Here is a 461,373-nt window from a genome sequence, read left to right on the forward strand (position 1 = left end):
GGAGGCGCCGAGCACCGTGGGAACGACCGCCGCGGCGGCCGCGCCGGTGGCGAACGCTCGCCGGGAGAAGAAGCGTCTCGTGCCTGCGCCTGAGTCGGTCATCGCTCTCCAATCCTCGAAACGCGAAGGTGCCCGAAGGCGTCTCGTGGTCGTGGTGTGAGTCGCCGCCGACGGCAGCTGTCCCGTCACGGCGGTACGCGGTGGTGCGCCGGGCGTTCGGCCCCGCGAGACAGGCGGGGCGGTCGCCGGACCGAACTCCGGTGGAGACGGTCCGACTTGGCCGGACCCCGGTGGAAGCGGTCCGGCTTGGCTCGCTGTGCCGGCTACGGCCGGGATCGGTTCGGCTGGGCGAAGGGGATTCGCCTCGGGACCTGGACACCGTAGCGAGCACGCATCCAGTTTTTCCAGACTCAGGTCAAAGTTGGTTGGATTCTTGTCATAGGTCTTGGCGGATAGTCAAAAGACCCGCTAACTTCCCCTCGTTGCCGCATTGAAAGAGGTTGCGTGAACCCCGCCCTCGGGTTCGCGGTGCCAGCGGCCTCGCAGCGACAGGGGCGGATGCCGCCTGTGCGTGAGTGACGGCGGCCCCCGCCGTCGTCGCGCGCGGGCGATCAACCGAAGCGCGGCACTCGCCCCGTTCCGTCCAGGGCGCCGGTCCGGTGAGCGGAGTACTCGCGTCTCGAACGCGCTCATCCCGGCGGCTGATCGTCCACCCGGCGGGACCGCGAGTCCTGCGCGGTGCCGCACAAGCGAATTCCCGGAAGGTGCAGCGGTGTTCAGAAGACTGCTCCATGCCCAAACGGATCCGCCCCCCTCAAGATCCGCGCTACGTGACCGATTCAGCGAGCATCCGATGCTGATGGCGCTGATGGCCGTTGTCTTCACAGCTTTCGCATTGGCCGTTCCGGCCGCGTACGCGGCGGTGAACCGCGCTGAGGAGCCCGCAGCGACCCAGGTGCTCACCTGGACGGCCGGCGACGATTACATGAAGTACACGTCAGCCCCCACCACCGCGGTGGCGGGCAAGGCGACCATTGTGTTCGAGAGCAGCGCGGCGACCGGCAACACGACGGGGTTGACGCACACCCTGACGTTCGACGTCTCGAACACCGACTACAACAACGACGTCAGCCTCAACATCCTGGCGAGCCCCTTCGACTCCCAGGGAGGCAGGCACACGGCCGAAGTCACCCTCACGCCTGGCGTCTACCGCTACTTCTGCGCGATGCCGGGCCACCAGATGATGACGGGTGAGCTCATTGTCACCGCCGCGCCCGGCGACGACACCACTGCGCCGGACACGTCAGCGACGGTGTCGGGGACGAAGGACTCCGCCGGGAACTACGTCGGCAGCGCGAACGTGACGCTGACCGCTTCGGACGCGGAGTCCGGTGTGGCCGGGATCGAGTACTCGCTCGACGGCGCGTCGTACGGCAACTACGCGGCGCCAGTTGCGGTGAACAGTGTGGGTCGGCACACGCTGAGCTACCGAGCGACGGACAAGGCGGGCAACATCTCGCCGGTGAAATCGGTGGAGTTCACTGTCGTGGCACCCGAGCCGCCGAAGGACACCACGCCACCCGACACCTCCGCGACGGTGTCCGGAACCAAGGACTCCGCCGGGAATTACGTGTCCAGCGCGACGGTCGCAGTGACTGCTTCCGATGCCGAGTCGGGTGTGGCCGGGATCGAGTACTCGCTCGACGGCGCGTCGTACGGCAACTACGCGGCGCCAGTTGCGGTGAACAGTGTGGGTCGGCACACGCTGAGCTACCGAGCGACGGACAAGGCGGGCAACATCTCGCCGGTGAAATCGGTGGAGTTCACTGTCGTGGCACCCGAGCCGCCGAAGGACACCACGCCACCCGACACCTCCGCGACGGTGTCCGGAACCAAGGACTCCGCCGGGAATTACGTGTCCAGCGCGACGGTCACAGTGACTGCTTCCGACGCCGAGTCGGGCGTGGCCGGGATCGAGTACTCGCTCGACGGCGCGTCGTACCGCAACTACGCGGCGCCAGTTGCGGTGAACAGTGTGGGCCGGCACACGCTGACCTACCGAGCGACGGACAAGGCGGGCAACATCTCGCCGGTGAAATCGGTGGAGTTCACTGTCGTGGCACCCGAGCCGCCGAAGGACACCACGCCACCCGACACCTCCGCGACGGTGTCCGGAACCAAGGACTCCGCCGGGAATTACGTGTCCAGCGCGACGGTCACAGTGACTGCTTCCGACGCCGAGTCGGGCGTGGCCGGGATCGAGTACTCGCTCGACGGCGCGTCGTACCGCAACTACGCGGCGCCAGTTGCGGTGAACAGTGTGGGCCGGCACACGCTGACCTACCGAGCGACGGACAAGGCGGGCAACACCTCGCCGGCGCAGTCGGTGGAGTTCACCGTCGTGGCGGCTCCGCCCGAGGACAGGACGCCGCCGCAGGTGTCGGCCTCCGTATCCGGCACGAAGAACGACTCCGGTGACTACGTCGGCAGTGCGACGGTGACGGTGACGGCTTCGGACGCGGAGTCGGGTGTGGCCAGGATCGAGTACTCCCTCGACGGCGGCTCCTACCTGCAGTACTCCGCCCCGGTGGCGATCGACAGAGCCGGGAGCCACACCTTGCTCTACCGGGCCAGCGACAAGGCCGGCAACACCTCCACGCCGCAGTCGCTGTCCCTCACCATCGTCGACAGCAAGCCGCCGACCGACTGTCCTGAAACGGACGACCGCTCCACCGTGTTCACCGGCTCGATCAACACCGGTGTCCCGAACCGCGTCACGACCAACGGCTGCACGGTCAACGAGCTGATCGAGGATCACCGGGCCTGGAAGAACCACGGCGCGTTCGTCTCCCACGTCGGGGAGATCGTCACGACGCTGCGGAAGGAGGGAGTCCTCGACCAGCGGGAGGCCGCCCTGATCAAGAAGGCGGCCGGCCAGTCCGACGTCGGCATGCCGAACCACAGTCTTGCCGGTCGCTGAGTCACGGCTGGGCCGTGACGCCGCCTGAGTCGTGTGCCTCGGCCGGCAGCGGTCCAGCGCACCAAAACCGATGGGGTGGAGAGCTGGACGGCTCCACCCCATCGGGCCTGGCCGCCTGTGCAAGAGTCTGGGCGGCAACGAGACTGTGCTGCTTCGAACCGGCTTTGTCCATCTGCTGATGAAAGTCCTGTAACTCTGCACAAGTTTCTTTTGCCGTCGAGGTCACGGTGCTACGGTCCGGTAGAAGTCGCGCCCCCAAGCACCGGGCATGCGAACGGCTCTGACCACGACGGGGGCGGCGTGAGGAGTACGACGGTTCGACCGGCCAATATGCATCAGGCCCGGCTGCTCCGACTCCTGCGCGACCTCGGCCCGCAGTCCCGGGTCGCCCTGGGGGACCTGGTCGAGCTGTCGCGCTCCAAGCTCGCGTTCGAGATCGACCGGCTGCTGGAAACCGGTCTGGTCGTCCCGGACGGCCTCGCCGCCTCCCGCGGCGGCCGCCGCTCGCACAACGTCCGGGTTGCCCCGTCGCTGCGGTTTCTCGGCGTGGACATCGGCGCCACCTCCGTGGATGTCGCGGTCACCAACGCCGAGTTGGAGGTCCTCGGCCACGTGGCCGAGCCGCTGGACGTGCGCGACGGCCCGGTCGCGGTCTTCGAGCGGGTGCTGGCGTTGGTCGGCAAGCTGCGCGAGGCGACGTCGGCGGAACACTTCGACGGTGCCGGGATCGGCGTGCCGGGACCTGTCCGGTTCCCGGAGGGTGTCCCCGTCGCGCCGCCGATCATGCCCGGGTGGAACGGCTTCCCCGTCCGCGAGGCGATGAGCCAGGAGCTCGGGTGCCCCGTCCTCGTCGACAACGATGTGAACCTGATGGCCCTGGGCGAGCAGCAGGCCGGTGTCGCCCGGTCCGTACGTGACTTCTTGTGCGTGAAGCTCGGCACCGGCATCGGCTGCGGCATCGTCGTCGGCGGCGAGGTCCACCGCGGTATCACCGGCAGTGCCGGCGACATCGGCCACATCCAGGTGGACCCGGACGGGCCGCGGTGCGCCTGCGGCAACACCGGTTGCCTGGAGGCCTACTTCGGCGGGAACGCCCTCGTACGCGACGCGACCGCGTTCGCCCAGTCCGGCCGCTCGACGGAGCTGGCCGGACGGCTCGCATCGGCCGGGAGGCTGACCCCCGAGGACGTGTCGGCCGCCGCGGGCGCCGGGGACGCCGCGGCCCTGGATCTGATCCGCTGGGGAGGCAACCGTACCGGTCAGGTCATCGCCGGCCTGGTCAGCTTCTTCAACCCCGGCCTGGTGGTCATCGGAGGAGGGCTCACCGGACTGGGCCACAACCTCCTGGCGAGCATCCGCACCCAGGTCTACGGACAGTCCCTGCCGTTGGCGACCGGCAACCTGCCGATCGTGCTCGGCGAACTCGGCCAGGTAGCCGGCGTCGTCGGCGCCGCCCGGCTGATCAGCAACCACATCTTCTCACCGGCCTGACGCTTCGATACGCGGCCGGAACCCGGGGGTGAGGCGGGCCCCGCGACGTACCGCGCCTTGAAAGTGGGGCCGACCGGAGCGCTACTGAATCCTGCGTTCAGCCCCGGCCCACGCCCGGTCGCGCAGGACGAACTTCTGGATCTTGCCGGTGGAGGTCTTGGGCAGCTCCCCGAACACCACGTGCTTGGGCGCCTTGAAGCGGGCCGGCCGGACCCGGACGAACTCGATGATCTCGGCCTCGGTGACCCCGACGCCGCCCAGCAAGCTCACATACCCGGCAGGCACCTCCCCCCAGCGCTCGTCGGGTACCGCGATGACCGCGACCTCCGAGACGGCCGGACGGTCGGCGATGACCCGCTCGACCTCGACCGACGCAACGTTCTCTCCGCCAGAGATGATCACGTCCTTGCTGCGGTCGTGCAGTTCGATGTACCCGTCCGGGTGCACGACGCCGAGGTCGCCAGTGCGGAACCAGCCGTCCGGCGGGGCCTTCCTGCCGGTGTACCTGTCCCCGGTCCGGACCCGGCGCACCCTCCCGGAGGAGACCGTCCGGCCGAAGGAGGTTCCCATGGCCGGCAGACCTGTACGCCCGGCGCGCTGACCCCACCGCCCCTGCCGCCCCCGCCGCGGCCCCGTCGGCGGAGCCCCCGCGGATCCGTTCGCGGAGGCAGCGACGACGACCGAGAAGGAGCCGCGTACCCGTGCCCGGCCGCCGACCGGAGCCCGACCGTGATCGGAAAGGGTAGATTTCGGTCAGATCCTCCTGACACGGACCCATGCCCACAGGGCGGGCGTATCGTCCGGCCCGTGACCGAATCCCGCACACAGGCGACGAGGAAGATCATCCTGATGACGTCGGTGTCCCTCGACGGATTCATCGAGGGACCTGACCGCGACATCGGCTGGCACCTCGTCGACGACGAACTGCACCACCACTTCAACGAAGAGCTCAGCACCATGGGCGGCTTCCTCACCGGACGCGTCACCCACGAGCTCATGGCGGACTTCTGGCCCACCGCCGACGCCGACCCCGCCAACGCCGGACCCGTCGCGGACTACGCCCGAATCTGGCGGGACATGCCCAAAACCGTGTTCTCCCGGACCCTGGAAACCACCGACTGGAACACCACCGTCCTACGCGAGGTCGACCCCGAACAGATCCGGGCACTCACCGCACAGCCCGGCGGCGACCTGGCCCTCGGCGGCGCCGATCTCGCAGCGGCCTTCCGACAGCACGACCTGATCGACGAATACCGGATCTACGTCCACCCCGTACTCATCGGACGCGGCAAACCCCTGTTCCAGGCATCCGACACCAGAGCCGGCCTCCGCCTCGCCGGGACCCGCACCTTCGGCAACGGAGTCGTCCTCCTCCACCACCGGCGCGCCGACCCCATCCCGCCGGAGACCACCCCAGGACACTGACCCCGCGGACCCGCCGCGTGGAACCGCCCCGCCGACCCCGCCCCGCGTACGCACCCCGCGCACACGCACCGGCTCAGCCCTGCGAGAACCCACCTGTGCACCCCCCATCCCATGCGGCAGAGTGGATCCATGTCCGTACTGACGCGCGACGAAGCGCAGACCCGAGCCCAGTTCCTCGACGTGGACAAGTACACGATCGACCTCGATCTGACCACGGGAGACGACACCTTCGACTCCCGCACCGTCATCCAATTCACCGCACTCGCGGCCGGAGACACCTTCGTCGAGCTCAAGCCCGCCACCCTGCGCTCCATCACCCTCGACGGACAGCCCCTCGACCCAGCCGACCTCACCGAGAACCGGTTCCCCCTCACCGCACTCACCCCCGGCGCACACGAACTCCGCATCGACGCCGCCATGCGCTACTCCCGCACCGGCGAAGGCATGCACCGCTTCACCGACCCCACCGACGGCGAAACCTACGTCTACACCCAGCTCTTCATGGAAGACGTCCAACGCGTCTTCGCCGCATTCGACCAGCCCGACCTCAAGTCCGTCTTCGCCCTCACCGTCACCGCCCCCGAAAACTCGACCGTCCTCGGCAACGGCATCGCCGAACACACCGGCAACGGCCAGTGGACCATCGCCCCCACCCCACTGATCTCCACCTACCTCGTCGCCGTCGCCGCCGGACCCTGGCACTCCGTCACCACCGAGCACGCCGGACTGCCCTTCGGCATACACTGCCGCCGCTCCCTCGCCCCCCACCTCGACGCCGACGCCGACGAAATCCTCGACATCACCCGCGCCTGCTTCGACCGCTTCCACGAAAAATTCGACGAGCCCTACCCCTTCGACTCCTACGACCAGGCATTCGTCCCCGAATTCAACGCCGGCGCCATGGAGAACCCCGGACTCGTCACCTTCCGCGACGAATTCATCTACCGCTCCGCCGTCACCGACACCGAACGCCAGACCCGCGGCATGGTCATCGCCCACGAAATGGCCCACATGTGGTTCGGCGACCTCGTCACCCTCGCCTGGTGGGACGACATCTGGCTCAACGAGTCATTCGCCGAATACATGGGCTACCAGACCCTCGCCGAAGCCACCCGCTTCACCGACACCTGGGTCGACTTCGGCGTCGCCCGCAAGGGCTGGGGATACGACGCCGACCAGCGTCCCACCACCCACCCCGTCGCCCCCGACCCCGCCGCCGTCCCCGACACCGCATCCGCGATGCTCAACTTCGACGGCATCTCCTACGCCAAGGGCGCATCCGCCCTCCGCCAGCTCGTCACCTGGCTCGGCGAAAAGGACTTCCTGGCCGGCATCAACACCCATTTCGCCCGCCACAAATTCGGCAACGCCACCCTCGCCGACTTCATCGACAACCTCGCCTCCGCCACCGACCGCGACGTCCACGCCTGGGCAGACCAATGGCTCCGCACCACCGGCGTCGACACCCTCACCCCCCACGTCGAAGAAGCCGACACCACCTGGTCCCTCACCGTCGACCACCACGGCACCCGCCCCCACCGCATCGCCGTCGGCGCCTACGACCACACCCTCGACACCCAGCCGGGCCCCGACCAGCTCGTCCTCCGCGACCGCTTCGAACTCGACATCCCCCAGGACGGCACCCCCACCACCCGCCCCGGCCGCCGCCCCGCCCTTCTCGTCCTCAACGACGGCGACCTCACCTACGCCAAGATCCGCCCCGACGCATCCTCCTGGAACACCGTCGTACGCAGCCTCTCCGGCATCCCCGACGCCCTCACCCGAGCCGTCATCTGGAACAGCGCCCGCGACATGGTCCGCGACGGCGAACTCGACCCCGCCACCTACCTCGAAACCGCCCGCACCCACCTCCCGTACGAAACCGACCTCGCCCTCCTCCAAGGCGTCCTGGGCTTCGCCGGCACCCAGATCGCCGCACGCTACGTCACCCCCGAAAACCGCCCCGCAGCCCTCGCCACCCTCACCTCCCTCTGCCGCGACCTCATCCGCCGCACAGAAGACGGCACCAGCCCCGGCCTCCGACTCACCGCCGTACGCCACCTCATCGACGCCGCCACCCAACCCGACACCATCCAGACCTGGCTCACCGACGGCACCGTTCCCGGCGGACCCGAACTCGACCCCGAACTCCGCTGGCGCATCCTCACCCGCCTCGCCACCCTCGGCGCCATCGACGAAAGCACCATCGCCACCGAACTCGAGAACGACCCCAGCGCCACCGGACAGGAAGGCGCCGCCCGCTGCCGCGCCGCCCTCCCCACCCCCGAAGCCAAAGCCGCCGCCTGGGACGCCCTGTTCAACGACGACACCCTCTCCAACTACCTCTTCAACGCCACCGCACAAGGCTTCTGGCAAGCCGAACAGACCGACCTCACCAGCGACTACGTCCCCCGCTACTACCCGGACGCCACCCAACTCGCCACCCGCCGAGGCCCCGCCATCGCCGAAGCCGCCGGACGCCACGCCTTCCCCACCTACGCGATCACCGCCGACAACCTCCACCTCGGCGAACAAGCACTGGACGGCAACACCCTCATCCCCGCACTGCGCCGCAAGCTCGCCGACCAGATCGACGACCTCCGCCGCGCCCTCGCCGTACGCAACGCCCACTGACCCCGCAACCCCGCACCACCCCCACAACCACACACCGCACCACCCGTGCCCGGCCCACCCTCACCACCGAGGGGAAGCCGGGCACACCCATACCACCACCGCCCCCCACCACCACCCCCACAGCCACCACCCGTCCCCCTTTCGAGTTCAGATCACCCAGCTCACCGGCCGCGACACCAGAAACCCGGACAAGCTGACACGTCCACCCACGCGCGCCCGAAGGACCCCACCACCATGTCCACCCCGCCCCTCGCCGGAGGCACCACCGGCCCCGCCGCCCTACGCCCCCTCCTCGACACCGTCCTCACCGCACTCCACGACGGAGCCCAACAACGCCACGGCCCCCTACCCGCCGGCGGACCCCGCACCGTCACCGACCACATACACCACGCCACCCACCCCCTCATCCCCGACCACGGCACCGGCCCCCACCACGCCCTCCGCACCCTCATCACCGCACTCGCCCAAGGCGCCGCAGACCCCGCACACCCCCACTGCACCGCCCACCTCCACACCCCACCCCTCGCACTCGCCGCAGCCGCCGACCTCGCCGCCTCCGCCCTCAACCCCTCCATGGACTCCTGGGACCAAGCACCCGCAGCCTCAACCCTCGAAACCGACACCACCACCGCACTCGCCGCCGAGATCTACCCCCACCAACCCCACCCCGACGCCCTCATCACCACCGGCGGCACCGAAGCCAACCAGCTCGCCCTCCTCCTCGCCCGCGAACGCCACGGCGCCGTACAGACCCTCACCGGCGCCAACGCCCACCACAGCATCACCCGCGCCGCCTGGCTCCTCGGCCTCCCCGAACCCCACACCATCCCCGCCCCCACCGGCGTCATGGACCTCACGGCACTCGAAGAAGCCCTCACCCGGCTCCACAGCCCCCACCGTGCCCTCTTCGTAACCGCCACCGCAGGCACCACCGACACCGGCCAGATCGACCCCCTCGACGACATCGCCGACCTCTGCACCACCCACGGCGCCGAACTCCACATCGACGCCGCCTACGGCGGACCACTCCTCTTCAGCCCCACCCACCGCACCAAAATCCACGGCCTCGACCGCGCCCACAGCGTCACCCTCGACCTCCACAAACTCGGCTGGCAGCCCGCATCAGCCGGCATCCTCGCCGTCCCCGACCACCACCACCTCCACCCGCTCCACCACCAGGCCCCCTACCTCAACGCCCACGACGACACCCAAGCCGGCCTCCCCGACCTCCTCGGCCGCTCACTGCGCACCACCCGCCGACCCGACGCACTCAAAATCGCCGTCACCCTCCAAGCCCTCGGCCGCACCGGACTCGCCGACCTCATCGACCACACCATCAACACCGCCCACCAACTCGCAGACCTCATCACCCACACACCCACCCTCGACCTCTACCAACCACCCACCATCACCACCGTCCTCTTCCGCCCCACCAACGCCACCGACCGCACCGTCGCCACCGTCCGCCGCACCCTCCTCACCACCGGCCAAGCCGTCCTCGGCCGCGCCCACGCCGACAACCACCTCTGGCTCAAAGTCACCCTCCTCAACCCCCACACCACCCGTCACGACCTCCAAACCCTCCTCGACCTCATCACCCACCTCACCCACACAGTCCAGAAAGGCAACCCACCCCGATGACCGACCGACCCACCCCCGACCCCGGCCAGCCACACGACCTCGTCGGCATCGGCATCGGCCCCTTCAACCTCTCCCTCGCCGCCCTCGCCCACGGCATCCACCCCCTCGCCGCGACCTTCTACGAACAACGCCCCGCCTTCCACTGGCACCCCGGACTCCTCATCGACGGCTCCAGCCTCCAAGTCCCCTTCCTCGCCGACCTCGTCACCCTCGCGGACCCCTCAAGCCCCTGGACCTTCCTCAACTACCTACGCAGCCGCGACCGCCTCTTCCCCTTCTACTTCGCCGAGCGCTTCCACATCCAACGCGCCGAATACGACGCCTACTGCCGCTGGGTCACCGACCAACTCCCCGGACTCCACTTCAGCCACCAAGTCGACGCCATCCGCTGGAACGCCGAACGAACCCTCTACGAAGTCGACTTCACCCAACTCGACACCGACGGCGAAGCCGAAGCCCTGGGCCGCGCCTACACCCGCCACATCGCCCTCGGCATCGGCACCGAACCCTTCGTCCCCGAACCCCTCCAACCCCTCGCCCAAGCCGAATCCGTCCCCGTCATCCACTCCGCCGACTACCTCCACCACCGCGAACAACTCCTCCAGGCCGAACACATCACCGTCATCGGCTCCGGCCAATCAGGCGCCGAAATCTTCCTCGACCTCCTCCGCGCCCGCCCCGCCGGACACGAAAAACTCCACTGGCTCGCCCGCACCGGCGCCTTCGCCCCCATGGAGTACTCAAAACTCGGCCTCGAACACTTCACCCCCGACTACAGCCGCTACTTCCACGCACTCCCCGAATCCGTACGCGACGAACTCGTCCCCCACCAATGGCAACTCCACAAAGGCATCGACGCCGACACCATCGCCGCCATCCACGACGAGCTCTACCGACGCACCCTCCATGGCGGCTGGCCCGACACCACCCTCACCCCCGGCGTCCACGTGCGCACCGCCGGCCGCCTCGCCAACACCCGCGTCGAACTCCACCTCGAACACACCCAACAGAACACCCGCACCCGCCTCACCACCGACGCCGTCGTCCTCGCCACCGGCTACCGCGAACGCCCCCTCGACCGCCTCCTCACCGGCCTCACCCCCCACATCCGCCGCGACGCCGCCGGACGACCCCGCATCGACGACCAGTTCCGCCTCGAACTCGACCCCACCGTCACCGGCAACATCTACGTACAGAACGCCGAACGCCACACCCACGGCGTCGGCGCCCCCGACCTCGGACTCGCCGCCTGGCGCAGCGCCACCATCCTCAACAACCTCACCCGGACCAACGCCTACCCCCTCCCACAACGCACCGCCTTCACCACCTTCGGCCTCACCCCCCAGAACACCCCCCACATCCCCCACCAGCACCCCGCCCTCATCCCCCTCGTCCAAGGCAACTGACCCCCCGCACCCACAACAAAAGGCGGCCGCCCCCTCAAAGAGGAGACGGCCGCCCCACCCACCCAGCCGCTGGTGCCGGGAGGGGCACCAGGGCGTGTATCGAAAGTAGATCTTGGTCGTGGGATGATCTTGGTTCGTGGCACGTGGAGATCTGACGGACGAGCAATGGGCGGTGCTGGAGCCGTTGTTGCCGAGGGGCAAGAAGCAGGGCCACCCGCTGACGCATCAATCGCCTCAAGAGACATCGAGCCGTGGCCACCAGGTACGACAAACTCGCGGTCCGCTACAGGGCTACCGTCCTCGTTGCCGCCATCAACGAGTGGTTGTGACGTACTGGTCCGACGACAACTCGAACACCCGTACTCGCCGACCGCAGGTGGGATTGACGGTCTCACGGACCGGATGCATCCCCAGTTTGGTCATGATCCGTTCGGAGGCGTCGTTGCCCACTTGAGTGATGCTGACGATCCGCTCCAGCCCTCGCTCTTCGAACCCGAACCGTACAGCGGCCGCGGCGGCCTCGGTGGCCAAGCCCTGCCCCCAGTGGGAACGTCCCAGCCGCCAGCCGACCTCAACCGCCGGCAGTACCTCCGGCAAGAAGTCGGGCACCGAAAGGCCGGTGAACCCGGCCAGCTCGCCAGTGGACCGGATCTCCACGGCGAACAGGCCGAAGCCCTGCGACTCCCACTCGCTCTCCCATGCATGGACCCCGCCGCGAGTCTGCTGTTCGTCACGGACGCTGCCGTCACGGATCCACCGCATGACCTCGGGGTCGGCATTCACGGCAGCCATGGGTGCAACGTCTTCCTCGCGCCAGCGACGCAGGATCAAACGGGGAGTCTCAAGCGTGACCATCCAATCATTCTGGATCACAAATGGGCTCTCCGCCATCCTCGCCAGGCACTTTCGATACACGCCCTAGAACACCGGCACACCATCACGCGTCAGCCGCCAGTCCACCGAAGCGAACTGCGCACCATCCACCGAACCCTTCGCCTGCACCCAGCCGATGATCGTGTTCCGGATCTCCTCCGAATTCGCCCACAGTTGCTTCGCACCCGGCACATGCGGGAAATTACCCCCACCGCTCGCCCGATAATTATTCACCGCCAGCACGAACTCCGCCGCCGGATCGATCGCCTTGCCCTCGAACGACAGATTCACAATCCGCGAACCATTCGGCTTCGCAATATCGATCTCATACGTCAGACCCGACACCGCGTCATAGTTGTAGTCCGGCGTGTTGCCCGCATTCGTCAACTTCGCCGTATCCACCGGAGCACCCGCAGCCGTCTGCACGTAATACCGCGCCGAGAACTCCAGATAATCCTTGATCTGCGCACCCGTCAGCAACCGTGCCTCAAGCGTGTTCTCGAACGGATACAGCCCCGCCGCATCCTTGATCGTCACATTCCCCGCCGGAATCTGCGCCGTACGGGAGAAACACGACGCCTGCGACAGCACAGGCAACGACGCGTACGCGCCACCCGCCAGAGCCGCCTTCACCGTCTCCGCCTGAACCACATTGATCAGATCGATGATCGGCTCGTCCTTCCAGGCCGCCTCCGCCGTCGTCATCGCCGCCGTCGACGTACCGATCACCTGATTGACGTACGCCACAACCTTCTTGTGCTCATCCGCCAACAACCCCGTGATCTTCGGGTCCTCCGCCACCACGTTCGAGTTCAACACCCGCGAACCCGCACCCTCCACCACCCAGCGGCCCTTCTCCCACACCAGATCGAAGTCGAACAGCGTCAACCGCTGCCCCCACTTCAACGGCTCGGAGAGCACCACCTTCTTGCCCGTCTCCTTGTTCTCCACGAAGTACTCGGGGATCTCCAGGTGAGCATGACCGACAAGAATCGCATCGATACCCGGCACCTGCTCCGCCACCAGAGCCGCCGCGTTCTCCACGTACGGAACCTGGTCACCGTACGACGACGTCCCACTGGTCCCCGAATGCGCCGACACGATCACGACATCCGCCCCCATGGACCGAAGCCGCGGCACGAACTTCGCCGCCTGCTCCTCCAACCCCGGGAACACCATCCTGCCGCTGACATTCGCCTTGTCCCAGATCGCGATCCCCGGGTTCGTCAGACCCAGAATCGCCACCTTCACATCCCGACCGTGCGGCGTACGCATCCGCTTGATCACATACGGGGCGAACGCCGGCTGCAACGTCTTCGCATCCAGCGCGTTCGCACCCAGCAGCGGAAAATCACACTGCTCCTCGAACTTCCGCAGCACCGGAATGCCGTAGTTGAACTCATGGTTGCCCAGTGCCGCCGCGTCATACCCGATCGCGTTCATCGCCTGCGCCATCGGATGCACCGGACCACGCTGCGCCGTGATCGGATCGATCTTCGCGTAGTAATACGAAAGCTGAGTGCCCTGGATCGTGTCACCCGCATCGATCATCAGGGTGTTGTGACGGCCCTTCTCCGCACGGACCTGCTCCACCAGCGTCGAGATCTTCGCCAGACCCACATCGTTGTGCGCCTTGTCGTCGAACTCCTTGTCCGTGAAGTAGTCCCAGTTGAAGACATTCCCATGCAGATCGGTCGTACCCATCACCGTGAACGAGTACCGCTTCGGCGGACGCCCGGACCCGCGACCCTGGGCCTCGGCAGGCACAGCCACACCCCCAGCCATCGCCACACCGGCCCCGGCCGCAGCCGATGTGCCCAGGAACGTCCTACGGTTCAGCGGCATCTCGTCTCCCACAGATCAGATCTCGCAGTACACAACGCGCGTAGATAATGACTCACCCGCCGCCCCACGCAACACCCCTTGCAGGTTTCTATCTGATGACCACACGGGTCGAACCCCAATGCCACAGTGAACCCATGACCCACACACCAGCCCCCTACGGCACCCCCGACCACCCCCGCGTCGCCGTCCGCGGCGAAGCCCGCCTCGAAGTCGACCCCGAAACCGCCCACATCACCATCACCGTCACCGCCCGGGGCAAAGACCGCCGAACAGCCCTCGAAGACCTCACTCGACGCAACACCAACGTCCTCGAACTCGCACGCACCTACGGACAAGCTGTCGAAAAACTCGAAACCGGGGCCCTCTCCATCACCCCCGAACTCACCTCACGCGGACGAGACGAAAAAATCCGCGCCTACCACGGCCGCGTCCACATCACCGCCGTACTGAGCGACTTCACCGCACTCGGCGAACTCGCCACCCGCATCGCCGACCTCGACATGACCCGCATCAACGGCCCCTGGTGGAACCTCCGCCCCGACTCACCCGCCCACGCACAAGCCCGCCGCCAAGCCGTACAAGAAGCCCTCAAACGCGCCCGCGAATACGCCGACGCCCTCGGCACCCACCTCACCGCCCTCCTCGAGATCGCCGACCTCGGCGCCGAGAACATCGCCCCCCTCCCACCCATGCCCGCCGCACCCGGCAGCTTCCGCGGCCGCGCCGCATACGGCGGAGCAGAACCCGAAACACCCCCCGCCCTCGACCTCGAACCCCAACGACAGACCGTCTACGCCCAGGTGAACGCCCGCTTCACCATGGAACCCCCAAAACTCTGAAAACAATGCTCATCAGAGCACCCCGCTGCACAATTCAACACTTGTCAATAACCCTTCACCCAAAGGTTGTTGAGACGACACGCAGACCCAATTCGCTACCCGTAGGTAAGGTCTAGGCTCAAACCATGCGCCGAGCAAAAATCGTCTGCACCCTGGGCCCAGCCACCGACACATACGAGCAGATCAAGGCACTCGTCGAAGCCGGAATGGACATCGCCCGCTTCAACCTCAGCCACGGCTCCTACGTCGAACACGAACAGCGCTACCGCCACGTACGCAAAGCCTCCGACGAAACCGGACGCAGCGTCGGGATCCTCGCCGACCTTCAAGGCCCGAAGATCCGCCTGGGCCGCTTCCGCGAGGGCCCCGTACTCCTTGAACGCGGCGACAGCTTCACCATCACCGTCGAACCCATCGAAGGCGACCGCAACACCTGCGGCACCACCTACGAAGGCCTCCACACCGACGTCACCACCGGTGAACGCATCCTCGTCGACGACGGCCGCGTCACCCTCGAAGTCACCGACGTCGACGGCCCCCGCGTCCACACCACCGTCATCGAAGGAGGCATGGTCTCCGACAACAAAGGCCTCAACCTCCCCGGCGTCGCCGTCTCCGTCCCCGCACTCTCCGAAAAGGACATCGAAGACCTCCGCTGGGCCCTGCGCACCGGCGCCGACGTCATCGCCCTCTCCTTCGTACGCAGCGGACGCGACATCGACGACGTCCACCGCATCATGGAGGAAGAAGGCCGCCGCCTCCCCGTCATCGCCAAAGTCGAAAAACCCCAGGCCGTCGAGAACATCGACGACATCGTCGCCGCATTCGACGGCATCATGGTCGCCCGCGGCGACCTCGGCGTCGAAATGCCCCTCGAACAAGTCCCCATCGTCCAGAAGCGCGCCATCAAGCTCGCCAAGCGCAACGCCAAACCGGTCATCGTCGCCACCCAGATGCTCGACTCGATGATCGACAACTCCCGCCCCACCCGAGCCGAAGCGTCCGACGTCGCCAACGCCGTCATCGACGGCACCGACGCGGTGATGCTCTCCGGCGAGACCAGCGTCGGCAAATACCCCATCGAAACGGTCCGCACGATGTCCCGCATCGTCGAAGCAGCCGAGGAAGACATCCTCGCCAAGGGCCTGCCCCCGCTCACCGACCGCAACAAGCCCCGCACCCAGGGCGGCGCGGTCGCCCGCGCAGCCGCCGAGATGGGCGACTTCCTCGGCGCGAAGTTCCTCGTCGCCTTCACCCAGAGCGGCGACACGGTCAAGCGCCTCTCCCGCTACCGCTCACCCATCCCACTCCTGGCCTTCACCCCGGACCCGGCCACCCGCTCCCAGTTGAACCTCACATGGGGCGTCGAGACCTTCCTCGGCCCGCACGTCGACTCCACGGACGCGATGGTCGCCCAGGTCGACGAGGAGCTCCTGCGGATCGGCCGCTGCGAGAAGGGCGACATCGTGGTCATCACGGCCGGCTCCCCGCCGGGCGTCCCCGGATCGACGAACCTGGTGCGCGTGCACCACATCGGCGAGGACGACAGCCCCAAGTAATCCGGTCGTCAGTGCTTCGGCCCGACGTGCGCGTCCATGAGCGCGACGGACGCCCGTCGGGCGACGGAGATGTTGAGCGGGCTGCTGCCTCGTGCGAGGGTTGTCCACTCGACCCCGACAGCGGTGAGCGTGTCGCTGAACAGCTTGCGGATGTCGTCCGACTTGTTGGTGAAGGAGTACCGGGGGTACTCGTAGCGCTTCCGCTCACCGGCGACGAGGCGGGTGGTCCAGTTGGTGATGCGGCAGCCGTCGGAGTGGATGAGCCCTCGGATGAATTCCCATGGGTGGGCGTCCACGATCTTCTGTTGCCAGGGTTCGAGTGCGATCTTGCGGTCGTGTTTCCTGCCGGGGCCGTGTTGGGGGAAAAAGCACGGCCAGTGCTTGCTGTGGCAGGTCACGTTCTGGCAGCCCTGACGCTGAACCCGGAACACCTTGTTGCCGGGACGCACGAGCTGCATGGCTTCGGCGCAGGCGTCGATGAGGCCGGGCCAGGCATCGGCGCAGGCGATACGGAGGAAGTACACACCCCTTCTCGCGGAGCTGATGCAGCCGTCACCGAGATAGAGGCCCAGTAGGTAGGCGTACGCGGCGGGGACTTCGGGATCGCTCGGCAGGCCGTCGCACCTTGGACAGGCTGCAGCGCGGTTCCAGCCGAGGGGTTCTATTCGTGCCTGCCACGAGCGGATGGCGGCACGCGAAATGCCGGTCTGCTTGCTTACGGAGTTCTGGCTGAAGCCTTGGGCGATGAGTGCCAGAGCGCGCTTGCGCGTATCAAGGTCGTACACAGGGCCGATCCTGATCTGGATCTTGATGACCCGCAGGTGGAATAAGCAAGCATTCACACGTTCATGTGAAGTTCTACTATTCCTCGGTGGCCTTGGAATCGAAGGAAAAGTGCCCCGAGTCGGACTCGAACCGACACTGTATGGGTTTTGAATCCATTGCCTGCTGCCAATTGGGCTACCGGGGCTCACAGAATCGAAGGTGCTCTTCGACCCGCTGCGCGACCACCATACCGCAGGTGGGTAGGCTCAAGGGAGCTGCACTTGCCCCGGAACAAGGAGCCCCGTGACCGCCCCCGAGTCGCCCCAGCCCGTCGCCGACGACGACAAGTCGCACGTCCCGCCGCTGACGACCCGCGTCGTCATCGCCGAGGACGAGGCTCTCATCCGCCTCGACCTCAAAGAGATGCTCGAGGAAGAGGGCTACGCGGTCGTCGGCGAGGCCGGCGACGGCGAGAAGGCGGTCGAGCTCGCCCGCGAGCACAGGCCCGACCTCGTCATCCTCGATGTGAAGATGCCGATCCTCGACGGGATCTCCGCCGCGGAGAAGATTTCCGAGGAGTCCATCGCGCCCGTCCTGATGCTCACCGCGTTCTCGCAGCGCGACCTCGTGGAGCGGGCCCGGGACGCCGGGGCGATGGCGTACCTCGTGAAGCCGTTCAGCAAGAGCGACGTGGTGCCGGCCATCGAGATGGCCGTGTCCCGGTTCGCGGAGCTGAAGGCGCTGGAGAACGAGGTCGCGGACCTCGCGCAGCGGCTGGAGACGCGGAAGCTGGTGGACCGGGCGAAGAGCATTCTGCAGACGGATTACGGGCTGTCGGAGCCGGCGGCGTTCCGGTGGATCCAGAAGACGTCGATGGATCGTCGGCTGTCGATGCAGCAGCTTGCCGAGGCGTTGATCGAGGACGCTGAGGAGAAGAAGCGGGCGGCGAAGGACGGCGAGTAGCCGCGTAGGTAGGTACGGATGAGGCCCGCACCCCGGATCGATCGGGGTGCGGGCCTCATCCGTGTGAAGCGGTGCGGGTCAGTCCTCGCCGAGGTACGCCTTGCGGACGGATTCGTCGTGGAGGAGGTTCTGGCCGGTGCCGGAGAGGACGATCTTGCCGACCTCCATGACGTGGCCGTGGTCGGCGAGTGAGAGTGCCGCCTGGGCGTTCTGCTCGACGAGCAGGATGGTGGTGCCCTGGGCCTTCAGCTCGACGATGGTCTGCATGATCTTCTGCATCATGATCGGGGAGAGGCCCATGGAGGGCTCGTCGAGCATGAGCAATTTGGGCTGGGACATGAGGGCGCGGCCCATGGCGAGCATTTGCTGCTCGCCGCCCGAGAGGGTTCCTGCGGCCTGCTTCCGTCGTTCCCCGAGGATGGGGAAGAGGTCGTAGGCGCGCTGGACGTCCTTTTCGATGCCTGCTTTGTCGTTGCGGAGATAGGCGCCGAGAAGGAGGTTCTCGGTGATCGTCAGCCGGGGGAAGATGTGGCGTCCCTCGGGGGAGTGGGCGAGGCCCAGGGAGACGATCTTGTGGGCGGGGATGTTGGTGAGTGGTTTGCCCTCGAAGAGGATCTGGCCGCCTATGGGCTTGAGGAGGCCGGAGAGGGTGCGCAGGGTGGTGGTTTTGCCTGCGCCGTTGGTGCCGATGAGGGTGACGACCTGGCCGGCTTCGACGGTGAAGGAGATGCCTTTGACGGCTTCGATCTTGCCGTAGGCGACGCGGAGGTCTTCGACCTGGAGCAGTGCGGTCATCGGGTGTCCTCCTCTTCGGTGCGGGTGGTGCTGGTGTCGTCGTCGGTGGCGGCTTCGGCTTCGGTGGGTTCCGCTTCCGTGGCTTCGGCTTCGGCGTGTGCTTCGGCTTCCGCTGCTTCGACTTCGGCGACTTCTTCGGCGCCGGGGGCGCCTTCGAAGGGGGTGCCGAGGTAGGCGGCGACGACGCGTTCGTCGCTCTGGACGACGTCGGAGGTGCCTTCGACGAGCTTTTCGCCCTGTACGAGGACGGCGACGCGGTCGCAGAGGTTGAAGATGAACCGCATGTCGTGCTCGATGACGAGGACGGCGATGCCCTGGTCGCGGATGGCGAAGATGAGTTCTTCGGTGACGCGGGTTTCCTGGGGGTTCATGCCGGCGGTGGGCTCGTCGAGGAGGAGGAGTCCGGGGTCGCTGGCGAGGGCGCGGGCGATTTCCAGCTTGCGCTGGTCTCCGTAGGGGAGGTTGCGCGCGAGGTGGTCGGCCTTGGTGTGGAGGCCGATGAATTCCAGGAGTTCCATGGCGCGTTCCCGGCTGGCGTTCTCGGCCTTGGTGAAGCCGGGGAGGCGCAGGAGGGCGGACCAGAGGCCTTCTTTGGTGCGGGTGTGGCGTCCGACGAGGACGTTTTCCAGGACGGTCATGTTGGCGAAGAGCCGGATGTTCTGGAAGGTGCGGGCGATGCCTGCCTGGGTGACGAGGTGGGGCTTGGGCGGCAGGACAGTGCCTTTGTAGCTGACTTTGCCTTCGGTGGGGACGTAGAGCCCGGTGAGGCAGTTGAAGAAGGTGGTTTTGCCGGCGCCGTTGGGTCCGATGAGGCCGACGATTTCGCCTGCGTTGACGGTGAGGTCGACGTTGCGTACGGCGGTGAGGCCGCCGAAGCGCATGGTCACGCCGCTTGCGTCGAGAACGGTGGTGGCGGTTTTCGTGGTGGTGGTCATGGTGGTCACGCCCCCGCCTTGGCGATGCCGGCGCCGGTTTCTTCGGACTGCCGTGGTTCCGGTACGTCGATCGTGTCGTTCTCGTGGAATTCGAGCTGTTTCCTGCGGTCGGCGACGAGGCCTTCGGGGCGGAAGCGCATCAGGAGGATGAGCGCGATGCCGAAGAGGAACAGCTGGTAGTCCTGCATGAACTGGAGTTTGGCCGGGATGAGGTAGAGCAGTGCCGCGCCGACGAAGGGTCCGCTGAGGGTTCCCATGCCGCCGAGGATGACGGCGGCGAGGAGGAAGGCGGAGTTGGGGGGTACGGAGCCGGCGAACTGGTACTGCTCGGGCGTCACGGTGTAGTTGACGTGTGCCTGGACGGTGCCGGCGAGGCCGGCGAGGGTGGCGCCGAGGGCGAAGGCGAGCAGCTTGAGCCGGAAGGCGTTGATGCCCATGGCGGTGGCGGCGGTTTCGTCTTCGCGGATGGCGACCCAGGCGCGGCCGATGCGGGAGTCTCCGGAGCGGCGGAAGACGAGGACGACGACGGCGGTGACGACGAGCATCAGCAGGTAGTAGTTGGCGGGCCTGCTGAGGGTGAAGGGGCCGATGTCGTGGCTGAGTCCGAAGTCGATCCCGAGGAGGTTGAGGTCCGGGATGCTAGGGATGCCTTGGGAGCCGTTGGTGAGGTCGGGTCCGCTGTTGCCGTTGAGGTTGTTGACGGTGACGCGGAAGATCTCTCCGAAGCCGAGGGTGACGATGGCGAGGTAGTCGCCGCGCAGTCGGAGGGTCGGGGCGCCGATGAGGACGCCGAAGACGAGTGAGACTGCGGCTCCGGTGAGGACGGCGGCCCAGAAGGGGAAGTGGACGCCGATGGCGGAGAGGGGTGCGCCGGAGACGAGGGCCGCGGTGTAGGCGCCGACGCCGAGGAAGGCGACGTAGCCGAGGTCGAGGAGGCCGGCGAGGCCGACGACGACGTTGAGGCCGAGGGCGACGGTCGCGAAGATGAGGATGTTGACGCCGATGAGGGCGTATTCCGCGGTGTCCTGGGTGAAGGGGAAGCAGAGTGCTGCGACCAGGGCTGCGGTGAGGGCGACGTTGCGGTGCTTCGTGGTCAGCGCGGTGATGCGGGAGATGAGCCCGGCGCGGGTGATTGCGGTGAACGCGAAGGCCGCGGTGATGAGGAAGCCGATGAACTGTTCGGATTCTTCGGTGGGGATGTCGATGCCGTAGGTGAAGACGTACAGCATGGCGCCGAAGGCCGCGGTGATGATGAGGATTTCGGCCCAGGCGGGGAGTGTTGTGGCGCGGGGTGCCGCGGGTGCGGTGAGGCTGTTGCGGAAGCGCTGCCAGGTGCCGGGCCGGGGTTCGTGCTGGGGGAGTGGTTCGTCGCTGGGGAGTGCGAGTGCGGCGACGGTGGAGATGAGTGCGCCGATGCCGCTGACCCATGCGCCGGGTTCGAGGTTGACGACGCCGCCGAGCTCGTAGGCGATGGCTCCCATGGTGTAGCCGGTGGTGCCGAGGGTGCCGAGGGCGAGGAGCCGGACGGGGCTGTTGGTGCCGCCGGGGGTGAGCCAGCCGAGTCCTCGGATTCCGTATCCGCTGAGTGCGAAGAGGAGGGTGAGGGCGGCGCTGGTGAGGGTGAGGATCTGGAGGCCGCCGGGGTAGCCGGTGACGGTGAGGTCGCCGGGGAAGTCGGTGGTCCAGGTCCAGGCGAGGAAGGTGCCGGCGAGGGCGATGGCGGCGCCTGCGGCGGTGAGGGCGCGGGCGACGGGGGTGGGCAGCGGGATGAGCGTGTCCCGGGCCGGTGTGGTGTGGGTGGTCATCCGTATCACGCCCGATCCGCGACGCGTTCGCCGAGCAGGCCCTGGGGCCGGAGCAGCAGGACGATGATGAGGAGGACGAAGGCCCATACGTCCTTCCAGGCGCCGCCGCCGAAGAGGTCCATGCCGGGGACGTCGCTCATGTAGCCGGTGGCGAGGGATTCGGCGACGCCGAGTACGACTCCGCCGAGCATGGCGCCGTAGATGTTGCCGATGCCGCCGAGTACGGCTGCGGTGAACGCCTTGAGGCCCATGATGAAGCCCATGCGGAAGCCGATCTGGCCGTTCTTGAGTCCGTAGGCGACGGCTGCGACGGCTGCGAACGCGGCGCCGATGGCGAAGGCCATGACGATGATGCGGTCGGTGTTGATGCCCATGAGCTTGGCGGTGTCGGGGTCCTGCGAGGTTGCCTGCATGCCGCGGCCGGAGCGGGTCTTGGAGACGAAGAGGCCGAGGGCGATCATGCAGACGGGTGCGGCGATGAGGACGAAGAGGTCACCGCGCTGGATGTTGGCGCCGAGGATGTCGAAGGCGTCGCCCTTGAACTGGGGGAAGGGGTGGTCCTTCGTGGCGTTGGGGTACCACTTCCAGATGGCCTGCTGGAGTGCGAGGGAGAGTCCGATCGCGGTGATCAGCGGGGCGAGTCTGGGTGCGGTGCGCAGGGGCCGGTAGGCGAAGCGTTCGGCTGCGACGCTGATGGCGACGGAGCATATGACGCCGCCGATGATCATGAGGGGGACGATTGCGAGGAGGTTGGAGCCGGCCGGCATCCAGAGGTACACGGTGAGAGCTCCGAAGCCTCCGATCATGAAGATCTCGCCGTGGGCGAAGTTGATGAGCTGGATGATTCCGTAGACCATCGTGTAGCCGATCGCGATGAGACCGTACATCGCGCCGAGGATGAGTCCATTGGCCAGCTGTTGCGGCAGTTCGTTCACCGCAGGGCCTCCGTGGAGTGGTTCGGATATGGCACCGCGCGGGAGCGCTGGTAGCGCTCCCGCGCGGTCTGGTTTTTCTTTCTGACCGGGAGGGCTTGGTCAGTCCTTCTTGTAGGCCTCGCTGAGCTTGGAGACCCACTTGCCGCCGTCGACCTGGTAGGCGGTCATCATGGTGTTGGTGGTGTCGCCGAACTCGTCGAAGGAGACGGGGCCGGTGACGCCGTCGAAGCTGACCTTGCCAACGGCGTCGAGGACCTTGGCGCGGGCGTCGTCGGGGAGCTTGCCGTCGTTGGCGGCGACGACGGCCTTGACGGCCTCGATGATGGCCCAGGTGGCGTCGTAGGTGCCGCCGCCGTAGGCCTCGTAGGCGTCCTTGTAGCCGGCCGTCTTGTAGTCCGCGATGAACTTCTTGGCGGAGTCGAGCTCCTCGACGGGCTTGCCGACGGAGGTGGCGATGTCGCCCTGGGCCTTCTTGTTGAGCTTGATGAAGTCGGCGCTGTACATGCCGTCGCCGCCCATGAGGGGGATCTGGACGCTGTCCTTGAGCTGCTGGCTCAGGGGTGCGCCGGCGGGGTATTCACCGCCGTAGTAGACGGCCTTGGCGCCGGACTTCTTCACCTTGGTGACGACGGCGTTGAAGTCGCGGTCGTCGGGGTTGACGTGGTCGGAGCCGGCGATCTTGCCGCCGAGTTCGGTGAACGTCGCCTTGAAGGAGGCGGCGAGACCGGCGCCGTAGGGCTTCTGGTCGTCGATCAGGTAGACCTGCTTGATCTTCGCGTTGTTGAAGAGGTACTTCGCCGCGAAGGCGCCCTGGATCTGGTCCGTGGTGGCGGTGCGGAAGTAGGTCTTGTAGGGGCGCTTCTTGTCGCCGGTCTTCCAGTTGTCGCCCTGGGTCAGCTCGGTGCCCGTGTTGGCGGGGGAGATCTGGGTGAGGCCGGCGTCGTTGAGCGGCTTCTGCATCGACTGGGAGACGCCGGAGTTCAGGGGGCCGACAACGCCGAGGACCTTCTTGTTGTCGATGAACTTGGTGGCGTTCTGCTGGCCGACGGAGGGCTGCGCCTGGTCGTCGAGCGGCTGGACCTCGAAGGTGATGCCGGGGACGGTCTTGTCCTTGTTGGCCGTCTTGGCGGCGAGGTCGGCGGAGTTCTTGATGCCGAGGCCGAGGGCGGAGAGGTCGCCGGTCAGGGGCGCGTCGACGCCGATGACGACGGTCTGGTTGTCGCCGCCGCCGCTGCTGTTCTTGCTGTCGTCGCGCGACCCGCAGGCGGTGAGCGTCAGTGCTCCGGTGGTGAGCACTGTGGTGAGGATGAGCAAAGAACGGTGTCGCACGAAAAGTCCTTTCCCTGGCGCGGCCTCCTCTGCTTGAGGTGCCGTGTCGTTCGCCGGGCCGTACTGGGTTGGTACAGGGCCGTGCTGCAGACGCGCCCGGCGGCGCGGTGACTGGCCGTGACTCTAGGCGCAGGTGGCGGGGTCGGGGATGGGTCGGCGGAGGATGTGACTGTCTTGTTATGCCGTTGAGGAAGGCTTGAGGTGGCTGTGGGGACATGTACGGCTTTTTGCTGGACGGTGAAGTGACCGCATTCTGAGAACGCGCAGCTCTGCTAAGGGGCTTGAAGCGATCTTGGTGCTGTCACGCGGTGGGGGGTGTGAGGGCGCGACGGGGTGCCCGGCGTCTGCGGGGCCGGGCTCTGTGGGTGCCCTGCGGCGCTCCGGCATTGCGCGCATGTTACGCAGTGTTACGCCGAGGGGGTGTGTGGTCCACGCCCTGTGGTGTCCGTGGGCTTCGTGTGGCTGCTGAGTGGGCCACACAAGGGGTTGCGGGGTCAAGGGTGTTGACTGTGGATGTTCTTCAACGGTCTTGTGTGGGCGGGTTGTTGTGGGCGGATATGGCTCTGCCCGGCCGGATTTGTGGTCCGGCCGGGCAGGGGTGTGTTTCGGTGTCGGTGGGTCAGGCGGCGGCGGCCTTGGGGGCGTCGCGGAGCAGGCAGGTGAGGCGGGCGGTGCAGACCCTCTTGTCCTGTTCGTCGGTGATGACGATCTCGTAGGTGGCGGTGGAGCGGCCGCGGTGTACGGGGGTGGCGGTGCCGGTGACGAGTCCGCTTCGTACCCCTCGGTGATGGGTGCAGTTCAGGTCGACGCCGACGGCGAGCTTGGTGGCGCCGCCGTGGAGCATGGTGCCGACGGAGCCGAGGGTTTCGGCGAGGACGGCGGAGGCGCCGCCGTGGAGGAGTCCGTAGGGCTGGGTGTTGCCTTCGACGGGCATGGTGCCGACGACGCGGTCCGCGGAGGCTTCGACGATCTGGATGCCCATGCGTTCGCCGAGGTGTCCGGCGGAGAAGAGTGCGGGCAGGTCGACGCCGAGGGTGGCGTACTCGTCGATGATCTCCTGGGGGAACTTGGGTGCGGTGTGCTCGCCCATGGGGTCCGGCTCCGATCGTCTGCGGTGGTTCGTCGTTCTCTTGCTGTGCGCATCGTTCTTATCAGACGACTGAGCGAACGCTTAGTGGGATGGGGTGTGCGGATTCTCTCGGGATGTTCTGCTCCCGGACGTTCCGCCTCCGGATGTTCTATCCCTTGATGTTCTCGAAGCGGACGACGACGGACTTGCTCGCGGGGGTGTTGCTGGTGTCGGCGGTGGAGTCGAGGGGGACCAGCACATTGGTCTCGGGGTAGTAGGCGGCGGCGCAGCCCCGGGCGGTGGGGTAGAGGACGATGCGGAAGCCGGCGGCGCGGCGCTCGACGCCGTCCTTCCATTCGCTGACGAGGTCGGTGTAGGCGCCGTCGGTGAGGCCGAGGGTGCGGGCGTCGTCGGGGTTGACCATGACGATGCGGCGGCCGCCCTTGATGCCGCGGTAGCGGTCGTCGAGGCCGTAGATCGTGGTGTTGTACTGGTCGTGGGAGCGCAGGGTCTGCAACAGCAGTCTGCCTTCGGGGAGTTCGGGGTATTCGACGGGTGCCGCGGTGAAGTTGGCCCTGCCGGTGGCGGTGGGGAAGCGGCGGGAGTCGCGCGGGGCGTGCGGGAGGGTGAATCCGCCGGGGTGGGCGACGCGGGCGTTGAAGTTCTCGAAGCCGGGGACGACGCGGGAGATGCGGTCGCGGATCGTCGCGTAGTCCTTCTCGAACTCTTCCCAGGGGGTGGTGGATCCCGGGCCGAGGACGGCGCGGGCGAGGCGGGCGACGATGGCGGGTTCGGAGAGCAGGTGGGGGCTTGCGGGGGTGAGGTTGCCGCGGGAGGCGTGGACCATGCTCATGGAGTCCTCGACGGTGACGAACTGCTTGCCGCTTGCCTGGACGTCCTTGTCGGTGCGGCCGAGGGTGGGCAGGATCAGGGCGCGGGTGCCGGTGACGGCGTGCGAGCGGTTGAGCTTGGTCGATACGTGGACGGTGAGGCGGGCGCGGCGCATGGCGGCCTCGGTGACGGTGGTGTCGGGGGTGGCCGCGACGAAGTTGCCGCCCATGGCGAAGAAGATCTTGGCGTCGCCGTCGCGGAGGGCCTGGATGGAGCGGACGACGTCGTAGCCGTGGTGGCGTGGTGAGGTGATGCCGAATTCCTTGTCGAGGGCGTCGAGGAATTCGGGGGCGGGTCGTTCGAAGATCCCCATGGTGCGGTCGCCCTGGACGTTGGAGTGGCCGCGGACGGGGCAGACTCCGGCGCCGGGCCGTCCGATATTGCCGCGGAGCAGGAGGAAGTTGACGACTTCGCGGATGGTGGGGACGGAGTGTTTGTGCTGGGTGAGGCCCATGGCCCAGCAGACGATGGTGCGCTTCGAGGCGAGGATCATGGTGAGGGCCTGCTCGATGGTGGCGCGGTCGAGCCCGGTGGCGGTGAGGGTCTCGTCCCAGTCGGCGGCGCGGGCGGCGGCGGCGAATTCCTCGTATCCATGGGTGTGTTCGCGTACGAAGGTGTCGTCGACGGCGCCTTCGGTCTCCAGGATCATCTTGTTGAGGAGCCGGAAGAGGGCCTGGTCGCCGCCGATGCGGATCTGCAGGAAGAGGTCGTTGAGGGCGGTGCCCTTGATCATTCCTTGGGGTGTCTGCGGGTTCTTGAACCGTTCCAGGCCGGCTTCGGGAAGCGGGTTCACCGAGATGATCCTGGCGCCTGCGGATTTGGCCTTCTCCAGGGCGGAGAGCATCCGGGGGTGGTTGGTGCCGGGGTTCTGTCCGGCGACGATGATCAGGTCGGCCTGGTGGAGGTCCTCGAGGGAGACGCTGCCCTTGCCGATGCCGATGGTCTCCGTGAGGGCGGAGCCGGAGGACTCGTGGCACATGTTGGAGCAGTCCGGCAGGTTGTTGGTGCCGAACTCGCGGGCGAACAGCTGCAGCAGGAACGCGGCTTCGTTGCTGGTGCGGCCCGAGGTGTAGAAGAGCGCTTCGTCGGGGGAGTCGAGGGCGCTCAGTTCCTCGGCGATGATCTCGAAGGCGTGCTCCCAGGTCACGGCCTCGTAACGGTCGGCGCCTTCGGGCAGGTACATCGGCTGGGTGATGCGGCCCTGCTGGCCGAGCCAGTAGCCGCTGCGGGTGGCCAGGTCGGCCACGGGGTGGGCGGCGAAGAAGTCGGGGGTGACGCGGCGCAGGGTGGCTTCTTCGGCGACGGCCTTGGCGCCGTTCTCGCAGAATTCGGCGGTGTGCCGTTTGTCGCCCTCCGGCCAGGCGCAGCCGGGGCAGTCGAAGCCGTCCTTCTGGTTGACCTTGAGGAGGGTCCGGGCGGCGCGGCGGACGCCCATCTGCTGTTGGGCGATGCGCAGGCTGTGGGCGACGGCGGGCAGTCCGGCGGCGGCGCGCTGGGCCGGTTCGACGTGTGGTGCGTCCTGGACCGGGTCACCGGTGGGCGGCTTGGTGGCCATGTCTGCTCCCCTTTGAGCCAGCGGCGAACCTGCGCGGTGTCGCTGCATGCGTTCCTGTGGTTGTTCCTGTCTTCGATCGTGTCACGCGGCGCCGGGCGCGTGCCGGGCGAGTGCCGGGCGAGTGGTGTGCGGTCCGGATTGTCGGCGGTCCGTGGCAGGATCGGGGGCGTGGCTGAGACGGCATCGAAGAAGACGGCAGACAACCGACCGCGCCTGCTCCTGATGGACGGGCACTCCCTGGCGTACCGGGCGTTCTTTGCGCTGCCTGCGGAGAATTTCACGACGGGAGCGGGGCAGCCGACGAACGCGGTGTACGGCTTCGCGTCGATGCTGGCGAACACGCTGCGCGACGAGGCGCCCACGCATTTCGCGGTGGCCTTCGATGTCTCGCGCAAGACGTGGCGGTCGCAGGAGTTCCCGGAGTACAAGGCGACCCGTTCGAAGACGCCGGACGAGTTCAAGGGGCAGGTCGAGCTGATCGGCGAGCTGCTGGACGCGATGCGTGCCGATCGTTTTGCGGTCGACGGTTTCGAGGCGGACGATGTGATCGCCACGCTGGCGACGCAGGCCGAGGCGGCCGGCTTCGAGGTGCTGATCGTCACCGGTGACCGGGATTCGTTCCAGCTGATCACGGACAACGTCACGGTGCTGTACCCGACGAAGGGTGTCTCGGAGCTGACGCGGTTCACTCCGGAGAAGGTCGAGGAGAAGTACGGGCTGACGCCGCAGCAGTACCCGGACTTCGCGGCGCTGCGCGGGGACCCGTCGGACAATCTGCCGGGAATTCCGGGCGTCGGGGAGAAGACGGCGGCGAAGTGGATCAACCAGTTCGGTTCGTTCGACGACCTCGTCGCGCGTGCCGACGAGGTCAAGGGGAAGGCCGGGCAGAATTTCCGGGACCATCTGGAGTCGGTGAAGCTGAACCGCCGGCTGACCGAGATGGTCCGCGACGTGGAGCTGCCGAAGACTCCGCAGGACCTGGAGCGTGCGCCGTACGACCGCTCGGCGGTCACGGGTGTGCTCGATGTTCTGGAGATCCGTAACCCGAGCCTGCGCGAGCGGCTGCTCGCCGTGGACCCGGGGGCTGCGGAGGCCGAGGCCCCGGCGCCGGCCGCGGGTATCGAGCTGGACGGTGCGGTGCTGGGTGCGGGCGAGCTCGGGCCGTGGCTGGCCGAGCACGGCGGGCAGCCGCTCGGTGTCGCCACGGTCGACACCTGGGCGCTGGGCACCGGCAGTGTCACGGAGGTCGCACTGGCCGCCGGCGGCGGGGCGGCGGCGTGGTTCGACCCGGCGCGGCTCGACGAGGCGGACGAGCGGGCGTTCGCCGCGTGGATCGCGGACGCCGGGCGGCCGAAGGTCATGCACAACGCGAAGAGTGCGATGCGGGTCTTCCCCGAGCACGGCTGGCAGGTCGACGGCGTCGCGATGGACACGGCGCTGGCCGCGTATCTGGTCAAGCCCGGCCGCCGTTCCTTCGCGCTGGACGCTCTGTCGGTGGAGTATCTGGGCCGGGAGCTGGCCCCCGCGGCGGCGTCCGACGGGCAGCTGGCGTTCGGTGCGGACGATCAGGCGGAGGCCGAGGCGCTGATGGCGCAGGCCCGTGCGGTCCTGGATCTGGGCGAGGCGTTCACCGTGCGGCTGCAGGAGGTCGGCGCCGCCGAGCTGCTGCACGACATGGAGCTGCCGACGTCCGCGTTGCTGGCCCGCCTGGAGCGGTACGGCATCGCAGCGGACCGGGAGCATCTGGAAGGCATGGAGCAGCAGTTCGCCGGTGCGGTGCAGCAGGCGGTGAAGGAGGCGCACGCCGCGGTGGGCCGGGAGTTCAACCTCGGGTCGCCCAAGCAGCTTCAGGAGGTTCTCTTCGGTGAGCTGGGGCTGCCGAAGACGAAGAAGACGAAGACGGGTTACACGACGGACGCGGATGCGCTGGCGTGGCTGGCGGTTCAGACGGAGCACGAGCTGCCGATCATCATGCTGCGCCATCGCGAGCAGGCGAAGCTGCGGGTCACGGTCGAGGGTTTGGTCAAGACGATCGCGGTGGACGGCCGTATCCACACCACGTTCAACCAGACGGTCGCGGCGACCGGTCGCCTGTCGTCGACCGACCCCAATCTGCAGAACATTCCGGTCCGGACGGACGAGGGCCGGGCGATCCGCCGTGGTTTCGTCGTCGGCGACGGGTTCGAGACGCTGATGACGGCCGACTACAGCCAGATCGAACTGCGCGTGATGGCCCACCTGTCGGAGGACGCGGGGCTGATCGAGGCGTTCACGTCCGGTGAGGACCTGCACACCACGGTCGCTTCGCAGGTCTTCGGTGTCGACAAGTCCGCGGTGGACGCGGAGATGCGCCGCAAGATCAAGGCGATGAGTTACGGGCTCGCGTACGGGCTGTCCGCGTTCGGTCTGTCGCAGCAGCTGAACATCGAGGCGGGCGAGGCGCGCGGTCTGATGGACACGTACTTCGAGCGGTTCGGCGGGGTCCGTGACTATCTGCACCGGGTGGTGGAGGAGGCGCGGTCCACCGGTTACACGGAGACGGTGTTCGGGCGCCGCCGGTACCTCCCGGACCTGAACAGCGACAACCGGCAGCGCCGTGAGATGGCCGAGCGGATGGCGCTGAACGCACCGATCCAGGGCACGGCGGCGGACATCGTCAAGGTTGCCATGCTCCAGGTCGACCGGGCGCTGACGAAGGCGCGGCTGAAGTCCCGGATGCTGCTCCAGGTCCATGACGAAATCGTGTTGGAGATCGCCAAGGGCGAGCGGAAGCAGGTGGAGGAGATCCTGCGCCACGAGATGTCGACGGCGGTGCAGCTGCGTGCCCCGCTGGATGTGTCGGTCGGCGTGGGTGCGGACTGGGAGTCCGCCGCGCACTGACGTGAGCGGGGCGGTCCCGGCAGTCGTACGGTGCTCAGTCGCCGGGCGGGCTCGACACCAGGCCCGTCCGGCGGCCGGGCTCCCCGGTCCCGGTCGGCGGCCGGTTCTGCTTCCGTTCCCGGAGCCGTATCCACGCCGCGTACAGCACCAGTCCGACGGCGAGCCCTGCTCCGGCGCCGAAGCAGGCGGTGGGGATGATGTCCAGTGGTGTGTCGATGTGCCCGAAGTACGCGTACCAGCGGGCGCACCGGTGGACGATGCCGAGCAGCACGCAGACGCTCAGCAGGGCGCCCGCGTACCACCGGTCCCGGTGGTCGAGGACGGGTACGGACCGCGGGGCGGGCCGGGTCCCGGTCCGCCGCAGCCCCGACACGGTGAACCAGCCGAGGACGGTCAGTGCCACGGCCGAACTGCCGTACTGCACCAGCTGGAACACCGGGAATCCGCCGGCGCTCTCGCTGAGTACCGGTACCAGCCGGGTGCCCCACCGGTCGTGATGGGTGAACGCGTCCCACACCACATGGCTGCCCGCCCCGAGGACCGCCGACAGGATGAACCAGGCAATGTCCCGTGCGCCCCGGGGGCCCTGCCGCTCTCCCCGTGCGAAGGTGTGCACGCGCCCCTGCCAGGGCTGCGGGAGCAGTGCCACCAGTGGTTCGCGCAGCAGCAGCCACAGCGCCACGAGCGCCGCCGTGATGAGCACGTCCACCGTGAACACACCCCACACGGCATGGGTGACCTCCCCGAACTCCATCGCGCCGGGGATCGCCGTGTCCGCGTAGTACGTCATGTCGGGGGCGAACGAACCTGCGACCAGCGCCGAGGCGAGGAGCGGCCCGCGCGCGGTGCCGTTCCGGCGGATCACGGGGAGGACGGCGGCGGCATGGCTCAGGGTGAACGGCATGGCGGCAAGTATGCGCGAGTGTGCGCCGGACGAGGATCCGGTGCTCGTCCGATGCACAGTCGACGCTTCCTGTACAACTTGCGGTCTGCAACGTGAAATACCGGTAAGAAGCGGTCAGGTCCCTGTGTTCGAGCGGCACGAGTTGCCGTAGGGTCGCCTGAGTCCTCGCGCTGGGGAGCGCGGGCAGCCGTCGACGGGGAGGGACCAGACGTATGGCAGCGCAATTCGGCCGCCGACTGCGCCGAGGGGCGACCACCACTGCGGTGGCCGCAGTTGCTGTGGCGGCGCTCGCCGCCTCGCAGGGCCCCGGCGCGGTCCTCGCATCGGACGGCGGCGGAGCCGGTGGTGACCAGCCGGCCGCCGGTTCCACACCGTCCGACGACTCCGCGGCCAGCGGCAACTCGCCGTACTACACGGACCTGCCCCCGCTGGTCAGCCCCAACAAGCCCGGTACGTCGACGAATCTGCCGATCACCGGCAGTGCGCAATCGGGCATACCGGCTTCGGTTCTGGCCGCGTACAAGAAGGCCGAGCGGTCTCTCGCGGACACCGACGCGGCCTGCCGGCTGCCGTGGCAGCTCCTCGCCGCGATCGGGAAGGTCGAGTCCGGCCAGGCCCGCGGCGGCCGGGTCGACGCGAACGGCACCACGTTCTCCCCGATTCTCGGCCCGGTCCTCAACGGTCAGGGCTTTGCCATGATCAAGGACACCGACAACGGGGCGTACGACGGGGATTCGACGCACGACCGTGCGGTCGGCCCGATGCAGTTCATCCCGTCGACGTGGGCGACGTGGGGCCAGGACGGCAACGGCGACGGCCGCAAGGACCCCAACAACATCTACGACGCGGCGCTCGCCGCCGGGCGCTATCTCTGCGCCGGCTCGCGCGACCTTGCGGTGGCGGCCGATCTCGACCGGGCGGTCCTCAGCTACAACCACTCGAACGAATACCTCCGTACGGTCCGTTCCTGGTTCGACTACTACAAGCGCGGCACGCACGAGGTCCCCGACGGCAGCGGCACCGTCCCGCCGCCCCTCGACGGTGGTACGGATTCGAGCACGAACCCCGGCACCTCGCCGTCGCCGACCCCGCCCGCGAGTTCGAGGCCGGACCCGAAGCCGGACCCGAAGCCGGACCCGAAGCCTTCGAAGCCGGGCGGCGGTTCGACCAGTCCCGAGCCGAGTCCCAAGCCGACACCGGCGCAGACCCTCGGCGCCGTGGAGAACGCGGGCACCGGCAAGCTGACCGCCACCGCGGGCGACGCGTTCGCCGAACGGATCAAGGTGCGGGCGAAGAACAGTCTGGGCGGCCCGCTCGCCAAGGTGTCCGTCACATTCACCATCGCCGGTGACACCGACACCCGCTTCGAGGGCGGGAAGAGCTCGGTCACCCTGGCCACCGGTGCCGACGGCACGGTGACGGCTCCGGTGCTGCAAGCGGGCGAGAAGACGGGCCGGTTCACGGTCCGGGCCATCGCCACCGGACGTTCGCTGCCGGCTGTCGCGTACACCGCGACCGTGACGGCCCGGCAGGCCGACGCGATCGCCAGGACCGACGACAAGGCACTTACCGCCGCCCCCGGCGCCGAGTTCGCCGACACCGTCGCGGTCAAGGCCACGTACCGGGGTGCGGTCGCGTCCGGTGTCGCCGTCACCGCGACGATGATCACCGACGGGGACGCCCCGGTGGAGAACGACAAGGGCCCGTACTTCAAGGACGCGGACGGCAACACGGTCCGCACCCTGACGGACCTGAAGACCGGCGCCGACGGCACGCTGACGCTCCCGAAGATCTACGCCGACGACACCACGGGCACGTACAGGCTCCGCCTGACCACCGAGGGCGGCGCCACCGTCGTCATCGAGCTCGACGTCGAGGCGCCCGCCGCCTGACGGCAGCCCCGGAGCCGTACCGCGCCCTCAAGCAGCCCCTGTGCCACCACCCGGCACAGGGGCTGCTTCAGGGCGTGTGTCGGAAGCCCGGCCTGCCCCGCGACGCCTGGCACGCACGCTCGCTGCGTTGTCGGGCTCGCCCAAGTACGTCCGGTACGAGGACGACCCTCCGCCTTGCGATGCACGCACCCCAGCCCCGCTCCTTCACCCACCCCCAATTGCCGGTTGGTCTTACGTGTTCTCATCTCGCGTCTCCATTGCTACGGTGCCCCAGCCCTGACGCTCTGTCAGATCTGCGCTCTCCGGGAGGCCGAGCATGCGTGCCGTCATCGCCGCCGCCATCGGACTGGCCGCGGCCCTCGCCCTCGTGTTCACGGTCACCGCGATCGGCGCACCACCCGGCGAGACCTCGCCCAAACCCCTGCTGACGACCGTCCCCGGACCCAAGAAGTAGGAGGGAGGACGCCATGCGCCGCCGAGCCGGACTCGTACTCCTGGCCTTCGCCGTCTTCTTCGCCGCCCTGTCGCCATTGCTGCGCTGGTACGCCTTCCCGAGGCTGGCGAAGATCCCGCCGAGCCAGTACCAGGAGGTGGTTCTGGAGGCGAAGCCCGCCACGCTCCTCGACTACAACGACGGCATGAAGGTCAAGCAGGTCCCCAAGGTCACCATCGTGCAGACCCTCAAGGGCAATGTGGAGGAGTCCGAGAAGATCGAGCGCAGCGCCGGCCGCGACGTCGTCGTCTGGGACGCCCTCAGCTACGTGGTCGACCCGAACGGCGCGATGGTCTCGCAGATCCCCGAGCGCTACATCTTCGACGCGCACAGCCAGGCCCCCGTCCACGCCACCGGCGAGAGTGTCGACGGCGACCCCGTCGAGCGCGAGGGCATCGAGTTCAAATGGCCGTTCCTCACCGAGAAGCGCGACTACGAGTACTTCGATGCCCAGACCCGTACCAGCTCGCCGATCCACTACAGGGGCACCCGGACGTTCCGCGGCATGGACGTGTACTACTTCGAGCAGACGATCCCGTGGACCAAGGTCCCGATGCCGAAGAAGATGCCGATCGCGGGCGTGACCGCCGCGCAGGTCGCCAAGACGGGCATGACCCGCTGGTACACCACCAAGCGGATGTTCTGGGTCGACCCGGTCACCGGCGCGCCCGTCAACGGCGAGGAGATCCACAAGGAGGAGCTGCGCAACGCGAAGGCGATGGGCATGTCCGAGGACACGGTCACCGCGTTCGCCGGACACGTGAAGATGCGCGAGGACTACATCGAGTCCACCGTCGCGCTGGTCACGTCCCAGCGTGTGCTGATCCTGCTGCTCACCTCGTACCTGCCTCGGGGATTCCTGATCCTTGCCGCCGGGCTGCTGGCGCTCGCACTGTGGCTGGAGGCACGGTCCCGGCGGCCGGGAGGCCGGGAGCCGGAGGCGGCGACCGCACCCGCCCCGGATCCGGCGCCTACTCCCGCCTGAGCCGCGCCGAGGTGTACCGGGTCGCCGCGACCGTCGTCGGGTCCTCCGGCCACGGATGCTTCGGATAGCGGCCGCGCAGCTCCGCCCGAACCGCCCGGTACCCGTCCTGCCAGAACGACGCCAGATCGGCGGTGACCGCCGCCGGGCGGCCGGCGGGGGAGAGCAGGTGCACGAGAACCGGCACCCCGGCCACCTCCGGTGTCTCGGTGAGACCGAACAGCTCCTGGAGCTTCACCGCGAGCACGGGCTGCGCCCCGCCGTACTCGACCCGGATCCGGGACCCGCTCGGCACCTCGATCCGCTCGGGCGCCAGCTCGTCCAGCCGGGCCGCCTCGCCCGTCGCCCACGGCAGGAGCCGCCGCAACGCCTGCCCGGCGTCGATGCGGGCCAGGTCGGAGCGGCGGCGGGCCCGGGACAACTCGGGCTCCAGCCATTCCTCGGTACGCGACAGCAGCGCATCGTCCGACACATCGGGCCACGGGACCCCCAGCTCCCGGTGCAGGAAGGTGAGCCGCTCGCGCAGCTGCCCGGTCTCCCGGGTCCAGCGCAGCAGGCCGAGTCCCTCGCGCCGCAACCCGTCGACGAGCGCTGCCCGCACCAGCGCGGGGTCCGGCTGCTTCAGCGCCCGCACGGACAGTTCGACAGCGCCCAGGCGTTCCACGGAGCGGGCCACCACGTCCTGGCCGTCCCACCGGACCTCCTCGCCCGCGAACCGCAGATGCCCGGCGGCCAGCCGCGCCGTGTCCTCGTCGATGACGGCTGCGAGCCGCACCCGCGCGGACGCCGCGTGCGCCGGGCGGTCAGCGACCGCGACGGCCAGCCAGGGTGCGCTGCGCAGCCGCGATCCGTCCCGCAGCTCCGCGCCCGTCCCCGACGCCATCAGGAACGCTCCTTCGCCGCGGGCCCGCGCCACCCGCTCCGGGAACGCCAGCGCGGCCACCAGGCCGACGGCGGCATCATCCGTGCCGGAACCCTCGCGGGCGCCTTCCAGGGACGACGACAGCCGCCGTACCTCCTGCCGCCAGCGCGCCGCGTAGCCGTCGCCGCCCCGCCGGGCGGTACGCAGCGCCGCCGCCAGGTCGTCCCCGTACTCCCGGGGCGGCTCCTCGCTCAGCAGCGCCACCACCTCCGCCGCCCGGCGCCCGCCCACCTCGTCCGCGCCGTCCAGCAGCGCACGGGCGAGCCGGGGATGCAGGCCGAGCCGCGACATCCGTACGCCCCGGTCGGTCACCCGGCCGACCGCGTCCACCGCGCCGACGGCCGTCAGGACCTCGCGGGCCGCCCCCATCGCCCCGGCGGGCGGCGGGTCGAGCAGCGCCAGCCCCGACGCGTCCGGATCGCCCCAGCAGGCCGCCTGCAGGGCGAACGCCGCCAGATCGGCCACCTTGATCTCCGGCGACGGGAACCGGGCGAGCCGCCCGCCCTCCGCCTGTTCCCAGCACCGGTACACCGCGCCCGGGGCCTCACGCCCTGCCCGGCCCGCCCGCTGCTTCCCGGTGGCCTGCGAGGCCCGTACGGTCGTCAGCGCACTCAGTCCGCGGGCGTGATCGGTACGCGGCTCCCTGGCCAGGCCCGAGTCGACGACGATCCGCACCCCCGGCACCGTCAGCGACGACTCCGCGACGGAGGTCGCCAGCACCACCCGGCGCCCTTCGGACGAGCCCGCCAGCACGGCGTCCTGCACCGCCGCCGGTGCCCGCCCGTGCACCTGCAGCACCTCCGCGGGCACCCCCGCCAGCTGTCCCGCCACCCGGCCGATCTCACCGACGCCCGGCAGGAAGCAGAGCACGTCGCCGTCCCGCTCGGCGAGCGCCCGGCGCACCACCGAGGCGACATGCGTCAGCAGCGCCGGGTCGACCCGCATCCCGTGCGGCGGCCCGACCGGCCTCACCGGCGGCGCCCACACCACCTCCACCGGGTGCGACACGCCCTGCGCCTCGACCACCGGTGCATCGCCGAGCAGTCGCGCCCACCCCTCCGCGTCCGTCGTCGCCGACGCGGCGACCAGCCGCAGATCGGGCCGGATCGCCTCCCGTACGTCGAGGAGGAAGGCGGCGACCGTGTCCGCGTCCAGATGCCGTTCATGACACTCGTCGATGATCACCGCATCGACCCCGGCGAGCTCCTGGTCGCGCTGGAGCCGTTGCAGGAGCACACCGGTGGTCACCACCTCCACCACCGTGCCGCGCCCCACCACACGCTCCCCGCGGACCGTGAACCCCACACGCTCCCCGGTCCGCTCCCCGAGGAGCCACGCCATGCGCCGGGCCGCCGCGCGGGCCGCGATCCGGCGCGGTTCGGCGACCACCACGCGGCGCGCGGGGCCGTCGCCGACCAGGCCGGCGAGGACCAGCGGGACCAGCGTCGTCTTGCCGGTGCCGGGCGGTGCGCAGAGCACCGCGACACCCCGGTCGTCGAGCGCCTGCCGGAGCGCGGGCACGGCGGTACGGACGGGCAGCCGGTCGAGGGCGTCGGTACGGATCACGCCCCCAGTGTCGTACTCCGGCCCTCCGGGCCCGCGCTCAGTCCCGGACGCAGACGAAGATCGCCGTGCCCGGGATCAGGTTTCCGCGCAGCGGGGACCAGCCGCCCCACTCCTGGTTGTTCCAGGCGGGCCACTCCGGCTCGACCAGGTCGACCAGGCGGAACCCGCCGGCCACCACGTCCCGCACCCGGTCGCCCACGGTCCGGTGGTGCTCGACGTACACGGCGTTGCCCTGCTCGTCCTGCTCGACGTACGGGGTGCGGTCGAAGTAGGAGGCCGCGACGGACAGGCCCTCGGGCCCGGGCTCGTCCGGGAACGCCCAGCGGATCGGATGCGTCACCGAGAAGACCCAGCGGCCCCCCGGGCGCAGCACCCGGTGCACCTCCCGGAAGACCTGTACGGGGTCGGCGACGAACGGCACCGCGCCATAGGCGGAGCAGGCCAGGTCGAAGGAGCCGTCCCGGAACGGCAGCACCCCGGCGTCCGCCTCCACCAGCGGGACCTCGTCGCCGATCCGCAGTGCGTGCTGGAGCTGGCGGTGGGAGAGATCGAGGGCGACGGGGCGGGCGCCCTGGGCGGCCAGCCAGCGCGAGCACTGCGCCGCGCCCGCACCGATCTCCAGGATGTCCAGGCCGCTCAGCGACTCCGCGGGGCCGAGCAGGCCGGCCTCGGCCTCGTCGAGACCCTCCGGGCCCCAGACGAAACGGTCGTCGCCGAGAAACGCGCCGTGGTCGCTCTGGTACTCGTCGGCGTTCCGGTCCCACCAGCCGCGACTTGCCCGGCTGCTCTCCGCTTCCCCGGCGCTGCGGCGGGTCGCTTCCGGTTCGGTGGTGTAGATCTCTTGGCTCATCGTGTCCGTCGTTGTAGTTTGCCTTCACCCCACCGCACGCGGTACGTACCTAGGGGCACCTGTGAGTACGGAACCGTAGTCACGCAACACGGCCGGGACCGATGTGGCCTCGGAGAACATGAAATGTGCCCGGTTTGGGCCCCTGTGTCCCCCGTGTGCGCCTTCGCGCATTGACCCTGCCCGACTGCCCCCGTATGCTACAAGTTGCGCTGCGAGCCTGCGCGCCTCAGACCTAGCAGGCCGCGCTTGCATCTGTTGCATGTCCCCTCGGTTCACGAGGTGCCTCCCGTTCGGCGGGTCGGGTGCTTCCCAGGCTGTCCGGCTTCTGCAGAGGCGATACGGGCTCTCGGCGTAGCAGTACCTACGACTCACTGTCCGTACCGGAGCCCTTTCCCACATGACGAGCAGCACCGAGACCACCGCCACCACTCCGCAGGTTGCGGTCAACGACATCGGCGACGCGGACGCGTTCCTCGCGGCGATCGACGAGACGATCAAGTACTTCAACGACGGCGACATCGTTGACGGTGTCATCGTCAAGGTTGACCGGGACGAGGTTCTCCTCGACATCGGTTACAAGACCGAAGGCGTCATCCCGAGCCGCGAGCTCTCGATCAAGCACGACGTCGACCCGAACGAGGTCGTCAAGGTCGGCGACGAGATCGAGGCCCTGGTTCTCCAGAAGGAGGACAAGGAAGGCCGCCTGATCCTCTCGAAGAAGCGCGCTCAGTACGAGCGTGCCTGGGGCACCATCGAGAAGATCAAGGAAGAAGACGGCATCGTCACCGGTACCGTCATCGAGGTCGTCAAGGGTGGTCTCATCCTCGACATCGGCCTCCGCGGCTTCCTCCCGGCGTCGCTCGTCGAGATGCGTCGTGTCCGCGACCTCCAGCCCTACGTGGGCAAGGAGCTCGAGGCCAAGATCATCGAGCTGGACAAGAACCGCAACAACGTGGTCCTGTCCCGCCGTGCCTGGCTCGAGCAGACCCAGAGCGAGGTCCGTCAGACCTTCCTCACGACCCTGCAGAAGGGTCAGGTCCGCTCCGGCGTCGTCTCCTCGATCGTCAACTTCGGTGCCTTCGTGGACCTCGGTGGCGTCGACGGTCTCGTGCACGTCTCCGAGCTGTCCTGGAAGCACATCGACCACCCCTCCGAGGTTGTCGAGGTCGGCCAGGAAGTCACCGTCGAGGTCCTCGACGTCGACATGGACCGCGAGCGCGTCTCGCTGTCGCTCAAGGCGACGCAGGAAGACCCGTGGCAGCAGTTCGCCCGTACGCACCAGATCGGGCAGGTCGTTCCCGGTAAGGTCACGAAGCTCGTTCCGTTCGGTGCGTTCGTGCGCGTCGACGAGGGCATCGAGGGTCTGGTCCACATCTCCGAGCTGGCCGAGCGCCACGTGGAGATCCCGGAGCAGGTCGTCCAGGTCAACGACGAGATCTTCGTCAAGGTCATCGACATCGACCTCGAGCGTCGTCGCATCAGCCTCTCGCTGAAGCAGGCCAACGAGGCCTTCGGTGCCGACGCCGCCTCGGTCGAGTTCGACCCGACCCTGTACGGCATGGCCGCGTCCTACGACGACCAGGGCAACTACATCTACCCCGAGGGCTTCGACCCCGAGACCAACGACTGGCTCGAGGGCTACGAGACCCAGCGCGAGGCGTGGGAGACGCAGTACGCCGAGGCGCAGGAGCGCTTCGAGCAGCACCGCGCCCAGGTCATCAAGTCCCGCGAGGCCGACGAGGCCGCTGCTGCCGAGGGCGCTGCCGCCCCGGCCGGTGGCGCCCCGGCTGCCTCCGGCGCCGGCGGCGGTTCGTACTCCTCGGAGTCCGCGGACACGTCCGGTGCGCTGGCGTCGGACGAGGCCCTGGCTGCCCTGCGCGAGAAGCTGGCGGGCGGCCAGAGCTGACGCTCTGACCCTCCGGTCGGTCATCGACTGCAGTAGCTGACAAGTGAGGCCCGCTCCCTTCGGGGAGCGGGCCTCACTTGTGTCCGGGGTCCGGTTCTACGGGGTGACCGTGATGTTGGTCAGGCCCCTGCCGCCGACGCCGTTCGCACTGGACGTGCGGAAGTGCACGCCCTCCATGTCCAGGTCGTGCACGGTCACGGAGTCAATGACGCCGTCGTCGGCGTCGGCCACGATGCCCTTCTGGCCGTCGGTGACGGTGACGCCCTGGACGGTCCGGTGGGACGCGCCGTTGAGGTGGAGTCCGTAGCCGCCGCCCGCGGTGAGGACCGCCCCGGCCGAGCGCCGTGGCCGGCAGGACGGGGGCAGCGTGCGAAGGCCTTCCCGTCGAAGGGTTCGAGCCGTTCTCGTACATGAATGTGGGGTGCATGTCTGTACATGCGACCTTGTGGCGGTAGGGAGGGGGCGTGTCCCTGCCAAGGTCCGGACCGTTGTTCTCCCGTGGTCGCGCTGCGGTGAACGGAGGGAAACGTGCGGGATACACGAGTAACTGACGGGCCGTAACACGCGCTTGCCAGGATCCCGGCAACCTCAAGATCCGAAGGGGAGCAGGGACATGACGCACACGTCGTACAACCCGCCCGTCGTCACGGGCGCGAGCCGCCGCAGCTTTCTCCGTCAGGTCGGGATCACCGGTGGGGCGGGCGCGATGTTCGCGACCATGGGGGCCCTCGGCCTCGCCCCCACCGCCCGGGCCGCACAGCGCGAACCCGCTTTCCATGCCCCCAACAAGGGCGACTTCACGCTGAAGGGGAAGGTCGCGGCCAAGGTCGTCGTCGTGGGAGGCGGCATCGCCGGACTCGCCGCCGCGTACGAACTGGGCAAGGCCGGCTACGACTGTACGGTCCTGGAGGCCCGGAGCCGTACCGGCGGCCGTAACTTCACCGTGCGCGGCGGCGATTCCACCACCGACGCCTACGGCAACACGCAGACCGCCGGGTTCACCGACGGGCAGTACATGAACGCGGGTCCCGCCCGGATCCCGCAGTGGATGGTCACCCTCGACTACTGCCGCGAACTCGGTGTCCCCATTGAGGTGTTCACAAATGTGAACGCCCACGCATATATCTTCAACGAGAAGGCCGGTATGAAGGCCCCGGTGCGCTACCGCACCGCGAAGGCCGATGTGTACGGTTACGTCGCCGAACTCCTCGCCAAGGCCACCGACAAGGGCGCCCTCGACCGGCAGATCACCGCCGAGGACCAGGAGCGACTCCTGGAATTCCTCAAGGACTTCGGCGACATCGGCGACACCCTCGACTACACCGGCAGCGCCCGGCGCGGCTACCGCATCGACCCCGCGGCCGCCGGCACCCCCGGCGAGGAACTCGGCTCCGTACCGTCCGCCTCCGAGGTCTTCGCCAGCGGCGTCGGACGCTACTTCTCCTTCGAGTTCGAGTACGACCAGGCGATGCTGATGTTCCAGCCGGTCGGCGGCATGGACCGGATACCCGCCGCGCTCACCCGGGCGATAGGCGAGCGCCGGATCCGTACCGGCGCCGTCGTCGGCGACATCACCGACACGGCCCACGGCGTCACCGTCACGTACACCCAGGGTGGGCGCACCCGCACCATCGACGCCGACTACTGCATCGCCGCCCTGCCGCCCAACATCCTCGCCAAGACCGCCCACAACCTCGGCCCCGCGGTACAGGCCGCCCTGGAGGCGTGCAAGCCGTCCTCGGCCGGCAAGATCGGTCTGGAGTACCGCAGCCGCTGGTGGGAGACCGATCATCGGATCTACGGCGGCATCACCGAGACGGACATGGACCTCGCGCACATCTGGTACCCGTCGTACGGGCACCACGGGGAGCGCGGCACCCTCATCGGGTACTACAACTACGGCGCGCAGGCCGACGCGTACGCGGCGCTCGCCCCGCGCGAACGGGAGGCGCGCGCCGTCGCCCAGGGCGTGAAGATCCACGGCGAGAAGTACCGCACGGAACTCGCCTCGTCGTTCTCCCACCACTGGCGCCAGACCCCGCACCTCGAGGCCGCCTGGCACTCCCTGTCCGGCGGCCCCGACGCCCCTGCCTTCGCACCCCTCAACCAGGCTGCGGGCCGCGTCTACTTCGCCGGTGACTACCTCAGCCACACCGATGCCTGGCAGCACGGAGCGTTCACCTCCGCACGGAAGGCGGTCACCGCACTGCACGCGCGCGTTCTGGCGTAACCACCCTGTGAAAGGGCACAGGCTGGGAATGCCTGTGCCCCGCCGGGCGTTCTCCCCCAGGAATACGAGGAGGAGCGGTAACCGTGCCTGATCCGCAGAGTTTGTACGAATGGGAGCCGAAGGGCCTGGCCGTCGTCGACATGGCGCTCGCCCAGGAGTCGGCCGGCCTGGTCATGCTCTACCACTTCGAGGGGTACATCGACGCGGGTGAGACCGGCGAGCAGATCGTGGACGGCCTCCTCGAGACTCTGCCGCACCAGGTCGTGGCCCGCTTCGACCACGACCGGCTCGTCGACTACCGCGCACGGCGCCCGCTGCTGACCTTCCGGCGTGACCGCTGGGCGGCGTACGAGACCCCGACGCTGGACGTCCGGGTGGTCCAGGACGCCACCGGGGCGCCCTTCCTGCTGCTGTCCGGGCCCGAGCCGGACGTGGAGTGGGAGAGGTTCGCCTCCGCCGTCGAGCAGATCGTCGAGCGGCTGGGGGTGCGTCTCGCCGTCAACTTCCACGGCATTCCGATGGGCGTCCCGCACACCCGGCCGGTCGGCATCACGCCGCACGGCAACCGCACGGACCTGATGCCCGGCCACCGCAGCCCCTTCGACGAGGCACAGGTCCCCGGCTCGGCCGAGGCGCTGGTGGAGTACCGGCTGATGGAGGCCGGGCACGACGTCCTCGGCGTCGCCGCCCATGTGCCGCACTACGTCGCCCGCTCCGCGTACCCGGATGCCGCGCTCACGGCACTGGAGGCGATCACGGCCGCGACCGGCCTGGTTCTGCCGGGCATCGCGCACTCCCTGCGCACGGAGGCCCACCGCACGCAGACGGAGATCGACCGCCAGATCGACCAGGGAGACGAGGAGCTCGTCTCGCTCGTCGAGGGGCTTGAGCACCAGTACGACGCGCTCGCGGGCTCCGAGACGCGAGGCAACCTGGTCGCGGAGCCGGTCGACCTGCCGTCCGCCGACGAGATCGGCCTCGAATTCGAACGATTCCTCGCCGAGCGGGAGGGTGACGGCTGACCGCCGGCGCGGACGGCGTGACCGGGCCATGACCGCGCCCGGAGGCGGGGCTAATCTCTCGACCATGCTGAAAGTGGGCCTGACCGGCGGAATCGGCGCCGGCAAGAGCGAAGTGTCACGACTGCTCGTCTCGTACGGAGCGGTACTGATCGACGCCGACCGGATCGCGCGCGAGGTCGTCGAGCCCGGGACCCCCGGGCTCGCGGCCGTCGTCGAGGCCTTCGGTGACGGCATCCTCACCGCCGACGGGACCCTGGACCGGCCGAAGCTCGGCTCCATCGTCTTCTCCGACGCCGACCGGCTCGCCACGCTCAACGCGATCGTGCACCCTCTGGTCGGCGCCCGTTCCGCCGAACTGGAGAGGGCGGCGGGCCCCGACTCCGTCGTCGTCCACGACGTCCCCCTCCTCACCGAGAACGGACTCGCCCCCCTCTACGACCTGGTCGTCGTCGTGGACGCCGCCCCCGGGACCCAACTCGACCGGCTCGTACGGCTGCGCGGCATGACGGAGCCCGAGGCTCGCGCCCGGATGTCCGCGCAGGCCACCCGCGAGCAGCGACGGGCCGTCGCCGATCTGATCGTCGACAACGACGGACCGCTGGAGGCGCTGGAGCCGCAGGTCCGCAAGGTCTGGGAGGAACTGACGCAGCGGGCCGCTGCCGCCTCCGGCCGGGACTGACGCGGCGGGCCGGTCCACCGACCGGAATACCTGCACCCGGCCGGACGTTGGAAACGGGTTGACGAAGGGAAGGATGCGACCGTGCTCGAGAGGACCCCGGAAACCCATGTCATCGACTTCCGTGCGGCCGAACGCCTGCTGGCCGCGCGCGACCCGCGGGGCGCGGTCAAGCTGCTGGACTCGGTGATCGCCGCCCATCCGGAGAACACGGCTGCCCGTCTGCTGCGCGCACGGGCCTTCTTCGCCGCCGCCCAGCTGCGCCCGGCCGAGCTGGAATTCGAACTCGTCCTGGAGCGCGAACCGGACAACGCGTTCGCGCACTTCGCACTGGCCCGTACCTTCCAGCGCTCCGGCCGTTCGGAACAGGCCGTGCGTCACTTCCGGCTCGCTGCCGCACTCGACCCGAACCCGGAGTATCTGCGGGCGGCCCGCTTCGACACGGACGGCTGACGCCACGGTCCCGTTCATGAGGATCACGGCTCTCAGCACGGGCCCTCCGCGGATCCGATCGAGGCCGGACCCGGTCCTGCGGAGCGGTGATGCATGCCTGCCCGGAGGCGGACCGGGGCTGTGCGGCATCGACGTCTTCCCCTACCGGCCCGTCCCTGATTCCAGTCCCTGATGACGGAGCCCCGCGTCGGGACCCGGACGTCAGTGCCCGTACCGGCCGCGTCCACCGTGGTCCGGTTCGTACGGGGGGATGTTGCGGCCCGGCTGGTAGTGCGGACCCTGGTGGATGTGGTGGACGATCACTGCCAGATCCACCAGCGTCAGCAGAAGCAGCAGGCCGCAGGCCGCGGCCCAGCCCGGGCGGTCGACCAGGCTGAAGGCTGTCAGGCCGAAGAGCGCCCAGGCCATGCCCCATAGACTCAGGCACAGCCGCAGGCGGAGCGGGCTACGTGCGGTCATCGGTTCATTGCCGGTACGCATAGTGATCGCCTCTCCTCCCATGATGGACCCGCGGCGGCGGTTTTGAGTAACGACGACGACAGAATGTGGGGGACCGTCCGTGAACGGCACACCATGGGGGCACAGCGCCACCCGCCGGGCCCGGGTCCGCGGGTCGCTGCTCGGCGGTGCGATCGGGGACGCCCTGGGAAACCCGGTGGAATTCCTGTCGCTCTCCGGTATCCGCCGGCAATACGGGGAGCAGGGCGTCCGGGAACCTGTCGCGGACGGGGACGGGGTCGTCGGCCGGGTCACCGACGACACGCAGATGACCCTGTTCACCGCGGAAGGGTTGATCAGGGCGCACTCCCGGGCCATGTCGAAGGGGATCGGCGGCGCCGAGACCGCGATTGTCCGCAACGCCTATCTGCGCTGGCTCGACACCCAGAACCATCCGGCACCGCCCGCCCGCGGCGGGGACGACCTCGTACGGACCGGGTGGCTGCGGCAGCAGCGCTTCCTGTACGCCCGCCGGGCCCCCGGCAACGCCTGCCTCACCGGACTCGCGGCCGGCCACATCCCCGACCCGACGGGACCGATCGGCCTGCCGGGTCCGGTCAACACCGGGTCCAAGGGGTGCGGCACGGTGATGCGGTCCGCGCCCTTCGGCCTGATCGGCGAGGGAGCGGCGACCGGCTTCGCGCTCGCCGCCCGCTGTGCCCGGATCACCCATGGGCATCCGACCGGTGCGTTCGCCGCCGGGGCCCTCGCCGCGATCATCGCCCATCTGCTGGAGGGCGACTCGATGGCGGGCGCCGTGCTGCGCGCCATGGAGCTGCTTGCCCGCCACCCGGGGCACGAGGAGACGACGGCAGTGCTGCGCGCGGCCGTCGACCTGGCCGCGCAGGGGGCGCCGACCGCCGAGAAGGTGGAGTCGCTGGGGGCGGGCTGGGTGGCCGAGGAGGCCCTCGCCATCGCCGTGTACTGCGCCCTGGTGCTGCCCGGCGCCGACGACGTGGCGGAGTCGCTGTTGCTCTCGGTCAACCACTCGGGCGACAGCGACTCCACCGGCTCGGTCTGCGGCAATCTGCTCGGCGCCCACCACGGTGACGTGCAACTCCCGTCTTCCTGGCTCGTGCTGACAGAGGGACGGGCCGTGATAGCCGAGCTGGCGGATGATCTGTGTCTGGAGTTCGAGCAGGCCGTGACATGGCCGCAGGAACGCTATCCGGTGTGCTGACGGACGCCGGACATCGAGGAGCCCGGCGCGGGAGGGCGTCGCGTGCCGGGAACCGCGCCCAACGGCCGTTCGTTCGGCTGCATATGAGCGGACGACGGGTGCGTGAGGGATATTCGGGGACGGGACCCGGTTCGATCACTCCGGACGGTTGCGCGGTCGAGCTGTACAGACGGCTTTCCGTCGGCGACGAACCGGATGTGATCGCGTCGGCGGTGCCCGCCGGTGCGAGCATTCTCGAACTCGGCTGCGGGGCGGGCCGCGTGACCCATGCGCTGGTCGAGCGCGGCTTCGAGGTCACGGCCGTGGACGAGTCGCCGCAGATGCTGGAACACGTACGGGGCGCGCGTACGGTGCAGAGCCCCATCGAGTCCCTCGATCTCGGCGACGAGACCTTCGACGTGGTGATGCTGGCGTCGTATCTGGTGCACACGAGCGAACACCGGGTGCGCGACGGAATGCTGCGCGCCTGCCGACGGCACGTCGGGGAAGGCGGCGTCGTGCTGCTGCAGCGTGAGGGTCTCGATTACCACACCGATCTGCCGAGGGAGCGTGTCGATGCGTCCGGCTGCATCGTGCGGATCGTCTCGGCGGACCCCGTCGGCGACGAGGTGAACGCGGTGCGCGCGGAGTACGTCTTCGACGATGCGCGATGGACCCAGAATTTCCTGTCGCGAGAGCTGACGAAGGAGCAGTTCGAGGGGCATCTGGAGGCGGCGGGACTGACCGTGGACCGGTATCTCATGGCTGACGGGGTGTGGGTGCGGGCCCTGCCCACGTAGGTGCGGGAGATGCGATGAGTTCCGGAGGGCGGTGGGGTCTACCCCTATGTACGCGACACCACGCGACGCTTCTTCGAGGAGACCCCGATGTCCGAGATCACGACGCCGACGAACACGACGACCACTGACGCCACGAGGGAGAGCACGGCACGCAGCCGCGGTGCGGTCGCGCTGACCGTCGCGCGGGTCGTACTGGCCCTGTTCTTCGCCTTCAGCGCGTTCGCCAAGCTGATCGCCCATGAAACCGCGATCGAGTCCTTCGACCGCATGGGCTGGAGCCATGGCGCGATGTATCTCATCGGCGCCCTGGAGATGGCAGGCGCCATCGCCCTGCTGGTACCCCTGCTGTCGGGCGTCGCGGCGATGGCCTTCGCCGGGCTGCTGGCCGGCGCCTCCATCGTCCAACTGACGTTGCTCGACCCGATGAACGCGATCATGCCCGCACTGCTCATCGGGCTGGTCGTCCTGATCGCCCGGGAGCAGCGGGACAGAACGGCACGGTTGGTCGCGCTCATCCGCAGGCGCGCGTAGGGCGAGCGGGCCCTTGTACGTCCACTGCCGCGGCCCGGCACCGAACGGCGTCCCCCGGACGCGCCTCGGTGCCGGGCTGCGGAGGCTCGCCGCCGCGGTCAGTGGACCGTGCTGAAGCTGCGCCAGGGGAGGGAGGTCGCTGCGTTCACATCGGTGAGCGTGGTGGCGACATACGTCGTCCCCGGGCCCGTGCAGTCCCGTGTCCGGTACAGGATGATGTCGATCAGGGTTCCGTTCTGCACTGCTTTGGCACCCGGAACGAGCCGGTGGCAGCCCTTCACGGAGGGGCTGTTCAACATGATCACGGCATCCCGCTCGGTGACGTAGGTGACCGGCCCGGCCGCGGTGCGACCGAGGCCGGAACAGCCGGCGACGGTGAGGGTCAGGAGCGCGGTCCCGGCTGCGATGCCGAGACGGCGGCGTCGTTGATCGATCACGGGCATGGGCGGGTCCTCGTCTTGTCTCGTCCGGCTCGTCCGTACATCAGGTGCTGACGATGGTCACCCTGCCCCCTCCCGGCCGCCCCGGCATCCGGTGCGGGGCCTGCCGGGTGATCATCCCGTGGGTCGGGGTTCGCCCGGTGTACTTAATGGGCATAACGTGGTAATAGCGGCGTGAATCAGGCATTTCCGGCTTTCAGGGGGCCGTCATGGTCGAACAACTGGTGGTCGCGATAGCGGCGGCGGCGTCCGTGGGTGTGGTCTACACGGCGGCGGCTGCGCGGGTCGTGAAGCAGTACGAACGGGGCATCGTGCTGCGGCTCGGCAGGCTGCGAAACGATGTGCGCGGCCCCGGATTCACTATGATCCTTCCCGGCATCGATCGGCTGCGGAAGGTCAATATGCAGATCGTGACGATGCCCGTGCCCGCGCAGGACGGCATCACGAGGGACAACGTGACGGTGCGGGTGGATGCGGTCATCTACTTCAAGGTGGTCGATCCGGCGAGCGCGATCGTGGAGGTCGAGGACTACCGGTTCGCGGTGTTGCAGATGGCGCAGACATCCCTGCGGTCGATCATCGGCAAGAGCGACCTCGACGACCTGCTGTCGAACCGGGAGAAGCTGAACCAGGGACTGGAGCTCATGATCGACAGCCCTGCGGTGGGCTGGGGTGTCCAGATCGACCGGGTGGAGATCAAGGACGTGTCGCTGCCGGAGACGATGAAGCGCTCCATGGCGCGCCAGGCCGAGGCCGACCGCGAGCGGCGCGCGCGGGTCATCAACGCGGACGCGGAGCTGCAGGCATCGAAGAAGCTGGCGGAAGCGGCCGCCCAGATGTCCGCCCAGCCGGCCGCGCTGCAGCTGCGACTGCTGCAGACCGTGGTCGCGGTCGCGGCGGAGAAGAACTCCACACTGGTGCTGCCGTTCCCGGTGGAGCTGCTCCGCTTCCTGGAGCGGGCGCAGCAGCCCGGACAGATGCAGCAGGAACTGCAACAACCGCAGCCGCGGCAACAACCTCAGCCGGAGCCGCAGCCTCAGCCGCAACAGGCGCCGCCCGTGGCGCCCGCGCCTCCGCCCGCACCTGCCGGCGCGCCGGTGGTCTCCGGGCCCACGCGGGTCGCCCGCTCGAAGCCGCTCGCCAGGCACTGACCTGAGCGCATGCCGGCCGGGGACCGGTTGTCAGACCCCCCGCCTAGACTCGCGTAGTCAGTGGGACGAGACGACCGAGCGCGGGACGGGAGGGGAGCGATGACCTCGGCAGGACGTGTGCAACAGGACACGCAGGACGTGGCCACGGCTCGCTTCCTGCGGTGCGCTGCCGTCTTCCTGCCCGCGTCGCTGCCGAGGGACGGGCGAGTCGCCTTCTGGGACCCGGACGACGGTCCGCTTCCGGAGGTCGAGCCGGCCGGGCCGGCCGAGGGCGCCGAGATCACTGTCGTGCGGCGTCACGGGCAGCAGGGTGAGGTGCGTGTTCGCGCCGTTCCCGCCGTCCTGCTGCCCGTCGCCGACGCCCTGCCCCTGCTGGTCCGCGCCCGGCACCGGCAGTCCGCTCATCCGGCCGCCCGCTGCTGGGGAGCGGCCGCACTCCATGGGCTCGACCTGGTGGCACGCGGCCGACTGGTCCCCGGTCTGACGGCCGAGGACCACGACGCCTGGCGGGCCGGTCCGCGCGACGCCGAGGACATCGCCCATCTGCGCGCGATCGCCGCGGCCATGCCGCCCGAGGCACATGCCGTGCCGCTCCCGGACCGCACACCGCTTCAGCTCCCGGACCCCGAGTCGCTGGTCGGTGCGTTCCTCGACGCGGTCGCCGACACCCTGCCCCGGACACCCGCGGCGGCGTACGCGATGGGGGCCCCCTTCGCGGCCCGCGAGGCCCAGCATCTGCCCCGTGCCCGCGACTGGGCCGCCGAGGTCGCTGCCGGTCTGGACGCGGGGGTACGGGTGTCGCTCCGGCTCGACCTGTCGGCGTACGAACTCTTCGACACCGCCGACACGTACGGCGGCCCCGACGCCGACGACACCACCGAAGACACCGCGGACATCCACCGCGGCGCCGCGCGGCATGCCGCCGCGGCGATCACGCAGGTGCACAGCCTGGCCGACCCGACGTACGTCATCGACGCCGCCGCACTGTGGAACGGCGGTGGCGGAGAACCGTTCGGGCCGCGGGCCCGGATCGACGCCGTGCTCGCACTGCGCCGCGCCGCCCGCGTCTGGGCGCCGCTGGAACGGCTGCTGGACCTGCCGGTCCCCGACGTGCTCGCCCTCACCGAGGATGAGCTGTACGAGCTGCTGAGCGACGCCGGGGCGCGGCTGGCGGCGGCAGGCGTGAGCGTCCACTGGCCGCGCGAACTCGTCCGCTCCCTCACGGCGACCGCCGTCGTACGACCCGCGCCCGGCTCGGCCACCGACGGCACCTCGTTCTTCGACGCCGAGCAGCTCTTCTCCTTCAACTGGCAGCTGTCGCTGGGCGACGAGCAGCTCACCGAGCGGGAGATGGACATCCTCGCGGAGGCCCACCGCCCGGTGGTGCGCCTGCGGGACCAGTGGGTCGTCGTCGACCCCGCGCTCGTACGCAAGGCACGCAAGCGTGAGCTCGGCCTGCTCGACCCGGTGGACGCCCTCGCCGTCGCGCTGACCGGCAGCGCGGAGGTGGACGGCGAACAGGTCGAGGCGGTGTCCGCCGGTGCCCTCGCCGAACTCCGCACCCGCATCCTCGCCGACGACGCCACCGTCGAGCCGCCGCCCGGACTGGACGCCACGCTCCGCGACTACCAACTGCGCGGCCTGGCCTGGCTCGACCGGATGACATCGCTCGGCCTCGGCGGCTGCCTCGCCGACGACATGGGACTCGGCAAGACCATCACCGTCATCGCCCTGCATCTGCGCCGCGCGCACCCCGCACCCACCCTGGTGATCTGCCCCGCCTCCCTCCTGGGCAACTGGCACCGGGAGATCAACCGCTTCGCCCCAGGTGTTCCCGTCCGCCGCTTCCACGGCACCGACCGCACGCTCGACCACCCCGACGACGGCTTCGTCCTCACCACGTACGGAACGATGCGGTCCAGCGCCGCCGAACTCGCCCAGCACAGCTGGGGACTTGTCGTCGCCGACGAGGCGCAGCACGTGAAGAATCCGCACTCGTCCACCGCGAAGGCGCTGCGCACCATCCCGGCCCCGGCCAGGATCGCCCTCACCGGCACCCCCGTGGAGAACAACCTCTCCGAGCTCTGGGCCCTGCTCGACTGGACCACCCCCGGGCTGCTCGGCCCCCTCAAGGCGTTCCGTGCCCGGCACGCCCGGATCGTCGAGAACACGGGCACCGCGGCAGGACTCGGGAACGAGGAAGCGATCGAGCGCCTCTCCCGGCTGGTCAGGCCGTTCCTGCTGCGCCGCAAGAAGTCCGATCCGGGCATCGCCCCGGAGCTGCCGCCGAAGACGGAGACCGACCACCCCGTCTTCCTCACCCGCGAACAGGCCACACTGTACGAGGCGGCGGTACGCGAGACCATGGCGTTCATCGAGGCCTCCGAAGGCATCGCCCGCCGCGGACTGATCATGAAGCTGCTGGCCTCGCTCAAGCAGATCTGCAACCACCCCGCGCAGTATCTGAAGGAGGAGCCGACCCGCCTCATCGGCCGCTCCGGCAAGCTCGCCCTGCTCGACGAACTCCTCGACACGATCCTCGCCGAGGACGGCTCCGTGCTGATCTTCACCCAGTACGTGACGATGGCCCGGATCCTCTCCGCCCATCTCGCCTCGCGCGCCGTCCCGTCCCAGCTCCTGCACGGCGGTACGCCGGTGGCCGAACGGGAACGGATGGTGGACCGCTTCCAGTCCGGCGAGGTACCCGTCTTCCTGCTCTCCCTCAAGGCGGCGGGCACCGGACTGAACCTCACCCGCGCCGCCCACGTCATCCACTACGACCGCTGGTGGAACCCGGCGGTCGAGGAGCAGGCCACCGACCGCGCGTACCGCATCGGCCAGACCCAGCCCGTCCAGGTGCACCGGCTGATCGCGGAAGGCACCGTCGAGGACCGGATCGGCGAGATGCTGGTGGCCAAGCAGGCCCTGGCCGACGCGGTGCTCGGCACCGGAGAGACCGCGCTGACCGAACTCAGCGACCGTGACCTCGCCGACCTCGTCTCGCTCCGGAGGCCGTCATGAGCCCCCGCTCCCGGCCCGCGTCGTACGTCCGCGCCCGCCTCGGCCCCGACGACCTGCGGCGCACCTTCGACGCCGTGCCGCCCCGCACGTCCGACGGCGGCGAACCGTTCGCGGACAGTTGGTGGGGCCGGTCCTGGGTGGCGGCGCTGGAGTCCCTGTCGATGGACGAGGGGCGCCTCGCCCGCGGCCGTACGTACGCCGACAGTGGCCATGTCGCCGCGATCACCGTGACTCCCGGCCGCGTCGTCGCCTACGTCCAGGGCAGCCGCCCCCGCCCGTACCGGACCGAACTGCGGCTGCGGACCCTCACCGACACCGGCTGGGACACCTTCCTCGACGCCGTCGCCGAACGGCCCGGCCATCTCTCCGCGCTGCTCGCCAAGGAGATGCCGCACGGCCTGGTCGACACGGCGGCCGAGACCGGCATCGGACTGCTGCCCGCCGCGGACGACCTCGACCCGAGCTGCTCCTGCCCCGACCACGGCCGGCCCTGCAAGCACGTCGCCGCCCTCTGCTACCAGATGGCCCGCCTGCTCGACACCGACCCCTTCGTCCTCCTGCTGCTGCGCGGCCGGGGCGAGCGCGAACTCGTCGAGGAGCTGGGCCGGCGCAACGCCGCGCACTCCGCCAGGGAACGGCCCACGGCCGCCGTCACCCCCTCCGTGCCGGCGCGTGAGGCGTTTGCCGACCGGTTCCTGCCGCCGCTGCCCTCCCCGCTCCCGGAACCCGCGCATCCCGGCCAGCCGCCCTCGTATCCCGAACTGCCCGGCGCCCGCGACCCGCTCGCCCTCGACCACCTCGCCACCGACGCGGCGGCCCGCGCGCTCACGCTCCTCACCACCGGACACGATCCGCTCGCCGGGCTCACCCCCTGGCAGGACGCCGTCCGGCTGGCCGCCGCCCGCCCCACCGCCGGGCTCACCGCCACCACCCGCGCCCTCTACCGCGAGCTCGCCTACGCCACCGGCCGCACCACCACCGACCTGGCCCGCGCCGTCGCCGCATGGCGCCAGGGCGGCGCCGAAGGGCTGGACGTCCTGGAGAACCCCTGGGCCCCCCCGGCCGGTCCCTTCGACCGGGCCCGCCCCGCCCTCGCGGCCGGCGACTTCCCCCGCTTCCAGCCCTGGCGGAACCGCCTCACCCACCCCGAGGGCACGCTCCAGCTCCGCTTCGGCCACGACGGCCGCTGGTACGGCTACGAATCGGACCGGGACAAGGACGACTGGTGGCCCCGCGCGATGCCGGACACCGACCCGGTGGGCGCACTCATGGCTCTGCTCGGCCGCTGACACCGGCTCCGCCCGGACTCCCTGGCTGTCTGTCAGCTCCGCAGGTGGACGAAGACAGCGATCAGCAGCGCGAAGGTGACCGGAAGAAGGATCAGCCGCGCCTTCCGGAACGACTCGCTCTCCTGCTGGGCCGGCCCGCGGTCGGCGCCGTGCGCCGTCGCCGGACGCTCCCCGGCCCTATCGGTGATCGTCTCCATGGTCGGCAGCGACGGCGACCCGTCGCAGTGCGTACTGCCGGAGCGGATGCCGAACGAGCGGGTGCGGGTGCGGACGGAGCTCTCGCACCGGGACGCCCGACGTTGCGATCGGCCACATGGCCGCAGTCGTCGCGGCGGCCGTGCGACCCAGGACGGGCGGTGTCGTCAGAAATCGGCGGTCGTACGCTCGTCCAGGCGGCCCACCGAGTCCTGGGCGTATGCGTTCTCGTACGCGTTGCGGATCCGCTCGATCTGCGAATCGCGCACGCGTGACTCGGTCGCCGGGTAGAGCAGGATCACCTCGTAACTGCGCTCCCGCTCGATCACCCCGCGGGAGTCGCGCCACTGGCCGCGGCCGTCCTGGATGGTCAGGCCCCTCGGGAAGCGTGGGGTGATCTCCTCGTCGACGAAGGCGAGGAACTGCTGGTCGGTCACAAGGGGCCCGCCGTCCAGGCGTTCCGTACCGAAGAGCAGCCGAGTCTCCATGTAGGCCTTGCCGCGGGCGAGAGCGGCCGACGCGGCGGGCTGCGAGGCGGCGGGCGTGCCGCTGCCGAGGGTGGCGTATGCGACAGGTTCGCCCACGGCCAGTACGGCGAAGGCGGCGGCTGCCACCGTGAGTGCGATGGGCCGCCTCGGGCCGTGCCGGCTGTCGTTGCTGCAGGTTTTCGGGCTCGGGTGGCCGGGGCGGCTGGTCGAGTGGGGGAGGAGCGACACGGGGGTGGCCCTTCGTTCGGAGGAGGGGGTGGGCGCGGACCGCGCGCGGCTCACTGTGACAAGGGGCCCTCACCGGAGAGCGGTGGGACATGGCGGCGCGGGGGAAATCACCCGTACCGGTGACGGGGCAGGCGTGGGAGACGGAGTAGCCGGAGAGCCGATCTTCGCCAAAAACCCTTCGTTCCGGTCGGGTTGGCGGTGCTAACTTCCCTCGCGTGGCGAAACTCAATCAGATCATCGCAGTGGAGAAAGGCGTCAAGTCCAAGGCTCACCAGGACCTGACGGCGGCACATCACGGCCTCCAGAAGGCCGGGCTGCTCGCCGGGATCTCCCGGACCTACCAGCCGAAGGACGAGGAGGGTGAGCAGCTTCCGCCCGAGTCGACGCTGGTGCAGATCAAGGCCGAGGACGTGCTGCGGAACACCGCGGCGACGCTGACCCGGCTTTTCGATGTGACCGCCACGAAGGACTGGGCGAACTGTGCGGCCCGCGCGGATGTGAAGGTCGACGGCCGCGTGCTCGTGGCCGAGGTGCCGGTGTCGTATCTGCTCTTCCTGGAGAAGCAGCTGACGGACATCAATACGTTCGTGCGCAAGCTGCCGGTGCTCGACGCCGCCGAGGCGTGGACCCAGGACCCGTCGACGGACTCCTGGAAGACCGAACCGGTCCGCACCCTGCGCACGAAGAAGGTGCCCCGCAACCACGTCAAGGCGGAGGCCACCGAGAAGCACCCGGCGCAGGTCGAGGTGTACTACGAGGACGTCCCGATCGGCTACTGGACGACCGTGAAGTTCTCCGGGGCTCTTCCCGCGCGGCGTATCAACGAACTCCTGGACCGGGTGGAGAAGCTCCAGCAGGCTGTGAAGTTCGCCCGCGAGGAGGCCAACGGCGTGGACGTCACCGACCAGCGGGTGGGTGATGCGGTATTCGGCTACCTCTTCGGGTAGCCGACCATGGATTCCCCGGCCGCATTGTCACGGCCGGGGTGCGCGAGGAGCGCAAGCTGAAACTGAAGCTTGTCGTGACGACGCGGTTCCAGTGGAGGTTCGAGTCCTCCCCCCGGCATTTGCGTACATTCCCTGTACGCGGGCGGGCCGGGGTAGCCCAACTGGCAGAGGCAGACCGCGATCAATCTCAGACTCTTGCTCCAGACTCAGCATTCGCCGCCGATCGCCGGATCAAACGGGCTCGGGCCCATGCGCGTCGAGATGTTGGTTCGACTCCAACCCGCGGAGCTTCGATCTGCGGTCGTCTAAAGGAAGGACGCGGCGACATTACGACTGACCCGGGCTCTTAAAAGTGCCGGCGTGCCGAATGGGCGGCATCACTCAGGGCCCGGGGGCCGGCTACGCCCCCGGGTCCGCTCCCGTTTCCGATCCCTGCCGCGTTCCGTCGGCGAGCGATACCCCGCGCCCGGCGAAGAACCGCTCGAAGTCGGGCAGGGGCAGTTCCGCGGCCCGCGTCGTGGCCGTCGTGCCCGACGGGTTGTGGAAGTGGACCCCGTCGCCGTCCGGCGTACGGGACGTCAGCAACACCAGATGACCGCCCCGGCCCGGAGCCGGCCGCTCCGGATGCCGGATCCCGTAGTGCACCGACGCCATCACCGTCCGCCCCTCGTCCAGCAGGGCCACGATCTCGTCCGTCGACAGGTGGCGGTGGACGGTGGCATCGACGCCGTGCACCTCCCGCACGTACTGTGCGAAGGGCGCGTAGACCAGGCCCCGGATCGCCCCCTCGGCATCCTCCGTGTACGCGCCGTACTTGAGCGCTCCGTCACGCAGGGCGAACAGCCGAGGGGCGCCGGTACCGAGCGCCATGCGCAGACAGGTCACACCGCACAGGTGACCTGCCCAGCGCGCGTACTCGGCGGGCGATTCAGCCCCCGAGTCCGCCCAGCCCGGGTCGGCGGCCGGATCGAGTCCGCCCTCGACGATCCGGCCCACGAGTTCGGGCGAGGCGAACTGCGTATGGACGGCGAACCGGCAGGTGGGGCAGGTCACTGGCGGTATCCGTTCAGGAAGCGGCCGATGCGGCTGATCGCCGCGTCGAGATCGTCGGCGTAAGGGAGGGTCAGGATCCGGAAGTGGTCGGGACGCGGCCAGTTGAAGCCCGTGCCCTGAACCACCTGTATCTTCTCCCGCAGCAGCAGATCGAGGACGAACTTCTCGTCATCGACGATGTTGTGCACCTTGGGATCGATGCGCGGGAACGCGTACAGCGCGCCCTTCGGCTTCACGCACGACACTCCGGGGATCTCGTTGAGCTTCTCCCAGGCCCGGTTGCGCTGCTCGTACAGCCTGCCGCCCGGAGCCACCAGTTCCCGGATGGACTGCCGGCCGCCGAGCGCGGCCTGGATGGCGTACTGCGCGGGGGCGTTCGGGCACAGCCGCATGGAGGCGAGCATCGTCAGGCCCTCCAGATAGTTGCGGGCGTGCTGCTGCGGGCCGGACACCACCATCCAGCCGGAGCGGAACCCCGCCACCCGGTACGTCTTCGACAGGCCGCTGAAGGTGAGACAGACCAGGTCGGGGGCGAGGACTGCCACGCTGTGGTGCTCGGCGTCGTCGTACAGGATCTGGTCGTAGATCTCATCGGCGAGGACCAGCAGACCGTGCCTGCGTGCCAGGTCGAGGATGCCTTCCAGGATCTCGCGCGGATAGACGGCGCCGGTCGGGTTGTTCGGGTTGATGATCACGACGGCCTTGGTACGTTCGGTGATCTTCGATGCCATGTCGGCGAGGTCCGGATTCCAGTCCGACGCCTCGTCGCAGGTGTAGTGCACGGCCTTGCCGCCGGCGAGGGTGACCACCGCGGTCCACAGCGGATAGTCGGGCGACGGGATCAGCACCTCGTCGCCGTCCTCCAGCAGCGCCTGTACGGACATGGAGATCAGCTCGGACACCCCGTTGCCGAGGAAGATGTCGTCCACCCCGACATCGGTCAGCCCCATCGCCTGGTAGCGCTGCGCCACCGCGCGGCGGGCGGAGAGGATGCCGCGCGAATCGCTGTAGCCGTGGGCCTGCGGGAGCATCCGGATCATGTCCTGGACGATCTCCTCCGGCGCCTCGAATCCGAAGAGTGCGGGGTTGCCCGTGTTGAGGCGGAGCACGCTGTGGCCCGCCTCCTCCAGGGCGTTGGCGTGCTCGATGACCGGGCCCCGGATCTCGTAACAGACCTCGTTGAGCTTGCTGGACTGCCGGAATTCCATGCGGTGCCTCCCCGACCCGATTGCGATACTTGGTTTTACCAAGCCTGGGCTTGGAAAGTCCAACAACATGTCTAGACTGCGTCGCATGCCACGTCAGCAGCAGCCACTCGCACGCCCCGTGCGCCGCCGGAGTTACGACCAGTTCTGCGCCACCGCCCGGGCCCTCGACTCCGTGGGGGACCGCTGGACCCTGCTGATCGTCCGTGAACTGCTGGCGGGGCCACGCCGCTACACCGATCTGCACGCCGACCTTCCCGGCGTCAGCACGGACGTCCTCGCGTCCCGGCTCAAGGACATGGAGCAGGGCGGCCTGGTCACCCGCCGCAGGCTGCCGCCGCCCGCCGCCGCGTCGGTGTACGAACTGACCGAGCGCGGCCACGGGTTGCTGCCGGTCCTCGCCGCGCTCGCCGAGTGGGGCGCGCCGGCGATCGGCGATCGGCGGCCGACGGATGCGGTGCGGGCACACTGGTTCGCGCTGCCGCTGCTCCGTGCGCTGGACGCGCTGACCCACGCGGGAGTCGTCGAAGTCCGACTCGATGAGGGGGAGTTCCACGTGCGCGTGGGCGGATCGAGTGGGCCGCTCGACGGTGCGGGGGTGTACGGGGACGGACCCGCCGCTCACGCGGATGCCCGGATCGTGCTCGACGACGAGGTCTGTCTCGCGCTCGGGCGAGGCGAATTCACGCTCGCCGAGGCCGTGAAGGACGGGCGCGTCGAGGTCGTGGGCGAGGGTCCGCTGGCCGGAGAGCTTCGGGGTGAATGACTGGCATGTGACTGTCGCATGACCGTCGTGTCCGAATGATTCCGCGTATCAACTCCCGGGTAGCGTGGGGGCATTTGGGATGTCTACGTCGATGCCGAGAGGGTTCGCATGAGAATAGGCAGGCAACGGGAACGGCAGGAACGGCAGGACCAGCACGGGCAGCAGGTGCGACTCGGCAAGGCCCTGGTCGGTGGTGGTTGTGTGGCCGCGCTCGGCCTCTTACCGTCGGCGGCCATGGCCGCGCCCGGCAGCGGGGTGAGCGGCACGGTGGTCGCGAAGGGAACGTCGACCGGGAAGCTGAAGGTCAAGACGCCGAAGGGCCGGACGGATGTGACCTTCCGGACGATCACCGTGGAGCCCGGCGGCTCCACCGGCTGGCACACCCACAGCGGTCAGGTGATCGCCGTCGTCCAGTCGGGGACGCTGACGCGCACACTGGACGACTGCTCGGTCGAGGTGATGGCCGCGGGCACGTCTTTCATCGAGCCGTCCGGCGCCCATCGCCCCCACATCGGACGTAACCTGGGCAGCGAGCCGGTCGTGCTCTGGGTGACCTATCTGCTGCCCGAGGGCAGTGCACTCTCCGACGACGCCGATGCGGTGGACTGCGACGCGAAGAAGTGACGTGGCGCGAGACGCTTGCCCACCTCCGTCGCCGGCGGTCGGTCGGCGAGCGTCTGCCCGTACGCCCGCGAATGGTGCTGACGGTCGTTCTGACGACACCGTGGGAGAAGGTTGTCCTCGCGGCCTTCCTGATCGGCGGAATGGGGAGCGGTGAGGCGGCACGCGCTCGCCGAGCGGTTCGGCGTCCCGTTCCACTTCGCGAGCCCGACGTACCCGACGACGAGGCACCCCGCTGGTGGGACGGCCGACGCTGACGCACCGATCCTGGGGCGATGATGGTCGGGTGCGATTCGAAGCGATCACCTGGGAACGGCTGGCCGAAACCTTTGCCGGGTACGCCGACGGGCTGAAGCCGTCCGACGGTGGGCCGTGGCTCAAGGTCGGCGTCGACGGCGCTCCGGCCGCCCGCACCGGGGAGCTGGCCGAGCGTGTCGCGCAGGAGCTGAGGATCCGTGGCCGCGCCGTGCTCGTCGTGTCCACCGAGGGGTTCCTGCGCCCGGCGAGCCTGCGCTACGAGTACGGCAAGCAGGACCCCGACTCGTACGTCGACAGCTGGTTCGACACGGGAGCCCTCTGGCGTGAGGTCCTCGGGCCGCTGGAGGCGGGCGGCAGCGGGCGGGTGCTGCCCGATCTGTGGGACCCGGTGACGGACCGGGCCACCCGCAGCCCGTATCAACACCTTCCTGAGGGCGGTGTTCTGGTGATGCACGGGCCATTGCTGCTCGGGCACTGGTTCCCGTTCGACCTGAGTCTCCATCTGCGGCTCTCGCCGGGTGCGCTGCGGCGGCGCACCGAGGAGAGCGAGCGGTGGACTCTGCCCGCTTTCGCGCGGTACGAGGAGGAGGTGGAGCCCGCCGGGCGTGCGAACGCGGTCGTCCGGGCCGACGATCCGCTCCACCCCGCCTGGACCGGGCTGCCCGGGGGCGGGTAGGTCACCCGCCGGGTCGGCCGCCGACCGTTCCGACCGCCTCGGCCCCCGATCGGCAGCCCGCCGCCGCGGCCGTGGCCTCGTCCGCCCCTGCCAGCCGCGCCGCGAGGAACCCTCCGGTGAACGCGTCGCCCGCCCCGGTGGAGTCCACCGCTGCGCGCACCGGAACGGCCGGAACACGTCCGGTCACCGTCCCTCCGGCGGCGAGCAGGGCGCCTTCCTCGCCCAGGGTGACGACGACCCGAGGGAACATCAGGCTCAGCTTGGCGGCGGCGTCGGCCGGTTCGGGGAGTCCGGTGAGCAGCCGGGCCTCGTCCGCGTTCGGCAGCAGCAGCTCCGCTCCCTCCACTGCCGTCAGGAACGTGTCGACGCCGAGTTCGGCGAGGAAGCCCGCGGAGGCTGGATCCACGCTCGCCGGGATGTTCCGCCGCCGGGCCTCCCGCAGGGCGAGCAGGGCCGTCGCGCGGCTCGTCGCGGCGAAGAGGAGATAGCCGGACAGATGCAGATGCGCGACGCCGTCGAGCAGGGACGGCGACCAGTCGGCGGGGCAGAGGCGCAGCACGGCGCCGCTGTCGGTGAGGAAGGTGCGTTCGGCCGCGGAATCGACGAGCGCGACGACGGTGGCGGTCGGCGCTCCGTCGTCCACCACCAGCAGAGGACGCACCCCCGCCCGCCGCAGCGCATCCTCGTGCCAGGCCGCGGAGTCCGCGCCCACCCGTGCCACCAGTCGCACGTCCCGGCAGCCCGAACGCGCCGCCCAGCAGGCGGCATTGGCGCCGGCCCCGCCCGGCAGCGTGCTGATCCGGGCCGCCGTGTCCGTGCCGTGGACGAGTGGCGAGACATGCCGGGCCACCACATCTGTGACCACGTCCCCGACGACGAGCAGGCCGCCGCCGGTCACTGGGATCCTGCCGAGTCCCGCGCCGACGGTCCCTCCTGGACCGTGGCCCAGGCGATGGCGATCCGCGCCGCAAGCGATACGTTTCCGCGCACCGCCGCCACGTTGGCGTCCAGCGACGCCCCTTCGGTCTGCCGCATCAGATGGTCGAGCAGGAAGGGTGTGACGGCCTGGCCCGTGATGCCGTGCTCCCGGCACGCGTCCAGCGCCTGGGCCAGTACGCGGTCGTGCAGGGCGGGATCCAGCTGGTCCTTCTGCGGTACGGGGTTGGCGACGATCAGAGCCGCGGGGGGACCGCCGAGCGTGTCCCCGGCCCGCATCACTTCCGCGACATCCTCGGGCGTACGCACCGTCCAGTCCACCGGCTCCCCCGAACTGCTGAGATAGAAGCCGGGGAAGTGCTCTGTGCGGTAGCCGAGCACTCCGACCCCGAGTGTCTCCAGGCGCTGCAGTGTCGCGGGGACGTCCAGGATCGACTTCACGCCCGCGCACACCACGGTGATGTCGGTCCGTGCGAGCAGCCGGAGATCCGCGGACTCGTCCTGGGTCTCGGTCCACTCCCGGTGTACACCGCCGAGGCCGCCCGTCGCGAAGACGCGCAGCCCGGCGCGGGCCGCGAGGAACGCTGTCGCGGACACGGTCGTCGCCCCGCTCGCTCCCGCCGCCAGCGCCGGAGCGAGGTCCCGGTGTCCGAGCTTGCGCATCGTCGGATCCTCGGCGACCCGCTCCAACTCGGACTTGTCCAGGCCGACATGGGCCCTGCCGTTCAGTACGGCAATCGTCGCGGGGACCGCCCCCGCGGACCGTACGAGCTCTTCCAGCTCTTCCGCGACCCGTAGATTCCGGGGTCGCGGCAGACCGTGCGCGATGATCGTCGACTCCAGTGCCACGACGGGGCGGTGCGCGGCGAGAGCTTCCCGTACCTCGGTGGAGAGGGCCGGTGCGTACGGGTGGGCGCGGTGCGGCGCGTTCGGTGACATGTCCACATCCCTGTCGCGGGCGGTCCGACCTCAAACGTGTCCCGGGAGCCGAACAGCCATCGGCTGTGGGCCCTTCCCTTCCGCGACGCGTCGTTCGACGCCGTCGTGCACGCCATGAGCACCACGTCGACACCACCGCGGCAGCCGGGCGGCGCACCCGCACGAGGAGGACCGGCCGGCCTTCTTCCAGTCGGTCCTGGTGGCACGACGTTCCGACGCGGTCGCTAGGGTGACCGACCATGACCACACTTGATCAAGTTCCCGCCTCCTTCGCCGTGCACATCCCGGACGCCGACCTCGAACCGGAACCGCTCGACCCCGCGCAGATCGTCTCGGGCGAGCCCGTGGTGACCGGCAAGGTGCTCTGGGAGTCGCCGGACGGCAAGCAGCTGCGGGGGATCTGGCAGATCACGCCCGGCGTGGTCACCGACACCGAGGCCAACGAGCTGTTCGTCGTCGTCAGCGGGCGTGCGACCGTCGCGGTCGAGGACGGCGAGACGCTGGAGATCGGCCCGGGGGACGCCTGCGTCCTGCGCGAGGGCGACCGTACGACGTGGACCGTGCACGAGACACTGCGCAAGGCCTACCACATCAGCCTCTGAGCGCCCGGCGCCTGCCCGGCGGGCGCCTGCGGTCCGGTGCCGCTCCCAGGTCCCGCGGCCCGGTCAAGTGGTCCGGTCCCGCGGCCCGGTCCCGCAGTCCGGTGCCGCGGTCCGGTGCCGCGGTCCGGTCAGGTGGTGGCGGGCCGGGACAGCGCCCGGCGCAGCGCCAGCGCCGCCATCGGCAGCAACAGACAGGCGCCGGCCGCGTTCAGCCAGCCGTAACCCGCCTGGGAGACGACCACCCCGGCGACCGCGCCGCCGATGCCCGCAGCCGTGTTCATGGTCAGGTCCGACAAACCCTGCACGGCGGCGCGGGCGGGCTGCGGCACGGAGTCGGTGAGGAGCGCCGAACCGGCCACCAGACCCGCCGACCAGCCGAGCCCGAGTACGAACAGGCCGGCGGCCGTCTGGCCATGACTGGGACCGGCCGTGCCGGCCAGCAGCGCTGCGCAGGACAGCAGCCCGACGGCCAGACCGATCACGGCGAGCCGTCCGAAGCGGTCGGAGAGCCAGCCCATCACCGGTGAGAACGCGTACATGCCCGCGATGTGGCCGCTGATGACCAGGCCGATCAGCTGCAGGTCCGCGCCGTGGTGGCCCAGGTCGACCGGGGTCATCACCATGATCGACACCATCGCGGTGTGCGATCCGGCCACCGTCACCAGCGCCAGCCGGGCCATCGGCGAGGCCCGCACCGCCGCGATGCCCGCCCGCAGCGAACGGCCGCCCGCGGAGCGGCTGTCCTGCGGGGCCAGCGCACGCGCGGTGAGCAGCGGATCGGGCCGCAGCAGCACCGCGACCACTACCGCGGCGAGCAGGAAGATCCCGGCAGCCCAGAGGAACGGTCCGGCCGTCTCGGGTATGGAGGTGGACCGGAAGACCCGGCCCGCCGGAGCCGCAATGTTGGGGCCGAGGACCGAACCGATCGTGGTGGCCCAGATGACGGTGGAGATCGCGCGGCCGCGACGGTCCGGCTCGGCCAGGTCGGCGGCGGCGAACCGCGCCTGCAGATTGGCCGACGAACCGGCACCGAACCCGGCCATGCCGAGCAGCAGCAACGGGAAACTGCCCACCACGGCGGCCACGACCACCAGCCCCGCGCCCAGCGCTCCGATCAGATACGCGAGAACGAGGCCGGGGCGTCGGCCCCGCGAGGTCATCAGCGCGGCCAGCGGCAACGACAGCAGCGCCGTGCCGGTCACCGACGCGGTCGGCGCGAGACCCGACAGTGCCTCGGAGCCGCTCACCTGTGTTGCCAGCACGGGGGCCAGGGCGATACCGATGGGCACACCGAGGCCGCCGAGGATCTGAGAGGCGATCAGCACTGCGGACGTCCTGCGCCGAAGAGCGGGCAGCTCCGCCGCCGTGACGGGTGCCGCCCCGGTGGGCCCGCCTGGTTCGCCGGGTCCGCTGGGGGAGTCAGGTGCATCGAGGGTGTTGGTCACTGACGGAGTGTGCCAGCTCGCACGTGGGTAAGAAAACGGGTTCTGGGCCGGTCGGGGCACGCCGGCTCAGAACAGCGGCTGCGGCAGAACTCCTTCCAGCGCCAGCAGCTGCCGCTTGGTCTCCAGGCCGCCGCCGAACCCGCCGAGTCCGCCGTCGCTCTCCACCACCCGGTGGCAGGGCACCACCACGGGCAGCGGGTTGGACCCCATGGCCGCCCCGACCGCCTGCGCAGCCCCCGACTGCCCCACCCGCGCGGCGAGATCCCCGTACCCGACGACCGTTCCGTACGGCACGCCCGTCGCCAGCTCGCGGAGCACCTGGCGGTTGAAGCCTGAGGTGAGCGACCAGTCCAGATCGAGCGAGAACTCCCGCAACGAACCGGCGAAGTACTCCACGAGCTGGCGTATCGGCTCGGTGAGGCGCCCGGAACCGGGCGCCTCCACCGGCTCCGTCCCGAGACGGGTGCGCAACAGCCCGACCGCCCTGTCCCGCACGGCGGGCCCGGCGTGGAAGACCACGCTCACCAGCCCCGCGTCGGTCGCGGCAAGCAGCAGCGGCCCGATGTCGCTCCCGACGACGGCCCACTCGACCCTGCCGCCGGCATCGCCGCCGTCGGCACCCCCGTTGTTGTTCATGGAATCCACCGTACGGCCGGCCACTGACAACGGGGGGCGCGATGCTCCCTCCGGTCGTCAGCCGGTGGCCTCGCGCACCACGTCGGGGGTGTTGGTGATGATCCCGTCCACGCCGAGGAGGTCCACCTTCACGGCGGTCGCCGCATCGTTGACCGTCCAGGTGTCGACCCTCAGCTTCTTGCCGTGTGCGCCCTTCAGCGCGTGCACGGCGGCGACGTAGTCGGCGTCGATCGACGTGTACGACGGGTTGATCTGGTCGGTGAACGCCGCGTACGACGTCAGATCGGCGATCGCCGGGGTGCCGAGGAAGCCGGTGGTGATGTCCGGACGCTGCTGATGGACCTTCTTCAGACTGCCCGCGTCGAAGCTCTGGATCACGAGTCGGCTCCTGACGTGATCGCGGTCGAGCCACCCGGCCCGGCGCAGCACCCGCAGGGTCTCCTTCTCGATGCCCGGATAGAGTTTTGGGCTCTTGATCTCCAGCAGCAGCTTCTGCCGGTTGCGCCCGATCCGGTCCAGGTACTGCGTGAGCGTGGGGACCCGGGTCCCGGTGTACCGCGCACCGAACCAGCTGCCCGCGTCCAGCCGGGCGATCTCCGAGGCCGTGAAGTCCTTGACCGCCCACGGCGCACGGTCAGGGAAGACGTCCTCGACGTCGGTGGTCCGCTTCAGATCGGTGTCGTGGATGACGACCGGCACACCGTCCCTGGTGAGCTGGACATCGTTCTCCACCCAGTCGAAGCCGAGACGGTCGGCCCTGTCGACGGCGGCCAGGGTGTTCTCCGGCGCGTACGCCGAGGCACCCCGGTGGGCGAAGACGACCGGGGCGGCGGTGGACCTCCCGCCGGCCTGCGCGCCGACCGTCCGGATGCCGGTCACTGTCTCCGTTCCCGTGGCCGAGCCGGTGTCCGTGGCCGGTGAACGGGGGGTGGGAAGCAGCAGCGCACCGACGCCCAGCAGGGCGGCGGCGAGGGAGACGGTTGCGGTGCGTGCGTGCACGTGTACTCCTTGCGGCAGAGCGACGGACGGGCCGACTGTGACAGCCGTCTCCCGACGAGGGGCGGGCGAAGGATGGCCATCACGTGAACGCGGCAGGCAGGACGGGGTCACGGGCCGGTTTCCGAGTCGATAAAATGCAGCTCTTCTGTTTGTTTGCCGAGACTTGCGCCCTAGGGTCACCCCGAACCCGGGCTTCCTCGAAGGGCGTACGAGCATGCAGGGCACAATCGACGGTTTCAGCTATGGAGTGGTGACGCCCATCGCGGCGTTCCTCATGGCGTGCCTCGGCGCTGCCCTCGGGCTGCGCTGCACGACGCGGTCGCTGCGCACCGAGCGTTCCTTCAAGGCCGGCTGGCTCGCCCTCGGGGCCACTTCCATCGGCTCCGGCATTTGGACGATGCACTTCATCGCGATGATGGGCTTCAGCGTCGACGAGACGTCGATCGGCTACGACACCCCGATCACGTTCGCCAGCCTGGCCATCGCGATCGTCATGGTCGGTATCGGCATCTTCATCGTCGGCTATCGGGGCGCCACCCCCATGGCCCTGGTCACCGGCGGCACCATCACCGGACTCGGCGTGGCCACCATGCACTATCTCGGCATGGCCGGCATGCGCCTCGAGGGACAGCTCGAGTACGACACGCTCACCGTTTCGCTCTCCGTCGTCATCGCCGTCGTCGCCTCCACGACCGCACTGTGGTCGGCGGTCTCCATCCACGGCTTCCTGCCCAGCCTCGGCGCCAGCGTGGTGATGGGCGTGGCCGTGAGCGGGATGCACTACACGGGCATGGCCGCGCTCAGTGTTCATCTGCACCCCGCGGCCGTCGCGGAGTCCGTGACCGACAGCGGGCCGACCTCGGCCCTGATCCCGCTGATGATCGGCCCGGCCTGCTTCCTCCTGCTCGCCGCGGTGGTCGTGATGTTCGATCCCCTGGTGGTGCTGGGCTCCCCGGAGTGGGACGACCCCCGCAACGGAGTCGGCGCCGGTCGGCCCCCCGGCATACCCGCCCAGCGCCAGGTCCCGCGCTTCGGTACCCACGCCGACCCGGCGTCGTTCCAGTCGCAGCACCGGGACTCTCCGCGGCCCCGGGACCGGTGACCGGCCCCGGTTGTCAGTGGGGGGCCGTACCGTGGTTCCATGCGGCCCGTTTCGAAGATCGAACGTTCGGTGGCGCCTTTCGAGGTCGTCAGTCCCTACCAGCCCAGCGGTGACCAGCCCACTGCCATCGCCGACCTGGAGCGGCGTATCCGGGCAGGTGAGAAGGATGTCGTGCTGCTCGGCGCGACCGGCACCGGTAAGTCGGCGACCACCGCCTGGATGATCGAGAAGCTGCAGCGCCCCACCCTGGTGATGGCGCCGAACAAGACCCTCGCCGCCCAGCTGGCGAACGAGTTCCGCGAGCTGCTCCCCAACAACGCCGTCGAGTACTTCGTCTCGTACTACGACTACTACCAGCCCGAGGCGTACATCCCGCAGTCGGACACCTACATCGAGAAGGACTCGTCGATCAACGACGAGGTCGAACGACTGCGCCACTCCGCGACGAACTCGCTGCTCACCCGCCGCGACGTCGTCGTGGTCGCCTCGGTCTCCTGCATCTACGGCCTCGGTACGCCGCAGGAGTACGTGGACCGCATGGTCCCGCTCACGGTGGGGGAGGAGATCGACCGCGACCAGCTGCTGCGCCGCTTCGTAGAGATCCAGTACACGCGCAACGACGTCGCGTTCACCCGTGGCACCTTCCGGGTGCGCGGCGACACCATCGAGATCTTCCCGGTCTACGAGGAGCTCGCCGTCCGCATCGAGATGTTCGGCGACGAGATCGAGGCGCTCTCCACCCTCCATCCGCTCACCGGCGAGGTGATCAGCGAGGACCGCGAGCTCTACGTCTTCCCCGCCAGCCACTACGTGGCGGGCCCGGAGCGCATGGAGAAGGCGGTCAACGGCATCGAGCGGGAGCTGCAGGAGCGCCTCGACGAGCTGGAGAAACAGGGCAAGCTGCTGGAGGCCCAGCGGCTGCGGATGCGCACCACGTACGACATCGAGATGATGCGCCAGATCGGCACCTGCTCCGGCATCGAGAACTACTCGATGCACATGGACGGCCGCGAGCCCGGCACCGCCCCCAACACCCTCCTCGACTACTTCCCCGAGGACTTCCTGCTCGTCATCGACGAGTCGCATGTCACCGTGCCGCAGATCGGCGCGATGTACGAGGGTGACGCCTCCCGCAAGCGCAGCCTCGTCGACCACGGCTTCCGGCTGCCGTCCGCCCTCGACAACCGCCCCCTGAGGTGGGAGGAGTTCACGGAGCGGATCGGTCAGACCGTCTATCTCTCCGCCACCCCGGGCAAGTACGAGCTGTCCCGCGGCGACGGGTTCGTGGAGCAGATCATCCGCCCCACCGGCCTCGTCGACCCGGAGGTCGTCGTCAAGCCCACCGAGGGCCAGATCGACGACCTGGTGCACGAGATCCGCAAGCGCACCGAGAAGGACGAGCGGGTCCTGGTCACCACCCTCACCAAGAAGATGTCCGAGGATCTCACGGACTACTTCCTGGAGCTGGGCATCCAGGTCCGTTATCTCCACAGCGATGTCGACACGCTCCGCCGCATCGAGCTGCTCCGCGAACTGCGCGCCGGGGAGTACGACGTCCTGGTCGGCATCAACCTCCTCCGCGAGGGCCTCGACCTGCCCGAGGTCTCCCTGGTGGCCATCCTCGACGCCGACAAGGAGGGCTTCCTGCGCTCCGGGACGTCCCTCATCCAGACCATCGGCCGCGCGGCCCGCAATGTGTCCGGCCAGGTCCATATGTACGCGGACAAGATCACCCCGGCGATGGAGAAGGCCATCGACGAGACCAACCGGCGCCGGGAGAAGCAGATCGCGTACAACACCGAGCGCGGGATCGATCCGCAGCCGCTGCGCAAGAAGATCAACGACATCGTCGCGACGATCGCCCGCGAGGAGATCGACACCGAGGAGCTGCTCGGCACCGGCTACCGCCAGGGGAAGGCCGTCAAGGCACCCGTTCCCGCGCTCAGTGGCAAGGCGGCCAAGGCGGGAAAGGCGGCCGGAGCCAAGAAGGCCGGCGCGGTGGTCACGGACCGGCCCGCCACCGAGCTCGCCGGGATCATCGAGGAGATGACCGACCGGATGCGGGCGGCCGCCGCGGACCTGCAGTTCGAAGTGGCCGCCCGACTGCGCGACGAGGTGGGCGAGTTGAAGAAGGAGTTGCGCCAGATGCGGGAGGCGGGCCTCGCCTGACCCACCGCAGCCGGTGTGTTGCAAGACCGACACAAAAATGCTCCGAAGCTGCTGCGCCTTCGGCGTGACTGCGTAGGGTGCTGGGCAGCCGCACGGACGGGTGCGGGGCAGCGGAGAGGGGACAGCGCGTGACGGTCAACATGACCAAGGGTCAGGCCATCAACCTGCAGAAGAGCGACGGGGGGACCCTGACCGCGGTACGGATGGGGCTCGGCTGGCAGGCGGCGCCGCGCCGCGGTCTGTTCGGCTCGCGCACACGGGAGATCGACCTGGATGCCTCGGCGGTGCTGTTCGCCGACAAGCAGCCGGTCGACGTGGTCTTCTTCCGTCACCTCGTCAGCGACGACGGCTCGGTGAAGCACACCGGCGACAACCTGGTCGGCGGCGCCGGTTCCGGTGGCGACGACGAGGCGATCCTCGTCGACCTGCAGCGGGTGCCGGTCCACATCGACCAGATCGTCTTCACGGTGAACTCCTTCACCGGCCAGACGTTCCAGGAGGTGCAGAACGCGTTCTGCCGCATCGTCGACGAGACCAACGGCCAGGAGCTCGCCCGCTACACGCTGGACGGCGGCGGCCAGTACACCGCCCAGATCATGGCCAAGGTGCACCGCGTGGGCGCCGGGTGGCAGATGACCGCTCTCGGCAACCCGGCCAACGGCCGCACCTTCCAGGACCTGATGCCGGCGATCCTGCCGCACCTGTAGGCACAGCCGGACCGCTCGGGTCCGTATCGGTAGGGGCAGCTCCCGGAGGCAACGGCCGCCGGGAGCTGTCCCGCATGGCACCGCACCGCGGCATCACGCCGACAGACAGCGCACCGCGCAGCATCAACTCGTCGAGGGGACAGGGCAATGACGGCCGAGCTGGTCCGGGGGCAGAACCACACCTTGCCCCAGACCCGTCTGGAGATCCGGGTATCGGCCGGTACGCCCGTCGTGGCCGGTGCCACGCTCGGCGACGAGCAGGGCACGGTGCACGGCATCGAGTGGATCGCCCACCCGGGCTCGCCCCAGCTGCCCGGACTCGAAGTGTCCAAGCAGGCCGCCGCCGAGCACCGGCTCGCCGTGGACCTCGACGCCCTGCCCGCCTCGGTGCACCGCGTCACCGTGCTGCTGGCGCTGCCCATGGGCGTCGGTGGCCCGGTCAGCTTCGGTGCGGTCGCCGCACCCTTCGTCGCTGTCACGGGCCTCGAAGGCACCGAGATCGCCACCTTCACCCTCACCGGTCTCGACAGCGAGTCCGCGGTCGCCGCCCTGGAGCTCTACCGCCGCCAGGGCGCCTGGAAGGTCCGCGCGGTCGGCCAGGGCTATGCGGGCGGTCTCGCCGCGATGCTCGCCGACCAGGGGGTGTCCGGTGCGCAGGAGCTGGCCCGGTCGGTCCATGAGGCGGTCGCCCGGGGCGTGGCCCGCTCGGTGGCGCCGCCCCCGCCGCGCACCCCGGAAGGCGACCGGGTCCGCCACGCCGGCACGGCCTCCGGCCAGCAGCCGCCCGCGACACCTCCCGCCGCACCGATCGGCGACCCGGCCCCGGCAGCCACCCCGCTGCCCGGCCCCGCACAGCCCCGACCGGCAGGCGACGCGGTCCCCGCCGCGGGGCCCACCCCGGGTCCCGCCACGAGTGGCCCCATCAACTACGCACACCCGCGCCGCCAGTCCGCGGCGCCCCCGCCACCCCCGCCCACCGCACCGCCCGCCGAACCGGGCCGGCCCGCCCGGCCCGTCGCCGGGGACGCGACCGGCTGGTCCATGGAGGAGCGTCTCTACAACCAGGTCTGGGGCATGTTCGAGGATCTGGCCCGCACCACCGCCGCCTACCGCAGCGCCGTCGATTTCGCCGAGTCCCGCATGGACCAGGAGCTCGACCGGGCCCTGTCCGACCCGCGCAACCGGATCGGAGGAGCGGGCGACCGGGCCCGCGAGGAGGCCCGCACCAAGCGCGACCAGCTGACCGCCCGGGCCCGCGAGGCGCTCGACCGCGATCTCGCCCAGCTCGCCGCCGAGTCCGCCGTCGTCGAACCCGCACTCCCCGCCGCGTACGCGGGCTGGGACAACCCCGTCTGGCACGCCTACCGCGTCCCCATGGAGATCCCCATGGCCCTGCGGATCGGTGACCTCCATCTGCCCGAGAGCGTCGGCCTGCGCATCCCGCTGCTCGTACGGCTGCCGCTGGAGCGCGGAATCTGGGTCGACAGCGGGCGTACAGCCTCCGAGGCGGCGGCCCTGACCGGTGCGGACCAGCTCCGCCGCCTCGCCATGGAGAACGCCGTCGCGCACGCGGCCCGGCTGCTCGCCGTCTACCCGGCGGACGAGTTCTCCGTCCATGTCATCGACCCCGCGGGCTCGGCCGCAGCGGCGCTCGCGCCCCTGGTCGACTCCGGGGTGCTTGCCGCGCCCGCCGCCGGCGCCGGAGGAGTGGCCTCGGTCCTCGCCCACCTCACCCGGCGCGTCGACCTCGTGCAGATGGCGATCCGGGCCGGCGCCGCCGATGCGCTCCCGCCGGACCTGGACACCGCCGAGCAGTTGTTGATCGTCAACGACTTCCCGCACGGCTTCGACGACCGGGCCGTCACCCAGCTGCGCTACCTCGCGGACGAGGGCCCCTCGGTCGGCGTCCACCTGCTGATGGTCGCGGACCGGGAGGACGCGAGCGCGTACGGGCCGGTGCTCGACCCGCTCTGGCGCTCCCTGCTGCGGATCACCCCGGTCGCCGACGATCACCTGGCCGATCCCTGGGTCGGCCACGCCTGGACGTACGAGCCGCTGAGGACTCCGCCCGGCAGCCGGGTGCTGCAGAACGTGCTCGCCCAGGTGGCCGCCGCTCGTCGTGGCGGGCGGCCTTGACCCATCGGACCATCCCTGACCTGCGCTTTTGAAAGATCTTTTTACTGGCCTTTACCTTTTCTTGGTATTCCCTGTACTGTTCTTCGAACGGAGGGGAGTACTCCCATACGCGACGTGCCCGTCAGTACGGACTGTGACCGGTCCCGGGGCGTCGGCCCGTGGCGCGCACCCGGTGCGCCAGGGTGGAAGAGACCTCCGGCAGCGACGACGCTGATCAGTAGCCGTAGCGAACTGCCGGAGGCGCAGTGGACGTTTCATGGACCCTCTGGGCACTGACCATTCTTGGTCTGTCAGCCCTTATCGCCGTCGACTTCTTCATCGGGCGCAAGCCTCATGACGTGACGACCAAGGAAGCCGGAATCTGGACGATCATCTGGATCGCGCTGGCCGTACTCTTCGGACTCGGCCTGCTCGTGTTCGGCGAGAGCCAGGCATCGGGCGAGTTCTTCGCCGGCTTCATCACCGAGAAGTCGCTCAGTGTGGACAACCTCTTCGTCTTCGTCCTGATCATGGCGAAGTTCTCGGTGCCGTCCCATCTCCAGCAGCGCGTGCTGCTGGTCGGCGTGCTGATCGCGCTGGTTCTGCGAGCGATCTTCATCGCTGCGGGCGCCGCGGTCATCGCCAACTTCTCGTGGGTCTTCTACATCTTCGGCGCGTTCCTGATCTACACCGCCTGGAAGCTCATCCAGGAGGCGCGGGCCGACGAGGAGGAGGACGAGTTCGAGGAGAACCGCCTCCTCAAGTCGATCGAACGCCGCTTCGGTGTCGCCGACAGGTACCACGGCACCAAGCTCTTCATCAGGAACAACGGCAAGCGCGTCCTGACCCCGCTGATGGTCGTCATGCTCGCCATCGGCACCACCGATGTGCTGTTCGCGCTGGACTCCATCCCCGCGATCTTCGGGCTGACCCAGGACCCGTACATCGTCTTCACCGCCAACGCCTTCGCCCTGATGGGGCTGCGGCAGCTGTACTTCCTCATCGGCGGTCTGCTGAAGAAGCTGGTCCACCTCAGCTACGGGCTCTCGGTCATCCTCGGCTTCATCGGCGTCAAGCTGGTGCTGCACGCCCTGCACGAGTCCGGGGTGCATGTCCCCGAGATCTCGATCCCGGTCTCGCTCGGCGTCATCTGCGGCGTGCTGGTGATCACCACGATCACCAGCCTCATCGCCAACAAGAAGCAGGCCGCGGCCGAGGCCGACCGTGAGACGGAGGAGAGTTCTCGCATCGAGGCCTGATGCGGCGGTGCGGGTGGGCGGTGCAACCGCTCACCCGCACTCTCATGTCACCAGCCGCGTGCGCGCCACTCGGGCAGCTGCGGACGCTCGTCGCCGAGCGTCGTGTCGTGGCCGTGGCCCGGATAGACCCAGGTCTCGTCGGGCAGCACGTCGAAGAGCTTGGTCTCCACGTCATGGAGCAGGCTCGCGAACGCTTCGGGGTCCTTGCGGGTATTGCCGACCCCGCCGGGGAAGAGGCAATCCCCGGTGAACAGATGCGGGGCGCCGTGCGGGTCGTCGTAGACCAGCGCGATGGAGCCCGGGGTGTGACCTACCAGATGGCGCGCGGTCAGGGTGACCTGCCCCACCCGGATCGTGTCGTCGTCGTCTACCAGCACATCGGTCGGGACCGGAATGCCCTCGGCGTCGTACCGCCCCGCATAGGTACGCGCACCGGTGGCCGCCACCACCTCGCCCAGCGCCTGCCAGTGGTCGCCGTGCTGATGGGTGGTGACGACGGACGCGATGGAGTCGTCACCGATCAGCCGCAGCAGGGTGGGGGCCTCGGCGGCCGCGTCGATCAGGAGCTGCTCGCCGGTGGCCCGGCAGCGCAGCAGATAGGCGTTGTTGTTCATCGGGCCGACGGCGACCTTGGAGATCATCAGGTCCGTCAACTCGTGTACATCCGCAGGTCCGCCGACCTTGACCGTTCCGCTGTACGTCATACGTCTCAGCCTATAGCGGCGGCAGTACGGGAAGAGGGCCGCCGTCGACCTTCAGGACCGATCCGTCGCGGCGTCCGGCGAGCCAGCCGAGCAGCTCCGGCGCCGGGCCGCGGACCGCGACGGCCGGGCCCTCGGCGCCGCCACCCGTGGTCCAGAACCGGCCGTCGTCGGCGGTCAGACCCGTGGACACGACCTCCGGGTGACGGCCGAACCGCTCCGCGAGGAAGTCGATCTCACGGGCCACGAATTCGTCCGGAAGGTCCTCGAGCTCGTAGCCAATCCCCAGGTCGACATGGTGCAGATCGACCTCGATCCAGCGGCGGAAGGGGACCCGGGAGGCGGAGTCGGTCACGCCGTTGCGCATCGTGATGGTGCGGGACCAGTCGGCCGGCGCGGCGGCGGCGGCCAGGAAGCGGGCCGCGCTCTCGCGCAGGTCGGCCAACTGTTCGGTGAGCGGCCGGGGTGCGTCGCGCTCGATGTCCCGATCGCGGGTTTCGCTGTCTGCGTACATAGGACGGCCCTGGAGAACATTTACGAGCGCGTCGGCGTTACGGGAAAGGTGTACAAGGACATGGCCCCGGCTCCAGCCGGGCAGCCGTGACGGTTCGGCGGCGGTGACGTCGTCCAGTTTCACCGTCGCGCTGAGCAGTCGATCCGTCGCTTCACGTACGGCTGCCAGGTCGTGCGCGTGATCAATCATGCGGCTGAGCCTAGCCTCGGCACTCGTTCGGGTGAAGGAGTCATCGACCGTCCGTAAATCGAATGCGCGTGCTATACGCTCGGAGTCGAAAAGCTTCGTACACCGCTGTGGCGCCCCCCATACCCTGGGACAGGGGCTCAGTTCCCCCATTTCTCTCTAGAAAGGTGCGGACCGGCGTGACCGACCGTCTCATCGTCCGTGGCGCTCGCGAGCACAACCTCAAGAACGTCTCGCTCGACCTTCCCCGCGACTCCCTCATCGTCTTCACCGGGCTTTCCGGGTCGGGCAAGTCGTCTCTCGCGTTCGACACGATCTTCGCCGAGGGCCAGCGCCGATACGTGGAGTCCCTCTCCTCGTACGCCCGGCAGTTCCTCGGCCAGATGGACAAGCCGGACGTCGATTTCATCGAGGGCCTGTCGCCCGCCGTCTCCATCGATCAGAAGTCGACCTCGCGCAACCCGCGCTCGACGGTCGGCACGATCACCGAGGTGTACGACTACCTCCGGCTGCTCTTCGCCCGGATCGGCAAGCCGCACTGCCCCGAGTGCTCTCGCCCCATCTCCCGCCAGTCGCCGCAGGCCATCGTCGACAAGGTGCTCGGCCTGCCCGAGGGCAGCCGCTTCCAGGTGCTGTCGCCGCTGGTGCGCGAGCGCAAGGGCGAGTTCGTCGACCTCTTCGCCGATCTGCAGACCAAGGGCTACAGCAGGGCCCGGGTCGACGGCGAGACCATCCACCTCTCCGAGCCGCCCACGCTGAAGAAGCAGGAGAAGCACACCATCGAGGTGGTCATCGACCGCCTCACGGTGAAGGACAGCGCCAAGCGCCGGCTGACCGACTCGGTCGAGACCGCGCTCGGGCTCTCCGGCGGCATGGTCGTGCTCGACTTCGTCGACCTCCCGGAGGACGACCCCGAGCGTGAGCGGATGTATTCCGAGCACCTCTACTGCCCGTACGACGACCTCTCCTTCGAAGAGCTGGAGCCGCGCTCCTTCTCCTTCAACTCCCCCTTCGGCGCCTGCCCCGACTGCACGGGCATCGGTACGCGGATGGAGGTCGACCCGGAGCTGATCGTCCCCGACGAGGAGAAGTCCCTCGACGAGGGCGCGATCCACCCCTGGTCGCACGGCCACACCAAGGAGTACTTCGGGCGGCAGATCGACGCGCTCGCCGCAGCCCTCGGATTCCGTACGGACATCCCATGGGCCGGGCTGCCTCAGCGGGCCAAGAAGGCCCTGCTCTTCGGCCACAAGATCCAGACCGAGGTCCGCTACCGCAACCGGTACGGGCGTGAGCGCGCGTACACCACCCCGGCCTTCGAGGGCGCGGTGCAGTTCGTCAAGCGGCGGCACTCCGACGCCGAGAGCGACTCCAGCAGGGAGCGCTTCGAGGGCTACATGCGTGAGGTGCCCTGCCCGACCTGCGAGGGCACCAGGCTGAAGCCGATCGTCCTCGCGGTCACGGTGATGGAGAAGTCCATCGCCCAGGTCGCCGCGATGTCCATCAGCGAGTGCGCCGAATTCCTCGGCCGGATGAAGCTGAACGCCCGCGACAAGAAGATCGCCGAGCGGGTGCTCAAGGAGGTCAACGAGCGGCTGAAGTTCCTCGTCGACGTCGGCCTCGACTATCTCTCGCTGAACCGCGCGGCAGGCACTCTGTCCGGCGGCGAGGCGCAGCGCATCCGGCTCGCCACCCAGATCGGCTCCGGACTCGTCGGCGTGCTGTACGTGCTGGACGAGCCGTCCATCGGCCTGCACCAGCGCGACAACCACCGGCTGATCGAGACGCTGGTCCGGCTCCGTGACATGGGCAACACGCTCATCGTCGTCGAGCACGACGAAGACACCATCAAGGTCGCCGACTGGGTCGTCGACATCGGCCCCGGCGCCGGTGAGCACGGCGGCAAGGTGGTCCACTCCGGCTCGCTCAAGGAACTGCTCGGCAACGAAGAGTCGATCACCGGCCAGTATCTGGTCGGCAAGAAGGCCATCGCGATGCCCGACATCCGGCGCCCGGTCGACCCGACGCGCAGGCTCACGGTGCACGGAGCCCGGGAGAACAACCTCCAGGACATCGACGTCTCCTTCCCGCTCGGGGTGCTCACGGCCGTCACCGGAGTCTCGGGGTCGGGGAAGTCGACACTGGTCAACGACATCCTCTACACCCACCTGGCGCGCGAGCTGAACGGTGCCAAGTCGGTCCCCGGGCGGCACACCCGGGTCGACGGCGACGACCTGGTCGACAAGGTGGTACACGTCGACCAGTCGCCGATCGGCCGTACGCCCCGGTCCAACCCGGCGACGTACACCGGCGTCTTCGACCATGTCCGCAAGCTGTTCGCCGAGACGATGGAGGCGAAGGTGCGCGGCTATCTGCCGGGCCGCTTCTCCTTCAACGTCAAGGGCGGCCGCTGCGAGAACTGCTCCGGCGACGGCACGATCAAGATCGAGATGAACTTCCTGCCGGACGTGTACGTCCCGTGCGAGGTCTGCCACGGGGCGCGGTACAACCGGGAGACGCTGGAGGTCCACTACAAGGGCAAGTCGATCGCCGAGGTGCTGGACATGCCGATCGAGGAGGGTCTGGAGTTCTTCGAGGCCGTCCCGACGATCGCCCGCCATCTCCGTACGCTCCACGAGGTGGGCCTCGGATACGTCAGGCTCGGCCAGTCCGCGCCGACGCTCTCCGGCGGTGAGGCGCAGCGCGTGAAGCTCGCGAGTGAGCTGCAGAAGCGCTCCACCGGCCGCACGGTCTACGTCCTGGACGAGCCGACCACCGGACTGCACTTCGAGGACATCAGCAAACTCATCAAGGTGCTGTCCGGACTGGTCGACAAGGGCAACTCGGTGATCGTCATCGAGCACAACCTCGATGTCATCAAGACCGCGGACTGGGTCATCGACATGGGTCCCGAGGGCGGCAACGGCGGTGGCCTGGTGGTCGCCGAGGGTACGCCGGAGCTGGTCGCGACGGTCCCGGCGAGCCACACGGGCAAGTTCCTCCAGGGCATCCTGGACGCGGACCGGGTGAGCGAGGCGGCGGTGCCCGCAGCGCGGAAGCCCGTGCGGAGGACGGCCGCGAAGAAAGCCGTGGCCGCAAAGTCGTCCCCTGCACGGAGGACGGCGACGGCCAAGACGGATATCGACGGAAGCGCGGCGGCCAAGCCGGCCAAGACGGCTGCGGCGAAGAAGACGACCCGCGCACGCAAGGCCTGACGCGCCGCGCGTCGAGGTGACGGATCCCGGCCGCCAGGCGGGGAACCGTCACCTCGCGGGCAGCCCCGACCGGTCGAGTCCGGCCACGCTCAGCTGCCGACCGGTGACGGCCGGGCGCGGGCGGCAGCAACCGGCGACGGTCTGCCACCGCCCTGCTGCCGCAAGGAGTGGGTGGCCCAACCCGCTGCCGACCCGGCCCGCGTCGGCCGCTGCGGGTCGGTCATGGCTGCTCAGGCGTGGTCGCGACCGGTCCTGACCAGGCATGACCGTCCACGACCGGCCCGGCCGCAGGGCCGCCCGTCTCCGCCGGTATCGTCGGTTCTGTCACTGATGCCGGTGGTGCCCCGGGTGCCTTCCGGTACCCCTGATGCACCCGGCGTCTCCCCGACGCCCCCTCTTCGTCCCACCCCTCTCACCCCGTGGAGTCCGCATGTCCGGCCAGCCCACCGCCCGCCGTACCGTGCTGAAGGGTGCCGCTCTCGCCGGTGTCGCCGGGCTGGGAGTGGCCGCCTGTTCGACCGAATCGAAGCTCGGGCACGCCCAGACGCCGACCCCCACCGCCCCCGTCGAGCTCGGCTTCCCGGACGAGGTGCCGGTCGGCGGGTCCAAGCTCTACCGCGAGCAGCGGGTCGTCGTCAGCTGCCCGGCCAAGGGTGAGTTCAAGGCGTTCAGCGCCCAGTGCACCCACGCGGGCTGCCTGCTGGACAAGGTCGAGGACAACGAGGGGAACTGCCCCTGCCACGGCAGCCGCTTCGACACGACCACCGGCAAGGCGGTGCAGGGTCCGGCCACCGTGCCGCTGCCCTCCGTCCCGGTCAAGGTCGAGGGCGGAAAGCTGATCGCCGGTCCTGACGCCTGACGCCCGACGCCCCGGGCCGGGTCAGGTGAACGCTACGGTGCCGGCCGGTGAGGGTGAGGTCCGCGCGGTCACGGCGCGGCGCCCCGCCGACACCTGGGTGAAGCGGACCTGCAGCCGGGTGTCGAAGAGCAGCTCGGTGACGAGCACCCCCGTCTCCTGGTCCCGGCGGATCCGGCCCGCCCGGCAGTTCTCCCGGGCCGCCACCGCCACCCGCGCAGGATCGCGGCCCGGATCGCCGCGGTACACGGCGAGGTAGCGGTCGATCCCGTTGTGGTGGGTCCGTACGACATGCTGCGAGTCCCGGCACTGCATCTCCCGGCCGGCCCCGATCCGTACCCGCTCCTGGTGCCCCACCGTGTGCAGTCCGCCGTCGGCAGGCGACCCCAGCGCGTCGAGCAGCCGCTCCACCGCCCCGGCCGCCTTCATCAGCGAGCGATACGATCGCGCCGCCGGGCGCTCGGCGTCCGCGCGGGCGTCCCCGGCCCGCAGGAGCCGCAGCAGTGAGTCGCCCGGCAGCCGCAGCACCTCCTCCAGTGCTTCCACCGCCCGCAGGGACTCGGCGCGCTGCGGGCGCCGGGCGCCCTGCTTCCAGTAACTGAGGCTGGTCACACCGACCTTCACCCCGCGGTGTGCGAGATGGTGCTGCACCCGCTGGAGGGGGAGTCCGCGGACCGACAGAGCGGTGCGCAGCGCCAGATGGAACGGGCCGGTGTGCAGCACCCGCGCCAGTTCGGCCTCGATGTGCTGCATGACGTGCCTCCGGTGAACGTTCACGACACGGGCGGCGGGACCGCGCCGGGGGGAGTGGGGCGGCAGTTCGCCGGGGGCGGACCGTTCACGCATCCGCCTCACCGCTCACACCGCGATGTTCCCCCGCATTGAAGCGTGTTGATCCGTCCCCGACAACGGTTGATGCTCCCTCAGCAGCGTCCGGACGCGCTCCTCCGATTACCCCACCCCCCCCACCCTGTTCACCGTCGTCGCCCCGCCCTGGCGGCCGCCCACGACGCCGCCACCGACCCTGGACACCTGTCCGGATTCCTGGCCCGGGAGGGCGCGGCCACCAGGCGGCCGCACCACGCGTCAAGGGCGGCGCCGTCCCCGTGCGCACCCCGGCGAGCCGGGGATGGACGCCCGGTATGTCCGGAAAGGCGGCCGTGTGCTTCCGCTGGGCCAGGACGCGGCCCGGGCGGTCGGCGCCCGTGGCCCGACATCGGACGCCCACCGCCCCGGGTGCAGGAGGATGACCGGAACAAGCTCCTCGGCTCCGGCTGTGCCCGCTCCGGCAGGGCGGGCGGCTGTGCGGCGGACGGCATCACCCCGGACGTCACCGCACTGTCACTGCCCGCAAGTAGGGTGGGAGACATGGCAGACCCCTCCAGCTACCGCCCCAAGCCGGGACAGATCCCCGACTCCCCGGGGGTCTACAGATTCCGTGACGAGCACCGCCGGGTGATCTACGTCGGGAAGGCGAAGAGCCTGCGCCAGCGCCTGGCCAACTACTTCCAGGACCTGGCCAATCTCCACCCCCGTACGCGCACGATGGTCACCACGGCCGCCTCCGTCGAGTGGACCGTCGTCGCCACCGAGGTCGAGGCGCTCCAGCTGGAGTACTCCTGGATCAAGGAGTACGACCCCCGGTTCAACGTCAAGTACCGGGACGACAAGAGCTATCCGTACCTCGCGGTCACGCTCAACGAGGAGTTCCCGCGCGTGCAGGTCATGCGCGGTGCCAAGAAGAAGGGCGTGCGCTACTTCGGTCCGTACGGGCACGCCTGGGCGATCCGCGAGACCGTCGACCTGATGCTCCGGGTCTTTCCCGTACGCACGTGCTCCGCCGGTGTCTTCAAGAACGCCACGCGGACCGGCCGCCCCTGCCTCCTCGGCTACATCGGCAAGTGCTCGGCGCCCTGCGTCGGCCGGGTCACCCCCGAGGAACACCGCGAACTGGCGGACGATTTCTGCGACTTCATGGCCGGCCGCACGGGCACGTACATCCGCCGCCTGGAGAAGGACATGATGGCGGCGGCCGAGGAGATGGAGTACGAGCGGGCCGCCCGGCTCCGCGACGACGTGGAGGCCCTCAAGCGGGCCATGGAGAAGAGCGCCGTCGTCCTCGCCGACGCCACCGACGCCGACCTGATCGCGCTCGCCGAGGACGAGCTCGAGGCCGCTGTGCAGATCTTCCACGTCCGCGGCGGCCGGGTGCGCGGCCAGCGCGGCTGGGTCACCGACAAGGTCGAGGCGGTCGACACCTCGGACCTCGTCGAGCACGCCCTGCAGCAGCTGTACGGGGAGGAGACGGGCGACTCCGTCCCCAAGGAGGTCCTCGTCCCGGCCCTTCCGGAGGACCCGGAAGCGGTCTCCCAGTGGCTCGCCGACCGCCGGGGCTCCCAGGTCAGCCTGCGCATCCCGCAGCGCGGTGACAAGAAGGACCTGATGGTGACGGTCCAGCGCAACGCCCAGCAGGCCCTGGGGCTGCACAAGACCAAGCGCGCCTCCGATCTGACGACCCGCTCCCGCGCCCTGGAGGAGATCGCCGAGGCGCTCGGCCTCGATTCGGCTCCGCTGCGCATCGAATGCTTCGACATCTCCCATCTCCAGGGCGACGACGTGGTCGCCTCCATGGTCGTCTTCGAGGACGGTCTGGCCCGCAAGAGCGAGTACCGCCGCTTCCAGATCAAGGGCTTCGAGGGCCAGGACGATGTCCGCTCGATGCACGAGGTGATCGGCCGCCGCTTCAAGCGGTACCTGCAGGAGAAGGAACGGACGGGGGAGTGGGAGACCCCTGCCCCCACCGGAGCCGTCCCGGCCCCGGAAGCCTCCGATGCCGACCCCTTCGAGGTCGGGTCCCGCGAGGACGACGGCCGCCCCAAGCGGTTCGCCTACCCGCCGCAGCTCGTGGTGGTCGACGGCGGCCAGCCGCAGGTCGCCGCGGCCATGCGGGCCCTCGACGAGCTGGGGATCGACGACGTCGCCGTCTGCGGCCTCGCCAAGCGTCTCGAAGAGGTCTGGCTGCCCGAAGACGACGACCCCGTGGTCCTTCCCCGCTCCAGTGAGGGCCTCTACCTCCTGCAACGCGTCCGCGACGAGGCGCACCGCTTCGCCATCACCTATCAGCGCGCCAAGCGGGCCAAGCGCATCCGCTCCAGCCCTCTCGATGCGGTCGCCGGACTCGGCGAGACCAGGAAGCAGGCGTTGATCAAGCATTTCGGCTCCGTGAAGAAGCTGAAGCAGGCGACAATCGACGAGATCTGCGAGGTTCCGGGAATAGGCCGCAGGACGGCGGAATCAGTGGCTGTCGCCCTCGCCTCGACCGCCCCGGCCGCGCCCGCCGTGAACACGGCGACAGGAGAGATCATTGAAGAGGACGACGGGGGCAGCGCAACATGACTGAGCACGAGCAGGAACAAGAGCACAATCAGCAGCACGAGCACGAGCACGAGCACGAGCACGAGCACGAGCACGAGCACGAGCACGACCGCACAGACCGAGCAGACGGAGCAGGACACGTGAGTACGGGCACCACGATCGAGACGGGCGACGCCAGTGCGGCCATCCCCGAGCTGGTGATCATCTCCGGTATGTCGGGTGCCGGGCGGTCCACCGCCGCCAAATGTCTGGAGGACCTCGGCTGGTTCGTCGTCGACAACCTGCCGCCCGCGCTGATCCCCACCATGGTGGAGCTCGGTGCCCGGTCGCAGGGCAATGTGGCCCGGATCGCTGTCGTCGTCGACGTGCGCGGCCGCCGCTTCTTCGACAACCTCCGGGAATCCCTCGCCGACCTCGAGGCCAAGCACGTCACCCGGCGGATCGTCTTCCTGGAGTCCTCCGACGACGCGCTGGTCCGCCGCTTCGAATCGGTCCGCCGCCCGCACCCCCTCCAGGGTGACGGCCGCATCGTCGACGGCATCGCGGCCGAGCGCGACCTGCTGCGCGAGCTGCGCGGCGACGCCGACCTGGTGATCGACACCTCCAGCCTCAACGTGCACGAGCTGCGCGCCAAGATGGACGCCCAGTTCGCCGGCGACGAGGAGCCGGAGCTGCGGGCGACCGTGATGTCGTTCGGCTTCAAGTACGGCCTGCCGGTCGACGCCGACCTGGTGGTGGACTGCCGCTTCCTGCCCAACCCGCACTGGGTCCCGGAGCTGCGCCCGTTCACCGGGCTCAACGAGGAGGTGTCGGCGTACGTCTTCGACCAGCCGGGCGCCAAGGAGTTCCTCAACCAGTACACCGAGCTGCTGCAGCTCGTCGCCGCGGGCTACCGCCGCGAGGGCAAGCGCTATGTGACGATCGCCGTCGGCTGCACCGGCGGCAAGCACCGCTCCGTCGCGATGTCGGAGAAGCTCGCCGCGCGGCTCGCCACCGAGGGAATCGAGACCGTCCTCGTCCACCGGGACATGGGGCGCGAGTGACCAGCCGTAATCTGCGCCTGCGGCGGCTGCGCAGAGCCACTTCTGCGCTCTCCGCCCGCAAGCGCGGCGCCCCGCATCCCAAGGTCGTCGCCCTCGGCGGCGGCATGGGCCTGTCCGCGTCGCTCGCGGCGCTGCGCCGGATCACCGGCGATCTCACCGCCGTGGTCACCGTCGCCGACGACGGCGGCTCCAGCGGCCGGCTCCGCGAGGAGCTGGGCGTCCTGCCGCCCGGCGACCTCCGGAAGGCGCTCGCCGCGCTCTGCGGCGACGACGACTGGGGCCAGACCTGGGCCCAGGTCATCCAGCACCGCTTCCAGTCCAAGGGCGATCTGCACGAGCACGCGGTCGGCAATCTGCTGATCGTCGCCCTGTGGGAGCAGCTCGGCGACCATGTGCAGGCACTGGACCTGGTCGGCAAGCTCCTCGGCGCGCACGGCCGGGTGCTGCCCATGTCCGCCGTGCCGCTGGAGCTCCAGGCGCTCGTACGGGGCCACGACCCGGCCCGTCCGGATGAGGTGGACACGGTGCGCGGCCAGGCGACGGTGGCGCTCACCCCCGGTGAGGTGCAGTCCGTGCACCTCGTCCCGAACGACCCGCCGGCCGTCCCGGAGGCGGTCGAAGCGGTCCTGGACGCGGACTGGGTGGTGCTCGGCCCGGGATCGTGGTTCTCCTCCGTGATCCCGCATCTGCTCGTACCGGAACTGCTCGACGCGCTCGTCGTGACGAAGGCCCGCAAGGTCCTCTCGCTCAACCTCGCACCGCAACCCGGTGAAACTGATGGCTTCTCTCCGCAGCGTCATTTGGAGGTTTTGGGACGACACGCCCCTAAACTCGCCCTGGACGTGGTGCTGGCCGACGAAGCCGCCGTGCCCGATCGCGAGTCCCTCGCCGATGCCGCCAAGCGGCTCGGTGCCGCGGTCGAGCTGGCGCCGGTGGCCTCACCCGACGGCGTTCCGATCCATGATCCGGAGCTGTTGGCTGCCGCGTACGACCGTATTTTTCGGATGCATGGAAGGATCGGCCCATGGCGATGACGCCAGCGGTGAAGGACGAAATCTCTCGGCTTCCCGTGACCCGGACCTGCTGCAGGAAGGCAGAGGTTTCGGCGATTCTTCGGTTCGCGGGCGGGCTGCACCTGGTGAGTGGCCGGATTGTGATCGAGGCGGAGCTGGACACCGCGATGGCGGCACGCCGGCTGAAGCGGGACATTCTCGAGATCTTCGGGCACAGCTCGGAGCTGATCGTGATGGCCCCCGGCGGTCTGCGGCGCGGCTCCCGCTATGTCGTACGGGTGGTGGCGGGCGGCGACCAGCTGGCCCGCCAGACGGGTCTGGTGGACGGCCGCGGCCGCCCGATCCGCGGTCTGCCGCCGCAGGTGGTCTCGGGGGCAACCTGCGATGCCGAGGCGGCCTGGCGCGGGGCCTTCCTGGCCCACGGCTCGCTCACCGAGCCGGGCCGCTCCTCCTCGCTGGAGGTGACCTGCCCGGGCCCGGAGGCGGCGCTCGCGCTGGTCGGCGCGGCCCGCAGGCTCTCCATCGCGGCGAAGGCACGCGAGGTGCGCGGCGTCGACCGGGTCGTCGTCCGCGACGGCGACGCGATCGGTGCCCTGCTCACCCGGCTCGGCGCCCATGAGTCGGTGCTGGCCTGGGAGGAGCGGCGGATGCGCCGCGAGGTCCGCGCCACCGCCAACCGGCTGGCCAACTTCGACGACGCCAATCTGCGCCGCTCCGCGCGGGCCGCGGTGGCGGCGGGTGCCCGCGTGGGGCGTGCCCTGGAGATCCTGGGCGAAGAGGTGCCCGAGCACCTCGCGGCGGCCGGACGGCTGCGCATGGAACACAAGCAGGCCTCCCTGGAGGAACTGGGCGCGCTCGCGGACCCGCCGCTGACGAAGGACGCGGTGGCCGGCCGGATCCGCCGGCTCCTGGCCATGGCCGACAAGCGGGCCCAGGACCTCGGTATCCCGGGGACGGAATCCACCCTGAGTGAGGAGCTCGCCGACGGCCTGGTGGGCTGAGCGGAAACGGCGGCGAAAGTCGGCCGAAAGCGGAACGCGCGGCAATACCGCAGCTGTTGACAGTCAGTAATCATTGCTGTGTGTGCGGTCGGATATCCGGAGGCCCGTACTCCTACCGGGGAGATACGGGTCTCCGCGTCGCTTCCGGCGCCGCTCGATGTCACTCACGGGCACTTGGAGAGGTAGGGTCGGAGGCGGTCGGGGACATCCCATACAACTCGCCGGCGTCGAAAACCGGCGTACCTAACGAGGAGATCGGTTCGTGACGATCCGCGTAGGCATCAACGGCTTTGGCCGCATCGGTCGTAACTACTTCCGCGCGCTGCTGGAGCAGGGTGCGGACATCGAGATCGTGGCTGTCAACGACCTGGGTGACACTGCGACCACGGCCCACCTTCTGAAGTACGACACCATTCTGGGTCGTCTGAAGGCCGAGGTCAGCCACACCGCCGACAGCATCACCGTCGACGGCCACACCATCAAGGTGCTCTCCGAGCGCAACCCGGCCGACATCCCCTGGGGTGAGCTGGGCGTCGACGTCGTCATCGAGTCGACCGGCATCTTCACCAAGAAGGCCGACGCCGAGAAGCACATCGCCGGTGGTGCCAAGAAGGTCCTCATCTCGGCTCCGGCCAAGGACGAGGACATCACCATCGTGATGGGCGTCAACGAGGACAAGTACGACGCGGCCAACCACCACGTCATCTCCAACGCCTCCTGCACCACCAACTGTGTTGCGCCGATGGCCAAGGTTCTGGACGAGAACTTCGGCATCGTCAAGGGCCTCATGACGACGGTTCACGCGTACACGAACGACCAGCGCATCCTGGACTTCCCGCACTCCGACCTGCGTCGCGCCCGTGCCGCCGCGGAGAACATCATCCCGACCACGACCGGTGCCGCCAAGGCCACCGCTCTGGTGCTCCCTCAGCTCAAGGGCAAGCTCGACGGCATCGCGATGCGCGTTCCGGTCCCGACCGGCTCGGTCACCGACCTGGTCATCACGCTGGAGCGCGAGGTCACCCGCGACGAGGTCAACGCCGCCTTCCAGAAGGCCGCCGAGGGCCCCCTCAAGGGCAAGCTCGTCTACACCCAGGACCCGATCGTGTCCTCGGACATCGTCTCGGACCCGGCGTCCTGCACCTTCGACTCCCTGCTGACCATGGCAGAGGGTACGCAGGTCAAGGTCATCGGCTGGTACGACAACGAGTGGGGCTACTCCAACCGCCTCGTCGACCTGACCGTGTTCGTCGGCAGCCAGCTCTGACCGTCGAATCGGCAGGCACCTCGATGTGAGCACGGGGCTCGGACGGCGCAACGCAGCGCCGTTCGAGCCCCGTTGCATGCTCTCCCGCCCTCCAAGGAGTCCAGCAAGATGAAGACGATCGACGAACTTCTCGCCGAAGGGGTCACCGGCAAGCGCGTATTCGTCCGCGCCGACCTCAACGTGCCGCTGAGCGGCACCACCATCACCGACGACGGCCGCATCCGCGCCGTTCAGCCGACCGTGGAGAAGCTCGCCGCGGCCGGTGCGAAGGTCATCGTCGCCTCGCACCTGGGCCGCCCCAAGGGCGCCCCGGACCCGGCCTTCTCCCTGGCCCCCGCCGCCGCCCGGCTCGGCGAGCTGATCGGCGCCGACGTCGCCTTCGCGACCGACACGGTCGGCGAGTCCGCCCGCGCCACGGTCGCAGCCCTCACCGACGGCCGGGTCGCCGTCATCGAGAACCTCCGCTTCAACCCCGGCGAGACGTCGAAGGACGACGCCGAGCGCGGCGCGTTCGCCGACCAGCTCGCCGAACTCGCCGATGTGTACGTGGGCGACGGCTTCGGAGCGGTCCACCGTAAGCACGCCTCGGTCTTCGACCTCCCGGCCCGACTGCCGCACGCCGCGGGCGACCTGATCGCCACCGAGGTCGGCGTCCTGAAGAAGCTCACCGAGGACGTCGCGCGTCCGTACGCCGTCGTGCTCGGCGGCTCCAAGGTCTCCGACAAGCTCGGCGTCATCGACCACCTCCTGGAGCGGGCCGACCGCATCCTCATCGGCGGTGGCATGGCGTACACCTTCCTCAAGGCCCAGGGCCACGAGGTCGGCAGCTCCCTCCTGCAGGAGGACCAGATCCCGGCGGTGCTGGAGTATCTGAAGCGCGCCGAGGAGAAGGGCGTGGAGTTCGTGCTCCCCGTCGACGTCGTGGTCTCCGAGCAGTTCCCGGACCTCAAGACCAAGGCGCCGACCCAGCACAGCACCGTGCCCGCGCACGTCATCCCGGCCGGCGTGATGGGTCTGGACAACGGACCCGAGACCAACAAGCTGTACGCCTCGAAGCTCGCCGACGCCGTCACCGTCTTCTGGAACGGCCCGATGGGCGTCTTCGAGCACCCCGACTACGCCGAGGGCACCCGGGCCGTCGCCCAGGCCCTCGTCGACTCCGAGGGCTTCAGCGTCGTGGGCGGTGGCGACTCCGCCGCTGCCGTCCGCATCCTGGGCTTCGACGAGAACGCATTCGGCCACATCTCGACCGGTGGCGGCGCCAGCCTCGAATACCTCGAGGGCAAGACGCTTCCCGGCCTCGCCGCACTGGAGGACTGACCTTTCATGAGCACCCGTACCCCGCTGATGGCGGGCAACTGGAAGATGAACCTCAACCACCTCGAGGCCATCGCACACGTCCAGAAGCTCGCCTTCGCCCTGGCCGACAAGGACTACGACGCCGTCGAGGTCGCCGTCCTGCCGCCCTTCACCGACCTGCGCTCGGTGCAGACGCTGGTCGACGGCGACAAACTGAAGATCAAGTACGGCGCCCAGGACATCTCGGCGCACGACTCCGGCGCGTACACCGGTGAGATCTCCGGCCCCATGCTCGCCAAGCTGAAGTGCACCTATGTCGCGATCGGCCACTCCGAGCGGCGCCAGTACCACCACGAGACCGACGAGATCGTCAACGCCAAGGTGAAGGCCGCCTACAAGCACGGCCTGACCCCGATCCTGTGCGTCGGCGAGGAGGAGTCGGTCCGTGAGGAGGGCCGCCACGTCGCGCACACCCTCGCGCAGGTCGACGGCGCGCTCAAGGACATCCCGGCCGAGCAGGCCGAGACCATCGTGATCGCGTACGAGCCGGTCTGGGCCATCGGGACCGGCAAGGTCTGCGGCTCCGACGACGCCCAGGAGGTCTGCGGGGCCATCCGCGGCCGGCTCGCCGAGCTGTACTCCCAGGAGCTGGCCGACACGGTCCGCATCCAGTACGGCGGCTCCGTGAAGTCGGGGAATGTCGCGGAGATCATGGCGAAGCCCGACATCGACGGTGCGCTGATCGGCGGCGCCGCGCTCGACGCGGACGAGTTCGTCAAGATCGTCCGCTTCCGCGACCAGTGAGTATGCGGTAGCGCCGATCCGTCGTACCCTTGCGGGGGCCGTGGGGGTCATTGTCCTCCCGGCCCCCGTTGTCCGTTAGAGCAGTCCAAGGGAATTCCGGAAAGTAGGGACCAGCCGTGGTTATGGGGTTCTCGATCGCCCTGATCGTCTTCAGCCTGCTGCTGATGCTGCTGGTGCTGATGCACAAGGGAAAGGGCGGCGGCCTCTCCGACATGTTCGGTGGCGGTATGCAGTCGTCCGTCGGTGGCTCCTCGGTCGCCGAGCGAAACCTCGACCGGATCACCGTGGTGGTCGGTCTGGGTTGGTTCGCATGCATTGTTGTGCTTGGTCTGCTGATGAAGCTGGACAACTGACCCGGCGTCCGCGATTCCCGGTGAGGGTGTAACTCCTTTCACTGGACGCGCGTTGGGCCTTACGTAGACTGGGGCATCTTCGAGCACCATCACGCAGGGAGTTACGACCGTGGCAAGTGGCAACGCGATCCGGGGAAGCCGGGTCGGAGCGGGGCCGATGGGGGAGGCCGAGCGGGGCGAGTCCGCGCCGCGTCTCCGCATCTCCTTCTGGTGCTCGAACGGGCACGAGACGCAGCCGAGCTTCGCCAGTGACGCGCAGACACCGGACACTTGGGACTGCCCGCGCTGTGGCTTCCCGGCCGGTCAGGACCGGGACAACCCGCCGGACCCGCCGCGCACCGAACCGTACAAGACGCACCTTGCGTACGTACGTGAGCGGCGCAGCGATGCGGACGGCGAGGCCATCCTCGCCGAGGCCCTGGCCAAACTCCGGGGCGAAATCTAGTTTTTGTTCACCGGCCGGTCACCCCATGGGTGCCCGGCCGGAGTGCATTTGTCGGCGCCGCAGCTCTCCGTCGCCTCGTCAACCCCTCTGATCAATTAAGTTGGAGGGGCAGCGGGGCATGTGCACGTACGAGAAGAAGTGGGCTGATATCCGGGATGAACGCACAAAGCCGAACCAAGCTGAATCACACGCCCGAGTGGACCGCTCTCGGCAAGCACCGTGAGCAGTTCGGGCAGACGCATCTGCGGCAGCTGTTCGCCGACGATCCGGAGCGCGGGGCCGGATATACCCTCCGGGTCGGCGATCTGTATCTCGACTACTCCAAGCACCTGGTCACCGACGAGACGCTCCGGCTGCTGCGCGAGCTCGCCGACGCCACCGGAGTCGCCGAGCTGCGTGACGCCATGTTCCGCGGCGAGAAGATCAATACCACCGAGGACCGCGCCGTCCTGCACACCGCGCTGCGCGCCCCGCGCGACGCCGTGATCGAGGTCGACGGCGAGAACGTGGTGCCTGCCGTGCACGCCGTGCTCGACAAGATGGCGGCCTTCGCCGACCGCATCAGGTCGGGGGAGTGGACCGGCCACACCGGCAAGCCGATCAAGAACATCGTCAACATCGGCATCGGCGGCTCCGACCTCGGCCCCGCCATGGCGTACGAGGTGCTGCGCTCCTTCACGGACCGCTCGCTCACCGTCCGCTTCGTGTCGAACGTCGACGGCGCCGACCTGCACGAGGCCGTTCGCGACCTCGACCCCGCCGAGACGCTGTTCATCGTCGCGTCGAAGACCTTCACCACGATCGAGACGATCACCAACGCCACCTCCGCCCGCAACTGGCTGCTGACCGGACTTCGGGCCGAGCAGGACGCGGTCGCGAAGCACTTCGTGGCGCTCTCGACCAACGCCGAGAAGGTCGCGGACTTCGGCATCGACACCGCCAACATGTTCGAGTTCTGGGACTGGGTCGGCGGCCGCTACTCGTACGACTCGGCCATCGGTCTCTCGCTGATGATCGCCATCGGACCGGACCGGTTCCGCGAGATGCTCGACGGCTTCCACCTCGTCGACGAACACTTCCGCACCGCCCCGGCGGAGGCCAACGCCCCTCTGCTGCTGGGCCTGCTGGGCATCTGGTACGGCGGATTCTTCGACGCCCAGTCGCATGCCGTACTGCCGTACAGCCACTATCTGTCCAAGTTCACCGCCTACTTGCAGCAGCTGGACATGGAGTCCAACGGCAAGTCCGTGGACCGGGACGGCAATCCGGTCGAGTGGCAGACCGGACCGGTCGTCTGGGGCACGCCCGGCACCAACGGGCAGCACGCCTACTACCAGCTGATCCACCAGGGCACCAAGGTCATCCCGGCCGACTTCATCGGCTTCGCCGAGCCGGTCGCCGACCTGCTGCCCGGGCTCGTCGCCCAGCACGATCTGCTGATGGCCAACTTCTTCGCCCAGACCCAGGCGCTGGCCTTCGGCAAGACGCCGGACGAGGTCCGCGCGGAGGGCGTCGCCGAGGAGCTGGTGCCGCACAAGACGTTCCGGGGCAACCACCCCACGACGACGATCCTCGCGGACAGGCTGACGCCGTCCGTGCTCGGCCAGCTCATCGCCCTGTACGAGCACAAGGTCTTCGTCCAGGGCGCCGTCTGGAACATCGACTCCTTCGACCAGTGGGGCGTCGAGCTCGGCAAGGTTCTCGCCAAGAAGATCGAGCCGGTGCTGACCGAGGGCACAGGGGGCGAGCAGCTGGACAGCTCGACCGCCGCCCTCGTCGCCGCGTACCGTACGCGGCGGGGCCGCTGATCCGATGACCACGGGGGAAAGGGCGGTGCGGCTCCGGCCGCCGAACAACACGCTGGACCCGAGGGCCGTCAGCTGGTGGCGGACCCAGTGGCTGCTGCTGACCGCGGCGCCGGTGGCCGTCCTGGCCGTGCTGGGCGCGCTCATCGCGCCCGCCCGGTTCTGGCTGCTGCTGCCCGCCGTGGTCCTCGCGGTCCTCGGTGCGGCCTGCGCCGTCCTCTTCCCCCGCTGGTGGTACCGCACCCACCGCTGGGAGGTCACCGGCGAGGCGGTGTACATCAGGACCGGCGTGATCCGGCAGGAGTGGCGGATCGCGCCGATGTCCCGGATCCAGACCGTCGACACCGTGCGCGGCCCGCTGGAGCAGCTCTACAGGCTGGCCTCGGTCACCGTGACCACCGCCTCCTCCAAGGGGGCCCTGAAGATCGAGGGCCTCGACCACGAGCTCGCCGCCGAACTGGCCGAGCGGCTGACCCGGATCACCCAGGACACGCCCGGGGACGCCACATGAGTGAGGTCGCGGACGGCACGGGCAGCGAGCGGCTCGCCCCACCGGCCGGCACATCGGACCGGGACCGTACGGATCCCGGGGCGGCCGCCGGAGCCGGCTGGCGGCAGCTCGACCGGCGTACGGTCCTCGTCACCGCACTCGTCTCGACCGGCGTGGCGGCCGGCGCCGCGGTGCCCACCACGCTCGGCCTGGCCGGACGGCTCGGCCTCGCGGCCGCCGTCGCCTGGGTGCTGACCGGCGCGCTCGCAATGATCGGCTGCGGTGCGGGCGGCGACTACATACGCTGGCGGCGCACCCGCTATCGCATCGGCGCCGAGCGCATCGAGCTCCACACCGGGCTGCTGCTGGTCAAGAAGCGCTCACTGGCCCGCGAACGCATCCGCAGCGTCGACCTCACCGCCCACCCCCTGCTGCGGATCCTCGGCCTCGTCACCGTCCGGATCGGTACCGGTGAGCACACCGGCAACGAGGCCACCCTGGAGCTCGACCCGGTCCGCAGGAGCGAGGGCGAACGGCTCCGCCACGAGCTGCTGACCCGCGCGGCCACCGGTGTGCCCGGCACCCACCGCGAGGGCGAGCTCGCCGCACTCGACCCGCGCTGGATCCGCTACGCACCGGTCTCGTTCGTCACCCCCGCCCTCGGCGGTGCGGCGGTCGGGGCGGTGCTGCAGGTCAGCGACTGGTTCGGGGAACAGGGCCAGGTGCTCCACTGGATCGGCGACCGCTTCCGGGACACCTCGCTGCTCATGATGGCCGTGATCCTCGCCGTCACCGCGACGGTCGCCGGGGTGTTCGGCGCGCTCGGCCTCTGGGTCGAGATGTGGTGGAGCTACCGCCTTGAGCGAGAACCTGGCGGCACCCTGCGGATCCGGCGCGGACTCCTCACCTCCCGGTCCGTCACCATCGAGGAGCGCCGACTGCGCGGCGTCGACGTCGTCGAACCGCTCGGTATCCGGCTGTTCGGCGCCGCCCGGGTGGACGCGATCACCACCGGCCTCGCCAAGGACGACGAGGAGCAGCACGGCGACCACAACACCCTGCTGCCCGCCGCGCCCCGCAGCGTCGCAGACGCCGTGGCCGCCGACGCGCTGCGCGAGACCACGGCCCCGACCGGTGCCCCGCTGATCCCGCACCCCCTCGCGGCCCGTGGCAGACGGCTGCGCCGGGCGGTCCTGGCCGTCCTGGCACCCGTGCTGATCCTTGGTGTCCTGGGCGTGCTGCTGACGCCCGTCCTGCTGTGGGTTGCCCTGGGCTGCGCCGTGGTGGGGCTGCCGGTCGGCGTGTTCCTGGCCCGTGATGCGTACCGCGGCCTGGGACACGCCCTCAGCGGTGACTATCTGGTGACCCGCTCCGGCACCGTACGGCGGTCCACCGCCGCACTGGAGCGGGCCGGAGTGATCGGCTGGACGGTCAGGCAGTCGTACTTCCAGCGGCGGGCGGGGCTGCTGAGCGTGACCGCCACGACGGCGGCCGGAGCGGGCGCCTACACGGTGCACGACGCCGGTACGAGCGAGGGCCTCGGCTTCGCCTCCGAGGCCGTCCCCGGCCTGCTGGAGCCCTTCCTGGAGCGCACGCCGCCGCACGCCTGACCCCGCTCCGGTGTCAGGCGGATCGGACGTCCTCCGCCTGCGGACCCTTCGGGCCGTTGACGACTGGGACTCGACGCGCTCGCCCTCGGCGACGGTCCGGCCGTCCCGGGTGCCGCGCCCTCGCCGTAGCGTGTGACGCCGCCCTGAGCCGGGTTTGTCTCCGGGTGGGATCGAGTGCGCCGATGCGGCACCGCAGACGGCCAGTGGCACGGCCCCGGCTCGGCGGATCGCTCCCACGGGCGCCGGACAGCAGACAGGCCCGGTCCGCTCCTGGGAGCGAACCGGGCCTGTTGTCAGCCGCGCTGACGACCACTCAGGGAGAGGCCGGCGGATACAGCGCGCGCGGCAGCTGCGAGGCCGCCGCCGAGTCCAGCAGCCACAGCGTGCGGCTGCGTCCGTACGCGCCCGCCGCCGGGGCCTGGATCTCCCCGGCGCCCGACAGTGCGATGGCGGCGGCCTCCGCCTTGTCCTCGCCCGCCGCGAGCAGCCACACCTCGCGCGCGGCCCGGATCGCGGGCAGCGTCAGCGAGATGCGGGTGGGCGGCGGCTTGGGAGCGCCGTGCACACCGACGACGGTGCGTTCGGTCTCCCGTACCGCGGGCAGCTCCGGGAAGAGCGACGCGACATGCGTGTCCGGGCCCACGCCCAGCATCAGCACATCGAACGTCGGGACCGGGCCGTGGTCCTCCGGACGGGAGGCGGTGGCCAGTTCGGCGGCGTACGTGGCGGCGGCGGCGTCGGCGTCGTTGCCGCAGGGACCGTCCGAAGCGGGCATCGCATGGACCCGGGACGGGTCGAGCGGCACCGAGTCCAGCAGGGCCTCACGGGCCTGCGTGACATTGCGCTCCGGATCGCCGTCCGGCAGGAACCGCTCGTCGCCCCACCACAGGTCTAGCCGCGACCAGTCGATCGCGTCCCGGGCGGGCGCGGCGGCGAGCGCGGCCAGCAGGCCGTTGCCGTTGCGCCCACCGGTGAGGACCACCGAGGCGTAGCCGCGCGCGGCCTGGGCGTCCACGATCTTCGTGATCAGCCGGGCCGCGGCGGCCTGCGCCATCAGCTCCTTGTCGTGATGCACGACAAGTTGAGGGGCACTCACTTCGCTGCCGCCCTCTTCGCCGCGGTCTTCTTCGCCGCGGTCGGGGTGGTGGCGGGCTCGGACGCCTTCGCCGCGGAGGGCTCGGGCCCCGCCGCGTCGGCCAGATTCTCCACACCGAACTTCACCGTGGCCTCGTAGGTGTTGTCCGGGTCCAGACGGCGCAGCTCCTCGGCGAGCAGCTCGGCGGTCTCCCGCCGCTTGAGCGCCACCGCACGGTTCGGCTGTCCCTCCATGGAGAGCGTGGCCAGCGAACCGTCCGGGCGGTCCAGGACGATGGTGCCGCCCTTGGTCTCCATCCGTACGGCCGTCAGGCCGGGACCGGCGGACAGCGTGCGCCGCACCGGTACCTTGAGCCGGTCCGCGAGCCACATGGCGAGCAGTTCGCAACTGGGGTTCTCCGACTCGCCCTCGACCGTCGCCGACAGCACCTCGACGGGCTTCTGGTCGAGCGCGGCCGCCAGCATCGAACGCCACGGGGTGATGCGGGTCCAGGACAGATCCGTGTCGCCCGGGGTGTACGACTGGGCGCGCGCCGCGAGTTCGGCGCTCGGCGCCTCCGCCGAGTAGGCGTCCGTGATCCGGCGCTGGGCGAGCGCGCCCAGCGGGTCCTTCGCCGGGTCGGACGGTGCGTCCTCGGGCCACCACAGCACGACCGGGGCGTCCGGCAGCAGCAGCGGCAGGACCACCGACTGGGCGTGGTTGGCCAGTTCACCGTGGAGGCGCAGGACGATGGTCTCGCCGGAGCCCGAGTCGGAACCGACCCGTACCTCGGCGTCGAGCCGCGCGTCGCGCCGGCTGCGCGGCGAGCGGCTGACCCGCTTGATCACCGCGATGATCCGCGAGGGGTGCTCGCGGGAGGAGTCGCTCGCCGCCTTGAGGGCGTCGTACGCGTTCTCCTCGTCGGTGACGATGACCAGGGTCAGCACCATGCCGATGGCCGGCGTGCCGACGGCACGCCGAGCCGACACCAGCGCCTGGTTGATCTTGCTGGAGGTGGTTTCCGTGAGATCGATCTTCATGGCCGACGCCAGCTCCGTCCGTCTCGTGCGAGCATCTCGTCCGCCTCTGCCGGACCCCAGGTGCCCGCCGGGTACTGCGCGGGCTTGCCGTGCTTGTCCCAGTACTGCTCGATCGGGTCGAGGATGTTCCAGGAGAGCTCGACCTCCTGGTGGCGGGGGAAGAGGTTGGCGTCGCCCAGCAGCACATCGAGGATGAGCCGCTCGTACGCCTCCGGGCTGGACTCGGTGAAGGACTCGCCGTAGGCGAAGTCCATCGTGACGTCCCGCACCTCCATGGAGGTGCCGGGCACCTTGGAGCCGAACCGCACGGTCACACCCTCGTCCGGCTGGACCCGGATGACCAGCGCGTTGCCGCCCAGCTCCTCCGTGGCCCCCGACTCGAACGGCAGGTACGGGGCGCGCTTGAAGACGACCGCGATCTCCGTGACCCGGCGGCCGAGCCGCTTGCCGGTACGGAGGTAGAACGGCACGCCCGCCCAGCGGCGGTTGTTGATCGTCAGCTTGATCGCGGCAAAGGTGTCGGTCTTCGACTTGGGGTCGATGCCGTCCTCCTCCAGATAGCCGAGGACCTCTTCGCCGCCCTGCCAGGCGTGCGCGTACTGGCCGCGCACGGTGTGCTTGCCCAGGTCGTCCGGCAGTTCGACCGCCGTGAGCACCTTGAGCTTCTCGGCGACCAGCGCCTTCGGGTGGAAGGAGCCGGGCTCCTCCATCGCGGTCAGCGCCAGCAGCTGCAGCAGGTGGTTCTGGATGACGTCACGGGCGGCGCCGATGCCGTCGTAGTAGCCGGCCCGGCCGCCGATGCCGATGTCCTCGGCCATCGTGATCTGGACGTGGTCGACGTAGCTCCGGTTCCAGATCGGCTCGAACATCGTGTTGGCGAACCGCAGCGCCAGGATGTTCTGGACCGTCTCCTTGCCCAGGTAGTGGTCGATCCGGAAGACCTCGTTGGGCGGGAACACGTCGTGCACGAGCTGGTTGAGCTCCTGCGCACTGGTGAGGTCGTGACCGAACGGCTTCTCGATGACGGCGCGCCGCCAGGACCCCTCCGTCTGCTCGGCCAGCCCGTGCTTCTTCAGCTGCTGGACGACCTTCGGGAAGAACTTCGGCGGCACGGACAGGTAGAAGGCGAAGTTGCCTCCCGTGCCCTGTTCCTTGTCGAGCTCCTGGATGGTGGCCTTCAGGGTTTCGAAGGCCTCGTCGTCGTCGAAGTTGCCCTGGACGAAGCGCATCCCCTGGATGAGCTGCTGCCAGACCTCCTCGCGGAACGGCGTGCGGGCGTGCTGCTTGACGGCGTCGTGGACCTCTTGGGTGAAGTCCTCGTCCTGCCACTCGCGGCGCGCGAAGCCGATGAGCGAGAAGCCCGGTGGCAGCAGGCCGCGGTTGGCCAGGTCATAGACAGCGGGCATCAGCTTTTTACGGGACAAATCGCCCGTGACGCCAAAGATGACCAGGCCCGACGGCCCCGCGATACGCGGGAGCCGGCGGTCCTGGGCGTCACGGAGCGGGTTGGCTCCGGGAACACCAGACAAAGTGGTCAGCCCTCCGAAGGGGCGAGGCGCTTGAGTTCCGCCTCGGTGGAGTTGAGCAGATCGATCCAGGACGCCTCGAACTTCTCGACGCCCTCGTCCTCGAGGAGCTGCACGACGTCGTCGTAGGAGATCCCGAGCTTCGCGACGGCGTCGAGCTCGGCCTTCGCCTGCTCGTAGGTGCCGGCGACGGTGTTGCCGGTGACCTGCCCGTGGTCGGCCGTGGCCTCCAGGGTTGCCTCGGGCATGGTGTTCACCGTGCCGGGGGCGACCAGGTCGACGACGTACAGCGTGTCCTTGTACGCGGGGTCCTTGACACCGGTGGAGGCCCACAGCGGACGCTGCTTGTTGGCCTGCGCCTTGTCCAGAGCCGCCCAGCGGTCGGAGGAGAAGACCTCCTCGTACGCCTGGTACGCCAGCCGGGCGTTGGCGAGCGCCGCCTTGCCCTTCAGCGCCTTGGCCTCGTCGGTGCCGATCGCGTCGAGGCGCTTGTCGATCTCGGAGTCCACACGGGACACGAAGAACGAAGCCACCGAGTGGATCCTGGAGAGGTCCAGGCCCGCGGCCTGTGCCTTCTCCAGGCCCGCCAGGTAGGCGTCCATGACCTCGCGGTAGCGCTCCAGCGAGAAGATCAGGGTGACATTGACACTGATGCCCTTGCCGATGACCTCGGTGATCGCCGGCAGACCGGCCTTCGTCGCCGGGATCTTGATGAGCGTGTTCGGCCGGTCGACCAGCCAGGCCAGCTGCTTGGCCTCGGCGATCGTGGCGTGGGTGTGGTGAGCCAGACGCGGGTCGACCTCGATGGAGACCCGGCCGTCCTGGCCGCCCGTGGCGTCGAAGACCGGGCGCAGGATGTCGGCGGCGTCGCGGACGTCCGCCGTCGTGATCATGCGGATGGCCTCGTCGACCGTGACCTTGCGGGTCGCCAGGTCGGTGAGCTGCTGCTCGTAGCCGTCTCCGTGCGAGATCGCCTTCTGGAAGATGGACGGGTTGGTGGTGACGCCCACGACGTGCTGCTGGTCGATCAGCTCGGCGAGGTTGCCGGAGGTGATCCGCTTGCGCGACAGGTCATCGAGCCAGATCGCCACGCCCTCGTCGGAAAGGCGCTTGAGTGCGTCTGTCATGAGAATTACATCTCCTACTAGTCGTATAACGGCGTCAGCGCGCGGCGGCCGCGAGAGATTCCCGCGCTGCGGCGGCAACGTGCTCACCGGTGAAACCGAACTCGCGGAAGAGGACCTTGGCGTCGGCCGAGGCACCGAAGTGCTCCAGCGAGACGATCCGGCCGGCGTCTCCGACGTACCGGTGCCAGGTCAGGCCGATGCCCGCTTCGACGGCGACACGGGCCTTCACGGACGGCGGCAGAACACTGTCCTTGTACGCCTGGTCCTGCTCCTCGAACCACTCGACCGACGGCATCGAGACCACCCGGGTCGGGATGCCGGCCGCCTGCAGCTCCTCGCGCGCCTCGACGGCGAGGTGGACCTCGGAGCCCGTGCCGATCAGGAGGACCTGCGGCTCTGTGTTCTGCCCTTCGGCCCCTTCGGCCTCGAACAGCACGTACCCGCCCTTGGCCGCATCCTCGTTCGCCTCGTACGTCGGCACGCCCTGACGGGTCAGCGCCAGGCCGTGCGGGGCGCCCTTGCCGAACACCTTCGTGTAGCGGCGCAGGATCTCGCGCCAGGCGATGGAGGTCTCGTTGGCGTCGGCCGGGCGGACGATGTTCAGGCCCGGGATGGCGCGCAGCGAGGCCAGGTGCTCCACCGGCTGGTGGGTCGGGCCGTCCTCGCCGAGACCGATCGAGTCGTGCGTCCACACGTACGTCACCGGCAGGTGCATCAGCGCGGACAGTCGCACGGCGTTGCGCATGTAGTCGGAGAACACCAGGAAGGTGCCACCGTAGATGCGGGTGTTGCCGTGCAGTGCGATGCCGTTCATGGCCGCGGCCATGGCGTGCTCGCGGATACCGAAGTGGATCGTGCGGCCGTACGGGTCCGCGCCCGGCAACGGGTTGCCCGCCGGGAGGAACGACGACGTCTTGTCGATCGTCGTGTTGTTCGAGCCCGCGAGGTCGGCGGATCCGCCCCACAGCTCGGGGATGATCTCGCCGAGGGCCTGGAGCACCTTGCCGGAGGCGGCGCGGGTGGCGACGCCCTTGCCCGGCTCGAAGACCGGAAGGCTGTCCTCCCAGCCCTCGGGCAGCTCGCCCGCGGAGATCCGGTCGAACTCGGCGGCGCGCTCAGGGTTGGCGGTGCGCCACGCGGCGAACGTCTTCTCCCACTCGCCCTTGGCCTCGCGGCCGCGGTCCAGCGCCTCACGGGTGTGCGCGATGACCTCGTCGGAGACCTCGAAGGTCTTCTCCGGGTCGAAGCCCAGGACCTTCTTGGTCGCCGCGACCTCGTCCTCGCCGAGCGCCGAGCCGTGCGAGGCCTCGGTGTTCTGGGCGTGCGGGGCCGGCCAGGCGATGATCGAGCGGGCCGCGATGAACGACGGGCGCTCGGTCTCGGCCTTGGCCGCCTGCAGCGCCTTGTAGAGACCCGCGGGGTCCAGGTCGCCGTTCGGCAGCTGCTCGACGCGCTGGACGTGCCAGCCGTACGCCTCGTACCGCTTCAGGGTGTCCTCGGAGACCGCGGTCTCCGTGTCGCCCTCGATGGAGATGTGGTTGTCGTCCCACAGCAGGACCAGGTTGCCGAGCTTCTGGTGCCCGGCCAGCGAGGAGGCCTCCGCGGAGATGCCCTCCTGGAGGCAGCCGTCACCGGCGATGACCCAGACCATGTGGTCGAACGGGGAGGTGCCGGGGGCCGCCTCCGGGTCGAACAGGCCGCGCTCGTAGCGGGCGGCCATGGCCATGCCCACGGCATTGGCGACACCCTGGCCCAGCGGGCCCGTCGTCGTCTCGACACCGGTGGTGTGGCCGTACTCCGGGTGACCGGGGGTCTTCGAGCCCCAGGTGCGGAACGCCTTGAGGTCATCGAGCTCCAGGCCGTACCCGGCCAGGTAGAGCTGGATGTAGAGGGTCAGGCTCGTGTGACCCGCCGAGAGCACGAACCGGTCGCGACCGGTCCAGTCCGCGTCGGCGGGGTCGTGCCGCATCACCTTCTGGAAGAGCGTGTACGCGGCGGGAGCGAGGCTCATCGCCGTACCCGGGTGGCCGTTTCCGACCTTCTGTACGGCGTCAGCGGCAAGGACGCGGACAGTGTCCACGGCCCGCTGGTCCAATTCGGTCCACTGGAGGTCTGTGGTGGTCGGCTTGGTGCTCACCCTGAGTCAGGGCTCCTCTCCACTGTTGTAAACCGGTGACTGGTGACCGCACCGGGCATCGTCGAGCCTACCCCTGACGCAACACGCATTTTCCGGCTGCTTTCCAGGGTGCAGGCGACCCGCGGAGTTCGCCTCCCGTATGAGCGCAACGGCTCACTTCTGCGCTACTCCGATGAGCGCCACTCCTTACTTATGCGCTCATCGGACACGGCGCTTCGGCGCGACTCCAACACGACCCCACCCCCGCGAAGAACGGCCTGTCCCCAACGTCTACAGTGGTCTGGTTCGCGCAAGTCTTTACTGGGCCTTCATGCCCGGAGCTTGCTGGGATTTCTCTGTCAGGGGTGTGCGTGACGGCCGTCGAGTCCCGACCCGCAGGGGTCGCCTTGACTCCGAGCCCAGGGGGCCATCGCCCATTCGGGGCCCGTATCAAGGCATTCGTGGCACTGACCAAGCCGCGGATCATCGAGCTGTTGCTGATCACCACTGTTCCGGTGATGTTCCTGGCCGCTCAGGGTGTGCCCGACCTGTGGCTCGTACTCGCTACCACCATCGGCGGATATCTCTCCGCGGGTGGTGCCAATGCGCTCAACATGTACATCGACCGCGACATCGACGCGTTGATGGACCGTACGTCGCAGCGTCCGCTGGTCACCGGCATGGTGAGCCCCCGAGAGTGCCTGGCCTTCGGTATCGCCCTCGCGGTGATCTCGACGGTCTGGTTCGGGCTGCTGGTCAACTGGCTGTCGGCGGCGCTGTCGCTGGGCGCGCTGTCCTTCTACGTCGTCGTCTACACGATGCTGCTGAAGCGGCGCACCTCGCAGAACATCGTCTGGGGCGGCATCGCGGGCTGCATGCCGGTCCTCATCGGCTGGTCCGCCGTGACCAACTCGATGTCCTGGGCCGCGGTCATCCTCTTCGCCGTCATCTTCTTCTGGACGCCGCCGCACTACTGGCCGCTGTCGATGAAGGTCAAGGACGACTACGCCCGTGTCGGCGTACCGATGCTCCCGGTCATCGCGTCCAATCGCGTGGTGGCCCGCCAGATCGTCATCTACAGCTGGGTGATGGTGGCGGTGTCGCTGCTGCTGACCCCGCTCGGCTACACCGGCTGGTTCTACACGGCCGTGGCGCTGCTGACCGGCGGGTTCTGGCTCTGGGAGGCGCACGGCCTGCAGAACCGGGCGAAGGCCGGGGTGTCCGGCGCCAAGCTCAAGGAAATGCGACTGTTCCACTGGTCGATCACCTATGTGTCGCTGCTGTTCGTCGCCGTCGCGGTCGACCCGTTCCTGCGCTGACACCGTTTCGCTCCTGCCGACGGGCGGGGTACGTGGCCCATGCCACGTGCCCCGCCCGTCGCCAGTTGATCTACCCATCGGTAGCATCCGTTGCATGGCAGACATGGCAGAGACCCAGCAGGTTGACGACAGCAAGCAGGCCGCCCGCGCGGAGCGCAGGGCAGCCAGGCTCGCCAAGCAGATCGGTGCCTTCGCCAAGGCGCACGGCGGCGCCGAGGGGCAGCTCGCCTACATCGGGCAGATGGGCACCCGCATCGTGCTGGTCGGCGAGGACGGCGGCTGGGGCGACCTGGTCGCACCCTCGTACGCGGTCGCCGAGAGTGCCACCGCGAAGGCCGGGATCACGATGCACGAGTCCTTCGACGGAGAGTTCGCCGCCAAGGTCCGCACCGGCCCGTACGAGTGGACGCGGATGGCCGGGATCCAGGTCGGCGGCCCCTCCAACAAGGGCTGAGAGCCTGTCGGGACGTCTCCGGGCGCATCCCGCCGGGCAGGAGCAACACCTGACACCGGGGTCACCCGTTAGGACGGGTACACACACGTCGTCGCAGGGAGCTCCGGATGACCGACATACTGCCCGTGGCGGATCTGGTCGACCAACACTGCCACGGGGTGCTCCGCACCGAACTGGGCCTCGGCACCTTCGAGGCCCGGCTGGCCACGGCAGCGGGGACGCCCACGCCCGGCACCAGCTTCTTCGACACCCAGACCGGCTTCGCCGTACGCCGCTGGTGCCCTCCGCTGCTGGGTCTCGAACCCCACTGCCCACCGGCCCGCTATCTGGCCCGCCGCCGGGAACTGGGCGTCGCGGAGACCGGCCGACGGCTGCTCCGTGCCACCGGCGTCTCCACCTATCTCGTCGACACCGGGCTTCCGGGCGACCTCACCGGCCCGGCAGAGATCGCTGCCGCGGCCGGGGCCGACGCGGGCGAGATCGTGCGGCTGGAGCCCCTGGCCGAGCAGGTCGCCGACACCTCGGGCACCGTCGAGAGCTTCCTCGCCGGCCTCGCAGCGGCCGTGCACACCGCGGCAGCCTCCGCCGTCGCCTTCACCTCCGCTGCGGCCGTACGCCATGGCCTGGAAGCCGATCCGGGACCGCCGGGGCCGGGCGAGGTGCGCGGCGCGGCCGGACGGTGGCTGGCGGGGCGGGAGGCGGAACGCCGGGCGGCGCGGACCGGTGCCGGCGGCCCGGGTACGCCGTGCGCGACCCCCGACGACCCGGTGCTGCTGCGGCATCTGCTGTGGACCGCGATCGCCTGCGGGCGGCCGCTGCAGCTGCAGCTGCGCTCCACCGACCCCCGGCGGACGGCGGGATTCGCCGCCGCGACGGCCGGGCTCGGCAGCGATCTCGTACTGCTGCACAGCTATCCGCACCACCGGCACGCCGCCCAGCTGGCGAGCATCCATCCGCATGTGTACGCCGACGCGGGCGCCGCCCTGACCCGTACGGGAGCACGCGCCGCGGCCGTCCTCGCGGAGGTCCTGGAGCTTGCCCCGTTCGGCAAACTGCTGTTCTCCAGCGGCGCTCAGGGACTGCCGGAACTGCATGTGGTGGGCGCGCGGCAGTTCCGTGAGGCGCTGGGCAGGGTGCTGGGCGGCTGGGTGGCGGACGGTGCGTGGTCGCGCACCGACGCCACGCGGGTGGCCGCGATGATCGCGTCCGGCAACGCGCGCCGGGTGTACGGGCTGGACCGGCGGCCCGCGTAGCAGGGCTCAGAGGTCACCCGACAGGCTCTCAGCCGGCGGCTGCGGGCTCCGGCGTCTGGGCGGCGGGGGCGGGCACCGGGGCGGTCGCCCCCGGGCGCTCGCGCAGCGAGAGCATCACCCGCACGACGGCGATCCACACCAGGCACGAACCGAGCATGTGCAGCCCGACCAGGATCTCCGGGGTGTCGGTGAAGTACTGCACGTACCCGATCACGCCCTGCGACATCAGTACCAGGAAGAGATCACGGGTGCGGTGCATCGGACCGACCGGCGCGTCGACGGCCTTCAGTACGAACCAGAGCGCGACCGTCAGTGCCACCACGACCCAGGCCAGGTCGGCGTGGAGCTGCGCGATCATCTTCCAGTCGAGCGGGATGCGGTGGACGTCGCTGGAGTCGCCCGCATGCCGTCCGGCACCCGTCACGACCGTGCCGACGGCGATCAGCAGACCGGCCGCGACCGTCAGCAGCCAGGTCAGCTGCGAGACCGCCTTGCCGACCAGCGGACGCGGCTCGGCGTCGCCCTCCCGAACCCGCTGCCAGGTCACGACGGCGACCGTGAGCAGCGCGGTGGAGAGCAGGAAGTGCGCCGCGACGGTGTACGGGTTGAGGCCGACCAGCACGACGATGCCGCCGAGCACGGCGTTGCCCATGACCACCCAGAACTGCGCCCAGCCGAGCCGGGTGACGCTGCGCCGCCACGGTTTCGCCGAGCGGGCGGCGATGATCGCCCAGCCGACCGCCGCGCACAGCACGTAGGTGAGCATCCGGTTGCCGAACTCGATGGCGCCGTGGAAGCCCATCGCACTCGTCGCCGTCAGGGACTCGTCGGTGCACTTGGGCCAGGTGGGGCAGCCGAGACCGGAGCCGGTCAGCCGCACCGCACCGCCGGTGACCACGATGACGACGGCCATCACGACGGCCGACATCGCCGCGCGGCGGACCGTCCGGGGGGACGGGGTCCAGCGTTCAGCGATGAAGAGGAGCGGGTTCCGCGCGGCTTGAGCGACTTCGGCTCGGGTCAGCTTGGGCACGCGCACCATCGTAAGCGGCGGCTTGTGCAAGCTTTCACGAGGGGGACGAGTTACCTCGAAACGTCATGCCGCACGTCGTCGCCGCCGGTCATTCCCAGCGGAAGAACTTTGCCGCCGCACTCAGCCCGAGCACCGCCCAGACCGCGAGGATGCCGAGATCGCCCCACGGCATCGAGGCGCCGTGCTGGAGCACGTCCCGCAGCCCGTCGGACAGGGCCGCGATCGGCAGCAGCCCCAGCACGGACTGCGCCGCGTCCGGGAACTTGTCCAGCGGCACGATGACCCCGCCGCCGACCAGCAGCAGCAGAAAGACCAGGTTGGCGGCGGCGAGCGTCGCCTCCGCCTTCAGCGTGCCGGACATCAGCAGGCCGAGCCCGGAGAACGCGGCGGTGCCGAGCACGAGCAGCAGCAGGACGGCGAGCGGGTTGCCGTGCGGCGACCAGCCCAGCGCGAACGCGATCACCGTCAGCAGCACGACCTGCAGCACCTCGGTGACCAGTACCGCGAGGGTCTTCGCGGTCATCAGCCCCCAGCGGGGCAGCGGTGAGGCACCGAGGCGCTTGAGCACGCCGTACCGCCGCTCGAAGCCCGTTGCAATGGCCTGGCCGGTGAAGGCGGTGGACATCACGGCGAGCGCGAGAATGCCCGGCGCCAGGAAGTCGACGGATCTGCCCGCGCCGGTGTCCACGATGTCGACGGCGCTGAACAGCACGAGCAGCAGCGTCGGAATGATCACCGTCAGGAGCAGCTGCTCGCCGTTGCGCAGCAGCATCCTTGTCTCCAGCGCGGTCTGCGCACCGATCATGCGGGGCAGCGGGGCGGCACCGGGCCGCGGGGCGTACGTACCGGCGCTCATGCGCGCAGCTCCTTGCCGGTCAGTTCCAGGAAGACGTCCTCCAGGGTGTGACGCTCGACGGAGATGCCGTCGGGCATCACGCCGTGCTGCGCGCACCAGGAGGTGACGGTGGCCAGCAGCTGTGGGTCGACCTGGCCGGTGATGCGGTACGTGCCGGTGGTGGGCTCGGCCGCCTGCGTGCCGTCGGGCAGCGCCTTCAGCAGCGAGCCGAGGTCGAGACCGGGGCGGCCGGTGAAGCGCAGGGTGTTCTCCGCGCCGTCGCGGCACAGCAGTTCCGGGCTGCCCTGAGCGATGACCCGGCCCGCGTCGATGATGGCGACATCGTCGGCGAGCGCCTCGGCCTCGTCCATGAAGTGGGTGGTGAGGACGACCGACACGCCGTCGGCGCGCAGCTCCCGTACGAGATCCCAGGTGGAGCGGCGGGCCTGCGGGTCGAGGCCCGCGGTCGGCTCGTCCAGGAACACCAGCTCGGGGCGGCCGACGACGGCCATCGCCAGGGAGAGGCGCTGCTGCTGGCCGCCGGAGAGCCGGCGGTACGTCGTCCGGCCGCAGCTGCCGAGGCCGAGACGCTCGATCAGCGCGTCGACGTCGAGCGGGTGGGCGTGCAGTTTCGCCATGTGGCGGAGCATCTCGTCGGCGCGCGCTCCGGAGTAGACGCCACCCGACTGCAGCATCACACCGATCCGGGGGCGGAGCTCCGCGGCGTCGGCGACCGGGTCGAGGCCGAGGACGCGTACGGTCCCGGCGTCGGGGCGGCGGTAGCCCTCGCAGGTCTCGACGGTGGTGGTCTTGCCGGCGCCGTTGGGACCGAGGACGGCGGTGACCGCACCGGTGCGTACGCCCAGGTCGAGGCCGTTCACCGCGGTCTTGGCGCCGTACCGCTTCACCAGGCCACGGATCTGCACGACCGGCTCGTTCTTCATGGCCGGTAAGTCTAGGCAGCGGCCGGGCGGGCGAGTCCCCGGGGGCCGGATTAGGTAACCCTTAGTGACTAACTCCACCGTTGATCGTTTCGGACCGTGGTTGTCAGGGCCGGAGGAATTACGCAACAATGGCGTTGTGAAATACCAGGGCGAGGCTCCGCAGGAGGAACTCGCGACCGGCGAGCGCTCGACGCGCAACCGGGTCGCGCGCTCCATCCTGGACCACGGCCCGTCCACCGTCGCCGACCTGGCGAAGCGCCTCGGGTTGACCCAGGCCGCCGTCCGCCGCCATCTCGACGCCCTCGTCTCCGACGGTGTCGTCGAGGCCCGCGAACAGCGGGTGTACGGGGCGCGGACCCGCGGCCGTCCGGCCAAGGTGTTCGCCCTGACCGACTGTGGCCGGGACGCCTTCGACCAGTCCTACGACAAGCTTGCCGCCGACGCTCTTCGCTGGATCGCCGAAACCGCGGGCGACGAAGCGGTCGTCGCCTTCGTCCGCGCCAGGGCCGCCGCGCAGTCGGTGGCCTACCGCGAGGCGATCGACGCGGCGGAGCCCGCGCAGCGCGCAGAGGCGCTGGCCAAGGCCTTGTCCGCCGACGGGTACGCTGCTACGGCGCGAAGCGCGCCCGGCCCTCAGCAGGGCGAGCAGCTGTGCCAGCACCACTGCCCGGTCGCCCATGTCGCCGAGCAGTTCCCGCAGCTGTGCGAGGCGGAGACGGAGATCTTCTCCAGCCTGCTCGGGACCCATGTGCAGCGTCTGGCCACCATCGCCCATGGCGACGGGGTGTGCACGACGTTCGTACCGCGCGGCGGACCCCCAACCGCACAGACCACCACATCAGCATCTGCAAGCACGGCCGGGAGGAACCCCGCATGACGCTCCCCACGGAGACTGCCCACCCTGAGCTCGAGGGTCTGGGTACGTACGAATTCGGCTGGGCCGACTCCGACGCGGCAGGCGCGGCGGCCAAGCGCGGCCTCTCCGAGGCTGTCGTACGTGACATCTCGGCGAAGAAGAACGAGCCCGAGTGGATGCTGAAGCTCCGCCTCAAGGGCCTGCGGCTGTTCGACAAGAAGCCCATGCCGAACTGGGGCTCGGACCTGTCGGGCATCGACTTCGACAACATCAAGTACTTCGTGCGGTCCACCGAGAAGCAGGCGGAGTCCTGGGAGGACCTGCCCGAGGACATCAAGAACACGTACGACAAGCTCGGTATCCCGGAGGCGGAGAAGCAGCGCCTGGTCGCCGGTGTCGCCGCGCAGTACGAGTCCGAGGTCGTCTACCACCAGATCCGTGAGGACCTGGAGGAGCAGGGCGTCATCTTCCTCGACACGGACACCGCGCTGAAGGAGCACCCGGAGCTCTTCAAGGAGTACTTCGGCACCGTCATCCCGGTCGGCGACAACAAGTTCGCCTCGCTGAACTCGGCCGTGTGGTCCGGTGGCTCGTTCATCTACGTGCCGAAGGGTGTCCACGTCGACATCCCCCTGCAGGCCTACTTCCGTATCAACACGGAGAACATGGGCCAGTTCGAGCGGACGCTGATCATCGTCGACGAGGACGCCTACGTCCACTACGTCGAGGGCTGCACCGCGCCGATCTACTCCTCGGACTCGCTGCACTCCGCCGTCGTCGAGATCATCGTGAAGAAGGGCGGCCGCTGCCGCTACACGACGATCCAGAACTGGTCGAACAACGTCTACAACCTGGTCACCAAGCGGGCTGTGGCGTACGAGGGCGCGACCATGGAGTGGGTCGACGGCAACATCGGCTCCAAGGTCACCATGAAGTACCCGGCCGTCTACCTGATGGGCGAGCACGCCAAGGGCGAGACGCTCTCCATCGCCTTCGCGGGCGAGGGCCAGCACCAGGACGCCGGATCCAAGATGGTCCACATGGCGCCGAACACCTCCTCCAACATCGTCTCCAAGTCGGTGGCGCGAGGCGGCGGCCGTACCTCGTACCGCGGTCTGGTCGAGATCGGCGAAGGCGCCGCGGGCTCCAAGTCCAACGTGCTGTGCGACGCGCTCCTGGTCGACACGATCTCCCGCTCCGACACGTACCCGTACGTGGACGTCCGTGAGGACGACGTGTCCATGGGTCACGAGGCCACTGTCTCCAAGGTCTCCGAGGACCAGCTCTTCTACCTGATGAGCCGCGGTCTGACCGAGTTCGAGGCCATGGCCATGATCGTGCGCGGCTTCGTCGAGCCGATCGCACGCGAGCTGCCCATGGAGTACGCGCTTGAGCTCAACCGGCTGATCGAGCTGCAGATGGAGGGTTCGGTCGGCTAGCACAGCCTGATGACCGAATCCCCGACTTTTGACAGAGAAAGCGAGCACTACGACAGCCATGGCTGAGGCTCAGAACATTCCGGCGGGGTCCACCACCACCGGGTCCATCGCGGTGGCCGCCGAGTCGACCGTCGCCACGCGCATGAGCGCGCCCCCGTCCTTCGACGTCGCGGACTTCCCGGTCCCGCACGGCCGCGAGGAGGAGTGGCGGTTCACGCCGCTGGAGCGGCTGCGCGGGCTGCACGACGGCACCGCCGTCGCGACCGGTGGCGCCGTCAAGGTCGTGGTGGAGGCCCCCGAGGGCGTCACCATCGAGACCGTCGGCCGTGACGACGCCCGGCTCGGCCGGGCCGGCACCCCGGTGGACCGCGTCGCCGCCCAGGCGTACTCGTCCTTCGAGCAGGCCTCGGTCATCACGGTCGCCAAGGAGGCCGTGCTCGCCGAGCCGATCAGGATCGCCGTGCACGGTGAGGGCGGTGTGGCCTACGCCCACCAGGTCATCGAGCTGGGAGCCTTCGCCGAGGCCGTGGTCGTCATCGACCACACCGGTGACGCGGTCGTCGCGGGCAACGTCGACTACGTCCTCGGTGACGGTGCGAAGCTGACCGTCGTCTCCGTCCAGGACTGGGACGACACCGCGGTCCACGCCGCTCAGCACAACGCGCTGATCGGCCGGGACGCGACCTTCAAGTCGATCGTCGTCACCTTCGGCGGCGACCTGGTCCGCCTCCACCCGCGGGTCTCCTACGCGGGCACCGGCGGCGAGGCGGAGCTCTTCGGTCTGTACTTCACCGACAAGGGCCAGCACCAGGAGCACCGCCTCTTCGTCGACCACAACACCCCGCACTGCAAGTCCAACGCCGTCTACAAGGGCGCGCTCCAGGGCGACGGCGCGCACGCGGTGTGGATCGGCGACGTGCTCATCCAGGCCAAGGCCGAGGGCACCGACACCTACGAGATGAACCGCAACCTCGTCCTCACGGACGGCGCGCGGGTCGACTCGGTGCCGAACCTGGAGATCGAGACCGGCGAGATCGTCGGCGCCGGTCACGCCTCCGCGACCGGCCGCTTCGACGACGAGCAGCTCTTTTACCTGATGTCCCGCGGCATCCCGGCCGAGGATGCCCGCCGGCTCGTCGTGCGCGGCTTCTTCGCCGAACTGGTCCAGCATATCGGTCTGCCGGATGTCGAGGCCCGTCTGCTCGACAAGATCGAGGCTGAGCTGAAGGCTTCCGTCTGATGGCCTTCGTCAAAGTCTGTGCGCTGAGCGAGCTGGAAGAGGACACCCCGAAGCGGGTGGAACTCGACGGAACGCCGGTCTCTCTCGTCCGTACCGAGGGCGAGGTGTTCGCGATCAACGACATCTGCTCGCACGCGAACGTCTCACTGTCCGAGGGAGAGGTCGAGGACTGCATGATCGAGTGTTGGCTGCACGGCTCCAGCTTCGACCTGCGTACCGGCAAGCCGTCGGGCCTTCCCGCGACGCGCCCCGTCCCCGTATACCCCGTCAAGATCGAAGGGGACGATGTGCTCGTCTCCGTCACCCAGGAGTCCTGAGTCACCCATGGCAACGCTTGAAATCCGCGACCTGCACGTCTCTGTCGAGGCCGACAACGCCACGAAGGAGATCCTCAAGGGCGTCGACCTGATCGTGAAGCAGGGCGAGACCCACGCCATCATGGGCCCCAACGGGTCCGGCAAGTCGACCCTTGCGTACTCCCTCGCAGGTCACCCCAAGTACACGATCACCAGCGGCACGGTGACCCTGGACGGCGAGGACGTCCTGGCGATGACCGTCGACGAGCGCGCCCGCGCCGGTCTCTTCCTGGCCATGCAGTACCCGGTCGAGGTCCCCGGTGTCTCGGTCTCCAACTTCCTGCGCACGTCCGCCACCGCCGTCCGCGGCGAGGCGCCCAAGCTGCGTACGTGGGTGAAGGAGGTCAAGGAGACGATGGCCGACCTCCAGATGGACCCCGCGTTCGCCGAGCGCAACGTCAACGAGGGCTTCTCCGGCGGTGAGAAGAAGCGCCACGAGATCCTTCAGCTGGAGCTCCTCAAGCCGAAGGTCGCGATCCTCGACGAGACCGACTCCGGCCTGGACGTCGACGCCCTGCGCGTCGTCTCCGAGGGCGTCAACCGGGTTCGCGAGACCGGCGAGGTCGGCACGCTGCTGATCACGCACTACACGCGGATCCTCCGTTACATCAAGCCCGACTTCGTGCACGTCTTCGCCAACGGCCGTATTGCCGAGTCCGGCGGCGCCGAGCTCGCCGACAAGCTGGAGAACGAGGGCTACGAGGCATATGTGAAGGGTGGCGCTTCCGCGTGACACAGCTGCCGGGCCTCCTCGACACCGAGGCGATCCGCAAGGACTTCCCCCTGCTGGATCGTACGGTCCACGACGGGAAGAAGATCGTCTACCTGGACAGTGCGGCGACTTCGCAGAAGCCGCGCCAGGTCCTCGACGCGCTCAGCGAGTACTACGAGCGGCACAACGCCAACGTCCACCGCGGCGTGTACACGGTCGCGGAGGAGGCCACGGCGCTGTACGAAGGCGCCCGTGACAAGGTCGCCGCCTTCATCAACGCGCCGAGCCGCAACGAGGTGATCTTCACCAAGAACGCCTCGGAGTCGCTCAACCTCGTGGCCAACATGCTCGGCTGGGCCGACGAGCCCTACCGGGTGGACCACGAGACCGAGATCGTCATCACGGAGATGGAGCACCACTCCAACATCGTGCCGTGGCAGCTGCTCGCGCAGCGCACCGGTGCGAAGCTGAAGTGGTTCGGCATCACCGACGACGGCCGCCTCGACCTGTCCGACATAGACGAGATCATCACGGAGAAGACGAAGATCGTCTCCTTCACGCTGGTCTCCAACATCATGGGCACGATCAACCCGGTCGAGAAGATCATCCGCCGCGCCCAGCAGGTCGGCGCGATGGTCTGCATCGACGCCTCGCAGGCCGCCCCGCACATGGTGCTCGACGTGCAGGCACTGCAGGCCGACTTCGTGGCCTTCACCGGCCACAAGATGGTCGGCCCGACCGGTATCGGCGTGCTCTGGGGGCGGCAGGAGCTCCTGGAGGACCTGCCGCCGTTCCTCGGTGGCGGCGAGATGATCGAGACCGTGTCGATGCACTCGTCGACATACGCCCCGGCGCCGCACAAGTTCGAGGCGGGTACGCCCCCGATCGCGCAGGCCGTCGGCCTCGGCGCGGCCGTGGACTACCTCTCGGCGATCGGCATGGACAAGATCTTCCAGCACGAGCACGCGATCACCGAGTACGCGGTGAAGCGCCTCCTGGAGGTCCCGGACCTGAGGATCATCGGCCCGTCCACCGCGGAGGACCGCGGCGCCACGATCTCCTTCACGCTCGGCGACATCCACCCGCACGACGTGGGCCAGGTCCTCGACGAGCAGGGCATCGCGGTCCGGGTCGGACACCACTGCGCACGGCCGGTCTGCCTGCGGTACGGAATTCCTGCGACGACGCGAGCGTCGTTCTATCTGTACTCCACGCCTGCCGAGGTCGACGCCCTGGTGGACGGTCTGGAGCACGTACGGAACTTCTTCGGCTGAGGGTTGACTGGTGAAGCTTGATTCGATGTACCAGGAAGTGATCCTGGACCACTACAAGCACCCCCACGGGCGCGGCCTGCGGGACGGCGACGCCGAGGTGCACCACGTCAACCCGACGTGCGGAGACGAGATCACGCTCCGGGTGAAGTACGACGGCGAGACCATCGCCGATGTGTCGTACGAGGGTCAGGGCTGTTCCATCAGTCAGGCCAGCGCCTCCGTGCTGAACGAGCTGCTGGTCGGCAAGGAGCTGGGCGAGGCTCAGAAGATCCAGGAGACCTTCCTGGAGCTGATGCAGTCGAAGGGTCAGCTCGAGCCGGACGACGCGATGGAGGAGGTGCTGGAGGACGCGGTCGCGTTCGCCGGTGTCTCGAAGTACCCGGCCCGGGTCAAGTGCGCGCTGCTGAGCTGGATGGCGTGGAAGGACGCGACGGCGAAGGCGCTGTCCGAAGGGAAGACGGCATGAGCGAGAACGAGACTCTTACCACCAAGCCGGCCTCCGAGGAGGAGGTCCGCGAGGCGCTGTACGACGTCGTCGACCCCGAGCTGGGCATCGACGTCGTCAACCTGGGCCTGATCTACGGCATCCACATCGACGACGCCAACATCGCCACCCTCGACATGACTCTGACGTCCGCGGCCTGCCCGCTGACCGATGTCATCGAGGACCAGGCGAAGTCCGCGACCGACGGCCTCGTCAACGAGCTGCGGATCAACTGGGTCTGGATGCCGCCGTGGGGCCCCGACAAGATCACGGACGACGGGCGCGAGCAGCTGCGCGCGCTCGGCTTCAACGTCTGATCCTCTGCGCTTCCGAACGGCCCCCGGCTCGAGCCGGGGGCCGTTCGGCGTTGTTGGTCCGCCGGCCGCATGATGTGGGTCCGCCGTTGCTCGAATACGCCCCGTACGAGGACGCTCATCCGCCTTGTGATGCACCGCATCTGACGCCGCGGCTGTTCCGCAAGGGACTACGGGACAGCCCTTGGGCGCGGTTCAGTGATTCTGTGTGGCGAACGGCCATGACCGCCGGGCAGACTGGCGGTCATGGCCGTTTCGTTCTACTCCGTCGTCGTCGACGCCCACGATCTGCCGTCGCAGGCCCGGTTCTGGTGCCGGGTGCTGGACTGGACGGTGCTTTTCGAGGCCGACGACGAAATCGTCATCGGTGCCGACAAGGACGCCGTGCCCGGCATCACCTTCGTCCCCGTACCCGAGGAGAAGGCGGTCAAGAACCGGCTGCACATCGATCTCGCCCCCGACGACCAGGCCGTGGAGGTCGCGCGGATCATCGGCCTCGGGGCCACCCGGCTGGACGTCGGCCAGCCCGCCGATGTGGGCTGGGTGGTGCCGGCGGACCCCGAGGGGAACGAATTCTGCGTGCTGAGCCCGAAGAACTCGCTCATCGACTGAGCGGCGCGACCCGCGCTCACGGACCGAACTGCGCGGGCGCGGCGGCCGCTTCGGCGAGGACCGGGCCCAGGTTCTCGTTGCGCATCCGCCGGTCCACGTACAGCAGCCCGGTCACCAGCTGCGGGAACGTCGCCGAGACGAGCTGGCCGATCAGCTGGCCCAGCAGCATGGCCACCATGTAGCCGCTCACGGCGACGATGACGGCCGCGACGCTCGGGTCGGAGTCCAGGTTCGCTGTGCTGACCATGCCCGGGAACAGGCCGAGGAACGAGAAGGGCATCTGGATGATGTAGCTACCCACCGCCGCCATGATCAGCGCCAGCAGCGAGATGCCGAAGATCCGCCACCAGTCGCCGCGTACCAGCTGCGAGGAGCGGCGCAGCGCCGAGATCGGGCTCTGTCCCTCGAAGACGACGGCGGAGGGGGCCAGGGAGAACTTGACCCAGAGCCAGGCCGCCAGCGGGAACGTCGCCAGGGCGCCGAGGAAGCCGAGCGAGATCAGCGCCGCGGCACCGGACCCGGCATCCAGGCCGACGGCCGCGACGATGGCGGACACCATGGCGACCATCATGAAGACGAATGGGATCAATGTGATCAGCCCGGTCAGGATCACCGTGCCGATGACCGCCGGTACGCGGGCCCAGGCCCGGCGCCAGATGATGCCGAACGTGGTCCGTCGCCCCAGGACAGCGTCCTGCAGGACCGCCGGTACGGTCGCGTACATCATGGCGGTGCCGATCATGAGCGACACCATTGCGACCAGCCAGACGGCGCCGAAGGCGATCACCAGCGGGGCGATGTCCTCCGTGGGCGCACTCTCCTCGGCGGAGAGCTCGACGACCCGGTGCAGATGGTCGCTGACCGCGGAGTACGCGATCGCGACCGCCGCGCCGACCACGACGACGGCCCCGCCGTACACCGCCGCACCGATGCCGAAGAGCTGCTTCCAGTAGCGGCCCATCGTGGAGAACGCGCCGCCGAGGATGTCCCCGAGGCTCAGCGGCGCGAGCGGTATCACCCCTGGCTTCGGCGGCGGCATCCACCCACCCCATCCCGGTGGTCCTCCGTACGGCGCTCCTCCGTACGGCGGGCCCCCGGGCCCGCCGCCCCACCCTGCGTCCTGCGCCACTGCCGCTCCGTTGTGTCGGGGTCCATGTGCTGGTCGGGACACGGTAGCGCTCCTGGTGGGGCAGCGGATCCCTTCTGCGCGCCCGGGTATGTGTACGGGCGTACGCAACGATACGTACACTCGTACACATGGGATATGGACTGCTGGCCGCGGCCATTGCGGCGGAGGTGGCCGGGACGACGGCCATGAAGTACAGCGAGGGCTTCACCCGGCTCTGGCCCTCGCTCATCACCGTCGTCGGCTATCTGCTCGCCTTCTCGCTGCTCGCGCAGACACTGAAGACGCTGTCCATGGGTACCGCCTATGCCATCTGGGCCGGGATCGGCACGGCGGCGGTCGCCGCCATAGGGGTCCTCTTCATGGGCGAGTCCGGAAACCTGGTCAAGGTGGCGGGCATCGCGCTGATCATTGCCGGTGTGGTCGTGCTCAACCTGGGCGGAGCGCACTGATGGTCCGCCGGTACGACCCCGAGCGGCGCGGCCGCATCATCGATGCGGCGATCCGGGTGGTCGGTACCAAGGGCATCGCGGGGCTCAGTCACCGTTCCGTCGCCGCCGAGGCGGACGTGCCGCTCGGCTCGACGACGTATCACTTCGCCTCGCTCGACGAGCTGCTGGTCGCCGCGCTGCGCCGCTCGAACGAGAATTTCTCCCGGGCCATGCGGGAGAGCGAGGCCCTCCTCGCCCCGGACGCGGATCTCGCCGAGGCGCTGGCCCGGCTGCTGGGGGAGTGGTTCTCCGGCGGGCGCGGGCGCCTGGAGCTGGAGTACGAGCTCTACCTGGCGGCGCTGCGCCGGCCCGTGCTGCAGCCGGTCGCCGCCGAGTGGACGGATGTCACCGCCGAGCTGCTGGCCGGACGCACCGACCCGGCCACCGCGCGGGCACTGATCGCGCTGATGGACGGGATCTGTCTGCAGGTGCTGCTGACGGGCGGGACCTACGACGCGGCGTACGCGCGGGAGATGCTGGCCCGGATCATCGGCTGACCGCGTCGGCCGCCCCGCCGCCGACGGGTTCGGCGGCGGGGCGGCCCCGGGCGCGCGTCGGGATGTCAGCGGCGGACCGCCGCCAAGGCCGCCTGCACGCTCGCCTCGATGTCCGCGATCGGATACAGCGCCTCGCGGACCGTCCGGTCCCGGTCCACCACCAGGGTCAGCCGCTTCAGCCGGGTGACTCCCGCCGCCCGGAACGTCGGCAGTCGCAGCGCCGCCGCCAGTTCCAGTTCCGCGTCGGACAGCAGCGGGAAGCGCAGCCGCTCCGCGTCCGCGAACGCCCGCTGCTCGTCGGGGCGTTGGGTGGACACCCCGTGCACCGTCGCCCCCGCCGCGGTGAACTCGGCCAACTGGTCGCGATACGTGCAGGATTCGAGGGTGCAGCCGCTCGCGCCCGGGATCTCGGCCCAGCTCGGCGGGTAGGCGTCCCGGCGGGCGTACGCGCTGGGGAAGCAGTACAGGACGGTGTACGGGGTGTCGGCGACCGGGTCGCGCAACGCGCCGTCGTAATCGAGGAGTTGCAGCTCCGGCAGGCGGGTGCCCACCAGAGCGTGCACCCGCGCCGCCTCCTTGGACGCCTCCGTGGCCGTCGCCATCGTCTCCCCGTCTCCCATCACCCAGGTGTCGCCCCAGTCCTGGAGCGCGATCAGTACCGGCAGCAGCGCGCGGCCGCGCGGGGTGAGCCGGTACTCGTACCGGACCGGGCGGTCCTGGTACGGATCCCGGGACAGCACGCCCGCGTCCACCAGCAGCCGCAGCCGCTCGGTGAGCACCTTGCGGGACATGCCCAGCTCGTGCTGGAGCGCGTCGAAGCGGTGCACCCCGCGCGCGGTGTCGCGCACGATCAGCAGGGTCCACCAGTCGCCGACGACATCGAGGGCCTGGGCGATCGCGCAGTCGGCGTCGGACAGGCTGGTGCGCTGCGGCATGACTTCGTCTTCTTCCGTTCTTGCTCGTGCCGAGGCCGCCCCTTACCGGATTGACCTGCGGAATGCATGCTGCCATAGTCCGTTCCCAAAAGGAACTCACTGGGGAGGGTGCTGCGGATGAGGATCTTCGGGATGGTGCGGGACGTACCCCGGACGGTACGGCTGCTGGCCTTGGGAGGCTTCCTCAACGGCGTCGTCAGCTTCACCTTCGTCTATCTCTTCATCTATCTGACCGGACCGCGCGGACTCACCGTGCCGCAGGCTGGGGTGATCGCGGGCATCGGCGGCGTCGGCCTGGTCGCCGGCAACTTCACCGGCGGCTGGTTCGGCGACCACTACGGTCACCGCCGGATGCTCCTGACGGGCGCGCTGGTGAGCGGTGCGGCGCTCGTCACCCTGCCGGTCCTGCCGGTCGCGGCGATGTACGGGGTGCTGCCGCTCGCACAGTACGCGGCAGGCGTCGTACGTGCCGCCAACGCGGCCCTCGTCGCCGTCTCCGTCCCCGAGGGCGGCAGGCGCCAGAGCTTCGCCCTGATGCGCGCCGGGAGCAACGCCGCCTTCGCCGTCGGCCCACCGCTCGGCGCACTGATCGCCGCCCACTTCTCGTACGGCCCGCTGTTCGTCGCCGACGGCCTCGGGACGCTGCTCTTCGCCGCGTACGCATCGAAGGTGCTCCCGGCGCGCGGCACCGTACACACCCGGCCGGCGCACGACCCCGGCGCACCAGGGCTCTGGCGGGAGCTGCGGGTCAGACCCGCGGTGCCGGTGCTGCTCGCCGCGATCCTCTGCGTCGACTTCGTCTACCGGCAGCAGTACTCCACCCTGCCCGTGTTCCTCGCCGATCACGGCCACAGCGCCCAGTTCTACGGGTGGCTGCTCGCCATCAACGGCGGCGTCATCCTCTGCCTCGAACTCCCGGTGGCGCACGCCCTGCGCCGACGGGCTCCGCTGAGCATCGTGGGTACCGGGCTGCTGCTGGTGGGGCTGGGATTCGCGGCACTGATCCCGGGGGCCGGCGTGCTGTTCGCCGTCACCATGATGGTGTCGCTGACCGCGGGCGAGGTCCTGTACAAGTCCACCGCCACGGCGTACGTCGCCGACCAGGCACCCGGCCATGTGCAGGGCCGCTTCCAGAGCCTGTACGCGGGGGCGTCCATCAGCGGCCAGGTGCTGGCCCCGCCGCTCGGCGGCGCGCTCTACGCGGCCGCGCCCGAGCTGCTCTGGCCGGTGTGCGCGGTGCTGGCCGGCTGTGCGGGGGTGGCGGTGCTCGCGGCGCGGCGGCTGCGGGGGCCGGTGCGCGTGGTGGCCCCGGCGCGGACTCCGGTGCCCGAGCGGCAGGCGCAGCCCGGCTGACCGGGTGGTCGGGTGGTCGGGGCGGGTGGGGCCCCGCCGTGGCCATCCGGCGAGACCGGTTGGCTCCGGCGGGGCCCCGCCGGTTAGGTTTCGTGTCATGACCGACACGACTTCCCGCACTACCGGCGCCGTCGCCGCCGGCCTCGCCACCATCGCCGGCGACGGTTCCGTTCTCGACACCTGGTTCCCCGCACCCGAGCTCTCCGCCGAGCCCGGCCCGGCCGGAACCGAGCGGCTCACCCCCGACCAGGCCGTCAACCTCCTCGGCGAGGGCGCGGCCAAGGCCGTCGGCGTGGACGCCCGCCGCGGTGTCGAGGTCGTCGCCGTGCGCACGGTCATCGCCTCGCTCGACGACAAGCCGCTCGACGCCCACGACGCGTACCTGCGCCTGCACCTCCTCTCGCACCGTCTCGTCCGGCCGCACGGCCAGAACCTGGACGGCGTCTTCGGCCTCCTGACCAACGTCGCCTGGACGTCGCTCGGTCCGGTGGCCGTCGACGACCTGGAGAAGGTGCGGCTGAACGCCCGCGCCGACGGCCTGCACCTCCAGGTCACCTCGGTCGACAAGTTCCCCCGGATGACGGACTACGTCGCCCCGAAGGGCGTCCGGATCGCCGACGCAGACCGGGTCAGGCTCGGCGCGCACCTCGCCGCCGGTACGACGGTCATGCACGAGGGCTTCGTCAACTTCAACGCCGGCACGCTCGGCACGTCGATGATCGAGGGCCGCATCTCCGCGGGCGTCGTCGTCGGCAACGGCTCCGACATCGGTGGCGGTGCCTCGACGATGGGCACCCTCTCCGGCGGCGGCAAGGAGCGCATCGTCATCGGTGAGCGCTGCCTGATCGGCGCCGAGGCGGGCGTCGGGATCGCGCTCGGCGACGAGTGCGTCGTCGAAGCGGGGCTGTACGTCACCGCGGGTACGCGCATCACCCTGCCGGACGGCCAGATCGTCAAGGCGCGGGAGCTCTCCGGCGCCTCGAACATCCTCTTCCGCCGCAACTCGGTCACCGGCGCCGTCGAGGCCCGCCCGAACAACGCGGTGTGGGACGGCCTCAACGACGTCCTGCACAGCCACAACTAGTGCCCCTCCCGGCCGCACCGGACGACGCTCCTCATGGGGCAGACATGGCCGGTCACTCTAACTCGTAGCGGCGAGGAGTTCCTCGTACGCCTTCCGCAGCCCGTCGGCCGCCTCGCGCCCGGCGGGCTGCAGCGGTTCCCGGACCGGTCCGGCGCCGAGCAGCGCCTTGGCCGTCACGGTGCCGGGCAGCCCGGACGACATCATCAACTCGGCCAGCGGAATGGTCAGCCGGTTGAGCCGGGCCGCCTCGGCGGTGTCCCCGGCGTCGAAAGCGTCCAGAACCGCCCGCAGCTGCCGGGGCGCCACGTTGGCGACCGTACTCACATAGCCCGCCGCGCCCACCGCGTACAGCGGCAGGTTGAGTTCCTCGCAGCCCGAGTAGTACGAGAGCGAGCCGGCCCCGATCACCTTTGTCGAGCCGAGCAGGTCGTACGCGCAGTCCTTCACTGCCACGATGCGCGGATGATCCGCGAGCCGCAGCAGGGTCTCCGGCTCGATGCGGGTGCCGGTGCGGCCGGGGATGTCGTACAGCATCAGCGGAACGCCGGTCGCGTCGGCGACGCGCCGGAAGTGTGCCTCGACGGCGGGCTGCGGCGGTCTGCTGTAGTAGGGCGTCACGACCAACAGGCCGTCCGCGCCTGCCCGTTCGGCCTGTCGGGCCAGCTCGGCGGTGTGCCGGGTGTCCGCACTGCCGACCCCGGCGACCAGCGGCACACCGTCGCCGACCGCCGCACGGACCGCGCGCAGCAGCGCGGTCTTCTCGGCGTCGGTGGTGGTCGGGGATTCACCGGTGGTGCCGCTGAGTACCAGGCCGTCGCAGCCGTCGGCGACGAGACCGGCGGCGTGGGTCCCGGCGGCGTCCAGGTCCAGCTCGCCGTCGGCGGTGAACGGCGTGATCATGGCGCAGAGGGCGCGGCCGAACGGGGCTGCGGGGGTTGCAGGGGCTTCAGGGACTGTCATGTCCGAAGTGTCCGCCGCCCCGACCGTGAAGGTCTACTTAGTTCTGCTTGAGGTGATGGAGAAGAAATGCTCAACCATTGGCGTGGGCCCGGGAGCGCGGTCTGGCATGATCGAACACCTATGCGGCAGGCCGATGCGGGGGCGGGTGCACGAGCATGCGAGGACCGGCGGGCACGAGGACGGGCACCGGAGCACGGAGAGGGGTGGTGGCCGCCTGCCTCACCGGGGCGCTGGCTCTGACACTGTCGGGATGCGCCGGATTTCTCGTACCCGCGGGCGAGGGCGAGCCGGAGCCGACTCCGAGCACCTCGTACACCCCCGATGTGCACGCGGACGAGCTGGACCCGTCCGACCTGGCCGTCGCCCCGTCCGCCGAGCGGCCGCCCGCAGGGGACGTGCCCGGCCCCACACCCACCCCGAGCGCCGTCGCCACCGGCGACTGCCCGTCCTCCGGCGTCGTCGTGGACATGGGTGAGGTGCAAGCGGCGCTGGGCCACCGGGCCGTGTCGCTCACCCTCACCAACTGTGGCAGCAAGCCGTTCCGGGTGGACGGCTACCCGTCCGTGCGGGCCCTCGACGACGAAGGTGATCCGCTGCCGGTTCCGGTGAACCCCGGCTCCTCGTACATGGGGACCGACCGCGGGCCGAAGCAGGTCATGCTGAAGCCGGGGAAGACGCTGAACGCGCTGCTCGCCTGGGTGTCCACCCCGACCGGCGGCGACCTCATCGAGGGCGACGCGCTGGAGATCGCGCCGGCCCCGGGGCTGGAGGCGCGCACGTTCCCGCTGGAGGGGAGTGACGTACGGCTGCTCGACGAGCTGAACATGACCGCCTGGCGCGCCGTTTCGCCCCGGTAGTGCCCCGGGCGGGGATTCAGAGGGCGAGCTTGAAGCCTTCGTGGCTGCGGGCGAAGCCCAGCGACTCGTAGAACCGGTGCGCGTCCGTGCGCCGCTTGCTGCTGGTCAGCTGCACCAGCCCGCACCCCCGCAGCCGGGCCCGGTCGACGGCCTGCTTCATCAGCTCCCGACCCAGTCCGCCGCCCCGCCGGTCCGCCCTGATCCTCACCGCCTCGATCAGCGCCCGCTCCTCGCCGTGCTTGCCGAGCCCCGGTATGTACGTCATCTGCAGGCAGCCCAGCACGGTGTCGCCGTCCACCAGCACCAGCATCTCGTTGCGCGGGTCGCTCTCGATGGCGGCGAAGGCGTTCTCGTACGCCTCGTCGACCACGACCGAGGCCGGGTCGACGACCTGCTCCTCGTCGGCGAGGAAGGCGAGGACGGCGGGCAGGTCGGGGCGGGTGGCGACGCGAAGGATCATGACCCGGAGTCTGGCACGGGCGCCGGAGAGGTCAGTGGCCGGATACCGGTGCGGCCGCGTGACCGAGCGGCACGGTGTGTGCGACCCCGGACGTGCCGCCCAGCGGGCGCGGCAGGAACGGCGTGGGCTCGCGGAGACGACGACGGTCGGCCCGGGGTGCTCGATGGCGTGGTGTCTCTCCCTGCCGCTGCAGGAGAGCGGGTCCCGCCGAACGCGTCGACCGGCGCGGCCGGTTCGTCGTGCCGGCACCGTCACGCGCCGCGTCCTGGTGACGCAACCGATCGCGCCGAGGCCGGACGCCGGTGAAACCAGGAGGTTCCCGGAACAATGAGGAACCGGAATTCGGGCCATGCGCGATGCCTGGGTTGGCGGGCGGCTCGCATGGGAACATGAATGACCACGGTCTCATTCGGCGGGCGGTCCGGTGTCAAGGGTGGGGGCAGTGAGGCGGAACAGAAGATCATGGTTGGATGACCGGCCCGAAGCCGATGTCCGGCCCGCGGGAATCCTCACCGATGAGGACATTATTGCTTATGCGGCCCATCAGGACTTAATCGTCCCTTTCGATCCCGACAATGCGAAGTACGCATCGTACGAGGTGCATGCGTCGGGCAATGCGCAGGTGCTCGTCTATCACGGCGAGGTCACCGCCCATGCCCCGCTGCTCCCGGTCGCCGGTGAACTGGTCATCGAGCCGGGAGCCACCGTGAGGATCGACACCGCGGAGTCGATCAGGCTGCCGGACAACGTGATGGCCAACATCATCGGGCTCGGCCAGCTGTACGCCTGTGGCGTGACGGTGGCCAATACGTATGTCGACCCCGGTTCGCGCGGGCCGGTCTACCTGGCCGTGACCAATCTGGGGCGGCGCACCGTCAGGATTCCGGTCGGGGAGCCGATCGGCCGGGCCCAGTTCCATCTGCTCGGCCGATCGGTGCGGACCGCGCACCCGGGCCCGGTGTACCGCAGATCCATTCAGCTGCGGGTCAATAGTGAGGAGACGCCGCACGGCTCGGTATCGGGGAGCGCCATACCGGGGGGCGGATCGGGTGTGGTGCCGGTGATCGATGCCGCGGCCGCAGCACAATTGGCGGAGCGGCAGAACATTCTTGACCACCGGCTGACCCTGCTGAAATTGGCCCTCTACGGACTGGCCGGATCCTGGCTCGGACTGCTCTGGGCCGTGGCGCCGCAGAGTGGGAATGCACTCCTCCGGTTCCTCAATGGTGACGGAATTCCGGATATCGCAAAATTCTTCGTGGCGCTGGCCGCGCCGGTCCTTATCTCCATATGTTTCAAGGACATGCGGGACACCGTGCTCCATGTGTTGCGCCGTCGGCGCCAGGGTGAACCGGGGACCCGCGAAGCCGACGGTTGACCTCAAGCGGACTTGACATATCAGGATCGCCATCAGCGGTGCACCGCAGCGGTGCGCCGGTGAGGAGATTCGCCGTGAACGAGAGCGTGCAGTTCGTGTCCCGTCCCGATATCGCCCGCAACGACGTGGGTCTCGTCGAGGCCGGCGCCTGGGACGTCGGCACCCCCGAGCGGCAGCGGGAGACCGTCGACGCCATCCGCAAGGCGTGGGCCGGCCGGGACTGGCCGCATCCGGGGCTGCTCGCGTACACCGTGCACGTGGGGGACGACGGGAGGACGCTGTTCCACTACGCGCAGTGGAGCGGCGAGGACGCCTGTCAGGAGTTCGTCCGCAACGGGCGGGACGCGCGGGACGCCGACATCGACGCGGCCGTGCCCGGGATCCGGCGGCTGGGGCTGCACACGTACGAGCTCTACCGCTCCGGGGTGGCGAAGGAGGGCGACCGCCGCGAGCCGGGATGCATCGTGATCGTCGACGTCGAGTTCGACGGGTCGGATGCGGCGCGTCAACGGGACTGGGTGGACGGTGTGTTCGAGGCGCTCGGCACGGACCCTGCGCCGGCCCCCGGCGCATCTCCGGGCACTTCCATGTGAGCGTCGACGGGGCCCGCGTACTCAACTACGCGGAATGGGTGAGTGCGCAGGCGCACATCGACGCGCTCGGCGCTCCCGGGGACGGCGTCGGGTCGAGGACGCCGCAGTGGGAGCGGGTGCAGTCGTATCCCGGGGTGATCGGCGGCGGCGTGCACCGCTACACGCCCGCGCTCAGTCTGCGGGCGGGCATGTAGCCGCCACGCGGGCCCGGGCGCTACGGGCGGAAGCGCAGCACCTGCGGGTCGTGGTCGCTGTGGGGGAGAGATCTGCGCACCTCAATCCCTTGATTGTGTACGGAAGTTGTCAAGGTTTCCGGGGCGGCCGTTCGCCGTTCATCGCATGAACCAGGCCGCATCGGGCGAAAAGCGTCTACGCTTGGGCGGCCTGAGTCCGACCGGCACATGAGGGATGGGAGAAGCTGCGTGCCCAAGCCTCGTGATCCCGCCCCCCGTCGCCGGCCGGACTGAAATCCGTACGCCCGAGGAGAACCACCTGATGTCCGCAGAGCGCCCCACCCTGCCGCCGGTACGGCTGCACACCGAGGCGGAGCTGGCACGGGACGCGCTCGTCGCGCCGCTGCTCGCCCGCGCAGTCCGGCTCGCCCGCTGGGCGGGACCGGAGACCCGGGTCGGCGCCGGTGGCGAGCTCGTCGAAGCACAGCTGCCCGCGGCGGCCGAGCACCTCGGGCTGGCGGCGGACGAGGACGGCGCGGCCGACGCCAGTGAGGCGTGGCGGCTCGCGGTCGACACCGGGCTCCTCGACGTCCATGACCCGGAGGGCGAAGCGGAGGGGGACGACGCGGAGGGGACCGTTTCCGCGGGCGAGAACCTGGGGCTGCTCACCGGCGGCTCCCCGCAGGACGTCCTCGCGATCTGGCTCGACGGCCTGGAGGCCGTGCACGCCGATGCGACCGCGCCCTTCTTCGACGACCTCACCGACCTCGTCGGCGAGGACGGCTCGATCGACTTCGACGCCCTGGACTGGGACCCGGAGGCGGAAGCCGAATTCCTCGACGGCGTGCTCGGCAACCTGTACCTGCTCACGGTCGGCGACGGCAGCGACAGCGAGGCACCCGTCCCGCTGCCCGCGCTCGCCGCGTCGATGATCGTGCCCGACGACATGGACGAGCCCACCGACGACATCCTGGAGCAGGTGTCGGAGGCGATGATGCGCCTCGACGACCAGTTCCGGCTCCTCGAGCCGATCGGGCTCGTTGCCTACCAACCGGTGGACGAGGCGTTGCTCGTCGAGGAGGCCGACCGGGCGCAGCCGCCCGCCGACGACGAGGACATCAGCCGGTACGGCATGGTGAAGCTGACCCCCCTCGGTCTGTACGGCATCCGGGCCCGGATGCTGGAGGTCGGTGTCGACGCCCCTGCGATCGGCGATCTCGCCGACAAGGGCGCCGACGCGCTGCTCGGCGGCGTCGCGTACTACCCGGAGCCGGCGGCCCGCAGCGAGGTCGAGCAGTGGCTCGCCCGCCGCGGGGCGGACGGCGCCGCGGCCGAACTGCTGGACGCGGCACGCGGCGCGGACCAGCAGGCCCCGCTCCGTCGGCTGCACTGCCAGCAGGCGCTCGCCCTGGTCGGCGCGGAGGCGGAGCCCGCGGTCCGCGCGGCGCTCGACGACCCGGAGCTGGGCGGCCTCGCCCGGGTCTGGCTCGCGGAGCGCGGTGCGGCGGACGTGCCTCCGCCGCCGGAGTCGATGATCTTCTGGCTCGCCATCGACACGATTGCCGCGCAGCTGGAAGCGGACGGCGACCTGGACGAGCTCCAGGGGCTGGTCGAAGGGCTGTCCGGCCAGCACAGCGGCTTCTTCGACCAGGCGTGGCGGGTGGAGCACCCGGCAACGGCGGACGTCCTGGAGGCGATGGGGCGGCTGCACGGAGACAAGAAGAAGGCGAAGGACGCCCGCAAGGCGGCGTTCAAGGCGCGGTCGCGGTCGGGCGGCTGAAGCGGGACACGGCGGCCGGGGCGGGCAGCTGAGGGAATGCCGGCGGCAGCAACTCTGTGAAGGTTCACAGAAAGCGTGCCGTTCGAAGTCGCCGTCAGTTCAACTTCCGTTAGTGCAGGGGCGGGAGCGTGAGCCCGCAACCAACCCGCCCCAGCTGCTCCAGGAGTACGTGATGCCCTTCACTCGCAGGGAATTCACCAAGCAGTCCGCCCTCACCGGCGCCGGAATCGCCCTGACGGGTACCGTCGCCGCCCTGGCCACCGCCCCCGGCGCCCTTGCCGCCGAGGATTCCCGGCAGGGCCACGACGACGAATCCGGTCACGGTCACAGCGACGAGCCCGGCTACGGGCCGCTGGTCCCGGACCCGAAGGGCATACTCGCGCTTCCCGCCGGATTCTCGTACCGCATCATCACGCACAGCGGTGTCACCAAGCTGGACTCCGGCGAGTACACCCCCTCCAACCACGACGGCACGGCCACCTTCGAGGGCCCGCGCGGCGTCACCCTGCTGGTCAACAACCACGAGCTGAGCGGCACCCGGGCCGGCTGGGAGCACCCGGTCCCGCTCGCCGAGGGTCTGGTCTACGACCCGATCGCCGCCGGTGGCTGCACCGTCGTCGAGACCCGCCGCGACGGCCACACGGCCGAGTGGGTCGGCATCGCCGGCACGTCCACCAACTGCGCCGGTGGCGCCTCCCCGTGGGGCACCTGGCTCACCTGCGAGGAGACCGAGGACAAGGCCGGCAAGAACGGTCTGCTCAAGGACCACGGCTACGTCTTCGAGGTCGACCCGTACGACAAGCGCGCCAACCGCGACCCCCGTCCCATCAAGGCGTTCGGCCGGTACGCCCACGAGGCCGTCGTCATCGACCCCAAGAGCGGCCACGCCTACCTGACGGAGGACGCGGCCGGTCCCAACGGGCTGCTCTACCGCTGGGTTCCGCCGCACGGCTTCAAGCACGGCCGCGGCAAGCTGCGCACGCTCGCCGACGACGCCGGTGTCCTCCAGGCCACCAAGTGCTTCGACAGCAGCGGTCAGTTCGTCGACGACCTGTCCCGCGCCACGAAGATCGGCACCGTGTACGGCGTGGACTGGGTCGACGTCGTCGACCGTGACGCCAAGACCGTCTCCGTGCGCAAGCAGTTCGGCAACCAGGACGTCACCCGTGCCCGCAAGCTCGAAGGCATGTGGTGGGGCGACGGCGGCGCGTACATCGTCTCCTCGTTCGCCCGCGCGGAGAGCCCCGTCCAGCACGACGGCCAGGTCTGGTTCTACGACCCGAAGCGCCGCACGCTGACGCTGAAGGTGCTCCTCGGGGTGAACGCCGACCCGTCGAAGGACGGCGCGTTCGACGGCCCGGACAACATCACCGTCTCGCCGTACGGCGGTCTGGTCATCGCCGAGGACGGCGAGGGCATCCAGCACCTCTTCGGGGCGACCGAGAGTGGCCGTACGTACCCGATCGCGCGCAACGAGCTGAACGCGGGCACGGCTGAGAAGCCGGAGTACAGCGAGTTCACCGGGGTCACCTTCTCGCCGGACGGGAAGACGCTGTTCGCCAACATCCAGACGCCCGGCATCATGCTCGCCATCACGGGCCCGTGGAAGCGCCAGCCGAACCGGTACTGACGCCGCCCGGACCGCTCCCGGGGCTCCGATGAAAAGCCTTGGTGCGTCCGGAGGTTGATCCTCTAGGGTGCTGTCCGTGTCCAGGTGCGAAGGCAGGACCTACTTCCAAGGGGGAGATCGCGGGTTCGAGTCCCGCCGCCGGTTTTCCGACCGGTGTGGTTCAGGGGTGGAACGCCCTCGTCGGTTCCGCCGACTCTGATCTCTGGTCACAGACAACTTCACGAACTGCATGCACCTCCCGGTGCGCAGGCTGCGGCTACTTCTTCGAAACAAGTTCCGCCGCCGCCGAATCCGATCTCGGGAGGCGCAGCGTCGGCAGTGCCCGGTGCGCAGGCGACGGCTACTTCATGTGAACTGACGGTTGCGGGTTCAAGTCCCGTCCGGCCACGGCCGGTAGCTCAACTGGGTAGAGCATCAGAAATTCCGTCGCCGCCTCCTGATCTCGGGCACCGCACGCGCTGTTCCTCCTCCGAATGAATTCGGGGGAATTCATCATGACCCGCTTCAACGCCCGTACCACCAAGCCCCGTGTCGCCTCGCCCGTGCAGTCCACCGGGCGCACCGCGCCCACCCATCAGGGCGGCCGCGGACATCTTCGCGACAACCGCTCCGAGCTCTTTCTGCTCGCGGTCGCCAATTTCGTTTCGCAGGAGACCTTTTACGAGAACGCCGAGCAGCGCGACAGCCGTTTCGCGGAGCTGGTGCGTATCCTCGCCGTCGGCGACCCCGAGTGGACCGCCGGTCTGCTGGGGTGGCTGCGCCACGAGGGCGGGATGCGGACCGCGTCGATCGTCGGCGCCGCCGAGTACGTGAAGGCGCGGCTCGACGCGGGTGCCGAGGACGGACCGTCCAACCGGCAGGTCGTCGACTCCGTCCTGCTGCGCGCCGACGAGCCCGGTGAGCTGCTCGGGTACTGGACCTCGCGGTACGGCCGCGCCGTGCCGAAGCCCGTCAAGCGCGGGATCGCCGATGCCGTACGCCGCCTCTACCACGCGACATCGCTGCTCAAGTACGACACCGCGTCCAAGGGCTACCGCTTCGGCGACATCCTGAACCTGGTGCATGCCGCGCCCGACCCGGAAAAGGCAGGGCAGGGCGAGCTGTTCCGTTACGCGCTCGATCGCAGGCACCACCCGGAGGCGGCGGTTCCGCCCGCCTCGAACCGCATCCTCACCGCCCACCGCGCGCTGATGGAGCTGCCGGTCGAGGAGCGGCGGGCCGCCGTGACCGCACCCGGCGGGGCCGATCGACTGGCCGCGGCGGGCATGACCTGGGAGGCCCTCGCGGGCTGGTTGCAGGGGCCGATGGACGCCGCGGCCTGGGAGGCGGTGATCCCGTCGATGGGGGCGATGGCACTCGTCCGCAACCTGCGGAACTTCGACGAGGCGGGTGTCTCGGACGAGGTCGCCGCCCAGGTGGCGGCGAAGATCTCCGACCCGGCCGTGGTCGCCGCATCGCGGCAGTTCCCGTTCCGCTATCTCGCGGCGTACCGGCACGCTCCGTCGCTGCGCTGGGCCTACCCGCTGGAGCAGGCGCTCGGCCACTCGCTGGCGCGTGTCCCCGCCCTGCGCGGGCGGACGCTGGTCCTGGTCGACCGCTCGGGCTCGATGTGGTCGCCTCTCTCGGACCGCTCCCAGCTCAACCGGGCCGACGCCGCCGCGATCTTCGGTGCGGCGCTGGCGCTGCGGGCCGACGAGGCCGATCTGGTGCAGTTCGGCACGAACAGCGCATCAGTTGCGTACCGGAAGGGCGAGTCCGTCCTGAAGGTCCTGGAGCGCTTCGGTGACCTCGGCGGCACCAACACCGCGGAGGCGGTGCGTCGGCATTTCCGCAAGCACGACCGCGTACTGATCGTCACCGACGAGCAGGCGTCGTTCTCGTACGCCGTGGATGCCACCGCGGCCGTGCCGTCCGACGTGCCCGTCTACACCTGGAATCTGGCCGGATACCAGGTCGGTCACGCCCCGTCGGGAAGTGCGAACCGCCACACCTTCGGGGGTCTTTCGGACGCGGCATTCCGCATGGTGCCCCTGCTCGAAGCGGGTAGGGACGCCGACTGGCCCTGGAATCGCTGATTACGAATCCGGCATCAGTGCGCCCCCAGGAGTGGTCGGGCATGGCGTCGGGCGTTCCCAGGGCGCATACTCAAGGTAATGAAACAGTCAGCCGGATCCCGGCGTCACCTGCCTTCCAGTCCCTTCAACCGCCCGGCCCAGGCGGCCCCACCGGTCGAATTGTTCGATGTGGGCGACAGGGTGTCGCACGACCAGTTCGGACTAGGCCGAGTCCTTGCTGTCGAGGGCGACAACGACGCAGTGCTCATCGACTTCTCGGGGCGACAGGGGAGGATCCTGAGCCCGTACTCCAAGCTGACCAAGCTCTGAGAGAGGCGGCGAGCACGCGCAGTGTCCGCGTCCCCGTCACGCTCTCCGGCTTCAGGGGCACCTGCACCCGCAGGTGCCCCTGAAGGCGTGCCAGGGGCTTCTCGCAGCCCTACAGCGCCTGGGCGGCGGGCTTGACCATGCCGCGGACGGTGCGCGACTTCACGAAGTCGCCCAGCGCCGTCATTTCCCACTCGCCGGAGAACTGCTTGATCAGCTTCGCCATCATCACGCCGGTCTGCGGCTCGGCGCCGGTCAGGTCGAAGCGGACCAGCTCCTCACCGGTCGCCGCGTCGACCAGCCGGCAGTAGGCCTTGGCGACCTCGGTGAACTTCTGGCCGGTGAACGAATTGACCGTGAAGACCAGCCCGGTCGCCTCCGGGGGGATCCGGCCGAGGTCCACGACGATCACCTCGTCGTCGCCCGCGCCCTCGCCCGTGAGGTTGTCACCGGAGTGCTTGATCGCGCCGTTCAGGATGGAGAGCTTGCCGAAGTAGCAGCTGTCCAGGTGGTTCCGGTTGGGGCCGTAGGCGATCACCGAGGCATCGAGGTCGATGTCCTTGCCGCGGAACGCGGGTTCCCAACCGAGCCCCATCTTGACCTGCGAGAGCAGCGGGCGGCCGCCCTTGACCAGGGACACCGTCTGGTTCTTCTGGAGGCTGACCCGGCCCTTGTCGAGGTTGATCTTGCCCGAGCCGGCGGGCGCCGGAGCGGCAGCGGGCGGCGCGGCCGGGACCGGAGGAGCGGCGATCCGCGGGTCCACGGGGGCGGCGGCGGGCACCGGGGGTGCGACCGGGGCGGGCGCGGCGGCCGGCTCCTCCTCGACCGAGACACCGAAGTCCGTGGCGATGCCGGCCAGCCCGTTCGCATAGCCCTGGCCGACCGCGCGGGCCTTCCAGGCGCCGTTGCGGAGATAGACCTCGATGACCACGAGCGCCGTCTCGGCGCCCAGCCGGGGCGGGGTGAAGGTGGCGAGGACGCTGCCGTCGTCCGCGTTGCGCACGGTGGCGGTGGGCTCGATGCCCTGGAAGGTCTGGCCCGCCGCGTCCGGGCTGGCCGTGACGACGATCTTCTCGATGCCGGGCGGCACCGCAGTGGTGTCCACCACGATCGCGTCCGGCGCCGTGCCGCCGCCTGAGCGGTAGGTCACGCCCGGGCCCGTGGGCTGGTTGTAGAAGATGAAGTCGTCGTCGGAACGCACCTTGCCGTCGACGGTGAGCAGCAGGCCCGAGACGTCGAGCCGTACCGGGGCGGCGACGTCCACCGCCACACGGGCGGCGGAGAGAGGGATGTTCGAGCCGGGTGTCATAGCGGTCATGCACGGGGTAACGAACGACCCGGCTTTGCCGTTCCCTTACCTTCTGCCGGGTTGGTTACGGGGGTGGCTGCGGGCCGTCCGCTCGTTGCCGTGCTTGTACGCGCCGGTCCAGCGGGCCATCACCAGCTGGGCGTCCCCGGACGCCACCTCGGCCAGGAACTTCTCCGCCCGGCTGCCGCGCAGGGTTCCCGCGGGGCGGCCGTGATGGGTGAGGGTGACGCTCGAGTCGGCGTGCTGCTCGTACTGGAATCCGGATGGTTTCGGCATGGATCCGCATCCTGCCCGGTGCACGGGTGCGACGTCGCGCGAATATCCTGCCGCGTGTGGGCGAGCGCACCGCGTTCTGCGGACCGCGGCCGCGCGGAACGGGCAAGGAGCCGGGCCGCCGCCTCCTGTTCTTCAGGGAGCCCGGTCCGTACCCCGCAGGCGCGGTCGGACCCCTTCGTTCCTCCGGTCGGGTCAGTACGGCCAGACCGGCGGGTCGGTGACGAAGTGTCCACCGAGGTGGGCATGGTCAGGGTTGTCCGGGTCGAGTTCGCCTTGTTCGGCGACGAGCTTCTCCGCGTACTGCTCCGAGTCGTCCTGCGGTTCGTATCCCAGCGACCGGGCCGTCGTCAGGTCCCACCACAGGCGGGTGTTGTCGGAGGAGCCGTAGACGACGGTGTGGCCGACCTCCTCGGCGGTGAGTGCGGCGTGGAGGAGCCGGGCGCCGTCGCCGGGGCTCATCCAGACCGACAGCATCCGTACCGATGTCGGCTCCATGAAGCATGAGCCGATGCGTACGGACACGGTCTCCATGGCGTGCTTGTCCCAGTAGAGCTGGGCGAGGTCCTCGCCGAAGGACTTGGAAAGGCCGTAGAAGGTGTCGGGGCGGCGCGGTGTGTCGATCGGGATCAGCGGGTCGCCGGGGAGCGGGCGCGGGTGATAGCCGATGGCGTGGTTGGAGGAGGCGAACACGATGCGTCGGACGCCTTCCTCGAGCGCCGCCTCGTAGAGGTTGTACGTCCCCTCGATGTTGGCCCGCAGAATCTTGTCGAAGGAGGATTCCAGCGAGATGCCCGCGAGGTGGATGATCGCGTCGACGCCCCGCACGGCCTCCCGCAGCGCTTCCTTGTCGCCGAGGTCGGCCGTGATCGCGTCCGGCGCTCCCTCGATCGGGGCGACGTCGAAGAGGCGGAGCTCGTAGCCGTACGCGGGCAGCAGTCCGCGCATCAGGGTGCCGAGGCCGCCGGCGGCGCCGGTGAGCAGGACGGTGCGGGGAGCGGGCATGCGCGGATCTCCTCGGTGCATACGTGCGACACATCAAATGCATGGACTGTATTCACATGTATGGACACGCTAGGAAGTGCGGTCGCATCGCGTCAAGTGTCGCGCACCTCGCGCGCGGCGGAGAAGATCGGTGCAACTTCGGCTCCGTGGCGCGCGTTCCCGTCTTGACCTGCGCCGCGTGGCTGCCTTAGCGTGACCGTGTTCATAAGTATGGACATCGATCAGAATTGTGCACGCCTGAACCTGCTCAGGGAGCGCCCGTGACCTCAGCCCCCCTTGCCGCCCGACTCACCCATGTCGCCGGGCCGCTCTTCTTCCCCGTCACTGCCTACGGACCGGATGGCGCCGTGGACCTCGACGCCTTCCGGGCGCATGTGCGCAGCGGGATCGACGCAGGTGCGGCTGCCGTCTTCGCCTGCTGCGGCACGGGCGAGTTCCACGCGCTGACGCCGGAGGAGTTCCGGCTCGTCGTCGCCGCGGCGGTCGAGGAGACCGCCGGGGAGGTGCCCGTCGTCGCCGGCGCCGGATACGGCACGGCCCTCGCGATCCAGTACGCGAAGCTCGCCGAGGAGGCGGGCGCGGACGGACTCCTCGCCATGCCCCCGTACCTGGTCTTCGCCGACCAGGAGGGACTGCTCGGCCACTACGCGGCGCTGGCCGCCGCCACCGGTCTGGAGACGATCGTCTACCAGCGCGACAACGCCGTCTTCACCCCGGAGACCGTCGTCGCCCTGGCCCGGACGCCCGGCATCATCGGACTCAAGGACGGCTACGGCGACCTCGACCTGATGCAGCGCATCGTCAGCGCCGTCCGTACCGAACTGCCCGGCCAGGACTTCCTGTACTTCAACGGGCTGCCCACCGCCGAACTCACCGGCCTCGCCTACCGCGGCATCGGCGTCACGCTCTACTCCTCCGCCGTCTTCGCCTTCGCGCCCGACATCGCCCTCGCCTTCTACCGGGCGCTGGAATCCGGCGACGACGAGCTGGCCAACGCACTGCTCGACCACTTCTACCGGCCGCTCGTCGAACTGCGCGCCAAGGGCCGCGGCTATGCCGTCTCACTGGTGAAGGCTGCCGTCCGGCTGGAGGGCCTGGCGGTCGGCGACGTCCGCAGCCCGCTCACGGAGCCGCCCGCCGCCCACGTCGAGGAGCTGGCCGCGATCATCGAGCGCGGCCGCGCCCTGCTGGAGAAGTACGGGCAGGAAGAGGCTGCGTCGGGGGAGCGCGGATGAGGGCCTCCGCCTTCCTCTACCCCTGGGACGTCGTCGGGGACCCGGACGCGGCAACCCGCGTCGCCGACCTCGGCGTCCAGCAGGTGACGCTCGCCGCCGCCTACCACTCCACCCGGGCGCTGACCCCGCGTCATCCCGGTCGCCGGATCGTCACCGCCGAGCACGCCGCGGTGCTGTACCCGCCGGACCCCGGGCGGTGGGCGGGGCGCGAGCTGCGCCCCTACGCGCAGTCCTGGGTGGCCTCGGACGATGCGTACGCCGAGGCCGCGCAGGCGCTGACGGACGCCGGTCTGGAGGTGCACAGCTGGGTGGTTCTCGCGCACAACTCCCGCCTGGGCGCGGAACATCCGGACACCTCGGTGGTCAACGCGTACGGTGACCGCTACCCCTGGGCGCCCTGCATCGCGCAGCCCGCGGTCCGCGCGTACCTCGTGGACCTGGCCGCGGAGGCGGCGGTGCGCGACGGCGCGCGCGGCACCGAACTGGAGTCCTGCGGCTGGTACGGCTTCGCGCATCTGCACGCCCACGACAAGATCGCGGGAGTCGGGCTCGGGGACGCGTCGCAGTACCTCATGTCGCTCTGCTTCTGTCCCGACTGCCGGACCGGTTACACCGAACACGGCTTGAACCCGGATGAGTTGAGCGGCTCCGTGCGCGCGGCCCTGGAGCCCGCCTGGGCCGGTTCCGGTTCCTCGGAGGCAGGCTGGTCGGGGGTCGAGAAGCTCCTCGGCGCCGATCTCGCCGCCGCCACTCTCCAGTGGCGCGGCCGGGTCGCCCGTACGCTCCAGGAGTCCGCGGTCGCCGCGGTGCGTGCGGCGGCCGGAGCAGGCTTCCAGGTGCTGCTGCACGCCGACCCCGCCCCGCACCGCTCCGGCGCGAACGTCGGTGTCGACCCGCAGCACATCATGGGCGTGGCGGACGGTGTGGTGCTGCCCTGCACGGGCGGTGACGCCCAGCGCGAGACGTACCTCGGCCCGTTCGCCGGACGTCAGGGGGTGGTGGCCGCCAACTTCACCGTGGTCACCGGCATGGGCGGCAGCCCCGCCACGCTGGAGCGTGACGCCGCCCATGCGGCCTCGCTCGGTGCGAACCAACTACGCCTGTACCACGCCGGGTTGGCATCCGACCCGGACATCGAGGCCGTCACCGAGGCGCTTTCACGCCTCGGTCGATGACGGACGCGGACCGGTGGGGGTGCCCGTCAGCCATCCCCAAGCTCTCAACTCCGTTCGAGCAGGGGAGACCCCACTCGCCGGTCCGTGACCAGCAGGACCGCCGTCAGCAGGCCAGCCGCACCGATGAGTGGCAGCAGCACCCGGATGTCCAGCACAGCGACCAGCCCCGCGCCGAGCGCCAGTGCCACCGCGTTCGGCACCATCATCAGTGAGTTGGCGGTGGCGCTCGTGCGGCCCAGGACCCGGTCCGGCGTCTCCCGCTGCACCGCCGTCATCGCGGCGATCAGTACACACGGCAGCCCCGCCCCGATCGCGGCGCTCGCGACCAGCGCCACCGCGTCGTACGGCAGCGCCCGCACCCCCACCGCCAGCGCGAACAGGGCGATCCCGGCCGCGGTGAACACCCGCTCGGGCAGGCGCCGCAGCAGTGGGCCGGCCAGCAGCCCGACTGCGATCGACCCGCCGCCCTGCACCGCGTACAGCACACCCGCGTACGTGGGGGAGTGCCCGAGCCCGTCGTCGACGACCGCGTAGAGCGCGGCCCCGTTGAGCCCGGCGCACAGCATCGTCACCGCACCCGCAAGCACCAGCGGCCGCAGCACCGTTGACCCCCACACCTGCCGGATTCCCGCCGCCAGTTCGCCCCGCCGGTCCGTGCGGGCGGGCCGGGCCGGCTCCCGTACCCGCAGCAGTGCGTAGACCCCGGCGGCCAGGGCGAACGACGCCGCGTCGAGGAGCGCCACCGCGCCGCCGCCGAACCGCGCGTACAGCCCGGCGCCGGTCAGTGGTGCGAGGAGCTTCATGCCCTCGTTCGCGATCATGCGGAACCCGTTGAAGTCACCGAGCAGCCGGGGATCGACGGTGTGCGCGACGAGCGCCGACTCGGCCGAGTCCATCAGTACACCGCTCACCCCGTACAGCACGAGCACCGCGAAGAGGATCCAGATCCGCCCCGCCGAATCGATCGCGAGCAGCGAGGTGAGCAGCCCTGCCATGGCGAGACTCGCCCCGATCAGCAAGGGTTTGCGGGGCACCCGGTCGGCGACCGCGCCGAGTGCGGGACCGGTCAGCACGGGAAGCCACATGGCGAACACGGCGAGCGCCGCCAGACTGTCCGACCCGGTGAGGGACTTGACCCAGATCCCGCCGGTGAGCCACATCGCGGACGTCCCGAAGCCGGAGACCACCACCGCCGTCAGATACAGCCCGGCGTTGCGGTCCCGCAGCACCTTTCCTGCCGCCGCCCCTGTCATCGCGCCCCCGTACCTCGTTGACCTGGGGTTCCGTCAGGAACTCATGCTGGCGACTAAGGACGGGCCGGGGCATCGGGCAGATGCCCTACACCGAGGTTGCCGAAAGTTCTTCTGCCAGAAGCGTTGACGAAACATTCGGCCCACCTCTAGCTTCATCGCGTCGTACTTCGTACGTCATATATGAGACGCGATACGTGAGATGCGAGAGCCCTTCACCCATGACCTTTGCGCCCACCCCGATTCCGTCCCGCACCCAGTACGTGCTGGAGGCGATCAAGCACGCGATCCTCACGGCGCAGCTGAGACCAGGGCAGGCGCTCGTCGAGACCGAACTCGCCGCACAGTTCGGGGTCTCCAAGACCCCGGTGCGCGAGGCTCTGAAGACCCTCGCCGGTACCGGGCTCGTCGTCATGAGCCAGTACAAGGGCGTCACCGTGCGGCTGGTCGACGCGGAGATGGCCCGCGAGGTGTACGACGTACGGCTGCTCCTCGAACCGGAGGCGCTGCGCCGCTCCATCACGCGCAGGGCCTCGCTCGACGCGGCCCAGGAAGCCCTGGAGCGGGCCGACTCCGCCGGTGACAAGGCCGACCGGTCGCTCGCCAACCGCGACTTCCACCGGGCGCTGTACCTGCCCTGCGGCAACCCGCTGCTGGCCCGGATGCTCGACGAGGTCCGCGACCAGGCGGCGCTCGTGTCGACCGTCGCCTGGGCGACGATCCCGTCCTGGGAGCGGGAGGCGGCCGAGCACCGGGAGATCCTGCGGCTCGCGCTCGCCGACGACGCGGACGCCGCGGCCGGGGCCCTGCGCGATCACATCGCGTCGTTCGTCAGCCGTGCCTTCCCCGCCGGAGCGCAGACCGAGGGGGACGGGGCGTGAACCACCAGCACACCGACGAAAGGCCTGTCCGCATGGACCTCACACCGCTGAAGGCGGCCCTCGCAGATGTCGTGGCGATCCCGGTGACCCCGTTCGCCGCGGACGGAACCATCGACACGGCCGCCCACCGCGCCCTGCTGCGGCGGCTCCTCGACGGCGGTGTACGCATCCTCACCCCGAACGGCAACACCGGGGAGTTCTATGCGCTCACCCCCGAGGAGCGGCGCACCGTCACCGAGCTGACCATCGACGAGGTGGGCGGCCGCGCCACGATCCTGGTCGGGGTCGGGCACGACGTGCCGACCGCCGTGGCCGCGGCCGAGCACGCCCGTGACGCCGGTGCCGAAATGGTGATGGTCCATCAGCCCGTCCACCCGTACGTCTCGCAGGAAGGCTGGGTCGACTACCACCGGGCGATCGCCGAAGCCGTCCCCGGGCTCGGCGTCGTCCCGTACATCCGCAACCCGCAGCTCGGCGGGGAGGCACTCGCCAGGCTCGCCGACAGCTGCCCCAACGTCATCGGTGTGAAGTACGCCGTCCCGGACGTCACGCGGTTCGCCGCCTTCGCCCGGGACGCGGGACTGGACCGGTTCGTCTGGATCGCCGGTCTCGCCGAGTTGTACGCGCCGGCCTACTTCTCCGCCGGCGCCACCGGCTTCACCTCCGGACTCGTCAATGTCGCCCCCGGAGTCTCGCTCGCCATGCTGGAGTCGCTGCGAGCCGGCGACCACGCGGCGGCGATGAAGGTCTGGGAGCAGATCCGCCGCTTCGAGGAGCTGCGAGCCGACCGTCAGTCCGCCAACAACGTGACGGTCGTCAAGGAGGCCCTGGCCTCGCTCGGACTCTGCCGCCGCGATGTCCGCCCGCCCAGCCGGGAGCTGCCGCAGGCGCAGCGCGCCGAGGTGGCCGACGAGGTCGCCGGGTGGTCGATATGACCGGCCAGGACGGAAGGATCGGATCCGAGGAGCTGCGCAGCCACCAGTGGTACGGGACGGACGGGCTGCGTTCGTTCAGTCACCGGGCCCGCACCCGGCAGCTCGGCTACCTCCCCGAGGAGCACCTCGGCAAGCCGGTCATCGCGATCCTCAACACCTGGTCCGACATCAACCCCTGCCATGTCCATCTGCGCGACCGCGCGCAGGCGGTCAAGCGAGGCGTCTGGCAGGCGGGCGGATTCCCGCTCGAATTCCCGGTCTCCACCCTCTCGGAGACGTTCCAGAAGCCGACCCCGATGCTCTACCGCAACATGCTCGCGATGGAGACGGAGGAGTTGCTGCGCTCCTACCCGGTCGACGGCGCCGTGCTGATGGGCGGCTGCGACAAGTCGACGCCCGCGCTGCTGATGGGCGCCGCATCCGTCGACCTGCCGACCGTCTTCGTGCCGGCCGGACCGATGCTGCCGGGGCACTGGCGCAACGAGGTCCTCGGCTCCGGCACCGACATGTGGAAGTACTGGGACGACAAGCGGGCCGGGCTCATCGGCGACTGCGAGATGGGTGAACTGGAGAACGGACTCGCGCGTTCGCCCGGCCACTGCATGACGATGGGTACGGCGTCCACCCTGACGGCCGCCGCCGAAGCGCTCGGTGTCACGGTGCCGGGAGCCTCGTCGATCCCGGCGGTGGACTCCGGGCACGACCGGATGGCGGCGCAGTCCGGGCTCCGGATCGTCGAACTGGTGTGGCGGCAGCGGAAGCTGTCGTCGATCCTCACCGCGGAGGCGTACGAGGACGCGGTCGCCACCGTCCTCGCGCTCGGCGGCTCCACCAACGCCGTCATCCATCTGATCGCCATGGCGGGACGCTCGGGAGTGAAGCTCACCCTCGACGACTTCGACCGGATCGCCCGCACGGTCCCCGTCCTCGCCAACCTCCGCCCCGGCGGGGCGTACCTGATGGAGGACTTCCACTTCGCGGGCGGGCTGCCCGGATTCCTGGCCCGGCTGACCGACGTACTCCACCTGGACCGGCCGACGGTCTCGCACGACACGCTCCGCGAGCAGCTCGACGGGGCGCGCGTGCACAACTCCGATGTCATCCGGGAGCGGGACAATCCTCTCGCCGAGGAGGGCGGCGTGGCGGTGCTGCGCGGCAATCTCTGCCCGGACGGCGCGGTCATCAAGCACATCGCCGCCGAACCGGAACTGCTGCGGCACACCGGACCCGCGGTCGTCTTCGACGACTACAAGGAGATGCAGCGCACCATCAACGACCCGGCGCTCGCCCTCACTCCGGACCATGTCCTGGTGCTCCGCAACGCCGGACCCAAGGGCGGCCCCGGGATGCCCGAGTACGGCATGCTGCCGATCCCCGACTATCTGCTGAAGCAGGGCGTTCGGGACATGGTGCGGATCTCCGACGCCCGGATGAGCGGCACCAGTTACGGGGCGTGCGTGCTGCACATCGCCCCCGAGTCGTACGTCGGCGGTCCGCTCGCGCTCGTCCGCACCGGTGACCTGATCACCCTGGACGTCGAGGCGCGCCTGCTCCATCTCGATGTGCCGGACGAGGAGCTGGAGCGCCGGCGGGCCGCCTGGACGCCGCCGGCCACCCGGTACGAGCGCGGTTACGGCGCGCTCTACCACGACCAGATCACCCAGGCCGACACCGGCTGCGACTTCGCCTTCCTGGCCCGGCAGGGAGAAGTGCCCGACCCGTACGCGGGCTGACCGCCCCACCGAGAATTCCGGCGCACCGCATGTTCGGCATACCGAACATCATGCGGTAAGCGCTTGCGCACCACCGTCACCCGCACTTCCCTCAGAACGGAGACGTGTCATGGCCCAAGCCACCGCCGTGGCCACACCGCCCAAGGTGCCCCGGCGCCGCTCCGCGAACCCCCGCCGACTGCCCTATCTGCTCATCGCCCCCGCGGGGCTGCTGATGCTGGGCTTCATCGCCTACCCGGTGGTCAGCGTCTTCTACTACAGCCTGCAGAACTACAACGTCACCAAGCCATGGCGGAACGGCTTCGCCGGCTTCGACAACTTCACCCGGATCTTCACCGACGACGACCAGTTCTGGACGACGCTCGGCTTCAGCGCCCAGTGGGTCGTCACCCAGGTCGCGCTCCAGCTCACGCTCGGCCTCGCGCTGGCCCTGATCGTCAACCAGACCTTCATCGGCCGCGGCATCTCCCGCGCCATGGTCTTCTCCCCGTGGGCCGTCTCCGGCGTGCTGACCAGCACCATCTGGATCCTGCTCTACAACTCCTCGACCGGCTTCAGCCGTTACCTCGCGGATGCCGGGATCGGCGACTACGGCACCTCCGTGCTCTCCGACACCGGCACCGTCTTCTGGGCCGCGACCGTCGCCGAACTCTGGCGCGGGGTCCCCTTCTTCGCCATCCTCATCCTCGCCGACCTGCAGTCCGTCTCCAAGGAGCTGTACGAGGCGGCAGCGGTCGACGGCGCCGGACGGATGCGCCAGTTCTTCCACATCACCCTGCCGCACCTGCGGGACGCGATCATCCTCTCCACGCTGCTGCGCGGCGTCTGGGAGTTCAACAACGTCGACCTGCTCTACACCCTCACCGGCGGCGGACCGGCCGGCGAGACCACCACCCTGCCGCTCTACGTCGCCAACACCGGCATCGAGGGCCACGACTTCGGCTACGCCTCCGCGCTCACCACCGTCGCCTTCGTGATCCTCCTCTTCTGCTCGATCGTCTACCTGCGCCTGAGCAAGTTCGGAGGCGACCACAAGTGACTGCCGCACTCGCCGAGAAGCACACCGACACCGTCGCGGAGCCCGCACGGGACACCCCGCCGCCCACCGTGCGCCGCCGCAGGCGTGAGCGCGCCTTCGACGACGTACCGCGCTGGCAGATCTACCTGCCGCTGGGCATCTATCTGCTCTTCACCCTCATCCCGTTCTACTGGATGTTCCTCTTCGCCGTACGGCCCACCGGATCCACCTCGCTCGTGCCGTGGCCGATGACGGGGGAGCACTTCTCGAAGGTCTGGAACGAGCGCAGCTTCGCCGTCTTCTTCCAGAACAGCATGATCGTCGGCGTCTGCACGCTGATCGCCACCACGCTCGTCGCCCTCGCCGGCGGATACGCCCTGGCCCGGTTCGACTTCCGGATCAAGAACGGCTTCATGCTGGCGCTGCTCTGCTCGCAGTTCATCCCGGGCGCCCTGATGCTCGTACCGCTCTTCGAGATCTTCAAGAACCTCCAGATGATCAACTCCCTGGGGAGCGTCGTCATCGCCGAGACGGTCTTCCAGCTGCCGCTCTCCATCATCCTGATCAGCGGTTTCATCAAGAACGTCCCGGCCACGCTGGAAGAGGCGGCCTGGGTGGACGGCTGCTCGCGCTTCCGGGCCTTCTGCGCGGTGGTGCTGCCGCTGCTGCGGCCCGGACTGATAGCCGTCGGCTCCTTCGCCTTCGTGCACAGCTGGAACCACTTCCTGTTCGCCCTGATGTTCCTCAGCGAGCAGGACAAGCAGACGATCCCGGTCGGCCTGAACACCCTCATCGGCGCGGACAGCGTCGACCTGGGGGCGCTCGCCGCGGGTGGCGTGATCGCCGCGGTCCCCGTGGTGATCGTCTTCGCCTTCATCCAGAAGTGGCTGATCACCGGTTTCAGTGCCGGTGCCGTGAAGGGCTGACAGCCCTTCCGCAGCGCGCTGCCGCCACCCCCGTCCTGCCCGGTCGAGGAGACCCCCCGATGACCACAACTCCCTCAACACCGCCTGCACGTAAGCGACTCGTACGGCATTCCGTGGCTGCTGCCGCGCCGCTCGCAGACTGTGTGACCCTGCAGCCTGGAGCGCAGGCCGCGACGCTGCCCGCCATCGGTGCCGGAGCTCCGGCAGCCGCCGCCCGGGACCTCGGCCGCGAGATCCTGGCCGCCGCCGACGTGGCCCGCGGAGCCGGAGCGGGGAGGGCCGGATGAGCACGACCCCGACGCCCGTCCCGCTCGTCCTCGCCGGCGCGCGCGGTCACGGACGCTGGCATCTCGCCAACATCCGCCGCCTGCAGCACAAAGGCCTCGTCCGTCTCGTCGGCATCTGCGAACTGAATCCGCTGACCGAGGACGAACTCGCCCCCTTCGCCGGTGAACTTCCCGTCCAGTCGTCCGACTTCGGGGAGCTCCTCGACTCCACCGGCGCCCGCGCCGCCGTCATCTGCACCCCGATCCAGACCCACACCGAACTGGCCCTGGCCGCCGCCGCCCGCTCCGTCCACCTCCTGCTGGAGAAGCCGCCCGCCGCGACGTACGCCGACTTCGAGCGGATGCTCACCGGCGTGCGGTCGGCCGGCATCGCCTGTCAGGTCGGCTTCCAGTCCTTCGGCTCGCACGCCGTCCCCGCCATCCGCGAAGTCGTGGGCTCCGGCACCCTCGGGACGGTGCTGGGCATCGGCGCCGCGGGCGCCTGGGTCCGCGACGACGCCTACTACCGGCGGGCCCCCTGGGCGGGGCGGCGCAGGATCGACACGGTCGACGTCGTCGACGGTGTCCTCACCAACCCCCTCGCGCACGCCGTCGCCACCGCACTCGAACTCGCCGGCGCGGGGACCGCCGACGACGTGGCGGTCATCGAAGCCGAGCTGTTCCGCGCCCACGACATCGAGGCCGACGACACGTCATCCGTCCGCATCACCACCACCGGCGGGCTGCCGGTCACCGCGTCCGTCACCCTCTGCGCCGAACAGGCCGGGGAACCGTACGTCATCGTCCACGGCGACCGCGGCCGGATCACCTTCTGGTACAAGCAGGACCGGGTCCTCGTCCAGCGCGCCGGACACGGCCCCGAGGAGGCCGTGCACGGGCGGACCGACCTCCTGGAGAACCTCGTCGAACACCTCGCGGGCCGCGCCGAACTCCTCGTACCCCCGCACCGCACCGGGGCCTTCATGCGGGTCGTCGAAGCCGTACGGACCGCCCCGGAGCCCGTCGCGCTGCCCTCCGACGCCTGGCACACCGAGCCGGCGACCGCCTCCACCGGAGCGCGCCGGGTGGTCCGCGGCATCGACGCCCTGGTCGCGGCGGGCGCCGACACCCTCATGCTCTTCTCCGAACTCGGCGTCCCCTGGGCGCTCCCCACCGAGGTGAGTTCATCGTGACCCCCACATCCGCACTCCTCAGCTGCGCCGGACGCCCCGTCGGCCGGTACACCTATCTCCCCGCGCCCGAGGGCCGCCCCTACTTCCACCCGGTCACCACCCTCGCGGGCGTCCCGGTCACCGAGGAGCACCCCGCCGACCACCTCCACCACCTGGGCACCTCCGTCGCCGTCCCGGACGTCGCCGGGCACAACTTCTGGGGCGGCCGCACCTTCGTCCGCGACCAGGGCCCCACCGCGCTCGACAACCACGGGGTCCAGCGCCACCTCGGCTGGAAGCTCCGCGACCCGGACGGCTTCGTCGAGGAGCTCAGCTGGGAGGCGGACCACACCGAGCTGCTGCGCGAGCACCGCACCGTCGCCGCAGCCGAACTCTCCGACACCGCCTGGGCGCTGGACTTCTCCTTCTCGCTCACCAACCGCGGCACCGACGACCTCTCCATCGGCAGCCCCGCCACCAACGGCCGCCCCGGCGCCGGATACGGCGGCTTCTTCTGGCGCGCCCCGAAGGAACCCGCCGTGCCCGCCGTGTTCAGCGGATTCGGCGACGGCGAGGAAGCGGTCCACGGGCGGGTCGCCGACTGGGTGGCCATGGCGGGCGACGGCTGGACCCTTGTCTTCGCCGGAGCGACCGACGAGACCCGGCGTGACCCGTGGTTCGTGCGGACCACCCAGTACCCGGGCGTCGGCTCCTCCCTCGCAGCCGCCGAGCGGCTGCCCGTCCCGGCCGGTGCCACCGTGGTACGCCGCGTCGTCACCGTCATCGCCGACGGCCGGCTCGACCGGGCGACGGCGGCCGCGTACGTCCGCCGGGCGGTGACCGCGTGAGCCGCCCCTGGACCGCCGACCTCGGCGACGGCACCTACCGCAACCCCGTCCTGAACGCCGACTGGTCCGACCCCGACGTCGTCCGGGTCGGCGACGACTACTACCTCACCGCGTCCAGCTTCGGCCGGGTCCCGGGACTGCCGCTGCTGCACTCCCGCGACCTGGTCAATTGGACGCTCGTCGGCCACGCACTCGACCGCCTCGAACCCGCCGCCGACTTCGCCGTGCCACGCCACGACTGCGGTGTGTGGGCGCCGTCCCTCCGGCACCACGCCGGCCGGTTCTGGATCTTCTGGGGCGACCCGGACCACGGCATCCAGCAGATCAACGCCGAGTCCGTCCGCGGGCCGTGGAGCGCCCCGCATCTCGTCAAGGCGGGAAAGGGGCTGATCGACGCCTGCCCGCTGTGGGACGAGGAGACCGGCGAGGCCTACCTCGTGCACGCCTGGGCGAAGTCCCGCTCCGGCATCAAGAACCGCATCACCGGCCACCGGATGAGCCCCGACGGACGCGAACTCCTCGACGAGGGCAAGACCCTGATCGACGCGGACCGGATCCCGGGCTGGTTCACCCTCGAAGGCCCCAAGCTCTACCGGCACGACGGCGAGTTCTGGATCTTCGCCCCGGCCGGTGGGGTGACGACCGGGTGGCAGGGGGCATTCCGGTCACGGGACTTCTTCGGACCGTACGAGGAACGTGTCGTCCTCGCCCAGGGCCGCACCTCGGTCAACGGGCCGCACCAGGGCGGCTGGGTTCGAACCACGGCAGGGCACGACTGGTTCCTGCACTTCCAGGAGCGCGGGGCGTACGGGCGAGTCGTCCATCTCCAGCCGATGCGGTGGGACGGAGGGGGCACCTCCCGCTCGAGCGGAGCCGAGAGTGGGGGAGGCTGGCCGGTCCTCGGCGACCACGGCGAACCCGTCTCCGTCCACCCCAAACCCGTCGCCCCCGAGCAGCCCGCCGAAGCCCCCGCGTCCAGCGACGGCTTCCCCGGCGGGCGGTACGGCAGGCAGTGGCAGTGGACGGCGAACCACCGGCCCGGCTGGACGGTCGAGCACGCCGGGGACGGGCTGCGGCTCAGCTGCGTACGGACGGCGTACGCGCACGATCTGCGCGCGCTGCCCAACGTCCTGGTCCAGCGGCTGCCCGCCGAGACCTTCACCACCGAGGTCGGGATCACCCTCGGCAGCCGGGAGGCGGGGGCCAAGGCGGGGCTCGCCGTGCTCGGCGACGCGTTCAGCTGGATCGGTCTCGAACGCGCCGAGGACGGTGGGATACGGCTCGTGCACCGGTACGCCGAGAGCGTGGCCGAACACGAACGGGACGCCGAACACAGCCGCCCGGCACCCGAAGGTCGCGCCCGGCTCCGCATCGAGGTCACCGCGGGCGCCCGCTGCCACTTCTTTGCCGACACCGGCGACGGGGCCGGGTTCCGGTCCTCGGGCCAGCCCTTCGCCGCGGCCCCGTGGCGCTGGGTCGGCGCACTGCTCGGACTCTTCGCCACCGCACCGACCGGGGCGGGGCCCGCCGGGACGGCCGACTTCACCGACTTCCGTATCACCGCCTGACCCGCACCCCCGACCGACCAGAGATGTCCGCCGCAGACGCCGCCCACCACAGGTGTCCGACTGCCTCAGCGGCGAGGACGGCCGGGCCCGGCAGGGTGCCCACCACTGAACCCCCACGCATGCGCAGCACCGACAGAAACCAGAGAGAAGAGCCGACATGAACATCTCCACGACGCAGCGGGGGCGTGCCGCAGCAGCCGTGTCCCTCGCGGCGGTGCTCGCCCTGACCGCCACCGCCTGCGGTGACGACGGCAGCAGCAGCTCCGGCGACGAAGGAAGCGGCAAGGGCAAGATCGTCTTCTGGGACAACAACGGCGGTGTCCGCACCGACATCTGGAAGCAGGTCATCGCCGACTTCGAGAAGAAGTACCCGGAGATCGACGTCCAGTACGTCGGCGTGGCCGCCCCCGAGGCCCAGTCCAAGTACGACAACGCCATCCAGGGCGGCGGCCTGCCGGACGTCGGCGGCGTCGGCGCAGCGATGCTCGCCGGGATCGCCGCCCAGAACGCGCTGGAGCCGCTGGAGGACCGGGCCGCGAAGTCCTCCCTCGACGGCAAGCTGAACAAGAGCATGGTCGAGTCGGTGAAGGCGGCCGGCGGCTCCGACGAGCACATGTACAACGTCCCGATCTCCGCCAACAACGGCGTCCTGTACTACCGCACCGACCTGTTCAAGAAGGCGAACCTGGCCGAGCCGACCACCTGGGACACGTTCTACGCGGCGGCCGACAAGCTCACCGCGGCCAAGAAGAACGAGTTCGGCTACACCATCCGCGGCGGCGCCGGATCCATCGCGCAGGCGATGGACGCGATGTACGGGCAGTCCGGCATCACGTCCTTCTGGGACCCGAGCGGAGAGAAGACCACGCTCAACGACCCGAAGAACGTCCAGGCGCTGGAGAAGTACGCGGGCCTCTTCAAGAAGGTCACCCCGTCCGCCGACCTCAACAACGACTTCATCAAGATGGTCGCCCAGTGGGACTCCGGCACCATCGGCATGCTGAACCACAACCTGGGCTCCTACCAGGACCACGTGAAGGCGCTGAGTACCGACAAGTTCCGCGGTATTCCGCAGCCCACCGGCCCCGGCGGCAAGCGGGTGCAGGTCTCCAACCCGGTCGACGGCCTCGGCCTGTTCAAGAGCTCCAAGAACAAGGAGGCCGCCTGGAAGTTCATCGAGTTCGCCGCCTCCCACGAGGCGAACTCGAAGTTCAACGAGACGGCGGGCCTTATCCCGGCCAACACGGAGGCCGCCCAGGACGCCTGGATCTCCAAGGCGGAGCCGACCAAGCTCGCGGCCCAGGCCCTCACCGACGGTTCCACCAGCATCGTCCAGCTCCCGTACTACCTGCCGGACTGGAACACCATCAGCAAGGCCGACAACGAGCCCGAGTTCCAGAAGGTGCTCCTCGGCAAGACCACCGCGAGGGCCTTCCTGGACAAGATGGCCGACGAGCTGAACAAGGCCCAGGCGGAGTGGAAGGACCAGAACAAGAGCTGACACGGACGTCCGTCACGTCACGGCCGACACCCCGGTGACCGGAGGCCGGCGGCGGTCCGGGTCGCGCCCCGCCGCCGGTCCCTCCCGACGACCCCGCCGCGATGCGGGAACTAGTGCCGTGACCGGCAAAGCTTGCCGGGAGGGGCACTAGCCGCCGAGGCGCACGTACCCCTGCTCGACCTGCAGGCCCTCACCCTCGCCCGCCGAGCAGCTCACCTCGGGCGCCGGCTGGACCCCGACCCTGCGCACCCGGATCGACAACCCGCACGCCGTACCGGGCATCGTCGACCCCGGCGCCGGAGCGGGCAAGGGCTGCTGACCGACGGATCGTCAACAAGCCGTCGGAACGACAGCCGTTGCTCGTCCGCCGGCCCACGGATCCCCTCGGTGCGGAGCGGTCACATGGCTGCGGCAAGCGGTTACTATGCCGCCGTCGTGTCCATCGCACCACACCCGTCCGAGGGGATCCCGCGTTGCGTCACCCACTGCTTCCCGCCCTGTTCTGCACCGGGCTCGTCGCCGCCACCAGCCTGCTCACCGGCACGGCCGCGACCGCCGCCGCTCCCGTCCCGTCCGCCGGCCCCACCTCCTCCGCCGCCGAGGCGACCGCGCCGGCCACCGACGTGCGCGAACGACTGGACCGGATACCGGGGCTCACCGTCGTCTCGCAGACCATCAAGGAGGGATTCCCCTACTACACCCTCACGCTGACCCAGCCGATCGACCACCAGCACCCTGAGCGCGGCACGTTCGAGCAGCGCCTCACGCTCTGGCACAAGTCCGTGACCGCGCCGATGGTCCTCTACACCGGCGGCTACTCGCTCTCCAGCTCCACCCGCGAGATCACCACGCTTCTCGGCGCCAACCAGGTCAGTATCGAGCACCGCTACTTCAGCCGGTCCCGCCCCGCGACGGTCGACTGGAACGACCTGAACGTCCAGCAGGAGGCGAGTGACGAACATGCCGTCGTCCAGGCCCTCAAGACGATCTACGGGGCCAAGTGGCTGGGCACGGGCGCGTCGAAGGGCGGGATGACGCAGGTCTACCACGAGCGCTTCTACCCGGACGACCTGGACGCCGTCGTCGCGTACGTCGCACCGGACGACGCCGCCAACAACGACGACAGCGGCTACGAGAAGTTCTTCCGGACCGTCGGCACCCCTGAATGCCGGGCCGCCCTGAACGCCGTGCAGCGCGAGATGCTGGTCCGGCGGGATCGGATGCTGCCCCGCTTCGAGGCCACCGCCGAGGAGCAGGGCCTCACCTTCCAGTACCTCGGATCGGCCGACCGGGCCTACAAGTTCTCCGTACTGGACCAGGTGTGGAACTTCTGGCAGAGCGGTACGTACGCCGACTGCCCGGCCATCCCCGACGCGAGGACCGCCACCGATGACGAGCTGTACACCTGGTCGCTGGGGCACGGACTGAGCCCGTACGCCGACCAGGGCAACGGCGCCGAGGGCAGCGGACCGTACTACCGGCAGGCCGCCGCCCAACTGGGCTGGGCCGACCTCAAGTTCAAGCATCTGGCCGACGTCCGCCACTACCCCGGCATCTACCAGCCCAACTCGGTGCTGCCCGCGGACATGCGGGTCGGGTACGACGGGCGCACCATCAAGGACGTCGACCGCTGGGTCGCCACCCGCGGCGAGCGGATGATGTTCGTCTACGGACAGAACGACCCGTGGAGCGCCGAGCGGTTCGAGCCGAGCAAGCACGACTCCATGCTCTTCGAGGCACCGAACAGCAACCACGGCGCCCTGATCTCCAAGCTGAAGCCCGCGGACCGGGCCGCGGCGGAGGCGACCGTGAAACGGTGGGCGGGCCAGTGACGACCCACCCACCGCGGACGATCGGGTGCACGACAGAGAGTGGATCAGGTCGTTAGTGCGACGGGCCGAAGTCGTCGCGCACAGAGGCCGGTTGGCCCGTCGTACGGACGGCGCGCGCCGTCACGTCGTCGCCCCGGGTGTCCCGGTCGCCCTCCGCGTGGTTGTACTGCCCGGCGAACGTGTGCGTGCCGACCGGCACCGTCCGGCCCGGCTTCAGCGTCCAGCGGTAGACGAGGAAATCGCCCTTCTCCTGCGCGGAGGCGACGAAGTCCTGCTCCGGCAGGGAGCGCCAGGAACCGGTCGTGTTCACCCCGCCGGTGAGCGCGATCCGCAGCTCGACGGTGAGGCCGGAGAGCGGCTGCTGCGTCTGCAGCGTCACATTGCTCTGGGCCCAGTACCTGTTGCTGTGCGGGTCGACGGCGCCGTCGACCCGGAGCGGTCCGTCCTCGGTGGGCAGTGCGCCGCCCCGGGCCGGCGGTTTCGACGCCGGAGCGGGCGAGGCGGGCGGGCCCACCACCTGCTTTCCGCGCGGGTCCCCACCGCCCGCCGACGTGACCGCGTAGGCCCCTGCGGCCAGTACCGCGCAGACCGCCGCCATCGCCCCGGCGACCCGCAGCCACGGCATCGCCCCGCGCGGCGCCCGCGGCGTACGGGCGGACGGCGTGTCCGTCATTCCGCGCTCGATCCGTGCCAGCATCCGCTCCCGGTCGGGGCGGTGCGCCTCGGCAGCCGTACGCAGCCGCTCACGCAGCTCGTCGTCCATCAGTGTCTTCCTCCGCTGCGCTGCGCCGCGACGGCCACCCGTACCTGCGCGGCGGGCGTATCGGGACCGAGCAGCCGCTGCAGCTCCGCGACGGCGCGCGAGGTCTGGCTCTTCACCGTGCCCACGGATATCCCGAGCACCAGAGAGGTGTCCCGCTCCGACAGGTCGAAGGCGTGCCGCAGCACCACGCACGCCCGCTTGCGGAACGGCAGCCTGCGCAGCGCCCCCTGGACATCGACGACCACCGACACATCGGGATCGTCGACCGCGCACCCGTCCCCGGCCCCGCGCGGCGCCCAGAACAGGGCGATCCTGCGCCGCTCGCGCACCGCGCTGCGGATCCGGGTACGGGCGAGGTTGGCGACGACGCCGCGCGCGTACGCGACGGGATGGTCGGCGTTCCTCACCCGGTCCCAGCGGTGCCAGAGGGCCAGCAGAGCATCGGCAGCCAGATCGTCCGCGGCGTCGGCCTCGCCGGTGAGCAGATGGGCGAGCCGGGCGAGTTCGGCGTAATGGGCCTCGAAGAACTCATGGAACTCGGCGGCAGCGGCATCGTCGACGACCGTGCCCGCGGGTACCTCTCTCTGCACTCGAATCCCTGTGACGCGCGTGGTCCGACTGTGTACGGTTCCCGTTCCCACCCGCGGAATGCGGGCGGGGCGAGAGCGTATCAGCGCATCCCGGAAGCGCTTCGACGCGGGTGCGCGATCCACGTAAGGCGTAACACGGCGAAAACCTGAAGACCCTGTGTCCGAAGGAACAATCCAGCTACCCACCGAGGGACTTTCACCCACCCAGGAGCACCCATGCCGGACAGCACCCTGCAACGCGATGCCGTGGACAGCACCGTGCAACGCAATGCCGTCGACCGTTACTTCGCCATCAGTGACCGCGGCTCGACCTTCGGACGCGAGATACGCGGCGGTTTCGCCACCTTCTTCACCATGGCCTACATCCTGGTCCTCAACCCGATCATTCTCGGCTCGGCCGAGGACAAGTTCGGCGCCCATCTCTCCGGTCCCCAGCTCGTCACCGCCACCGCTCTGGTGGCCGCCGTGATGACCGCGATCATGGGGCTCGGCGGCAATCTGCCGCTCGCCATCGCCGCCGGACTCGGCCTCAACGCCGTCGTCGCCTTCCAGATCGCACCATTGATGAGCTGGCCCGACGCGATGGGGCTGATCGTCCTCGAAGGTCTGCTGATCTGCGCCCTGGTCGTCACCGGGCTGCGCGAGGCCGTCATGCGGGCCATTCCGTCCGCCCTCAAGCAGGCGATCAGCGTCGGCATCGGGCTCTTCATCGCGTTCATCGGCTTCATCGACGCGGGCTTCGCCACCCGCATCCCCGGCGACACCGGTTCCGTACCCGTCCAGCTCGGCGCCACCGGGCAGCTCTCCGGCTGGCCGGTTCTGGTCTTCTGCCTCGGTGTGCTGCTGACCGTCGCGCTGCTCGCCCGGAAGGTGAAGGGCGCCATCCTCATCAGCATCGTCGTGATGACCATCGTCGCGATCGTCATCAACGAGATCGCGGACATCGCCCCGGCCGCCTGGGGTCTGACCGTGCCGGCCGTCCCCGACGACATCGTGGCCGCCCCGGACTTCGGTCTCATCGGCGCCTTCAGCCTTTTCGGGGCGTTCCAGCAGGTCGGCGTCGTCACCATCGTCCTGCTGGTCTTCACCCTGATCCTCAGCGACTTCTTCGACACGATGGGCACGGTCGTCGGTGTCTCCAACGAGGCCGGACTCCTCGACGAGCAGGGCAAGGTCCCGAACCTCGGCCGGGTCCTGCTGATCGACGGCGCCGCCGCCGTGGCGGGCGGCGCGGCCTCGGCGTCCTCCAACACGTCGTACATCGAGTCCGCGGCCGGCGTCGGCGAGGGCGCCCGCACCGGCTTCGCCTCGCTGGTGACCGGTGCGCTGTTCGCCGTCGCCCTGTTCCTCACCCCGCTCGCCACGGTCGTCCCCGCCCAGGCCGCCGCCCCCGCCCTGATCGCTGTCGGCTTCCTGCTGATGGCTCAGGTCCGGCACATCGACTGGGAGCGGTACGAGATCGCCATCCCGGCCTTCCTCACGATCGCCGTGATGCCCTTCACGTACTCGATCACCAACGGCATCGGGGCGGGCTTCCTCGCGTACGTGGTCATCAAGACCGTCCTCGGCAAGGCGCGCGAAGTGCACTGGCTGCTCTGGGGAGCCTCGGTACTGTTCGCGGTCTACTTCGCGATCGACCCGATCGAGCAGCTGCTCGGCGTGAAGTAGCCGCGTCGGCGGGGCGGTCCGGGCCGGTCAGGTCCCGAACGCGCGCAACGCGGCCCGCGCCGCCCCGCACAGCTCGTCGTCCTCCGGCACGGATTCCCAGCCGCCGTGCCGGACCGGGCGTTCATCGGCGGCCAGCACGGCACGCAGGGCCGGGGCCGCCGCGGCGGCGGGCGGGCCGATCTCGGCGAGGCGGTGGACGGCCGTGATCGTCGCCCGGTAGGCGTATCTGCCCTCCTGCAGCGGGCTCAGCAGCCCGAGCAGAGCGGGTACCGCCTCACTGCTCCCACCGGTGATCTGCCACAGGGCGTAGCCGCACCTCAGCGGAAGCCAGCCCTCCTTGTGCTCGGGAAGCAGGGCCCGTATCCGCTCGGCGTACGGCGCCGCGGACGGGCCCAGTTCGCCGAGGAAGCCCACCACCTCCTCGCGGCCCCAGCGGGCGTCGAACGCCGGCAGCAGCACATCGAGCGCGGGTTGCGGATCGCCGGTCAGCCGCCAGTACGCCACCCGCAGCCGCGATACGGCGAAATCCTCCGCCGGTGCGTCGATCAGCGCCCGCAGACGAGGGCGCGGGACGGCGTCGGCCGCCACCGGACCGATCGCGGCGAGGGCGTCGAGCGCCCAGACCGCCGCATCGGTGTCCAGCAGTGACAGCAGCTCGGGGACAGCGGGCGCGGCTGCTCGGCCCCAGGCCGTCAACACCTGGCACAGGGCCCGCCGTTCGTCCTTGAGCGTCGCCGCCGCGAGCCGACGCCGCAGCGGATCCAGCAGCTCGTCGGCGCACCCGGCCAGCGGCGCGAGGGTGTCCAGCAGCGCCAGTCGGTACATCCACCAGCCGTCGGCGTGCGACTGATGCAGGGCGAAGCCGAGCCGGCCCCCGGACAGCCGGTCCACCACGGGACCCAGACAGCGCCGGTCGCCGAGCCGGGCGAGCGCCCAGACCGCGGTGTCCTGCGCATCCGCGTACACCTCGTCGCCCGTGCACAGGGCTGCCAGACCGTCGGCCCACGGCCGGGCGGCCTCGCCGCACATGCCGAGTACCCGCGCGGCGAACTGCCGGTTCTCCGGCTCGGCGTCGGTGAGCAGTCCTGCGACAGCGGGCAGCAGCACGGGTACGGGGGAGCGCCAAGTGCTGAGCACCTCGGCGGCGGTCCGCAGCGCTCCCGTGCGATGCCCCGCCTGCGGGTGGCCGAGGAGCCGCAGGGACAGTTCCGTACGGACGTCGCGGTCCGGTCCGAACGCCGCGGCCGTCCACGGCACCAGCGCCGCCGCGTTCCGGAACCCCCACTCGTTCTGCCCCCGTTCGCCGAACCGGGCATCCCGCAGGACCGATACGACCGTCTCCAGATGTTCCGGGTCCCGCTGCTCCGGGAGGGCCCGTCGCAGCGCGGTGACCGCCGCGAGCCGCTCAGCCGGGGAACCCTGACCGGCGATGTCCCGCAACCGGTCGCGGGTGGAGGTCAGTCCGGGCGCCCGCAGCAGCAGCTTCCCGGCCGCCTCGACGAGCTTTGACCGCACCTCCCCGTTCGGCTCCGCGTCCGACCGCGCCCACAGCGCCTCGCTCACCGCCTCCGCCTCCCCGGCGGCATGCGACAGCGGCTGGGCAACTGCCCGGCGCACCCCCGGATCGGAGTCGTCCAGCAGCGTGAGCAGCACGGGCAGCGCCCCGGTCCACGCCGCGGACCAGCCGGCGTCGACGAACCGGCGCTCCGCCTCCCAGCAGCCGACCCGGGCCAGACTGCCGACGAGCTGCAGCAGTTCCTCGCGGACCGTCACCACCGGGTCGGCGGCCAGCGCCACCAGATACGGCAGCAGCGGCGGCGCGGCCGAACAGATCTGACCGCCCTGGTGGTAGACGGAGGTGAGCATCCCCTCCACCGCGTCATCCGCACGCTCCGGCGCGTACACGTCGCGCACCCAGCCCGGCACCTCGACCGCGGAGCCGTACACATGCTCCAGCGCGGCCCAGTCGGTCCGGTCCAGTCCGTCGAGCGTGCGGGGGTCAGAAGGCGCGGAGGTCATGATCCCGATTTTGACAGCCGCGGCCGGCCCTCCGCGCCCGGTTTTCTCACCCCTGGAGCGCCGCCTTCATCATCTTCTGCGCGATCGGCGCCGCCAGGCCGTTGCCGCTGACCTCCGAGCGGGCCGAGCCCGAGTCCTCCACGACCACGGCGACCGCGACCTCCTTGCCGGTGGACGCCGACTTCGCGTACGAGGTGAACCAGGCGTACGGCGTGTTGCTGTTGCCCACGCCGTTCTGCGCGGTGCCCGTCTTGCCGCCGACCTCCGCCCCGTCGATCCGGGCGTTGGTGCCGGTGCCCTGCTCGACGACGGTGACCATCGCGCTGCGCAGCTGCTCGGCGGTCGAGGCGGAGACGACCCGCTTCGTGTCGCCGTCCGCGAACTCCTGCAGGGTGTTGCCCTCGGAGTCCGCCACCTTCGACACCATGTGCGGGGCCGCCAGCTCACCGCCGTTGGCGAGGGCCGAGGAGACCATGGCCATCTGCAGCGGGGTCGCGGTGACCTCGAACTGGCCGATGCCTGTCAGCGCCGTCTGCGCCTTGTCCATCCCCGACGGGTAGAGGCTCTCGGAGGCGCGCACCGGGACGTCCAGCTTCGCTGTGTTGAAGCCGAACTTCTCGGCCATCGCCCGCACCTTGTCCTGGCCGAGATCGGCGGCGGCCTTCGCGAAGACGTTGTTGCAGGAGTACTGGAGCGCCGTGCGCAGCGTGGCGTTCTCGCAGGGTGCGGACGCGCTCTCGTTTCTCAGGACGGTGGTGGTGCCGGGCAGCGTGTACGGGTCGGGGCTGTCCGTGCGCTCGTCGACCGAGCTGTAGAGACCGTTCTCCAGCGCGGCCGACGCCACCACCAGCTTGAACGTCGATCCGGGCGCCAGCGGCTGCCGCAGAGCACGGTTGACCAGTGGCTTGTCCGGGTCGGAGAGCAGCTTCTTCCACACGTCGCCGTCGTTCGTCCCACTGATCTTCGACGGGTCGTACGAGGGGGTGGAGACCATTCCCAGAATCTTCCCGGTCGCGGGGTCGATCGCGACGGCCGCGCCCTTGTCGCCGCCGAGCGCCTCGTACGCCGCCTTCTGCACATCCGGGTCGATCGTCGTCAGCACACTGCCGGGCGAGGTCTGCTTGCCCGTCACCACGTCGACGGGGTTCTTCAGCCGGTCGTCCGTGCCGTCGAGCACATGGCTGTAGATCCCTTCGAGCTGGGTGGCGCCGTACGCCTGCGAGCTGTACCCGGTGACGGCGGCATAGAGCTCGCCCTGCGTGTACGTGCGCTTGTACGCGAGATCGCTGCCCCGGGTCCTCTCCGATCCGGTGACCGGTGATCCGGCCACGATGATGTCGCCGAGCGGCTGCGCGTACTGCGCGATGGTGTTCCGCCGGTTGTGGTCGTTGTCCGCGAGTGCCTGGGCCTGGTACGCCTGCACCCAGGTCGCCCGCCCCAGCAGGGCGAGGACCAGCAGCAGGCAGAAGACCGAGGTGTGCCTGATTGTTCTGTTCATCCCGCTGGAGGGACGAGCGGCGGCGTCCGGCGCGTTCCCGTCTGTGCCGCTTCTCACTCATTCTTCATACTGCGCGTCAGGGGGCCTGGGTCAGCCGGGCGTGATCACGGTGCCCGGATCAGCCGGGCGTGATGAACCGTTCCTAACCAGTGTGCGTAAGTGAGTCTTGGACCCACTGCTGCGTACTGGGCGCATCCCGAACGGTGTTGGATGCGCTGGGTTCCCGCTTTCGCTTCCCACTCGGCGACGGCCCTCCAGGGGGCCGGTCCGTTGCGGGTGGGCGGGTTCCTTCACGCCCCCGGTCACCTGGTCCGGCCTGGGCGATCCGATGCCCCGCACGATCACTCCGGTCGTGTGGGGGCGGTGTCGTCCGTCGCCGGATCGGGTGTCCGAGGGCGCGTCGCCCGATCGCGATACCGGCGGCATCGTGACGGGACATCTTTCGACGTGGGGTGGCCAGTGGTTTCTGCCAGTGCTGGCCACCCCACATGCTGGTGTAGGCGGGGTCGACCGCGACGATCGCAAGCCCCTGTTCGGCGGCCATGGACACCAGCCGGGCCTTGAGCTTGCCGGTCGGGATGCCGGAGATGAGGTGCCGGAAGCGTTTCCTGCGGCCGTGTTTTTCCCGGGTCTTCTCGGTGGTGAAGTCGAGGTCTTCGATGCCGATCGCGGCGACACCGACAGACTTGGCCCAGTTGATCAGGCGGGTCAGGGCGTGGCGGATCTGTGCGTCGCGGTGATCGGCGGTGCCGGTCAGGTCGTAGGGGAAGCGGTGCGGGTCGCCGACGGGGTTGCCGTGCCGGTCGAGCCGGTAGGCGGCGAAGTGGTCGGCGTTGGTGTCGACGCCGATCATGCCCTGGGCGCGGGCGGCGGCGAGCGGGACCGTCTTGATGACGGGGCGTTGCCAGGATGCGGTGAGGTACCAGCGGCCACGGTTCACGTCGAGGTGGATGCGGTAGGCGACGGCCCGGTGAGCTTCGATGCGGTCTCCCCACTCCGCGCCCCGGTGCGCGAACGCCACGGTGGAGGTGAGGGTGTACCGGCCGTGCCTGGCGTTGGCCAGGTGCGCGAGCGGTACAGGTAGTTTGATGCTGACCTCGCCGTCCGGGGTGACGCGGATCGTCTCGTTCCCGAACCGCTTCCCCGACTCACCGTCAGCGGCAAGAAACCAGCGCTCCGCCTCCCACCGTTCCCGCCACTGCTCCTCGGTGAGCTGGGCCTGGGTGAGATGGTGGCGGGTGTTCAGGAGACGTTTACCGCCCCGCACCACCCGGACCCGTCCGGCCTGCCACTCGGCGACAGCGGCAGCGTGCCGCGCCTCCAGTGCCGCGAGGCGGCGGGACTTGTGGAACCACTCACTCCTGGAGCGATAGCCGCCCGCGGCCCGCTTGGTGCCCTTCTCCCCGACCGGGAGGGACAGCCGATGCCGCAATGTCTTGATCCCGGCTGCCAGCTTCTGGATGTGCGCCGCCTGGCAACGGCGCGCGAGTGCCCACTGATCGTGCGTGGCCTTGGTGATCGCCCCGGCGATCCGCGACGACGACACCCTGGTCAGGTCCCGCTTGCGCGCCGCCCAGGTGTCTGCACTGTGCTCCAGACCGTCCGCGCAGCGGGCCTTGAGATCACGGGAGGCCAGCGCACCTTGATGCGCACCGACCGCACGCAGCACCTTCTCGTCCTGGGGCGTGAGGTGCTTGAGGCGGTCCCGGATCGCCACCCCGCAAGGCCCGGGCACCACGAGGGACACGGCCAACTCCCGCAAACCACCCACCACATCACCCCCCATTCTCAAGGCCGGACACCTGCCACCCAGCCCAACGAGCAGCAGTCGCCAAGGTCACCCATTCGGCCCCAGAACTCCCGTTCCCACCCCTCGCGACCCACCGGCAGGACTCAATCCCGCTCACCACAACTCACTTCGACTCAGCAAACCAATAGCAGCTCGCAACCCCGACTCGTACACCTCGATCCTGCCCGCCCCTCTCCGTCGCACGGCGGAGACGGACCGTCGCGGGCGGAGACGTATTGCCGCGCGGCGGAGACGGCCCTCACCCAGCTCTCAGTCCAGCGTGAAGAGCAGTTCGTCGGTCAGCTCGCCGCGGGCGTGCGCGAAGCCCCGGTCCTTGCCCGTGACGGTGAACCCGCACTTCTGCAGCACCCGCACCGAACCGGCGTTGTCGGCCGCCGCCCGGGCGTGCAACGGCCGTTCCGGTACGGCCTCCAGCAGCGCCCGGAGCGCGGCGGTCGCGAGCCCCCGGCCCCAGTGCGGCCGGTCGATCCAGTACGTGACCTGCCGGTCGCCCTCGGACCCGTACACCCCGGCGTTGCCCACCACCTCGCCGTCGGCAAGCACCGTCCGCATCACCACGGTGCGACTGTCCAGGATCCGCGCCCAGTGGGCCTCGAACGCGGGCCGGTCGCCCGGGTCCTCACTGGTGAACGCGGCTGTCCGGACCGACTCCGGATCGGACATGTACGCGAAGAAGAGCGGCAGATCGCTGTCGCGCACCTCGCGCAGCGTGACCTCGGGCGCGCCCACGGGTCAGAGCCTGCGGGTGGCGAGCGTCAGCCGGTCCCGCGCGTCGAACAGTGCGTCCTTGACCATCTGCTCATGCGCCGGGGTGAGCCGGGCGACCGGCACCGAGCAGCTGATCGCGTCGCGCGCCGGGGTGCGGTACGGGATCGCGACGCCGAAGCAGCGCAGCCCCAGGGTGTTCTCCTCGCGATCCACCGCGTACCCCTGCTCGCGGATGAGGTGCAGCTCCTCGATCAGCTTCTCGCGGTCGGTGAGGGTGTGCTCGGTCAGTGCGGGCAGTGTCTCCGGCAGCATCTTTCGGACCTGCTCGTCGCTGTGGGTGGCCAGCAGCGCCTTGCCGAGCGAGGTGGAGTGGGCGGGCAGCCGGCGGCCGACGCGGGTGAAGGGGCGCAGATAGTGCTGGGACTGGCGGGTGGCGAGGTAGACCACGTTCGTACCGTCGAGACGGGCGAGGTGGATGGTCTCCGTGGTGTCGTCGGAGAGCCGGTCGAGCGTCGGGCGGGCGGCCGCGACGACCTCGTCGCCGTCGATGTACGAGGTGCCGACCAGCAGCGCCCGGACGCCGATGCCGTACCGGGTCCCTGTCGCGTCGGTCTCCACCCAGCCCAGCTCGACCAGGGTGCGCAGCAGCATGTAGAGGCTCGACTTGGGGTAGCCGACGGCCTCCTGCACGGACGCCAGCGAATGCATACCGGGACGCCCGGCGAAGTACTCGAGCAGCTCCACCGTCCGTACCGCGGACTTGACCTGTGCCCCACCTGACTCGGCAACCGACATCGCCCTCGCCCCTTCCAGCCCACTTCTTGCCAACACTGAACGCCCGGAAATAGAGTCCCTACATATTCACGATCAGGAACTCTGTTCAGAATACCGAACAACTTCTGATGTGTGGCAGAGGACCGGAAGGAAACACGGTGGCAACAGCACCAGTCTGGAGCGTCGACCCCCGCACCGGGAACCCGCGTGAGCAGGTTGCCGTGGAGGCTACAGCGGAGGAGGTCGATCGTGCGGTCCGGGCCGCACATGCCGTACGCGGTGCGCTCGCCGACCGCACCGTACGCGCCGCATTCCTGCGTACCGCGGCGGATCTGCTCACCGAGGCCGGGGAGCACGTCATCGAGGCCGCCGACGCCGAGACCGCGCTCGGCCCGGCCCGGCTCACCGGTGAACTCGCCCGCACCGCCGCCCAGTTGCGCGCGTTCGCCGAGGTCGTCGACGAGGGCGCCTTCCTCGACATCCACATCGACCACGCGGACGCCACCCGGACCCCGCCGTGGCCCGACCTGCGCCGCTACAAGATCCCGCTCGGCGTCGTCGCCGTCTACGCGGCCAGCAACTTCCCGCTCGCCTTCTCCGTCCCCGGCGGCGACACCGCCAGTGCCCTGGCGGCCGGCTGCCCGGTCGTCGTCAAGGCACACCCCGACCACCCCGCCACCTCGGAGCTCTGCGCCTCCGTGCTGCGCCGGGCCGCCGCGAAGGTCGGCCTGCCCGAGGACGTGCTGATCCTGGTGCACGGATTCGAGGCGGGCGTCGAGCTGGTCAAGCACCCGCTCGTGGCCGCCGCCGGGTTCACCGGCTCCATCCGCGGCGGACGGGCGCTGTTCGACGCCGCGGCCGCCCGGCCGGCCCCGATCCCGTTCCACGGCGAGCTCGGCTCCCTCAACCCGGTCGTCGTCACCGAGGCGGCCGCCGCCGAGCGCGGCGAGCAGATCGGTGCCGGGCTCGCGGGCTCGATGACCATGGGCGCGGGCCAGTTCTGCACCAAGCCCGGCTTCGTCCTGGCCCCCGCCGGCGAGACCGGAGACCGGCTGCTGAAGGCGCTGACCGAGGCGGTCAGCGACAGCGAGGCCGCGGTCATGCTCGATCACCGGATGCGGGACGCCTTCGTCGCAGGCGTACGCGAACGGGCCGAACTCCCCGACGTGGACGCCCCGGTCACCCCCGGCGCGGGCGGCGACCACACCGTCTCCGCCGGCTTCCTGACCGTTCCGGCACAGCTGCTCGCCACCGACGGACCGCACGACGCGCTCCTGGAGGAGTGCTTCGGCCCGGTCACCGTCGTCGCCCGCTACGCCTCCGAGGACGAGATCACCGCCGTCCTCTCCCGACTCCCGGGCAACCTCACCGCCACCCTCCAGATCGCCACGGAGGGCGCCGACGCAGACGCCCCCGGACTCCTCGCGGCCCTCACCCCGCTGGCCGGCCGGGTCCTCGTCAACGGCTGGCCGACCGGAGTCGCCGTCGCCCCCGCCCAGCACCACGGCGGTCCCTACCCGGCCACCACCTCCACCTCCACGTCGGTCGGCGCCACCGCGATCGAGCGTTGGCTGCGCCCGGTCAGCTACCAGACGACTCCGGAGGCGCTGCTGCCGCCGGAGCTGCGCGAGGACAACCCGCTGGGCCTGCCGCGCCGCGTCGACGGGCGTCGCGCGTGACGGTGAACCTGCCCGAACTCCCCTTTGAGCTGCGGCCGTTCGGGCCCGAGGGGCAGTGGGCGTACGAGGGCGGTGTACTGACCGGACGGGCTGGTGCCCGGCAGGACCGGTTCGTGCCGCCGGGCGGTGACGGCCTCGCATCCGTGAGCGACGCACCGCGTCTGCTCGGCACCGCACCCGACGGCGACTTCCGGCTGAGCGCCCGGGTGAAGGTCGGCTTCGCCGCCGCCTTCGACGCCGGGGTGCTCTATCTGCACGTCGGGGAACGGGAGTGGGCGAAACTCTGCCTGGAGTTCTCCCCGGCCGACCCCACCATCTGCACGGTCGTCACCCGCGGTCACTCCGACGACGCCAACTCCTTCGTCGTGGACGGCGACAGCTTCTGGCTGCGGCTCAGCCGCACCGGCAGCGCCTACGCCTTCCACGCCTCCGCCGACGGGGAGAAGTGGACCTTCGTCCGCACCTTCGCCCTCGGCGCCGCGGAGCAGCCGGCGGCCATCGGCTTCCTGGTCCAGTCGCCGACCGGCGAGGGCTGCCGGGCGTCGTTCGACCGGATCGCGTTCCGGCCGTCCGGGCTCGACGACCTGCGCGACGGCAGCTGAACCCTGGCGGGGGGTTCGCCGTTGCGGCGCCCAGCCCCCCGGGGTGACCGGTTCCGTCCTCAAGCGACGGACGGGCTTGATGGGTGCGTCTGGGTTCCCGGTGGCACCGTCGCCTGCCCCCGTGGGTGGTGGTCCGGGGCCCGTCCGGGGTGTCTCCTCGAGCGACCGACGTTCGGCGGGTACGCGGGGGAGCCCGGGGCTTTGTTCGTCGCCCTGCGGGGACCCCCCTGCACGGCCCCGGACCGGCCGTCGCGCGTCAGCGGCAATGCGTTCCACCGGGTCGCAGGCGCGGGTGATGCCTGGGTGGGGCCGTGCAGGGGAGTCCCCGCAGGGGCTGGCGTACGTGCCGGGTTCGTCCGCGTTGCCGGCTTCCGCGCCAGTCCTGAGGAGACGCCCCGGAGGGGCCCCGCCCACCCCACCGCCCGGCAGAGGCGGGCCCACCCCGTTGCCGGGCAACACCTCCCAAGCCCGTCCGGCGCGGGCCGGCGCAACCACGGGCCGACCGGTGGCGTCCCTCCCCGCATGATCAGAACTGCCACGGCCGCCGATCTCGACGCCATCGTCCAACTGCACACCGAGGCTCGCGCCACCTACTACCGGGGGCACCTTCCGGAGGAGGAGTACGCGGGCGCGGCGGAGGTCGGGCGCAGCCGCGCCGGCTGGTCCCGTGCGATAGACCGCCCCGACGCCACCGTGCTCTGCGCCGAACGGGACGGGACCCTCGCCGGCATCGCCGCGTACGCCGTACGCGACGGCGACATGACGCTCACTCAGCTCCATGTCGCGCCGGCCCACTGGCGTACCGGAATCGGCACCGCGCTCCACACCGCCTGCGTCGACGCCTGGCAGCGGGCCGGAGTGGACAGTGCCCGCCTGGAGGTCTTCGTGCACAACACCCGTGCCCAGGCCTTCTACGTCCGGCACGGCTGGACCTCCGACCCCGCGCACCCGCGCCACGGCTCCCATCTGGCGCTGCGCCTCACGGTCGGCCCCTGATCCCGGCGGACGACGGAGACGGTTCATGCGACGTGTGGTGCGGGGTTTCTGGGGTCCCCGGCAGGAGACGGCCGAGGAGCTGGCCGGACGCTGGAAGCTGCTGCTGGAACGGATCGCCGCGCTCCTCCCGGCGGCCGGCGGGGGTCCGGGGGCGGGCGGCGAGTGGACGTGGCGCCGGATCCACGGGTCCCGGCGCCCCACCGCGCTCCGTGCGGACGAGGAATCCCTCCTCGCGGCCCTGCGCGCGGACGCGGCGTCCCCTCGCACCTCGGACGGCGCCGGACTGCGCCTCGTCAGCACGGGCGAACCGGGCTGGGAGATCAGCGTCGCCGGCCGCGGAGGCGGCACTTCGGAGTATGTGCTCCAGGCGGTCGTGATCGCCGTCGTCTCGCCCGACGGCGCGAAGGTCCCCGACGCCGGACTCCTCACCGCCGTAGCCGAGGTGTGGGAGCCGGACTTCGGCGACGTGACCGACGACGACGTGCTCGACGCCCTGGAGGACGACGGCGGCTTCACCGTTGATGATCCCTGCATCGGCTGGCTCGGCTGCCTCTCCCCGGCGCGTGCGGCGCTGCTCCCGGACGACGTGACGGCCGGCCGGACGGAGCTGCCCGGCGGACGCGTACTCCTCGACATCGCTCCGCGCAGCGACGCCGGGAGTGTGGTCCGGACGCACCTGCGACTGCGGGACGCCGGTGTGCTGGAGCCGCTGCCCCGCCCGATGGACCGGACCTTCCTGTGACGGCGCGGGCGGGCGAGCCGTTCGCCACTCGACCGGGCGGTGTCCGAGGTCGAGGCACTGCTCGCCGGGCTCGTACCGGCGGCCGGTACGACGCGGAGCGAGGGAGAGCCGGTCACCGGGGAGTGGAGGGTGACCGCGGGCGAGGGCTTCCGGTTCCTGCCGCCCCGGGAGAGCGACCCCTGACCGGGGTACGTACGGACCCGCGTGGAACGACGCGGACGGGACCGCGCGTGGATTCCTGGACGTACTGAATCGGGGAGCCGGACCGCTGCTGGGGCGCGCATCGCACGGTCGGCACGCGGGTGCCGGTCCTCCGGATCGGGCCGGATCGGGGCCGGACACCCCCTGGTACGGGAATGACCGGGTCCGTACGGGCGTTCACCAGGGGCGCGGAGGGTGCCTCCGCGCTGCCGTGGGCAACCCGCGGTCCGCCCCGACATCCTGGAGAGAAGAAGAGTCATGCGCGTCGAGATCTGGAGCGACATCGCCTGCCCCTGGTGCTACATCGGCAAGGCCAGGTTCGAGAAGGGCCTGGCGGGGTTCGCCCATCGCGACGAGGTCGAGGTCGTGCACCGGTCCTTCGAGCTCGACCCGGGCCGGCCCAAGGGCGACACCGCACAGGTGATCGACATGCTGGCGCAGAAGTACGGGCGGACACGTGAGGAAGCCCGGTCCATGGAGGCCAACGTCGCGGCGAACGCGCGCGCCGAAGGGCTCGGCTACCTGACCGAGGGACGCGACCACGGCAACACCTTCGACATCCACCGGCTGCTTCACCTCGCCAAGGCCCGTGGACGTCAGGACGAGCTGCTGACGATTGCCTACAGGGCGAACTTCGCCGAGGAGCGGTCCGTCTTCGACGCCGAGGTGCTGGTCGAGCTGGCCGCCGAGGCCGGACTCGACGCCGACGAGGCGCGTGCCGTGCTCGCCGACCCGGAGGCGTACGCGGCCGAGGTGCGGGCCGATGAGCAGGAGGCGTCCGAGCTGGGTGCCAATGCCGTGCCGTTCTTCGTGCTCGACCGGCGGTACGGGATCTCCGGTGGCCAGCCCGCCGAGGTGTTCGCGCAGGCGTTGGAGCAGGCGTGGAAGGACCGTCCGCTGACCGCGATCGGCTCGGACGCGGCAGCCTGCGACGCCGACGGGGCGTGCGAGGTGCCGCAGTCCGGCGGACAGAGCTGACCCGCTCCACCCCGCCCGGCTGCACACATAAGCACTGCTTGGGGACACCCCTCAATTCTTCGTGATTGACGATGAGTTGAGGGGGCTTCAGGGTGGGCGTATGGAGATCTCCTCGCTCATCCAGGCGGTAGGCGCCGAGTTTGCGCCCAAGACCACGTATCTCAACACCTCCAGCTGCGGGCTGCTGCCCCGCCGCACCGTCGAGGCGGTGAAGGCGCTCGCCGACGAGAATGCCGCGGGCACCGGTCCGGGCGCGGGCAGCTTCGACGCCGTGGACGCCGCACGGGTCCGGTTCGCCGGACTCGTCGGCGTCGGCCCCGACCGGGTCGCCACCGGCAGCTCGGTCGCCGTGCATGTCGGTCTGATCGCGGCCTCGCTGGAGCCGGGCGCCGAAGTGCTGGTTCCCGAGGGGGAGTTCAGCTCGGTCGTCGGCCCCTTCGCGGCCCGCGGGGATCTGCGGATGCGGTACGTCCCGCTGGACGGCATGGCCGAGGCGGTGCGGCCCACGACCTCGTTGGTCGCCCTCTCCTCCGTGCAGTCCGCCGACGGCCGCCTCGCCGACCTCGACGCGGTCCGGGCGGCGGCCGCCGCGCACGGAGCCCGGGTCCTGCTCGACGCCACCCAGTCCGCAGGCTGGCTGCCGCTGGACGCCGGGGCGTACGACTACACCGTCACGGGCGGCTTCAAGTTCCTGCTCTGCCCGCGCGGTACGTCGTTCCTCACGGTCACCGAGGAGGCGCAGGAGATCCTGCCGCCCCTCTTCGCGAGCTGGGTGGCCGGCGAGGACCGCTGGAACAGCACCTACGGTCCGATCGGACGGCTCGCCGGTACCGCGCGCCGCTTCGACGAGGCGCCGGCCTTCCTCGCCTACCACGGCGCCGAGCACTCCCTCGCACTGCTGGCCGAGATCGGCATCGACGCCGTACACGCCCACAACACCGCGCTCGCCGCCCGGTTCCGTACCGGACTGGCCGGGATCGGTCACGAACCGGTGCCCGGGCGGACCGCGATCGTCGCCGTGCCAGGGCTCGGCGGCCGGGAGCCCGCGCTGGCGCGGGCCGGGATCACGGTCTCGGCCCGGGCCGGGAATCTACGGGCGGCATTCCACCTCTACAACACGCAGGCCGATGTGGACCGCGCGCTGGAGGTGCTGGCGGGCTGACTGTCCCGGCCCGCTTCCGGTCAGCGGGAATCCGGGCAGCCCTCGGTCTGGTGGCAGAGGTTCTCCTCGACCTTCGCCAGCAGCCGGGCCAGCTCGGTGCGCTCCGCCGCGTCCAGACCGGCGAGCGTGTGCTCCTCCAGATCCGTCCAGGCGCGCTCCACATCGGAGTGCAGCGCGCAGCTGTCGGCACTGGCCTCGACCAGGACGGCCCGCCGGTCGTCCGGGTCGGGGCAGCGGCGGACGTGTCCGGCCTGTTCGAGCCGCTGGAGCATCTTGGTGACGGTCGACGGGTCGAGGTCGACCGCCTTGATCAGCTCCGACTGGCGCACCGCGCCCGCATCCCACAGGTACATCATCAGGAACTCCTGGCCGGGGTAGAGCCCGGCTGCCCGGAGCGCCTTGCCCGCGGCGATCCGGTGCAGCCGGGCGACCCGTGACACGGCATGACTGACCGGGCCGCCGCGGGCGGCGCTCGGCAGCTCGGTACAGGCGGGGTCGACGGGTTCGGGCTTCATGGGGACTCCTCGGGGCGGTGCTCCGGGCCGGTTCCGGCGCTTGCCGTGCACTTTACCTTGGTCGGCCAATTAATGCGTTACAGTGGCGCAGGACCGAAATACTTGGCCGACCATGTAATTTTCTTTGGGGGTTCCCATGACTACCGCATTCGACCCGATCGACCTGTCCGGCACCCAGCTCGCCAACCGCATCGCCATGGCCCCGATGACCCGCAGCCGTGCCGGTGACGGCGGTGCCGCCACCGATCTCACCGTCGAGTACTACGCCCAGCGCGCCTCCGCCGGGCTCATCATCACCGAGGGCATCCAGCCGTCCGTCGTCGGCCAGGGCTACCCCTTCACCCCGGGCCTGCACAGCGCGGAGCAGGTCGCGTCCTGGCGCAAGGTCACCGACGCGGTGCACGCGGCGGGCGGCCGGATCTTCGCCCAGCTCATGCACGCGGGGCGGATCGGCCACCCGGACCTGCTGCCGGACGGGCTCGTCCCCGTCAGCGCCTCCCCGGTCAAGCCCGCCGGACAGCTCTACACCGGCACGGGGCTGGAGGACTTCACCACACCGCGCGAGCTGACCGGCGACGAGATCCGGCAGACCATAGCCGACTTCGTCTCCGCCGCCCGCAACGCCGTCGACGCCGGCTTCGACGGGGTCGAGCTGCACGGCGCCAACGGCTACCTCATCCACCAGTTCCTGGCGCCCAACACCAACCTGCGCACCGACGAGTGGGGCGGCTCCGAGGAGGCCCGGATCCGCTTCGCCGTCGAGGTGGTCACGGCCGTCGCCGCCGAGATCGGCGCGGAGCGCACCGGGCTGCGCATCTCGCCCGGAAACTCGTACAACGACATCGACGAGCCCGCGCCGGACGCCGTCTACACCGCGCTGGTAGGGGAGATCGAACCGCTCGGCCTCGCCTACCTGCACGTCCTGGAGGCGGTGGAGATCCGCGAGCTGACCCTCGCGCTGCGCAAGCAGTTCTCCGGCACCTTCGTCATCAACGTGCTGACGGACGGGCCGACCGGACCGGACGACCACTCGGTGATCGACGACGGGATCGCCGACATCATCTCGTACGGCGCTCTGTTCATCGCCAACCCGGACCTGCCGGCCCGCCTGAAGGCCGGCGGCCCGTTCAACACCCCCGACCCGTCCACCTTCTTCGGCGGGGACGCGAAGGGCTACGTCGACTACCCGGCACTGGACGCCGTGTAGCCGCGGCGGTCACGCCGAATCACGGCGTACCAGTTCGGTGGGGAGGATCACCGCGGCCGGGTCCTCCCCACCGATCTGGGCCAGCAGTACCCGCACCATCTCGGCGCTGATCCGGTCCCACGGCTGCCGGATCGTGGTCAGCTCCGGCCGGGACGCAAGCGCCGCGGGCGAGTCGTCGAAGCCGCCGACCGCGACATCCTCCGGCACCCGGCGCCCGGCCTTCTCCAGAGCGGCGAGCACGCCCTGAGCCATCAGGTCGGAGGCGACGAACACCGCGTCGAGGTCCGGGGCCCGCTCCAGCAGCAGTGCGGCCGCCGCCTCGCCGCCCGCCCGGCTGTAGTCGCCCGGGACGACCAGCGCGTCGTCGGCGGGCAGCCCGCAGTCGGCGAGCATCTCGCGGTAGCCCGCCAGACGTTCGACGCCGCCCGGGGTGTCCAGCGGGCCGGTACGCCTTCGGGTCACGCGGCGCGATCTGCCACAGCAACCCCGCCTACCGGTCGGCCGCGGCGAACATCACCGAACAGCTCGCCCGCCGCTACGGAAGCCACCCGGCGCTCGCGCTGTGGCACGTCCACAACGAGTACGGCGTCCCGGTCAGCGCCTGCTACTGCGACAACTGCGCCGCCCACTTCCGCCGCTGGCTCGCCGACCGCCACGGCAGCGTCGACGCCGTCAACGACGCCTGGGGCAACGCCTTCTGGGGCCAGCGCTACCGCAGCCTCGACGAGATCGACCCGCCCCGCACCACCCCGACCGTCGCCAACCCGGCCCAGCGCCTGGACTACGCCCGCTTCGCCGACGCCACCATGCGCGAGAACTTCTGCATGGAACGGGACATCCTGCACCGCCTCGCCCCCGGCATCCCGGTCACCACCAACTTCATGACCGCCCTCAGCCAGTGCGACTCCGTCGACTACTGGGCCTGGGGCCGCGAGACCGACCTCGTCACCAACGACCACTACCTGATCACCGACGGCCGCCGCACCCACGTCAACCTCGCGATGGCCGCCGACCTCACGCGTTCCGTCGCGGGCGGCGCACCCTGGCTGCTCCTGGAGCACTCCACCAGCGGCGTCAACTGGCAGCCCCGCAACCCCGCCAAGCGGCCGGGCGAGATGGCCCGCAACAGCCTCGCCCATGTCGCCCGCGGCTCCGACGGGGCCATGTTCTTCCAGTGGCGGCAGTCCCGCAGAGGCGCGGAGAAGTTCCACTCGGCGATGGTGCCGCACGCCGGTACGGACTCCCGGGTGTGGCGCGAGGTCTCCCGGCTCGGCGCCGATCTCGGCCTGCTCAGCGGCATCCGCTCCACCCGCACCGTCGCGGACGCGGCGATGCTCTGGGACTGGCAGTCCTGGTGGGCGCAGGGGCTGGAATGGCGTCCGAGCGAGGACCACGACGCCCGCGAGCGCGCCGACACCTTCTACGCCTCGATGTACGACCGCCACCTCACCGTCGACTTCGCCCACCCGGACGCCGATCTGTCCGCGTACCCGCTGGTCGTCGTCCCGGCCCTCTACCTCGCCACCGCGGAGACCGGCCGGAACCTCCGTACCTACGTCGAGAACGGCGGCACGCTCGTCGTCTCGTACTTCTCCGGCATCGTCGACACCCATGACGCCGTGAACCCCGGTCCGTACCCGGGCGCCCTGCGGGACGTACTCGGCCTGACGATCGAGGAGTTCTCACCGCTCGGCGAGGGCGAGACGGTCCGCCTGATCACTCCCGGGGGCGCCGCCGGGGGCCCGGAGCTGACGGGTGACCTGTGGTCGGACGTGGTGATCCCGCGCGGCGCCGAGACCGTCTGGTCGTATGCCGACGGCATTCCCGCGGGCCGCCCCGCCGTCACCCGCCACCGCCTGGGCCAAGGGCACCGCCTGGTACGTCTCCACCCGGCTCTCCGGCCCCCACCTCGACGCCGTCCTCGACCGGGCCTGCGACGACGCCCGGATCGCGCCGCGCACCGGTCTCCCGCGCGACGTCGAGGTCGTCACCCGCGCCGGCGACAGCGGCACCTATCTCTTCGCGATCAACCACACCGGGGCCGACACCAAGGTGCCGCTCGACGCCGCAGGCACCGAACTCCTCACCGGCGAGCACACCGCGGGTCACCTCGCCGTCCCGGCGGGTGCGGTCCGGGTCGTACGCCTCGACGGCTGAGGCGCCCAACCCGTCATCCCGTGCAATGGTCGAAGGGCCATCGACGATGTACGGAAAGGCGCACGGAAGGCCACCCGGGCGGACGAGGCCGGCGGTGGTGACAGCCCTTACGACCTGGTGCACGTTAGAGAGTCGATCAGGTCGTTAGGAAGCAGGCGTGTCCAGCGGCGCGCTCCGCCACTTCCACGAGCTGACGCGCTCACGCCCGGGCAGCTCGGCGCGACCGGTGGACCAGAGCAGCACGGTCCACCGGTCGGCGTCGTCCGGGGCGTCCGGGAACAGCCGGGCAAGTACGCGGTCGCACAGATCGGCGGGCGGCGCCCAGGAGATGTCCAGGCCCCGAACGACATCGTGCGTATGCACCAGGGTCTCCACGATCCCCATCGCGGCGAAGCCCTCCGGGTCCGAGATCCCGTACGCATGGAACGAGCGGACATCCGCCAGTGTCGTCCGTACCATCGCGGTCAGCAGTGCCCCGCTCGCCTCCAGGGTCTGCAGCAGTCCGACCGCACCGGCGTCGGGGTTGGCGAAGATCGCGTTGGCCGGGCCGCCCTTGCGCTCGGCTCCCCAGCGGTACGGCACCTCGCGGTCCAGCGGCGGCTTCTTCGGGCCCAACTGGGCTGCGTACGCGAAGAGATCATCGTTCAGATGCTCCACGGTCTCCCAGGAGTCCCACTCCAGTGTCCCGGCGGGCGCCCGCCAGTGGTCCTCCGGAACCTCACGGAGCGCGGCGAGCGAGAGATGGACCGCAGTGGTCACGTCGTCCGCGGTGACCGGCAGCCGGCTCGCGGTCAGCGTGGCCCGTTCCGCGGCGCTGCACTCCACGCAGAACTCATTGCCCTCGGGGTCGGCGAGCGTCGCCCAGCCCCGGCCGTTCGGCTTGCGGTGGTCGCCGACGAGAGTGGCGCCGAGGGCGAGCAGCCGCTCGACCTCCTCGTCACGGGTACGGTCCTGCGGCTGGATGTCCAGGTGGACGCGGTTCTTGCCGGCCTTGGGCTCGGGTACCGAAATGAACAGCAGTGCGGTGCCGGGGGTCTCGACGAGTGCCTCGGGATCGCCGGGCCGATCCTCGTCGGACAGCTGCGCACCGAGCACCTCGGCCCAGAAACTGCCGAGCTTGTAGGCGTCGGCGCAGTCGATGGTGACGTGTCGTACGAGTGAAGTCATGCCCTCACTCTCGCTGCTGACGGACGACCGGGTCCACCCGATTGTGCCGGTGGGCGGGGACGGCCCGGGCCGTCCCCGCCCACCGCGCCACCGCCTCATCCCACCGGCGAGAAGTCCCGCGACCCGATGAACTCCGGGCGCCTGGCCGGCGCCGCGAACGGTTCCTCGGCGGCGTTCTCCACACTGTTGAAGACGATGAAGACATTGCTGCGCGGGTACGGGGTGATGTTGTCCCCCGAGCCGTGCATGCAGTTGCAGTCGAACCAGGTCGCCGAACCGGCCGGACCCGTGAAGAGCCGGATGCCGTGCCGGTCGGCCATCCTGGTCAGCGCCTGGTCGGACGGGGTGCCGGCGTCCTGCATCCTCAGCGACTTCTTGTAGTTGTCCTTCGGTGTCCTGCCCGCGCACCCGAGGAACGACTTGTGCGAACCGGGCATGATCATCAGCCCGCCGTTGGTGTCGTGGTTCTCGGTCAGCGCGATCGATACGGACACCGCCCGCATGTGCGGCAGACCGTCCTCGGCGTGCCAGGTCTCGAAGTCCGAGTGCCAGTAGAACCCCGAAGCGCCGAAGCCCGGCTTGACGTTGATCCGTGACTGGTGGACGTACACGTCCGAGCCGAGGATCTGGCGGGCCCGGCCCACCACCCGCTCGTCGCTGACCAGCCGGGCGAAGACCTCGCTGATCCGGTGGACCTCGAAGACCGAGCGGATGTCCTGCGACGTGGGCTCGATGATCGAGCGTTCGTCGGCCCGGACCGCGGGATCGGCGATCAGCCGGTCGAGCTCGGCCCGGTAGCCGTCGACCTCGGCGGGTGTGATCAGCTCGTCGACGGTGAGGAAGCCGTCACGCTCGAAGCCCTGCAGGTCCTTCACGGCGACCGGGCCCGGGGCGCCGGGCGCCGACCAGATGACCGGGTCCTGGCGGGGCGTGATCAGCTCGGCGGAACCGCGGGTGGGATAGAGGTCGGCGCGTACATCGGTGGTCATCGTTCAGCCTTCCTCGGTCAGCAGGGGATAGACGCCGTTCTCGTCGTGGTCCTCCCGTCCGGTGACGGGAGGGTTGAAGACGCAGACGCAGCGGAAGTCGGTCTTCGGGCGCAGCGTGTGGTGCTCGTGCCCGTTCAACAGATACATCGTGCCGGGGGAGATCCAGTGCTTCTCGCCCGTCTCGTCGTTGGTGAGCTCGGCCTCGCCCTCGGTGCACAACACGGCCTCGATGTGGTTCGCGTACCACATCGACGTCTCCGTGCCCGCGTACAGCACGGTTTCGTGGAGCGAGAAGCCCACCTTCTCCTTGGCGAGCACGATGCGCTTGCTCTCCCAGGTGCCGGAGGCGGCCTTCACATGCCGGTCGGTGTTCTCGATGTCACTGAACGATCGGACGATCACGGTGAGTCGGTGCCTTTCTCTTCTTTTCTCTTCGGTGTCTCTGCGCGCCGGGGTGTCAGGCGGTTTCGCGGACGCTACGGGCCAGCGTGCGCAGGCCCTCGTCCAGTTCCTCGGGGGTGACGGTCAGGGCCGGCAGCAGCTTCACGACCTCGCTCTGCGGACCGGAGGTCTCCACCAGCAGCCCCAGTTCGAAGGCGCGGGCGCAGACCGCGGCGGCGCGCGACGCGTCGGTGAACTCCAGCCCCCAGACCAGGCCGCGGCCGCGGAACCGAGCGCCGAGCGGGGCGTGTTCGTCGCAGATCGCCAGCAGTGCCTCCTCGATCTGTTCGCCGCGGGCCAGGGTCTGCTTCTCCATCTGGCCGTCCGCCCAGTAGGCGTCGAGAGCGGCGGCGGCGGTGACGAACGCGGGATTGTTGCCGCGGAAGGTGCCGTTGTGCTCGCCCGGTCCCCAGATGTCCAGCTCCGGGCGGAACAGGCAGAGCGACATGGGCAGTCCGTATCCGCTGATGGACTTGGACAGGGTGACGATGTCCGGCGTGATGCCGGCCTCCTCGAACGAGAAGAACGCGCCCGTACGGCCGCAGCCCATCTGGATGTCGTCGACGATCAGCAGCATGTCGCGGCGGCGGCACAGATCGGCCAGCGCCCGCAGCCACTCGGGCCGCGCCACATTGATGCCGCCCTCGCCCTGCACCGTCTCGACGATCACGGCGGCGGGCTGGTTGAGACCCGACCCCTGGTCCTCGAGGAGCCGCTCGAACCAGAGGAAGTCCGGGACTTGGCCGTCGAGATAGTTGTCGAACGGCATCGGCGTGCCGTGCACCAGCGGGATACCGGCCCCGGCCCGCTTGAAGGCGTTGCCGGTGACGGCGAGAGAGCCGAGCGACATGCCGTGGAAGGCGTTGGTGAACGAGACGACCGACTCGCGTCCCTTCACCTTGCGGGCCAGCTTCAGCGCGGCCTCGACCGCGTTGGTGCCGGTCGGGCCGGGGAACATCACCTTGTACGGAAGGTCGCGCGGGCGCAGTACCACGTTCTGGAAGGTCTCCAGGAAGGAGCGTTTCGCGGTGGTGGCCATGTCGAGGCCGTGGGTGATGCCGTCGCGCTCGATGTAGTCGATCAACGCACGCTTCAGCACCGGGTTGTTGTGGCCGTAGTTGAGGGATCCGGCACCGGCGAAGAAGTCGAGGTACGTGTGGCCGTCCTCGTCGGTCAGCCGGGAGCCCTGCGCACGGTCGAACACGGCGGGCCAGCCGCGGCAGTAGCTCCGTACCTCCGACTCCAGGGTCTCGAAGATGCTCAGGGCAGGCGGGGTGATGGTCACAGGGGATCTCCTGCTTGAGGGGGGTGGGAGGGCGGCGGTGCGGTCTTGGCCGCGCTCAGAGCCTGTCGGGTGACCTCTGACCGGGCGGCCACGCCCTGGCACGCACGTTTCCCGCGTTGCCGAAATGTCCTGGTAGCTCCTTCCCCAAGCTCTCAGCTTCGTTCGAGCAGGGGAGACCCCATCCGAGGACATCCCGACGCCTTGGAATCGCACGCACCAGACCGCGTCCGCTATCCGGTCGAAGGTCACCCGGCAGGCGCTCAGGCGTGGAACGGACCGATGCGGTAGAGCACTTCCGGCAGGTGCGTCCCCTCGGGGAACAGCCCGCCGTCGAACAGCACTTCGCGCTCCAGAGCCACGTCATGGCGGAGTGCGTAGGAGGTGAACAGCCGGTCGGACGCGGTGTTGTCCGGGGTGACGGTGGTCTCGACGGAGGCCAGGCCCTGCACTGCGGCGACCCGTGCGGTCAGCGAGTCCAGCAGCTTGGCGGCCAGCCCGGTCCCGCGGTGGCCGTGGTCGACGGCCACCTGCCAGACGACGAGCGTCTCGGGACGGTCGGGCCGGATGTATCCCGTCACGAAGGCGACCGGGTCGCCGGTCTCGTCGCGGGCGACCACGGAGGTCGCGGCGAAGTCACGGCACCACAGCAGATAGCTGTACGAGGAGTTGAGGTCCAGGACCTCGGAGTCACGGGCGATACGCCAGATCGCGGCTCCGTCCTCCACTCGTGGGGTGTCGATGGTGAGGAATTCGCTTCGGGCACGTGCAAAATCTGCTGGTGCGGCGGTCATGTGAATTGAATTTACCCAGCAAATTCTGAAATTGCATCGATGTAGAGGGTTGGGTGGAACGGGCCCGTGTGTTATCACGCGGGCGCGTGCCCCGGCGCGAAGCGGTGAAGATTCCTGCCGATATGTCCGTCATTTATCCGGCAAATCTTCCCCGTATGTGGAGTCGATCACAGAGTCGTAACTCCCGGGAGGCGCGGTCGAATTGTGCCGATCGGTGCTGCCGAAACTTGAGGGTTTAGGGTCCGGGAAAGCGGGCAAAAGAATGCGGGGAGCTGCTATGAATTAACAGCTCCCCGCATTGATGAATTCGTGACGGTCCGCCGCCGGATCCCGGACCCTCCTGAATTTATTCGCTCGGCCAGGTTTCCGTAACGGCCCTGCGGGCAGCTTCGAAGTCGACCGGCCGGCCCTCGTCGGCCAGCGCCGCCCCCAGAGCCGCGAGCGAGGACTGCACCGCGCCCCGCGTCGCGTCCACACCGTAGTGATTGACCCGGATCATCTCCTTGGACAGTGCCCCGCCGCCCGCGATCAGCGGCAGCGACGGGTCGGCCGCAAGTGCCTTGGCGACCAGCCCGGCGGCGTCGATCCCCGCCGGGGCGCGCAGCGTCGTGGCGACCGGCGCCGCGTCCCGTGCCTCGTGCACGTACGGCGCCAGTCCGCCGCTGAGCGCCACCGCGCCCGCCCGCGTCGCCGCGGCGGCCGCCGCGTGCCGGGCCATCAGCGCCTCCAGCCCCTCCGCCTCGATCCGCTCCACGCACGCCTCCAGCGCCAGCATCTCCAGCTGTGCGGGGGCGTGCAGGAGCGCCTTGCGGCCGCCGTCGATCCAGCGCTCCTTCCAGTCCAGGAGCGAGAGGTACGAGTGGCGGGGGGCCTCGGGGTTGGCGGCGATCCGCTCCCAGGCGCGCCCGCTCACCGACACCGCCGACACCCCGGCCGGGCCGCCCATCGCCTTCTGCGCGCCGATCACGCACAGGTCGACGCCCCACAGGTCCGGCAGCAGCGGCTCGGCGCCCACCGAGGCGACGGCGTCCAGCATGAACAGCGCCCCGTGCGCCCGGACGACCTCACCGATCTCCGCGACCGGGTTGGTGTTGCCGGTCGCCGCCTCCGCGTGGACCAGCGAGACGAAGTCGATCTCCGGGTGCGCGGCGAGCGCCTGCGCGACCTGGTCGGCGGTGACCGCCGTGTGGAACGGCACCGCCAGATCGATGACATTGGCACCGCAGTCGCGCAGCCAGTTCCCGAAGGTCTGCCCGTACGGACCCGTGACCACGTTCAGTGCGGTCGAACCGGGCCGGGCACCGCCCCGGATGCAGCCTTCGAGGGGAAGCAGCGCCTCGCCCTGCATGATGACGACGTCCTGCTCGGTGGCGAGGAGCCCGGCCACCCGGCGTTCGATGGCGGCGAAGTGCGCGGCGGTGAGCGGGGCGAGGTCGAGGAAGGGGTGCGTCACGGTGGTGCTCTCTTCGGATCGGGTCGGCCTGCGGTTCGGCGTACGAACAGCGCTTCCGTCGAGAGTACCGAGGCCGTCATCGGCCGCCTCGTACAGTGCTGCCATGAGTGATCACACGGTGCAGCCTGTGCTGCATGTGAAGGGGCGGGTACTCGTCGGTCCCGACGACGTACGGGACGAGCTGTGGGCCGTCGACGGGCGGATCTCGTACGAGCGGCCGCCCGGCGCGGACGCGGCGGAGACCGTCACCGGCTGGGTGCTGCCGGGCCTCGTGGACGCCCACTGCCATGTGGGCCTCGATCACCACGGCCCGGTCGACGCCGCCACGAGCGAGAAGCAGGCGCTCACCGACCGGGAGGCCGGCACGCTGCTCATCAGGGACGCCGGATCGCCCTCCGACACCCGGTGGATCGACGACCGCGAGGACCTTCCCAAGATCGTCCGGGCCGGACGCCATATCGCCAGGACCCGCAGGTACATCCGGAACTACGCCCATGAGATCGAGCCGGGCGACCTCGTCGCATACGTCGCGCAGGAGGCGCGGCGCGGCGACGGCTGGGTCAAGCTGGTCGGCGACTGGATCGACCGGGACGCCGGTGACCTGACCGCCTGCTGGCCGCGCGGCGAGGTCGAGGCGGCCATTGCCGAGGCGCACCGGCTGGGCGCCCGGGTCACCGCGCACTGCTTCGCCGAGGCCGCTCTCGTCGATCTCGTCGAGGCCGGGATCGACTGCATCGAGCATGCGACGGGTCTGACCGAGGACACCATCCCGCTCTTCGCCGAGCGCGGTGTCGCGATCGTCCCGACGCTGGTCAACATCGCCACGTTCCCGGACCTCGCGGCCGGCGGCGAGGCCAAGTTCCCGCGCTGGTCGGCGCATATGCGGCAGCTGTACGAGCGTCGCTACGACACCGTGCGCGCGGCGTACGACGCGGGCGTGCCGGTCTACGTCGGCACCGACGCGGGCGGCTCGCTGGCCCATGGTCTGGTGGCGGCGGAGGTCGCCGAACTGGTCACGGCGGGCATCCCGCCCCGCGAGGCGCTTTCGGCGACTGCCTGGGGTGCGCGCGCCTGGCTCGGGCGGCCGGGTCTTGAGGAGGGCGCCCCGGCGGATCTGGTGGTGTACGAGGAGGACCCGCGGGCGGATGTACGGGTGCTGACGGCGCCGCGCCATGTGGTGCTGAACGGCCGTGTGATCGGCTGACGCCGCCGCGGTGCCGCGCTGACAGCCAGTGACCGACCGGAGCTCGCGTTCGTTGAAGCACCTCAGCGCACACCCCGGCGCAGCCGGCCGGTTCCTTGCACACGCTCGGCTGATCGGGTGACTCCGAGAGCCGCACGTGCCGAGATAATCGAACACGGAAACGGAAACCTCCCTTTGGGATGAACTCGCCTCAGGCAACGGCCAGTTCATCCTTTGTACGTAAAGATTCACGGAGTCGAGGCCACCGGTGCCCGCGATGTCCCCCATTGGACGGCGCCGGTGGCTCCATGTCTCTTGTGGGGGTTCCACCATCTTGAACAGCAACACCTTCCGACTCGCCGCACTGGCGGCTGCCGCCGCGCCCGTCGCCCTGCTGGTTGCCGCCCCGGCGCACGCCACCGGGTCCACCACGACCACCGGCGGCGGGAAGGCGGGCGCGGTCGTGCTCCGCACCGCACTCGACGTCTCACTCCTGAACAAGACGGTCGACGTGCCGCTGAGGACCACGCTCAACGAGGTGCACGCACCGGCGAGCGCCGAGGAGACCGCGCTCAGCGTGCGGCTCGACGGCGTGGCGCACGGCCGCCCGGTCGACGTGCTCCGCGCCGACGTGGCCACGGCGGACGCGACCGTCGACAAGCGCAGGGCCGAGGGCTACAGCAACCTGGCGAAGGCCCGCGTCCATGTGCCCGGACTGCCTCGGCTCTCGATCGTCGAGGTCGAGAAGGTCACCTCCAAGGCGGTCTGCGAAGTGGGTCACAAGCCCGTTGCCGAATCGAATGTGCTGGGCCATGTCAGGGTCCTCGGCCGGAAGGTCACGCTGACGGCGGGCGGCACGACCCGGGTGGCGGTGCCCGGCGTCGGCGAGGTCGTCCTCGACCTGTCGAAGACGCAGACCACGTCACGTACCGCAGCGGCGACCGCGCTGCAGCTGAAGGTGTCGGTCAACCCGCTCGAGCTCAATGTCGCCGACGTCCAGGGCGAGGTCACGCTCGTCGAGGCGACCTGTGAGACCCCGAAGGCGGCCGCTCCCAGCGCCGAGCCCACCGAGCCGGCGGGAGGCAACTCCGGCGGCGAGGTGAAGCCGCAGACCGGGACCGGCCACGCCCCGGCAGCGGTCGACACGAGCCTCGCGGAGACCGGTGGCAGCTCCACGACGCCGTACCTCGCGGGCGGAGCGGCGTTCCTGCTTGCGCTGGGTGCCGGCGCGACCGTCGTGGCACGCAGGCGCGCCCAGGACTGACACCGACCCGGCCCGAGGGGCGGGACAGGGGGAAATCAGGGGCATGGGGAGTGGCGTTCACACAGGGGCGAGCGCCACTCCCCGTCAGCGGTTCCTGGGGGAGGCGAGCACCTGGAGCGCCTGATCGAGCGCCTGCAGGAAGCGGTTGGTCGTCACGCGGTCGCGCACGGCCAGCCGCAGCCACTGCGGACCGAGCCCCGGGAACGTATCGCCCCGCCGCGCCGCGAACCCCAGCGCCCGCAGCCGCTCCCGCACCTCCGCCGCCCGCTCCAGCCGAACCAGCACGAACGGCCCTTCGGCAGGCTCCGCCACCCGCACTTCGGCGAACTCCATGAGCCCGGCGATCAGATGGGCCCGGTCCACCGCGATACGGTCCGCCGCGGCGGCCGCCTCCACCAGCGCCCGCGGCTCCATGCACGCCTCGGCCGCCGCCAGCGCGGGGGACGACACCGGCCACAGCGGCTGCGCCTCCTGGAGCGTGCCGATGGTCTCCGGGGACGCCAGCACGTAACCGATCCGCAGCCCAGCCAGCCCCCATGTCTTGGTGAGGCTGCGCAGCACGACGAGGCCCGGGACGTCCGTACGTCCGCACAGCGCCTCGCGCTCGCCCGGCACCGCGTCCATGAAGGCCTCGTCGACCACCAACGTCCGCCCGGGGCGTGCCAGTTTCTCCAGTGCGGCCGCCGGATGCAGGACCGACGTCGGATTGGTCGGATTGCCGACCACCACCAGATCCGCCTCCTCGGGCACGGCCGCCGGATCCAGCCGGAAACCGTCCTCTGCGCGCAGCAGCACCCGCCCCACCGTGTGCCCGGCCGCGCGCAACGCCGCCTCGGGCTCGGTGAACTGGGGATGCACGACGACCGGCCGCCGGGCCGGCAGCGCCCGCGCGATCAGCACGAACGCCTCCGCCGCACCCGCCGTCAGCAGGACCCGATCCGCCGGCAGCCCGTGCCGTTCCGCGACCGCGGCCCGCGCACGGCCCCCGTCCGGGTAGGCGGCGAGCGTGGAGAGGGACGCGGTTATTCGCTCCTTCAGCCAGGCCGGGGGCGTATCGGTACGTACGTTGACGGCGAGATCGGTCAGATCCCGGCCGCGGACCTCCACGTCGCCGTGGTGCCGCAGATCGTGCTGTCCGCCTGCGCGGTTGACATCGGGTCTCTCAGTGGGAGTGTGCATGACTTCCAGAGGGTGTGGGGGGCGGGTTCATGACGATGGGGATGGAGCAACGGCAGGACGACTATGTGCCCGGCACCGCACTCGACGCAACGGTCGGATCCGGATGCGCGTGCGAAGCCCGCCGGGCCACCGCACAGGTCACCCTCCCCACCCGCCCCGCGGGGTTCGACTTCCGCTTTGTTACGAGGAGTTCGTCGGCGCGGACGAGAGCCGCCGCCTCCGCGACCGACGCCGAACCGACCGCGGCGAGCACGGCGCCCGACGGGTTCGGTACGGCGACCGCGGCGAGTTCCTGCGCGCTGTACCCGCGTACGGGAACGCCCAGCCGTGCCGCCGCTCCGACGATCCCCGGCTCCTCGGTCTTCGAGTCGAGGGTCGCCAACTCCACGACGTCGCAGGGTGACAGCCCCGCCTCGTGCAGTACGGACGAGACGAGCTCCAGCACCTCACCGGCCGGCGCGCCCCGGCCCGCGCCGACCCCGACGACGAGCAGAACCATGGGGCGAGATCCTTCCGGGAACGGGAGCGGGACAAGGAGCAGCTCCGAGATGCGCGGACCGCGGTCGATCGGCTAGCAAGAGCCCATGGCGGTGTTCGTCGCGCTCGGCGCGTTCCTGATGACTCTGGTGGGCGGTTGGGTCGCCCAGCGCGTCACCGACCGCCGCCACCTGGTGCTCGGCCTCGCGGGCGGACTGATGCTCGGCGTCGTCGGCCTCGACCTGCTGCCGGAAGCGGTCGAGGCCGCGGGCGAGCGCGTATTCGGCGTCCCGGCGGCTCTGCTCCTGTTCGTCGGCGGCTTTCTCCTCGCCCACCTGGTGGAGCGCCTCCTCGCCGTACGCCAGGCGGCACACGGCGCGATCGAATCCAGCGCCGCAGCGCCCGGCGCTTCCACGAGGGGTGGTGGTCGGGAGACGCGCGGGCGTGTGCCGCAGGTCGGGCTGACGGCAGCGGCCGCGATGGTCGGCCACAGTCTGATGGACGGGGTGGCGCTCGGCGCGGCATTCCAGATCGGCGGCGGCATGGGCGCCGCCGTCGCACTGGCCGTCATCACTCATGACTTCGCGGACGGCTTCAACACGTACACCGTCACGAGCCTGTACGGGAATGCGCGGCGCAAGGCCCTGGCGATGCTGTTCGCGGACGCCCTGGCACCGATGGTCGGAGCGGCCACGACGCTGCTGTTCACCCTTCCGGAGGAGTTCCTCGGCTGCTATCTCGGCTTCTTCGGCGGCGCCCTGCTGTACCTCGCCGCCGCCGAGATCCTTCCGGAGGCACACCACGCCCACCCGGCCCGCTCCACACTGCTGTGCACCGTGGTGGGGGTCGCCTTCATCTGGCTGGTGGTGGGCATCGCGGACTGACGGCGTCACACCGCGGCCCTCTCGACGAACCGCCGCGCGACGCCCGGCGCCGAGGCCCAGTGCGTATGCAGATAGCTGGCATGGACGCCCTGCTGCACGAAGCCCTCCACGCGCCGTTCCGGCAGATGCATGCCCCAGGCGGGGGAGGCACCGGCGCCCGGCTCCAGCATCGTGCGGTGGAACTCGTGCCCACGCAGCCGTGTGCCGACCGCGGCCAGCGGACTGTCGGTGAGTGCCACGGCCTCCCGGTAGCCGAGTGTCAGCCGCTTCGACATCCGGCCGTCGGCGTCGAGCACCCCGCACATCGGCAGTCCGTCGAGCGAACGCGAGAGATAGAGCAGCCCGGCACACTCGGCGGCAAGGGGAGCCCCGGCTGCGGCGAGATCGGCAACGGCCTTGCGGAGCGGTTCGTTGGCGGACAGCTCGGGGGCGTACACCTCCGGGAACCCCCCACCGATGACGAGCCCACGGGTGCCCTCGGGCAGCGCTTCGTCCCGCAACGGATCGAACGTCACGACGTCGGCCCCGGCGGCGGTGAGGAGCTCGCTGTGTTCGGCGTAGGAGAACGTGAAGGCGGGTCCTCCGGCCACGGCGACGACGGGGCGGCCACGACCCGGCCCGCCCGGGCCACCGTCCAGCCGTTCCGGGCCACCCTCACCGTCGGCGTCCCTGCCTCCGCCCGCCTCCCGCACGGCCCCCGCCGGATCCCACGCCCCCGACGCGGCAGGCCTCCGCGGTGCCGACCGTGCCAACGCCAAAAGAGCATCCAGGTCACACCCGCTCCGCACCTGCGCCCCCATCGCCGCGACAGCGGCGACCGCGTCGCCCCGTCGCTCGGCCACCGGCACCAGCCCCAGATGGCGCGAGGGCGTGGCCACCTGCTCGGCCCGCCGCAGCACCCCCATCACCGGCACACCGGACTCCTCCAACGCCTCCCGGAGCAACATCTCGTGCCGGTCCGAGCCGACCTTGTTGAGGATCACCCCGCTGATCCGTACCTGCGGATCCCATGAGGCGAAGCCGTGCACCAGCGCCGCCACCGACCGCGACTGCGACGACGCGTCGACGACCAGCACCACCGGAGCCTGCAGCAGCTTCGCGACATGGGCGGTCGACGCCAGTTCGCCCCGTCCGGAGGCCCCGTCGTACAGCCCCATCACCCCCTCGACGATCGCCAGGTCGCACCCACGGGCCCCGTGCGCGAACAACGGAGCGACCAGCTCCGGCCCGCACATGTACGCGTCGAGGTTGCGCCCCGCCCGCCCGGTGGCCAGCGAGTGATAGCCGGGGTCGATGTAGTCGGGCCCGACCTTGTGCGGCGACACGGCGAGGCCGCGCTCCGCGAAGGCCGCCATCAGTCCCGTCGCCACGGTGGTCTTGCCGCTGCCGGAGGCCGGCGCGGCAATCACCAGTCGCGGAATGGTCACCACTCGATGCCCCTCTGGCCCTTCTGGCCGGCGTCCATCGGGTGCTTCACCTTGGACATGTCGGTCACCAGGTCGGCGGCCTCGACGAGCTTCTCCGGGGCGTTGCGTCCGGTGATCACCACATGCTGCGTCCCCGGACGGTTGCGCATCACCTCGACCACCTCGTCGGTGTCGATCCAGCCCCAGTGCATCGGGTACGCGAACTCGTCGAGGACGTACAGCTTGTACGTCTCGGCGGCCAGATCGCGCTTGACCTGCTCCCAGCCCTCGCGGGCCTTCTCCTCGTTGTCCGCGTTGTCGCCGTGCAGGCCGCGCTGGACCCACGACCAGCCCTCGCCCATCTTGTGCCAGGCGACCGTGCCGCCCTCACCGCTCGCGCCGAGGACCTTCAGCGCGTTCTCCTCCCCGACCTTCCACTTCGCCGACTTGACGAACTGGAACACCCCGATCGGCCAGCCCTGGTTCCAGGCGCGCAGCGCGAGCCCGAACGCGGCCGTCGACTTGCCCTTGCCGATACCGGTATGGACGAAGAGCAGCGGACGGTTGCGGCGCTGGCGCGTCGTCAGCCCGTCGTCCGGCACCGTGGTCGGCTGTCCCTGCGGCATTAAGCGGCCCTCCTGTTGGATCCGTTGGTTCCCTGAACGTCCCTGACGAGCCCGGCGATCGAGTCGGCCCGCAGCTCGTCGAGCGTGACGGCGGTGCCCCCGAGATCGCGGGCCAGGGAGCCGGCCAGCCCGAGCCGCACGACCCCCGACTCGCAGTCCACGACGACGGACGCCGTGCCCTCGGCCTCGTGCAGCCGCGCGGCGCGTGCCGCCAGGGCCACCGGCTCCGGACCTCCGGTCGCCCGCCCGTCCGTCACTACGACCAGCAGTGGCCGCCGCGACGGATCGCGCAGCCGCTCCACCCGCAGTACGTCATGTGCCTTCAGCAGTCCGGCCGCGAGGGGAGTGCGCCCACCGGTCGGCAGCGTCTCCAGCCGCGCGGCGGCCGCGTCCACGGACGAGGTGGGCGGCAGTGCCACGTCGGCGCCCCTGCCGCGGAAGGTGATCAGACCGACCTTGTCCCGCCGCTGGTACGCGTCCAGCAGCAGCGACAGCACCGCACCCTTCACGGCGCCCATCCGCTGCCGGGCGGCCATCGACCCGGACGCGTCCACGACGAAAAGAACGAGGTTCCCCTCGCGTCCCTCCCTGGTCGCCTGCCGCAGATCATCCCGCCGCACCACCAACCCCCGGCCCGACCGCCCGCGCGCACGCTGGTGCGGGGCGGCAGCCTGTACGGTCGCGGCGAGATGCAGTTTGCTCAGGGCCCCCTCGGGCCGCCGCGCCCCGGTCGTACGCCCGTGCTCGGTACGCGCCCGGGACCGTCGCCCCGCCGCGCCCTCGCCGAGACCCGGCACGCTCAGCATCTTCGTGCGGAACGGCTCGGCGGCGCGTACGGGCTGCTGCTCGTCACCATCGGCCCGCCGCCCCTGCGAGGGCAGTCCGGGCGTGTCGCCGTTCCCCGCCTCGGGCTGCGGCGGCGTGTCGGGCCCGTCCCCCTGTGGGGGCGGCCCACCCCCACCCGGCCCGTCCGGATCGGGATCGTCCCCGCCCCCGTCCCCTTCACCGCTGTTCTGCTCCAGAGTGTCGTCGAGCTTGTCCTCGTCGAGACCGGGCGCGTCGAACGGATTGCGGCGGCGCCGGTGGGGGAGCGCGAGCAGGGCGGCCTGCCGGACGTCCTCGGCGAGCACGTCGGTACGCCCCGCCCACGCGGCCAGCGCGGTCGCGGTGCGGGCCATCACGATGTCGGCGCGCATCCCGTCGACCTCGAAGGCCGCACAGGTGGCGGCGATCTGCCGCAACGCACGGTCCCCGAGCACCACATGGGGAAGAAGCGCCCGTGCCGCGGCGATCCGCTCCCGCAACTCCCCTTCCTCCTGGGCCCACCGGGCGGCGAACCCGGCCGGATCGTCGTCGTACGCGAGCCGCCGCCGTACGACCTCGACCCGTTGATCGGTGTCGCGTGACGCGGAGACCTCGACGGTCAGCCCGAACCGGTCGAGCAACTGCGGCCGCAGCTCGCCCTCTTCGGGGTTCATCGTTCCGACGAGCAGGAACCGCGCGGCATGCCGTACGGAGACGCCTTCGCGTTCCACGTACGAGGCACCCATGGCCGCCGCGTCCAGCAGCAGATCCACCAGGTGGTCATGGAGCAGGTTGACCTCGTCGACGTACAGGATTCCGCGATGCGCATCGGCGAGGAGCCCCGGCTCGAACGCCTTGACCCCCTCGGCGAGTGCCCGCTCGATGTCGAGCGCCCCGACGAGCCGGTCCTCGGAGGCGCCCACCGGAAGCTCCACGGTCCGCGCCGCCCGCGACACGCCGCTCCCCGCCTCGTGGGGACCATCGGGACACGCCGGATCGGGTGACACCGGGTCACACGAGAACCGGCAGCCGGAGACGACATCGACCTCGGGCATGAGCGCGGCGAGCGCCCGCACGGCGGTGGACTTGGCGGTCCCCTTCTCCCCACGCACGAGCACACCGCCGACAGCGGGCGATACGGCGTTCAGCAACAATCCGAGCCGCAGATCGTCCTGCCCGACGATGGCAGTAAAGGGATACGGGGTACTCACAAAGCCTCCTTGACGACGTCATCCATCCGCGGGCCGCATTCCAGCCCGTCCGGCGTTTGAGGATCGGGGTCCGGGGCGGAGCCCCGGTTACGGGAAGGGGCGGGGCGGGGAGGAAAGCCCGCCGCAGGCGTTCCCCTCACGCCAACCCCCCAGCCACCCCGGGCTCGTCAGCGCGACGTGCACCAGCCACAACACCGCCCCCTCGGGCCGCCGGCACCTCCGGTGCCCCAGGGCCCACGAACGGCAATCCCTCCGGCACCCCCGCCTCGATCAGCCGCATCAACGCCCCCGTATCCGCATGCTCCTCGATCAAGTCCCCCAGACGGTCCAGCTGTTCTTCCCGCAGCGCGCCGAAACTCGTGTCCGGCGCCGGCACGAACCGCCGCCCCGCCGCTGCCGCGACCTCCACCAGGAACCGACGCCGGAACGCATCGCTCTCCAGCGACCCGTGCCAGTGCGTCCCCCACACCACGCCGACCCGGCACCCGTCCAGGAACGGCTCGCCGCCCCGCACATCGGCGACCCCGTGGTGGATCTCGTACCCCTCCACCGGCTCCCCGAGCGCTGTACCGACCGGTCGGGCGAGGGTCTTCTCGCGGTCGAACCGGATCCGCACCGGCAGCAGTCCGAGCCCGTCGACCCGCCCCGCCCGCGACTCCACCTCGTCCTCGATCCGCTCCGCGAGCACCTGGAACCCGCCACAGATGCCGAGCACCGGACGCCCCTGCGCCGCCCGCCGCAGCAGCGCGTCGGCCAGCCCCCGTTCCCGCAGCCAGGCCAGCGCCTTCACCGTCCCGCGCGTGCCGGGCACGATCACCAGATCCGCGTCGGCCAGCTCCTCCGGCCGGTCCACGAACCGGACCACGACACCCGGTTCGGCGGCCAGCGCGTCCACATCGGTGAAGTTAGACATCAGCGGTACGGCGCACACCGCGACCCGCAGCACGTCCTCGCCGTGCGGCGGCGCGACGACCGACTCGCGTACGGCCCCGCGCAGCGAGACCCGCAGTCCGTCCTCCTCGTCGATGCCCAGGCCGTGGGCGAACGGCAGCACTCCGTACGTCTGTCGCCCGGTCAGCCCGTGCAGCATGTCGAGACCCGGCTCCAGGAGCGACACGTCGCCGCGGAACTTGTTGACCAGATAGCCGGCGATCAGCGCCTGGTCCTCGGCGCTGAGCAGTGCCGTCGTGCCGAAGAACGAGGCGAAGACGCCACCGCGGTCGATGTCGCCGACGACGACGACGGGGAACCGCGCGGCCCGCGCGATCCCCATGTTCACGATGTCGGTACGCCGCAGATTGATCTCGGCCGGGCTGCCCGCCCCCTCGCAGATCACGGCGTCATAGGCGCCCCGAAGCTGCTCCAGGCAGTCCACGACCGTACCGAGCAGGGATTCCTGCCGCCCCCCGTGGTAACCGCGCGCGCTCATCTCGCCCACCGGCCTGCCCATCAGGACGACCTGACTGGAACGGTCGCTGCCGGGCTTGAGCAGCACCGGGTTCATCAGCGCGGTCGGTTCCACCCGGGCGGCCTGCGCCTGCATCGCCTGCGCGCGTCCGATCTCCGCGCCCTCGCGGGTGACGAACGAGTTCAGCGACATGTTCTGCGCCTTGAACGGCGCGACCTTCACGCCCTGGCGCACCAGCCACCGGCAGATGCCTGCCGTGACGACGCTCTTGCCCGCGTCCGACGTGGTTCCGGCGACCAGCAGTCCGCCGCTCATTTCCCGCTCCGTCCCGCGGCCGGACGCCGCCCCGAGGGCGACCACCGTCCCGCGATCAGCCGGCCCGCCGCGCACACGCCGAGGGCCAGCACCCCCACCCGGCGCGACAGCCGCACCGCGCGCTCGATGTCCCCGGTCTCCACCGCACGGCCGGTCGCGCCGTTCAGTACCGGCCGGTGCTCGACACGTCCGCCGTACGCGAGGGTCCCGCCGAGCCGTACGCCGAGCGCCCCCGCGAACGAGGCCTCCACCGGACCGGCGTTGGGGCTCGGATGCCTGCCCGCGTCCGCCCGCCAGGCCCGCAACGCTCGACGTGGCTGCCCCCCGGCAACCCCGGCGAGCACGGCGGTGAGCCGGGCGCCGGGCCAGCCCACGACGTCGTCCAGGCGGGCCGAGGCCCAGCCGTAGCGCAGATGGCGGGGCGACTTGTGCCCGACCATCGCGTCGAGGGTGTTGACGGCGCGGAAGGCGACGAGTCCGGGCACGCCACCCAGCGCGCCCCACACCAGCGCGCCGACCACCGCGTCCGAGGTGTTCTCGGCCACGGACTCCACCACGGCGCGCGCGATCTGCGGCCCGTCGAGGGAGTGCGGGTCGCGCCCGCACAGATGGGGGAGCCGCTCCCGGGCCAGCTCGATGTCACCGGCGGCGAGCGCGCCGCCGATGGCGCGCGCCTCGCGACCCAGCGAGGTGCCGCCGACGACGGACCAGGTGGCGGCCGCGGTCAGGGCGACGGAGGCGGCGGGATGACGGCGTACAACACGGGCGGCCAGCGCGGCTCCACCCGCAGCGCCTCCGGCGCAGACCAGGGTGTGCAGGGCGCCCCACCCGCGGTGGTCGCGCCACAGACGCCGTTCGACGCCCGCCGCGGCCCGCCCGAAGGCGGCGACCGGATGCCCCCGGCGGGGATCACCGAGCAGCAGATCGCCGATCAGGCCGGCGGCGGCGCCGTACGCGAAGATGCGGTCGGCTCGCACGGCTCAGCCGGCCGCACTGCCTCGAAGGACCTTCGTACAGCCGACTCCTGGTGGGAGCGGCACAGAAACGGCGGACGCACGGCAGCCGGGCATGGCGATATGTCCTCACTCAGGGTCCGCGCCCTGGTTCGACGTGACCGGCGGCGAGAGTCTCCTGGCTCCCGGATCCGCAGTTCCCCCGGCCTTCCAGCCCGCATGCGCGAGCCGTGACTTCCGGTGTGGGGGACTGCTCCCCGGTGACAGTGGCGGGACCGCGCCGGATTCGCACCGGCTTCCTCTGCTGTCGCCGTAAATGGCTCCGGCAGTCCACCACGCTCCGCGAACGCCCGTCAACCTGGCGTTGACCTGCGGCGGTGCAGTGTGCGCAGACGCACATCGGGCCGGACACACGCGAGGTGTGTCCGGCCCGATGGGGGAGCGCGGGAAGGGGCTCAGGCGACGATCAGATAGATCCCGTACGCGACCGCGGCCGCGCAGAGCCCGAAGCAGAGGTACGCACCCGCACGGGCGAGCATCAGGGAGCCTCCGGTGGAGCCGCCCTGCGCGGCCGGTTCGGGCTGCTTGGAGAGGCCGACGATGCCCAGGGTGAAGAGGCCCACCAGCGCGACGGTGACGACGAGCGAGACGCCGAAAACGGAGCCGAGAGCTGCCCAGTCGATGTTCATGGTGATCTGTCCTTACACCGTGGCGGGCCGCGCCGGATCGGCGGCGACGGTTCCGGGCTGGGCCGGGATGGTGGTCTTGAGGTCCGTGGTCGTGTCCACTGCCGGGGCGACCGCGACCGCGACCGCGACCGCGGCCGCCCCGGCGGGCGGCGGCGGGGTGACGGCCGCGATGGCGGTGGTGATGACACCCGCCGGTTCGGCGTCCTCGCCGGTGGGCGCGACATCGTCGTGCCCGACCGGCTTGCGCCGGGACAGCAGCCAGATCGCTCCGGAGCCCGCGACGAGCAGGACGGCGACGACGGCGACACCCCAGGTGCCTTGCTTGGTGAGGAACTCCGCGCCCGCGCCGACCAGACCCGCGGCCGGCAGGGTCAGACCCCAGGCGACGAACATCCGGGTGGCGGTGGACCAGCGGACCACACCGCCCCGGCGGCCGAGCCCCGCACCCATCACGGCGCCGGAGCATGACTGGGTGGTGGAGAGGGAGAAGCCGAGGTGCGAGGAGGCCAGGATGACCGTGGCCGCGCTGGTCTGGGCGGCGAAGCCCTGCGGCGGCTTGAGCTCGGTGAGGCCGCTGCCCATGGTGCGGATGATGCGCCAGCCGCCCAGGTAGGTGCCGAGTGCGATGGCCAGACCGGCGGAGACGATGACCCAGACCGGCGGGTTCGAGCCGGGGGACAGGACGCCACCGGTGACCAGGGCCAGGGTGATGATGCCCATGGTCTTCTGCGCGTCGTTGGTGCCGTGGGCGAGCGAGACCAGTCCGGCCGAGGCGATCTGGCCGGCCCGGTAGCCCTTGGCGGTGGCCTTCTCCTGGGCGTCGTTACGGATCCCGCCGCCGATCCGGTAGGTCAGCCTGGTCGCCAGCAGTGCGGCGAGACCGGCGACGACCGGGGCGGCGACCGCGGGAAGCAGCACCTTGGTGACGACGGTGCCGCCGTCGACCGAGGACCAGCCGGCCGACATCACCGCGGCGCCGATCAGGCCGCCGAAGAGTGCGTGGGACGAACTGGACGGCAGGCCGACCAGCCAGGTCAGCAGATTCCACAGAATGGCGCCGACGAGGGCCGCGAAGATGACTTCTGTCCGCAGCCCGTCCTCGTTGATGATCCCGCCGGAGATCGTTTTGGCGACCTCCACCGACAGGAACGCGCCGACGAGGTTGAGAGCGGCGGACATGGCCACCGCTGTCTTGGGTTTGAGGGCACCGGTCGAGATGGTGGTCGCCATCGCGTTCGCGGTGTCATGGAAACCGTTCGTGAAATCGAACACTAGAGCTGTCACGATCACAATCGCGAGGAGCAGCGTGATGTGTTCCATTTACCCAGGCAATCGTTCGACGTCATTGGCACGTGGAACGTAGGCAACCTGGGTGAACGGAAGATGAACTGGGCGGGGCCCTGTGGTGACTCCAAACGGAGTTGAGCCGTTCTCTTTGTCGGACCACCGACAGTCGATGCGGGGCGCAGCGCCTGCCGTGGCCGGATTTCGCCTCTCCCGCCCCGCGTCGCGCCCCGTGATCCGGGGTCGGGAAACCTCCGAAAAGAGATGTGGGTCACCCGCGGGCCTGCTGCCGCGACGGCCCCGCTGACAGGATTCCCCCATGAGCGATCATCACGAGGGCGCACGCGACGGGCGTAACGGTCATAACGGGCATGACGCGAACGGTGCGCGCGACGCGATCGAGCAGGCCTGGAACGGTGTCGTCGCCACCGCCCGCAGGACCGCGGCGGAGGGCCTGGTCGTCGGTACCTCGGGCAATGTGTCGGCGCGGGTCGGCGACCTCGTCCTGGTCACGCCGAGCGGTGTGCCGTACGACCGGCTCGGCCCCGGCGACACCGTGGCCGTCGACCTCCACGGCAACCAGGTGCTCGGCGTCCTTGCCCCGACCAGCGAACTCCCGCTCCACCTGGCGGTCTACCGCCACACCGACGCCGCCGCCGTCGTGCACACTCACGCCGTGCACGCCACGGCCGTCTCCACCCTCGTCCCCGAGGTCCCGCTGGTGCACTACGCCGCTGCCATGCTCGGCGGCCCCGTCCGTACTGCGGCCTATGCGCGCTACGGAACGCAGGAGCTGGCCGAGCACATGCTGGCCGCCCTGCGCGACCGCACGGGCTGTCTGCTCCGCAACCACGGAACGGTCACCTACGGATCCACCCTCGACCAGGCCTACGACCGCACCGCTCAGCTGGAATGGATGTGCAGGCTCTGGCTCACCGCGAGCTCGGTACCCGGCCACACCCCGTCCCTGCTCTCCCTCGCTCAGCTGCGCGACGTGCAGGACGCCCTGAAGGGGTACGGACAACCCGGCTGACCGGGAGCGGGCGGCCCGGCGAGCCGCCGGACGGCCCCCGTCCACTGGCCGGGCACGGCACACCCTCCGACACTGAAGGAGTGCGCCCGGCTACAGCGACGGCAGCAGCCGTCACCACCATCCTCGGCGTCGGCGCGGCAGCGGTCGTGGCCGGCCGGTACGCCAGCGACGTTGCCCTGAGGGCGCCGTCCGGACGTCCGCTCCCCGCCGACCGGAAACTCACCGTGCACGCCACGGCGGCCGGACAGGTCACACTGACCCGCTCCTTCGCCGCGCTCCGGCCCGGTACGTACGGACTGGTGGGCGACGGCGTCCAGGCCGTCGTCGGCCCGGTCATCGAGCAGGCACCGCACGCCGCCGACGCCGTCGTACGCAGACTGGAACGCGTCGACGACGGCAGCCTGGAACCCGGCGCCCAGGTCCGGATCACCCCCGCGCTGTACAGCGGCGACCCCGGCACGGCACTCGGCCTCGACCACAGGGACGTCGAGATCCCCGGTGAGCTCGGCATCCTGCCCGCCTGGTTCGTGCCCGGCCCCCGGGACACCTGGGTCATCACCGTGCACGGCCTCGGCACCACCCGCGAACACCCCATGAACATCATGGAGTTCCTGCACCGGCTGCGGCTGCCGGTCCTCGGTCTGGCCTACCGCGGCGACCCCGGAGCCCCGCGCTCCCCGGACGGACTCGCCCACCTCGGCGAGTCCGAATGGCGCGACCTGGACGCGGCCGTCCGCTTCGCCTTGCGGTACGGCGCCGAGAAGGTCGTCCTGCACGGCTGGTCCACCGGCGCCACCATGGCGCTGCACGCGGCCGTCAACTCCGCGCTCCGCGAGCGGATCTGCGGCCTCGTCCTGGACTCCCCGGTGCTCGACTGGGCCACCACCCTGCGCGCCCTCGCCACCGCCCGCGGCGTCCCGGCCCCGCTGCTGCCGCTCGCCCTGCGCGCCGCCCAGGGCCAGACCGGTCTGCGCGGCTCCCGGCTCCTCGACACCTCCCTCCCGCAGGCCCTGCACGTCCCGACGCTGATCTTCCACGGCCCCGACGACACCCTGGCCCCCTGGCAGCCGAGCCGGGAGCTCGCCGAGCGCCGTCCCGACCTGGTCGCCCTGCATCCCGTACCGCAGGCTCCGCATGCGGCGATGTGGAATGCCGATCCGGCCCGTTACGAAGAGGCGCTGCGGCGCTTTTTGACGCCGCTGATGTGAGCTGATGCGAGGGATCGGACGGTTGGTACCGGCCGGGCCCGCAGCCCCCTTCCGCCGCGAATCCGGGTTCCGTTTGGGCTTTCGGGCCGTCAGAGGCAAGACTGCTCCCCGTGACGTCCCGTACCCCGCGCGACTCCAGGCTGCGACTTGTCCGCCCGCGACCCCTTGCCACCGCCCGCAAGGCCGTGACCACCCGGCGCACCAGGCCGGCCCCGCGCCCGCCCGAGGGCACCCCGCCCCGTGCGGAACTGGCCCGCCAGGCCAGGGCCGCGCTCGCCGACGCCGTACGGATCGCCCGCTGGGCCGCCGACGGCGCGAGCCCCGGCACGGCCCCGCTCGCCGCCCACGCTCTCGAACGGGCTGCGACCGCAATGGAATTGTCCCCGGCACAGGTCCGCTCCGGCTGGGACCGGGCCCGCCTGGCCGGCCTCGTCGAACTCCATGGCGAGACCGCACGCCCCGGCTGGCGGCTGCGCGCCTGGGACCGTGACGACTCCGCCGTGCTCCGTGGCTGGGTGGCGCTCTTCGACGCCTGGTCGCTCGTCCACCCGGCGCCCGAGGGCATCGATTCCACCGCGGTCGCCGAGGCCGTCGAGGCCGTACCCCAGGTGCTCTCCCTCCTGCAGCTCTCGGCGGGCCCGGTCACCGTGCCCGCCCTCCTCGATCTCCTCGGCCAGCGCGTCGCCGAACTCCACGAGGAGCGCTGCGAGGTGCCGTACGGACCGGAGGCACCGGCCGAACCCGCTCCCACCGCGCACCCCGCCGCCCTGGTCGCGCTGCTCCTCGACTGGGCGCTGGAGGGACTGGCCGCCGTCGGCGCACTCACGCTCGGCGTCGGCCATGCCACCCTCACCCCGCTCGGCAACTGGGCGGTCTGGGTCAAGCTGGAACAGATCTGCGTCGCCGCCCAGAGCCCGGCCGGGAACATCGAGCAGTCCGCCGCCGACATGCTGCTCGGCTGCGCCCGGCTCACCCCCGGACCGGCTCGCGCCGAATACCGCGCCTGGCTGGCCGCCCGCCCCGTCGGCAGCGCCGTCGCCGAACTGCTCGCCGTCGCCCGCGGCGAGGACGCACTGCTGCGCGGACTCGCCTTCGAGGCGCTCCGGGTCGTCGGCGCCCCCGCCGAGCCAGTGGTGCGCTCCGTCGTCACCGACCCCTCACTGCGCCCGTACGCGCTGCTCTGGCTGGCCGAGTACGACGGAACCGACCCCGAGGACGCCCAGGAGGTCCTCAGCCGCGAGGAAGCCACCTGGCTCTGGGTCGACACCGCGGCGGCCGTCGCCGACCACGGCGAGACGGCACTGCTGATCCGTCATCTCGACTCCGCCGTCCAGGGCACGGTGCCGGCGCTGCTGGACGAGGTCCGGGCCGTCGGCCACCCGCGCACCGTCCAGGTGCTGGTGGCGCTGGCCGCCGCCCATCCGGACCCCGCGCTGGCCAAGGCCGTCCGCCGGGCCGCCTTCCAGGTGCACACCGGCGGCGCGTAGGAATCAAGAGGAGCGCCCGGGGACGCGCACGCGGTCAGTCCGCGGACCCCGGGGCGTACGTCCCGAAGCTCCACACGTTGCCCTCCGCGTCACGCGCCATGTAGTCGCGCGACCCGTAGTCCTGATCCGTGGGCGGCATCAGGATCTCCACCCCGTACTCCACGGCCCGCGCATGGTGCGCATCGACCTCGTCCACCACGACGTACACCCCGCTCGGTCCCGCATCCGCCATCGCCTTGGCGAAGGTCCCCCCGCGCCCCTTGGAGCCCAGCATCACCCTGCCGTTGCCGCAGGACAGCTCCGCGTGCAGCACCGTGCCGTTCGCGCCCTCGTACACCGCTTCCTCGGTGAACCCCAGCCCCTCCGTCAGCGTCCTGATCGCGGCCTTCGCGTCGTTGTACAGAATCGTCGGATAGATCGTCGGAACCCCGGCCGGTGCGCCCGCCATGGCGCTCACCTCTTTCCACTGTCCATTGTGATCCGCGTCTCAGTCTTCCGTCGGCCACCGGCGGTGGCCGGCTCACCGGAAGGTGTTGCAGTCGGCCATGTCGCCGCTGCGGAAGCCGGTGGTGAACCACTGCTGCCGCTGCGCCGCCGAGCCGTGCGTCCAGGACTCCGGTGTGACCCAGCCCTGGAACTTCTCCTGGATCCGGTCGTCGCCCACCGCGGCGGCCGCGTCGAGCCCGTCCCGGATGTCCGCCTGCGTCAGCGAGGTGATCAGCGGCCGCCCGGTCGACTCGTCCGGCGTGGTCGTCGCGTGGTGCGCCCAGACCCCGGCATAGCAGTCCGCCTGCAGCTCCACCTTCACGGCGTTGCTGACGATCCGGTCGGTGAACAGAACCGTCCTCGCGTCGCCGTACCGAGCGCCCCGGCGGGCGAACTCCTGGCGCCAGAAGTCCTGCACGCTGTTGACCACGGCGACGGTGCGGCAGTCGTCCCTGGCGTTCGCGTCCTGACCGGTCCGGCAGCTCTGCTCGACCTGCGCCGCCGACGACGCGGTCGCCGTCGTACCCGAGTCGCCCGACGAAAGGCCCAGCTGGTCCGGGCCGACACCGAAGAGCAGCCCCAGGATCAGGGCGATGAGTCCGGCGATACCGCCGCCCACCGTCGCCTTTCCTCCGAGGATCCGGCTGCCCCGTACGTCACTGACCTCGGACGTGTCCAGATCGGCGTCGTCGTCGAACTGCATGGGGCCACCACTTCTCCGGTCCGGCCGCGGCTGCCTCACCGCACTGCGCCGAGTATCGGATAGTTCACACCGCTATGCCTGTTCTGGTGGCCGGATGGAGGCAGGGGGGCGGCGCCGGAGGGCATCCTGGGCGAGTGATCGGCAAATGCCGTAGGAGCATGCGGAAAAGCAGTTGCACACCGCCAGTAGAATGGCCCGTATGGCAATTCTCCTTGTGCATGAGTAGCGGCGTCGAGTCGAGACTCTGAAGTCGTCCCGTCCGCCGTCCATCACCGCCCTGGAGTTTTTCCGTGATCACCGCTTCCGGTATCGAGCTGCGTGCCGGCGCCCGCATCCTCATCGAGTCCGCCAACTTCCGTATCGCCAAGGGCGACCGCATCGGCCTCGTCGGCCGCAACGGAGCGGGCAAGACCACCCTCACCAAGTGCCTCGCCGGCGAGGGCACACCGGCCGGCGGCACCATCGCCCGCTCCGGTGAGGTCGGCTACCTCCCGCAGGACCCGCGCACCGGTGATCTCGACGTCCTCGCCCGCGACCGCATCCTGTCCGCTCGTGGTCTCGACGAGATCCTGCGCAAGATGCGTGAGAACGAGGAGCGGATGGCGAACGGCAAGGGCGCCACCCGCGAGAAGGCGATGAAGAAGTACGAGCGGCTGGAGACGGAGTTCCTCACCAAGGGCGGTTATGCCGCCGAGGCCGAGGCCGCCACCATCGCCGCCGCGCTCAGCCTGCCCGACCGCGTGCTCGGACAGCCGCTCCACACGCTCTCCGGCGGTCAGCGCCGCCGTGTCGAGCTGGCCCGCATCCTGTTCTCGGACGCCGACACCCTGCTCCTCGACGAGCCGACGAACCACCTCGACGCCGACTCCATCGTCTGGCTGCGCGACTACCTGAAGAGCTACCGCGGCGGCTTCGTCGTGATCTCCCACGATGTCGACCTCGTCGAGACGGTCGTCAACAAGGTCTTCTACCTCGACGCCAACCGCTCGCAGATCGACATCTACAACATGGGCTGGAAGCTCTACCAGCAGCAGCGCGAGGCCGACGAGAAGCGCCGCAAGCGTGAGCGCCAGAACGCCGAGAAGAAGGCGGCTGCGCTCAACTCGCAGGCCGACAAGATGCGCGCCAAGGCGACCAAGACCGTCGCCGCGCAGAACATGGCCAAGCGCGCCGAGCGGCTGCTCTCCGGCCTGGAGGCCGTCCGGGTCTCCGACAAGGTCGCCAAGCTGCGCTTCCCGGAGCCCTCGCCGTGCGGCAAAACCCCTCTGATGGCGGAGGGGCTGTCCAAGTCCTACGGTTCGCTCGAAATCTTCACCGACGTGGACCTCGCCATCGACAAGGGCTCCCGCGTGGTCATCCTCGGCCTCAACGGTGCGGGCAAGACCACCCTGCTCCGGCTCCTCGGCGGTGCCGAGAAGCCCGACACCGGCGAGGTCATCGAGGGCCACGGGCTCAAGCTCGGCTACTACGCCCAGGAGCACGAGACCCTCGACCCGGAGCGCACGGTCCTGGAGAACATGCGCTCCGCCGCCCCGGATCTCGACCTCGTCGAGGTCCGCAAGACGCTGGGCTCGTTCCTCTTCTCCGGCGACGACGTCGACAAGCCGGCCGGCGTGCTCTCCGGCGGGGAGAAGACCCGTCTGGCGCTCGCGACCCTGGTGGTCTCCTCCGCCAATGTGCTGCTCCTCGACGAGCCGACGAACAACCTCGACCCGGCCAGCCGCGAGGAGATCCTCGGCGCGCTGCGCACGTACAAGGGCGCGGTCGTCCTCGTCACGCACGACGAGGGTGCGGTCGAGGCGCTCCAGCCGGAGCGGATCATCCTGCTGCCGGACGGCGTCGAGGACCTGTGGGGTGCGGACTACCGGGACCTGGTCGCCCTGGCCTGATTCCCGCTCCGGGTGGTTTCCTCGCCCGCTGTCGGCTGATCCACTCCGACTGGATCATTCGGCCTACGCGTGATCCATCATCTGCGTGAGGACCTCTCGTACCTCGGCACGGCGCCCGGCAGATACCTGCCGGGCGCACCCATGTGGGGCCCTGCCCCCTCGTACGGCCCTGACCTGGCTGTTCGTCTCAACTCCGCTCCGGACGGCCCCCGAAGCCCGTCGGAATGGGAGATTCCGCTTGTGAAGGCGTATTCCCGGGGTGCGAAACCGGTTGTACGGACCTTGCCGAATGGGTGGCCAGGAAGCCCTCGAGGGGTGATCATGAGAATCCAGAGCGCACTTCCCATGAGGAGGCACGGGTGGCCGAGACTCTGAAGAAGGGCAGCCGGGTGACCGGCACCGCGCGCGACAAGCTCGCGGCAGACCTGAAGAAGAAGTACGACTCCGGTGCGAGCATCCGGGCGTTGGCCGAAGAGACCGGCCGCTCCTACGGATTCGTCCACCGGATGCTCAGCGAGTCCGGGGTCACGCTGCGGGGACGCGGCGGAGCGACACGGGGCAAGAAGGCTGCCACGGCCTGACGGCCTCAGGCCCCGTCGTCGAACTGCCGTCTGCCGCCCTTGGGGCGAGTGCGGCAGCTCGACGATGGGACCTGGGCGGATCGGGACACGTCGCAGGACGGACATGCCCCGAGGGCTCACCGGTTTCGGGCGGTGGCCACCCGGTCGGCCACGTGGCCGACCGGGTGGTTACTGTTCAGTCACTTAGCTCGACATGCTGACTGCACCCGACCCGGAGGCGCCCCATGACCTCGCTCGACTCTGTGCTCGACCAGGACGGCGTACGACTCACCGTCGATGACGCGGTTGCCACGGTGACCCTCACCAATCCGGCCAAGCGCAACGCTCAGTCCCCCGCTCTGTGGCGGGCGTTGACAGAGGCCGGACGGGCGCTGCCCGGCAGCGTGCGGGTCGTCGTGCTCCGTGGCGAGGGCAAATCCTTCTCCGCGGGGCTCGACCGGCAGGCGTTCAGTCCCGAGGGGTTCGACGGTGAGCCGTCCTTCCTCGACCTGGCGCGCGGCAAGGAGTCCGAGCTCGACGCGACCATCGCCGAGTACCAGGAGGCGTTCACCTGGTGGCGCCGCAACGACATCGTGTCGATCGCGGCGGTCCAGGGGCATGCGATCGGTGCCGGCTTCCAGCTCGCCCTCGCCTGCGATCTGCGGATCGTCGCCGAGGACGTGCAGTTCGCCATGCGTGAGACCAGCCTCGGTCTGGTCCCCGACCTCACCGGCACGCACCCCCTGGTGCACCTGGTCGGATACGCCCGCGCGCTCGAAATCTGCGCCACCGGCCGCTTCGTCCACGCGGAGGAGGCCGAGCGCATCGGTCTCGCCAACCTGGTGGTCCCCGCCGACGAGCTCGACGCGGCGACCCATGAACTGTCCGCGGCGCTGCTGGCGGCCCCGCGTGACGCCGTCGTCGAGACCAAGGCGCTGCTGAGCGGTGCGGTCTCGCGTACGTACGAGGACCAGCGCACCGCCGAGCGCGCGGCCCAGGGCCGCCGCCTCCGCGACCTCGCGGGCCTCACCGACTGAGGCTCGGCACCGGGCGTCCCCCCCCAGCGGGAGCCGCCCGGTCACTCCGCGTGCGCCGCGGTGGCGACGGCTCAGGGCCACTTTGCGTGCCCCGGGGCCGTGACGACCCCGGTGGTTCCGTGTCCACCACCGCGACGGCCGGTCCGTTCATCCCGTGTCCACCACCGCGGTGACCAGCACGGTCACCGGCGGATGTCCGTCCACGGCGTCCGCCACCGCCGTTCGCACCGCCCGTGCCACATCGAGCGCCCGGTGGTTCGCGTCCGTCGCCAGCTCGACCCGCACATGGTCCGCGGCCGTATGCACCGCGCTGCCCAGCACATGGGTCAGTGTCGCGACACCGGGGACCGCGGCCGCCGCCGTCCCCGCCGCGCCCTCCGGCTCCGCCCCGCGTACCGCGGCAGGCTCCGGGGCCGCCCGGTCGGGGACCGTGTCCAGCAGCTCCGTCACCCGCAGATCCACCTCGCCGACCACCAGGCCGAGCCGTTGCGTGGCCGCCGTCCCCAGGACCGAGCGCAGGGCGGCCGCGGCGGCGGGCAGCGGCCGGTCGGCCGTCGCCGACATCGTCGCCTCGATCCGCAGCGGTCCGGGCGGCAGCGCGCTCGGCGGCGACGGCAGCGCCGGGTCCGGGGCCGCGTCCGGGTCCGCCACGGTGATCCGTACGTCACCGAGCACCGGGCCGGGACCCGATGCGCCCACCGAGCGCCGCAGCACCGAGACCACGGCCCGCTCCGCGATCCACGCACCGTCCGCCGGACCACCCAGTGGGAGCAGTCTTCCCAGGCCGAGCCTCTGCCGTACCGCCGCCGTCCATCCGTCGGCCCTGTGCGGGCTGTCAGCCGTCGTCATTGCCCCAGCCTGCCGCATCCACGGCGCGAGACGGGGCAAGCGCACTTAATGTGGGCAAGGAAGTCCAACCCTGCCCCGAAGGGAAGAGTGGCGATGACCGAGACCCCGCAGCGGAACCGGCCCGAGAACCCCGACAGCGCGACGGGGGACGACGGCCGAAAGAGTCCGCTGACCAAGCGCGGCGGAGGAGATCCCGCCACCCGCGGCCGTACCACCATCGCGGACGGTGTGGTCGAGAAGATCGCCGGTATGGCGGCGCGCGACGTGCTCGGTGTCCACGCGATGGGCAGCGGCCTGTCCCGTACCTTCGGTGCGGTGCGCGATCGGGTACCCGGCGGCGGCAAATCGGTCACCCGCGGCGTCAAGGCTGAGGTCGGCGAGTCGCAGACCGCCCTTGACCTGGAGATCGTCGTCGACTACGGCGTGTCGATCGCCGATGTCGCCCGTGACGTACGGGAGAACGTCATCGCGGCGGTCGAGCGGATGACGGGTCTTGAGGTCGTCGAGGTCAATATCGCGGTCAGCGATGTGAAGCTGCCCGACGAGGAGGGCGAGGACCATTCCGAGCCACGTCTCCAGTAGGCCTCCCACCCGAGGCAGTTGAGGAGCGCACGATGAGCATGGCTGTGGTCGGCATGGTGGCCGGCATGGCGCTCGCATTCGCCGGGTACTTCGGCGGGTTCGGGGCCTTTCTGCTGGTTGCCGCATTGGGAGCGATCGGCTTCGTCGCCGGTCGCTTCCTGGACGGCGATCTGGAACTTGGCGACTTCTTCCGGAGTCGCGAGCGCGGCGACCGACGGCGGTGACGGCTTTGTCGGGGGTGTTCGGCAGGGTCCCTGCCGCGGAGCGGGGCGAGACCCGGATCGCCGACCGGGTCGTCGCGAAGATCGCCGCACAGGCGGCGAAGGAGGCTGTCGTCGAGCCGCCGCGGGAGGGTGCCTCGCCGCGCGCCACTGTCACGGTGCACCGTGAGACCGCCCGGGTGCGGGTCAGTCTGGAGCTCGGATATCCCACCGACATCGGCCGTCAGTGCGGTGCCGTGCGTCGGCATGTCATCGAACGGGTAGAGGCGTTGGCGGGGATGGAGGTGCCCGAAGTGGCCGTACAGGTCGAGCGTCTGCACCCCGCGGGAGCGAGCGCCGCGGCACAGGGGAGGATCCGATGACCGAGCCCCAGGAGCCGGAGAACAGCACGCGGCGCCCGCCCGCCGGCGACCCCGTGGAACACGGAGGCGGACTGGCCCTCGACCAGTTCGCCTCCGCCGCGGCGTACGACCCGGCGCCGGGGAAGGAGCGCAGCGGTGGCAGCGCCGGTCGCTTCTGGTCCGCGCGCCGCATCCCGGCCGGGCTCCTCGCGCTGGTGGTCCTCGGCGGGTCCGGCCTGCTGCTGTACGACGTGGCGGCGGTACGGGCCCATCACCCGGCCATGCAGTGGCGCCGCGCGCTCGCCGACGACCTGGCGGAGCGGCCGCTGAACAATGTGTGGGTGGTGGCCGGTGCCGCGGTCGCGGTGGCGATCGGTGTGTGGCTGATCGTGCTCGCCGCCACGCCCGGTCTGCGCGACGTGCTGCCGATGCGCCGCGACCATCCGGGGGTACGGGCCGGGCTCGACCGGACCGCCGCCGCCCTGGTCCTGCGCGACCGGGCCGTGGAGGTGTCCGGCGTGCAGTCGGTGCGGGTCCGGATGGGGCGCGCCAAGGTCGCGGTGCGTGCCGTGTCGCACTTCCGTGAACTCGACGACGTGCGGGCCGACTTGGACACCGCGCTGGGCACGGGGATCGAGGAGCTGGGCCTGGCGAAGCCGCCGAGCCTGTCCGTGCATGTCCGCCGTCCGGCGAAGAAGGGGTGACCGCGGTGCTGAGGACCGTCAACCGGGTACTGCTCGCACTGGCCGGACTGGTGCTGGTCTGCGGCGGCGGCGCGGTGCTCGCCGCCGGGCTCGGCCTTTCCGTGCCGTCCTGGTGGCCGTGGGACGGCAGGACCGATGTGCTGCTCAGCAGGGCCGACCGGGACCGCTGGCGTGCCGACGGCTGGTGGTGGCCGACCGTCCTCGTGGTCCTCGCGGTCCTCGTCGTCCTCGCGTTGTGGTGGTTCCTCGCCCAGCTCCGCCGCGCCCGTCTCGCCGAGGTGCTGGTCGACAGCGGCGACGGCGAGGGGGCGCTGCTGCGCGGCCGGGCCCTGGAGGGTGTGCTCGCCGGGGAGGCGGGGACGCTGGACGGGGTGGACCGCGCCCAGGTGATGCTGGTCGGCCGGCGCAGTACGCCGCGGGCGCGGATCCGGCTGCTGATGGAACCGCACGCGGCACCGGACGAGGCCCTCGGCCGGCTCACGGACGAGGCCCTGGCCCACGCGAGGGACTCGGCGGGTCTGGCGGAACTGCCGGCGGAAGTACGGCTGAGGGCCGTCAAGCACCGTGCGGAACGGGTGAGTTGAGGACGGGAACGTCCGGCAGCGGCAGAATCGAGCCGTCCGGAGGTCCCTCCCCAGCCCTTGTGGCATGGGGAGGGGAGGACGAGAACGGCCGCCGGACGGCCCCGGTGCCTCCGGCCCCGCTCAGAACCCGTGCCGCGACCCGCCGTCCACCGGCACCATGATCCCCGTCAGATACGACGCCGCGGGTGACAGCAGGAACGCCGCCGTCCGCCCGAACTCCTCCGGCGTGCCGTACCGGCGCAACGGAATCCGCGCCTCGGCCGCCGTACGCGAAGCCTCCACATCGCCGGACAGTGCGTCCAGCTCCCGCACCCGGTCCGTGTCGATCCGGGCCGGCAGCACGCCCACCACACGGATGCCCCGTGGGCCGAGCTCGTCGGCCAGGGACTTGGCGAACCCGGCCAGTCCCGGACGCAGACCGTTCGAAATGGTCAGCCCGGCGATCGGCTCATGGACCGAGCCGGAGAGCACGAAGCCGATGACCCCGCCCTCGCCGAGCGCCGCGGCCGCCGTGCGCGCCAGCCGTACCGCGCCCAGGAACACCGAGTCGAACGCCGACTGCCACTGCTCGTCCGTGTTGTCGGCGACGAAGCCGGGCGCAGGTCCGCCGACGCTGATCAAAATGCCGTCGAGCCGCCCGAACCGAGCGTGGGCGGCGTCCACCAGACGCTGCGCCGCGCCGGGCTCCCCGTTGTCGGCGGCCATGCCGACCACGTCCGGTCCCAGTTCGGCGGCGGCCGCCTCGACCCGCTTCCCGTCCCGCCCGGTGATGATCACCTTCGCGCCGTCCGCCGCCAGCTCCCGCGCGGTGGCATGGCCCAGCCCCCGGGTCGCCCCGGTCACGATGTATACACGGTCCTTCAGTCCAAGATCCATGGGTCCTATCCTGCCGCGTCGGCATCCAGCATGTCGCACCCGGCCAGGGCAACGGCGGTACCCACCAGTCCGATGTGGCTGAACGCCTGCGGGAAGTTGCCCAGTTGCCGCCGTGCCACGGTGTCGTACTCCTCGGCGAGCAGCCCGACATCGTTGCGCAGCGCGAGGAGCCGTTCGAAGAGTTCCGTGGCTTCCTCGGTGCGCCCGGTCAGGCGCAACGCGTCCGCCAGCCAGAACGAGCACGCCAGGAACGCCCCTTCGCCGCCCGGCAGCCCGTCGATCGAGCCGCCGCCCGTGCTGTAGCGGCGGACCAGCCCGTCGCTGCCCAGCTCGGCCCGGACCGCGTCGACCGTCCCGACGATCCGCGGGTCGTCCGGCGGCAGGAAGCCGGTCCGGGCGATCAGCAGCGTCGCGGCGTCCAGCTCCCGGGAGCCGTACGACTGCGTGAAGGTGTTCCGCACCGGGTCGTACCCCTTCTCGCACACCTCCCGGTGCACGGCGTCCCGCATCGCCCGCCACCGGTCGGCGTCCCCGGCCAGCAACGGGTTGGCCTCCAGGGTGCGCACCGCGCGGTCGGCGGCGACCCACGCCATTACCTTCGAGTGCACGAAGTGGCGGCGCTGGCCGCGGATCTCCCACAGCCCCTCGTCCGGTTCGCGCCAGGTGGACTCCAGGAAGCCGAGCAGGCTGAGCTGCAGGCTCCAGGCGTGCGGTTGGTCGGCCAGTCCCGCCTCACGCGCCAGTCGGAGCGAGTCGATGACCTCTCCGTACACATCGAGCTGCCGCTGCCGGACCGCCGCGTTGCCGATCCGGACCGGGCTGGAGTTCCCGTATCCGCGCAGCCACGGCAGCTCCGCCTCGGGCAGCCGTCGTTCGCCCGACAGGCCGTACATGATCTGCAGGTCGGCCGGGTCCCCGGCGACGGCGCGCAGCAGCCAGTCCCGCCAGGCGGCGGCCTCCTCCACATAGCCGGCCGAGAGCATCGCATTGAGCGCCAGGGTGGAGTCGCGCAGCCAGCAGAAGCGGTAGTCCCAGTTCCGTACCCCGCCGATCTCCTCCGGCAGCGAGGTGGTGGGGGCCGCCACGATGCCGCCGGTCGGAGCGAAGGTGAGCGCCTTGAGGGTGATCAGCGAGCGGATCACGGCCTCCCGGTACGGGCCCCGGTACTTGCAGCGGGCCGACCACTCGGCCCAGTCGGACAGGGTGTTCTTCAGCGCCTCGTGCGGATCGACGAGATCGGGGCGCGGCGAGTGCGAGGGATGCCAGGTCAGCACGAACGCCACCTGCTCGCCCGCGGAGACGGTGAACGACGAGCAGGTGGAGAATTCCTGGCCCCACGTCTTGACCGGCGGCTCGCTGCGCAGCCAGACCGAGTCGGGTCCGGCGACCGCCACCCGGTGGCCCTGTGAGCGGCGCATCCACGGCACGATGGAGCCGAAGTCGAAGCGCAGCCGGATCACGGAGGCCATGTCGACGGTGCCGCTGACCCCCTCGACGATCCGCATGACATCGGGTTCCTGGTCGCGCTGCGGCATGAAGTCGATGACCTTGACGGTGCCCGTGCGGGTCTCCCAGAACGTCTCCAGGACGAGGGAGTCGCCCACGTAGCCGCGCCGGGTGCAGGTGTCCGCGCCCTTCGGGGCGATGCGCCAGTGGCCGTTGTCCTCGTCGCCGAGCAGGGCGGCGAAACAGGCGCCCGAGTCGAAGCGGGGCAGACAGAGCCAGTCCACAGAACCGTTCCTGCCGACCAGGGCGGCTGTCTGCAGATCGCCGATGAGGGCGTAGTCCTCGATGCGTGGGGTCACGTTCTGCCGTGTTCCCGAACCGGGGCCCTGCTAAGCAGCCGATGTCCCACAGGCGGCCGCATGCCCGACAACACCGGCTCCTGAGCACGGTGGCGGGCCGTCGCCGGACAAGTCGGCTCAGGCAGTCGCGGGCGCGGGCTTCTCCGGCTGTTCCGGCTCCGGATCGCCTGCTGCCTCGGCCTTGGCCGCGGCCTCCACCCGGTCGCGCTTCTCGCGCCGGGCCAGCACCACGTACCCCGCAGGGACACCGGCGGCGAACAGCCACCACTGGACCGCGTACGCCATGTGCGGACCGATGGAGCTGTCGTCCGGCGCCTCGATCAGCTCCGGAACGTCGCCGGACGGTTCGGGTGCGGTCTGCTCGATGTAGCCGCCGAGGACCGGCCGGGAGAGCGCCTTGGCCTGCTGGGCGCTGTTGATCAGCATCACCTGGCGGTCCGGCAGGTCCGACAGGTCCTTGATGCCGCTGGTGCCTGTCGTCTCATCGGCCTTGAGCCGTCCCGTGACGGTCACCTCGCCCGTGGGCACGGCCGGGATGTCCGGGAAGGCGCGCTGGTCGTCGGCGGTGGGGATCCAGCCCCGGTTGATCAGGACCGTACCGCCGCCCTTGAGGTCGAGCGGGATCAGTACGTGGAAGCCGATGCTGCCGTCGGTGGAGGTCCGGCGGCGCACGACGACCTCGTGCTTCGTGTCGTACGTCCCCGTGGCCGTCACCGCACGCCAGTAGTCGGAGCGCGGGACCGTGTGACCGGGAGAGGTGAGCGTGGCGACCGGAACCGGCTTCGCCTTCAGGTTGTGCGAGATCAGGGAGTTCTGCGCCACCCGGTGCTCATGCCGGTGGAGCTGCCAGAAGCCCAGCTCGACCATCGTGGGAATGAGGACGAGGGCGAGGAGGGCGAGGATCAGCCACTGCCGGGTCAACAGGAAGCGGTACACCCCATGACGGTACAACTGCGTCATGGGGTGCATCGCGCAGGGGGTGGCGGACGGGGCCGCGCGGCCGGGGCTCAGACTTTGTCGACGATGCCCACCTTCCCCTCGGCGCGGGCGCAGTGCCCGCCGCAGAACCAGTGCCCGTCGACCTCGACACCCTGGCCGATGACCTGGACCCGGCAGTGCTCGCAGATGGGTGCCATCCGGTGAATGGCGCAGGCGAAGCAGTCGAAGACATGCACCGCGCCCTGCGCGTGCACCTCGAACGACATGCCGTAGTCGTTTCCGCAAACCTCACAACGTGCCATGCGCCACAGGGTGGGACGCGGGGACGCCGGGCGGCGAGCGGCGGGCGGGCGAGTCGCCCCCGGTTCACTCCGATGACGGCGTCGGCAGAGCAGGAGCCACGGGCGCCCCGGTCGTCGCCGACACCTCGGCCACATCCCTCAGCAGGTGGGTGAAGGCGCTCTCGTCCACGATCGGCGTGCCGAACGCCTTGGCCTTCACCGTCTTCGACGTCGCCGCGTCCGGGTCATTGGTGACCAGCAGGCTGGTCAGCCGGGAGACGCTGGTCGCCACATGCAGCCCGGCCTCGACCGCCCGGTCCTCCAGCAGCTCACGGTCGATGGAGGTGTCCCCGGAGAACGCCACGCGCATGCCCTGCATGAGTGGTTTGTCCTTGTCGTACCGCCCGGGGTTCGGATACGGGCAGGCGGGCCGCTTCCGGGAGGGGCGCCAGCTGTTCTGGCTTCCGTACGAGGGCTGATAGCCGACCCTCGGGGTCACCGGGGAGTCCGACCACTCGGTCAGCGGGCGGCACTCCAGCAGCGGCAGCCGCACCCCGTCGCGCGCCGCCGCATGCAGACTCGGCCGGAACGCCTCGGCCAGCACCCGGGCGTCGTCCAGCGCGTGGTGCGCACGCTGCTGCACGACTCCGAAATGCGCGGCCAGCGACTCCAGCTTGTGGTTGGGCAGCGGCAGCCGCAGCTCCTTGGAGAGCGCGATCGTGCAGAGCCGCTGCTCGACCGGGGCGACGACCGCCGCGCGGGCGTACTCCCGGGCCAGCATCGACCAGTCGAAGGCGGCGTTGTGCGCGACCAGGACCCGGCCCGCGAGACGCTCCGACAGAGCGGCGACGACCTCCGGGAAGAGCGGGGCTCCCTCCAGGACATCGCTGGTCAGCCCATGGATCCAGACGGGGCCGGGATCCCGCTCCGGGTTGACGAGGGTGTACCAGTGGTCCTCGACATTGCCCTGCGCGTCCAGCCGGTAGACGGCAGCGGAGATTATCCGGTCGTCGCGGGCGAGTCCGGTGGTCTCCACGTCGACGACCGCATACCCCTGCGGGTAGGCGGTCGGCCACGGTGCTGCGGTCTGGCGGTCGTCGAGCATGGTCACAGAGAATACGGGCCGGTACTGACAGTCCCCTATCCGGGAGCCCTCTGTTCGACCGGTCCCGGGCCGCGGCTCCTACGTCCCGCCGACCGCCAGCAGCCCGTTCACCAGCGCCCGCACGGACGCCGTGAACAGCCGGTCCTGGTCGGCGGGCCTGGCCAGTGCCCGTGCCAGCGCCGGGTCGTGCTCCGCGGTGGCCACGCCCCACAGATCACCCTCACCGGGGCACTGGACGGGGGAGCGTTCCCGGTTGCGTTCGACCAGCAGGAAGCCGACCGTCTGGAACTGCACAGCCCGCACCGCGTCGGCGGCCCGCGCCCCGCGCAGCCCCGCGGCGTGCACCTCGTGGACGAGCGCCTGCTGCGCGGGCAGGAACATCCGTTCCGTGAGCCCGCGTTCATGGACCATCGCGATCAGATGGGGGCGGGCGCGCAGTTCGCGGCGCAGCCCCCGGGCGACCGAGACGATCCTGGCCACCGGGGTCCGGCCGGTGGGGCGGATGGCGCCCATCTCCTGGACGGTGCGTTCCACCAGGGCGTCGAGCAGAGACTCGCGATTGCCGACATGCCAGTAGATCGAGGTGACCGCCGTGCCCAGCTCGGCAGCCAGCTTGCGCATCGTGAGGGCCTCCGGGCCGTGCTGCCGCACCAGGGCGGCAGCGGCCTCCAGCACCTCTTCACGGGTCAGCGACGATCGCGACACAGTGCTCCCAGCTTCCCGGACTCCGTTACGTGCACGCCTATTCACCCTTCATCCAGCCCGGTGTAACTGTGTTACAGGACCCGGGCACGGACAACCGAGAAGGGTGGTACGTCCATGGCACGTGTACGGTACGGCGCGCGCACCGACGCCGAGATCGCGGCGGCCCGCACAGCCCGCTCCAGGCTCCCCGACATCTGGTCCACCGGTGTGGTCGCCGTCTGGGAGAGCGACCCCGACGCGGTGGCGGCCGTGCTCCCGCCGCCTCTCAAACCCGCCGAACGCCCGCTCGTCCGCGCCAACATCAGCAAGGTCGATCTGCCCGGCTATCCGCTCGGCGCGGGCTCCGTCGCCGTCGCCGCCGTGCACGACGGGCACGAGGGCTGGTACCCGCTCGTCATGCCGATGACTCATGAGCGGGCGCTGATCGGCGGCCGCGAGGTCTTCGGCGAACCGAAGAAGCTGGGCGAGGTGACCGTCGAGCGCGACGGACTCGTCGTCCGGGCCGCGCTCGTCCGGCACGGCATCGCGTTCGTCGAGGTGCGCGGCGCGGTCGCCGAACAACTGCCGCTTCCCGAACCGGCGGAGAAGCTCGACTTCTACTTCAAGTTCCTGCCCGCCGTGGACGGCGAGGGCTTCGACGCCGATCCCGTCCTCATCCACTGCACCCGCCACGAGAAGGTCCGCAAGCTGGAGCGGATCTCCGGCGATGTGGTGCTGCGCGAGTCGATGTACGACCCGGTCGCCGACCTTCCCGTACGCCGGTTGATCGATCTGACCATCGGTGAGAAGACCAGCGACCAGCAGGGCAGGGCGGTCGAGCGGGTGAGCGCCGAGGCGCTGCTGCCGTACATCCACCAGCGCTACGACGACCCGCAGCAGATCCACGACGGTCCGCCGCAGGGGAGCGTCCGATGAGGCTGGAGCAGGGGCAGGTCGCCGTCGTCACCGGGGCGGCGAGCGGCATCGGGCTCGCCATGGCCCGCAGGTTCGCGGCCGAGGGGCTGAACGTCGTCCTCGCCGATGTGGAGGAAAGCGCGCTCGACAAGGCGGCGGGCGAGCTGCGCGAGGACGGTGCGCAGGTGCTGGCCCGGGTGGTCGACGTCAGTGAGCGGGACTCCGTACAGGCGCTCGCCGACGCCGCGTACGACACCTTCGGTGCCGTCCATGTGCTGTGCAACAACGCGGGGGTCGGCTCCGGCGCCGAGGGCCGGATGTGGGAGCACGAGCCGAACGACTGGAAGTGGGCGTTCGCGGTCAATGTGTGGGGCGTCTTCCACGGCATCCAGGCCTTCGTACCCCGGATGATCGAGGGTGGCGAGCCGGGCCGGGTCGTCAACACGTCCTCCGGCGACGGCGGGATCGCACCCCTGCCGACCGCATCCGTGTACGCGGTCACCAAGTCCGCCGTCGTCACCATGACCGAGTCGCTGTACGCGCATCTGAAGGCGGAGGACGCGGCGGTCGGCGCCTCGGTGCTCTTCCCGGGCCCGCACATGCTCCGTACCGGACTGTGGGAGTCGCACCGCAACCGGCCCGAACGGTACGCCAAGCAGCGGCCGCGCCGGACCCCGTACCGCAGCCTCGACCAGTGGGAGTCCGCCATGCGGGCGGCGGGCCACGAGGTCGAGTTCACACCCGTGGAGGAGGTCGCGGGAACCGTCGTGGACGGGATCCGTGCCGACCGCTTCTGGATGCTGCCGCCGAGCGAGCACAGCGACCGGCAGATCCGCGCCAGGTCGCAGTCGATGCTCGACCGGGCGGACCCGTCGTACCTGGAGAGCTTCATACTCGACTGAGGGGCGAGCGATGACCGACCCGTATCTGATCATCTCCTCCGACTGCCACGCCGGGCTGCCCACCGAGGAGTACCGGCCCTATCTGGACGCCCGCTTCCACCGGGAGTTCGACGACTTCCTCGCCGGGCGGGAGCGCCGGCGCGAGGAGATGACCCGCCTCGGCGTACGCAACGAAGTCTTCGCCGACAAGTGGTTCCACGACAACGAGGAAGGCTTGAGGGGAGGTTGGGACGCCACCCGACGTCTCAAGGAGCTGGACGGGGACGGGGTGGCGGCCGAGGTCGTCTTCCCCGACGCGGACGCCGTCGACAGCCGGACCGCCGCCCCGTTCGGCGTCGGCCTCGGCCTCTCCGGCGACCAGGACCCGGAACTGGGCATGGCAGGTGCGCAGGCCCACAACCGCTGGCTCGCCGAATTCGTCGCACAGAACCCGGAACGGCACTGCGGTGTCGCCCTGTTGCCCGTCACCGGCGACGTCGACCGGGTCGTCGCCGAGATCCACCGTGCGAAGGAGTCCGGGCTCGGGGCGCTGATGATCCCCTCCATGTGGGTGGACAAGTCCCCGTACCACGACCGCCGTTACGACCCTGTCTGGGCGGCCGCCGCCGAAACGGGGATGCCGGTCGTCACCCACTCCGGCGCCGCCCCGCGTCACGAGTACGGCGACCACCTCGGCATCTACGTCTCCGAGGTCACCTGGTGGCCGTCCCGACCGCTCTGGTTCCTGCTCTGGTCGGGCGCCTTCGAACGCCACCCGGGGCTGAGGTTCGGCGTCGCCGAGTCCGGCTGCTGGTGGCTGCCGAACCTCCTCTGGTTCATGGACCGGCTCTATCTCGGCGCCCACGGCGGAAAGAAACTCTCGCCGTTCGCCGAACTGAAGCGGCCCCCGCACGAGTACCTGGACCGCCAGGTCTTCATCTGCGCGACCAACACCAAGCGTCGCGAGCTCGCCCAGCGATACGAGATCGGCGTCGACAACATCCTGTGGGGCAGCGACTTCCCGCACCCCGAAGGCACCTGGCCGAACACCGCGAACTGGCTGCGCACCACCTTCCACGACATCCCGGTCACCGAGGCCCGCAGGATGCTGGGCCTCGCCGCCGCCGAGGTCTTCGGCTTCGACACGGCGAAACTCGCGCCGATCGCCCGGCGCATCGGCCCGACCCCCGACGACCTCGGCCAGCCCGCGGACCAGGCGGCGGTCGAAGCGTCCTGGGCGCGTTCGCGCGAGGTCGGCCGGCACTGGCTGACGGACCACGACTTCCCGGTCCTGGGGGTTCAGTGATGGGCCGGCGCATGGACCGCTACACGGTCATCTCCGCCGACTGCCACGCGGGCGCCGACCTCCTCGACTACAAGCCGTACCTGGAGAAGAAGTACCACGACGACTTCGACGCCTGGGCGGCCGGCTATGTCAATCCGTACGAGGACCTCCTCGCCGACACCGCCGACCGCAACTGGAACTCCGGGCGCCGCCTCGCCGAACTGGCGGCGGACGGCATCGTCGCGGAGGTTGTCTTCCCCAACACCATTCCGCCGTTCTTCCCCTCCGCCTCCCTGATGGCCCCCGCACCCTCACCGGTGGAGTACGAACAGCGCTGGGCGGGCCTGCGCGCCCACAACCGCTGGCTCGCCGACTTCTGTGCCGACGCGCCCGGCCGGCGGGCGGGTGTCGCGCAGATCCTCCTGGGCGACCCGGCGGAGGCGGTCCGCGAGGTCCGCCGCACCAAGGAGGCGGGGCTCACCGGCGGTATCCTGCTGCCCGGCACCCCGCCCGGCTGCGGCATTCCGGAGCTGTACTCCCAGGTGTACGACCCGCTCTGGGCGGTCTGCGAGGAACTGGACGTACCGGTGAACCACCACGGAGGGTCGGCCTCCCCGCCGCTCGGAGACGAACCGGCGGCGCGCGCCGTCTTCATGGTGGAGACGACGTGGTTCTCCCACCGCGCACTGTGGCATCTGATCTTCGGCGGGGCATTCCGCCGCCACCCCGGGCTGAAACTGGTCCTCACCGAACAGGGCTCGGGCTGGATCCCGGGCGTCGTCGAGATGCTCGACTACTACCACGGCCGCCTGGTCGCGGCCGCCGGCCGGGCGGCAACCGCCGAGTCCAAGTTCGGTGCGGGGCTTGCCGCTTCGATGGGAGCGAGCCCCGGCGAGGTCTGGCGCGACAACTGCTTCGTCGGCGCCAGCTTCATGCGCCCCCACGAGGTGCCGCTGCGCGACCGGATCGGCCTCGACAAGATCATGTGGGGCAGCGACTACCCGCACGACGAGGGGACCGCCCCCTACTCACGGGAGGGTCTGCGGATCGCGTACGCCGGACTCCCGCCCGACGAGATCGCGGCAATGGTCGGCGGCAACGCCGCGCGCGTCTACGGGTTCGACCTGGCGGCGCTCGACCGCATCGCGGCCAAGGTCGGCCCGACGGTCGAGGAGATCGCCGAACCTCTGAAGGAGCCCCCGGCCGACGCGACCAGCCCCGCCTTCGCGCCGGGCGGGTTGGTGCGTGTCTGGTGACGTCGAGGGGGTTGCAAGCTGCTGTCGGTTTGCTGCAATGAAGTGAGTTGTGGTGAGTAGGAGTGAGTCCTGTCGGTGGGCGTGCGGGGTGGGAACGGGGGTTCTGGAGCCGAATGGGTGACCTTGGCGGCTGCTGCTCGTTGGGCTGGCTGGCAGGTGCCCGGTCGTGAGGGAGGGGGTGATGTGGTGGGTGGTTTACGGGAGTTGGCGGAACCGTTTGTGGTGCCCGGGCCTTGCGGGGTGGCGGTCCGGGACCGTCTCAAGCACCTCACGCCCCAGGACGAGAAAGTCCTCCGCCTGGTCGGTGAGCACCAGGGCCGTCTGGCCTCGCGTGACCTGAAGGCCCGTTGTGCGGATGGTCTGGAGCACGGTCCGGAGACCTGGGCGTCGCGCAAGCGGGACCTGACGAAGGAGTCGTCGTCGCGGATCGCGGGTGCGATCACCAAGGCCACGCACGATCAGTGGGCGCTCGCCCGGCGTTGCCAGGGCGCGCACATACAGACGCTGGAAGCCGGGATCAGGACGCTGCGGCACCGCCTGTCCCTCCCGATCGGTGCGCCTGGCACCAAGCGGGCCCCGGGCGGCTACCGCTCCCGGGGTGAGTGGTTCCACAAGTCCCGCCGTCTCGCGGCGCTGGAAGCCCGGCACGCCGCCGCGGTCCGTGACCGGCAGGCCGGACGGGTCCGGGTCGTACGGGGCAGCAAGCGTCTCCTCAACACCCGCCACCACCTCGCCGACGCCCACCTCACCGAAGACCGGTGGCGGGGACGCTGGGAAGCGGAACGCTGGTTCATCGCCGCCGACGGCGAGTCCGGGAAAAGGTTCGGGAACGAAACCATCCGCGTCACCGACACCGGCGAAGTGTCGATCAAGCTGCCCGCCCCGCTCGCGCACCTGGCCAACGCCCAGCACGGCCGGTACACCCTCGCCTCCACCGTCGCGTTTGCGCACCGTGGCGTGGAGTGGGCCGACCGCATCGCCGCGAACCGGGCCGTCGCCTACCGCATCCACCTCGACGTGGACCGTGGCCGCTGGTACCTCACCGCGTCCTGGCAACGCCCCGTCGTCCAGACCGTCCCGCTGGAGACCGCCCGCGCCCGGGGCATGATCGGCGTCGACACCAACGCCGATCACTTCGCCGCCTACCACCTCGACCCACACGGCAACCCCATCGGCGACCCCCGCCACTTCCCCTACGACCTCTCCGGCACCGCCGATCACCGCGACGCCCAGATCCGCCACGCCCTGACCCAGTTGCTGCACTGGGCCAAGCAGGCCGGTGTCGCCGCGATCAGTATCGAGGACCTCGACTTCATCTCCGAGAAGACCCGCGAGAAACACGGCCGCAGGAAACGCTTCCGGCAGCTCATCTCCGGCATCCCGACTGGCAAGTTCAAGGCCCGGCTGGTGTCCATGGCCGCCGAACAGGGCCTGAGCATTGTCGCGGTCGACCCCGCCTACACCAGCATGTGGGGTGCCCAGCACTGGCAGAAGCCGCTGGCCACCCCGCACCGCAGAATGTCCCGTCACGATGCCGCCGGTATCGCGATCGGACGCCGCGCCCTCGGACACCCGGTCCGGCGTCGGACGGCACCGCCCCCACACGACCGGAGTGATCGTGCGGGGCATCGGACCGCCCAGGCCCTACTAGGCACCCGAGGGCGTGAGGGATCCCGCCCACCCGCAACGGACCGCGTCCCAGGAGATGCGTCGCCGAACGGGACGCGAAAGCGGGAACCCAGTGCATCCCAAACCGTTCGGGATGCGCCCAGAACACATCAGTGGGTCCAGGACTCACTCATGCACACTGGCTAGGAACGGTGAGACCATCCCCGGGTGACGGATACCCAGGCACACAGTGAACCGCACGGCAACGGACTGGGCGCGCGGCTGAACTGGCTGCGCGCCGCGGTCCTCGGAGCCAACGACGGTGTGGTCTCCACCGCGGGCCTCGTCGTCGGTGTCGCCGGAGCCACCAACGACCGCGGCGCCCTGCTGACAGCGGGCCTGGCCGGGCTGCTGGCCGGTTCGATGTCGATGGCGGCGGGCGAATACGTATCGGTCTCCACCCAGCGCGACTCGGAACAGGCTGCACTGGCCACGGAGAAACGTGAGCTGAAGGAGACCCCGGAGGCGGAACTCGTGGAACTGACCGGCCTGTTGGAGGGCAAGGGCCTCAGCCACGAAGTCGCCCGCGAGGCCGCCCTCCAGCTCACCGACCGCGACGCGCTCCGCGCCCACGCGGAAGTCGAGCTGGGCATCAACCCGGACGTCCTGACGAACCCCTGGCACGCGGCGGGCGCCAGCTTCCTGGCGTTCACGGTGGGCGCGCTGCTGCCCCTGCTGGCGATCGTGCTGCCGCCGTCGTCGGTACGCTTGATCGTCACGGTCCTGGCGGTCCTGGCCGCGCTGGCGCTCACGGGGTGGTGGAGCGCACGGCTGGGCGACGCGGCGGTGGGGCGCGCGGTACTGCGGAACATGGGCGGGGGAGCGGTGGCGATGGCGGTGACCTATGGGGCGGGGGCGTTGCTGGGGGCGGTGGGGGTCTAGGACCTCTCGTGTGGAGGGCTGGACCATGCTGACCGCACCGGCGCGGGCGACCCGCCGCCTGCGGAGCCGCCGGCGAGCATGCTGTCGGAGCCGTTCCGCGGCGGCTCGGCTCTGCCCGACGGCCCACCGTTCGGCTCCCCGGAACCGGGGCCGAGCCCGCTCTGCGGGGGCAACTCGGTTGCGCAGGGGCAGGTCACTCGGGCGAGGATGCCGCATGAGCAGAGAGACGGACGAGGTACGCGACGCCATCGCGGGCGAGCTGCGACTGATGGACCCCGACGTGCGCACATCACGATCGCGGGCCCGGCAGCTGCTGGATCCGGATTTCGTGGAGGTCGGCGCCTCGGGTCGACGGTGGACGTATGAGGACATGCTGGCCGCGCTGCCCGAGATGGACGGTGCGGAAGAGGACGGCCCGCGCTTCGAGCCCTCGGACATGACCGGTGTCCTGCTGGCATCCGGGCTGGTGCACCTCACCTACGAGACCGTGATCGGTGGAAACCGGGCACGGCGGAGTTCACTCTGGCGCAGGCGGAGTGCGAGCGCGACGTGGCAGATGTACTACCACCAGGCCACACCGATCCCGCCCGAGGCCACATGAGCGGAATCGTGCGACGCCCCTCTTGGCAGAAGGTGCCAAAGGTTGCTGACATCGCGTCTCGCATACTTGTTGGTAACAACGTCTAGTCCCGGGCCGACCGGCAGCTCTACGGTGCTCGCATGGAGCCGAACCTGCCCGATGTCGTGCTGTGGTCCATACCGGCCTTCGTCCTGCTCACCGTTGTCGAAATGGTCAGCCACCGCATCCACCCCGACGAGGACGCCGCCGGGTACGAGACCAAGGACGCCGTCACCAGCGTCACCATGGGGCTCGGCAGCCTCGTCTTCGACCTGCTGTGGAAAGTGCCCATCGTGGCGATCTACACCGCGGTCTACGAGCTGACCCCGCTCCGCGTCCCCGTCCTGTGGTGGACGGTCCTGCTGATGCTGCTCGCGCAGGACTTCCTCTACTACTGGTCCCACCGCGGCCACCACGTCATCCGGATCCTCTGGGCCTGCCATGTGGTCCACCACTCCAGCCGGAAATTCAACCTCACCACCGCGCTGCGCCAGCCCTGGACCTCGCTGACCGTCTGGCCGTTCTATGTGCCGCTCGTGGCGTGCGGGGTTCATCCGGCGGCGCTGGCGTTCTGCTCCTCGGCCAATCTCGTCTACCAGTTCTGGGTTCACACCGAACGGATCGACAAGCTGCCCCGGCCCTTCGAGTACGTACTGAACACGCCCTCCCACCACCGGGTGCACCACGCGTCCCAGGGCGGCTATCTCGACCGGAACTTCGGCGGCATCCTGATCCTGTGGGACCGGCTCTTCGGTTCCTTCACCGCCGAGACCGACCGGCCGGTCTACGGGCTGACCAAGAACATCGCCACCCACAACCCGCTGCGCGTCGCGACCCATGAGTACGCCGCGATCGCCAGGGACGTACGGGCGGCGGGCAGCTGGGGCGAGCGGGCCGGGCGGGTCTTCCGCGGGCCGGGGTGGCAGCCGGCGTCCAGGGCCTCCGCCACCGTCGTCCCCGCACCCGGTCGCACCGGATGAGCGCCGCCACGGTCGCCGATCAGCGGGCGCGCCTCGTACGCCCCCTGCTCATCGCCTTCCTCGTCGCCTCCGCCGTCGATCTCTTCGGTGTCCTCGCCGATGTCGGCAACGCGCACCTCGTCGCCAAGCCGCTGCTCATGCCGCTGCTCGCCGGGTACGCCGCCGCCCGCCGCGGCCCCCGGCCGCTGATCGCCGCGCTGCTCTTCGGCTGGGGCGGCGACACGCTCCTGCTGCCGGACGCCGACGCCGCCTTCCTCATCGGCATGGGCTCCTTCGCCGCAGGTCATGTCTGCTATCTGTGGCTCTTCGGGCGTGCCCGGAGTTCCGTGCTGCTCGGTGTCGCGTACGCGGCCGTCCTGGCCGGCTTCCTCGTCCTGCTCTGGGGCGGGCTGCCCGCGGACCTGCGGATCCCGATGGCCGGGTACAGCCTGCTGCTCACCGCGATGGCCTACCGGTCCAGTACCTTCGGCCGGTACGCGGCCGTCGGCGGGGCGCTCTTCCTGCTCTCCGACGCGCTGATCGCCACTGGCATCGCCGACCTGCCCCAGCTGCCCGCCCCCGACTTCTGGATCATGCTCACCTACATCGCGGCGCAGTTCCTGCTGACCGTCGGAGCGCTTGCACCGGGTGCGAAATGGGCCCTTGTCACCCCTGGGGCGTACCGTGAGCGGGGTATCAGCATCTGAGATCAGCAAGGACCCCCACGCATGCGCGCCACCGTCATCCACGCCCCCCACGACATACGTGTGCAGGAGGTGCCGGACCCGACGATCCAGCAGCCCACCGATGTGGTGCTGCGGGTCCTGCGGGCCTGTATCTGCGGCAGCGACCTTTGGGCGTACCGCGGCGAGTCCGCCCGGCAGCCCGGCCAGCGGATCGGCCACGAGTTCCTCGGGATCGTCGAGGAGGCGGGCTCGGAGGTCGCTGGATTCGCGGTCGGCGACCTGGTCGTCGCCCCCTTCGTGTGGTCCGACGGCAGCTGTGAGTACTGCGCCGAAGGCCTGATGACGTCCTGCCCGCAAGGCGGCTTCTGGGGCTCGGTCGGCTCCGACGGCGGCCAGGGCGAGGCCGTCCGCGTCCCGTTCGCCGACGGCACACTGGTCAAGCTCCCGGCCGCCGCCGCGTCCGACGACCGACTGCTCACGGCGCTCCTGGCCCTGTCCGACGTGCTCGGCACCGGCCACCACGCGGCCGTCGGCGCGGGCGTGAGGCCCGGCTCCACGGTCGCGGTCGTCGGCGACGGGGCGGTCGGCCTGTGCGGCGTCATGGCCGCCAAGCGGCTCGGCGCCGAGCGGATCATCGCGCTGGGCCGCCACCAGGTGCGTACGGACATCGCCCGCCGCTTCGGCGCCACGGACGTCGTCGCCGAGCGCGGCGAGGCGGCCGTCGCGGCCGTACGGGAACTGACTGGCGGCGCGGGCGCGCATGCCGTGATCGAGGCCGTCGGCACCGAGCAGTCGATGCGTACGGCGGTCGAGATCACCCGCGACGGCGGCTCGATCGGCTACGTCGGCGTGCCGCACGGCAGCGGTACCGGGCTTGATCTGGGCGTCATGTTCGACCGGAACATCGCCCTGCGCGGCGGCGTCGCCCCCGTGCGTGCGTACATTCCGGAACTGCTCCCCGACGTCCTGTCCGGCACGATCGACCCGTCGCCCGTCTTCGACCTCACCATCGGCCTCGACGAGGTCCCCGCGGGCTACCGGGCGATGGACGAGCGTACGGCGCTGAAGGTCCTCATCAAGCCGTAGCGGACCCCGGAAGTGAACCGTGCGGGCCCGGTGGACGGGACATGTCCGCCGGGCCCGTTCCGGTCAGCGGGTGCCGCCGGTGGCAGCCGCGGTGACACCCCACACCGGAGAATCCGCGCCCAGCAGGCCCGGCGGGCGCGACCAGTCCGCCGGGCCGCCCGCGAAGGACACCGGCGGCAGGGCGTACCGCAGGCGTCCCATCGCACTGTCAGTGGCGCCGAGGTGCTTCTCGGGGTCGTACGTCTCCGCCGCGCCGTCGGCCGACTGCTCCGGGAGGCCGTTGCACAGCCAGTGCGCCGTCTGCCCGAGCGCCAGCCGCAGCAGCCGCGAACCGCCGTCGTCGTGCTGCTCGGACAGCGCCCGCAGCACCCCCGCCGCCAGCAGGTACCCGGTGCCGTGGTCGAGGGCCTGCGCGGGCAGCGCGCCCGGTGCTCCCGCGCTTCCCTCCAGCGTCGCGACGCCGGTGGCCACCTGGACCAGGCTGTCGAAGCCGCGCCGCTCGTGCCACGGCCCGTACCGGCCCCACGCGGACACCTGCGCGAGGACCAGACCGGGACGGCGTACGGCGAGTGCCTCCGGAGTCAGGCCGTACGCCTCCAGCGCACCCGGCCGGTATCCGGTGACCAGTACATCGGCGTCGGCGAGCAGCTCCTCGAACGTCGCCCGCCCGGCCCGGTCGTGCAGGTCCAGGGAGACCGACCGCTTGCCGAAGCCCGTGTCGTTGTGGGCGTCCTGACTCTCCGGCAGCTGCGGCGCATCGATCCGCAGCACGTCCGCGCCCAGCAGTGCCAGCGTGCGGGTGGCGACCGGACCGGCGAGGACCCGGGTCAGGTCCAGGACCCGGAGCCCGGCGGCGGGCAGCAGCGGCGAACCCGACCGTGGGGGGAGGCGGCGCGGCGTCACCGGTTCCGGCCCCTCGGTCCGTTCGAGCGTGAGCAGCGGGCGTGCGGCGATCGCAGCGCCCTGCTCGTGCGCCGCCCACTCCTCGGGGGTGCGCAGCGCGACCGCCAGACCGCCCGCGGCGTACACCGTCTCCTCGATCTCCACCGACCGGCGCTCGGCGAGCACGGCCGCCACCGTGTCCACACCGGTGTCGTCGGGCAGACCGAGCGCGGTGAGCAACCGGGCGCGGTGGTGCGGGTAGTTGGCGTGGGTACGGACCCAGCCGTCGGCCGTCCGCCAGAACCGGGACAGCGGGGCGAACGTCGTCGGCGCGCGCCCGTCGATCCTCAGGTGCCGCTCGCTGAGGAACGCCGTGCCCACCGCCCCGTCGTCGACCCGGACCTGCGGTACGGGACCGCCGCCCCGCATGCGGCGCGCCGCGAGTTCGGCGGCGGCCAGCGAACAGACCGCGACAGTGGAGCGGGCCAGCTCCAGGACGGGCAGCCGGGCGGGCAGCGCACCGGTGGGTCCGCCGAATCCGATACGGCCGAGAAGCGTGGGGTCACCGCCGAGAGCGGCCCAGGCCTGCTCCGTACCGGAGCTCTGTACGTGTGTCATGTCCGCACTATGGCACTGAGTGCCACTTTTGCGTAAGGAAGGGCCGGGGACGCCCCCGGCCCTTCCCGCTTTACGCCTCCCGACTACGTGCCGGTTACCTGCGGACCGCGTCCAGCGCGTCCACCACACCGGCACCGTAGAAGCCGTTGAGGTTCTTGGAACCCTCGCAGACGGCGTCGATCTTGCCGTCGTTGTTGATGTCGTACGGGGCGCCGCACGCGGTCGCGTCCGCCTGGGACATCAGCAGCGCCTTCACCGCGGCCGCTGGGGCGTGCGGGTGTGACGACTTGATCAGGGCCACCACGCCCGCGACATGCGGGGAGGCCATCGACGTACCGGCCTTGTAGCCGTACTTGCCGCCCGGCAGCGTCGACAGGATCAGACCGCTCGTGGCCGGCGGTGCGGGCGTCTGGTAGATCGTCGAGTCGCCGCCCGGGGCAGCCACATCGATGATCCCGTTACCGTAGTTGGAGTACGAGGCCTTCAGGCCCTTGGCGCCGGTCGCGGACACCGTGACGACACCCGGCAGCATCGTCGGGATGTCGAGGCACTCCCGTGGGTCGATGGTCCGGGTCACCGGCGTGGTGTCGTTCGGGCTGGTCGAGTCCTCCAGCGCGTCGGCGGCCAGGTCCTGGCGGCTGTTGCCGGCCGCGGCGACGTTGACCGTGCCCTTGCGCTCCGCGTACTGGCTGGCGCGGGTGACCGCTTCCACCAGGGCGCCCTGGTCCGGGTCGTTCTTGCAGTTGAAGAGCCAGGGGTCTGTGTAATAACTGTTGTTCGTGACGTCGACGCCGTGTTCGGCGGCCCAGACGAAGCCGCAGACGACGGCCTCGGTGTAGAAGAACCCGCTCGGGGTCGACACCTTGATACCCGCCACCTTCACGCCCGGCGCAACACCCGTCACGCCGATGCCGTTCTTCGCGGCGGCGATGGTGCCCGCGACGTGCGTGCCGTGGTCGCTCTCGCCGGTCTGCGGACGCCAGGCGCCGTCTGTCGTGTCCGGCGCGCCGCTCACACAGTTCGCCGACGCCCCGCGGTCGAAGTTCGGCGCCAGATCCGGGTGCGTGTCGTCGACACCCGTGTCGATGACCGCGACCGTGACGTTCCTGCTGCCCAGCGACACCTGGTGTGCCTGGTCCGCCTTGATGGCGGGCAGGTCCCACTGGAGGGGCTCCATCGGATCCTGGTCGCCCGTGGCCTCCGCGGCAGCGGTCCGCGCCTCCTCGGCGGAGAGCGGCTGCTCGACCCCGATGTCCTTGGTGGCCTGCGGAACGATGGGGTTGGTGCGGGTGGCCCCCGCCGACTCGACGCCCTCGACCCGGCGGATCGACTCCGCGAAGTCCGGGTTCTGCGAGTGGACGACGATGACGCCGATCTGCTCATAGGCGATCACCACCGTGCCGCCGGCCGCGGCTATCGCCTTCTTCACCTGCGTGACGGTGCCGTGACTGGCACGGGTGTTGACGACGTACGACAGCTTCGGGCCGTCCGTCGAGACCGCCGCCGTGGGCAGTCCGTCCGACGGGGCGGCGGATGCGGCGCTCGTCGGCAGGAAGCCGAGTGAGGCCGTGAGGGCCAATCCGACGGGCAGCGTCAGTACGCGGGTCCGTCTGGATCCCAGATGAGCCATGGGGTCTCCACATCATCCGTGTCAGCCGACCGGACACAGGGTGTGTCCGGCCGTGTGCATGAACGGTGAAGCTATCGCTGATCATCCGGCTCATCAATGAATTGGCGTCATTCAGTTCGAAATGTGGAGCGCGGCCGCCGAGCGACCACGGACTTCGACGTCACGAACAGCCCGACCAGCAGCTGCTCCAACACGTACGACATCCGTTCCGTCGGCACGCACGAGGCCGGGCATGTTTGTGAATGAGCCATGTCGGAGCTGGGCACGGGAACCTCACCATGTGCACCAACTCGTTCAGGTGCTCGACGAAGGCGAGGACGCTCGGCAAGAGAGATCCTCGGTCTTCGGAGCATCAACCAGGGAGGACGACTGTGAGTTGGGGCGGACGGACTTCAGGCGTGCTGCTGGCGGCAGCCATCATGGTGTCGACAGCCGCATGCTCGGCCACCGGCAATACCGACGGGGAGGAGTCCTGCGCCATTCAGTTCACGTAACAGGACCGCACCTATGAGGACGTTGCGCATGTGGACTTCACGGTCGGGCAGAAGCTCGGAACCGTGACCGAACCACCGTGCAACGACGTCGGCGCCCAGGACGAGGGAGAGGAATCTCCCGGAAGCGTGAACGCCTACCGAGTGGAAGGTGTGTCGCCCGAGGCGGCCATCGCGGTCGGGGCCACACCTGACGAGGCGGTTTTCGTGGCCTCGTACGTCGGCGACGAGCTGCCGCCCGAGGTGCAGAAGCTGATCGACGCATCATGACCCGGTGCGCGGGACGCCGCTGAGCGAACGGCAGCGGCGTCCCGCGCACCCCTCGGCCCGGTGGTGCGCCGTTGACGCATGGCGGTCAACCACCGCAGGAACCGGCCACGAGTTCCTCGGGATCGTCGAGGAGGCGCGCTACCGGGCGATGGGCGAGCGCACGGCGCTGAAGGTGCTCGTCAAGCCGTGAGGCCATGACGACGGGGCCGGACGGGAAGTGCTTCCCGTCCGGCCCCGGTTGCGCAGAGGTGCGGAGCCGACTACTTGACGGCGTTCAGGGCGTTGACGACGCCGTGGCCGTAGTAGCCGTTCACCTTGCTGTCGCCCTTGCAGGTCGTCGCGTCGACCAGCTGGCCGGACGAGTTGTAGACCTTGGACGGGCAACCCGGGTTGACGGCCTGGGCCTTCAGCAGCTCCTGCAGCTGCGCAGGCGTGGCCTTCGGGTGCGTGCTCTTCAGCAGGGCGGCGACGCCCGCGACATGCGGGGTGGCCATCGAGGTGCCCTGCTTGTAGCCGTACTGGCCGTTCAAGACCGTCGAGAGCACACGGCCGTTGGCGTCCGGGGTGGCCGGGATCTGCCACCTGTCGCCGCCGGGGGCGGACACGTCGGCGACGCCCAGGCCGAAGCTGGAGTAGTACGACTTGAAGCCCTTGACGCCGGTCGCGGAGACCGTGACGACGCCCGGCAGCTGAGTCGGGATGTCGAAGCACTTGTGCGGGTCCACGGTGCGCGGTCCCGGGGTGGTGTCGTTCGGGCTGGACGGGTCGAGGATCTCGTGCGACGCCAGGTCGTAGTTCTCGTTGCCGGCCGCGGCGACATTGAGGACGCCCTTGCGCTCGGCGTACTTCGTGGCGCGGGTGAGGGCGTCGAGCAGAGCCTTCTGGTCCGGGTCGTCCTGGCAGTTGAAGTACCAGGGGTCGACGTAGTAGCTGTTGTTGGTGACCTCGATGCCGTGCTCGGCGGCCCAGACGAAGCCGCAGACGACCGCCTCGGTGTAGAAGAGGCTGGTGCCGGGCTCACTGACCTTGATGCCGGCCACCTTGACACCGGGGGCGACACCGGTGACGCCGATGCCGTTGCGGGCGGCGGCGATCGTACCGGCGACATGCGTGCCGTGGTCACTGCCGTCGGTGTACGGACGCCAGGCGCCCTCGGTCGTGTCGGCCACGCCGCCGACGCAGTTGGCCGACTGCTCCCTGGAGAAGTTCGCCTTGAGGTCCTCATGGGTGTCGTCGACACCTGTGTCGATCACGCCGACGGTGACCGAGGCGCTGCCATCGTTGATCTTGCTGGCCTCGTCGGCCTGGATGGCGCGCATGTCCCACTGGTTGGGCTCCAGCGGCTCCTGGCCCGGGCCTGCGGCCGCGGCGGCCTTCGCGGCCTCCTCGGCGGTCAGCAGCTCGGTGCTTCCCTCCTCGGTCGTGGCGACGGACCGGAGCGGGGCGGTGCGGGTGGCACCGGCCGACTCGACTCCCGGGGTGTTGCGAATGGTCTTCGCGAAGTCGGGGTTCGAGGAGTGGACGACGATCACGCCTATGCGGTCGTGCGATGTCACGATCGTCCCGCCGGCCGCGGCTATCGCTCGGCGGACCACACCCGTGCTGTGTACGGGGGTGGTGTTGACGACGTACGACAGCTTCGGGCCGTCCGTCGAGACCGCCGCCGTGGGCAGTCCGTCCGACGGGGCGGCGGATGCCGCACTCATCGGCAGGAAGCCGAGCGAGGCCGTGAGGGCCAATCCGACGGGCAGCGTCAGTACGCGGGTCCGCCTGGATCCCAGATGAGCCATGGGGTCTCCACATCATCCTGTCAGCCGACCGGACACGGGGTGTGTCCGGCCGTGTGCATGAACGGTGAAGCTATCGCTGATCTTCCTGCACATCAATGAATTGACGTCATTCAGTTCGAACGGTGCCGCCGATGGGCGAAGCAGAGAAGTGGCAACTCGCGGTGAACCGCTTCGCCGCGCTCCACGTGCCGTTGTCAGGGGAGTCGCACCACCAAGCCCCCGACATCGAGGTTCTGTTGTGAAATCCACCGCCCCCACCACCGCACCCGCGTCGCGAGGAGAATCCGTGGCTACCGATGCATCGCCGCCCAAAGCCGGCCCGGACACCGGACCTGCCCAGCCCACGACAGAACGGTTCGTCGAGGTCCAGGAGAGCGCGGAGTTCGCCGAACTGCGCCGCGCTCACCGCTCGTTCGCCTTCCCGCTGACCATCGCGTTCGTGCTCTGGTACCTGCTCTACGTGCTGCTGTCGAACTACGCCGGCGGCTTCATGGGCACCAAGGTGTACAGCAACATCAACGTGGCCTTCGTGTTCGGTCTCGCCCAGTTCGTCACCACCTTCCTCATCGCCTGGTTCTACGCGCGGCACGCCGCGGCGAAGCTCGACCCCAAGGCCGAGGCCATCAAGTCCCGTATGGAGGCCGACGCATGAGCGCCGCGTACCACTCGCACCCCGTGATCCAGCTCGCCGCCTCGTCCACCGCCGAGCACCGGCCACTGATCATCACGCTCTTCGCGGTCTTCGTCGCCGCGACCCTGGGCATCACCGTCTGGGCAGGCCGGCAGACCAGGAGCGCCTCCGACTTCTACGCGGGCGGCCGCCAGTTCACCGCCTTCCAGAACGGGCTCGCGGTCTCCGGCGACTACATGTCCGCCGCCTCGTTCCTCGGTATCGCCGGTGCCATCGCCCTCTTCGGCTACGACGGCTTCCTCTACTCGATCGGCTTCCTCGTCGCCTGGCTGGTCGCCCTGCTGCTGGTCGCGGAACCGCTGCGCAACTCCGGCCGCTACACGATGGGCGACGTGCTCGCCTACCGGATGCGGCAGCGTCCGGTCCGTACCGCCGCGGGCGTCTCCACCATCGTCGTCTCGATCTTCTACCTGCTGGCGCAGATGGCGGGCGCGGGCGTGCTCGTCTCGCTGCTCCTCGGCATCACCAGCGACGCCGGAAAGATCCTCATCGTCGCGCTGGTCGGCGTCCTGATGATCGTGTACGTCACCATCGGCGGCATGAAGGGCACCACCTGGGTGCAGATGGTCAAGGCCGTCCTGCTCATCGCCGGTGCCCTCCTGATGACCTTCCTGGTGCTCCTCAAGTTCGACTTCAACATCTCCGACCTGCTGGGCACGGCCGCCGAGAAGAGCGGTCACGGAGCGGCGTTCCTGGAGCCCGGCCTCAAGTACGGCGCCACCAGCACCTCGAAGCTGGACTTCCTCTCCCTCGGCATCGCCCTGGTCCTCGGCACCGCCGGACTCCCGCACATCCTGATCCGCTTCTACACCGTCCCGACCGCCAAGGCCGCCCGTAAGTCGGTGAACTGGGCCATCGGCATCATCGGCGCCTTCTACCTGATGACGATCGCGCTCGGATTCGGCGCCGCGGCCCTGATCGGCCCGGACGAGATCAAGGCGAAGAACCCGGCCGGTAACGCGGCCGCGCCGCAGCTCGCCGAGTACCTCGGCGGAGTCGGCTCCACCGGCGGCGCCGTGCTGCTCGCCGTGATCTCGGCCGTCGCCTTCGCCACGATCCTCGCCGTCGTCGCGGGCCTCACCCTCGCCTCCTCGTCCTCCTTCGCCCACGACATCTACGCCAATGTCATCCGCAAGGGGAAGGCCACCGAGAAGGAGGAGATGCGGGCCGCCCGCTGGGCCACCGTCCTCATCGGCGCCGTGGCGATCATCCTCGGCGCCTTCGCCCGCGACATGAACGTCGCCGGCCTGGTGGCGCTCGCCTTCGCGGTCGCCGCCTCCGCCAACCTCCCGACCCTCCTCTACAGCCTCTTCTGGAAGCGGTTCACCACCCAGGGCGCCCTCTGGTCGATCTACGGCGGTCTGGCCAGCTCGGTGATCCTGGTGCTGTTCTCGCCGGTCGTCTCCGGCAACGCGAAGACATCGATGTTCAAGGGCGTCGACTTCGCCTGGTTCCCGCTGGAGAACCCCGGCCTGATCTCCATCCCGCTGGGCTTCCTGCTCGGCTGGCTCGGCTCGCTCCTCTCGAAGGAGGAGCCGGACAAGGGCAAGTACGCCGAGCTGGAGGTCAAGTCCCTCACCGGCGTCGGCGCCCACTGACGAGAGGGAATCAATCGAAAAGTTCGAGCCGCGCACCACGCCGTCCCGCGGCCGCGTCGTAGAGTCCTACGACGCGGCCGCGTCGCACTTCGTGGCAATCGGGCCACCTGCGTGTCGCAGGTCTCGCGTAGTCTCAAGGGAGTCAGATCCGCAACCGGGGATCCACCGGGGGAGGGGGCACCATGCTCATCGACACCTACGATCGGGTCGCCACCGACCTGCGTGTCTCGCTGACCGACCGCTGCAACCTCCGATGCACCTACTGCATGCCCGAAGAGGGACTGCAATGGCTGGCCAAGCCGGACCTGCTGAGCGACGACGAGATCGTCCGGCTCGTCCGCATCGCCGTCACCCAGCTGGGGATCACGGAAGTCCGCTTCACCGGCGGCGAGCCGCTGCTGCGTCCCGGTCTCGTCTCCATCGTCGAGCAGTGCGCGGCGCTGACGCCCCGCCCGAAGATGTCGCTGACCACCAATGGCATCGGGCTGAAGCGCACAGCGGCCGCCCTCAGGTCCGCCGGACTGGACAGGGTCAATGTCTCCCTGGACACCCTGCGCCCCGACGTCTTCAAGACCCTCACCCGACGCGACCGCCACCACGACGTGCTGGCAGGCCTCGAAGCCGCCCACGACGCAGGTCTCACCCCGGTCAAGGTCAACGCCGTGCTGATGCCAGGGCTCAACGAGGACGAGGCCCCCGACCTGCTCGCCTGGGCCGTGGAGCACGGATACGAGCTCCGTTTCATCGAGCAGATGCCGCTCGATGCCCAGCACGGCTGGAAGCGCGACGGCATGATCACGGCAGGCGACATCCTCGCCTCGCTGCGCACCCGCTTCGCCCTCACCGCCGAGGGCGAGGACGAGCGCGGCTCCGCCCCCGCCGAGCGCTGGCTCGTCGACGGCGGACCCCACCGGGTCGGCGTCATCGCCTCCGTCACCCGCCCGTTCTGCCGGGCCTGCGACCGCACCCGGCTCACCGCCGACGGCCAGGTGCGGACCTGCCTGTTCGCCCGCGAGGAGACCGATCTGCGCGGCGCGCTGCGGTCCGAGGCCCCGGACGAGGAGATCGCCCGGCTCTGGCGTCTCGCGATGTGGGGGAAAAAGGCCGGATCGGGTCTGGACGATCCGTCGTTCCTGCAGCCCGACCGTCCGATGTCGGCGATCGGCGGCTAGGTGTACTTGGTCCTCAGTGCCCCTCTGCCGAGGACTCCCACTCCGCCAGCGTCACGACATCCTTGAGGAAACCTCGAACCCCCAGGAACGAGGAGAGATGCTCCCGGTGCTCGTCGCAGGCCAGCCAGGTCTTACGGCGCTCGGGGGTGTGCAGCTTCGGATTGTTCCAGGCCAGCACCCATACGGCGGCCGTACGGCAGCCCTTGGCGGAACAGATCGGCGCGGTGGCAGCGCTCTCGGCGGCATGTTCGGGGGAGTTCACGGGCTCAACCCTAGGGCCCTGCGAGAGCCGGAGAAAAAACGACGCCGAGCAGCCACGGGGGGAGCTGCCCGGCGTCGGTCTGTCGCTCCGACGGGGGATGCGGAGCGCGTAGGCAGTATGTCACGCGGACCGGGGTGCGGTGCACCTGAACTGCATGATTGATCTGAGCTTTTCTTGAGGCTTCGGCATGCCGTGCGCTCAACTGTGCTCATGCGGTTCCGACCCACCGCCGGCCCGGTCGGCCGCCGGTTCGGGTTCCGAGGGATCGGCCACCGGGGCGGCGTCGAGCATCGGCCGCGCGGGCGGCGGAACGAAGGTCGAGGGCAGCGAAGGGGGTGTTTCCCGGCCCGCGTTGGCGATGACGACGGCGACGTACGGAAGCAGGGCACCCAGGGCGAGCGCCACGATGGCCACAGGCCTCTCGATGTTCCACAGCACTGCGGCCAGGATCACCGAGACCGTCCGTACGGACATCGAGATCACATAGCGGCGCTGCCTGCCGCGCACATCGTCCGCGAGGCTCTGCCGCGCTCCCGTGATCCGGAAGACCTCCGCCCCGCTCCGCTTCCGCATCACGTTCCACCACCCTTCCCCGGGCTCTCCGCGAGCCGCTCCCACGGTACGCCCGGCATCCGACGGGTTCGAGACCGGGGCACGCCGTATCCATGCATAACCGCACCCTCGTGGCACGGACGGACCTGTCCGACATGCGGAGTGCCGCCGATGGGCCGAGACTGGGCGCACATGCGCGACAGCGCGCCGCATGAGGAGGCGACATGGGCTGGTTGTGGGCAATCATCGTGGGTCTGGTCCTCGGTCTGATCGCCAAAGCGATCCTGCCGGGCAAGCAGAACATCCCACTCTGGCTGACGACCATTTTCGGCATGATCGGCAGCGTCCTCGGCAATGCCGTCGCGACCTGGATCGGCGTCAACGAGACCAAGGGCATCGACTGGACGCGCCACCTGCTGCAGCTGATCGGCGCCGTGGTCGTCGTCGGTGTCGGCGACATGCTCTGGACGTCGATGCGCGGCACCAGACAGAAGGCCTGACCGGCACGCGCACAGCACAGTGCGGCCGGGCACGCGCATGTCGCGTGCCCGGCCGCACTGTGCGTCCGTGTCCGGTCAGCCGGCGATGACCTCGATGGCCGCGAGGTTCTTCTTGCCGCGGCGCAGCACCAGCCAGCGTCCGTGCAGCAGTTCCTCACGGGCCGGTGCGGCCTCGCCGTCCGCGACCTTGACGTTGTTCACGTAGGCCCCGCCCTCCTTGACCGTACGGCGGGCCCCCGACTTGCTCGGCGCCAGGCCGACCTCCACCAGCAGGTCGACCAGCGGGCCGAGCTCGGTGACCTGCGCGTGCGGCACCTCGGAGAGCGCGGCGCTCAGCGTCGCCTCGTCCAGCTCGCCCAGCTCGCCCTGGCCGAACAGCGCCTTCGACGCCGCGACGACCGCCGCGCACTGTTCGGCGCCGTGCACCAGCGTCGTCAGCTCCTCCGCCAGCGCGCGCTGCGCCGTCCGGGCCTGCGGGCGCTCCTGGGTGAGCTGCTCCAGCTCCTCCAGCTCGGTACGGCTCTTGAAGCTGAGGATCCGCATGTACTGCGAGATGTCCCGGTCGTCCACGTTCAGCCAGAACTGGTAGAACGCGTACGGTGTCGTCATCTCCGGGTCCAGCCAGACGGCCCCGCTCTCGGACTTGCCGAACTTGGTCCCGTCCGCCTTCACCATCAGCGGGGTGGCCAGCGCGTGCACCTCGGCGCCCGGCTCCAGGCGGTGGATCAGGTCGATGCCCGCGGTGAGGTTGCCCCACTGGTCGCTGCCGCCCTGCTGCAGCGTGCAGCCGTGCCGTCGGTACAGCTCCAGGAAGTCCATGCCCTGCAGCAGCTGGTAGCTGAACTCCGTGTAGCTGATGCCCTCCTGGGACTCCAGCCGACGGGCGACCGAGTCCTTGGTGAGCATCTTGTTGACTCGGAAGTGCTTGCCGATGTCCCGCAGGAACTCGATCGCGGACATGCCCGCGGTCCAGTCCAGGTTGTTCACCATGACCGCGGCGTTCGCACCCTCGAAGGAGAGGAACGGCTCGATCTGGGACCGCAGCCGCGTCACCCAGTTCGCGATCGTCTCCGGATCGTTCAGCGTGCGCTCCGCCGTCGGCCGGGGGTCACCGATCTGGCCGGTGGCCCCGCCCACCAGGGCGAGCGGCCGGTGCCCGGCCTGCTGCAGCCGGCGCACGGTGAGCACCTGCACCAGGTGGCCGACGTGCAGGCTCGCCGCGGTGGGGTCGAAGCCGCAATAGAACGTGACGGGACCGTCCGCGAGCGCCTTACGCAATGCGTCCTCGTCAGTGGACTGGGCGAACAGCCCGCGCCACTTCAGCTCGTCGACGATGTCCGTCACGGTCGTTTCTCTCCTTGCACGGTTCCGATTGATGCCGCGGTCAGTCTATGGCGGTCATACGCCGAGGCTGACCGAGCTCATGTTGAAGTCCGGGATCCGCAGCGCCGGCATCGCGGCCCGGGTGAACCAGTCGCCCCACTCGCGCGGCAGCGTCTTCTCGGTGCGGCCGGCCTCGGACGCCCGGGAGAGCAGGTCGACGGGCGACTCGTTGAACCGGAAGTTGTTCACCTCTCCGACCACCTCACCGTCCTCGACGAGATACACCCCGTCGCGGGTCAGCCCGGTCAGCAGCAGCGTCGCCGGGTCGACCTCCCGGATGTACCAGAGGCAGGTCAGCAGCAGGGCGCGGCCGGTCGTCGCCGCGACCATCTCGTCGAGGGAGCGCTCACCACCGCCGTCGAGCACCAGGTTGTCGATTGCGGGGGCGACCGGCAGCCCGGTCAGCTCCGCCGTGTGCCGGGTGGTGGTCAGACGGTCCAGCCGGCCGTCCCGGATCCAGTCGGTCCTCGACAGCGGCAGACCGTTGTCGAAGACCGAGCCGCTGTCACCGGACGCATGGGCGATCACGAACGGCGCCGACTCGAGCCCCGGCGCGTTCGGGTCGCTGCGCAGCGTGAGCGGCAGCTCGGACAGTGTCTCGCCGAGCCGGGTGCCGCCACCCGGCTTCGAGAAGACCGTCCGGCCCTCGGCGGCGTCCCGGGCCGTCGACGACCACAGCTGATAGATCAGCAGATCGGCCACGGCGGTGGGCGGCAGCAGCGTCTCGTACCGCCCGGCGGGCAGCTCGATACGGCGCTCCGCCCAGCCGAGCCGCTGCGCCAGCTCCGCGTCCAGCTCGGCCGGGTCGACATCCTTGAAGTCCCGGGTGGCACGGCCCGCCCACGCGGAACGCGACCGGTCGGGCGACTTGGCGTTCAGCTCCAGCGTGCCGTTCGGCTGGTCGTGACGCAGCCGCAGCCCCGTCGACGTGCCCAGATATGTCGAGGTCAGCTGGTGGTGCGCGAAGCCGTACAGCTCACGGCCGCCGGCCCGGGCGCGGGCGAAGGCGTCACCGAGCGCCGGGGCGAACTCCGCGAAGACGTCGGAACCCGTCTCGGCCGGCGCGTCCGTGAAATCGGGCGACGACGGCACGCCGGTGATCAGCGGCTGCGCGTCCTCGGCCGGACCTGCGCCACGCGCGGCGGCCTCGGCGGCCCGCACCAGCGGCTCCAGGTCCTCGGCGGTGACGGCGGACCGTGACACGACTCCGGACGCGGCGCCCTCGGCGCCGTCGACGGTCGCGATGACGGTCAGGGTCCGCCCCCGGGTCACCCCGTTCGTGGTGAGCGCGTTGGCCGCCCAGCGCAGATTGGCGGAGGACTCCTCGTCGGCGATGACGACACAGCCGTCGGCGGTGGACAGTTCGAGCGCGCGCTCGACGATCTCGTACGGCTTGCTGATGCGGCTCATCGGCCCGCCTCCTGCGTCGTGTTGAGGATGTTCACGCCTCGGAAGAGGGCGGAGGGGCAGCCGTGCGAGACGGCCGCGACCTGGCCCGGCTGGGCCTTGCCGCAGTTGAAGGCGCCGCCCAGGACGTATGTCTGCGGGCCGCCGACCTTCTCCATCGAGCCCCAGAAGTCCGTCGTCGTCGCCTGGTACGCGACGTCGCGCAGCTGTCCGGCCAGCTTGCCGTTCTCGATGCGGAAGAACCGTTGCGCGGTGAACTGAAAATTGTAGCGCTGCATGTCGATCGACCAGGACCGGTCGCCGACCACATAGATGCCGCGTTCCACCCCGCCGATCAGATCCTCGGTGGACAGGCCGCCCGGGTCCGGCTGCAGCGACACGTTCGCCATCCGCTGCACGGGCACATGGCTCGGCGAGTCCGCGTACGCGCAGCCGTTGGACCGGCCGAGACCCGTCAGCTTCGCGATCCGCCGGTCCAGCTGGTAGCCGACCAGCGTCCCGTCCTTGATCAGGTCCCAGGACTGGCCCTCGACACCCTCGTCGTCGTACCCGATGGTCGCGAGTCCGTGCTCGGCGGTCCGGTCGCCCGTCACATTCATCACCGGGGAGCCGTACGCCAGCTTGCCCAGCTGGTCGAAGGTGGCGAACGACGTCCCGGCGTACGCCGCCTCGTACCCCAGCGCCCGGTCCAGTTCGGTGGCATGGCCGATCGACTCATGGATCGTCAGCCAGAGATTCGACGGATCGACCACCAGGTCGTACGTCCCCGCCTCGACGCTCGGAGCCCGCATCTTCTCGGCGAGCAGCCCCGGGATCCGCTCCAGCTCCGCGTCCCAGTCCCAGCCGGTTCCGGTGAGGTACTCCCAGCCGCGCCCCACCGGAGGGGCAATGGTCCGCATCGAGTCGAACTCACCCGTCGTGCCGTCCACGGCGACCGCGGTGAACTGCGGGTGCAGCCGGACCCGCTGCTGGGTGGTGACGGTGCCCGCCGTGTCCGCGTAGAACTTGTTCTCGTGGACGGTCATCAGCGAGGCGTCCACATGTGCGACGCCCTCGGCGCCCAGGAGCCGGCTGCTCCACTCGGCGAGCAGCCCCGCCTTCTCCTCGTCCGGTACGGAGAACGGGTCGATCTCGTACGCCGAGACCCAGGTCCGCTCACCGTGCACCGGCTCGTCCGCCAGCTCCACGCGCTCGTCCGAGCCCGCCGCCGCGATCACCTTCGCCGAGAGCTTCGCCATGGCGACCGCCTGGGACGCCACCTTCGCCGCCGCGTCCATGGTCAGATCCACCCCGGACGCGAACCCCCACGCCGCGCCGTGCACCACCCGCACCGCGTACCCGAGGTCGGTGGTGTCCGAGGTCCCCGAGGGCCGGGCGTCCCGCAGCCGCCAGGACGCGCTGCGCACCCGCTCGAAACGGAAGTCCGCATGCGTGGCGCCCAGCGCGCGGGCCCGGGCGAGCGCCGCGTCGGCGAGGGCCCGTAGCGGCAGGGCCAGGAATGACTGATCTACCTCATGGGGCACGTCGGCTTTCCCCTCTCGACCTGTGCGAAGTGTCTCCGCAGTGAATCATGCGGCGTGGGCCCGCCAAGGGCCCCCGATTTTCCGGTATTTTTCCGCGACGGTTCCGACGCCGCCCGCTGCCGCACTGTAGGAACCCCACAGCGCCTCGTGGGAGCCACTGTCAGGGGCCGAGTCCTTGGAAAGCGCACGTTACCGATAGATTTTCGAGGTACCAGACCGCTATCGAAAGGGTGATCCGTTGAGCCGCTCGGTTCTCGTCACCGGAGGAAACCGGGGCATCGGCCTCGCCATCGCCCGCGCTTTCGCCGACAACGGCGACAAGGTCGCGATCACGTACCGCTCGGGCGAGCCGCCCCAGATCCTCACCGAAGCCGGGGTCCTGGCCGTCCGGTGCGACATCACCGACGCCGAGCAGGTGGAGCAGGCATACAAGGAGATCGAGGAGAAGCACGGTCCGGTCGAGGTGCTGGTCGCCAATGCCGGTATCACCAAGGACCAGTTGCTGATGCGGATGTCCGAGGAGGACTTCACGTCCGTGCTCGACACCAACCTCACCGGCACCTTCCGGGTCGTCAAGCGTGCCAACCGCGGCATGCTGCGTGCCAAGAAGGGCCGCGTCGTCCTCATCTCCTCCGTCGTCGGCCTTCTCGGCTCGGCGGGGCAGGCCAACTACGCCGCGTCCAAGGCCGGCCTGGTCGGGTTCGCCCGGTCGCTGGCGCGTGAGCTCGGCTCGCGGAACATCACTTTCAACGTCGTCGCGCCCGGTTTTGTCGACACCGACATGACCCAGGCGCTCACCGAGGAGCAGCGCAAGGGCATCGTCGCCCAGGTGCCGCTGGCCCGCTACGCGCAGCCCGAGGAGATCGCCGCCGCGGTGCGCTTCCTCGCCTCCGACGACGCGTCGTACATCACTGGAGCCGTCATCCCCGTTGACGGCGGATTGGGCATGGGTCACTGACCACCATGATCGGAATTCTCGACGGCAAGCGCATTCTCATCACGGGTGTGCTGATGGAGTCGTCCATCGCCTTCCACACCGCCAAGGTGGCCCAGGAGCAGGGTGCCGAAGTCATCCTGACCGCCTTCCCCCGGCCCACGCTGACGGAGCGCATCGCCAAGAAGCTGCCCAAGCCCGCCAAGGTCATCGAGCTGGACGTGACCAACACCGAGCACCTGGACCGGCTCGAAGGCCTGGTCCGTGAGGAGCTCGGTTCGCTGGACGGCGTCGTCCACTCCATCGGCTTCGCGCCGCAGGACGCGCTCGGCGGCAACTTCCTGAACACCCCGTTCGAGTCGGTCTCGACCGCGATGCACGTGTCGGCGTTCTCGCTGAAGTCGCTCGCCATGGCCTGCAAGCCGCTGATGAGCGAGGGCGGCTCGATCGTCGGCCTCACCTTCGACGCACAGTTCGCCTGGCCGCAGTACGACTGGATGGGCCCGGCCAAGGCCGCGCTGGAGGCCACCTCCCGCTACCTCGCCCGCGACCTGGGCAAGGACGACATCCGCTGCAACCTGATCTCCGCCGGGCCGATCGGCTCGATGGCGGCCAAGTCCATCCCGGGCTTCTCGGAGCTCGCGGACGTGTGGAACACCCGCTCCCCGCTGTCCTGGAACATGGCCGACCCGGAGCCGGCCGGCCGCGGTGTCGTCGCCCTGCTCTCGGACTTCTTCCCGAAGACCACGGGTGAGATCATCCACGTCGACGGTGGCGTGCACATGATGGGTGCCTGACCTCGTACGACCCGGAACGATCCGGCCGCGTACCACCTCCGAGCGGGTGGTGCGCGGCCGTCGTGCGTCTTTGCCCGGTCCTCCCCCGCTCAAGTCGAAAAGACGGTCGATCCACCGCAGAATGTGGTGGAACCGGACTTTTGGTCAGGCTGCGGAGGTGATCGCTGTGCGCCCCACACGTCGCCGAACCCGGGCCCTGCTGGCGGCCTCGGCCGTCGCCGTCGCGCTTGCCGCCCCCATCGGCATATCCGTCGTGGGGCGAATAGGCGCCGGAGCGTCCGCACCCGCCGGCCCCACGCCTGACCCCTCCGGCGCCGAATGCCGTACGACGGTCCAGGGCTCCCAGGTGGTCTCCTACTGCCACAACCCGTATCCCTCCATCGACCGGGTACAGCTGCACACCGAATGCGGCCGCTGGTGGGACATCGACGCGGACGGCATACCCGTCGACGTCGCGCCCGGACAGACGGTGCGGCTCGACGACCGCTGCTGGAAGGAAGTCGCCTCCGCCTGGGTCACCCACCGGCGGATATAGATCCACCCCTCCGGGTCAGCCTCGTTCCACCAGACAGCTCAGCGCGTGGCTCGCCGCCTCGGCGGCCGCGGTCTCCGCGTCACCTGCCCGGATCGCCTCGACCAGTCGCCCGTGGTCCATATGGTTCTCCGGCCGCAGTTCGTGCCCGACATCGACCCGCAGATAGTCGCGCAGCAGGTCCCCCAGATCGGCATAGAGGCCCGTCAGTACGTCATTGTGCGAGGCGGCGACCACGGCCAGATGCAGCGTCGCATCCGCTGCCACGAACGCCTCAGCATCCCCCGCGGCCCAGGTCTCCTCGCGGCGCGTCATGAGAGCGTCCAGCTGCTTCAGATCCCGCTCGGTGCGCCGGACGGCCGCCAGCCGGGCCGCCGACGACTCCAGTGTCGAGCGCAGCTCGGCGACATGGCGCGGGTCGGCGGAAGCGAAACGGCGGTGCATCACCCCGGCCAGTTCGCTGGTGGCGACGACATACGTGCCCGACCCCTGACGGATGTCCAGCAGACCGTTGTGAGCGAGCGCGCGCACCGCCTCGCGGACGGTGTTGCGGGCCACCCCCAGCTGCTCGACCAGCTCGGGTTCGGTCGGAATCCGCGAGCCGACGGGCCACTCGCCCGAGGTGATCTGATTCCTCAGCTGGGCAATCACCTGGTCGGCGAGTGCCGAACGTCGCGGAGACGTCAGCGCCATGATGCTCCTTGCTCGGTTCCTGGGGGTCTGCGGATTCTCGGGTCTGCGGGTTTCCCGAAGGTTTCCGAAGCTTCTCAGACGATTGGACAATCAATCATCCCATGATTCTATGATGGGCTCCATGCCCGACGACGAGACCCAGCGCCAGCCCCTGACCCTGAACAGGCACACCACCGCGGCGAACATCCCCCTGGACGCCCCGGCCCCGCCGACCGCCGCAGGCCCAGCCCCCTGGCTCCTCCGCCTGGTCACCGTCGGTCTCGTCCTCACCGCGCTCAACCTCCGCCCCGCCATCACGAGCCTCGGCGCCCTCCTCGAAGAGGTACGGGACGGGCTGCACATGAGCGGCAGCGTCGCCGGTGTCCTCACCTCCGTACCGCCGCTCTGCTTCGCCGTCTTCGGCATCATGGCGCCGCGCCTCGCCCGCCGCTTCGGCCCCGGCGCGGTCGTCTGCGCCGGCATGGTCGCCATCACGGCCGGACTGCTGATCCGGCCCTTTGTCGGCTCCACAGCCGGGTTTCTCGCCGCCAGCGCCCTCGCGCTCATGGGCATCGCCGTCAGCAATGTCCTGATGCCGGTGATCGTCAAGCGCTGGTTCCCGGACCGGGTCGGCTCCATGACCGGCCTGTACTCCATGGCGCTGGCCCTCGGCACCTCACTGGCCGCGGCCGTCACCGTGCCCATGACCGATGCGCTCGGCGGCAGTTGGAAGGCCGGTCTGGGCATCTGGGCCGCGCTCGGGGCGGCGGCGATCCTGCCCTGGATCCCGCTGGTACGGGACCGGCGCGGCGCCCAGGGGCAGCCCGCCGCCCAGCAGCACCAGGGCGTCCCGGCCCTGCGGATCACCCGCTCCCGCACCGCCTGGGCCCTCGCCTGCTTCTTCGGCCTCCAGGCCACGGCCGCGTACATCACCATGGGCTGGATGCCGCAGATCTTCCGCGACGCCGGGGTCTCCGCCGGTACGGCGGGGGTGCTGCTCGCCGTGACCATGGCCATGGGCGTGCCGCTCGCCTTCGTCATCCCTCGGGCCGCCGCCCGGATGCGGAACCAGGGCCCGATCGTCGTCGTACTCGGCGCCTGCGGCCTCATCGGCTACGCCGGTCTCTACCTCGCACCGGCGGGCGGCGCCTGGGCCTGGGCGCTCCTCCTCGGCATAGCCAACTGTGCCTTCCCGCTCGCCCTCACCATGATCGGCATGCGGTCCCGGAGCGGCGCCGGAGTGGTCCGGCTGTCGGCGTTCGCCCAGTCCACCGGCTATCTGATCTCGATCCCCGGCCCGCTGCTGGTCGGCGTGCTCTACCAGCACAGCGGCGGGTGGGGGCTGCCGATCGCGCTGATGGCGGGCCTCATGGTGCCGCAGATGGTGGCGGGAATTCTGGCCGGGCGGGACCGGACGATCGAGGACGAAAGCTGAGATGCGAGACTGGCCCCATGCCAGTGCTCGATCCGAATCCCCAGAACGGTCAGAAGAAGCTTCTCCTCGTGCTCGGAGTGATGCTCCTGATCACGGTGATCATCGGAGTGATCGCTTCGATCGCCTCTCCCTGACACCTGCCCGAGTGCCACGCCCCCACGTCCCCGCCGGGGATGGTGGGGCTGGCACCACCATCCCCTAGGGGGCCAGGGTCAGGGTGAAGTGGGTGGGTCACCGGATGGGACGGGCGCCGCCGGATCCGTAGGTTTCAGGTATCAGAACCGATGACCCACGGAGGCGGACATGTCGGCCCGTACGTACACCCGGTCCCCCCGCCCCGCGTCGGCCGGGGTCGAGATCCGGCTGCCGTGGTGGGCCATCGCGCTCCCCTCGGTAGCCTTCGCGGCCCTCCTGCTGATGATCGTGGGATCCGGCCAGGCGCACGCGGCGACGGGCGACCCGGCGATCGGCCGGTTGCTTCAGCGAATCGTGGACCTACTGATCCTCTGAGGGCGTTCACCCACAGCGGGGGAGCCCCTCAACACCCTGCGACGGGCGGAGCATTTCATGCGAAGCTGAGGTGTATGAGCGTCGATACACCTCGCAGGATCGTCCTTCTCAGACACGCAAAGGCGGAATGGTCGCAGGACTCCGACCACGAGCGGCCGCTCGCGGAGCGCGGCCGCAAGGATGCGTCGGTGGCAGGCCGCAAACTCGTCGATTCCGGCATCGTCGTCGATCTGGCCCTCTGCTCGACCTCCGCCAGGACGCACGAGACCTGGAAGCTGGCGGTACACGAGATGCCGAAGCGTCCCAAGACCGTGTACGAGGAGCGGCTCTACGAGGCCTCGCTCGGCGAGCTGATCGCCCTGATCAACGGGACCCCCGATGAAGTGCGGAACCTGCTGATCATCGGCCACAACCCAGGGATGCACGCTCTCGCCGACGCCCTCTCCGCATCGGCGGAGGGCGACACCCTGGCCCGGATGACCCACGGCGGATTCCCGACCGCCGCATTCGCCGTCGTCGAGTTCTCCGGCTCCTGGAAGGGCGTGGAGCACGGCGTGGGCAAGCTGATCGAGTACTGGACGCCGAACGACTGATCGCGACGTCGTACGCGGATGGGCCCGGCACGGGTGAGGTGCCGGGCCCATCCGCGTACACGGAGCGGTCGATCGGTCAGGCGAGACCGTCGGCCGCCTCGACCTCTTCACGGGTGATCCCGAGCAGATACAGCACGGTGTCCAGGAACGGCACGTTCACCGCGGTGTGCGCGGCCTCGCGGACGACCGGCTTGGCATTGAAGGCGACCCCGAGACCGGCCGTGTTCAGCATGTCCAGGTCATTCGCACCGTCACCGATCGCGACGGTCTGCGCCAGCGGCACTCCGGCCTGCTCGGCGAAACTGCGCAGCAGCCGGGCCTTGCCCGCCCGGTCCACGACGTCGCCGACGACCCGTCCGGTGAGCTTGCCGTCGACCACTTCCAGAGTGTTGGCGGAGGCGAAGTCGAGCCCGAGCCGTTCCTTCAGGTCGTCCGTGACCTGGGTGAACCCGCCGGAGACGACGCCCACTTGATAGCCGAGCCGCTTCAGTGTGCGGATCAGAGTGCGCGCACCGGGGGTCAGTCGCACCTCGGCGCGCACCTTCTCCACCACCGACACATCGAGCCCGGCCAGCAGTGCCACCCGCGCGTGCAGCGACTCCTCGAAGTCGAGCTCGCCACGCATCGCCTGCTCGGTCACCGCGGCGACCTTGTCCTCACAGCCGGCGTGCGCCGCGAACAGCTCGATGACCTCGTCCTGGATCAGCGTCGAGTCGACATCCATGACGACCAGCCGCTGCGCCCGGCGGCTCAGCCCGGCGGACACGACCGCCACATCGACGCCGATGCCGGCGGCCTCGGTCGCCAGCGCGGTCCGCAGCTCCGCGGTTCCGGTGCCGGACACGGCGAACTCGACGGCCGTGACCGGGTACTTCGCCAGCCGGAAGATCCGGTCGATGTTGCCGCCGGTCGACGTGATCGTGGCCGCTATGGCGGCGGTCGACTCGGCGGTCAGCGGGTGTCCGAGCACGGTCACATGGGAGCGCCCGGATCCACGCGGCCGGTTGTCACCGGTACCGGAGATGATCTCGGCCTGCAGCTTCAGCGATTCGGCCCAGCTGTGCACGGTCGCCCGCAGGTCGCCCTCGGTGGTGCCGCCCGCGGTGGGGGTGGTGACCAGTGCGCACAGAACGATGCGGCCACGGGTGACGACCTGCTCGATGTCGACGACATCGACCGCATAGGCGGCGAGCGTGTCGAAGAGCCCGGCGGTGATTCCCGGACGGTCCTTCCCGAAGATCTTCACGAGAAGGGTGGGGGTGTCGGTGCCCTGACGGGACTCAGGGGCCTCAGAGGGCTCGGGAGACGGGGAGGACTGAGGGGACTGAGATGCGCTCATGGTGTTCCCACCGTATCGGTCTCCCTCACCCCCTCGAACCCCCGTCCCGCGGACCGGACAGCGGAAACGGTCCCCGGCCGACCCGCCCCGGCCCTGTCCCCGGCGGGAGTGAGCGGCCCTGCACGGCGTGTGTCCGATGCGACGGGCCATTCAAGCCCGGGGGTCCCGCATGCCCTCAAGGCAGGATGAAGCGGCGCTCCGTCCGGGGGTCGGGCGCTCTCCCGGGCCCGTCCGGCCGTCGGGGACAACGCGGTCAGCCGGCCCTGGACGGCCGGCCCGGCGGCGGCAACCCTTCCACGTCCCCCGGCCCGGGCCCGGGACCCGGCGGTGGCACTGCCGGCCGTACGGGCGGACCGATCGGCCCCGCCACCGTCGGCGCACCGTGAATCCCGTCCCTCGCCGGATCCGGATACGGACGCAGATACGGATTGGTCTCGTCGTGCGACGGCCGGTACACCCGCGACGGTGTGTACGGTCCGGGCTCCCCACCGCCACCGCTGCCTCCGCCACCGCCGGCCGGCCCCGTCCCCGACGGAACCGCCCCCGCCAACCAGGCCACCGCCGCCCCCACACCACCCGCGCCCGCACCCCACACCGCACCCAGCAAGGCTGCCGCCCCCGTCCGCCCGTGCAGCTCGATCCCGGCGCCGAACGCGTCGAAGCCCAGCACCGAAAGCGACGCATCCGCGGACACCTGCGTCAGCCACACCAGGAGCGCCAGCGCCGACGCTGTTACGCCGCCGAGCCGCACCGCACACCGCCTCACGAACCCGGCCCCGGTCAGCTCCCCCCGGGGCGTGCGGGTCGCGGCCAGCACCCCCGCGTACAGCATCATCACCGCGGCGGCGACCGCCAGCAGCCAGACCCGGCCGTCCAGCCCGGCCAGCCGCCCGACCGTCACCGGCTCGTCGGCGGACATCCGTAACAGCTCGTCCAGCGGATCGGGCAGCACCTTGGCCAGCTCACCGGTCGCCTGCCCGTCCCACGGCACGAAGAGGCCGAGCGGCACCCCGAGCCACGCCCCGTTCGGCGCCCCGAGCAGCGCGGCGCCGACGATGCGCTTCGGGTGGGCGTCGCCGACCGCCGCGTACGCCGCGGCCGCGCACCCGGCGACCACCGCGACCAGCAGCACCGACACGACCGCGGACGCCGCAGGCCGCACCGTCCGGTCCAACCGTGCCAGCCCGGACGGCAACGGGGTGCGGCGCGAAGCGAGCAGGGCGATGACCAGCACTCCGAGCACCCAACACGCGCCACCCGCAAGGGACTTGGGCGAGTCGACGGTGAACCCGACCTGTGCCTGCGCCCGGGCGAGATCCGCCAACCGGTCCGGCAACAGCCCGACCGGATCACCGAGCCCGCCGGGCAGACCGCCACCCCCTCCTGCCCCTGGCACCCCGTCCAGCCCCAGCGCCCCGCCGTCGATCGTCACGACGTCGTGACCTGCCCAGGCGAGCCCGCCGAGTACGGCGACGAACATGACCGTCAACACCCCTGTGCGGACCGCGAGTTCGGCACCGGAGGCGACCGCTCCCACCCCGCGCAGCGACCGCAGGAAGAAGAAGGAGAGCAGCAGTGCACCGACCAGCCCCACCCCGAGCGGTGTGACGGCGAGAGCGGTGTGCGCCTCGGCGTCGTCCAGCCCGAACGCCGAGACATTGCCGGACGGGGAGACCGATCCACCCGCTCCCAGCACCACGACGGCCGCCGTCATCGGTCCCAGCGACCCGGCCGAGTCGGCCCCGAGCAGATGCAGCCCGAGGGCCGCTGTCCCCGCCATCCCGGCCATCGCCCAGCTGACCGAGGCGACGGCCGCCAACACCACGTCACCCCAAGGGATATGCCCCGTACCGCCGCCCCTGCTCCCGCGTGCGTACCTCGCCATCAGGGACCCCCTCAATCCGCGCCGAGATGCCCTGAGTTGACCTGGTCACTCATGATCCGTACACACTCGTGGGCGCTTCCCACTCTCCGAGCCTGTTTCTCCCCCGTCAACGGTGCGTCGCAGCAGGTCTCGATTCGGTCTTGACCCCGCCCGACTTTCGTATCGGTGACTGCTCCTGGAATAGTTCCCCACGATGTTCAGCATCCCTAGACTCCCTGTGATGGGGGTAACTCGGGGGACAACTAGTGGGGCGCGGAGTGCCGGAACTCGTACTGGAATTGAATGGAAGGACCTGGACGCTCGATCCGTCCAGGCCATACACCCTCGGTCGCGATCCACAGGGCGACCTGACGATCGACGACGCCAGGGTTTCGTGGCGGCACGCCACGATCAGCTGGGCGGGCCGGAGTTGGTTCATCGAGGACCACGGTTCCACCAACGGCACCTATGTGCAGGGCCGGCGAATCCACCAGATGGAAATCGGGCCGGGCTCGGCCGTGCACCTGGGCAACGCCACTGACGGACCGCGGCTGAGCTTCAGCGGCGCCGCCGACGTGTACAGCGGTCAGGGCGCGGGCGCGCAGCAGGCCCCCGCTCAGCAGCCCCAGCAGGGTGGCGCGGGCCGGCCGGGACAGCAGCAGGACCCCGCGGCACACCAGCAGCAGGCATGGCAGCAGCAGGGCGCGCCGCAGCAGCCTCAGGTCCCGCACCAGCAGGGCGTGGCGAAGCCGCCCGCCGCGGGTGGACCCGGTGGTGCCGCGGGGGCTCCGCCGGTCTACGGGGACCGCAGTCCGACGACGTTCCACCAGGTGGCCCTGGGCAGGGTCATGCGCATCGGTCGTGCGCTGGAGAACGAACTCGTCGTCTCCGACCTCCAGGTCTCGCGCCATCACGCCGAGTTCCACGCGACACCCGACGGCCGCTTCGAGATCCGCGATCTCGGTTCCCACAACGGCACGTACGTCAACGGTCAGCCGCTCCAGAAGTCCGGCTCCGCACTGATCGGCCCGAACGACATCGTCGGCGTCGGTCACTCGACCTTCCGCCTGGTCGGCGACCGGCTGGAAGAGTTCGTCGACACCGGTGAGGTCTCCTTCTCCGCCCGCCACCTCACGGTGACGGTCGACGGCGGGAAGCAGATCCTCAAGGACGTCTCGTTCGGCGTCCCGGAGAAGTCGCTGATCGCGGTCATCGGCCCCTCGGGTTCCGGCAAGTCCACCCTGCTCAAGGCGCTCACCGGCTACCGGCCCGCCAACCAGGGTGACGTCCTCTACGACAACCGGAACCTGTACAAGCAGTTCGCCGAGCTGCGCCAGCGCATCGGTCTGGTCCCGCAGGACGACATCCTGCACAAGGAACTCACTGTCACCAAGGCCCTCAAGTACGCGGCCAAGCTCCGCTTCCCCGCGGACACCACCGAGGCCGAGCGCCAGTCCCGGATCCACGAGGTCCTCGCCGAGCTCAAGCTCGACATCCACAAGGACAAGAAGGTCACCTCGCTCTCCGGTGGCCAGCGCAAGCGTGTCTCGGTCGCCCTGGAGCTGCTCACCAAGCCGTCGCTGATCTTTCTGGACGAGCCGACCTCCGGCCTCGACCCGGGCATGGACCGCGACGTCATGCAGCTGCTGCGCGGTCTCGCCGACGACGGCCGTACGGTCCTCGTCGTTACGCACTCCGTCGCCGAGCTGGCGATCTGCGACAAGCTGCTCGTCATGGCGCCCGGCGGTTCCGTCGCCTACTTCGGTCCGCCGGAGGAAGCGCTCAACTTCTTCGGCTACACGACCTGGGCCGACGTCTTCTCCGCCTTCGAGAACTACCGCGACTACGACTGGGCCGGCCGCTGGCGCGGTTCGCAGCACTACCAGATGTACGCCGCGGACATCGACGCCGTCGCCGCACAGTCCGTACACATGCCGCCCCCGCAGCAGATGCGCCCGCCGAAGCCGCAGGGCTGGGGGACGCAGCTGTGGACGCTGATGCGCCGGTACGTGTCGGTGATCGCGTCCGACAAGGGCTTCATGGGGCTGATGGTGATCCTCCCGGCGGTGCTCGGCATCGTCAGCGTGGTCATCCCGGCCGACTTCGGCCTGGCCCCGCCGAAGCCGCCGTCCCGGTTCAACGGAGATGCCGGAACGATCATGCTGATCCTCGCGGTCGGCATGTGCTTCTCCGGTGCGGCCAACTCCGTACGAGAACTGATCAAGGAACGCGTCATCTACGAACGGGAACGGGCCACCGGCCTCTCCCGCTCCGCCTATCTGATGTCCAAGGTGATCGTCCTCGGCGTGATCACGGCCATCCAGGGCGTCATCATCTGCGGCATCGGCTTCGCCACCCGCGATCTGCCCGAAGAGGGTCTGATCATGCCGCCGGCCGTCGAGCTCTGCGTGACGATCACCGCGCTCGGCTTCACCTCGATGATGTTCGGGCTGGTGATCTCCTCGCTGGTGAAGACCTCCGAGAAGACCATGCCGCTGCTGGTCATGTTCGCGATCGTCCAGGTCGTCTTCACCGGCATCCTCTTCCAGGTGTACGGATCGCCCGGCCTGGAGCAGTTCGCCTGGCTGATGCCGTCCCGCTGGGCCATCGCGGGCGCGGGCTCGACGCTCGACCTGGCGCACCTGATGCCGCCGTGGGACCAGAAGAACCCGACCGACCTGGACCCGCTGTGGGAGCACACGGCCGGTCAGTGGGGGATGAACATCTCGGTGCTGCTGTTCCTCGGCATCATCTGCGGCTTCGCGGTCGCGCGACTGCTGCGCCGCCACGAGCCCGAGGTCATGCGCAAGTAGACGTGGGCACCGCGCACGGAACACCGAAGGGCGGCACCCCGGATCGGGTGCCGCCCTTCGGCGTATGCGTGTGCGCGGTGCTGTGCCGCGTCGATCAGTACGCGCTGTTGACGTTGTCGATCGAGCCGTACCGGTCGGCGGCGTAGTTGGCCGCGGCGGTGATGTTGGCGACCGGGTCGTAGATGTTCATCGAGGTACCGGGGACGTGGTACGCGTTGAACGTCGGCTGGATGACCTGCAGCAGACCGCAGGACGGAGTGCCGTTCTGGGCGTTGATGTCCCAGCCGTTGATCGCGTTCGGGTTACCGGTGGACTCCCGCATGATGTTGCGGTGCAGACCGTCGTACGAACCCGGAATGCCCTTGGCCTTCATGATGGCCAGCGCCTCGGAGATCCAGCCGTCCAGGTTGTTGGCGTAGACCGGAGTACGGGCGACGGAGCGCGTGGTGACCTGGGTGGACCGCTTCGCGACCTCGGCCTTGGCCTTCGCGGCGGCCTCGGCCTTCGCCTTGGCGGCGGCCTTGGCCTTCGCGGCGGCCTGGGCCTTCGCCTTGGCTGCGGCGACCCGCTTCGCCTTGGCCGCGTCAGCGGCCTGCACCAGCTTCTCGGCGGTGGAGTGCTGCTCGATGATGCTGGCCTGGATGGTCCTGGCCTGCGGGGCACTGGGGGCGAGGCTGAAGACCACCGGAGCGGCGGAAGCGGCCTGCGGCTCGGTCTGCGGCTTGGCCGGCGTCTCGGCGTGGGCCGGGACGAGGGAGAGCGAGAGAGCGGCGGCGGCGACAGCGGAGACGCCCGCCACGGAGAGCTTCTGGGTCTTGTTCAGGCAGCGAATACGGCTGGGGATGCTGGACGCGGACATTCAGTCGTACCTCTTCGAATCGCTGGAGTCCTCACGGAGGACGAGACGGAAGCGTGGGTTCGCATCTCCGTCGGGGACGAGTGCAATTCTTAGCGGCCGCAAAATCCCGTGGCAAAGGAGTGACGTACGAAGCTGGGTAGTGGATCAGGGGAGCGCTCGAACGGGACGGTCCGCGCTCATGACCACTCATGTGGCCCTTATGCGTCCACTAGCCGGCTTCGTAAGTGACATGGGTCCTATGCGCGGCCTCACATCGGCCGCGTAACAACTTCACCAATCGTTGCTTCGGCAATTCGGAGCGTGAGACTCCGTTTCAGGGAGCAGTAGATGCACGTCTCCGAACTCATGCCAGAGGTACCGGTGCCGCAGCGCCTCCGGGTATGCGCACTGCAGCGCGGCCCGCCCCGCGACCGCCTCCAGCATCAGCAGATGCGAGGCCTCCGGCTCATGCAGCCCGGTCAGCAGCCCGTCCACCACCCGCACCCCGCGCTGCGGCGTCACCACCAGATCCGTCCAGCCGGCCGCCGGCCGCACCACCCCGTCCGCGCCCGCAGACGACTCCAGCGCCCGCACCGCCGTCGTACCGACCGCGATCACCCGCCCGCCCGTCGCCCGCGCCGCGTTGACCAGCCAGGCCGTCGTCCGCGGCACCTCGAAGCGCTCCGGGTACGGCGGCTCGTACGCCTCGGCCGACGCCACCCCGGTATGCAGCGTCAGCGGCGCGAACTGCACCCCGCGACGCACCAGCGCGGCCACCAGCCACGGCGTGAACGGCCGCGCTGCGCTCGGCATCTCCGCCGAACCGCTCCCGTCGGGGGCCTGAACCGCGAACACCGTCTGATACGCGGACAACGGCTGGTCCCGCTCCGTGTACCCGTAACGGATCGGCCGCCCGTACCGCCGCAGCAGCCCCGGCACCTCCGTCGACACCCGCGCCCACCACAACCTGGCGCCCGCCGCCGCACCGCCCAGCGGCTCCTGCAGCACCAGTCGCGAGCCGCCCGGCAGCTGGACGACCGTCCCCGTCGGCCCACCGCGGCGCGGCACCGTCGCCCCCGTCCCGTCGGGGTGGCGCAGCTCCACCGCCCAGCGCCCGTCGTCACCCCGCGTCGAGAAGTGCACGACCACCCGCGCACCGCCGGTCCGCCCGTTCACCGCGGCGGGCAGCGTCGCAGACGTATTGACGACGAGCACGTCCCCGGCCCGCAACTGCCCCGGCAGCTCCCGGAACGCATGGTGCGACACCTCCCGACCCCGGGACACCAGCATCCGTACGTCATCACGCCCCGCGCCGCGCTGCTCCGCCGGCACCCGGGCCGAGAGCTCCGCGGGCACCGTCAATGCGTCCAGGGCGGTCACAGCTCCACCACTGTCTCCGTCAGTGACGGCGCCGCATACCGTCCGCTCGCCGGCCGGCGCTCCAGCAGACGCAGGAACGCGGGCACCACGCTCTCCGGACGCGGCCGCGGATCCTCGTCCTCCGGTACCGCCGCCGCATACAGATCGGTCTGCATGTCGCCCGGATCGACCGCCCACACGCGCAGCCCCGGCTCCTCCACTCCCAGCACCGCGGCCAACTGGTCGAGCGCCGCCTTCGACGCCCCGTAACCGCCCCAGGTCTCGTACGGCTCCGCGGACGCGTCCGAACTCACCATCACGACCGAGCCCGCCGCCGACGCCCGCAGCAGTGGCAGCGTCCCCTGCACCAGACCGAGCGCAGCCACCACATTGGTCTCCAGCGCCTGCCGCAGCCCGCCCAGCGACAGCGCGTCGAGCCGCACGAGCGGCTCCGCACCCAGCGCACTCGCATTGCTCACCAGCAGATCGAGCCCGCCGAACTCACCGGCGGCGGCCACCAGTGCCCCGCGGTGTGCGGCATCCGTGACATCCCCGGGTACGGCCGCCACCCGCGCCCCGCACGCCGCCAGCTCCCTCGCCGTCTCCTCCAGCGCGCTCGCGGTCCTGGCGTCCAGCACCAGATCCCAGCCCCGCTGAGCGAGCGCGGCTGCCAGCGCACGCCCCAGTCCCTTCGAAGCGCCCGTGATCATCGCGACAGGCATGCCAACCGTCCCCTTGCTCCCTAGGCGATCACCGATGGACCTCGGCACCCCCCAACGTAGGAACGTCGCCGTGCCCCGCGCCTCGTCCGCGAGCCGCACCCCCGCAAGGCACTTCGACCTAGGGCCGACGCCCTAGGCACCGGCCGTCCACAGGCCGATCCGGAGCCCCACCCCCGCCGGTACGGTGAGGCCATGAGCCACAGCCCACCGTCGGGCCTCGCAGCGGTGAGTGACGCGCTGCTCGCCATGAGCCGCCACCTCGAAGTGCGTGACGTCCTGAAGACCATCGTCGCCTCGGCCCGCGAACTGCTGGACGCCGAGTACGCGGCCCTGGGCGTCCCCGACGACCACGGCGGCTTCGCCCAGTTCGTCGTCGACGGCGTCAGCGACGAGCAGTGGAAGGCCATCGGCCCGTTGCCCCGGCAGCACGGCATCCTCGCCGCGATGCTCCACGAGGCGAAGCCGGAGCGCCTCGCCGACGTCCGCAAGGACCCCCGCTTCGAAGGCTGGCCGGCCGCCCACCCGGACATGTCCGACTTCCTGGGCCTGCCCATCAGGGACGGCGACGAGATCATCGGCGCGCTCTTCCTCGCCAACAAGCGCTGCCCCAAGCCCCAGGGCGGCTGCGGCTTCACCGCGCAGGACGAAGAGCTGCTGTCGATCCTCGCCCAGCACGCGGCGATCGCCCTCACCAACGCCCGGCTGTACGAGCGCAGCCGCGAGCTCACCATCGCCGAGGAGCGCTCCCGCCTCGCCCACGAGCTGCACGACGCGGTCAGCCAGAAGCTGTTCTCCCTGCGGCTGACGGCCCAGGCAGCCGCCGCCCTCGTCGACCGCGACCCGGCCCGCGCCAAGGGCGAGCTCCAGCAGGTCGCCGCGCTGGCCGCGGAGGCAGTGGATGAGCTGCGTGCCGCCGTCGTCGAACTGCGCCCCGCAGCGCTCGACGAGGACGGTCTGATCGCCACGCTCCGCACCCAGGTCCAGGTCCTGGACCGCGCCCACACCGCCAAGGTCACCTTCGAGAGCCTCGGCGTACGAGCTCTGCCCGCCGCCCAGGAGGAGGCGCTGCTCCGGGTCTCCCAGGAGGCCCTGCACAACGCACTGCGCCACTCGGGCGCCGAGCAGGTCGACGTCACGCTGGCCCGTCGTGGCAGCGGCACGGTGCTGCGGATCACGGACGACGGCAGCGGATTCGAGCCCACGGCGACGCGGCAGGCGGGCCGCCATCTGGGTCTGGTGTCGATGCGGGACCGCGCGAGTGGTGTCGGTGGCAGGCTCACCGTTGAATCGGCGCCCGGAAAGGGCACCACGATCGAGATGGAGGTCCCCGGTGGCTGACAAGATCATCAGGGTGCTGCTGGTCGACGACCACCAGGTGGTCCGCCGCGGTCTGCGTACGTTCCTGGAGATCCAGGACGACATAGAGGTCGTCGGCGAGGCGGCCGACGGCGCCGAAGGAGTCGCCCGCTCCGAGGAACTCCGCCCCGACGTGGTGCTGATGGACATCAAGATGCCGGGCACCGACGGCATCGAGGCCCTCCGCAAGCTCCGTGAACTGGACAACCCGGCCAAGGTGCTGATCGTCACCAGCTTCACCGAGCAGCGGACGGTGGTCCCCGCCCTGCGCGCGGGCGCCTCCGGTTACGTGTACAAGGACGTCGACCCGGAAGCGCTGGCCGGCGCCATCCGCTCGGTCCATGCGGGCCATGTCCTGCTCCAGCCGGAGGTCGCCGGGGCTCTCCTCGCCCAGGAGGACGGAGGCACCGGGACCGGCCGGGGGAGCACCCTCACCGAACGGGAGCGGGAGGTCCTCGGCCTGATCGCCGACGGCCGCTCCAACCGCGAGATCGCGCGGGCCCTGGTTCTCTCCGAAAAGACCGTCAAGACGCACGTCTCGAACATCTTGATGAAGCTGGATCTGGCGGACCGCACCCAGGCGGCGCTCTGGGCCGTCCGCCACGGGGTGGCGGGCTGATCAGCGCCGAAGCGGAGCGGTTCCCTCCGGACTGAGATTCATACTGTCGGGTGTATGCCACCCGAACGGCGCATCCTGTCGGGCCCGGGGGCGTTCTCCATGGCGTGCTGCGGCGGCCGGCCGCAGCGACGCGAGGAGGATCCTGAAGTGAAGAACCTGAAGAAGGCCGCTGCCGTCACCATGATCGCCGGTGGCATCATCGCCGCGGGCGCCGGCGCGGCCTCCGCCACCGGTCACGGCGCGGGCGCCCATGGTGTGGCGACCCACTCCCCGGGCGTGGTCAGTGGCAACGTCATCCAGGCCCCGGTCCACGTCCCGGTGAACGTGGTCGGCAACACGGTCAACGTGATCGGCCTGCTCAACCCGGCCTTCGGCAACGTCGGCCACAACGGCTGACCACCCCGGTTCTCTCGATGCCGGACGGCCCCGAAAGGGTCCCGTCCGGCATCAACCATGCCGCCCCACACCACGACTCACGGCCCATCACCACCGAGGATCGAGCCGCAACGGGTCGAGCCACACCCGCCCGGCACCATCAAGCCCGTCCAGGCGATCGAGGACGGACGGGCCACCGGACGCCCCGTTCCTGCGCCTGAGTGCTGTCCCGAAAACCCTGACGGGCGCACAACGACAGCCACGACACCTCGCCGCGTTGTCGGAACACCCGAATACGCCCCGTATGAGGACGCCCCTCCGCCTTGCGATGCACCGCATCCGACGCCGTGCGCTGATCCGCCGGGGATCACGGGACACCCTTTACCCCCGCTCCCGCCCCTCCACATACGCGTTGTAGGCCGCCACCTGCGCCCGCCGAGCCACCCGCTCCACCGGCCGCAGCGCCGCCCCCCGGGCCGCGATCTCCGACACGCTCACCGCCCCGCCGTGCCCGTTCTCGTACGCCAGCGAGATCAGCAGCCCCACCCGCTGCGCCAGCTCCAGCACCCGTACCGCCCGCGGCGGATATCCCGGAGCGAGCAGCTCCCGCCCCCGCTCCGCCCGCGCCCGGTACGCATCCAGCGCCGCCTCCGCCACCGGCCCGGACCCGGCCACATCGAGCCGCGACAGCGTCGCCGTCGCATCCCGCAACGCCTCCGCGAGCTCCCGCTCCGCCTCACCCAGCGACGGCACATCGGCCGGCGGCGCCTCCCGCACCGGCAGACAGCACCACACCACCTCGACGTGCAGATCACCGGCAGGCCCCGCCTCCCGCACCTCGGGCACCAGTCCGTACGGCGCACCGGACGCGATCACCGCCTCCTCCGCATCCAGCGCCCGCGCATTGAACTCGGGCGGGCCGCTGAGCCCGAGCGGATGCCCCGGCACCGGCAGGGCGACCCGGAAGCCCGTCACTCCCAATCCGCGCAGCCGCCCCAGGGCCAGCGTGAGCCCGACCGATCCCGCCTCACCCGGCAGCCCCTCGACGCGGTGCACCGCGTCCTCTCCGACAATCGCGAGCGCAGCGTCGTCCGGTGAGACAAGTCCGGCCAGAAGCGCGTTTCCCCATGAGGCCAGCAGCCCCGAGCGTGGTTCCGAAAGCATGGGAACAGCCTAGGGAACCGGACCTAAGAGCTGGAGCACTCCTGGGGTGGCGTAGGTTTTCCCTGGGAGCTGTGCCCACAGGCACGCGACGATCTCGAGACTGCATGGGGAGACAACGCGCTCATGAGCGATGTACTGGAGCTGGTGGACGTATCCGTGGTCCGCGACGGACGCGCTCTGGTGGACGACGTCTCCTGGTCGGTCAAGGAGGGGGAGCGCTGGGTCATCCTCGGCCCGAACGGCGCCGGCAAGACAACCCTCCTCAACATCGCGTCCAGCTACCTCTTCCCGACCAAGGGCAGCGCCACCATCCTCGGTGAACAACTCGGCGGCGTCGGCACCGACGTCTTCGACCTGCGCCCGCGGATCGGTATCGCGGGCGTCGCCATGGCGGAGAAGCTGCCCAAGCGCCAGACCGTCCTGCAGACGGTGCTCACCGCGGCGTACGGCATGACCGCCACCTGGCACGAGAACTACGACCCCGTCGACGAGGACCGGGCCCGCGCGTTCCTCGACCGGCTCGGCATGACCGAGTTCCTCGACCGCAAGTTCGGCACCCTCTCCGAGGGCGAGCGCAAGCGCACCCTGATCGCCCGCGCGATGATGACCGACCCGGAGCTGCTGCTCCTCGACGAGCCCGCCGCAGGTCTCGACCTCGGCGGCCGCGAGGATCTGGTCCGCCGCCTCGGCCGCCTCGCCCGCGACCCGTTGGCCCCCTCCATGATCATGGTGACGCACCATGTCGAGGAGATCGCCCCGGGCTTCACCCACGTCCTCATGATCCGCCAGGGCAAGGTCCTCGCCGCGGGCCCCATGGAGACCGAGCTCAGCTCCCGCAACCTCTCCCTCTGCTTCGGTCTGCCGCTCATCGTCGAGCACACCGGCGACCGATACACCGCACACGGCCTCCCGCTGTCCTGAAGGCCGGTGTTCTGAACACACTGCGCCCCGAATGTCCTGATCGAAGCCCTGTCGGCGAGGGACGCACGGTCCTACCATGACCGGGTGGACATCGATGCGTGGGTGTGGTGGCTGATCGGCGCGGTCGGGCTGGGTATTCCGCTCGTCCTGACCGCGATGCCCGAGTTCGGGATGTTCGCGGTCGGAGCGGTCGCCGCGGCGGTCGTCGCCGCACTCGGCGGCGGCATCGTGGCCCAGGTCCTGGTCTTCGTGGTCGTCTCCGTCGCTCTCATCGCGGTGGTTCGCCCGATCGCCGCCAGGCACCGCGCCGACCGGCCCCAACTGGCCACCGGCATCGATGCGCTGAAAGGCCGTCAGGCCGTCGTCCTGGAACGGGTCGACGGCAGCGGTGGCCGGATCAAGCTGGCCGGGGAGATCTGGTCGGCCCGCGCCTACGACGGAGATCAGAGTTTCGAACCCGGCCGGCAGGTGGATGTCGTGGACATCGACGGTGCTACGGCCGTTGTCATGTGACCGAACCGCTCACACGGCGGACCTCGGTCTGCCAGACTCGATGTCGATCATCATGAGATCCGGACCTCATGAGATCCGACCCCGATCATCGCGATCCGTCGGCAACCGAAGGGCACGAGGAACACGATGCAACCGATCATCATCGTCCTGATCATTCTGGTGGTGCTCGTCTTCATCGCCCTGATCAAGACGATCCAGGTCATCCCGCAGGCCAGCGCCGCCATCGTGGAGCGCTTCGGCCGCTACACCCGCACGCTCAATGCAGGCCTGAACATCGTCGTTCCGTTCATCGACACCATCCGCAACCGGATCGACCTCCGCGAACAGGTTGTCCCGTTCCCGCCCCAGCCGGTGATCACCCAGGACAACCTGGTCGTCAATATCGACACCGTCATCTACTACCAGGTGACGGACGCGCGGGCCGCGACGTACGAAGTCGCCAGCTACATCCAGGCGATCGAGCAGCTCACCGTCACCACCCTCCGCAACATCATCGGTGGCATGGACCTGGAGCGGACCCTGACCTCCCGCGAGGAGATCAACGCCGCCCTCCGCGGTGTCCTCGACGAAGCCACCGGCAAGTGGGGTATCCGCGTCAACCGCGTCGAGCTCAAGGCGATCGAACCGCCGACCTCCATCCAGGACTCGATGGAGAAGCAGATGCGCGCCGACCGTGACAAGCGTGCCGCGATCCTCCAGGCCGAGGGAACCCGGCAGTCCGCGATCCTCACCGCGGAGGGCGAGAAGCAGTCCGCGATCCTGCGCGCCGAGGGTGAGGCCAAGGCCGCGGCCCTGCGCGCCGAGGGCGAGGCCCAGGCCATCCGGACGGTCTTCGAGTCCATCCATGCCGGCGATCCGGACCAGAAGCTCCTCTCGTACCAGTACCTCCAGATGCTCCCGAAGATCGCCGAGGGCGACGCCAACAAGCTCTGGATCGTGCCGAGCGAGATCGGCGACGCTCTCAAGGGCCTCAGCGGCGCCTTCGGGAACCTCGGCACCGGCGTCCCCGGCTTCAACACCGGCAAGGAGCGCCGCGAGGAACCCCCGGTCGACTGACGCGTACACACCATCGTGCATGATCAGTGCATCAAGCACTGATCATGCACGGGGGAATCGGAATGTCCATCTGGGAAATGCTCGCCGTCTTCGGCGCGGGCATCAGCGCGGGCGCGATCAACACAGTCGTCGGTTCCGGAACGCTGATCACCTTCCCGGTCCTCCTCGCCACCGGCCTGCCCCCGGTCACCGCCACCGTCTCCAACGCCCTCGGCCTGATCCCCGGCTCCATCAGCGGCGCCATCGGCTACCGCAAGGAACTCGCCGGACAGCGGCGCCGCGCCCTCAAACTGAGCATCGGCGCGCTCATCGGCGGCCTCACCGGCGCCACCCTGCTGCTGGCCCTGCCCTCCACGGCGTTCGAGACCATCGTGCCCATCCTGGTCGCCCTGGCCCTCGCCCTGGTCATTCTGCAACCTCGCATCAGCAAAGCCGTCCGGCGCCGCCGCGAGCACAACGGCACCACCGCCCGGTCCGACGGCGGCCCGCTCCTCGTCGTCGGACTGATGCTCGCCAGCGTCTACGGCGGCTACTTCACCGCCGCCCAGGGGATCATCTACCTCTCCCTGATGGGCATGCTGCTCGACGACACGATGCAGCGCCTCAACGCCGTCAAGAACGTGCTGGCAGCGGTCGTCAACAGCGTTGCCGCGCTCTTCTTCCTCTTCGTCGCGGACTTCGACTGGACGGCCGTCGCACTGATCGCGGTCGGCTCCGCGCTCGGCGGCCAGATCGGCGCCAAGGTCGGGCGCCGCCTCAGCCCCACCGTGCTGCGCGGCCTCATCGTGGTGGTCGGCACGGTCGCCATCGTCCAGCTGATGCTCCGCTGAACCCGGAAGCCCGCCTCCGCACGGAGACGGGCTTCCGATACGAAGATCTGCGTAGGCCGCCTACGCCCACTATGCGGCGGTCCGGTCCAGCCACTCCGGCAGCGTCGACCGCTCACCGGCTCCCATCGCCAGCAGCATCGCCTCCGCGGGCGACGGTACGAAGGGCTGCCGCAGCAACGGCATCCCCGCCTGCTCCGGCGTCCGGGCCGCCTTGCGGTGATTGTCCTCGGCACAGGACGCCACCGTATTGAGCCAGGTGTCCTGGCCGCCCTGGGCGCGCGGCACCACATGGTCGACAGTCGTCGCCCGTCGCCCGCAGTACGCGCACCGGTGCTGGTCCCGTATCAGCACACCCCTTCTGGACCACGGTGCCTGTCTTCGGAACGGCACCCGTACATACCGGCAGAGCCTGATCACCCGGGGTACCGGAATGTCCACGGCGGCACCACGCATGCGGAGATCGGGATGCGACTGCTCGACAACAGCCTTGTCCTGCAGAATCAGCACCACCGCACGGTTCAGTGTCACCGTCGACAGCGGCTCGAAGCTCGCGTTGAGAACCAGCGTGTCCCGCATCTCGCCCACCTCCCGTGTGCCGCCCGCCCCCCTGGCAGGCCCGGATCAACTCTGGCTGGGCGGGCCGGGATGGACAACGCAATAAAAAATGCCCTGCCCTGATCTCTCCAAGACCAGGGCAGGGCAAACAGCAGGGGAACTCTCAGCTCACGGGGTACTACGCGGGACCGGTGTACTCACCGATCAGCTGAGCACGGCCCAGTGCGTGGAACCGCAGATTGAAGCCGACCACAGCGGGCGACGCATTACTGTCCGGCCCCAGCTTCTCGCTGTCCACCGCATACACGGTGAAGACGTAGCGGTGGTTCTCCCCGGCCGGTGGCGCGGCGCCGCCGAACTCCTTCGACCCGTAGTCGTTACGGACCTGAACGGCACCGGTGGGCAGTCCCTCGAACTTCCCGCTGCCCGCACCGGCCGGCAGCTCCGTGACCGATGCCGGGATGTCGAACACGACCCAGTGCCAGAACCCGCTGCCCGTCGGAGCATCCGGATCGAAGCAGGTCACGGCGAAACTCTTTGCCTCCGCCGGGAACCCTTCCCACCGCAGCTGCGGCGAAGTGTTCCCGGCCGCGAACACTTGGGCGTCCGCCAGCACGGCCCCGGGAGCGAGATCCTCGCTCACCACCGTGAACGAAGGCACCTCGGGATGGAAGTCATGCGGCAGCGGCGGCCTCTTCGGCTCGGTCACGTCAGCACCTCTCCTGATCGGCTCTGGAGTCTCGCCACCGACCCTAGAGCCAGTTGCGCCGACCACCGACCTGGGCGAGCCACTGATTGAGGTATGCCGCCCAGTCGGTCCCCCGGAAGTCGTTCAGACCGACCTTGAACGCCCGGTACGAGTCGCTGCCCTCACTGAAGAGCCCCGGCTTCTTGTCCATCTCCAGCACGACATCCATCTCGCGGTCGTCCGCGACGAACGTCAGCTCGACCTGGTTCAGCCCGCGGTACTGCTGCGGCGGGAAGAACTCGATCTCCTGGTAGAAGGGCAGCTGCTGACGCGTGCCGCGGATGTGACCACGCTCCATGTCCGCGCTGCGGAATCCGAAGCCCAGCTGCCCGAACGCGTCCAGGATCGCCTGCTGCGCCGGCAGCGGGTGGACGTTGATCGGGTCGAGGTCGCCCGAATCCAGCGCCCGCGCGATCTCCAGTTCGGTGGTCACACCGATGTTCATGCCGTGCAGGTGCTGACCGCCGAACATCGTGATCGGCGTCTCCCACGGGATCTCGAGCCCGAACGGAACGACGTGCACGGCACCGGCCTGCACCTCGAACGCCCCACCGAGCTGCAGCTTGGTGAACTCGATGTCCTGCTTCATCTCCTGGTCGTTGCCCTCGACCTCGACGCGCGCCTGCAGACCGACCGAGAGCCCCTCGATCTGCTGCGCCACGGAACCACCCTGGATCCGCACCTCGCCCTGGACGACCCCGCCCGGTACGACGTTGAGCTCGGTCAGCTCCGTCTCCACCGAAGCACCACCGGCACCCATGCTCGCGAGCAGCCGCTTGAAGCCCATATTTACTCCTCCTTGGTCTGACCCCTACATACGCGCCACGACCGTAGTCGGTTCCCGGTAACCTCGAACGCCATGATCGAGGGCCTGGACCGTACGCCGCTGACGCGGGATTTCTTCGACCGCCCCGTGCTGGAGGTGGCACCCGACCTCCTGGGCCGGACCCTGGTACGCATCACAGGCGACGGCCCCATCGAACTCCGCCTCACCGAGGTGGAGGCGTACGCCGGCGAGATCGACCCCGGCTCGCATGCCTTCCGTGGCCGCACCGCGCGCAACAGCGTGATGTTCGGACCACCCGGCCACGCCTACGTCTACTTCACCTACGGCATGTGGCACTGCCTCAACCTGGTGTGCGGCCCCGAAGGCATGGCGAGCGGTGTACTGCTCCGGGCGGGTGAGGTCCAGGTGGGTGCTGAACTCAGCCGTAAACGTCGAATCTCGGCCCGCAGCGACCGAGAACTGGCCAAAGGCCCGGCCCGTCTGGCAACCGCCCTTGACATCGACCGAGGCCTGAACGGCACCGACGCCATCGCCCACCCGGGTGCCCCCTTGTCCGTACTGCACGGCACCCCACCGCCGCTCGACCAGGTACGCAACGGCCCCCGCACCGGCGTGGGCGGTGACGGAGCCGCACACCCCTGGCGCTTCTGGATCGACGGAGATCCCACGGTGAGCCTGTACCGACCCCACGCACCACGCCGCCGCGCAACTTGACTCGCCCCTTCCGGTCACCTAACGTAGTCCGAGCCGCTTGAACGGGTACTGCTGTCGGCACGGTCCATCGGACCGAGGTTGAGCACCCGGAAGCGACCAACCACTACCTTCGATTCACCCTGGCGGGTGCGAATTCGGCATGCCGTAATTCGATCCCATCGGCTCGATTATGAGCTGCCAAGGAAATCGACTAAAGTAGCGGACACGCCGAAAGGCAAAGGCCACTCCAAAGGCCACCGGAATCAAATTCGGACCGGAAACGGAAACGAAAAAGAGTCTGGTAAGGTTGGAACCGCCGGAAAGGGAAGCGCGAAAGCGAAGAACTGGAAAGCGTAGTGACAAATCTTCTGCTCCGCAGAGGGCTCGCTTCGACCGGGAATCGGACACGAAAGAGTCTGATAGAGTCGGAAACGCAAGACCGAAGGGAAAGCCCGGAGGAAAGCCCGAGAGGGTGAGTACAAAGGAAGCGTCCGTTCCTTGAGAACTCAACAGCGTGCCAAAAGTCAACGCCAGATATGTTGATACCCCGGCCTGCTTCGGCAGGTTCGAGGTTCCTTTGAAAGTCCTGCCGGGCCTCACGGTTCCGGTAGGCAATTACACAGCGAGGACGCTGTGAACGATCGGTCCTATTCCGACCGGTCGTTCCGCTCGTGTGTGTCATCCCGATTACGGGAGAACATTCACGGAGAGTTTGATCCTGGCTCAGGACGAACGCTGGCGGCGTGCTTAACACATGCAAGTCGAACGATGAAGCCCTTCGGGGTGGATTAGTGGCGAACGGGTGAGTAACACGTGGGCAATCTGCCCTTCACTCTGGGACAAGCCCTGGAAACGGGGTCTAATACCGGATAACACTCTGTCCCGCATGGGACGGGGTTAAAAGCTCCGGCGGTGAAGGATGAGCCCGCGGCCTATCAGCTTGTTGGTGGGGTGATGGCCTACCAAGGCGACGACGGGTAGCCGGCCTGAGAGGGCGACCGGCCACACTGGGACTGAGACACGGCCCAGACTCCTACGGGAGGCAGCAGTGGGGAATATTGCACAATGGGCGAAAGCCTGATGCAGCGACGCCGCGTGAGGGATGACGGCCTTCGGGTTGTAAACCTCTTTCAGCAGGGAAGAAGCGAAAGTGACGGTACCTGCAGAAGAAGCGCCGGCTAACTACGTGCCAGCAGCCGCGGTAATACGTAGGGCGCAAGCGTTGTCCGGAATTATTGGGCGTAAAGAGCTCGTAGGCGGCTTGTTGCGTCGGTTGTGAAAGCCCGGGGCTTAACCCCGGGTCTGCAGTCGATACGGGCAGGCTAGAGTGTGGTAGGGGAGATCGGAATTCCTGGTGTAGCGGTGAAATGCGCAGATATCAGGAGGAACACCGGTGGCGAAGGCGGATCTCTGGGCCATTACTGACGCTGAGGAGCGAAAGCGTGGGGAGCGAACAGGATTAGATACCCTGGTAGTCCACGCCGTAAACGTTGGGAACTAGGTGTTGGCGACATTCCACGTCGTCGGTGCCGCAGCTAACGCATTAAGTTCCCCGCCTGGGGAGTACGGCCGCAAGGCTAAAACTCAAAGGAATTGACGGGGGCCCGCACAAGCAGCGGAGCATGTGGCTTAATTCGACGCAACGCGAAGAACCTTACCAAGGCTTGACATATACCGGAAAGCATCAGAGATGGTGCCCCCCTTGTGGTCGGTATACAGGTGGTGCATGGCTGTCGTCAGCTCGTGTCGTGAGATGTTGGGTTAAGTCCCGCAACGAGCGCAACCCTTGTTCTGTGTTGCCAGCATGCCCTTCGGGGTGATGGGGACTCACAGGAGACTGCCGGGGTCAACTCGGAGGAAGGTGGGGACGACGTCAAGTCATCATGCCCCTTATGTCTTGGGCTGCACACGTGCTACAATGGCCGGTACAATGAGCTGCGATGCCGCGAGGCGGAGCGAATCTCAAAAAGCCGGTCTCAGTTCGGATTGGGGTCTGCAACTCGACCCCATGAAGTCGGAGTTGCTAGTAATCGCAGATCAGCATTGCTGCGGTGAATACGTTCCCGGGCCTTGTACACACCGCCCGTCACGTCACGAAAGTCGGTAACACCCGAAGCCGGTGGCCCAACCCCTTGTGGGAGGGAGCTGTCGAAGGTGGGACTGGCGATTGGGACGAAGTCGTAACAAGGTAGCCGTACCGGAAGGTGCGGCTGGATCACCTCCTTTCTAAGGAGCACTTCTTACCAAGCCTGCTTGGTCAGAGGCCACTACGTCGGCAAATGTTCGACGGTGGTAGCTCATGGGTGGAACGTTGACTATTCAGCACCTGGTGGTTCAACCGGGTCGCAAGTACTGCTCCTCGGAGCGTGGAAAGCGAACCGATTGAATTCCGGGTACTGGGCGCGCTGTTGGGTGTCTGAAGGTATGGCCGCAAGGTTGCCTTCGAACGCCGGCCCCAGTGAACTCGCCTACAAGGGCGAACTGATGGGTGACTGGTCGTTGCTTGAGAACTGCACAGTGGACGCGAGCATCTGTGGCCAAGTTTTTAAGGGCGCACGGTGGATGCCTTGGCACCAGGAACCGATGAAGGACGTGGGAGGCCACGATAGGCCCCGGGGAGCTGTCAACCGAGCTTTGATCCGGGGGTGTCCGAATGGGGAAACCCGGCAGTCGTCATGGGCTGTCACCCGCTGCTGAACACATAGGCAGTGTGGAGGGAACGAGGGGAAGTGAAACATCTCAGTACCCTCAGGAAGAGAAAACAACCGTGATTCCGGGAGTAGTGGCGAGCGAAACTGGATGAGGCCAAACCGTATGCGTGTGATACCCGGCAGGGGTTGCGCATGCGGGGTTGTGGGATCTCTTTTTCACGGTCTGCCGGCTGTGAGACGAGTCAGAAACCGTTGATGTAGGCGAAGGACATGCGAAAGGTCCGGCGTAGAGGGTAAGACCCCCGTAGCTGAAACATTGACGGCTCGTTTAAGAGACACCCAAGTAGCACGGGGCCCGAGAAATCCCGTGTGAATCTGGCGGGACCACCCGCTAAGCCTAAATATTCCCTGGTGACCGATAGCGGATAGTACCGTGAGGGAATGGTGAAAAGTACCGCGGGAGCGGAGTGAAATAGTACCTGAAACCGTGTGCCTACAAGCCGTGGGAGCGTCGCTGTTGTTCTTCGGAGCAACAGTCGTGACTGCGTGCCTTTTGAAGAATGAGCCTGCGAGTTTGCGGTGTGTTGCGAGGTTAACCCGTGTGGGGAAGCCGTAGCGAAAGCGAGTCCGAATAGGGCGATTCAGTAGCACGCTCAAGACCCGAAGCGGAGTGATCTAGCCATGGGCAGGTTGAAGCGGAGGTAAGACTTCGTGGAGGACCGAACCCACCAGGGTTGAAAACCTGGGGGATGACCTGTGGTTAGGGGTGAAAGGCCAATCAAACTCCGTGATAGCTGGTTCTCCCCGAAATGCATTTAGGTGCAGCGTCGTGTGTTTCTTGCCGGAGGTAGAGCACTGGATAGGCGATGGGCCCTACCGGGTTACTGACCTTAGCCAAACTCCGAATGCCGGTAAGTGAGAGCACGGCAGTGAGACTGTGGGGGATAAGCTCCATGGTCGAGAGGGAAACAGCCCAGAGCATCGACTAAGGCCCCTAAGCGTACGCTAAGTGGGAAAGGATGTGGAGTCGCAGAGACAACCAGGAGGTTGGCTTAGAAGCAGCCACCCTTGAAAGAGTGCGTAATAGCTCACTGGTCAAGTGATTCCGCGCCGACAATGTAGCGGGGCTCAAGCGTACCGCCGAAGTCGTGTCATTCCAGCATATAGGGCCAACGCCTGCTGGGATGGGTAGGGGAGCGTCGTGTGCCGGGTGAAGCAGCCGCGGAAGCGAGTTGTGGACGGTTCACGAGTGAGAATGCAGGCATGAGTAGCGATACACACGTGAGAAACGTGTGCGCCGATTGACTAAGGGTTCCTGGGTCAAGCTGATCTGCCCAGGGTAAGTCGGGACCTAAGGCGAGGCCGACAGGCGTAGTCGATGGACAACCGGTTGATATTCCGGTACCCGCTTTGAAACGCCCAATACTGAATCAGGCGATGCTAAGTCCGTGAAGCCGGCCCGATCTCTTCGGAGTTGAGGGTAGTGGTGGAGCCGACGAACCAGACTTGTACTAGGTAAGCGATGGGGTGACGCAGGAAGGTAGTCCAGCCCGGGCGGTGGTAGTCCCGGGGTAAGGGTGTAGGGCGTGTGATAGGCAAATCCGTCACACATTGAGCCTGAGACCTGATGCCGAGCCGATTGTGGTGAAGTGGATGATCCTATGCTGTCGAGAAAAGCCTCTAGCGAGTTTCATGGCGGCCCGTACCCTAAACCGACTCAGGTGGTCAGGTAGAGAATACCGAGGCGTTCGGGTGAACTATGGTTAAGGAACTCGGCAAAATGCCCCCGTAACTTCGGGAGAAGGGGGCCATCACTGGTGATCCGATTTACTCGGTGAGCTGGGGGTGGCCGCAGAGACCAGCGAGAAGCGACTGTTTACTAAAAACACAGGTCCGTGCGAAGCCGTAAGGCGATGTATACGGACTGACGCCTGCCCGGTGCTGGAACGTTAAGGGGACCGGTTAGCTGACTTTCGGGTCGGCGAAGCTGAGAACTTAAGCGCCAGTAAACGGCGGTGGTAACTATAACCATCCTAAGGTAGCGAAATTCCTTGTCGGGTAAGTTCCGACCTGCACGAATGGCGTAACGACTTCTCGACTGTCTCAACCATAGGCCCGGTGAAATTGCACTACGAGTAAAGATGCTCGTTTCGCGCAGCAGGACGGAAAGACCCCGGGACCTTTACTACAGTTTGATATTGGTGTTCGGTTCGGCTTGTGTAGGATAGGTGGGAGACTTTGAAGCAGCCACGCCAGTGGTTGTGGAGTCGCCGTTGAAATACCACTCTGGTCGTGCTGGATGTCTAACCTGGGTCCGTGATCCGGATCAGGGACAGTGTCTGATGGGTAGTTTAACTGGGGCGGTTGCCTCCTAAAGAGTAACGGAGGCGCCCAAAGGTTCCCTCAGCCTGGTTGGCAATCAGGTGTTGAGTGTAAGTGCACAAGGGAGCTTGACTGTGAGACCGACGGGTCGAGCAGGGACGAAAGTCGGGACTAGTGATCCGGCAGTGGCTTGTGGAAGCGCTGTCGCTCAACGGATAAAAGGTACCCCGGGGATAACAGGCTGATCTTCCCCAAGAGTCCATATCGACGGGATGGTTTGGCACCTCGATGTCGGCTCGTCGCATCCTGGGGCTGGAGTCGGTCCCAAGGGTTGGGCTGTTCGCCCATTAAAGCGGTACGCGAGCTGGGTTTAGAACGTCGTGAGACAGTTCGGTCCCTATCCGCTGCGCGCGTAGGAATATTGAGAAGGGCTGTCCCTAGTACGAGAGGACCGGGACGGACGAACCTCTGGTGTGCCAGTTGTCCTGCCAAGGGCATGGCTGGTTGGCTACGTTCGGAAAGGATAACCGCTGAAAGCATCTAAGCGGGAAGCCTGCTTCGAGATGAGTATTCCCACCCCCTTTGAGGGGTTAAGGCTCCCAGTAGACGACTGGGTTGATAGGCCAGATGTGGAAGCCCGGCAACGGGTGGAGCTGACTGGTACTAATAGGCCGAGGGCTTGTCCTCAGTTGCTCGCGTCCACTGTGTTGTTCCCGGGTTGCGAACAGTCGCACCGGTTGAACAGCTTCACTACTTAATTGAAAAGTGTGCTTGTTCGCTAGAACCCGATAGGGTTTCGGTGGTCATTGCGTTAGGGAAACGCCCGGTTACATTCCGAACCCGGAAGCTAAGCCTTTCAGCGCCGATGGTACTGCAGGGGGGACCCTGTGGGAGAGTAGGACGCCGCCGAACAATCTTTCAAGGACCCCTGGTCCCAGCGTTCACGCTGGAACCAGGGGTCCTTTTGTTTTGCCGAAGCGCGTCGGGTGTCCGGCTGCGCGAGAATGTGTGTAGTACCCGAAGACAGGAGTTCCACCAATGTCCACCAACTCTCCCGACGATCGTTCGGAGCGCGAGCCGCGTCGCCGGGACGGTGGTGACCGGGGCGGCTTCCGGGGTGGTCGTGACGACAGGTCCGGCGGCCCGCGCCGGGACAACGACCGTGGTGGCTTCCGTCGCGATGACAGCCGGCCCACGAGCGGCGGTGACCGGGGTGGCTTCCGTCGCGACGACAGCGACCGCGGACCGCGTCGTGACGACAGCCGCGGCGGTTCCGGTGGTGGCTTCCGTCGTGACGACAGCCGCGGTGGCGGTTCCGGTGGTGGGTTCCGTCGCGATGATCGTGCGCCGCGTCGTGAGGACGACCGTGGTGGGTACCGCGGGCCGCGTCGTGAGGACGACCGTGGTGGGCGTCCCGGTGGTGGCTTCGAGCGTCGTGACGACCGGCCGCGTGGGCCCCGCCGCGACGACGACAGCCGCAGCGGCGGGCCCCGCCGTGACGACAGCCGCAGCGGCGGGCCCCGTCGTGACGACAGCCGCGGTGGCGGTTCCGGTGGTGGGTTCCGTCGCGATGATCGTGCGCCGCGTCGTGAGGACGACCGTGGTGGCTTCCGTCGTGACGACAGCCGCGGTGGCGGTTCCGGTGGTGGGTTCCGTCGCGATGATCGTGCGCCGCGTCGTGAGGACGACCGCAGCGGCGGGCCCCGTCGTGACGACAGCCGCGGTGGCGGTTCCGGTGGTGGGTTCCGCCGGGACGATCGTGCGCCGCGTCGTGAGGACGACCGTGGTGGCTTCCGTCGTGACGACAGCCGCGGTGGCGGTTCCGGTGGTGGGTTCCGTCGCGATGATCGTGCGCCGCGTCGTGAGGACGACCGTGGTGGCTTCCGTCGTGACGACAGCCGCGGTGGCGGTTCCGGTGGTGGGTTCCGCCGGGACGATCGTGCGCCGCGTCGTGAGGACGACCGTGGTGGGTACCGCGGGCCCCGCCGTGAGGACGACCGTGGTGGGCGTCCCGGTGGTGGCTTCGAGCGTCGTGACGACCGGCCGCGTGGGCCCCGCCGCGACGACGACAGCCGCAGCGGCGGGTTCCGGCGGGACGACAGCCGGCCCACGAGCGGCGGCGACCGCGGCGGGTTCCGTCGCGACGACCGTGCTGGTGGCTTCCGTCGCGATGACAGCCGTGGCGGTGGCGGTGCCGGCAGGTTCCCCCGCGATGATCGTGCGCCGCGTCGTGAGGACGACCGTGGTGGGCGTCCCGGTGGTGGCTTCGAGCGTCGTGACGACCGGCCGCGTGGGCCCCGCCGCGACGACGACAGCCGCAGCGGCGGGCCCCGCCGTGACGACAGCCGCGGCGGCGGTGGATATCGCGGACAGCGGGATGACCGTGAGCGCGGCGGCTACCGCGGACAGCGGGACGAGCGTGGTGGCTACGACCGTCGGGACGACCGGGACCGTGAGCCGATCAAGCGGCTTCCCATTCCTGACGACGTCACCGGTGACGAGATCGACAAGGATGTGCGGCAGGAGCTGATGAGCCTGCCGAAGACCCTGGCCGAGGATGTTGCCCGCAACCTCGTCATGGTCGCCCGGCTCATCGACGAGGACCCCGAGCAGGCGTACGCGTACTCGCGTATCGCGCTGCGGCTGGCCTCGCGGGTGGCTGCTGTGCGGGAGGCGGCCGGCTTTGCCGCGTACGCGACGCAGAAGTACTCGGAGGCGCTGGCCGAGTTCCGGGCGGCGAAGCGGATGACCGGTTCCGTGGAGCTGTGGCCCGTCATGGCCGACTGCGAGCGTGGACTTGGGCGGCCCGAGCGGGCGTTGGCCATGGCCGGCGAGCCCGAGGTGCAGAAGCTGGACAAGGCCGGGCAGGTCGAGATGCGCCTGGTGGCCGCCGGGGCGCGCAGGGACATGGGGCAGATCGATGCCGCCATCGTCACCCTGCAGAGCTCCGAGCTCGCATCGAGCGCCGTGCACCCGTGGACGCCGCGACTGCGCTATGCGTACGCCGATGCGCTGCTGGCCGCGGGGCGCGAGGACGAGGCGCGTGAGTGGTTCGCGAAGGCCCTGGAGGCCGACAAGGACGGTGCCACCGACGCGTCGGACCGGCTCGCCGAGCTGGACGGTGTCGAGTTCGTCGACGCTCTCGGTGAGAGCGACGAGGACGAGACGGTCGAGGCCGAAGCCGACACCGCCACTGATGGCGATGTCGACGATGCGGATGACGACGGGTCGGCGAAGGCGTAGGACATGAGAGAGGGCGGCATCCCGAAAGGGATGCCGCCCTCTTTTTTTTGTGTCCTGCGTCCGTGCCCGCGGTCACCCGAGGGCGAGGCTCCGCAGGACCAGGCCCGTGGCCGGCTTGGGGCCGAACGAGGTCGACTTGCGGGGCATGGTGACTCCCTGTCGGGCCAGGTCCCGGACGACTTCTTCGCGTACCGGATGCATCAGGACCGCGGTGGCGTTGCGGCGCTCGGCCTGCTCCACGGCTGCCTCGGTGTCGTGTATGTACGCGATGCGTTCCGGGCTGTCGGGGATCTGCCACACATGGTCGAGCAGCGTCGCGTGCAGCACCGTCGCATCGAGAGTGCGCCAGGCGAGTGGGCGGTCGGCCGGGATCGTGCGGGCCAGCAGTGCCTCGTCCGGGCGGTCGACGAGATGGAAGCGGCCGTCGCCTGCCAGCAGGAAGGCGTTGCCCTCGGCGGCCGCCTCGGCGAGGGCGTCGAGAGCCACGGGGAGTGGTTCCTCGATGTCGCGGACGCGGAATGTGCCGTTCAACGCGGCCAGGGCGTCGGCGACGGGGAGGCGGTGCAGCAGCCGGTGGATGGCGCGGACCCGGAGCGGGTAGCGGGCCGTGTCGACGAGGAGGACCAGGCCGAAGTCCCAGGGGCCCGGGTCGGTGTGTTCCTGCTGCAGCCGGAGGTAGGTGGCCCAGCGGTGGTGTCCGTCGGCGATGAGCGCCTGGTGGCGGGCGAGGTCGGTCTCGATCTCGGACCGGTCGGCCGGGTTGGTGACCGCCCAGAGCCGGTGCCGGTAGCCGTCCTCGGTGGTCGTCGCGAGCAGCGGCGGCCGGTGGATGGTGCGCTCGATCACAGCGGTCGCGCCGGTCGGGTCGCCCTCGCTGCGGTAGGTGAGCAGGAGCGGTTCCAGGTGGGCGGCTGTGGTGCGCATCAGGTTGGCGCGATCCTCGACGACATGGGCCATGACGTCCTCGTGCGGCAGGACGATGCCGTCGGCGGGGGAGGAGAGCGCCAGTGCTCCCACGATGCCGCGCTGCAGGATCTCGCCGCTGCGCTGCTCGTAGACGTAGAGCGCGGGCTCGTTCTCGGGGACCAGTATGCCCTCGTCGAGCCAGCGGTTCAGAGTCTCGGCGGCCTGCTCCTGGCGGGCGGCGGCCGTGTCGGCCTGCGGCAGGATCAACCTGACGATGTTGTGCGGGTCCGCCGATTCCAGGTGGTGCAGGCCGTCGGGGCGCACGACGACGTCGTACGGCGGTGAGGTCACCGCCGCGAGACTGCCGACCCGCTCGGGGACGTAGCGAAGACCGCGGAACGGGATCAGGCGCAGTCCCTGGCCGGTGGGACCTGGTGTCTTCATTTCTGCATCGTATGTGCGTTGTGGCGATGCGCGATGATCGGGGGAGAAGCATGCAATGAGGAGCGTAAAGATATGAGTCAGGTGAGCAGGACCCGGCCGAGCGGGATCAGCACTGCGCTGAGCGAGGCGTACGACACGGCTCTGCTGGATCTTGACGGGGTGGTGTACGCGGGTGGCCACGCGATCGTGCATGCCGTCGATTCGCTGGGCGTCGCGCGGGACCGCGGAATGCATCTCGCGTACGTGACCAACAATGCGCTGCGTACGCCGGCTGCCGTGGCGGACCATCTGACCGAGCTCGGGGTGCCGGCCGAGCCCGCCGACGTGATCACCTCGGCGCAGGCGGTGGCCCGGCTGATGGCCGATCAGCTGCCGGCCGGGGCTCGGGTGCTCGTCGTCGGGGGTGAAGGGCTGAAGGTCGCGCTGGTGGAGCGCGGGCTGGTACCGGTGGAGTCGGCGGACGACGAGCCGGTGGCGGTGGCGCAGGGGTACGGCGGTCCCGACATGGCGTGGGGACGGTTCGCGGAGGCTGCGTACGCGATCAACCGTGGGGTGCCGTGGTTCGCGTCCAACACCGATCTGACGATTCCGAGCGCCCGGGGGATCGCGCCGGGCAATGGTGCGGCGGTCGAGGTCGTACGGATCGCCACCGGTGCCGAGCCGCAGGTCGCCGGGAAGCCGCTGCCGCCGATGCACCGTGAGACCGTGCTGCGGACCGGGGCGGAGCGGCCGCTGGTGGTCGGGGACCGGCTGGATACGGACATCGAGGGTGCGTTCAACGGTGGAGTGGACTCACTGCTGGTGCTCACCGGGGTGACGGACGCGGCGCAGCTGGTGGCGGCCGAGCCGAAGCACCGGCCGACGTATGTGGATGCGGATCTGCGGGGACTGCTCACCGGGCAGCCCGAGGTGACGGAGAACGGTGGTGGGTTCGGATGCGGTGGCTGGACGGCCGTGGTGCGCGGCGACGAGCTGGCGCTGGAGGGCGACGGGGACGTGCTCGACGGGCTGCGGGCGCTGTGCGGGGCTGCCTGGTCGTACGCCGGTGAGGGGGCGTGCCGGCTTGATGCGGGGAAGGCGGTGGCCAGGCTCGGGCTGTAGTCCGGCGGCAGCCGGAGGGTGCTGCGCGCGGGGTGTGGGCAACTGGGCGGGAGGGTCCGGGAGTTCGCCGGGGCGCCGGATCCTTGCGGGATGAATCGGGCGTATGCGGCGTTCCGTTGTGTGCGGGGAGCCGAACGGCTCGACAACTTAAGAGGGTAGGCTAACCTAACCTCGTGTTGGTCGAGAGTCCGCCAGAGCCGAGCGCAGGTCCCAGGGCCGCGCCGGTGACATCCGCGCCCCCCGGGCGCCATGCGATCCGTGCCGCAGGGCTGTTGATGGCCGTGGTCGCGCTGGTGCTGGTGTGCCTCGCGAGTATCGCGATCGGTGCAAAGGCGCTGCCCCTCGCCGATGTCTGGCACGGTCTGTTCCGCGCCTCGGGGACCCATGACGATGTCCTCGTGCGGGAGGTGCGCATCCCGCGGACCGTGCTCGGGCTGATCGTCGGCACCGCGCTCGGCCTCGCCGGTGCGGTGATGCAGGCCCTGACCCGTAACCCACTGGCAGAACCCGGACTGCTCGGGGTCAACGCAGGAGCCTCGGCAGCTGTCGTGTCCGCGATCAGCTTCTTCGGTGTCACCTCGCTGACCGGGTACGTGTGGTTCGCGTTCCTCGGCGCCGCGGTCGTGTCGGTCGCGGTGTACCTGCTCGGTGGCAGCCGGTCCGCGACACCTGTACGCCTCGCCCTCGCCGGGACCGCGGCCAGCGCCGCGCTGTTCGGCTATGTCAACGCCGTACAGCTGCTGGACGCGGCGGCGCTCGACCGGCTGCGGTTCTGGACGGTCGGGTCGCTGGCCTCGGCGAACATGGAGACCGTCGGCAAGGTGTGGCCGTTCATCGCGGTCGGTGTCGTCCTCGCACTGCTCATCGCCCGGCCGCTGAACGCCCTGGAGATGGGCGACGACACCGCCAGGGCGCTCGGCGCCCACCTGACCCGCACCCGCGTCCTCGCGATGCTCGCCGTCACTCTGCTGTGCGGGGCCGCGACCGCCGCCTGCGGGCCGATCGTCTTCATCGGGCTGATGATCCCGCACCTGGTGCGCGCGATCACCGGCCCCGATATGCGGTGGATCCTGCCGTACGCGGCCGTGCTCGCGCCGGTGCTGCTGCTCGGCGCGGACGTGGTGGGGCGGGTGATCGCCCGGCCGTCCGAGCTGCAGGTCGGCATCGTCACCGCGCTGCTCGGCGGTCCCGTCTTCATCCATCTCGTACGCCGCAAGAGGATGGCACAGCTGTGAAGGCCATGAAGACCCGTACGAAGGGCGGGGCCGGCGCGGTTCGGGCCGTACGGACCGGCGGGGGGATCTCCTTCCGGGTGGACGTCCGGGCATTCGTGGTGATCGTGCTCCTTGCCGCTGTGGCAGCCGGGGCCGGGATCGTGCTCATCGGCAGCGGCGACTACGCGATGACGCCCGGCGAGGTCGTCAGCACGCTGTTCGGGCACGGCACCTTCCAGCAGGAGTTCATCGTCACGGACCTGCGCCTGCCGCGGGTCCTCGTCGGGCTCCTGGTCGGCGCGGCGCTCGGGGTCGGGGGTGCCGTGTTCCAGACCATCTCCCGCAACCCGCTCGGCAGCCCCGACGTGCTCGGCTTCGGCCAGGGCGCCACCGTCGGTGCGCTGACGGTAATCATCCTCTTCCAGGGCGGGGCCGCCGCGGTCGCGGGCGGCGCCGTCGTCGGCGGGCTGCTCACCGGCGCCGCGGTGTACCTGCTGGCGTGGAAACGAGGGGTCCACGGCTACCGGCTGGTGCTCGTCGGTATCGGCGCGGCCGCGATGCTCACCGCCGCCACCCAGTATCTGATCACCAAGGCGAACCTGGTCGACGCGACCCGCGCCGTCGTCTGGATGACCGGCTCGCTGGACGGGCGCGACTGGGCGCAGGTCTGGCCGCTGCTGGTGGTGTGCGGCCTGCTCATTCCGCTGGTGCTCGGGCACGGGCGGGCGCTGCGCATGATGGAGATGGGCGACGACTCCGCGTACGCCCTGGGGGTACGGGTGGAACGCACCCGGCTCGTCCTGATGGGCTGCGCCGTGCTGCTCGTCGCCGTCGCCACCGCCGCCGCCGGCCCCATCGCCTTCGTTTCGCTGAGCGCCCCGCAGCTGGCCCGCCGGCTCACTCGCTCGCCCGGGCCCAATCTGGCGCCCGCCGCTTTCATGGGGGCTGCGCTGCTGCTCGTCGCCGACTGGATCGCGATGGACGCCTTCGGCGACCGGCAGCTGCCGGTCGGTGTTGTCACCGGCGTGCTGGGTGGCTGCTACCTGCTGTGGCTGCTCGTCTCCGAGCGCAGGGCGGGGCGGATATGAGAACCCGTCGGACGGTGAATCCGCCCCGCAGGACCAGCCCGTCGATGCCCCATCCCACCGACTCCCGGAGTACGACCATGCAGCGCCTCACCGCGGACTCGGTGACCCTCGGCTACGACCAGCGGGTCATCGCGGAGAACCTCTCGGTCGAGATCCCCGACAACTCGTTCACCGTGATCGTCGGCCCCAACGCCTGTGGGAAGTCCACGCTGCTGCGGGCACTGTCCCGGATGCTCAAGCCGAGCCGCGGGCAGGTGCTGCTGGACGGGCAGACGATCCATGCGATGCCCGCGAAGAAGGTCGCGAAGACCCTGGGGCTGCTGCCGCAGTCCTCGATCGCGCCCGACGGCATCACCGTCGCGGACCTGGTCGCACGCGGGCGGTATCCGCATCAGGGGCTGCTGCGGCAGTGGTCGCCGGACGACGAACGCATTGTCGAGGAATCGATGGTGTCGACCGGTGTCCGCGAGCTGGCCGATCGCTATGTCGACGAACTGTCCGGCGGTCAGCGGCAGCGTGTCTGGATCGCGATGGCGCTGGCGCAGGAGACGCCGCTGCTGCTGCTCGACGAGCCGACGACGTACCTCGACATTCAGCACCAGATCGATGTCCTCGACCTGTGCGCGGAGCTGCATGAGACACGCGGGCGGACGTTGGTCGCCGTGCTCCACGACCTGAACCACGCCGCGCGCTACGCCACGCATCTGATTGCCATGCGCGGGGGCGAGGTCATTGCCGAGGGAGCGCCGCGAGACGTGGTCACGGCGGAGCTGGTGGAGCGGGTGTTCGGGCTGCGGTGCCAGGTGATCGATGATCCGGAGACGGGGACGCCGTTGGTGGTGCCGGCCGCGCGGGGCGCGCGTAACGTACGGGGCGCGCGCGTTACGGATTCGGTGGGGGCCTGAGCGGGATTGCGCTGCCTTTCGGCGCGCTCTGCCCTCAATCGCCGGACGGGCCCTGATTCTGCGGGCGTGATCGGTCAGCGCGGCAGGCTTGATGGTGTGGGTGTGGTCGGTTGCCCCAGGGGCTGGTGCGGCGGGTGTACTACAGCAGTGTTCTGAGGCGCATGAGGTCTCGGAGGCTTGCTTCCAGCCGGACCCGGCCCGAGGCCCAGGCCTTTGCGAAGTTCAGGTTCCCGTTCACCATGGCCACCAGGTCGTCGCCGTTCATCGCGAGCCGGATCTCGGCCTTCTCGCTCGGCGGGCCCTCGATCGTGTCGAGTACCTGGATCCGGCCATCCTTGAGACGGCCGGTGAAGGTGATCCCGAGATCCTTGATGTGACAGCTCAGCGAGCGGTCCAGGGCAGCCGCGCTGCGCACGTCGCCCTCGGCCGTCGCGAGGTTGTCGGAAAGTCTGTCGAGTGCGCTGCGGCACTCCGCCATGGTCGCCATCGTGACCGACGGTACCCCAGGCCTTCGCGGTAGCGTTTCCGCATGAGCGACTTGATGCCGGAAGCCGGGGCTGCGCCCGGGGAATCGGCGGAGACGGCCGGCCCCGCACCCGAGCCCGCATCCCCCGCGCCCCTCGGCGTCACGCGCACCCCCACCGGACACGCCGAGGTGGACGCGGGGCTGGAGCGGCTTGCCGATGCGGACCACCTCCCGGCGGAGGGACACATCGAGGTGTACGAGGATGTACACCGTGGGCTGCGCGATGCGCTGACCGCGCTGGATGCCCGGCCCGCACCCGCACCGGTACCCGCACCGATGCCCCCGTACAACAACAGGAGCTGAACCGAACGTGGCAGGAGTGGCACGTCGCCGCCTCGACGCCGAGCTGGTACGCCGAAAGCTCGCCCGCTCACGCGAGCATGCGAGCCAGCTGATCGCCGCAGGGCGGGTGACCGTCGGCGGCAACACCGCGACCAAACCCGCCACCCAGGTCGAGACCAGCGCCGCGGTCGTCGTCATCAAGGACGACAGCGACCCCGAGTACGTCTCGCGCGGCGGGCACAAGCTCGCGGGCGCCCTCGCCGCCTTCGTACCCCTCGGGCTGAAGGTCGAGGGACGGCGGGCACTGGACGCAGGGGCGTCGACCGGTGGATTCACCGACGTACTGCTGCGGGCCGGAGCCGGTCATGTCGTCGCCGTCGACGTGGGCTACGGGCAGCTCGCCTGGTCGCTGCAGTCCGATGAACGCGTCACCGTCAAGGACCGCACCAACGTACGTGAATTGACGCTGGAGGCGATCGACGGAGAGGCGGTGGACCTGGTGGTCGGCGATCTGTCGTTCATCCCGCTGGGGCTCGTCCTGCCTGCTCTGGCGCGCTGTGCCGCCCCCGACGCGGACCTGGTCCTGATGGTCAAGCCGCAGTTCGAGGTCGGCAAGGAGCGGCTGGGCAGCGGTGGCGTGGTGCGCAGCCCCGAGCTGCGGGCCGAAGCGGTACGGGAGGTCGCGCGCCGGGCCTGGGGGCTGGGACTCGGAGTGCGCGGAGTGACCGCGAGCCCGCTGCCCGGGCCTTCCGGCAATGTCGAGTATTTTCTCTGGCTGCGGGCCGGAGCGCCTGAGCTGGATCCCGCGGATGTCGACCGTGCAGTGGCGGAGGGGCCTCGTTGACGACGAATGCGGCACGAACAGTCTTTCTTTTGGCGCATACCGGCCGGCCGGCCGCGATCCGCAGCGCCGAGCTCGTGGTGCAGGGGCTGCTGCGCAGCGGACTCGGGGTACGGGTCCTTGCCGCGGAGGCCGCCGACCTGCCGCTCCCGACGGCCGTGGAGACGGTCCACGACGCGACGCCCGCGGCCGTCGACGGCTGTGAGCTGCTCATCGTCCTCGGCGGGGACGGGACGCTGCTGCGCGGCGCCGAGATCTCCCGGGCCTCCGGGGTGCCGATGCTCGGAGTCAACCTCGGCCGGGTCGGCTTCCTCGCCGAGGCCGAGCGGGACGACCTGGACAAGGTGGTCGACCGGGTCGTCACCCGGGCGTACCAGGTCGAGGAGCGCATGACGATCGACGTCCTCGTGCACAGCAACGGCGACATCGTCCACACCGACTGGGCGATGAACGAAGCGGCCGTGCAGAAGGTGTCGCCCGAGCGGATGCTCGAAGTCGTCCTGGAGATCGACGGGCGCCCGGTCACCGGCTTCGGCTGCGACGGGATCGTCTGTGCGACGCCGACCGGCTCCACCGCGTACGCCTTCTCGGCGGGCGGGCCGGTGGTGTGGCCGGAGGTCGAGGCGCTGCTGATGGTCCCGATCAGCGCCCATGCCCTGTTCGCCAAGCCGCTGGTGACGTCGCCGACCTCGGTGCTCGCCGTCGAGGTCCAGCCGCACACCCCGCACGGGGTGCTGTGGTGCGACGGGCGCAGGACCGTGGAGCTGCCGGCCGGAGCGCGGGTCGAGGTGCGGCGCGGCGCCGTGCCCGTACGGCTGGCGCGGCTGCACCAGGCCTCGTTCACGGACCGGCTGGTGGCGAAGTTCGCGCTGCCCGTCTCGGGGTGGCGGGGCGCACCCCACTGATCGCGTCGGTGCCGCAGATCACGGCCCTCCGGCGCACGGGAGAGTGAATCCGCGGCCGGGGCCCGTCGCACACCGGGGTCCGGACCTCGTAAGGTCGTGTCCGTGTTGGAGGAGATGCGGATACGGTCGCTCGGAGTCATCGACGACGCGGTGGTGGAGCTGTCACCCGGGTTCACCGCGGTGACGGGCGAGACCGGCGCGGGCAAGACCATGGTCGTCACCAGCCTGGGGCTGCTGCTCGGCGGGCGCGCCGACCCCGCCCTGGTGCGGATCGGTGCCAAGGCTGCCGTCGTCGAGGGACGGATCACGGTGTCCGCCGGTGACGCGGCCGCGGTACGGGCCGAGGAGGCCGGGGCCGAAATCGACGAGGGTGCGCTGCTGATCAGCCGTACCGTTTCCGCGGAGGGGCGCTCGCGCGCCCATCTCGGCGGACGGTCCGTGCCGGTGGGCGTCCTCACCGAACTCGCCGACGAACTCGTCGCCGTGCACGGCCAGACCGACCAGCAGGGGCTGCTCAAGCCCGCGCGGCAGCGGCAGGCCCTGGACCGGTATGCGGGCGACGGCGTCGCCGTGCCCCACGCCAAGTACGCGGCGGCGTACCGGCGGCTGCGGGCCGTCGTCACGGAGCTCGACGAGCTGACCACGCGCGCCCGCGAACGAGCCCAGGAAGCGGATCTGCTGCGCTTCGGACTGGACGAGATCGCCGGCGTCGAACCGCTGCCCGGCGAGGACACCGATCTCGCCGCCGAGGCCGAACGGCTCGGTCACGCCGAAGCGCTTGCCTCCGCGGCCGCCCTGGCGCACGCCGCGCTCGCGGGCAACCCGGAGGACCAGGAGGGCGTCGACGCGACGACCGTCGTCGCCGCGGCCGGGCGGTCGCTCGACGCCGTCCGCGCCCACGACCCGGTGCTCGCCGCGCTCGCCGATCGGATCGGCGAGATCTCCATCCTGCTCGCCGATGTGGCGGGCGAACTGGCCGGGTACGCCGACCAGCTGGACGCCGACCCGCTGCGGCTCGCCGCGGTGGAGGAGCGGCGCGCCGCGCTCACCGCGCTCACCCGCAAGTACGGCGAGGACATCGCCGCCGTTCTCGCCTGGGCCGAGGACGGGGCCGGCCGGCTCACCGAACTCGAGGGCGACGACGACCGGATCGGCGAGCTGACGGCCGAGCGGGACGCGCTGCGGGCCGAACTCTCCGGGCTCGGACAGGCGCTGACCGATGCGCGAACGGCGGCGGCGGCACTCTTCGCCGAAGCGGTGACCGAGGAACTGGCCTCTCTTGCCATGCCGCACGCCCGGGTCTCCTTCGACATCCGGCAGACGGACGCGGCGGACGAGGCGTCCGGCATCGACATCGGCGGGCGGAGCGTGCTCTACGGTCCGTCCGGCGCCGACGAGGTGGAACTGCTGCTGGCCCCGCACCCCGGTGCCCAGCCCCGGCCGATCGCCAAGGGCGCGTCGGGCGGTGAGCTGTCCCGGGTGATGCTCGCCGTCGAGGTGGTGTTCGCGGGCTCAGACCCCGTACCCACGTACCTCTTCGACGAGGTCGACGCGGGCGTCGGCGGCAAGGCGGCCGTCGAGGTCGGGCGCCGGCTGGCGAAGCTCGCCAAGTCCGCGCAGGTGGTCGTCGTCACGCACCTGCCGCAGGTGGCGGCGTTCGCCGACCGGCAGCTGCTGGTCGAGAAGACGGTCGACGGCGCGGTGACCCGGAGCGGTGTCACGGTCCTGGAGGGCGAGGACCGGGTACGGGAGCTGTCCCGGATGCTTGCGGGGCAGGAGGACTCGGAGACGGCGCGGGCGCATGCGGAGGAGCTGCTGGCCGCGGCGCGGACGGACGGGTAGGCGGCGGCGCACCGCTGTGCGGGGCGTCTTCGCCGTTCGGCGCGGGGACGGGCCGGCTTCGGTGTCTGCGGTGCGGTGTGCGGGCGGGCCTCGGCGCCCCTGCGTCCGAGCGCTCGGGGCGGACTCGTAGCCTGGCGGGCATGGGAGCAATGATCAGCAGGGTCGCCGCTGGTGCCGTCGCCGTCGGGGTCGCGGGCGGGGTGTACCGGGCGCTGCGGGGGCGGCCGCGCCCGGGGTGGTTGCGGACCAACTACGCGGGGCACACCGTCGATCTGTATGCCGGGCCCGCCGTCGCACTCGGTGCCGCAGCCGGGGCCGCCGTGCTCCCACTGCCGCCCCGCACCCGGACCGCCGCCACCCTCGCCGTGCTGGCCGCCGGGGGCTGTGGGGCGTACGACGACTTTGCCGGCGCCGACGATCCGCGCCGCGGGTTCCGCGCCCATCTCACCGCGCTGCGGCATGGCGAGGTGACCAGTGGCGCCGTGAAGCTCTTCGGCATCGGGGCGGCCGGGCTCGCTGCGGGCGCGCTGCTGAAGGAACGGCCCGTCGACCGGATCCTCGCCGGTGTCGTGATCGCCGGAACCGCTCATCTCGTCAACCTGACGGACCTGCGGCCGGGCGTCGCGACCGCCACCGTGTTCGCCCTCGGGGCCCCGGGGCTGGTCCGGGGCGGACTCGGTGCCGCGCCGATGGGGGCCGTGGCAGCCCTTGCCGCCGAGGAGCTGGGGGAACGCACCATGATCGGGGACGCGGGCGCGCATGCCCTGGGTGCGGCCGTCGGTCTCGCGATCGTTGCAGGCAACGGCCGCGGCGGGCTCGCCGCCCATGCGGTGGGGGTCCTGGCCGCGGCGGTGAACGGGGACCGGATCAGCGGGCTCGCCCGGCGCTGTCGGATCGGTGACGTGCTGTCGGGGCGCTGACGCGTCGCCGCGTCGCCGGCGTGGCAATATCGCACCGTTGTCCTCACCCGTCCGGGTGGTAACGCACGTCCGGTTGTCGTTGTGTACACCGGAACCACGGCTCCGAGGCGCCGGAACGTTCGTACGGACTGGCATCCTTGGCGGTGCACATACCGCCGACTCGGTAGACCCGGGAGCCATTCAACGTGTCACAGCTGCGTACGGTCCAAGTCCTGGGCGGCGGCAGTGCGGGCAGCAGCGCTCACGTCAGCTCGCTGGCCGCAGGGCTGGTGGCGAGAGGCGTACACGTCACCGTCTGCGCCCCGGCCGAACTGGACCGCGCCCACGACTTCTCCGGCACGGGGGCCCGCTTCGTCCCTGTACCGCGGCGCAGCGGCCCCGCCGCCGTCGCCGCCCTGCGGGGCGCCTGCGTGGGGGCGGACGTGGTCCATGCGCACGGGCTGCACGCCGCCGTACGCACGGGTCTTGCGCTCGGTGGGCGGCGCACCCCCCTGGTTCTGACCTGGCACACCCGGGCGTACGCCGAAGGTGCTCGCAGCCGACTGCTCCACCTTCTGGAGCGAAGGGCCGCCCGGGCGGCGGCCGTTGTGCTCGGTACGTCGTCGGATCTGGTCGACCGGGCGCGGCGGCGGGGCGCGCGCGACGCGAGACTGGCGCCGATCGCCATTCCTCTGTCGCGTATTCCCGCCGCTGTTCGCGACGATGGCAAGGCGCGGGCCGAACTCGGCGTGGTCGGACGGCCGTTACTCGTCTCCGTCGGCAGTCTCGTACCGCATCACGGGTACGACACGCTGCTCGACGCGGCACGGATGTGGCGTCAACTCGACCCCGTACCCCTGCTGGTCATCGCGGGGGAGGGGCGGGAGCGGGGTGCGCTCCAGCGGCGGGTCCGGGACGAGGAACTGCCCGTCAGGCTGATCGGGAGCCGCGACGACGTCGCCGCGCTTCTCGCCGCCGCCGATCTGGCCCTGTTGCCCAGCCGATGGGAGGCGCGGTCGCTGGTGGCGCAGGAGGCGCTGCGGATGGGGGTGCCGTTGGTCGCCACGGCGGTGGGCGGGATGCCCGAACTGGTCGGGGACGCGGCGGAACTTGTGCCGTACGGCAACGCGGAGGCCATGGCGCGGGTCGTGGTACGGCTGCTGGGGGACCCGGCGGCTCGGGAGCGGATGGTCGGCACGGGGCGTGTGCAGGCGGCGAGTTGGCCCACGGAGGACGACACGGTCGCGCAAGTCCTCAGTGTGTACGACGAGTTGGCTCAGCCGTTGGCGATCGGGCGGGGATGGTGAGGTGACGACGGGGACGCCGGAGCGTCCCGCGGCCGTCTCGTTCTCAGTCGCCCGACGCTCCCGGTTTGGCGTGGCGGCGGGCTCTCAGGGCCAGGCTCAGAGCCAGGACCGTCTGGGGGTCGTCCAGGTCCGTGCCCAGCAGCTCGCCGATGCGGGCCAGGCGGTTGTAGAGGGTCTGGCGGTTCAGGTGCAGTTCGCGGGCCGTCTCCGCCTTGCGGCCCGCGTGGGCGAGATACGACTCCAGGGTGGGCAGCAGTGGCGGGCGCGAGGTGCGGTCGTGATCGCGCAGCGGACCGATCGCCCGTTCCACGAACGCCGCCAGGTCCGGATGGTCCCGCAGTCGCCACAGCAGCAGGTCGATGTCCAGGCGCCGGGCGTCGTACCAGGGCCGATTGCTGAGCCCCTGCGCCGCCGTCGCCGTCTCCGCCGCGTGCCGCAGCCCGGCCCCGGCCGCCGCCCAGCCGCCCGCGACCCCGACCACCACGACCGGCGGATGAGAGCCCGCCCGCTCCAGCCCGGCCCGCTCGACGCCGGCCCGCAGCGCCGCCGCGACACGGTCGGCCACCGCCGTACGCTCCGACTCGGACCGCAGGCCGAGCAGCAGCGGAACCCTGCCCTCCACGGGGCGTACGCCGAGCAGCACCGGCACGCCCACCGATGACAGCTCCTCCAGGACCGCACGCGCCAGCAGCGCCCAGTTGCCCGACGGGGACAGCTCGGGGGCCAGTCGCATCACCACCGGCAGCAGCGGCGCCCCGCCCGGCTTGAAGCCCAGTACGCGGGCCTGCGCGGGTGCGTCCTCCGGTGTGATCCGGCCCTCCGCGAGGTCCGTCAGGAAGTCGCCGCGGCCGCGCGCGGCGAGTTCCTCCTCCTGGCGGGCCTGCATCAGCACCACGGCGAGGATGCCCGCCGCCCGCTCCGCCGCCATCCGGTGCACCGTCACCAGCGGCCCGGACACCGCGAGGAGTACCAGCCTGGCCCGTACCGAGCCGGACCCAGGGCCACCGCCCGGCACATCCACCAGCACCGCACCCGTGGGCGGTGCCTCGCGGGCCGCCCGGCCGCCGCGCATCCCGTCCCACACCTGGAGCGGATCGGCGGAGACCGGACCGGACTCGGTGCCCGCCGCGTACAGCAGCTGGCCGTCCGCCGTCTCCAGGAAGACCGGGTTGGCGGTGAAGTCCGCCAGAATGCCGAGCACCTGCGGGACCCCGCCGCCGCCGAGCAGCGCCTCCGTGCACCGCCGGTGCACGTCCTCGGCCTGCCGCAGCAGCGCGTAATGGCCGTTGACGATCTCGGTGTGGATCTCCTCGGTCACCGTCACGAACGGCACCTCGCGGTGCAGCTGCACGAGCGGCAGACCGGCTGCCCGCGCGGCGTCCACGATCGAGGCGGGCAGTCTGCTGAAGCGCGGGCCGAGCTCCACCACCAGGGCGGCGATCCCGCGGTCGGCGAGCCTGCGCACGAAGGTGCGCTGCTCGGCGGGGCGGGTGCCGAGCCCCAGACCGGTGGTGAGGAGCAGCTCACCGCCCTTGAGGAGGGACGCGATGTTCGGGACCTCGCCCGCGTGCACCCAGCGCACCGTTCGGTTCAGCCGGTCCGCGCCGGCCACCACCTCGGGGAGTCCGCTGCGCAGCCCCGGCAGTTCCAGGGCGCGCTGCACGGTGATTCCGCCTTGGTTCTCCACTGGTTCTGGCCTCGTGCTTCCGTTCGGGTCGGGCGGGCTGTCGCCCTGGTCAGGAAGGTACCGGCCGGATGCTGCGGAGCCGTCCTCGGGGGAGTTCACCGGGCGGCGGCAGGCTCGACGTTGTGGTTGAGGTGGAACACGTTGTCAGGGTCGTACGCGGCCTTGACCGCGGCGAGCCGGGCGTAGTTCTCGGCGCCGAGCCCGGCGACGACCCGGCCCGAGCCCTCGCGCCCGATGAAGTTGAGGTAGACGGCGCCGGTGGACCAGGGGCGCACATCGGCGCGCACCTGACGTACCCACTGGCGGCCGCGCTCGTCGTCGGACGGGCTCTCCCAGATGCCGAACGGGTGCACGGCCCAGCGAGCGGTGCGCCACGGCAGCGGGTACTCGGCGGGGCCGCGAGCCACCGCGCCGCCCATCGGGAAGAGGACGTGCTGCGAAGCGGAGGGGACGGGCATGTCGGCGACGTGGGAGCAGAACAGGTCCACCGCTTCGTCGGGGAAGGAGTCCAGGTACTCGGCGGACCAGTAGTTCCGCATCCCGGGCGGGTCGTCGAGCATGCACTGCAGATCCGCGTACGGGATGTCGGTGATCACCTCGGACTCGTGGTCGACGGCGAGCAGTGGCCCGGCCAGTTCCCGGGCCCGGGCCGACGGCCCGGTACAGGTGAGCAGGACTCCGCAGACGAGTGTGCCGACCAGATGCTCCGGTACGAATTCCTCGGGCGGCCCAGTGATGTAGAGAAGGGCGCCGCCGGCCTCGTCCGGCGCGGAGGCCATCAGGTCCCGGTACGCACGCAGCACTTCGGGACCGGCCTCGGGGCGGTACAGCAGCAGCGCGAAGGACATCTCCGGCAGCTCGTGCAGGTCGAGGGTGAGCGAGGTGGCGACGCCGAAGTTGCCGCCGCCGCCGTGCAGCGCCCAGAACAGTTCAGGGTTCTCGTCGAGGCTCGCGTGGACGGTGCTGCCGTCCGCCGTCACCAGCTCGGCGGCCAGCAGGTTGTCGCAGGCCAGACCGAATCTCCGCTCAAGCCAGCCGGAGCCGCCGCCCAGCGTGAAGCCGCCCACACCGGTGGTGGAGGCCCGGCCACCGGTGGTCGCCAGACCGTACGGCTGGGTTGCCCGGTCCAGATCGCTCATCGTCGCGCCGCCGCCGACGCGTGCCGCCTGGTCGCTCGGGGAGACCGTCACGCTGTTCAGGCGGCGGAGGTCGACCACCAGCCCGCCGTCGGTGAGTGACATGCCCGCGACGCTGTGACCGCCACCACGGACCGCGATCTCCAGGCCGTGCTCACGGGCGAACCGGACCGACAGCGCCACGTCCGCCTCCGACGCGCACTGGGCGATCACTGCGGGCCGCCGGTCGATCATGCCGTTGAAGATCATGCGCGCCTCGTCGTATCCGGCGTCCCCGGGTGCGAAGGCTTCGCCGGTGAGGTCGCGGCGGAGACCGTCCACAGCGAGGTCCGTCGGACCGGCGATGTCGCTGGTGCCGGTGGTGCCGGTGGTGCTGCGGGGCATCATGGTGCCCCCTTCCGAGGGCGTGACAAGTCAGTTCCATCCTAGGGCGGTGCTCCCGGGCCGCACCGGCCCGGGAGCACCGCCCAGCCACGCATCCGGCAGCCGGCGGTCAGCCGACGTAGGCGCCGCTCGCCGTCAGCCTCAGCGCCGTGTCGATCAGCGGCACATGGCTGAACGCCTGCGGGAAGTTCCCCACCTGCCGCTGCAGCCGCGGATCCCACTCCTCCGCGAGCAGCCCCAGGTCGTTGCGGAGCGAGAGCAGCCGTTCGAAGAGCTGGCGTGCCTCGTCGACCCGTCCGATCATCGCCAGGTCGTCGGCCAGCCAGAACGAGCACGCCAGGAACGCGCCCTCGTCGCCCTCGAGACCGTCGACGCCCGCGTCCTCGCCCTTGGTGGGGTAGCGCAGCACGAAGCCGTCCTCGGTGGACAGCTCGCGCTGGATCGCCTCGATCGTGCCGATGACCCGCTTGTCGTCCGGCGGCAGGAAGCCCATCTGCGGGATCAGCAGCAGCGAAGCGTCGAGTTCCCTCGACCCGTAGGACTGGGTGAAGGTGTTGCGTTCCTTGTCGTAGCCGTTTTCGCAGACATCGCGGTGGATGTCGTCGCGCAGCTCCCGCCACCGCTCCAGGGGGCCGTCGATGTCGCCGGACTCGATCAGCTTGATGGTGCGGTCGACGGCGACCCAGGCCATGACCTTGGAGTGGACGAAGTGACGGCGCGGCCCGCGCACCTCCCAGATGCCCTCGTCCGGTTCGTCCCAGTGGTTCTCCAGGTACGAGATCAGCTTGAGCTGGAGCCCCGTCGCGTAGTCGTTGCGGGTCAGACCCGTCATGTGGGCGAGGTGCAGCGCCTCGATGACCTCGCCGTACACATCGAGCTGCAGCTGGCCCGCCGCGCCGTTGCCGACCCGGACCGGGCCTGAGTTCTCGTAACCGGGCAGCCAGTCCAGCTCGGCCTCGCCCAGCTCGCGCTCGCCCGCGATGCCGTACATGATCTGCAGGTTCTCCGGGTCACCCGCGACGGCCCGCAGCAGCCACTCGCGCCAGGCACGGGCCTCCTCGCGGTAGCCGGTGCGCAGCAGCGAGGAGAGGGTGATCGCCGCGTCGCGCAGCCAGGTGTAGCGATAGTCCCAGTTCCGCGAGCCGCCGATGTCCTCCGGCAGGGAGGTGGTCGGGGCGGCGACGATGCCGCCGGTCGGCGCGTACGTCAGCGCCTTCAGGGTGATCAGGGAGCGGACCACCGCCTCCCGGTAGGGGCCGTGGTACGTGCACTGCTCGACCCACTCGCGCCAGAAGTCCTCCGTCGCCTCCAGCGATCCCTCGGGGTCCGGCAGCCCGGGCGGCTCGTGGTGCGAGGGCTGCCAGCTGATGGTGAAGGCGATCCGGTCCCCGGGTGCGACGGTGAAGTCGGAGTACGTCGTCAGGTTCTCGCCGTACGTGTCGGCGGGTGTGTCCAGCCAGACGGAGTCCGGGCCGGCGACCGCGACCGTACGGCCGTCGACCTTGTGCACCCAGGGGATGACCCGCCCGTAGCTGAATCGCATGCGCAGCTCGGAGCGCATCGGCACCCGGCCGCTGATCCCTTCCACGATCCGGATCAGTTGCGGTGCGCCGTCACGAGGGGGCATGAAATCGGTCACGCGGACCGTGCCGCGCGGCGTGTCCCACTCCGACTCCAGGATGAGGGAGTCCCCGCGGTAGCGCCGCCGGTCCGCCGCCGGTGGCTCCGCCCCGGTCGGGTACGCGGGGCCCAGGCGCCAGAAGCCGTGCTCCTCGGTACCCAACAGTCCCGCGAAGATGGCATGCGAGTCGAAGCGGGGCAGGCACAGCCAGTCCGCTGTGCCGTCCCGGCAGACCAGGGCAGCGGTCTGCATGTCTCCGATGAGTGCGTAATCCTCGATGCGCCCGGCCACGTGCATCTCCAGTCGAACGGCCATGTCGCCCCGTGGGGCGCTTACTGCGGGTAAAGAGGTCGTTGCAAGGGGTCGTTGTGGTGAGCCGAGGGCTCCAATGACTCGCCCGGGGCGAGTGTCCGAGCAGGATACGACGCACGTCCATGATCCGCGCGACGGTCCCGGCAACACGTCTGCGCCGAACGGGTGGGGCGTGAACACGGTGCGGTGATTCTGTGCGTCGAGTGTGTCGGGTGTGGCCGGAAGCGGGCTCCCCCGGTCGCTGATACCCTGGTAGCCCGTGGACCGGTGGTCGTCAGCAACAGCGGACGAGGCCCCCGAACCGCAGCGACGGCACCTCCGAATCTCCGGATGGCAACGCCGATACGCACCTCAAGATCCGCGACCACGGGAGCCCCCTTTGGCTATGCAGCCCACATCCACGACGACCAAGCACATCTTCGTCACCGGGGGTGTCGCCTCATCCCTCGGCAAGGGTCTGACTGCCTCCAGCCTGGGTGCCCTGCTCAAGGCACGGGGCCTTCGGGTCACCATGCAGAAGCTCGACCCCTACCTGAACGTCGACCCGGGCACGATGAACCCGTTCCAGCACGGTGAGGTGTTCGTCACCAACGACGGCGCCGAGACCGACCTGGACATCGGCCACTACGAGCGCTTCCTCGACGTCGACCTCGACGGCTCCGCCAACGTCACGACCGGCCAGGTGTACTCGCAGGTCATCGCCAAGGAGCGGCGCGGCGAGTACCTCGGTGACACCGTGCAGGTCATCCCGCACATCACCAACGAGATCAAGCACCGCATCCGCCGCATGGCCACCGACGACGTCGACGTCGTCATCACCGAGGTCGGCGGCACGGTCGGCGACATCGAGTCGCTGCCGTTCCTGGAGACGGTCCGCCAGGTCCGTCACGAGGTCGGCCGGGACAACGTCTTCGTCGTGCACATCTCGCTGCTGCCGTACATCGGCCCGTCCGGCGAGCTCAAGACCAAGCCCACCCAGCACTCCGTCGCGGCGCTGCGCAACATCGGTATCCAGCCGGACGCCATCGTGCTGCGTGCCGACCGTGACGTACCGACCGCCATCAAGCGCAAGATCTCGCTGATGTGCGACGTCGACGAAGCCGCTGTGGTGGCCTGTGTGGACGCCAAGTCGATCTACGACATCCCCAAGGTGCTGCACACCGAGGGTCTGGACGCGTACGTGGTGCGCAAGCTCGACCTGCCGTTCCGCGATGTCGACTGGACCACCTGGGACGACCTGCTGGACCGCGTCCACAACCCCGACCACGAGGTCACCGTCGCGCTCGTCGGCAAGTACATCGACCTGCCCGACGCGTACCTCTCCGTCACCGAGGCCATCCGGGCCGGCGGCTTCGCGAACAAGGCCCGGGTCAAGGTCAAGTGGGTCGCCTCCGACGACTGCAAGACCCCGGCCGGTGCCGCCAAGCAGCTCTCCGACGTCGACGCGATCTGCGTCCCCGGCGGCTTCGGCGACCGCGGTGTCAACGGCAAGATCGGCGCCATTCAGTACGCCCGTGAGAACAAGGTGCCGCTGCTCGGCCTCTGCCTCGGCCTGCAGTGCATCGTGATCGAGGCGGCGCGCAACCTCGCCGAGATCCCCGACGCCAACTCCACCGAGTTCGACGCCGCCACCTCGCACCCCGTCATCTCGACGATGGAGGAGCAGCTCGCCTACGTCGAGGGCGCGGGCGACCTGGGCGGCACCATGCGGCTCGGCCTGTACCCGGCGAAGCTCGCGGAGGGCTCGCTGGTCCGTGAGGCGTACGACGACCAGCCGTACGTGGAGGAGCGTCACCGCCACCGCTACGAGGTCAACAACGCCTACCGCGCCGAGCTGGAGAAGAAGGCCGGTCTGGTCTTCTCAGGCACCTCGCCGGACAACAAGCTCGTCGAGTACGTCGAGTACCCGCGCGAGATCCACCCCTACCTGGTCGCCACCCAGGCGCACCCGGAGCTCCGTTCCCGCCCGACCCGCCCGCACCCGCTCTTCGCGGGCCTGGTGAAGGCGGCCGTCGAGCGCAAGACGGGCGCCGGGGCAGACAGCAAGCAGGGCGCCACGTCGGGCAAGTAGTCCGGCGGCAGGCAGGCGTTACCGTTGACCGGGGTACGGATCGATCGAGGATCCGTACCCCGGTTTCTGTTTTTTGTGGGAGGACGTAGATGGTTATCCAGGACACGCCCGAGGAGTGGCAGGTCACTGCGACCGAGACCCCCTTCACGGGCAACAAGACCAGCGTCCGCACCGATGACGTGGTGATGCCCGACGGCGCGGTCGTCCGCCGCGACTACCAGGTCCACCCCGGGTCGGTCGCCGTGCTCGCACTCGACGACGCGGGCCGGGTCCTCGTCCTGCGGCAGTACCGGCACCCCGTGCGCCACAAGCTCTGGGAGATCCCCGCCGGACTGCTCGACGTCCCCGGTGAGAACCCGCTGCACGCGGCGCAGCGCGAGCTCTACGAGGAGGCGTACGCCAAGGCCGAGGACTGGCGCGTGCTGACCGACGTCTACACCACGCCCGGCGGCTGCGACGAAGCCGTACGGATCTTCCTCGCCCGGAACCTCTCCGAGGCGGACGGCGAGCGTTTCGCGGTCTCCGAGGAGGAGGCCGACATGGAGCTGGCACGGGTGGAGCTGCAGGAGCTCGTACGGGGGGTGCTCGCCGGGGAGCTGCACAACAACTGCCTCGTGGTGGGCGTCCTCGCGCTTGCGGCGGTGCTCGCCGGTGACGGGATCGATTCGTTGCGGCAGGCCGAGGCGCCGTGGCCGGCCCGGCCGTTCGAGGTCTGACGGTCCGCCTCCATTCGGGACGCCGATAAGTCTTCCGATCGGACGAGCAGCTGATCCGATCGGGGGACGCCCCCGCCACGCTCCACCCTGAGGGCGCATACGCCTGAACTACGCTCGGAATGCCCTGGCCGGAGTCCCGGCGGGCAACGCGTGCAGCGAAGTGGAGCGTGGCCCGTGACGGATCAGGCGGTGGACACCAGCGGCCCGGCGACGGCAGCGGGTACCGAGGAGCCGTCCGGCGCCGCACCACCCCGATTCTTCGGCCGCGAACGCGAGTTGAAGGAACTGAGGGCCGATATCGAACGGGCCGGGCTGGACACCCTGGCCGGCCGCAAGACCGCCCGTGCCCGGGTCCTGCTGATCGCCGGACGCCCCGGCTCCGGACGCACCGCACTCGCCGAGGAACTCACCCGCGGGCTCATGGAGTCCGGCGACTACCCCGACGGGCTGCTCCGGGTCCGGCTCACCGAACCCGGCGGCGTCCCTGTTCCCACCGAGCGCACGGCACGCGAGCTCCTCGACCAACTGGACGTCACCGGCCCGCCCGGCGCGGACGGTGACGAACTGTCCGAGATGGTCCGCGAGGCCCTCGCCGCACGGAGCGTCCTGCTGCTGCTCGACGACGCGGCCGACGCCGAGCAGGTCGACCCGCTGCTGCCGGACAACCCGGACTGCCTCGTCGTCGCCACCGCGCAGGGCCCGCTGACCGGCATTCCCGGCGTCCGGCCCTGCACCGTCGGCGGCCTCGACGCGGGCTCCGCCGTCCAGTTGCTGGCCCGCGACATCGGCCAGGTCAGGATCACCGTCGACCCGCGGACCGCCGAGACCCTCGCCGAGGAGTGCGGCGGGCAGCCGGCCGCCCTCGTCATGATCGGCGGCTGGCTCGCCACCCATCCGATGGCATCGGTCGCCGACGTCACCAAGCAGCTGCACGAGCTGCCGGACGACGACGAGCAGTCCACCGGTGCCCGCCCGCTGGCCCGTGCCTTCCGGCTGGTCCACGAGTCCCTGCCGCCGCCCGCCGCCCGGATACTGCGCCTGCTCGCGCTCGCCCCTGGCGGACTCGCCGACGCCCACACCGCCTCCGCGCTGGCCGGCTGCTCGGTCTCGGCCGCCCAGACGACCCTCGACGACTTCGTCCGGCTGGGCCTGCTGCGGACCGATGGTGCGGAGCTGTCGCAGTACGAGGTGCCCGGCTGCCTCGTCCCGCTGCTGCGCGCCCTGCTGGCGGACCGGGACCGGCCGGCCGAGATCCAGCTGGCCCGGGCCCGGATGCTGGAGCGGACCGTACGGCAGCTGCAGTCCTGCCGGGCGGTCACGGAGCCGGAGGGCTCCCCGGCCCGCAAGAAGCTCGCCGGGCTGCCGCGCTCGCTGCGCTTCCCGCATCCCGAAGCGGCCGCCGCCTGGCTGCGGATCCACCGGCCCGCTCTGCTGGCTTCCGCCCGGATCGCCGTCGAGGACGGTGAACTCGACACCCTGGCACGGCGGTTGGTGGCCGCGCTGGTGCGGGCGATGGCCGCGCACCAGGGCACCGAGGCCGCCGCACCCGATCTGTACGGGCTGCACGGACTGGTCCTGGCCGTCGCCGAGCGGCGCGAGCTGCCCCGTGAGCAGGCTGCCGCGCTGCTCAATCTCGCCGATCTGGATGCCAGGACCGGGCGCACGAAGGAGGCGCTGGCCCGATACCGGGCCGCGCTGGACGCCGGACGGGCGGCGAAGGATCCGTACGCGACCGGCAGGGCGATGGAATCCGTAGGCGGCGCCTATGCCGAGCTGGGGGACTTCCACCGGGCCTCCGACTGGTTCGGCCGGGCGCTCGCCCAGCGGCTCACCCAGGGCGAGCGCGCCGACGAGGCGCGGTTGTACGGGCGGCTCGGCGCCGTCCACACCTATGCCGGGCGGTACGGCGAGGCGCTGCGGAACTGGCGGGCCGCGGCGGCCGGATACCGCAGGCTCGGTGACCTGCCCGCCCAGGCGCGGGCGCTCAGTGAGGCCGCGAGGGTGCAGGAGTACGCGGGGCGGCCGCAGGAGTCGCTGCAGACCTGCCAGGAGGCCGTGGAGTGGGCGCGGCGGGCCAAGGACGTACGCCTGCAGGCGGCGCTGGAGCTCCGGCTGGCCGACACCCTCGAACGGCTCGGAGACCCCGCTGCGGCCCGGCTGCACCGTGGAATGGCGGACAGACTGCTGGGAGAGAAGGGCCCTACCTACGAAATCCGCAGTGCGTCGGCAGAAAATTAATGCTTTGTAAGGCTAGACAGCGGGAAGCCCTTCATTAGACTGGCTCTGCCGCGGACCTCCGTGGTGTCTCCATTTACACTAAGTGTGTCCGGGTATGTACCGCCATGCCCGAGTAACCCTCTGAGTCAAGGACCGTGATCGACGTGAAGGTCGGCATCCCCCGCGAAGTCAAGAACAACGAGTTCCGCGTGGCCATCACGCCCGCCGGTGTGCATGAGCTCGTCCGCAACGGCCACCAGGTCGTCGTCGAGCAGAACGCCGGCGCCGGGTCCTCGATCACGGACGAGGAGTACGCCGCCGCCGGGGCGCAGATCCTGCCCACCGCCGACGAGGTCTGGGCCACCGCCGACCTGCTGCTGAAGGTCAAGGAGCCGGTCGCCGAGGAGTACCACCGCCTCCGCAAGGACCAGACGCTCTTCACCTACCTGCACCTCGCCGCCTCCCGCGAGTGCACGGACGCGCTGCTGGAGTCCGGCACCACTGCCATCGCGTACGAGACCGTCGAGACCGCGAACCGCGCACTCCCGCTGCTCGCCCCGATGTCCGAGGTTGCGGGCCGCCTGGCCCCCCAGGTCGGCGCCTACCACCTGATGCGCTCGGTCGGCGGCCGCGGTGTGCTGCCGGGCGGCGTCCCGGGCACGGCCCCCGGTGAGGCCGTCGTCATCGGTGGCGGCGTCTCCGGCTGGAACGCCACGCAGATCGCCGTCGGTCTCGGCTTCCATGTCACGCTGCTCGACAAGGACATCAACAAGCTGCGTGAGGCCGACAAGGTCTTCGGCACCAAGGTCAAGACCGTCGTCTCCAACGCCTTCGAGCTGGAGAAGGCCGTCGTCGAGGCGGACCTCGTCATCGGCGCCGTGCTGATCCCCGGCGCGAAGGCCCCGAAGCTGGTCACCAACGAGCTCGTCGCCAAGATGAAGCCCGGAAGTGTACTTGTCGACATTGCAATCGATCAGGGTGGTTGCTTCGAGGACTCGCACCCGACGACGCACGCCGACCCGACCTTCACGGTCCACAACTCGGTCTTCTACTGCGTCGCCAACATGCCCGGCGCGGTGCCGAACACCTCCACGTACGCGCTCACCAACGCGACGCTGCCGTACATCCTGGAGCTCGCCAACCGCGGCTGGGTCGAGGCGCTGCGCCGCGACGCCGCGCTCGCCAAGGGCCTCAACACCCATGAGGGCCAGGTCGTTTACCGCGAGGTGGCGGAGGCGCACGGCCTGGAGCACGTCGAGCTGAGCACGCTTCTCGGCTGACGAGTCAACACATCCCGTCAACCCTGCACGTCCGGCCGGACCTTGCCGAGCAAGGTCCGGCCGGACGTGTGTCGGCCCCCGCGAGGCCCTTGTCCAACTCGCGTCGAACGTAACCTTTTACCCGTTTCGTACGGTTGTGAAATGTGCGCCGGAGTGACTGCACACCCTTGACAGGGGGGTGTTCGATTGCCGACACATCGGGCCGGGTCCGGCGGATTGTGTTGCTGCGAACCGGTGACACGCCATAGAGTCGCCAATCGTCGGCATGGTGTCACGCTGACCTATCGATAAGTTTCCTGGTCACGTCCAAGGAGGTAAGACGACTTGTGAATGAGTCGACATTTACTCCCGGGGGTGTTCAACCAGGGATGCCTGCACGGGGCCAGAGCCCGATCGGGCTGGAGGCTGTCGGCTCCGTCGCTGTCCGCACCTTCGCCACCCACCAGTACATGACGACAGCCCCCCAGATGATGGACGGCCTAAACGTGAACGCCATGGCCGGCAACGAGAGTGGCCGAGAGACCGCCCACTTCGCCGACTTCGACGAGGTGCCCCAGGGGCACTTCTACGACCCCGACGCCGAGTACGAGCCCGATCCGGAGTACGCGGCCACCCTCGCGCCCGACGCTGCCCGCCAGCGCCGCGAGCGGATCGGCCCGACCGGCCGGCCCCTGCCCTACTTCCCGATCCCGGGTCCGCTGACCGACCACGGTCCCGCGAAGATCATCGCGATGTGCAACCAGAAGGGCGGCGTCGGCAAGACCACGTCGACCATCAACCTGGGTGCCGCACTCGCGGAGTACGGACGCCGTGTCCTGCTCGTCGACTTCGACCCGCAGGGCGCCCTGTCCGTCGGTCTCGGCGTCAACCCGATGGAGCTCGACCTCACGGTCTACAACCTGCTCATGGAGCGGGGCATGTCGGCCGACGATGTCCTCCTGAAGACCGCCGTGCCCAACATGGACCTCCTGCCGAGCAACATCGACCTGTCGGCTGCCGAAGTGCAGCTGGTCAGCGAGGTGGCCCGGGAGTCCACGCTGCAGCGCGCCCTGAAGCCGCTGATGGCCGACTATGACTACATCGTGATCGACTGTCAGCCCTCGCTGGGCCTGCTCACCGTGAACGCCCTGACGGCCGCTCACAAGGTGATAGTGCCGCTCGAGTGCGAGTTCTTCGCGCTGCGCGGCGTGGCGCTGCTCACCGAGACCATCGAGAAGGTCCAGGAGCGGCTCAACCCGGAGCTGGAGCTCGACGGCATCCTTGCGACCATGTACGACTCCCGTACGGTGCACAGCCGCGAGGTGCTCGCGCGGGTCGTCGAGGCCTTCGACGAGCACGTCTACCACACGGTGATCGGGCGCACGGTGCGATTCCCGGAGACCACGGTCGCCGGTGAGCCCATCACCACGTACGCCTCCAACTCGGTCGGTGCCGCCGCCTATCGCCAGCTCGCCAGGGAGGTGCTCGCCCGGTGTCACGCCGAGTGAGTCTGCCCGGGGCCGACGAACTGTTCCGTACCACCGGGGGGATGGGGCTGCAGTCCTCGTCCCCCGCGGACCGGCGGCGCAAGGCGAACGGCGAGGCGCGGGTGCCGGCTCCGGCCGGTGAGAACGAGACTGCGGCGGACAGCTCCGGAGCGACCGGGGGAGCGGCCGAGGCCGGCGCCGTACCCTCCCAGGAGGAGCACGCGTCGGCGGACGCCGACGCGGGGGATTCCCGCAGCCGCGGCGACGACAGCGACCGGGTGGCCGTGGCCGCGCAGGCGGCCCGCCGCCCCTCGACCTCCTCCCCTTCCGCCGCCGCGCAGCAGGAGGCCGTTCCGGCCGTCCAGCAGCAGCGCAGGCGCGGAGGCGGGCGCGGCGCGAACCGGCGGCCGAGCGGCCGGGAACGCCACGACGAGAAGATCACCGTCTATGTCTCCGCCGAGGAACTGATGGACCTCGAGCACGCGCGTCTCGTGCTGCGCGGTGAGCACGGGCTCGCCGTCGACCGCGGTCGGATCGTCCGTGAGGCGGTCGCGGTGGTCCTCGCGGACCTGGAGGCGCGGGGCGACGCGAGCATCCTCGTACGGCGGCTGCGCGGCCGCTGACCGGCGGGGCGCCGGTAGCCTGCCCGGAGAGCCGCGCTGCTCGGCGGGCGGACCGTACCGTAGCGGTCACCGCCGCCCGGTGGTCAGGTCCGTCCTGAACGGGCTGCCGCCCGCCGCCCGTATCCCGCCGCACCCTGGACCTCCATGCCGACGAACGACGAGCCCGCCCGCACGCCTCGGCGCCCCCTGGGGCGCGGTCCGGGGGGCCGGCCTGCGCAGGGTGCGGAGGAGCCGTCGGCGACCGGGGGGCCGGGGGAGGCCGATGCCCCGGTCGTGCCGCCTGCCGCGCCTCTCCCCGTCGCCGGGACCACGGAGTCCTCGGTGGTCACATATGGCGACGTGAGGTCGGCGCACGGCGACGGGGCGACCGCGGCGGACGGGCACGGCACCGCGTCCGCGGATGCCGGCGGCCCCGCTGCCGCCACAGAACCCGCGGAGCTCGCAGAGCCCGTGGAGCCCGAAGAGCCCGTGGTGTCCGAAGAGCCCGCAGAGCTGGAGCTGCCGGATTCCGCTGGGCCCACGGACCTCGCTGAACCCGCGGGCGACGGGCGGTTCACCGTTCGGCTCGCCAACTTCGAGGGGCCGTTCGATCTTCTTCTGCAGCTCATCTCCAAGCACAGGCTCGATGTGACCGAAGTCGCTCTCTCCAAGGTCACGGATGAGTTCATGGCCCACATCCGGGCCATGGGACCGGACTGGGATCTCGACCAGACCACCGAGTTCCTCGTCGTCGCCGCGACCCTGCTCGATCTGAAGGCGGCCCGTCTGCTGCCCGCCGCCGAGGTCGAGGACGAGGCGGATCTCGCGTTGCTCGAAGCGCGCGACCTGCTCTTCGCGCGGCTCCTGCAGTACCGCGCGTACAAACGCATCGCGGAGATCTTCAGCGCCCGGCTGGAGTCCGAGGGGCGGCGTTTTCCGCGGACCGTCGGGCTGGAGCCGCACCATGCCGAGCTGCTGCCCGAGGTGGTGATCAGCATCGGCGCCGAGGGGTTCGCCAGGCTCGCCGTGAAGGCGATGCAGCCCAAGCCCAAGCCGCAGGTGTATGTCGATCACATCCACGCCCCGCTGGTCAGTGTGCGGGAGCAGGCCGAGATCGTGGTGGCGCGGCTGCGGGAGGCGGGGGAGATCAGTTTCCGGCAGCTCACCGAGGACGCCGCGGACACCCTCACCGTCGTCGCCCGGTTCCTCGCGCTGCTGGAGCTGTACCGGGAGAAGGCCGTCACCCTCGACCAGGAGGAGGCGCTCGGCGAGCTCATGGTGCGCTGGGCCGGGGGAGCGGATGCCGCACCGAGGGTGACGGACGAGTTCGACCAGGACGTACAGGAGGACGCAGAGGCATGAGTGAGCGCAGCGAGCAGGCCGGCATCGGCGCCACCGTCGCGGATCTCGATCTCAAGCCCGCCCTGGAGGCGGTCCTGATGGTCGTCGACGAGCCCGCCACCGAGGAACACCTGGCCAAGGTGTTGCAGCGGCCCCGGCGGGCCGTCGCCGATGCGCTGCGGGAGCTGGCCGACGAGTACACCGTGCAGCGCCGCGGTTTCGATCTCCGGCTGGTCGCGGGCGGCTGGCGCTTCTACACGCGCCCGGAGTACGCGGAGGCCGTCGAGGGCTTCGTGCTGGACGGCCAGCAGGCCCGGCTCACCCAGGCGGCTCTGGAGACCCTGGCAGTGGTCGCGTACCGGCAGCCGGTCAGCCGCTCACGCGTCTCCGCGGTGCGTGGTGTGAACTGTGACGGCGTGATGCGGACCCTCCTGCAGAGGGGCCTGGTCGAGGAAGCGGGCGCGGAACCCGAAACAGGTGCGATCCTGTACAGGACGACGAACTACTTTCTGGAGCGGATGGGCCTGCGCGGCCTGGATGAGCTCCCGGAGCTCGCGCCCTTTCTCCCCGAGGCGGACGCGATCGAGGCTGAGACGCTAGAGGGTGTGCCGTCGTTCGATCCGGACGCACCGGACACCCCGGATACTCACGCAGACGACAAGACGGAATTTTGATGCGAAGCAGTGGCAGGAACAGCGGAAGCGGCAGCGGCAAGAGCGGCGGCAACCGGAACCCCCGGGGTGGCGGCGCCGGGCGTGACGACCGGCAGGACCAGCGTCCCCGCCGGCCCCGGCCCGAGGAGCGCCGCTACGACGTGGGCGGCACGACCGGTGCCGGCGAGAAGAGCGGCGACGGCCCCCGCAAGGGCCGCGGGGCCGCGGCGCGCGGTGGCGCCAAGGGCGGGCCGAAGACCGCGCAGGGCGGCGGCAGGAGCGGCGGCCCGCGGCGTGGACCGCAGGGCGCCCCGTCCCGTCCGCGCGAGCTCGACGCCAAGATCGAGCAGCGCAACCGGGACAGGTACGCGAACAAGCCCGACATCAAGACGCCCAAGACATTTCCGGGCGCCGAGCAGGAGGGTGAGCGCCTGCAGAAGGTCCTCGCCCGAGCCGGCATGGGCTCGCGCCGCGCGTGCGAGGAGCTGATCGAGCAGTCCCGTGTCGAGGTCAACGGGCAGATCGTCGTCGAGCAGGGCATGCGCGTCGATGTGCACAAGGACGAGATCAAGGTCGACGGTCTGACCGTCGCCGCCCAGTCGTATCTCTTCTTCGCGCTGAACAAGCCCGCCGGTGTCGTCTCCTCGATGGAGGACCCGGACGGCCGCCAGTGCCTCGGCGACTACGTCACCAACCGTGAGACGCGTCTCTTCCACGTCGGCCGGCTGGACACCGAGACCGAGGGCATCATCCTGCTCACCAACCACGGCGAGCTGGCCCACCGTCTCACCCACCCCAAGTACGGCGTGAAGAAGACCTATCTGGCAGCCATCCAGGGACCGCTCCCGCGCGAGCTGGGCAAGCGCCTCAAGGACGGCATCCAGCTGGAGGACGGGTACGCCCGCGCCGACCACTTCCGGGTCGTCGAGAACACCGGCAAGAACTACCTGGTCGAGGTGACCCTCCACGAGGGCCGCAAGCACATCGTCCGCCGGATGCTGTCCGAGGCGGGCTTCCCGGTCGAGCGGCTCGTACGGACGTCCTTCGGGCCGATCCCGCTGGGCGACCAGAAGTCCGGCTGGCTCCGCCGCCTCACCAACACCGAGGTGGGCATGCTGATGCGGGAGGTCGGTCTCTAGGGCCCCCCTCCGCCCGCGGTTCCGTCCGCTCTCCGGCCCGCGGCCGGTTCCTGTTTTCGATTTTCGAACAGGAATCGGTCGCGGGCCTTTTGCTGCCGCCGTTGCGCCTTTATAGTCAGAGTGACTATTAAGGAGGCGGGTGTGAGTCTCGCGGACATCCTCGATCCCCTGCAGCAACCCCTGGTGACGGTCCTGGACACCCCGGTCAGCTGGACCGAGGTCCTCGGCTTCGGCAGTGGAGCGCTGTGCGTCTGGCTCGTGGCCCGTCAGCACCTCGCCAACTGGCCGATCGGCATCGCCAACAACCTGTTCTTCATCCTGCTGTTCACCCAGTCCGGTCTGTACGCCGACGCCGGCCTGCAGATCGTCTTCATCACCCTTGCCGTGTACGGCTGGTGGACCTGGACCCACGGGGGTGGACCGGGTTCGTCCGCCCTGCCGGTGCGCAGTACCACGCGCACCGAATGGGCCTGGCTGTGCGCGGCAGGGGTGGCGGGGACCCTCGCCCTGACCGTCCTCCTCGACCGGGCCACCGACTCGACCGTGCCGTTCTGGGACGCCCTGACGACCACGCTGTCGCTGGCGGCGACGTACGGGCAGTGCCGGAAGCTGGTCGAGTCGTGGTGGCTGTGGATCGCCGCCGACGTGGTGTACATCCCGCTCTACGCGTACAAGGAGCTCTATCTGACCTCCCTGCTGTACGTCGGGTTCCTGACGCTGTGTCTGGTCGGACTGCGCAACTGGAAACTTGATCTCACCGTGCGACAGCGGGAGTTGGCGGAGGTGGCCCGATGAAGCGGTTCGCGCATGGGCTCGTGCTCGGCAAGTTCTATCCGCCGCACGCCGGCCATCACCACCTCGTCCGCACCGCCCAGGACCGCTGCGAGCGGCTGACCGTCCTGGTCTGCGCGGCCTCCGTCGAGTCCGTCCCGCTCGCCGATCGCGTCGCCTGGATGCGGGAGGTGCATCCGGACGTACGGGTCGTCGGCGCCGTCGACGACACCCGGATGGATCTCCACGACCCGGCGATCTGGGACGCCCACATGGCTGTCTTCACCGAGGCCGTCCCGGAACCGGTCGACGCCGTCTTCACCTCGGAGTCGTACGGGGACGAACTGGCCCGCCGCTTCGGTGCCGAATCCGTCTGCGTCGACCCCGACCGCACGGTCTTCCCGGTCTCCGGCACGGCCGTCCGGAAGGATCCGGTGGGCTGCTGGGACTTCCTCGAGCCGCCCGTACGGGCCGCGCTCACCCGCCGGATCGTCGTCCTCGGTGCCGAGTCCACCGGAACCACCACGATGGCGCGCGCCCTCGCCGACCACTACCGGCGGCGCGGCGGCGTCTGGGCACAGACCCGGTACGTCGCCGAGTACGGGCGGGAGTTCAGCGAACAGAAGCTGGCCGCACTGCGCGCCCGGTGGCCCCAGGCGCAGTGGGAGGACGTCGCCTTCACCACCGACGACTTCCCGCTGATCGCCGAGGCGCAGAACGCCAAGGAGGAGGCCGCCGCCCGGACCGGGTCCCCGGTGCTCATCTGCGACACCGACTCCTTCGCCACCACCGTCTGGCACGAGCGGTACGTCGGCGGCCGCAACCCGCTCGTCGAGGAGACCGCCGACCGGGTCGGCCACCACCTGTGGCTGCTCACCGACCACGACGGCGTCGCCTTCGAGGACGACGGACTGCGCGACGGCGAGGAGCTGAGGCCCTGGATGACCGACCGGTTCCGGGCCGAACTCACCCGCACCGGAAGGACGTTCGTCGAGCTGACCGGGACGCATGAGAAGCGCCTGGAGGCCGCGCTCACCGCTGTCGACGCCCTGCTCGCCGCAGGCTGGAACTTCGCCGCACCCCTCCCGGAGCAACGATGAGCACCGCCCCGGAGGGCTACGACCCGCATGCCTTCGAGCCGTTCGCCGTCACCGTCGACCTCGCGGTCTTCACGGTCCGCGGCGGACGGCTGCACGTCCTGCTCGTCGAACGCGGCGAGGACCCGTACAAGGGTCACTGGGCGCTGCCCGGCGGCTTCGTCCTGCCCCGTGAGTCCGCCGAGTCCGCCGCCCGCCGGGAGCTCGCGGAGGAGACCGGGCTGACCGAGTCCACCGTCTCCGCCCTCCACCTGGAACAGCTGCGCACCTACAGCGATCCGGACCGCGACCCCAGGATGCGGGTCGTCTCCGTCGCGTACGCCGCGCTCGTCCCCGACCTGCCGGAGCCGCGCGGCGGCGGGGACGCGGCCAACGCCCGCTGGTGGGACGCCGGAGCACTCGGCGCGCTCGCCTTCGACCACGACCGCATCCTCGCCGACGCACACGACAGGATCGGCGCCAAACTCGAATACACATGTCTTGCCACCGCCTTCTGCCCGGCCGAGTTCACCCTGGGCGAGCTCCAACAGGTGTACGAGACCGTCTGGGGCGTCGAGCTCGACCGACCCAACTTCCGGCGCAAGGTCCTCACCACGCCCGGCTTCGTCCAGGCCGTGGAGGGATCACCGCGCCGCACCGGCGGGCGGGGGAAACCGGCCGCCCTGTACCGGGCGGGTGCCGCCACCGCCCTGCACCCTCCACTGCTGCGACCGGAAGGAAGAAGCACATGATCGTGACGAGGACCATCACCAAAGGCGCTGCCACCGGTGCGCTGACCGGGCTCGCGCTCGGTGACGCGCTGGGCTTCCCGACCGAATTCAACAACGTCCCCTCAATCCTCGCCAAGTGCGGGCCGTGGCGGCAGATGCGGCTGCCGCGTCCCGCGATCGTCTCCGACGACACCCAGATGACGCTGGCCCTCGCGCGGGGCATCCGCACCGCCATGGACCGGGGACTGCTCACCGCGCTGCGGCTGACCCGGCCGGTACGCGAAGAATTCGTCGAGTGGTACCACTCACCGGACAACAACCGCGCCCCCGGCCGCACCTGCATGACCGCCTGCCGGCTGCTCGACAGCGACCGGCTCTGGCAGGAGGCCAGCCAGACCGGTTCCAAGGGCTGCGGCGCCAATATGCGGGTGGCGCCCGTCGGACTCGTACCCGGGCTGAGCGAGGAACAGCGCTCCGGCGCGGCGCAGTTGCAGGCCGCCCTCACGCACGGACATCCCACGGCGCTCGCCGCCTCCGACCTGATGGCGCGCGCGGTGTACCTGCTGGCGCAGGGCGCGGACCCGGCGGGGCTGATCGGGCAGCTGCGCTCGTACGCGTACGAGAACAGCAACCGTTACCTCTCGCGCTGGCTCGGCGACCTGTGGCGGTACGCGGGCGACGACTCCGGCGAGAGCTACATCCGGCGCGGCTGGGACGAGTGCCTGACCGCACTGGCCCGGGTGCAGGACGCCCTGCGCGACCCGTCACCGGAGGACGACCCGTGCGAGACGACCGGCGACGGCTGGATCGCCGAGGACGCCCTCGCCACGGCCCTGCACTGCTTCCTGCTGTTCCCCGACGAACCGGTCACAGCCCTGCGCCGGGCCGCCTGCACGCGTGGCGACTCCGACTCGATCGGCTGCCTGACCGGGGCGCTGGCCGGGGCACATCTGGGGGCCGCGGCCTGGCCCAAGGAGTGGTCGGAGCGGATCGAGTACCGCAGCGATCTGCTGTCGCTGGGGGCGCTCTGGGACTCTTGATCCATGCGCACGAAGACGATGCACCTGCACGAGGCCGGGCTGCCGGTCACGGACTTCGGCCCGGTACTGGCCGAGGAACCCGGACCGCTGCTGTTCGCCACGGTCTCCGGGGCGCATCTGTACGGGTTTCCGTCCCGGGACTCGGATGTGGACCTGCGGGGGGTCCACCTCCTGCCGACGGAGGATCTCGTCGGGCTGCGCGAGCCGGAGGAGACACGTTCGCGGACGTGGGACCGGGACGGGGTCGAGATGGATCTCGTCACGCACGACCTGCGGAAGTTCGTCCGGCTGATGCTGAAGCCGAACGGATATGTGCTGGAGCAGCTGCTCTCGCCGCTGGTGGTGCACACGAGTGAGCTGCATGCGGAACTGATGGAGCTTGCGCCCCGGGTGGTGACCCGCAACCATGCCCACCACTACCGGGGGTTCGCGAAGTCGCAGTGGCGGCTGTACGAGAGCACTCGTGAACTGAAGCCGCTGCTCTACACGTTCCGGGCGCTGCTGACCGGTATCCATCTGATGCGCAGCGGCGAGGTACGGGCGCACCTGCCGGCCCTGCTGGGGGAGGTGGCGGCGCCGGGGTATCTGCCGGAGCTGATCGCGGCCAAGGCGGAGGCGGAGCACGGGGGCGCCGAGGGTGTGGACGGCGCGGTGGTGTCCGGCGACGTGGGGGCATTGCACCGGGTGCTCGACGAGGCGCAGGAGGAGTCGGGGCTGCCGGAGGCGGCCGGGCGTGCGGCGTTCGACGGGCTGCATCAGCTCGTGGTGCGTGCGCGGCTGACCGGAGGCGGGGCTCTGTCCTCGATCTCCCCCGTGACCTGAAGGCCATGGGGACCCCCTCGACGGGCATGAGGGCGGCTCGTCCGCGAGGTGCTGTCGCAGGGGGGCTGAACCCGCCGGGGACGGTCGGTGGTGACCGGATGCCCCTCCGGGGCATCTTCCCGGGCGACGAACGTTCCGGCGCGACGCAGGGGAGCCCGGGTTCTGCTTCATCTCCCTGCGGGGACTCCCCTGTGCGACCCAGGACCGGCCGTCACGCGGCAGCAGACCGGTGGTGGTTGCGGGCGGGCCCGTTCAGTCGGTGCCGGGTGACAGCGCCGACGTTCGGCGGGTACGAATCAGGAAGTCCTGCACCCGGGCCCGGTCCGGCTCCGGCGGGAGCGGGGAGCCCGTTGCCGCCTCGTCGTTCTCCTCGGCCAGGCGGGTCATCCGGCGTTCGACCTCCGGCCAGGGAACCTCGCCGCGCTTCACCGCGAGCAGTTCCTCCCTGGCCGCGCCCACGTCGACCGTCAGCTCTCCCGTACGCAGCAGATCCCGGCCACTCGCCAGCAGCCGCAGCAGATGCATGGCGTGTTTCCAGCGCGGCGCACCGTAACCACGGACATCCGCCTCCAGCTTCCTGCGCTGGCCCAGCGCGTAGCGGACGAAGGTCCGGTGGGCGAGACGGGACAGGAACGCGTCGCGCAGGGAGAGGAGTTCGCGGCCGACGGGGGTGACCTCTTCCACCAGGGGGGAGTGCAGGCACTCCAGGACATTGGGGTTGGCGATCAGCGCCAGCTCGCAGAAGCGCTCCAGTTCCCAGGAGAACTGCTCCTCCGCCGGGCCCTCGACGTGTGTCGGCGGTTTCTCGAACCGCCAGAAGAGGGGGGTCGGCGCCAGAAAGACACCACGCCGGTCGGTGTCACTGTCGTCCGTGGCGAGCCCGAACGCGCGTGAGCCCATCACACAGGAGTAGATCGTGTGGTCGCGTACGAGGGTCTCGGCGTCCGGGGTGGTCATGCCGGTGAGCGTACGTGAGGGGCAATGCGTTGCGGGCGGGGAGCCGTGGTGTCGGCATCGGCCGCATGACGGTGATCCGAAAGGCCCGGCGCGCACCCCTCCGGTGAGCGCGACGACCCCACCTTCGTACCGCAGGGACTTCGATCACCTGCCGTCTCCGGCCCGTGTGCGGGCCATTGCGCCGATGTCGCCGACGCCGCGTTGCGCGCGGACGCCCGCGGACTTCCCTGACGTGACCGTCCCGGCGGGGGCTTCGGCTCGCGCCGGGACGGCCGGTGTCATACGAGCCGGATGGTGTCACCGGTGACGGTGATCCGTTCGACGGGCAGCGGGCCCGGCGCGGGACCGGCCACGACCGCCGCGTCCGTGATGCGGTACCTGCTGCCGTGGCAGGGACAGTTGATGGTGCCGTCACTGACCGAGTCGACGGTGCACCCCGCATGGGCGCAGATGGCGGAGAAGCCCTTGAACTCGCCCTTCTTGGGCTGGGTCACCACCACCTTCTGCTCCTGGAAGATCGTGCCGCCGCCGACGGGGATGTCCGAGGTCTTGGCGAGAACCGTGCCGCCGGCGTTGGAACCTTTCGGCGCCGTGGGGCTTGCCGTGGTACTCGGGGTGACGCCCGGTGAGGTCTTCGGTGCGGATGCTGTGCTGCCTCCGTCTTCGGACGAGCCGCAAGCGGTCACCAGCCCGGCGGCGCCCGCCGCGGCTGCCGTGAGGACCGTCCTTCGTCGTGCGTCCATGGCTTGCTCCCTCTGTGGTGGCCGCGACCGGGTGAGCCGTCTGCTCCCGGCATGGGCATCGTGACCCCGCGGACGCCGAGGGCCTAGCAACCTGGCGGCAGACTCGCCCGAGTGGCAGAAGCACCGTTCTGGCCGAAATTGTCGATATTCCATCCCTCCCGAAGGGCAGAACCATGGCAGGAAAGGACCTCAGCAGCCTGCTGGGCGGCTTGCTGGGCGGCGGGAGCCGGAGCGGGGGTGCCGACGGGCGCCGGGAACATCCTCGGAGCGCTGCTGGGCGCGCTGGGCGATGACAAGGGCGGCGCGGGCGGTGGCAACGCACTCGAGGGCCTGATCGGGATGCTCACCAGGTCCGGCCTCCTCGACCAGCCCCGGTCCTGGGTCGGCACCGGTGAGCTGTTGCACGAGGAGCTGCGGCAGCGCAGCATCGGCGAACTCCACCGCCGCCGCCCGCCCGGGACCGGCGGACGCTGCTCGCCGTGCATGCCACCGCCGCGTCCCGATGACCGCCGTGTCTCACGGACAGAGCACCTCGGTCGTCTGCCGCCCCGCCCCTCTAGGCTGAAAACGCGCAGGTTGGCACCGAGCAGGTGCGACCACCCTGCAGCGGCACGAAGAACAACGGCACGAAGAAGTGAGGAGCCAGACGTGGCGGTACGAGCGGTCCGTGGGGCTGTCCAGCTGGACCGGGACGAGGCCGGACACATGGACGAGCGGGTCAGCGGCCTGCTCACCGCCATCCTGGAGCGCAACAGCCTCGTCGCGGACGACCTGATCAGCATCTGGTTCACGGCCACCCCCGATCTGCACAGCGACTTCCCGGCCGCCGCCGCACGCGGCATCGGCATCGTCGACGTACCGCTGATCTGCGCCCAGGAGCTGGACGTGGAAGGGGCGATGCCCCGCGTGGTGCGCATCCTCGCCCATGTCGAGACGTACCTCTCCAAGTCCGAGATTGCGCACGTCTACCTCGGCGCCACCGCCTCCCTCCGCAAGGACATCGCCCAGTGAGAACCGCCGTCGTCATCGGAACCGGCCTGGTCGGCACCTCCGCAGCCCTCGCCCTCGCCGGGCGCGGCGTCCACGTCCACCTCCTCGACCACGACCCGGCGTCCGCCCGCACCGCGGCCGCACTCGGCGCCGGTACGGACGAGGCGCCCGAGGGCCGCGTCGACCTGGCGGTCATCGCCGTACCGCCCGCCCATGTGGCCTCGGTGCTCGCCACCGCCATGCGGGACGACATCGCCCGCGGCTACCTCGACGTCGCCAGCGTCAAGGGCGGCCCCCGCCGCGAGCTGGAAGCCCTCGGCGTCGACCTCACGCCGTACATCGGTACGCACCCGATGGCCGGCAAGGAGCGTTCGGGCCCCCTCGCCGCCACCGCCGACCTCTTCGAGGGGCGCCCCTGGGTCCTCACCCCGACCCGCGACACCGACACCGAGGTCCTCAACCTCGCCCTGGAACTGGTCGCGCTCTGCCGCGCCGTTCCGGTCGTCATGGACGCCGACGCCCACGACCGGGCCGTCGCCCTCGTCTCCCACACCCCGCAGCTGATCTCGTCGATGGTCGCCGCCCGCCTGGAGGAGGCCGACGAGACGGCCGTCCGCCTCTGCGGCCAGGGCATCAGGGACGTGACCCGGATCGCCGCATCCGACCCCCGGATGTGGGTGGAGATCCTCTCCGCCAACCCCGGACCGGTCGCCGATGTGCTCGCCGGGGTCGCCGCCGATCTCGACGAGACGGTACGGGCCCTGCGCAGCCTCCAGACCGGCGACGCCGACAAGCGCCGCGAAGGCACCGACTCCATCGAGGACGTGCTGCGGCGCGGCAACGCGGGCCGCGTCAGGGTGCCCGGGAAGCACGGGGCGGCCCCGGCGTCGTACGAGATCGTGGCCGTGCTCATCAGCGACCAGCCGGGCGAACTGGCCAGGATCTTCGCGGACGCGGGCCGGGCCGGGATCAACGTCGAGGACGTCCGCATCGAGCACGCCACCGGGCAGCAGGCGGGTCTGGTGCAGCTGATGGTCGAGCCGAGTGCGGCCCCCGCACTGGTCACGGCGCTGCGCGAGCGGGGCTGGTCGATTCGCCAGTAGGTGGCGTCCCGCGCATCACGGCCGGACGCCCCCGGGTCCGCCGTGGCCAGGTCCGGGGCAGTTGTCCACAGGGTGCAAAGGCCCGTCCAGACACTCGGTAACCTTGAGCGGGGCGGGTTCGCGCGTCCCCGTCCCGCCCACCCCGAGTACCAGGAAGGTGTCCACCACCGTGGAAACCGCAAGCGCCGCCGCCCGGACGGCCCCGGCCGCAGTGATCGTTGCCATAGACGGCCCGTCCGGCACCGGTAAGTCGAGCACGTCGAAGGCCGTCGCCGCCCAGCTCGGCCTGAGCTACCTGGACACCGGCGCCCAGTACCGGGCAATCACCTGGTGGATGCTGAACAACGGCATCGACGTGCAGAACGCCGAGGAGGTCGCGACCGCCGCGGACAAGCCGGTCATCGTCTCGGGCACGGACCCGGCCGCCCCGACGATCACGGTCGACGGCGAGGACGCCGCGGGCCCGATCCGTACGCCGGAGGTCACCTCCAGGGTCAGCGCCGTCAGCGCGGTCCCCGAGGTGCGGGCACGGATCACCGAGCTGCAGCGATCCATCGCCGCGGGCGCCGAGGTCGGCATCGTCGTCGAGGGCCGTGACATCGGCACGACCGTTCTGCCCGACGCCGACCTCAAGATCTTCCTGACCGCCTCCCCGGAGGCCCGCGCGGCCCGCCGCAGCGGAGAGCTCAAGGGCTCCGATCTCGCCACCACCAAGGAGGCGCTGATCAAGCGGGACACTGCGGACTCCAGCCGGAAGACCTCGCCGCTCGCCAAGGCGGACGACGCGGTCGAGGTGGACACCACCGAGCTGACCCTGCAGCAGGTCATCGAGTGCGTCGTCACCCTCGTCGAGGAGAAGCGGGCCGCGGAGTGACCCCTGCCACGGGCACGCCCACGCTGCGTGGAGCGGCGGTCGGGCGCGGGATCGGCATCGGGCTGATGTACGGGCTGTGGAAGCCCCGCGTCCTCGGTGCGTGGCGGGTACCCGCCTCCGGACCCGTCATACTCGCGGTGAACCACTCCCACAACATCGACGGGCCGATGCTGATGGGCACCGCGCCCCGGCCCGTGCACTTCCTGATCAAGAAAGAGGCGTTCGTCGGCCCCCTCGACCCGTTCCTGCGCGGAATCGGTCAGCTGAGGGTGGACCGTACGAGCGCCGACCGCACCGCCATCACGCACGCCCTCGGCGTCCTGCAGAACGGCGGGGTGCTGGGGATCTTTCCCGAGGGCACCAGGGGTGAAGGAGACTTCGCCTCGCTGCGGGCCGGACTCGCGTACTTCGCGGTACGCAGCGGGGCGCCGATCGTCCCCGTGGCCGTCCTGGGAAGCACCGAGCGCCGCGGGCGGTTGATATCGGCACTGCCGCCGTTGCGCAGCCGGGTCGATGTCGTCTTCGGCGACGCCTTCGAAACCGGTGACGGGAGTGGCCGGCGCACCCGGAAGGCGCTGGACGAGGCGACGGTACGGATCCAGGAGCGGCTGACCTCGCACCTGGACAGGGCCAGGCACTTCACCGGGCGCTAAGTAAGACTTGAGTAGTGGGCCGCGTGGTCGTGGTCCATCGATGATGATGCAAAGAGGAACGGACTTCATGAACGACCAGATTCACTCCGGCGGCTCGGACCACGAGCACGGAGCGCTTGGCGACGCCGAGTACGCGGAGTTCATGGAGCTCGCCGCGCAGGAGGGTTTCGACGTCGAGGACGTCGAGGGCGCGATCGACGAGGCCGGTCACGGACCGCTGCCCGTCCTCGCGGTCGTCGGCCGCCCCAATGTCGGCAAGTCGACCCTGGTGAACCGGATCATCGGCCGCCGCGAGGCGGTCGTCGAGGACAAGCCGGGAGTCACCCGGGACCGGGTCAGCTACGAGGCCGAATGGGCCGGCCGCCGCTTCAAGGTGGTCGACACCGGCGGCTGGGAGCAGGACGTACTGGGCATCGACGCCTCCGTCGCCGCCCAGGCCGAGTACGCGATCGAGGCGTCCGACGCGGTCGTCTTCGTCGTCGACTCGACCGTCGGCGCGACCGACACCGACGAGGCCGTCGTCAAGCTGCTGCGCCGGGCCGGGAAGCCTGTCGTCCTGTGCGCCAACAAGGTCGACGGCCAGAGCGGCGAGGCCGACGCCACCGCGCTGTGGTCGCTCGGTCTCGGTGAGCCGCACCCGGTCTCCTCGCTGCACGGCCGCGGCACCGGCGATCTGCTCGACGCCGTCCTCGAAGCACTGCCCGAGGCTCCGGCCCAGCGCTTCGGCACCGCCCTCGGCGGACCGCGCCGCATCGCCCTCATCGGCCGTCCGAACGTCGGCAAGTCCTCGCTGCTGAACAAGGTGGCGAACGAGGACCGGGTCGTCGTCAACGAAATGGCCGGCACCACCCGTGACCCGGTCGACGAGCTGATCGAGCTCGGCGGCATCACCTGGAAGTTCATCGACACGGCCGGCATCCGCCGCCGCGTCCACCTCCAGGAGGGCGCGGACTACTACGCCTCGCTGCGCACCGCGGCCGCTGTCGAGAAGGCCGAGGTCGCCGTCGTCCTGATCGACGCCAGCGAGTCCATCAGCGTGCAGGACCAGCGCATCATCACCATGGCCGTGGAGGCCGGGCGTGCGATGGTGATCGCGTACAACAAGTGGGACACCCTCGACGAGGAGCGCCGCTACTACCTGGAGCGCGAGATCGAGACGGAGCTCGCGCAGGTCGCGTGGGCACCGCGGGTCAATGTCTCGGCTGTCACCGGCCGGCACATGGAGAAGCTGGTCCCGGCGATCGAGACCGCGCTCGAAGGCTGGGAGACGCGTGTTCCCACCGGCCGGCTGAACGCCTTCCTCGGCGAGATCGTCGCCGCCCACCCGCACCCGGTCCGTGGCGGAAAGCAGCCCCGCATCCTCTTCGGCACCCAGGCCGGCACCAAGCCGCCGCGCTTCGTGCTCTTCGCCTCCGGCTTCCTGGAGCACGGTTACCGCCGCTTCGTCGAGCGCCGACTGCGCGAGGAGTTCGGCTTCGACGGCACCCCGATCCACATCTCGGTGCGGGTCCGCGAGAAGCGCGGCCGCAAGAAGTGACGCCCGGCCGCCCCGCTGACTGACCGGCCGATCGACTGTCCGTCCGTGCCGGACATGACGAAGCCCCGCACCGTTCCTGTTGTGAGCGGTGCGGGGCTTCGTCGTACGGTCAGGCTCCCCCGGAGCCCGGTGGCAGCGCCGCCGGGGCGGTGCGCCCGGCGTGACGGCCGACCCGCTGCCAGGAGCCGAGGTTTCCGGTGCGCGGACCCTGACCGGAGGGGCCGGTGGCGCCGCCGGAGTGGCTCGCATGGCCGGAGTGGAGGCTCAGCGGGGTGCGGGCGCCGAACGGACTCGTACCGAAGGCCATGAAGGCCAGATTTTCCTCGCCGCTCCGATCACCTGGCAGCGCCCGGAACGACCGGCGGTACTCGGAGTACAACGCGTCGTAGATCGGGGTGTGGGACTGGCCGCCCGATGGCTCCCGCGACGGGCGCATGGCAGGGATCGGGCTCGGGCGCTGGTGGGAGGGGTCGTATGAGTGCACGTACGTGCCAACGACCCCACCGGCCGTCGGATGCGGGCCCGGCGAAGAAATAGCTGTTCGTTGCGGGTGCGAGGAGCGTACGGACATGATCAGGTCCCGGCCAGCGGCATCGCCGCCGCGACGAGGAGACCGCCGGCCGCGGCCTTCTCCAGTGCATCGCGCAGCAGGTCCTCGCGGGGCTGCTGGCCGATCGATCCGGCCGGGGCGGCGAAGACGAGAACGGTCTGCGATTTGTTGGCCGCGATCCGCCAGCCCTCGGTGACCTGCAGCGGGGCGTGCGCCTGCCACCAGGCGACAGGGGCGCCGCCGCCCGTGCCCGGCTGCAGCACGGCGTGCAGCTGGCCCATGGCGAGCAGGATCGACCAGCCGTGCAGCAGGGCGGGCAGCCTGTCCATCCGGTGGACCGGCTGGAAGCCCTGCTCCAGCAGGAGCTGCACGAACTCGTCGCCTCGGCTGCCGTCCGTACCGGGACGGGCGATCGCGCCTGTCGGTTCGACGACCAGCGCCGGGTGGAGCTCGTCGTCGATCAGGACGAGACCGCTGGTGACGCCGAGGACGGCCTGGCCGGGCATGAGCCCCTCCGGGCCCTCCGGCTCGCTGCCGGTGATGCTGCGCACGGCGCCCTGCAGCTGCTCCTCGGAGACCTGGACGACCTGGGAGGGGATGCAGGTCGCGTGCGCGAAGGCGAGCACGGCGGTCTCGTCGCCGACGAACAGCACCGTGCTGGTGCGCTCCTGCTCGGAATCGCCAGGGGTGCGGCAGGAGGTGCAGTCGTAGCTGCCTGGGGCGTTGTCGCCGACGAGCAACCGATCGGCTTCGGCATCGCCGATCTCGGCGCGTACGTCCTCGCTGACGTCGAGCATGCGCGGCACGGGTGGCTCCTCGAACTCGGTACGTGCGCCGGGCGGTTCCCGGCTCATGAAGAGACAACGGGCGATCCGTGGCCGGGGTCACGCGCGAAAGGGAACGGAATCGAACCGTCCGGCGCAGCGGGTGAATCGAAGCCCCGAAGGGTTTGCTTTCGGTCAATCCCGGCTGATCGGTGGCACATGGGTCTGCCTGGCCCGACGGGTGACCGGTTCGACAGCAGGTCGACAAATCATGAAATCGGGGAACGTGGAAGTGGCTGAAACTTGTCGATACCTTGAGTGAACCGGCGATCGGTTCTCACCGTCATGACAGGTGGAGCCCGCAGCAGATCGGTCGAACCGGGGGACACGGCGAGTCATGCACATTTCGTTTCTGCTCCACAACGCCTACGGGGTCGGGGGCACCATCCGCACGACGTTCAACCTTGCCGGGCAACTGGCCGAGCACCATGACATCGAGATCGTGTCGGTCTTCCGTCACCGCGACGCCCCCGCGCTGGGCGCCCCGGCCGGCGTACGGATGAGTCACCTCGTCGACCTGCGCAAGAAGAGCCCGACGTACGACGGCGACGCGATCGAGCACACCAGGCCCGCCGCCGTCTTCGCCCGCGGCGACAGCCGGTACCGGCAGTACAGCCGGCTCACCGACGCACGGGTGGCGGACCATCTGCGCTCCCTGGAGGCGGATGTCGTCGTCGGCACCCGCCCCGGGCTCAATGTCCAGATCACCCGGCAGGCCCGACGCGGTCCGGTCCGGATCGGGCAGGAGCACCTCACCCTCGACAGCCACAGCTACCGGCTGCGCCGTGAGATCGGCCACCGCTACACGCTGCTCGACGCGATCACGACCGTCACCGAGGCCGACGCACGCGCCTACCGGACCGGGCTGCGGCTGCCCGGCGTACGTATCGAGTCCATCCCCAACGGGGTGCCCGAGCCCGTGGTCGCCCCCGCCGACTGCGACAGCAAGTGGGTGATCGCGGCGGGGCGGCTGCACAAGGTGAAGCGGTACGACGTGCTGGTCCGCGCGTTCGCCGATGTGGTGGCCGTCCGCCCCGACTGGCGTCTTCGCATCTACGGCGGCGGCGACGCGACCGGCGACGAACGGCAGGCACTGCACACGCTCATCGGTCAACTGGGCCTGCACAACCATGTGTTCCTGATGGGCTCGGTCAACCCGCTGGAGGCCGAGTGGCCCAAGGGAGCGATCGCCGCGGTCACCTCGGACCGGGAGTCCTTCGGCATGACGATCGTCGAGGCGATGCGCTGCGGCCTGCCGGTCGTCGCCACCGACTGCCCGCACGGCCCCCGCGAGATCATCGACGACGGCACCGACGGACGGCTGGTGCCGGTCGGGGACGCGGCCGCGGTCGCGGACGCCGTGCTCGGCCTGATCGACGACGACGGAACACGGCACCGGATGGGACGGGCCGCCCGCGCCGCATCGCGACGCTTCGACCCTGCGCTGATCGCCGAACGCCACGAAGGGCTCTACACCGAACTCATCAGGCGCGGCGGGCGCCACCACTCGCACAGCGCCCTGCGCACCGGCGTGCACAGGGCCCGCGGCGCGGTGCTGGACGGCATGTACGCGCTGCGCCACAAGGCCGGCGATGCGCTCCGCAAGGGGAGGGCCGCGTGACTGTGCCCGCGCTGCGGCCGACACCGCCCGCCGAATCCACTGCCGGCCGCGTCGCCGACTGCATCGCCGACGCCGACGGCCGGATCACCTTCGATCTCCTCCGGGATCGCCGGGAGGGAGGGGCACCGGGGGCCGTCCTGCTCCTGCGCCTGCGCGGTACGAAAGGGAGGAGCGACCGGGTGGCCGAGGACGTGCGGCTGCCCCTGAGCCCGGACGGTGACGGGCGGCTGCGCGCCGTGCTGCCGGGCACGGCGGAGCTTGCCGAGGGCCGCTGGGACGCTTGGGTGCAGCAGCCGGGCACGGACGGCGAGACAGCTGTCGAACCCGGCATCAGGGATCTGCGGGCCCTGGTCGACCGCACGCCCGACCCCGGCGGCACAGTCGGCGGGGTCGTGGTCCGCATCCCGTACCCGACCGCCGACGGCCGGCTCGCCGTGCGCTGCTGGGTTCGCGCGCCGCACGCGGAGGCCGGGCCGATCACCTTCGGTCCGGCCGCGATGACCGTCGACGGGACGCTGTACGGGGCGGAGCTCGGCGACGACGCGTGCGTGGAGGCGCGGCCGGCCGGCCATCCCGAGCGGAGCTGCCGGGCGCCCGTGACCGGCAGGGACGGGAGTTTCTCCTTCAGCCTCCCGTACGACCTGCCGACCGCCGGACCGGTGACCGCGCCGCAGCTGTGGGAACTGTGGCTGCTCCCCGGCGGGCCGAGCGGGAGCGGTACCGGCGGGATCCGGATCTCGCGCATCCTCGACGACATCTGGGACCGCAAGAAGATCTTCGTCTACCCGCCTCGAGCCACCACGGGGGACGTCCTCGCCGCCCCCTGCTACTCAGCCGACAACGACCTCTGTCTACGGCTGGAACCGGTCCAACGGCACGACTGACGCGGATCGAGGTCAGCAGCTGTCCTCGACCGCTGGCAGACTCGCCCCATGTTGGAGACCTCGGCACGACTGCTGCGCCTGCTCTCACTCCTGCAGGCCCACCGGGACTGGTCCGGAGCCGATCTCGCCGAACGGCTCGGCGTCACCCCCAGGACCGTCCGGCGGGACGTCGACAAACTGCGCGAGCTCGGCTATCCGGTCAACGCCAGCCCCGGCACCGGCGGCGGCTATCAGCTCGGCGCGGGGGCCGAGCTGCCGCCGTTGCTCCTGGACGACGAGGAAGCGGTCGCGGTGGCGGTCGGGTTGCGTACCGCGGCCGGTCACGGCGTCGAGGGCATCGGGGAGACCTCCGTACGCGCACTCGCCAAACTCGAGCAGGTCCTGCCGAACCGGCTCCGCCGCCGGGTCGGCGCCCTGAGCGCCTTCACCGTGCCCATGATGCGCGGACCCGGCGCCTCCACCGTCGACCCGGGCGTCCTCACCGAGCTGGCCGGGGCCTGTCGGGACAGCGAGCGGCTGCGCTTCGCGTACCGGTCCCACGATGGCTCCGTATCGCGCCGGACCGTCGAACCGCACCGGCTGGTGTGCACCGAGCGCCGCTGGTACCTGGTCGCCTGGGACCTGGAGCGCGCGGACTGGCGCACCTTCCGGGCGGACCGGATCACCCCCACACCGCCGCACGGTCCCCGCTTCGTTCCGCGTCGCCCGCCCGCCGAGGACCTGGCCGCCTATGTCTCGGAGGGCGTCTCCACCACTGCGTACGCGACGCATGCGGTGATCCGGCTGAAGGTGCCGGTCGAACTGGCCGCCGAGCGCATCTCGCCGTCCTCCGGAGTGCTGGAGGCGATCGACGCGGACAGCTGCCTGCTGCGCACCGGTGCGGCGAGCCTCGACGTCCTGGTGATCCACGTGATGCTCATGGGCTTCGACTTCGAGGTTGTCGAACCGCAGGAGCTCACCGAAGCCATCAGGGCGGCCCGGGACCGGCTCTCCCGGGCACTCGGCTGAAGGCAGCCGCGGACTTTCGACCGACCGCTCGCCCGGTGTGTCCGGCCGGTCAGGGCGGGCTTGTGTCCGGTATACGGGCGGATGCAGGCGGCGGTCCGGGTCCGATGGTGTGGATATCCCGACCAGAAGATAAGGCTGCCATAAGGAAGCATGAATTCTCGGTGGCGGGTCCGTTTTAGAACGTCTTACGGGAAGTGAATTCCGACCATCGGGTATGTCATATTTCCTCGGGTTTTCCGAGCCGTTTGGTGATCGTTTAAAAGTGCGCGTGATTACTGTGCGTCGGCCTGAGAACCGCACGTTCGAGTGAAGCAGTTCGAGGGAAACGGCTGTCGTGATCCTGTGACACAAGCGTGACCGGTGGCGTACGTGAGGATGCGGTGCCGGGTGCCTGCGCCCGGCTTCCGTACTCGTCCGGGGCCGCCTACGGTGAGTGGCATGGCACCTATCCCGACCCCTCCCGCCCAGCCCGATGACACGCCCGGCGCGTATGTCGGCCTCGCCGCAGAAGCCGCCGAGCGAAGGGCCCGTGCCCGCGGCTGGCGTACTGTCAGGGCTCTGCCGCCGGGGGCGATCATCACCATGGAGTACCGGTCCGGGCGGATCAACTTCGAGGTCGACAACGCCGTGGTGACCCGCTGCTGGGTCGGCTGAGACCTCCGTCATGAGCAAGGCCCCGACCGAGGTCGGGGCCTTGACTGTGCGGGGGGAGGCTGTGCGTACCGTCCCCGCATGGGGGTGCGGTCCGTCAGCCGCCGGCCACCGGGCGGGCCGGGCTCGTGCCGCCTCGCGGCGATCGGTCCGCGTGCGGCGGGCGCCGGCTGCCGGCCGGGGTGACCGGCGTCCGCTCCGAGCGCACCACGTGCGGCGTGTGGGCCCGCTGCCGGGTCCCCGCCGCCGGAGCGGAAGGTGCCGAGGCGGCCGGACGAACGCCTGTGGCGACCGGTTCGAGCACCGGGCTCCCGCCCACGCCGTCACCACTGTCCGGTTGCGGCAGCAGCACGGTCTGGGGCGCACCGGCCGCGACGGGCACCGGGATCCGGCGACGCGCACGCAACTGCTCGCGCACTGCGAAGATCCAGTCCTCGGTACGGGTGATCAACGGCTCGACCCACGGCAGGCCCAGCAGGATCAGCAGCCCCGCGGCCCAGCCGAGCAGCACATCGCTCAGCCAGTGCGTACCGAGATAGACGGTCGTGAGCCCGACCCCGAGCGAGACCACCGCCGATACGGCCGACAGGTAACGCCTGGCCCGCGGCGTAGTGGCCAGGTAGGCGAGGATTCCCCAGGTCACCACGGCGTTGGCGGTGTGTCCGGACGGAAATATATCGCCGCCGGCGAAGAGCTCCGCGGAGCCGATCTGGGTCGCGTAGTGCGGGCCGAGCCGGCCCAGGCCGAGCTTGACGGCGCCCACGGTCAGGTTGAGCAGCAGCAGCGAGGCGCCCAGGGTCAGCAGGGGGCGCAGGGTGTGCTGCCGCCAGGAGCGCCAGCCGAGCCAGCAGGCGACCATCACAGCCGTCGGGCCTCGCTGGCCGAGCACGACGTAGTAGTCGAGGAAGGCATGGATTCCGGGCCACTGCTGGTAGGGCCGGAAGAGCATGACCTTCCAGTCCAGGGTCACCAGCCCGGAGCCGATCAGCACGGCAACGACGATGGCGAGATAGAACGCCAACGTCCCGCCGAAGAGAGCGATGCGGTGACGGCTCATCCGCGGTGGCTCTATCTTCGGCGGTTCCGGCTCCCGGTCCAGCCGGGCAAAGATGTCGGTACGCACCCAATCGACGTTACAGCGAGTGAGTGCCTGATCCGGTCGTTCGGGCCGCTTTGTGATGACGATGTGATGTGGACTATGTCTCAGTCCGGTCAATATTTCGGACCCGTCAGTGAATCCCGGTGGCCTCGTGCTCCATTTCTTCCGCGCTTATTTCGGAAGAGTGTTTGAGTATCTCCGAATAAATGGCGAGCGGTGCAGGTATCCATTTCTCCGGCCGCGATGGGCGGGTGGACGGACGGTGCCCGGCCGGTCACGGAACGGGCACACGCCGATGCCGGGGCCGGTCCGGCGCGGAGCCGGCAGGGGGTCCGGCGTGGCGTACGCCACACCTCGCGACCTGTCAGGGTATGAGATCGACCACGTGTGGTCACGTCGAACTCGCGTACGCTGACGGATCACTCGCCCGTCGATGCCGGGCCTGGAGGGGCAGTGCACGCTGCTTCCCCGGTTGGCCTGCCGAGCGCGAGGGACCTTTGGGAGGTACATGCATGTCCGGGACGACCACAGCCCGATTCCGCCTGCGCGCAGCCGCCGACGGTGCCAATCGATGGGTCGTCCTGGTCGTCCTCTGCCTCAGTCTGTTGCTCGTGGCGCTCGACGCGACGGTGCTCCACGTCGCCGTCCCCGCCGTCACCGAGGATCTGCGGCCCAGCGCCGTCGGTCTGCTGTGGATCGTGGACGCCTATCCACTGGTCTGCGCCTCGCTGCTGATCCTCTTCGGCACCCTCGGTGACCGGGTCGGCCGCCGCCGCATCCTGCTGCTCGGCTACGCGCTCTTCGGCGTAGCCTCCGCGATCGCCGCGATGGCGGACAGCCCCGGCGTACTGATAGCGGCGCGCGCCCTGCTGGGCGTCGGCGGCGCGATGATCATGCCCGCGACGCTCTCCATCCTTCGCCAGGTCTTCCCCGACCGGCGCGAGCGAGCCGTCGCCATCGGGGTATGGACCGCGGTCGCCGCCGTCGGCGCGGCCACCGGACCGGTCATCGGTGGCTTCCTCGTGGAGCACTTCTGGTGGGGCTCGGTCTTTCTGATCAACATCCCGCTGATGGCGCTGATCCTGCCGGTCGGCCGGCTGCTGCTGCCCGAATCGCGGGGCAGCGACGACGGCCCCTGGGATGTGCTCGGCGCGCTGATGGCAGCGGCCGGAGTGCTCGGGGTGGTCCTCGGTGTGAAGCGCGCGGGCACCGGTGAGGGCGTCTTCGGCCCCGCCACCCTCGTACCGCTGCTGCTCGGGGCGGCGCTGCTCGTCGCGTTCGTCCGTCGGCAGAAACGCCGTACGCATCCACTGATCGACATCGCGATGTTCGCGCAGCCCACGTTCTCCACCGCGGTCGGCTGCATCGTCCTCGCCATGCTGGCCCTGGTCGGTCTGGAACTGATCGCCGTCCAGTATCTGCAGCTGGTCCTGGGCCTCAGCCCGCTGGAGACCGGCCTGCGGCTGCTGCCGCTCACCTTCGCCGCGATGGCCGCGGGTGCGACCGGCTCGTACACCCTGCGCCGGGTCGGACCGCGCCGGATGGTCGGCTGGGGCTTCGTGCTCACCGCCGCCTCGGTGCTGATCCTGACCCTGATGGGGCAGCACGACCGGCCCGCCCTGCTGACCGTGGCGTTCGTCGTGCTCGGCTTCGGGCTCCAGTCCACGCTCTTCGGGGCGTACGAATCGATGCTCAGCGAGGCCCCGGCCGACCGGGCGGGTGGCGCGGCGGCCATCGGCGAAACCTCGTACCAGCTGGGTGCGGGCATGGGGATCGCCCTGCTGGGCAGCGTCATGAACGCCGCCTACACGCCCGGGCTGGCCAAGCTCTCGGGAGCGGGGGTCCCCGCCGAGGCGTCCGCCGCCGCCTCCCACTCACTGGGCGAGGCGTATCAGGTCGCCTCGCAGCTGGGCGGTCCGCTGGGCGGGGTGCTGCGGAGCACGGCCCGGCATGCCTTCATCAACGGGCTGCATGTCACGCTGCTGGTCAGTGCGGGTCTGCTGCTGCTGGGCGCGCTCGCCGCGCTGCGACTGCCACGGGTGATGGAGTGCCCGCCGGTGGAGATCTGCGAACCCCGCGAGGCCGCCGAGGCGGCCGTGGCCGTGGAGTCGCGAGGGCCCCGAGCGTTCCCCGCTCCCCAGGGCGCCCCGGTCCAGGGCCTGCCGAAAGGGCCCCTTTCGGTGCCCGCCCGGCGGCAACCCGCCGAGGCCACCGGCTCTGGACGCGCGGCACACTGAGCCGTAACGTCAGCACGACGCCATAACTAACACTGCTAGTTTTAGTATCGTGCGAGCCGCCGGAGGCACCCTCATGTCCACCCCATCTCCCGCGAAGCCGTCGAAGCTCCCGCCCTTCGACCCCGGCGACCCGATCGGCATCGACGATCTGCTCGACCCCGAGGACCTCGCGATCCGCTCCACCGTCCGCGCCTGGGCCGCCGACCGGATCCTGCCGCACATTGCCGAGTGGTACGAGAACGGCGAGCTGCCCGGCATCCGTGAGCTAGCCCGTGAACTCGGCTCGATCGGCGCCCTCGGCATGTCCCTGCAGGGATACGGCTGCGCGGGCGCCACCGCCGTCCAGTACGGACTGGCCTGCCTGGAGCTCGAAGCGGCGGACTCCGGGATCCGCTCGCTCGTCTCCGTGCAGGGCTCTCTCGCCATGTACGCCATTCACCGCTTCGGCTCCGAGGAGCAGAAGCAGCAGTGGTTGCCGGGCATGGCGGCCGGCGAGATCATCGGCTGCTTCGGACTCACCGAGCCGGATCACGGCTCCGACCCGGCCGGGATGCGGATGCACGCCAAGCGCCTCGGAGGGGGCACCTCCCGCTCGGGCGGAGCCGGGAGCGGGGGAGACTGGGTGCTCAACGGCCGCAAGATGTGGATCACCAACGGCTCGGTGGCCGGGGTCGCCGTCGTCTGGGCGCAGACCGACGAGGGCAGCGGCGGCAGCGGCATCCGCGGCTTCGTCGTGCCGACGGACACCCCCGGCTTCTCCGCGCCCGAGATCAAGCACAAGTGGTCCCTGCGTGCCTCGGTCACCAGCGAGCTGGTCCTCGACGAGGTACGGCTGCCCGCCGACGCCGTACTCCCCGGGGTCACCGGCCTGCGCGGACCGCTCAGCTGTCTCAGTCATGCCCGCTACGGCATCGTCTGGGGGGCCATGGGCGCGGCGCGGTCCAGCTTCGAGGCGGCGGTCGACTACGCGAAGAACCGGGAACAGTTCGGCAAGCCGATCGGTGGTTTCCAGCTCACTCAGGCCAAGCTCGCGGACATGGCCGTCGAACTGCACAAGGGCATCCTGCTCGCCCACCATCTGGGCCGTCGGCTGGACGCGGGCAGGCTCCGCCCGGAACAGGTCAGTTTCGGAAAGCTCAACAATGTGCGGGAGGCCATCGAGATCTGCCGCACCTCGCGCACGATCCTCGGCGCCAACGGGATCTCGCTCGAATACCCGGTGATGCGGCATGCGACGAATCTGGAGTCGGTGCTCACGTACGAGGGCACCGTGGAGATGCACCAGCTGGTGCTGGGCAAGGCGCTCACCGGCCTGGACGCATTCCGGTAGAACGGGGGACGCCGGCCGGACCGATCCGGCGAGCGCCCTGCTCAGCTCTGGTTGAAGAAGCCGTCGGCCGGCCGGCCGGCGGCTTCGCCGTTGAGCACCCGGGTGTCGGCCGGGGTCAGCAGGAAGACCCGGGTGGCCACGCGGTCGATCGAACCGCGCAGTCCGAAGATCAGCCCCGCGGCGAAGTCCACGACACGCTTCGCATCGGCAGGGTCCATGGCCGTGAGGTTGATGATCACCGGGACGCCGTCCCGGAAGAGCTCGCCGATGGCGCGCGCGTCCCGGAAGCTGTCCGGGGTGACCGTGGCGATCCGTCGGCCCGTCTCCTCGGCAGCCTCGGAGACCACCTGCACCCGTGGGTCGGTCACCCAGGCATTGCCGGTCCCGGTCCGTGCACCCTCGGCGTACTCGTCGTCGTCGTAGTAACGCTCGTCGTTGTCCTCTACGAGGCCCAGCCAGGCACTCGCCTTGCGCACCGATCCCATGGACGCCTCCTCTCACCGCGGTTCCTTGGTGTTCCGCATCTCTTTCGTATCCCTATGGTCGACCATGATGCGGATCGTGCGCCAAGTGGATAGTCGGCGCGTAGGCGATTCGTGACGCTACTGGTGCAAAAGATGTGGCGATTCGTCAAGGTTCCTCCCGTATTGGACCCCTGGGAAAAGAAAATATGATGCTCCGGCCCGTACGGGTGACATGGGGGACGTACGGGGGAACGGGTCACTCGATACGATGCCCGTCGCGCACCCGCACGAGCGCTGCGCATGGCTGAACGGCTCTCGGGGGATTGTCGTGTTCGGAATAGTCAGGCCCTGCACCCATCGGTTGTCCGAGGGGCTCAGGACCGCGTGGATGGCCCATCTCTGCGGGCTCTGTCTCGCACTCCGCTCGGACCACGGTCAGTTCGCCCGGATCGTCACGAACTACGACGGCCTGATCGTCTCGGTCCTGACGGAGGCTCAGGCGGAGCGCACCACGGGCCGGTGGCGCACCGCGGGTCCCTGCCCGCTGCGCGCCATGCGGACCGCGCCGGTCGCCCGCGGCGAAGGGGCCAGGCTCGCCGCCGCCGTCTCGCTGGTGCTGGCCTCGGCAAAGGTACGGGACCACGTCGCCGACCGGGACGGGCTGTTGAAGCGCCGCCCGGTCGCCGCAGCCGCCCGCCGGGTCGCCGCGGGCTGGGACAGGGCCGGGGCGCGCACCGGTGCACAGTTGGGCTTCGACACCGCGGTCCTCGTCGACGCCGTCGATCGGCAGACCGGCATCGAGCGACTCGCGGGGCTCGGCACCCCGCTGCTGACGGTCACCGAGCCCACCGAGACGGCCACCGCGGCGGCCTTCGCCCACACCGCCGTACTCGCGGGCAAGCCGCAGAACGTCGAGCCGCTCGCCGAGGCCGGCCGGCTCTTCGGGCGGCTGGCCCATCTGCTGGATGCCGTGGAGGACCAGGAAGCTGACGCGGTGTCGGGCGCCTGGAACCCGCTCACCGCCACCGGTACCTCGCGCGCCGAGGCCCGGCGGCTGTGCGACGACGCGCTGAGCGGCGTACGGCTGGCGCTGCGCGACGTCGAATTCACCGACGACAAGCTGGGGCATGTGCTGCTCGTGCATGAACTGCGCCGGTCGGTGGATCGCGCGTTCGCCACGGAGACGTGCTCCCATCAGGCGGATGCGCACCGGGCCGGTGGACACGGCGTCACCGGGGCCTTCGGGCCGCCACCCGGCAATCCGTACGCACCGAACGCCCCCGGCAGCCCGTTCGGCCCGCCGTCGCCCCCGCCGGAGCCGCCGCGCGACCGGCGCGGGCTGATCGCAGGATGTCTGGTGTGGGCGGGACTCGCCTGCACCTGCCAGATGTGCTGCGGGACCTTCGAGGACCCGTGGAGCCGACAGCGCCGCGAGGGTCTGTGCAGCCAATGCGACTGCTGCGATGCCTGCGACTGCTGCAGCAACTGCGCTGACTGCTGCAGCAACTGCGACTGCTGCGACTGCGACTGCGGGTGCGACTGCTGAGCCACGCTTCGGGCGCGGCTCAGCAGCCCCGGGTCACTTGATCTCGGGCGGCGAGATCTGCGAGGTCTCGATCGCCGACGCGCCGATGCCCCACTTCTTCAGGATGCGGTCGTACGTCCCGTCCGCCTTGAGCCCGTTGACCGCTGCCTGAAAAGCGGGCGCCAGCGGAGTGCCCTTCTTGAACGCGAAGCCGACGTCGAGCCGCTTGAACTCGTTGAGGAAGCGCACGCCCTCCTGCTGGCCCACCGCGTAGCGCAACCCGTTGATGGTCGACATCACCACGTCGCTGCGACCCTGCTGGAGCGAGGCCCAGATGGCGCCCGGATCGGAGTAGGTCTTCACGTCGTACGGCTTCTTGCCCGCGTCGGCGCACCGGTGTCTGTTCTCCTCCAGCGTCACTTCGAACGTGGTGCCCGCGGTGGTGCCCACGGTCAGGCCGCAGAGCTGGGTGAGATCGGTGACCTTCGCCAGCTTGCTGTCGTCCCGGACCGCGAAGCCCTGCCCGTCATTGAGGTACGTGACGAAGTCGATCGTCCTGCGCCGCTCGTCGGTGACCCCGAAGTTCCCGGTCCCCAGGTTGTACTTCCCGCTGTCCAGAGCGGGCAGGATCGCCTCGAAGGCGGCTGTCTCGCGCTTCAGCCTGAGCCCCAGCGCCCTGGCAGCGGCGTCCGCGATGTCGATGTCGGTACCGGCCACGGTCTTCCCGTCCGGCAGATAGGTGGCGCCCGGCGGCGAGCCGACGCTGGAGGCGATGGTCAGTGTGCCGGAGGCGCGGACGTCGGCGGGGAGCAGCGCTGCCGCGGCCTGGTTCTTCCTCACCGAGGACACGACGTCCTGCGTGGGGATCTTCCCCGTGGCGGCGGCGGTCCCGGCCGCGCCGGCCGGCGCGGCCGCCGGGTCGTCCGACCCGCATGCGGTGAGAGCAAGGGCGGCAACGGTGATCAGCGCGAAGGCAGCGGTGTGCCGGGTACGGGGCATGAGGTTCTCCGGGTCGTCGACCGTGAACAGGCAGTCGGGCAGCGCGAAAGCACACGCCACGGCAGCACGGCCACGGTCGGGGCGAAGGAAGAGCGGATGGCGTTCGGAACAGCGAACGGCGAAGAGCGATCAGGCGAGGGGAGGGTGCAGCGATGTTGTGTACGCGAAGACACGCAGGGAACAGTGCTCAGGCGCCGGACAGGGCGCGAGGCGCGGAAGCGAGGAACCGCAGGGGGTCAGCTCAACAGGAAGAGGACCACACGCGACCGAAGTCGATGTGGGAGCGCTTGACCAGCCACTGCTGCGAATGCATGGCCCCAGTGGAACAGGCGATCCGTGGCCCGTCAACCGAGGTGAGACGTACGGCTCACAGTGTGGACAAGCTTGACAGCGCGTCATGAACAGCGCTTATCTCAGAGACGGATCGCGCTGAGGGGCCCGGTCCGCGTTGTGTTGTGCGTGAAGGCACGTCCCGTGTTCGATCTCTGCATCCACGGAGCCTTCGCATGTCTGCGCAGACAGATGCATTCCCTCAACCACGTCCGGCCCCGCTCTCGAAGGACCCGGTCCCGCTCTCGAAGGGCAGCGACACGGTCCATGATGCCGAACCGCTGCGGATCGTCCCGGTGCGCCGAACAGGCCAGTGGGCGGCGGCCGTTGCGGTCCTGGTGCTTCTTGCCCTGGCGCTGAGCTCCGTCATCCGCAACGGCGCCTTCCAGTGGGATGTCGTCGGCGACTACTTCACCACCGCATCGGTCCTGCGCGGTCTCGGCCTCACCCTCTGGCTGACGGCGCTCGTCATGGTGCTCGGCTTCGCCCTCGGTACACTGCTGGCCGTACTCAGGCTCTCCACCAACCGTGTTCTCCAGGTGGTCAGTTGGGGCTACGTATGGCTTTTCAGGTCCACCCCGATCCTGGTCCAGCTGCTTTTCTGGTTCAACATCGGAGCGCTCTACCCGCAGATTCTCGGCGTCCGTACGGTCAACCTCCTCGGACCCGTCACGGTCGCCGTCATCGGGCTCACCCTCCATGAGGCCGCCTACGCGGCGGAGGTCGTCCGCGGCGGCATCCTCTCCGTCGAACGCGGACAGATCGAGGCCGCCCAGTCGCTGGGTCTCGGTGCCTGGCGTCGGTTGCGCAGGATCGTGCTGCCGCAGGCGATGCGTTCCATCGTCCCGCCCGCCGGGAACATGCTGATCGGCACCCTCAAGGGCACCTCGATCGTCAGCGTCATCGCCGTGCAGGACCTGCTGTACTCGGTGCAGCTCGTGTACCACCGCACCTACCAGGTCATCCCGTTGCTGCTGGTCGCCACCCTCTGGTACGTGGCCGTCACCTCGCTGCTCAGCATCGGCCAGCACTGCATCGAACGGCACTACGCGCGCGGCACGGCGGGTGCCCGATGAGCGAGCGACCCACCCTCGTCGTCGTCGGCGCCGGACCGCGCGGCACCGGTCTCATCGAGCGCATCGCCGCCAACGCCCCCGAGCTGTACGAGGGCCGGCAGCTCGACATCCATCTCGTCGACCCGCACCCGCCCGGCGGCGGCCGGATCTGGCGGCGCGACCAGTCCCCGCTGCTGTGGATGAACTCCATGGCCGAGGACGTCACCATGTTCACCGACGACACGGTCCAGCAGGAGGGGCCGATACGGCCGGGGCCCGCACTGCACGCCTGGGCGGCGGACGTCCGCGAAGGGCGGGTCACTGTCCGGACTGAACCTGAACTCCTCTCTGAAATACGGGCGTTGGGTGGCCAGAACTTTCCCAGCAGGCGGCTGCAGAGCGCCTATTTGGGCTGGGTGTACGAGCAGGCGGTGTCCACGCTCCCGCAGGGCATCACCGTGCACGAGCACCGCGGCCGCGCCCTGCGCGTCACCGGTCCGCGTGGCGGCCGGCAGCGCGTCTGGCTGCAGGGACGCGACGAACCGCTGACGGCCGACCTCGTCGTGCTCACCATCGGCCACCTCGATGCCGAACCGGCCCCCGAGCACGTCGAACTTGCAAAGTTCGCGGAGCGGCACGGGCTCGTCCACCTGCCGCCCGACTTCACCGCCGACAGTGATCTCTCGGTCCTGCAAGCGGGCGAACCGGTCATCGTCCGGGGCTTCGGGCTCGCCTTCATCGATCTGATGGTGCTCCTCACCGAGGGGCGCGGCGGACGGTACGAGAACGGCGCGTACCTGCCCTCAGGCAAGGAACCCGTGCTGTACGTCGGGTCGCGGCGCGGAGTCCCGTACCACTCGAAGATCGGCTACGGCTGGCAGGGCGAACGTCCGCCGCTGCCGCGCTTCCTCGGCCCGGACCGGACCGAGGAGCTGCTGAGCCGGTCCGAGCCGCTCGACTTCCGGCGCGATGTATGGCCACTTGTCGACAAAGAGCTCGGGTATGCCCACTACCACCGGCTCTTCACCGCCCATGCCGAGCGCACGACGGTCGACTGGCCGGTCTTCGAGGAGAAGTATGCGGCCACCGACCCGGACAGCCCCGAACTGCACGCCCTCGTAGCCGCTGCGGTTCCCGACCCCGCCGACCGGCTCGACCTCGACGCGCTCGACCGCCCCCTGGACAAAGTGCGCTACCCGTCGTACGACGCACTCCAACAAGGACTGCGCGACTACATCACCGCCGACCTCGACCGCCGCCACGACCCCGCCCACAGCGAGGACCTCGCCGTCTTCCTCGGGCTGCTGACCGCCTACGGGCAGTTGATGCGGCTCGGCGACATCGGCAGCTGGTGGCACGGCTTCTTCAGCTACCTCGCATCCGGCCCGCCGGGCCCCCGGCTGCACCAGCTCCTCGCCCTCTCCCGGGCCGGTGTCGTCCGCTTCCTCGGCGCCGGAACGACCGTCGAGGCGGACGAGGAGCGGGGCATCTTCCGGGCCGGCAGCGCCACCGTGCCGGGGGAGTGGATCGAGGCCCGCGCACTCGTCGAGGCCCGGCTGCCGGAGCCGTCCCTGGAACGCACCCGCAGCCCGATCCTTCAGGCGCTGTACGAGGACGGGGCCGCAGCCACCGCCACCGGACTGCTCTCCGTCCACCCTGACGACGGCCGGATCGTGGGCCGTGACGGACGCCCCCACCCCCGTCGTTTCGCCCTCGGTCCTCACACCACCGCACGGGCGAGCGGCGCCTTCACCCGGCCGCGCACCGGCGGCCCGGCGTTCCGGCAGAACGACGCCACCGCCCGCACGGCGCTCACGTTCCTCCGGGACCTGCTCTGCAGCGGCGGCAGTGATCGCCTCAGCGCCTGACCCCGACGCCCTCCCGGCCTCGTACCCCCGTACTCCGTAGCTCCATCGCCCGCAGCCCAAGGACTCCCATGTCGCTCACCAGCGATCCACCTCTCGACCGGCCAACCGGTCCGCACACCGATTCCGGAACCGCTACCGATATGGATGGCGGCGTCGACCACGGTGCGCTCACCGTCGTCCCCGTACGCCACCCCTGGCGCTGGGTCGCCGTCGCCGTCACCGCCGTCCTGCTCGCCCAGTTCCTGCACGGCCTGGTCACCAACCCCGGCTGGGAGTGGGACGTCTTCGCCCGCTTCTTCACCGCCGAGACCATCCTCAAGGCCGTCGGGGTCACCCTCCAACTGACCTTCTACGGAACGGTTATCGGCTTCGCGCTCGGCATCGTGCTCGCCTTCATGCGCCTGTCGGCCAGCCCGTTCCTCAGCGCGGTCGCCTACGCGTACATCTGGGCTTTCCGCTCCATCCCGCTCATCGTCCAGCTGCTCTTCTGGTTCAACCTCGCCTATCTCTACAAGGAGTTGCAGTTCGGCATCCCCTTCGGACCCGGCTTCTTCTCCTTCGACACGATGAACCTCGTCGGTGCGATGAGCGCGGCCGTCCTCGGACTCGCCCTGCATCAGGCCGCTTACGCGGCGGAGATCGTCCGCGGCGGTGTACTCGCTGTGGACAGCGGACAGTTGGAGGCGGCGGCCGCCCTCGGGATCCCGCGGTACCGGCAGCTGTGGCGGATCGTGCTGCCGCAGGCGATGCGTTCCATCCTGCCGAACGCCGCCAACGAGATCATCTCGCTCTTCAAAGGCACCTCGATCGTCTCGGTGATGGCGATCGGCGAGCTCTTCTACCAGGTCCAGGTCGTCTACGGGCGCAACGGCAGGGTCGTGCCCCTGCTCATGGTCGCCACCGTCTGGTACATCCTCCTGACCACCGCGCTCTCCGTCCTCCAGCACTACGTCGAACGTCACTACGCCAAGGGGGCCGCGCGATGAGCAGCACCACCAAGGACACCACCACCGATTCCCCGGACGTCATGGTCGAGATCCGCGCCGTGCACAAGAGCTTCGGCACCCTCGAAGTCCTGCGCGGCATCGACCTGTCCGTACGCGCCGGAGAAGTGACCGTGGTCCTCGGCCCGTCCGGCTCCGGCAAGTCCACGCTGCTGCGCACCATCAACCACCTGGAGAAGGTCGACCACGGCTGGATCAGCTTCGACGGCACCCTTGTCGGCTACCGCAGGGACGGCAACAAGCTGTACGAGCTCCGCGAGCGCGAGGTCCTGCGTCAGCGCACCCGGATCGGCTTCGTCTTCCAGAACTTCAACCTCTTCCCGCACCTCACGGTCCTGGAGAACATCATCGAGGCGCCGGTCTCCGCGCTGCGACGCCCCCGCAAGGACGCCGTCGCCGCCGCCGAGAAGCTCCTCGCCAGGGTCGGGCTCGCCGACAAGGCGGGGGTGTACCCCAAGCAGCTCTCCGGCGGGCAGCAGCAGCGCGTCGCCATCGCCCGCGCGCTGGCCCTGGAACCGAAGCTGCTGCTCTTCGACGAGCCGACCTCGGCGCTCGACCCCGAACTGGTCGGCGAAGTCCTCGATGTCATCAAGGACTTGGCGCGCGGCGGCACCACGATGATCGTCGTCACGCACGAGATCGGCTTCGCCCGCGAGGTCGCCGACACCGTGGTCTTCATGGACGAGGGCCGGATCGTCGAGCAGGGCGCCCCCGCCGACGTACTCGACCGCCCGGACAACCCGCGCACCCGCGCCTTCCTCTCCAAGGTCCTGTGACCTCCATGTCCTCTTCCACCCTTCCCCCAAGGAGTACGCACGTGTCCGTCCGCCGCACCCTCGCCGCCGCGCTCGCCACCCTCACCGCCGCGGGGCTGCTCACCGCCTGCGGTACCAGCGACGCCGCCACCGACGAGATCAAGCCGAAGGGGCAGAAGGGCACCGGCATCAACATCGGGCCCGACCAGCACCGGATCAGAGGCAGGAAGGTCGACGCCGTCGCGGCGAAGGTGCCGAAGGCCGTCCGTGAACGCGGCACGCTGCGGCTGGGCGCGAGCGCCGACGCGTTCCCGCCGCTCGGCTTCTACGCCACGGACGACAGGACTCGGATCGGCTCCGAGATCGACATAGCGACCCTGATCGCCGACACGCTCGGGCTGAAGCCGCAGTTCGAGCAGGTCTCCTGGGAAAACCTCTTCGTCGGCCTCGACAGCTCCAAGTTCGACGGTGTCCTGTCGAACGTCACGGTCACCGAGGAGCGCAAGGAGAAGTACGACTTCGCGACCTACCGTCTCGACAACATCGCCTTCGAGGCGAAGAAGGGCTCCGGCTGGAAGGTGAAGGGCCCGAAGGACGTGGCGGGGAAGACCATCGCCGTCTCGTCCGGCACCAACCAGGAGAAGATCCTCGTCGACTGGAGCGAACAGAACGAGAAGGCCGGGCGCAAGCCCGTCGACATCAAGTACTTCCAGAAGGACACCGACTACTACCTGGCGCTCCAGTCCGGCCGGATCGACGCCTACCTCGGCCCCAGCCCGTCCGCCAACTACCACGTCGCGTCCGCCGGTCAGTCCGAGATCGTCGGCACGCTGTCGGGCGGCGGCGACGGGGTCCAGGGGAAGATCGCCGCCACCACGAAGAAGGGCAGCGGCCTGGTCGAGGCGTACGCGGCCGCCATCGACCACATCATCGAGGACGGCTCGTACGCCAGGGTGCTGAAGCGCTGGGGGCTCTCCAACGAGGCCGTCGGGAAGTCCGAGATCAACCCGCCCGGCCTTCCCCAGCCCAAGAACTGAGCCCCGAGAGGTCCGCACAGCCATGCCTGCCACCGCCGCACTTCATCTGGCCGCCGAGATCGGCGGTCCGCCCCACTACGACGCCCCGCACTACACCGCGCTCGCCCAGCTGGCCGAGCGCGGGACCCTCGACTTCGTCACCCTCGGCGACTCGTTCGCCCGCCCCGGGCTCGACGCGCTCGCCGTGCTCTCCCGGGTCGCGCCCGCCACCCGCCGGATCGGGCTGGTGCCGACCGTCACCACCACCCACACCGAGCCGTTCCACGTCTCGTCCGCCGTGGCCACCCTGGACTGGGTGAGCCGCGGCCGGGCGGGCTGGAGCGCCGAGGTGTCGACGACCGGAGCCGAGGCCCGGCTCTTCGGCCGGCGGCCCGCCGCACCCGCCGCGGACCTGTGGCGCGAGGCCGCCGACACCGCCGAGGTCGGCGCCCGGCTCTGGGACAGCTGGGAGGACGACGCGGAGATCCGTGACGTCGCCACCGGGCGCTTCATCGACCGCGCCAAGCTGCACTACGTCGACTTCGAGGGCGCCACCTTCACCGTCCGCGGACCCGCCATCGTGCCCCGGCCCCCGCAGGGCCACCCGGTCACCGTCATCGACGGGACGGGCGGACCGAGCCAGGACGCCGCCGCCCGCCACGCCGATGTCGTGCTCGTACGGGCCACCACGCCCGAGCAGGCCGCAGGCATCCGGGCGGAGGTACGGCGCCGTGCCGCGACGTATGGTCGCGACCCCGACGCCCTGCGGGTGCTGGTGGCGCTCACCGTGGATCTCGGGGACGCCGAGACCGTACCCGAACCCGGTCCGGAGAGCGGACCGCGGCTCGCCGCCAGGGGCTCGTACTACCGCGGTGGCCCGGTCGACCTCGCCGAACTCATCGGCCAGTGGCACCGGGGCGGAGCCGTCGACGGTTTCCACCTCACACCCATCACGCCCGCACGCGATCTCGAACGGATCGTCAACGGCACCGTGGCCCTGCTGCAGCACCGCAGCCTGTTCCGCACCTTCTACCCCGGGGGAACGCTCCGCGAGCACCTGGGGCTGGCGCGGCCGGCCAGCCGATACGTCCTCGCGGAGGGACGAGCATGACCGCACCGACGCAGAAGCAGATGCATCTCGCCGCCCACTTCCCCGGCGTGAACAACACCACCGTCTGGTCCGACCCCCGCTCGAAGAGCCAGATCGACTTCTCCTCCTTCGAGCACCTCGCCCGCACGGCGGAGCGCGGCAGGTTCGACTTCTTCTTCCTCGCGGAAGGGCTGCGGCTGCGCGAGCACAACGGGCGGATCCACGACCTGGACGTGGTAGGCCGTCCCGAGTCCCTCACGGTGCTGAGCGCGCTGGCCGCCGTCACCGACCGGCTCGGGCTCGCCGCGACCGTCAACGCCACCTTCAACGAGCCCTACGAACTGGCACGCCGGCTCGCCACCCTCGATCACCTGAGCGCCGGCCGGGCCGCCTGGAACGTCGTCACCTCCTCCGACGCCTTCACCGGGGAGAACTTCCGGCGCGGCGGCTACCTCGACCGGGCCGACCTCCCCCAAGTTCTCGGCTCCGCTCGAACAGGGGGGACCCCCTACACCCGGGCCGCCGAGTTCGTCGCCACCGCCCGCGAACTGTGGGACACCTGGACTCCCGACGGGACCCCGCGCCCGTTCCGCCACCACGGGCAGCACTTCACCATCGAGGGCGAGTTCACCGTCCCGCGCTCCCCGCAGGGTCACCCGGTCGTCATCCAGGCCGGAGACTCCGGGGAGGGCCGCGAGTTCGCCGCGTCCGCCGCCGACGTCATCTTCACCCGGCACGGAACCCTGGAGGCGGGCCGCACCTTCTACGCCGACGTCAAGGCGAGGCTGGCGAAGTACGGCCGGGAACCCGACGAACTGAAGATCATGCCCGGGGTCACCTTCGTCCTCGGCGACAGCGACGCCGAGGCGCAGGAGCGTGCGGCCGAGATCCGGCTCCAGCAGATCTCCCCGCAGAACGCGATCCTCGCCCTGGAGCAGATCTGGGGCCGTGACCTCTCCTCGTACGATCCCGACGGGCCGCTCCCCGAGATCGACCCGGTCCCCGATTCGACTCTGGTGCAGGGCCGGGTCAGGATCGGTGACCAGCTTGAGGTGGCCGCCCGGTGGCGCGCGCTGTCGCAGGCCAAGGGGCTGTCCATCCGGCAGACGGTGATCGAGACGACCGGCCGGCAGTCGTTCATCGGCAGCCCGGAGACGGTCGCCGCGGAACTGATCGAGTTCGTCTCGACCGACGCGGCCGACGGTTTCATCCTCGTACCGCATCTCACGCCGGGCGGCCTCGACGACTTCGTCGACCGGGTCGTCCCGCTCCTCCAAGAACGCGGAGCCTTCCGCTCCGAATACACCGGTTCCACTCTGCGGTCGCATCTCGGGCTGACCGAGCCGGTGTGGAAAGGTTGATCGCATGAGTACGGACGCACAGCAGGCAGCCCAGGACTGGATCCACTGGCACGAGGAGCGCACGGCCACGGTCTCGGCGCCCTACGGACCGCTCTCCCTCACCGGTACCCACTGGCTCTCCGACTACCCGGAGGGTCGAATCCCGGCCCTTCCCGGGCAGTGGCGTGAGGACGGCGACGAACTGGTGCTCACGGCCGTTGTCGAGGACGGGCTCACCGTCGACGGGAAGCCGTTCACCGGCGAGGCGCGGCTCACCGCGGACCGCGGCCCGATCGACGAGTCCCGCGTCGCGCACGGCGAGCGCCGGCTGGTCGTGCTGAGCCGCGAAGGGCTCTGGGCCGTACGGGACTTCGACCCGGACTCCCCGGCACGTAAGGCCTTCCGTGCCATCGACGCGACGCCGTACGACGCCCGCTGGGCGCTGTCCGGCACCTTCCGCCCGTACGCCACCGCCCGCACGGTCCGGGTCGAGAACGCCGACGGTGTCGAGCGGGGGCTCGGCCTCGGCGGCGAGATCGCCTTCGAGGTGGACGGCACCGAGTACACGCTTCAGGTCGCGGTCGAGCACGACGGCTCGCTCTGGGCGGTCTTCGCCGACGCCACCAGCGGGAACAGCAGCTACCGCTTCCGCTTCCTGCGGCCGGCCGCGCCGGCCGAGGACGGCAGTGTGACCGTCGACCTCAACCGCGCGCTGCTGCCGCCGTGCGCCTTCGCCGACCACTTCATCTGCCCCTTCCCGCCGCCCGGCAACACCCTGCCGGTCGCTGTCGCGGCGGGGGAGCGGAACCGGATCGACCACTGACGCACCACCGCACCCGATCGGTTCAGGCCCCGGCAACCCGCGCGCTGCCGGGGCCTTTGCGGGCGAGCGGTGGGAGGGACGCGGCCCGTTGCGGTGAGCTCAGGCCAAAGGGCCCTCTTGCGCAAGAAGTTGACGCCTTGAATACTCCCGAGCAGCGCTTGTCAGGAGCACGTCGCATCCGAAATGCGGAGACGCGACCGTGCCCCCGACTGCGCCTCACGGGTCCGACCACCCCACAGGCGGACCCCCGTTTCCCCTCGGGAGGAATGACAAGTGAGGAACAAGCGCACCACCCCCCTCAGCGCCACAGCGAGACGAAGCCGGATCGTCGCGGTCGCCGCGGGCCTGGTTGCCGTCGCCGCAATCGCCGTCCCCAGCGCCCAGGCCGACTCCACCACGACATTCAGCGCCAACCAGCTCTCCGCCGCCAGTGATGCGGTGCTCGGCGCCGACATCGCCGGTACCGCCTGGAACATAGACCCGGCGACCAAGACCCTCGTCGTCACCGCCGACAGCACGGTCACCCAGGCCGAGATCAAGCAGATCAAGAAGTCCGCCGGCGCCAATGCGGGCGCCCTGCGCATCGAGCGCACATCCGGCACCTTCAGCAAGCTGCTCTCCGGCGGCGACGCCATCTACGCCCCCGGCTGGCGCTGCTCCCTCGGCTTCAACGTCCGCAGCGGCAGCACGTACTACTTCCTGACCGCCGGTCACTGCACCGACGGCAACCCGCCCTGGTACACCAACTCGTCGAACTCGACGTACATCGGCCCGACGGTCGGATCCAGCTTCCCGACCAATGACTACGGCCTGGTGCGGTACGACAACACCTCCGTCGCCCACGCGGGTACCGTCGGCAGCCAGGACATCACCAGCGCGGCCAACGCCACGGTCGGCATGTCCGTCACCCGTCGCGGCTCCACCACCGGCATCCACAGCGGATCCGTCACCGGTCTCAACGCCACGGTCAACTACGGCGGCGGAGACATCGTCTACGGCATGATCAAGACGAATGTCTGTGCGGAGCCAGGCGACTCCGGCGGTCCCCTCTACTCCGGGACGAAGGCGATCGGACTGACCTCGGGCGGCAGCGGCAACTGCAGCTCCGGCGGTACGACGTACTTCCAGCCGGTCACCGAGGCGCTCAGCGCATACGGCGTCAGCGTCTACTGACGCACCGGCACCCGATCGCACACATGACGGAGCCCTCGCCCGAATTCCGGGCGGGGGCTCCCGCACACCCCGCGGCTTTTGAGAGGATGTGGGGGAGGTCGGTCGCGCAGGAACAACGGGGGCGGATGCTGTGCCTCCCGGAGGGATGTCTCCGGGAACCCCCGGAGACACTCCAGGGGGTTCCAGTCCGTGAAACGCATCGGAGTGACCGGCCATCGCAGCATTCCCGAGGAGGCACACGCCCATGTGCTGGCCGGGATCCGGGCGGCGCTCTGCGGGCTCGACGGCTCCCTGGAAGCCCTCTCCAGCCTGGCCGTGGGCGCGGATCAGCTCTTCGCCGACCTGGCACTCGCCCACGGGGCCGAACTGACCGTCGTCATCCCCAGTGGGGACTACGAGACATCGTTCGCCGCCGGCGCCGAACGGGCCCGCTACCGGAGCCTCAAGGGCCGGGCGGCCCGGGAGGTGCTGCTGGACTTCCCGCACTCCACCGACGAGGCGTACTACGCCGCGGGCGCCTATATCGCCGATCACTGCGACCGGCTGCTCGCAGTGTGGGACGGCCGGCCGGCCCGCGGCTTCGGCGGCACGGGCGACATCGTGACGTACGCGCGGACGCTCGGCCGCCCGGTCACGGTGATCTGGCGCGACGGGGTCGAGCGCGCCTGATCCGACGTCATCTCACCGGCCTCGCCTCACATGCGGTGCCGGGCCAGCCAGTCGGTGTGTTCGGGGGAGACGATCCGCTCGGTCTCGAAGACCGCGACCGGCCACTGCCGTTCGGTCAGGCTGGTCTCCATGGCGGCCTGCATCGACTCCAGGTCCTTCTCGACCAGCGAGTGCGCGGATATCAGCGGGTGATGGCGGCGCATCTCGTTCCATGCGAGGCAGGCGGCCGCTGCCGCCGAGAGCGCCCCCGTCAGGGCGAAGGACCGGGCAGTCCCGAACGTCTGCAGCAGGCTGAGCGTCAGCGCCGGGGTGGTCAATGCGGCGATGGCGCTCGACCAGACGAACGCGCCGCGCCGCGAAACCTGCTGGCGCCTGCGGTACCAGCGCCGCTGTTCGATCAGCCGGTCCCGTACGTACGTCTCCTTGCGGACCGTGAACGCCCTGCTCCGTAGCTCTCGCATGGACTCCGTGATGAGCCCGCTGCCGGCATCGTTCATCTCGTCCCGGGGGTCCACCCAGCCGACCTTCCTGAGCTCCTGCAGACCCTCCTCGAGCCGGTTGGCGAACACCGCTTCCGGGTGCTGGGTACCGGTGTCGAACGGGGAGCCGTGGACGGCGTAGCGCCAGCACATCGACTTGATGAACTCGGCGGCGGAGCGGTTCAGTTGCCAATGCGACTTTGCTTTGCGCCGGGAAGCGACATACGTCGTGACCAGAACCCCGAGATAGGCCAACGCGCCGACGGCGTCGAGCAGTTGGAATGAGCCACCGATGCTGCCGTGCCACGGCAGGGCCGCCGGAACGGCACCCACCACGAGCAGGATCAGCTGGCCGCGGGTCGTATTGACCGCCTCCCGCTGACGTGCGATGGCGATGGCGTCCGTGTGGTGGAAGAGCGCCGGGAGGTCCTCGCTCCTGAAGACCATGGACTGAAGCGGTCCGGGAATCGCCGTCATGTTCACCCCGTCTGCAGTTTTGGACTTGCTCGTTCGGCCAGGCGGATGGCCTGTCCGGCCCGGCCGGAAGGTCTGGAAGGCCCCTGTGCGGTGCCCGGGGCGCACGCGTGCGTGGGCGGAGGCCGACCGGGTGCACGAGAGTAGAGTCGCCCGCCCGGACACTGCAATGGTGCCCTGGGCGACGACTGCTTCCCCGGATGTGGATCCGGTCGCTCTCGTGCGATCCGAAACGCTGTGGCATGGTTGGTCAACTTGCTTTTGTTGCAGGCGAGTTCCCCATTGGTGGTGTCCGGGTCTCGCCTCTCGCCGGGGGGAGCGAAGGTGCAGGAAACGAACGAGGGCGACGTTCAGTCGCCGGCCGGTGCCCAACGGAGGATCCGACGAAGCCCACTGCTGTTCACCACACCCCTCGTGCTGCTCGCACTGCTCACCGCGATCCTTCTCTGGGAAGTGATCCGCTCCAACATCACAGCCGAGGCGCAGACCGAATGGCCGTGGCGCCTGCACCTGCTCGACATGGACGCCCTGGGCAGTCTGCTGGCCGTCGCCGGTGGCGCGGTCCTGGCCAGGGCGCAGTACGCCCGCACGGTGCGGCCGTATCTGGGCTGGCGCGGATCCTGGCAGAAGGGGCATCTGAAGGAGGACGCGTCCGCGTGGCGCGTCGGCGTGCTCAACGGCGGGCAGCACCTTGCCGTGATCGACACTTGGGACTGCCGCCTCGTCCTGGCCGGGCAGGCCGACTCCGCCGATGCGCAGTGGGTCGATCTCGACGAGGCCGTGACCGAACTGACCGCTGCCGGGCTCGTCGTCGCACAGGACTTCCAGATCATCCGCTTCGGGACGGGCTTCCCTCTGGTGGGCACCGGGGGATACGAAACGGTGCTGGTGGGTGCCTTCTCGAAGCGGTTCGTCCGTGACGTCGAGGCGTTGTACCTGCGGTTCAGGGTCACCGATGTCGTGGGTGACACCCACGAGCGTGTCCTGGACTGCATGAAGGGGGCGAGGACGGATCTCAACGCCCCGCTCGACTGAGAGTGCCCGGAAGCAGGCTTCGCGGCGTCGCGGTGGAGACAGCCGATGGGGGCGTTCGCGGACGGAACCGGCAGAACGTGGCGCCGGGCGGGTGAACGGAGCGGAAGTGGACACGCGGCATCGCGCATCTGTCCTGAAGTCAAATCCACGTACCTTTCGCCGAAATCGGGGTGGCGCATCACCCGCCCTTGGTGCAGGGGCACCCCGCCGGCCCGCGCACAGGCCGGCGAAGGGGAGGGCCCGGCCTTCCGGAACTGGCTCGTGTCATCCGCTTCGGCCTGCGCTTTCTCTCCTCACTCCGACGGTGGAATGTCGAGTCGTGTTCCGTCTGGCGTAATGCTGTGTGACAGCTGCGTTTCGTGCGACGTCGGCATTTGCCAAGCGCTGTCAGCGGAGTAAAGTCGTGCCGCCGGACACTGCATTTATGCAGTAGCCGGAAGCGTTTCAGTGTCCGGAACAATCCCATCAAGGACGGCCGTGAAGACCAACGAATCCACCTCATCCTTCGCCAATGCGAAGAGCCGTGTGCCGCTCGCCGAGATCGACATCCGTGGCGTCGAAGCCACCAGGAAGCTCGATCGGGTATTCAGCACGTCAACCGGCCGTTCCACCAAGGCGTCAACCTTCAGCTCGGCTCTCTGAGTCGCGCCGCAAGGTGGCTAGACTGACGGAATGACAGGACCCCTGGTCCCCTTCCGCGAAATTGTGCTCAAAGTGCACAGCAGGTGCGATCTTGCCTGCGATCATTGTTACGTCTATGAACATGCTGATCAGAGCTGGCGTACCCGCCCTAAGGCAATCTCTGACGAGGCTATTTCCTGGACCGCTCAACGCTTGGCCGAGCATGCTCTGACGCATGCGCTGCCCTCCGTGTCAGTGATCCTGCACGGAGGGGAGCCTCTCCTGGCGGGCCCCGCGCGTCTGCGGCGCGTCTGCGAGGAGCTCACCTCGGCGCTGCACGGCATCGCCGATCTCGATCTACGGATCCATACCAATGGTCTGCAGCTCAGCCCGCGCTATCTCGACCTCTTCGACGAGTTCGGCGTCAAGGTCGGCATCTCGCTCGACGGCGACCGGGCCGCCAACGACCGGCACCGCCGTTTCGCCGACGGACGCACCAGCCACCCCCTGGTCCTGCGAGCCGTCGAGCTCCTCCGTCAGGAGCGCTACCGGCACCTCAACCTCGGCCTGCTGTGCACCGTCGACATCCGGAACGATCCGCACGCGGTGTTCGACGCCCTGGCCGAACTCGATCCACCGCTCATCGACTTCCTGCTTCCGCACGCCACCTGGGACCAGCCGCCGCCACGTCCGGACGGATCGCCCACGGCCTATGCCGACTGGCTCCTCGCGATCTTCGACCGCTGGAGGGAACAGGGCCGGCCGGTGCCGGTGCGGTTCTTCTCCTCGGTCCTGTCCAGCCTGAGCGGCGGACCCAGCCTCACCGAATCCCTGGGCCTGGCCCCCACGGACCTCGTCGTCGTCGAGACCGACGGGCAGCTGGAACAGGTGGACTCGCTCAAGAGCGCCTATGAAGGCGCGGCCTCCACCGGGTTCGACGTCTTCACGCATGCCTTCGACGAGGTCGCGGCGCACCCCGGGGTGCGAGCGCGGCAGCTCGGCCTGGCCGGGGTCAGCGAGACCTGTCGCCGTTGCCCTGTCGTGCGTTCGTGCGGCGGGGGGCTCTACACACACCGCTACCGTTCGGACAGCGGATTCGACAACCCCTCGGTGTACTGCGCGGATCTCGAAGCGCTGGTGCGCGGCATCGAGGTGCGGACGGCGGCGGAAACCGAGTCGGCCGCGGTCGCGGAGCCGCACGAGCTGGTCGCCGCGCACCAGGACCTGACGCGGACTCTGCTCGCCCGGCTCCACGCGGACCTCGACGGCCGGGGCGGAGAGCGCTGGGACGAGGCCTGGGAGCTGGTGCAGGCCTTGGACCGGACGGAGGCGGGCGCCGGTGGCCTGGACGGTGTTCTGACCCATCCCTACACCCGCACCTGGCTGCTCGACGCGCTGGACGCCGCGCACGACGGCCGGCCCGGTGCCGGCCGGCCGGCGACGCTGCGGCTGTCGTCGTCCGTGGCCGCTGCCGCCGTACGCGCCGGACTCGAACGGGATGTCCCCGTCGCCTACCGGGACGGCAGCATCTTCCTCCCCACCCTCGGCGAGGCGCGGATCGGTGGGGCGGGGGAGCACGGCACTGCCCTCGTGCGCGCCACCGACGACGGATTTCTGATCCGGCGGGACGGGCACCCCGCCGAACGGCGGATCGTGCGGACGTCGACGGAAGACCCTGGCTGGCTTCCGGTGCGTCACGTGGGTGTCGGCGGGGCGCCCGGCTTCGTACTCGACGACCTCGACCCGTACCGGGACTGTTTCGACACGCCCGTCGCTCCCCGGCTCGGGCAGTCCGAGGCCGATGCGTGGAGCGCGGGACTCGCCGGGGCCTGGGAACGGCTGACGGCGGTCGTGCCGGAGCAGGCGGCCGAAGCGGCGGGCAGCCTGATCGCGCTGACGCCGCTCACCACCGGGCACCCCGCTGTGGGGCGGCACGGCTACGGGGCGTTGGGGATCGGCGTGTACACGGATACCGAGGAACTCGCGCTCGGCCTGCTCCGCGGATTCCGGCGGGCCAAGCTGAGGGCCCTCGTGGATGTCACGGATCTGTACGCATCGGACGGAGCCTGGGACCATCGGACGCCCTGGCAGGAAAAGTCCGTTCCCTTCTCCCGACTGCTGTCCATGACCTATGAGCGGGTGGGACTGGGTCTCTTCGACCCCCGGTTCCTCGACGGGGTGCCGCAGGCACTCGACACACTCGAAGCTGCGGCCGAACTGACCATCGACGGAAAGCAGCTGCTGGCCGCAGTCCGAAAGGAGATCAGCGGTACACACGGGACATCCGGGAAGAACAGTTGCAAGACTGTTCTTGATCAAGAACCTGATTGACCGGGCGTGAGGATGGATGACTGAAAAGCGGCGTTGAATGACCGAACGCCATGGGGGTGGAGCAAGGTCCGCTCCGGAATGATGAATTCGCTCGCATTCTTCCCACACTCCTCGGATGCGAGTGCTCACACAGGACGGGGGTCGTGTGCACGCATCAACGCAACCGCGAGCGGCGGACCATCGGCCGTACTTCTTCTTGAGCTATGCGCATACACCGGGGTACGGCGGTGGAACGGACCCGGATATGTGGGTCGAGCGGCTGTTTCAGGATCTCTGCGGCCATGTAATGGCCATGACCGACCTCCCGGCGGGTGCCTCCGCCGGGTTCATGGACCGGGAGATACGGTCCGGCGAGGGGTGGTCGGAACGGCTCGGCAGCGTGCTGGCCACCTGCCGGGTGTTCGTTCCGCTCTTCTCGCCGCGCTACTTCGCCAGCGAGATGTGCGGAAAGGAGTGGCACGCTTTCGAACAGCGCGCCATCGCCCACCGCGCCCGCAGTAATCAGCCCGCCGAAGCGATCGTGCCCGCGCTCTGGGTGCCGGTTCCACCGAACCAGCTGCCCGGGCCGGCGGAGCGGCTGCAGTTCAATCACCGTGATTTCGGGGACCGTTACGTCAGTGACGGGCTCTATGGGCTGATCAAACTCAGACTCTTCGCCCAGGAGTACGAACGGGCCGTCTACGAACTCGCCAAACGCATCGTCAGCGTCGCGGCCACCGCCCGGATCGAAGTGGGCCGCCCCGTCGACTACCGGCTGGCCCCCAGCGCCTTCGGCTCGCAGAGCAGCGGTGCCGGTGCGCCTCGCCCGATGAAGGTGACCATCGCGGCTCCCACCCGGCACGACCTGCCCGAGGGACGCAACGCCGACTACTACGGCGACAATCCGCACGACTGGAACCCCTACCACCCGGCCTCCGCACGGCCCCTGGCCTATGTCGCCGAGGACCTGGTGCGCTCCCTCAACTACCAGGCCACCGTCACCTCGTTCGACGAGGAGTCCGGCCACGCGGAGAGCAAGGGGCCACCGAACAGGCCGGAAATCCTGGTCGTCGACCGCTGGGCGCTGATGGACGAGGACCGACGCCGCAGGCTCGCGGCCTTCGACGCCGAGAACCGCCCGTGGGTGACCATGGTGGTGCCCTGGAACCGCGAGGACCCCCAGAGCAGGGCCGCCGAGGCGGAGCTGACCGAGAAGCTCGAACAGACCATGCCGTCCAAGATTCGACAGGGGCGCGCGTACTGCCGCGCCGCGGCAAGGGGAGTGCCCAGCATGGATGCCTTCGGACAGGTGCTGCCCCAGGTGGTGGAGGCGGCGGCCCAGCAGTATCTGCGCCACGCGGCGGTCTATCCGCCGGCGACGGGCGGCGGTCACACTGAACGAACACGACTGATGGGGCCCATGGGCAACACACAGTTCATACCGGACATGCACGACCCTGCGACGGATGCGGAGGACGTATGACGGCCGGGCGTGACGGACGCATCGTCACTTTCTACTCGTACAAAGGCGGTACCGGGCGCACCATGGCGCTGGCCAACACCGCCTGGATCCTGGCTGCCAACGGCAAACGGGTACTGGCCGTCGACTGGGACCTGGAGGCGCCCGGACTCCACCGGTTCTTCCATCCCTTCCTCGACCCGTCGACACTCGGCGCCACCACCGGCGTCATCGACCTGATCACCGAGTACGCCTGGGCCGCGACCAGCCCGGTCCAGCGTGCCGACGACTGGCACCGCGACTACGCCCGCATCCAGCCGCACGCCGTCTCCCTCGCCCCGGAGGCACTCGGCTGGGAGTTCCCGCAGGGGGGCACCCTCGACTTCGTTTCCGCCGGGCGCCAGAACCGCGAATACTCCGCGACCGTCTCCACCTTCGACTGGGACAACTTCTACGACCGGCTCGGCGGCGGGCACTTCTTCGACGCCCTGCGCGACGACATGAAGGCCAACTACGACTACGTCCTCATCGACAGCCGGACCGGTCTCAGCGACATCGCCGACATCTGCACCGTCCACCTTCCGGACCTGCTCGTCGACTGCTTCACCCTCAGCGACCAGTCCATCGACGGCGCGGCATCCGTCGCCCGGCAGATCTCCGAGCGCTACACCGGCCGCCCCATCTCGATCTTCCCCGTCCCGATGCGCATCGACGAGGGCGAGAAGGAGAAGGCCGACGCGGGCCGCGCCCTGGCCCGGCTGAAGTTCGACCGGCTGCCCCGGGACCTGTCCAGTGACGAACTCACCGCCTACTGGGGGGCGGTGGAGATTCCGTACCGCCCCTACTACGCGTACGAGGAGACGCTGGCCACCTTCGGCGACGAGGCAGGTCTGACCAACTCGCTGCTCTCCGCCTTCGAGCGGCTCACCGCCGTCATCACCGACCGGCAGATCACCTCGATGCCCCCCGTGGGGGAAGAGGTGCGGCTCCGCATCCGCGACGCCTTCACCCGGCGCAGGCCCGCGCTGCCCGCCGATCTCTACCTCAACTATGTGGCGGAGAACCGGATGTGGGCCGACTGGATCGAATCGGTCCTCACCCGGGCCGGATTCCGCGTCGTCCCGCGCGATGTCTCCGCCGAGCCCGGCATCCCCGATCCGCTCCAGGGAGAGCCCGAGACCGCCGCCCGTACCGTCGTCCTGCTCTCCAGCGCGTACCTCAAGTCGCAGCGCGGGGTGAACCTCTGGGACCGGGCCGTCGCGGAGGATCCCGGCGGCGGCCGACGCCATCTGCTGCCGCTCCGGGTCGGTGACGTACGGCTGTCCGCGCCCTACATCGACCGCAACCCCGTCGACCTCTTCCGGCTCGACGAGGTGCACGCCAGCGGCGCCCTGCTGCGCGCCCTGGACCGTCCCGTACAGCTCACCGACGGTGTATCGCCCGGACCGCGCTTCCCCGGCACCGTCCCCAGGATCTGGAACGCGCCGCCGCGCAACCCCGGTTTCACCGGCCGCTCCATGGTCCTGGAACGGATGCGCGACCAGCTCGGCGGTGGCATGGCCGTCGTGCTGCCGCAACCGCAGACCCTCTACGGACTCGGCGGTGTCGGCAAGACCCAGGTCGCTCTTGAGTACGTGCACCGGTTCATGGCCGACTACGACCTGGTCTGGTGGATATCGTCCGAGCAGACCGACGACGTGGTGGCCAGCCTTGCCGAACTTGCCGTCCGGCTCGGTGCCCAGGGCGGCGACGACATGGCCGCCGCCTCCCAGGAGGCCGTGGATCTGCTGCGGCGCGGTGTGCCGTCGGACCGCTGGCTGCTGGTCTTCGATAACGCCGACGACCCTGAACGGCTCAGGCGTTACTTCCCGCAGGGCGGCTCCGGCCACATCCTGGTCACCTCCCGGAACCAGGCATGGTCCCAGCACGGCGACGCGCTGCCCGTCGACGTCTTCCTGCGGGAGGAGTCCATTGAACACCTCCAGCGCCGGGCCCCGGGGCTGAGCGACGAGGACGCCGCGCAGGTGGCCACCGCCGTCGGTGACCTGCCGCTCGCCGTCGAACAGGCCGCGGCCTGGATCGCGGAGACCGCCACCCCGATCGACACCTATCTGGAGCAGCTGGCCCAACAGGCCCCCGAGGTCCTGGCGCTGAACCAGCCCGCCGGCTATCCGGAACCGGTCGCCGCGACCTGGAACATCTCCATCGAACGCCTCAAGGAGCGCTCGCCCGCCGCGGTGCGGCTCCTGCAGCTCTGTGCCTTCTTCGCCCCCGAGCCGATCTCGGGGAACCTCCTGTACAGCAAGGAGATGATCGAGGCGCTGAAGCCGTACGACGCCTCGCTCCAGGAGAAGTTGGTGCTCGGCCGGGTCATCCGGGAGATCGGTCGGTTCGCCCTGGCCAAGGTCGACCAGGTCTCCAACTCCATTCAGGTGCACCGTCTTGTCCAGGCCGTGATCCGGGCGCAGCTCAGTGAGGAGGAGCAGCAGGACGCCCGGCATGTCGTGCACCGCATTCTGGCCGGTGCCCGGCCCGACGACGACGAGCCGATCGACAACCCGTCGACCTGGCCGCAGTTCGCCATCATCTGGCCGCACCTCGGCCCGTCCGACGCGCGCAACTGCAAGGAGCCCGAGGCCCGCAGGCTCTTGATCGACCGAGTCCGCTATCTGTGGAAGCGCGGTGACTTCAGGACCGCCACCACCGTCTGCGAGGAACTGCGTGCCATCTGGAAGGAGACGCTGGGGGAGCGTGACATCCAGTACCTCTACCTCTGCTTCCACCTCTCCAACATCTACCGTTCGCGCGGCCGTTACGTGGAGGCGAGGGAGCTCGACGAGATCACCCTCAGTCGGCAGCGGGAGATGCTGGGCCCGGAGCACCCGCACACGTACATGAGCACGAGCAGCCTCGCGACGGACCTCGGCACGCTGGGGGAGTACAGCAGGGCGATCGAGCTGGCGACCGAGGCCACCGAGGGGTTCAGCCAGATCTTCCACGACTCGCACCCGAGGGCGCTGGCGGCGGCCAACAACTTGGCGTTCATCCTGCGGTCCGTCGGGCAGTACGCCAAGGCCCGGGAGATCGACCAGGACGTGTTCGACCGGCGCGTGGAGGTGCTCGGCGCGGAGCATCCGTACAGCCTGTCCTCCGCCATGAACCTGGCCCGCGATCTGCGTGATGTCGGACGGTACGAGGATTCCGTCTCCATCCTCAGCCGCACCTACGACAGTTTCAAGGCCACACTCGGCCGGGCCTTCCCCGGCACGCTCAGCGCGGCAAAGAGCCTCGCGGTGTCGCTGCGCAGGGCGGGCAGACTGGAGGACGCCCGCAGGCTCACGGTGGCCACCCGCGCCAGGTACCGGGCCAAGTACACCTCCGCCAACCCCGAGTCACTGGCCTGTGACCTCAATCTGGCGGCCGACCTGTACGCGGCGGGCGAGGCGACCGAGGCCAGGAACACCGCGCAGGAGGTCGTCGAGCAGTACATGAAGGTGCCGGGGGAGAAGCACCCGTACACCCTGGCCGCCCTGAACAACCTCGGCGTCTACCAGTCGGGTGTCGGCGCGTGGGACGAGGCCGAGCAGATCCTGACCCGGGTTCTCGCGTCGATGCGGGAGGTGTACGGGCCTGAGCACCCCAACACCCTGTTCTGCCTCATGAACCTGGCCAATGCGACGGCCGAAAGGGGCGATCTCGAACTGGTGCTGGAGTCCGAACGCAAGCTGGCCGGACAGCTCAGGCACGTCCTCGGGGCGCACCACCCCGAAACCGTGGCCATGACGGCGAACATGTCGATCACGCTCGACGCGCTGGGTCGCAAGGACGAGGCGCTGCGGATCAGGACCGAGACGGTCGAGGAGCTGTCCCGGCAGCTCGGTGACGATCACCCGATGACTCGGATCGCCCGGGAGGAGCGCAGGTTCGAGCGCGAGCTGGAACCGGTGGCGGTGTGAGCCGGCCGGGCCCGCCCACGGCGGGCCCGGCCTGGGTCAGCCCTTCGAGGGGGAGGCGGTGGCCTCCTCCTCCAACAGCCAGTTGAGGACGGCAGGGAGCACGGACAGCGCATCGAAGTGCGCCGCCGCCGGCTCCAGCACCGCGGTGGCGCCCGGGATCCGTCCGGCCAGCCAGCGGGAGTGCCCGACCGGTGAGAACACGTCCTTCTCGCCGTGCCACAGCATCACGGAGCCTGTGATGTCCGCCGGGTCGAAGCCCCACGGGGTACAGAGCGCGATCGCATCGTCGATCCAGCCGTACGCCGAAGTGCGCAGCCCCTCACGGTAGTTGCGCAGCAGCATCGAACGGATCCCGGCGTCGTTGACAACGATCCGGTCGGAGTCGGTCAGCTCCCGGCGCAGATCGTCGAGGAGCTTGACCGGGTCCTGTCTGATCACGGCCGACCGGGAGATGAAAGACTCCGCGAGTCCGTCGGGGTCGGCCACCGCCGTGGAGTACGCCAGCACATTGGAGGCGGTCATCCCGTCGAACCAGTCCAGTCCGTCCGCGCCCCAGGGGGCGAGCCCGACCAGGGCGGCGGTACGGGTGACCCGGTCGGGCATCAGTGCGGCGCAGGCCAGGGCGTGCGGGGCGCCGCCGGAGCGGCCCACCACGGCGAACCGCTCCAGTCCGAGCGAGTCCGCGATGGCCCGGACATCCTCGACGACGTCCGCCACGCAGCGGCCCGCGAGTCGGTCGGAGTCGCCGTAGCCCGGCCGGTCGTAGGTGATGAGCTGTGTCTTGCGCTGGTACAGCACCATGCCGCGCGGGGCCGGACCGAGCCGGCTGCCGGGCATTCCGTGCAGCAGGAAGACCGGTCTGCCTCGAGGGTCGCCCAGACGCTCCACCATCAGATGCCGCCCGTCCCTTGCGTGCACCCGATTGCGCACTCCGCGCCTCCTCCGCTCCGTGCGGGCACGAAGTGCCCGACTTTTTCCACCGATTCGATGATGACCCATCAAAGTCCTTGGACGGAATGGCAATTGAGGTAAATCAACAGCGAATACCGGACAGGTCCAGTCCTCACCCATTGCCGACCGGCCGGTCGCACGGTGTGTTCGCAAACGGAACCGACGTGGTGCGGCTCCAGGTAGGTGAACGGGGCTGGGGCGAAGCGGTTCGGTCGTGTGTGCGTCCCGAAGTCGACCTTGTGTGCTATCTGCCCGGCCGGAACAGCGGGCGGCGCCATCCTCCGTACCCAGGCACCCCACTTGCCTGTGCACGGCCCCACAGGAGGTCGACGTTGAAGCATCGACACATATCCAGGAAGCGTGCGGTGATGGCCGGTTCGGCCGTTGTCGCCCTGGGCGCAGCGGGAATCACATTCCAGAATGCGAACGCCGGTGACGAGGTACCGCAGTTCACCGTACGGACGCTGACGCCGAACGAGGCCGGAAAGGTCGCCACCGCCCTCGGCGACGACCTGGGCGGCGACGCGGCCGGCGCGTACTACGACGCCGGCGCGAAGAACCTGGTCGTGAACGTGGTCGACGAGAGCGCCGCAGAACGGGTGCGGCAGGCGGGCGGCAGGGCCAGACTCGTGCCGAACTCGTCGGCCGAACTGAAGGCGGCCCGGCAGACCCTCACCGCGAAGGCCACGATCCCCGGCACCTCCTGGTCAGTCGACCCGGTCAGCAACAAGGTGATCGTCACCGCCGACCGTACGGTCGAGGGCGCGGCCTGGGCAAGGCTCGGGGCGGTCGTCGACGGGCTGGGCGGCAGGGTCGAACTCAAGAAGTCCGCAGGGGAGTTCAAGCCGCTCATCGCGGGAGGCGGCGCGATCTGGGGCGACGGCGGGCGCTGCTCGCTCGGCTTCAACGTGGTCAAGGACGGCGAGCCGTACTTCCTGACCGCAGGTCACTGCACCGAGGCGATCAGCAGCTGGTCCGACTCGCAGGGCGGCGCGGAGATCGGCACGAACGCGGGCTCCGACTTCCCGGGCAACGACTTCGGCCTGGTGAAGTACACCGCCGGCACGGACCACCCGAGCGAGGTGGACCTCTACAACGGCTCGACCCAGCCGATCACCGAGGCGGGCGAGGCGACCGTCGGCATGACGGTGACCCGCAGCGGTTCCACCACCCAGGTGCACGACGGCGAGGTCACCGGCCTCGACGCCACGGTGAACTACGGCAACGGCGACATTGTGAGCGGGCTCATCCAGACGACGGTCTGCGCCGAGCCGGGCGACAGCGGCGGATCGCTCTTCGCGGGCGACACGGCGATCGGTCTGACCTCCGGCGGCAGCGGCGACTGCTCATCGGGCGGCGAGACCTTCTTCCAGCCGGTGCCGGAGGCGCTGGCGGCGTTCGGGGCGGAGATCGGCTGACCGGGCGGGTCTCCGGGGCGCGCTGACGCCCGTTCGTCGGCCGGGCCCGGAAGCGGGCCCGGCCGACGAACGGGTCCGGGCATGAGCTGGAGGGAAGGCTTCTGACTGCGAGGCCGTCAATCGTGCGTCCGTCCTGGCACCGGCGATCAGCCGAGGGCAGTTGCGAGACCGCCGGCAGCGAGCCGGTCGCCCACGTCGGCCACCAATCCCTTGCCCAGGCTTTCCGCCCTCGCCAGCAGCGCCTCGAAGGCAGTGAGCCGGCGGAAGGCGTCTGCGTACATGGCCTGTTCCTCCACAGGGAGTTGGAGCACCTGGAGCCGCCTGATGTCGACACGGGAGGAGCTGGAGGCGTGGGTGCCCGCCTGGCGGCCGTTGGCCGGTGCGCGCAGACAGCCGGCGAGGAAGTCGGCGTCCAGCATCTCGGGGGTGACGCGCAGGGCGTACAGCTGAGGCCCCAGTGCGATCGGTGGTCCTTGATGCACCCATGCCCTGAACGCGCGGACGACCCCCGCGACCACGACGTCGCCCTCTTCTGCCACGGTCTGGGCGGCGCCCGGAGCCAGCAGTCCGCTGGGGGTGCCGTCCATCAGCAGGTCGGCAACGGTGAGCAGCGGAAAACCGGCTTCTTGCGGCCGCGCCGTGGTGTCCGAAGGTTGCTGCCCCGCAAGCAAGGTGAGCGCGCCTGCCTTGACGAGATCTCCCACCGTGGCAGTCGTCCGCGGCTCCGCCGCCATGAGGCCGATCTTCGACAGGTACTTCGTCAGATCGCCGAGTTCATTCAGGGACCCGGCCAGCTCGTCCCACGAAGCAGCGAGTTCGACCCCGGACGGTTCACTGCCGGATGCCGTGTAACGGCCCGGGGTGACATCCACCTCGTCGTCCAGCAGGTCCAGCAGGGAGACCCGTACGGCGCCTTCGGGCAGTTCGCCCCCGGGCTTGTCGAGTTCCGAGACGGCGGAGCGGACGAACCTGGTCAGTGCATCCCAGTCGGGCCCCTGCTCGCGTGTACCCGGCTTCCCCAGCCGTGTCGCGTCGACCAGGAGTGCGTCCTGAGCGCTCGGGCCTGCGTGGGGACCGTCCGGAGCTGCGCGGAGTAGCCACAGCTGAAGGGAGACGCTGTGCGGCTGCGCGCACCCCGGCGGCAGTGCCACGACAGCTCTCAGCAGTCCGGTGCGCAACAGGGACCCCCGGATACGGCGACCCGCCTTGCGGGAGGCGACGGCCGGAGGCAGGACGATGACTGCGGTGCCGCCGGGTCTGAGGTGGGTCAGCAGGTGCTGCACCCAGGCCAGTTCCGGCTCGGTGCGCGGCGGCAGGCCATGCGTCCAGCGTTGGTCGGTGGCCAGTTCCTCGTAGCCCCAGTCGCGCTCGTTGAACGGCGGGTTGCACAGCGCGATGTCCGCCCGCAGGCCGGTGAACGGATCGTCACGCAGAGCGTCGACGGTTGCGATCTCGGTATGGACGTCCCGGCCCCCGGTCGCGAATTCGAGGCGCGCGGACGCGAGGGCGGCCAGGGCCGGATCCCGTTCGCACCCCAGCAGAGCCAGGCCCGGACCGTCGTATTCCTGAGCGGCAGCTGCCGCCAGATGCCCCGTGCCGCACGCCGGATCGAAGACTGTGAGTCCTCCATCGCCTTCGCCGATCCGGCTGTCGAGCGCGATCCGGGCCATCAGCGTGGCCAGTTGGGTCGGCGTGGTGCTGAGCTGTCGCACATGGGTGTCCAGCCACCGTTGCAGCAAGAACTCGAACGTCTCGCGTGGGCCTTCGTTGCGCCCCAGACGCGCAGCATCGCCGACCAGGCTCTTCGCTTCGGCCGAGAGTTCCGGTGCCACGGAACGGGCCCGGGGCGAGCGCATCCGGCGGGCCGCCTCGGCGATGGCGAGCCCCGACTCGTCCCTGCTGCCGAGTGCCTCGAACCGCGGCCAGAGGAACTCGCGGGCGCCGGCGTCGGTCAGCTTCCCGTTGCTGCGCAGCCACTGCTCGACCTCGGACAGTGAGAACTGCGGGCTGACGTCCGTACCCCCGATGCGTGAGGGAAACGAGTCGTGGCGGCGGCGCCAGTTGCTCACCGCCGCGCGTCCGACCCCGGCGATCCGGGCGATCTCGGCCAGGCTGACCGGTACAGCGTTGGTTGTACTCATCGAAGATCTCCGGGGTCCTTGGCGGGCTAGGCGGGTCGGCATCCCGGCGGTGGCCGCAGTACTGGCAGGCTACTACGCACATTGACTTTGTTCACAGGCTCGACTTGTGGGATCACTGTGTGAATCGTGTGGAGGGTGGGAGATATGCAGACGTTCGCACCGGGAATGGTGCTGCGTGACCGGTACCGGCTCGAGTCCGTGCTCGGGCGGGGTGTGATGGGGCAGGTGTGGCGGGGGCGCGACCTCTATCTGGAGCGGCCCGTGGCGGTGAAGACCATTGCGTCGGAACTGCTGGCCGTTCCCCGGAGCCGGGACGAGGCGCTCGCCCGCTTCAAGCGGGAGGCTCAGGCCGCCGCCTGCCTCGACCATTCCAACATCACCACCGTGCACGACGCGTCGATCACTGACGACATCTGCTGTCTGGTGATGCAGCTGGTCGACGGAACGACCCTGGAGTACCTCTTCGACCAGCAGGAGGACGAACGGTTCGACGTGCCCACGGCTGCGGCCGTCGCCGCCCAGCTGTGCGCCGGGCTGTCGGCCGCCCACGCCGCCGGCCTCGTCCATCGTGACCTCAAGACGCAGAACGTCATGGTGCGACGTGACGGAGTCGTCAAGATCCTCGACTTCGGCCTGGTCAAGTCCCTCGCGGACGTGGACCCGCGCCTGACCATGACCGGGGAGGGTATCGGCAACATCCTCTGTGCCTCGCCCGAACTGCTCTCCGGCCGCGGTCGTCTCGACGGCCGCAGCGACCTCTATGCGGTGGGCTGCCTGCTGCACCACATGCTCACCGGCGCTCCGCCCTTCTCCACCGATCAGCCCGCACTCCTTGCTTCCCGGCATCTGACGGCGGCCCCTCCCCTCATCGCGGAATCAGGGGTGGATGTGCCGGCCTCGCTCCAGGAACTGGTGACTGCCCTGCTCGCCAAGCGCCCGGAGGACCGCCCTTCCTCCGCCACCGAGGTCTATGTGGCCCTCGCGCCCCATCTGCCGGGACCGGATCCCGCGGCGGCCGCCCACCGCGGTCTTCCCGAGGATCCGCGCCGCCCGTTCCTCGTCCCGCAGGGGCCGCAGCCCCTGTGATCGGTGAGAGGATGGTGCGGCCGATCGGGTGCGCCGCACTGCCCCGGTCGTAGGGGTGCGACAGGCGCCGCCGGCGCCGGAACTGGGGACGGGCGCAATGCGGCGAAGCATTGGGCGGTACGAGCTCACGCACGAGCTGGGCCGGGGAGGCATGGGCGTCGTATGGGCGGCGCGCGACCGCGACAACGGGCGTGAAGTGGCCGTCAAGCTCCTCGCCCCACGGGGGTACGGCTCCGAACTCACGACCTTGGAGCGCCGGTTTCTGCGGGAGGCACGCCTCACCAGCCGCCTGAACCATCCCGGTATCCCCGTCGTGTACGACCACGGCAGTGACGACGGAGAGCTGTACCTCGTCATGGAACTCGTCCTGGGCCGTGCGCTGGACGCGGTGCTCAAGGACGAAGGAACGCTGGACGTGGAACGAGCCGCAGGCGTGGCACAGGGTGTCGCCGACGTCCTGGCGTACGCACACGGTCAAGGCGTCGTGCACCGCGACCTCAAGCCGTCGAACCTGATGATCACGCCCTCCGGCGAGATCAAAGTCCTGGACTTCGGTGTCGCAGCTGCCCTGGAGCCTCACCCCGGCGAGACCCGCTTCACTGCCGCCAACGCCACACCCGGCACCGTTGTCTACATGGCACCTGAACAAGCTGTCGGCAGAACCGTGCCCGCGAGTGACCTCTACTCACTCGGCTGCGTCCTGTACGAACTGCTTGCGGGGAAGCCACCGTTCACGGACGGCAGCCTCTTCATGCTGTACCACCAGCATGCGAACGAACCCGTGCCACCGCTCTCGGGTCACCGCCCCGACATACCCACCGGCCTGAAGAAACTGGTGGCAGGCCTGCTCGAAAAGAAGCCGGAGGACCGGCCCGGTTCGGCGGCCGAGGTGCGTGCGCTGCTTGCCGCCTGGGTTCCCGCTCCGGCCGAGACGGGCCTTACCCATCCGCGGCTGGCCGAAGTCGCGGCCCTCCGCCGCTCCGGCTGCCCCGCCCGCGCGCTGGAGGAATATCAGGAACTCCTCGCCGCCCCCGGTCTCGGACGCGCGGACTTCCTCGCCGCCCGAGTCGGGGCCGCCCTGTGTGATGGAGCGCTCGGCCGCACCCGCGAGGCCCTCGACGAGCTGAAGTCCGTCCTCGCTGAGCAGCGCAGCCTCCTTGGACCGGCGGACGCCGCCGTGCTGGACACGCGCTACGAGATCGCGGTCCTTCTCGTACGCACGGGAGAGCGCCATGCTGCGGTGGAGCTGCTGCGCCGCCTGGCCGACGACGAGGAGCGCATCCTGGCCGCGGAGGACCCGCGGTGCGGGCGTTCGCGCGCCCTGCTGAAGCGGCTCGACCGCATGGCCTGACGGTTACTCGGGGTTCGGCTTGACGGCCACTCAACTTCCATGGCTGTTATCTCTGTTCACAGGGAAAAGTGGATGTTACGCTGCGATCGCGCCGTTCGGGTGCGGGGCCGACATGGTCTACGGACGGCAGCAGCAATGCGGATCGAGGGGAACACTGCCGATGTCGACAGCAGCCCAGCGCGAGAGCGGGCGGACCAGTACCGAGGAGCTTCCGGAAGAGGGGAAGCTTGTCGAGGTGCGCGGCCAGTCCTGGGTCGTCGCCCGCGTCGAGCCGTCCCCGGCTGCGAGCGAGAGCGACAAGCGCAGAGCCGCCACCCTCGTCCACCTCCAGTCCGTCGCCGACGGCCGCTTCGGCGACACCCTCTCCGTCATCTGGGAGGTCGAGCCCGGCCGCCGCGTGCTGCCCGCAGGTTCCCTCCCGAACGCTGCCACCGGCCAGTACGACTCTCCGTCCCGCCTCGCCGCGTTCCTCGATGCCGTCCGCTGGTCCGCCGTGGCCTCCGCCGACGGAAAGACTCTCCAGGCACCCTTCCGTTCCGGCGTCGCCGTCGAGCCGTACCAGCTGGAGCCGGTCTCCCGCGCCGTCGGCGCCCCCCGCGTCAACCTGCTCCTCGCCGACGACGTCGGCCTCGGCAAGACCGTCGAGGCGGGGCTCGTTGCCCAGGAGCTGCTACTGCGCGGCCGGGCCCGGCGCATCATGGTCGTCTGTCCCGCGGGGCTCACCCTCAAGTGGCGCGACGAGATGGCGGAGAAGTTCGGCCTGGACTTCACCATCGTCAACTCCGAACACTGCGCCCGGCTCCGCCGCACCCATGGCACCGCGGCCAACCCGTTCCGTGTGCACCCGCTGACCATCGTGTCCCTGCCCTGGCTGCGCGGCACGAAGGCCCAGCGCCTCCTCGACGAGGTCATCGGCGCCCCCGAGGAGAGCAGCAACGGCGACCACAAGCGGTTCTTCGACCTGCTCGTCCTCGACGAGGCCCACCACGTCGCCCCGTCCGCCCCCAAGCAGGTCTACGCCGTCGACTCCCAGCAGACGAAGCTGATCCGGCGCCTCGTCCCGCACTTCGAGCACCGTCTCTTCCTCTCCGCCACGCCGCACAACGGCTACCCCGAGTCGTACACCGCGCTCCTGGAGCTGATCGACGACCAGCGCTTCGCCCGGGGCATGGACCCCGACAAGGAAGCGCTGAAGGACACCGTCGTACGCCGGCTCAAGGCCTCGGTCACCAACGCCGACGGCACGCCCCGCTTCCGTACGCGAAAGACCGAACAGCTCGCCGTCGCCTACACGGACGCTGAACGCGAGATCCACGGACTGCTCAGCTCGTTCGCCGATCTGCGCCGCAAGAAGCTCGTCCCGACCGCCCGCGGTGGCCGCCGCGCCGCCGACTTGGTGACGCTGCTGCTGAAGAAGCGTCTCTTCTCCTCCCCGGCCGCCTTCCTCCACACGGTCCGCGTCTACCTGTCCCACCTGGAGGACACGGGCTCCCGTACGCGTACGGCGGCGGCCGAAGTCCCCGACTGGCTCGACGACTTCGCGGACATGGTCGCGGACCTGGACGACCTGGGCCTTGTCGACGCCGAGGACGCGGCTCTCACCCGCTCCACGTCCCTCACCCCCGCCGAGGACAACCAGGAACTCGACCTGCTGCAGCGCATGGAGCGCTGGGCGGTCACCCACGAGGCCGCCGCGGACTCCAAGGCCGACGTCCTCATCCGTACGCTCAAGGCCATCTGCCGCACCTCCGACGGCAAGCACTGGACAGGCGAGCGCATCGTCGTCTTCACCGAGTACCGCGACACCCTGGACTGGCTCCTCACCCTGCTCCGCCAGGAAAAGCTCACCGACGAAGGCCGCGTAGCGGTCCTCCACGGCGGTCTCACCGCCGAGGACCGCGAGCGCATCCGCCTCGGCTTCCAGGCCGATCCGTCCACCGACGAGGGCGCGGTGCGCATCCTGCTCGCCACCGACGCGGCCGGCGAGGGCATCGACCTGCAGAACCACTGCCACCGTCTGATCAATTACGACATACCCTTCAACCCCAACAAGCTCGAGCAGCGAATAGGCCGCATCGACCGTTGGGGTCAGCGCAACGACCCGCAGATATCCCACTTCATCGGCTCCGGATGGCAGCAGGCCCAGGCCGGATCGTACGAAGCGGACCTGGAGTTCCTGTCCCGCGTAGCGAAGAAGGTCGCGCGCATGGAACAGGACCTCGGCTCGGTCAACGCCGTCATCGCCGAGGCCGTCCAGCGCCGTATGACCGGCGACACGATGCCCGTCGACATCGAGAACGCCAAGCCCCGCACCATCCAGGGCCGCCGCACGGGCGGCGAGGTCGCCCCCGAGCAGAACGTCACCGCCCAGTCCAAGCGCCTGGCCGACCAGTACGACGAGACCGTCTCCACGCTCGGCCTCACCCCGGCCAACATCAAGCGCGTCGTCGACACCGCCCTCGCCCTGGACCACCAGCCGCCCCTGGCCCCCGACCGCACCCTCGCCGAGGACTTCGAACCAGGCCAGCTGTACGAGGTCCCGCCCCTGTCCGGCACCTGGGAACGAGCGACCCGTGGCCTCGCCCACAAGCTGCGCGAGGACGAACAGCGCCCCATCACCTTCGACGCCGCCGTCGCCGCCAAGGGCCGCGAGGACGTCGTCCTCACCCACCTCAAGCACCCGCTGGTCGCCCTCTCCACGCGCCTGCTGACCGCCGCCGTCTGGAACGCCGACTCCGTCGGCCTGCACCGAGTCACCGCCGTCGTCAGCGACGACCCGGCCATCACCACCACCCTCGTCTCCGCGTACGCCCGGTACGTCCTCGTCGGTAACGACGGCACCCGCCTCCACGAGGAAGTCGTTCACGCCGGCGGCTGGTTCGGCGACACAGGCCGCTTCCGCCGCTGGGAGTCCGTACGCACCCAGGGGGCCGTCCTCGCGAAGGCGCTCACCGAAGGTACCGAGGCGGCCCCACACCTCAGGCAGGAACTCACCACGGCCTGGGAGAAGCTGGCCAAGCCGCTCAACACCTCCCTCGAAGCCCGCGCCCGCGAGCGAGGCGACAGCCTGGAGCGAGCGCTCGCCGAGCGGCAGGCCGAGGAAGAACGCCGCATCACCGCGACCCTCGGCCGCTTCGAAGCCACCTTGCGCGCCAAGCTCAAGGAGGAGGGCGACGGCTCCAGCGAACAGTTCGCCCTCTTCAGCCGGCACGACATCACCGCCGCCGAACGCCGTCAGTACGACGACGACCGGGCCCGCTGGCAGCAGCGCCTCGACGGCCTGCCCGCCGAACGCGAACGGGAACTCGCCGCCATCGCAGCCCGCTACCGCGACCCGCGCGCCCACCTCTTCCCCGTCGCCGTCGTGTTCGTGATCCCCGCAAAGGAAGCCCGTCGATGAGCCCTCGCCCCGTCTCCCGTGGTCTCGCCGCAGCCAAGGCCCAAGCGCTTGACGGCCGCCGTCAGCACCAGGAATGGCTCGACCTCACCGAGGTCTCCGGCCCGTTCCTCACCATGCCGGTCCTCCGCCAGGCATGGCCGCAGCTCGACACCCTGGAGAAGGACGAACGGGCCCGTCTGCGCGCCCGTCACGCCGACTGGCAGAACGACACCACCGCGGGCCGCGACGAGTGGGTCGCCTACGTCCTGCGCTCCCTCCTCGGCTGGGGCGACGCACTCACGCTGCGCCAGGGCGAGTCCGACGACCTCGGACTCGACCGCCTCACCCTCCACGTCCCGGAACACGGCGCCGTCCTGTGCCCCGACTTTGCCCTTGTCGAACCGGGTACTGACCTCGCTACCGAACCCAACACCGCGGCCGCCGCCAAACGCGTACGTCTTCTCGGCACGACCGTGCCCGCCGGAACCGTCCCCACCTCCCGCGCCGCCGCGGGCGGCGACTGGGCGGCGGCCCCAGCCGACCGCCTCGCCCGGCTGCTGCGCCACCACGACATCCCGCTCGGCCTGGTCACCGACGGCCGCTGGTGGTGCCTGGTCTGGGCGCCCATCGGCGGCGTCACGACCACCGCCGTCTTCGACACCATCGGCTGGAACGAGGCCGCCGAACGCAACGTCGTCCGCGCCTTCGTCTCCCTCCTGCGCCGCCGCCGCTTCTTCGAGTACGAGGAGGCCGAGACACTGGTCGGCCTGCTCAAGGCCAGCCTGGCCGCGGGCGAGGATGTCACCGAAGCACTCGGCATCCAGGTCCGCCAAGCCGTCGAACTCCTCGTCGACGCCATAGGGCGAGCCGACGTCCGCGCGATGGACGCGGGCGCACCGGGCCTGCACGCATCGGGCGTCGCGGCAGGTGAGGTCTACCGGGGCGCGGTCGCCGTCATGATGCGTGTCGTCTTCCTCCTGTACGCGGAGGAGCGCGGCCTGCTCCCGGCGGACAACGAGGTGTACGCGACGGCATACTCCGCCCGCTTCCTGCGCGCCGAACTCAAGGCCCGCGCCGACGCGGACGGCGAGAGCGCCCTGGAACACACCACCTCCGCCTGGCACCGCCTGATAGCCCTCTTCCACGCGGTGTACGGAGGAGTCGACCACCCCGAGCTGCAGCTGCCCGCGTACGACGGCTCGATCTTCGCCCCCGACACGTACGCCTGGCTCGAACTCACCACCCCGCTCCTCCCGATCGACGACCGCACCGTCCTGCACATGCTCCAGTCGGTGCAGGAGGTCCGCGTCGGCACGGGCAAGAACGCCGAAGTCCGCACCCTGAGCTTCCGCGCCCTGGACGTCGAGCAGATCGGTTACGTGTACGAGGGCCTGCTCTCGTACGGCGGCGAGCGTGCGGTCGAGGACATGGTCGGACTGATCGGTCCGGAGGGTCTTGAACACGAGGTGCCGTTGCGCGAGCTGGAGTTGCTGGCCGCGAAGCCCGGTGGGTCGGTCAAGTCCCTCGCCAAAGCGATCCACGACAAGTGGAACGACCCGAAGCCCCCGGCGAGCGCGGCCAAGCTGGAGAAGCTGCTTGCCCCCGCCAAGGACGGGGTGGAGGCCCGCAGGCAGTTGAACGCCGTGACGAAGGACGCGGCCCTGAGCGAACGCCTGTTGCCATTCTTCGACATCCTGCGCCGGGACCTCCGTGACCTGCCGATGGTCATCCCGAACGGTTCGCTGTACGTCACCGAGTCTACGCTCCGCAAGAACACTGGCACGCACTACACGCCCCGCTTTCTGGCCGAGGACGTCGTCCGGCACGCGCTGGAACCCCTGGTCTACGAGCCGGGCCCGCTGCAGACGTCGGACACGGGGGAGTGGCGGCTCAAGTCGCCCGAACAGATCCTGAAGCTGAAGGTCGCGGACATCGCTATGGGCTCGGCGGCCTTCCTGGTCGCAGCCTGCCGTTACCTGGGCGACCGCCTGATCGAGGCATGGGAGAACGAGGGCCGCACGGACGCGATGACGTACCGGGCGGGCCGGGCGGTGGACGCGGTGACGGCTGCGGACGCGGAGCAGGACCCGGTGGTCGTCGAATCGCGTCGCCAAATAATTGAGCACTGCCTGTACGGGGTGGACATCAACCCGATGGCAGTGGAGATGGCCAAGCTGTCGCTGTGGCTGGTTTCGATGGACCCGACTCGCCCATTCACGTTCCTGGACGACCGGCTGGTGGCGGGGGACTCGCTGCTGGGCGTGCACAGCATGGAGCAGCTGCAGTCGGTGCATTTGAAGCCGCAGCAGCAGTCCGACGTACTGGCCGAGCAGGCGCGGCAGTTGGTGGACCAGCTGACGCATGAGCGCCTGGCGATCACGGCGATCAAGGGCGTGGACCTGCCCGCGCTTCAGCGGAAGCGCGCGGGTCTTGCGGAGGTCAACCGCCACTCGCGGCGGCTGCGCCTGGTAGGCGACCTGATCGCGGGGGCCGCGCTGGCGACGTGCGCGTCGGGCCGCGTGGAGTGGTACGCGCCGGACGGCGGCGACCGGGTCAAGGACCTGTTCCCGCAGGCGGCGTGGATCGTGGAGACGATCGTCGCGGACGGCGTCGAGGACGACTCGGACGTGGTGCGCGAGGCGCGGGCCACGGCGGAGGAATGGCTGGCGGCGGAACTGCCGGAGGGGGGACTGGAACAGCGGCCGGTGCATTGGCCGTTGGTGTTTCCAGAGGTGTTTTCGCTGGGGGGCGGGTTTGATGCGATTTTGGGCAACCCGCCATTTCTGGGCGGCAGGAAACTCACCGGGGTGTTCGGAGAGGCATACCGAGAGTTTCTAGTGAGATATCTTGCAGGAGGAAAGCGGGGTAGCGCGGACTTGGTGGCTTATTTCGAGCTCCGCGCACATGAGCTGCTTAACAGAAATGGTCAGTCAGGACTGATCGCCACGAACACGCTCGCGCAGGGTGAGACACGTGATGTGGGCCTAGATCAACTAACGGCCGCAGGAGTAGTAATCCGACGGGCTATCAAGAGCGCGCCCTGGCCTTCGAATTCTGCGGTGCTGGAGTACTGCGCAGTTTGGACAAGTAAGACACCCGTGGCGGCAGAGGGGGTGACGATGTTGGGCGGGGTTATCGCGCCAAACGGCATATCGACATCGTTGAATCCGGCGACACGAGAGACCTCGTGGGCCGAGCCGTTGGAGGTAAATGCCGATGTATCGTTCCAGGGTGCAATCGTGCTAGGGCTCGGCTTCACTCTGCCCGAAGCGGAAGCTCGTGCTTGGATCGGAGAGAACGAGCGGTATGCGGATGTGCTCTTCCCCTATCTTAATGGTCAGGACGTCAACAATCGTCCGGATCACGGAACGGACCGGTGGGTCGTCAACTTTCATAATTGGCCGCTAGAAAAAGCTCGGCTGTACGAGAGGGCTTACGATCAGATTGAGCGAGAGGTAAAGCCTGAGCGCCAGCGTCGGGATGCGTCAGGAAGTTACGTGCTTCGTAAGCCGCTTCCCCAGCGGTACTGGCACTATGCAGACAAGCGACCCGCATTGACTGCGGCTCTTTCATCGCTTCAACGTTGTATCGTGATTACACTGAGCAGTGCTACACAGATTCCGGTCATGGTTCCAATCGGATCAGTGTTCTCGCACATGCTGGTCGTCATTCCTAGCGACGACTTTGCCCAGCTTGGACTCCGGACTAGTGCGGTGCAGTATTGGTGGACGGCCGAAAGGTGTTCCAGTCTTAAGTCTGATCTGCGCTTCACGCCATCCGACGCGGTAAGGCCTTTGGTTCAACCGCCACTCACCGAGCGTCTACGAAACGCTGGTACTCACCTTGACTCCTACCGCCGCGAACTGATGATCCGCCGCAACGCTGGTCTAACAAGCACCTACAACCTGGTCCACAACTGCGACTGCCACGACGAAGACATCGTCGAGCTCCGCCGCATCCACGAGGAGATCGACCGCGCCACCGTCGAGGCATACGGCTGGTTCGACCTGCTGGACGACTCCGGGCAGACCCCGCACGCGGACCCGACCCACGAAACGTTCCCTCTCGACCACGGCTTCCACGAGACCGACCAGGGCACCCGCTACACCATCGGCCTTCTCGCCCGGACCGAGATCATCGACCGGCTGCGCCAGCTGAACCACCAGGCGTACGCCGACGAGGTCCACCTCGGCCTGCACAAGAAGCCGGCGAAGCACCCGGACATGCCGAAGCCCTCCGCCGATGCCATCCGGAAGCGCAAGGAGCAGCTGGCAGCGCGAGGCGGTTCGGATTTCGGTGAGGGCGCTGAGGGCGCCCTCTTCTGAGGGCTTTGCCGACCCAACTCAAAAAATTCCGTATGGCCAACCAGATCTTCTGCCGTTCGAGCTTCTAACCCTCGGTCGAAACTGTCGGGCATGCCACTCTCTGGCCAGTCGTAGCCACATTGCTCTCTCGGGGGTTAGTCGGTTTGCACCTCTGTCTTTAGAGGCGCTAGGACATATTGGAGCGGCGGTTGGGAATTGGGCGAAAGCGCGGCTCAAGCGGCGATCGCACCGCGTGGCCGGGCGATGGGCGGAAGGTCGCGGGGGCGAAGTCGCTCCCGGGGTGCTTCTGGGCGGGAAGGCTTCAGACGGCAGGGAATCGCGGGGCTCGTCCGCTGGCTGTCGGAGGTCACCGTCAAAATGTGGGGAAACAAGCCAGGACGACGAACGGAACCGCGGCATGGGCTACAAGAACGAAGCTGAGATCATGCAGGAGCTTGGGATCGAGTCCTGGAGGAACCTCTCCAAAGACAAGATGATCAGGTTCGCGGCAATGATGCCTGACATGGACACAGAGGTGGCTCTAAAGATCGTTGAGCAGTTCCCCGTGTTCAAGGAGTTCGCCATGGACACTGTGGATGCGATGGAGAAAGCGCATGAGTCCACGCTCTCGGCGAACAAGCAAAGCCAGGAATATGTACACCAGGCCTTCCAGGAGATCAGGGAAATCCTCAAGGGCGAACTCAGCAAGGGCGACCTGAGTTGGGAAGAGAAGAAGTTCCTCATCGAGAGGATCCAGGAAACTGGAAGGCTCGAGTTCCAGAAGGACAGTGAGAACAAGAAGTTCTTGGATGGGGTGCTCAAGAAGGTGGTGGTTGGCGCTGGTGCTGCACTGGCTCTAGGCGTGGTTTTTGTCGGCGGCAAGCTGATGGCAGAAAGTAAGGACAGCCCCGAAGACTCCCCGGAGGCTTGACCAAGTCTCTTCAGGTAAATAGGCGCGCTTTGGATGAGCTTGCGCGATCTGTGTGCTCGCCCATGTCACGCGCGGTGACGTGGGCGAGCACGTTGACGTGAGCGGTGTCCTATCCTTCAGTTTTGCTAGCCAAGGTAACGAACAATCCCCACGCACCCCGGCTGGCCCGTAGCACTGGTCCACCGCCCGCAACCTTCGAGTCCCGCACGAACACCGCGTCGCGTCCGCCAGCCACCTCCACGCAGTCGCCACCGTCCGACCCGCTGTAGCTGCTCTTGAACCAGCGCAGCTCGTCAACGTTTCCGGTTACCTGCTCCACGCTCATGTCTCTCCCACCAGCCGTTCGATGAGCCGCGCAGACGCCTCGACGTTCAGGGCCTGCGATCGCAGCTTGCCATACCGCAACCCGAACGAGCTGACCTCTGCCGGATCACCGACGACACACCCAACACCCTGTGACTCGAAGTAGCCGAGGTGCCGGAGTTCCTTCGTCTGAACCGTCACGAATGGCCCGTTCTTCCCAGGATGGAACCCCTGCCCGGCAGGCATGACCTGAACCTCTACGTTGCGCAACGTGCCTGCTTTCAGCAGGTGTTGCCATTGCGAGCGCATCACCTCGCCGTCGCCCACCGGGTCGCGCAGCGCCTCCTCCCCGATGATGAACGACAACTCCGCCAGCGGATCCCGCGTCAGCAGCTTCTGCCTGCTCAGTCGCGCCTCCGTGTGCCGGTCGATGATCTCCTCGCTGAACGGCGGGCAGTGGCCGCCGAACACGGCCCGTGCGTACGGCTCCGTCTGCAGCAGGCCCGGCACCAGTAGCGGGTCGTACGAGAAGCGGCTCAGCACCTCCGCCTCAATGAGGGCGAAGTTGCGGAAGAACTGCGGGAGCTTCGCCCGGTCCACATCGGCCTGGAGTACTTCCAGTACCCCGCCCGCAGCCAGCACCCGGTCCGCCGCGACGGTGAACGCCTCCTTCGCGGGTCGTCGCCCCTGCTCGACCGAGGCGACCTGTTCCAGGGAGTAGCCGATGGCATCTCCGAGTGCCTGCTGGTTCAACTCGGCCCGCTTGCACAGGTGCTGGAGAAGCTTGCCGTAGGCCACCCACACCCCTGGCAGCTCGCTGTCCTCCTTCGTCTTCGCCGCACGGCCGTTCCGCGTGTCCCGCATGTGCCCTCACGCCCTTCCGCTCACCCCACTGCGACTGGGCATGGTTCAACAGAAACGGCCATTCCTAGGACCAATACCGTTCAGTTAGTGGACCCGGATGGTGATGTGGGGGCTGTGTTTGGGCTGGGGCCAGTGTGCGTGGTGGGAGCGTTTCGCGGCCCATTTCAGGACCTTGCGTTTGACGACTCGCGGGTGTGAGCGTTTTCGGCGGGGTGGGTTGAGGTGTTGGGTGAGCCATCGGATGGCGTGACGCCATGCTGCGTCGGCCGTGTCAGCGCTCGGAGGGGGAAAATGCGCCCTGCGCGACTGAACGGCGGGCGATGCGGAGGGCCTTGACGAAGGAGACTCTGTCGGGGTCCTGGCCGGTGTGCGCGGCGGTGTCGGCCATCAGGGTGCGGATGGCGTAGTGGCAGCACAGGTGTCCCCAGATTTCTTGCTGGACAAGGTCGGGGGCTTTCGAGCGCAGTACCCCGCGGGGCCCGCGTTGATGGGTCTTCAGTTCGTCGAAGGTTGTCTCGATCTCCCATCGTTGGGCATAGACGGCTGCGAGGTCCTCGGCGCCGACGTCGGCCGGGTCGAGGATCGTGGTCAGCAGCCGGTATTCCTCGGGGTTGTCCCGGCCGTCATCGACCGTGTAGTCGATCACTCTGACTGTGAGCGGCTGCGTCGTGGCCCGGTTCGTGCCCGACGTCGGGACGATCCGGGCCAGCCAGGACCCATCGGCCAGTGTTTCCAGATGCCGGGGCCGCAGGTTCGTTTTCACTCGCCACAGAAGATCCGCGCCCGTGGCGGCGGCCTGCTGCCACAGACGGAACCCGTAGAAGCCCCGGTCGGCCAGGACCAGTTGGCCCAGCTCCAGCCGACCGACGAGCTGCCGGGACAACTCGATCTCCGACACGCTGCACGGGCCGGTGACAGCGTCGAAGACGGCATGAGTGCCGCATTCCGCCAATGCCACCAGGCGGGCCTGCGGAAACGCGGACTGCTCCCCCCGGCTGGAAGCCGGCCGCCCGAAGAATTCTGCGTTGGCTGCCGTGTCTGCCACATCCAGGCACGTCCCGTCGATCGCCACCAGACGACGCCCGGCCAGCCACGACCCCGGCGTGTCCGGCCCTGCCAGCGGACGCGCGACCCGCGCGAAGAGATCCCGCACCGGCTCGAACCCCAGACGAGCCCTGGCCTGAAAGATCGCCGACTTCGAGGGCGGCGTGAACGACTCCGACCACCCCGACGCCCACGACAGCCCATCCGTGAGCTGCGCGAACACATCCTCGTAGGAGCCATCCGAATACAGCGCCATCCCCATCGAGAAGTACGCCATCACCCGCGCGGGCAAGGACCGGTGACGCCGCTCAGTACGCCCCGCCTCCTCGATCACCGCGTCAACCACATCTGCGGGAAACACCCGCGTCAGCAACCCCACAGACACCAAATCCGACAACCGGACATCAGAAGACGGCTTCACCCAACCAGAACGTGGCATCCCCCCACAATAACCCAGAAGCACTTAACTGAACGGTATTGTTCCTAGGACACGCCCCCGGACCCGTACAACACCCGTACAAGCCCCGTACAGCGTTCGTCCGCGCCCCGGTCCACCCTCCGCCCAGGTGGCGCATCGCTGTCCCCTCGGGCGCCGAGTCTGGCGGCAAGGTGATGAACGGCACGACGCCGGGAGCGGTGGGAACTGGGAACTCCCGTCAGCGGGCCGAAGTAGCCACAAGCCAGTGCCACGATTCGTTTCGGTACGTGGTGCCGAACTCATGGACCATGACGAAGTCCTCCATCCACCGCCCACGGCCGTGGTACTTCGCCCTGCACGAGCAGGTGCAGTACGGTCCCTCGGCGTTCTTGCAGCGGGCGTTGCACCTCTCACTCGGCCTGTACTCGCGGCCCAGGATCAGATGCCTGTGACGCTTCAGGAGCCTGTTGGAAAGCGTCAAGAAGTGGCCCTTCGGCGCTGTCCAGCAATCGCGTTGCCCATCCCACATCGGCCGAGTGGCCGTCGGCATCATGGTGTTGATCGCAGCGAGGTGGCCCAAGGAAGTCGTGTTGGGCAGCCAGATGCGCACGTCGCCCGAAGCCGGGAGGGCGAGTGAGGCCAGGTGCCGCTGCTGCCAAGGGGGAAGCCAGTCCGGGGCGGGAAGCTCGTGGGTCGCCTCCGTCTGGTCGGCGGACGTGTCCTCAGAATCCGTGCCACGTACACCGCGTACGGGCTGTGCCCCTTCCCCCTTGCATCGGAGGTCGCTGTACGCGGTCAGGAGGTGAGCCGCCACGCGACCCGAGCGGGTCCGTCTGACGGGCTGCGCACAGTGTGGGCACAAGTACATATCGTATTCTTACAGCACCTGACGCGGCGGCGGACACCTCCGCGTCGCAGTCAGCCCGGACTCGAGTGGGACCAGCCCACCACTGGTACGACGGGCCAACTGGAATGCCGATGGAGTGCCTCGGCGCGTGCTCCTGCCGCCTCGGCATTCAGGCCTTGCCCGAGGTACCGCTCGCGCGACGACGTGCCCGACAAGGTGGTGGTGTTCGGAGCGCCGGGCGATCGGGTTTCGTCGGGGTTACCCTCGTGCGAGCGAAGTGAACGCTGCCCACTCATCTCGGCCGACCCGCAGCACCGGCCCGCCACCCGCGACCTTCGAGTCCCGTACGTAGACCGCACCGTGGTCGGCAGCCACCTCGACGCAGTCCCCACCACTCGTCCCGCTGTAGCTGCTCTTGAACCACGCGAGCTCGAGGGGCCGCTTCGTCTGCTGGTCGTTACTCATAGCTCCCTAGCCACGCGCTCGATGAGCAGTGAGGACTCCTCGGTGTTGAGGGCCTGGGTCCGCAGCATTCCACATCGCAACCAGAATTCGCTGACCTCATGACGATCAGACCTGACGTTCACGACGTCCTGAGCTTCCACGTACACACACTGCTTGTGGTCCCTCGTCTCCAGCAACACCATCGGGCCGTTGAGGCCGCTGTGCGCCGCCTGGGATGTCGGCATGATCTGGAGCTCCACGTTCCTCATGCGTGAGCGTTCCAACAATTTTTCCAACTGCTCCCTCCTCACCGCAGCACCACCCACATCGCGGTGAAGCGCCGACTCCTCGACGATGAACACGAACACCAGGGGCGGGTTCCTTCGAGTCAGCAGGGCTTGTCGGGCGAGACGGGCGGAGACTCGCTGTTCGACGGTCTCCTCATCCAGCGGTGGGAAATGGGCGTTGAGTAGCGTCTCGGCGTACGCCTCAGTCTGTAGTAACCCCAGGACGAGCAGCGGATCGTACGAGAAGCGGCTCACAGCCTCGGTTTCCAGCAGGGCCACGTCGCGGAAGAACCGGGGAAGCTTCGCCCGGTCCACCTCGCCCTGGAGGACTTCCAGGACGCCGCCCGCCGCCAGGATTCGCTCCGCGGCGACCGTGAACGCCTCCTTCGCAGGGCGTCGTCCCTGCTCGACCGAGGCGACCTGCTCCAAGGAGTAGCCGATGGCTTCCCCCAACGCCTGCTGGTTCAACTCGGCTCGCCTGCGCAGATGCTGGAGAAGCGTCCCGTACGCCACCCACACCCCTGGCAGTTCGCTGTCCTCCTTCGTCTTCGTCGCCCGGCCGTTCCGCGTATCCCGCATTGCCCTCACGCCCTTCCGGTCACCCCACTGCGACTGGGCATGGTTCAACAGGAAGGGCTATTCCCGGGACACGGCCCCGGACCCGTACAACGCCCGTACAAGCCCCGTACAACCAAGGCCGGCACCCGCACCCCACCCCGTACGACCACCACCGCGTACGGCCATCACACCTGGTCAGCGCCACATCCACCCGCCCACGATGGCACGGTGAAGCACCAGGCGATCACCCCCGAACCCCGCCCGACCGTGCCAGAGTTCAGCCTCCGCCTCAGCAGCACCGGACGAGGCGCCCGGCTGGCCCGCACGCTTGCCGTGCAGCAGCTCACCGAGTGGTGCGGCATTCCGTACGACTCCGACCCGGTCCGGACCGTCGCCCTGATCACGGCCGAGCTGGCCTCCAACGCGATCACTCACGGCCACCTACTCGGCCGTGACTTCAGGCTGACGCTCCTCCTCCTGCCTCAGGCGGTCCGCATCGAGGTAACAGACACCCGCCCGGACCGCCTCCCGCCCCAGCCGCCACCGGGTCCCGTCCCCACCGACGCCGGCTCGGGCCGCGGTCTCCTCCTGATTGACGCCTACGCGAACCGCTGGGGCTGCACAGTCCGCGACGCCTACACCAAGACGGTCTGGGCGGAAGTGACGCTCTCGCAGAGCTACGGGGACGGAGGCGGGCGCCGGTAGCCCTCTACAGGGCCCGTCACTCCTACGTCCAAATCCTCAACGCCCGGCCACGGCTCCCCGCCCGGCGTCGGACCACTCGCAGAGCGGTCCGGATCAGGAGGCCTTCGACTCCAGGTGGTAGGTCGTGTCGACCCAGAAACCGTTCGTGGCCCTGGCCTTGATCTCCAGTACGTACTGTCCGGGAGTCAGCGACGCGATGCCGCCCCAGATGCCCCATGCGTAGCGCTGGGTCAGCCCCGTCCTGAACGGCGCGGAGAACTCCTGCAGCGGCAACGGAATGCCGTTGAGCGATGCCGTGGCCTCTGCCACCGTCATAGACTGAGGGACCCTCGAGTACGACCTGGTGTGCTGCATATTGAGCACCGGGAAGAACCCGGGTTCAAGGAGTCGTCGCAACACTTCCGTTTTGTGTTGATAGTAGATGACTGTTGAGAGTCTCGGAGGGTGTCCTCCAGCCCAGGGTTTTGCGGGGGCGGCCGTTGAGGGCAGCTGCGACGGCAGCGAGATCCTCGCGGGTGTGTCTGCTGAGGTCGGTGCCCTTCGGGAAGTACTGCCGTAGCAGCCCGTTGGTGTTCTCGTTCGTGCCGCGCTGCCAGGGGCTGTGCGGGTCGGCGAAGTAGATCTCCAGGCCGGTGTCGATGCGGAGTTCGGCGTGCTGCGCCATTTCCGAACCCTGGTCCCAGGTAAGGGACTTGCGTAGTTGGGCGGGTAGGCGGGTGATCGCTTCCGTCAGGGCGTCGCGTACGGCTGCGGCTCCGTGGCCGGCCAGTGGGGGGCCGTTCTTGGCCCGTGTGCCGTCGTGGCCGGGCATGGGCGGTAGGTGCAGCAGCATCGTGAACCTGCTGGTGCGTTCGACCAGGGTGCCGATCGCGGAGCTGTTGAGGCCGATGATGAGGTCGCCCTCCCAGTGGCCGGGGACAGCCCGGTCCTCCGCCTCGGCCGGCCGCTGACTGATCAGCACGTCCTCGGTGACGAACTTCTTTCCCCGGCCGGAGGTGCGAGCCCGGGGCACCCGCAGCGCACGGCCGGTGCGCAGGCAGGCGACCAGCTCGCGCTTGAGTGCTCCGCGGCCCTGGATGTAGAGGGCCTGGTAGATCGCCTCGTGAGAGATGCGCATGGACTCATCATCGGGGAAGTCGACCTTGAGCCGGTGGGAGATCTGCTGCGGACTCCACGAGTTGACCCAACGGCGGTCCTGGCGCCTCGGCTTGTTCCGTCCCTTCCACGGCGGTGCCGCAGGTCCCGGCGCCGGCATGCCGTCCGGGCGGTGGATCTCTCCGGCCAGGCGGTCCTGGACGTACTCGTGCAGCCGCTCGCTGCAGGCAAGTTTGGACGGCTTCGGCCGCCGCGCGGCCAGCTCGGCCTTCCACTGCGCGATCGACGCCCGGTAGGCGAGTTGTCCGCTGCGGGTGGCCGCATTGCGCCGCAGTTCCCGCGAAACAGTGGACGGGTGCCTGCCCAGCCGACGGGCGATCTCTCGGACCCCGGTGTTCTGAGCCTTCAGCACAGCGATCTCCTCGCGCTCTGCAAAGGAGAGATACCTGCCCGACACCGGGCCCAGCTCGATCGACGGCATACCGCCACGTTCCCGGAACCATCGCGAGCCGACCGGCCCCGACACGCCGCACGCGATCGCCGCGTCCTCGCTGGTCAGCCCGTCAGCGATCTTCTTCCAGAAGGCACGCTCCACATCCCGGCGGACCGGTGGCCTGCCCGGAGACCGCATCGCCGGGCGCCCCGTCACCGCCGTCGTCCACCCTGCCGGTCGCCCCATCGGACACCTCCATGATCGAGGTGTTGCGACGACCGGTTGAATCCACCGAAGACCGGCCGGTCCGAGGGGATCGCGCAGCGCCGCACCACGCGGCCGCCGTATGTGCCGGCCAGGAACCAGAGGTCGTCCGGCTGGTTCCAGGCGGCGTGCTCGCCTGTTGTGTCCTTGACCGGGCTGCGGTCGTCAGGGGCGGACAGGGCCCACTTCCACCACCGGCCCGCGAGCGCCCCGCCCTCTTCGTTGCTCAGCTTCCACGTACTGTCGACCGATTCCGTACCACTCATGACGCCCCTCCCGCGTGCAGCCCCTGGCTCGGGGCTCGTTTCGAACAAGCGGACAGTACCCGGGGCGGATGAAGGGCTCGGCGCCGGCCTCTGCGACTGGTTGCTTCGGTCCGTCGGGACAGATCTGCCGGAACTGCTCGGCATGGGCTTCGAGTTCGCGCAGGTCATCGACGGTCAGTTCACGGCCGCTCTTGGGATACGGCTTCATCGATACGGGTGGCATGCGCTCATCATCTCGGGATGTCTTGGTGTTCACACCCTGTCAATTCGTCACTCCTACCTTCCGGAAGCGTGCGACCCCGCCGCCGACCGGTTGCGGGCAAGTCACCACCTCCCCCTGGAGTGACACGTGGAACGTCGCAATTTCCTTCGTGGAGCGGTCATCGGCGGTTCGGTCGCGGCCTTCGGCGGAACCCTGATGCACGGCGCCGCCTACGCGGCCCCGGCTCAGCCCGGTTCCGGACCCTACGGGGCACTGGGCGGCGCGGACACCAACGGCATACAGCTGCCTGCCGGGTTCACCAGCAGGGTCATCGCCCGGTCCGGCCAGAAGGTCGGCTCCACCAACTACACCTGGCACAACGCCCCCGACGGCGGCGCCTGCTTCGCCGACGGCACCGGCTGGATCTACGTCTCCAACTCGGAGATCAACCCCTCCGGTGGCGCGAGCGCGGTCAAGTTCTCCTCGACCGGCGTGACCATCGGCGCGTACCGGATCCTCTCCAGCACCCGGCAGAACTGCGCGGGTGGCGCCACCCCGTGGAACACCTGGCTCTCCTGCGAGGAGGTCAGCCTCGGGTACGTGTACGAGACCGACCCGTGGGGTGTGAACGCGGCCGTCCGCCGGGACGCGATGGGCAAGTTCAAGCACGAGGCGGCTGCGGCCGACCCGGTCCGCAAGGTGATCTACCTGACCGAGGACGAGACCAACGGCTGCTTCTACCGTTTCATCCCGACGACCTGGGGCAACCTGTCCGCCGGCACGCTCCAGGTGCTGAAGGCCGGCACCGCCACCTCCGGCTCGTTCACCTGGGCGACCGTGCCGGACCCGGACGGCGCCCCGACCGTGACCCGTGACCAGGTCTCCGGTGCCAAGCGATTCAACGGCGGTGAGGGCTGCCACTACTCGAACGACACCGTCTGGTTCACCACCAAGGGCGACAACCGCGTCTGGCAGGTCAACCTGGCCACGAACACCTATGAACTCGCCTACGACGACTCGCTGGTGGTGGGCGGCGGTGCCCCGCTGACCGGTGTCGACAATGTCACCGGCTCCTCCTCCGGTGACCTGTTCGTCGCCGAGGACGGCGGCAACATGGAGATCTGCATCATCACGCCCGACGACGTGGTGGCTCCCTTCCTGCGGATCACCGGCCAGTCCGCCTCCGAGATCACCGGACCGGCCTTCTCGCCCGACGGCAAGCGGCTGTACTTCTCCAGCCAGCGCGGTACGACCGGCAGCTCGTCCGCCGGTATCACGTACGAGGTGACCGGTCCCTTCCGGGCGTAGGCACCTCCGGCTGGGCGCTGCCACTCAACAGGGCGGCGCCCAGTCCGCCCTCCGGCAGGGGCCCGGCCGGTCGACGTGATCCGGCGAGGTCAGCCGGCCCAGACCGCGGCTTCGTCGGCCGGGACGGTGGTGGCGAGCTTCAGCTCCTTGCGGGCGGCGACCGTCTTGCCCGGGTCGATACCGGCGAAGGCCTGGTCGTAGGCGAGGTAGAAGGCGTCCGTGTCACCGGCCGAGGCGGCCTTTTCCCACGCACCGGCGGTCTCCTCCAGCCGTGCACGGAGCTTGGCGGTCTCCGGCTGCTGAATGCTCTTCAGAGCCTTGAGGTGGGTGCCGAGCGCGGCGGTAACGGCTTTGGCCTGCTTCTTGTAGCCGGCGAAGTCGTCCTCGACCTGCTCTGCTTCGGGCTGGTTCGTCCCGAGGGCCTCGTAGACGGCGCTCGAACCCTTCAGGTACGCGAGCTGGTCGGCGTTCAGGGGCTTGCTCTTCAACGAACCGGAGAATGTGCCCGCTGCCTTGGTGTACGTGCAGCTCACGGCCCGATCGCCCGTCGCCCAGCTCTCCTTGGTGGGGGAGTAGTAGTAGACGTCGACGCCCTTGGGCAGGGCCCAGGTGTCGGGGGTGAACTTTTGCGCCTCGGCCGGGCATCGTTCGTCGGCGATCTGCGCGGTTCGGTCCGCACCGGGGTACGCCGACTGCCCGTCGATCTTGAACTCGCCGATGACTTGGCCCTCGTGCGGTTCCTCGCACGGCACGACCTCGACGCTGAACTCCTCGCTCTTGGGCGCCCCGTTGTTCGGGTTGTAGCAGTCGCCGGTCGCGAGCGAGAAGACCGATCGCTGGCGAACCACCTTCTTGGCGCCGGCCTTTGCGCTGTCGAGGGTTTCGGAGCACCCCACCGCTCCGACCGAGATCAGGGCTACGACAGCGGATATACCGCGCAGGGAACGGGACGTGACACCGAGAGACATGACGTAGGCATCCTCAAACGGAACGGTTGCGAACAGGTGTGCGCATCGTATGGCATGTCAGTGACAGCGCTGTGTGCAGGCACCTGGGTGCACCGGCGGTGGTTGTGCAGGTGATATCCGGACGCGTTGTCGTCCGGCACTCAAGGGTGGCCGAGAAGTGCCGGATGAGATTGTGAACTCAGTCAATGACTGACATGCTTGAGGTGGTGGCAGCTTCAGAAGGGTGCCGTGTTCGCGACTGTCGCCGTGCAGAAGGCCGGCCCACGCGTGACCTGATCCGCGTTCAACAGGGGGCGGGAGTCCGGCTCGGGGCAAGGCTCCGACTCGCCGTGATGAAACGGGTCCTGATGGCCATTCGGCGTGGCGTACGTACACCCGGTGCGGCGTTCCGCCGGACGGAGCCAGGGAGGGGCAGCAGATGAACACCATCGCTCGTAACCAGGTCATTGCAGAGGAGCAGAAGGCCGTCGACCGGGCGTACGACTGCTATACCGCGCGCCTCGCAGAGATGACCGGGACGTCGGCCGCCCAGGCCGCGGCCAGCGGCAAGGACGGTATCGCCAACCGGCTCGACGTCGTGAAGAAGGCCGAGGCGTACGGGGGACTGGGCGAGGAGTCCCTGGTGATCGCCCGTGTCGACGCGCCGGAAGATCCGGGCGAGGAGCCCCGCCCCTGGTACGTGGGCCGCCGTGCCGTATCCGATGTCCGGACCCGCGACACCGTCGTTGTGCTGTGGACCAGCCCGCTGGCCACGAAGTGGTTCGAGGCGCAGCCGCACACGCCGGGCGACGTCGTCCTGCGGCGGCAACTACGCTGTGCACAGAAGGTCGTTGAGGACTACTTCGACGACATCACCTCGGCGACTCCCGTACCCGTCGGCCCTGTGCTGGAAACCGTCCCGGAACCGCGGCCCGCCGCGGACGACGCGATCACGGCGGAGCCCGCCACCGCCGACGAGGCCGAGGCGGAAGCACCGCCCCGAGCCGCGAAGCAGCCGGAATCCAGCGAGCGCGGAAGACGCACATCGGCCCACACGCCCGCCGACGTAGCCCGGTTCCAGCGCCGCAAGCCCCTCCAGCCGGACGACTTCCTGCTCCGCGAGCTCCAGCGTTCGCGCAGCGGCCGCATGCGGGACATTGTCGAGACCATCCGCCGTGACCAGATGGACCTGGTCACGGGTTCACCCTCCGACATCCTCGTCGTGCAGGGCGGCCCGGGTACGGGCAAGTCCGCCGTCGGTCTGCACCGCGTGACCTGGCTCGTCAACAACGACCACTTCAAGGCGCAGGACATCCTCGTCATCGGCCCGCACCAGCGGTTCCTCGACTACGTCGGCCAGGTCCTGCCCACCCTCGGCACCCGCGATGTCAACGCCGTCCAGCTCTCCCGCCTGTGGGACGGCGAGATCCTCGGCACCGACACTCCGCGGGCACGGCTGGTGAAGTCCGACGAGCGCATGGCGGCCGTCCTGCGGCGCCGCGTCGAGCACGAGTGCCGCCCCGAGGCCCTCGACGGCCACCTCACCCCACCCTCCTTCGAGGACGACGAACCGGCGTTCACCGTCACCGCCGGCAGCACGACCCTGCGCGTCCCGCGCTCGGAGGTCCGCGCCCTTCTTGATGAGGCGCGCGACGGTGACGGCTCCTACCGCGAGCGCCGCGACCGCTTCCGCAGCCTGCTCGTCGACCGGCTCCTGCGGGAACTCGTCGCCCTCGCCCCGCGTCGCGGCGCGGACGGCACGATCCGCCGCAGCCTGGAACGCAACCGCCGGGTGGAGCGCCTCCTCGAGCGTGTCTGGCCCTCGCCGGGCGCCCGGGAGGCCCTGCGCAGCCTCTACGACTCGCCCGACCTCCTGCGGGCCTGCGCCGACGGCATCCTCGACGAGGAGGAGCAGGCCGCCCTGCACCGTCCCCGGGCCGACAAGGCCGAGGACGACCCCTGGACCCTGGACGACCGCGTCTGCCTGGAAGAACTCCGTTACCTCATCACGGGCGAGACGACGCGGCGCTACGGTCACATCGTCGTCGACGAGGCCCAGGACCTCACCCCCATGCAGGCCCGCGCCCTGCGCCGTCGCGTCGCGAGGGGCGGCTCGATGACCGTCCTCGGTGATCTCGCCCAGGCCACCGGCCCTTATCCGTACGCCGGGTGGGACCGCTTGGGGGCGCTGCTGTCCGACCATGGCGACTGGCGCGTCGCAGAGCTGACCACCAGCTACCGCGTACCCGCCGAGATCATGGAGTTCGTCGCGCCCCTGGCCCGTGCGGTCGCCCCCTCGCTGCCTTACCCGCGAGCCGTGCGCGAGGCCGGCGCGGACGCCGTACGGACGATCGTGACCGAGCCGTGGAAGCTGCTCGGCGACACCGTCGCCCAGGCCGTTCGCCTCGTCGGCACCAGCGACGGGCGCACGCTGCGATCCGTGGCCGTCATCGTTCCCGACGACTCCGGCTGGCTCGACGAGATCGGCCGCCACCTGGACGAGGCCGACGGCATCACCGAACAGGAACGCGAGGCGGTCTCCGTCCTGGCCGCCGCCCAGGCCAAGGGCATGGAGTACGACCACGTCCTCGTCGTCGAGCCCACCACCATTGCCGATCGCGGCCCGTCCGGCCTGCGCCAGCTCTACATCGCGCTGACCCGCAGCACCCAGAGCCTGACCGTCCTGCACACCGCGCCGCTTCCCAAGGCTCTGACGGACACCGACGGCGCCACGGAGCAGACGCTCGCCGGCATCGACGCCGACTCCGGCATTGCACCGGTGACGGAGGGAGACATCCCGGAGATCGGCACCGACATCCGGGTCCGGGTGATCGGCCACACCACCGGTGGCAACTACAAGGTCGAGGCCGTCTCACCCGCCACGGACCGCCCGCTGCTCATGGCCGTGCGCCACGGCTCCACTCCCCCCGCCGCCGGGGTGGAGCTGGACGCCTGGGTGCTCCGCCACGCCTCCAGCGTCAGCTTCGTCACGGTCGACGAGCGCGGCCGCCGGCCCATCTCGCCGACCATGGCCACGCGGTACGCGGACGCGCTCGGCGTCGTCGAGGAACTGGCCGGCGGGAACGTCCCGGACGACGTCCGCGCCCGGCTCTCGGAGCTCAAGGGCATGGCCAACCGCTGCCTGCGTCTGGACCAGCACGACTGGCTGGACGTCTGGCGCGTACTCGGCTCCCCGGACAGGACCCGCCTGAACCTGCTGCGGGATCTGGCGGCCAACGCCAACCGTGCGTCGGCCTCCGGCACAGCGGACCTGGACCGGTTCCGGGCCGAGCTGGAGCGCAGCGGCTGGGCCGAAGACCTGGCCGAGGCGCGGCGGACCATCGAGCGGCGCATCGGCGCCGCAGTCGACCCGGCGACGGCGAGCGAGCAGGACCGTGCATTTTCCGCGCCGCGGTCCGAGACGCCCGCTCCGCCCGCGCAACTCGGGGCACGCGAGGTGCCCATGCAGTCAGAGCCGAAGGAAGTCGAACCCATGACCACCACCGCAGCCGCTCCCGCCACACCGGAAGAGGCAGATCCGAGCGCGAGCTTCCGCCATGTCCTGGAGGCCTCGGTCGCAGTGGACCGCACCTGCAAGACCCATGAGGCGGTGCGCTTCGAACTGATGGCGGCCCTCCTGCGAGCGGACCGGCAGCCGAAGTCCGACTCCCCGGTGGCCGACGTCGACTGCGTGACCGAGGACGGTCACGTGCTCTACGAAGTACTCGGCGCAGGCCTTGCCACGTACGCCGATCTCCGCTCGGGAGTGGCCCGCCTCCATGAGGTCAACCACACCCTGCCTACGCCTGCCGACCGTCTCTGCCTCATCCTGGCCGGGCCCCCGGCCGAGGACTGGTCGGCCGCCACAGTCCACGGCGTCTTCGGCGTCCACGTCCTGTGGCGCACTCCGCAGGGCTGGGCCGGCCGGGACGTCGAAACCGCCCTGGGTACCGTCCAGGCGTGACCGGCACCGCCGCGGCGGTGGCCTCAGCACGGTGCCGAAAACGGCTTGAGGCATGGGTGCGCCACACGTTCGGCGAGAGTGCCCCGCCCGTGTGAACCGTTGAATGATCTGTGTGTCACGGGTCACGACCTGCTGGGCCGCCCACTGGGCGGTGTCGCGCAGGTCTCTGCCGCGCGTGAGACGGAGGTGGGCCGCGGCCTCAGGCCCTCCGGGCCAGGTCCAGGGCCGCTGTGTGGATGAACCAGTCCAGTGCCTCGCATATGGCCTCGCTGTGCTCGGCGAAGACGGCGAGCGGAAACGACGGACGCAGCTCCAGTTTGGCCTCGGGGAGGTCGATGCCGTCGATCTTGTTGAGCCGCTGCAGCAGCTCGCGGCGCTGCTCCGTGTCGTCGAACGGGCTGCGGTCCTTGAGGTACTGGAAGACGACCTCGGCGGTTCCGGTGACCGGGTAGAGAGCCATTGGCCACAACACGTGTGGGTGCGTACTCGTACCGGCGTCGAGCATGGGGAAGCAGCTCGTCTCGTCGTGGCGTCCGTAAGTGAGGTAGCCGCCCTGGTGACGCCAGAAGTCGAGAGTGGTGTTTACCCCGGCCACCGCCTCCGGCCGGTGTTCCCGCAGCTGGCTGCGGAAGCGCTCAGCTGCCTCCGCGTTCTCGTCGTCCGGCAGGGGATCGTGCGGGGTCTGCTGGGCGACGTCCTTGCCCAGCAGGGTGGCCAGTTCCGCGGCCGTCAGGCGCTGGGAGCGATTGGCCCGGCTGTACCGGTCGAACTGTACGCCCTCGCTCTGCAACAGCTCCTGGGGAGGCATCCGGTCGCTGCCCTCGACCCAGCGGAACGACGGCGAGATCTTGCCCTCGGAGTTCAGCACACGATAGGCGCCGATCACCGTCGGATTGGCTGCCAAGTAGGCGCCGACTGGCACCGGGTGGCTGCCGATGAGCTCGGCGACGTCGCCGTACGCCGTCCATGTGCCGCTGGGCATCGCGACCAGCGCTGCCCGCAGTTCCGCCCAGCTCGACAACTCCTCGGCGGCCGGGCGGAACCCACCGATCGGACCCGGCCACAGCTCCACGGCACGCTCCCAGAGGCGGTCGGCGCGGGCCGTGATCTCCGCTTTGCCCCAGCGATTCGAGGAGGCGATCTCCAGGTTCATCCGCAGCGCGCTGGAGTCGAGGATCTGCTGCTTGCGCTGGAACGGGTGGTTGGAGAGCTTGGAGTTGTCGCCGGTCAGGGTCAGGTTGCCCAGGGTGTGCACCAGCAGGTCGTGCAGCTCCTGGGGTGACTGGCCCTCCTCCGTCTCGTCGGCGAGGAGATCGAACCACGCCTGCGCCGGCCGCTGGGGGAGGATGTGCTCGACGCTGAGGGACGCCTTGGCGAAGTCGACGGGCTCGGTGGGGGAGTAGCTCTCCTCCAGGCGGCGCAGGATGTAACTGCGCTGCGGCGGGCGTCCGCCCCAGTAGAACGGCTTGCTGCGGATCGCTGTCCGCAGCTCCTCGTCGCTCGGCCACCGGCGCCGCTTCCCCGACAGGAAGCGCCGGACGGCCTCGGCCGCCGGGCGGTCGGTCTCCAGGTCCTTCGGAGCCTCCATGAAGATGCGGTTGATACCGGCGGTCGGTGTCTGGCAGATCAGGCGCCTGGCCAGGTAGGACTCGACGTACCGCAGAGCCTCGGCCGCGTCCTCCGGGCTCGTGGAGCCCGCGTCGATGAGGTCCAGCAGATGCAGGGCCAGGGGGTAGTGCGTCTGTCCGCCCCATGCGGCCAGGCGTTCCAGCGCCGCGCGCAGGGGCGCCGACCGCTCGCGGTCGGGTTCGACGATGCGGAGGAACCGCTGGGCGCGCTCCGACAACTGGGCGATCTCGTGCTGCAGCGCCTTCTCGTCACCGGCGAGCGGCTGCAGCCGCTTCTGCTGCTCGCGGTAGATCTCGCTCTGCTTGGTCTTGTAGTGACCGCGTACGACCAGATCCAGCCAGACCAGCAGTTCGAGGTTCTTGGGGCCGAGGCTCTGCTGCATGGGGAGCCACAGCTCCTGGTAGACGCGCTCGCCGCGCTGGGGCAGCAGCATGAACACGTAGTTGCGCAGCAGGTCGCTCTGGCTGAGGCCGACGCCCGTGTTGTTGATCGACTCGAAGATCCGGTAGACGTTGTCACCCGGCTCGGCGGTGATCTCCACGATCGACAGCAGACCCTTGAGAACGCTCTCCACGGTTTCCAGCCAGCCCTCCGAGGCGGCAGCCTCCTGCCCCTCGGTGAGTACTCCGCGGAAGAACCGGTACGCGCCGCCGATGTTGTCGCCGCCGCCGGCCTGAGGCGTGGACGCGACGCACGCCGTGTACGCCTCCCGGTCCGCCTGCGTGGGCAGCAGACGGTAGTGGCCCAGGCCGTCCTGGTATTCGTTGACGAGGATCTGCCGGTGCACCCGATCGGCGCCACGTGGGTCACCCGACTCCTTGAGCTGGTCGCGCAGCGCGGTGAACGCCAGCATCAACGTGGTGAGACGCTGCTGACCGTCCACGACCAGCCATTTCTGTACTCCGCCGGCCTGGATCTGGCCCGGCGCGAGAACGACGGAGCCGAGGAAGTGCGGTGCCGCTGCCTCACCCGCCCGGTGCTGCTCGACGAGCTCGCCCACGTCCTCCCAGAGTCGCAGCAGCTGATCCCTGCCCCAGCTGTACGTCCGCTGGTAGAGCGGGACTTGGAACTGCTTCTCCCCCTGGACGAGATTGAGGAAGGTGATTTCCTGGGCGCGCATGTGCTTCCTTTCCCTGCCGCGAACCGGCGACTGTACGGAGCGCCTCAGCGCGATCGGTAGTGCTTCGCCAGGTGCGCGAGCTCGCGTGCCCAGAGCTCGGTGTCGTCACCGGGGCGGGAGAAATGGTCGCGGCGGGCGAGCTGGAAGAAGCCGCCGGACGGCCACATGGTGGCTTTGAGTACGACGAGGGCGGACAGCATCGGCAGAGATCCGTCGGGGCTCCGGCGCAAGGACGCGTCCTCCAGGAGATACGACATCGGCCCTCGGTGAGCCGGTACGTCATGTCCCTGCCGGGCCGGCTCGGCGCTGAGTGCGCCGTAGGTGAGGGGTTCCGCACCGGCGGCGGCGCGCGTCTGCAGGACGCCCACCGTGGCGTCCAAGGCCTGCTCGTACTCCAGCGTGTTCCTCTTCAAGTGCCCTCCCCAGGACTGCAACTGACACGGTAGTGGATCAGCCTGGTGGTGCGTGACGGTTCATGTGCACAGGGTTGCTGCTGCCGGTCGATCGTGCGGTCATGCCTGCTAGCCGGCGCCCATGACCACTGTGTGGTTCGAGATCTTGGGCATCGTCTCGTTGGGGGAGCGGCGCAGCAGTTTCATGCTGCGGCCTTCGACCCACGCGTTCCAGGACTTGAGGTAGTACAGGAGGTGCTCGCGGGAGTCGTCGCGGCGGCGGTGGGCCTTGCCGCTGGCCAGGCTGAGCATGGTGTTGCGCAGGGTGAGGCGTGGGTCGCCGGACTCCAGCAGTGCGCCCGTGAGGATGCCGTCCCGCCATGCGGTCTGGTCGATGTCGGGCCGTGTTTCGGTGGTGACGTACCAGCCGATCGTCGCTGCGGTGACGGTGATGCGGCAGGCGCGATTGAGTGCGACGCCGTGGTGGAGGGCGTCGCGCATGCCGGGGTGCTGCTCCAGCATCACCAGAAGTTGATCGTTGCTGGTGACCGACGAGCCGCCGCTCCACGCGGAGTCCGGGGCGTTCAGGTAGAGGTGGAGGCCGCGCAGGGCTGCTGCGAGGTGTGTGGCGTTGGCTTCGCCTGCGAGTGCGAGAGCATCGCGGCCAGTGCGCTTGCGGCCTGTGTCCATGACCGTGAAGGCGGTCCGGGGCACGCCGTGTGTGACGGTGAGGGGCACCGTCGTGCCTGCTTTGACGATCGCGGCCAGGCGGTGCTGACCGTCGATCAGTACATCGTCCTCGTCGAAGGCGATGCCCTGATGCGTGAGCTGCCATTCGCCCCGCTGGATCTGGGCGGCGAGCTGTTGAACGGTGTTCTTGCTGAGCGGCCGGTTGTTGGTGTTGAGCGTCAGCCACTGAGCGGCCAACTCGGGTGAAACGCTCAGAACTTCCATATGCATGGCGTGATGGCCCTTCCGGAGGCGACACAGGGCGGCGTGTGAAACGCTGCAGGATCGAGTGTGCTTCAGTCTGTGAACTGAGTCAATCGACATGTTGCGTGGATTATGCGACGTTGCCTGAAACTTGGTGCCGGTGGTGCGGTCGGGTAGGTGAGGACTCTTGCGGCAGTCGGGGAGGTGAGTGCGGGGGTGTCGGGCTCGGTGGTGAGTTTCGGCAGTGACCCTCGTGGGTCGCAGGTGGGTTGGGGCCGGCCGATCGCATGGCTGCGATGCCTGGAGGGGCGGTTTGTGGTGCGAGGTTGCTGGTACGCTCCGTGCGTGTGCTCAGTTCACACTGGGGTGGGTTGCGCTGGGGGGCGCGTGCTGCACTCGTACCCCGGGTGGCTGGGGTGGGATTTCACAAGCAGGCCACCTCGTGGCCTCAGTAGCAGTGGAGTGGCGTGTGAGCCAGAGTGAGAGTGCGCTGAGCGACGGCATTCGGCCGGTCGGTTCCGTTCATCATTACGACGACGGGCTGCACGTCCGCGTCGACGGCGTGATGCCGTACGAGCTGGTGGACGCCGATGACTCCCACGGGTACCGGCAGGGCGATGACCTGGTCCGATGCACTCTGTACCTGAGCAACGGAACCGGACGGCCCTTGGAGGTCGACGGGATCAGTCTGTTGGTCCGTGGTGGCCCGTACGGAAAGACGGCCCGCCAGGTGCAGGACTACCGGACCGAGTTGCTCGACGACGAACTGGGCGGAACGCTGCGCACGGGGCGGAGGATTTCGGCGACCTGGGCGTACAGCATTCCGGCCGGCACCGCCGGAGAGCTGGACTTCGAAGTGCAGTTCAGGGGCAATCACGAACGTGAGAGCGTCACGTTCACCACTGCAGGTGCGACGGCCACGACATACCCCATCGACCCCCGCGTACCGGCCGCACGAAAGGAACAGGCACCGCTTCCCGATCAGGCCGTGCTGTTCGGGGACGAACAGCGTTCCCTGTTCGGGACTGCCGAGCCGGACGTTGCCGACGACTACGTCCTCGGCGCTGCGGAGAGGCCGGCCGCCACGGTCCCTTCCGACTCCTCGGTCATGCCTGTGCAGCCTGCCGTTCCCGCCCGCGCTGCCGTACCCGCGCGGACGCAGCAACTGTCCGCCGACGAGACCGACGCCCTGCGCGTCCGCCAGATCTTCCGTTTCCTCGCCGAGGCCGAGGAGTCCAAGGCCCGCCCGGTCCGCACCCTGGACGGGGCAGCCGGAACCGTGTGGTTCGACGAACTGCCGGACGACCCCGCGGTCGCTGTGATGCTCGACGGGGTGCTCTCCACCGACGAACCCGCCTGGCTGACGGTCGCCCGCCCCGACCGTGAGGATGCCCCGCAGCCGCAGCCGCTCCTCGCACCCTGGGTCGACGAGACGCGCGTTCGTGACTTCAAGCAGACCCGAGCCCCGCATCTGCGCCGACGCATCGAGCCTGAGTTCCCCGACTGGTCCGCGGGAATTCCGCTGGAGAAGACCTACCACGAGCTGGAGGACCACCCGAAGCGGGAAAGGATCGAGAAGCTGTACGCGGCCTGGGAGCAGGCGTGGACGGCCTGGGCCGAGCGACGGCGTGCGATCGACCCGCTCGTCAGACTGTACGACCGGCTCCACAAGATGCACGAGGACGCAGCGAACCTCGGCGAGGCCTATGAACTCGTCCTCGGGTTCGGCCGGCTGACCTGGCAGACGACCGGCGGCCAGCGCGTGGAACGGCACCTCGTCACCCACCGTGCCACCATTCAGCTCGACCCGTCCACCGGCACGCTCACCGCCGCACCGGACCCGACCGGCATCGGCATGGAGCTCGAAGAGGGCATGCTCGACGGCGCGCAACATGTCCCGGGCCCGGTACGCGAGGCCATTGTCGAGGTGCTCGAAGGTGCCTCGGACGCCAGCGACCCCGAACACCTGGAAGCCCTGCACACTGCCCTACGCAGCTGGGTCAACGCCGCCCACAGTGCCGGGAGTTATCTGCCGACCGCCGAGCGTGTCAAGCCGCGCAGCCTCGACGTACCGTATGTCGGGCTCACACCGGCGCTCGTGCTGCGCGAGCGCAACCGCCGCTCCACGCTTGACGCCCTCAAGGCCATCGCCCGCCAGATCGACGGCGGTACACCCCCCACCGAGCTGCTCGGCTACATTGCGGGCCGCGACGGAGCCCTCACCGCCGCCGACCTGGCGGCGGCGGACGCCCACGGGACGCCGCCCGGGACCGGCGAGATGTTCTTCGCGCTGCCCGCCAACGAGGAGCAGCGCACCATCGCGGAACGCCTGCGTGCCAACCGGCTGGTGGTCGTGCAAGGCCCCCCAGGCACCGGCAAGACGCACACCATCGCCAATCTGGTGACGGACCTCCTCGCACAGGGCAAGCGTGTTCTGATCACCAGCCACACACCGCGCGCGCTGCGTGTGCTGCGGGACAAGCTGCCCGAATCGGTGCGCGACCTGTGCGTGAGCCGCACCGAGGACGGCGCGGCAGCGCAGCGTGAGCTCGAAGCGTCCGTCAGCAAGATCCTCAGCGAGTACTCCGGTTACGACCAGAAGGCCTCACAGCGCGAGATCGACGCTCTGCAGGCGCGGCTGACCCGCGCCCGGTCCGTGCAGCAGACCATGCTGCGTGACCTGGCCGTGCTGCGGGAGCAGGAGACTCGTCGCTTCCCGGCGGAGATCGGCGACTACAGCGGAAGTCTCCAGGAGATCGCCGAGCGTGTGGCCGCGGAGACCGGGACGTACGAGTGGATCGGTCCGGTGCCGCAGGAGCAGCCCGCTCCGGTCACCGACGACGCGATACGGCTCCTGCACGCCACCCGTGCGTTCACACCGCATCACCAGACGCTCGCTGCCGAGGTACCCGGACCCTCCGAACTGGTGGGACCCGGCGACTTCGAGGAGGCCGTCGGCGTCGTGCGCTCGGCGGCGGAGGCGCACGCGGCGGTGCGTCAGGACCCGCTGAGTCTGCAGTACGACACCGCTGTGCGCGGTCTCGCCGAGAACGACCAGCAGCGGCTCTCGACGACCCTCGATGCGTTCGCCGGGGCACGGGCGCGTGCCGGGTCGCTGGCCGGTGCGGCAGGTGAGTGGGCCGAGGTGCTCCTGCGAGAGGTGGCCGCGGGACAGGACTGGCAGACCCGCAGCCGGCACGCCGCTGTGACCGGTGCCCTTGCTGCCGTCGATGCCTCGCTCTCGACCCTGCGTAACTGCATGGTCAGCGGACTGGAGCAGTACGACCCGGCCGCTGCGCTCGGCCAGGCCATCGCGCTGCTCGACGGGCTGCGGCAGGGACAGAAACTGCGCGGCCCGCTAGGCATACGGTCGAAACTCGCCAAGGCCGTCGGTCCGTTCGTGGAAGGCGTGCGCGTCGACGGGCGATCCCCCGAGGACACCGACACCGCAGCCGTCGTCATCGCCCGGATCCAGCTCGAACTGCACCTCTCCCAGGTTGAGTCCGAGTGGGGAACGCCCGCGGCTCCGTGGCAGGGACACGGCCCGCGCCTGGCCCGTCTCAGGCAGGAGGCCGAAGCTCTCGAAGCACTCCTTGCGGTCGCAGCCGCCCGCACCGATGTGCTCACTGCTGCCGCGACCTCCCCGGAACTGTCCGCGGCCACATGGCACGACCGGGCCGTCGAGAACGCCGTACGGGCACTCCTTCGCGCAGCGACCACCCTTCGCGCCGCCGAACAGTCGCGCCGGATCATCGCAGACACCGAGGAACTGCTGCGTGTGTGGAGCGACCGGCCGGGCGTCTCGCCCGCCGTGCCTCGCGCTCTTGACGCCGTGCGCGCCCAGAACCCGGACGGCTACCGCGAATTCAGCCAGGAGATCGCTGAGGTCCGCGAGGCTGCCCGGCTCCGGGCCGAGCAGCACGAGGCCATGACAACAGTGCGCGAGCTCTTCCCGTCCCTTGCCGAGCGGATCGCCCGGACTCCCGAAGATCCCGACTGGGACGAGTGCCTGCCCGCCCTGGCCAGGGCCTGGGCCTGGTCCGCGTGGCGGGACCGGATGGAGCGGCTCACGGACCCCGACGCCGACCGCACCTTGCGGAAACGGCTGACTGAAGCCGACGACGAGGCCCGGATCATGCTCGCGCGGCTTGCCGCGGCCCGGGCCTGGCACCGCTGTCTCGGACTGCTCACCGGCGACCAGTCGCGTGCGCTGAGCGCGTACCAGCAGGCCGCCCGCCGGATCAAGGGCAAGTACCAGCATCGCTACCGGCGCGATGCACAGGAGGCGCTGCGCAAGGCACAGAGCGCCGTGCCCGCCTGGATCATGCCTCTGCACCAGGTCGCGGAGACAGTGCCCATGGACCGGCCCGGTATGTTCGACGTCGTCATTGTCGACGAGGCCAGTCAGTCCGGTCTCGAGGCCATGCTGCTCAGCTGGCTCGCCGACCGGATGGTCGTCGTCGGTGACAGCAAGCAGGTCAGCCCTTCCAACGTCGGTCTCAAGCAGGACGAGTACTTCCAGCTCCGGGACCGGCTCCTCACCGGTCTCGAAGGGGACGTGCGCAGTCTCTTCGGGCCCGAGTCCAGCTTCTTCGATCTCACCGAGGCGCTGTCGGCAGGGCGCGGCACGCTCATGCTCAAGGAGCACTTCCGGTGCATGCCGGAGATCATCTCCTTCTCCAACGAGCTCTGCTACAACGGCCGGCTGCAGCCCCTGCGGCAGTACGGCGCCGACCGGCTGCCCCCGGTGCGGACGGTGTACGTCGAGAACGGTGAGGCGGTCGGTGCCAACAGTCGCCTGGCCAATGTCGCCGAGGCCGAAGCGCTCGTCGCCGAGATCGTGCGCTGCTGCGCCGACCCCGCGTACGACGGCAAGACCATGGGAGTCATCAGCCTGCGGGGAAGCAAGGCACACCTGGCTGAACTGGAGAACCTGCTGGCGGAGCGGCTCGACTACGAGCAGCGGGAGGAGCGGCGCATAAGGGTCGGCGACGCCGAGGATTTCCAGGGCGACGAACGCAACGTCATGTTCATTTCGACCGTCAACTCACCCACGACCGCTGCCGGGACAGTACCCGGAGGCTTCAACGGAAAGACGTACGAGCAGCGTCTCAACGTGGCTGCCTCCCGTGCCCAGGACCAGCTCTGGGTGTTCCACAGCGCCCGCACCGAGCAGTTCCACGAGAACGACCTCCGTCGCCAGTGGCTGGACCACCTCGGCCGGCCCGCGGAGGAGGAGACCGTCGCGGTCGTGGGCGAGGTGCTGCCCGACGTACGGCACGAGGCGTTCGACAGCCTCTTCCAGCAGCAGGTCTACCTGGAACTGACGGGGCGCGACTATCGCGTGCGCCCCGGGTACCGGGTGGGCCGCCACGCCATCGACCTGGTTGTCGAGGGCGGTACGCGGCGGCTCGCCGTGGCCTGTGACGGCGACGTGTTCGCACAGGGAGAGGACGCCTCGACCGCGGCGGCCCGCCAGCGCGACCTGGAGCGTGTCGACTGGACCTTTGTCCGTATCCGGGGGAGCCGCTTCCACCTGGACCGTGAGCAGGCACTGGCCCCGCTGTGGGCGGAACTGGAGCGGCTGGGGATCGAGCCGGTCACCGATGCACCGGAGGCCGATGTTCCCCAGGGCGAGCTTCCCGGGACGACCGGAAGCGTGGAGGGCGACGAGAACGCCGAGATCCTGGCCGGGCCCGGGGAGAGGGACGGGATCACGGGCATCGGGGCGGCAAGGACCGCGGCTGTCGGGACTGTGCGTTCGCAGGCGGAGGTTCCGGCGGTGATCGATTCCGAGCCGGCGGAGCCGGCTGTCTCCGCACCCACGCCCCTGGCCGTGCCCGCTCCCGTCACCGTGAACTCGGTGGCTTCCGCGACACCACCCGCTTCTGTGACGCCGCCTGCGGCCACTCGTGACGCACAGAAGTACCGCGACACTCCGCTAACCCCGCCTGGTGCATTCCCGGTGCGGGAGATCCCCGTCGCAGCCTTCCAGCGGCTGGTTCGGGAGATGCAAGAGCTGCAGCTCACTCTCGATGCTCCCGAAGAGACGCCGGAAGGCCTCGATGTCCGTCTCGACGCCGCGAAACTCGTATTCCTGCGCAAGACCCAGGCCGATCAGCGTGATCGCCGCGCCAAGCGTCTGGCCTTCCTGCGGGCGTTCGTCGACGCGGTTGCCGTCGGAGACTCGGCCGAAGCACCGCAGGTGGTCATTCCCGGCGCGCTTCTCGTCCTGGAGTTCGACGGTCAGGTAGACGGGGAGACTCTGTACACGGTCGCCGAACTGGCCGAGGACGGCGCGGACATCGTCTCCCCATCCTCGCCGCTGGGGCATGCCCTGATGTGGCAGCGAGCGGGGCGTGAGCTGTCGTACCAGGCATCCCAGGACAAGGCGCACACGGTGGTCGTGCGCGAGATTCGGGCCTGACACCAGGGCCGAACACCCCGACGGACCAATCGCCTTGAGCCGGGCGGTCCGTCGGGGCTGCTCAGCCGGCGACCGGGTCGAGCATCGGGCTGCGCTGCCCGCTCCACGAGATGGCCAACGCGTCACGGGCGCGTGTGCACGCCACGAAGAGCAGACAGTGCTCGGCCAGCAGATCCGCCTGATGCTGCAGGGGATCCACTTCGGCGGACGTGACCTGGTGTGCGAACGGCAGCACGGCGGAGGTCACACCGACCACGGCCACACAGCGGAACTCCAGTCCCTTCATGGCATGCATGGTGGCCACGCGTACCCCCGACGTCCCTGGACCCGGATCGTCCTTCACCGCGACTGCGGGGATGCCCTCCCGGCGCAACCGAGCGATGACCGCGTCGACCAGGGTGTTGAAACGGGCGCACACCGCGACCTCGGAAGGCTTCACCCCGTCCTGATCGATCCAGATCCGGACCTGCTCGATGAGTGCCCGGAGCTCCTCGTCCTGACTGCCGTACCCGCGTGCCGCAGGAATGCGGCCGTGCAGCTGGGAGCGGTAGCCCCGCAGCGAGTCGCGGCCGCCGTCGTCCTCGTCGTCCTCACCGAGTCGGCCCACCGGTTGACCATCCAGCAGCGACGCCGACCAGCGCAGGATCTCCTCCGTGCTGCGGTAGTTGAGACGCAGCCGCGAGGTCCGGCCACGGACCTGGACACCCAGCGAGCGCAGCGACACCCGGGAGTCGTAGATGCGCTGATGGGGATCGCCGACGAGGAACATGTCGTCCGACCGAGGTGCCACACCGGCGCGCAGCACCCGCCACTGCGCGGGGTGAAGGTCCTGGGCCTCGTCGACCACGACATGGCGGTAGCGCGGACCGCTGTCGGCGAGGGTGCGCGCGGCCCGGTCGCACAGCTGTGTGTACGTGGCCGAGTCACGGGACGCGAGGTCGGCCGTGAACCGTTCCATCACGCGCCACAGCCGGGCCCGTTGCACGCGCCCCACCTGTGTGCCGCGCCCCCGCCGTACACAGCGCAGATACTCCTCAGGCGTACGCAGTCCCTGGGCGAGGACGACGTTGCGGAACTCCTGGGACAGGAACTGTTCGGTCCACGGCAAATCCTCGCGGGCCGTGGCACGGGTCCAAGCGCTCTTTTCGGCGGCGGCAGAGAGAGGTCTGGGAGTGCTGCCCCGCGCCTCCCGGATGACCCGGGCGGCGAATGAGTCCACCGTCGTCACGTCGACGCGTTCCAGAAGGTGTGCGTCCGCCTCACCGAGCAGGAGCGCCAGGCTGTCCCGCAGTGCGGACGCCATGGCGTTGGTGAACGTGGTCAGCAGTATCCGGTCGCCGTCGCGGCCGGTGCGCAGCAGGTGGCGTACACGGTGCAGTGCCACCACCGTCTTGCCGGTGCCGGGCCCACCCGTGACCTGGGCCGGTCCGTTGAAGCCCGGATGATAGGCATAGCGACGCTGAGCGGGATGAAGGAAGATCCGCCAGCGGGTGAGATCCTCGGTGAGGATGCGCTCCAGTTCACCAGGACCGGTGACCTCCACGATGCGATTGGGGGTGTTGAGAATCGCTTCGGCGAAGGTGACGGTGGGCCGGTCCTCGGCCGTACGGACCGTCTGGCCGCGCGGAGCGATCAGTTGCTCCCACACGTCTTCGGCGGAGTAGTCGGCCGCGAGGTACTCCAGCACCTCGTACTGGTCGGCGGGCATCATCGGCGGTGCCATGACTGTCAGGTCCTCAGCGGTGACGCAGACGCGGGCCAGGCGCAGGACCTGGTCGTCGATACCGAGGTCGCGCAGCACGGTGTCGGAGTGCTGTTCGAAGAGGCGGGTGGGGGTGGTGACCGCCTTCGTTTCGAAGTATGTCTCCATCTGTTCCAAGGCTTCGACATTGCGTACTTCGAGGCCTCCGGTTGCGCCGTTGACGGAGTACGCGCGCTTGCAGGCCCAGTTGATCGCCTCGTCGTGCGCGGCGACCCTCAACAGCGTGAACAGCTCACTTCCGTCGTCCGGAGCGAGAAGCACACCTCGGTAGAACTTGGTGATGCGTATCGTGCGGATCCGGTGGTCGCGAGCCCGTTCGAGCTTCTCGAGATGCATGCCCTTGCTGGCATGGAGCTGCGGGACGGTCATGCTCCGGAACATCTGGATCGCGTCGTTGACCTCCTTCTGTACAGGTCGCTGCAGCGAGATGAGGTCTGCGACGAAGTCGTCGGAGAGAGCGAGTCGGGGCATGGGTGTCCTCGGGGCGCGCGCGGTGGCCGATGGTCGGGAACAGACTAAAGACTCCGCGTCCTCAAGAGCGAGGACAGTACGGTGCGTTGTGTGAACTGAGTCAACGGTCTATGTTGTTGGTGTTGTTGTATGCTCGCCCAAGACTTCGTGCCTCACCGGCCCGTCCGAAAGGACCCACAGCATGCCGGCCCAGCCCGACCAGGCCGCCGTCCCGCATCCGCTCGACGACGTGCCGCAGACGTTCCTCTCCGGCGACTCGTACGGTGTGCGCGACGGACTCGTCACCTATATCCGGCGTGATCTGCTGGGGCCGTGGGACGGGGAGACGGAGACACTGCCCCGATCGTCCTCCGGGCCCCGCGACCGGTACCTCGTCGGCATGCTCGGGCCGCGGCCCCACGCCACGACCTCGGGCGAAATCGCGCTGGCCGCCGCGCAGAGCGCGGACAGCGATTCCGGGGACGAGAGTGAGGGCGACGACAGCGCGCCCCAGGACCGCTTGACCCCGCAGGCAGCCGGCCACATTTGGGCCTCGTCCATGGGATTGTCCTTCACTGTCCCCGCTTCGGTCGGCACGCTCAGCGTCACCGCACGCTGGGGTCACTACACCCAGTCTGAGGAAACCACGGACCAGGGCACGACCCGCAGGGTGTGGTCACGCGAGCCTGTCGAGCACCCGGTTGATATCGACGTCACCAGCGCCGCCGGCCGGAGTGTTTCCCTTGAGGGCGATACCGTCGTCCTTGACGTACAGGTACGGAATCACCGTTCGGGGAACGGCGGCGAGGACCTGCGCATCGTCGAACTCGCCCTGGTGAACGGGCAGGAGGACAGTCGCGAGGCGCGCGATGCCCGCTGGCTCTTCCAGACCTCCCTCGAGGTCACCGCCTTCCCGGACGGCCAAGCGGCAGTGTTCTTCCCCGTCGACGACCCTCTCGATCCGGCGAACCGGGGCAACGCCTCCGAGGACCGCGAGGAGCGTCGCCTGCGTCTCCTCTACCGGGACAGCCTCAGCCACGCCAAGGGCCGTAACGTCGCGGTACACGCCCACGTACGCGACGGCGAACGCAACGCACACCGGCTCACCACCACGTGGCTCCCCGAGTACGACGTCCGGGCAACCACCGCACCCACCGTCGAGGACCAGGACCTGCTGCGTGGACTGGAGCTCGGTATGGACGAGCTCGCCGCGCTCGCGGTACCGGGGCGCCGCAGCGAACTCAGTGCCGCCCTCGCCCCGCTTGCCGACGGCTACGCCACCTGGCTCGAACAGCAGCGACGTAGCGCCCGGTCGCTCCCGGACGACCTGCGGGACTCGGCGCTGGTCGCCATCGAACAGGCCCTGGAGATCTGCGACCGCATCACCCTGGGCATAGACACGCTCGCTGCCGACGACACCGCTCTCGCGGCCTTCCGGTTTGCCAACCGGGCCATGGCGCTCCAGCGCCGCAACACCGCGATCGCCACTGCCAGGACTGGGCGTGAGGAGGACCACGGCTCCTACCGGGAGGCGCGGGACGAGGTGTACGGCAAGGGCAAGGAAGGGGCCAGCTGGCGGCCGTTCCAGCTCGCCTTCGTGCTGCTCAACCTTGTCTCCCTCAGTAAGCCGGGCCACCCGCACCGCGGGACGGGACGCGAGGCACTCGTGGACCTGCTGTTCTTCCCGACCGGTGGCGGCAAGACCGAGGCATACCTCGGGCTCGCCGCATACACCTTCGCGCTGCGCCGTCTGCAGGGCACCATCGGCTCCGGCGCCGATGCCCGCAGCGGGGAGGCCGGCGTCGGCGTTCTCATGCGCTACACCCTGCGTCTCCTGACAGCTCAGCAGTTCCAGCGCGCCGCAGCTCTCGTGACCGCCTGCGAGGTACTGCGGCGCGAGGAGTTCGCACGGGACGTGCGCTGGGGTGCCACCCCGTTCCGTATCGGTCTGTGGGTGGGAACCTCCGTCTCGCCCAACTGGTTCGACGAGGCCAAGGAACAGATCGCCGGTGCCCGCGAGAGCGCCAGTGACAAGCACGCCCGGGTCCTGCAGGTCCTCACCTGCCCATGGTGCGGCAGCGGTCTGACCGCCCGCTCCCACATGGAGTACGACGAGGCACGGCGCCGTGTACTGCTGTACTGCCCGCGCGGCGAGGGGGCGGACCGGTGCCCGTTCTCCCGGCTGGAATCCCCAGGCGAGGGCATCCCGGTCCTCACCGTCGACGAGGAGATCTACCGGCTTGCGCCGTCGCTGCTGATCGCCACCGTGGACAAGTTCGCCCAGCTCCCCTGGAACGGGTACGCGGGCCTGCTGTTCGGCCGGGTCACCGAGATCTGTCCGCGCCACGGATACCGCCACGACGACCTGGATGCCAAGACCGGTTGCGGAAGTCGCCACCATGCCAAGGGCGATCTGCCCGGGGTCACCGCGCAGCCCGTCGCCCGCCTGCGGCCACCGGACCTGATCATCCAGGACGAGCTGCACCTGATCTCCGGTGCGCTCGGCACCATCGTGGGTTTGTTCGAGTCGGCCATCGATCAACTATGCAGTTGGAGCTTCACAGACGCCCAGGGACGACGGCACGAGGCCGGACCCAAAATTGTCGCATCGACGGCGACCACCAAGCGGGCCGCGGACCAAGTCCTCGGAGTCTTCGGCCGTAAGGTCGCCGTCTTCCCGCCACAGGTCCTCGACGTCGGGGACACCTTCTTCTCCCGCCAGGTTGAGCTCAGCCGCGAGAACCCGGGCAGGCGCTACCTGGGGGTGTGCGCCCACGGCACCCGTCTCAAGGCAGCCGAGATCCGGGTTGCAGAGATCCTTCTTCTGGCAGGACAGCAGCTCTTCGACGACTACGGCAAGCCTGCCGACCCGTACATGACTCTGGTCGGCTACTTCAATGCCACCCGCGAACTTGCCGGTATGCGACGGTACATGGACGACGACATCACGACCCGGGTGCGTTCCAACGGGAGTCGTAAGGGACAGGACACCCTCTCCGACCGCATTGTCAGCAAGTCGGGGATGCTCAGCATTCAGGAGCTGACATCGCGTATCTCCTCCACCGACATCGGCTCCGCGCTCAAGCGGCTGGAGACCGGATTCGATCCGGAACGCGACACCTCGCAACGGCGACGCGCCTTCCTGCGCGAGTATGCCGCTGCCAGGATGGAGAAGCGCGAACCTCGCGCCTTGATGACGCCGATGGTCCGGCAGGCCGTCGACGTCGCCCTCGCTACATCCATGCTTCAGGTCGGCGTCGACGTCTCCCGGTTCGGACTGATGCTGGTTGTCGGTCAGCCCAAGAACACCGCCGAATACATCCAGGCGTCGTCCCGGGTCGGCCGTGACGCCAAGCGTCCCGGTCTCGTCGTCACCCTCTACAACTGGTCACGCCCACGCGACCTTGCCCACTACGAGGACTTCGAGCACTACCACGCCACCTTCTATCGGCAGGTCGAGGCGCTTTCCGTCACCCCGTTCACCCGCCGCGCCCTCGACCGGGGAGCGACCGCCACGTACATCGCCGCACTGCGCCAGGCCGCGTACGACACCTCCCGCAATCTCGACGCCCATGACGTCGATCTGGGCGGCCCGGTCGCCGCCGGTGTCGAAAGCCGCTTCCTGGAACGTGCCGAGAGGGTAGGCGGGGACCGGGCCCGTAGATATCTCAGCGAACGGCTGGACCGGCTGAAGGATGAGTGGCGCCGCCAGCGCGATGAGAACAGCGCCGCGCTCGGATACCGGAAGGAGAAGCGGAAGAACACGATCGTGAGCGGTCTGCTCAAGCGTGCCGACGGATCCCGGTGGACCGAACTCACTGTCGGCATGTCCATGCGTGAGACGGAGAACGAGATCAATCTGCTTCTGCCAGGCGGTGGCACCTTCCTCGAAGAATCCGCGGGCGGAGGCCCTGACTGGAACTTCGGCGAGACGCACACCGACAGCGACCCCGACGCGGTCGCCACCGTGGACAGCGACGAGTACGGACCCACCACCGCCGGCGGAACCGGGAAGGGACAGCGATGAGCAACAACTCGAACCGCAGGGTCGGCGCTGTCCGGCCCAGCCACCTCATGTTCACCGCCGGAATCGGTTCCCTCGTGGACCTGCCGAACTTCTCGGTCCTCATCAAGGGGCTTGATTCCTGGAGCTACAACGGGATCACCGAGTACGACATCGACGAACCGAGGCTGCGCGCCGCCGTCAACCGCTCCCTCCAGCGCTACGGGCGCGGGCAGATCGAACAGCTGCGTGCTGCTCCCTGGCTGGAGGGCGGCGACAGCGACCCGAAGGGCTGGGCTGCGCAGGGTATCGGGGTGCCGGTGACCCCGTTCCCGCAGTGGCTGCGTTGCACCGCCTGCAATGTCCTCGCCGCGGTCGACTCGGGCGAGTTCGCCTTCATCAACTCCAACCCGCGTACCCCGCACGAGGCGAAGTTCGTCCACGACTGCAAGCGGGGCAAGCCCCTTGCCGTCGCGGCCCGCTTCACCCTCGTCTGCACGGCAGGTCATCTGGACGAGTTTCCGTACACGGCATACGTCCACCACGGGCAGACCTGTGCCAAGACCCCTCGTCCCAAGCTGCGCATGAAGGACCACGGCGGAAATCAGGCGGCCAACGTCACCATCGAATGCGTCGCCTGCGGTACGAAGCGCAACATCCGTGAGGCGATGGGAGAACGTGGTCGCCGAAATCTGCCGGCGTGCCGCGGACGCCACCCGCACCTGGGTACGTACGAGGGAAACGGTTGCACCCAGGGCGCCGTACTGATGGTCGCAGGTGCGTCCAACCAGTGGTTCCCGTTGACCCTCAGCGCTCTTGCCCTGCCCAAGGGGCAGGGTGGCGACATCGAGAAGCTGCTCGACGATCACTGGCCCGATCTCCAGATCGTCGTTGAACGGGCCCAGTTCGACTTCATGGCAAGCATGAGCAAGTTCGGGTTCCTGCAACAGTTCGACGCCGATGCGGTGGTCGCTGCCATTGCCGCTCGCAAGGCCGGGACAGCCGGGCCGGCCCCCTCAGCGCCCGATGTCCAAGCGGACCTGTACGGCCCCGAGTGGGACGCCCTCTCCGGTCCCATTCCGCAGTCGAGCGACGACTTCACGTTGCGGCAGATACGTGTGCCGGCGTCACTCGACGAGTTGTTCTCCGATGTGCGGCAGGTGGAGCGCCTTCGGGAGGCCCGCGCTCTTATCGGCTTCACCCGCCTCGACGCCCCCGATCCCGAGTCGCCCGAAATCGCCACCCGGGTCGATCTTTCCCGCGGTACGCAGAACTGGGTGCCGGCCAGCGAGGTGCGCGGTGAAGGTATCTTCCTGAGGGTGCACGACCAGCTCATGGCCGAGTGGGTGGCGAGGGTGGAGAAGTCGCCGCATATGGAGGCCCACCGGGAAGCCTTCGGCCGATTCCGTACCAATCGCAAGTCGGATCGCATGACCAGCGACTTCGATCCCCTGCACGGCTGGCCGGGGGCGCGCTACATCGCTCTTCATACCCTCTCGCACCTTCTGATACGGACAATTGCGCTGGAATGCGGCTACAACTCGGCTTCTCTCGCCGAGCGGATCTATGCAGGCGATGAGGAGAACCCGAGGACGGGGATCCTCATCTACACCGCTGTGCCGGACTCAGAAGGCACCCTCGGTGGCCTTGTCTCACTGGCGGAGGAGCGAGAGTTCGACCGGATCGTCCGCCGTGCTCTGGCAGATGCGTCGCACTGCTCGGCCGACCCGTTGTGCTCCGAGAGGCTGCCGCACGACCCCGCCGACTTCCTTCACGGAGCTGCCTGCCACGTCTGTCTGTTCGTCTCCGAGACCACCTGTGAGCGCGGCAACCGCTTTCTCGACCGCCGCTTCCTCGTCCCGCTCACCGGAGACAATGACCAGGTGCTCACACCGGTCGGTCTGCTGTCGTGAGCAGACGCAGTTTCGAGTCCGCGGCCGAGGCGGCGGCCGTGGCTCTCGGTCCCTCCCGTACGAAGGACCTGGCCGGGCTGTTGGCCCGGGGGCACAGCAGGGAACGGGCTCTGACCGAACTTGCGACGCCGGGAGTCCGGGAGGCCGTCGCGAAGCTGTACGAGGCAGTGGAGGAGGACTCGCTGCCCTGTCCGGAAGCCGCGGCCTACCTGCGGGGCTATGTCGCGGCGCAACTGCGTGCACAGGACGCGGTCCAGGTCAGAACGGTGTGGAGCGGGCCCTCCACGCCCGCGGTACCGGTGCGGGCGACCGCTCAGGTACTGGTCGAGGTCATCGATGATGCCCGTGACGAACTGCTCGCCATGACCTATGCGGCCCGCCCCTATCCGGCGCTGACACAGGCCCTGACCGAGGCCACCGCCAGAGGCGTGCAGACGCATGTGGTGGTCGAGACGCTGGCCGGCGCGCGCGGCCTCCTCTCTGGCCGCGAGCCGGCCGGCGCGTTCGCATCCGTGCCCGGATTGCGTCTTTGGCACTGGGTGCGCGACCCAGACGCCGACTCCTATGCACGCCAGCACGCGAAACTCGCAGTCGCCGACCGCCGTGTCCTCTTCCTGGGCAGCGCGAACCTTACGGAGTCCGCTGCCCGGCGCAACATCGAGGCGGGCGTTCTGGTACGTGGCGGAGATGCGCCGCAACGGGCCGCCGAGCACATCGTGGAGCTTCAGCGCCGAGGAATACTTCGGCGCTTCCACGTATGAGGAAGCTCCGGATCTCCTTGTCGAAGCGACAGGGCGCCCCATTGCCCCCGCAGACGGGCGGCGCGGTTACCGGGACATGCCTCAGGTGAGCGCCGGGCCCCCGGGGATGGTCTGCGTGCGCGTCGCGTCCGTATCGTCCTGCCTGCGGCGCATGGCGAGCAGCAGGGTGAGCGCCGTGCCGACGACCGCCCACGCGGACAGCACCAGCAGCGGTCGTCACCGCGTTTCCGTTGAAGTACGCGATCGAGCGCGCCACCCAGGTCCCCGCACCCGGTGGCAGCGCGGGGCCGATCGCCCGCCAGAAGTCCGGCAGCATCGGCAGCGGGAAGGCGCCGCCCGCGCTCGGGTTGCCCGCGATCACGATGATCAGGACGGCCAGGCCGATGCCGACGTGCTGGTGAGCGCCTGCAGGGCGAGTGTGATCACGCCGTCGCCTTCGGGGCGTGCAGCACCCCGATGTAGGACGCGATGAACAGCAGTTGCAGCGCGAGCACGCCGATGACGGGCAGTGCGGCCCGTGGAGTGACGGCCTTCTTCGCCTCGTCAGCGAAAGTCATGCCCCCCACGGTCCCGGGTGTCCCCTGTCGGCGCAGGTGGGGCCGGGCCGAATGGCTGCCCGGCTCACCCGCCGGATGACCCGTGCCTGGCGCGCATCGCTGCGCAGCATGCTGTGGTTTTCCTGCCGACGCCTTGCGTGAGGAGAGTTCCCTCGCGGTGACGGTGAGTCCCGATGGAGTCGCGGTGAGCCGCTGTGTGGAATGCCACGAAATAGATCACGCGCTCGAATCGCACCATCGATCGAGGTGGATGGGGGTTAGAGTAATCGAACGCGCGTACGATGAATGTATCGGGCAAAGGACTCAAATGGGGTGAGTGATGGAGGTGCGGCATGGCGGGTTACGCCCATCTGCACGTCGCGTCCGGATACTCCGCCCGCTACGGTGCCGCCCATCCCGAACAGCTTGTCCGGCGAGCGGCTGAGCGCGGCACGACGGCGCTCGCGCTCACCGACCGGGACACGGTCACCGGTGCCGTACGGTTCGCGAAAGCCTGCGCCGAAGCCGGGATCAAGCCGGTCTTCGGCATCGATCTGGCCGTGGAGGCCATCGCACCCCCTCCTCCGGTGCAGCGCCGCCGCACCCCGGCGCGCGGTGGCGCGCACGTCGTCGAGCCGCCCCTGCGGGTGGTGTTGCTCGCGCGGAACCGGACGGGATGGGCGCGGCTGTGCCGCATCACGTCGGCCGCGCACACGGGCACGGCAGGCGGCGCGGCCCCGGTGGTGGTGCCGTGGGAAGCGCTGCGCGAGTACGGCGGTCCCGGTCTGATCGTGCTGCTCGGACCGCTCTCGGAGCCGGTACGGGCCCTGGCGGCAGGCCGGGAGGACGTCGCGGCGAAGCTGCTGGCGCCGTGGCGGGAGATCTTCGGCAGAGGTGTACGGCTGGAGGCTGTCGTGCACAGGCGGTCCGGTACGGGCCCGGGATCACTGCGGCTGGCCGCCCGCACCCTGGCGCTGGCCGACCGTACCGGCACCACCGTCGTGCTCTCCAATGCCGTCCGCTATGCCGACCCGGACCAGCACCGGCTCGCCGACATCCTTGATGCCGCGCGGCTGCTGCGCCCCATCGACCGGCGCCGCCTGGACAGCGGGCAGCGCTGGCTCAAGGGTGAAGGAGCGATGGCGCGCATCGCGCAGTTGATCGCCGAGTGTGCCGGAGCGGACACCCGGCGGGCAGGCCGTTTGCTGGCGGACACCGCCGCCACGGCGGCCGAGTGCTCCGTCGATCCCAGGGCGGACCTGGGGCTGGGCACACCCCACTTTCCGGAACCGGAAGTGCTCGGAGTCGAGCCGGGAACGGGCGGCGCGGCACAGTTTCTGCGTCGCCAGTGCGAGGCCGGCATGGTCCGGCGCGGCCTGGACCGTGACCGGGCGGCGCTCGACCGGCTGGACGAAGAGCTCGGCGTGATCTCCGAGCTGAACTACGACTCGTACTTCCTCGCCGTCGGCCAGGTCGTGGCCGATATCCGGGAGCTGGGCATTCGGGTCGCGGCCCGCGGCTCGGGCGCCGGTTCGATGGTCTGCCACGCGCTGGGCATCGCCACGGCCAACCCGCTCGATCACCGCCTGCTGTTCGAACGCTTCCTGAGCGTGCGACGGGCGTCCCTGCCCGACATCGACATCGACGTGGAGTCCGCCAGAAGGCTGGAGTGCTACGACGCGATCTTCGCCCGGTTCGGCACCGAGCGCGTGGCGGTCACCGCGATGCCCGAGACCTATCGGGCCCGCCGGGCGCTGAGGGACACCGGCCTCGCACTGGGGATCGCACCGGCGGACGTCGACCGAATCGCCAAGAGCTTCCCGCACCTGCGGGCATCGGACATCACCAGCGCACTCGCCGAACTGCCCGAAATGCGTCAACTGGCGGCCGAAGCGAAGCGGTACGGGCCGTTGTGGGAGCTCGCCGAAGGCCTCGACTCCCTGGTTCACGGCATGGCCATGCACCCCTGCGGAGTGATTATCAGCGACGCGACGCTCCTGGACCGGCTGCCCGTGCAGCCCACCCCCCAGGGCAACTATCCGATGGCGATGGCGGCCAAGGAGGAGATCGAGGCGCTGGGCAACATCAAACTGGACGTTCTGGGGGTGCGGATGCAGTCCGCGATGGCCCACGCCGTCGCCGATATCGAACGGGCGACCGGCGACCGTATCGATCTGGACGATCCACGGCAGGTGCCGCTCGACGACGTCTTCGCGTTCAAACTCATTCAGGAGAGCCAGACCATAGGACTGTTCCAGCTCGAATCGCCCGGCCAGCAGGATCTTCTCTCGCGCCTGCAACCCCGCGACCCGCAGGACGTCATCGCCGACATCAGTCTCTTCCGCCCCGGACCGGTTGCCGGGGGAATGCCCGAGCGGTACATCGCCGCACGTCATGGCGGTACACCGGCCTACGCCCACCCGGACCTCGAACCCGTGCTCGCCGACACCTACGGCGTGACCATCTGGCACGAGCAGGTCATTGAGACGCTGTCGGTGCTGACCGGCTGCGATCGCGCTCTGGCCGAGGTCGCCCGGCGGGCACTCGGCGACAAGCACCGACTGCCCAAGATCAAGGACTGGTTCCACCGCCGGGCGGCCGCCCGCGGTTACAGCCCTGCGGTCCGGGACCAGGTGTGGAAGACCATCGAGGCCTTCGGTGCCTACGGCTTCTGCCGGGCGCACGCGGTCGCCTTCGCCGTACCGGCTCTGCAGAGCGCCTGGCTCAAGGCGCACTATCCGGCCTTCCTGCTGGCCGGCCTCCTCGAACACGACCCCGGTATGTGGCCCAAGCGCGTCATTGTCGCCGACGCCCGCCGACGCGGCGTCCCGGTCCTGCCCGTCGACGTCAACCACTCCAGGACGAAGCACACCGTGGAGCGGGCCGACGGGGAGCAGTGGGGCGTGCGGCTCGCGCTGTCCGCGGTGCGCGGTATCAGCGAGGAGGAATGCGCGCGGATCGAGGAGGCCCAGCCGTACGGATCGCTGTCGGACTTCTGGCAGCGGGCCCGGCCCAGCCGACCGGTCGCCGAACGCCTCGCGGAGATCGGCGCGCTGAACTCCCTGCACGACGGGCGCCTCACGCGGCGGGATCTGCTGCTGCAGATCGTCGAACTCCACCGGCAGTCCCGCGCCCGGTCCGCGAGCAAGGGCCAGTTGCCCATCGACGTGGAGGCGGTCGGCGGAGCGGAGCCGAGCGGCCTGCCGGAGATGACCGGACGCGAAGCCCTCAGCGCGGAGCTGAACACGCTCGGCATCGACGTGTCCAGGCATCTGATGGAGCACCATCACCGGCTGCTGCGGGAGATCGGTGCCACCGACGCGGCGCATCTGGCCGGAGCCCGTCCGGGCGGGCAGGTTCTCGTCGCCGGGGTACGGGCCTCGACGCAGACCCCGCCGATCGCCAGCGGCAAGCGCATCATCTTCGTCACCCTGGAGGACGGCTCCGGCCTGGTCGACCTGGCCTTCTTCGAGGACTCCCACCCCGCCTGCGCGTACACCGTCTTCCACAGCGGGCTGTTGCTGGTCCGCGGCACGGTCCAGGTGCGCGGCACCCGCCGCACCGTCGTCGGCACCATGGCCTGGGACCTGGACCGGATCGCCGTCGCCCGTCGCGATCACGGCCCCGAAGCCGCTCTCTCCCTGCTCGGAGTCAGCCATCCGCAACCGACCCCCGCGCAGCCGCGGCGCACCCTGATCAACGGCACGACAGGCGCCCGGCTGCATCCCTATGCCGACCTGCAGCCTGCCGGCAGCGGTTCAGCCGATCTGAGAAAGCTCGGCTACACCAGCCCAGGGAGCGCAGGATGACCACGCGCCGACGGCACATCGCCCACCTGCACCTGCACGCCCTGCCGTACGAAGGACGGTACGTGGACGCGATCGACCTGCTGACCGGCATCACCCCCCATGTGCAGGCGGTGTCGCCCGATGCTGTCCAGCTCGACCTGACGTCCGCGCTCAGGTACTTCGACCTCACCCCGTACGACGTGGTTCAGCTTGCGAAACTCAGACTGTTGGCCTTGTACGGCATCGAGAGCAGTGCAGGGCTCGCCGGCAACCGCATGCTGGCCACCATGGCGGCCGACTCGTCCGCGTCGGGACACACCACCTGGGTTCCCGTCGAACAGGCCGCCGCCTGGCTGCGCCCCCGCCCGGTCACCGCGCTGCCCGGAATCGGCCGCGCCACCGCGGCCACGCTCGGCCGGTACGGCCTGCACACCATCGGTCAGGTTGCCGACGTACCCCCGGCGACCCTGCAACGCATTCTCGGCGTCGGCCAGGCCCGACTGCTGACCGAGCGGGCCCGCGGTCATGATCCCCGCCCGGTCGTCCCGCTGGAACCGGCGGCACATCTGATGGCCGATCTCGTGCTCGACCAGGACTGTCTCGACCCGGTGCGGCATCACCGCGCGGTCCTGGGACTCGCCGACCGGATCGGCCAACGCCTGCGTGGTGAAAGCCAGGTCACCGGCCGCCTCACGCTCACGGTGCGGTACGCCGACCGCAGCTCCACCACGCGTACGTGCACGCTGGCGGAACCCACCGACCACTCGCCCGCCCTCGTCACGGCTGCTCTGGGTCTGCTGACCGCTCTCGGGCTGCAGCGAGCACGAGTCCGTGCCTTCGTGATCCGCGCCGACGACCTGCTGCCGGCCGACAGGGCTCACCGCCAACTCTCCCTGGACCCGGGCGATTACCGTGCCCGTGCCGCCGAAGCCGCCGCGGACCGGGCCAGGCGGCGCTTCGGACCCGAGGCCGTACATCCCGCCGCTCTGGCCGGCGAGCGACTCGGACCTCGGCGATGAGGATCCTCGGGGGCCGGACGCGACCGACCTGTGGTCACGATCGCCCCGCCGGAGCGCACCGATGCCGTCTCCGCCCTGCAGCGCACGTTTTCGACGACGTGATACGTCCCCGGGCGAGGCGTGCACAGCTGTACGCGGTCGTCGTGGATGATCGACCCGTTGCCTGACGTGTCGTCATATCGGGTTCGCGTGAACCTGGGATGATGCTGCGTCAGTTTTTACTGACGCGTAACTTCCCTCGCTACCTTACTCGCGCGTAATTTGGCATGAGCGCATAGAGCGTGGTACCGAACATCGGTACGGAACGTCGGTACAGAACTTGTGGTCCGGGCCGCAGGGCGCATTGACATCGCAACTCCCTTGAGCCGCAAGGAGACCACACGATGCTGCCCTGGACACGTGCGCCGCGCACCCCACGTGCGCGGAGGACCCTCGCCGCACTGCTCCTCGCCGTCGCAGCGTTCGCCGCCCCCACGGCGACCGCCACCGCAGCCACCCCCGCCGCCACGGCCCCCTCCCGGGGCTGGAACGACTACTCCTGCAAACCCTCCGTAGCCCACCCCCGCCCCGTCGTCCTGGTCCACGGAACCTTCGGGAACTCGATCGACAACTGGCTCGTCCTCGCTCCGTACCTGGTCAACCGGGGCTACTGCGTCTACTCGCTCGACTACGGCCAACTGCCCGGCGTCCCGTTCTTCAACGGCCTCGGTCCGATCGACAAATCGGCCGGGCAGCTCGCCACCTTCGTCGACCAGGTGCTCGCCGCCACCGGAGCGCCCAAGGCCGACATCGTCGGTCACTCCCAGGGCGGCATGATGCCCAACTACTACCTGAAGTTCCTCGGCGGCGCCGCGAAGGTGAATGCCATGATCGGGCTCGCCCCCGACAACCACGGCACCACCCTCCTCGGGCTGACGAAACTGCTGCCGTACTTCCCCGGCGCCGAGGACCTGCTGAACGCCGGCACGCCCGGTCTCGCGGACCAGGTCGCCGGATCCCCGTTCATCACCAAGCTCAACGCGGGCGGCGACACCGTGCCCGGCGTGCGCTACACGGTCGTCGCGACCAAGTACGACGAGGTCGTGACCCCGTACCGCACGCAGTTCCTGGACGGGCCGAACGTACGCAATGTCCTGCTCCAGGACCTGTGCCCGGTCGACCTGTCCGAGCATGTGGCGATCGGGACCGTGGACCGGATCGCGTACCACGAGGTGGCGAACGCCCTGGACCCGGCGCACGCCACCCCGACCACCTGCGCCTCGGCCATCGGCTGAGGTCTTTCGTTCGGATCATGCCGGACCCGCGAGCCCGTCATGATCCGAACGAGGGGCCGTGGCAAAGGGCTTCGCCTCCAGGTCCGACCATTTCAGGGGTTTCGCCGGGTCGTAGCCGGCCCTGGTGAGATACAGCTCGAAGGTGCCCCTGTGCGGTGCCGTGGCCCGGAAGCGGAAGGTGTGGGTGCCCGCCTTCATCTTCGTCGCCGGCCAGTCGGCGCGCGGCAGATCGAGCCCCTTGAACTTGTCGTTGCCCGCACTGCACAGTTTGCCGTCCGGGATCAACTGCCGGTGCTGTCCTGCCGCGTTGGCGATGTTGACTCCGTTCCAGTCGTACAGCGCCTGCGTCCCGCCCGCCGCGACCGCGGCCACGCACGCAGCCCACTTCGGGTGCTCGGGCCCCTCGGCGAAGCAGGCGGAGACCCGGCTGACCGGATCCGTCAGCGAACCATGGGCGGCGGACGGCGCCGCGGCGAGACCCGTCAGCGCGAGCGGCGCCGCGCCGAGCGCGACGATTGCGGCGGCCTTGCGGCGGGCGGTCCTGATCACGGCCATGGTGGCGTCTCTCCTTCGGCGGTCCACGTGGGGGCAGGGAGAAGCTAGCCGTTCGGCTGCCCGAAACAGGGCGTGGAAAAGGGAACTTGGCGATCGTTATGGCCGGCTTATGGGGCCGCTCAGCAGCGATTAAGAACACGCGGGTCAGGGGGTACGGCCGAGGGGGACACCGCCGCGTCCCGCCGCGGCGCTCGCGCCACGGTCCGGGGCGGCGATGCGGCCCTCTCCGTACGTGCACGAGGGACCCACCCGTAGGTCATGGCCGGGGTCCTCGTACGGTGCTTCCATGACCGCCGACACGTCCGACGAGATCCGCCTCGCCGCCCCGGCCGACGTCCCCGACGTACGGGACGTCACCGATGCCGCCTACCGGCACTACATCGCGCGCATCGGCGTCGTCCCCGCACCCATGCGTGCGGACCACGCGGCGGATGTGGCGGCGGGCCGGGTGTACGTGACGGGGGACCCGGACGTCATCGGCGTCCTGGTCCTCGTCCCGCACGAGGACCACCTCTTCCTGGAGTCCGTCGCCGTCCACCCGGACGCGGCCGGCCGGGGAGTCGGCCGACGGCTGCTCGCCTTCGTGGACGCGCACGCCCGCAGCCTCGGCCTTCCCGAGATCCGCCTCTACACCAACGCGCTGATGTGGGAGAACCAGAAGATCTACCCGCGCTACGGGTACGAACTGGTGGAGCGGCGCGTGGACGGCGTCTACGACAGGTTCCACTACCGCAAGCGGCTGACGCGCTGACCGGCCGATCGACTGATCGACTGTGTCAGTGGTGGCTGAGACGATCGACGCATGACGACGATCGACTGGGACTCCGCCGCCGACTCCTTCGACGAGGAGCCCGACCACGGGCTGCTCGATCCGGTGGTCCGGCACGCATGGGCGCAGCGCCTGGAGAACTGGCTGCCCGGGGGCCGTTCCGAGGTGCTCGACCTGGGGTGCGGCACCGGAAGTCTGGCGCTGGTCGTCGCCGGGCAGGGCCACCGGGTCACCGCGGTCGACCGGTCGCCGCGCATGGTCGAGCAGGCGCGGGCCAAGCTTGCCGGGACGGGCACCGAGGTGCTCGTCGGGGACGCGGCCCGACCACCGGTCGGGAAGCAGCAGTTCGACGTGATCATGGCCCGCCATGTGGTGTGGCTGCTGCCCGATCCCGAGGCCGCCCTGCGCCACTGGTTCGGTCTGCTGCGGCCCGGCGGGCGGCTGCTGCTGATCGAGGGGGTGTGGGGCGGGGTGGGCCTCTCCGCCGCGCGACTGACGGCACTGCTCACCCCGTTCACCGAGCGCATCCACCACGAGCGGCTCTCCGGCGACCCGAACCTGTGGGGCAAGCAGGTCGACGACGACCGGTACGCGCTGGTGGCGCGCGCCGAGCCGCCGCACCGGCACGCCGAGATCGTCGATGTGCATCTGATCCTGCGCCGCGGCCCCGACGTCCTGCTCGCCCGCCGCGCCGGCACGGGATACGCGGACGGGCTGTTCAACGGTCCGTCCGGACATGTGGAGGACGGCGAGGACGTCCGCGAGGCGATGATCCGCGAGGCCGCCGAGGAGATCGGTCTCGCGCTGGACCCGGACGAGCTGCGGGTCGCCCTGGTCATGCAGCACCGGGGTCCCGGCGGCAGTCCCCGGACCGGCTGGTTCTTCGAGGCGGAGTACGACCCGGCCCGCCCGCCGTACAACCGCGAACCGGAGAAGTGCTCGGAGCTCGCCTGGTTCCCGCTGGACGCCCTGCCCGACGACATGGTCGCGTACTGCCGTGCGGGGCTGGACGGTTACCGGGCGGGGGAGCACTTCCTGATCCACTGGCACGAGGACGGCGACACCGTGGCGTACCAGCCGCACGGCATCCGCCGCGCGGTCCCGCTGCGGTCCGGCGGGTCCGGTACGGGCGGGGTGCACCACATCGAGCTGTGGGTGCCCGATCTGGCGGTGGCCGAGGCGGGGTGGGGCTGGCTCCTCGGTGAGCTGGGCCATGTCCCGTACCAGAGGTGGGAGCACGGCCGCAGTTGGCGGCGCGGTGACACCTATCTGGTGATCGAGCAGTCACCGGCCCTGGCCCCGGAACCGCACGACCGGCTCCGCCCCGGCCTCAACCACCTGGCGTTCCACCTCCGGGACCGGGCCACGCTGGACGCGCTGGTGGCGCGGGCCCCGGAGCACGGCTGGCGGCTGCTGTTCGCGGACCGCCATCCGTACGCGGGCGGCGACGGGCACTGCGCCGCCTATCTGGAGGACACGGCGGGGTACGAGGTGGAGCTCGTGGTGCGTTAGCGTCCGTCGCCGGACGGGCGCGACGGTGCCAGCAGCCCCGCGAGCCCGCCCGCGAGGGCGAGGCGTTCCAGCTCGTCCAGCGCCCGGCGGGCGGCATCCGCCGCGTCGGGATCGTGTGCGGCCAGTCCGCTCTCCTCGAACTCGTCCTCGTCCAGCCGCAGTACGGAGCAGCCGTCCGCGGACACCCACAGATCGAGATCCAGGTCCTCGACCAGCAGCTCCCCGTCGCCCAGCACTGCGGGCCGGGTGATGTCGCAGTACCAGCCCTTCAGTGTCCCCTCGCCGGTGCGGACCTCCTTCACCGCGAACCATCGGTCGCGCCAGTAGTGTTCGGTGAAGACATCGCCCGGCTCGAACCGTACGAAGCCGAAGTCGCGCACACCCGGTGCGGCCCACGGTGCGGTCACCGTCACCCGGGTGCCGTCGTCGCCCACGAGCTCCGCCGGGTAACGGATCTTCGTCCGCCCCGCCTTGACCAGGACGACCTCAACCGATGTTGTGGACATGGCGCACCTCCGTGGCGCAGATCCGGTAGCCGAACCATGTGTTGATGGCCAGCATCGGGCCGTTGTCCGCGTCATTGCCGGTGTACGCGTCCGTGTAGCCGGCCGCGCGTGCGCGGTGCAGCGAGTCGGTCTTGGCGAGCTTCGCCAGACCCCGGTTGCGGTACGCCCTGCGGGTGCCGGTCATCCCCGACCAGTAGCGGGTCAGGCCGTCGGTGTTCGCCGCGCTGAAGGCCGCCACCTCGCCGTCCACCACAGCGACCGAGGTGAGCTCCCGGTCCAGACCGGGGTTGTTCCAGGTGTTCCGCAGCCAGTCCTCGTAGTCCGAGAGTTCGGCCGGGGTGTCGCTCGGCTCGTCCGCCGTGGTCTCCGCGTCCGCCTCGAACAGGGGCCGCGGGTCGTCCGCGAAGTCCGCGGCGGTCCGCAGCTCCACACCGGACGGAGGGTCCTGACGGGGCGGCAGCGTGCCGTGTGCGAGGTCGAGATGGAGGAAGTGCGCCGGACGGCTCGGCGTATACCCGCGCTTCTCGGCGAAGACCCGGTTCGCCGGCTCGTCGAGCACCCAGGTGTAGATGGCGACAGCCCCCTCCCCGGCCAGATACTCCTCAGCGGTGCGCACCAGCAGCGAGCCTGCGCCGCGGCCCACCCGGTGGGGGTGCGTGTACGGATTGCAGAAACCCTGGCCGGGCTCCGGGCTGTCATGGACGATGCCGACCTGAGCGGTGCCGATGATCTCCCCGTCCTCCTCGGCGACCAGCAGCCTGTACCGCCTGTCGGGATGGGCGTTGACCTGTTCGAAGGCAACCTGCTCAGGAGTCGTCACCATGTACGGAAGTGCGGCGCGCCGCACCCGTACCCACGCCTCGGCGTCGGTGGGCACGAAGTCGCGAACGATCACAGTCATGCGGCGGACGTTACGGGGAGAACCGGCCCGGTCGCCTCCGAATTTCCGGCGGTGGGGGAGAATCGGGCCGTGACTTTGAAGATCGCTCTCGATCCCGACTCCGGCACCGCCCCCTACGAGCAACTGCGCACGCAGATCTCCGAACTGGCGCGGTCCGGCGCGCTGCCCGTCGGCTACAGACTCCCGACCGTACGCGGCTTCGCCGAGGAGCTCGGCCTCGCCGCGAACACGGTGGCCAAGGCGTACCGGACCCTGGAGGCGGACGGGGTGATCGAGACCCGCGGACGGAACGGTACGTTCGTCGCTGCCGCGGGGGATGCGGCGGAGCGGAAGGCCGCGGAGGCGGCGCGGGAGTACGCGGACCAGGTGAGGCGGCTCGGGTTGTCGCGTACGACGGCGGCGTCGCTGGCGCAGGATGCGGTGCGGGCGGCGTACGAGGAGTGACCGCGGCCGTCCGGTCCGGTGGCCTTTCGTGTCCTCAAGGGCGCGAGAACCAAGCCCGTCCGGCGATCGAGGACAGACGGGCTTAGACCGACCGGCAAATGGAGGGCGGCGTCGCGGGGTCTGGCACGCACATCTGCGGCGTTGTCGTCAGTCAACAACGCTCCGCGTTGCCTCCCTCCTCCGCCTTGCAGCTGCACGCACCAGACCCCGCTCCTTCTCCCACCCTCCATTTGCCGGTCGGTCTTACGGGCGGAACCCTCAGAGATACAGGCCCGCGTCCGCCCCCGCGTCCTGCTTCGGCACCGAGGCAGGACCGGTGCCACGGCGCAGCGCGTACAGCTCGGCCAGCGTCGCGCCCTCCCGGCGGAGTCCCTCCTCCGAGCCCAGCCAGGCCACCGCCTCCTGGTGCGTCAGTGAGCCCACCTCGATGCGGGCCAGGCAGCGGCCGGGCCTGACGACCGCCGGGTGGAGCCGCTCCAGGTCCTCATTGGTCGTCACGCCCACCAGCACATTGCGGCCCTGGCCCAGCAGCCCGTCGGTGAGGTTCAGCAGGCGGGACAGCGCCTGGCCCGCGGTGTGCTTGGCCTCGCCGCGGATCAGTTCGTCGCAGTCCTCCAGGAGCAGCAGCCGCCACCTGCTCTTCGCCGTGCCGTCGTCCTCGCCGATCGCGATGTCCATCAGATAGCCGACATCGTTGAAGAGCCGCTCCGGGTCGAGTACGCAGTCGACCTGGCACCAATCCCGCCAGGACCGGGCCAGCGTGCGCAGCGCGGACGTCTTGCCGGTGCCGGGCGGGCCGTGAAGCAGGAGCAGCCGGCCCGCGATGTCGTCCGGTGTCACCTTCATCAGCCGGTCCATGGCCTCGGCCACCGGCGCCGTGTAGTTGCTGCGCACCTCGTCCCATGTACCGGCCGCGATCTGCCGGGTGGTGCGGTGCGGGCCGCGGCGCGGCGAGACGTACCAGAAGCCCATCGTCACGTTCTCGGGCTGTGGTTCCGGTTCGTCCTGGGCACCGTCCGTCGCCTGGCCGAGAATCTTCTGCGCCAGCTCGGCGGTGGTCGCGGTGACGGTGACGTCGGCGCCGCGGTTCCACCGCGAGATGAGGAGCGTCCAGCCCTCCCCCTCGGCGAGGGTCGCGCTGCGGTCTTCGTCGCGGGCGGCGCGCAGCACCTTGGCGGCAGGCGGCAGCAGCGTCGCCCCGGACTTCACCCGGTCGAGGGAGGAACTGTGGGAGTACGGCTGCTCGCCCGTCGCGAAGCGGCCGAGGAACAGCGCGTCGACGACATCGGCCGGGGAATCGCTGTCGTCGACGGTGAGCCGGATCGGAAGAGCGGACTCAGGGTTGGCAGACATGGCGCCCATGATCCGGCACAGGGGCACCCGGCGCACCCAGGTTTCGCCACCTTCTGCCGCCCGTCCGACCGGCCCGCATCGCTCACCTCCTTGAGCCGGCGAATCCGCGTCGGACCTGGCGGGTCCGCCGCACGACCGCGTACCCCTCGGTGAGGATCCGGTCGGCGGCGAAGTTCCGGGCGATCGACGACGGCCCGGCGGGGACCAGCCTTTCGAACTCCGCGATGCCGGTGGACCACCGGACCGTCACCCGCTCCGGGGCGTACGGTTCCTGGCGCCGCCGCGCCGGTGCATTGCCGAGTACGTCCCGCGCGGCCACCCGGTGGAGACGAAGACGGTGGCGGCGACGCCGTGCGTGTCTCGATGTCGATGTTCTGCATGCGCGACTTTGCCGCCCGGTGCGTCGGATGCCCGAATTCCGGATGACGCACGCTCAGCGGGCCGTCAAGGGGACCCCATCGGACGGACTTGGCATGAACACTTCCGGCGCGGCGCCCGTGCTGCTACCACGGAGTAGGGCAGAGATCCTGCCGGTCGGTTCAAGGGAGAATCCATGAAGATATCCAGACTTGTGGCGTTATCGTCCTCGCTTCTGCTCGGTGCCGTACTCGCCCTGACCGGGGCGGCCACCGCGAACGCCGCAACGTCCGTCGATTACGTCGCACTCGGCGACTCGTACTCCTCGGGGGTCGGCTCCGGCAGCTACGACAGCGCCAGCGGCGACTGCAAGCGCAGCACCAAGGCCTATCCCGCGCTCTGGGCCGCCGCCAACTCGCCCGCGTCGTTCGCCTTCACGGCCTGCTCGGGCGCCCGTACCGGCGATGTGACGGCCGGACAGCTCGGCCCGCTCTCCGCCTCGACCGACCTCGTCTCGATCTCCATCGGCGGCAATGACGCGGGCTTCGCCGATGTCATGACCACCTGTGTCCTCCAGTCGGAATCCACCTGCCTCAGCCGGATCGCCACCGCCCGCAGCTATGTCGACTCCACCCTGCCCGGCAAGCTCGACTCGGTGTACACGGCGATCAGGTCCAAGGCGCCGTCCGCCCACGTCGTCGTCCTCGGTTACCCCCGCTTCTACAAGATCGGCGGCAGTTGCCTCGCCGGCCTGAGCGAGACCGAGCGCTCCGCCATCAACAGCGCCTCCGACTACCTCAACGCGGCAACCGCCAAGCGTGCGGCCGACCACGGCTTCACCTTCAGCGATGTCGCATCCAGGTTCACCGGGCACGAGATCTGCTCCGGCAGCGCCTGGCTGCACAGTGTCAACTGGCTCAACATCGGTGAGTCCTACCACCCCACCGCCGCCGGGCAGTCGGGCGGCTATCTGCCCGCCCTCAACTCGGTGGTCTGACGGGGCGGCGGAAGGGCCACGGGCCGCCCCGGTCAGTCGCCCGCCGGAGCGGAAGCCCCTTCCGCCGTGGCGGAGGCCCCGTCCGTCGGGGTCTCCGTCCGGCAGGTCACCGAGAACGCCACTCCGTTCGAGGTGACCGCGACCGGACTCCTCACCTCCAGGGTGATCGTTCCGTGGTACGTGGTGTCCTGCCGGTACGTCAGCTCCGAGTGCGCCACCTGCTTCGACCGCCCGTCGCCGGCGCCGAAGGACAGCGACTGCCAGCCGGGATCCGAGCTCGTACCGTCCTTCAGCGCCCACCGGTACTCGACCTGTGCCGGCGTACGACCCACGGTGATCGTCGCCTCGACCGCCGGTGCCTCGGTGCGCGGCGGCGGGCAAGTGCCCTCGTAGCTCTCGCGTACGGGGGTGAGATACACCGTCACGGTCTGGGGCGGCGGCTTGCTCGTACTGCTGTTGCCGGTGTTCCCGGCGCCGCCTGCGCCCGGTGATCCGTCGGCGTCGGACGTTACCCGGGTGGCGGGCGCCGAGCGCGGGGCGCTGCTGGTCGGGCCCGGGCCGGGGGCGCCGGTGGACCCTCCCGCGTTCTTGTCGTCGCCCTTGTGGGCCAGTGTCCAGACGATCCCGCCGACGGCCAGCAGCAGGACCGCCAGCCCTACGGCGAGAACGGCGACCGCCCGACGCGACCGCTCCTCGGGGGCGTACGCGGATGTCGCAGACGAAGCGGGGGAGGGGAAGGCGGTCGGGGGAAAAGGCGTCGCGGGCGCCGTCGTGCCGGCCGTCATCGTGGCGCCGTGCGGATCCGCCGCGCCGGCCCCCGCGGCCCGCGGCGTACCCCCGGCGGCGACGATCCGCAGCCGATGCTCGGCCTCCGCAGCCGAGAGCCGCTCGGCCGGGTCCTTGCGCAGCAGCGCCTCGACGACCGGGGCGAGCGGGCCGGCTCGCCGGGGCGGCGGCAGTTCCTCGTCGACCACCGCCCGGAGCGTGTTCAGCGGGGTGTTCTGACGGAACGGCGAATTGCCCTCGGTCGCGGCGTACAGAAGCACACCGAGTGACCACAGATCCGATTCGGGCCCCGGCGTGCGTCCCAGTGCGCGCTCCGGTGCCAGGAACTCCGGCGAGCCGATCAGTTCACCCGTCATGGTGAGTGCGGACGTCCCCTCGACCATGGCGATGCCGAAGTCCGTCAGCACCACCCGCCCGTCGTTGGCGAGCAGCACGTTGCCGGGTTTCACATCGCGGTGCAGCACCCCGGACCCATGGGCGCTGCGCAGCGCGGCCAGCACCTCCGCGCCGATGTGCGCCGCCCGCTGTGGGGACATGGGGCCCTCGGCGTCCAGTACGTCGGAGAGCGCGAGCCCGCGGATCAGCTCCATCACGATCCACGGGCGGGAGTCCTCGGTCGCCACGTCGTAGACGGTGACCACGTTGCGGTGGGAGACCCTCGCCGCCGCCCAGGCCTCCCGCTCCAGGCGCGCGTAAAGCCGCTGTACGTCGGGGGTGGGCAGCCCCGACGGGGCGCGGACCTCCTTCACGGCGACCTCGCGCCCCAGCACCTCGTCGCGCGCCCGCCACACGGTCCCCATCCCGCCCTGGCCCAGGGGGCCCAGCAGGCGGTAGCGGCCCGCGATCAGTCGGTCCTCGCCCGGCACTTCGCTCACGGTGATCCCCCATCCGCAGGAGTGGCGGCAGCACGGCGGAAACCTCTCCACGCTAGCTCAGACCGGACCGTTCCCGACCCCCTTGCGCACCAATCCGCCGCTGCGGGCGAACCGTTCCCGTTCTGTCCAACTCGCCCTGTAATCGAGCGAATTATGAGTACGGTCGTCAACCTCCGTATGTGTGTACTCAATCCGGCGCCCGGGATACACGCGTGTCATCGCGGGGGGATAGGGTTAACCTGCCCGGGCCGGGTGCCCTCGTACGGGTGGGGAGTGACATGGAACAGATAGCGATGCGCAGCAGGCCGCGTGTGCCTGCCATCACATGTGGGAGCAGTGCGACCAGTTCGCGCCTCGACCGCCATCTCGCAGTGCTCGGCGGCCCCGCCGTCCCGCAGCGCGAGACCGCGGAGGCGACGTCGCTGATGCTGGAGCTCACCTCGCGCGACGCCGCGCACAGCCGCCGGAGCAGGAGCGCGCGTGTCTCGCTCTTCGCCCCGCTGCGGCGTCTGCGGCGCTCGCTCTTCGGCAGCCGCCACTGACCCGACGGCCTGTCACCATCGATCCGGCCCCCGACCGATCGCCCGTCCCTGACTGAACCGGCCCACCGCTCGGGCCGCGCTCAGGCGATCACACCGTCCCGGCGCAGCTCTGCTGTCTGCTCGTCCGTCATCCCCGCGGCCCGCAGCAGTGCTTCGGTGTGCTCACCGAGCGCCGGTACGGCTCCCATCCGCGGCTCCGCCCCGCCCGGCAGCGTGATCGGCGGCAGCATGGCCCGCAGCGCCCCGACCGGTGATTCCACTTCCCGCCACCGGTCCCGCGCCGCCAGCTGCGGGTGCGCCGCCACATCCGCCACGGTGTTCAGCCGGGCGCAGGCGATGCCCGCGGCGTCCAGCCCGGCCAGCGCCTCCTGCGTGGTCAGCGTGGCGAGCACCTCGGCGACCACCGCATCGGTCCGCTCCCGGTGAGCGGTCCGTGCGGTGTTCGTCGCGAAGTCCGGATCGTCCGCCAACTCCGGCCGTCCCAGAACATGCTCCGTGAGCCGGCGCCACTCCCGGTCGTTCTGCACGGAGAGCAGCAGGTGTTCCCCGTCCGCCGTCTCGAATGCGTCGTAGGGGGCGATGACGGGATGCGCGAGCCCCGTGCGCGCCGGGGTTTCGCCTCCATGCATCCGATGGTGCAGCGGATGCCCCATCCACTCGGTCAGCGCCTCCAGCATCGAGATCTCGACCGGCCCGCCGAGTCCGGTGGTCGCGCGCCGCAGCAGCGCCGCGAGCACCCCCGAGAAGGCGTACATCGCCGCCGCGATGTCGGCGGCGGGCACACCCGCCTTCACCGGCTGCCCGGGCGTGCCGGTGACGGAGACCAGTCCCGCCTCGCACTGCACGAGCATGTCGTAGGCCCGCTTGTGTGCATACGGCCCGTCGGCGCCGTACCCCGAGATGTCGACGGCGACCAGCCGCGGGTGCGCGGCGCAGAGCGTCGTGGCGTCCAGACCGAGCCGGGCGGCCGCGCCCTGGGCGAGGTTCTGTACGAACACATCGGCGTCGGCGACCAGCCGGTGCACCACGGCGAGGCCGCGCGGGTCCTTGAGGTCGATCGCGAGGGACTCCTTGCCGCGGTTGCACCAGACGAAATGCGAGGCCAGACCGCGGGCAGCGGTGTCGTAACCGCGTGCGAAGTCGCCGCCGTCCGGGCGCTCGATCTTGATGACCCGGGCGCCGAGGTCGGCGAGCTGCCTGGTGGCGAACGGGGCGGCGACGGCCTGTTCGACGGCGACGACGGTGATGCCGTCCAGGGGGAGGGGGTGAGTGCTCATAAGAACCGTACCTATCGTGTACGTAACAACTTTGTCATCCCGAGATGTTGACGTCGAAAACTTCTGGGGCCAGGGTGCTGATCGTTTGGCACGTACACAGCACCTCACCCCCGGAGGCGTACATGTGTGACCTGCACGACCAGCATGAGCACGCGCACGAAGCAGCCATGGCAGCCGGCCCGGTCCTCAGCCGCAGACGGATCATGCAGTTGCTCGGCGCGGCAGGGGTGACCACCGCCGTGATGACGGCCGAGGCCGATCCCGCGATGGCCGCGGCCTCCGAGGCGGCCGAAGCCGCGACGGACGACGGTTACGAGGCCCCGAAGGGACTGGCGCAGGACAGCCCGGCCAAACAGGCGGCCATCGGCTGGATCGACACCAACAGCGGCCGGATCACCGGGCTCAACGCGGAGATCTGGGACCACGCCGAACTCAGCCTGCGCGAGTGGAACTCCTCGCTCGCCGAGGCCGGGTTCCTGGAGAAGGCGGGATTCGACGTCGAGTTCGGCACTGCGGGCTTCCCGACCGCGTTCACCGCCACGTACCGCTACGGCAGCGGCGGCCCGGTCCTCGGCTTCAGCGGGGAGTACGACGCGCTGCCCGGCCTCTCGCAGAACAAGGGCGTCGGCCACCATGATCCGCGCGAGTACATCCACGACCCGTTCGCGCCCGGTTACGGCCCCGGACACGGTTGCGGGCACAGCGCGCTGGGAACGGCCGCCGCTGCGGCCGCGGCAGCCGTCGCCCAGGCCGCGGCGAAGCACCGGCTGCCCGTCACCGTGAAGTTCTTCGGCTCGACGGCCGAGGAGGCTCTGATCGGCAAGACGTACGCCGTCAGCAAGGGCGTGTACGACGGTCTGGACGCCTTCCTGGACTGGCATCCCTCCACCGCCAACGCCACCGGCTGGGGCACCACCACCGCGATGACCGCGGTGACCTTCACCTTCCTCGGGGTCGCCGGCCACGGCGGAACCCCGCTCGGCAACAAGAGCGCGCTGGACGCCGCCGTGATGATGGCGACGATGTCGGAGTTCCTGCGCGAGGAGAACCTCGCCCCGTCGGGGCGGCTCCACTGGGTGATCAACAATGGCGGTGACATCCCGAACGTCACCCCGGAGATCGCCGAGATCTCGTACTACGTCCGCGAAGGCAGTCCGGCCCGGGTGCAAGTACTGCTCGACAAGGTGATCGCGGTCTCCGAGGCGGCGGCGAAGGCCAGCCAGACCACGGTCGGACACCGGATCACCTCGGCCTGCTGGAACCAACTGCCGTCGAAGTCCTTCGCCGAGCTGCTGCACGAGAACATGACGCAGATCGGTCCGCCCGCATTCACCGAGGAGGCGCACCGGCTGGCGAAGGAACTCCAGGAGTCACTGGGACTCCCGGCCACCGGCATGCATGACAAGGTCGGCGCGCTCACCCCGCCCAACCCGGTCTTCATGGGCGGCGGTTCGACCGATGTTGCGGACATCAGCTGGAATGTGCCGACCGTGTCGATGGGCGCGGCGCTCGCCCCGATCGGCACCAAGATGCACACCTGGTCCACAGCCGCGTGTGCGGCCGCCGCGCCCGGCCAGGCGGCTGTGATCGCCGCAGCGAAGTATCTGGCCGCGACCGCGGTCGATCTGCTCACCCAGCCGGAGCGGCTGAAGGCGATCAAGGCCGAGTTCGCGGAACGCACCAAGGGACTGGCGTGGAAGACGGCGCTGCCCGGCGGCTATGAGCCACCGATGTACGAGCCGCCGGCCTGGTTCCTGAAGAGGACCGGGCAGAAGTGGCCGCCGAAGAACATCACCTGGCCGCCGAAGCGGGTCGTGTCGCAGGAGAAGTTCTCCTCGCTGGGGCCGGAACTGACACCGCAGAAGTAAAGGGGCAGAACTAAAGGGGCAGAAGTAAAGGGCGTGGTGCCGTGGCATGCCCCGGCACCACCGCACCGAGTGCCGCCTGCCTGGCGGTGGGAACCGTGCTCATGCCCGCCGGAGCCGGCGCCCGCAACGGTGACCCGGCCCGCGGACGACGGTCCGACCGGGACCGAAATAATTCGGCACCGAAGTACTTCTAGACTGTGCGCATGTCCGAAAAGCGAGCAGCGCGTCTCAGTCCCGACGAACGAAGGGCTCAGTTGGTGGCCATCGGCCTGGACATGCTGGCCGACCGGTCACTGGACGAGCTCTCCACCGACGAGGTGGCGCGCCGTGCCGGGATCTCCCGGGGGCTGCTGTTCCACTACTTCGACTCCAAGCGCGACTTCTACCGTGTCGTGGTGCAGCAGGAGTGCGACTGCTTCGTCGCAGCCACGGAACCGGACTCCTCGCTGGAGCCCGTTCCCTGGCTGCGGTCGTTCATCATCGGCTTCGTGGCGTACGTACTCGAGCACCGCAAGGTCTATCTGACCCTGGTCCGCGGCGCCGCGGGGAGTCATCCCACGGTGGAGGACATCGTCGAGGGGACCCGGGATACGCTCGCCCGGCGGGTGGAGGAGGGGCAGCGGCGGCTCGGGATGCCGGACTCGCCGTGGCTCTCCATCGCCAGCCGGGCCTGGATGGCGTTCGCCGAGGAGGCCGTCACCAGCTGGCCGCTCGACGAGCCGGACGCGCTGGCGGAGCTCGCCGCCTTCCTGGAGTCGAGCTTCATCAGCCTGCTCAGCACGCTGGACCGGCCTGCCGCGCTGACGCATTGATTCCGCGGTGAGCCCGGTGGGCGTGCCGCGCCGGCGCGATGACCCGTCGAGTGTCCGGGGCGTCCGCCGCGTCGGTGCGGTGGCCCCTCGGTGAGTCCGTGTCACTCGCCGCCGCGCGCATGGCGCCGGACGGCCAGCGGTACGAATACCACGAGGAGCGCCGCCGACCAGGCGAGCGTGCCCGCCACCGGGTGGGCTGCCGGCCAGGCGGCGTCCGCGGACGGCGCCGCATTGCCGAACAGGTCGCGGGTGGCGGCGGCCATGGCGCTGATCGGGTTCCACTCCGCGACCGTCCGGAGCAGGCCGGGCAGATTGTCGGTCGGGATGTAGGCGCTGGACAGCAGCGGCAGGATGAACGTGGCGCTGCCCAGCTGGCCCGCCGCCTCCTCGTTCCGGATGAGCAGCCCCAGCCAGCAGCCCAGCCAGGACGTGGCGAACCGGAAGAGCAGCAGCAGTCCGAACCCGCCGAGTGCCGCCGACGGGCCGCCCTCGATGCGCCAGCCCACCGCCAGCCCGACCAGGATCAGCGGCACCATGCCGATCGCCGTGGTCAGCAGATCGGCCGCGGTCTGCCCGAGCGGTACGGCGGTGCGGCTCATCGGCAGCGTACGGAACCGGTCCATCACGCCCCGGTGGCAGTCCTGTGCGGACTGGAACATGCCGGTCATGATGCCGTTCGCCGCCGTCGCCGCGAGCAGCCCGGGCACCAGGAACGCGCGGTACTCCTGCCCGGGCATGGCGAGTGCGCTGCCGAACACGTACCCGAAGAACAGCAGCATCGTGATCGGCATGGTCTGGGTCAGGATCAGCACCCCGGGGGCGGCCTTGATCCGCTGCAGGTGGCGGCCCAGCACGGCGCAGCCGTCGGCCAGCGGTGTGCTGGTGACCGTGCGGGCCGCAGTCGCTTCCCGTGCCTGCGTCATGCTGTCGCCTCCTTCAGGGGCGGGGAGGTGCGGCCGTCGCCGCGGTCGGTCAGGCGGAGGAAGACCTCGTCGAGCGTCGGCGGGCGCAGGCTCGCGTCGATCAGCGGTACGCCGGCCGCGTCGAGTTCGCGGACGATACGGGGGAGGGTGAGCGTGGTGTCGGTCGCGACGGCGCCCACGGTGCGGCGCTCATGGTCGAGCACCGGTTCGGCGCCGGTGAGCCGGTCGAGGACGGCCGCTGCCGGAACCAGCGCCGATGCGTGGGCGACGACCACCTCTGCGTACGAACCGATGCGGGCCTTCAGCTCGGCGGGGGAGCCGCGCTGGGCGGCCCGGCCCCGGTCGATCAGCACGATGTCGTCGGCCAGCTGATCGGCCTCCTCCAGATACTGCGTGGTGAGCAGGACGGTGGTGCCCCGGCCCGCCAGTTCGCGTACCGCCGCCCAGATCTGGTTGCGGCTGTGCGGGTCGAGTCCGGTGCTCGGCTCGTCGAGGAAGAGGACCTGCGGACGGGTCAGCAGGCCGGCGGCCAGGTCCAGACGGCGCCGCATTCCGCCCGAGTAGGTGCGGGCCGGGCGGTCGGCCGCCTCGGTCAGCTCGAAGCGTTCGAGGAGTGCGTCGGCGTGGCGGCGCACGGCCTCGCCACGGAAGCCGAGCAGCCGGCCGAAGAGCCGCAGATTCTGGCGGCCGGAGAGCTCGTCGTCGACCGAGGCGCTCTGCCCGGTCACCCCGATCGCCGCGCGCACCGCGCCCGCCTCGCGCACCACGTCGTGCCCGGCGACCCGGGCGCTGCCGCCGTCCGGGGCGGTCAGCGTGGTGAGGATCCGGACGGCGGTGGTCTTGCCCGCGCCGTTCGGTCCCAGGACTCCGCAGACGGCGCCCTCGGCGACGGCGAGATCGAGCCCGCGCAGTGCATGGACGTCCCCGTAGCGTTTCTCCAGACCTTCACTAAGTACAGCGTACGTAGTTGTCATGGTGCCCACCGTACCTCACTACGTACGGTGTACGTAACTAGGATGGTGAGCGAGGTGATGATCGATGGTGGGGCGACCCGCTGTACCCGAAGTGATCTGGGCACGCCCCGAGCGTGCGGGCCGTGGCCCGAAGCCCGCATTCAGCCGCGCCGACATCGCGGACGCCGCCGTCCGCATCGCCGATGCGGAGGGCATCGACGCGGTGTCCATGCGCAAGGTGGCGGCCGAGCTCGGCTGCGGCACGATGTCGCTGTACAACTACGTGCCGCGCAAGGAGGACCTGTACGAGCTCATGGTCGACCGGGTCAGCGCCGCTTACGAGCTGCCGGAGCACCCTTCGGGGGACTGGCGCGCCGACCTCGTCGCACTCGCCCACCAGACCCGTGCGCTGATGCACCGCCACACGTGGGTGCCCCGGCTGATGTCACCCGTCTACGGCTTCTCGCCGAACGCGCTGCGGTTCCTGGAGTACGCGCTGAGCTGCCTGGATGGCCTGGACGCGCGGTTCGGCGAGAAGATGGAGCTCATCGCCATGGTCAACGGCATGGTCACCACGTATGTGTCCAACGAGATCGCCACGGCGGAGCGGAGCCGGTCACTGCCCTGGTCCGAGGAACAGGAGCAGGCCGCCCGCACCGGCTATCTGATCAGTCAGATCATGACCGGGAAGTACCCGCGGATGGCGGCCGCGTTCGCCGAGGACTCCGGGCCGATCGATCTGGACGGGGTGTTCGACCGGGCGCTCGACCGGGTCCTGGACTCGTTCGAACGGTCCGCGTCCTGACTGCCCGATACGTGTCACACCAGGGCGAACTGCCCTTCCGGGCCCTCCTCGTGGTGGTCGAGCACGGAAGCCGGCCGCCTGGCCGTCGCCGCGACCGGCAGGACACCGGCCGCTCGCAGATCACCGGCGGTGAGCCGCGGGCCGTCGGCCGGCTCCTCCTGCCGGGGCCGGAGTTTGGTGAGCAGCGCCAGCACGGTGATCAGTTCCAGCAGTTCCGAGGTCCACTCCTGGGGCCAGCCCCGGGGCCGTATCGCCTCCAGACCGTCCGCCCCGTCCGCCGCGGCCCGTCGCTCGAACCACAGCTCCAGCATCCGGGCCCCGCCCACCCGGAACTCCCAGGCTCCCGCCGGCACGGGCGAGATGCGTCCCGTACCCAGCAGGAGCGTCTCGTCGCCGGGGTCGTACTCCAGCGTGCCGGGCGCGGCCGGTACCGCGGCCCGCACGTAGGGGCGCCGCCCGCCGGGCAGCCGCGGGCGCTCCCCGCCGCGCGCGCCGCGCAGCTGCAGCCGCAACAGTTCCTGGCCCAGCTCCACCCCGGCCCACCAACGTGCGGTGTCGGCGGGCAGTGGTACGACGGTCCCGGCGGGGGAGTGACGGGCCGCCGTGACGATCCATGCCAGCACGGTCTCCGCGGTGACCGTGTCCCCGTGCCGGGCGCGCAGCAGCCCGAGCAGTCCGGGCGCCAGATTGGGTTCCCGTCCGCCGGGCCTTCGGTAGAGCGGCCGGATCCGGCCGGGGCGGCCCGCCGGCCAGTGGCCGTCGGGCAGCAGCGCCGTCACGGACAGGGCGGGACCGGTGTCCTGCGGTACGTACCCGTGCTCGACGGCGAAGAGCTGGTGCCCGTCGGCGACCCTCCACAGCTCCGGGCGGGCGGCGTCGATCAGTCGGTGGTCGGGGATCAGCCACTGCTCGTCGAACGGTCCGTGCAGGATCCGCACCGGCTCGGGGCACGGGCCGGACTCCCGTGCGAACCGGGCGGTGGAGGCGGTCTGGCCGGGCAGCGCCGTGACCGGAGTCTGCGGGTTACGGGAACGGGTGGGCCGGAAAAGCTGTTCGCGCTCGGCTCCCTCGGTGCTGACCAGACGTCCCCAACGGGCCTTGAGGGAACCGGCGTCCGGGGCCGTCACCCAGGGGCGCCCGGTGCGCAGGGGCCGTACGGACCATGGCATGAGGTCATCGAGCAGCGGGATGTCGTCGTCCCCGCCGGCTCCGGCGCCCGCCCGTGCTGCCACCGTGTCGTCCTCCCCGTCGCCACGTCCGCCGCCCCAGGCATCGTAACGGCGCGTCGTGTGCGGTCAGTGCGCTTCGACCGTCACCGAGAACGAGAACCTGTCCCCGCGGTACCGGATCTGTGCCACATCCACCACCCGGCCGCTCTCGTCGTACGTCACCCCTGTGTAGAAGAGGATCGGGCTGAGCAGCGGGACCTGGAGGAGCTCGGCGGTGGCCGGGTCGGCGAGCCGCGCCTCGACCGTGTCCGTGATCCGCGCGATCCGGACGCCGACGCGATCGCGCAACACCTTGGTCATCGGCCAGCGTTCGAGATCGGCGGCATCGAGCCGGGCCGCGACCTCGGGATGCACCGTGTTCTCCGCCCAGTTGGTGGGCTCGCCGGTGTCGCCGTCGCAGCGCAGCCGCCGGTAGCCGACCACGTCCGTACAGCCCGGGAAGTACTCGGCGAGATCGCCGGGCAGGGCGAGCGGACCATGGCCGAGGACCGTGGTGCGCTCGCCCGACTGCTGGGCGACGATCGCATCGATCGAGCCGAGCAGCCGGACCGGCGAGGCCCGGCGGGCCCCCGGCTCGATGAAGGTGCCGCGCCGCCGGTGCCTGCTGATCAGCCCCTCCGTCTCCAGCTCCTTGAGTGCCTGCCGCATCGTGAGGACGCTGACGCCGTAGTGTGCGGCGAGCTGCTCCTCGGTCGGCAGCCGCAGCGAGGCGTCCCGGGCGCGGCCGAGTATGGACGCGCGCAGGGACTGCGAGACCTGGTACCACAGCGGCAGTTTGCGGTTCAGGACCAGCGAGTCGGGGGCGAAGGCCGTCACCTGGGGCGTCTGGGGCGTCTGGGGCAGTTGAGGCACCTGGGTCACCTGGACTCTCCGTACTGCGACACTGCGGACGCGACGAGCGGGGGCCGGGAAGCGGCGGCTTCGCCTATGGCCGGAAGTTGCGTTCGAGACCCTGCCACACGTCGTCGTACCCGCGCTGCAGGTGGTCGGCGGTCGCTGCCTGTCCGGTCGCCGTGACCGGCCAGCGGGTCTCGAACATGAAGGCAAGACCGTCGTCGATCTTCTGCGGCTTCAGCTCCGCCGCGCTCGCCCGGTCGAAGGTCTCCCGGTCCGGGCCGTGCGCCGACATCATGTTGTGGAGCGAGCCGCCGCCCGGCACGAAGCCGCCCCTGCCGGCCGTCTTCGCGTCGTACGCCCCCTCGATCAGCCCCATGTACTCGCTCATCACGTTGCGGTGGAAGTACGGCGGCCGGAACGTGTCCTCGCCGACCAGCCAGCGCGGCGCGAAGACGACGAAATCCACACCGGCGAGACCGGGGGTGTCGGACGGCGAGGTCAGCACCGTGAAGATCGACGGGTCGGGGTGGTCGTAGCTGATGGAGCCGATGACATTGAAGCGGTGCAGGTCGTAGACGTACGGGGTGTGGTTGCCGTGCCAGGCGACGACATCGAGCGGCGAGTGGTCGTACGTCGCGGACCAGAGGTTGCCGCAGAACTTGTTGATCACCTGGAACGGGCGGTCCGCGTCCTCGTACGCGGCGACGGGAGCGAGGAAGTCCCGGGCGTTGGCAAGGCCGTTGGCGCCGATCGGGCCGAGGTCGGGGAGGGTGAACGGCTGCCCGTAGTTCTCGCAGACATAGCCGCGGGCGGAGTCGTCGAGGAGTTCCACCCGGAAGCGGACACCGCGGGGGATCAGTGCGATGTGGCCGGGTTCGGCGCGCAGCAGGCCCAGTTCGGTACGGAGCAGCAGGCCGCCCCGCTCGGGGACGATCAGCAGTTCGCCGTCGGAGTCGCTGAACACCCGGTCGGTCATGGCCGTGTTGGCGTGGTAGAGGTGCACGGCCATGCCGGTGCGCTGGGTGGCGTCGCCGTTGCCGCCGAGGGTCCACAGCCCTGCCAGGAAGTCCGTGCCGGGGGCGGGGTCGGGGAGCGGGTCCCAGCGCAGCCGGTTCGGATCGGGGACGGACTCGGTGAAGGGGGCGGTGCGCACCACGCCGTTGTCGATCCGGACGAACGGCGGGTGGGCGGCCGAGGGACGGATCCGGTAGAGCCAGGAGCGGCGGTTGTGGGCGCGCGGTTCGGTGAAGGCCGAGCCACTCAGCTGCTCGGCGTAGAGGCCGAGGGGTGCTCGCTGCGGCGAGTTGCGGCCCTGCGGCAGCGCTCCCGGGACCGCCTCGGAGCTGTGCTCATTGCCGAAACCGGCGGAGTGCGCAAGCGCTTCCGCCGTCTTCCTCGCCTGCTCGATGCCGCTGGTGCCGCCCATGCCGCGCTCCCGGTGCCGAAGAATTCCTATGGGACACCGTAGGAATCAGATCGGGGCACGTCAACGGGGCAGGGCGGTGGCGCGTCGCGGATCCGGTGCGGGGTCGTGACGGAATTCTTCTGATCCGTCGCGCAGAAGGGGTTCCAAAAGTTGAACAATGCTCTACTCTCCGGCACATGTCGTGGACACGAAGACTTCTGGTGGTCCTGGCGGCACTGGCCGCCGCACTCCTCGCGGCCCCGGCCGCCCAGGCGCACGAGGAACGGCCGGTCACCCTGCCCGACGGGTCCGGCAGTGTCCCGGTCCACCGCGCCGGCGAACCCGATCTGCTGGTCTGCAAGAGCGACCGCGCCGACTTCGAACGCCGGATATCCGGCTTCCCGGCGAAGCTCCGGGCACGCAACCTCGAACTCTTCGACCGGTGCCTGAAGTCCGGCTACCGCCATCTGCAACAGGCCGTCGACAAGGTCGGCAGACCCGGCATGAACATCGCGATTCTGCCCGGCCTGTACGAGGAGGAGCCCTCGCTGCCCAGGCCGACGGGGGAGTGCGCAAGGCTCAAGGCGCCCAACTCGCAGCTCGGCTACCAGATCCTGTCGTACGCGCAGCAGAAGCAATGTCCGCACAACCAGAACCTGGTGGCGATCCTCGGCAAGAAGCAGCTCCAGATCGAGGGGACGGGGGCGGAGCGCACCGACGTCGTGATCGACGCCAAGTACCAGAAACTCAACGCGATTCGCTCGGACGGCTCCGACGGCATCTACTTCAAGAACTTCACCGCCCAGCGCACGACGTTCAACTCGCTGTACGTGCTGGCCCAGGACGGCTTCGTCATCGACGACGTCCTCACCCGGTGGAACGACGAGTACGGCTTCCTGACCTTCGCCAGTGACCACGGGCTGTACAAGAACTGCGAGTCGTACGGCAACGGCGACTCCGGCATCTACCCCGGCAGCGCGTCGGACATCAATGACGGATACGGCTACGACGTGCCGCGCTACTCGATCGAGATCACCGGCTGCCGCAGCCACCACAACATGGTCGGCTACTCCGGCACCGCGGGCGACTCCGTCTACGTCCACGACAACGAGTTCGACCACAACATGGGCGGCGCCTCGATGGACAGCGCCTTCCCCGGCCACCCCGGACTCCCGCAGAACCACGCACGCTTCGAACGCAACCTGATCCACGACAACAACGCCGACTACTACCCGTACGTCGCCGACGGAACCTGCGCCAAACCGCCCGTCGAACGCGGCTACGAGGACGGCGTCGTCTGCCCGCAGATCTCCATGCCGCCGGGCACCGGCATCATCACCGCGGGCGGCAACTGGAACATCTACGAGAACAACTGGATCTACGGACAGCGGCGTGCCGCCTTCTTCCTGAGCGCCGTCCCCGCCTTCATCCGCGGCGAGAGCGCCCTCGCGAAGCAGGCCGACACCTCGCACCACAACCGGTACGCGAACAATCACCTCGGCACGGACAAGGCGGGCCGCTCCCGGCCCAACCGCACCGATGTGTGGTGGGACGGCCAGGGGGACGGCAACTGCTGGCAGTCGGACACCGGACCGTCCACACCGCGCTCGCTGCCCGCGTGCGGGGCGGCGCGCGGCGCGGTCTCCGTCCGCACCGACCGGCTGGTGGGTGAACCGGTCAAACTCGCCCAACTGCTGGTCTGTGCCGACTACAACGTCCAGGCGCGTCGGCTGCCGGCCGGCTGCGACTGGTACGGCGCACGCGGCATCGAGCGCATCGAGGTGCAGATCGCGCTGGGCGTCGCCCTGGTGCTCGCGCTGGTCGGCGGGGTGCTTTGGTGGCGCCGCCTGCGGCACAGCCGGCTCGCCACGGCGGCCACCCTGCTCGGCGCGATCGGCCTCGGGCTGGATGTGGCCGGTGCGACGACGGGCCTCGCGTCCTCCTATCTGCCTGCGGTGGCGCTGCTGCTGACCGGGGCGTGGTGGACCGGCATCGGGCTCGTCCTGCGCGGCGGGCGGCCCGGACTGGGCTGGACCACGATGGTGCTGGGCGTCCTGACCCTGCTCGACGCCTTCGACAAGGCCGTCCTGATGATCCCGTGGATCCCGATCGGCCCCGCCTGGGTACGCGGCCTCCTCGGCGTCATCTGGGTGGTGTGGGCGGTGGCCGCCTCGGCGCGGCACGGGGAACGGGCGGTACGGAAGAAGGCGGACCCGGAGCCGGACGCGGACACGAACCCCGATGCGGCGGACACGCTGGGCGACGACCGTGCGGGGGCCGGTGCCGGTGCCGGTGCCGGTGCGGGCGCGGGTGCGGGAAAGGATTCGGGACACGGCGCGGGTTCCGGACGCGGTGCGGATTCCGGGCAGGACACGGATTCCGGGTCCCACCGGGGCTCCGGGCGGGACGGGGACCGGTCATGAGGCGATCTCCCCGCCCGCTGCGACTCAACAGGCTCACGTCGCTCACATCGCGCACGGCGTTCCCCCGGCTCGCCGTCGCCCTTCTCACCGCAGGCGCCCTCGTGTGCGGTGCGAGTGCCTGCGGTGGGCGGCCCACCACCCACCACAGGCCCGGCACCAGTCATGAACAGGCCGGCGGCAACGTCGGCCGGCTCCTCACCGCGGACGACGGATCCGGGCACCGGCTCCGACAGGTCGAGGCCACGGGCGCCCCCGCGGTGACCGTCGCCGTACGGCCGGACTCCGAGGACGGATGGAACGTCCATCTCTCCGTACGGAACTTCAGATTCAGCCCGGACAGTGTCGGCGGCGCGGCGCTCCTCGGACGCGGCCACGCCCGGCTCTTCCTCGACGGCCACCCCCTGGCCCGGCTCTACGGCCCCTGGTACCACCTTCCCGACTCCCTCGTCCGCGAGGCGGGCGGCGGCCGCACCCTCACGGCCCGGCTGTACGCCGACGATCACACAGCCTGGGCCGTGCACTCCACACCGATCCAGGCCACCACGCCTCTCACCACCACTCCTTCCGCCGGCACCCCCGCCGCGCCCCGCCCCGACCGGACTCTGGAGATCGTCATCTCTCACGGCAAGGTCAGCCCCGCCCCCGGCCGCACCGAGCTCAGGAAGGGGCAGCGCATCGAGCTGCGTGTCCGCACCGACCGCGCCGACACCCTCCATGTCCACGGCTACGACAAGGAGGCGCGCCTGCCCGCCGGACGGACCACCACCCTCACCCTCACCGCCGACCACACCGGGCTCTTCGAGGTCGAGACCCATGAGTCCGATCTGCTCCTGACCCAGCTCGTCGTACGGTGAGCGTCCTCGCCCACGGCATCGGCTCCCGGCACGACCTGCCGCTGTCCCCCTTCTACGCGTTCGCCGGTGCCTTCGCCGCGCTCTTCGTCTCCTTCCTCGCGCTCGGCCTGCTCTGGCCCGCCTCCCGATTCCGGGGCGACCGGGCGGGCCGCCCGCTTCCGGTCCCTCTCCAACGCCTCGCCGACGCCCGCCCCACCCGTATCGCCGCGCGCGCCGGCGGCCTGGCCGCCGCCCTGTTCGTCCTCCTCCATCTCCTCCTCGGCCCGGACGGTCCGGAGCGCAACCCGGCCGCGGGCGCCGTCTACGTGCTCCTCTGGGTCGGGCTCGTCCCCGCCTCGCTCCTCCTCGGTCCCGTCTGGCGACTCCTCAATCCCCTGCGCACGCTCCACCTCCTCGTCTGCCGCGCACTGGCCCGCGACCCGGCCACGGGCCGCCCCCTTCCCGTACGCCTCGGTCTGTGGCCCGCCGCGGCCGGACTCCTCGCCTTCACCTGGCTCGAACTCGTCGCCCCCGACCCCGCGTCGTCCACCGCCCTCCTTCTCTTCCTCGTGCCGTACGGCGCTGTCCACCTCGCGGGCGCCGCCCGCCACGGCGCCCGCTGGTTCGACCACGCCGACGCCTTCGAGGTCTACTCCGGCCTGCTCGCCCGGCTCTCCCCCCTCGGCCGCCGGCCCGCCGACCGCCGTCTCGTCCTGCGCTCCCCGTTCAACGGACTCGACGCCACCCCGCCGACCCCCGGTCTCGTCGCCACCGTCTGCGTCATGCTCGGCTCCACCGCCTACGACGGCTTCTCCGACGCCCCCTCCTGGATCACCTCCGTCCAGACCTCACCCCTGGGCCGCACCACCGCGGCCACGCTCGGGCTGCTCGCCGCCGTCGCCCTCGTCGCCACCCTCTATGCCCTCTGCGCCGGTGTCACCCGGCTGATCTCCGGTCAACTCCGCCACCCCCTCACCGTCTTCGCGCACTCGCTCGTCCCGATCGCCCTCGGCTATCTCGTCGCCCACTACTTCACGCTCCTCGTGACCGAAGGGCCACACACGGTCATGGTGGCACTCGGTACTGACACTTCCGTCCCGCCGGAGCCGCCCCTGGCCCCCGGCGGCATCGCCACGCTCCAGGTCGCCGCGATCGTCGTCGGGCACGTCCTCGGAGTCGTCGCCGCCCACGACCGGTCCGTGCGCCTCTTCCCGCCCGCCCGCGCCGTCGCGGGGCAACTTCCCCTGCTGGCACTGATGATCGCGTACACCATCGGGGGGCTGACCCTGCTCCTCGCCTGACCGCAGGTCCGCACCCGCCCGTCCCGCAGAGGGGAGTCACGGCATCATGGAGCCCGTGCCCCATGCGAATACGAACCTCCGCCGCGCCCCCGTGCAGCAGCGCAGCGCCGAGCGCCTCGCCCGGATACTCGACGCCTGCGCCGAACTCCTCGACGAGACCGGTTACGAGCAGCTGTCCACCCGGGCCGTCGCCGCCCGCGCTGAAGTCCCGATCGGCTCCGTCTACCGGTTCTTCTCCAACAAGCGCGCCCTCGCCGACGCCCTGGCCCGGCGCAACCTGGACAGTTACGCGGAGCGCATCACCGGTCGCCTGACCGCCATCCCGTCCGCCGACTGGCGCGGCGCCATCGACGCCGTGCTCGACGAATATCTGGCGATGAAGCGTTCCGTCCCCGGTTTCGCCCTCGTCGACTTCGGCGCCCCGGCCCCCGTGCACGACCCGGCCTCCGACGCCAATCACCGCGTCGCGGAGCGCCTTGCCGAGCTGCTCTCCGGCCATCTGGGGCGCACCGCCGACGAGGACCTGCTCCGAACGATCCTGGTCTGCGTCGAAGCCGCCGACGCGCTCCTCCAACTCGCCTTCCGCACCGATCCGTCGGGCGATCCGGCGATCGTCGCGGAGACCCGCGTCCTGATCCAGGCGTATCTGGCCCGGGTCCTGGACTGAACCCGGTACGCACCACACCGCACCGCACGGCACCGGTCCGCGCCGCAGGGGACCGGACCGCATCTCACCGCACCTCGCGAAAATCCGACGGGACCTCCCGCCCGCCAATATCGACCCGACAACACCTCCCCACCATGCGTACCGGTCGGTATGCTCGGCGGTGCTTGCCCACGTTCGCGCGCCACCGCAGTCGCCGCCCCGGGGAGGGCCCATGTCGCACGACTCCCGTACCACCCGTACCGCCCTGCGCATCTGCCCCCTCTGCGAAGCCACCTGTGGACTGACCCTGACCATCGAGGGGACACGGGTCACCGGAGCCCGCGGCGACCGGGACGACGTCTTCAGCCGGGGTTTCATCTGCCCCAAGGGGGCGTCCTTCGGCGGCCTCGACGCCGACCCCGACCGGCTGCGCACTCCCCTCGTCCGCAAGGACGGCGTGCTGCGGAAGGCGAGTTGGGGCGAGGCGTTCGACGCGATCGCCGCCGCACTGCCCCCGCTCACCGAACAGCACGGGCAACAGGCCGTCGGCGTCGTCCTCGGCAACCCCAATGTGCACACCATGGCCGGCGCGCTCTACCCGCCCGCCCTGCTCTCCGCGCTCCGCACCCGGGCCCTCTTCACCGCGAGCACCCTCGACCAGATGCCCAAGCATGTCTCCAGCGGACTGCTTTTCGGCGACCCGAATGCCATCCCGGTGCCCGACCTCGACCGCACCGACCATCTGCTGCTCCTCGGTGCCAACCCGCTCGAATCCAACGGCAGCCTCTGCACCGCCCCCGACTTCCCGGGCAAGCTCAAGGCGCTCCGCAAGCGCGGCGCCACCCTCACCGTCGTCGACCCGCGCCGCACCCGCACCGCCCGCCTCGCCGACCGGCATGTCGCCATCCGCCCCGGCGCCGACGCACTCCTTCTGGCCGCGCTCACCCACGTCCTCTTCGAGGAGAAGCTCACCGACCCGGGCACGCTCGCCGGCCATCTCGAAGGGCTCGACGACGTAGCCGAAGCCGTCAGGGAGTTCACGCCGGAGGCGGTCGCCGAGGCGTGCGACGTGGACGCGGTGACCATCCGTACGATCGCCCGGGAACTGGCCGCCGCCCCCACCGCCGCCGTCTACGGGCGCATCGGCAGCTGCACCGTCGAGCACGGCACCCTCGCCAGCTGGCTCGTCGACGTCCTCAACATCCTCACCGGCAACCTCGACCGCCCCGGCGGCGCCCTCTTCCCGCTCTCGGCCACCGCCCGTGCCCCGCGCACCGCCGCCCCCGGCAAGGGGTTCACGCTCGGACGCTGGGCGAGCCGGGTCTCCGGACATCCCGAGGCCAAGGGCGAACTGCCCATCGCCGCCCTCGCCGAGGAGATCGAGACCCCGGGGGAGGGCCGGATCCGCGCCCTGATCGTCCTTGCCGCCAACCCCGTGCTCTCCGCCCCCGACGGCGACCGTCTGGACCGCGCCCTCAGCGGGCTCGACTTCATGATCAGCGTGGACCCGTACCTCAACGAGACCTCACGCCACGCACATGTGGTGCTGCCCCCGCCCCCGCCCTCGCAGAGTGCCCACTTCGACTTCGCGTTCAACGCCCTCGCCGTACGCAACCAGGTCCGCTACACCCGTCCCGCCGTCCCACTCGCCGACGGTCTGCTCGGCGAGAGCGAGATCCTCGCCCGGCTCGTCCTCGCCGTCTCCGGGATGCACGGAGCCGACCCGTCCGCCGTGGATGCCATGATCATCGACCGGGTGCTGGCCAAGACTGTCGCCGACCCGCACTCGCCCGTCCACGGGCGCACCCCCGCCGAACTCGCCGCCGCGCTCACCGGAGGCACCGGACCGGAGCGGCGCCTCGATCTGATGCTCCGCCTCGGCCCGTACGGCGAAGGCTTCGGCGCCGACCCCGAGGGCCTCACCCTGGACCGGCTGCTGGCCCACCCGCACGGCATCGACCTCGGCCTGCTCCGGCCCCGCGTCCCGGAGGTCCTGGCCACCCGCAGCGGACGCATCGAACTCCTCCCCGCGCCGATCGCCGCCGATCTGCCCAGGCTCCGCACCGCCCTGGCGACCGAACGCGGGGCCGACTCGCTCGTCCTCGTCGGCCGTCGCCATCTGCGCTCCAACAACAGCTGGATGCACAACGTCGCCGCGCTGCGCGGCGGCTCGAACGTCTGCACCCTGCAGATGCACCCCGAGGACGCGGCCCGGCTCGGACTGGCGGACGGTGCCTTTGCCACGGTCACGGCGGACGGTGGCGCGCTGACCGCGCCCGTGGAGATCACGGAGAGCGTGCGGACCGGAGTGGTGAGCCTCCCGCACGGCTGGGGGCACGACCGCCCCGGCACCCGGATGTCCGTCGCGGCAGCCGCCCCCGGCGTCAACGTCAATCAGCTCCTCGACGGCACCCTGCTCGACCGCCTGTCCGGCACTGCCGTGCTCAACGGCATCCCCGTCGCGGTGGCACCAAGCCATTGACCTGGGGTTTTGCTCGTATTGCTCGCATGTCAACGTCTTGTTAAGGCTGCGAGTCGCGCCCTAACGTCATCCGCACCGCCGACTCCGGTGGGAGTTCAAGGGTGAACGATAGGTATCCCACATGCTGACAATCCTCGGCTTTGCCATGATTGCGACCTTCCTGGTCCTGATCATGATGAAGAAGATGTCGCCGATCGCGGCGCTCGTCCTGATCCCCGCACTCTTCTGTGTCGCCGTCGGGCAGGGCGCCAAGCTCGGTGACTATGTGATCGACGGCGTGGGCAACCTCGCGCCGACCGCCGCGATGCTGATGTTCGCCATCGTCTACTTCGGTGTGATGATCGACGTCGGCCTCTTCGACCCGATCGTCCGCGGCATTCTGCGCTTCTGCAAGGCCGACCCGATGCGGATCGTCGTCGGTACGGCGCTGCTCGCCGCGATCGTCTCGCTGGACGGCGACGGCTCCACCACCTTCATGATCACCGTCTCGGCGATGTATCCGCTCTACAAGCGCCTCAAGATGAGCCTGGTGGTGATGACCGGTGTCGCCGCCACGGCCAACGGCGTCATGAACACCCTGCCCTGGGGCGGCCCCACCGCCCGCGCCGCCACCGCCCTGAAGCTGGACGCGGGCGACATCTTCGTCCCGATGATTCCGGCCCTCGGCGTCGGACTGCTCGCGGTCATCCTCCTGGCCGTCGTCCTCGGCCGGCGCGAGCGTAAGCGGCTGGGCATCCTCACCCTCGACGAGGCCATCGTCCAGGAGCCCGAGACGGTTCTCGTCGGTGCAGGCGCCGGAGCCGGTGCAGGCGGCGGCAGCGACCGTACCCGCAAGAACTCCGGCGGAGCCGGTACGGGCACGGACGCGGAGCACACGGCGGCAGTGGCGCACGACGGCGACGCGGACGACGAGGGCTTCAAGGGCCTCGACCCGAACCGCGCCACCCTGCGGCCCAAGCTCTACTGGTTCAACGCCGGTCTCACCGTCGCCCTCCTCACCGCGATGATCATGGAACTGATGCCGATCCCGGTGCTCTTCCTGCTCGGCGCGGCCCTCGCCCTCACCGTCAACTTCCCCCACATGCCCGACCAGCGGGCCCGCATCGCGGCCCACGCCGACAACGTCCTCAACGTCTCCGGCATGGTCTTCGCCGCCGCCGTCTTCACCGGTGTGCTCTCCGGCACCGGCATGGTCGAGCACATGGCGGACTGGCTCGTCGGGGCGATCCCGGACGGCATGGGCCCGCACATGGCGATCGTCACCGGCATCCTGAGCATCCCGCTCACGTACTTCATGTCCAACGACGGCTTCTACTTCGGCGTCCTCCCCGTGCTCGCCGAAGCCGGCGCCGCCCACGGTGTCTCCCCGCTGGAGATCGCCCGCGCCTCCCTGATCGGCCAGCCGCTCCACATGTCGTCCCCGCTGGTCCCCGCCGTCTACGTCCTCGTCGGCATGGCGAAGGTCGAGTTCGGCGACCACACCAGGTTCACCGTCAAGTGGGCCGCGCTCACCTCACTGGTGGTGCTCTGCGCCGGACTTTTCTTCGGGATCATCTGACCCATGGACCACACGGAAGGGCCCGGCAGAAGCTGGCTGCTGCGCCTCGTCATCGCCTTCGCCTTCGCGCAGGGGGCGGTGTCGATGGCGCGGCCCGCCGTCTCCTACCGGGCTCTTTCGCTCGGTGCGGACGAACGCGCCATCGGCGTGATCACCGGGGTGTACGCGCTCCTCCCGCTCTTCGCCGCCGTCCCGCTGGGGCGACGGACGGACCACGGCCGGTGCGCACCCCTGCTGCCCCTCGGCGTCGTCCTGATCGCCGGCGGCTGCGCCCTCAGCGGTACGGCGGGCTCCCTCCCGGCGATGGCCGCCTGGAGCGGCGTCATGGGACTCGGCCATCTCTGCTTCGTGATCGGCGCCCAGTCGATCGTCGCGCGTCAGTCCGCGCCCGCCGAACAGGACCGCAATTTCGGCCACTTCACCATCGGCGCCTCCCTCGGCCAGCTCATCGGGCCGATCGCCGCCGGGTACGTGATCTCCGAACGTGACGGCCTCCTGGGCCGTACGAGCGCACTCGCGCTGGTCGTCTCCGCGGCCGTCGCCACCGCGTCGTTCGTCTCGCTCCGGCGCATCGAACACCGCACCGCCCCGGGCGTCCGAGCCCCGGCGCCCGCCGCGAAGGTGCCGGTCGGCCGCATCCTGCGCACCCGGGGCGTCCCGGCGGGCATCTTCATCAGCCTCGCCGTGCTCTCCGCCACGGACATCCTCACCGCGTATCTGCCGGTCATCGGCGAGCACCGCGCCATCGCCCCGGCCACCATCGGTCTGCTGTTCAGCCTGCGCGCCGCCGCCACCATCGCCTGCCGTCTGGTCATGACGCCGATGCTCCGCGTACTCGGCCGCACGGCACTGCTCACCACGACCTGCCTGCTGGCCGGACTGCTCTGCGCGGGCATCGCCCTGCCGGTCCCCGTCTGGGCGCTGGCCACGATGCTCGCCGTGCTCGGCTTCTGCCTCGGAGTCGGCCAGCCGCTGTCGATGACCACCGTCGTCCGGGCCGCCCCGCCGGAGGCCCGCTCCACCGCCCTCGCCCTCAGGCTGACCGGCAACCGCCTCGGCCAGGTCGCCGCCCCCGCGTCCGCCGGTCTGATCGCCGGGGTGGCGGGCACCGCCGCGCCGTTCGTGATGCTGGGCGTGCTCCTGCTGGCGGCGGCGGGACTGGGGGTACGGGGCGGGCGCGCCCCCGGGCCCGCCGACGACACGGTCCCTGCCCGGCCGGTGCCCCGGCCCGAACAGCCCTCGACGAACCGGAACCTCACCTGACACTTCCGGCTCACAGGCCCTCTTGCGCCTCAACCTTTGCGCGAGTCATTCCCACCATCCGGGGCAGTGGGCTAATTTCAGCCCACTGCAGCGCTCCCCACCGCTCCACCTCACCATTGCTCCCGGGCGGAACCACATGACTCGCGCGATCTCCCTGCACAACGTGAGCAAGACGTACGGACGGGCCCAGCGTGCCGTCGACCGCTTCTCGCTCTCCATCGACCCGGGTGAATTCGTCGTCCTGCTCGGCCCCTCGGGGTGCGGCAAATCGACCGTGCTCCGCATGATTGCCGGGCTGGAGGAGATCACCGAGGGCGAGCTGCTGCTCGACGGCGAGCCGTCCAACGACGTGGCGCCCCGCGAACGCGGCATGGCCATGGTGTTCCAGAACTTCGCGCTCTACCCGAGCATGACCAACCGGGCCAACATCGGTTTCCCGCTGAAGCTGCAGAACCCGCGCCAGGACAACACGGAACACGTCGAGAACACGGCCAGGATGCTCGGCATCGAGAGCGTCCTGGACCGGTATCCCGGTCAGCTCTCCGGCGGCGAGCGCCAGCGGGTCGCCATGGGCAGGGCCATCTCGCGCCGGCCCTCCGCCTTCCTGATGGACGAGCCGCTCTCCAACCTCGACGCGAAGCTCCGCAACCATCTTCGGGCCGAAATATCACAGCTCACCAGGGAGTTGGGCGTCACCACCGTCTATGTGACGCATGATCAGGCCGAAGCGATGTCGCTGGGCGACCGGGTCGCTGTGATGCGCGGCGGACGGCTCCAGCAGGTGAGCCCGCCCCGCGAGGTCTACGCCCTGCCGGAGAACGTCTTCGTCGCCGCATTCATCGGCACCCCCCGCATCAATCTCCTCCAGGCCGTCGTGCACGCCCCCCTCGAAGGGCGCATGTCGATCGACCTCGGCCGCCAGCGGCTGCCGCTGCCCGAACCGCTCAGCCCCGACCACCAGTTGCTCCGCATTCAGCAGGGCCGCCAGATCATCGTCGGCCTCCGCTCCGAAGCGGCCAGGATCGCCCCGCCCAGCCGGGCCCGCCCCGGTGAGGTCGCGCTGAGCGGCATCGTCGAACACGTCGAGTACCAGGGCCATGAGGCGCTCGTCCATTTCAACACCGGGTCGCGTCCCGCCGTGGTGCCCGATCTCGAATCGGCCCGCCCCGGCAGGGCCGTCCCGCGCCGCCGCCGCGCCGGTGGCGGCGGCGGTGGCGGTGGGGTCGGCGTACTGGAACGGCTGAAGGAGCGCGCGACCGGCCACATCAGCGGCCCCGTCGTCGCCCTCGACGAACCCGGCCCCGACACCGACTTCCCCGCCCCCCGCGGTCCCGACCGCCCCGCGATCACCGCCGGCGACCTCGTCGTCCGTACCGGTCCCGACATGCGACTGCGCATCGGCGGGCAGGTCCCGCTCCTGATCGACCTCGCGCACCTGTACGTCTTCGACCACCACGGCCGCCGGATCTGCCCGCTGCCGAAGGAGATCCCGGGGCTCGACGTCTGAGCCGTACCGCTCCAGGGCCTTGCCTTCGGGGAAGGCCCTGGAGCGGTACGTTGACCTCAAGCCGGGTCGAGGTCGTACGTTCATTCCATGAGCATGGAAGCCACCGCGTGGACGCAGCTCCACAACGTCATGAACGCGCAGCAGGACCGACGACCCTTCGACCGAGCCACTCTGCGGCGCATCGCCGCGTTCGCCCGACCGCACCGGCGGCGGGTCGCCCTGTTCCTGCTGCTGAGTGTCGCCACGGCACTGCTCGCGGTCGCCACCCCCGTCCTCGCCGGCCGCGTCGTGAACGCGATCGTGACCGGCAAGGAGGAGGGGACCGTCACGCGGCTGGCCGTGCTCATCGCCGTGATCGCCGTCGCGGAGGCGGGACTCGGGCTGGTCAGCCGCTGGCTCTCGGCCACCCTCGGCGAAGGGCTGATCCTCGACCTGCGCACTGCGGTCTTCGACCACGTCCAGCGCATGCCGATCGCGTTCTTCACCCGCACCCGCACCGGCGCGCTCGTCAGCCGTCTCAACAACGACGTCATCGGCGCCCAGCGCGCCTTCAGCAACACCCTGTCCGGCGTCGTCAGCAATGTCGTCACGCTGATGCTCACCCTCGGCGTCATGCTCAGCATCTCCTGGCAGATCACCGCACTCGCCCTGGTGCTGCTGCCCGTGTTCGTGCTCCCCGCACGCCGGATGGGTACACGGATGGCGAGACTCCAGCGCGAAGCCGCCGCCCACAATGCGGCGATGGGCACCCGGATGACCGAGCGCTTCTCCGCTCCCGGCGCCACGCTCATCAAGCTCTTCGGGCGGCCCGCCGACGAGTCCGCCGAATTCGCCGCCAGGGCGGGCAGGGTGCGCGACATCGGTGTCCGTACGGCCATGGCCCAGTCCGCATTCATCACGGCGCTCACCCTCGTATCGGCGCTGGCACTCGCCCTGGTCTACGGGCTCGGCGGGTTCTACGCGCTGCGCGGGCAGCTGGACGCGGGCGCCGTCGTCGCCCTGGCCCTGCTGCTGACCCGGCTGTACGCGCCGCTCACCGCACTCGCCGGGGCGCGCGTCGAGGTGATGAGCGCGCTCGTCAGCTTCGAGCGGGTCTTCGAGGTCCTCGACCTCAGGCCCCTGATCGAGGAGAAGCCCGATGCGCGGACGGTCCCGGACGGTCCGGTCTCCGTGGAGTTCGACGCCGTGCGCTTCGGCTACCCGTCCGCCGACAAGGTCTCCCTCGCCTCGCTGGAAGACGTCGCCACCCTGGACACCCGCGGCGGCGCCGAGGTGCTGCGCGGGGTCTCGTTCCGCGCCGAACCGGGCCAGACGGTGGCCCTCGTCGGATCGTCCGGCGCGGGCAAGTCGACCATCGCGCAACTGCTGCCCCGGCTGTACGACACGGACGAGGGCGCCGTACGCATCGGTGGCATCGACGTACGCGACCTGTCGGCCGACACCCTGCGTGACACACTCGGCATGGTGACCCAGGACGGCCACCTCTTCCACGAGTCGGTCCGCTCCAACCTTCTCCTCGCCCGCCCCGAAGCCACCGAGGAGGACCTCTGGGACGCCCTGCGCCGCTCGCGACTGGACGGGCTGGTCGCCTCGCTGCCCGACGGACTGGACACCGTCGTCGGTGAACGCGGCTACCGGCTCTCCGGCGGCGAACGCCAACGGCTGACCATCGCCCGGCTGCTACTGGCCCGCCAGCGCGTCGTCATCCTTGACGAGGCCACCGCCCACCTGGACAACACCTCCGAAGCGGCCGTCCAGGAAGCCCTCGTGGAGGCGCTCGAAGGACGCACCGCGGTGGTGATCGCCCACCGGCTCTCCACCGTACGGGCGGCGGATCTCATCCTCGTCGTGGAGAACGGCCGGATCGTGGAACGCGGCACCCACCAGGAGCTGCTGGCGGCCGGCGGCCGGTACGAGGAGCTGTACCGCACCCAGTTCGAGCGCCCCGGCGCCGAGCCCGCCGGTCTGGGCTGACCACCCCTGAGTCAGTCGGTCGTCCAGTCCGTCCCACGGGCCTGATCCACCGCGAACGCCCCCGCCGGATAGGGGAGTTCGGCCGCAAGTGCCGCTGCCCGGTCGAACTCCTCGCGTGCCTCCCGCTCGCGGCCCAGCGCCGCGAGCGCCGCCGCATGCACCGTACGCGCCTCGGTCAACGACAACCGCTCGCCGACCTCCTCGGCGCGTACGATCTCCGCGGCAGCCAGCCGCACCGCCCGCTCCGGCTGCCCCGACAGCAGCTCCGCCCAGGACAGCAGCGCGGCCGATCCGGGTCCGTTCCCGTCGGTCAGCAGAGCGAGGGCTTCCTGCGGGCGGCCCTCGCGCACCAGGAGCTCCGCCTGCGCCGCCCGTACCTCGTGCACCGCCTGCCGGTCGCCCTGCGCATCGGCCACCTCCCCGGCACGGGTCAGCAGCTCCGCCGCGCCCGTCTCACCGGCGCCGATCCGGACCCGGGCCAGCGCGGCCAGGGCGTACGGAGTGCACCACGCGGCTTGCCCGCCGGTCTCCCGTACCGCCGCCTCCGCATGTTCCCGCGCCTCGCCGAACTCCCGCAGCAGCAGATGCAGTTCGGCGAGGTTCGCCCGCTCGAAGGCGACTGCCGTCGGATCCCCGGTGTGCTCGGCGAGCCGCAGCGCCCGCTGCCCGGAGGCGACCGCCTCGGTGAGCCGGCCCGACCGCCGGGCATGTTCGCGCAGCACGGAGAGGACGGTGGCCAGCAACTCCTGGTCGCCGTACGCCTCGGCGTGCGGCAGTGCCAGATCGGCCGCCGGACGGGCCTGCGCGAACCGGCCCGCGAGCCCGAGCGAGGTCGCCTGCATCCCGAGGGCGCGGGCCAGTAGCCCCCGGCGTTCGCTGCCCGGTATGGCGTCCGCGGCTTCCTGCGCGGTACAGGCCGCGGCGTGCGCCGACTCGTACCGGCCGGTCACGAACCGCAGAACCGCCGCCGCCAGATGGTGGGTCGCGGCGGCCAGCGGCGGGGTGCGCGGACCGGGCGGATAGGTACGCAGCAGATCCTCGCCCTCGTCGGTCCCGCGGTACTTCACCAGCACCTCGGTCAGCCGGGCGGCGGCCAGGACCTGTCCGTCCTCGTCGCCGCGCCGCACCATGTCGTCGAGTGCCTCGCGCAGCACCGCCGCCGCCTCCTGGTAGCGGGCCATCCGGCGCAGCACGGCGCCGCGGTCGATCCTCGCCTGCGCCGCATCGGCGGCCAGCGCGTCGAGCCGGGCGGTGAGTTCGGCGTAGTAGCGGTCCGCGGTGTCATTGGCGCACAGGGCTGCCGCCCGCTCGGCCGCCTGTCGCAGATAGTGGGTGGCGCGGGGGTCGTCGGCGCGGGTGAGGTGTGAGGCGAGGGTGTCGACGGCGTCCGGCCTGCGCCGCAGCACCGCCTCCGCGTAGGCCGAGTGCAGCTGTCGGCGGCGGGCCGCGGACAGCCCGTCGTAGCAGGTCAGCCGGACCAGTGGGTGCCGGAACGCGAGACCGGGCAGTGGCCGCCCGCCGACCACCACGGTCCGTTCCGTCATCACCGACGCCGCGACCGCCGCGTCCACGGCATCCGTCGCCTCGGCGGACGACAGCGGCGGATGCAGCCCGTGCTCGGCGACATCGAGAACCTCGGACAGCGCGGCGCCGCCGCCCGCCACGGATACTGCCTCCACGACCCGCCGCACCGCGGGTCCCAGCCGTGCCAGCCGCGCCGCCACGAGGTGACGCACGCCCTCCGGGGCACTGAGCGCGGCGGGGTCCGCGGCTTCGTGGGCGGTGCGGGCCAGTTCCAGGGCGAAGAGCGGGTTGCCGAGTGACAGCTCCCAGACCCGCTCCACATCGGCCCTGGCCCCCGCGTCCCGGGCGACCGCCAGGCACGCGTCACGGTCCAGTCGCCCCAACTCCATGGAACGGGCAAGACCTTGGCGCACCAGGGTGTCCAGCACCGTGCGCCGGGGATCTGTCGCGGTCAGCTCCTCCGCCCGGTACGTCACGGCGAACCGCCAGTCCGTGCGCGTGGTCACCGCCCGCCGGGCCAGATGGCTGAGCAGCTGGTACGTCCCCGTGTCGGCGGCGTGCAGGTCGTCCAGCACGAGCAGCACCGGGGCGGTCGCCGCCAGATCGCCCAGCAGTCCGGCCGCCGCCCGGAACAACCGGTCGCGCTCCTCCTCGGGACTGCGTTCCGTGCCCATCCCGATCTGGCCCAACGAGGGCAGCAGTGAGGCGAGTTCGGGGTACTCGCCGCCGATTCCGGCCCGGTCGGCGGGTGACCGGTCGGCGAGCCAGGCATCCAGCGCCTCGACGAAGGCGCCGTACGGCGTGTGGCCCTCCGCGTCGTGGCCCGCGCCCCACAGTACGGTGGTCCCGGCCTCGGCCGCCCGCCGGGCCGCCTCCGCCGTGAGATGGGTCTTGCCGACGCCCGCCTCGCCGCCGACCAGGTGTACCGGCGGGCCGTCCGTGGCGAGCAGCAGCTCCAGGTCGGCCTCCCGGCCACGCAGCGGGGCCGCGGGCGGTGTGCGGAGAGCTGCGGGCAGGACCGGGGCCGCCGCCGCGCCCACCACTGTGGCCGCCGAGTCGAGGGCCAGGAGGTGGAGTTGCTCCGTTGCCGGGCTCGGGCGCACTCCCAGCTCGGCGTCGAGCGCCTCCCGGCACACGTGGTACTGGCGCACCGCCTGCCGGCGCAGTCCCTGCCGCAGATACGCGTCGATGAGTACCCGATGAGCCCGCTCCTGGGCGGGCGTCGACGCCAGGACCAGCTGCGCGGCATCCGTGGCAGGTTCCGTCTCGCCGTCCGCGAGATACGCCTCCGCAAGGCCCAGCTGCACCCGCTCGCACAGTTCCGAGAGACGCTCGCGCCGGGTCTCGGCCCAGGGTGCGTAGCGGTCCTCGGGCAGCAGCTCACCGGTGAATGCCGCGACCGCGGCGGCCAGTTCGGCCGTACCACCCCCGACGAGCGCGCGCTCGGCCAGGGTCTCGGCGTGGTCCGCGTCGATCCACACCGTCCGGGGGTCCAGCGACAGGAGAGCCCCCTCGCCGGTCAGATACGACGACGCGGCGCGCGGCACGAGCTCGGGCTCGATGGCGCGCCGCGCCGCGTGCAGTGCGACCCGCAGGCTGCCGAGCGCGGACTGAGGATCGGCGTCCGGCCAGCAGATCTCCATCGCCTGCTCGCGGTGGAGGCGGTGTCCCGGGGAAACGGCGAGGAGTTTCACGAGGGCGCGCGCGCTCGGCCGTGGCCAGCGCTCGGCAAGTGGCGCGCCTCCGTCGCGTTCTATCCGGAACCCGCCGAAAAGGTGCACACGCAGCAACGGGGGTATGTGCGGGGGGTGCTCGCCGTGGTCGGCGGTGCGCGCTGCGTTCATCAGGCAGTCACTGTAACCGCCGTTCCCGGGCAGCCCGAAGACCCCCGCGCCACCGTGCGCGGGGGTCTCCAAGGCCGGAATCTCCGGGGGTCCCCAGGTCAGGACCGGCTGATCGAGTCCACCGTCAGCCCGTGCAACTGGTCGCTCTGCAGGAGATAGCGCCCGCCCGCGAGTTCGATCGTACGGTCGTACCCGGTCTGATCCGCGCCGAGGCCGATGATCTCGTCGACGCCGTCACCGTCGAGGTCCGCCACCACGGTGTTCTGGACCGCGTACTTGTTGATCCTGGCCAGGTGGTCCGGGTAGTTGTGGCCCGCGGTGAGGACCGCCGGGTCCCAGAGGTAGATCGCGGCCTCCGTGCCGCCCACGATCAGCCGTCTGCCGCCGGGGCCCGTTCCGAACTCGGCCTGGTGCAGCGTCGGCAGGGTGTACATGCTGTACTCCTTGTCGCCGCCCGCGTAGGTGCGCAGCGCGGCCGTGCTCGCCAGGACCGCTCCTTCCTCGCCCGTGAACCAGTTGCCGGTGGTCCAGGCCCCGCCGCCGGTCGCGGTGTGCACGACCTTCCCGGTCCGCGCATCACGGAACTCGATCAGTGTGGTCCAGAAGTTGTCCTCCCTGACGATCCAGGAGTGCACGACCGCGTGCCCGTCCGCGTAGGGGATCCCCGGGTCGGCGAAGACACCGTGGTGCAGCTCCGCGGCGTAGATCCTGGTGTCGGGGTCGCCGGTCCACTTCGGATCGGCCGTCCAGAGCACCTTGCCGGACTTCCCGTCCAGCGCCATGCCGTTGACGACCGACGTGGCGGCGTCGATGGCCCCGACCGTGCCGTACGAGGCGAAGACCCGGCCCTCGGCCACCGCCAGGTCGGAGAAGACCACTTCCGCGCCTTCGGGGGCGTACGACCAGAGCTGCTTGCCGTTGCCCTGGTACGCGCGGACCGCGTCCGTCGGTACGAGCACCTCGTCGGCGCCGTCGTGGTCCACATCGGCGACGGCCACCGAGCGGACGAACTGTCCCTTGCCGTCAATGGTCCGCAGGACCCGGCCCGTGTGCGCGTCGACGATCACGGTTGCGGAGTCCGCCGCGACGACCAGCTCGTCCCGCTTGCCGTCGCCGTCCGTGTCGGCCTGCACGATCTCGCCGTGCACCGCCCCGGGCAGGGTGGTCTTCCACAGCACCTCAGGCTTGCCCGCCACCATCGACGGACCGTCGTACGCCCACAGGCCGTGCGACTGGCCGCCCGTCACGACGTCCTTCTTCCTGTCGCCGTTCACGTCCACGGCTACCGCGGAGGTCAGATCGCCCTGGAGCGGGGTGAGCGACGCCTGGCGGCCGCCGCTCAGCCGGTAGCTGCGGATGTTCTGCTCGTTGTCGACCGTCCGCACCCGCCACTCGTTGTCCACGCGGTACGGCTGGGCGTAGATCGGAGAAGCGACGGGGCCGCCCTGCTTCTCCCAGCTGACCTCGCCGTCACGCCCGCCGATGGCCGCGAGCCGGCCGTAACGCGTACCACCCGGGTTGGCGGCCGCATCCTTGTCCTGCATCGTGATGTACGAGGCGAGCACCTGCCCGTCGACGATCTGCAGACCGAGTGCGGAGTCGCCGTCCTTGGAATTGGACTCGTCCCGCTTGACGGTCCGCGACCACAGCTCGGACGCGTCCCCGCCGTCCAGCGCGTGCACGGTCGAGGCGTTGACCCAGAGGTACTCGTCGAGCGTGTCCTCGCTGACCGCGTACTCCGGCTTGGAGTCGCCCTTCAGGTTGCCCACCTGCAGGCCGAGCGCGAGGGCGTTGACCCGGGTGTCGAGGGTGGTGCGCGCCCCCGTCGCCGGGTCGTACGCGGCGAGCTGGTACTGCACGCCGTCGCGGTAGTCCGCCTGCTCGACGGCGACGAGCCGCTTCCGCGCGGAGTCGTACGCCAGCTGCCGTGAGTAGAGCGCCCCGTCGCTCTGCCACTTCACCGTGCCGTCAGCTGTGTCCAGGACCAGAGTGTGGCCCTCGGAGGCCGCCGTCGCGGTCTTGCGCCTGTTCCAGGAGACGGCGAGCAGCCCGCCGCCGAGCGCTCTGGTCGAGCCCCAGCGCCCGTCGCGCTGCCCGGTCTCGTAGGTCCATGTGTCGGTCGGCGTCAGCTTTCCGTCGGCGTACGAGAAGCGGAAGCCCTGCAGGGTCGCCCTGGCGTCCTTGGGGGCGTTGAGGTTGGTGGACGGCTGGTCGCCGACGACGAGCGTGTCGCCGACCAGGGTGACCTGCTGCGCGTCCGCGAAGATCCTGGTCCAGACCGTCTTGCCGGTCCTTCCGTCGAGGACGGTCACGAACGTGCCCGTGGAGAGCGTCGATCCGGGCACGGTGAACGGCCGGTACGGCGAATTGCCCACGTCCGCGGTGAAGACGACGTCCGCCACGCCGTCGCCGGTGAGGTCGCCCGTCGTGTAGCCGCGGTCGGAGAAGTCGGCGGCCGGGGCGACGGCGTTGTAGCCCATGGTGATCCGGGCCGGGTAGGGCTCCACCTGCCAGGGGCGTGTGGGCCGGACCTGCCAGTCGACGTACAGCGAGGCATTGTCCCGCTTCCACACCGTCGTGCCGTCGTCCGTCAGGCGGGTGACGGTGCCGGCACTGTGCACGGCGAGGTAGTCGCCGTGGCCGCCCGCAAGCTGTGTGGTGTCGGCCTGTCCCCGGTAGGTCTCCAGGTCGGAGCTCGCTTCGAGGGACAGGGTCCCGTCGGCCGACGTGTCGTCCGTGCCCTGCGGACTCTGCGACGACGGAGAGGAGTTGGATGTGGACTGCGGCGTGATCTGCTGCTCGCCGGCGAACGAATCGCCCTGGAGCCGCTTCTCCAGTCGGTCGGCCTGTGCGTCGGTGAGGACGCGCGGTCCGGCGCTGCCGGCGCTGTCGGCGTGTGCAGCGGGCGTGGCGGTCAGCGCCAGCCCGGCCGCGATCAGGGCGGAGGCGAGCCGGACGGCGCGCCGCGAAGTGGAGGTCATGACGTCGCCTTCGAGGAGATTCGGACGGCGGACTTGTCGGTGAGGACCGACTCGTTGAAGGAGTACTGCAGGGCGTCCGTACCGGCCTGGTTCTCGATGCCGATCGTCGCCTTCGCTCCCGTCTCGGGGGAGGCGGTGCCGATGGACTGGTACTGCAGGGTGATCGCACCGGTCGCCTCGTCGAAGAGAGCCTCGAAGGTGACGCGCTGCGAGGTGTCGGAGGCGAACGCGACGTTCTCCCAGACGATGGCGAATGTCCGCGCTCCGGCCGTACCGTTCGTCGCCGTCTTCACGCTCGCCTTGGCGTCGACCGTCAAGTCGTCCCAGAAGGCGGCGACGATGCCGTTCGGCTTGGTGGCGCCGGGCAGCGCCGTGTTGGCGTAGTCGCCGAGGCGCGGTTCCAGGAAGTTGACCAGGCCGTTGGTGGTGACACTGGCGTCGGTGTACTTCACGCCGTAGAAGGTGACGGGGAAGGGCAGTGACACTGTCCTGACGTTCTCGTCACCGGACAGCGCGACCTTGGTCCTGCCGCTGACCCAGTTGTACGTCGCAGGGGCGCAGCTGTTGCCCGCCGCGTCCGTACGGTTCGGCAGTGCGGCCTGCACCGTCTCGTCGCCGTCCACGGCGACCGTCGTCGTCAGGACGCCGTTGCAGAGCACCGGAGCGGCGGGCGTGGCGGTCAGGGAGAACGAGCCCTCGGCGACCGACGGGAAGCGGAAGGCACCGTTCGAGTCACTGGTGACGGCTGCGAGCGGCGCGTCAGTGATCCGTACCGTGGCCCCCTTCAGCGGCTTGCCGGTGACATCCAGCACCGTGCCGGAGACGGCATGCGCCGGTACGGCGTCCAGCGCGAGGTTCTTGGTGACCTTCTCGCCGGTGGTGACGATGAAGCCGTCCTCGGTGGCTGACGCGTATCCGTATCCGCTCACGGCCAGGGTGTACGTGCCCGCGGTGAGGTTCAGCTTGTACGTGCCGTCGGCCGCGGTCGTCACGGAGCGCTTGGCGGTGCCCGCCTGCGCCTTGACCGTCGCACCGGAGACCGGCTTGCCGGTGGCCCCGTCGGTGACCGTTCCGGTCACGGTGGCCGCGCTGCGCGGGGCCGCGTCGACGGAGGCGAGGATGTCGAGCTTGCCCTCCCCCCAGACGTTGTTCATGTCCGCCGTGCCACCGCAGTGCGTGTCGTCGACATCGACCGCGCCGTCGTTCAGGATCGCCCGGGTCTCGTCGATCTTCCCGATCAGCGAGGGGGCGGCGGACCACAGCAGGGCGGCCGCACCGGCGACATGGGGCGTCGCCATCGACGTACCACTGATGGCCCGGTACGTGTTCCCCGGCCAGGTGGACCGGACATTGACGCCCGGGGCGGAGATGTTGGGCTTGGCGGAGCCGTCGACGAGCGACGGGCCGAAGCCGGAGAAGTCCGCGATCCTCCCGTTCACGTCGTAGGCGCCGACGCCGTACGACGGGGCCTGCGACCCCGGGGCGTGGGCGGTCGAACAGGTCGTGCCGTCACCGTCGTTGCCCGCGGCGAACGCCTCGAAGATCCCGGCCGCGTTCCACGCCTCGACGATGTCCTGGTAGAAGGTCGTGTCACCGCCGCCCCAGGAGTTGTTGACGATGTCCGGTGCCATTTCGGGCTTCGGGTTCTGCCCGTTGTGATCGGTCGGCGCCAGGATCCACTGACCGGCGGCGAGCAGCGAGGAGTCCGAACAGCTTCTGGACTCACAGCCCTTGGCAGCGATCCACTTGGCACCGGGCGCGACGCCGACCCCACCCGCGCCGACCATCGTGCCCATGGTGTGGGTGCCGTGGCCGTTGTTGTCGCAGGGGATACCGCCGGCGCACTGGCCGGTCGGGTCGTACCAGTTGTAGTCGTGGCTGAACGTGCCGTCGCCCAGATTGCCCCGGTAGTTGCCGACCAGGGCCGGGTGGTCGAACTGGACACCCGAGTCGACGTTGGCGATGACGATGCCCTCGCCACGGTCGTCGTACTGGGACCAGACCTGGTCCGCCTTGATGTCCTTGACGCCCCATTCGGCGGCGGCGGGGTCCGTGTCGGCCGCGGCGTCCGTCACCGGGTTCTGCTCGATCGTGTCGAGGTGGTAGGTGCGCTCCTTGCGGATGCTCTTCACATCGGAGCGCTCGGCCAGCGCCGTGACGAGCTTCTCGTCGCCGGTCACCTTGAGCGCGTTGGCGATCCAGTACGACTGGTACCCGACCCGCCTCTTGTCGAGGAACGCCTGCAGGGGTGCCTGGCTGGAGGCCGCCTTCTCGCGCAGCGCGGTGAAGGCGGACCTGGCCTTGTCCGCGTGGGTGCGCCTGCTCTCGGCGGCCGACAGGTCGGCCCGGGGCTTCAGCACGACGAAGAAGGTCGACTCCTTGCCGTGCTCGACGGTGCCGAGGACGGCGGACTCGACCTTCGCGGTGACGGGACTCGGGTCCGTGGCGGGTTGCGCGAACGCGGGAGCGGGGCCGGTCAGTACGGCCGCGGCCGTCATCGCGGCCGCAGCCCACGCGGCGGTTCTGCGCCGCGGGGATCGGGGCAGATGCATCGGAGTGCTCCTCCATGGCTGGTACGGGGGAGCCCGCCGCGCCCCTGCTGTCAGGGGGAAGCACGGGAGGGGCGGGCTGATCCGGGACGCTAGGAGGAGGCCGTTACTGACGAATTACTGAACCGTGTGACGAACCCCGGGTGAATTGCCGGGCCGCACGTGACGGGCGTCTCTGGCGCCAAAAAACTAACGCCGCTAGTTTGGGGTGCGGGCGACATCGCCCGTACGCCTGCCCGGGAGGAAATGCCATGAAGGCCCACGACGGTATGTACATCGGCGGGGAGTGGCGCCCCGCAGCGGGCGCGGACACGATCGCGGTCGTGAACCCGGCGGACGAGCAGGTCATCGCCCATGTCCCGGCGGGCACGGCCGAGGACGTCGACGCCGCGGTACGGGCCGCCCGCGCCGCGTTCCCCGGCTGGGCCGCCACCCCGCCGGCCGAGCGTGCCACGCGGATCGCCGCCCTGCGCGACGTCCTGGTGGCCCGTCAGGACGAGATCGCGGCCACGGTCACCGCGGAACTGGGCGCGCCCCTCCAGCTGTCGCAGATGGTGCACGCGGGCGTGCCGATCCTGGTCGCCGGGTCCTACGCCGAACTGGCCGCCTCGTACGCCTTCGAGGAGCAGCACGGAAACTCCACCGTGCTGCTGGAGCCCATCGGCGTCGTCGGGGCGATCACCCCGTGGAACTACCCGCTGCACCAGATCGTCGCCAAGGTGGCTCCCGCACTCGCCGCAGGCTGCACGATCGTCCTCAAGCCCGCCGAGGACACCCCGCTGACCGCGCAGCTCTTCGCCGAGGCCACCGAAGAGGCCGGCCTGCCCGCCGGTGTCTTCAACCTGGTCACCGGTCTCGGCCCGGTCGCCGGACAGGCCCTTGCCGCGCACGAGGACGTCGACCTGGTCTCCTTCACCGGCTCCACCGCCGTCGGGAAGCAGATCGGCGCCACCGCGGGCGGCGCGGTCAAGCGGGTCGCACTGGAGCTCGGTGGCAAGTCGGCCAATGTCATCCTGCCCTCCGCCGATCTTGCCAAGGCCGTCAACGTCGGCGTCGCCAACGTGATGTCCAACTCCGGCCAGACGTGCAGCGCCTGGACCCGGATGCTCGTCGACGGCGAGCGGTACGAGGAGGCCGTCGCCCTCGCCTCCGCGGCTGTCGCCAAGTACGTGCCGGGGGAGCGGGTCGGTCCCGTCGTCAACGCGAAGCAGCAGGCCCGGGTACGCGGTTACATCGAGAAGGGCATCGAGGAGGGCGCCCGCGTCGTCGCCGGCGGCCCAAAGGCGCCGCTCGCGACGGGGTACTACGTCAGTCCCACCGTGTTCGCCGATGTCACCCCGGAGATGACCATCGCCCAGGAGGAGATCTTCGGCCCGGTCATCTCGATCCTGAAGTACGAGGACGAGGACGACGCCCTCCGGATCGCCAACGGCACGGTGTACGGGCTCGCCGGCGCCGTCTGGGCCGCCGACGACGAGGAGGCCGTCGCCTTCGCCCGCCGGATGGACACCGGGCAGGTCGACATCAACGGCGGCCGGTTCAACCCGCTCGCGCCGTTCGGCGGCTACAAGCAGTCAGGCGTCGGCCGTGAGCTCGGTTCGCACGGCCTCGGCGAGTACCTCCAGACCAAGTCCCTCCAGTTCTGAACAACCCTCCGATGCACCCCCGATCAGCAAGGAGCCGGTCCGTGGTCCGCGCCGCCGTACTGCCCGCCGTCGGAGCCCCCCTGGAGGTCACCGACATCGAACTTCCGGAGCCCGGCCCCGGTCAGGTGAGGATCCGTCTCGCCGCGGCCGGGGTCTGCCACTCCGATCTGTCCCTCTCCAACGGCACCATGCGGGTGCCCGTCCCCGCCGTCCTCGGCCATGAGGGAGCGGGCACCGTCCTCTCCGTCGGCGAGGGCGTCACGCATGTCGCGCCCGGCGACGGGGTCGTGCTCAACTGGGCGCCGTCCTGCGGCAGGTGCCACCACTGCGCAATCGGTGAGGTCTGGCTCTGCGCCAACGCCCTGACGGGTGTGGGCAACATCCACGCCCGTACCGCCGACGGCACCGAACTCCACCCCGGCCTGAACGTCGCGGCGTTCGCCCAGGAGACGGTCGTCGCCGCGAACTGTGTGCTTCCCGCCCCGGACGGCATCCCGCTGACCGACGCCGCCCTGCTCGGCTGCGCGGTCCTCACCGGATACGGCGCCGTCCACCACTGCGCCCGGGTCCGGGCCGGCGAGACGGTCGTCGTGTTCGGCATCGGCGGCGTCGGTCTCGCCGTGCTCCAGTCCGCCCGGATCGCGGGAGCCTCGAAGATCATCGCCGTGGATGTCTCCCCGGAGAAGGAGGATCTCGCCCGCGCGGCGGGCGCCACCGACTACGTCATCGCCTCCGACACCACACCGCGCGAGATCCGTAAGCTCACCGGCGGACAGGGAGCGGACGTCGCCGTCGAGTGCGTCGGCCGGCCCGCCACCATCCGCGGCGCCTGGGACTCCACCCGCCGCGGCGGCCGCACCACGGTCGTCGGCATCGGCGGCAAGGACCAGCAGGTGACCTTCAACGCGCTGGAGATCTTCCACTGGGGGCGTTCCCTGACGGGCTGCGTGTACGGGAACAGCGACCCGGCCCGCGACCTGCCGGTCCTTGCCGAGCACATCCGGGCGGGCAGGTTCGACCTCTCCATGATGGTCACCGAACGGATCGCGCTGGACGGCATCCCGGCAGCCTTCGACAACATGATCGCGGGCAAGGGCGGCCGCGCGCTCGTGGTGTTCTGAGGGCTGTCCCGTCAGGGATTACGGGACAGCCCTCAGGCCTGCTCCGGTGTGGGCGCGGCCTCCGACCGGCTCGTGGTGAGGAGGCGGGCTTCCATCTCGCCCTCCTCGAAGAGCCGCGAGGCCGGGCCCACGATCAGGGGGTCCGCCTCACCGACCAGGTCCGCGTTCTTGTCCGGATAGTCGAAGCGGTGCAGCACATGCCGGATCGCCTCCAGACGGGCCCGCTTCTTGTCGTTGCTCTTCACCACGGTCCAGGGCGCGTCCGCCGTGTCCGTGTGGAACAGCATCAGTTCCTTGGCCTCCGTGTACGCGTCCCACTTGTCGAGCGAGGCGAGGTCGACCGGGCTCAGCTTCCACTGCCGCACCGGATCGATCTGGCGGATCATGAACCGGTTGCGCTGCTCATTGCGGGAGACGGAGAACCAGAACTTCACCAGGTGGATGCCGTCCCGGGCGAGCATCCGCTCGAAGCCCGGTGCCTGGTGCATGAATTCGAGGTACTCGCGGGTCGTGCAGAACCCCATGACCCGCTCCACACCCGCCCGGTTGTACCAGGACCGGTCGAAGAGCACGATCTCCCCCGCGCTCGGCAGATGCGCCGTGTACCGCTGGAAGTACCACTGGGTGCGCTCGCGCTCCGTGGGCTTCTCCAGGGCGACGACACGCGCACCACGGGGGTTGAGATGCTCGGTGAAGCGCTTGATCGTGCCTCCCTTGCCCGCCGCGTCCCGTCCCTCGAAGAGGATGACGAGCCGCTCGTCGCGGTCCTTGACCCAGTGCTGCAGCTTGAGCAGTTCGATCTGCAGGGCGCGCTTGGTCTTCTCGTACGCCTTGCGGCCGAGCTTGTGGCTGTACGGGTAGTCCTCGCGCCAGGCGTCGCGGGCCCGGCCCTCCGGGGTCACCAGGACCGGGTCGTCGTCCCCGCTGTCGACCACGTCGAAGTCGTCGAGTTCGGCGCCGCCGTGGCGGGCCGCTCGGGCGAGGGCGGCCTGTTCCTCGTCAGCCCTGCCCGACTGCTTCTTCCGCTTCTTCCCGGGGCCGGTCGGTTTCCTGGCGCTCCGCGTCATCTCGGGGTCCCTCCACCGGCTGCGCCGGACTGTTCCGCGTCCGTCCAGTCTGCGGACGCATGCGGGAGACCGCCACCCCGGCAAGACAGAGCAGGCCGCCGCCGACGGTGAGCAGCACGGGCACCTCGTCCAGCAGCAGCCATGACATCAGCACCACCAGTGCGGGCACCGCATAGGTGGTGGCGCCCATCTTTCCGGCGGTGGTGCGCGCGAGGGCGTAGGCCCAGGTGGTGAAGGCGAGGGCGGTCGGGAAGATGCCCAGGTAGACCATGTTCAGGGTCGCGGAGAGCGGGGCGTCGGCCGCCTCGGAGATCAGCACACCGGAGAACGGCAGGCAGGCGACCGTACCGATCAGACAGCTGTACGTGGTGATCTGCAGGGCCGAGCCGTGCCGCAGCGCGGGCTTCTGGGTGACCACCCCGGCCGCGTACGCCACCGCCGCGAGCAGGCAGAGCGCCACTCCGAGCACCGACGAACCCCCGTGCCCCGACATGGAGAGACCGACCACGACGGCGCCCGCGAACGACACGGCCATGCCCATCACCAGCATGCGCGGCAGCCCCTCGCCGAGCAGCCGGGCGCCGAGCAGCGCGATCAGGATCGGGCCGATGTTCACGACCATGGCGGCCGTGCCCGCGTCGACCTGCTGCTCGCCCCAGTTGAGCACCACCATGTAGAGCCCGAACCAGAGCAGTCCGGACGCGAGGATCCCCGGCCAGGCACCCCTGGACGGCAGCCCCTCGCGGCGAACGAGAAGGATCGCGCCGAGCGTCAGCGAGCCCGCGAGCAGCCGGCCGAGGGCGAGCGCCCCGGGGGAGTACGCGTCGCCCGCGCTGCGGATGGAGACAAAGGCGGAGGCCCACAGGACCACGCTCGTGCACGCTGCGGCAATCGCCCGCCAGTCACGGCTTGCGGGCATGGTGGCCGTCGCCGAGGAGGCCTGTATGGGTGTTGTCATGGGTCCGACTGTAAGCGGGGAACGGTTCGGTCCTCACCGAATTGTTTCCGGCTCGATCCCGAGGAGCTCGTGCAGCGCCCGCTCCCCGTCCGCGGTCGCCTTCACGGCCCGCCCGGAGCCGATCCGTACGCACCACCCGGTGTCCAGGGCGTGCCTGCACAGCGCGGCGCCCGCCGTTCCCGCCAGGTGCGGCCGGCGCTCCGTCCAGTCCAGGCAGCCGCGTGCGAGGGGGCGCCTGGTCCCGCGGTCCAGCCGGATGCCCAGCTCCCCGAACCAGCCCAGGCCCGCGTCGGTGAGCGCGAAGCCGGTGTCCTGCCGCAGCAGTCCCCGTACGGTCATGGCGTCCGCGATGGCGATGCCGATCCGGCCCGCGAGATGGTCGTAGCAGGTGCGTCCGCGGGCCAGCGCGCTGCTGGTGCTCGCCGCCCGCAGGGTTCGCGGCCGTTCCCCGTCGCCGGGTGCGGCCTGGGCGGCGAGGTCCTCGACGAGGTGGGCGGTCCGTTCGTCGGCGAGCCGCAGATAGCGGTGGCGGCCCTGCCGCTCCTCGGTCAGCAGGCCGCCCGCGACGAGCTTCCCCAGGTGCTCGCTGGCGGTCGACGGCGCGACCGACGCGTACCGCGCCAGTTCACCCGCGGTCCAGGCGCGCCCGTCGAGCAGGGCCAGACAGAACGAGGCGCGGGTCTCGTCGGCGAGGAGCGCGGCCAGGGCGGCGAGGCGGGGCGCGGCCGGGTCGTGGGGTGCCATGCACCCAGCATGCGTCAGGAACGCTTCGGCGAGGGCCGAACCGTGGCCGCGGGCGTCCGCTGCTCGTACTGCAGGGCGAGACCGTCGAGGATCGCCCGCAGTCCGGTCTCGAACGCGCCCTCGTCGACCTTCTGGCGGCGGTCGGCCAGCAGATGGGCCTGGCCGAGGTGCGGGTAGTCGGCGGGGTCGTACGCCGTCTCGTCGTCCACGAAGCCGCGTGCGAATGAGCCCAGTGCCGAGCCCGTGACGAAGTACCGCATCAGTGCGCCGATGTACGTGGCCTGGGCGGGCGGCCAACCCGCTCGGACCATGCCGCCGAAGGCCGCGTCGGCGACCCGCAGCCCGGCCGGACGGCGGCCGGGGCCCTGGGCCAGCACCGGGACGATGTGCGGGTGCGCGGCGAGCGCCGCGCGATAGGAGACCGCCCAGTCGTGCAGGGCGGCGCGCCAGTCGCGACCGTCGTCCTCGTCGAACATCGACAGGTCGACCTGCGCGGAGACGGAGTCCGCGACCGCGTCCAGGATCTCGTCCTTGTTGCGGAAGTGGTTGTAGAGCGAGGGCCCGCTGACCCCGAGTTCGGCCGCGAGCCGACGGGTGGAGACGGCTTCGAGCCCCTCGGAGTCCACCAGGGCGCTCGCCGCCTCGACGATGCGGTCTCTGCTGAGGAGGGGCTTGCGCGGTCGGGCCATGCGGCACATAGTAGGGCCTGCGAACGAAAAACTAGCAGTGTTAATTAAAAGTGGGAGTACCGAAGGATGAACCTGGAGCTCAGCGAGGAGCAGGAGGCTGTCCGACAGCTCGCCAAGGACTTCGTCGCCCGCGAGATCACCCCGCATGTCGTCGAGTGGGATCGCACCGAGAATGTCGATAAGTCGATCGTGAAGAAGCTGGGTGCACTCGGCTTCCTGGGGCTGACCGTCCCTGAGGAGTACGGCGGCTCGGGCGGCGACCACCTGGCGTACTGCCTGGTCACCGAGGAGCTCGGGCGCGGCGACTCGTCGGTCCGCGGCATCGTCTCGGTCTCCCTGGGGCTGGTCACCAAGACCATCGCCGCCTGGGGGAGCGAGGAGCAGAAGCAGCAGTGGCTGCCCCGTCTCACCGCGGGCGAGGCGATCGGCTGCTTCGGCGTCACCGAGCCGGGTACGGGCTCCGACGCCGGCAGTCTGACGACGAAGGCCGTCCGTGATGGCGACTCGTACGTCATCAACGGCACCAAGATGTTCATCACCAACGGCACCTGGGCCGATGTCGTGCTGCTCTTCGCCCGCACCAACGACACACCCGGCCACAAGGGCATATCCGCCTTCCTGGTGCCCACCGACAACCCCGGCCTCAGCCGCCGCACCATCCACGGCAAGCTCGGTCTGCGCGGCCAGGCCACCGCCGAGGTGGTCCTGGAGGACGTCCGAGTCCCCGCCACCGCGCTCCTGGGGCCCGAGGGCAAGGGTTTCTCGATCGCCATGTCCGCCCTGGCCAAGGGGAGGATGTCGGTCGCGGCCGGATGCGTCGGCATCGCGCAGGCCGCCCTCGACGCCGCCGTGGGCTACGCCGGCGAGCGCGAGCAGTTCGGCAAGTCCATCGCGAGCTACCAGCTCGTCCAGGAACTCATCAGCGACATCGCGGTGGATGTCGACGCCGCCCGGCTGCTGACCTGGCGCGTCGCCGACCTCATCGACCGCGGTGAGGAGTTCGCCACCGCCGCGTCCAAGGCGAAGCTCTTCGCCTCCGAGGCCGCCGTCCGTGCCGCGAACAACGCCCTCCAGGTCTTCGGCGGCTACGGCTACATCGACGAGTACCCCGTCGGCAAGCTGCTCCGCGACGCCCGCGTGATGACGCTCTACGAGGGCACCAGCCAGATCCAGAAGCTGATCATCGGCCGCGCGCTGACGGGGGTCTCCGCCTTCTGAGCCGTCCCGCTCGAACGGGCGACTGAGTACGGGACTGAGTACGGGGGCGGATGTGGCGGGCGCCACAGCGGCCGATGCTTCCCCCATGAGTGAGACGACATCGGTCAAGCAGCAGAGCACCGCAGCCTTCTACGGTCAGGCCGTCGCATCTTTCGGGGTGGCGATGGGCGCGGTGACCCTCGGCATCTACTTCCTCGACGCGAACGCCTGGGTGCGGGGCTTCCTCGCCGTCGGCGTCCTGTACCTCGTCACGTCCTGCTTCACCCTCGCCAAGGTCATCCGCGACCGTCAGGAGGCGGGACAGATCGTCAGCCGGGTCGACCAGGCCCGGCTGGAGAAGATCCTCGCTGGGCACGACCCCTTCCAGAAGCTCTGACGATCTCATCCACCGGACCCTAAGCGCTTGCTCAGGTTCGGGGTATGGTGTTCGTCCTGCTGAAGGGAAGGGGTCGGTGACGATGAGCGCGGCGGAGGAGACCGACGGCGAGAGCTCGCCGTGGGGCGAGGTGACGCCCGAGGCGGCCAGGCGGCTCCTCGTCGCGGCCGTCGACGCCTTCGCCGAGCGCGGGTACCACGCGACCACCACCCGTGACATCGCGGGCCGCGCCGGGATGAGTCCCGCCGCGCTCTACATCCACTACAAGACGAAGGAAGAGCTGCTCCACCGGATCAGCAGGATCGGTCACGACCGCGCCCTGCTGCTCCTGGAGACGGCCGCCGACAGTGACGGCACGGCGTCCGAGCGGCTCGCGGACGCCGTACGGTCCTTCGTCCGCTGGCATGCCGAGCGGCACACCACCGCCCGTGTGGTCCAGTACGAACTCGACGCCCTGGGCGAGGAACACCGCACCGAGATCGTCGCCCTGCGCCGGAAGAGCGATGCGGTGATCCGGCGGATCATCAGTGAGGGCGTGCAGGCGGGGGAGTTCGATGTCCCCGACATCCCGGGGACCACGCTCGCCGTGCTCTCGCTCTGCATCGACGTGGCGCGCTGGTTCAGCGCGCAGGGGAGCCGTACGCCGGACGAGGTCGGCGATCTCTACGCCGACCTCGTCCTGCGCATGGTCGCGGCCCAGCGCTGAGGGCTGCCCCGTCGTCTCTGGTGGATCGGCGCGCGACGCGTCGGATGCGGTGCACCGCACGGCGGAGGGGCGTCCTCGTGCCCGGTGCATTCGGGCGTTCCGGCAGCGCGGAGAGGTGCCGCAACTGTCCTCGTGCGCCCGCCGGGGATGACGCCCCAGGGCATCTCAGAAGTAGTAGCGCGACACCGACTCGGCGACACAGACCGGCTTGTCGCCGCCCTCGCGCTCGACCGTGACGAGGGCGGTGACCTGGACGCCGCCGCCCGCCTCCTCGACGTCCTTGAGGACGGCCGTCGCGCGCAGCCGGGATCCCACCGGCACGGTGGACGGGAAACGGACCTTGTTGGTCCCGTAGTTGATGCCCATCTTCATGCCCTCGACCCGCATGACCTGCGGGACCAGCGCCGGGAGCAGCGAGAGCGTCAGATAGCCGTGCGCGATGGTCGTGCCGAACGGGCCGGCCGCGGCCCGCTCCGGGTCCACATGGATCCACTGGTGGTCCCCGGTCGCCTCGGCGAACAGATCGACCCTCTTCTGGTCGATCTCCAGCCACTCGCTGTGACCCAGCTGCTCGCCCACCCCGTCGCGCAGCTCCTGCGCGGACGTGAAGATCCTCGGCTCTGCCATGTCTCTGGTCCTGCCTTCCCGCTCTCGACCGTCCGTCGTCATCCATCGCCTGTCTAAGCGCTTGCTCAGCATGGTTGGGTGGGTACGTCCCTGTCAACGACGGACCCGTGCGGAGGCGGGCACGTAGGGTTGGAGGGGTGCCCCAGATCCCACAGACACTCCATGAACTCACGGTCGGCCAGCTCTCCGCGCGCAGCGGCGCCGCCGTTTCGGCCCTGCACTTCTATGAGGCGAAGGGCCTGATCAGTAGCCGCCGCACCAGCGGCAACCAGCGGCGCTACAGCAGGGACGCACTGCGCAGGGTCGCCTTCGTCCGTGCGGCGCAGCGGGTCGGCATACCGCTGGCCACGATCCGGGACGCGCTGGCCGAACTTCCCGAGGAGCGCACCCCGAACCGCGACGACTGGGCGCGGCTGTCCGAGACGTGGCGGTCCGAACTGGACGAACGGATCAAGCAGTTGGGCCGGCTGCGTGACCATCTGACCGACTGCATCGGCTGCGGCTGCCTGTCGCTGGAGACGTGTGTGCTCTCCAACCCGAACGACATCTCCGGCGACACGATCAGCGGTTCGCGCCTGATGCCGGAGCGCCGCTCGGCGGGCTGCCCGTAGAAAGCGTCCGCAGGGCCGGGGGCGCGCCGCCGTTCCGTCGCCCCCGAGCCCCTCATGCCGCCGACGCCAGGTCCCTCGGCCGGATCCGCCGCGCTCTCGCCAGCGCCCCCGGAGTCAGTACGGGTCGCGGCACCACGATTCCGCAGCCCGTGCAGACCGGGCCCGACCACGGCGCGCAGTCGAGGTCCTGACGCCAGACGATCCCGGTCTCCGCGCACACCGGGCACGCCGCGCCGGGCTGCGACTCCAGGGCCGAGATCAGCCGGCCCAGCACCTCGGCGAGCGGGGCGGACGGGTGGACCGCCGGATCCTCGCAGCGCGCCACCCCGTTCCCGCCCCAGATGCGCCGGTGCCAGTCGTCGAAGGCGCCCGGCCGGCGCAGCCCCTCGTGCTTCTCCCGCCTGCGGCGCTCGGCGAACCCGGCCTCGTACCGGAGCCAGACGGCCCGCGCCGCCTCCAGTTCCTCCAGCGCGTGCACCAGCCGCACGGGGTCGGGGGAACGGTCCTCGGGCTCTATCGTGTGCCGGGTGCACAAGTGGTCCCAGGTCGCCCGGTGACCGTAGGGGGCGAACCTCTCCAGGCATTTGCGCAGCGAGTACCGCCGCAGCGCCAGGTCACCCCGCGGATCGCGGACCTGTCTCGCAAGACTCCGGAAACCGGCCATCGCACTGCCACCTCCGTCGCTCGTACTTCGGCGTCAAGGTATGGACGTACGACTGCCCGTTTCGGCTCCATCGAAAGGCAATTCGCGTCCATGGGGTGAGACGCCCCACGTCGGACGGTGCTCGGGCGCGGCGTTGACGCGGTGTCATGTGGTGATTCCGAAAAAGTGACCGTTGTTCATCTTACCGACGGGTCATACCGCCAGTAACCTCCGGCGCATCGGCCTCTCGGAGGAGCACGTATGCCCCCACGCACCGTCATGTTCAGAGCTGCCACCGTTGCGGCGGTTCTCGCACTCGGTACCACCCTGCTCGCGGCCTCGCCGCAGTCCGGCGCCGCGGCGGCGGAACCCGTACCCGTCCCCGACTACTGCCACGGACAGTGCGACGACATCCTGCCGCCCGGCGAGAACGGCAACGCCACGCTCGTCGAGATCCTCGGCAACAAGGCGTTCGGTACGCACCCTTCCCACAGTGACGACCAACTCGACCGCTACAACGGCCTGGTGGCCGGGCACACGGGACTCACCGACCAGAAGCTGACCGACTTCTTCAACGACGCCTCGTTCGGCGTCCCCAAGGACCAGGTCGAGTCCGTCACCTCGCCGCGCGACGACGTCACCATCACCCGCGACCGGGCGTCCGGGGTCCCGCACATCAAGGGCACCACCCGCTACGGCACCGAGTTCGGTGCCGGGTTCGCGGCCGGGCAGGACCGGCTCTGGCTGATGGACCTCTTCCGGCACATCGGGCGCGGCGAACTGACCTCGTTCGCCGGCGGCGCACTCGCCAACCAAGGCCTGGAGCAGCAGTTCTGGCCGCAGGCCCCGTACACCGAGGACGATCTCGAAGCGCAGGTCGCGTACATCAGGAGCCATGAGGGCGCCCGCGGCGAGCAGGCGATGGCCGATGCGCAGGCGTATGTCGACGGCATCAACGCGTACCGCGAGAAGTCCAAGAAGGGCCGCTACTTCCCCGGCGAGTACGTCCTCACCGGAAAGATCGACGCCATCACCAACATCGGCGAGATACAGCCGTTCAAGCTGACCGACCTGATCTCCATTGCCTCGGTCGTCGGCGGGCAGTTCGGTGGCGGCGGTGGCGGCGAGGTGCAGGCGGCGCTCTCGCTGCTGTCCGCCCAGCAGAAGTACGGAGTCGCCGAAGGCACCAAGGTCTGGGAATCGTTCCGGCAGCGCAACGACCCCGAGGCCGTGCTGACGATTCACGACGGCACCTCGTTCCCGTACGCCGGCAAGCCGGCCAGGGCGCGCGGCACCGCCCTTCCCGACTCGGGCTCCGTCACCGCCGAGCCGCTGATCCACGACCGCACCGGCTCCGCGGGCACCGACACGAAGGCCCCGGTCAAGGCCCCGGCCGCGCTCAGGAAGGCCCAGGGGATCTACGACGACGGTGTCATCCCCGAGGGGTCGCTGCCCGGCTCCGGAGCCCAGAAGCGCGGCATGTCCAACGCCCTGCTGGTCTCCGGCAAGCACACCGCGAGCGGAAACCCGATCGCCGTCTTCGGCCCGCAGACCGGCTACTTCGCCCCGCAGCTGATGATGCTTCAGGAGCTCCAGGGGCCCGGCATCAGCGCCCGCGGTGTCTCGTTCGCCGGCGTCGGCATGTACGTCCAGATGGGCCGCGGCCAGGACTACGCGTGGAGCGCCACGTCGGCCGGCCAGGACATCACCGACACGTACGCCATCGAGCTGTGCGAGCCCGGAGGCGGGACACCCGCCAAGGACTCCACGCACTACCTCCACCACGGCACCTGCACCGCCATGGAGAAGCTGGAGCGCACCAACTCCTGGAAGCCGACCGTCGCCGACTCCACGGCGAAGGGCTCCTACCGGATGCAGGTGTGGCGGACCGCGTACGGCATCGTCACCCACCGGGCCACCGTGGGCGGCAAGCCCGTCGCGTACACCTCGCTGCGCTCCACCTACCGTCACGAGGCCGACTCGATCATCGGCTTCCAGATGCTCAACGACCCGGCGTACGTCATGGACGCCGCCTCCTTCCAGCAGGCGGCGAGCAATATCGACTACGCCTTCAACTGGTTCTACGCCGACTCCCGCACCGCCGCCTACTACAACAGCGGAATGAACCCGGTGCGCGCGGCGGGCGTCGACCCGGCGCTGCCGGTGAGGGCCGAGAAGGCGTACGAGTGGCAGGGGTACGATCCGGCGGCGAACACCGCCGACTACACCTCGTTCACCGCGCACCCGCACTCCAGCGGCCAGGACTACTACGTCTCCTGGAACAACAAGCAGGCCGCGGGGTACGCCTCCGCGGGCTTCGGACTCGGTGCGGTGCACCGGGCCGACCTGCTCGACGACCGGGTGGCGAAGCTGGTGGAGGAGGGCGGCGTCACCCGCGCCTCGCTCACCCGGGCCATGTCGGATGCGGCACTCACCGATCTGCGTGGCGAGCAGCTGCTGCCCGAACTGCTGAAGGTGCTCCGCTCCCAGCCGATCACCGACCCGGAACTCAACGCGACCGTACAGCAGTTGGAGTCCTGGCGCGCCTCGGGATCCCAGCGCAAGGAGACCGGCCCCGGCTCGCGCGCCTACACCCACGCCGACGCGGTACGGCTCATGGACGCGTGGTGGCCGAAGCTGGTCGAGGCCGAGTTCAGGCCGGGCCTCGGCGACGGTCTGTACGCGGCACTGACCGCCAACCTCGCCACCGACGAGTCCCCGGCGGCCGGCCACGGGCCGAGCGGTGCGCACAGCGGTTCGGCTTTCCAGTACGGCTGGTGGGGCTTCGTCGACAAGGACCTGCGCCAGGTCCTCGGCCGTCCGGTCGAGGGCCCGCTGGCGAAGACGTACTGCGGCAACGGCGACCTGAGCAGCTGCCGGGACGCGCTGCTCGCCACCCTGAAGCAGGCGGCGGCCGAACCGGCGACCGAGGTCTACCCCGGTGACGACAGCTGCAGCGCGGGCGAGCAGTGGTGCACGGACTCGATCGTCCACCGTGCGCTGGGCGGGATCAGCCAGAAGGCGATCCACTGGCAGAACCGCCCGACGTACCAGCAGGTGGTGGAGTTCCCGGCCCACCGGTAGGACGCACATTCCGGCCCGTCCGGCGGTCGAGGACGGAACCGGTTCGCCGGGCGGGCCCGAACCCCGGGCCCGCCCGGCTCACCTCACCGGTACTGCAGGTACTTCTTCCGTACCGCCCGGAACGCGGCGAGATCCGCCTCCCACGCCCCGACCACCTCATCCGTGTCCGCCCCCGCATCGATCATCGTGCGGACCCGCGTATTACCGGTGAGCTTGTCGATCCAGTTGTCCGGGCGCCAGGCGAACCCGCTCCACGTCCGTTTCGCCGTCACCAGCAGCGCGATCCCCGTGCGCACCGGATCGAACACCTCCCGGTCCTGGACATGCAGCTGCACCCCGCCGACCGTCTTCCCCTGGAACTTGGAGAACGTCGGGGCGAAGTACGCCTCGCGGAAAGCGACTCCGGGCAGGTCGAGGGCGTTCGCGGCCGCCGCCCACCGGTGGTCGATCCCCTCCGCGCCGAGGAGTTCGAACGGCCGGGTCGTCCCCCGGCCCTCGGAGAGGTTCGTACCCTCGAACAGACAGGTGCCCGAGTACACCAGCGCCGTGTCGGGCGTCGGCATGTTGGGGCTCGGCGGCACCCATGGCAGACCGGTTCCGTCGAAGAAGTCCGCGCGCCGCCATCCCGACATCGTCACGATGTCCAGCTCGACCGGCCGCGCGGCCAGGAACTCCGCGTTGAAGAGCAGCGCCAGCTCCGTGACCGTCATGCCGTGGGCCTGCGCGATCTCCCGGCGCCCCACGAAGGTCGAGAACGCCGGGTCGAGGACCGGCCCCAGCGCGGCCCGCCCGGTCACCGGGTTCGGCCGGTCCAGCACGACGAACCGCTTGCCCGCGAGCGCCGCCGCCTCCATGCAGTCGTAGAGCGTCCAGATGTACGTGTAGAAGCGGGCGCCCGCGTCCTGGATGTCGAAGACGACGGTGTCCACGCCGGACGCGGTGAAGACATCGGCGAGCGGCTGCCCGCTCTTCAGATACGTGTCGTAGACGGGGAGTCCGGTCGCCGGGTCGTCGTACCGCCCCTCCGAGCCGCCCGCCTGCGCGGTGCCGCGGAAGCCGTGCTCGGGGCCGAAGACCGCGACCAGGTTCACGCGCTCGTCCGGGTGCATCACATCGACGATGTGGCGCACGTCGGACGTGATCCCGGTCGGGTTGGTGACGATCCCGACCTTCTGCCCCTGCAGCAGCGCATAGCCGTCCGCCGCCAGCCGGTCGAAGCCGGTACGGACCCGATTGCGCCCGGAGCCCTGCCCCGTGCCGGGGAGGGGGCCCGCGGCCGCGCTCCCGGTTCCGGCAACCGTCGCCGCGAGGGCTCCCACCGCACCGCCGGCGGCCAGCAAACCACGTCTGGACAGGCTCATTCGGCTACCTCCATGATCGCTCCGACTGTCATGGTCACGCACGCTAGCGCGCACAAGGGCCGCATGGAACGAGGCGGACGAGAGCGGTGTGACACGAGTGGCGACAAGCTCCCGGTCAAACCCTTCCCCGATGACATACCGACTGGTTAGTCTGCTGGGGAATTCGGCTGAGAGAGGCGGAACCCGATGAGTACGGTGCAGGGCGCGGGCGTGGTGGTCACGGGGGCCGGGGGCGGCATCGGTGCCGCTCTGGCCCGCAGATTCGCCGCGGAAGGCGCCCGGGTCGTCGTCAACGACCTCGACGAGAGCCGCATCAAGCCGCTCGCCGAGGAGATCGGCGGCGCCGCCGTCGCCGGAGACGCCTCGCAGATCGTGGAAGCCGCCCGGGATGCGCTGGACGGCACCGTCGACATCTATTGCGCCAATGCCGGTCTCGCCTCGCCCGGTGACGTCTTCGCCGACGAGGAGGTCTGGGCCGCTGCCTGGGACGTCAATGTGATGGCCCATGTCCGCGCGGCCAGGGCGCTGCTCCCGGACTGGCTGGAGCGCGGCAGCGGCCGGTTCGTCACCACCGCGTCCGCCGCCGGACTGCTGACGATGATCGGCGCCGCGCCGTACAGCGTCACCAAGCACGGCGCCGTCGCCTTCGCCGAATGGCTCTCGCTGACCTACCGCCACCGGGGCGTCAAGGTCCACGCGATCTGCCCGCAGGGCGTACGTACGGACATGCTCACCGCCGCCGGTTCGGCCGGCGAGCTGGTCCTCGCCCCCAGCGCCATCGAGCCGGAGGATGTCGCCGACGCCCTCTTCGACGCCATGGCCGAGGACCGCTTCCTCGTCCTGCCGCATCCCGAGGTCGCGGGGTACTACCGGGCCCGCACCAAGGACACCGACCACTGGCTCAGCAATATGAACCACCTTCAGCAGAAGTGGGAGGAGACCGGCGCATGACCGAGTCCGACACCGACGCCCTCACCGGGTCCATCTACGCGGCGAAGCCCTGGATCTCCCTGCTCAGCGACGCCCAGCGCGCCCCGGTGAGCCCCGCCGAGACCCTGGTGCACGCCTTCCGTGCCTCCGTCGCCCGCACCCCCGAGCACCCGGCGCTCGCCTACTTCGACGGGCGTCTCAGCTACCGGGAGACCGACGCGCTCTCCGACTCCGTGGCCGGGCATCTGGCCGCGCAGGGTCTGGAGCGCGGCGACCGGGTCGCGATCATGCTGCAGAACTCCCCGCAGTTCGTACTCGCGCTGCTCGGCGCCTGGAAGGCCGGGGCGACCGTCGTCCCGCTCAACCCGATGTACAAGTCCGGCGAGGTCGGCCACGTACTGAAGGACGCCGAGGTCACCGCGCTGATCTGCGCGGACCGGGCGTGGGAGTCGTATCTGCGGGACACCGCGACCGCCGCCCCGACCGTACGGATCGCCGTCACCGCCTGCGAACTCGACCTCCAGAGCCAGAACGACGAGCGGGTCCTGAACTTCGAGCGGCTGCCGGCCCCCGAGGACGCCGACGACCTGGTGGCCGTCGCCCGCCGTGGGCTCGCCGCCCCCGAAGGCCGCGAGCTCACCGCCCCAGACGTAGCGCTGATCAGTTACACCTCCGGGACCAGTGGCACCCCCAAGGGCGCCATGAACTCCCACGGCAACATCATGGTCAACGCCGAGCGCCAGCGGACCGGACACCCGGTCGCCGAGGGCTCCTCGTACTTCGCGCTCGCCCCGCTCTTCCACATCACCGGCATGGTCTGCCAGCTGGCCGCCTGTCTCACCAACGCGGGCACGCTCGTGCTCGCCTACCGCTTCCACCCCGGTGTCGTCCTCGACGCGTTCGCCGAGCACCGCCCCGCGTACACCGTCGGCCCGTCGACCGCCTTCATGGCCCTCGCCGCCACGCCGGGTGTGACATCCGAGCACTTCGCCTCGTTCCGGGTGATCTCCTCGGGCGGCGCCCCGCTGCCGCCCGCGCTCGTGGAGAAGTTCCGGGCGGGCTTCGGCCCCTACATCCGCAACGGCTACGGCCTCACCGAGTGCACCGCGCCCTGCGCCTCCGTACCGCCCGAGCGGGAAGCGCCCGTCGACCCGGTCTCCGGGACCCTCTCCGTGGGCGTCCCCGGACCCGACACGGTCGTCCGGATCCTCGACGAGAACGGCGACGAGGTGCCGTTCGGCGAGCAGGGCGAGATCGCCGTCCGCGGCCCGCAGGTCGTCTCCGGCTACTGGCGGCTGCCCGACGCGACCGCCGCCGCCTTCCCGGACGGCGAACTGCGCACGGGCGACATCGGCTTCATGGACCCGGACGGCTGGCTCTATGTCGTCGACCGCAAGAAGGACATGATCAACGCCTCCGGTTTCAAGGTGTGGCCGCGCGAGGTGGAAGATGTCCTGTACACCCACCCGGCGGTCCGGGAGGCGGCCGTCGTCGGCGTCCCCGACGCCTACCGCGGCGAGACCGTCCGCGCATACGTCAGCCTGCGACCCGGCTCCTCGGTCGAACCCGACGAACTGGGTGCGTACTGCAAGGAGCGGCTCGCCGCGTACAAGTACCCGCGCGAGGTCCAGATCCTGACCGAACTTCCCAAGACGGCAAGTGGGAAGATCCTCAGGCGGGAACTGCGTTCCCAGCAGTAGAACGTGTGTGACTTCACTACGGAAAGGCAGGTGGCGGCCATGGCCAGAACGACGGACGGGAACGACGCCCCCGTCCCTCAGCGGCTGCTGGCCGCCGCCACCCGGCTCTTCGCCGAGCAGGGCTACGACCGCACGTCGGTCCAGGAGATCGTCGAGGCGGCAGGCGTCACGAAGGGTGCGCTGTACCACTACTTCGGCTCCAAGGAGGATCTCCTCCAGGAGGTCTACTCCCGGGTGCTGCGGCTCCAGCAGGAACGCCTCGACGCGTTCGCGGACGCCCAGGCGCCGGTCGAGCAGCGGCTGCGGGACGCGGCGGCGGACGTGGTCGTCACGACGATCGAGAACCTCGACGACGCGGCGATCTTCTTCCGCTCGATGCACCATCTGAGCCCGGAGAAGAACAAGCAGGTACGGGTGGAGCGGCGCCGCTACCACGAGCGTTTCCGGGCGCTGGTGGAGGAGGGGCAGCGGAGCGGGGTGTTCTCCACGGCGACGCCGGCGGATCTGGTGGTGGACTACCACTTCGGATCGGTGCACCACCTGTCGACGTGGTACCGCCCGGACGGTCCGCTGAGCCAGCAGGAGGTCGCGGACCATTTGGCGGATCTGCTGCTGCGCGCGCTGCGCCCCTGACGTCGGGCCAGAGGCAGGGGAGCGGCATCCGTCGGGCCGGCTCCGAGTTCCCGAGTGTGGTCCGAGGCCCCGCGGTCACCGACCGGGGGCGCTCGTGATCCCTCCACCCGGGGCCTCTCCTTCGGATCGCGCCGGGCGCCCCCCACGCGCGGCACCGGCACCCAGCCGCCCAACACCTGCGAGGGCGGCGTGGGCGTCGGCGCCACCACGTACGGCATCGCGGTGCCGATGCCTGCGCTGCGCCAGAACTGAACGACTTCCTCCACGGGCCGGACGGGCAGATTCTCAGCCCGTCCGGCTTCGGAGGACATGGCGCGGCTGCAGCCGCCGCCCCGCTACACGTACCGCTTGATCTCGCGCCGCGCCAGCGACCGCTGATGCACCTCGTCCGGCCCGTCCGCCAGCCTCAGCGTCCGCGCCCCCGCCCACAGTTCCGCCAGCGGGAAGTCCTGGCTCACGCCGCCCGCGCCGTGCAGCTGCACCGCCCGGTCGAGGATGTCGACCACCGCGCGCGGGGTGGCGATCTTGATGGCCTGGATCTCCGTGTGCGCCCCCCGGTTGCCCACCGTGTCCATCAGCCATGCCGTCTTCAGCACCAGCAGCCGCAGCTGCTCCACCGTGACCCGCGCGTCCGCGATCCAGTTCTGCACGACGCCCTGCTGCGCGAGCGGCTTGCCGAAGGCCGTGCGGGACACCGCCCGCTTGCACATCAGCTCGATGGCCCGCTCTGCCATCCCGATCAGCCGCATGCAGTGGTGGATCCGGCCGGGACCCAGGCGCGCCTGCGCGATCCCGAAGCCGCCGCCCTCCTCGCCGATCAGGTTCGTCGCGGGCACCCGCACATCGGTGAACACGACCTCCGCGTGACCTCCGTGGTAGTGGTCCTCGTACCCGTACACCTGCATGGCGCGCCGCACTTCGAGGCCGGGCGTGTCGCGCGGGACGAGGATCATCGACTGCTGGCGGCGGATGTCGGCGCCGTCCGGGTCGGTCTTGCCCATCACGATGAAGATCCGGCAGTCCGGGTTCATCGCCCCGGAGATGTACCACTTGCGGCCGTTGACGACGTAGTCTCCCCCGCTCTCGGCTTCGCTCGAGCGGGAGGTGCCCCCTCCATCGCGCGTGATCCGGGTCTCGATGTTGGTCGCGTCCGACGAGGCCACCTCGGGCTCCGTCATGGCGAACGCCGACCGGATCTCCCCGGCGAGCAGCGGTTCCAGCCACTGCTTCTTCTGCTCGTCCGTGGCGAACTGGAAAAGCACCTCCATGTTGCCCGTGTCCGGCGCCGCGCAGTTGAGCGCGGTCGGCGCCAACTGCGGGGAACGGCCGGTGATTTCGGCGAGCGGTGCGTACTGGAGGTTGGTCAGCCCGGCACCGTACTCCGCGTCGGGCAGGAAGAGGTTCCACAGACCCTGCCTGCGCGCCTCGGCCTTGAGGTCCTCGACGATCTGCGGGGTGTCCCACGGGGAGGCGAGCTGTGCCCGCTGCTCGTGCGCGATCGTCTCGGCCGGGTACACGTGCTCGTCCATGAAGGTGAGCAGCTTGGTGCGCAGCTCTTCCGTACGGGCGTCGAATGCGAAGTCCATGGGGGTGATCAGCCTTCCTGGAGGGTCGTGAGGCCGTGCTTGATGAAGACGGGGACGAGATCGCCGATGCGGTCGAAGCCGGCGCCGACGGTCCGGCCGAGGGTGTAGCGGTAGTGGATGCCCTCCAGGATCACGGCGAGCTTGAACCACGCGAACGCCGTGTACCAGGAGATGGCGGAGGTGTCCCGGCCGGAGCGGGCCGCGTAGCGTTCGATCAGTTCGGCGGGCGTGGGGTGGCCGGCCGCTCCGCTGGTGGTCGAGACCGGGGACTTGGGCAGACCCAGGTCGGAGCTGTACATGACCAGCAGGCCGAGGTCGGTCAGCGGGTCGCCGAGCGTCGACATCTCCCAGTCGAGGACGGCCTTGATCCGGTCGTCGGGGCCGATCAGCACGTTGTCCAGGCGGTAGTCGCCGTGGATGACAGTGGGCGCGGCGGAGACGGGCAGTTCGCGCCCGAGCGCGGCGTGCAGCTCGTCGATACCGGGCAGTTCGCGGTTGCGGGAGGCGTCCAGCTGCTTGCCCCAGCGGCGCAGCTGCCGGTCGAGGAATCCCTCGGGGCGCCCGAAGTCGCCGAGCTCCACCGACTCCGGTTCCACGGCATGCAGTTCCACCAGCGTGTCGACCAGGCCCAGGACGACTTCGCGGGTGCGTTCGGCACCGAGCGGGGCGAGCTGCTCGGCGGTGCGGTACGGGGTCCCCTCGACGTACTCCATGACGTAGAAGGGCGATCCGATGACGGAGTCGTCCTCGCAGAGCAGCAGCGGCTCGGGCACCGGCACGGCCGTCGGGTGCAGCGCGCTGATGACCCGGTGCTCACGCTTCATGTCGTGCGCGGTGGCGAGGACATGGCCGAGCGGAGGCCGGCGGACGACCCAGTGGCCGGTGCCGTCCGTGACGATGTACGTCAGGTTGGAGCGGCCGCCCTCGATGAGCCGGGCTTCGAGCGGTCCGTTCACCAGACCCGGTCGCTCGCGGTCGAGATGTCCGCGGAGCCGGTCCAGGTCGAGACCTGGCGGATGGACTGAGCTCATCGTGCGCACCTCCGGGGTGAAAAGACGTCGGTGCTCATGATGCCGACCAGTCGGTATGTCGTCCAGTGAACTCCCGGAATCCGGTGCGTGGACTCCGTGTCGAGTGAGTCAGGGCCCTGATGTTCAGTCGTATCTCTGAATATGGTTCACGTAGGAATATCTCTGTCACGACCGCGTTCCTGACCGGGCGATGGATGTCCGGCCACGCCCGCGCACGCTCCTGCCACCCCGCGCAGCGGCCACCGTCCGAGTTGCGGGCGGTCTGAGCAGCCCGGATGGTCGGATGATGAAGGCGATCAGCTACGGCAGGTACGGCGGGCCCGATGTCCTGGAATACGGCGAGCGGCCCGACCCCAAGGTCGGCCCGGACAGCGTTCTGGTGAAGGTGCGGGCCGCTGCCGTCAACCCGGTCGACTGGAAGGCGAGGGAGGGCCACCTCCAGTCCGGACTGGAGGCCGTCTTTCCGGTGATCCCCGGCTGGGATGTCTCCGGAGTCGTCGTGCAGCCCGGAATCGCCGTCGACGAGTTCGCCGTCGGCGACGAGGTCATCGGCTATGTGCGGGAGGACTTCCTGTCCCGCGGCACCTTCGCCGAGTACGTCGCCGCCCCCGTGCGCACGCTCGCCCGCAAGCCGCTGAGCCTGAGCTTCGAGGCCGCGGCGGGGCTGCCGCTGGCCGGCCTCACCGCGTACCAGGTGCTGCACCGCACACTGCGGATCCAGGACGGCGACACCGTGCTGGTCCACGCGGCCGCCGGCGGCGTGGGCTCACTGGCCGTCCAGCTCGCCCGGCATGCGGGCGCCCGCGTCATCGGCACCGCCAGCGAACGCAACCACGAGCACATCCGGCAGCTCGGCGGCGAACCGGTGGAGTACGGCGAAGGGCTCGCCGACCGGATCCGGGCCCTGGCCCCCGACGGGGTCGACGCCGCCTTCGACACCGTGGGCGGCGAGGCCCTCCGAGTCTCCGCGGACGTACTGAAACCTGAGGGCAGGCTGGCGTCCATTGCGGACGGCGAGGTCTTCTCGTACGGCGGGCGCTACGCCTTCGTACGGCCCGACGCGGCGGATCTCACCCAGCTCGCGGGACTGGCCGAGCAGGGCATCGTCTCGGTCCATGTCGACCGGGTCTTCCCGCTGACCCAGGCCGCCGACGCCCAGCGGCTCAACGAGGAGGGACGCACCCGCGGAAAGATCGTCGTCACTGTCCCCTGGGACAACTGACCTGCGCGGACCGCCTCAGAAGATCATCGCCGTGGCGAACACCGCGAGCGCGATCGTGCACGCCGCCGCCGTCAGGGCGCTGCGCGGTGCCAGTGGCTGCGGCCGCGCGGTCCCCATCCCGAGCACCCGCCGGTGCGCCACCCGCAAAAACGCAAGCCACGCCAGCACGCTCAGCGACACGGCGACGATCCCGGCCGGGGTCGCACCGCCGTGCAGCGCCGCCTTCCCCGCCAGCAGTGCCACCACCGTGCAGGACAGGGTGGTGCGCCGCCACGCCAGCCGGGTCCGCTCGGGTTGCAGTCCGGGGTCCCGCTCCCCGTCGGTCACCTGCCCTCCCAGCCGAAGAGGACCACCACCACCATCGCGACGGCGACGACGGCGACAGCGACACTGAGCAGCGTCGGGAACCGGGAGACCGGCAGGTCCTCGCCGCGCCGCATCGCCCGCTCGCACCGCACCCAGTGATTGACCGCCCGCAGGGAACAGAGCACACCGGCGGCGAGCAGTGCGAGCGCCAGCCCCGCCCTGATCCCCCAGGCCAGTTCCGGCAGGAACTGGTCGACGGCGAATCCGCCGCCGATGAGCGCAAGAGCCGTCCGGATCCAGGCGAGGAACGTGCGCTCGTTGGCGAGCGAGAAGCGGTAGTCGGGGGTGTCGCCCTCTTCACGGATCCGCTGCGGCGCAAACCACAGCTTCACGCTCTGTACGAACTCGTTCACGCCCGAACCTTATCGATCGTTTGGTCGCCGGCTGCCCGTCGGGGCCCGGCCTGCCCGGTACTCCCGCAACCGGTGGTATGTCTCCAGACCGTCCGGCACCCACTCCCAGTCACCGAGCCGCTCCGCCAGTTCGCCCTCGGTGAGGAACGTGTGCCAGGCGACCTCCTCCACCTGCGGGTTCACCGGAAGCTCGCACCGCACCTGGTAGACGTACGACCACCAGGTGTGCTTTCCACCCGTGTAGAGGAACTTGAAGAGCGGTTCGGGGCGGGGGAGTCCACAGACCCCGAGCTCCTCCTCGGCCTCCCGCAGCGCCGCCTCGTCGTAGGACTCGCCCGCGCCGACCACCCCGCCGACGAACATGTCGTAGTGCGAGGGGAAGACCAGCTTGGTCGCGGTCCTGCGGTGCACGAAGAGACGGCCCTCGGCGTCCCGGGCCTCGATGAAGACGCAGCGATGGCGCAGGCCCCGCGCGGTCGCCTCACCGCGCGGGGCCTGCCCCACGACCTCGTCGTTCTCGTCGACGATGTCCAGGATCTCGTCAGCAGCAGTCATGCCGCCCATCCAACCTCAGAGCCTGTCGGGTGACCTCTGATCGGGCGGCCACGCCCTGGCACGCGCGCTTCCCGCGTTGCCGAAATATCCTAGTAGCTCCTTCCCCAAGCTCTCAGCTTCGTTCGAGCAGGGGAGACCCCATCCGAGGACATCCCGCCGCCTTGGAATCGCACGCACCAGACCGCGTCCGCTATCCGATCGAAGGTCACCCGACAGGCTCTCAGGCCGGAGTCCGGGACCCGGCCGGGGATCACTGACCCATGACGTACTTCACGGTCGGACCGGTGGTCCAGCCGCCGTCCACGGCGAGCTCGGCGCCGGTGATGTAGGAGGCGGCGTCCGAAAGCAGGAAGGTCACGGCCTGGGCGATCTCGGACGGCTCGCCGACCCGGCCCATCGGGGTGTTCGGGTAGTTGCCCTCGCCCTGCTGGATGCCGACCGACGCGGTCATCGGTGTGTGGACCATGCCCGGGTGGACGGAGTTCACCCGCACCTTCGCCGTGCCCAGCTCCACCGCGCCGACCTTCGTGAGGCCGCGGACGCCCCACTTGGACGCGCCGTAACTGGAGGTCAGTGCGAGGCCCATCAGACCGGCGGCCGAGGATATGTTGACGATCGAGCCGCCACCGTTCTCCTTCATCACCGGGATGACGGTCTTCATGCCGATGAAGACGGCGGTCAGATTGATGTCGATGACCTTGCGGAAGTGCTCGACCGTCTCGGTCTCCAGCGGCTGACCGGTCGACACACCGGCGTTGTTGACCAGCCCGTCGATCCGGCCGAACTCGGCGAGGGCGAACTCGGCGACCCGCTGCCAGTCCTTCTCGGACGTCACGTCGTGGTGCAGGAAGCGGGCGTTGGTGCCCAGCTCGGCGGCGGTCGCCGCGCCTTCTTCGTCGAGTACGTCGGTGATCACGACGCGGGCGCCGCCGGCGACGGCCCGCCGGGCGGTCTCGGCGCCGAGGCCGCGGGCGCCGCCGGTGATGATGACGGTCTTGTCGCTGAGCCGGTGGAGGTCGGTCATGGTGATGTCCTTCATGCGGTACGGGGCACGGGTGCGTGCAGAAAAGCGGTCGTCGTCGCGACAAGATCGGCGCGGAACAGCTCCTCGCCGGTCAGCGGTTCGACGCCGTCGAGGTACTGGCGGGCGCGGTCGGCGAACGCCGCACCGATCAGGGTGAGCGCCAGATCGAGCCGCTCCAGCCGCAGGGGCCCGGGCAGCTCGGTCAGGCAGTCCGCCATGCGGCCGATGGCCCGCCCGTAGGCGGTGCCGTCCAGCGCGGGGTGCAGGGTGCCGGTGCGCAGCCCGGTCTCACGACTGAGCTGGGCCGAGATTCGCAGGCAGCGACGGCCGCGGTCGTCGGCCAGCAGGCTCGACTCGGCTGTCACGAGAGCGGCGAGCAGCTCCCGTACGCCTGGTCCTTCCTCGCGTGTTCCGTCCGTGTTGTCGAGCGCGTCGAGGAGGGGTGCGATCACGCGTTCGGTACGGGCCTGCCGTCCGGCCATCACGGCGTCCAGAAGTCCAGCCCGGGAGCCGAAGTGGTACTGCACCGCGGAGGGGTTGCTCTGCCCGGCCAGCCGGACGATGTCCCGCAGCTGGGCGCCGTCGGTGCCCTGGGCGGCGAAGATCTCCTCGGCCGCGCGAATCAGTCGTTCCCGGGTCTCGGGCCCTGATGTTCTCGCCATGCAGAACACTGTAATGCTGGCCATTATTAATAACCAGGCGCACCGCCCCGACTGTGAGGGAACAGACGCGGAGCCGGCCGCCCGTCAGTGCGGCTGGAGGCTGCGCCTGCGGTGATGGTGGCCGCGCCCCTCCGGCATCGCCGGATGCAGCCCCAGCAGCATGATCCCGACGACGATCGCCGTCAGACCCGCCGCCTGCCAGGCCAGCGCGGCCGCGTCGGTGCGCAGCTGGTCGCCGAGGAATCCGACCCCGCAGGCGATCCCGGCCAGCGGCTGGGCGGCGGTCAGCGCGGGCAGCGACGTCCGCAGCGGCCCCGTCTCGAAGGCGCTCTGCACCAGGATCAGGCCCGTCACGCCCAGCACCACCACCGCGTACGGCTGCCAGCCCGTCACCAGAGCCGTCCACCCCCCGTCCGACAGCCGCTGTCCGCTCACTCGGGTCAGCGCGTCCTGGAGGCCGTACAGCAGTCCGGCCGCCACCGCGAGCAGAGCGGGGGCCGCTCCGTGCTGCGAGCGCTTCGCGAACGTGGTCAGCACCAGTGCGATGCCCACGACCACGCCGATCACCAGCCAGTGCCGCAGCTCGTTCGTGACCACCTCGCCCCCCTGCGGCCGGCCTCCCAGCAGGAAAGCGGTGACCCCGCCGGCCAGCAGCCAGAGCCCCGCCCAGCCCTGCCGGCCCAGCCGCTGCCCGGTGCGATGGCGCGACAGAGCCATCGCGAAGAGCAGATTGGTCGCCAGCAGCGGCTCGACGACGGACACCTCGCCCTTGCCCAGGGCCAGAGCCCCCAGCGCCATGCCACAGACCATCAGCCCGATCCCGGCCAGCCAGCTCGGCACCCGCATCAGGTCGAGCAGCAGCCGGGGGGAGAGGAAGTCGCTCCTCGGGGCGTGCTCGGCAGCGGCCTGCTGCAGGACAAAGCCGAATCCCAGACAGCAGGCGGCGCTCACGGCGAGTACGAGGACCAGCACCGACACGCTTCTCTTCCTCAAGTCCGGCCAGGGGAGGGTGATTTGTTTCGACGATAGCGCCTCGGCGGCAGGGGTGCGGCCGGAGCGCCGCCGACCGGGCGGTTGACGCCGCACCGGACGGTGCCCAAGATCTGACGCACGAGTAACTTCCGGCTCGCCCCGACAAGGATGGAACCCATGGCGTACGACGCTGATGTGATCGTGATCGGGGCAGGGCTCGCGGGTCTCGTGGCCACTGCCGAGCTCGTCGACGCGGGCCGCACGGTGATCCTGCTCGACCAGGAGCCCGAGCAGTCGATCGGCGGTCAGGCGCACTGGTCCTTCGGCGGTCTCTTCCTCGTCGACTCGCCCGAGCAGCGCCGCATGCGGATCAAGGACAGTCAGGAGCTGGCCCTTCAGGACTGGCTCGGCACGGCGGGGTTCGACCGCAAGGAGGACCACTGGCCACGGAAGTGGGCCGAGGCGTACGTCGATTTCGCCGCCGGGGAGAAGCGGTCATGGCTGCATGCCCAGGGGCTGCGGATCTTCCCCGTCGTCGGCTGGGCCGAACGCGGCGGTTACGACGCGGCCGGCCACGGCAACTCCGTACCCCGGTTCCACATCACGTGGGGCACCGGCCCCGGCGTCGTCGCTCCGTTCGAACGCCGGGTCCGCGAGGGCGTCGCCAAGGGGCTCGTCCGGTTGAGGTTCCGC

At 70.0% G+C, this 461,373-nt stretch carries 385 protein-coding genes, 1 tRNA gene, 3 rRNA genes, 15 pseudogenes and 1 riboswitch (2 of these 405 only partly in view); of the genes and pseudogenes, 244 read left to right on the forward strand and 160 right to left on the reverse strand.

Features of this window, described 5'->3' with window-relative positions; all coding sequences use genetic code 11:
- A protein-coding gene (locus tag OG972_RS30265) for a multicopper oxidase domain-containing protein (protein WP_266986801.1) crosses the window boundary here: on the reverse strand, positions 1-102 show its start. The gene continues 876 nt to the left of window position 1, outside the view; the window shows 102 of its 978 coding nt (coding positions 1-102); it begins with the start codon at positions 100-102; its stop codon lies beyond the left edge, outside the window.
- Positions 103-868: 766 nt separating this feature from the next.
- On the opposite strand from OG972_RS30265, the gene OG972_RS30270 reads away from it, so the two are divergent.
- Both OG972_RS30270 and OG972_RS30275 read left to right on the forward strand, forming a co-directional pair.
- On the forward strand, positions 869-2,980 hold the full coding sequence (locus OG972_RS30270; protein WP_266986803.1) for a hypothetical protein: 2,112 nt from the start codon (positions 869-871) through the stop codon (positions 2,978-2,980).
- 330 nt (positions 2,981-3,310) lie between these two features.
- A complete protein-coding gene (locus OG972_RS30275; protein ID WP_266986805.1) occupies positions 3,311-4,471 on the forward strand; it encodes an ROK family protein in 1,161 nt (386 codons plus the stop codon).
- Between the two features lie 81 nt (positions 4,472-4,552).
- On the opposite strand, the gene OG972_RS30280 is transcribed toward OG972_RS30275, so the two are convergent.
- Entirely contained in the window at positions 4,553-5,041 is a 489-nt protein-coding gene (locus tag OG972_RS30280; RefSeq protein ID WP_266986807.1) for an AMP-binding protein, read from the reverse strand.
- A gap of 237 nt (positions 5,042-5,278) precedes the next feature.
- On the opposite strand from OG972_RS30280, the gene OG972_RS30285 reads away from it, so the two are divergent.
- The 5 genes and pseudogenes from OG972_RS30285 to OG972_RS30305 form a co-directional block, all read left to right on the forward strand.
- Complete coding sequence (locus OG972_RS30285) at positions 5,279-5,896, forward strand: dihydrofolate reductase family protein (protein ID WP_266986809.1); 618 nt, start codon at positions 5,279-5,281, stop codon at positions 5,894-5,896.
- Positions 5,897-6,025: 129 nt separating this feature from the next.
- Positions 6,026-8,530, forward strand: a complete 2,505-nt coding sequence (gene pepN, locus OG972_RS30290; protein ID WP_266986811.1) for an aminopeptidase N — start codon at positions 6,026-6,028, stop codon at positions 8,528-8,530.
- Positions 8,531-8,764: 234 nt separating this feature from the next.
- Positions 8,765-10,171 carry an aminotransferase class V-fold PLP-dependent enzyme gene (locus tag OG972_RS30295; protein WP_266986813.1) on the forward strand — a complete coding sequence of 469 codons (1,407 nt, stop codon included), beginning with the start codon at positions 8,765-8,767 and terminating at the stop codon, positions 10,169-10,171.
- Positions 10,168-11,577 (forward strand): lysine N(6)-hydroxylase/L-ornithine N(5)-oxygenase family protein, encoded by a 1,410-nt coding sequence (locus OG972_RS30300; protein ID WP_266986815.1) that lies wholly within the window; start codon positions 10,168-10,170, stop codon positions 11,575-11,577. Before OG972_RS30295 ends, OG972_RS30300 begins: the two co-directional genes overlap by 4 nt.
- A gap of 227 nt (positions 11,578-11,804) precedes the next feature.
- Positions 11,805-11,906, forward strand: a pseudogene (locus OG972_RS30305) (IS5/IS1182 family transposase); the annotation flags it as partial.
- On the opposite strand, the gene OG972_RS30310 reads toward OG972_RS30305, so the two are convergent.
- Positions 11,890-12,432, reverse strand: a complete 543-nt coding sequence (locus tag OG972_RS30310) for a GNAT family N-acetyltransferase (RefSeq protein WP_266990794.1) — start codon at positions 12,430-12,432, stop codon at positions 11,890-11,892. The pseudogene OG972_RS30305 and the gene OG972_RS30310 sit on opposite strands and share 17 nt — an antisense overlap.
- A gap of 63 nt (positions 12,433-12,495) precedes the next feature.
- Positions 12,496-14,295 carry a bifunctional UDP-sugar hydrolase/5'-nucleotidase gene (locus OG972_RS30315; protein ID WP_266986817.1) on the reverse strand — a complete coding sequence of 600 codons (1,800 nt, stop codon included), beginning with the start codon at positions 14,293-14,295 and terminating at the stop codon, positions 12,496-12,498.
- 134 nt (positions 14,296-14,429) lie between these two features.
- Here OG972_RS30315 and OG972_RS30320 point away from each other — a divergent pair, with 134 nt between their 5' ends.
- Positions 14,430-15,134 carry an SIMPL domain-containing protein gene (locus OG972_RS30320; RefSeq protein WP_266986819.1) on the forward strand — a complete coding sequence of 235 codons (705 nt, stop codon included), beginning with the start codon at positions 14,430-14,432 and terminating at the stop codon, positions 15,132-15,134.
- Between the two features lie 125 nt (positions 15,135-15,259).
- The gene (gene pyk / locus OG972_RS30325; protein ID WP_266986821.1) at positions 15,260-16,693 is read left to right on the forward strand and encodes a pyruvate kinase; all 1,434 of its coding nucleotides are present in this window, start codon (positions 15,260-15,262) and stop codon (positions 16,691-16,693) included.
- An 8-nt stretch (positions 16,694-16,701) separates the two neighbouring features.
- On the opposite strand, the gene OG972_RS30330 is transcribed toward pyk, so the two are convergent.
- Together OG972_RS30330 and OG972_RS30335 are read right to left on the reverse strand one after the other, a co-directional pair.
- Positions 16,702-17,478, reverse strand: coding sequence for a transcriptional regulator (locus OG972_RS30330; RefSeq protein WP_266990796.1), 777 nt, complete (start codon positions 17,476-17,478; stop codon positions 16,702-16,704).
- Positions 17,479-17,588: 110 nt separating this feature from the next.
- Positions 17,589-17,663 (reverse strand) — tRNA-Leu (locus tag OG972_RS30335).
- A gap of 98 nt (positions 17,664-17,761) precedes the next feature.
- On the opposite strand from OG972_RS30335, the gene OG972_RS30340 reads away from it, so the two are divergent.
- Complete coding sequence (locus OG972_RS30340) at positions 17,762-18,421, forward strand: ANTAR domain-containing response regulator (RefSeq protein ID WP_266986823.1); 660 nt, start codon at positions 17,762-17,764, stop codon at positions 18,419-18,421.
- Positions 18,422-18,499: 78 nt separating this feature from the next.
- Here the strand turns inward: OG972_RS30340 and OG972_RS30345 are convergent, their stop codons facing one another.
- The 7 genes from OG972_RS30345 to OG972_RS30375 form a co-directional block, all read right to left on the reverse strand.
- Positions 18,500-19,216 (reverse strand): ABC transporter ATP-binding protein, encoded by a 717-nt coding sequence (locus tag OG972_RS30345; RefSeq protein WP_266986825.1) that lies wholly within the window; start codon positions 19,214-19,216, stop codon positions 18,500-18,502.
- Positions 19,213-20,151: an ABC transporter ATP-binding protein gene (locus OG972_RS30350; protein ID WP_266990797.1), complete on the reverse strand. Its 939-nt coding sequence runs from the start codon at positions 20,149-20,151 to the stop codon at positions 19,213-19,215. Before OG972_RS30350 ends, OG972_RS30345 begins: the two co-directional genes overlap by 4 nt.
- 5 nt (positions 20,152-20,156) lie before the next feature.
- Complete coding sequence (locus tag OG972_RS30355; RefSeq protein ID WP_266986826.1) at positions 20,157-21,956, reverse strand: branched-chain amino acid ABC transporter permease; 1,800 nt, start codon at positions 21,954-21,956, stop codon at positions 20,157-20,159.
- Positions 21,957-21,961: 5 nt separating this feature from the next.
- The gene (locus OG972_RS30360; RefSeq protein ID WP_266986828.1) at positions 21,962-22,891 is read right to left on the reverse strand and encodes a branched-chain amino acid ABC transporter permease; all 930 of its coding nucleotides are present in this window, start codon (positions 22,889-22,891) and stop codon (positions 21,962-21,964) included.
- Positions 22,892-22,990: 99 nt separating this feature from the next.
- Positions 22,991-24,205 carry a branched-chain amino acid ABC transporter substrate-binding protein gene (locus OG972_RS30365; protein ID WP_266990799.1) on the reverse strand — a complete coding sequence of 405 codons (1,215 nt, stop codon included), beginning with the start codon at positions 24,203-24,205 and terminating at the stop codon, positions 22,991-22,993.
- Positions 24,206-24,839: 634 nt separating this feature from the next.
- Complete coding sequence (locus OG972_RS30370) at positions 24,840-25,310, reverse strand: PaaI family thioesterase (protein ID WP_266986830.1); 471 nt, start codon at positions 25,308-25,310, stop codon at positions 24,840-24,842.
- Between the two features lie 148 nt (positions 25,311-25,458).
- Positions 25,459-27,735, reverse strand: coding sequence for an FdhF/YdeP family oxidoreductase (locus OG972_RS30375; RefSeq protein ID WP_266986832.1), 2,277 nt, complete (start codon positions 27,733-27,735; stop codon positions 25,459-25,461).
- Between the two features lie 168 nt (positions 27,736-27,903).
- Between OG972_RS30375 and polA the strand changes: the two genes are divergently transcribed.
- The gene (gene polA / locus OG972_RS30380; protein WP_266986834.1) at positions 27,904-30,615 is read left to right on the forward strand and encodes a DNA polymerase I; all 2,712 of its coding nucleotides are present in this window, start codon (positions 27,904-27,906) and stop codon (positions 30,613-30,615) included.
- Between the two features lie 34 nt (positions 30,616-30,649).
- Here polA and OG972_RS30385 read toward each other — a convergent pair whose 3' ends face one another.
- On the reverse strand, positions 30,650-31,519 hold the full coding sequence (locus OG972_RS30385; RefSeq protein ID WP_266986836.1) for a DUF4184 family protein: 870 nt from the start codon (positions 31,517-31,519) through the stop codon (positions 30,650-30,652).
- Positions 31,520-31,731: 212 nt separating this feature from the next.
- On the opposite strand from OG972_RS30385, the gene OG972_RS30390 reads away from it, so the two are divergent.
- The 3 genes from OG972_RS30390 (at position 31,732) to OG972_RS30400 (ending at position 34,889) form a co-directional block, all read left to right on the forward strand.
- On the forward strand, positions 31,732-33,411 hold the full coding sequence (locus OG972_RS30390) for a lytic transglycosylase domain-containing protein (RefSeq protein WP_266986838.1): 1,680 nt from the start codon (positions 31,732-31,734) through the stop codon (positions 33,409-33,411).
- Positions 33,412-33,727: 316 nt separating this feature from the next.
- A complete protein-coding gene (locus OG972_RS30395) occupies positions 33,728-33,865 on the forward strand; it encodes an SPW_0924 family protein (RefSeq protein ID WP_266986840.1) in 138 nt (45 codons plus the stop codon).
- A 13-nt stretch (positions 33,866-33,878) separates the two neighbouring features.
- Positions 33,879-34,889, forward strand: coding sequence for a DUF3068 domain-containing protein (locus OG972_RS30400; protein ID WP_266986842.1), 1,011 nt, complete (start codon positions 33,879-33,881; stop codon positions 34,887-34,889).
- On the opposite strand, the gene hrpB is transcribed toward OG972_RS30400, so the two are convergent.
- Together hrpB and OG972_RS30410 are read right to left on the reverse strand one after the other, a co-directional pair.
- Positions 34,876-37,374: an ATP-dependent helicase HrpB gene (gene hrpB / locus OG972_RS30405; RefSeq protein WP_266986844.1), complete on the reverse strand. Its 2,499-nt coding sequence runs from the start codon at positions 37,372-37,374 to the stop codon at positions 34,876-34,878. The genes OG972_RS30400 and hrpB overlap by 14 nt on opposite strands.
- Before the next feature lie 37 nt (positions 37,375-37,411).
- Positions 37,412-38,224: a class I SAM-dependent methyltransferase gene (locus OG972_RS30410; RefSeq protein ID WP_266986846.1), complete on the reverse strand. Its 813-nt coding sequence runs from the start codon at positions 38,222-38,224 to the stop codon at positions 37,412-37,414.
- 397 nt (positions 38,225-38,621) lie between these two features.
- Here OG972_RS30410 and rpsA point away from each other — a divergent pair, with 397 nt between their 5' ends.
- Positions 38,622-40,130, forward strand: coding sequence for a 30S ribosomal protein S1 (gene rpsA, locus OG972_RS30415; RefSeq protein WP_266986848.1), 1,509 nt, complete (start codon positions 38,622-38,624; stop codon positions 40,128-40,130).
- Between the two features lie 135 nt (positions 40,131-40,265).
- Here rpsA and OG972_RS30420 read toward each other — a convergent pair.
- Positions 40,266-40,469 (reverse strand): annotated as a pseudogene (locus OG972_RS30420) (sheath polysaccharide-degrading enzyme); the annotation flags it as partial.
- Between the two features lie 367 nt (positions 40,470-40,836).
- Between OG972_RS30420 and OG972_RS30425 the strand changes: the two are divergent.
- The 4 genes from OG972_RS30425 (at position 40,837) to OG972_RS30440 (ending at position 44,511) form a co-directional block, all read left to right on the forward strand.
- Positions 40,837-42,360: an FAD-dependent oxidoreductase gene (locus tag OG972_RS30425; protein WP_266990801.1), complete on the forward strand. Its 1,524-nt coding sequence runs from the start codon at positions 40,837-40,839 to the stop codon at positions 42,358-42,360.
- Positions 42,361-42,443: 83 nt separating this feature from the next.
- Positions 42,444-43,382, forward strand: coding sequence for a PAC2 family protein (locus OG972_RS30430; protein ID WP_266986850.1), 939 nt, complete (start codon positions 42,444-42,446; stop codon positions 43,380-43,382).
- Between the two features lie 64 nt (positions 43,383-43,446).
- Positions 43,447-44,061, forward strand: coding sequence for a dephospho-CoA kinase (gene coaE, locus OG972_RS30435; RefSeq protein ID WP_266986852.1), 615 nt, complete (start codon positions 43,447-43,449; stop codon positions 44,059-44,061).
- An 81-nt stretch (positions 44,062-44,142) separates the two neighbouring features.
- Positions 44,143-44,511 (forward strand): tetratricopeptide repeat protein, encoded by a 369-nt coding sequence (locus OG972_RS30440; protein ID WP_266986854.1) that lies wholly within the window; start codon positions 44,143-44,145, stop codon positions 44,509-44,511.
- Positions 44,512-44,712: 201 nt separating this feature from the next.
- Here OG972_RS30440 and OG972_RS30445 read toward each other — a convergent pair whose 3' ends face one another.
- Positions 44,713-45,012, reverse strand: coding sequence for a DUF6343 family protein (locus tag OG972_RS30445; RefSeq protein ID WP_266986856.1), 300 nt, complete (start codon positions 45,010-45,012; stop codon positions 44,713-44,715).
- A gap of 58 nt (positions 45,013-45,070) precedes the next feature.
- Between OG972_RS30445 and OG972_RS30450 the strand changes: the two genes are divergently transcribed.
- The 3 genes from OG972_RS30450 to OG972_RS30460 all read left to right on the forward strand — a co-directional run bounded on the left by OG972_RS30450 (position 45,071) and on the right by OG972_RS30460 (position 47,499).
- A complete protein-coding gene (locus tag OG972_RS30450; RefSeq protein ID WP_266986858.1) occupies positions 45,071-46,189 on the forward strand; it encodes an ADP-ribosylglycohydrolase family protein in 1,119 nt (372 codons plus the stop codon).
- Between the two features lie 83 nt (positions 46,190-46,272).
- Positions 46,273-46,968 (forward strand): bifunctional 2-polyprenyl-6-hydroxyphenol methylase/3-demethylubiquinol 3-O-methyltransferase UbiG, encoded by a 696-nt coding sequence (locus OG972_RS30455; RefSeq protein ID WP_266986860.1) that lies wholly within the window; start codon positions 46,273-46,275, stop codon positions 46,966-46,968.
- A gap of 87 nt (positions 46,969-47,055) precedes the next feature.
- Positions 47,056-47,499 carry a DoxX family protein gene (locus OG972_RS30460; RefSeq protein ID WP_266986862.1) on the forward strand — a complete coding sequence of 148 codons (444 nt, stop codon included), beginning with the start codon at positions 47,056-47,058 and terminating at the stop codon, positions 47,497-47,499.
- Positions 47,500-47,597: 98 nt separating this feature from the next.
- On the opposite strand, the gene OG972_RS30465 is transcribed toward OG972_RS30460, so the two are convergent.
- Positions 47,598-47,942, reverse strand: a complete 345-nt coding sequence (locus OG972_RS30465) for a hypothetical protein (protein ID WP_266986864.1) — start codon at positions 47,940-47,942, stop codon at positions 47,598-47,600.
- Positions 47,943-48,148: 206 nt separating this feature from the next.
- Between OG972_RS30465 and OG972_RS30470 the strand changes: the two genes are divergently transcribed.
- The 3 genes from OG972_RS30470 (at position 48,149) to OG972_RS30480 (ending at position 53,400) form a co-directional block, all read left to right on the forward strand.
- Positions 48,149-49,090, forward strand: coding sequence for a slipin family protein (locus OG972_RS30470; RefSeq protein WP_266986866.1), 942 nt, complete (start codon positions 48,149-48,151; stop codon positions 49,088-49,090).
- Between the two features lie 99 nt (positions 49,091-49,189).
- Positions 49,190-52,111, forward strand: a complete 2,922-nt coding sequence (locus tag OG972_RS30475) for a DEAD/DEAH box helicase (protein ID WP_266986868.1) — start codon at positions 49,190-49,192, stop codon at positions 52,109-52,111.
- Positions 52,108-53,400, forward strand: a complete 1,293-nt coding sequence (locus OG972_RS30480; RefSeq protein ID WP_266986870.1) for an SWIM zinc finger family protein — start codon at positions 52,108-52,110, stop codon at positions 53,398-53,400. Before OG972_RS30475 ends, OG972_RS30480 begins: the two co-directional genes overlap by 4 nt.
- A 32-nt stretch (positions 53,401-53,432) precedes the next feature.
- On the opposite strand, the gene OG972_RS30485 is transcribed toward OG972_RS30480, so the two are convergent.
- Together OG972_RS30485 and OG972_RS30490 are read right to left on the reverse strand one after the other, a co-directional pair.
- Positions 53,433-53,597, reverse strand: coding sequence for a hypothetical protein (locus OG972_RS30485; RefSeq protein WP_266986872.1), 165 nt, complete (start codon positions 53,595-53,597; stop codon positions 53,433-53,435).
- 165 nt (positions 53,598-53,762) lie between these two features.
- Positions 53,763-54,209, reverse strand: a complete 447-nt coding sequence (locus OG972_RS30490) for a DUF3574 domain-containing protein (RefSeq protein ID WP_266986874.1) — start codon at positions 54,207-54,209, stop codon at positions 53,763-53,765.
- 317 nt (positions 54,210-54,526) lie between these two features.
- Between OG972_RS30490 and OG972_RS30495 the strand changes: the two genes are divergently transcribed.
- Positions 54,527-55,258 (forward strand): hypothetical protein, encoded by a 732-nt coding sequence (locus OG972_RS30495; protein ID WP_266986876.1) that lies wholly within the window; start codon positions 54,527-54,529, stop codon positions 55,256-55,258.
- A 32-nt stretch (positions 55,259-55,290) separates the two neighbouring features.
- Positions 55,291-55,376 (forward strand): annotated as a pseudogene (locus OG972_RS30500).
- A 281-nt stretch (positions 55,377-55,657) separates the two neighbouring features.
- Here the strand turns inward: OG972_RS30500 and OG972_RS30505 are convergent.
- Positions 55,658-56,311: a C39 family peptidase gene (locus OG972_RS30505; protein ID WP_266986878.1), complete on the reverse strand. Its 654-nt coding sequence runs from the start codon at positions 56,309-56,311 to the stop codon at positions 55,658-55,660.
- Entirely contained in the window at positions 56,308-57,519 is a 1,212-nt protein-coding gene (locus OG972_RS30510) for a pyridoxal phosphate-dependent aminotransferase (protein ID WP_266986880.1), read from the reverse strand. Before OG972_RS30510 ends, OG972_RS30505 begins: the two co-directional genes overlap by 4 nt.
- A gap of 85 nt (positions 57,520-57,604) precedes the next feature.
- Between OG972_RS30510 and OG972_RS30515 the strand changes: the two genes are divergently transcribed.
- The 3 genes from OG972_RS30515 to OG972_RS30525 all read left to right on the forward strand — a co-directional run bounded on the left by OG972_RS30515 (position 57,605) and on the right by OG972_RS30525 (position 59,837).
- Complete coding sequence (locus OG972_RS30515; RefSeq protein WP_266986882.1) at positions 57,605-58,282, forward strand: winged helix-turn-helix transcriptional regulator; 678 nt, start codon at positions 57,605-57,607, stop codon at positions 58,280-58,282.
- Between the two features lie 108 nt (positions 58,283-58,390).
- Entirely contained in the window at positions 58,391-58,906 is a 516-nt protein-coding gene (locus tag OG972_RS30520; protein WP_266986884.1) for a cupin domain-containing protein, read from the forward strand.
- 283 nt (positions 58,907-59,189) lie between these two features.
- Complete coding sequence (locus OG972_RS30525; RefSeq protein ID WP_266986886.1) at positions 59,190-59,837, forward strand: uridine kinase; 648 nt, start codon at positions 59,190-59,192, stop codon at positions 59,835-59,837.
- Position 59,838: 1 nt separating this feature from the next.
- On the opposite strand, the gene OG972_RS30530 is transcribed toward OG972_RS30525, so the two are convergent.
- Positions 59,839-60,735 carry a PfkB family carbohydrate kinase gene (locus tag OG972_RS30530; RefSeq protein WP_323135908.1) on the reverse strand — a complete coding sequence of 299 codons (897 nt, stop codon included), beginning with the start codon at positions 60,733-60,735 and terminating at the stop codon, positions 59,839-59,841.
- Complete coding sequence (locus OG972_RS30535) at positions 60,732-61,712, reverse strand: pseudouridine-5'-phosphate glycosidase (RefSeq protein WP_266986888.1); 981 nt, start codon at positions 61,710-61,712, stop codon at positions 60,732-60,734. Before OG972_RS30535 ends, OG972_RS30530 begins: the two co-directional genes overlap by 4 nt.
- A gap of 239 nt (positions 61,713-61,951) precedes the next feature.
- Between OG972_RS30535 and OG972_RS30540 the strand changes: the two genes are divergently transcribed.
- Positions 61,952-62,314, forward strand: coding sequence for a cupin domain-containing protein (locus tag OG972_RS30540; RefSeq protein ID WP_266986890.1), 363 nt, complete (start codon positions 61,952-61,954; stop codon positions 62,312-62,314).
- A gap of 128 nt (positions 62,315-62,442) precedes the next feature.
- Here the strand turns inward: OG972_RS30540 and OG972_RS30545 are convergent, their stop codons facing one another.
- The 3 genes from OG972_RS30545 to OG972_RS30555 form a co-directional block, all read right to left on the reverse strand.
- The gene (locus tag OG972_RS30545) at positions 62,443-63,639 is read right to left on the reverse strand and encodes an MFS transporter (protein WP_266990805.1); all 1,197 of its coding nucleotides are present in this window, start codon (positions 63,637-63,639) and stop codon (positions 62,443-62,445) included.
- A gap of 186 nt (positions 63,640-63,825) precedes the next feature.
- Complete coding sequence (locus OG972_RS30550; RefSeq protein WP_266986892.1) at positions 63,826-64,395, reverse strand: methylated-DNA--[protein]-cysteine S-methyltransferase; 570 nt, start codon at positions 64,393-64,395, stop codon at positions 63,826-63,828.
- A 57-nt stretch (positions 64,396-64,452) separates the two neighbouring features.
- On the reverse strand, positions 64,453-65,394 hold the full coding sequence (locus tag OG972_RS30555; protein ID WP_266986894.1) for a glycerophosphodiester phosphodiesterase family protein: 942 nt from the start codon (positions 65,392-65,394) through the stop codon (positions 64,453-64,455).
- Positions 65,395-65,608: 214 nt separating this feature from the next.
- Between OG972_RS30555 and OG972_RS30560 the strand changes: the two genes are divergently transcribed.
- From OG972_RS30560 to OG972_RS30580, 5 genes are all read left to right on the forward strand, one after another.
- On the forward strand, positions 65,609-66,496 hold the full coding sequence (locus OG972_RS30560; protein ID WP_266986896.1) for an MHYT domain-containing protein: 888 nt from the start codon (positions 65,609-65,611) through the stop codon (positions 66,494-66,496).
- A 39-nt stretch (positions 66,497-66,535) separates the two neighbouring features.
- Positions 66,536-68,665: an excinuclease ABC subunit UvrB gene (gene uvrB, locus OG972_RS30565; RefSeq protein ID WP_266986898.1), complete on the forward strand. Its 2,130-nt coding sequence runs from the start codon at positions 66,536-66,538 to the stop codon at positions 68,663-68,665.
- 128 nt (positions 68,666-68,793) lie between these two features.
- Positions 68,794-69,372 (forward strand): TerD family protein, encoded by a 579-nt coding sequence (locus OG972_RS30570; protein WP_266986900.1) that lies wholly within the window; start codon positions 68,794-68,796, stop codon positions 69,370-69,372.
- A gap of 147 nt (positions 69,373-69,519) precedes the next feature.
- The gene (locus tag OG972_RS30575) at positions 69,520-71,508 is read left to right on the forward strand and encodes a TerD family protein (RefSeq protein WP_266986902.1); all 1,989 of its coding nucleotides are present in this window, start codon (positions 69,520-69,522) and stop codon (positions 71,506-71,508) included.
- A gap of 245 nt (positions 71,509-71,753) precedes the next feature.
- Entirely contained in the window at positions 71,754-72,746 is a 993-nt protein-coding gene (locus OG972_RS30580) for a TerC family protein (RefSeq protein ID WP_266986904.1), read from the forward strand.
- 47 nt (positions 72,747-72,793) lie between these two features.
- On the opposite strand, the gene OG972_RS30585 is transcribed toward OG972_RS30580, so the two are convergent.
- Both OG972_RS30585 and OG972_RS30590 read right to left on the reverse strand, forming a co-directional pair.
- On the reverse strand, positions 72,794-73,450 hold the full coding sequence (locus OG972_RS30585) for an MBL fold metallo-hydrolase (RefSeq protein WP_266986906.1): 657 nt from the start codon (positions 73,448-73,450) through the stop codon (positions 72,794-72,796).
- 10 nt (positions 73,451-73,460) lie between these two features.
- Positions 73,461-74,150, reverse strand: coding sequence for a maleylpyruvate isomerase family mycothiol-dependent enzyme (locus OG972_RS30590; protein ID WP_266986908.1), 690 nt, complete (start codon positions 74,148-74,150; stop codon positions 73,461-73,463).
- A 176-nt stretch (positions 74,151-74,326) separates the two neighbouring features.
- Between OG972_RS30590 and uvrA the strand changes: the two genes are divergently transcribed.
- Positions 74,327-77,362 (forward strand): excinuclease ABC subunit UvrA, encoded by a 3,036-nt coding sequence (gene uvrA, locus OG972_RS30595; RefSeq protein ID WP_266986910.1) that lies wholly within the window; start codon positions 74,327-74,329, stop codon positions 77,360-77,362.
- 430 nt (positions 77,363-77,792) lie between these two features.
- Positions 77,793-78,221: a Rieske (2Fe-2S) protein gene (locus OG972_RS30600; protein WP_266986912.1), complete on the forward strand. Its 429-nt coding sequence runs from the start codon at positions 77,793-77,795 to the stop codon at positions 78,219-78,221.
- On the opposite strand, the pseudogene OG972_RS30605 reads toward OG972_RS30600, so the two are convergent.
- Positions 78,178-78,971, reverse strand: a pseudogene (locus OG972_RS30605) (hypothetical protein). The gene OG972_RS30600 and the pseudogene OG972_RS30605 overlap by 44 nt on opposite strands.
- Before the next feature lie 615 nt (positions 78,972-79,586).
- Here OG972_RS30605 and uvrC point away from each other — a divergent pair.
- The 12 genes from uvrC (at position 79,587) to OG972_RS30665 (ending at position 92,723) form a co-directional block, all read left to right on the forward strand.
- Positions 79,587-81,614: an excinuclease ABC subunit UvrC gene (gene uvrC, locus OG972_RS30610; RefSeq protein ID WP_266986914.1), complete on the forward strand. Its 2,028-nt coding sequence runs from the start codon at positions 79,587-79,589 to the stop codon at positions 81,612-81,614.
- Positions 81,611-82,636 (forward strand): RNase adapter RapZ, encoded by a 1,026-nt coding sequence (gene rapZ / locus OG972_RS30615; RefSeq protein WP_266986916.1) that lies wholly within the window; start codon positions 81,611-81,613, stop codon positions 82,634-82,636. Before uvrC ends, rapZ begins: the two co-directional genes overlap by 4 nt.
- Complete coding sequence (gene yvcK / locus OG972_RS30620; protein WP_266986918.1) at positions 82,633-83,670, forward strand: uridine diphosphate-N-acetylglucosamine-binding protein YvcK; 1,038 nt, start codon at positions 82,633-82,635, stop codon at positions 83,668-83,670. The genes rapZ and yvcK overlap by 4 nt, the downstream gene beginning before the upstream one ends.
- Complete coding sequence (gene whiA / locus OG972_RS30625) at positions 83,661-84,650, forward strand: DNA-binding protein WhiA (RefSeq protein WP_030919772.1); 990 nt, start codon at positions 83,661-83,663, stop codon at positions 84,648-84,650. The genes yvcK and whiA overlap by 10 nt, the downstream gene beginning before the upstream one ends.
- Positions 84,651-84,912: 262 nt before the next feature.
- Positions 84,913-85,917 carry a type I glyceraldehyde-3-phosphate dehydrogenase gene (gap, locus tag OG972_RS30630; RefSeq protein ID WP_266986920.1) on the forward strand — a complete coding sequence of 335 codons (1,005 nt, stop codon included), beginning with the start codon at positions 84,913-84,915 and terminating at the stop codon, positions 85,915-85,917.
- A 108-nt stretch (positions 85,918-86,025) separates the two neighbouring features.
- Positions 86,026-87,237: a phosphoglycerate kinase gene (gene pgk / locus OG972_RS30635; protein ID WP_266986922.1), complete on the forward strand. Its 1,212-nt coding sequence runs from the start codon at positions 86,026-86,028 to the stop codon at positions 87,235-87,237.
- Between the two features lie 6 nt (positions 87,238-87,243).
- Positions 87,244-88,020 carry a triose-phosphate isomerase gene (tpiA, locus tag OG972_RS30640; protein WP_266986924.1) on the forward strand — a complete coding sequence of 259 codons (777 nt, stop codon included), beginning with the start codon at positions 87,244-87,246 and terminating at the stop codon, positions 88,018-88,020.
- 116 nt (positions 88,021-88,136) lie between these two features.
- The gene (gene secG, locus OG972_RS30645; RefSeq protein WP_078839980.1) at positions 88,137-88,373 is read left to right on the forward strand and encodes a preprotein translocase subunit SecG; all 237 of its coding nucleotides are present in this window, start codon (positions 88,137-88,139) and stop codon (positions 88,371-88,373) included.
- 109 nt (positions 88,374-88,482) lie between these two features.
- Complete coding sequence (locus OG972_RS30650; protein WP_078839979.1) at positions 88,483-88,818, forward strand: RNA polymerase-binding protein RbpA; 336 nt, start codon at positions 88,483-88,485, stop codon at positions 88,816-88,818.
- 155 nt (positions 88,819-88,973) lie between these two features.
- Complete coding sequence (pgi, locus tag OG972_RS30655; RefSeq protein WP_266986930.1) at positions 88,974-90,626, forward strand: glucose-6-phosphate isomerase; 1,653 nt, start codon at positions 88,974-88,976, stop codon at positions 90,624-90,626.
- Positions 90,627-90,630: 4 nt separating this feature from the next.
- The gene (locus tag OG972_RS30660; RefSeq protein WP_266986932.1) at positions 90,631-91,134 is read left to right on the forward strand and encodes a PH domain-containing protein; all 504 of its coding nucleotides are present in this window, start codon (positions 90,631-90,633) and stop codon (positions 91,132-91,134) included.
- On the forward strand, positions 91,131-92,723 hold the full coding sequence (locus OG972_RS30665) for a PH domain-containing protein (protein WP_266986934.1): 1,593 nt from the start codon (positions 91,131-91,133) through the stop codon (positions 92,721-92,723). The genes OG972_RS30660 and OG972_RS30665 overlap by 4 nt, the downstream gene beginning before the upstream one ends.
- Positions 92,724-93,036: 313 nt before the next feature.
- On the opposite strand, the gene pgl is transcribed toward OG972_RS30665, so the two are convergent.
- From pgl to tkt, 5 genes are read right to left on the reverse strand one after another with little or no spacing between them, the layout of a single operon-like run.
- Entirely contained in the window at positions 93,037-93,819 is a 783-nt protein-coding gene (gene pgl, locus OG972_RS30670; protein WP_266986935.1) for a 6-phosphogluconolactonase, read from the reverse strand.
- Positions 93,816-94,838, reverse strand: a complete 1,023-nt coding sequence (gene opcA, locus OG972_RS30675) for a glucose-6-phosphate dehydrogenase assembly protein OpcA (protein ID WP_266986936.1) — start codon at positions 94,836-94,838, stop codon at positions 93,816-93,818. Before opcA ends, pgl begins: the two co-directional genes overlap by 4 nt.
- Positions 94,835-96,367, reverse strand: coding sequence for a glucose-6-phosphate dehydrogenase (zwf, locus tag OG972_RS30680; RefSeq protein ID WP_266986938.1), 1,533 nt, complete (start codon positions 96,365-96,367; stop codon positions 94,835-94,837). Before zwf ends, opcA begins: the two co-directional genes overlap by 4 nt.
- Positions 96,368-96,372: 5 nt before the next feature.
- Entirely contained in the window at positions 96,373-97,491 is a 1,119-nt protein-coding gene (gene tal / locus OG972_RS30685; RefSeq protein ID WP_266986940.1) for a transaldolase, read from the reverse strand.
- A gap of 34 nt (positions 97,492-97,525) precedes the next feature.
- Positions 97,526-99,628 (reverse strand): transketolase, encoded by a 2,103-nt coding sequence (gene tkt, locus OG972_RS30690; protein ID WP_266986942.1) that lies wholly within the window; start codon positions 99,626-99,628, stop codon positions 97,526-97,528.
- Positions 99,629-99,972: 344 nt separating this feature from the next.
- Between tkt and OG972_RS30695 the strand changes: the two genes are divergently transcribed.
- From OG972_RS30695 to OG972_RS30705, 3 genes are all read left to right on the forward strand, one after another.
- Positions 99,973-100,926: a heme o synthase gene (locus tag OG972_RS30695; RefSeq protein WP_266986944.1), complete on the forward strand. Its 954-nt coding sequence runs from the start codon at positions 99,973-99,975 to the stop codon at positions 100,924-100,926.
- Positions 100,927-101,020: 94 nt separating this feature from the next.
- On the forward strand, positions 101,021-101,380 hold the full coding sequence (locus OG972_RS30700) for a hypothetical protein (protein ID WP_266986946.1): 360 nt from the start codon (positions 101,021-101,023) through the stop codon (positions 101,378-101,380).
- 107 nt (positions 101,381-101,487) lie between these two features.
- Complete coding sequence (locus tag OG972_RS30705) at positions 101,488-102,633, forward strand: amidohydrolase (protein WP_266986948.1); 1,146 nt, start codon at positions 101,488-101,490, stop codon at positions 102,631-102,633.
- A gap of 28 nt (positions 102,634-102,661) precedes the next feature.
- Here OG972_RS30705 and OG972_RS30710 read toward each other — a convergent pair whose 3' ends face one another.
- The 3 genes from OG972_RS30710 to OG972_RS30720 all read right to left on the reverse strand — a co-directional run bounded on the left by OG972_RS30710 (position 102,662) and on the right by OG972_RS30720 (position 105,445).
- On the reverse strand, positions 102,662-103,675 hold the full coding sequence (locus OG972_RS30710; RefSeq protein WP_266986950.1) for a heme A synthase: 1,014 nt from the start codon (positions 103,673-103,675) through the stop codon (positions 102,662-102,664).
- Positions 103,676-103,754: 79 nt separating this feature from the next.
- Positions 103,755-104,522, reverse strand: coding sequence for an ABC transporter permease (locus OG972_RS30715; RefSeq protein WP_266986952.1), 768 nt, complete (start codon positions 104,520-104,522; stop codon positions 103,755-103,757).
- The gene (locus OG972_RS30720) at positions 104,519-105,445 is read right to left on the reverse strand and encodes an ABC transporter ATP-binding protein (protein WP_266986954.1); all 927 of its coding nucleotides are present in this window, start codon (positions 105,443-105,445) and stop codon (positions 104,519-104,521) included. Before OG972_RS30720 ends, OG972_RS30715 begins: the two co-directional genes overlap by 4 nt.
- Before the next feature lie 136 nt (positions 105,446-105,581).
- On the opposite strand from OG972_RS30720, the gene OG972_RS30725 reads away from it, so the two are divergent.
- The 9 genes from OG972_RS30725 (at position 105,582) to OG972_RS30765 (ending at position 112,732) form a co-directional block, all read left to right on the forward strand.
- Positions 105,582-106,322, forward strand: a complete 741-nt coding sequence (locus tag OG972_RS30725; RefSeq protein WP_266986956.1) for a metalloregulator ArsR/SmtB family transcription factor — start codon at positions 105,582-105,584, stop codon at positions 106,320-106,322.
- On the forward strand, positions 106,319-107,740 hold the full coding sequence (sufB, locus tag OG972_RS30730) for a Fe-S cluster assembly protein SufB (protein WP_266986958.1): 1,422 nt from the start codon (positions 106,319-106,321) through the stop codon (positions 107,738-107,740). The genes OG972_RS30725 and sufB overlap by 4 nt, the downstream gene beginning before the upstream one ends.
- Positions 107,741-107,798: 58 nt before the next feature.
- Complete coding sequence (gene sufD / locus OG972_RS30735; RefSeq protein ID WP_266986959.1) at positions 107,799-108,980, forward strand: Fe-S cluster assembly protein SufD; 1,182 nt, start codon at positions 107,799-107,801, stop codon at positions 108,978-108,980.
- On the forward strand, positions 108,980-109,297 hold the full coding sequence (locus OG972_RS30740; RefSeq protein WP_030919832.1) for a bifunctional 3-phenylpropionate/cinnamic acid dioxygenase ferredoxin subunit: 318 nt from the start codon (positions 108,980-108,982) through the stop codon (positions 109,295-109,297). Before sufD ends, OG972_RS30740 begins: the two co-directional genes overlap by 1 nt.
- A gap of 7 nt (positions 109,298-109,304) precedes the next feature.
- Positions 109,305-110,069 (forward strand): Fe-S cluster assembly ATPase SufC, encoded by a 765-nt coding sequence (sufC, locus tag OG972_RS30745; protein ID WP_037691717.1) that lies wholly within the window; start codon positions 109,305-109,307, stop codon positions 110,067-110,069.
- Positions 110,066-111,322 carry a cysteine desulfurase gene (locus tag OG972_RS30750; protein ID WP_266986965.1) on the forward strand — a complete coding sequence of 419 codons (1,257 nt, stop codon included), beginning with the start codon at positions 110,066-110,068 and terminating at the stop codon, positions 111,320-111,322. Before sufC ends, OG972_RS30750 begins: the two co-directional genes overlap by 4 nt.
- 10 nt (positions 111,323-111,332) lie before the next feature.
- Complete coding sequence (sufU, locus tag OG972_RS30755; protein WP_323135909.1) at positions 111,333-111,788, forward strand: Fe-S cluster assembly sulfur transfer protein SufU; 456 nt, start codon at positions 111,333-111,335, stop codon at positions 111,786-111,788.
- Positions 111,785-112,123, forward strand: a complete 339-nt coding sequence (locus tag OG972_RS30760) for a metal-sulfur cluster assembly factor (protein ID WP_266986967.1) — start codon at positions 111,785-111,787, stop codon at positions 112,121-112,123. The genes sufU and OG972_RS30760 overlap by 4 nt, the downstream gene beginning before the upstream one ends.
- A 243-nt stretch (positions 112,124-112,366) precedes the next feature.
- Entirely contained in the window at positions 112,367-112,732 is a 366-nt protein-coding gene (locus OG972_RS30765) for a VOC family protein (RefSeq protein WP_266986969.1), read from the forward strand.
- A 16-nt stretch (positions 112,733-112,748) separates the two neighbouring features.
- On the opposite strand, the gene OG972_RS30770 is transcribed toward OG972_RS30765, so the two are convergent.
- Positions 112,749-113,771: a hypothetical protein gene (locus OG972_RS30770; protein WP_266986971.1), complete on the reverse strand. Its 1,023-nt coding sequence runs from the start codon at positions 113,769-113,771 to the stop codon at positions 112,749-112,751.
- 218 nt (positions 113,772-113,989) lie between these two features.
- Here OG972_RS30770 and OG972_RS30775 point away from each other — a divergent pair, with 218 nt between their 5' ends.
- Together OG972_RS30775 and OG972_RS30780 are read left to right on the forward strand one after the other, a co-directional pair.
- Positions 113,990-114,310, forward strand: coding sequence for a multidrug efflux SMR transporter (locus OG972_RS30775; RefSeq protein ID WP_266986973.1), 321 nt, complete (start codon positions 113,990-113,992; stop codon positions 114,308-114,310).
- The gene (locus tag OG972_RS30780) at positions 114,310-114,846 is read left to right on the forward strand and encodes a TetR/AcrR family transcriptional regulator (RefSeq protein ID WP_266986975.1); all 537 of its coding nucleotides are present in this window, start codon (positions 114,310-114,312) and stop codon (positions 114,844-114,846) included. The genes OG972_RS30775 and OG972_RS30780 overlap by 1 nt, the downstream gene beginning before the upstream one ends.
- A gap of 65 nt (positions 114,847-114,911) precedes the next feature.
- On the opposite strand, the gene OG972_RS30785 is transcribed toward OG972_RS30780, so the two are convergent.
- Entirely contained in the window at positions 114,912-115,781 is an 870-nt protein-coding gene (locus OG972_RS30785; RefSeq protein ID WP_266986977.1) for a winged helix-turn-helix transcriptional regulator, read from the reverse strand.
- A 117-nt stretch (positions 115,782-115,898) separates the two neighbouring features.
- On the opposite strand from OG972_RS30785, the gene OG972_RS30790 reads away from it, so the two are divergent.
- Together OG972_RS30790 and dapD are read left to right on the forward strand one after the other, a co-directional pair.
- Positions 115,899-117,134, forward strand: coding sequence for an MFS transporter (locus tag OG972_RS30790; protein ID WP_266986979.1), 1,236 nt, complete (start codon positions 115,899-115,901; stop codon positions 117,132-117,134).
- Between the two features lie 97 nt (positions 117,135-117,231).
- Entirely contained in the window at positions 117,232-118,218 is a 987-nt protein-coding gene (gene dapD / locus OG972_RS30795) for a 2,3,4,5-tetrahydropyridine-2,6-dicarboxylate N-succinyltransferase (RefSeq protein WP_266986981.1), read from the forward strand.
- Positions 118,219-118,275: 57 nt separating this feature from the next.
- Here the strand turns inward: dapD and dapA are convergent, their stop codons facing one another.
- Entirely contained in the window at positions 118,276-119,178 is a 903-nt protein-coding gene (gene dapA, locus OG972_RS30800) for a 4-hydroxy-tetrahydrodipicolinate synthase (protein ID WP_266986983.1), read from the reverse strand.
- Positions 119,179-119,384: 206 nt separating this feature from the next.
- On the opposite strand from dapA, the gene OG972_RS30805 reads away from it, so the two are divergent.
- The gene (locus OG972_RS30805; protein ID WP_266986985.1) at positions 119,385-120,035 is read left to right on the forward strand and encodes a DUF4232 domain-containing protein; all 651 of its coding nucleotides are present in this window, start codon (positions 119,385-119,387) and stop codon (positions 120,033-120,035) included.
- A gap of 16 nt (positions 120,036-120,051) precedes the next feature.
- Here OG972_RS30805 and OG972_RS30810 read toward each other — a convergent pair whose 3' ends face one another.
- On the reverse strand, positions 120,052-120,495 hold the full coding sequence (locus tag OG972_RS30810; protein ID WP_266986987.1) for a GNAT family N-acetyltransferase: 444 nt from the start codon (positions 120,493-120,495) through the stop codon (positions 120,052-120,054).
- 466 nt (positions 120,496-120,961) lie between these two features.
- On the opposite strand from OG972_RS30810, the gene OG972_RS30815 reads away from it, so the two are divergent.
- The 6 genes and pseudogenes from OG972_RS30815 (at position 120,962) to OG972_RS30840 (ending at position 128,433) form a co-directional block, all read left to right on the forward strand.
- Positions 120,962-121,873 carry a hypothetical protein gene (locus OG972_RS30815; protein ID WP_266986989.1) on the forward strand — a complete coding sequence of 304 codons (912 nt, stop codon included), beginning with the start codon at positions 120,962-120,964 and terminating at the stop codon, positions 121,871-121,873.
- Positions 121,874-121,968: 95 nt separating this feature from the next.
- Positions 121,969-122,660, forward strand: a pseudogene (locus OG972_RS30820) (antibiotic biosynthesis monooxygenase).
- Between the two features lie 301 nt (positions 122,661-122,961).
- Positions 122,962-124,419: a hypothetical protein gene (locus OG972_RS30825; RefSeq protein ID WP_266986991.1), complete on the forward strand. Its 1,458-nt coding sequence runs from the start codon at positions 122,962-122,964 to the stop codon at positions 124,417-124,419.
- A 172-nt stretch (positions 124,420-124,591) separates the two neighbouring features.
- Positions 124,592-126,049 carry an alkaline phosphatase PhoX gene (locus OG972_RS30830; protein ID WP_266986993.1) on the forward strand — a complete coding sequence of 486 codons (1,458 nt, stop codon included), beginning with the start codon at positions 124,592-124,594 and terminating at the stop codon, positions 126,047-126,049.
- A gap of 494 nt (positions 126,050-126,543) precedes the next feature.
- Positions 126,544-128,124, forward strand: coding sequence for a TROVE domain-containing protein (locus OG972_RS30835; RefSeq protein ID WP_266986995.1), 1,581 nt, complete (start codon positions 126,544-126,546; stop codon positions 128,122-128,124).
- 78 nt (positions 128,125-128,202) lie between these two features.
- The gene (locus OG972_RS30840) at positions 128,203-128,433 is read left to right on the forward strand and encodes a hypothetical protein (RefSeq protein WP_037711258.1); all 231 of its coding nucleotides are present in this window, start codon (positions 128,203-128,205) and stop codon (positions 128,431-128,433) included.
- A 109-nt stretch (positions 128,434-128,542) separates the two neighbouring features.
- Here the strand turns inward: OG972_RS30840 and OG972_RS30845 are convergent, their stop codons facing one another.
- From OG972_RS30845 to OG972_RS30855, 3 genes are all read right to left on the reverse strand, one after another.
- The gene (locus OG972_RS30845) at positions 128,543-129,748 is read right to left on the reverse strand and encodes a TerD family protein (protein ID WP_266986997.1); all 1,206 of its coding nucleotides are present in this window, start codon (positions 129,746-129,748) and stop codon (positions 128,543-128,545) included.
- A 36-nt stretch (positions 129,749-129,784) separates the two neighbouring features.
- Complete coding sequence (locus tag OG972_RS30850; RefSeq protein WP_266986999.1) at positions 129,785-130,015, reverse strand: hypothetical protein; 231 nt, start codon at positions 130,013-130,015, stop codon at positions 129,785-129,787.
- A 192-nt stretch (positions 130,016-130,207) separates the two neighbouring features.
- On the reverse strand, positions 130,208-131,017 hold the full coding sequence (locus tag OG972_RS30855; RefSeq protein WP_266987001.1) for an NAD(P)-dependent oxidoreductase: 810 nt from the start codon (positions 131,015-131,017) through the stop codon (positions 130,208-130,210).
- A 260-nt stretch (positions 131,018-131,277) separates the two neighbouring features.
- On the opposite strand from OG972_RS30855, the gene OG972_RS30860 reads away from it, so the two are divergent.
- Both OG972_RS30860 and OG972_RS30865 read left to right on the forward strand, forming a co-directional pair.
- The gene (locus tag OG972_RS30860) at positions 131,278-132,252 is read left to right on the forward strand and encodes a 5-dehydro-4-deoxyglucarate dehydratase (protein WP_266987003.1); all 975 of its coding nucleotides are present in this window, start codon (positions 131,278-131,280) and stop codon (positions 132,250-132,252) included.
- On the forward strand, positions 132,249-133,427 hold the full coding sequence (locus OG972_RS30865) for a hypothetical protein (RefSeq protein ID WP_266987005.1): 1,179 nt from the start codon (positions 132,249-132,251) through the stop codon (positions 133,425-133,427). The genes OG972_RS30860 and OG972_RS30865 overlap by 4 nt, the downstream gene beginning before the upstream one ends.
- Before the next feature lie 44 nt (positions 133,428-133,471).
- Here OG972_RS30865 and OG972_RS30870 read toward each other — a convergent pair whose 3' ends face one another.
- Positions 133,472-134,680 (reverse strand): MFS transporter, encoded by a 1,209-nt coding sequence (locus OG972_RS30870; RefSeq protein ID WP_266987007.1) that lies wholly within the window; start codon positions 134,678-134,680, stop codon positions 133,472-133,474.
- A 218-nt stretch (positions 134,681-134,898) separates the two neighbouring features.
- On the opposite strand from OG972_RS30870, the gene OG972_RS30875 reads away from it, so the two are divergent.
- From OG972_RS30875 to OG972_RS30920, 10 genes are all read left to right on the forward strand, one after another.
- Entirely contained in the window at positions 134,899-135,558 is a 660-nt protein-coding gene (locus OG972_RS30875; RefSeq protein ID WP_266987009.1) for a GntR family transcriptional regulator, read from the forward strand.
- A 32-nt stretch (positions 135,559-135,590) separates the two neighbouring features.
- Complete coding sequence (locus tag OG972_RS30880) at positions 135,591-136,493, forward strand: dihydrodipicolinate synthase family protein (protein ID WP_266987011.1); 903 nt, start codon at positions 135,591-135,593, stop codon at positions 136,491-136,493.
- Positions 136,490-138,226 (forward strand): L-arabinonate dehydratase, encoded by a 1,737-nt coding sequence (gene araD, locus OG972_RS30885; RefSeq protein ID WP_266987013.1) that lies wholly within the window; start codon positions 136,490-136,492, stop codon positions 138,224-138,226. The genes OG972_RS30880 and araD overlap by 4 nt, the downstream gene beginning before the upstream one ends.
- A gap of 109 nt (positions 138,227-138,335) precedes the next feature.
- Positions 138,336-139,265 (forward strand): carbohydrate ABC transporter permease, encoded by a 930-nt coding sequence (locus OG972_RS30890; protein ID WP_266987015.1) that lies wholly within the window; start codon positions 138,336-138,338, stop codon positions 139,263-139,265.
- Positions 139,262-140,170, forward strand: a complete 909-nt coding sequence (locus tag OG972_RS30895) for a carbohydrate ABC transporter permease (RefSeq protein ID WP_266987017.1) — start codon at positions 139,262-139,264, stop codon at positions 140,168-140,170. The genes OG972_RS30890 and OG972_RS30895 overlap by 4 nt, the downstream gene beginning before the upstream one ends.
- A 143-nt stretch (positions 140,171-140,313) precedes the next feature.
- Positions 140,314-140,457 carry a hypothetical protein gene (locus OG972_RS30900; RefSeq protein WP_266987019.1) on the forward strand — a complete coding sequence of 48 codons (144 nt, stop codon included), beginning with the start codon at positions 140,314-140,316 and terminating at the stop codon, positions 140,455-140,457.
- The gene (locus tag OG972_RS30905) at positions 140,454-141,629 is read left to right on the forward strand and encodes a Gfo/Idh/MocA family protein (RefSeq protein ID WP_266987021.1); all 1,176 of its coding nucleotides are present in this window, start codon (positions 140,454-140,456) and stop codon (positions 141,627-141,629) included. Before OG972_RS30900 ends, OG972_RS30905 begins: the two co-directional genes overlap by 4 nt.
- The gene (locus tag OG972_RS30910) at positions 141,623-142,456 is read left to right on the forward strand and encodes a PmoA family protein (protein ID WP_266990809.1); all 834 of its coding nucleotides are present in this window, start codon (positions 141,623-141,625) and stop codon (positions 142,454-142,456) included. The genes OG972_RS30905 and OG972_RS30910 overlap by 7 nt, the downstream gene beginning before the upstream one ends.
- Positions 142,453-144,024 (forward strand): glycoside hydrolase 43 family protein, encoded by a 1,572-nt coding sequence (locus OG972_RS30915; protein WP_266987023.1) that lies wholly within the window; start codon positions 142,453-142,455, stop codon positions 144,022-144,024. The genes OG972_RS30910 and OG972_RS30915 overlap by 4 nt, the downstream gene beginning before the upstream one ends.
- Positions 144,025-144,181: 157 nt before the next feature.
- Positions 144,182-145,525 carry a sugar ABC transporter substrate-binding protein gene (locus tag OG972_RS30920; RefSeq protein WP_266987025.1) on the forward strand — a complete coding sequence of 448 codons (1,344 nt, stop codon included), beginning with the start codon at positions 144,182-144,184 and terminating at the stop codon, positions 145,523-145,525.
- 147 nt (positions 145,526-145,672) lie between these two features.
- Here OG972_RS30920 and OG972_RS30925 read toward each other — a convergent pair whose 3' ends face one another.
- Positions 145,673-145,807: a hypothetical protein gene (locus tag OG972_RS30925; RefSeq protein WP_266987027.1), complete on the reverse strand. Its 135-nt coding sequence runs from the start codon at positions 145,805-145,807 to the stop codon at positions 145,673-145,675.
- 191 nt (positions 145,808-145,998) lie between these two features.
- On the opposite strand from OG972_RS30925, the gene OG972_RS30930 reads away from it, so the two are divergent.
- Entirely contained in the window at positions 145,999-147,357 is a 1,359-nt protein-coding gene (locus OG972_RS30930; protein WP_266987029.1) for a S28 family serine protease, read from the forward strand.
- A gap of 52 nt (positions 147,358-147,409) precedes the next feature.
- Here OG972_RS30930 and OG972_RS30935 read toward each other — a convergent pair whose 3' ends face one another.
- On the reverse strand, positions 147,410-148,120 hold the full coding sequence (locus tag OG972_RS30935) for a hypothetical protein (RefSeq protein WP_266987031.1): 711 nt from the start codon (positions 148,118-148,120) through the stop codon (positions 147,410-147,412).
- Positions 148,120-148,710: a SigE family RNA polymerase sigma factor gene (locus OG972_RS30940; protein WP_266987033.1), complete on the reverse strand. Its 591-nt coding sequence runs from the start codon at positions 148,708-148,710 to the stop codon at positions 148,120-148,122. Before OG972_RS30940 ends, OG972_RS30935 begins: the two co-directional genes overlap by 1 nt.
- A 216-nt stretch (positions 148,711-148,926) precedes the next feature.
- Between OG972_RS30940 and OG972_RS30945 the strand changes: the two genes are divergently transcribed.
- Positions 148,927-150,378, forward strand: coding sequence for an NCS2 family permease (locus OG972_RS30945; protein WP_266987035.1), 1,452 nt, complete (start codon positions 148,927-148,929; stop codon positions 150,376-150,378).
- A gap of 27 nt (positions 150,379-150,405) precedes the next feature.
- On the opposite strand, the gene OG972_RS30950 is transcribed toward OG972_RS30945, so the two are convergent.
- The 5 genes from OG972_RS30950 to OG972_RS30970 form a co-directional block, all read right to left on the reverse strand.
- Complete coding sequence (locus OG972_RS30950; protein WP_266987037.1) at positions 150,406-152,397, reverse strand: hypothetical protein; 1,992 nt, start codon at positions 152,395-152,397, stop codon at positions 150,406-150,408.
- A gap of 46 nt (positions 152,398-152,443) precedes the next feature.
- On the reverse strand, positions 152,444-153,895 hold the full coding sequence (locus tag OG972_RS30955; protein WP_266987039.1) for a penicillin-binding protein 2: 1,452 nt from the start codon (positions 153,893-153,895) through the stop codon (positions 152,444-152,446).
- Positions 153,896-154,037: 142 nt separating this feature from the next.
- Entirely contained in the window at positions 154,038-155,681 is a 1,644-nt protein-coding gene (locus tag OG972_RS30960; RefSeq protein WP_266987041.1) for a transposase, read from the reverse strand.
- Positions 155,682-155,954: 273 nt separating this feature from the next.
- The gene (locus OG972_RS30965) at positions 155,955-156,434 is read right to left on the reverse strand and encodes a GNAT family N-acetyltransferase (protein WP_266987043.1); all 480 of its coding nucleotides are present in this window, start codon (positions 156,432-156,434) and stop codon (positions 155,955-155,957) included.
- A 3-nt stretch (positions 156,435-156,437) separates the two neighbouring features.
- Positions 156,438-157,208, reverse strand: coding sequence for an IclR family transcriptional regulator (locus tag OG972_RS30970; RefSeq protein WP_266987045.1), 771 nt, complete (start codon positions 157,206-157,208; stop codon positions 156,438-156,440).
- A 137-nt stretch (positions 157,209-157,345) separates the two neighbouring features.
- Here OG972_RS30970 and OG972_RS30975 point away from each other — a divergent pair, with 137 nt between their 5' ends.
- The 7 genes from OG972_RS30975 to OG972_RS31005 all read left to right on the forward strand — a co-directional run bounded on the left by OG972_RS30975 (position 157,346) and on the right by OG972_RS31005 (position 163,547).
- Entirely contained in the window at positions 157,346-158,866 is a 1,521-nt protein-coding gene (locus tag OG972_RS30975; RefSeq protein WP_266987047.1) for an aldehyde dehydrogenase (NADP(+)), read from the forward strand.
- Positions 158,863-159,468, forward strand: a complete 606-nt coding sequence (locus OG972_RS30980; protein WP_266987049.1) for a DUF1349 domain-containing protein — start codon at positions 158,863-158,865, stop codon at positions 159,466-159,468. Before OG972_RS30975 ends, OG972_RS30980 begins: the two co-directional genes overlap by 4 nt.
- A gap of 522 nt (positions 159,469-159,990) precedes the next feature.
- Positions 159,991-160,464 carry a GNAT family N-acetyltransferase gene (locus OG972_RS30985; protein ID WP_266987051.1) on the forward strand — a complete coding sequence of 158 codons (474 nt, stop codon included), beginning with the start codon at positions 159,991-159,993 and terminating at the stop codon, positions 160,462-160,464.
- Positions 160,465-160,489: 25 nt separating this feature from the next.
- Positions 160,490-161,206: a hypothetical protein gene (locus OG972_RS30990; RefSeq protein ID WP_266987053.1), complete on the forward strand. Its 717-nt coding sequence runs from the start codon at positions 160,490-160,492 to the stop codon at positions 161,204-161,206.
- Positions 161,207-161,245: 39 nt separating this feature from the next.
- On the forward strand, positions 161,246-161,389 hold the full coding sequence (locus OG972_RS30995; protein ID WP_266987055.1) for a hypothetical protein: 144 nt from the start codon (positions 161,246-161,248) through the stop codon (positions 161,387-161,389).
- A 276-nt stretch (positions 161,390-161,665) separates the two neighbouring features.
- A complete protein-coding gene (locus OG972_RS31000) occupies positions 161,666-162,385 on the forward strand; it encodes a DsbA family oxidoreductase (protein ID WP_266987058.1) in 720 nt (239 codons plus the stop codon).
- A 100-nt stretch (positions 162,386-162,485) separates the two neighbouring features.
- A complete protein-coding gene (locus OG972_RS31005; RefSeq protein ID WP_266987060.1) occupies positions 162,486-163,547 on the forward strand; it encodes an aminotransferase class V-fold PLP-dependent enzyme in 1,062 nt (353 codons plus the stop codon).
- Between the two features lie 20 nt (positions 163,548-163,567).
- On the opposite strand, the gene OG972_RS31010 is transcribed toward OG972_RS31005, so the two are convergent.
- Positions 163,568-164,062, reverse strand: coding sequence for a MarR family winged helix-turn-helix transcriptional regulator (locus OG972_RS31010; RefSeq protein WP_266987062.1), 495 nt, complete (start codon positions 164,060-164,062; stop codon positions 163,568-163,570).
- A gap of 136 nt (positions 164,063-164,198) precedes the next feature.
- Between OG972_RS31010 and OG972_RS31015 the strand changes: the two genes are divergently transcribed.
- Positions 164,199-165,269 carry an alkene reductase gene (locus OG972_RS31015; RefSeq protein ID WP_266987064.1) on the forward strand — a complete coding sequence of 357 codons (1,071 nt, stop codon included), beginning with the start codon at positions 164,199-164,201 and terminating at the stop codon, positions 165,267-165,269.
- Between the two features lie 9 nt (positions 165,270-165,278).
- Here the strand turns inward: OG972_RS31015 and OG972_RS31020 are convergent.
- Positions 165,279-165,716: pseudogene (locus OG972_RS31020) on the reverse strand (LacI family DNA-binding transcriptional regulator); the annotation flags it as partial.
- On the opposite strand from OG972_RS31020, the pseudogene OG972_RS31025 reads away from it, so the two are divergent.
- Positions 165,713-167,426 (forward strand): annotated as a pseudogene (locus OG972_RS31025) (beta-galactosidase); the annotation flags it as partial. The pseudogenes OG972_RS31020 and OG972_RS31025 overlap by 4 nt on opposite strands.
- A 144-nt stretch (positions 167,427-167,570) precedes the next feature.
- Here OG972_RS31025 and OG972_RS31030 read toward each other — a convergent pair.
- The 6 genes from OG972_RS31030 to OG972_RS31055 all read right to left on the reverse strand — a co-directional run bounded on the left by OG972_RS31030 (position 167,571) and on the right by OG972_RS31055 (position 173,552).
- Positions 167,571-168,593, reverse strand: a complete 1,023-nt coding sequence (locus OG972_RS31030) for a VOC family protein (RefSeq protein ID WP_266987066.1) — start codon at positions 168,591-168,593, stop codon at positions 167,571-167,573.
- A gap of 95 nt (positions 168,594-168,688) precedes the next feature.
- The gene (thpD, locus tag OG972_RS31035; protein ID WP_266987068.1) at positions 168,689-169,582 is read right to left on the reverse strand and encodes an ectoine hydroxylase; all 894 of its coding nucleotides are present in this window, start codon (positions 169,580-169,582) and stop codon (positions 168,689-168,691) included.
- A 3-nt stretch (positions 169,583-169,585) separates the two neighbouring features.
- Positions 169,586-169,984: an ectoine synthase gene (locus tag OG972_RS31040; protein ID WP_037691652.1), complete on the reverse strand. Its 399-nt coding sequence runs from the start codon at positions 169,982-169,984 to the stop codon at positions 169,586-169,588.
- 55 nt (positions 169,985-170,039) lie between these two features.
- Positions 170,040-171,308, reverse strand: a complete 1,269-nt coding sequence (ectB, locus tag OG972_RS31045) for a diaminobutyrate--2-oxoglutarate transaminase (RefSeq protein ID WP_266987073.1) — start codon at positions 171,306-171,308, stop codon at positions 170,040-170,042.
- Positions 171,309-171,568: 260 nt separating this feature from the next.
- Positions 171,569-172,099 carry a diaminobutyrate acetyltransferase gene (ectA, locus tag OG972_RS31050; protein WP_266987075.1) on the reverse strand — a complete coding sequence of 177 codons (531 nt, stop codon included), beginning with the start codon at positions 172,097-172,099 and terminating at the stop codon, positions 171,569-171,571.
- 346 nt (positions 172,100-172,445) lie between these two features.
- Entirely contained in the window at positions 172,446-173,552 is a 1,107-nt protein-coding gene (locus OG972_RS31055; protein WP_266990811.1) for an alanine--glyoxylate aminotransferase family protein, read from the reverse strand.
- 103 nt (positions 173,553-173,655) lie between these two features.
- Here OG972_RS31055 and OG972_RS31060 point away from each other — a divergent pair, with 103 nt between their 5' ends.
- Both OG972_RS31060 and OG972_RS31065 read left to right on the forward strand, forming a co-directional pair.
- Complete coding sequence (locus tag OG972_RS31060; RefSeq protein WP_266987077.1) at positions 173,656-174,756, forward strand: amidohydrolase family protein; 1,101 nt, start codon at positions 173,656-173,658, stop codon at positions 174,754-174,756.
- A 313-nt stretch (positions 174,757-175,069) separates the two neighbouring features.
- On the forward strand, positions 175,070-175,999 hold the full coding sequence (locus OG972_RS31065) for an SCO1860 family LAETG-anchored protein (protein ID WP_323135910.1): 930 nt from the start codon (positions 175,070-175,072) through the stop codon (positions 175,997-175,999).
- Positions 176,000-176,083: 84 nt separating this feature from the next.
- Here OG972_RS31065 and cobC read toward each other — a convergent pair whose 3' ends face one another.
- Both cobC and OG972_RS31075 read right to left on the reverse strand, forming a co-directional pair.
- Positions 176,084-177,178, reverse strand: a complete 1,095-nt coding sequence (cobC, locus tag OG972_RS31070) for an Rv2231c family pyridoxal phosphate-dependent protein CobC (protein ID WP_266987081.1) — start codon at positions 177,176-177,178, stop codon at positions 176,084-176,086.
- Positions 177,179-177,296: 118 nt separating this feature from the next.
- Positions 177,297-177,668 (reverse strand): annotated as a pseudogene (locus tag OG972_RS31075) (cobalamin biosynthesis protein); the annotation flags it as partial.
- Between the two features lie 94 nt (positions 177,669-177,762).
- Between OG972_RS31075 and OG972_RS31080 the strand changes: the two are divergent.
- Positions 177,763-178,539, forward strand: coding sequence for a ZIP family metal transporter (locus OG972_RS31080; RefSeq protein ID WP_266987083.1), 777 nt, complete (start codon positions 177,763-177,765; stop codon positions 178,537-178,539).
- A 5-nt stretch (positions 178,540-178,544) separates the two neighbouring features.
- Here OG972_RS31080 and OG972_RS31085 read toward each other — a convergent pair whose 3' ends face one another.
- The 7 genes and pseudogenes from OG972_RS31085 to OG972_RS31115 form a co-directional block, all read right to left on the reverse strand.
- Positions 178,545-179,969 carry a cobyrinate a,c-diamide synthase gene (locus OG972_RS31085; RefSeq protein WP_266987085.1) on the reverse strand — a complete coding sequence of 475 codons (1,425 nt, stop codon included), beginning with the start codon at positions 179,967-179,969 and terminating at the stop codon, positions 178,545-178,547.
- Positions 179,963-180,571, reverse strand: coding sequence for a cob(I)yrinic acid a,c-diamide adenosyltransferase (cobO, locus tag OG972_RS31090; protein ID WP_030920034.1), 609 nt, complete (start codon positions 180,569-180,571; stop codon positions 179,963-179,965). The genes OG972_RS31085 and cobO overlap by 7 nt, the downstream gene beginning before the upstream one ends.
- Positions 180,571-182,586 (reverse strand): putative cobaltochelatase, encoded by a 2,016-nt coding sequence (locus OG972_RS31095; RefSeq protein WP_266987088.1) that lies wholly within the window; start codon positions 182,584-182,586, stop codon positions 180,571-180,573. Before OG972_RS31095 ends, cobO begins: the two co-directional genes overlap by 1 nt.
- A pseudogene (locus OG972_RS31100) lies at positions 182,583-184,309 on the reverse strand (cobyric acid synthase). The gene OG972_RS31095 and the pseudogene OG972_RS31100 overlap by 4 nt, the downstream one beginning before the upstream one ends.
- Positions 184,306-185,286: a cobalamin biosynthesis protein gene (locus tag OG972_RS31105; protein ID WP_266987090.1), complete on the reverse strand. Its 981-nt coding sequence runs from the start codon at positions 185,284-185,286 to the stop codon at positions 184,306-184,308. The pseudogene OG972_RS31100 and the gene OG972_RS31105 overlap by 4 nt, the downstream one beginning before the upstream one ends.
- Before the next feature lie 147 nt (positions 185,287-185,433).
- Positions 185,434-185,565: riboswitch (cobalamin riboswitch) on the reverse strand.
- Positions 185,566-185,717: 152 nt separating this feature from the next.
- Complete coding sequence (locus OG972_RS31110) at positions 185,718-185,951, reverse strand: hypothetical protein (RefSeq protein ID WP_266987092.1); 234 nt, start codon at positions 185,949-185,951, stop codon at positions 185,718-185,720.
- Between the two features lie 12 nt (positions 185,952-185,963).
- Positions 185,964-187,271 carry an inorganic phosphate transporter gene (locus tag OG972_RS31115; RefSeq protein WP_266987093.1) on the reverse strand — a complete coding sequence of 436 codons (1,308 nt, stop codon included), beginning with the start codon at positions 187,269-187,271 and terminating at the stop codon, positions 185,964-185,966.
- A gap of 283 nt (positions 187,272-187,554) precedes the next feature.
- On the opposite strand from OG972_RS31115, the gene OG972_RS31120 reads away from it, so the two are divergent.
- The 3 genes from OG972_RS31120 (at position 187,555) to OG972_RS31130 (ending at position 190,963) form a co-directional block, all read left to right on the forward strand.
- Entirely contained in the window at positions 187,555-188,268 is a 714-nt protein-coding gene (locus OG972_RS31120) for a class II aldolase/adducin family protein (protein WP_266987095.1), read from the forward strand.
- Positions 188,269-188,348: 80 nt separating this feature from the next.
- Positions 188,349-189,476, forward strand: coding sequence for an alpha/beta hydrolase (locus OG972_RS31125; RefSeq protein WP_266987097.1), 1,128 nt, complete (start codon positions 188,349-188,351; stop codon positions 189,474-189,476).
- 185 nt (positions 189,477-189,661) lie between these two features.
- Entirely contained in the window at positions 189,662-190,963 is a 1,302-nt protein-coding gene (locus OG972_RS31130; protein ID WP_266990813.1) for a hypothetical protein, read from the forward strand.
- 34 nt (positions 190,964-190,997) lie between these two features.
- Here OG972_RS31130 and OG972_RS31135 read toward each other — a convergent pair whose 3' ends face one another.
- Entirely contained in the window at positions 190,998-191,411 is a 414-nt protein-coding gene (locus OG972_RS31135; protein ID WP_266987099.1) for a VOC family protein, read from the reverse strand.
- 72 nt (positions 191,412-191,483) lie between these two features.
- On the reverse strand, positions 191,484-192,152 hold the full coding sequence (locus OG972_RS31140) for a neutral zinc metallopeptidase (protein WP_266987101.1): 669 nt from the start codon (positions 192,150-192,152) through the stop codon (positions 191,484-191,486).
- Positions 192,153-192,442: 290 nt separating this feature from the next.
- On the opposite strand from OG972_RS31140, the gene OG972_RS31145 reads away from it, so the two are divergent.
- The 3 genes from OG972_RS31145 to OG972_RS31155 all read left to right on the forward strand — a co-directional run bounded on the left by OG972_RS31145 (position 192,443) and on the right by OG972_RS31155 (position 195,638).
- Positions 192,443-194,041: an ABC-F family ATP-binding cassette domain-containing protein gene (locus OG972_RS31145; protein ID WP_037691628.1), complete on the forward strand. Its 1,599-nt coding sequence runs from the start codon at positions 192,443-192,445 to the stop codon at positions 194,039-194,041.
- Positions 194,042-194,400: 359 nt separating this feature from the next.
- The gene (locus OG972_RS31150; RefSeq protein ID WP_037691626.1) at positions 194,401-194,622 is read left to right on the forward strand and encodes a helix-turn-helix domain-containing protein; all 222 of its coding nucleotides are present in this window, start codon (positions 194,401-194,403) and stop codon (positions 194,620-194,622) included.
- Between the two features lie 224 nt (positions 194,623-194,846).
- Positions 194,847-195,638 (forward strand): enoyl-CoA hydratase/isomerase family protein, encoded by a 792-nt coding sequence (locus OG972_RS31155; RefSeq protein WP_266987105.1) that lies wholly within the window; start codon positions 194,847-194,849, stop codon positions 195,636-195,638.
- 147 nt (positions 195,639-195,785) lie between these two features.
- On the opposite strand, the gene OG972_RS31160 is transcribed toward OG972_RS31155, so the two are convergent.
- Complete coding sequence (locus OG972_RS31160; RefSeq protein WP_266987107.1) at positions 195,786-196,487, reverse strand: hypothetical protein; 702 nt, start codon at positions 196,485-196,487, stop codon at positions 195,786-195,788.
- A 93-nt stretch (positions 196,488-196,580) separates the two neighbouring features.
- Here OG972_RS31160 and OG972_RS31165 point away from each other — a divergent pair, with 93 nt between their 5' ends.
- The 5 genes from OG972_RS31165 to amaP are packed head-to-tail and all read left to right on the forward strand — an operon-like array spanning position 196,581 to position 198,919.
- Entirely contained in the window at positions 196,581-197,069 is a 489-nt protein-coding gene (locus tag OG972_RS31165; RefSeq protein WP_266987109.1) for an Asp23/Gls24 family envelope stress response protein, read from the forward strand.
- Between the two features lie 32 nt (positions 197,070-197,101).
- A complete protein-coding gene (locus OG972_RS31170; protein WP_266987111.1) occupies positions 197,102-197,293 on the forward strand; it encodes a hypothetical protein in 192 nt (63 codons plus the stop codon).
- Between the two features lie 5 nt (positions 197,294-197,298).
- A complete protein-coding gene (locus tag OG972_RS31175) occupies positions 197,299-197,652 on the forward strand; it encodes an Asp23/Gls24 family envelope stress response protein (protein ID WP_266990815.1) in 354 nt (117 codons plus the stop codon).
- Complete coding sequence (locus OG972_RS31180; protein ID WP_266987113.1) at positions 197,649-198,335, forward strand: DUF6286 domain-containing protein; 687 nt, start codon at positions 197,649-197,651, stop codon at positions 198,333-198,335. Before OG972_RS31175 ends, OG972_RS31180 begins: the two co-directional genes overlap by 4 nt.
- Complete coding sequence (gene amaP, locus OG972_RS31185; protein ID WP_266987115.1) at positions 198,332-198,919, forward strand: alkaline shock response membrane anchor protein AmaP; 588 nt, start codon at positions 198,332-198,334, stop codon at positions 198,917-198,919. The genes OG972_RS31180 and amaP overlap by 4 nt, the downstream gene beginning before the upstream one ends.
- 120 nt (positions 198,920-199,039) lie before the next feature.
- Here the strand turns inward: amaP and OG972_RS31190 are convergent, their stop codons facing one another.
- The 6 genes from OG972_RS31190 to OG972_RS31215 all read right to left on the reverse strand — a co-directional run bounded on the left by OG972_RS31190 (position 199,040) and on the right by OG972_RS31215 (position 204,630).
- Entirely contained in the window at positions 199,040-199,795 is a 756-nt protein-coding gene (locus tag OG972_RS31190) for an SDR family oxidoreductase (protein ID WP_266987117.1), read from the reverse strand.
- Positions 199,796-199,800: 5 nt separating this feature from the next.
- The gene (locus OG972_RS31195; RefSeq protein WP_266987119.1) at positions 199,801-201,600 is read right to left on the reverse strand and encodes a glycoside hydrolase family 15 protein; all 1,800 of its coding nucleotides are present in this window, start codon (positions 201,598-201,600) and stop codon (positions 199,801-199,803) included.
- Positions 201,601-201,717: 117 nt separating this feature from the next.
- Complete coding sequence (locus OG972_RS31200) at positions 201,718-202,536, reverse strand: SURF1 family protein (RefSeq protein WP_266990817.1); 819 nt, start codon at positions 202,534-202,536, stop codon at positions 201,718-201,720.
- A 71-nt stretch (positions 202,537-202,607) separates the two neighbouring features.
- Complete coding sequence (locus OG972_RS31205; protein WP_026249933.1) at positions 202,608-202,841, reverse strand: hypothetical protein; 234 nt, start codon at positions 202,839-202,841, stop codon at positions 202,608-202,610.
- Between the two features lie 64 nt (positions 202,842-202,905).
- Complete coding sequence (locus OG972_RS31210) at positions 202,906-203,931, reverse strand: DEDDh family exonuclease (protein WP_266987123.1); 1,026 nt, start codon at positions 203,929-203,931, stop codon at positions 202,906-202,908.
- Positions 203,932-204,003: 72 nt separating this feature from the next.
- A complete protein-coding gene (locus OG972_RS31215; protein WP_266987125.1) occupies positions 204,004-204,630 on the reverse strand; it encodes a TetR/AcrR family transcriptional regulator in 627 nt (208 codons plus the stop codon).
- A gap of 114 nt (positions 204,631-204,744) precedes the next feature.
- On the opposite strand from OG972_RS31215, the gene OG972_RS31220 reads away from it, so the two are divergent.
- The 10 genes from OG972_RS31220 to OG972_RS31265 all read left to right on the forward strand — a co-directional run bounded on the left by OG972_RS31220 (position 204,745) and on the right by OG972_RS31265 (position 214,846).
- Complete coding sequence (locus tag OG972_RS31220) at positions 204,745-205,545, forward strand: acetoacetate decarboxylase family protein (protein ID WP_266987127.1); 801 nt, start codon at positions 204,745-204,747, stop codon at positions 205,543-205,545.
- A complete protein-coding gene (locus OG972_RS31225) occupies positions 205,542-206,426 on the forward strand; it encodes an SDR family NAD(P)-dependent oxidoreductase (RefSeq protein WP_266987129.1) in 885 nt (294 codons plus the stop codon). The genes OG972_RS31220 and OG972_RS31225 overlap by 4 nt, the downstream gene beginning before the upstream one ends.
- A gap of 10 nt (positions 206,427-206,436) precedes the next feature.
- Positions 206,437-207,711: an amidohydrolase family protein gene (locus OG972_RS31230; protein ID WP_266987131.1), complete on the forward strand. Its 1,275-nt coding sequence runs from the start codon at positions 206,437-206,439 to the stop codon at positions 207,709-207,711.
- Positions 207,712-207,722: 11 nt separating this feature from the next.
- A complete protein-coding gene (locus OG972_RS31235; RefSeq protein WP_266987133.1) occupies positions 207,723-208,946 on the forward strand; it encodes an amidohydrolase family protein in 1,224 nt (407 codons plus the stop codon).
- 186 nt (positions 208,947-209,132) lie between these two features.
- Positions 209,133-210,761 (forward strand): IS200/IS605 family accessory protein TnpB-related protein, encoded by a 1,629-nt coding sequence (locus OG972_RS31240; RefSeq protein WP_266990818.1) that lies wholly within the window; start codon positions 209,133-209,135, stop codon positions 210,759-210,761.
- 21 nt (positions 210,762-210,782) lie between these two features.
- Positions 210,783-211,496, forward strand: a complete 714-nt coding sequence (locus OG972_RS31245) for a VIT family protein (RefSeq protein ID WP_266987135.1) — start codon at positions 210,783-210,785, stop codon at positions 211,494-211,496.
- Between the two features lie 214 nt (positions 211,497-211,710).
- Complete coding sequence (locus OG972_RS31250) at positions 211,711-212,097, forward strand: nuclear transport factor 2 family protein (protein WP_266987137.1); 387 nt, start codon at positions 211,711-211,713, stop codon at positions 212,095-212,097.
- Positions 212,098-212,216: 119 nt separating this feature from the next.
- Complete coding sequence (locus OG972_RS31255) at positions 212,217-213,095, forward strand: sterol desaturase family protein (protein ID WP_266987139.1); 879 nt, start codon at positions 212,217-212,219, stop codon at positions 213,093-213,095.
- The gene (locus OG972_RS31260) at positions 213,092-213,781 is read left to right on the forward strand and encodes a lysoplasmalogenase (RefSeq protein WP_266987141.1); all 690 of its coding nucleotides are present in this window, start codon (positions 213,092-213,094) and stop codon (positions 213,779-213,781) included. The genes OG972_RS31255 and OG972_RS31260 overlap by 4 nt, the downstream gene beginning before the upstream one ends.
- 21 nt (positions 213,782-213,802) lie before the next feature.
- Positions 213,803-214,846, forward strand: a complete 1,044-nt coding sequence (locus OG972_RS31265; RefSeq protein WP_266987143.1) for a zinc-dependent alcohol dehydrogenase family protein — start codon at positions 213,803-213,805, stop codon at positions 214,844-214,846.
- A 63-nt stretch (positions 214,847-214,909) separates the two neighbouring features.
- Here the strand turns inward: OG972_RS31265 and OG972_RS31270 are convergent, their stop codons facing one another.
- Positions 214,910-216,346: a CoA transferase gene (locus OG972_RS31270; protein ID WP_266987145.1), complete on the reverse strand. Its 1,437-nt coding sequence runs from the start codon at positions 216,344-216,346 to the stop codon at positions 214,910-214,912.
- Between the two features lie 94 nt (positions 216,347-216,440).
- The gene (locus tag OG972_RS31275; protein ID WP_266987147.1) at positions 216,441-217,976 is read right to left on the reverse strand and encodes a S8 family serine peptidase; all 1,536 of its coding nucleotides are present in this window, start codon (positions 217,974-217,976) and stop codon (positions 216,441-216,443) included.
- Positions 217,977-218,482: 506 nt separating this feature from the next.
- Between OG972_RS31275 and OG972_RS31280 the strand changes: the two are divergent.
- Together OG972_RS31280 and OG972_RS31285 are read left to right on the forward strand one after the other, a co-directional pair.
- A pseudogene (locus tag OG972_RS31280) lies at positions 218,483-218,737 on the forward strand (DUF6281 family protein); the annotation flags it as partial.
- A 4-nt stretch (positions 218,738-218,741) separates the two neighbouring features.
- Positions 218,742-218,927 carry a hypothetical protein gene (locus tag OG972_RS31285; RefSeq protein WP_266987149.1) on the forward strand — a complete coding sequence of 62 codons (186 nt, stop codon included), beginning with the start codon at positions 218,742-218,744 and terminating at the stop codon, positions 218,925-218,927.
- A gap of 70 nt (positions 218,928-218,997) precedes the next feature.
- Here the strand turns inward: OG972_RS31285 and OG972_RS31290 are convergent, their stop codons facing one another.
- Positions 218,998-220,527 carry a S8 family serine peptidase gene (locus OG972_RS31290; protein ID WP_266987151.1) on the reverse strand — a complete coding sequence of 510 codons (1,530 nt, stop codon included), beginning with the start codon at positions 220,525-220,527 and terminating at the stop codon, positions 218,998-219,000.
- Between the two features lie 286 nt (positions 220,528-220,813).
- Between OG972_RS31290 and OG972_RS31295 the strand changes: the two genes are divergently transcribed.
- From OG972_RS31295 to moaA, 3 genes are all read left to right on the forward strand, one after another.
- Positions 220,814-221,179, forward strand: coding sequence for a DUF485 domain-containing protein (locus tag OG972_RS31295; RefSeq protein ID WP_266987177.1), 366 nt, complete (start codon positions 220,814-220,816; stop codon positions 221,177-221,179).
- The gene (locus tag OG972_RS31300) at positions 221,176-222,816 is read left to right on the forward strand and encodes a cation acetate symporter (RefSeq protein ID WP_266987179.1); all 1,641 of its coding nucleotides are present in this window, start codon (positions 221,176-221,178) and stop codon (positions 222,814-222,816) included. Before OG972_RS31295 ends, OG972_RS31300 begins: the two co-directional genes overlap by 4 nt.
- Before the next feature lie 182 nt (positions 222,817-222,998).
- Positions 222,999-223,988: a GTP 3',8-cyclase MoaA gene (gene moaA, locus OG972_RS31305; RefSeq protein ID WP_266987181.1), complete on the forward strand. Its 990-nt coding sequence runs from the start codon at positions 222,999-223,001 to the stop codon at positions 223,986-223,988.
- A 13-nt stretch (positions 223,989-224,001) separates the two neighbouring features.
- Here moaA and OG972_RS31310 read toward each other — a convergent pair whose 3' ends face one another.
- Together OG972_RS31310 and OG972_RS31315 are read right to left on the reverse strand one after the other, a co-directional pair.
- Positions 224,002-224,250: a hypothetical protein gene (locus tag OG972_RS31310; RefSeq protein WP_266987183.1), complete on the reverse strand. Its 249-nt coding sequence runs from the start codon at positions 224,248-224,250 to the stop codon at positions 224,002-224,004.
- Positions 224,251-224,448: 198 nt separating this feature from the next.
- Positions 224,449-224,823 carry a DUF3099 domain-containing protein gene (locus OG972_RS31315; RefSeq protein ID WP_266987185.1) on the reverse strand — a complete coding sequence of 125 codons (375 nt, stop codon included), beginning with the start codon at positions 224,821-224,823 and terminating at the stop codon, positions 224,449-224,451.
- Positions 224,824-225,026: 203 nt separating this feature from the next.
- Between OG972_RS31315 and OG972_RS31320 the strand changes: the two genes are divergently transcribed.
- The gene (locus tag OG972_RS31320; protein WP_266987187.1) at positions 225,027-225,302 is read left to right on the forward strand and encodes a GlsB/YeaQ/YmgE family stress response membrane protein; all 276 of its coding nucleotides are present in this window, start codon (positions 225,027-225,029) and stop codon (positions 225,300-225,302) included.
- Positions 225,303-225,377: 75 nt separating this feature from the next.
- Here the strand turns inward: OG972_RS31320 and tyrS are convergent, their stop codons facing one another.
- From tyrS to OG972_RS31335, 3 genes are read right to left on the reverse strand one after another with little or no spacing between them, the layout of a single operon-like run.
- Positions 225,378-226,646, reverse strand: a complete 1,269-nt coding sequence (gene tyrS / locus OG972_RS31325; RefSeq protein ID WP_266987189.1) for a tyrosine--tRNA ligase — start codon at positions 226,644-226,646, stop codon at positions 225,378-225,380.
- A gap of 54 nt (positions 226,647-226,700) precedes the next feature.
- Positions 226,701-228,095 carry a metallopeptidase TldD-related protein gene (locus OG972_RS31330; protein ID WP_266987191.1) on the reverse strand — a complete coding sequence of 465 codons (1,395 nt, stop codon included), beginning with the start codon at positions 228,093-228,095 and terminating at the stop codon, positions 226,701-226,703.
- Positions 228,092-229,615: a TldD/PmbA family protein gene (locus tag OG972_RS31335; RefSeq protein WP_266987193.1), complete on the reverse strand. Its 1,524-nt coding sequence runs from the start codon at positions 229,613-229,615 to the stop codon at positions 228,092-228,094. Before OG972_RS31335 ends, OG972_RS31330 begins: the two co-directional genes overlap by 4 nt.
- 238 nt (positions 229,616-229,853) lie before the next feature.
- Between OG972_RS31335 and fabG the strand changes: the two genes are divergently transcribed.
- The 3 genes from fabG to OG972_RS31350 all read left to right on the forward strand — a co-directional run bounded on the left by fabG (position 229,854) and on the right by OG972_RS31350 (position 231,881).
- Positions 229,854-230,573 (forward strand): 3-oxoacyl-[acyl-carrier-protein] reductase, encoded by a 720-nt coding sequence (gene fabG / locus OG972_RS31340; protein ID WP_266987195.1) that lies wholly within the window; start codon positions 229,854-229,856, stop codon positions 230,571-230,573.
- 5 nt (positions 230,574-230,578) lie between these two features.
- Positions 230,579-231,346, forward strand: coding sequence for an enoyl-ACP reductase FabI (gene fabI, locus OG972_RS31345; RefSeq protein ID WP_266987197.1), 768 nt, complete (start codon positions 230,579-230,581; stop codon positions 231,344-231,346).
- A 166-nt stretch (positions 231,347-231,512) separates the two neighbouring features.
- A complete protein-coding gene (locus OG972_RS31350) occupies positions 231,513-231,881 on the forward strand; it encodes a hypothetical protein (protein ID WP_266987199.1) in 369 nt (122 codons plus the stop codon).
- 15 nt (positions 231,882-231,896) lie between these two features.
- On the opposite strand, the gene OG972_RS31355 is transcribed toward OG972_RS31350, so the two are convergent.
- Positions 231,897-232,571: a FadR/GntR family transcriptional regulator gene (locus OG972_RS31355; RefSeq protein WP_266987201.1), complete on the reverse strand. Its 675-nt coding sequence runs from the start codon at positions 232,569-232,571 to the stop codon at positions 231,897-231,899.
- A 121-nt stretch (positions 232,572-232,692) separates the two neighbouring features.
- Between OG972_RS31355 and OG972_RS31360 the strand changes: the two genes are divergently transcribed.
- From OG972_RS31360 to OG972_RS31375, 4 genes are all read left to right on the forward strand, one after another.
- A complete protein-coding gene (locus tag OG972_RS31360; RefSeq protein ID WP_266987203.1) occupies positions 232,693-233,985 on the forward strand; it encodes an MFS transporter in 1,293 nt (430 codons plus the stop codon).
- A gap of 17 nt (positions 233,986-234,002) precedes the next feature.
- Positions 234,003-234,119: an SGM_5486 family transporter-associated protein gene (locus OG972_RS31365; protein ID WP_266987204.1), complete on the forward strand. Its 117-nt coding sequence runs from the start codon at positions 234,003-234,005 to the stop codon at positions 234,117-234,119.
- A gap of 169 nt (positions 234,120-234,288) precedes the next feature.
- Complete coding sequence (locus OG972_RS31370) at positions 234,289-234,495, forward strand: hypothetical protein (RefSeq protein WP_266987206.1); 207 nt, start codon at positions 234,289-234,291, stop codon at positions 234,493-234,495.
- A gap of 74 nt (positions 234,496-234,569) precedes the next feature.
- Positions 234,570-235,088, forward strand: coding sequence for a histidine phosphatase family protein (locus OG972_RS31375; RefSeq protein ID WP_266987208.1), 519 nt, complete (start codon positions 234,570-234,572; stop codon positions 235,086-235,088).
- A 76-nt stretch (positions 235,089-235,164) separates the two neighbouring features.
- On the opposite strand, the gene serB is transcribed toward OG972_RS31375, so the two are convergent.
- Together serB and OG972_RS31385 are read right to left on the reverse strand one after the other, a co-directional pair.
- Positions 235,165-236,427 (reverse strand): phosphoserine phosphatase SerB, encoded by a 1,263-nt coding sequence (serB, locus tag OG972_RS31380; protein ID WP_266987210.1) that lies wholly within the window; start codon positions 236,425-236,427, stop codon positions 235,165-235,167.
- 253 nt (positions 236,428-236,680) lie between these two features.
- Complete coding sequence (locus OG972_RS31385; protein ID WP_266987212.1) at positions 236,681-238,312, reverse strand: streptophobe family protein; 1,632 nt, start codon at positions 238,310-238,312, stop codon at positions 236,681-236,683.
- 245 nt (positions 238,313-238,557) lie between these two features.
- Here OG972_RS31385 and OG972_RS31390 point away from each other — a divergent pair, with 245 nt between their 5' ends.
- The gene (locus OG972_RS31390) at positions 238,558-241,104 is read left to right on the forward strand and encodes an FHA domain-containing protein (RefSeq protein ID WP_266987214.1); all 2,547 of its coding nucleotides are present in this window, start codon (positions 238,558-238,560) and stop codon (positions 241,102-241,104) included.
- 94 nt (positions 241,105-241,198) lie between these two features.
- Here the strand turns inward: OG972_RS31390 and OG972_RS31395 are convergent, their stop codons facing one another.
- From OG972_RS31395 to OG972_RS31405, 3 genes are all read right to left on the reverse strand, one after another.
- Positions 241,199-241,963 (reverse strand): transglycosylase SLT domain-containing protein, encoded by a 765-nt coding sequence (locus OG972_RS31395; RefSeq protein WP_266987216.1) that lies wholly within the window; start codon positions 241,961-241,963, stop codon positions 241,199-241,201.
- A 270-nt stretch (positions 241,964-242,233) separates the two neighbouring features.
- The gene (locus OG972_RS31400; protein ID WP_266987218.1) at positions 242,234-243,322 is read right to left on the reverse strand and encodes an S-adenosylmethionine:tRNA ribosyltransferase-isomerase; all 1,089 of its coding nucleotides are present in this window, start codon (positions 243,320-243,322) and stop codon (positions 242,234-242,236) included.
- Complete coding sequence (locus tag OG972_RS31405) at positions 243,319-244,023, reverse strand: SDR family oxidoreductase (protein WP_266987220.1); 705 nt, start codon at positions 244,021-244,023, stop codon at positions 243,319-243,321. Before OG972_RS31405 ends, OG972_RS31400 begins: the two co-directional genes overlap by 4 nt.
- 192 nt (positions 244,024-244,215) lie before the next feature.
- On the opposite strand from OG972_RS31405, the gene OG972_RS31410 reads away from it, so the two are divergent.
- From OG972_RS31410 to OG972_RS31420, 3 genes are all read left to right on the forward strand, one after another.
- On the forward strand, positions 244,216-245,361 hold the full coding sequence (locus OG972_RS31410) for a GAF domain-containing sensor histidine kinase (protein ID WP_266987222.1): 1,146 nt from the start codon (positions 244,216-244,218) through the stop codon (positions 245,359-245,361).
- Positions 245,354-245,998 carry a response regulator transcription factor gene (locus OG972_RS31415; RefSeq protein WP_266987224.1) on the forward strand — a complete coding sequence of 215 codons (645 nt, stop codon included), beginning with the start codon at positions 245,354-245,356 and terminating at the stop codon, positions 245,996-245,998. The genes OG972_RS31410 and OG972_RS31415 overlap by 8 nt, the downstream gene beginning before the upstream one ends.
- A gap of 147 nt (positions 245,999-246,145) precedes the next feature.
- Entirely contained in the window at positions 246,146-246,394 is a 249-nt protein-coding gene (locus OG972_RS31420) for a chaplin (RefSeq protein WP_266990820.1), read from the forward strand.
- A gap of 360 nt (positions 246,395-246,754) precedes the next feature.
- On the opposite strand, the gene OG972_RS31425 is transcribed toward OG972_RS31420, so the two are convergent.
- The gene (locus OG972_RS31425; protein WP_266987226.1) at positions 246,755-247,537 is read right to left on the reverse strand and encodes a hypothetical protein; all 783 of its coding nucleotides are present in this window, start codon (positions 247,535-247,537) and stop codon (positions 246,755-246,757) included.
- 123 nt (positions 247,538-247,660) lie between these two features.
- Here OG972_RS31425 and OG972_RS31430 point away from each other — a divergent pair, with 123 nt between their 5' ends.
- The 4 genes from OG972_RS31430 (at position 247,661) to OG972_RS31445 (ending at position 250,857) form a co-directional block, all read left to right on the forward strand.
- A complete protein-coding gene (locus OG972_RS31430; protein WP_266987228.1) occupies positions 247,661-248,458 on the forward strand; it encodes an ABC transporter ATP-binding protein in 798 nt (265 codons plus the stop codon).
- Between the two features lie 84 nt (positions 248,459-248,542).
- A complete protein-coding gene (locus OG972_RS31435; protein ID WP_266987230.1) occupies positions 248,543-248,971 on the forward strand; it encodes an NfeD family protein in 429 nt (142 codons plus the stop codon).
- A gap of 126 nt (positions 248,972-249,097) precedes the next feature.
- Entirely contained in the window at positions 249,098-250,027 is a 930-nt protein-coding gene (locus OG972_RS31440; protein WP_030920228.1) for an SPFH domain-containing protein, read from the forward strand.
- Positions 250,028-250,089: 62 nt separating this feature from the next.
- Positions 250,090-250,857, forward strand: coding sequence for a sulfite exporter TauE/SafE family protein (locus tag OG972_RS31445; protein WP_266987233.1), 768 nt, complete (start codon positions 250,090-250,092; stop codon positions 250,855-250,857).
- A gap of 69 nt (positions 250,858-250,926) precedes the next feature.
- Here the strand turns inward: OG972_RS31445 and OG972_RS31450 are convergent, their stop codons facing one another.
- From OG972_RS31450 to OG972_RS31460, 3 genes are all read right to left on the reverse strand, one after another.
- Positions 250,927-251,433, reverse strand: coding sequence for an HNH endonuclease (locus OG972_RS31450; protein WP_266987235.1), 507 nt, complete (start codon positions 251,431-251,433; stop codon positions 250,927-250,929).
- A gap of 157 nt (positions 251,434-251,590) precedes the next feature.
- Positions 251,591-252,121, reverse strand: a complete 531-nt coding sequence (locus OG972_RS31455) for a YbhB/YbcL family Raf kinase inhibitor-like protein (protein ID WP_266987237.1) — start codon at positions 252,119-252,121, stop codon at positions 251,591-251,593.
- A 43-nt stretch (positions 252,122-252,164) separates the two neighbouring features.
- Positions 252,165-252,947, reverse strand: coding sequence for a sporulation protein (locus OG972_RS31460; RefSeq protein WP_266987239.1), 783 nt, complete (start codon positions 252,945-252,947; stop codon positions 252,165-252,167).
- Between the two features lie 72 nt (positions 252,948-253,019).
- On the opposite strand from OG972_RS31460, the gene OG972_RS31465 reads away from it, so the two are divergent.
- From OG972_RS31465 to OG972_RS31490, 6 genes are all read left to right on the forward strand, one after another.
- The gene (locus OG972_RS31465; RefSeq protein WP_266987241.1) at positions 253,020-253,661 is read left to right on the forward strand and encodes a DNA-3-methyladenine glycosylase; all 642 of its coding nucleotides are present in this window, start codon (positions 253,020-253,022) and stop codon (positions 253,659-253,661) included.
- A gap of 679 nt (positions 253,662-254,340) precedes the next feature.
- Positions 254,341-255,866: ribosomal RNA gene (locus OG972_RS31470) — 16S ribosomal RNA — on the forward strand.
- A 309-nt stretch (positions 255,867-256,175) separates the two neighbouring features.
- Positions 256,176-259,300 (forward strand): 23S ribosomal RNA (locus tag OG972_RS31475).
- A 108-nt stretch (positions 259,301-259,408) separates the two neighbouring features.
- A 5S ribosomal RNA gene (gene rrf / locus OG972_RS31480) occupies positions 259,409-259,525 on the forward strand.
- The 16S, 23S and 5S rRNA genes sit together here, the layout of an rRNA operon.
- A 52-nt stretch (positions 259,526-259,577) precedes the next feature.
- Positions 259,578-261,143 (forward strand): hypothetical protein, encoded by a 1,566-nt coding sequence (locus OG972_RS49295; RefSeq protein WP_323135911.1) that lies wholly within the window; start codon positions 259,578-259,580, stop codon positions 261,141-261,143.
- On the forward strand, positions 261,143-261,856 hold the full coding sequence (locus OG972_RS31490) for a tetratricopeptide repeat protein (protein WP_266990822.1): 714 nt from the start codon (positions 261,143-261,145) through the stop codon (positions 261,854-261,856). The genes OG972_RS49295 and OG972_RS31490 overlap by 1 nt, the downstream gene beginning before the upstream one ends.
- Before the next feature lie 72 nt (positions 261,857-261,928).
- On the opposite strand, the gene OG972_RS31495 is transcribed toward OG972_RS31490, so the two are convergent.
- Positions 261,929-263,206 (reverse strand): DUF1015 domain-containing protein, encoded by a 1,278-nt coding sequence (locus OG972_RS31495; protein ID WP_266987243.1) that lies wholly within the window; start codon positions 263,204-263,206, stop codon positions 261,929-261,931.
- Between the two features lie 72 nt (positions 263,207-263,278).
- Between OG972_RS31495 and OG972_RS31500 the strand changes: the two genes are divergently transcribed.
- The 4 genes from OG972_RS31500 to OG972_RS31515 all read left to right on the forward strand — a co-directional run bounded on the left by OG972_RS31500 (position 263,279) and on the right by OG972_RS31515 (position 267,514).
- Positions 263,279-264,307, forward strand: coding sequence for an HAD hydrolase-like protein (locus OG972_RS31500; protein ID WP_266987245.1), 1,029 nt, complete (start codon positions 263,279-263,281; stop codon positions 264,305-264,307).
- 275 nt (positions 264,308-264,582) lie between these two features.
- Entirely contained in the window at positions 264,583-265,542 is a 960-nt protein-coding gene (locus tag OG972_RS31505) for an iron ABC transporter permease (RefSeq protein ID WP_266990823.1), read from the forward strand.
- 5 nt (positions 265,543-265,547) lie between these two features.
- Positions 265,548-266,609 (forward strand): iron chelate uptake ABC transporter family permease subunit, encoded by a 1,062-nt coding sequence (locus OG972_RS31510; RefSeq protein ID WP_266990825.1) that lies wholly within the window; start codon positions 265,548-265,550, stop codon positions 266,607-266,609.
- A gap of 77 nt (positions 266,610-266,686) precedes the next feature.
- Positions 266,687-267,514, forward strand: a complete 828-nt coding sequence (locus OG972_RS31515; protein WP_266990827.1) for an ABC transporter ATP-binding protein — start codon at positions 266,687-266,689, stop codon at positions 267,512-267,514.
- Between the two features lie 139 nt (positions 267,515-267,653).
- Here OG972_RS31515 and OG972_RS31520 read toward each other — a convergent pair whose 3' ends face one another.
- The gene (locus OG972_RS31520) at positions 267,654-268,001 is read right to left on the reverse strand and encodes an SCP2 sterol-binding domain-containing protein (RefSeq protein ID WP_266987247.1); all 348 of its coding nucleotides are present in this window, start codon (positions 267,999-268,001) and stop codon (positions 267,654-267,656) included.
- A 54-nt stretch (positions 268,002-268,055) separates the two neighbouring features.
- Here OG972_RS31520 and OG972_RS31525 point away from each other — a divergent pair, with 54 nt between their 5' ends.
- The 6 genes from OG972_RS31525 to OG972_RS31550 all read left to right on the forward strand — a co-directional run bounded on the left by OG972_RS31525 (position 268,056) and on the right by OG972_RS31550 (position 274,116).
- Complete coding sequence (locus OG972_RS31525; RefSeq protein ID WP_266990829.1) at positions 268,056-268,343, forward strand: hypothetical protein; 288 nt, start codon at positions 268,056-268,058, stop codon at positions 268,341-268,343.
- Positions 268,344-268,350: 7 nt separating this feature from the next.
- The gene (locus tag OG972_RS31530; RefSeq protein WP_266987249.1) at positions 268,351-269,166 is read left to right on the forward strand and encodes a TlyA family RNA methyltransferase; all 816 of its coding nucleotides are present in this window, start codon (positions 268,351-268,353) and stop codon (positions 269,164-269,166) included.
- Complete coding sequence (locus tag OG972_RS31535; protein ID WP_266987251.1) at positions 269,163-270,068, forward strand: NAD kinase; 906 nt, start codon at positions 269,163-269,165, stop codon at positions 270,066-270,068. Before OG972_RS31530 ends, OG972_RS31535 begins: the two co-directional genes overlap by 4 nt.
- Positions 270,069-270,164: 96 nt before the next feature.
- A complete protein-coding gene (gene recN / locus OG972_RS31540) occupies positions 270,165-271,910 on the forward strand; it encodes a DNA repair protein RecN (RefSeq protein ID WP_266987253.1) in 1,746 nt (581 codons plus the stop codon).
- A gap of 149 nt (positions 271,911-272,059) precedes the next feature.
- Positions 272,060-272,830, forward strand: a complete 771-nt coding sequence (locus OG972_RS31545) for a hypothetical protein (RefSeq protein WP_266990831.1) — start codon at positions 272,060-272,062, stop codon at positions 272,828-272,830.
- Between the two features lie 185 nt (positions 272,831-273,015).
- On the forward strand, positions 273,016-274,116 hold the full coding sequence (locus OG972_RS31550) for a glycosyltransferase family 4 protein (protein ID WP_266987255.1): 1,101 nt from the start codon (positions 273,016-273,018) through the stop codon (positions 274,114-274,116).
- A gap of 43 nt (positions 274,117-274,159) precedes the next feature.
- Here OG972_RS31550 and OG972_RS31555 read toward each other — a convergent pair whose 3' ends face one another.
- From OG972_RS31555 to OG972_RS31565, 3 genes are all read right to left on the reverse strand, one after another.
- Complete coding sequence (locus OG972_RS31555) at positions 274,160-275,803, reverse strand: PucR family transcriptional regulator (RefSeq protein ID WP_266987257.1); 1,644 nt, start codon at positions 275,801-275,803, stop codon at positions 274,160-274,162.
- A 95-nt stretch (positions 275,804-275,898) separates the two neighbouring features.
- Entirely contained in the window at positions 275,899-277,323 is a 1,425-nt protein-coding gene (locus OG972_RS31560; protein ID WP_266990833.1) for an FAD-binding oxidoreductase, read from the reverse strand.
- Between the two features lie 109 nt (positions 277,324-277,432).
- Positions 277,433-279,235, reverse strand: a complete 1,803-nt coding sequence (locus tag OG972_RS31565; protein ID WP_266990835.1) for a glycoside hydrolase family 15 protein — start codon at positions 279,233-279,235, stop codon at positions 277,433-277,435.
- A 406-nt stretch (positions 279,236-279,641) separates the two neighbouring features.
- On the opposite strand from OG972_RS31565, the gene OG972_RS31570 reads away from it, so the two are divergent.
- The 14 genes from OG972_RS31570 (at position 279,642) to OG972_RS31635 (ending at position 295,181) form a co-directional block, all read left to right on the forward strand.
- The gene (locus OG972_RS31570; RefSeq protein WP_266987259.1) at positions 279,642-281,327 is read left to right on the forward strand and encodes a CTP synthase; all 1,686 of its coding nucleotides are present in this window, start codon (positions 279,642-279,644) and stop codon (positions 281,325-281,327) included.
- 89 nt (positions 281,328-281,416) lie between these two features.
- A complete protein-coding gene (locus OG972_RS31575; protein WP_266987261.1) occupies positions 281,417-282,043 on the forward strand; it encodes an NUDIX hydrolase in 627 nt (208 codons plus the stop codon).
- Positions 282,044-282,217: 174 nt separating this feature from the next.
- Entirely contained in the window at positions 282,218-284,281 is a 2,064-nt protein-coding gene (locus OG972_RS31580; RefSeq protein WP_266987263.1) for a tetratricopeptide repeat protein, read from the forward strand.
- 143 nt (positions 284,282-284,424) lie between these two features.
- Positions 284,425-285,540, forward strand: coding sequence for an alanine dehydrogenase (gene ald / locus OG972_RS31585; RefSeq protein WP_266990837.1), 1,116 nt, complete (start codon positions 284,425-284,427; stop codon positions 285,538-285,540).
- Positions 285,541-285,908: 368 nt separating this feature from the next.
- Positions 285,909-287,027: a ParA family protein gene (locus OG972_RS31590; protein WP_266987265.1), complete on the forward strand. Its 1,119-nt coding sequence runs from the start codon at positions 285,909-285,911 to the stop codon at positions 287,025-287,027.
- Positions 287,024-287,629, forward strand: a complete 606-nt coding sequence (locus OG972_RS31595) for a hypothetical protein (RefSeq protein ID WP_266990839.1) — start codon at positions 287,024-287,026, stop codon at positions 287,627-287,629. Before OG972_RS31590 ends, OG972_RS31595 begins: the two co-directional genes overlap by 4 nt.
- 144 nt (positions 287,630-287,773) lie before the next feature.
- A complete protein-coding gene (locus OG972_RS31600) occupies positions 287,774-288,970 on the forward strand; it encodes a ScpA family protein (RefSeq protein WP_266987267.1) in 1,197 nt (398 codons plus the stop codon).
- Positions 288,967-289,623 carry an SMC-Scp complex subunit ScpB gene (gene scpB / locus OG972_RS31605; protein ID WP_266987269.1) on the forward strand — a complete coding sequence of 219 codons (657 nt, stop codon included), beginning with the start codon at positions 288,967-288,969 and terminating at the stop codon, positions 289,621-289,623. Before OG972_RS31600 ends, scpB begins: the two co-directional genes overlap by 4 nt.
- The gene (locus OG972_RS31610; RefSeq protein WP_266987271.1) at positions 289,623-290,741 is read left to right on the forward strand and encodes a pseudouridine synthase; all 1,119 of its coding nucleotides are present in this window, start codon (positions 289,623-289,625) and stop codon (positions 290,739-290,741) included. The genes scpB and OG972_RS31610 overlap by 1 nt, the downstream gene beginning before the upstream one ends.
- Positions 290,742-290,882: 141 nt before the next feature.
- On the forward strand, positions 290,883-291,536 hold the full coding sequence (pnuC, locus tag OG972_RS31615) for a nicotinamide riboside transporter PnuC (RefSeq protein ID WP_266987273.1): 654 nt from the start codon (positions 290,883-290,885) through the stop codon (positions 291,534-291,536).
- Positions 291,533-292,612 (forward strand): AAA family ATPase, encoded by a 1,080-nt coding sequence (locus OG972_RS31620; protein ID WP_266987275.1) that lies wholly within the window; start codon positions 291,533-291,535, stop codon positions 292,610-292,612. Before pnuC ends, OG972_RS31620 begins: the two co-directional genes overlap by 4 nt.
- A complete protein-coding gene (locus OG972_RS31625; RefSeq protein WP_266987277.1) occupies positions 292,609-293,340 on the forward strand; it encodes an NUDIX domain-containing protein in 732 nt (243 codons plus the stop codon). Before OG972_RS31620 ends, OG972_RS31625 begins: the two co-directional genes overlap by 4 nt.
- Positions 293,337-294,359: an ADP-ribosylglycohydrolase family protein gene (locus OG972_RS31630; protein ID WP_266987279.1), complete on the forward strand. Its 1,023-nt coding sequence runs from the start codon at positions 293,337-293,339 to the stop codon at positions 294,357-294,359. Before OG972_RS31625 ends, OG972_RS31630 begins: the two co-directional genes overlap by 4 nt.
- Before the next feature lie 18 nt (positions 294,360-294,377).
- Complete coding sequence (locus tag OG972_RS31635) at positions 294,378-295,181, forward strand: nucleotidyltransferase domain-containing protein (protein ID WP_266990841.1); 804 nt, start codon at positions 294,378-294,380, stop codon at positions 295,179-295,181.
- A 252-nt stretch (positions 295,182-295,433) separates the two neighbouring features.
- Here OG972_RS31635 and OG972_RS31640 read toward each other — a convergent pair whose 3' ends face one another.
- From OG972_RS31640 to OG972_RS31650, 3 genes are all read right to left on the reverse strand, one after another.
- The gene (locus OG972_RS31640; protein ID WP_266987281.1) at positions 295,434-296,138 is read right to left on the reverse strand and encodes a nucleotidyltransferase domain-containing protein; all 705 of its coding nucleotides are present in this window, start codon (positions 296,136-296,138) and stop codon (positions 295,434-295,436) included.
- A gap of 278 nt (positions 296,139-296,416) precedes the next feature.
- The gene (locus OG972_RS31645; RefSeq protein ID WP_266987283.1) at positions 296,417-296,881 is read right to left on the reverse strand and encodes a Rieske (2Fe-2S) protein; all 465 of its coding nucleotides are present in this window, start codon (positions 296,879-296,881) and stop codon (positions 296,417-296,419) included.
- Between the two features lie 189 nt (positions 296,882-297,070).
- On the reverse strand, positions 297,071-297,322 hold the full coding sequence (locus tag OG972_RS31650; RefSeq protein WP_266987285.1) for a hypothetical protein: 252 nt from the start codon (positions 297,320-297,322) through the stop codon (positions 297,071-297,073).
- Positions 297,323-297,529: 207 nt separating this feature from the next.
- Between OG972_RS31650 and aroH the strand changes: the two genes are divergently transcribed.
- From aroH to der, 5 genes are all read left to right on the forward strand, one after another.
- Positions 297,530-297,892, forward strand: coding sequence for a chorismate mutase (gene aroH, locus OG972_RS31655; RefSeq protein ID WP_266987286.1), 363 nt, complete (start codon positions 297,530-297,532; stop codon positions 297,890-297,892).
- Positions 297,889-298,974: a prephenate dehydrogenase gene (locus OG972_RS31660; protein ID WP_266987287.1), complete on the forward strand. Its 1,086-nt coding sequence runs from the start codon at positions 297,889-297,891 to the stop codon at positions 298,972-298,974. The genes aroH and OG972_RS31660 overlap by 4 nt, the downstream gene beginning before the upstream one ends.
- Positions 298,975-299,131: 157 nt before the next feature.
- On the forward strand, positions 299,132-299,848 hold the full coding sequence (gene cmk / locus OG972_RS31665; RefSeq protein ID WP_266987288.1) for a (d)CMP kinase: 717 nt from the start codon (positions 299,132-299,134) through the stop codon (positions 299,846-299,848).
- Positions 299,845-300,501: a 1-acyl-sn-glycerol-3-phosphate acyltransferase gene (locus OG972_RS31670; protein ID WP_266987289.1), complete on the forward strand. Its 657-nt coding sequence runs from the start codon at positions 299,845-299,847 to the stop codon at positions 300,499-300,501. Before cmk ends, OG972_RS31670 begins: the two co-directional genes overlap by 4 nt.
- Positions 300,502-300,568: 67 nt before the next feature.
- Entirely contained in the window at positions 300,569-302,038 is a 1,470-nt protein-coding gene (der, locus tag OG972_RS31675) for a ribosome biogenesis GTPase Der (protein ID WP_266987296.1), read from the forward strand.
- A gap of 109 nt (positions 302,039-302,147) precedes the next feature.
- On the opposite strand, the gene OG972_RS31680 is transcribed toward der, so the two are convergent.
- Complete coding sequence (locus OG972_RS31680) at positions 302,148-302,474, reverse strand: hypothetical protein (protein ID WP_266987298.1); 327 nt, start codon at positions 302,472-302,474, stop codon at positions 302,148-302,150.
- 137 nt (positions 302,475-302,611) lie between these two features.
- Complete coding sequence (locus OG972_RS31685) at positions 302,612-303,394, reverse strand: hypothetical protein (protein ID WP_266987300.1); 783 nt, start codon at positions 303,392-303,394, stop codon at positions 302,612-302,614.
- A 355-nt stretch (positions 303,395-303,749) separates the two neighbouring features.
- Here OG972_RS31685 and OG972_RS31690 point away from each other — a divergent pair, with 355 nt between their 5' ends.
- From OG972_RS31690 to OG972_RS31705, 4 genes are all read left to right on the forward strand, one after another.
- A complete protein-coding gene (locus OG972_RS31690; RefSeq protein ID WP_266987302.1) occupies positions 303,750-305,033 on the forward strand; it encodes a glycosyltransferase in 1,284 nt (427 codons plus the stop codon).
- On the forward strand, positions 305,030-305,917 hold the full coding sequence (locus tag OG972_RS31695) for a transferase (protein ID WP_266987304.1): 888 nt from the start codon (positions 305,030-305,032) through the stop codon (positions 305,915-305,917). Before OG972_RS31690 ends, OG972_RS31695 begins: the two co-directional genes overlap by 4 nt.
- Before the next feature lie 48 nt (positions 305,918-305,965).
- Positions 305,966-306,925, forward strand: coding sequence for a YafY family protein (locus OG972_RS31700; RefSeq protein WP_266987306.1), 960 nt, complete (start codon positions 305,966-305,968; stop codon positions 306,923-306,925).
- A gap of 438 nt (positions 306,926-307,363) precedes the next feature.
- Positions 307,364-307,579, forward strand: a complete 216-nt coding sequence (locus OG972_RS31705) for an I78 family peptidase inhibitor (protein WP_266987308.1) — start codon at positions 307,364-307,366, stop codon at positions 307,577-307,579.
- Between the two features lie 94 nt (positions 307,580-307,673).
- Here the strand turns inward: OG972_RS31705 and OG972_RS31710 are convergent, their stop codons facing one another.
- Positions 307,674-308,699, reverse strand: coding sequence for a phosphatase PAP2 family protein (locus tag OG972_RS31710; RefSeq protein WP_266987310.1), 1,026 nt, complete (start codon positions 308,697-308,699; stop codon positions 307,674-307,676).
- Between the two features lie 488 nt (positions 308,700-309,187).
- Between OG972_RS31710 and OG972_RS31715 the strand changes: the two genes are divergently transcribed.
- Entirely contained in the window at positions 309,188-310,912 is a 1,725-nt protein-coding gene (locus OG972_RS31715; protein ID WP_266987312.1) for an MFS transporter, read from the forward strand.
- Positions 310,913-310,985: 73 nt separating this feature from the next.
- Positions 310,986-312,242, forward strand: a complete 1,257-nt coding sequence (locus OG972_RS31720) for an acyl-CoA dehydrogenase family protein (RefSeq protein ID WP_266987314.1) — start codon at positions 310,986-310,988, stop codon at positions 312,240-312,242.
- 41 nt (positions 312,243-312,283) lie between these two features.
- Here the strand turns inward: OG972_RS31720 and OG972_RS31725 are convergent, their stop codons facing one another.
- Positions 312,284-312,727, reverse strand: coding sequence for a cell division protein SepF (locus OG972_RS31725; RefSeq protein ID WP_266987316.1), 444 nt, complete (start codon positions 312,725-312,727; stop codon positions 312,284-312,286).
- Between the two features lie 307 nt (positions 312,728-313,034).
- Between OG972_RS31725 and OG972_RS31730 the strand changes: the two genes are divergently transcribed.
- On the forward strand, positions 313,035-314,252 hold the full coding sequence (locus OG972_RS31730) for a DUF5685 family protein (RefSeq protein WP_266987318.1): 1,218 nt from the start codon (positions 313,035-313,037) through the stop codon (positions 314,250-314,252).
- A 33-nt stretch (positions 314,253-314,285) separates the two neighbouring features.
- Here the strand turns inward: OG972_RS31730 and OG972_RS31735 are convergent, their stop codons facing one another.
- Positions 314,286-315,230, reverse strand: a complete 945-nt coding sequence (locus OG972_RS31735; RefSeq protein WP_266990843.1) for an ABC transporter substrate-binding protein — start codon at positions 315,228-315,230, stop codon at positions 314,286-314,288.
- Between the two features lie 506 nt (positions 315,231-315,736).
- Here OG972_RS31735 and OG972_RS31740 point away from each other — a divergent pair.
- The 10 genes from OG972_RS31740 to OG972_RS31785 all read left to right on the forward strand — a co-directional run bounded on the left by OG972_RS31740 (position 315,737) and on the right by OG972_RS31785 (position 326,353).
- Complete coding sequence (locus OG972_RS31740; protein ID WP_266987320.1) at positions 315,737-316,636, forward strand: amino acid ABC transporter permease; 900 nt, start codon at positions 315,737-315,739, stop codon at positions 316,634-316,636.
- On the forward strand, positions 316,633-318,483 hold the full coding sequence (locus OG972_RS31745) for an FAD/NAD(P)-binding domain-containing protein (protein WP_266987322.1): 1,851 nt from the start codon (positions 316,633-316,635) through the stop codon (positions 318,481-318,483). Before OG972_RS31740 ends, OG972_RS31745 begins: the two co-directional genes overlap by 4 nt.
- Before the next feature lie 68 nt (positions 318,484-318,551).
- Positions 318,552-319,469 (forward strand): amino acid ABC transporter permease, encoded by a 918-nt coding sequence (locus OG972_RS31750; protein WP_266987324.1) that lies wholly within the window; start codon positions 318,552-318,554, stop codon positions 319,467-319,469.
- 41 nt (positions 319,470-319,510) lie between these two features.
- Complete coding sequence (locus OG972_RS31755) at positions 319,511-320,263, forward strand: amino acid ABC transporter ATP-binding protein (RefSeq protein WP_266990845.1); 753 nt, start codon at positions 319,511-319,513, stop codon at positions 320,261-320,263.
- Between the two features lie 41 nt (positions 320,264-320,304).
- Positions 320,305-321,279 carry an ABC transporter substrate-binding protein gene (locus OG972_RS31760; protein ID WP_266987326.1) on the forward strand — a complete coding sequence of 325 codons (975 nt, stop codon included), beginning with the start codon at positions 320,305-320,307 and terminating at the stop codon, positions 321,277-321,279.
- A gap of 22 nt (positions 321,280-321,301) precedes the next feature.
- Entirely contained in the window at positions 321,302-322,369 is a 1,068-nt protein-coding gene (locus tag OG972_RS31765) for an LLM class flavin-dependent oxidoreductase (RefSeq protein WP_266987328.1), read from the forward strand.
- Complete coding sequence (locus OG972_RS31770) at positions 322,366-323,709, forward strand: NtaA/DmoA family FMN-dependent monooxygenase (RefSeq protein ID WP_266987330.1); 1,344 nt, start codon at positions 322,366-322,368, stop codon at positions 323,707-323,709. The genes OG972_RS31765 and OG972_RS31770 overlap by 4 nt, the downstream gene beginning before the upstream one ends.
- 4 nt (positions 323,710-323,713) lie before the next feature.
- A complete protein-coding gene (locus OG972_RS31775) occupies positions 323,714-324,511 on the forward strand; it encodes a DUF1684 domain-containing protein (RefSeq protein WP_266987332.1) in 798 nt (265 codons plus the stop codon).
- Positions 324,512-324,784: 273 nt separating this feature from the next.
- Positions 324,785-325,684, forward strand: a complete 900-nt coding sequence (locus tag OG972_RS31780) for a S1 family peptidase (RefSeq protein ID WP_266987334.1) — start codon at positions 324,785-324,787, stop codon at positions 325,682-325,684.
- A gap of 189 nt (positions 325,685-325,873) precedes the next feature.
- A complete protein-coding gene (locus tag OG972_RS31785; RefSeq protein WP_266987335.1) occupies positions 325,874-326,353 on the forward strand; it encodes a hypothetical protein in 480 nt (159 codons plus the stop codon).
- A 26-nt stretch (positions 326,354-326,379) separates the two neighbouring features.
- Here the strand turns inward: OG972_RS31785 and OG972_RS31790 are convergent, their stop codons facing one another.
- On the reverse strand, positions 326,380-327,309 hold the full coding sequence (locus tag OG972_RS31790) for a DUF4231 domain-containing protein (protein WP_266987337.1): 930 nt from the start codon (positions 327,307-327,309) through the stop codon (positions 326,380-326,382).
- A gap of 321 nt (positions 327,310-327,630) precedes the next feature.
- Between OG972_RS31790 and OG972_RS31795 the strand changes: the two genes are divergently transcribed.
- From OG972_RS31795 to fxsT, 5 genes are all read left to right on the forward strand, one after another.
- Complete coding sequence (locus OG972_RS31795) at positions 327,631-328,341, forward strand: hypothetical protein (RefSeq protein ID WP_266987339.1); 711 nt, start codon at positions 327,631-327,633, stop codon at positions 328,339-328,341.
- A 477-nt stretch (positions 328,342-328,818) separates the two neighbouring features.
- Positions 328,819-328,983 (forward strand): FXSXX-COOH protein, encoded by a 165-nt coding sequence (locus OG972_RS31800; RefSeq protein ID WP_208857661.1) that lies wholly within the window; start codon positions 328,819-328,821, stop codon positions 328,981-328,983.
- A 30-nt stretch (positions 328,984-329,013) separates the two neighbouring features.
- Positions 329,014-331,293 carry a radical SAM/SPASM protein FxsB, inactivated metallohydrolase extension form gene (gene fxsB, locus OG972_RS31805; protein WP_266987344.1) on the forward strand — a complete coding sequence of 760 codons (2,280 nt, stop codon included), beginning with the start codon at positions 329,014-329,016 and terminating at the stop codon, positions 331,291-331,293.
- A gap of 115 nt (positions 331,294-331,408) precedes the next feature.
- Complete coding sequence (gene fsxC / locus OG972_RS31810) at positions 331,409-332,755, forward strand: FxsC protein (protein ID WP_266987346.1); 1,347 nt, start codon at positions 331,409-331,411, stop codon at positions 332,753-332,755.
- Entirely contained in the window at positions 332,752-336,687 is a 3,936-nt protein-coding gene (gene fxsT, locus OG972_RS31815) for an FxSxx-COOH system tetratricopeptide repeat protein (RefSeq protein WP_266987348.1), read from the forward strand. Before fsxC ends, fxsT begins: the two co-directional genes overlap by 4 nt.
- A gap of 36 nt (positions 336,688-336,723) precedes the next feature.
- Here fxsT and OG972_RS31820 read toward each other — a convergent pair whose 3' ends face one another.
- Complete coding sequence (locus tag OG972_RS31820) at positions 336,724-337,617, reverse strand: alpha/beta fold hydrolase (RefSeq protein ID WP_266987350.1); 894 nt, start codon at positions 337,615-337,617, stop codon at positions 336,724-336,726.
- A gap of 353 nt (positions 337,618-337,970) precedes the next feature.
- Here OG972_RS31820 and OG972_RS31825 point away from each other — a divergent pair, with 353 nt between their 5' ends.
- Positions 337,971-339,056 (forward strand): S1 family peptidase, encoded by a 1,086-nt coding sequence (locus tag OG972_RS31825; protein WP_266987352.1) that lies wholly within the window; start codon positions 337,971-337,973, stop codon positions 339,054-339,056.
- Between the two features lie 146 nt (positions 339,057-339,202).
- On the opposite strand, the gene OG972_RS31830 is transcribed toward OG972_RS31825, so the two are convergent.
- Positions 339,203-341,197, reverse strand: coding sequence for an N-6 DNA methylase (locus OG972_RS31830; RefSeq protein WP_266987354.1), 1,995 nt, complete (start codon positions 341,195-341,197; stop codon positions 339,203-339,205).
- Positions 341,198-341,341: 144 nt separating this feature from the next.
- Here OG972_RS31830 and OG972_RS31835 point away from each other — a divergent pair, with 144 nt between their 5' ends.
- From OG972_RS31835 to OG972_RS31855, 5 genes are all read left to right on the forward strand, one after another.
- Complete coding sequence (locus OG972_RS31835; RefSeq protein ID WP_266987356.1) at positions 341,342-342,283, forward strand: serine/threonine-protein kinase; 942 nt, start codon at positions 341,342-341,344, stop codon at positions 342,281-342,283.
- Positions 342,284-342,380: 97 nt separating this feature from the next.
- Entirely contained in the window at positions 342,381-343,634 is a 1,254-nt protein-coding gene (locus OG972_RS31840; RefSeq protein ID WP_266987358.1) for a serine/threonine-protein kinase, read from the forward strand.
- Positions 343,635-343,794: 160 nt separating this feature from the next.
- Positions 343,795-347,034, forward strand: coding sequence for a DISARM system SNF2-like helicase DrmD (gene drmD / locus OG972_RS31845; RefSeq protein ID WP_266987360.1), 3,240 nt, complete (start codon positions 343,795-343,797; stop codon positions 347,032-347,034).
- Positions 347,031-351,338, forward strand: a complete 4,308-nt coding sequence (locus OG972_RS31850; protein WP_266987363.1) for a DNA methyltransferase — start codon at positions 347,031-347,033, stop codon at positions 351,336-351,338. The genes drmD and OG972_RS31850 overlap by 4 nt, the downstream gene beginning before the upstream one ends.
- A gap of 397 nt (positions 351,339-351,735) precedes the next feature.
- Positions 351,736-352,248, forward strand: coding sequence for a hypothetical protein (locus tag OG972_RS31855; protein ID WP_266987365.1), 513 nt, complete (start codon positions 351,736-351,738; stop codon positions 352,246-352,248).
- 109 nt (positions 352,249-352,357) lie between these two features.
- Here OG972_RS31855 and OG972_RS31860 read toward each other — a convergent pair whose 3' ends face one another.
- The 5 genes from OG972_RS31860 to OG972_RS31880 all read right to left on the reverse strand — a co-directional run bounded on the left by OG972_RS31860 (position 352,358) and on the right by OG972_RS31880 (position 357,034).
- Positions 352,358-352,573, reverse strand: a complete 216-nt coding sequence (locus OG972_RS31860; RefSeq protein ID WP_266987367.1) for a DUF397 domain-containing protein — start codon at positions 352,571-352,573, stop codon at positions 352,358-352,360.
- Entirely contained in the window at positions 352,570-353,415 is an 846-nt protein-coding gene (locus tag OG972_RS31865) for a helix-turn-helix transcriptional regulator (RefSeq protein ID WP_266987369.1), read from the reverse strand. The genes OG972_RS31860 and OG972_RS31865 overlap by 4 nt, the downstream gene beginning before the upstream one ends.
- Positions 353,416-353,686: 271 nt before the next feature.
- A complete protein-coding gene (locus OG972_RS31870) occupies positions 353,687-354,898 on the reverse strand; it encodes an IS4 family transposase (RefSeq protein ID WP_266987371.1) in 1,212 nt (403 codons plus the stop codon).
- 1,084 nt (positions 354,899-355,982) lie between these two features.
- Complete coding sequence (locus tag OG972_RS31875; RefSeq protein WP_266987373.1) at positions 355,983-356,189, reverse strand: DUF397 domain-containing protein; 207 nt, start codon at positions 356,187-356,189, stop codon at positions 355,983-355,985.
- Entirely contained in the window at positions 356,186-357,034 is an 849-nt protein-coding gene (locus tag OG972_RS31880) for a helix-turn-helix transcriptional regulator (RefSeq protein ID WP_266990847.1), read from the reverse strand. Before OG972_RS31880 ends, OG972_RS31875 begins: the two co-directional genes overlap by 4 nt.
- Positions 357,035-357,241: 207 nt before the next feature.
- On the opposite strand from OG972_RS31880, the gene OG972_RS31885 reads away from it, so the two are divergent.
- The gene (locus tag OG972_RS31885) at positions 357,242-357,718 is read left to right on the forward strand and encodes an ATP-binding protein (protein ID WP_266987375.1); all 477 of its coding nucleotides are present in this window, start codon (positions 357,242-357,244) and stop codon (positions 357,716-357,718) included.
- A gap of 93 nt (positions 357,719-357,811) precedes the next feature.
- Here OG972_RS31885 and OG972_RS31890 read toward each other — a convergent pair whose 3' ends face one another.
- The 3 genes from OG972_RS31890 to OG972_RS31900 form a co-directional block, all read right to left on the reverse strand.
- Entirely contained in the window at positions 357,812-358,027 is a 216-nt protein-coding gene (locus OG972_RS31890; protein ID WP_266987377.1) for a hypothetical protein, read from the reverse strand.
- Positions 358,028-358,097: 70 nt separating this feature from the next.
- Positions 358,098-359,492, reverse strand: coding sequence for an IS30 family transposase (locus OG972_RS31895; RefSeq protein WP_266987379.1), 1,395 nt, complete (start codon positions 359,490-359,492; stop codon positions 358,098-358,100).
- Positions 359,459-359,776: a hypothetical protein gene (locus tag OG972_RS31900; RefSeq protein ID WP_266987381.1), complete on the reverse strand. Its 318-nt coding sequence runs from the start codon at positions 359,774-359,776 to the stop codon at positions 359,459-359,461. The genes OG972_RS31895 and OG972_RS31900 overlap by 34 nt, the downstream gene beginning before the upstream one ends.
- A 349-nt stretch (positions 359,777-360,125) precedes the next feature.
- On the opposite strand from OG972_RS31900, the gene OG972_RS31905 reads away from it, so the two are divergent.
- The gene (locus OG972_RS31905) at positions 360,126-361,286 is read left to right on the forward strand and encodes an alkaline phosphatase PhoX (RefSeq protein WP_266987383.1); all 1,161 of its coding nucleotides are present in this window, start codon (positions 360,126-360,128) and stop codon (positions 361,284-361,286) included.
- 89 nt (positions 361,287-361,375) lie between these two features.
- Here the strand turns inward: OG972_RS31905 and OG972_RS31910 are convergent, their stop codons facing one another.
- Positions 361,376-362,254, reverse strand: coding sequence for a septum formation family protein (locus tag OG972_RS31910; protein WP_266987385.1), 879 nt, complete (start codon positions 362,252-362,254; stop codon positions 361,376-361,378).
- 418 nt (positions 362,255-362,672) lie between these two features.
- Between OG972_RS31910 and OG972_RS31915 the strand changes: the two genes are divergently transcribed.
- Entirely contained in the window at positions 362,673-366,197 is a 3,525-nt protein-coding gene (locus OG972_RS31915; protein ID WP_266987387.1) for an ATP-binding domain-containing protein, read from the forward strand.
- Between the two features lie 199 nt (positions 366,198-366,396).
- On the opposite strand, the gene OG972_RS31920 is transcribed toward OG972_RS31915, so the two are convergent.
- From OG972_RS31920 to OG972_RS31930, 3 genes are all read right to left on the reverse strand, one after another.
- Entirely contained in the window at positions 366,397-368,946 is a 2,550-nt protein-coding gene (locus OG972_RS31920) for a DUF262 domain-containing protein (RefSeq protein ID WP_266987389.1), read from the reverse strand.
- A gap of 44 nt (positions 368,947-368,990) precedes the next feature.
- Positions 368,991-369,359 carry a hypothetical protein gene (locus OG972_RS31925; protein ID WP_266987391.1) on the reverse strand — a complete coding sequence of 123 codons (369 nt, stop codon included), beginning with the start codon at positions 369,357-369,359 and terminating at the stop codon, positions 368,991-368,993.
- A gap of 108 nt (positions 369,360-369,467) precedes the next feature.
- Positions 369,468-370,292, reverse strand: coding sequence for a hypothetical protein (locus tag OG972_RS31930; protein WP_266987393.1), 825 nt, complete (start codon positions 370,290-370,292; stop codon positions 369,468-369,470).
- A gap of 448 nt (positions 370,293-370,740) precedes the next feature.
- Here OG972_RS31930 and OG972_RS31935 point away from each other — a divergent pair, with 448 nt between their 5' ends.
- Positions 370,741-376,698, forward strand: a complete 5,958-nt coding sequence (locus OG972_RS31935; RefSeq protein ID WP_266987395.1) for an AAA domain-containing protein — start codon at positions 370,741-370,743, stop codon at positions 376,696-376,698.
- A 61-nt stretch (positions 376,699-376,759) separates the two neighbouring features.
- Here the strand turns inward: OG972_RS31935 and OG972_RS31940 are convergent, their stop codons facing one another.
- Entirely contained in the window at positions 376,760-378,931 is a 2,172-nt protein-coding gene (locus OG972_RS31940) for a UvrD-helicase domain-containing protein (protein WP_266987397.1), read from the reverse strand.
- A 181-nt stretch (positions 378,932-379,112) separates the two neighbouring features.
- Here OG972_RS31940 and drmA point away from each other — a divergent pair, with 181 nt between their 5' ends.
- The 3 genes from drmA to drmC are packed head-to-tail and all read left to right on the forward strand — an operon-like array spanning position 379,113 to position 385,587.
- Positions 379,113-382,937 (forward strand): DISARM system helicase DrmA, encoded by a 3,825-nt coding sequence (drmA, locus tag OG972_RS31945; protein ID WP_266987399.1) that lies wholly within the window; start codon positions 379,113-379,115, stop codon positions 382,935-382,937.
- The gene (drmB, locus tag OG972_RS31950; RefSeq protein WP_266987401.1) at positions 382,934-384,826 is read left to right on the forward strand and encodes a DUF1998 domain-containing protein; all 1,893 of its coding nucleotides are present in this window, start codon (positions 382,934-382,936) and stop codon (positions 384,824-384,826) included. The genes drmA and drmB overlap by 4 nt, the downstream gene beginning before the upstream one ends.
- Entirely contained in the window at positions 384,823-385,587 is a 765-nt protein-coding gene (drmC, locus tag OG972_RS31955) for a DISARM system phospholipase D-like protein DrmC (protein ID WP_266987403.1), read from the forward strand. Before drmB ends, drmC begins: the two co-directional genes overlap by 4 nt.
- A gap of 81 nt (positions 385,588-385,668) precedes the next feature.
- Here drmC and OG972_RS31960 read toward each other — a convergent pair.
- Positions 385,669-386,016, reverse strand: a pseudogene (locus OG972_RS31960) (DUF3533 domain-containing protein); the annotation flags it as partial.
- Positions 386,010-386,144 (reverse strand): hypothetical protein, encoded by a 135-nt coding sequence (locus OG972_RS31965; protein WP_266987405.1) that lies wholly within the window; start codon positions 386,142-386,144, stop codon positions 386,010-386,012. The gene OG972_RS31965 and the pseudogene OG972_RS31960, both read right to left, overlap by 7 nt.
- 332 nt (positions 386,145-386,476) lie before the next feature.
- Here OG972_RS31965 and OG972_RS31970 point away from each other — a divergent pair, with 332 nt between their 5' ends.
- The 3 genes from OG972_RS31970 (at position 386,477) to OG972_RS31980 (ending at position 392,204) form a co-directional block, all read left to right on the forward strand.
- The gene (locus OG972_RS31970; protein ID WP_266987407.1) at positions 386,477-389,932 is read left to right on the forward strand and encodes a DNA polymerase III subunit alpha; all 3,456 of its coding nucleotides are present in this window, start codon (positions 386,477-386,479) and stop codon (positions 389,930-389,932) included.
- Positions 389,929-390,930, forward strand: a complete 1,002-nt coding sequence (locus OG972_RS31975; RefSeq protein ID WP_266987409.1) for an ImpB/MucB/SamB family protein — start codon at positions 389,929-389,931, stop codon at positions 390,928-390,930. Before OG972_RS31970 ends, OG972_RS31975 begins: the two co-directional genes overlap by 4 nt.
- A gap of 383 nt (positions 390,931-391,313) precedes the next feature.
- Positions 391,314-392,204, forward strand: coding sequence for a triacylglycerol lipase (locus OG972_RS31980; protein WP_266987411.1), 891 nt, complete (start codon positions 391,314-391,316; stop codon positions 392,202-392,204).
- 54 nt (positions 392,205-392,258) lie between these two features.
- Here the strand turns inward: OG972_RS31980 and OG972_RS31985 are convergent.
- Positions 392,259-392,759, reverse strand: a pseudogene (locus OG972_RS31985) (lytic polysaccharide monooxygenase); the annotation flags it as partial.
- Positions 392,760-393,045: 286 nt separating this feature from the next.
- On the opposite strand from OG972_RS31985, the gene OG972_RS31990 reads away from it, so the two are divergent.
- Complete coding sequence (locus tag OG972_RS31990; RefSeq protein ID WP_266987413.1) at positions 393,046-393,510, forward strand: GNAT family N-acetyltransferase; 465 nt, start codon at positions 393,046-393,048, stop codon at positions 393,508-393,510.
- A 51-nt stretch (positions 393,511-393,561) separates the two neighbouring features.
- Positions 393,562-395,040 carry a trifunctional class I SAM-dependent methyltransferase/NUDIX hydrolase/VOC family protein gene (locus tag OG972_RS31995; protein ID WP_266987415.1) on the forward strand — a complete coding sequence of 493 codons (1,479 nt, stop codon included), beginning with the start codon at positions 393,562-393,564 and terminating at the stop codon, positions 395,038-395,040.
- On the opposite strand, the gene OG972_RS32000 is transcribed toward OG972_RS31995, so the two are convergent.
- Both OG972_RS32000 and OG972_RS32005 read right to left on the reverse strand, forming a co-directional pair.
- On the reverse strand, positions 395,037-395,546 hold the full coding sequence (locus OG972_RS32000; RefSeq protein ID WP_266987417.1) for a DUF402 domain-containing protein: 510 nt from the start codon (positions 395,544-395,546) through the stop codon (positions 395,037-395,039). The two genes, OG972_RS31995 and OG972_RS32000, sit on opposite strands and share 4 nt — an antisense overlap.
- A complete protein-coding gene (locus OG972_RS32005) occupies positions 395,527-396,447 on the reverse strand; it encodes a GNAT family N-acetyltransferase (protein ID WP_266987419.1) in 921 nt (306 codons plus the stop codon). Before OG972_RS32005 ends, OG972_RS32000 begins: the two co-directional genes overlap by 20 nt.
- A gap of 69 nt (positions 396,448-396,516) precedes the next feature.
- Here OG972_RS32005 and OG972_RS32010 point away from each other — a divergent pair, with 69 nt between their 5' ends.
- Positions 396,517-396,891, forward strand: a complete 375-nt coding sequence (locus tag OG972_RS32010) for a GntR family transcriptional regulator (RefSeq protein ID WP_266987422.1) — start codon at positions 396,517-396,519, stop codon at positions 396,889-396,891.
- A 258-nt stretch (positions 396,892-397,149) separates the two neighbouring features.
- On the opposite strand, the gene OG972_RS32015 is transcribed toward OG972_RS32010, so the two are convergent.
- Positions 397,150-398,253 (reverse strand): DUF5925 domain-containing protein, encoded by a 1,104-nt coding sequence (locus OG972_RS32015; RefSeq protein ID WP_266990849.1) that lies wholly within the window; start codon positions 398,251-398,253, stop codon positions 397,150-397,152.
- Positions 398,254-398,326: 73 nt separating this feature from the next.
- Positions 398,327-398,545 (reverse strand): annotated as a pseudogene (locus OG972_RS32020) (polysaccharide deacetylase family protein); the annotation flags it as partial.
- 252 nt (positions 398,546-398,797) lie between these two features.
- Between OG972_RS32020 and OG972_RS32025 the strand changes: the two are divergent.
- Complete coding sequence (locus OG972_RS32025; protein ID WP_266987424.1) at positions 398,798-399,598, forward strand: SGNH/GDSL hydrolase family protein; 801 nt, start codon at positions 398,798-398,800, stop codon at positions 399,596-399,598.
- 32 nt (positions 399,599-399,630) lie between these two features.
- On the opposite strand, the gene OG972_RS32030 is transcribed toward OG972_RS32025, so the two are convergent.
- Positions 399,631-401,259: a serine/threonine-protein kinase gene (locus OG972_RS32030; RefSeq protein ID WP_266987426.1), complete on the reverse strand. Its 1,629-nt coding sequence runs from the start codon at positions 401,257-401,259 to the stop codon at positions 399,631-399,633.
- A gap of 278 nt (positions 401,260-401,537) precedes the next feature.
- Between OG972_RS32030 and OG972_RS32035 the strand changes: the two genes are divergently transcribed.
- Positions 401,538-401,801 (forward strand): hypothetical protein, encoded by a 264-nt coding sequence (locus OG972_RS32035; RefSeq protein WP_266987428.1) that lies wholly within the window; start codon positions 401,538-401,540, stop codon positions 401,799-401,801.
- Between the two features lie 80 nt (positions 401,802-401,881).
- Here the strand turns inward: OG972_RS32035 and OG972_RS32040 are convergent, their stop codons facing one another.
- Positions 401,882-403,078 carry a CaiB/BaiF CoA-transferase family protein gene (locus OG972_RS32040; RefSeq protein WP_266987430.1) on the reverse strand — a complete coding sequence of 399 codons (1,197 nt, stop codon included), beginning with the start codon at positions 403,076-403,078 and terminating at the stop codon, positions 401,882-401,884.
- A gap of 122 nt (positions 403,079-403,200) precedes the next feature.
- Between OG972_RS32040 and OG972_RS32045 the strand changes: the two genes are divergently transcribed.
- Together OG972_RS32045 and OG972_RS32050 are read left to right on the forward strand one after the other, a co-directional pair.
- Positions 403,201-404,946 (forward strand): amidohydrolase, encoded by a 1,746-nt coding sequence (locus tag OG972_RS32045; RefSeq protein WP_266987432.1) that lies wholly within the window; start codon positions 403,201-403,203, stop codon positions 404,944-404,946.
- 203 nt (positions 404,947-405,149) lie between these two features.
- A complete protein-coding gene (locus OG972_RS32050) occupies positions 405,150-405,758 on the forward strand; it encodes a TetR/AcrR family transcriptional regulator (protein ID WP_266987434.1) in 609 nt (202 codons plus the stop codon).
- A 101-nt stretch (positions 405,759-405,859) separates the two neighbouring features.
- Here the strand turns inward: OG972_RS32050 and OG972_RS32055 are convergent, their stop codons facing one another.
- The gene (locus OG972_RS32055) at positions 405,860-406,681 is read right to left on the reverse strand and encodes an ABC transporter permease (protein ID WP_266987436.1); all 822 of its coding nucleotides are present in this window, start codon (positions 406,679-406,681) and stop codon (positions 405,860-405,862) included.
- Positions 406,678-407,655: an ATP-binding cassette domain-containing protein gene (locus OG972_RS32060; RefSeq protein WP_266987438.1), complete on the reverse strand. Its 978-nt coding sequence runs from the start codon at positions 407,653-407,655 to the stop codon at positions 406,678-406,680. Before OG972_RS32060 ends, OG972_RS32055 begins: the two co-directional genes overlap by 4 nt.
- Positions 407,656-407,719: 64 nt before the next feature.
- Between OG972_RS32060 and OG972_RS32065 the strand changes: the two genes are divergently transcribed.
- Positions 407,720-408,439 (forward strand): TetR/AcrR family transcriptional regulator, encoded by a 720-nt coding sequence (locus OG972_RS32065; RefSeq protein ID WP_266987440.1) that lies wholly within the window; start codon positions 407,720-407,722, stop codon positions 408,437-408,439.
- Positions 408,440-408,453: 14 nt separating this feature from the next.
- On the opposite strand, the gene OG972_RS32070 is transcribed toward OG972_RS32065, so the two are convergent.
- From OG972_RS32070 to hmgA, 3 genes are all read right to left on the reverse strand, one after another.
- Positions 408,454-409,671, reverse strand: coding sequence for a type ISP restriction/modification enzyme (locus tag OG972_RS32070; RefSeq protein WP_266987442.1), 1,218 nt, complete (start codon positions 409,669-409,671; stop codon positions 408,454-408,456).
- 63 nt (positions 409,672-409,734) lie between these two features.
- Entirely contained in the window at positions 409,735-410,529 is a 795-nt protein-coding gene (locus OG972_RS32075) for a GntR family transcriptional regulator (RefSeq protein WP_266987444.1), read from the reverse strand.
- 64 nt (positions 410,530-410,593) lie between these two features.
- Entirely contained in the window at positions 410,594-411,931 is a 1,338-nt protein-coding gene (gene hmgA / locus OG972_RS32080; RefSeq protein ID WP_266987446.1) for a homogentisate 1,2-dioxygenase, read from the reverse strand.
- 176 nt (positions 411,932-412,107) lie between these two features.
- On the opposite strand from hmgA, the gene OG972_RS32085 reads away from it, so the two are divergent.
- The 9 genes from OG972_RS32085 to OG972_RS32125 all read left to right on the forward strand — a co-directional run bounded on the left by OG972_RS32085 (position 412,108) and on the right by OG972_RS32125 (position 425,897).
- Positions 412,108-414,333: a right-handed parallel beta-helix repeat-containing protein gene (locus tag OG972_RS32085; RefSeq protein ID WP_266987448.1), complete on the forward strand. Its 2,226-nt coding sequence runs from the start codon at positions 412,108-412,110 to the stop codon at positions 414,331-414,333.
- The gene (locus tag OG972_RS32090) at positions 414,330-415,187 is read left to right on the forward strand and encodes a hypothetical protein (protein ID WP_266987450.1); all 858 of its coding nucleotides are present in this window, start codon (positions 414,330-414,332) and stop codon (positions 415,185-415,187) included. The genes OG972_RS32085 and OG972_RS32090 overlap by 4 nt, the downstream gene beginning before the upstream one ends.
- Positions 415,184-416,467: a hypothetical protein gene (locus OG972_RS32095; protein ID WP_266987452.1), complete on the forward strand. Its 1,284-nt coding sequence runs from the start codon at positions 415,184-415,186 to the stop codon at positions 416,465-416,467. The genes OG972_RS32090 and OG972_RS32095 overlap by 4 nt, the downstream gene beginning before the upstream one ends.
- 46 nt (positions 416,468-416,513) lie before the next feature.
- The gene (locus tag OG972_RS32100) at positions 416,514-417,134 is read left to right on the forward strand and encodes a TetR/AcrR family transcriptional regulator (RefSeq protein ID WP_266987454.1); all 621 of its coding nucleotides are present in this window, start codon (positions 416,514-416,516) and stop codon (positions 417,132-417,134) included.
- 211 nt (positions 417,135-417,345) lie between these two features.
- The gene (locus OG972_RS32105; RefSeq protein ID WP_266987456.1) at positions 417,346-419,595 is read left to right on the forward strand and encodes a molybdopterin-dependent oxidoreductase; all 2,250 of its coding nucleotides are present in this window, start codon (positions 417,346-417,348) and stop codon (positions 419,593-419,595) included.
- A 121-nt stretch (positions 419,596-419,716) separates the two neighbouring features.
- Entirely contained in the window at positions 419,717-421,153 is a 1,437-nt protein-coding gene (locus OG972_RS32110) for a CitMHS family transporter (RefSeq protein WP_266987458.1), read from the forward strand.
- 3 nt (positions 421,154-421,156) lie between these two features.
- Complete coding sequence (locus OG972_RS32115; protein ID WP_266987460.1) at positions 421,157-422,416, forward strand: MFS transporter; 1,260 nt, start codon at positions 421,157-421,159, stop codon at positions 422,414-422,416.
- A gap of 136 nt (positions 422,417-422,552) precedes the next feature.
- Positions 422,553-423,923 carry an ABC transporter ATP-binding protein gene (locus tag OG972_RS32120; RefSeq protein ID WP_266987461.1) on the forward strand — a complete coding sequence of 457 codons (1,371 nt, stop codon included), beginning with the start codon at positions 422,553-422,555 and terminating at the stop codon, positions 423,921-423,923.
- Positions 423,924-424,010: 87 nt separating this feature from the next.
- A complete protein-coding gene (locus OG972_RS32125) occupies positions 424,011-425,897 on the forward strand; it encodes an ABC transporter ATP-binding protein (RefSeq protein WP_266987463.1) in 1,887 nt (628 codons plus the stop codon).
- Positions 425,898-425,908: 11 nt separating this feature from the next.
- Here OG972_RS32125 and OG972_RS32130 read toward each other — a convergent pair whose 3' ends face one another.
- A complete protein-coding gene (locus tag OG972_RS32130) occupies positions 425,909-429,265 on the reverse strand; it encodes an AAA family ATPase (protein ID WP_266987465.1) in 3,357 nt (1,118 codons plus the stop codon).
- A gap of 98 nt (positions 429,266-429,363) precedes the next feature.
- Complete coding sequence (locus OG972_RS32135; RefSeq protein ID WP_266987467.1) at positions 429,364-432,246, reverse strand: hypothetical protein; 2,883 nt, start codon at positions 432,244-432,246, stop codon at positions 429,364-429,366.
- A gap of 462 nt (positions 432,247-432,708) precedes the next feature.
- Between OG972_RS32135 and OG972_RS49620 the strand changes: the two are divergent.
- Positions 432,709-432,879, forward strand: a pseudogene (locus OG972_RS49620) (hypothetical protein); the annotation flags it as partial.
- A 38-nt stretch (positions 432,880-432,917) separates the two neighbouring features.
- Here OG972_RS49620 and OG972_RS32140 read toward each other — a convergent pair.
- Positions 432,918-434,798: pseudogene (locus OG972_RS32140) on the reverse strand (S8 family serine peptidase); the annotation flags it as partial.
- 248 nt (positions 434,799-435,046) lie between these two features.
- Here OG972_RS32140 and OG972_RS32145 point away from each other — a divergent pair.
- The gene (locus OG972_RS32145) at positions 435,047-436,441 is read left to right on the forward strand and encodes an aldehyde dehydrogenase family protein (protein ID WP_266987471.1); all 1,395 of its coding nucleotides are present in this window, start codon (positions 435,047-435,049) and stop codon (positions 436,439-436,441) included.
- Positions 436,442-436,482: 41 nt separating this feature from the next.
- Positions 436,483-437,562: a Zn-dependent alcohol dehydrogenase gene (locus OG972_RS32150; protein WP_266987473.1), complete on the forward strand. Its 1,080-nt coding sequence runs from the start codon at positions 436,483-436,485 to the stop codon at positions 437,560-437,562.
- Between the two features lie 32 nt (positions 437,563-437,594).
- Here OG972_RS32150 and ppk2 read toward each other — a convergent pair whose 3' ends face one another.
- The 4 genes from ppk2 to OG972_RS32170 are packed head-to-tail and all read right to left on the reverse strand — an operon-like array spanning position 437,595 to position 441,020.
- Positions 437,595-438,629, reverse strand: a complete 1,035-nt coding sequence (ppk2, locus tag OG972_RS32155) for a polyphosphate kinase 2 (protein WP_266987475.1) — start codon at positions 438,627-438,629, stop codon at positions 437,595-437,597.
- On the reverse strand, positions 438,562-439,587 hold the full coding sequence (locus tag OG972_RS32160) for a DMT family transporter (protein ID WP_266987477.1): 1,026 nt from the start codon (positions 439,585-439,587) through the stop codon (positions 438,562-438,564). Before OG972_RS32160 ends, ppk2 begins: the two co-directional genes overlap by 68 nt.
- Positions 439,588-439,620: 33 nt before the next feature.
- Positions 439,621-440,331: a helix-turn-helix transcriptional regulator gene (locus tag OG972_RS32165; protein ID WP_266987479.1), complete on the reverse strand. Its 711-nt coding sequence runs from the start codon at positions 440,329-440,331 to the stop codon at positions 439,621-439,623.
- A 14-nt stretch (positions 440,332-440,345) separates the two neighbouring features.
- Positions 440,346-441,020, reverse strand: coding sequence for a TetR/AcrR family transcriptional regulator (locus OG972_RS32170; protein WP_266987481.1), 675 nt, complete (start codon positions 441,018-441,020; stop codon positions 440,346-440,348).
- A gap of 66 nt (positions 441,021-441,086) precedes the next feature.
- Between OG972_RS32170 and OG972_RS32175 the strand changes: the two genes are divergently transcribed.
- The 3 genes from OG972_RS32175 (at position 441,087) to OG972_RS32185 (ending at position 443,320) form a co-directional block, all read left to right on the forward strand.
- Positions 441,087-442,238 carry an acyl-CoA dehydrogenase family protein gene (locus tag OG972_RS32175; protein ID WP_266987483.1) on the forward strand — a complete coding sequence of 384 codons (1,152 nt, stop codon included), beginning with the start codon at positions 441,087-441,089 and terminating at the stop codon, positions 442,236-442,238.
- An 85-nt stretch (positions 442,239-442,323) separates the two neighbouring features.
- Entirely contained in the window at positions 442,324-442,614 is a 291-nt protein-coding gene (locus OG972_RS32180) for a YiaA/YiaB family inner membrane protein (protein WP_266987485.1), read from the forward strand.
- Positions 442,615-442,696: 82 nt separating this feature from the next.
- Positions 442,697-443,320 carry a TetR/AcrR family transcriptional regulator gene (locus tag OG972_RS32185; RefSeq protein ID WP_266987487.1) on the forward strand — a complete coding sequence of 208 codons (624 nt, stop codon included), beginning with the start codon at positions 442,697-442,699 and terminating at the stop codon, positions 443,318-443,320.
- A 165-nt stretch (positions 443,321-443,485) separates the two neighbouring features.
- Here the strand turns inward: OG972_RS32185 and OG972_RS32190 are convergent, their stop codons facing one another.
- A complete protein-coding gene (locus OG972_RS32190; protein ID WP_266987489.1) occupies positions 443,486-443,947 on the reverse strand; it encodes a MaoC family dehydratase in 462 nt (153 codons plus the stop codon).
- 137 nt (positions 443,948-444,084) lie between these two features.
- On the opposite strand from OG972_RS32190, the gene soxR reads away from it, so the two are divergent.
- Complete coding sequence (gene soxR / locus OG972_RS32195) at positions 444,085-444,558, forward strand: redox-sensitive transcriptional activator SoxR (protein WP_266987491.1); 474 nt, start codon at positions 444,085-444,087, stop codon at positions 444,556-444,558.
- 52 nt (positions 444,559-444,610) lie between these two features.
- Here soxR and OG972_RS32200 read toward each other — a convergent pair whose 3' ends face one another.
- A complete protein-coding gene (locus tag OG972_RS32200; RefSeq protein ID WP_266987493.1) occupies positions 444,611-445,222 on the reverse strand; it encodes a hypothetical protein in 612 nt (203 codons plus the stop codon).
- Between the two features lie 240 nt (positions 445,223-445,462).
- On the opposite strand from OG972_RS32200, the gene OG972_RS32205 reads away from it, so the two are divergent.
- Entirely contained in the window at positions 445,463-448,285 is a 2,823-nt protein-coding gene (locus OG972_RS32205; RefSeq protein ID WP_266987495.1) for a penicillin acylase family protein, read from the forward strand.
- An 83-nt stretch (positions 448,286-448,368) separates the two neighbouring features.
- Here OG972_RS32205 and OG972_RS32210 read toward each other — a convergent pair whose 3' ends face one another.
- Positions 448,369-449,646, reverse strand: coding sequence for a DUF1343 domain-containing protein (locus tag OG972_RS32210; protein WP_266987497.1), 1,278 nt, complete (start codon positions 449,644-449,646; stop codon positions 448,369-448,371).
- Between the two features lie 186 nt (positions 449,647-449,832).
- Here OG972_RS32210 and OG972_RS32215 point away from each other — a divergent pair, with 186 nt between their 5' ends.
- From OG972_RS32215 to OG972_RS32225, 3 genes are read left to right on the forward strand one after another with little or no spacing between them, the layout of a single operon-like run.
- The gene (locus OG972_RS32215; RefSeq protein WP_266987499.1) at positions 449,833-450,597 is read left to right on the forward strand and encodes an SDR family oxidoreductase; all 765 of its coding nucleotides are present in this window, start codon (positions 449,833-449,835) and stop codon (positions 450,595-450,597) included.
- A complete protein-coding gene (locus OG972_RS32220; protein WP_266987501.1) occupies positions 450,594-452,276 on the forward strand; it encodes an AMP-binding protein in 1,683 nt (560 codons plus the stop codon). Before OG972_RS32215 ends, OG972_RS32220 begins: the two co-directional genes overlap by 4 nt.
- Positions 452,277-452,315: 39 nt before the next feature.
- Positions 452,316-452,909, forward strand: a complete 594-nt coding sequence (locus OG972_RS32225; RefSeq protein ID WP_266987503.1) for a TetR/AcrR family transcriptional regulator — start codon at positions 452,316-452,318, stop codon at positions 452,907-452,909.
- A 335-nt stretch (positions 452,910-453,244) separates the two neighbouring features.
- Here OG972_RS32225 and OG972_RS32230 read toward each other — a convergent pair whose 3' ends face one another.
- Both OG972_RS32230 and OG972_RS32235 read right to left on the reverse strand, forming a co-directional pair.
- Entirely contained in the window at positions 453,245-454,495 is a 1,251-nt protein-coding gene (locus tag OG972_RS32230) for an acyl-CoA dehydrogenase family protein (protein WP_266987505.1), read from the reverse strand.
- A gap of 8 nt (positions 454,496-454,503) precedes the next feature.
- Positions 454,504-455,526 (reverse strand): phosphotransferase family protein, encoded by a 1,023-nt coding sequence (locus OG972_RS32235; RefSeq protein WP_266987507.1) that lies wholly within the window; start codon positions 455,524-455,526, stop codon positions 454,504-454,506.
- A 286-nt stretch (positions 455,527-455,812) separates the two neighbouring features.
- Here OG972_RS32235 and OG972_RS32240 point away from each other — a divergent pair, with 286 nt between their 5' ends.
- Positions 455,813-456,748 (forward strand): NADP-dependent oxidoreductase, encoded by a 936-nt coding sequence (locus tag OG972_RS32240; protein ID WP_266990851.1) that lies wholly within the window; start codon positions 455,813-455,815, stop codon positions 456,746-456,748.
- Between the two features lie 15 nt (positions 456,749-456,763).
- Here the strand turns inward: OG972_RS32240 and OG972_RS32245 are convergent, their stop codons facing one another.
- The 6 genes from OG972_RS32245 to OG972_RS32270 form a co-directional block, all read right to left on the reverse strand.
- Positions 456,764-457,075 (reverse strand): DUF202 domain-containing protein, encoded by a 312-nt coding sequence (locus tag OG972_RS32245; RefSeq protein ID WP_266987509.1) that lies wholly within the window; start codon positions 457,073-457,075, stop codon positions 456,764-456,766.
- Positions 457,072-457,467 carry a YidH family protein gene (locus OG972_RS32250; protein WP_266987511.1) on the reverse strand — a complete coding sequence of 132 codons (396 nt, stop codon included), beginning with the start codon at positions 457,465-457,467 and terminating at the stop codon, positions 457,072-457,074. Before OG972_RS32250 ends, OG972_RS32245 begins: the two co-directional genes overlap by 4 nt.
- A 9-nt stretch (positions 457,468-457,476) precedes the next feature.
- Positions 457,477-458,022: an NUDIX domain-containing protein gene (locus tag OG972_RS32255; RefSeq protein ID WP_266987513.1), complete on the reverse strand. Its 546-nt coding sequence runs from the start codon at positions 458,020-458,022 to the stop codon at positions 457,477-457,479.
- Between the two features lie 250 nt (positions 458,023-458,272).
- Positions 458,273-459,046: an SDR family oxidoreductase gene (locus tag OG972_RS32260; protein WP_266987515.1), complete on the reverse strand. Its 774-nt coding sequence runs from the start codon at positions 459,044-459,046 to the stop codon at positions 458,273-458,275.
- An 11-nt stretch (positions 459,047-459,057) separates the two neighbouring features.
- Positions 459,058-459,708, reverse strand: coding sequence for a TetR/AcrR family transcriptional regulator (locus OG972_RS32265; protein WP_266987517.1), 651 nt, complete (start codon positions 459,706-459,708; stop codon positions 459,058-459,060).
- A gap of 84 nt (positions 459,709-459,792) precedes the next feature.
- Complete coding sequence (locus OG972_RS32270) at positions 459,793-460,686, reverse strand: DMT family transporter (protein WP_266987519.1); 894 nt, start codon at positions 460,684-460,686, stop codon at positions 459,793-459,795.
- Between the two features lie 171 nt (positions 460,687-460,857).
- Here OG972_RS32270 and OG972_RS32275 point away from each other — a divergent pair, with 171 nt between their 5' ends.
- Positions 460,858-461,373, forward strand: the 5' end (the start) of a protein-coding gene (locus OG972_RS32275; RefSeq protein WP_266987521.1) for an FAD-binding dehydrogenase. The gene runs 1,143 nt beyond the window's last position; 516 of the gene's 1,659 nt are visible here — the first part of the coding sequence; it begins with the start codon at positions 460,858-460,860; its stop codon lies off the right edge, out of view.

Origin of the sequence: Streptomyces sp. NBC_01669 (genome assembly GCF_026339735.1) — a bacterium.
GTDB lineage: Bacteria > Actinomycetota > Actinomycetes > Streptomycetales > Streptomycetaceae > Streptomyces > Streptomyces yanii.

Bases quoted from the DNA above. Each gene is read 5' to 3' on its own strand.
- OG972_RS30270 (WP_266986803.1), top strand. From the start codon at position 869: ATGGCCGTTGTCTTCACAGCTTTCGCATTGGCCGTTCCGGCCGCGTAC.
- OG972_RS30275 (WP_266986805.1), top strand. From the start codon at position 3,311: ATGCATCAGGCCCGGCTGCTCCGACTCCTGCGCGACCTCGGCCCGCAG.
- OG972_RS30280 (WP_266986807.1), bottom strand. From the start codon at position 5,041: ATGGGAACCTCCTTCGGCCGGACGGTCTCCTCCGGGAGGGTGCGCCGG.
- pepN (WP_266986811.1), top strand. From the start codon at position 6,026: ATGTCCGTACTGACGCGCGACGAAGCGCAGACCCGAGCCCAGTTCCTC.
- OG972_RS30295 (WP_266986813.1), top strand. From the start codon at position 8,765: ATGTCCACCCCGCCCCTCGCCGGAGGCACCACCGGCCCCGCCGCCCTA.
- OG972_RS30300 (WP_266986815.1), top strand. From the start codon at position 10,168: ATGACCGACCGACCCACCCCCGACCCCGGCCAGCCACACGACCTCGTC.
- OG972_RS30310 (WP_266990794.1), bottom strand. From the start codon at position 12,432: ATGGTCACGCTTGAGACTCCCCGTTTGATCCTGCGTCGCTGGCGCGAG.
- OG972_RS30315 (WP_266986817.1), bottom strand. From the start codon at position 14,295: ATGCCGCTGAACCGTAGGACGTTCCTGGGCACATCGGCTGCGGCCGGG.
- OG972_RS30320 (WP_266986819.1), top strand. From the start codon at position 14,430: ATGACCCACACACCAGCCCCCTACGGCACCCCCGACCACCCCCGCGTC.
- pyk (WP_266986821.1), top strand. From the start codon at position 15,260: ATGCGCCGAGCAAAAATCGTCTGCACCCTGGGCCCAGCCACCGACACA.
- OG972_RS30345 (WP_266986825.1), bottom strand. From the start codon at position 19,216: ATGACCGCACTGCTCCAGGTCGAAGACCTCCGCGTCGCCTACGGCAAG.
- OG972_RS30350 (WP_266990797.1), bottom strand. From the start codon at position 20,151: ATGACCACCACCACGAAAACCGCCACCACCGTTCTCGACGCAAGCGGC.
- OG972_RS30355 (WP_266986826.1), bottom strand. From the start codon at position 21,956: ATGACCACCCACACCACACCGGCCCGGGACACGCTCATCCCGCTGCCC.
- OG972_RS30370 (WP_266986830.1), bottom strand. From the start codon at position 25,310: ATGGGCGAGCACACCGCACCCAAGTTCCCCCAGGAGATCATCGACGAG.
- OG972_RS30375 (WP_266986832.1), bottom strand. From the start codon at position 27,735: ATGGCCACCAAGCCGCCCACCGGTGACCCGGTCCAGGACGCACCACAC.
- OG972_RS30385 (WP_266986836.1), bottom strand. From the start codon at position 31,519: ATGCCGTTCACCCTGAGCCATGCCGCCGCCGTCCTCCCCGTGATCCGC.
- OG972_RS30390 (WP_266986838.1), top strand. From the start codon at position 31,732: ATGGCAGCGCAATTCGGCCGCCGACTGCGCCGAGGGGCGACCACCACT.
- OG972_RS30395 (WP_266986840.1), top strand. From the start codon at position 33,728: ATGCGTGCCGTCATCGCCGCCGCCATCGGACTGGCCGCGGCCCTCGCC.
- OG972_RS30400 (WP_266986842.1), top strand. From the start codon at position 33,879: ATGCGCCGCCGAGCCGGACTCGTACTCCTGGCCTTCGCCGTCTTCTTC.
- OG972_RS30410 (WP_266986846.1), bottom strand. From the start codon at position 38,224: ATGAGCCAAGAGATCTACACCACCGAACCGGAAGCGACCCGCCGCAGC.
- rpsA (WP_266986848.1), top strand. From the start codon at position 38,622: ATGACGAGCAGCACCGAGACCACCGCCACCACTCCGCAGGTTGCGGTC.
- OG972_RS30425 (WP_266990801.1), top strand. From the start codon at position 40,837: ATGTTCGCGACCATGGGGGCCCTCGGCCTCGCCCCCACCGCCCGGGCC.
- coaE (WP_266986852.1), top strand. From the start codon at position 43,447: ATGCTGAAAGTGGGCCTGACCGGCGGAATCGGCGCCGGCAAGAGCGAA.
- OG972_RS30445 (WP_266986856.1), bottom strand. From the start codon at position 45,012: ATGGGAGGAGAGGCGATCACTATGCGTACCGGCAATGAACCGATGACC.
- OG972_RS30455 (WP_266986860.1), top strand. From the start codon at position 46,273: ATGAGCGGACGACGGGTGCGTGAGGGATATTCGGGGACGGGACCCGGT.
- OG972_RS30460 (WP_266986862.1), top strand. From the start codon at position 47,056: ATGTCCGAGATCACGACGCCGACGAACACGACGACCACTGACGCCACG.
- OG972_RS30465 (WP_266986864.1), bottom strand. From the start codon at position 47,942: ATGCCCGTGATCGATCAACGACGCCGCCGTCTCGGCATCGCAGCCGGG.
- OG972_RS30470 (WP_266986866.1), top strand. From the start codon at position 48,149: ATGGTCGAACAACTGGTGGTCGCGATAGCGGCGGCGGCGTCCGTGGGT.
- OG972_RS30475 (WP_266986868.1), top strand. From the start codon at position 49,190: ATGACCTCGGCAGGACGTGTGCAACAGGACACGCAGGACGTGGCCACG.
- OG972_RS30480 (WP_266986870.1), top strand. From the start codon at position 52,108: ATGAGCCCCCGCTCCCGGCCCGCGTCGTACGTCCGCGCCCGCCTCGGC.
- OG972_RS30485 (WP_266986872.1), bottom strand. From the start codon at position 53,597: ATGGAGACGATCACCGATAGGGCCGGGGAGCGTCCGGCGACGGCGCAC.
- OG972_RS30510 (WP_266986880.1), bottom strand. From the start codon at position 57,519: ATGGAATTCCGGCAGTCCAGCAAGCTCAACGAGGTCTGTTACGAGATC.
- OG972_RS30515 (WP_266986882.1), top strand. From the start codon at position 57,605: ATGCCACGTCAGCAGCAGCCACTCGCACGCCCCGTGCGCCGCCGGAGT.
- OG972_RS30520 (WP_266986884.1), top strand. From the start codon at position 58,391: ATGAGAATAGGCAGGCAACGGGAACGGCAGGAACGGCAGGACCAGCAC.
- OG972_RS30535 (WP_266986888.1), bottom strand. From the start codon at position 61,712: ATGTCACCGAACGCGCCGCACCGCGCCCACCCGTACGCACCGGCCCTC.
- OG972_RS30540 (WP_266986890.1), top strand. From the start codon at position 61,952: ATGACCACACTTGATCAAGTTCCCGCCTCCTTCGCCGTGCACATCCCG.
- OG972_RS30550 (WP_266986892.1), bottom strand. From the start codon at position 64,395: ATGAACAACAACGGGGGTGCCGACGGCGGCGATGCCGGCGGCAGGGTC.
- OG972_RS30560 (WP_266986896.1), top strand. From the start codon at position 65,609: ATGCAGGGCACAATCGACGGTTTCAGCTATGGAGTGGTGACGCCCATC.
- uvrB (WP_266986898.1), top strand. From the start codon at position 66,536: ATGCGGCCCGTTTCGAAGATCGAACGTTCGGTGGCGCCTTTCGAGGTC.
- OG972_RS30575 (WP_266986902.1), top strand. From the start codon at position 69,520: ATGACGGCCGAGCTGGTCCGGGGGCAGAACCACACCTTGCCCCAGACC.
- OG972_RS30585 (WP_266986906.1), bottom strand. From the start codon at position 73,450: ATGACGTACAGCGGAACGGTCAAGGTCGGCGGACCTGCGGATGTACAC.
- OG972_RS30590 (WP_266986908.1), bottom strand. From the start codon at position 74,150: ATGATTGATCACGCGCACGACCTGGCAGCCGTACGTGAAGCGACGGAT.
- OG972_RS30600 (WP_266986912.1), top strand. From the start codon at position 77,793: ATGTCCGGCCAGCCCACCGCCCGCCGTACCGTGCTGAAGGGTGCCGCT.
- uvrC (WP_266986914.1), top strand. From the start codon at position 79,587: ATGGCAGACCCCTCCAGCTACCGCCCCAAGCCGGGACAGATCCCCGAC.
- rapZ (WP_266986916.1), top strand. From the start codon at position 81,611: ATGACTGAGCACGAGCAGGAACAAGAGCACAATCAGCAGCACGAGCAC.
- whiA (WP_030919772.1), top strand. From the start codon at position 83,661: ATGGCGATGACGCCAGCGGTGAAGGACGAAATCTCTCGGCTTCCCGTG.
- pgk (WP_266986922.1), top strand. From the start codon at position 86,026: ATGAAGACGATCGACGAACTTCTCGCCGAAGGGGTCACCGGCAAGCGC.
- tpiA (WP_266986924.1), top strand. From the start codon at position 87,244: ATGAGCACCCGTACCCCGCTGATGGCGGGCAACTGGAAGATGAACCTC.
- pgi (WP_266986930.1), top strand. From the start codon at position 88,974: ATGAACGCACAAAGCCGAACCAAGCTGAATCACACGCCCGAGTGGACC.
- OG972_RS30660 (WP_266986932.1), top strand. From the start codon at position 90,631: ATGACCACGGGGGAAAGGGCGGTGCGGCTCCGGCCGCCGAACAACACG.
- OG972_RS30665 (WP_266986934.1), top strand. From the start codon at position 91,131: ATGAGTGAGGTCGCGGACGGCACGGGCAGCGAGCGGCTCGCCCCACCG.
- opcA (WP_266986936.1), bottom strand. From the start codon at position 94,838: ATGAAGATCGATCTCACGGAAACCACCTCCAGCAAGATCAACCAGGCG.
- tal (WP_266986940.1), bottom strand. From the start codon at position 97,491: ATGACAGACGCACTCAAGCGCCTTTCCGACGAGGGCGTGGCGATCTGG.
- OG972_RS30700 (WP_266986946.1), top strand. From the start codon at position 101,021: ATGGCAGACATGGCAGAGACCCAGCAGGTTGACGACAGCAAGCAGGCC.
- OG972_RS30705 (WP_266986948.1), top strand. From the start codon at position 101,488: ATGACCGACATACTGCCCGTGGCGGATCTGGTCGACCAACACTGCCAC.
- OG972_RS30710 (WP_266986950.1), bottom strand. From the start codon at position 103,675: ATGGTGCGCGTGCCCAAGCTGACCCGAGCCGAAGTCGCTCAAGCCGCG.
- OG972_RS30715 (WP_266986952.1), bottom strand. From the start codon at position 104,522: ATGAGCGCCGGTACGTACGCCCCGCGGCCCGGTGCCGCCCCGCTGCCC.
- OG972_RS30720 (WP_266986954.1), bottom strand. From the start codon at position 105,445: ATGAAGAACGAGCCGGTCGTGCAGATCCGTGGCCTGGTGAAGCGGTAC.
- sufB (WP_266986958.1), top strand. From the start codon at position 106,319: ATGACGCTCCCCACGGAGACTGCCCACCCTGAGCTCGAGGGTCTGGGT.
- sufD (WP_266986959.1), top strand. From the start codon at position 107,799: ATGGCTGAGGCTCAGAACATTCCGGCGGGGTCCACCACCACCGGGTCC.
- OG972_RS30740 (WP_030919832.1), top strand. From the start codon at position 108,980: ATGGCCTTCGTCAAAGTCTGTGCGCTGAGCGAGCTGGAAGAGGACACC.
- sufC (WP_037691717.1), top strand. From the start codon at position 109,305: ATGGCAACGCTTGAAATCCGCGACCTGCACGTCTCTGTCGAGGCCGAC.
- OG972_RS30760 (WP_266986967.1), top strand. From the start codon at position 111,785: ATGAGCGAGAACGAGACTCTTACCACCAAGCCGGCCTCCGAGGAGGAG.
- OG972_RS30765 (WP_266986969.1), top strand. From the start codon at position 112,367: ATGGCCGTTTCGTTCTACTCCGTCGTCGTCGACGCCCACGATCTGCCG.
- OG972_RS30770 (WP_266986971.1), bottom strand. From the start codon at position 113,771: ATGCCGCCGCCGAAGCCAGGGGTGATACCGCTCGCGCCGCTGAGCCTC.
- OG972_RS30775 (WP_266986973.1), top strand. From the start codon at position 113,990: ATGGGATATGGACTGCTGGCCGCGGCCATTGCGGCGGAGGTGGCCGGG.
- OG972_RS30780 (WP_266986975.1), top strand. From the start codon at position 114,310: ATGGTCCGCCGGTACGACCCCGAGCGGCGCGGCCGCATCATCGATGCG.
- OG972_RS30785 (WP_266986977.1), bottom strand. From the start codon at position 115,781: ATGCCGCAGCGCACCAGCCTGTCCGACGCCGACTGCGCGATCGCCCAG.
- OG972_RS30790 (WP_266986979.1), top strand. From the start codon at position 115,899: ATGAGGATCTTCGGGATGGTGCGGGACGTACCCCGGACGGTACGGCTG.
- dapD (WP_266986981.1), top strand. From the start codon at position 117,232: ATGACCGACACGACTTCCCGCACTACCGGCGCCGTCGCCGCCGGCCTC.
- dapA (WP_266986983.1), bottom strand. From the start codon at position 119,178: ATGACAGTCCCTGAAGCCCCTGCAACCCCCGCAGCCCCGTTCGGCCGC.
- OG972_RS30810 (WP_266986987.1), bottom strand. From the start codon at position 120,495: ATGATCCTTCGCGTCGCCACCCGCCCCGACCTGCCCGCCGTCCTCGCC.
- OG972_RS30825 (WP_266986991.1), top strand. From the start codon at position 122,962: ATGTCCGCAGAGCGCCCCACCCTGCCGCCGGTACGGCTGCACACCGAG.
- OG972_RS30830 (WP_266986993.1), top strand. From the start codon at position 124,592: ATGCCCTTCACTCGCAGGGAATTCACCAAGCAGTCCGCCCTCACCGGC.
- OG972_RS30835 (WP_266986995.1), top strand. From the start codon at position 126,544: ATGACCCGCTTCAACGCCCGTACCACCAAGCCCCGTGTCGCCTCGCCC.
- OG972_RS30840 (WP_037711258.1), top strand. From the start codon at position 128,203: ATGAAACAGTCAGCCGGATCCCGGCGTCACCTGCCTTCCAGTCCCTTC.
- OG972_RS30845 (WP_266986997.1), bottom strand. From the start codon at position 129,748: ATGACCGCTATGACACCCGGCTCGAACATCCCTCTCTCCGCCGCCCGT.
- OG972_RS30850 (WP_266986999.1), bottom strand. From the start codon at position 130,015: ATGCCGAAACCATCCGGATTCCAGTACGAGCAGCACGCCGACTCGAGC.
- OG972_RS30855 (WP_266987001.1), bottom strand. From the start codon at position 131,017: ATGCCCGCTCCCCGCACCGTCCTGCTCACCGGCGCCGCCGGCGGCCTC.
- OG972_RS30865 (WP_266987005.1), top strand. From the start codon at position 132,249: ATGAGGGCCTCCGCCTTCCTCTACCCCTGGGACGTCGTCGGGGACCCG.
- OG972_RS30870 (WP_266987007.1), bottom strand. From the start codon at position 134,680: ATGACAGGGGCGGCGGCAGGAAAGGTGCTGCGGGACCGCAACGCCGGG.
- OG972_RS30875 (WP_266987009.1), top strand. From the start codon at position 134,899: ATGACCTTTGCGCCCACCCCGATTCCGTCCCGCACCCAGTACGTGCTG.
- OG972_RS30880 (WP_266987011.1), top strand. From the start codon at position 135,591: ATGGACCTCACACCGCTGAAGGCGGCCCTCGCAGATGTCGTGGCGATC.
- araD (WP_266987013.1), top strand. From the start codon at position 136,490: ATGACCGGCCAGGACGGAAGGATCGGATCCGAGGAGCTGCGCAGCCAC.
- OG972_RS30890 (WP_266987015.1), top strand. From the start codon at position 138,336: ATGGCCCAAGCCACCGCCGTGGCCACACCGCCCAAGGTGCCCCGGCGC.
- OG972_RS30905 (WP_266987021.1), top strand. From the start codon at position 140,454: ATGAGCACGACCCCGACGCCCGTCCCGCTCGTCCTCGCCGGCGCGCGC.
- OG972_RS30920 (WP_266987025.1), top strand. From the start codon at position 144,182: ATGAACATCTCCACGACGCAGCGGGGGCGTGCCGCAGCAGCCGTGTCC.
- OG972_RS30925 (WP_266987027.1), bottom strand. From the start codon at position 145,807: ATGCCCGGTACGGCGTGCGGGTTGTCGATCCGGGTGCGCAGGGTCGGG.
- OG972_RS30935 (WP_266987031.1), bottom strand. From the start codon at position 148,120: ATGGACGACGAGCTGCGTGAGCGGCTGCGTACGGCTGCCGAGGCGCAC.
- OG972_RS30945 (WP_266987035.1), top strand. From the start codon at position 148,927: ATGCCGGACAGCACCCTGCAACGCGATGCCGTGGACAGCACCGTGCAA.
- OG972_RS30950 (WP_266987037.1), bottom strand. From the start codon at position 152,397: ATGACCTCCGCGCCTTCTGACCCCCGCACGCTCGACGGACTGGACCGG.
- OG972_RS30955 (WP_266987039.1), bottom strand. From the start codon at position 153,895: ATGAACAGAACAATCAGGCACACCTCGGTCTTCTGCCTGCTGCTGGTC.
- OG972_RS30960 (WP_266987041.1), bottom strand. From the start codon at position 155,681: ATGGGGGGTGATGTGGTGGGTGGTTTGCGGGAGTTGGCCGTGTCCCTC.
- OG972_RS30970 (WP_266987045.1), bottom strand. From the start codon at position 157,208: ATGTCGGTTGCCGAGTCAGGTGGGGCACAGGTCAAGTCCGCGGTACGG.
- OG972_RS30985 (WP_266987051.1), top strand. From the start codon at position 159,991: ATGATCAGAACTGCCACGGCCGCCGATCTCGACGCCATCGTCCAACTG.
- OG972_RS30990 (WP_266987053.1), top strand. From the start codon at position 160,490: ATGCGACGTGTGGTGCGGGGTTTCTGGGGTCCCCGGCAGGAGACGGCC.
- OG972_RS31000 (WP_266987058.1), top strand. From the start codon at position 161,666: ATGCGCGTCGAGATCTGGAGCGACATCGCCTGCCCCTGGTGCTACATC.
- OG972_RS31005 (WP_266987060.1), top strand. From the start codon at position 162,486: ATGGAGATCTCCTCGCTCATCCAGGCGGTAGGCGCCGAGTTTGCGCCC.
- OG972_RS31010 (WP_266987062.1), bottom strand. From the start codon at position 164,062: ATGAAGCCCGAACCCGTCGACCCCGCCTGTACCGAGCTGCCGAGCGCC.
- OG972_RS31015 (WP_266987064.1), top strand. From the start codon at position 164,199: ATGACTACCGCATTCGACCCGATCGACCTGTCCGGCACCCAGCTCGCC.
- OG972_RS31030 (WP_266987066.1), bottom strand. From the start codon at position 168,593: ATGACTTCACTCGTACGACACGTCACCATCGACTGCGCCGACGCCTAC.
- thpD (WP_266987068.1), bottom strand. From the start codon at position 169,582: ATGACCACCGATGTACGCGCCGACCTCTATCCCACCCGCGGTTCCGCC.
- ectA (WP_266987075.1), bottom strand. From the start codon at position 172,099: ATGACCGCCGCACCAGCAGATTTTGCACGTGCCCGAAGCGAATTCCTC.
- OG972_RS31060 (WP_266987077.1), top strand. From the start codon at position 173,656: ATGAGTGATCACACGGTGCAGCCTGTGCTGCATGTGAAGGGGCGGGTA.
- cobC (WP_266987081.1), bottom strand. From the start codon at position 177,178: ATGCACACTCCCACTGAGAGACCCGATGTCAACCGCGCAGGCGGACAG.
- OG972_RS31080 (WP_266987083.1), top strand. From the start codon at position 177,763: ATGGCGGTGTTCGTCGCGCTCGGCGCGTTCCTGATGACTCTGGTGGGC.
- cobO (WP_030920034.1), bottom strand. From the start codon at position 180,571: ATGCCGCAGGGACAGCCGACCACGGTGCCGGACGACGGGCTGACGACG.
- OG972_RS31110 (WP_266987092.1), bottom strand. From the start codon at position 185,951: ATGAACATCGACTGGGCAGCTCTCGGCTCCGTTTTCGGCGTCTCGCTC.
- OG972_RS31115 (WP_266987093.1), bottom strand. From the start codon at position 187,271: ATGGAACACATCACGCTGCTCCTCGCGATTGTGATCGTGACAGCTCTA.
- OG972_RS31120 (WP_266987095.1), top strand. From the start codon at position 187,555: ATGAGCGATCATCACGAGGGCGCACGCGACGGGCGTAACGGTCATAAC.
- OG972_RS31135 (WP_266987099.1), bottom strand. From the start codon at position 191,411: ATGGCGGGCGCACCGGCCGGGGTTCCGACGATCTATCCGACGATTCTG.
- OG972_RS31140 (WP_266987101.1), bottom strand. From the start codon at position 192,152: ATGCAGTTCGACGACGACGCCGATCTGGACACGTCCGAGGTCAGTGAC.
- OG972_RS31155 (WP_266987105.1), top strand. From the start codon at position 194,847: ATGACCTCGCTCGACTCTGTGCTCGACCAGGACGGCGTACGACTCACC.
- OG972_RS31160 (WP_266987107.1), bottom strand. From the start codon at position 196,487: ATGACGACGGCTGACAGCCCGCACAGGGCCGACGGATGGACGGCGGCG.
- OG972_RS31165 (WP_266987109.1), top strand. From the start codon at position 196,581: ATGACCGAGACCCCGCAGCGGAACCGGCCCGAGAACCCCGACAGCGCG.
- OG972_RS31170 (WP_266987111.1), top strand. From the start codon at position 197,102: ATGAGCATGGCTGTGGTCGGCATGGTGGCCGGCATGGCGCTCGCATTC.
- OG972_RS31180 (WP_266987113.1), top strand. From the start codon at position 197,649: ATGACCGAGCCCCAGGAGCCGGAGAACAGCACGCGGCGCCCGCCCGCC.
- OG972_RS31190 (WP_266987117.1), bottom strand. From the start codon at position 199,795: ATGGATCTTGGACTGAAGGACCGTGTATACATCGTGACCGGGGCGACC.
- OG972_RS31205 (WP_026249933.1), bottom strand. From the start codon at position 202,841: ATGGCACGTTGTGAGGTTTGCGGAAACGACTACGGCATGTCGTTCGAG.
- OG972_RS31220 (WP_266987127.1), top strand. From the start codon at position 204,745: ATGGCACGTGTACGGTACGGCGCGCGCACCGACGCCGAGATCGCGGCG.
- OG972_RS31225 (WP_266987129.1), top strand. From the start codon at position 205,542: ATGAGGCTGGAGCAGGGGCAGGTCGCCGTCGTCACCGGGGCGGCGAGC.
- OG972_RS31230 (WP_266987131.1), top strand. From the start codon at position 206,437: ATGACCGACCCGTATCTGATCATCTCCTCCGACTGCCACGCCGGGCTG.
- OG972_RS31235 (WP_266987133.1), top strand. From the start codon at position 207,723: ATGGACCGCTACACGGTCATCTCCGCCGACTGCCACGCGGGCGCCGAC.
- OG972_RS31250 (WP_266987137.1), top strand. From the start codon at position 211,711: ATGAGCAGAGAGACGGACGAGGTACGCGACGCCATCGCGGGCGAGCTG.
- OG972_RS31255 (WP_266987139.1), top strand. From the start codon at position 212,217: ATGGAGCCGAACCTGCCCGATGTCGTGCTGTGGTCCATACCGGCCTTC.
- OG972_RS31260 (WP_266987141.1), top strand. From the start codon at position 213,092: ATGAGCGCCGCCACGGTCGCCGATCAGCGGGCGCGCCTCGTACGCCCC.
- OG972_RS31265 (WP_266987143.1), top strand. From the start codon at position 213,803: ATGCGCGCCACCGTCATCCACGCCCCCCACGACATACGTGTGCAGGAG.
- OG972_RS31270 (WP_266987145.1), bottom strand. From the start codon at position 216,346: ATGACACACGTACAGAGCTCCGGTACGGAGCAGGCCTGGGCCGCTCTC.
- OG972_RS31275 (WP_266987147.1), bottom strand. From the start codon at position 217,976: ATGGCTCATCTGGGATCCAGACGGACCCGCGTACTGACGCTGCCCGTC.
- OG972_RS31290 (WP_266987151.1), bottom strand. From the start codon at position 220,527: ATGGCTCATCTGGGATCCAGGCGGACCCGCGTACTGACGCTGCCCGTC.
- OG972_RS31300 (WP_266987179.1), top strand. From the start codon at position 221,176: ATGAGCGCCGCGTACCACTCGCACCCCGTGATCCAGCTCGCCGCCTCG.
- moaA (WP_266987181.1), top strand. From the start codon at position 222,999: ATGCTCATCGACACCTACGATCGGGTCGCCACCGACCTGCGTGTCTCG.
- OG972_RS31315 (WP_266987185.1), bottom strand. From the start codon at position 224,823: ATGCGGAAGCGGAGCGGGGCGGAGGTCTTCCGGATCACGGGAGCGCGG.
- OG972_RS31320 (WP_266987187.1), top strand. From the start codon at position 225,027: ATGGGCTGGTTGTGGGCAATCATCGTGGGTCTGGTCCTCGGTCTGATC.
- OG972_RS31330 (WP_266987191.1), bottom strand. From the start codon at position 228,095: ATGAGCCGCATCAGCAAGCCGTACGAGATCGTCGAGCGCGCGCTCGAA.
- fabI (WP_266987197.1), top strand. From the start codon at position 230,579: ATGATCGGAATTCTCGACGGCAAGCGCATTCTCATCACGGGTGTGCTG.
- OG972_RS31355 (WP_266987201.1), bottom strand. From the start codon at position 232,571: ATGGCGCTGACGTCTCCGCGACGTTCGGCACTCGCCGACCAGGTGATT.
- OG972_RS31360 (WP_266987203.1), top strand. From the start codon at position 232,693: ATGCCCGACGACGAGACCCAGCGCCAGCCCCTGACCCTGAACAGGCAC.
- OG972_RS31365 (WP_266987204.1), top strand. From the start codon at position 234,003: ATGCCAGTGCTCGATCCGAATCCCCAGAACGGTCAGAAGAAGCTTCTC.
- OG972_RS31370 (WP_266987206.1), top strand. From the start codon at position 234,289: ATGTCGGCCCGTACGTACACCCGGTCCCCCCGCCCCGCGTCGGCCGGG.
- OG972_RS31375 (WP_266987208.1), top strand. From the start codon at position 234,570: ATGAGCGTCGATACACCTCGCAGGATCGTCCTTCTCAGACACGCAAAG.
- serB (WP_266987210.1), bottom strand. From the start codon at position 236,427: ATGAGCGCATCTCAGTCCCCTCAGTCCTCCCCGTCTCCCGAGCCCTCT.
- OG972_RS31385 (WP_266987212.1), bottom strand. From the start codon at position 238,312: ATGGCGAGGTACGCACGCGGGAGCAGGGGCGGCGGTACGGGGCATATC.
- OG972_RS31395 (WP_266987216.1), bottom strand. From the start codon at position 241,963: ATGTCCGCGTCCAGCATCCCCAGCCGTATTCGCTGCCTGAACAAGACC.
- OG972_RS31405 (WP_266987220.1), bottom strand. From the start codon at position 244,023: ATGCCTGTCGCGATGATCACGGGCGCTTCGAAGGGACTGGGGCGTGCG.
- OG972_RS31410 (WP_266987222.1), top strand. From the start codon at position 244,216: ATGAGCCACAGCCCACCGTCGGGCCTCGCAGCGGTGAGTGACGCGCTG.
- OG972_RS31425 (WP_266987226.1), bottom strand. From the start codon at position 247,537: ATGCTTTCGGAACCACGCTCGGGGCTGCTGGCCTCATGGGGAAACGCG.
- OG972_RS31430 (WP_266987228.1), top strand. From the start codon at position 247,661: ATGAGCGATGTACTGGAGCTGGTGGACGTATCCGTGGTCCGCGACGGA.
- OG972_RS31440 (WP_030920228.1), top strand. From the start codon at position 249,098: ATGCAACCGATCATCATCGTCCTGATCATTCTGGTGGTGCTCGTCTTC.
- OG972_RS31445 (WP_266987233.1), top strand. From the start codon at position 250,090: ATGTCCATCTGGGAAATGCTCGCCGTCTTCGGCGCGGGCATCAGCGCG.
- OG972_RS31450 (WP_266987235.1), bottom strand. From the start codon at position 251,433: ATGCGGGACACGCTGGTTCTCAACGCGAGCTTCGAGCCGCTGTCGACG.
- OG972_RS31460 (WP_266987239.1), bottom strand. From the start codon at position 252,947: ATGGGCTTCAAGCGGCTGCTCGCGAGCATGGGTGCCGGTGGTGCTTCG.
- OG972_RS31465 (WP_266987241.1), top strand. From the start codon at position 253,020: ATGATCGAGGGCCTGGACCGTACGCCGCTGACGCGGGATTTCTTCGAC.
- OG972_RS31490 (WP_266990822.1), top strand. From the start codon at position 261,143: ATGAGCCTGCCGAAGACCCTGGCCGAGGATGTTGCCCGCAACCTCGTC.
- OG972_RS31495 (WP_266987243.1), bottom strand. From the start codon at position 263,206: ATGAAGACACCAGGTCCCACCGGCCAGGGACTGCGCCTGATCCCGTTC.
- OG972_RS31500 (WP_266987245.1), top strand. From the start codon at position 263,279: ATGAGTCAGGTGAGCAGGACCCGGCCGAGCGGGATCAGCACTGCGCTG.
- OG972_RS31505 (WP_266990823.1), top strand. From the start codon at position 264,583: ATGGCCGTGGTCGCGCTGGTGCTGGTGTGCCTCGCGAGTATCGCGATC.
- OG972_RS31510 (WP_266990825.1), top strand. From the start codon at position 265,548: ATGAAGACCCGTACGAAGGGCGGGGCCGGCGCGGTTCGGGCCGTACGG.
- OG972_RS31515 (WP_266990827.1), top strand. From the start codon at position 266,687: ATGCAGCGCCTCACCGCGGACTCGGTGACCCTCGGCTACGACCAGCGG.
- OG972_RS31520 (WP_266987247.1), bottom strand. From the start codon at position 268,001: ATGGCGACCATGGCGGAGTGCCGCAGCGCACTCGACAGACTTTCCGAC.
- OG972_RS31525 (WP_266990829.1), top strand. From the start codon at position 268,056: ATGCCGGAAGCCGGGGCTGCGCCCGGGGAATCGGCGGAGACGGCCGGC.
- OG972_RS31545 (WP_266990831.1), top strand. From the start codon at position 272,060: ATGATCAGCAGGGTCGCCGCTGGTGCCGTCGCCGTCGGGGTCGCGGGC.
- OG972_RS31560 (WP_266990833.1), bottom strand. From the start codon at position 277,323: ATGCCCCGCAGCACCACCGGCACCACCGGCACCAGCGACATCGCCGGT.
- OG972_RS31570 (WP_266987259.1), top strand. From the start codon at position 279,642: ATGCAGCCCACATCCACGACGACCAAGCACATCTTCGTCACCGGGGGT.
- OG972_RS31575 (WP_266987261.1), top strand. From the start codon at position 281,417: ATGGTTATCCAGGACACGCCCGAGGAGTGGCAGGTCACTGCGACCGAG.
- OG972_RS31590 (WP_266987265.1), top strand. From the start codon at position 285,909: ATGCCTGCACGGGGCCAGAGCCCGATCGGGCTGGAGGCTGTCGGCTCC.
- OG972_RS31600 (WP_266987267.1), top strand. From the start codon at position 287,774: ATGCCGACGAACGACGAGCCCGCCCGCACGCCTCGGCGCCCCCTGGGG.
- scpB (WP_266987269.1), top strand. From the start codon at position 288,967: ATGAGTGAGCGCAGCGAGCAGGCCGGCATCGGCGCCACCGTCGCGGAT.
- OG972_RS31610 (WP_266987271.1), top strand. From the start codon at position 289,623: ATGCGAAGCAGTGGCAGGAACAGCGGAAGCGGCAGCGGCAAGAGCGGC.
- OG972_RS31620 (WP_266987275.1), top strand. From the start codon at position 291,533: ATGAAGCGGTTCGCGCATGGGCTCGTGCTCGGCAAGTTCTATCCGCCG.
- OG972_RS31625 (WP_266987277.1), top strand. From the start codon at position 292,609: ATGAGCACCGCCCCGGAGGGCTACGACCCGCATGCCTTCGAGCCGTTC.
- OG972_RS31630 (WP_266987279.1), top strand. From the start codon at position 293,337: ATGATCGTGACGAGGACCATCACCAAAGGCGCTGCCACCGGTGCGCTG.
- OG972_RS31635 (WP_266990841.1), top strand. From the start codon at position 294,378: ATGCACCTGCACGAGGCCGGGCTGCCGGTCACGGACTTCGGCCCGGTA.
- OG972_RS31640 (WP_266987281.1), bottom strand. From the start codon at position 296,138: ATGACCACCCCGGACGCCGAGACCCTCGTACGCGACCACACGATCTAC.
- OG972_RS31645 (WP_266987283.1), bottom strand. From the start codon at position 296,881: ATGGACGCACGACGAAGGACGGTCCTCACGGCAGCCGCGGCGGGCGCC.
- der (WP_266987296.1), top strand. From the start codon at position 300,569: ATGAACGACCAGATTCACTCCGGCGGCTCGGACCACGAGCACGGAGCG.
- OG972_RS31680 (WP_266987298.1), bottom strand. From the start codon at position 302,474: ATGCGCCCGTCGCGGGAGCCATCGGGCGGCCAGTCCCACACCCCGATC.
- OG972_RS31690 (WP_266987302.1), top strand. From the start codon at position 303,750: ATGCACATTTCGTTTCTGCTCCACAACGCCTACGGGGTCGGGGGCACC.
- OG972_RS31700 (WP_266987306.1), top strand. From the start codon at position 305,966: ATGTTGGAGACCTCGGCACGACTGCTGCGCCTGCTCTCACTCCTGCAG.
- OG972_RS31705 (WP_266987308.1), top strand. From the start codon at position 307,364: ATGGCACCTATCCCGACCCCTCCCGCCCAGCCCGATGACACGCCCGGC.
- OG972_RS31715 (WP_266987312.1), top strand. From the start codon at position 309,188: ATGTCCGGGACGACCACAGCCCGATTCCGCCTGCGCGCAGCCGCCGAC.
- OG972_RS31720 (WP_266987314.1), top strand. From the start codon at position 310,986: ATGTCCACCCCATCTCCCGCGAAGCCGTCGAAGCTCCCGCCCTTCGAC.
- OG972_RS31725 (WP_266987316.1), bottom strand. From the start codon at position 312,727: ATGGGATCGGTGCGCAAGGCGAGTGCCTGGCTGGGCCTCGTAGAGGAC.
- OG972_RS31735 (WP_266990843.1), bottom strand. From the start codon at position 315,230: ATGCCCCGTACCCGGCACACCGCTGCCTTCGCGCTGATCACCGTTGCC.
- OG972_RS31740 (WP_266987320.1), top strand. From the start codon at position 315,737: ATGTCTGCGCAGACAGATGCATTCCCTCAACCACGTCCGGCCCCGCTC.
- OG972_RS31745 (WP_266987322.1), top strand. From the start codon at position 316,633: ATGAGCGAGCGACCCACCCTCGTCGTCGTCGGCGCCGGACCGCGCGGC.
- OG972_RS31750 (WP_266987324.1), top strand. From the start codon at position 318,552: ATGTCGCTCACCAGCGATCCACCTCTCGACCGGCCAACCGGTCCGCAC.
- OG972_RS31755 (WP_266990845.1), top strand. From the start codon at position 319,511: ATGGTCGAGATCCGCGCCGTGCACAAGAGCTTCGGCACCCTCGAAGTC.
- OG972_RS31765 (WP_266987328.1), top strand. From the start codon at position 321,302: ATGCCTGCCACCGCCGCACTTCATCTGGCCGCCGAGATCGGCGGTCCG.
- OG972_RS31770 (WP_266987330.1), top strand. From the start codon at position 322,366: ATGACCGCACCGACGCAGAAGCAGATGCATCTCGCCGCCCACTTCCCC.
- OG972_RS31775 (WP_266987332.1), top strand. From the start codon at position 323,714: ATGAGTACGGACGCACAGCAGGCAGCCCAGGACTGGATCCACTGGCAC.
- OG972_RS31790 (WP_266987337.1), bottom strand. From the start codon at position 327,309: ATGACGGCGATTCCCGGACCGCTTCAGTCCATGGTCTTCAGGAGCGAG.
- fxsB (WP_266987344.1), top strand. From the start codon at position 329,014: ATGACAGGACCCCTGGTCCCCTTCCGCGAAATTGTGCTCAAAGTGCAC.
- fsxC (WP_266987346.1), top strand. From the start codon at position 331,409: ATGCGAGTGCTCACACAGGACGGGGGTCGTGTGCACGCATCAACGCAA.
- fxsT (WP_266987348.1), top strand. From the start codon at position 332,752: ATGACGGCCGGGCGTGACGGACGCATCGTCACTTTCTACTCGTACAAA.
- OG972_RS31830 (WP_266987354.1), bottom strand. From the start codon at position 341,197: ATGAGTACAACCAACGCTGTACCGGTCAGCCTGGCCGAGATCGCCCGG.
- OG972_RS31835 (WP_266987356.1), top strand. From the start codon at position 341,342: ATGCAGACGTTCGCACCGGGAATGGTGCTGCGTGACCGGTACCGGCTC.
- OG972_RS31840 (WP_266987358.1), top strand. From the start codon at position 342,381: ATGCGGCGAAGCATTGGGCGGTACGAGCTCACGCACGAGCTGGGCCGG.
- drmD (WP_266987360.1), top strand. From the start codon at position 343,795: ATGTCGACAGCAGCCCAGCGCGAGAGCGGGCGGACCAGTACCGAGGAG.
- OG972_RS31850 (WP_266987363.1), top strand. From the start codon at position 347,031: ATGAGCCCTCGCCCCGTCTCCCGTGGTCTCGCCGCAGCCAAGGCCCAA.
- OG972_RS31855 (WP_266987365.1), top strand. From the start codon at position 351,736: ATGGGCTACAAGAACGAAGCTGAGATCATGCAGGAGCTTGGGATCGAG.
- OG972_RS31860 (WP_266987367.1), bottom strand. From the start codon at position 352,573: ATGAGCGTGGAGCAGGTAACCGGAAACGTTGACGAGCTGCGCTGGTTC.
- OG972_RS31865 (WP_266987369.1), bottom strand. From the start codon at position 353,415: ATGCGGGACACGCGGAACGGCCGTGCGGCGAAGACGAAGGAGGACAGC.
- OG972_RS31870 (WP_266987371.1), bottom strand. From the start codon at position 354,898: ATGCCACGTTCTGGTTGGGTGAAGCCGTCTTCTGATGTCCGGTTGTCG.
- OG972_RS31875 (WP_266987373.1), bottom strand. From the start codon at position 356,189: ATGAGTAACGACCAGCAGACGAAGCGGCCCCTCGAGCTCGCGTGGTTC.
- OG972_RS31880 (WP_266990847.1), bottom strand. From the start codon at position 357,034: ATGCGGGATACGCGGAACGGCCGGGCGACGAAGACGAAGGAGGACAGC.
- OG972_RS31895 (WP_266987379.1), bottom strand. From the start codon at position 359,492: ATGGGGCGACCGGCAGGGTGGACGACGGCGGTGACGGGGCGCCCGGCG.
- OG972_RS31900 (WP_266987381.1), bottom strand. From the start codon at position 359,776: ATGAGTGGTACGGAATCGGTCGACAGTACGTGGAAGCTGAGCAACGAA.
- OG972_RS31910 (WP_266987385.1), bottom strand. From the start codon at position 362,254: ATGTCTCTCGGTGTCACGTCCCGTTCCCTGCGCGGTATATCCGCTGTC.
- OG972_RS31915 (WP_266987387.1), top strand. From the start codon at position 362,673: ATGAACACCATCGCTCGTAACCAGGTCATTGCAGAGGAGCAGAAGGCC.
- OG972_RS31920 (WP_266987389.1), bottom strand. From the start codon at position 368,946: ATGCGCGCCCAGGAAATCACCTTCCTCAATCTCGTCCAGGGGGAGAAG.
- OG972_RS31930 (WP_266987393.1), bottom strand. From the start codon at position 370,292: ATGGAAGTTCTGAGCGTTTCACCCGAGTTGGCCGCTCAGTGGCTGACG.
- OG972_RS31940 (WP_266987397.1), bottom strand. From the start codon at position 378,931: ATGCCCCGACTCGCTCTCTCCGACGACTTCGTCGCAGACCTCATCTCG.
- drmA (WP_266987399.1), top strand. From the start codon at position 379,113: ATGCCGGCCCAGCCCGACCAGGCCGCCGTCCCGCATCCGCTCGACGAC.
- drmB (WP_266987401.1), top strand. From the start codon at position 382,934: ATGAGCAACAACTCGAACCGCAGGGTCGGCGCTGTCCGGCCCAGCCAC.
- OG972_RS31965 (WP_266987405.1), bottom strand. From the start codon at position 386,144: ATGACTTTCGCTGACGAGGCGAAGAAGGCCGTCACTCCACGGGCCGCA.
- OG972_RS31970 (WP_266987407.1), top strand. From the start codon at position 386,477: ATGGCGGGTTACGCCCATCTGCACGTCGCGTCCGGATACTCCGCCCGC.
- OG972_RS31975 (WP_266987409.1), top strand. From the start codon at position 389,929: ATGACCACGCGCCGACGGCACATCGCCCACCTGCACCTGCACGCCCTG.
- OG972_RS31980 (WP_266987411.1), top strand. From the start codon at position 391,314: ATGCTGCCCTGGACACGTGCGCCGCGCACCCCACGTGCGCGGAGGACC.
- OG972_RS31990 (WP_266987413.1), top strand. From the start codon at position 393,046: ATGACCGCCGACACGTCCGACGAGATCCGCCTCGCCGCCCCGGCCGAC.
- OG972_RS31995 (WP_266987415.1), top strand. From the start codon at position 393,562: ATGACGACGATCGACTGGGACTCCGCCGCCGACTCCTTCGACGAGGAG.
- OG972_RS32000 (WP_266987417.1), bottom strand. From the start codon at position 395,546: ATGTCCACAACATCGGTTGAGGTCGTCCTGGTCAAGGCGGGGCGGACG.
- OG972_RS32005 (WP_266987419.1), bottom strand. From the start codon at position 396,447: ATGACTGTGATCGTTCGCGACTTCGTGCCCACCGACGCCGAGGCGTGG.
- OG972_RS32015 (WP_266990849.1), bottom strand. From the start codon at position 398,253: ATGGGCGCCATGTCTGCCAACCCTGAGTCCGCTCTTCCGATCCGGCTC.
- OG972_RS32025 (WP_266987424.1), top strand. From the start codon at position 398,798: ATGAAGATATCCAGACTTGTGGCGTTATCGTCCTCGCTTCTGCTCGGT.
- OG972_RS32035 (WP_266987428.1), top strand. From the start codon at position 401,538: ATGGAACAGATAGCGATGCGCAGCAGGCCGCGTGTGCCTGCCATCACA.
- OG972_RS32040 (WP_266987430.1), bottom strand. From the start codon at position 403,078: ATGAGCACTCACCCCCTCCCCCTGGACGGCATCACCGTCGTCGCCGTC.
- OG972_RS32045 (WP_266987432.1), top strand. From the start codon at position 403,201: ATGTGTGACCTGCACGACCAGCATGAGCACGCGCACGAAGCAGCCATG.
- OG972_RS32050 (WP_266987434.1), top strand. From the start codon at position 405,150: ATGTCCGAAAAGCGAGCAGCGCGTCTCAGTCCCGACGAACGAAGGGCT.
- OG972_RS32055 (WP_266987436.1), bottom strand. From the start codon at position 406,681: ATGACGCAGGCACGGGAAGCGACTGCGGCCCGCACGGTCACCAGCACA.
- OG972_RS32060 (WP_266987438.1), bottom strand. From the start codon at position 407,655: ATGACAACTACGTACGCTGTACTTAGTGAAGGTCTGGAGAAACGCTAC.
- OG972_RS32065 (WP_266987440.1), top strand. From the start codon at position 407,720: ATGGTGGGGCGACCCGCTGTACCCGAAGTGATCTGGGCACGCCCCGAG.
- hmgA (WP_266987446.1), bottom strand. From the start codon at position 411,931: ATGGGCGGCACCAGCGGCATCGAGCAGGCGAGGAAGACGGCGGAAGCG.
- OG972_RS32085 (WP_266987448.1), top strand. From the start codon at position 412,108: ATGTCGTGGACACGAAGACTTCTGGTGGTCCTGGCGGCACTGGCCGCC.
- OG972_RS32090 (WP_266987450.1), top strand. From the start codon at position 414,330: ATGAGGCGATCTCCCCGCCCGCTGCGACTCAACAGGCTCACGTCGCTC.
- OG972_RS32100 (WP_266987454.1), top strand. From the start codon at position 416,514: ATGGAGCCCGTGCCCCATGCGAATACGAACCTCCGCCGCGCCCCCGTG.
- OG972_RS32105 (WP_266987456.1), top strand. From the start codon at position 417,346: ATGTCGCACGACTCCCGTACCACCCGTACCGCCCTGCGCATCTGCCCC.
- OG972_RS32110 (WP_266987458.1), top strand. From the start codon at position 419,717: ATGCTGACAATCCTCGGCTTTGCCATGATTGCGACCTTCCTGGTCCTG.
- OG972_RS32115 (WP_266987460.1), top strand. From the start codon at position 421,157: ATGGACCACACGGAAGGGCCCGGCAGAAGCTGGCTGCTGCGCCTCGTC.
- OG972_RS32120 (WP_266987461.1), top strand. From the start codon at position 422,553: ATGACTCGCGCGATCTCCCTGCACAACGTGAGCAAGACGTACGGACGG.
- OG972_RS32125 (WP_266987463.1), top strand. From the start codon at position 424,011: ATGAGCATGGAAGCCACCGCGTGGACGCAGCTCCACAACGTCATGAAC.
- OG972_RS32130 (WP_266987465.1), bottom strand. From the start codon at position 429,265: ATGAACGCAGCGCGCACCGCCGACCACGGCGAGCACCCCCCGCACATA.
- OG972_RS32135 (WP_266987467.1), bottom strand. From the start codon at position 432,246: ATGACCTCCACTTCGCGGCGCGCCGTCCGGCTCGCCTCCGCCCTGATC.
- OG972_RS32145 (WP_266987471.1), top strand. From the start codon at position 435,047: ATGAAGGCCCACGACGGTATGTACATCGGCGGGGAGTGGCGCCCCGCA.
- ppk2 (WP_266987475.1), bottom strand. From the start codon at position 438,629: ATGACGCGGAGCGCCAGGAAACCGACCGGCCCCGGGAAGAAGCGGAAG.
- OG972_RS32160 (WP_266987477.1), bottom strand. From the start codon at position 439,587: ATGACAACACCCATACAGGCCTCCTCGGCGACGGCCACCATGCCCGCA.
- OG972_RS32165 (WP_266987479.1), bottom strand. From the start codon at position 440,331: ATGGCACCCCACGACCCGGCCGCGCCCCGCCTCGCCGCCCTGGCCGCG.
- OG972_RS32170 (WP_266987481.1), bottom strand. From the start codon at position 441,020: ATGGCCCGACCGCGCAAGCCCCTCCTCAGCAGAGACCGCATCGTCGAG.
- OG972_RS32175 (WP_266987483.1), top strand. From the start codon at position 441,087: ATGAACCTGGAGCTCAGCGAGGAGCAGGAGGCTGTCCGACAGCTCGCC.
- OG972_RS32180 (WP_266987485.1), top strand. From the start codon at position 442,324: ATGAGTGAGACGACATCGGTCAAGCAGCAGAGCACCGCAGCCTTCTAC.
- OG972_RS32185 (WP_266987487.1), top strand. From the start codon at position 442,697: ATGAGCGCGGCGGAGGAGACCGACGGCGAGAGCTCGCCGTGGGGCGAG.
- OG972_RS32190 (WP_266987489.1), bottom strand. From the start codon at position 443,947: ATGGCAGAGCCGAGGATCTTCACGTCCGCGCAGGAGCTGCGCGACGGG.
- OG972_RS32200 (WP_266987493.1), bottom strand. From the start codon at position 445,222: ATGGCCGGTTTCCGGAGTCTTGCGAGACAGGTCCGCGATCCGCGGGGT.
- OG972_RS32205 (WP_266987495.1), top strand. From the start codon at position 445,463: ATGCCCCCACGCACCGTCATGTTCAGAGCTGCCACCGTTGCGGCGGTT.
- OG972_RS32210 (WP_266987497.1), bottom strand. From the start codon at position 449,646: ATGAGCCTGTCCAGACGTGGTTTGCTGGCCGCCGGCGGTGCGGTGGGA.
- OG972_RS32215 (WP_266987499.1), top strand. From the start codon at position 449,833: ATGAGTACGGTGCAGGGCGCGGGCGTGGTGGTCACGGGGGCCGGGGGC.
- OG972_RS32220 (WP_266987501.1), top strand. From the start codon at position 450,594: ATGACCGAGTCCGACACCGACGCCCTCACCGGGTCCATCTACGCGGCG.
- OG972_RS32225 (WP_266987503.1), top strand. From the start codon at position 452,316: ATGGCCAGAACGACGGACGGGAACGACGCCCCCGTCCCTCAGCGGCTG.
- OG972_RS32230 (WP_266987505.1), bottom strand. From the start codon at position 454,495: ATGGACTTCGCATTCGACGCCCGTACGGAAGAGCTGCGCACCAAGCTG.
- OG972_RS32235 (WP_266987507.1), bottom strand. From the start codon at position 455,526: ATGAGCTCAGTCCATCCGCCAGGTCTCGACCTGGACCGGCTCCGCGGA.
- OG972_RS32240 (WP_266990851.1), top strand. From the start codon at position 455,813: ATGAAGGCGATCAGCTACGGCAGGTACGGCGGGCCCGATGTCCTGGAA.
- OG972_RS32255 (WP_266987513.1), bottom strand. From the start codon at position 458,022: ATGACTGCTGCTGACGAGATCCTGGACATCGTCGACGAGAACGACGAG.
- OG972_RS32260 (WP_266987515.1), bottom strand. From the start codon at position 459,046: ATGACCGACCTCCACCGGCTCAGCGACAAGACCGTCATCATCACCGGC.
- OG972_RS32265 (WP_266987517.1), bottom strand. From the start codon at position 459,708: ATGGCGAGAACATCAGGGCCCGAGACCCGGGAACGACTGATTCGCGCG.